Raw genomic sequence first — 461,373 nt, 5'->3', positions numbered from 1 at the left:
CCGCTGGCAGCGCACCAGGTTGCATTGGGACTGGCGACTATGACTTTTATGATTTCCAATGGAATTGCCATGGCAACTACGGTTAGAGTGAGCAACTGGATGGGAGCATATCGCCTCAAGGAAATGCGGATGGCTATTGAAGCTTCGCGCCACCTGGTTTTACTTTTCATGGGATTCTCGGCAGTTGTATTTATTGTCTTTCGGAATTTTCTTCCGATTCTGTTTACGCCCGACAAGGCAGTTATCCATCAGGCGACGATTCTGCTGATTGTTGCTGCTTTCTTTCAGATTTTTGATGGGTTGCAGGTTGTTTCGCTGGGATGCTTGCGAGGAATGGCCGATGTAAAGTATCCGATGTACATGGCTGGTATTTCATACCTGGTAATTGGCATACCAGTCAGTTACTTGTTTGCATTCGTTCTGAACGTTGGGGCGGCAGGGATCTGGATTGGTTTTCTGGCTGGTTTGGCTTCCGCCGGAATATTGTTTTACATCCGCATTCGGTACAACATCCGGCACATTGCAAAATAAAAGCGGGAAGAAGAAAGTTCCCGCTTCATTAGTTTAGCATAGCTAGGTCAGAAAATGCTGTGGTTTTAGTAAAAGGTCTGAACCTTCAGATTCAATCAAAATGCTCATCAGGTTTAGCAGTAGCTAATTTAGCACTAATTATTAATTTTTGTTAAAAATGTTAATGTAATTAAAACAATTACTCTCCATTTGATCCTGTAGAATGTGTTTAACGTTCACATAAACAGTGAATAATATGACGTTTGTCAGCGATATGTTTTTCAGCATATGTGGTATAGAAGACCAATTTGTCTTGAATACAAACGATTTACGGTCGTTTGTTCATTTTTTTTCAGAGTGATTGCTTTCAATAAATGACTTTTATTAGCGATTTGGATCGGCAAATTGCCTTATTTTGTAAAGGAGGTACTTAATTTGTCTCCGCGAATGGATTTACAAAAATCTGTCCGGACTGGTAGAAAAAAGTCAATCATCAGATAAAGAAGAAATTCATGAAAGCGATAAGAAAAAGCAAACCGGAAAAGGGCCTTTGGCTCGAAGATGTTGCCATCCCGGAAGTGGGGGTTAACGAAGTATTGGTCAAAATAAAAAAGTCGGCCGTCTGCGGAACCGACTTACATATATATAAGTGGGATGCGTGGGCGCAGAAGACCATTAAAACTCCCATGACCATCGGGCATGAGTATGTTGGAGTGATTGCAGATAAAGGCAATGAAGTAACTCATTTTGAAATTGGAGAGCGGGTAACGGTAGAAGGTCACATCGCTTGCGGATATTGTCGGAACTGCCGTCGCGGACGGAAACACATTTGCGACCATACAGTGGGAATTGGTGTGAATCGTGATGGTGGATTTGCTGAATACGTTGTTGTTCCTTCGGAAAACGTGCTGAAAATTGATGCCCGGATTCCTGATGAGATTGTCTCCATTATGGATCCACTGGGAAATGCAACGCATACGGCACTGTCATTTCCCCTGATTGGTGAAGATGTTTTGGTTACAGGTGCTGGCGGTCCCATCGGATGTATGGCGATTGCCGTGAGTAAATTTGTTGGCGCCCGAAACGTGATTGGTACCGAATTAAGCCCTTACCGGCGCGAGCTGGCAATGAAAATGGGTGCAACCGAGATTATTGATCCGCGCACGGAAAGCCTGGAAAAAGCGATGCACGACAATGGCATGGTATCCGGTTTTGATATTGGTCTGGAAGTTTCCGGTTCGCCCGTTGCGTTCGATACCATGATTAAGCACATGTACAATGGCAGTAAAATCTCGTTGTTGGGAATCTTGCCTGATACTACGCAAATTGAATGGGATAAAGTCATCTTTAAGGGAATAACCCTGAAGGGAATTTATGGCCGGGAAATGTATGAAACCTGGTACAAAATGGAAAAAATGTTGCTCTCGGGCCTCGATATTTCCCCGGTTATTACGCACCGTTTCCATTACACCGAATTCCAGAAAGCGTTCGAAATCATGGAAGAAGGAAACTGCGGAAAAATTATTCTCGACTGGGAAGACTAAAAAACATCTATTTTCGGGTAGGGGAGTATTGGAGTGAATTCCAATTTTATTAAATTTGCCACCCGAAAATTGCCACTTTAGCTCAGTTGGTAGAGCAGCGCTTTCGTAAAGCGGAGGTCGTGGGTTCGAGTCCCATGAGTGGCTCTCGTGAAAGAAAAGTCTGTTGAATATTCAGCAGACTTTTTTGTTTGTCATCTTCTACGCATTCTGTCTCTGGTCTGGTATCCTTTAATCTTATCCTTGGTTATTTTTCAGGCTTTCTGTTTTCTGCATGTAAATGTTGGGAAGGTTTTCTTCTTAAAGGAACATATGTTCATACACTTTATTATCTTTAGAAAGACCAGAATTGGATTTGAGCTGATATTACAAAGCTTCCAACCGCAAAAAACCAGACTTTATGAAATCGAACTTGCGTTTTGCTTTAGCTGTGAATAACGAACATATTTTTGAATCGCAACATTTTGGCGATGCGGATATCTACCTTTTGTATGACTACCGTGAAGGCAAAATAAATTTCCACCGGGAAATATTGAATCCTGCCAAAGACTTGCAGCATAGTGCAGATCACGGTTCTCCGGAAAAAGCCCGGTTGTTGACAAGCTTATTCCGGGATGAAGAGGTTGATGTTCTTGTTTCCAAAAAGTTTGGTGGTAACCTGAAAAGGATCAATCAGTATTTTATCCCCGTCATTATTTCGCTCGATTCGCCTGAAGAAGTGTTGGAAATTCTGCAAAAACACCTTCACTGGTTGACGGAAGAACGTCGTAAACACGTTGGCTCTTTTCAGCTTTTTCAGATTAATCAGGGAATCCTGAAGTCTTCAGTACGGCAAGATAAGCCGGTGCATCGTAAAATGTTTTTTGATGAATCTGAAAGAAACTAACCGGGAGAAGTATGAAAGAATTTCTCAGTTGATTGGAGAACAGCGCTACGGCGAAGCGCTCAATGAATTAAATGATTGGGAAGAGAATCATCATCAATTCCCGGAAGGAAAGATATTACGAAGTCAACTGAAAGAAATCCTTCGGTACCAAAACCTGGACATCTACGCTAATACCAATCTTTTTATGGACCCGTGGTTTGACGAATAAAAAATCCCCGAATAAGCTCCTTAGCAAATCCGGGGAATTTTCATATCACCGTTTTAATTACAAACTCTTAATCTCATTTACCAGCGCCTGTAACGAATCTTTGGCATTACCGAAGAGCAATCGTGTTTTCTCTCCAAAGAATAGCTGATTTTCAATTCCGGCATAACCTTTCCCTCGTCCGCGCTTCATCACAATAATATTCTTCGCCTCATGAGCATGTATAATCGGCATTCCGGCAATGGGACTACCGGGATCAGTTAACGCTGCAGGATTGACCGTGTCGTTCGCACCGATAACAACTGCTACATCTGTACTGGGCATATCCGGATTGATGTCGTCCATTTCCACCAACTGGCTGTAAGGAACATCCGCTTCCGCCAACAGTACATTCATGTGTCCGGGCATGCGACCGGCAACAGGGTGAATGGCATACCGCACGTTGACACCTTTCGACGACAACAACTGGTCAAGCTCGTGACAGACATGTTGTGCCTGGGCAACGGCTAATCCGTAGCCGGGAATAATAACCACATTCTGCGAATAGCTTAACAGGATGGAAGCATCGCTTAAGGTAATTTCCTTCATCGTTCCACCTTCGGCTTGCGCGGAAGAAGGACCTCCACCAAAAGCTCCTACAATCACATTGAGCAGGGAACGGTTCATGGCGTTACACATCAGTACAGTCAGGATACTTCCGGCCGAGCCAACCAAAATGCCGCCCAGAATCATCGCCTGGTTGTTATAAATAAAACCAGCCATGGCCGCTGCAATACCGGTAAAACTGTTCAGCAACGAAATCACGACCGGCATGTCGGCACCTCCAATTGGCATCACAAACATGACTCCATAAAGAAGCGAAACGCCGAAGAGGACGTAAAGCTCCCAGCTGAGTTCTTCGGTACTTTTTCCGGATACGAGCATGTACACAAACATGGCTACGACAAAAATGAGCAGCGCAATGTTGACATACTTCATGATACCGGCCCTAATATCCTTGATTTTGCCGTCCAGCTTTCCGTAAGCAATCATCGAACCGCTAAAGGCGATACTACCGATAACAAGCCCCAAAAGGGTGACCAGAACAAGCCGCACATCGGTGATGTCGGCATGAGGAAATTCCAGTAAAGCAACTAATGCCGAAGCCAAACCTCCGGTGGCATTGAAGAAAGATACCAGTTGTGGCATAGCGGTCATTTTTACGGTCCGGGCTATGTACCAGCCCAGGACAGTTCCAACGCCAATCGATACGATAATGATCCAGATATTCGTTAAGGCAATGCCTTGTCCATCTGCATTTTTATGCAGAAACATGGTTGAAATCATGGCCAGCAGCATACCGGCTCCGGCAATAATGTTTCCCCGACGCGCCGTTTCGGGATGACTTAGCAGTTTCAGTCCATAAACAAACAAGAGAGCAGCCAGCAAATAGCTGAGCTGAAGCAGGGTTTCGCCCATTGTAAAGGGCGTACCGTTTAGTGTTCCGATAATCTTATCCATATCGATCGCTTATTTCTTTTTCTTCTTAAACATTTCCAGCATTCTGTCCGTCACCACAAAACCTCCGGCCACATTGAGTGTGGCGAAAATGATGGCAAAAATGCCGAGTACCAGTTCGATGGAAATATGGCTCGTATCGGCATGACCGACCAGGATAATTCCCCCGATGATGATAACACCGCTGATGGCATTGGCACCCGACATGAGCGGCGTATGCAACACCGACGGTACATGCGAAATCACTTCAATACCAAGAAAAATAGATAGAGCGATGACAAAGATGACTTCTTTGTAGGTATAGAAATAAACTAATACTTGTTCCATATTATTCATTTTTTACTGTCCAACATCGACTTAACCCGCTCATTGATAACTTCACCGTCACGAGTTATACAGGTTCCTTTAATAATCTCGTCCTCAAAGTCGAGCTGAAGCTGACCTTCCTCATCAATCATGAGAGCGAGAAAATTGGAGAGATTCTTTCCAAACATTTTGCTGGCATCCGTCGGCATTTGAGCAGGATAATTAGATTGTCCCACGATGCGCACACCATGATGTTCGACTATTTCGTTGTCCTTCGAAAGCTCACAATTTCCACCAGTGGAAGCAGCTAAATCGATGATGACCGACCCGGGCTTCATCTTTTCCACGACATCGTTGGGAATTAAAACAGGGGCCTTCTTACCAGGAATTTGCGCCGTCCCAATAACAACGTCGGCTTTTATGGCTTTCTCGTTAATGGCTTCCTGCTGCCGTTTCTTGAAATCTTCAGTCTGTTCAACGGCGTATCCGCCGGCTGCAGCATCCTCACGGGCGCCTTCCACTTCAACGAATTTAGCGCCGAGGCTCATTACTTCCTCTTTAACGGCCGAACGCACATCGAAAACCTGAACCTGGGCTCCCAACTTGCGGGAAATGGCGATAGCCTGCAGTCCGGCCACGCCGGCTCCAAGAATTAGTACATTGGCCGGACGGATGGTTCCGGCAGCTGTCATAAACATCGGGAAAAAAGAGGGAAGGAGTGAAGCGGCTTCCAGGACAGCCTTGTAACCTGAAACTGTTGCCATCGACGACAGAACATCCATGGCCTGGGCGCGTGTAATCCGGGGAACCGAATCGAGACTGAAGCTGACGATTCCTTTCGAAATGAAAGCCTTTACCAAATCGGTATTCCAGAGCGGATTATACTGGCTAATCCAGAGCTGCTCTTTTTTCAGACTTTCAACTAAATCGGTCTCAGGAGGTTGAATTTGTATCAGGACTTCCGCTTTTTCCAAAACTTCTTTCCGTGATACAACCTGGGCACCAGCCTTTTTATAACTTTCATCATTTTGATAAGCTGTTTCACCGGCCCCTTCCTCGACGAAAATTTCCACTTTTCGTTCTATCAGGCCTGAAACAACTTCGGGCAACATGGCGACCCGTTTCTCTGAACCGGTCTCCTTCAGTAATCCAATTATCATAAGTTGCTTATTTAATGGATAGTTTCTTTATGAACGTACTAGTTTTCATTCGGTTTGACAACATATTGTATAACAGGAAATCGCGGGTTTCGAAATTCCCTGAAAAAGCAATAATCAATATTTGATGAACAGAGAAGTTGAAAGGAATGGTTAAATGATGATAATTACTTTTTCGTATAACAAGGAAAGAAAGTTCCGCACAGACTGCTTTTTATGAAATAGAAATGAAAAAATGGTTGCAGGGAAGGAGTATTTTTAGAAAAACATGGAAAAACACAAACGAAAAAAAAGTACATTTGCCCTGTTCATTTTAATGGCGGCAATAGCTCAGTCGGTAGAGCATCAGCTTCCCAAGCTGAGGGTCGCGAGTTCGAATCTCGTTTGCCGCTCATGAAAAAAGCCACTTACATCGATTCTCGTTGTAAATGGCTTTTTCTTTGGCCGCTGCTCTCAAAACGCTCTCCAGTCACAACCGCATTTAGCAATCGAAATCACTTTGCGTAATAAAGGGCTGTTTGGTTTCTTCGCTTAACCGGTTAAAATAAACCGCTGCCTTTTCATTTTCTTTTCGATGGCTGAATAACAGAAAAAGATCGAGGTTGACTGTTTCGCGGTTAACCCGCATATATTCCTCCTGCGATATCAGCGAGAGCTCTTCAATTTCGGCAGCTGTTGGATGGTAGTCCCAAACTGTTTCCATAACTCCTCCTCATTTTTAAATGTAAAAAATGGTTTTGTGTCTGGAATCCAGTCGGCTTATGGGTTGTAAACGAAAGGTCGGTGTTCGTTTCTAAAATAGAAAAAAAGCTGAAAGTTGATTTTACGAAAACAACAATTATTCTTCGCGGCAACCAAAAGTCTGTTCCAACTGCAGAAATGCTGCTTCAGTTGCCTTTTTGTCATCCAGTCCGCTCTGCATGAATAAGCTAATGGTTTTTCCTTCGCAATTCAGACAGATAATTTCACCCTCCATTTTGTCACCGTTAACCAACGTGGCATATTTCGACCGGTAAGCTTTCCGTCCGGCAAAAGTGACAGGCTCGATGGCAGTAAATTCAATACCCGGCTGCCGATAAATATCGGCGGCCCGCATGTTCTTTTTGTGCGAGTCGATCACCACATCCGGTTCGATACGTGCATTTAGCCAGGTGACGGTAATCACTCCGGTGGCTTCTTCTGTGTTATGCTCTGCCGAAAAATAGTGTCCGTCTTTACCCACGGGTTCATCCGAAATAATTTTCCAGTCGGCTGGAAGACTGAACGATACTCCGTCTTTTAGGAATTGTATGTCGTCTCCCGAAGGAGTTTCAGCGAAAGCGTTGGAAAGTAATAATGTAAAAACAGCAAATATGGTTGCCAGTTGTTTCATGAGTCTTTTGAATTTTGATGATACAAATATGATGAACCTTACCGGGAAAACGTGACAGTATTAAGAAAATTTAAGATAATTTGAACGCTGCCAAACGGTCCGGATTTATAATTTGGCAGGGCATTTGTTCATCTCACGATGTTATGACAAACATGAAAAACTAAAAACAAAAAGATATGATTTGGATTATTTTCATCGGTTTTGCTCTATTGAGCTGGTTGGTAAGTTACCAGCTGAAAAGCCGCTTCAAAGAATACAGCAAGATTCCAACAGCCAACGGAATGAGCGGACGTGACGTGGCTGAGCAGATGTTGCGGGATCATGGAATTCAAGGGGTAAGGATTGGAACCGTTTCGGGGCAGCTAAGCGACCATTATAATCCTGCCAACAAAACAATTAATCTGAGCCGTGATGTGTATTACGGTCATAGTATTGCAGCTGCAGCCATCGCAGCTCACGAATGTGGACACGCGGTCCAGCACGCCAGAGCTTACGAGTGGTTGGGCTTACGCTCGAAATTGGTCCCGATTGTGAGCGCTACTTCAAAATACACGATGTGGATTTTGCTGGCCGGTATTTTTACCGTTCAGCGTTTCCCGGCCATCATGCTGATCGGTATCATCCTGTTTGGACTAACTACGCTGTTTAGTTTCATTACCCTTCCGGTAGAAATTAATGCCAGTAGTCGCGCTTTGGCCTGGTTGAAAACAACGGGTATTACAACGGTTCAGACTCAGGGAAAAGCTTTTGATGCTTTAAAATGGGCTGCATATACTTATGTCATTGCAGCTTTAGCATCCCTGGCAACTCTGGTTTATTATATATTAATATTCATGGGAGCCCGAAGATAAGACAACAATGTGATTATGTCCTTTTATAAAAGTAAAGGCCTGTTTCTGTTAAGAAGCAGACCTTTTTTTTTGCTGTCAGACATGTAGTTGCTTTGTCTTATCAGCCTTTTCAGGATTGATGACGCGGGTATTGCCGCCTTTGTCAAGAGACAAATCAACCGGATCATTGCTTTCCCAGGAACCGCAGGTAAAATCAGGAACTTCGATGGAGTTGGACTGATTGGCAACCGACCATTCGCTCAATGGAGCGATAACACTCCACAATGCTGCATCATATACATCCTGATCAAGCGGCAGTCCATTGCGCAGACAGTCAATCAGGCGCCAGTCCATGATGAAATCCATGCCGCCATGTCCGCCAACTTCTTTGGCCATTTCACCAACCCTTTTTACAATTTCCGGAGTATATTGATCTTCAAACTTTTTTAACTCCTCCGGTGAAGCCCAGCGATGTTCAACAGAGATTCGCTGGGGATTCGGCCATTTCTGAGCGGTTGCCTTGGTTCCGGTAATTTGATGAATACGGGAGTAAGGACGGGTAGAGGTTACATCGTGTTTTACGGTTATGGTTCTTCCTTTAGCCGTTCGTATCGATGTGATATTGTGGTTTCCCCGGTATTCTTTGCCTGCAAATTTCTGGTAAAATGAATCTTCTTCGGCCAGTTCATTAGCCAATTTTGCCATCTGAAAATCGTTGGTTTGCATGGCTGTGAGGTATTCCATCTTATCACCACGATTAACATTCATTACCTGACAAACAGGTCCCAGGCCATGCGTAGGGTACAGATTCCCGTTACGGAAGTTTTCCTTTAACCGCCACATATCCGTGTACGCGCCGTCTGATTGCTTATTGTCCTGTGGCTTGGCAAAATTCATCCCAAGCAAAGTATGCAAATAGGCTCCTTCCGCATGAACAATGTCACCGAAATAACCTTGCCGGGCCATATTCAGCGTAAGCAACTCGAAAAAGTCATAACAGCAATTTTCCAGCATCATGCAATGCTTTTTCGTCCGCTCCGAAGTTTCGACCAACTGCCAGGCTTCATCTACAGTCGTCGCAGCAGGAACCTCCGTGGCTGCATGTTTCCCGTTTTCCATGGCATAGACCGCCATCGGCGTATGCCAACTCCACGGCGTGCAGATGTATACCAAGTCTAAATCACCTCGCTCACATAATTTCTTCCAAGCGGATTCATCGCCGGTGTATGTCGCTGCTTCCGGAAGTCCCATCTCATCCAGTGTCTTTTGGGAAGCTTCAACTGCTGCAGGTCGTTTGTCACACAGCGCTTTGATTTCAACCCCATCAATGTGGGCCATTCTGACAACAGCGCCGGAACCGCGATCGCCAAGACCGATAAATCCGACGCGCACCTTCTCCACCTTCGGAGCGGCATACCCCGACATATTAAATCGCTGTGTATGTTTCTTGTTGACAGCCTCTTCAATTTCGGGAAGAGAACTTATTGGAGTTGTGTTTTGGGTTTCTTGTTGGCAGGAAGCCATTCCGCCGGAAAGGATGCCGGCACTGGTTATTCCCGCAAGGCGGAAAAAATTTCTTCGGTTAGTTTTCATTACCTAGTCGTATCAGTTTGTGTTAGTTTCAGTCAGTAACAGGTACTAAGATCCAAAAATGAAAGTAATAAAAGAAATGATTGCCTAACTTTGCGCCGTTTCATTTTAACTTAAATAATCATTTTATGAACAAAACAACTGGCAAGCGCCAGGCATCCGAAGTGGTGACGTTCAAAAAGTGGGGTCGGAAAGGGTACTCCGCCTTCAGCAGCCTGCACAAAGTAGTGCGCATTGGTTCGCTGGGAGTGATGTATCTCCTGCACGCCTTACCCTCGAACGCAGCAACCACTTTTATGGATGCCCGCCGCGACACCCTTGACCTGACAAAGGATACCCATCCGGTCGGCGAGGTTGTGGTGAGTGCGCAGCGTGCCCCTGTAACCTTCTCGCAGGTGGCTCGTGTCGTTACCGTTATCGGGAAGGACGAGATTGAGGCTGCTCCGGTTCAGAGCATTCAGGACCTTTTAGAGTATGCCTTAAATGTTGATGTACGACAACGCGGAAATTTCGGCGTCCAGGCTGATGTCAGTATCCGCGGTGGTTCTTTCGACCAGGTTTTAATTCTTCTCAACGGCATCAACATCACCGACCCACAAACGGGTCACCACAATTTAAATCTCCCCATCAGTCTCGATGCAGTAGAGCGCATCGAAATCCTCGAAGGGCCCGCATCCAGGGTTTACGGACCCAACGCCTTCAGCGGAGCCATCAACATCATCACCGGAACCAGTGACCATTCGAACGTGAAAGTGCGCGCAGCAGGCGGACAGCATGGCTATTACAATGCCGGTTTGTCGGGTACGTGGGTCTCGAAGCACATGAAAAACTTCGTGGCAGCTGATTACCGGAAATCCGATGGCTACATCAACAACACGGATTTCAACATCGGTGAAGGATTCTACCAGGGGAAAATCATGACCAATGCAGGTAACCTGGAAATCCAGACTGGTTACACCAACCGGGGATTTGGAGCCAACAGTTTCTACACACCTGCTTATCCCAATCAGTACGAGCGCGTCAAAACCACTTTCGCGTCAGCTAAAATGGAGACCGGAAAGGTTGTGCATTTTACGCCTTCGGTGTACTGGCGACGGAACCAGGACAAGTTTGAGCTTTTCCGTGGGATGGTTGATGCGCCTTCGTGGTACACACAGCACAATTATCACCTGACCGATGTGTACGGAACCAATCTGAATGCCTGGTTTACTTCACCGTTAGGGAAAACGGCATTTGGTTCCGACTTCCGGAGTGAAAACATCTGGAGTACCGTATTGGGAAAAGATTTAGACAAACCAATTAATGTGCCGGGAGAGGATGGTATTCAGTTTACGAAATCTGATTCCCGGACCAACTTCAGTATATTCCTGGAGCATTCGGTTTACCTGAAAAGCTGGATGTTCTCGGCCGGACTGATGACTAACTGGAACTCGCAACTGGGCATGAAATGGAATTTGTATCCCGGAGCTGATGTCAGCTGGAATTTCAGCAAAATAGCCCGTTGGTATGCATCGGTGAACAAGTCACTTCGTATGCCAACCTTTACCGATTTGTATTACAGTAGTCCTACAAATGTCGGAAATCCCGATTTAAAACCGGAAGAAGCAACCACGTTGGAATCCGGAATTAAACTGGAACAGAAAGGTTTGATAGGTCATGTTTCCTGGTTTCACCGTTGGGGAAAGAACATGATCGACTGGGTCCATCAACCCAATGAAACCGTCTGGCATGCCGAGAACCTGACGAAAATAAATACCGACGGAATAGAGTTTTCAGCGCGGGTCAGTCCGGACCAGTTGCTGGGACAGAAAACATTTCTTCATTATGTGGAAGTGTCCTACGCCTGGATGAACCAGAATAAGCAGAGTGGAACTTATGCGTCGCGCTATGTGCTCGATTACATGAAGAACAAGCTCGATATTGGTATTTCGCACGCCATTTGGAACCATTTCGGCGCCAACTGGCAGTTCTCTTACCAGGACAGAAACGGTGCTTACACCCAATGGACCGGAACCGGCTACGGACAAGAAGTCGATTACAAGCCATTCTGGTTAGCTGATGCCCGTTTGTACTGGAAGAAAAAAGGAACAAATATCTACATGGGAGTCTCCAATCTGTTGGATAAAACCTATTACGATTTTGGAAATCTGGTACAGCCAGGCCGATGGATTCGCTTTGGAATTACCCAGCAAATCGATCTCTGACAAGATATAAAAGGATTCAGTCCGGGATGTTGGAAAAAATACGTTCCGGATTGAATCCACTGAACAGATATCAGCGTTTTACGCCAATTTATTTACTATATTCGTGCACCAAAAAAATAAGAAACGAAGCATATGTTAAAAGGAATTTTGGCGATTTCCGGTCAGCCCGGACTTTTTAAAGTAGTATCCGAAGGAAAGAATAACATCATCGTGGAATCGTTGCTGAACGGTAAAAAGATGCCGGCATTTGCCAGCTCTAAAATTAGCTCGCTGGAAGATATTGCCATTTATACTTCGCAGGAAGATGTTCCGTTGAAAGAGGTCTTCAAAAACATCATGGAGAAGGAAGATGGTGGAAAAGCCATTAGCCATAAGGCGTCAACCGAAGAGCTTACCAATTATTTTGCTGAAGTTTTGCCTGAGTATGATCGCGACCAGGTTTACATTTCCGATATCCGGAAAGTGATTCAGTGGTATAATCTCCTCCAGGAAAAGGAGCTGCTTAACGACGAAGACGAAGAAGAGTCAGAAGAAAGCGAAACTTCGGAAGAAGCTGATGATAGCAAAGAATAAGACTTACCTACAGATAAAAAAGAGGGCATTCAGTTTTGAGTGCCCTTTTTTATTGCAGAAATTTTTCGAGCACATGAAACAGATCCTCAAAATCGAGTGGCTTGGAAAGAAAATCATCGGCACCCACTTCGAATGCTTTCTTCCGATCCTGCTCCATGGCATTAGCCGTTTGGAAAATAATCGGAATGTCGTTCTGTTCTTTTCGCAGTTTTTTTGTCAAATCAAATCCATTGATATCGGGAAGACGAATGTCCATTAGGATAGTCGAATATTCATTGTTTATTAAATTGCTTAATCCTTCGCTTGCGTTTTGGGCAAAATCTACATGGCATCCTGTCTCTTTAAGCAGTCTTCTCAAAAGGAAAAAATTACTCCGGTCATCATCAATCAACAGAATTTTCTTGCCGGTCCAGTCGTACATTTCCGGATCAAAAGCCAGATCATCAGGCGACGTATTTTCGTGGTTGTGATCCGAACCGGAAGGGAAGGGGAGTGTTAGATAGAAAGTGGTGCCTTTACCAACTTCCGAGGTAAAATCGATAGTTCCACCGAGCAGTTCAGCAAAACCTTTCGCGATAGACAATCCCAGACCGGTACCCCCGTATTTATTCAGATGCGTGTCCTGCGCTTGTCGAAATCGTTCGAAAATAGCTTGCCGTTTGTCATCCGGGATGCCGATTCCTGAATCCTTCACAAAGAAGCGAATCTGCGAATGGTCGATAATTTCGTAACCAAATTCAATATCACCTTCTTCAGTAAACTTAAGCGCATTGTCAACCAGGTTGATAATGATTTGTCGTAACCGACCTTCGTCACTGTAAATAAAGCTCTCGTGGCCTTCTAATGCCGTAGTAACTGACATACTAACTTTCGAATTCGAAAGACTGAGCTTCGGCTGGAAAAGTTTGTACAGATCATTCAGCATCCGGTTAACCGAAAAACGATTGCGAACAATGTTAATCTGGCCGGCTTCAATCTTCGAAAGATCGAGGATGTCGTTAATAATCGTGAGCAGCTTATATCCGCTTTGCGTGATGTTTTCCAGGAAGTCCTGCTTTTCATCCTCACCAATATTCGACAGTTTCAGCAGTTCGGCAAAGCCCATAATTCCGTTTAGCGGCGTCCTGATTTCGTGGGACATGTTAGCCAGGAATGCCGATTTCAATTTGTCGCTCTCTTCCGCTTTTTCCTTGGCCACCAACAGTTGCTGTTGCGCCTCTTTCATGAGCGTAACGTCACGCGATACGGCCAAAACGGAAATAATCTTGTTGTTGGTCGAAAACTCGGGCGTCAGGCGCCACAGCATAATGACCCTTTTCCCTTTTCTTTTATGATGCGTCTCGATGTGTTTCGATTCGCCGGATTTCAAAACATAATCCAGCGTTTCCTTCCATTTCTTTCGCTGGCTTTTCTTCCATACTTTTTCAGGAAGTGGTTGGCTCATGATGTCAATGAGGCGGAGTTGGAAAAGTTCTTCTGCCTGGCGGTTTAAGTACGTTACCCACTGATGGCTATCGTAGCGAATGATGGCATCCTGATTGTTTTCGGCCAGGCTTCGGAACTTTTGCTCATTAACCATGAGCGATGTTTCTGTCATTTTTCGTTCGCTAACGTCTTCCAGAATGGCCGCGATTTGATTTCCCTGTAAAGGATAAGCTGTAATTTCCAGGTACCGCCCTGTATCTTTAATGAAGAACTCTTCCCGGATAACCGATTGGCTTTTCAGGATTTCTTCGATATAAGGGAACCAATAGCGCGACTGCCTTCCCATTAAAGTGGAAGCAAGTTTGCCGGCATACTGAGTTCGGGAAATGCCGGTTACTTCTTCAATTGCTTCATTGACTTCAGCAAACTGAAAATTTTCAATGCGGTCGTTTTTATCTTTTATTACATCAATGATCATAAAGCCGTTGCGCATGTGCGAAAATAAGGACCGGAAGCGCTGTTCGCTGGCTTTCAGCGATTCGCTGATGGAAGTCTGTGTGGTGATATCCTCAATCATACACACGATATACTGAACGTCATTGCTATCGGATTTGATGGAGGAAGCGGTCACCTTCAGCCATAATGTTTCAGATTTATCCAATCGGTAAGCTTTGGTCATCACAAGCGAATCGGTTCGGCCGACAATCAACTTTTTCAATGCCTCCCGGGCATCGTTCACGTCATCCGGGTGCATGTGCCGGGCGATGTAATTCATGTCAATTCGTTCACCGCGGGCATTCAGAATGCTGACAAACCGCTCATTCCACATGAAAAGCTTACCGTCGCCGTCGAGAATAATGATACCCAACGGAGCATTTTCAAAGATTGAAGAAAGTCGATTCTGACTTTGTTTTAAAGCGTTTTCAGCCAATTTCCTGTCGGTGATATCCAGTAGTGAAGTAAGAATGGCGTATACATGCCCGGCATCGTTCCTGAGCGGCGTTATAGCCACCAGCCCAAATAACAGATGACCATTCTTGCGCTCGAGCCTTACTTCGCGGGTGATTTCTTTTTTCTTTCCCTGAAAAATTTGTCCAACGTCGAAAAGCAGTTCGAAATGATCGTCAGGGTGAATGATTTGGTTCCAGTTCATTACTTTGAATTCCGCCTGAGAATATCCCAGAATGGAACAAGCCTTATCATTTACTTCGGCAAAAGAATGATCCGCTAAAGCAATAATATTTCCAAGAAGACTGGTGTCGAAGAATTTACGGAACTTTTGCTCTGATTCGAGCAGTGCGCTTTCGGCCAGGTTTTGTTTGGTAATATCCCGCAGGTTGATTAGCAGGAGGCGCTGATTATTGACTTGCACCAATGTGAGCTGAATTTCAGCATCAAACAAATACCCTTTATGACTTAGATGTTCCCATCTGAATACCAGTTTCTTTCCGGACAAAGCGTCTTGAAAAATGGTCAGTGCCTTTTCCCTGGAAAGTGCGCCATCCGGTTGCATTTCAGGTGATAATTCCCAGGGGAAACGCCCGATTAACGCCTCACGTTCCATCTCAAACAGCTCGGTAGTTTTGCGATTACAGTCCATTATTTCACCCGATTCCTTCAAAAGAAGAATGGCATCGTTGGACATTTCGAATAACCGACGGAACTTTTTTTCGCTTTCCGATTGCTTTTCTTCAGCTTTTTTCAATGAGCTGACGTCGCGTGAAATCTGGAGAATATAAGGCGTTGTCCCGTTGTCGGACCAAATTCGTGTAAAGCGGGTATCCATGTGGTGAACCGAGCCATGACGATCGAATACACGGTATTCGGCAACCGAACTACCTGACGATAACGCCTGACTGATCGCATCATCATATGCAGCTTTGTCCTCAATGAAAACAAGCTTGCGTTCCAGCAACTCCTGTTGCTCTGATTCATCAAAGCCCAGCGATTGGTAGTAAGCCGTATTCACCAATACTTTCGTTTGGTCTTCTTTCAATAGAGCAATCCGGTCGTTTGCGCTATTAATCAATGCACGATAGGAGGTTCGGTCTTCTTTCTGCGTCGCGTCAACGGTAAAAATGTCGGAGATGTCCCTGATGGCGCCGGTTATCACTCTTTTCTTATCAGGAGCCAAATCCAGCCGGACATTTTCCTGTACCAGCAGAATACTTCTGTCTTTTCTGACAATACGGTAGTTGAGAATCCGGTCCATCCCGGGTTTTAGCAGAGTGTGCTGGCGGTCTATGTATTCCAAATCTTCCGGGTGTACAACGGTGTCCAGGAAAGAGTAGAACCGTTCGTCGGTTTCTCCACGCCGGTATCCGGTGATTCTCAGCAATTCATCCGACCAATATCCTTTGGAACCGTCATCTTTGAAATACCCTGTTCCGGTTAGGTCGTGAATCTTCTCCAGTTCTTCAATCTTATTTTCCAATTCGGCTAACCGGGCCCGAAGTTGAAGGATATCACTGCTTTCCGCCATCTGTTCGTTTTTATGGTAATTAAAAGTAGCCAAAAGGGAAGTCTCAGCAAAATAACCGCGAAAAAAGAGGCGCTACATTTTAAAAAGGAAAGTGAGAGTTTTGACGACCATCAGGCATTGTCCCTTTTCCTACCGGGAAAACGAATTCGTCGGTCCGTAGTCCATTTCTTTGCCCGTCGTGTTCATTGCGCGCGGTCCGGAGTAGTTTTCTCTGCTCGCTGAGTTCATTTCTTTATCCCTGACTGACTTTGCGTCATTCCCGACTGTCATTGCGTCATCCATCGAGTTCGTTTCTTTACTCCTGACTGCCATTGCGTCGCTTCGTACTGTCACTGCGTCAGTCTCTGAGTTGTTTGCACCATACGCGATGTAGTTTTCTTTCCGTTCTGTGATGTTTTCGCTCCGTGCGAAGTAGTCTGCATGGGGAGGCAGGTAGTTTGCTTCAAAACCGGAGCCCACGTTAGTTGACGAACCGATAAAAAACGAGGCCGTCTCCTTCGAAACGGCCTCATTAATCATCAATGTGGTAGTATACGATTACTGAATGTTCTTCGCCAATACATTCAACAGTTTCTGGAAATCTTTCTGGCTATAGCCGACAGAATCGAAAATAATTTTCCCGGCCTGATCGATGACGAAGGTGCGGGGAATATACTGATCGGCAAACAAGCTAAAGATTTTCCTTTTCTCATCGGGAATGATTGGGAAAGTGTAGTGATTCTCCTTCTTAAACTTATTCAGTTCCGCCGCTTTCTGTTCACGACCGAAAACAAACAGGGCAAAATTGGGATTGTCCTTGTATTTGTCCCATATCTTTGTCTGAACTTCAGGAAGTTCTTTCCGGCAAGGAGGACACCAGGTGGCAAAAAAGTCAACCACAACGACCTTACCTTTGAAATCGGAAATAGAGACTTTTTTCCCGTTTTGATCGTGAAATTTGAATTCAGGAACCGGTTGTCCCGTTTCTACTTTTGTTCCTTTTCCATCGGCGAAAGCCAATGTGGCGAAGGCCAGAAACAGGCTGAGGAGGATGGTTTTTTTCATCTGATTTATTTTAATGAATATCCATCAACTAAATCATTAGTTAATGATGGAAATTATCAAAGATTCTGCTTAATGTAGTTCGTTACATTTTCTTCAATACGAGCTGCAACATCGCTGGCTTCAGCTTTCTGAAATTTGTCGCCGGTGATTTTTTCAAACAACTCAATGTAACGATCAGAAACCTGGTTGACAAACTCCTCATTCATTTCCGGTACTTTCTGGCCTTCCTGTCCCTGGAAGCCATTCTCGATCAGCCACTGACGCACGAATTCTTTCGAAAGCTGCTTCTGTTTTTCGCCTTTGGCCAGTCTTTCTTCATAGCCATCTGCGTAGAAATAACGTGACGAATCAGGCGTATTAATCTCGTCGATCAGGTAGATTTTTCCATTTTTCTTACCAAATTCGTATTTGGTATCCACCAAAATCAATCCTTTTTCGGCCGCCATTTCCGTTCCCCGCTGGAATAATTCACGTGTGTATTTCTCAAGCAGCACGTAGTCTTCCTCGCTTACCAGTCCCTGCGTCAAAATTTCCTCACGGGAAATATCTTCGTCATGGCCTTCGTCGGCTTTGGTGGTAGGCGTAAGGAGTGGTTGATCAAATTTCTGATTCTCTTTCATTCCTTCAGGGAGCGGAACGCCGCACAACGAGCGCTTTCCGTCGCGGTATTCGCGCCATGCGTGACCAGTCAGGTAACCACGAATTACCATCTCTACTTTGTAAGGCTCACACATATGTCCAATGGTGACCATTGGGTCAGGAGTCGCGATTTTCCAGTTCGGAACAATGTCTGAGGTTGCATCCAGAAACTTGGCTGCAATCTGATTCAAAACCTGTCCTTTGTAAGGAATGCCTTCAGGGAGCACCACATCGAAGGCAGAAATGCGATCGGATACAATCATTACGAGGTGGTCGTCGTTGATGTTGTACACATCGCGTACTTTTCCCTTGTACACGCTTTTTTGTCCTGGAAAATTGAAATCTGTCTGAATAATGGCTTTACTGCTCATGTTGATTAAATTTAACGGTTTTTATAATACTCATTTCGATTTATCGTAATGGTCGTATGCATCGACGATGTCGCGAACCAACCGGTGCCGGATAATGTCACCTTTGTCGAATTCGATGATGGAAATTCCCTCCAAATCCTTTAAAATTCTTAGTGCTGTTATCAAACCTGATGGCTGCTTTTTCGGTAAATCAATCTGTGTAATATCGCCGGTAATAACATACTTCGTATTCAGTCCCATTCGGGTCAGAAACATCTTCAACTGCGGAATGGAAGTGTTTTGCGCTTCGTCCAGAATAACATAAGCATTGCTGAGCGTACGTCCACGCATAAATGCCAGCGGTGCAATCTGTATAACCCCGTCCTTCAGAAATTCTTCCAGCTTTCGCGGAGGAATCATATCGAGCAGCGCATCATACAATGGTTGCAGGTACGGGTCGATTTTTTCCTTCAAATCTCCCGGTAGGAACCCCAGATTCTCGCCAGCTTCCACTGCCGGACGACTCAAAATAATCCGCTTGATTTCACGGTTTTTCAATGCGCGAACGGCTAAGGCAATGGCCGTGTAGGTTTTTCCGGAACCAGCCGGTCCGATGGCAAAAATCAAATCGTCGTTCTTTGCCTTTTCAACCAGCTTTCGCTGATTGGGAGTACGGGCACGGATGGGTTTTCCGGAATTTCCAAAAAGCAAAATATCTTCCTGACCGGGAAATTGTTGCTCAATTGTCTTCACAGCGTCCATCATAATCTGATGAATGCTTTCTTCTGACAAGGAATTGTAGTGGTAGTAATGGTCAAGGACCAGCTGAAATTTGGTGGTAAATTCCTCTATTTCCGCGGGGTCACCTTTTACTTTAACATTGTGCCCGCGGGCTGTGATGATGAGTTTTGGGAAGTAGGATTTTATCAGTTCTATTTTACTGTTCCTTACTCCAAAGAAAGAAGTATGTTCTACGCCTTCGAGTTCAAAAATCTTTTCGATCATAAACAGTTATTATCACCTTTCTGAGAGGCACTACAAAATAAACACTTTTTTTCGTGTTGCTGAGGTAACGGCCCGACAGATTAACCCTACACAAGAATTTGTTAACTTCGTTCGCAAATCAAAACTCGGTAAAGCCGAATTGGTTCAGAGAAAATGAATTTTATTACTAAAAAATAATCAATACATGGCGAAGAAAGAACAGCTGGAGGCCTTCGGAAAGTTGCTGGATATTATGGATGAGCTTAGGGTAAAATGTCCATGGGACCGCAAACAAACCCTTGAATCGCTTCGCAAGTTGACCATTGAAGAAACATACGAACTGGGAGATGCCATCATTGAGCGCGACATGGCGGAAATAAAAAAAGAGTTGGGCGATATTCTGTTGCACATCGTCTTTTATGCCAAAATCGGTGATGAGATGGATTCGTTTGACATCGAAGACGTGATCAATTCGCTTAACGAAAAGCTGATTTACCGTCATCCACACGTATTTGGCGATGTTTCAGTAGCAAACGCTACCGAGGTGGAAGAGAACTGGGAAGCGCTTAAACTAAAAGAGAAAGGGCGCAAGAAGAAAGTTTTGGAAGGTGTGCCGGCTTCGCTTCCGGCATTGATAAAAGCCAATCGTATTCAGGAAAAGGTGAGGGGAGTAGGCTTCGACTGGGAAGAACGCGAACAGGTTTGGGACAAGGTGAAAGAAGAGTTGTCGGAAGTTGAACACGAAATGAGAGCAAATGATCAGGCCAAACTGGAAGAGGAATTTGGTGATTTGCTTTTCTCGCTGGTCAATGCCGCCCGATTGTACGATATCGATCCGGAAACAGCGCTGGAACGGACCAACCGTAAATTCATTCGTCGTTTTAATTACCTCGAAGAAAAAACACTGGGAAACGGGCGCTCATTGCACGATATGAGCCTGGAAGAGATGGACCATTACTGGGAAGAGGCCAAAAAGCTTGATAAAAAGTAATCGTCGTAAATATTTGATCAAAAGAAAAGCGGCCCCCGAGAGGACCGCTTTTTTTAGTTGTTATTGTTATTTTCCAAAGCTTTGGGTGGTTCTGTCGGAGAAACAATTTTGACCACCATCTTATCTTCTTTGGCATTGTAATCAATCGTTATCGTCGAGCCATCTTCAATTCGGTTCTGAATAATGGCTTCGGCCATTTCATCTTCCAGGTATTTCTGAATAGCCCGTTTCAACGGACGCGCGCCAAACTGCGGGTCGAAACCTTTTCCGGCAATAAAATCTTTCGCTTTCGCTGTGATTTTAAGCTTGTAATTCAATGCTTCAACGCGTTCAAACAATCCTTTCAACTCAATGTCGATGATCTTGCTAATGTGCTCTTTCGACAAGGTGTTAAAGAGTACCACATCATCCACACGGTTCAGGAATTCCGGTGCAAACGCGCGTTTCAGCGCCTTCTGAATAATGTATTTGGCGTGCTCGTTCTCTTCTTCCGGCGATTTCCTGATATTGAATCCCAGTCCCTGACCGAAGTCTTTCAACTGACGGGTTCCGATATTCGATGTCATGATAATAATAGTATTCCGGAAATCGATTTTGCGGCCCAAACTATCGGTTAAGCGTCCTTCGTCCAGTACCTGAAGCAACAGGTTGAACACATCAGGATGCGCTTTTTCGATTTCGTCGAGCAGTACAACCGCGTAGGGTTTTCTTCTGACTTTCTCTGTCAGCTGTCCACCCTCTTCGTAACCGACATATCCGGGAGGAGCACCAACCAGACGCGAGACGGAGAATTTCTCCATGTATTCGCTCATGTCAATACGAATCAATGCTTCGGTTGTATCGAACAGGTATTCAGCCAGAACCTTTGCCAACTGGGTCTTTCCCACACCGGTCGGACCTAAGAAAATGAACGTACCAATCGGTTTATTCGGATCTTTCAGTCCGGCACGGTTACGCTGAATTGCTTTGGTAATTTTTGTCAGCGCTTCATCCTGTCCAATCACATTCGCTTTCAGGTCGGCCAGCATGTTTTTCAGCTTTTTGCCTTCTGCTTCGGCGATACGCTGTACCGGAATACCCGACATCATGGAAACCACATCGGCAACTTGTTCTTCGCCAACGGTTTCACGATGACTTTCCAGCTCTTTTTCCCAGTCTTCCTTCTCTTTGTCGAGGTTGGCCAGCAGGTTTTTCTCCTTGTCACGGAAGCTGGCAGCCAATTCAAAATTCTGGCTTTTTACTGCCTGAATTTTTTCATTCCGGGTGTCTTCAATTTCTTCTTCCAACTTCACAATCCGGTCGGGAACCGTAATGTTGGAAATATGAACGCGGGATCCCGATTCGTCCAGTGCATCAATTGCCTTATCGGGAAGATGCCGGTCGGTAATGTAACGGGTCGTCAGTTTGACGCAGGCGTCAATTGCTTCCGGGGTGTACATTACGTTGTGGTGATCCTCGTATCGTTCTTTAATATTATTAAGAATCTCGATGGTTTCTTCGATGCTGGTTGGCTCAACCATCACTTTCTGGAAACGACGTTCCAGTGCACCGTCTTTTTCGATGTGCTGACGGTATTCATCCAGTGTGGTGGCGCCAATACATTGAATATCACCACGTGCCAAGGCCGGTTTCAGCATATTGGCTGCATCCAGCGAACCGGTTGCTCCGCCGGCACCAACGATGGTGTGAATCTCATCGATGAAAAGAATCACGTTGTCCACTTTCGACAGTTCATTCAGGATTGCTTTCATGCGTTCCTCGAACTGACCGCGGTATTTGGTACCAGCTACGATTGAAGCCAAATCGAGGCTAACCACGCGCTTGTCAAACAGTACTCGTGAAACTTTCTTCTGCGCTATACGCAACGCCAAGCCTTCAACAATGGCCGACTTACCAACGCCCGGTTCACCAATCAGTACCGGGTTGTTCTTTTTACGACGACTCAGCACCTGGGCAATCCGTTCAATTTCTTTCTGGCGGCCAACTATCGGGTCGAGACTTCCTTCAACAGCAGCCTTGGTAATATCAATACCGAAATTATCGAGTACCGGTGTTTCTGTTTTGGGCGAAGAACCTTTGGCACTTCCCGAACCACCTGCACCGCTTCCGCTGCCACGACCACCATACATTTCATCCTGGTCGTCGCTGTCTTCCGGAAAATCGGATTTGTTCTCTGTCTTCGAAAGGTGCTCCAATTCCGTCTTAACGTCATCGTAACCGAGACCATAGTCGTTAAACAGTTGACTTACCAGACTATTCTGGTCTTTCAGAATAGCCAGGAGCAAATGTCCGGTACTAATAGTCTGTTCGTTGAGTGAACGCGCTTCGAGGTACACTATTTTGAGGACCTTTTCGGTGCTTTTCATCAACGGTACCGATGCGTCAGGTTCTAAAGGTTTGTCATTAATAACTGCTTTTTCCACATCCTTTTTAATGCCGGAAAAATCAATTCCCAGCTGGGTCATGATATCAATAGCTACGCCTTCACCGTCCCTGAGAATACCAAGGAAAAGGTGTTCCGTACCAATATGCTCATTCCCCAACCGGATGGCTTCTTCACGGCTGTAAGAAAGGACGTCTTTTATTCTGGGTGAAAATTTTGAATCCATACTCATCAGCTAACTGTGTTTGCAATTGCTTATCAAATACTGTTCCGGGTCATCCGAAATTACTAAAATAGCTATTATTTCAGTTTTTTCATGATGTTTTAGCCAAATTAACAACCGACCGTACATGCATGTTCAGTGGATTTGTACTGTAAACGAGAAACTTTACCTATTCATAATTTATTACCTGCCAAAATAGGTAAAGTTCCTGTCTTTTCGTCATCAATAAGCGCAAATAATATGTAAAGCAGTTACTTGGATTCGTCAGTAAATTGAAGAGCAAATAATTCACAGAGATACCTATATTTTACTATTTTTGTGTGACCTTAAAAGACACGTTAGAAATTTTTAATTTAAAATAAATGGCTGACGGAGAAAAGATAATTAAAATAAATATCGAAGAGCAGATGAAATCTGCCTACATCGACTACTCGATGTCGGTAATTGTTTCAAGAGCTCTTCCGGATGTTCGGGACGGGCTGAAGCCTGTTCACCGAAGAATCTTGTTTGGGATGGGAGAGTTGGGAATCTACTCCAACCGCTCGTATAAAAAATCAGCAAGGATTGTTGGTGAAGTGCTGGGTAAATATCACCCTCATGGTGATTCCTCGGTATATTTTGCCATGGTTCGTATGGCGCAGCAGTGGTCCATGAGATACCGGCTGGTTGACGGACAGGGAAACTTCGGTTCAGTTGACGGTGATAGCCCGGCTGCTATGCGTTATACCGAGGCCCGTCTTCAGAAACTGGCTGAAGAGGCGTTGGCTGATCTGGACAAGAATACGGTTGATTTTGCACCCAACTTCGACGAGTCGTTGAAAGAACCCACCGTTCTCCCGGCCAAATTTCCGAACCTTTTGGTTAACGGTGCATCAGGTATTGCTGTCGGGATGGCAACAAATATGCCGCCGCACAACCTGACCGACACCATTGAAGCGATCAATGCTTATATCGACAACCCGGACATCGAAATGGACGAGTTGATTGATTTGATCAAAGCACCTGATTTCCCGACAGGAGGAATCATTTATGGCTACTCTGGAGTGCGCGAAGCATACGAGACGGGTCGTGGCCGGATTGTAATGCGTGGTAAATCAGAGATCGAGGTAGCTCCGAACGGAAGAGAAAAGCTGATTATTACAGAGATTCCATACCTGGTTAACAAGGCTGAATTGATTATTAAAATCGCTGACCTGGTTAATGAAAAGAGAATTGATGGAATTGCCAATGTAAATGATGAGTCGGATCGCAAAGGAATGCGCATCGTGGTAGATATCAAACGCGATGACATGGCCAGTGTGGTGCTGAACAAGCTTTACAAATACACGCAGCTGCAGTCGACTTTCAGCGTTAATAACATTGCGCTGGTTAAAGGCCGGCCACGCATGCTGAACCTTCGAGACCTGATTCACTATTTTGTCGAGCACCGTCACGAAGTGGTTGTGCGTCGCACACAATACGAACTGGATCAGGCGGAAAAGAAAGCGCACGTTTTGCGCGGTTTGATCATCGCAATCGACAATCTGGACGCTGTCATCAGTTTGATTCGCGGTTCTAAAACACCGGAAGAAGCGAGAGAAGGTTTGATGACCAACTTCGAGTTGGACGAGATTCAGGCGCGCGCTATTCTCGATATGCGTCTTCAGAAGCTGACCGGACTTGAACGGGATAAGCTGCACGAAGAATACGATGAGCTGATGAAGCAAATCGAACATCTGAAAGATATTCTGGCCAACGAGCCACTTCGGATGCAGATTATTAAGGATGAATTGGCCGAAATCCAAAGTCGCTACGGGGATGAAAGAAAAACGGAAATCATCCATTCAGCGGAAGAATTCAACCCGGAAGATTTCTATGCCGATGATGAGATGGTAATTACCATTTCGCACATGGGATACATGAAGCGTACGCCGCTGACTGAGTTCCGCACGCAATCCCGAGGAGGCGTTGGGTCCCGCGGTTCAACAACCCGTGATGAAGACTTTCTCGAGCACATGTTCATCGCAACGATGCACAATACCATTCTTCTGTTTACCGAAAAGGGTAAATGTTTCTGGTTGAAAGTATATGAAATTCCGGAAGGAGCGAAGGCTTCCAAAGGCCGTGCTATTCAGAACCTCCTGAATATTGAACCGGATGACAATGTCAAGGCTTTCATCAATGTCAAGAATCTGAAGGACGAAGAGTATATTAATAATAACTACATCATTCTTTGTACCAAGAAGGGAGTTATCAAGAAGACTTCGCTTGAAGCATATTCCCGTCCGCGTCAAAACGGTGTAAATGCCATTACCATTCGTGAAAATGACCAGTTGCTGGAAGCACGTCTGACCAACGGTAATCACGAAATTATGATGGCGGTTCGTACCGGAAAAGCCATCCGTTTCCCCGAAGACAAGGTTCGGGCCATTGGTCGTACAGGGGCCGGAGTCCGCGGAATTACACTGGGAGGAGAGAACGACGAGCTGGTTGGTATGGTTTGTGTAGAGAATGAAAGCGAGGATATCCTTGTTGTTTCCGAAAATGGATTCGGAAAGCGTTCTAAGATTGATGACTACCGGATTACCAACCGGGGAGGTAAAGGTGTTAAAACGCTGAATGTTACCCCGAAGACCGGATCGTTGGTAGCGATTAAAAGCGCAAGCAACGATGATGACCTGATGATCATTACCCAAACAGGAGTGACCATTCGTGTTCCCGTCGAGGATATTCGGATGACAGGTCGTGCAGCTCAGGGAGTTAAACTGATCAACCTGAAAGATACCGATAAGATTGCATCCGTTGCCCGGGTGAAGGCATCCGAAACTGAAATTGAAGCTTCAGACGATGCATTAGATGCTGATAGTGAACCTGATGGTGAAGTGTCAGAATAATTGGTTGGAAAGTTTGTACTTTCTGAAAAATCAAGCAAATTTGTAATTAGCAAAATGATAATCAATTCAAACATGAAAAAAGTATTTTTTGTAGCCATTTTACTTCTTGCGGGAACTACTGTATTCGCGCAGAAAGGTAAAGTATCCAGCGCTGAAAATTACAAGGAAAGCGGAAAGCTCGACAAAGCTTTGGAGACAATTGAGTATGCGGTTAGTCCGGATAATCCAAAATCTGACAAAACACTTGATTGGCCTCGTACCTGGGAAGTTCGCGGTGAAATCTATCAGGCAATTTTCGCCTCAAAAGACGAAAATTATAAAAAGCTGAGCGACAATCCGTTGGAGGAAGCCTACAAGTCATATATGAAAGCTTTGTCATTGGATGACAAAGGCCGTTATACCAACAGTATCAAAATTAAGCTCACATTCCTGATCCAGGATTTGACAAAGGCTGCTGTGAACGCCTTCCAGGCAGAGAAATATGACGAAGCGACCAAGTACTTCGAAAACATTCTCGATGTTGAGAAAACCGATATGTTCAAAGAAGATACACCGGTTGATACAGTAATTATTTACAACACTGGTTTGGCGGCAACCAATGCCAAGCAGTACAAGAAAGCAATTGATTACTTTAAGCAGTGTATCAAGTATGACTATAACGGCGGCGCTTCTTATGGCCAGATCATCAATGCATACGAAGCAATGGGGGATACCACCGCTGCTGTTAATGCAATGAAAGAAGGTTTCGAAGCTTATCCGGAAAGTCAGAATATCCTGGTGTCTCTGATTAACTATTACATGTCGAAAAACAAATCAGAAGATGCCATCTCGTATCTTAACAAAGCAATTGAGAAAGATCCGAAAAACCCGACGTTCTATTTTGCTAAAGGAGCTGCTCTCGACAAACTTGGTCGTTCCGATGAGGCACTAAAAGCCTACCAGCAGGCAACGGAAGTAAATCCGAAATTTGCCGACGCTTATTACAACATGGGTGTGGTTTATTTCAACCGTGGTGTAAAACAGCTGGAAGTTGCTGCGAAAATTCCGCCGACAGAACAAGACAAGTACGAAGCAGAAAAAGCTAAGGCTGATGTCCAGTTCAAAAAAGCAATTCCTTATATGGAAAAAGCCAGTACGCTGAATCCGAAGGATCGCTTTATCCTGGAACACCTGAAGAATTTGTACTACCGTCTGAAAATGATGGATAAATTCAAAGAAGTGTCAGCAAAGCTCGACAGCTTGAAGTAATCTGCAAATAAAATATAAGAGCAGGGAGGCCAAATCGCTTTCCTGTTTTTTTTATTTATGTAAATAACATAATATTAATTATAAGACAAGCATATTAAAAAGTGAGTAAGGAGTGAATATTAACAGAAATAAATTCACTCAACATAACTTAGCACTAAAAAATATCGATTCAGGCGGCTTTCTTTGTGTGTCAACGTGCAGCTTTTAATAAATATGAAAATCTCATTGAGATAAAATGCCAGCGAATAAACAAAATTGTGTGGATTACGTATGTAGTAGCATGAAGCGGACTATTCTCATTATTGGCATTATTTGGTTTGGAATGTTTACATCCCAGGCACAAAGTCATAAATCGAAACAAAGCAAGCAAACTACTATGGTAAAAAAGAGTGACAAAGAATGGAAAGAATCCTTGACGCCGTTGCAATATGAAGTTACACGGAAATCAGCGACTGAAAGGCCATTTACCGGTGTTTACTACGATTTCTATCAAAAAGGTACGTATCACTGCGTTTGTTGCGGTGCTTTGCTGTTCGATTCCGATTCCAAATTCCAGTCAGGTTGTGGCTGGCCAAGCTTTAGCGATATCGCTAATAATAAAAACATCAAGGAAGTAAGAGATACCAGTCACGGTATGATTCGAACGGAAGTACGCTGTGCGCACTGTGGAGCCCATTTGGGACATGTTTTCAATGACGGCCCGCCACCAACCGGCCTGCGTTACTGCATTAATTCAGCAGCCTTAAAATTCATACCTGATACAGCGGCTGAATCCGGAAAATAAAAAACATCGTCTCAGCAATCTGTGGCGATGTTTTCAAATGGTGTTACGTAATAACATGTATTTCATCAGGATAAGTTTGTCGAATAATAATCTTCCAGGCTCAAATCAATAATCTCGTTGAGATCGGCAATGATTTTCTTTTTGGGAGTTTTACTGAACGACACGTCATTTTCCTGCTTCTCGCCAATAACTTCCTTCAGAAGATACATGGCTTTAATCATTTTTCTCAATTTCTCTCTCTTTCTTCTCATAACTCAAGGGATTAGAGGTTAACAATATAAAGTTACGGCCTTTCAGTCAGAGAGAAATGAATAAAATTGTTATGTAAAGGTTAAATAAATATCACAGAGGCTCCTACTCCATATCAATGGAACGGGTAATGTAGCCTGAATAATCCTTAATACGCGGCTTGTATTCTTTGTGAAACAGTTCCGACGAAATCAGAAAATCTGCAGTAGAACGGTTCGAAGCCGTTGGAATATTGTACAATACAGAGATACGTAACAAAGCTTTCACATCCACATCGTGCGGCTGTGGTTGCATCGGATCCCAGAAAAAGATAACCATATCGATCAAGCCTTCACAAATCATTGAACCCAGTTGCTGATCGCCACCTAATGGTCCTGACTTTAAGCGGGTTACTTCTGGTGGGACTGCATCATTTTCAATGCATTTCTGGTTGATGGTTTCCTCTACCAATCTACCCGTAGTACCGGTTCCAACCAGCGAATGCTGAGCTAGCTCTTTCCAGTTGTAGCTAACCCATTCAATCATATCTTTTTTCCGGTTGTCATGGGCAACCAGCGCAATTCTTTTCTTCTTTTTCATTATTTGTGTCATTATATCCTGATTTATTCCACACATGCGGTAAATCCTGATATTATTTTGTCGTAAAATTAATAAATAAACATAACATCGGAGAAGAAAAAATGCTTACCAAAACTTCAACTTATCCTGAATAAGCAACATAATCCCCGATTTGTGTTCATATTCTCTTAATGAGTACTTGTCGTATTTCTGTATTCTGTTTTCACGGATAATGGAACCAGCCAATTGGGCGTACTGGCTTTTTTCCGAATACCGACTCAAATATGGCAGCAAATCAAGTGACGAAGCGCCTTCCCAACGTTTCTTCCGAAACTTCTTGTAATACGGAACCCGGGCAATAGTTAGGTAATAGTTGCTGATGGACTGAATGTAAGAGTCATAGCTCTTGAGGTAGACCGTCCGTCCATTACGCTTGTATTTCGAAGCGATACGCGAATCGTCACTGCTGAACGACCAGACGCCGAAAATATTATTTCCCTTCCGGAAGAACCGGGACGTACCCCAACCCGATTCCAGTGCTGCCTGTGCAATTACCAGGCTGACAGGATGCGGGTAAATCCTCCGTTTCAGTACATTGACAGAATCTATCCTGTATTTCGAGAACATACGATGAAGGAAAACAGTGTCGGCCGGAGCAATCGGGTCACCTTTTGCTTTCCGATCCTCAATGTATTCAACATGTCGAAGGTCTTCCAGCAACCGGTGACGAACAATCAGAACTGCCGGAAGCATAAACTGAATAAACTTTTCCTTACGAATCTGTGGATCGAGGTCGGTAAAGTCGGGAACTCCCTGGTATTTAACCGGAACAATAGTGGAATCGCCGGGTGGAATAATGCTGTCGACGCTGGTAATGTTTTCCTCCAGCATCTGTATGTTTCGGGTTTTGAATTCGGGTGTTCGGGTTAGTAAAGCAACTAATATCACTATTCCGGTAACAACAATAACTTGAAATAGTCTGTTTCTTTGCCTTAGTTTCATAAGTTGAATATATGCTACAAATGTAGCCTAAATATACGAATACCATGCCAGAGAGAATCTCCCGTAGCATGGTATCGCTTGTCTTATCAATAAATTGTATCTCGTAATCAGCTAAATGACTTCTTCAGGTCAGCTACCCAATCTTCGATACGTTTATTGGTTTTACGGGCCTGATTTTCCTGATCAAGCGCAAGTCCTGCAAATTTGTCACCCCGAACACTTCTTGAGCTTTCGAAGTTGTAGTCATCAGCCGAAACAAACCCAACGAGCTCAGCGCCCTGCTGTTCCATCAGTTTGCCCAAAATGCCGATTCCATCGCAGAAATTCTCCGGGTAATTAACCTGGTCACCCAAACCATAAATGGCAACTTTTTTGCCTTTTAGGTCCATATCTTCGATGGCTGGCACAAATTCATCCCAGTAATTGGGTAATTCGCCGTCGAACCAAGTTGGAACGCCCAGAATCAAATTGTCATATTTCAAGAAAGTCTTCTCATCCACTTCCTCCACATTGATGGCCTCGATGCCTTTTTCGTCAAAAGCTTTCTGTATTTTCTCGGCCACTTTAGCGGTTTTCTGTGTATGGAAACTATAGAATAATCCTATTTTTTTCATTTTCTACTAATTAATCTTCAACTAAAGTTTTAGTACTTGAGCAATTTGGCCATCGCATCGTAAACCTTATCATCGTTCGGAAGAATGGCTTTTTCCAGAATACGGTTAAAACCAACCGGTGTGAAGGTTGAACCAACGCGTTGCACCGGACCATCGAGGTATTCGAACGCTTCCGACGTAATGGTCGCGGCGATTTCGCCACCAAAGCCGGCAAACACTTTATCTTCGTGAACAACAATTGCCTTGTTGGTCTTCTTAACCGATTCGAGAATGGTTTCCTTATCGAGCGGAATCAGTGAACGTAGGTCGATTACTTCTACGCTGTAGCCTTCTTCTTCCAGTTTGTTGGCTGCGTTAAGACACATATGGGTTGTATTACCATAAGTAATGACAGTCAAATCGGAACCTTCTTTGCGCACGCGCGCCTTACCAAATGGTACTTCAAACTCTTCAGGGATTGGCGTAGCGGCAATCGGTGAGTTATAAAGCGCTTTCGGTTCAAGGAAGAGCGTCGGTCCTTTGGAACGAATCGATGTACGAAGCAATCCGGCAGCATCGTCAGCAAACGACGGGTAAACAATACGGATACCCGGGAACGTCGATAAAGCACCTTCAATGGTCTGTGAGTGGTACAAACCACCGCCGATATATCCTCCCGAAGCCAGTCGAATGGTCACATTCGGAGAAAATTTACCGTTGGTTCGCCAGTACTCGTGTGTCATTTCCACAAACTGCTCCATAGCCGGCCAGAAATAGTCGGCAAATTCAGCCCCTTCGACCACAATACGGATATCCTCTTTGAAACGGGACATTCCGTTGGCTGTTCCGGTGATATAATCCTCAGCAATCGGGCCGTTAAACACGCGTTCAATGCCGAATTCCTGCTGCATTCCTTTCGAAACATTGAAGATACCGCCTTTGTCTTTGTTGGCCATATCTTGTCCCCAAATGAACGTATCGGGATTACGACGGAACTCCTCTTTCAAAGTGCCATTCAAAGCTTCGATTAGTTTCTTTTTATCGCCGTCTTCGTTGTGGGTTCCGTCAGGGTATTTTTCTGACACGTAGGGCTCGGGAAGTACAAAATCGAAGATGGATGCTGGATCCGGATCCGGAGCTTTCAGCGCCTTTTTATGCACATCCTTAACTTCCTGTAAAGCCTTATTGGTCAATTCATCCAGTTCCTCTTCCGTGAAGCGGTTGTAACGAAGCAACATCCTGCGGAATTTGCCCAGCGGGTCGTATTCCGACACATAATTCAACTCGTAATCGTTACGATACAGTTCGTGACGGTCGGAATTCGAGTGTGAATGAATACGCACGCAGTTGGCCTGAACAATCACCGGCATCTGGTTCTCAATCGACCACGCTTTTGCTTCAGCCATGGCATTCATCGAATCGAATACGTCCTTACCGTTACAATGGATGATACGCAGATTTTTGAATCCGGTGAAGTTATTAGCCACTTTCCGGTTGGCCGTCTGGTCACGTTTCGGAACCGAGATTCCGTAACCATTATCCTGTAAAACGAATATCACGGGTAGTTGCTCGTTCGAAGCACCGTTGATGGCTTCATAAACGTATCCTTCAGACACCGACGATTCTCCCTGCGAACTGATGGAAACGCCCTTGTGTTTGTAATAACGCATGGCACGTCCCACACCAACAGCATGAAGCGTATGGTTACCAGTACACGATGAAACGTTGTGAATGTTCCACTCGGGTTTACCAAAGTGGTTCGACATGTGCCGGCCACCCGAAGTAACATCAGTTGCTTTCGAAATTCCGTTCAGAATCAACTCCTCGGAAGTCATCCCAGCCGAAAGGTTGGTCAGCATATCACGGTAGTAAGGAAACAGGTGATCCGTTTCCTTATCGAAAACCTGACCAATAGCCAGCTGGATTCCATCGTGACCGGCATACGGTGCGTGGTACGACCATCCAATCGCCTGTTTCAGGTAATTGGGAGCCTTTTCATCAATAGCACGACCAACGGTCATTAGGTAAAACCACTTAGCCAGGGTCTCCTTATCGGTCTTCTTAATATGGTATTTCTTGGGAACTTCAAGTTCGTGAAGATTCTCTTTCATTTTATCTCCTTTTGTAATAATCTTTTATCCGTTTGTCAATTAGATTTCGCGGTTGGGATCATGTTCTTCCAGAATATCAGCCACACGGCGCAGGAATTTACCACCTAGCATTCCGTCAATCACACGGTGGTCGTATGACAACGACAGGAACATTTTATGACGAACCACGATAGCGTCGCCGGTAGGTGTTTCCATAACAGCCGGTTTCTTTTCGATGGTACCTACAGCCAGAATAGCTGTTTGCGGCTGGTTGATAATCGGAGTTCCGATAATATTACCAAACGAACCGAAGTTGGTAATGGCAAATGTTCCGCCCTGCAGATCGTCCGGCCCCAGGTTGTTCTTGCGTCCCAGCGCAGCCAGGCGGTTTACATCCTTGGTCAGACCAAGCAGGTTCTTGGTATCGGCATCTTTAATAACCGGAACCACCAGGTTATTATTCTCGGTAGCTACCGCCATACCAATATTTACATGCTTGCGCAGAACAATATTATAACCGTCAACCGAAGAGTTTACATACGGGAACTCAGCCAATGCTTTGGCAACAGCTTCCGTAATCAAGGGCATGAACGTAATTTTCTCACCGTATTTCTCCTGATATTCTCCCTTCACTTTGTTACGCCACAGCACCATATTGGTCATATCGGCTTCGACAACTGAAGTTACATGAGGTGCAACATGTTTCGATGTCACCATGTGGTCGGCAATCATCTTGCGCACGCGATCCATTTCCACGATGGTATCTTCGGCACCGATGGAAACCGATACTTTATGTTGTTGAGCCTGGGGAGCAGCTTTGGCTCCCTGTGCAGGTGCACTGGCCGCTGCGGGTTGAGCAGCTTTTCCGGAGCCACGGTTTTCGAGGTAAGCCAGAATATCCTTCTTCTGAACACGACCTCCCTGGCCACTTCCTTCAATCGATTCGAGCTCGTCAAACGAAACGCCTTCTTTATCGGCAATGCTGCGAACCAGCGGTGAATAGAACCGGCCCGATTGTTTGTTTACATTTCCTTGCGGAGCACCGGAATCTTTCGGTGTTTCCGATTTTTCTTCCTTGGCGGCAAGTTGTTCCTCTGCCTTTTTATCGGTAGTCTCTTCCGAAGAAGTATCATCTCCTTCGTCTTCCCCATCCATTGAAATCAACATAACAACTTCCCCAACCGCAACCAGGTCATCTTCGTTGTATTTAATTTCTTTTACCTTACCGGCAACCGGCGAGGGAATTTCCGAATCCACCTTATCGGTAGCAATTTCGAAAAGAACATCGTCCTCTTCAACAGTATCGCCCTTTTTGACAAACATTTTGGTGATTGTAGCCTCCTGGACACTTTCACCCATTTTGGGCATCATCACTTGAAAATCAGACATTGTAATTAAACGGTTTTATGGTGAATGATTATAAATCAATTTTTTTTTCACCTCCTTTAACACACTAAAGCCTGAAAGGTTTGAAAAGGGTTCATTCTACTTTAAAAAAAATGCACAAAAATGTAATGTGGAGATATCAATTCAAAAAAAGAGCACCAAAATGTGGTGCTCTTTTCAATTCGATTATATTGTGTATTAATTAATTGCCAACATATCTTTAGGACGGTGATATTCGAACAAATTTTGGTCGGGCCACTCTTTTACCCGGCGGCAAATGCGGTCCATTAAGTGGCTCAGGTCCCGTGTAAAGTTCGGCCCTTTCCAGCTACTTGTGTTCGAAATGATCACATATTCAAGACCGTCCGGACGACGTTTCATGATTGCAGCTGTACCGGGCATGCTGCCGGTCCGCCACCAATAGCCCGAAGCTGTTGTCCCGCGCCACCCGAGTGGTTCGAATCCTCGGGGATTGGGCGTTGTCATTTCCCGGATGCTTTCAGGCGACAGAATGTCCGGTACACCGGGAAAACCATCAATGACCACCAGTAACTTCATCAGTTCAACAGGAGATGCGACCCATCCTCCCGCAGAACTAAGCAACGTAATATCGTTTCCACCGTTGGATTTCGGAAGAATCAGTCCCGAACCGTCGCAGGCCGTTACCGGAAGCGAACCCCGCTGTTCGTAATATTTAACTTCATTCGGATATTTGTCCTTATAAGTATTATGCCCGATGTGCATATCGGTAATCCCGGCAGGCAACAAAACATTGGCCCGTACATAATCTTCGTACGACATTCCGGAAGCACGGGCAATCACTTCGCCCAGCAACACAAAGCCCAGGTTCGAATACGAACTCATGGTACCCGGCTTGAAATGCAACCGGTGGCTGGTAACAAACTTTAAATAGGTATCGATGGTCGCCGGAAGCGGATCGCTCACTTTACGGGCAATAACATCAGGCATGAACATCGGGTCGCCATATTTCTGAGTCCAGCCGCCAGAGTGATTCAATAATTCCCTTACGGTGATATCATTCATACGACGGTCGCGATATGGCATATACTTTTCGTCGTTGATAACGCCGTCCTTGCCAAACACCTTTGAGTCGAGCGATAATTTGCCACTCTCAATGAGTTTAAAAATGGCCACAGCTGTGATCAACTTAGAAACACTGGCAATTCTGAAAATGTTACGAGGTTCGGTAATGACATTGTTTTCTTTGTCGGCATAACCGTAGCCATGTGCAAATACCAGCTTCTCGTCCTTTACCACAGCGATGGAAACACCACGCAGTTCATTCCGTTCCATAAACCGATCGACCGTACGCTCGATGTAATCGGAATATTCAAACGTCGATAAATCGTTGGTCAACCGCTCATTAAGCGGTTTCATATCTGGAACCGAAAAGCTGTGTTTGGGAACACCCAGGTCAGAAAAGCCGGGTGTAAAGTCGGACATGACAAACAGTAATGCCAAAATAGATCCCAATAAATACCTCATAGGCACTGTTCTGGAAATAATATTTCGAAAATTCACTAAAATATCGTAGCACAATTTAATAACGTGCGCAATTTTATAAACAAAAGCCTGTTCAAAAAACAGGCTGCATGTTATATAACGTTAAAATTCATTAATTCGTATGTTTACAAATGTGGTTACACTTATAAACTCCCCACTAAGTCAGTAACCGATTCAATTTTGTGACGCTTCAGATAATCCTCGATTCCTTCCACAATCTTTACCGGAGCAAGCGGGTCGACAAAGCCAGCAGTACCCACCTGGATAGCAGAAGCACCCGCCAGCATAAACTCAACTGCATCCGCTGCATTCATGATACCTCCCATGCCGACAATCGGTATTTTCACCGCCTGAGCCACCTGCCACACCATCCGCAGCGCTACAGGCTTCACAGCCGGCCCTGATAATCCGCCGGTAATCGTGGAAAGCAATGGCTTGCGCGATTCAGCATCGATGGCCATAGCGAGCAATGTATTAATGAGTGAAACACTATCAGCACCCACATTTTCCACCGCACGGGCAATCTCCTCAATGGAAGTTACATTTGGCGACAACTTCACCATCAGATGCTTATCGTAAACTTTCCGTACTTCACGGACTACGGCCTCAGCCGACGGACAGCTAGTTCCGAAAGTCATTCCGCCTTCCTTTACATTCGGGCAGGAAATATTCAGTTCGATACCAGGAATATGCTCCAGTTCGTTAATCACTTCGGCACATTCCACGTATTCTTCCACGGTAGAGCCCGAAACATTCACCAGTACATTGGTCTGAAATTTCTCAAGTTTCGGGTAGATATACTCGGCAAAGTACTTTACTCCACGATTCTGTAAACCCACCGCATTCAACATACCGGAAGGCGTTTCAGCTGAACGCGGATAAGGATTTCCCTGGCGTGCATGCAAGGTTGTGCCCTTGACCACAAAGCCACCCAGTCGGTTTAAGTCGAAAAAATCCTCGAATTCCAGGCCGTACCCAAATGTCCCGGAAGCCGTCATCACCGGGTTTTTCAGGTCGAGATTGCCTATTTTGACACCTAAATCTACCATTTCAAATCCTTTATATTAAACACCGGTCCGTCCGTACAAACACACTGATGACCGCTGGTGGTATCGGTTACACAACACAAGCACACCCCAAAACCACAAGCCATTGTATTTTCCAGCGATACTTCACAAAAGACATCAGCCTCAGCAGCTTTGGCCGCCACAGCCTCCATCATTCGCTCTGGTCCACAACTGTAAACTCTATCGAACTTTTGTAAACTTTCCTTTAGAGCCGGATGGTCAGTCACCCGGCCTTTCACACCTTGCGTACCATCTTCAGTCGTCGAATAAACCTCTCCACATTGAGCAAACGAATCCAGTTCCATCAGATCATCCGAAGTACGGGCACCAACCAGAGCATGGATATCCACATCAAGGTTGCGTTTTTTCAGTTCCCTGGCGAAGAAAAGTAAAGGAGCGATACCAAAACCACCGCCCACAAGCAAGATACGTTCGTTCTTTTCGGGGTAAGAAAAGCCATTTCCCAGCGGAAAAACCACATCGACCTCCTCACCTTCAGTCGTTGATGTCAGCACATGCGAACCTGGGCCGACATCTTTAATAAACAAAGAGATAGTATTCTTTTCGTAATCAACCCCGTAGATAGAAAACGGCCGGCGAAGGAACGTACTTTGTGATTTCTCTACACGAACATTCACAAACTGGCCTGGGGCGATCTGTTCCAACTTGACGGGAGCCTGCAACTCCAGGAGATGATGGTCCCGGTTAAGTTGGATATTCGATAAAACCCTGAGGTTCTGAACAGTCTTATTCATCATCTTGAGCCACTATTTGAAGGGCAAAGATAGCCGAAAAAACTATTTTGAGGGTTTGTATGCTTTAAAAGTTTTGTCGGAATAAAACACCACGATACGTTCGATTTCGCCCGGGCCGTCATCCCAAATGTCCTGTACCTCTTTTTTCGATGCATAAGAGATTGGTTCTTCCGATTGGACCACTGACGGTTCGTGAATAGGTTTCTGCGTAATTTCGGGACCTTTCGCCTTCTTTTGAACCGGTTCATGGTTGGTTGTCGGAGCTTCCGGCTGCCTTGGATCAGTGAATAAGTCACTACCCGACCTGGTTGATTGCTCTGTCATGTTTCCTTCGCCAAGCAACAGCCACCGAGTGCTCAGTCCGGGAAAAGCAGCGATCATCTTCTGAATAAACGAAGCGCTGGGGTTATTTCGCCCGTTTAGCACATGTGAAACACTGGAGCGTTGCACTCCAATCCGGTCGGCAAATTCAGCCGGAGACAAATGTTCACGTTGCAAAAACTCATTGATCCGTTCCTTCATCTGTTTACAGTTGAATTTTGGTAATTGAGTGAATTCACATTTAGCAGTCAGCTCTTATCGATACCGAAATGTCATTTATCTGCGACCACTCATTTGTAAACTCTATCTGTGACAAATGTAATAATACAGAATCGAACAAGCAATAGATTTAATTTACACATTGCAATTTACAATTGTATTTCCTGAAAAAATATTAAACTACGTGAATACAAGATAATTAAAACATCATGCTTACTCACATACACACTAATGTATTGTTTTACTATACTTTATTCATACACAAAGAATATCCGGAATATTGAAATGAAATACTTAAAGTATTGGTAGTAATTATCTGCATTAATTACTGGTTTATATAGTATTACGTATTTAAATATACAGTATCAATAGGGTTTGAAGCCCATTTGCATACAAATGTATCTAATTGTTTAAAGTTTAGCTTTTAAATTTACTTTTAAAGCATTGATTTAGTGAACTTAATGTATCACAAATATCAATGAATAGTTACGAGCAGTGTCTATTTACAAACAGACACTGCTCGGGTTAAAAAAAGTGAATTTAGATTCGTTTTATGTAAATTCTGATTGATTACATTAGTAAAATAGATTCTTAGGTTACAAATGTTGTAGAAATACTTTGTTTACATATGTATCCATGCCTCTGATTGACATTTGTCTTTTATACTTATGCTGAAGAACAGTAGGAATGACTATGGGAGTTGTTTCTTGTAAACCGGAAATGGTGTTTTTCAAGGAAAGGAGATCCGGTTTCAACGTGTCAACTGGATCGATAAGTGGAAATTTAAGCAAACTGGCAACTCAATCGGCTTGAAGCTCTTATTTGGAAACCGTTTTCGCTCTATCTGTATAGATATTAATTAGCTTGTAATTAAACCAGTACAATGAGATTTAGGTGTCATAAACCTGCTGAGAATTGCATGTTTCCGAGTCCGTCCGGTAATGATGCGGATTTTTAGGCGCAGGAATCAATGAATCAGACTTTGGATGACAGCGGCTTAATAAAAAGAAGAGCTGTTCATCACAAGAAAATAAACTGCTCCCTGATTTGGTCTTTCTGAAAAACTACAAAGCTGAAAAATTAATGGAGAAAATGACATCGACACGGTAGTCATTTAAATCGGGCATGTAACTATACCTGACTCCCAGGTTGGCCGGCGCCTTAAAACGAAGGAAATGACAATTGGTTGTCACTTCTGCCCCGTAAGATTGAAAACTAAAATTATAGTTGATTGTCTGGTTGTTTTGAGAAGCGAGTGCCTCTGTCCATCCATAATCATAAAAACCGCGCAGGTTGATTCGCTTCAGGTAAATCCACCGACCCAGGTTCCAGTCCGGATACAGCAACGGCAGCGTATAATCGGTTCGAAGCGTAAACAACTGTCGGTTGGAAAAACTCTTGTATCCGCGTGGGTACAAAATCAGGTCCGACAACATATTCCCGGTTGCCGATAGCTCCTTCCGCTGGTAACCACCATAAACCCGGACACCATGATGGCGGAAAAATCCCGGTAGGTATTCATACCCCTCAGCCGACCATGCTGTACCATAATCCAGGTTGCCAAAAGGCGTGTGCCGGAAACTGAAATCCACGATCTGTCCCCAGCGAGGCTGCAAATCCCGTATACTCTGCCTTAGTAAGTTATGAAAATACAGCCGGTAAGTAATTGGCACAATGCTGCCCGAAAAAAACTGAGAAGGCGTAGTCGAATTGTGCTGAATACTCGTAAACTCCATTTTTGCTTCCGGCTGAAGGAGCCGATACCACTTGCCTCTTGACAAATCCAACGGGATCCGGGCATCCAGATCTATGTTCCACTGATTCCAGGAAAAATCGACCAGCGAAGTATCCGACCGGACCACCTGGCCGGCCTGATTGGTATAATTGGTTACCTGGTAATACTGTGATTTCTGCTTTCCGAAACTAGTCTCCAGTTTAAAAATCGGAAACCAGCCTTCATACTCCAGGTTCGCATACCACTTACCCTCTTTGTCATTCACCGAGTAATCGTAACCAAACTGGGCAATCATGCTACTTAGTTTGTTCTGCGACATGACCGAAACCCCCGGATGGATCGTATAATCCGTCGTGTTCACATAAACCGGCGCCCAGCTGTGAATATTGAAAAGATGTCCCAGTTTGCTGTATTTAGTTGAAGGGTACAAAGCTGAATCAGGCTCATTCAGCTGCACAGCCCCCTGTCCCTGTTCTGCAATCGTCTGTGCAGGTTCCATATGAACCTCTTCCTGCTGTGGCGAACTCTTCCAAAGCAATGATTTCTCGTTTGCCTGAACCGCCCGGAAACCATCGGCAGAATAATCGGCATACAATATTTTTTTACGGTGGGGAGAAAACTGAATATCCCGGATACCAAAGCGTGAAGATGTTACCTGAAAGTTTTTACCGGTCGTCAAATCCAGCGCAAAAATATTATCGATGCCTGTTTGGGCCGAAGCATAAAACAAGTAATTCCCTTGTTGCACCGGCCGGCGGATTTCCACATACGAAAAAGGCATCAATGTTTTGAGTTTGCCGGTCGCTACATTCAGCTCGGCGAGTGTCTTCCCTTTGTCGCCCAACACTACCGTGAAAATATGTTTCCCGTCCTGGCTCCACGAAGGTGTCAGAAACAATTGCCCGTCAGGAGCCGGAAACGATTTGATGATATCGCCATTTTCCGGCGAAAGCAACAGAATAGAACTCTGGTTCGCACTCCCCACTTCCACGGCACACAAATGTTTACCATCCCTGGAAACGGAAGGAGCCAGCACTTTTTCGTGGTAGCGGCGTTGCCACGCTATTCCCCGGTTGATATTATATACTCTGAGCAACGAGAATTCCCGGTGCTGCCAGCGCACATCCGATTTCTGTTCCACCCAGTAAATCCGGTCATTTCCGTATGTCACCGATTCGCGAAACCAGGGACCCGGTGCAACCAGCTTGTGTTCTTTGCCATTGGGTTCAATCAGAACAAACCGATCGATATCGTTGATGGAAGTTTTCAGGGCAACGACCGTTGAATCATTCACATAATAAGGATACCGGTAACTCGTAAAATACTTTGGCTTAGCCGAAAGAACCTGAACCGGAGTCAACTCGTTCAGGCTATCCTGATGTTGCCATTTGGCTTTCAGTCCGTTGAATATCTCGTGATACAAGCCAATCTTATTTTCTTCGGTAGCCAGTTTCAATCCCTTATCGAAAGCCGTTAGCGACAAAGGCTGCCGGGCTACACGGTCCAGCACACCGGCCCACACATCCGCACCATAACGGCTACGGACTCCAGCCACTAGTTGGTAACCCAATTCATAATGATCAGGAATAAAATTTTTATAAGACCCGAGATAAGCCTTGTCATATGAATAGATCTTTTTTTGCAAAACCTGCGCCCTTAGCGGCATTTCGAAAGAAGGAAGGCGTCCCCGACCAGCATGTGAAAGAGCTGTTTCGGTCGAAACGGCATCACCTTCCAGAAACCAGAAAGGTAAATAAGCACCAACCACTGCAGCTGCAGCCTGCTGACCGAGAATTACCTTAAAAATACCGGGCAGCTCCTCACCGATTTTATCAATCTGCACCACATGCCGGAACTCGTGAATCGCCAACTGTTCAAGCCATTTCTGTGGATAAATATCCTGCGATGGCGTAGGGAACATTTCGACCCGGGCAGGTGCCCAGGCGGCAAAACCATTGGCATGAACGGTTTTCGTATGTAAAATGACAGAGATTTTTCTTGGTTGATGTTTCAGCGTTTCACTGGCATAGCCATAAACCTTTTCCAGGATATAGGCCACCTGCTGAGCCTTCTGCTCAAAATCATCCGGGTAAATTACCTGGAAATTTGGTGTATTGATTTGTCGCCAGTGAATCGAAGCAGGATCCTGCCCATTAACGTAGTATTGACCATATGAAGTCAAACTGCTTACCAGCAGGATGATAACCACGATAAATCTCCTCATATTCAGAATGATTTACACAATCGATAATAAAAATTAAGATGTCAGATTCGCGCACATTTGGCTGTTAGCCATTCTCTTACCGGAGTAGAAACCAACGGTCCGACTTCCTGCAAAACAACGTGGTGATAATCATTCAGCCATTCACGCTCTTCTGTTGTTAACAGTTCGGGAACTACAGCACTCGTATCAATCGGACAACGAGTCAATGTTTCAAATTTCAGGAATTGCCCAAACTCCGACTCATTCCCGGGAACACAAAGAATCATATTCTCCGTACGGATACCATACTGACCAGTTTTGTATATGCCAGGCTCGTTCGACAAAATCTGTCCCGGCCGGATAATTTCCGGATTCAGGTCCTGCCGGATGCTCATTGGTCCCTCGTGCACATTCAGAAAATGTCCAACGCCGTGACCTGTTCCATGTCCATAATCCATATCGCTGTCCCACAACGGCTTTCTGGCCAGAATATCCAACGCCACCCCACGGGTTCCTTCCGGGAAACGCGCCAGACTTAAACCGATCATACCCCTCAGCACCAACGTAAAATCGCTTTTCTGCTGTTCCGAAAGCTGACCGACAGCAACAGTCCTTGTGATATCCGTTGTTCCGTCAAGGTACTGACCTCCAGAGTCAATTAGCAGAAAGCCTTCCGGCATCACTTCCTTGTCGGTTTCTTCGGTCACACTATAATGAACAACCGCACCGTGGTCGGCATACCCTACAATGGAATGGAAACTTTCGCCGGCAAACAAATCCTGCTCAGCTCTGAATTCCCTCAGTTTTCCGTCGACTGTCAGCTCGGTAATTTTCTCTTTTCCCAGGTGATTCTCCAGCCAATACAGAAAGTTCACCATCGCAGCGCCGTCGCGTACATGCGCCTTTTTCATTCCTTCTATTTCGATCGGTCCTTTAACAGACTTCAGTAAGTTAGCTAAAGATGAAGCTTCTACGATTCGGCATGATTTCGGAACCGACTCGAACAACAAAGCGCTGGTTCGAGATGGATCGATCAACAACGTTTTATCCGCTACATTCTTCACGAAAGAGAGAAATTCGTCATAACCACCGATGCGAATGCCTTCCAACTCCAGCTTTTCAGCTAAGGCACTGTCAATCTTTCCTTCCGGCACGAAAAGATGCGCCTCTTCCCTGTTGATATATCCGTAACCGACAAAGACAGGATTGTAATCGATGTCGCTACCGCGAAGATTGAAGATCCAGGCCAGTTCATCCAGCGCCGTTATCACCATTCCGTCCGCTTCTTTTTCCCGCAAACTATTTCGCAACATTGCCAGTTTTTCCTTCCGGGAAGTACCGGCAAATTCCGGCATCAGCTCATAAGCCGGTGAGTTGGGCAGCGATGGTCGGTCTTCCCATAGTTCACTGACCAGATCAATGGTAATCTCCAAAGTAATGCCCTTCGCACCCAATGAAGCTTCCAAACTACGTTTTTCGCTTACAGAAATTGTCAGTCCGTTGATGGCAACTTTACTTCCTTCCGGAAGCGCTTTTTTCAGCCACCCGATGTAAGGCACGTCGCCCGGCTGGCGAAGATCCTTCACCAATTGAATGCCGGTTCCGGCCAATTGCTCTTCCGCCTGTAAAAAGTAGCGCGAATCGGTAGAGAGGATGGCTTCTTCCTGCGTAACGACAACCTTTCCATAGGAGCCGGTAAAACCTGAAATCCATTCTCGTGTATACCAATATTTCGGGAGATATTCACTCATGTGCGGATCGGTGCCGGAGATAATCCATGCATCGATTCCACGCTGTTTCATCAAATCTCTTGCAGCTGCAAGACGTTCTGGTACAGTCATTTTATTTTGTTTTCAAGATAGAACTCAATAATATTTCGCATGCTGTCGGAACACAATTCCTGAAAAGGAACAGTTTTCAGATCATAAAATTCGATGGCTGAAATATCGTCTTTGGGATGCGCAGAATCCAGATCATCCACCTGGCAAACAAAAGCCATGTCGAGCGTAAAAACGCTGTAGCCCGAAAAGACATATTCGTTGGGAAAGGACGTGAGATACTGCAAACCGGTAACTGCAATTCCCAACTCTTCATTTATTTCTCTTCGAACCGCCTCTTCTGCAGTTTCCATTACATCGACAAAGCCTCCCGGCAAGTCCAGCATTCCGCGGTTCGGTTCAATCGCTCTTCGCGATAGCATCAGCTCACCTTTCGAATTAAAAATAAGACAAGCCACCGCAGCCGAACTATTGACGAAATATACGAAGCCACAATCTTCGCAGGAAAAAGAGATACCCTCTTCCCTACTATTAAACTGGCTTGAACCACAACGGGGACAATGATTTATGATTTTGTGAGGATGTGTATCAGACAACATAGACAATAAACTTAACAATAAGTTGGGAGTTTGAATGAGAGCTCCGTTTTTATGGAATCAATTTGCGGACACGCATCCAATCGATGACCAGATTTCGCCATTGGTCGTGCGGTTTTCCGCTAATGTGCATTCCAAAGCCATGCCCGCCTTCCGAGAAAATATGCATCTCAGCCGGCACCTTGTTTTTCCTCAGATCCATATAGAACTCAACACTGTTTTTGGGAGGAACAACATCGTCATCATCCGCCAGAAAAATAAAAGTAGGCGGAGTTTGCGGAGTTACCTGCAGTTCGTTCGAATATTTTTTGACCAATTCCTTTGACGGATTCTTCCCGAGTAAATTTTCCCGCGATCCCAAATGCGTCCAGGCTTTATTCATGGTAATTACCGGGTAACCCAGAATGGCAAAATCGGGGCGGCAACTCTCCTTCGCTATTGCATCAGAGGCATCCGGCTTTCCGGTGTCAAAATGCGTCTCGGCTGTAGATGCCAGGTGTCCGCCAGCAGAGAAGCCTGCAATTCCGACTTTATTCGGGTCAATCCCCCACTTTTGGGCATTAGCCCGAACCGTTCGGATGGCGTGTTGCGCATCCTGCAACGGAATCGTTGGATGACCATACGGCAAACGATACTTCAATACGATACCGGCAATTCCACGCTTCTGCAAATATTTCGCAAAATCGTATCCCTCGTGATCCATGGCCTCAATCCAATAACCACCGCCAGGGCAAATGACCACGGCCGTTCCGCTGTTTTTTTCCTTTTCCGGAAGATAAACCGTTAGTGTTGGTTCGGAAACAAACCGAACCCTTACGCCATCAAAAGTTTCCTCAGGTTTGGGCGAAACATTGGGACCGGGAACCCCATCAGGCCAAAGCTTTAAAGTTTCCTGCGAGAAAGAAGGCTGTAAACTAAACATAAACAATAGGGTAAGTAGCAAGAGATTCTTCATAACACTGGATTTGCCATTAGTTTTTCTGCTTATTGTATGAAGCAGATTGTGAGTATCCGAACGGAAGCCATAAACTTATTTTAAATTCTTTTAAAAACAGAATATTTGTCCACAAACATAGACTCATTTTTAACCAACGAAATCGGGAGGTGTAACAATTTTTAACTTAATTTTGCGGCCATGGAACTGGAATTAATCTGGAAAGGATTCATTATTGGAATTGCTGTCTCCGTTCCCCTAGGACCAATCGGAATGCTTTGCATACAACGTACAGTGAACAAGAACTGGCGTTCCGGTATGTCGTCGGGGCTGGGAGCTGCAACGTCTGATACGATCTATGCGATTATTGCCGGTTTCAGTATGACGATGATTATCGATTTCATCACGGCACACTCCATCTATTTCGAAATTTCAGGTGCTATTATCCTTATTCTCCTCGGACTGCACATCTTCAAATCCAACCCGTCGCAGGAGTTGCAAAAGTTCAAGAAGAAAGGATCGACCTACCTGCAGGATTACCTTTTTACGTTGCTACTGACCGTTTCCAACCCGATGGCCGTCTTTGTTTTCATCGCCGTATTTGCCGGTTCTGGACTGGCATTGAAACTGTCAGCGCCGATTAAATCCTTGATGATTATTACCGGCGTTTTTGGCGGGGCATCGAGTTGGTGGTTTGTGTTAACCGGCCTGGTAAATCTGTTTCGACACAAAATTAATCTTCACATGCTGTGGTGGGCCAACAAAATCGTCGGCATCATGATCATCGTTTTTGCCGTAGCTTCGTTTATCTATCTGCGGTTCGACTGATTATTCTCCCAGCCTTTCGCGAAGAATTTCTTCAAATTGATCCGGAATTTTACACGGCCGGCCTGTATTAAAATCCATGAAAGCCAGTACCACTTTCCCTTCGTTGATCAATTCCCCAGCCTCGTTGTAAATTTCAGAGACCAACGGAAACTTCACTTTGGGCATTTCCTTAATAACGGTACGAATCGTCAGCAACTCGTCGTAATAAGCCGGCTTGTGGTAATTAATATGGAGTGACCGCGCGGGCAGAAAAATCTTATCCTCTTCCTCGAGCAACCGGTACGATTTGTATATTTCACGAATCATATCCGTTCGCCCGATTTCGTAAAAGCGAGGGTAATTGCCATAATAAACCACGCCCATTTTGTCGGTGTCGCCGTAACAAACCCGGTATTGGGTGTCGAATGAAAACATATTGCTTTACTTGATAGGTGAATCAGGCTCTTTGGCCATGTGATTAAAGGTTAACTTGTCGAGCAACGAAGGAAAAAACTTGCCCAGGAAAACGGTAAATTTTCCTTCCACGAAAGTGAGAATCAACTGCCGCTTCCTTTTTTTTACCGCATTGGCAATGTGCAGGGCACACTCTTCCGAAGTCATCATTTTCTCCTCCTTCCGCGGAGTTTCCCCCTGGGCAGTTCCATTAGCGGTAAGCGCCGATTTTCTTACTTCGGAAGCAGTAAAGCCCGGAGCGGCGACCAGCACATGTAGTCCCTTTTTCAGGTTCTCGATGCGAACCGTATCCAAAAATCCGCGAACGGCAAACTTCGAAGCCGAATAAGCGGTTCTTCCCGGTAGGCCCACATGGCCCGCAATAGAAATCACCCCAACCAGCGAACCTTTGCTTTCGAGCAAATATGGCAAAGCATATTTGGTGCAATAAACTGTCCCGTAGAAGTTCACATCCATCACCTTATGCATCACTTCCAGGTCCATATCCTGAAAATTGGCCCGCATGGAAATGCCTGCATTGTTAATCAGTATGTCGATGTGCCCAAAGCGCGAAACAGCCTGTTCTATCAGGTTCTTACACTCCTCCTCGACCGAAACATCCGTTTTGACCGAAAGAATTTCCGTACCCGGAAGCTCTTGTTCCAGTTCCTGTAAACGATCAGTCCGGCGTGCTCCCAAAACCAGTTTCGCGCCGCGTGAAGCAAATTCCACAGCCAGTGCTCGTCCAATTCCGGAAGAAGCTCCGGTAATAATTACCACCTTATTTTTCATTGTACAAAAATCCGAAAGTTAGGAAACCGGAACTGTCTTTTTCCGGTTTGTTTTATGGTAAACAAAAGTATGTTTTTTTCGCAAACCGGTCGTTTTTGCAAGTTTAAATGTGGGATAAAAAGAAGGGACATACTTTTAATCGACCTGAATCCGTTGTATTTTTAGATTATTATTTTAGCCCCAACCTGCAATTGTGTAACCATAAAAAGCAAGCACGTGAAACAAGTCATTTTAATGTTCCCGCTTATGGCTATATTCCTATTTGCAAAAGCACAGGATCCGCATGCTGAAATTCAGAAGCAGGCCGAGAAATTCCACAAAAAAATGGAATCGGCGATGAAAGACATGCGGGATGAGATGAAGCAAACCTCCGGTCAGGAAGCCGAGCCGGGCAATCTGGTACAGGAACACCAGAAACTTCACAACAACACGTCACAAAAAGAGATTGAATTCCGGGTAAACCGGAAAATTGACCAACTGGAGCTGTCGATTAACGGACACAGCACCATTGGCAATATGGAAATCGAGCTGTTGACGCCCGATGGAAATAAAATGGCCAGCATACACATGAAAAACGGAAATTATGCCAGCTGGTCGCGTGTGGTCAATGTGAAAGAGAACCACTCTGAATTTACCGGCAACTGGAAATTTACCATCAAAACTGAAAATGTTACCGGTGAGTTTACTTTGCGGGCGAATGGGAATTGAATGGGTCTCAGAAGAATAACGGCAAGATCGAAAATCATCGGTCAATTAGTGTCAATTTTTTGTGATTCATCTTTTGCATAAAAGAAAAATGACCGTATATTTGCACCGCCTTTGAAAAACAAGGGTACTACAAAGGATGACTGAGTAGCTCAGCTGGTAGAGCAACGCCCTTTTAAGGCGTGGGTCCTGGGTTCGAGCCCCAGCTCAGTCACTTTTCAGAAAAGCTTCTCCGAAACGGGAAGCTTTTTTTGTTCACCCCATTTTCCCGCTGTCGCGAAATCGCGGGTTTTGATGCAAACCACACCGCCACTCATGCAAAGAACAAACCGAATGATGCAAACTACTCCGAGCTTCGCGCAAAGTACCTGGCGACTGACGCAATGGCAGCGCCGACTGTCGCAAAGTCAGTCGGCTGTAAAGAAATGAACTCAACGAGGCTCGAAAACTACTCCGTCTTCAGAGAAATGAACTCAACGAGACACGAAAACAACTCCGCCTTCAGAGAAATGAACTCGGCGAGGCACGAAAACCACTCCGTCGGCAAAGAAATGACCCCGGCATGCAAAGAAACAAGCTTTGCAACAGGAGAACTCCTCTTCCCGGAAGGAAAAATGCCGTACGCAACCTTAACGCTTACTCATTTTTCGGAAGGGAGAATAAAACACGCCGGTAACCGGATTGAAAAATTTCAGTTAGTTTTGTACCACCACTAAACTTTGGGGATGCGACATTGAAACCTATGCAACGAAATCTGGATGCAGAAATCTGGGAGCGCTTTAAACGTGGCGATGAAGAAGCCTTTTCCTACATTTTCGACACGTACCACCTGGCGTTGTGTGAGTACGGACAGCGTTTCACGTCCGATGAGTTTTTGGTTCGCGATAGCATACAGGATGTTTTTTTCGAATTGGCCCGAAAAAAGGATCGACTCTCTCCCACTGATAACATCCTTTTTTACTTACTGAAATCTCTGCGAATAAAGATTTTTGCCAACATCCGGAAGTCTCACAGAATAGCCGAAACAGAACTGGATGATGAACGTATCGACGCGTTCCGATTGAGTTATTCAACGGAAGTTAATCCGGAAGAAAAAGAGCTTCGCCTTGATTTGGTAGCTGATGCGCTCAATCAACTTCCTCCTCGTCTGAAAGAAACCATTTACCTGAAATTTTATAAAAACCTGTCGAATAAAGAGGTGGCGGAAGTAATGCAGGTGAATTATCAATCGGTTGGCAACAGTGTTCAGAAAGCGATAGCTAAGCTGAAAAAAATATTAGATACTTCTTCGGAATCCATTTTATTATTTCTGCAGACAGCAATCCTCTGATGTCCTTTCTATTGCAAAACTAGTTGTTCCTGTCTCCAATCACATTTTCTGCAAAACATGTTCTACAGCATGAAATAGTCAGGGGTATATTCTGAGCGTAACTGCTTTTTCTTACAAAGAGCAATACGAACACCATGAAGAAGGAAACCTCTGATCATTTGTTTGACAAGCAATTTAAGGAAAGCCTGACGAAGGATTCTTTAAAGAAATTTCCGGAAGAGAAAACAAAGGACAAAGAATCGGCATTGGCCATGCTGATTGGCTATGTGCTGAAATGGAAAAGAAGAGAAATTGACCACTCACATATTGCAGAAAAAGATTTCCAAAAAATCAAGCACGAGTCCCTTGAGATCTTCCGCCGTTCAAGTTCATCTGGCTTTACCATCAGGCGACTTCCCCGTATTGCAGCAGCAGCTTCCATACTAATTATCCTGGGAGTAGCGAGCTATTTGCTTGGCGAAAAGCACTTCTTCTCACCTGGCGATATGCAAGCCCAGGTTATTGAATTCAAAACACCGCGTGGACAGCAGTCGGAGGTTACACTTCCCGATGGAACGTTTGTGGCGCTGAATTACGATTCCAAACTGAAATACCACATTTCGCCGGACAAAAAACTACAGGAAATCGAATTGGTTGGAGAAGCCTATTTTAAAGTGACACATAATAAATCACGCGTATTCCGGGTCATCACCCCCAATATGAGTGTCAACGTGCTGGGGACACAGTTTGACGTACGAGCATATCCGGAAGACAACCGAACGGAAACCACGCTATTGAAAGGAGTTGTGGAAATTAAAGACATTCCGCAGAAAGAAGCACCGGTGATGCTCAAGCCCGGCGAACAGTGGCGGTACGATAAGAGCACAGGAAAGGACAATGTGATACAAGCCAACACCAATTTGGTGACCACCTGGCGAACCGGAGAATATCATTTTAACCGGCAACCGTTAAACGAGATAGCCAAAACGCTGGAGCGGATGTACAAAGTAAACATACACTTCCGGGATGCAGAACTGGGCAAAGAAGTCTTCTCGGGAGCCGCCTACAAGGACGATAATATTGAAAAGTTCTTTGATTTGGTCAACCTGACGATTCCCATCAAAGTACAACGCGACAGCACTGATATATGGATTGAACGGAAATAAAACAATAAAACCGGGAAATGTTGGAGCACTTCCCGGCTGTTAAATTAAACGAATAGTTGGAGCTATTCATTTGTAGAACTTAGCATTACAAATCTATGAAAAAAAAGTTTCGATTGCTTGCCTTTCCGCGGAATGGCATGATTAAACTATGGTTAATTATGCGACTAACGTTCGTCATTTTACTTCTAAGCCTGATGCAGGTATCAGCCAGTGTTTATTCGCAGGAAACCCGGCTTTCGGTTAACCTCGAAAACACTACGCTGGAAAGCGCTTTGAATCAGATTGAACAGCAAACCCAGTTTGTTTTCTTTTACAATGCCGACCAGATTCAGTTGAATGATCGGGTTAGCATCAATGCGAACGAGAGTAACATCGAAGACGTTTTGAACCGGTTGTTTGAAGGAAAGAACATCAGCTACAAAATCATCGACCGGCGCATCGTCCTCTTTCCGAAAGGCAGCAACGACGAGCCCTCAGGCACGAAGCAACAACAGGCACATCCACTAAAAGGAAAAGTGACCAACCCCAAAGGAGAGCCGATTCCCGGCGTTACCATTGTTATTAAAGGCACAACCAACGGAACCATCACCGATTTTAACGGAAATTACAGTATGGCTGATGTTCCGGTCGAAAGCACATTGGTATTCTCTTTCGTAGGAATGAAAACCAAAGAAATTGTTCCTACCGGTGAGCCTACATTGAATGTCGTGATGCAGGAACAAACCATCGGTCTGGACGAAGTTGTTGCCGTAGGTTATGGTTATCAGAAGAAGAAGGATCTGACCGGTTCCATCGTTACCGTGAAAACACAGGACATGGAATCACTTCCCGTGCCAAGTGTCAGCGATGCCTTGCAGGGACGTGCAGCCGGTGTTCAGGTTATCTCGCAAGGTGCGCCCGGAAGCGACGCAACCATTCGCATTCGTGGTATGGGAACGATTAACAACAACAACCCATTGCTGGTCATCGACGGAGTTCCCACGACAAGCGGACTCAACCAGTTAAATATGAATGACATTGCGACTGTTCAGATTTTGAAAGACGCTTCTGCTACCGCGATTTATGGTTCACGAGGTGCGAACGGAGTCGTCATTATTACCACCAAGAAGGGCGAGTCCGGCAAAGGCCAGATAAACGTGGACTATAGCTACAGCATTCAGGAAGCGACCAACATGATTAAAGTGTTGGATGCGTCACAATTTGCTGCACTCCACAACGACATGATGGCCAATGCAGGTTTGGAACAGAATCCGGCGTATGCCAATCCATCTTCCTTAGGCAAAGGAACCGATTGGCTGGGAGCTGTTTTTAGTCCTGCCGGGATGAATAATCTTTCTGTCTCCTATTCAGGCGGAAGCGATAAGTCTAATTATTACGTATCCGGAAATATTCTGAACCAGGACGGAATTGTTTTGAATACCAACTACAAGCGTTACACGGTCCAGTTTAACAGTGAATCTCAGGTATTCAAGAATGTCAAATTCGGTAACCGGCTCACGTTGAATCACGACATCAAATCCAAAGGTGACTACAACATCGGCAACACCATTAAAGCATTGCCGACACAGCCTATTTACAATGCAGATGGAACCTATGCGGGGCCTGAAGGACGCCCGTCATGGGATGGTGATATCCGTAACCCTGTTGGTACAGCCAGGTTGATTGATAATTCAACGAAAGGATACAACGTTCGGGGTGCAGTTTATGCCGAAATCACCTTGCTGGATGGTTTGGTATTTAAATCGAATGCAGGTTTGGAAGCCAATTTCTGGTACGACCGGACCTGGTCGCCCAAATATGACTGGAAACCCAATCCACAGGATCAGTCTTATTTATATCAGTCTTCCAACAAGAACATTACCTGGGTTTGGGATAACACACTTACTTACAACAAAACGTTCAAAGATGTGCATCATTTGACGGCGATGGTGGGAACCAGTGCCCAGGAAAACCGCTTTGATTTCATGAACGGTTCCATTCAGAACTTTGCCAGCGATCTGACGCAGCAACTGGCCAACGGAACCGACCAGGTGACCCTTGACGGGAATGCTTCTGAATGGTCGCTTCTCTCCTACATGGCGCGGGTGAATTACAACTACGCAGACAAATACCTCGTTACTGCCACCGTTCGTCGCGATGGATCATCCCGGTTTGGTTCCGGAAACAAATGGGGTATTTTCCCGTCAGGTTCGGTTGCATGGCGTATTTCGCAGGAGAATTTCTTTCAAAACATCCACTTTGTTGATGATTTGAAGATTCGGGCAGGTATCGGCTTTACCGGAAACCAGGAAATCGGAAACTATTCTTTTGCCTCGAAACTGGAGACGGTAAAATATAACTTCAACGATAACATTGTCAGTGCCGTTGTGCCGAGGATGATGCCCAATCCCAATGTGAAATGGGAGTCTCAGGAGCAAATCAACCTGGGGTTTGATGCAACAATTCTGAATCAGCGAATCAACATTACTGGTGACGTTTATCAGAAGAATACCAATGACATGTTGGTTCCTATGTCGGTTCCGATTTCAACCGGTTATTCCGATGTAGACGTTCCGTCTATCAATGCCGGTAAAATGGAGAACAAGGGAGCTGAGCTAACAATTTCCTCCCGGAACATTGACAAAGGTGATTTCAAATGGAACACAGATTTCAATATCTCCTACAATGAAAATAAAGTGACCAATCTGAATGATTCCATTCCGATGACCACTGGTAGTTTCAACTTCAATTTCGCGGCAGCACGTATCGCGGAAGGACAGCCGGTAAACGAGTTTTACGGATTCGTAACGGATGGAATCTTCCAAAATCAGCAGGAAGTTGATAATCATGCCGTGCAGGTTCCCGGGTTGGATCCTTATAACCGCACCTCAGCCGGTGATATTCGTTTCAAGGACCTGAACAGTGACGGTGTTATCAATGATGCCGACCGCACCTATCTGGGAAACCCAAGCCCGAAATTTATCTTTTCACTTAATAACACCTTTAACTACAAAGGATTTGACCTTTCGATCTTCTTCCAGGGAGTGCAAGGAAATAAAATTCTGAATGTCAATCGTGTTTGGAGCGAAGGAATGGCTGTTGCAGTTAATCAGACAACAGAAACATTGAAACGTTGGCAAAAAGAAGGCGATCAAACCGATGTTCCCCGCGCCGTTTTCAACGACCCGAACAAGAACACACGTCCTTCCGACCGTTGGATCGAGGACGGTTCGTACCTGAGGTTGAAGAACGTGGTATTTGGATATACTCTTCCGGAAAATCTGACTACGAAATGGGGAATCAACAAGTTAAGAGTTTATTTCGCTGGCTCAAACCTTTACACGTTAACCAACTATACAGGTTTTGACCCGGAAGTACAGGATAACGGCCTGGGATCCGGAACGGTTAACGGTATTGACAATGGCTTGTATCCGGTGACCAAAACATTCAGTTTCGGCGTCAACATGAATTTCTAAACGGAAAAAAAGATTCAACCATGAAAAAATATATCATTCTCATATTAGTAACGTTCATGAGTGTTGCCTGTAGCAAGGACTTCCTGGATAAGGCACCGCTCGACTCTATCAATACGGCGAATTTCTTCCAAACAAAAGAAGACGCCATCACTGCCATCAACGGTGCTTATCAACCACTGCAATGGCCGAAGTTGTATAACATGCGCATGTGGACTACTGACATCATGGCTGGCAACAGTATTGTTGGTGCGGGTGGCGGAACCGATGGCATTGAAACACAAGACGAAGCCAATTTCGTTACCACGACTGATAATCCCGGCGTACTCGATCTTTGGCGTGGACCGGCCCCCGGTATTCTGCGTTGCAATATTATCCTGCAGAAAGTTCCTGATATGAACATCGACAAGGATCTGAAAAACCGGATCATCGGAGAAGCCAAATTTTTGCGTGGACTGTATTATTTCATCCTGGTTCGGTTCTTTGGTGATGTTCCGTTGATTACAGTCCCTCAGGAACCCGGAGACGACCTTCGTCCGAAGCGAACCGACAAAGCCAAAGTTTACGAGCAGATTATTGCCGACCTAACTGATGCAGAACAGTTACTTCCACCCCGCTCAGAGTATTCAGGAAACGATATCGGTCGTGCATCAAAAGGTGCAGCAGCTGGCTTGCTGGCAAAAGTATACCTGACGCTTGGACAATGGGACAAGGTGGTTACTTTGGCAAACGAAGTGGAATCACTGGGGTATGCACTCAATCCTAATTATGCCGACAATTTCGATGTAAATAATAAGAATTCGGTCGAATCACTATTCGAAATTCAGTATACAGGCAATGCCGGAGAAGGTTTCTGGGATAACACGAACCAGGCTTCCTGGTTGAGCACTTTTACCGGTCCGCGTAATTCCAACATGGTAGCCGGCGGTTGGGGATGGAACCAGCCGACCCAGGAATTTGTCGATTCATACGAACCTGGCGATCTGCGTAAAGATGTGACCATCTTGTATGATGGCTGCCCTCAGTTCGACGGAATGGATTACGATCCGGGTTATTCTACGACCGGATACAACCTTCGTAAATTCCTGGTAACCAAATCGATTTCTTCTTCATATGACAATAGCCCTATGGATTTCCCGGTCCTCCGTTATGCCGATGTTTTGTTGATGAAAGCCGAAGCACTGAACAATTTGGGAAAAACCACCGAGGCGGAAGCTCCGCTGAATGAAGTACGAGCCCGTGCCGGATTACCGGCTGTTACCGGTTTGTCGCAAGCCGATTTCAAAGCAAAAGTACTTCACGAACGCCGTATGGAGCTGGCATTCGAAGGTCAGCGCTGGTTCGATTTGATTCGCGTCGATAATGGCGATTACGGGTTGAACTTCCTGCATTCTATCGGTAAAGTGAATGCTACCAGCAAATTCCTCTTGCTGCCCATTCCGCAAAAGGAAATTGATGCCAACCCGAACCTGACACAAAATCCGGGTTACTAGAGCGGAGTAGAATAAACTGAATCGTAATTCAAGGAAAAGGACAGAGTTATATTCGAACGATTCTTTTGCTAACAACAAGGGAAAGCTCTGCCCCTTTTCAATTAAATCAATGAAACATGAAAAAATTCAATATCCATATATTTCAGCGGAAACGAGCCGGGTTAAATATTGGCTATTTGACGCTGGTCGTTTTGTTAGGTATATCCTCGGTGTTCATGATGAACTCATGTACCAAGGACGAGCCGGTTAATATTACTATGGGAGAACCGGTAGCCATATCAACATCAGCCGACAATGTTGTGCTTTCGCAGAAGAATGACGCCAACGTAGCGGTAAGCATTAACTGGACAACCGGCAGTAATCAGGGAACAGGGAGTTCCATTTCCTACACGCTCGATATTGATCAGGATGGCAACGGATTTGCCAATGCCAAATCGTACAACATGGGTAAAGCGGTATATAAGAGAGACTTTACTGTGGCAGAGCTGAATGATCTGCTGTTGAATTACTGGGGAATTCAACCGGGTACAGCCGTTAGTTTGGAAGCCCGCGTCACCGCTAAGATAGCTAATGAAAATGTACCGGATGATGTGACTGAACCCATTAAATTCACGGTAACACCCTACGAACCGGTATCCAGTACCCTTTACCTGATTGGAGACGCTTCGCCTAACGGCTGGGACGCCAACAATGCAATAGAGATGACACCGGATGAGAACGATCCGACTACCTTTACCTATCAGGGAACATTGAAGGCCGGAAATCTGAAGTTCATTACTACATTAGGTTCGTTCCTTCCTTCGTACCAAAAAGGGAAAGATGACAACACCCTCGTGTACCGGACAGATGACACACAGCCGGACGATCAGTTTACCATTGCAGAAGATGGTATATACATTGTGAAACTGAATCTGGTTGATTTGACGATCAGCATTACCAAACAACCCGGTCCTCAATATGATAAGCTCTACCTGGTTGGTGATGCCACGCCAAATGGCTGGGATATTGCAAATGCCACCCCAATGGTGCAAAATCCTGATAATCTCTTCCAGTTCACCTACGATGGAGTTCTGACTCCCGGAGAGTTTAAAATTCCTGTGAATACAAACACCGACTGGAATCAGGATATGTACATGCGTGATCCATCCGATTCAACGAAGATCTATCTGCACAACGGAGGAGATCCCGATGACAATAAATGGACGATTTACAATGAAAACCAGTACCACGTAATGGTTGATTTGAAGAAAATGACCATTACTATCGAGCCGTTGAAACTCTACATTGTGGGATCGGCAACTTCCATTGGATGGGATATCACCAATGCGATTGAATTGACGCAGGACCCGAACAACTGGTATATTTTCACATTCCAGGGAGATTTGGGAGAAGGTGAATTCAAATTTCCGGTCAACCGGAATAGTGATTGGGGCCAGGATATGTACATGATGGATCCGAATGACCCAACCAAAATGTACCGTCACATCGGTGGCGATCCGGATGATAGTAAGTGGACTATTTCGGCAGCCGATGCGGGAACATATACCCTTACGCTCAATGTACAGGATTTAACCATCGATATTCAAAAACAGTAGTTTAATTAACCGGCAGGGAGCAGCACTCTCTGCCGGCTTTTACCAAATTCACAACGAACGGTATTCCATCGTGCAAAATCGTTGTTCAGTAAGTTAACCGAAGATGACTGGAATTAATCGAATCTATTACCTACTTATCGTATTTATACTAGCAGGTTGCAGTAAATCGGAAGCACCGGCTCCTTCACCTGATGGACCGGATAATCCGACGACCAACACTGCGGTAAAACTCTCAACCGACAAAGCTTTGTATCATCCCGGCGATGTGATACAGTTTACATCTGACAAAGCATTAACTTCCTCGACTAAAATCAGATACCGGTATCTAAATGAAGTTATTAAAGAAGAAGATTTTTCCGGGAAAACATGGCAATGGACAGCTCCGGACAACGATTTTACCGGCTACATGGTGGATGTGTACGAAACGGTAAATGGAAAGGAAGAGGTATACGGAAGTATTGGTGTAGATGTCTCTTCCGACTGGACACATTTCCCACGATACGGTTTTCTTTCTGAGTTTTCGGGTGATGTGACTGCTGATGATATTGATTCACAACTGGCAAAACTCACACGCTATCACATCAATGGTATTCAATACTACGACTGGCAGAACAAGCATCACATGCCTCTAAAGATGGATGGTTCTCAACCCGCAGCTGAGTGGCAGGATATTGCCAAACGCGATGTCTCCTTCGACGTGGTGAAAGGTTACATTGACAAAGCGCACGAATACGGTATTGCTTCCATGTTTTACAATTTACTCTACGGTGCCTGGGACGATTACGCTACAGATGGCGTTTCCGCCCAGTGGATGCTTTATAACGATGCGAATCATCAGAATGTGAACAAGCACGACCTGGATAACAACTGGGCATTGAGTGACATCTTTGTCCTCGATCCGGCCAATCCCGACTGGCAGAAATACATCGACGATCAAACGGCATTGGTATATCAGTTCCTTGACTTTGACGGCTGGCATCTGGACCAGTTGGGCGATCGGGGAACAGTCTACGATTATAATGGACAGCAAGCTGACTTGCCATACGGATTCAGCTCGTTCCTGAATAATCTGAACCAACGTTTTCCGAATAAGAAAATGGTGATGAATGCGGTCAATCAATATGGTCAGGCCAATATTCTGTCGACGCCGGTTAAATTTGCTTACACCGAAGTCTGGTCACCCAACGATAAATACGAGGATCTGGCTAATATCATTCAGGACAACACTAAAATGGGCAGAGCAGGAACTAAAACTGTTTTAGCCGCGTACATGGATTACGACAAAGCCAATTCTACCGGCTACTTCAATACGCCCGGGGTTTTAATGACCGATGCCGTTATTTTCGCTTTCGGCGGAAGCCATCTGGAATTGGGAGAACACATGCTGGGCAAGGAGTATTTCCCCAATGACAACCTGCTGATGCGAACCGACTTGAAAGAGGCGTTGACTCGCTATTACGATTTTCAGGTTGCCTATGAAAACCTGCTACAAGGCAACGGCGATTTCAACACACCATCGGTAACTTCGCTCGACGGACAAATCAACATCAACAACTGGCCGCCGCAAACCGGAAGTGTTACCGTAACCGGGAAAGATTTGGGCTCAACCCAAGTCATCAACCTGCTGAATTACATGGATGCGACCAGTCTGAACTGGCGGGATGCATCGGGAACACAACCTTTTCAGCGTGTAATAAAAGACCTGTCGCTTCAAATTGAGACAACCAAAACAGTAAAAAGGGTCTGGTACGCTTCACCGGATTACCGTTACGGTTCATCCGAAGAGTTGGCATTTAAGCAAGACGGTTCTACCCTCACCTGCACCGTACCAGAAATGCAGTACTGGGGAATGTTGGTGATAGAATATAATTAGCAGATAAACCCCAAATTCCATATAGAATAAGTAAAAAAGTAGAAGGATCATCGGTTCTTCAGGAGGTGTTTTGCCTTCGCGGAATCGAATAACATTAGAAGAATGAAGAAACGAATTATACAGGCAGTTGCCTTTCTTTTCCTCTTAACAGGAATTGCAAAAGCTTCAGATATTGTTCATCCGGGGAATTGCCGGAGTTATTCTGTCGATGGAAATACGGCTGTTTTCAGTTGTGAGAATAATATCAAAGTACAGATAAAGGAAGTTGGTCCGGGAGTCATCCGCATTTGGTATGATACCGACGATTTTCATCGAAATAATCAATCCTTTGCAGTGGTAGCCGACGAATCCAATGGAAATCAAAAGCTGAATATATCGGAGCAACCACAGCATTACGAAATTTACACCGGCGATTTAATCATCCGGGTACGAAAAGCTCCATTCCATATCAGCATTTTCGATAAGTACCAGAAACTCCTGATGGATGACTATCAGAATCGTGGCTTTGAGATGGATTCCACGCAAATGGCCAGCTACATCAGTCTTCGTCCAGGGGAACGCATCTACGGACTGGGCGAAAAGAATGGTTCCATCAACCGGGTTGGTCACCAATTTAAAATGTGGAATAGCGACAATCCTTGTTACCAGGTCGATAAAGACCCGTTGTACAAGAGTATACCCTTCTTCATGAGCAGTGAAGGGTATGGCATTTACTTCGACAATACCTTCAAGACGACCTACCATTTCGGCACTGAATCAGCCGATAACTATTCGTTTGCTATGCCGGGTGGAGAAATGATTTATTACTTCATTTACGGTCCTTCCTATAAGCAAATCATTGGCAGGTACATGAACCTGACCGGCCATCCTATCATGCCGCCTGACTGGGCGCTGGGATTTTCACAATCGCGTGGTATGCTGACCAACGAAAAGCTCACGCGGGAGATCGCCAACGGATTTCGCAAGCGCCAAATTCCATGTGACATCATCTTCCAGGACATTGGTTGGACCCAATATTTGCAGGATTTTAACTGGCGAAAGGAAAACTACATGGATCCGGTGAAGATGTTAGATGATTTGGAAAATCAGGGATTCAAAGTCATTGTCTCGCAAGACCCTGTTGTGTCACAGGCTAATAATAAACAGTGGAACGAAGCCGATTCACTTGGCTATTTTGTAAAAGACATCCGCACCGGGAAAAGTTATGACATGCCCTGGCCGTGGGGCGGAAACTGTGGCGTGGTCGATTTCACCAATCCGGCAGTAGCCGACTGGTGGGGCAATTACCAACAAAAGGTCATCGACCAGGGCGTTCGTGGCTTTTGGACCGACATGGGCGAACCCGCATGGAGTAACGAAGAGGCGACAGACCGCCTTAATATGAAGCACTACCTGGGTATGCATGCCGAAATACACAACGTTTTCGGGCTTACATGGGACAAAGTCGTGACTGAAGAATTCGAAAAGCACAATCCCAATACCCGCATTTTCCAAATGACCCGTTCGGCTTTCGCCGGAATGCAGCGGTACACCTTTGGTTGGTCAGGCGATGCCGGCAATGGTGAAGATGTGACCAAAGGCTGGAAAAAACTGGCTGGGCAGATTCCCCTGGCTCTTTCCGCTGGAATGGGCGGCATTCCTTTCTGGAGTTGCGATATTTCGGGTTATTGCGGCGATATAACCGATTATCAGGCGGAAGGAGAACTCTATACCCGATGGATACAATTCGGGGTATTTAATCCCATCAGTCGGGCTCATCACGAAGGAAACAACGCGGTGGAACCCTGGCGCTTCGGTCCTAAAGTAGAGGCGATTTGCAAAAAAGCAATCGAACGGAAGTATCAGCTCTTTCCTTACATTTATTCGTATGCACGAAAAGCGCACGACACAGGCCTTCCGTTAATGCGTGCCCTGATGCTGGAATATCCGGATGATCCGGAAACCGCCGACCTGAACACCGAGTTCCTGTTTGGAAAGGAATTGTTGGTGGCTCCGGTTACGGAAGAAGGCGCTGCATCGAAAAAGGTATATCTGCCCGAAGGCAAATGGATTGATTTTGACCATCCTGAAACCATTTATGACGGAAAGCAGTGGATCGATTATCCCGTCTCGTTGGAAACCACGCCCCTCTTCGTCCGCAAAGGCTCTATCGTTCCCATGATGCCGGTAATGCAATATATCCAGCAAGAGCCGCATTACCCACTGATCCTGCATGTTTATCCTGCATCCGTAAATAAAAGAGCCTCTTTTTCGATCTATGAGGATGATGGCCAGAGCAATGACTACAAACGCAATATCTTCGCCGAAAGGCAACTGGTTTGCAGTACAACCCGCGAAGCATACACGATTAACTATTCACTTAAGGTAGAGAATGGTTATCATATTACTCCCAGGGAGTTAGTATACCGGCTTTATTTAAATGAAGCTCCTCATTCCATTCTTACACAGAGTGGTAAGATGAAGAAGGTAAAAGAAGCCTGGAATTCTTCTGAGAAACATGCTTCAAAACGTTCCCTGTGGTCGTGGGACAAAGAAACACGGGTTTGTACTATCTATATCCCAGCTAATCAGGAAGTAGAACACATAACCATCGAGAAATGAAAATCAACGAACTAAAGATGAAACAACTACTGATAGTTTTCATGGGATTGCTTTTAGCGGTAATCTCTTCTTCTTGCCGGAAAAAAGAGAAAATATTGTATCAAAGCTCTGCGTTTACGGTTTATTCCGACCGTGTGGTTCAGGATAGTTTCGTTGGTAAGGCACTGTCGAACACACACATGGCGACCAACTACAAAAGTCCGGCAAAGCAGGCTTTTAGCCCTGTTATTCAATTCAAATTCAGTATCAATGGGAAAGACAATGAACTGGACTACAACGTTAACCACACGGCTGATTTGACTCCGAATGGAGACAAGCCTGTTGTTATCAGCACCGTTTTTGGACAGAAAAGCAAGTCTTCGGTTGGTGAAAGCCCGACTAAGAGCCTGCCGGAAAATACCAAAGTTCAGTTCAATCTCGATATGCGTCCGGTGTTGAATGCCTTTAAAACAAAGGGTTATTACCAGGACGTTTATGGAAATAAAATCTACCGGAAGGATTTTAAAGGCGTTTATATCGCCGGAAGTGCTTTTCCATTGAATTGGGATTTCGAAAACCTCCCAAACAACAAACAACTGGAACTCACTGACCCTGATGGTGACGGAATTTATAGCGTTCAATTGGTTTTCAACGCTTTTGATCCCGATGCGCACGTCAGGCCTGAATGGAAACTGAAGAACAACATCGCTCAATATCCGGTTTTTAGTAGTGAATCTCCGTTACTGAACGCCATTTACCGGCTTTCGCTGGACGAACTGAAACAGGACATCGAAGCGGACAGCACATTCCGTACCGGCGATAAATGGGGAGGCGTCTGGACCCGGGACATCAGCTACAGCATTGTGTTGTCACTGGCTATGGTGGAACCGGAAGTGGCTAAAATCAGTTTGATGAAGAAGGTCAAGGACGGTCATATTATTCAGGATACCGGAACCGGAGGAGCCTGGCCCGTATCGTCTGACCGCGTGGTGTGGTCGTTGGCTGCCTGGGAGATATACAAAACCACCGGTGACAAGAACTGGCTGAAAACGGGCTACGAGATTGTCCGAAACTCCGTAGAATGCGATCAGCAGACCATCGTCGATCCGGCAACCGGTTTGATGCGGGGAGAATCATCGTTTCTCGATTGGCGGAAGCAAACGTATCCACGCTGGATGCAGCCTGTTGACATTTATGCCTCGATGAATTTGGGGACGAATGCCATTCACTATGAAACGCTCAAAGTACTCGGCCAAATGGCCAATGAACTGGGCAAAAACGCCCCGTGGACTGCCAAAGCCGATTCGTTGAAAGAAAATATCAATGCACACCTCTGGGAAGCGGACAAGGGGTATTATGGCCAATATCTTTACGGCCGTGACTTCTTCAGTCTTTCTCCACGCTCGGAATCATTGGGCGAAGCGTGTACCTTGCTTTTTGGCATTGCCGATTCATCCAGAAGCCGGTCGGTACTGGAAAATACGCCGCTTCTGTCCTATGGAATTCCTTGTATTTATCCACAAACACCAGATATTTCGCCGTACCACAACGATGCCAGCTGGCCTTTTGTGCAGGCATTCTGGACTTTGGCTGCAGCCAAAGAAAAACAGCAAAGCATGGTTGCCTACAGTTATGCAACACAGCTTCGGGCCGCCGCTCTGTTTCTGACGAATAAAGAAAATATGGTCGCCGAAACAGGCGATTTTGCCGGAACCGTGCTTAACTCCAGCCGTCAGTTGTGGAGCATTGCCGGTCAGCTGGCTATGACTTACCGGGTTATTTTCGGCCTAACGCCGGAAACAGACAGTTTGCGCTTTCAACCCGTGATTCCTCAAAACTTTGGCGGAACCTACCAACTAGACAACTTTCATTATCGGAAATCAATTTTATCATTGACTGTTAGAGGTTTTGGCAATTCCATCTCATCTTTCTATTTAGATGGGAAACAGCTTGAAAATCCTGTTATTCCCTCCGGTTTAACCGGAAAACATACCATTGAGATGACCATGAACAACCATCCAGACGGGCCAGCGGTGAAGATGGCTCCTTTTATTACCGCTCCTGATACTCCGGAGGCGAAGCTCAAGGGAGACGTTTTGACATGGAATTCCATTGAAGGAACTGCCAACTATCGAGTCATTAAAAACGGAACGGTTATCTCGGAAACAAAGGATACCACAAGCCTGATTTTGAAAAAGAGTGTACCTGCAACATATCAGGTTTCAGCAGTGAAAAATGACGGAACTTCATCGTTTTTAAGCCAACCGGTTGAAATACAGCCAACATCTTCTTATATAGCGGTTCAGGCGGAGCATTTCAACTATCACTTAAAGAAAAAAGTAAGTGGTTATAAAGGTGATGGTTACGTTGAATTTAATCTGGACCAAACGGAGCCTTTTAGTTTTATGATAAACTTGCCTTCTACAGGAAAATATCGCATCCGTTTTCGATATGCGAATGGCAGTGGCCCGGTGAATACCGACAATAAATGTGGTATCCGCTCTTTCTATGTAGACAATCAATTTCAGGGAGCGCTGGTTTTCCCGCAAAGGGGGAAAAACGAATGGTCCGACTGGGGATGGAGCAATACGGTGGGAGCTACGCTGAAGAAGGGAAATCACCATTTCCGCATTCAATTTAACGACTGCAACACCAACATGAATGGTAAAGTTAACCGATTTTTATTAGATGAAATTCAATTAGTTAGTATGCTATAATGAAACAGAACACTAAATTGAGCGGAGGAACGAACATTCGCGTCTCTGTTCAATTTGAATGATTAACCGAAAGAAACAATGCTGATCCGGCCAAGGTTGATGTCCTGGGCTTACTTCTGCTTCTTTATTTTCTTATTAAGTTCAACTAGCTGGTAAACAACGAAAAAGAAAAAGCCACTTCCAGCAAATTAGGAAGTGGCTTTCTTCGCTTTATTGAAATTGTTCTATTTTAATGGATCAGCTCCGAGCGTACCGTACAGTTCGTCGATGTATGCGTCCGACTGCACATGAGTCAACTCTTCCCTGGCTTTTTTCAATTTTGTTTCAAGGTCAAGTTTCTGCGCAGCTTCTTCCAAATTCTCACGACCAAGTGCATCTTCCAGGTATGTGATGGTTTGGTTCCAGAACTTAATATCCCTTTCCTGCTTCACTTTCAGACGATGTTTGTACCAGTCGCTGTTCATCACATACTCGCGGGTAAACAACTGGCGAACATCGGGATGTTCACGGTCCTTACCTTCGTACTCACCATTAACCATGATGGATACCAGCGCCTGCAACGGCGGACACAGTGCTTCGTAAGTACCGTCCGTCATCAAACCTTCGGCTACCCGTTTTTGCGTAATGGAAAGGTTTTTTAGCGAATGCACGAATGTTTCTTTATCCTGCATTTCGGGCCGCAACATGTCTTTCGTAAAAACCGCATCGGGATTATTGAAAATACGGCCGAGGAAATGGTGAACGAACTTGATAGTGATTCGGTAGCCAAGCAGACTTGCCTCAATCACTTCTCCCTCGTATTCAATATTCTCTACTTTTTCAAGATATCCGTTCTTGATCAGGTATTTCGGGTCACGCTCTTCGACTGACATGCGCGAAATAATCTCCGGCATCAGTAAGCTGATATCGTGGTCGACTTTGTATTTCGGACCTACATAACCAGCTGCCGATGAAAGCGGCTCATATCCCGTAAGAATATACGACAGTAGTGCATTGTTCAGGTCGGCTGCTACCAACAGGTTGTTGAACGGACCTTTCGTCAGCGCACCTTCTGAACCGAAACCGGTGGTAGACGGCGATTTACCAGTAATACTACAGATAAAATCGATGAACAACTCCGGTAATTCCTGGTAATGAATTGGGTTGTAAATGGCCAACGGTGGAACGTTATTCTTCGGATCGGCTGGGTTATTTCTACGTCCCGGAAGAACACTATTCACCGGAAGGTAAAGCGGTTTACTTGTTGGAATCTTGCGGAAAATTCGTTCACAAACTTCAGCAAGGTATTTATCCGTCGGCTCTACCAAATCGGGACGAACCTGCAGGTAACGCGGATTCTGAGACGGAACGCCGTTCACCAGACGAGGTTCTGACGGAACCACAAGGTAATTGGGCTCATCATTTTCCAGGAAGTTGTTGATCAAATCCTTCACAGGTTGGGTGTAGAAGTCAAATCCAATGGTGTCCTCCTTTATCTCTTTAACCTGTTCTCTTGTCAATGGCTCGAAGTTCGATAGGAATGTATTCGGGCTGGCAAGGTCGCTTTCCGCTTGTTTATCGTATCCTTTAATCACGCAATCATCCGGACGTTGAAAGAGCCGGGCTTCGCAGTTGGTCAGCAATTTCACGCTGGGATTCGAATATTGCAGATTCAAATCCGTCAATTGATCTGTTTTTACAATGATGGACGCGGTAATGTCATCTTCAACCTGCACTTTTTGCGCCGGATAGAAATCCTGACGAACCTGGAAAATGCGCCATGAATTGTCGAGATCGTGACCTACGCGCAGATAGTTGGAAATCAGCTTTCGCCCCATGAATTTCAGCTCATTACCCGGGCTTCCGTTTATCTGGTCGACCGAGAAGAACTCGCGCCAGTGCTGGTCCCATTCGTTGTGATAACGACGTTTTACGATGTAGATCAAGTCTTTAATCCGTTGTGGAACAGACTGCAACCATAAGTTATATTCATCGGAGTATTCGTCGGCAGGTGTCAACAGTTTAATGACAGAGCCTAACGAGCGGGTCGAATCGAGAATACTGCGGGATGGTTTTGTATACTGATATGGTTCTTTGAAACGGTTGGAAAAATCCATTTCCATGATTTCTTCCACCATATTCAAGTCTTTCTGCAAATCATCGGAAACGATCACCGAGCCCTGAATCATGGCATCTCTAATGGATTTTGAGATTTCCGATTTTCCACCACCGGACACGGTACAAGGCTTGTGACAAAGTGTTCCTTCGGCTACTGCACCGGTGAGGTGCCAATGGTGACCATTCATTCGCTTCCGCATTTGTATGCGGTAGCCTGACGGCAGAATATAGTGTTTTGTCGGCAGCAGCTTGATGCTGTGATTGCTGTTGCCATTTGCCCAGCTGACCGATTGTTCGAAGATATTGAACTCAGCGTTTTCGGGAATGTAAAGAATATCCGGGTTATTCTTATCGATACCATACCCTTCCGGTTGAACATTCATCAAATCGCTGTAAAGGCTGGTCATTTCCTTAAATGTAAGATTATTGGTAGGCAGACGGTCATCCAGCATGAATCGTTCTCCTAAATCGTAGCTTTGGAAAGCAAGAGCTCCACCGGCATGTTCTTCTTCGCAAAGTCCGTATAGGTTGGCTGAATAACTGATTTGTGTCTTGACCTCTTTTTTACAGTAACCGAAGTAGTTGTCGGCAATAATGGTTACCACAACTCCCCGCTCGTCACGAGCCGTGATTTTAAATGCGCCTCCGTCGTTGTACAGCTCATTCTCATCTTTCCAGCACATTCCGTCGCGACGCTGCCGTTCGGTAGCATCATCGTAGTGCGGAAGTCCCAGGTCTTTTTTCTTCATGTGAATGAGATGTGTCGCCAGAATTACACATCCCGAGTGGCCTGTCCATGTTTCCGGATCGAGAGCGGCATCATTTTCAGGAAGATTCGGGTCGCCGGCATTACCAAAAATGGATTCGACGAAATCGAGGTTACTAATCAGGTTTCCCGGTGCCAGAAAGAGCACTTCCATCGCCTTTTCCTTTGTGAGACCCGGAACTTCAGGCACAACAACCGGACGCAACATCAGGCTTAAAAACAGTTCAGCCTTATCTTCCTGGTCCGAAGTAAATGGGAGTTCCATCAGATCTTTCGGTGGATCCAAAGCCGCTTCCAGCAGCTTGGCAAATGTCTGTTTCGGAACCGCTTTTTTATCGTTCGGAACCGGCAAGCCACCCTCTACCACGTGAAAAACGCCTTTGGTAGTGCGTTTGTCATGTTTCGGGTTGTGCAATATTCCCTGGGCTGTCCGGTACGACCGAACAATATCCGTTTCGTAACAATCCTTATTCGGGGAAATAGACATCATGCGGGCCAAGCCATGCGTGTCGAGCACAAACGAATTTCCCGGGAGAGAAATATTTTTTTTGCCGGGTACTTCAGCCAGGTAATTATTCAGGAAGGTCTGAATCCGTTTTCCGATTGGAGATAAATGACTGGACAGCAAACGGGTTTGTTCCTTGTAATTATCCAGCAACGGGGTGGCTATGTCTAAAAACTGAGCCGTTCGTTCATCCTGGTAATAAGGAAACCCAAGCGCAGCCAACTTCAGATTGATGTACTGAATCTTCTTTTTCTTGTTGACAGTACGTTTTTTCGTATCAATACCAGCGCCATAAGTCTTTCTCATCGTCAAATCCTTTTATTATTAGTAATCAAACTACCAAATTTACAAATAAATCATCCATTAAATCCTTACAATATGTACAACCAGCAAGGTTTTCGAAAGTTTTAAAATAGGGATAATATACGGTGATTTGAAAGCATTCAAAATTGGCGTTCTACACTATACTTTTCTCTCTTGTCTGTTGGAAAAAGAAGGTTTCTTAATTAACATATAAGCGTTAATTAAACACAGATTTTCCCTTCAATAAACAAAATTCACTATTCCTCAATTTTTTTCAACCTCTACTGCCCTAAAGTTGTTAAACCGGAGAAATAACCTGAAAAAAGAATTTTAAACCATTCAATAAAAAAAGAAACAATGGCAAAACTGGTATTGGTCCGTCACGGACAATCCCTTTGGAACAAGAAAAACGTATTTACCGGCTGGGTTGACGTCCCGCTGTCAACTGTCGGAATTGAAGAAGCACTGAAGGCTGGTGAAACGCTGAAAGATCTCGAATTCGACGTGGTTTATACTTCGGTACAGGTTCGTGCCCTCGAAACCGCTATGATTGCGATGGCGAAAAACAAAAGCGAAAAAACTCCGGTAGTGGTTCATCCCGATGGAAAAATGCACGAATGGGGCGTTATCTACAGTGAAGAGATGAGCAAGAATGTCATCCCGGTTTACCGCGACTGGCACCTGAACGAACGCTACTATGGTGAACTCCAGGGAATGAACAAAGCCGAAACGGCTAAAACCTACGGCGACGAGCAGGTTCATATCTGGAGAAGAAGCTATGACGTTCCGCCGCCAAACGGTGAATGTTTGCAGGATACCGCAGAGCGGACAATTCCGTTTTTCAAGGAAAATATTCTGGAAAAACTGAAAGAGGGTAAAAATGTACTGGTTTCGGCTCACGGAAACAGTCTTCGTTCTATTGTAATGTTTATTGAAGAACTGACAAAAGAAGAAGTGCTGAAACTGGAAATTCCCACCGGCGTTCCGTTGCTGTTCAGCTACGAAAACGATAAACTTACCCGGGAATAATTGACTTTTCCGGAACAAAATATAAGGCGGACATGGATTTCATTCCTGTTCGCCTTTTTAATTTCACTGTTCAACTTTTTTGATGCATTTAGATGATTTCCCTGAAAAGAACCGACTCCGAAAACAAAGAATTTATTCAGCTCGTGACATTACTCGATGCCGATTTACGGATACGCGATGGTGACGAACACGCGTTTTATGCACAATTCAATAAAATCGATCAAATCAAACATGTAATTGTAGCCTACCGGGATGAGAAGCCTGTAGGTTGCGGCGCGATAAAACCGTATGATGGCAGCACGATGGAAATCAAGCGAATGTTTGTCCTTCCGGAACTGCGCGGAGTCGGTATTGCGTCTCAAGTTTTGAATGCTTTGGAAAGATGGGCCGCGGAACTTGGATATGAAAAATGCATTCTGGAAACAGGTGTGAAGCAACCCGAAGCCATTGCGCTGTACACCAAAAACAACTACGACCGTATTCCCAACTACGGACAGTACAAAGAGGCAGAAAACAGCGTATGTTTTGAAAAGCAATTGAAATTACCTGAATAATGCAGTATGAAAAGTCTGTCACATCTTATGCGACAGACTTCGTTTTCAGGTTTCTGTTCTGAACCTGATCCTTATGAAGGGTTTGTCTCTTTCCCGATCCATATTAAAACGATGATTCCCAACCGGGCGATCAGGAACACGATCAATCCAAATATGGGCGCCAATAAGGAGACCTTCAGCCCGCCAGCCAGTAAGGCCATAGAGACATCACCAACTTGTTGAATAGCTCCAAAAGCCTCAATTAAGCCAATCGTTTGTCCGAGAAATCCCCAGACGACCGTAAAAAGACCAATGGAACCAATAAGGGAAAGTGTTTTCGGGTTATTTCCTTTTTCCAAAAATCCCTTTACGATAAGAACCAGTATCAGGATTAACAAGAATAAGATAACGAACATGAAGAGCGGACCTCCTTCGATAAGTTTTGCGAAAAATGAAGACATAATTTTTTGTTTTTGGTTGAACACTAAACCAAATGTACCATGGTCTCTTGCTCAGAAATATTTTTTGCGACCAACGAACAGTCAACGCCGGTTTTCGACCAGATAAGCAAGATAAAACGAATTTTCCGGGTTATTTCTGCAAAATCAGGATATAATTTGGTATTTCGTCTATAAAAAACCGCAGATTCAGCTAAAATCCCTATCATTATCGTCATGTTTCAGGGAACAACCATAAAATTTCGGTCGGTATTGCTGCATACCCTGTTTTGGGTAGCAGTCTGGTTTTTCTATGTCTACTTCTTCAGTTATAAAACCAACAATATTACCTACGTGACCTGGTTTGCCAGTTTTCTGTTGCCTGTTACTATGACTGTCACCTACTTTGTTGTTTATTTTCTGATTCCAAGATATTTACTAACAAAAAAGTATTGGCGTTTTGCTCTCTACGGTATCTACACTTTCATTCTGTCGACCTATCTGATTGTCGTGACAATCATGGCAAGCTTTATTTTTCTATCCAATATCCACATCTCCGACATGCCACTGATGAGTCGCAATTACGCATTCATCCTGATTTTGGTTTACTTGATTGTCGGTATCATCAGTTCGGTCAGTTTGCTGAATAATAACTTTCGCATACAGTCGCGCAACCGGGAATTGGAAAAGAAAATACTGCAAGCACAATTGCAGTTCAAGGAGCAGGAGCTGGAATACCTGAAAAAACAAATTCATCCGCATTTTCTGTTCAATACACTGAATACGCTCTATGGCTTCGCTTTAAAACAGTCGAAGCAAACCCCGGAGATCATTCTGAAACTGTCCAATATTCTGGATTATATTCTCTACCAAGTAAATAAACCACGCGTTAGTTTAAGCGAAGAGATTCTGCACGTAAAAGAATACATCGATTTGGAGAAAATTCGTTTTCAGGATACTTTAAAAGTCTCCATTCAGGCAGCAGAAATCGAAAATGACGTACAGATTGCTCCCATGTTGCTGATTCCCTTTGTGGAAAATGCGTTTAAACACGGGAACATCGTGGATGGATTTCTGACTGTTAATATGACGATCGTTTTCAAAGACGGACAGCTGCGTTTTCATATTCAGAATACAACCCGAAACCACGTTGAAAATAATGGAAATGGTGGCATTGGCCTGGAGAACATCCGGAAACGACTCGAACTGAATTATCCTGAACGCCACGAATTGAAAATTGAAAAAAACGAAAACTGGTACACAGTTGACCTGACCATAACCGATTTAAAGAGCTAAAAATGTCGAAAATCATTCATTGCATTATTGTTGATGACGAGCCCATTGCCCGCGAAATTCTGGAAAGTCACCTGAAGAAAATTGACTCTATCCACATTGAAACCAGTTGCAAGAATGCGCTGGAAGCTTTCCAGATCATCAACTCGAAAAAGGTCGACCTGGTCTTTCTCGACATCAACATGCCCGACATTTCCGGCCTCTCGTTTGCCAAATCCATCAACCGGAACATCAAAGTCATTTTTACTACCGCTTACCGGGAATATGCAGTCGATGGCTTCGATTTACAGGCGGTGGATTATCTGCTCAAACCCATTTCGTTTGAGCGACTTTTCCAGGCAGTCAACAAATATTTCGATGAAAATCTCGCCTCGATTCAGGACAATGCAACGGAAATGGAAGAAGAGCAAAGCGACTTCATTTTTGTTCGGTCCGACCGGAAGATGATCAAGGTAAATTTTAGTGATATCCTTTACATCGAGAGTCTGAGCGATTATCTGAAGATTCATCTGGATGACAAAACTGTTTTGACCCGGGAAACGATTACCAGCATTGAAGGAAAGCTGCCACAAAAGGATTTTATTCGAACACATCGGGCCTATATTGTATCACTATCGAAACTCGATTCTTTTACCAACGAATACGTTGAAATCGGTCAAAAAATGGTTCCGGTGAGCCGGACATACAAAAATGCCGTGATGAACAGGTTGGAAAACCTTTAAAACTGTTTTCGGCGCTGCTTCTTCGAATAAATAATATATTCCGTTAACAACAGAAACAAGGGAAATACGATACTAAGAACAGATTGCGTATCCAGGCCAATCACATTCCCTCCATTAATGATGTTAAGCGAACGAAATACAAGGAAAATAATAACTCCCAGTGAAATACTTTGCAGAATTCCAAAAATCCAAAATGCCGTTGTTCTCATAACTATCAGTTTAGCGATTGAATCAGCAAGTTAAAGTTTCCGGCTGAAAGTATGCAAGTTTGATTGACAACATGTATTTATGTGCGAAGTGTAGGTCGCAGATAAGGGATTTTCCTTGCCTGTCGATCTTCATAAATACTGCGAAAAGATACGGTGTGAGAAATAATTTCAAAAAAAATCAGCTGTTCTGAGTTTCTGAAAAAAAAGTAGTTGACGGCATTGAAAGCGTTTATTTCTGCCCTGTTCAGAATCCTGCTTTTGATTTTTTAACAAAAGATTCTACATTTGCAACGCCTTTGAAAAACAAGGGCACAACAAAGGATGACTGAGTAGCTCAGCTGGTAGAGCAACGCCCTTTTAAGGCGTGGGTCCTGGGTTCGAGCCCCAGCTCAGTCACTTTCTTTAAAACGTTCTTTTTCGATTAGATTATGGCAGAAAATTGAATGAATTTGGGCCATAAGAATTAAAAAATATTTTCAGTTTTGCATTTTTACGAAAAGAAAATATATTTGCACCGCCTTTGAAAAACAAAGGCACTATAAAGGATGACTGAGTAGCTCAGCTGGTAGAGCAACGCCCTTTTAAGGCGTGGGTCCTGGGTTCGAGCCCCAGCTCAGTCACTTTTCAAAAAAGCCTCCTCTGCCGGGAGGCTTTTTTGTTTCTCTCCACTACTACGCGGTTGAATTCGCCTGTTTAGTTATCATAACTTGCATTACCTTTTGCAAGGTCTAACTGCCGACGTTAGATTCTCGTCGTACAAAAAATAGTTAAACAATTTTGGAGCTTTTACATATAATTGTTTTACTGCGCTTTAGGTCAGCACTTCTTCTGTCATTATTGAACTAGAGCATCGTCTATACCCCAAAGTGTATAAAAATGTTTCATTTGAACTGTAATTTAGAATAAATCTTTGATATTTTTCTTTATGGAAGTATATCAGTGATTTATGTCATTTATTATTTAGAATAAGTTCAATTTAACGAAAAGATTCCCCTCCGTTCGTTTGCTAAAACAAAAAACTTAGGATAATTTTGATAGTACATTTGATCAACCAAACACGCATTTTAGTCAATCAACACGAACTTTAATCATCAAAAACCATGACACAGATTCAATTTCAAAACACCTTAATCAGTCTGGAAGACCGGTTGTATCATTTCGCCCTAAGTTTAACAAGTGATCCGGAAAAAGCGCAGGATTTGCTTCAGGAAACTTACCTGAAAGCGCTTACCTATCGTGACAAGTTCCGGACGAACACTAATTTCAAAGCGTGGATTTACACCATTATGAAGAACACCTTCATTAATGACTACCGACGCAATGTAAAGGCGAAAAAAACTTTTGATTCAGCCAACAACAATTTCCATCTCACTCTTTCCAAGGATGTTCATTACCCCGCTCCCGATTCGATTCATGCGGAGAAAGAGATTTACAAAAAGATTGACATGCTTGAGAAGGAATTCAGAGAGCCTTTCCAGATGTTTCTGAGCGGTTACAAGTACAAAGAAATTGCCGAGAAACTTGATTTGCCTTTGGGTACCGTCAAGAGCCGCATTTTCTTTACGCGTAAGAAACTCAGCAAATGGTTAAAAGATTATGCAGTTTAATTAGCTGAACAATAAGTCTTCAATTTTTCTTCGAGCCCGGTGTAACAATAGTTTCACCGGGCTTTTTGTATGCATGCCAGCGATTGATTACCTTTAATCATCAAAAAACATGAATGATATGACAAGTATTGCAGTACACCTTGCCGAGGGATTTGAAGAGATAGAAGCGATTAGCATTATTGATGTTTTGAGACGTGCACGTCTCGATGTAACAACTGTTTCCGTTACCGGGAAGAAAGAGGTTAAAGGCAGTCACAACATCCCGGTTGTAGCAGACAAACTATTCGAGGAAGTCAATTACGATGATATTGAGATGATTGTATTACCCGGAGGTATGCCCGGAGCGCGCCATTTAAACGAGCATGAAGGCCTGAAAAAGCAGATAAAAGCCTTTGCAGCTGGAGACAAGCCGCTCGGAGCGATTTGTGCAGCGCCCATGGTTTTGGGTGAACTGGGGCTTCTGGAAGGTAAGAAAGCGGTTTGCTACCCGGGATTTGAAAAACACCTGAAAGGTGCTACTGTTCTGACGGAACCGACACTGCAATGCGAAAATATCATCATGGGAAGAGGCGCCGGTGTTGCCATTAAGTTTGCGTTGAAAATTGTCGAATTTCTGGAAGACAAAAAAGTGGCGGAAAAGTTGGCAGAATCCATGCTCGTGGAGTAATCCGCACCTCACATACGCCCCTGAAATTACAGATGGCATCTCACACGAGGTACCATTGTCATATCTACCTCCTTTCATAAGTTAAATAATTGTAATAAACACAAAATGGTATTTAACGTTTTTTTACAATGTCCCACCTTTTATTAATTTTCGGGAGATTTGTATCTCAATTTTTTTAGCCTAATCAATACTAAACGCATCATGTCAAACCCTAACCAGAAACTTACCAATGCACAGGCAACTGCGCTGTTAATTCTGCGCGTTGTTATCGGCTGGCATTTTCTTTATGAAGGTATCACCAAGCTTTTAAATCCCAACTGGACATCCGTTGGTTATTTGATGGATTCCAAAGGATTTCTTTCCGGATTTTATCATTCACTGGCAGCATCGCCCAAATTACTTCCGGTTATCGACGCGCTGAACGAGTGGGGCCTTGTTCTCATCGGCACCGCTTTGATATTGGGGTTATTTACCCGTTGGGCCATTTACGGAGGAATGTTGCTGTTGGCGATGTACTATTTCTCTCACCCACCTTTCATCGGATTGAAGTACGCTCTCCCGTCAGAAGGCAGCTATCTGTTTATCGACAAGGTGGTTATTGAATTTTTTGCTATGTGGGCATTGTCCCTTTTTCCTGCCGGGAAAATTGTCGGATTTGACCGGTTGCTGGTAAAAACAAAGTAGAACTAATTTTCAGAGAGGAACGAACAATGAGTGACAAGAATCAAACTCCGGAAAAGGAACAAAACGAAAATAAAAAGAACGTAGGCCGCCGCGATGTTATCAAGAGTCTCGCGACGGTTCCCGTATTGGGAGCTTTTGCTTACGGTGTATACAAGAAGAAACAGTATGATCGGCTGCTGAGTAATTCCATTACCAATGAAGTAGGTATGAGTTACGAAGAACCTGCAGCCACTCCCCCTTCGGATGTGAGCGGAAAACCACTTCGCGTTGGTTTGATCGGATACGGTATCCGTGGAAAGATGCTGGCCAAGGCGCTGGGTTTTGCTCACCCCACCATGGTGGATGAGTGGAAAAAAGGCGCCATGACTAACAAAGACGACAAACGCTACGAAGAATTTCTTCAGCAGGAAAACCTGGGTATTCAGATTACCGCTGTTTGCGACATCTTCAACACCTACGAGAAAATGTGTGCGGAAGCAGGTGCCAATGTCAACCGGGAAGGAACCGGCGGAAACATGGGACCCATGCCGACAATCTACAAGAACTATCAGGAGCTATGCGCAGCACCAGAAGTGGATGCCATTGTCATTGCCGCTCCCGATCACTGGCACGGCCCGATGACCATCGAAGCAGCTAAGAACGGTAAGCACGTTTACTGCGAAAAACCGATGACCTGGACAGTAGAAGAAACCTACGAAGTTAGGAAAGCGGTGAAAAAGAGCGGAATTACCTTCCAGCTCGGTCATCAGGGACGGCAAACCGATAGTTACCAAAAAGCCAAGGAAGCCATTAATAAAGGCGTTTTAGGCCCCATCAACCTCGTGGAAGTGACAACCAACCGAAACACGCCAAACGGCGCCTGGGTCTATCCGATTCACGAGGATGCCAATCCACGTACCATCGACTGGGAACAATTCATTGGTCCTGCCCCCTGGCATGAATTCAGTCTGGAACGTTTCTTCCGCTGGCGCTGCTGGTGGGATTACAGTACGGGCTTGTCGGGCGATTTGCTGACGCACGAGTATGACGCCGTTAACCAGATTATGAATGTGGGAATTCCGGAATCAGCCATGTCGACCGGAGGAATTTATTTCTACAAAGATGGACGGACAGTACCGGATGTATTGCATACGGTGTTTGAATTCCCAAAACAGGACTTATCATTGGTTTACAGTGCTACTCTTTCCAGTCAGCATCAACGCGGAAAAGTAGTGATGGGACACGATGCCTGGATGGAGCTGGGACAAACGCTGACCATCAATGCAGATGTACAATCGACCAAATACGCCGATAAAATCAAGAAAGGAATCATTGACCCGGAACTGCCTATTTATTCTTATATTCCCGGTAGGAAAAATGTGGACGCTGTAACCTCGGCCACCGAGAAGTATTTTGCCGGAAGAGGCCTGCTGTACACCTATCGCGGCGGAAAAAGGGTTGATACGACGCACCTTCACATGAAAGAGTGGGTCGACTGTATCCGAAGCGGTAAAGAGCCCAGCTGTAACATCGATCAGGGATTCGAGGAAGCCATTACCGCTCACATGGGGACACTTTCGTATAAACATAACAAAAAAGTGTTCTGGGATGCTGAAAATGAAAAAATCATCGTGTAAATTTACATTCTAACTAACACTATAAACCGATTTAAAATGGGAACAAGACGCGATTTTCTTAAAAAATCAGCCATGCTCACAACCGCCGCTATGGTAGCACCCACAGTTCTTTCATCCTGTGGGAAAAAACAGAAAGAAATTGGCCTGCAGATTTACACTGTTCGCGATCAACTGAACGAAGACCTGGAAGGTACGCTCAAAAGAGTTGCAGAAATAGGTTACAATTCTGTTGAAGCAGCTGGCTATGCCAACGGTCGTTTTTACGGTAAGGATCCGAAAGAATTTACCAAGATGCTCAACGATATGGGCATGAAGTTTCTGTCGAGCCACACTGTATTTGAGCCGGATGTAGCTGATGAAGTTTGTGCCGCTCATGCTGAGGCAGGATGCGAATACATTGTTTATCCGTATTTGCCGGGACAATTCCGTGAGAACCTGGATGGATACAAAAATACGGCTGACAAGCTCAATACACTCGGACAATTTGCCAAAAAACATGGTCTTCAGCTTGCTTATCACAACCACAATTTTGAGTTTGAGCCAATGGAAGGTCAAATTCCGATGGACGTGCTGCTCAGCAATACAGACCCGAACCTGGTGAAAAGTGAGCTGGATTTATACTGGATTACCAAAGGCGGTCACACGCCAATTGAATATTTCGATAAATTTCCCGGCCGTTTCGAACTATGGCATGTGAAAGACATGGATAACAGCCCGGAACAATTTTTTGCTGCGGTTGGTACCGGAACTATCGATTTTAAATCGATATTTGAAGCAAGTGGAAAAGCAGGAATGAAGCATTTCTTTGTAGAAGAAGATCGTTGCAAAGGCGATATCTGGGAAGATTTGAACACCAGCTTCACGTATCTGAATAATGCTAGTTTTGTATAACGAAATAAGGTCCCGCCGGATTTATTTAAATCCTTCTACTCACCTTACAAAACAAAAAAAGCCCGGCGGGGCTTTTTTTTATGCCCTGACGTTGGGCTACATATTTCTCAGTTTGTCCAGCTGTGTTTTTGGATACGACTCGTCAGGTTTCAGTGCGAGTGCTTTTTGGTAGTAAAAACGTGCAACCGACAAATCTTTTTGGTCAAATGCATCATCGGCCTTTTTCACGAACGAACGAAAACGCGCTTCATCTTCTGAAGCATGCTTTTGCTGAACCGCTTTCTCCACGGCCACCAGTTGCTTTTTCGGGTACTCCTCTCCGCTCTTCACTTTCAGCGCCTTCTGATAATAGAATTTCGCCAGTGTAAATTCTCCTGTTTTCAGGCTGGCATCGGCTTTACTGATGAAGCCCTGGTACTGACTTTCTCTTTCAGCCTGAAGCTCTGTCTCAATGGCTTCATCGCAGGCAGCCACCTGCGTTTTCGGATATTTCTTCTGAGGCTTGTATTTCTGCGCTTCAAAATAGAAGAAACGCGCGACCGTCCATTTCGATTCGGTAAAAGCAGCGTCCGCCTTTTTGATGTTCTTCAGATACAAATCCTCTACGACACCGGTATAATGGAAATTCAACGTGTCTTTTTCTTCCTGATAAGTCGAATGTTTCTGCTTCTTCACCTGTTCAGCCAGCGCTTTTTCTTTCCTCGCTTGTTCAGCCAGTAAAGCATTAATCTCATTCACTCTCCGAATCGGATAAGTCTCCCGAGGTTTCACCTTCCCTGCGTCGGTATAGCTTTGTTTGGCCGCCGTCAGCTGATTATCTTTTGCCTGCTGATCAGCCTTCGCAATTAAATCATTGTATTGCTTATCCTTTTCAGCCTGCTTTTTCTCAGCCAAAGCGCGTTGTTGTTGCAACTGCTTCTGTTCAGCGAATGCCTTTTTAATCTTTTCAAGCATTGTTGCCGGGTATTGTGCGTCAGGTTGCAACTGCAGCGCTTCGTTAAAAGCAGCGATGGAGCCGTCGTATTGTTTCAGTCCGAACAGACTATCGCCTTTGGCCACAGCGGCTGAGAACTTTCGTTGATTGGCCTCCGCTTCTGCCTGTTTTTTGGCTGCTTCCGCTAACGCTTTTTGTCGCGCAGCTTCTTCCTTCGCTTTTTTCTGGTCAGCCAAAGCATTTAATGCATCCTGAATTTTCCCCAGCATTTCCTGCGGATGTTTAGCATTGGGCTCCAATTGCAGTGCCTGGTTAAAAGCGGTGGTTGCATCCGCATATGACTGTTGTGCAAACAAGCTATCACCTTTCGAAACGGCTGCATCATACTGTTTTTGGCGGGTTTCCGCCAAAGCTTTTTGCTGCGCCGCTTCTTCTACCGCTTTCTTTTGTTCAGCAACTGCTTCTTTTATTTTCTCCAGCATCTTTTGTGGATGCTTTGCATCAGGTTGCAACTGAAGTGCCTGATTGAATGCTGTTGTAGCATCCGCATATGACTGTAAAGCAAATAAGCTGTCACCTTTCGAAACGGTCTGTTCAAACTGCTTTTGACGAGCTTCGGCCAACGCTTTTTGTTGGGCGGCTTCTTCCTGGGCTTTCTTTTGAGCAGCCAAAGCTTCCTGAATCTTATTCAGCATCTCTTTCGGATGCTGAGCGTCCGGCTGTAACTTCAGTGCTTCATTGAAAGCATCAGTTGCATCGGCATACGACTGTTCGCCAAATAACTTATCACCTTTCGCAACAGCGTCATCAAACTGTTTTTTTCGGGCTTCCGCCAGCGCTTTCTGCTTAGCTGCTGCTTCCTGTGCTGCAATTAGGTTGTTCACCTGCGTGATCTTAGCCTTTGCGTCCGGATTGTCCGGCTTAATTTTCAGTGCTTTGTTGTACGTATCGATAGCATCCCGATAAGCTTTGTCAGCTACCTTATTATCGCCGTCAGCCATTAGCTGCTTAAACTCTTCGGTTTGCTTTGCCTGGTCCTCTTTTAGCTTAATTTGCTGGCCAAGCAGTTTAATCTTGTCTTTAACGAAATCATCTTTCGGTTTCAGGTCTGCCGCCTGCTGATATACGGCGATGGCCTCGGATAATTTACCAGCTTCCTCCAGTGTTTTGGCCTGATCGAGTTTCTTTTGGTAGGACTTGTCGGCCAGCTTGGTCTTTTCGTCATCAATCTTCTGACGAATCTGCATATCGTTGAAATACGATTCCGAATCGAAGTTATCCACCTTGGCCGAATAGAATATTTTCCCTACTGGCTTCTTAGAAAATGATGGATCGATTTCCGGAACAACCTTAAACAAGGTAACAACAAACTGAATGGGAGGAAAATATGGGTCGCGCGTAATTACCTTTTCAGGGATAACCGTCGTCAGAATCAACATTTTGGGATAGAACCCATCTCTTTTGAAAAAAAGCTGGTAATTATGCTGGTAGGGTAATTGGAAGTCAAACTTTCCGGATGATTCTACTTCTATCTTTTTTTCGATTTTGTTGTTGTCGGTATTCAGTACTTCAATGGTGGCATTGTCAAATCGACCTTCATCCAACCGCACCTTTCCACCCACTTCTAATATTTGAGGCTTCTTTTTTTGGGCATGAACAAACTCCGGAAATGACAACAACATCATCACCAGTGACAAAGGAATCAATGCTTTACGAAGAAAAGTATAGATATAGTTCATAAATGCGGCTAAACCGGATAATACAAGAGACATAAAAGTAAGGAAAACTTTAATTCTACCGAACAAAATATTATCAGGAGTTTGAACTTCGGTATCTTTATTAACATCAATGAAAAAGCGATGAGTAAGTAAAAATACCCTTTTTTTGTAACGATAATTCGCAGGATATATTATATTTCACAGAGCGAATAATCCAACAACTAACTAATCTTATCGATTTTGAATGAAAACCAACAAGACCTAGTCCGACCGGCTTTGTGGCAGGCCCTACTGCCGATTGTATTCCTGATCATCATGCTTAGCATGAATGTATGGTTTTTTGAAGACACGCTGGCGGGTGCCAATCAGATTGCTCTTTTGCTTTCAGCTGCCATTGCTGGGCTCATTTGTCACCAGCTGAAACGTAGCTGGACGACCATACAGGGCCGTATACTGAAGAATATTAGCTCAGCCATGCCATCGATGCTCATTTTGTTGTTGATTGGGTCGCTTGCCGGCACCTGGATGATTAGCGGTGTGGTTCCGGCTATGATTCACTATGGACTGGATATTATTTCGCCCAAACTGTTTCTATTCTCGGCAGTAGTGGTATCAGCTATTGTTTCGGTTGCCACTGGAAGTTCCTGGTCAACTGTTGCCACCATTGGAGTGGCATTGCTGGGCATTGGAAAAACGCTCGGATTCAATGAAGCAGTTGTGGCTGGCGCCATTATCAGCGGGGCCTACTTTGGCGATAAGATGTCGCCCCTCTCCGACACCACCAACCTTGCTCCCGCCATGGCCGGCACCGATATCTTTACGCACATTCGTTACATGATGTATACCACGGTTCCCACGATGATGCTTACGCTTATAATCTTCCTGTTTATGGGAATCACCCACGATTTCACCCAGGCTACCATCAACGTTGACGACGTTCAGGCGGCCATTGAAGGAACTTTCAACACAACGCCACTGCTGTTTATCGTTCCAATCACGTTGCTGGTCATCATTATAAAAAAAATGCCCCCGTTGCCCGCACTTTTCATCGGAACCATTCTGGGAGCGCTGTTCGCTGTTATCTTCCAGCCACAAATCATTCACAGTGTATCAGGAGACTCGGGTATTTACCTGAAAGACGCCTATATAGCTGTCATGCAATCGATGTTCGGTGATATTACCCTGACGACCAGCGATGCTGCGGTAAACGAACTGTTACACACTTCCGGAATGAGTGGGATGCTCGATACCATCTGGTTGATTCTATCGGCGATGGTATTTGGCGGAGTAATGGAAGCCGGAGGTTTGCTGAAGCGTATTACTCATGAGATTCTGAAATTCGCCCACAGCACAGGTTCTCTGGTGCTCTCCACTGTCAGTAGCTGTATTTTTTTCAATTTTACTGCTTCTGATCAGTACCTGGCTATTGTGGTTCCCGGACGCATGTTTTCGCAAACCTACCGGGAAAACGGTCTTAAGCCGGAACTCCTTAGTCGTACGCTGGAAGACTCGGGAACCGTTGTTTCGGTACTGATTCCCTGGAATACCTGTGGAGCCACACAGTCGCGGGTATTAGGCGTTCCTGTTATCTCCTATCTACCTTATGCTTTCTTTAACCTAATCAGTCCGCTAATGACGGTTCTGGTTGCTTACCTTAATTTTAAAATACGGCGCTATACACCAGCCGAGTTGCAGAAAGAAGGAATCGAACTTACCGGAAAATTGAAACGATAACTCTCGTCCCTACCGGAAAAAGAAAAGGCTGCATCAAACGAGGCAGCCCTTTGTATCTTGCTATATTTTTAAAATCGTTATTTAAACAGCTTATTCAGCTCGTTGCCCAGCTTTTTAGCTGCGTCCTGAATCTGCTTTTTGGATGATTTTTTGAACTCCTGCTCTACCAGTTTTTTGGCATCATTCAGATCAACTTTGACATCAGGCTTCTTGAATGTACCTCCAATGGTCACTCCCACCGGTAGTTTTTGAATATTTTCCGTTCCGGGTACAAAGCCCAGGTATTTATTGATATCGCCGCTTAAATCTCCTTTATTAACTTTGAAATCAATCTTATAATCCAAATCCTGACTGACAGTTTGGTGTCCGGAAACGACAGCCTCCTGGCCGGCAATTTTCGTTTTGAAGGGCGAAACATCCAAACCACCATTTACGATTTTGAATTTCGTAGCAAAATTATCGATATCTACCTTGTCGAATTTGTTCTTCTTGAAATACTTACCGATTTCCTGGAACACCTTCGCTCCCACAATCTGAATGTTCGATGTCGAAACATCACCATTTCCGTTAAACGATTGGAAAACAGGTTCCATATTCTTATTCAGGAAGCCGGAGATTGACATGCCGGTACTAAACTCTCCTGTACTGTTCGATGCAATGGGCAACATCGTGCGAACCGTCGATAATGAACGATAAGCCTGTGGAATATCAAAGCCTTTTATCTTCAGGTTGAAATCAAATTTCGGCTTCTGAGGTTGTGGAGTTTCATATGAACCCGCCATAGTGACCTGACCGTTCAGCATATTCATATTCAAACCATCCAGCAAAAGTTTTTTGTTCCGAACGATAACCTGACCTTTTGTTCCGGTAATCACCATCTTATCGTACAGAATTCTGTTGATATTGGCCTGCATCGTAAAATCAATATGGTCGGGCACTTCAATGGCCTCCATTTTGTTTGTATCAGTCTTCGTCGTATCCGTCGTTGCCATGCTGGCCATCAATTGATTTACATCCAACAAATTGGAATTGACGTTCAGGTTTCCTTTTAAGGTCTTGTCCTTCAAAATATACGGCCAGTAATTCGAAAGAGAACCAGATGCTGAAAAATCGGAACGCCCCATATTTCCTTTCAGCGAAGCCAATGAAATGGAACGTGAGTTCATGGTCATATCCGCCGAGGAAATGCTAACCGGCATGGGCAAATCTTTCGATGCCATCCGGAAGCGTTTCAATTGAATTTTCCCTTCCGTTTCAAACTTGTCGTACTGCTGTTTGTCGATAGCCGAGTAAGGACCGTCAAATTGAACTGAAGCATCGAGCAGGCCGCGAATATCCATCGAATCCATCGGTAACGCCTGAGATACAGTGGCAAAATCAACTTTACCATTCAGCTTTCCTTTTAACTGCATGTCGCTCATTGGGTGAGCAATGGAGAGGTTCGCCGAGACCGGATTTCCGGCCGCGTTCGCTTCGAATTTATTCACATCTACGGTCATCAGGTCCAAGTCGCCCTCCGGCTTTTTCACACTGGCTGCCAGGTTGATATTCTCAACAGCTTTGGGCAGATCCGGATATTTCAACCAGCCATTGTCCAGCTTCAGGTCAATGCCGAACGCAGGGTAGCTGTTTTCGGTATATGCTCCTTTTACAAAACCTCCGAACGCCACATCTCCTTTCGTTTGAACACCTTTCAGGTACGACTGGTATTCTTCCGGCACAAAGCCCAGCAATTCGTTGAATCCTGAGCCTGGCGAACTGAATTTCAGATCGAAATCATAACTCGAGTCGGCCAACGCAAAGCTTCCGTCGATTTTCAACGGCAGTTTATTGATATGCGTCTCGTTTTCAGCTACCGCAAACTTCATCTTATCGAAATTAGCGGTCAAAACTGTTTTCATATCGAGACTGATATCCTTCGCATAACGGCTGCCCTGGTAATCGAAGGTGATGTTTTTCACCTGAGCATCCGTCTTCAGAGTACTGTTGGCACCGTCCATCGTTCCCGACAAATTGAAATCACCGTTATTCATCGAGAAAGACATCGGCGTTGATTCATCGGTATAGCTCAGCGATAAATTGTGCACCGAAATCTTGTCGAGGTTTAGCTGCATCTCTGATGCGGTTGTATCCGCAGTCGCCGGCTGTTCGCCCGGCGTTGTAATATCCCAGTTGCTTTTGCCAGTCTTATTCACTTTGAGTGCCACCTTCGGGTTGTCAACGATAATCTCATTCACGTCAATTCCCTCATCCATGTGCCACAGGCTCGACAAATTAATGGTGGTTGCCACTGAGCCCACACTCACCAACGTATCGTTGGCAAAATCACCTTTCCCGATAATTCGCAGCCCGTTCAGTTCGGCATATACCTTGGGAAAGCTTTTGAACAACGACAGGTTGACACCATCGAGCTCCACTTTGGCGTCGACCATCTCATTAGCCTTATCAAGCGCTTTCTTGTAAATCTGATCTTTAAAAATCAGAGGAACGGCAATCATAGCAGCCAATAAAACCACCACAACCACACCAATAATGATGAGTGCTTTTTTCATATCATCGTTTTTTATTTATCCATATTTCTCTCATTCCGGCTAACCGGAAAACAAGCGAAGTTTTGAGAGTCACAAAGAAATAAGTCTGGTTATTCCGCTGTCTGTCTTTTACTTCAACAAAGTATTACGCAACAGGTTCAGGGCCGATTGTGACGAACGAACGATGTTTCGTCCCCGGTCATTACCAAAGTTATATTTTTTTGAAATAACTCCATCAGGACCGGCAACCGCTATCCAAACCAGGCCAACCGGTTTTTCCGGCGTACCTCCTGTTGGCCCTGCTACGCCGGAGGTAGCCACGACATAGTCAACGCCCAACACTTTGCGGGCTCCTACAGCCATCGCTTCCACGACCTCGGCGCTAACGGCACCATGCTCGATAAGCATGTTCTCCGGGACACCGAGCACTTTTTCTTTTACCCCATTTGAGTAAGCTACTACGCTTCCGCGGAAATAATCTGAGCTTCCTGCATCAGACGTAAAAAAGTGGGCAATGTTTCCACCTGTGCAGCTTTCCGCTGTTCCTACGGTCTGGTTGCGTTGCTTCAACAACTTGCCGATATTCCCGGTAAGAGTTTCATTCTCGAAACCGAAGATGTGTTCAGGAATAATTTCCAGCAGCTCTTCCACTTTTTCATCGAGCACCTTGTTCATCATATCCCGGTCTTCGCCGGAAGCGCTCAGTCGCAGCCGGATGTGCATCGGATTAGGCAAATAAGCCAGCTTGATGAACGAAGGCAGATTGTCTTCCCAATCAGCAATACGTTCAGCTAACATGGATTCCGGCAGGCCTTGAGAAAGCACCGTTCGGTGAATAATAGGCGTGGTTTTAAACCGGGTACGAATTCGCGGCAAAACCTGCTCGCTGACCAATGTCTTCATTTCGAAAGGAACTCCGGGCATAAAGACAAAAACACATCCGTCTTTTTCCATCCAGAGTCCGGGAGCCGTTCCCATCCGGTTGTGTAGCACAACTGCATTTTCCGGCACTAAAGCCTGATCGCGGTTCAGGCCATTCATTTGTACTCCGCGTGGCGCGAGCAATGCTTCGATGTGTTTGAGCACATTTCCATCAGAAACCAAATGAGTGTCAAAGAACTGGCAAATAGCGTCTTTGGTCCTGTCATCTTTTGTTGGTCCTAAACCGCCGGTAATGAGCACTAAATCAACATTTCCCGATGCATCGGAAAGTGTTTCCAGCATGTGATCGTGGTCGTCTGATATGCTGGTAATCTGCCGGACAGCAATTCCTTCGTCGTTAAGTTTTCTGGCCATCCAGGCCGAATTGGTATCGATAATCTGTCCGATGAGAATCTCATCGCCAATGGTAATTAAATCTGCTTTCATCAAGTATTATCATCTGTTCAAGGGGCTAATGAAACCAGCATAACCGGTTTCATTCCTCAGGGTTAAATATCGGTCTAAATTACGGAAAACAACGTTGCGTTCATCTTCAGGATGCCATAAACTTGGACCATGGTTGCTTACTATTAACATCCTTTAGCACGAATAAGCTAATTTCTGAAATCCACTCACCGATTCGCCACTTATGCGACATAAAAAAACCTGTCTGGTTGAATTTCCAGACAGGTTTTCGTGTTGAGCCAATACAACTAGTCAATCCGGATGGCTGCACCGCCGCCCGGTTTTAATGTTATTTCAAGTGGTGTACTGTTATTCACACGTTGCGAAATAACCATATAATCATCTCCGCGCCGGTCTGCATTCATTCCGTCAACGAACATCTGTGCCTGATGCTGGCCTTCGCTGATAAAAGATAAATCAATCCTGATGGTACGTTCCGTCCAATTATTCAATGCACCGATGTACCACGTGTTTCCCTTTTTCCTGGCCAGTACAACGAATTCTCCCAGCTTGCCGTCAAGCGGAATCGTTTCGTCCCAGGTAACCGGCACTTCCGACAGAAACTTCAGAATGTCAGCATATTTCTCATACTCGGTCGGAGCATCGCAAAGCATTTGTAAAGGAGCAAAATAGCAAATGTACATACCCAACTGCTGACAACGCGTTCCGTAGCTCATTGGCATACTGTACGAGGTAAAGAACTGTCCCTTGGCAGCGTTCCGCATGGCACCCGGGGTATAATCCATTGGGCCGGCCAGCATTCTGATATAGGTAATATCAACGTTGTGCTCCGGCGTATCGGGTGTGGTAAACTTGTTGTACTCATTGCCCCTGACCGATTCAAAATTCAACATATTCGGATAGGTTCTTTCCAAACCAGTAGGTTTCGAACAACCATGATAGTCAACCAGTAAATGGTGTTTGGCGGCCTCGGCGGCCAGACGTTCATAAAAATTGATGGCGATCTGGTCATCGCGGTCGATAAAGTCGACCTTTACACCGGCCACGCCCCATTTTTCGAACAATGCAAGCGCTTCATTCATTTGCCGGTCGATGGTATGCCATACCGTCCAGAGCAGTATCTTGACACCTCTTTTACGGCCATACTTCACCAATTCCGGCACATCGATTCCCGGTTTAGGCAGTAAAATATCAAACTGATCGGACCAGCCTTCGTCCATCAGCACATATTCGATGTGATGGCGCGCTGCAAAATCGATGTAATACCTGTACGTATCCATATTGATACCGGCCCTGAAAGTGACCCCTTCCAGGTTCCAGTCATTCCACCACTCCCAAGACACTTTTCCAGGCTTCACCCACGACGCATCAAATTGTGCTCTCCGGGCGAGCCGGTACACGATATCGTTTGCTGCCAAATCCTTGTCTTCCGGAGCAACAATTAACACTCGCCAGGGAAATTCCCGTGTACCCGATGTTTGGGCCAGGTAATCGGCTCGTTCCAACACCTTAAGATTGAAGCTTCCGTGATCGGCTTTTTCTACTTTTTCCGGGTAAGCCGGGAAAATGCCGTTGAGATACGGACGACCATTGTTGTTGTCATAATGCGTCAGGTAGATACCGGGATAATCGTATAAATCGGCTTCGGTAACGGCAACCTTCAAATTCTCTTCATCAACAACTATCGGAACAGATGTAAAGTCTTTCTCTTTCAATGACTGGATAGGCGCTTTGGTATAATTCTTTTCGTAGGAAGTCTGGAAATCGCCAACCTGGTGCGAAATCAGCTGGAAGTTTTTGGGAAACCGGTATTCCACTTCTTCGCCCTGAACTTTGACATTTCCTCTGAAATCAGTTTTCCATCGATAAGCTATCCCATCGTTATAGGCTCTAAATATAACGGAGTATTTCCCCCCGAATACCAATTCCAACTCGTTGTATTCATCCGGAATTTCGCTCCGAAACCACCAATAAGGCTTGATGACAGAGCTATTGGAACGAGTCAATTGACTAATAACTTCGTCCTGAAAACCGAGTTTCTGATTGTTGACTGTCAAACTGAGCGGCGAGTACCAAAGAATATTCTGGTCGTTATAATTAACCGCGTAATAAAGTTTATCGGTTTGCCGGAAAGTAACGGTAATCCTCCCGTCGGGCGAACGGAGTGATTGTATATCGGCAGCCTGCAACAACGAAAAACTGCACAACAATATTAAGGAAAGCAGAATCTTACTCAACTTCATCACGTCAGGTTTAATTGGTTAGCAACTGCCACAAATTTAACGACTTCGGAGTAAACTAATGTGAATAGTCTGAAATAAATAGTAGATAAACTATAGATTTTTTCTAATCCAGACCTTTGAAGCTCTTCAGATAACTGGCAAGTCGGTTCATCCCCTCTTCGAGGTTTTCCAGAGAATTAGCGTAGGAAAACCGGAGATAACCTTCGCCGTTCGCGCCAAAATCAATACCCGGAGTCACACCGATGTGTGCCTTCTCCAGTATATCGAAAGCCAGTTTATAAGAATCGTTTGAAAGATGGCTGGCGTCTACAAAGATGTAAAAGGCTCCCGTCGGTTCTACCGGAATGGTAAATCCCAGTTCGCGCAAGCTCTTGATGAGATACCTGCGCCGTTTGTCGTAGGTATATCGCATCCACTCAATATCCGGTCCGCTTTTCTCCAAAGCTGCTATTCCCGCCCGTTGAGCGACCGAATTGGCGCAAATAAAAAGGTTTTGTTGTAATATTTGTAGATGACGCATGTATTTTTCCGGCGCAATCAGATAGCCCAAACGAAGGCCGGTCATGGCATACAACTTGGAAAAACCATTCAGCACAAACGCTTTATCCGTATATTCCAGGATGGAATGTGCTTTCTCGCCATACACCAGACCGTGATATATTTCATCAGAGATAATGAACGGAGAATATTGAGCAATGGCCTTCATCGTTTCCGGAGTCAGTAGATTCCCGGTAGGATTCATTGGCGAATTAATGAGAATGGCCCGGGTTTGATCGGTGAGTTTTTCACAAATACCTTCCGGAGTATACTGAAATCCATTCGCTGCATCAACAGGCACAGTTACCGGTTTTCCACCTGCATAGGTCACAAAATTAGCGTAACAGGCATAACCGGGATCGGAAAGTATTACCTCGTCTCCGGCATTCAGCAGCACGGACAGAGCCAGAAGAATTCCGGGAGAAGTACCCGATGTCACCAGGATTTGTTCCGGCTTGACCGAAACATTATACTCCTTCTTATAATGACGGCTAATAGCTTCGCGCAATTCGGGATCACCAAGGCTGTGCGTATAATGAGTGTAGCCACTTCGAATTCCGGTTTCGCATGCCTCTTTCACACATTCCGGTACGTCGAAGTCGGGCTCCCCTACTTCCATGTGAATGACGTCGATGCCTTGCTTTTGCAGTTCGTTGGCACGTTCCAGCACCTCCATCACGATAAAGGGCTTTATTTGGTCTAACAGACGGGCTTCCATGCTTAATGGCTTTGATTTGGTTTGATATGGCTAAAGTTACCCAAGTTTCCCGCAAGGAGAATAAATTATCATAATTTTCTTGGAGGAAATCGTCAGAAGTTAACTGCATATAATCATATTATAGTCATCGGAACAAACAAAAGCCATTCTTTAGGGAGAATACTACTTATAAGATGAAACCAATCGAAGGCGTGCTTTTGGATGTGGCAGGCCATTATTCCCGACCTGATAATTTCAATCTTACCGTGAAGAAATCAAAACAACCGCTCATCAATATCACATAAAAAAAGCGTTGAAATCACCTTCAACGCTCAAATATGGATGGTAAAAACCATTTATCGCAAATCGTACCCAAACGGATAAAAGCCCAGTCGCATCAGTTTAAAATGCTGCAGGCCGAATGGGATGCCGATGATAGTGACACAAAACAGAATGCCGAACAGAAGATGAGTAACCGCGATCCAAAACCCGGCCAAAATGATCCATATAACATTCAATAAAAATGAAATGACCGGGATACTTCCGCCGGTTGGTACCACACGTTTCCCGAAAGGAGCCAAATGAGCAATTCCCAGCTTGAATGCCTGTAATCCCCATGGAATTCCTACAATGGTGAGGCAAAGAATCAACCCGCCCCAAAGGTATTCGAAGAAGATGAAAACGCCTCCGAATACAAACCAGATGATATTACCTAAAATACGCATATTTTAAGGGCGTTTGGGTTCATAGTAACAACGCTTAGGCGACACGATGTTCCCCTCATCTTTCAGCTTTTTCAGGGCTTTGTCGACCATCTTTTTATCAACGCCGGCGCTTTCGGCTATTTCGCCACTCTTGAGTGGACGACCGGCTTCGTTCATGGTTTGCAGGATTAGTTCGCTGATTTCCATTGGTTAGATTATTAGAGTTTTGAAATGCTGTTCATCAGAAAATGATCCGCCAGAACCAAGGCAGCCATCGCTTCCACAATGGGAACCGCCCGGGGCAATACGCAGGGATCATGACGGCCTTTGGGATTGATCGTTACATCTTTTGAAGAACTATCGACTGTATGCTGTTCTTTCAACAAAGTAGCAATGGGTTTAAACGCCACCCGGAAGTAGATATCTTCGCCGTTGGATATTCCTCCCTGTACACCGCCGGAGTGGTTCGTTTTCGTCCGGATTTTGTCACCATCTTTCACGAAAACATCGTTGTGTTCCGAACCGGACAGACGTGTTCCGGCAAAACCGGAACCATACTCAAAGCCTTTTACTGCATTGATACCCAACATGGCGTGGCCCAAATCGGCATGCAATTTATTGAAAACCGGCTCACCCAATCCAGCAGGAGCTCCTGTCGCTACACATGTAATAACGCCGCCAACCGTATCGTGATTACGTCCGGCTTCTTCGATGCGGGCAATCATTTTTTCCGCTGTTTCCAAATCAGGGCAACGAACAATATTTGATTCGGTTAAACCGAGATCGAGTTCGAGGTAACTTTTGGGCACTTCCACTTCGCCTACCTGCGAAACATACGCCTGGACATTCACACCAATATTCTGCAGCAATTGTTTGGCAACCGATCCGGCAGCTACACGGGCAATGGTTTCACGAGCAGAGGACCGTCCACCACCACGGTGATCGCGGCGTCCATATTTCTTGATGTAGGTATAATCGGCATGAGACGGACGAAATACCTCCCTGAGATTATTGTAATCATTTGAATGCTGATCCTTATTTCGAATAATAAAGCCGATAGGTGTTCCGGTGGTTTTTCCTTCAAATATTCCCGAAAGGAATTCAATCTTGTCTCCTTCTTTTCGTTGTGTGGTAATATGCGATTGTCCGGGTTTGCGACGGTCCAAATCTTTCTGCACCTTTTCTATATCCAATTCGAGGCCGGACGGGCATCCGTCGATAACGCCGCCGATTGCTGCACCGTGTGATTCTCCAAACGTGGTTAATCTGAAAATATGTCCAAAAGTGTTCATAGGCTAAAATAAGAAACCCGGGAAAGCCCCGGGTTGATAAAAATACGTTAATTTCTTTATTTCAAAAAGAAAATGTTTTCACGATTTGCTTAGCAGCCGCAACCTCCGCCGCCGCTTCCGCAACCACAACCACCGCCTGCATGTGCATGCTCGTGTTCGTGCTCATCGGTGCTGCAACTTCCGCTACCACAACCGCCGCCGCTTCCGCAGCCACAACCGCCCTGGTTGTATACAGCAGCCAGTTCTTCAGCTGTTGCATCGCGTACTTCCAGAACTTCACCTTTGAAGAACAAATCTTCTCCGGCCAGCGGATGATTAAAATCCATACGGACCGTATCTTCTTCAACAGCCAAAACAATTCCGTTCATGCGCTGTCCTGAAGTAGACATCATCGGAACGGTATTTCCCGGCTTCACCAGTTCGCTATCAAATTCACCGTTTACTTCGAAAATGTGCTTCGGCAGATTGATGATAGCCTCTTCGTTCACTTCTCCATAAGCATCTTTTGCGGCAATTTCCACATCGAATACAGCTCCATCAGAAAGACCGGCCAGACGTTCTTCGAACATCGGCAGCATTAATCCGGCTCCGTACAGAAATGTCAATGGGTTTTCTTTTCCCGCAGTCTCAAATACTTCTCCTTCCTTCCCGTCTACTCTGAGTTCATAAGTGAGGGAAACCATTTTATCTCTAGCGATTGTCATAATAAGCTATTTAATACAAATTTTGCGTCGTACAAAGAAAGCATGAACTATTCTATCATGCAAATATCACCTATCAAAAGTGCGTTAATTTAGATTAAATTTAACACAAATAATGACATCAGGGTAGCTATTTAATAACCAATAGCCTCACCGTCCTTTCTCGATTCCGACGCACCGTAATAAACACCGTTTTTAGCATCGTACATAATTGCCTGGTAACCACCATATATTCCGTTCTCATATCCAACACGATGACCACGTTGCATTAAAGTGCGAATCGCTTCGTAACCAAAGCCGCTTTCCAGCGAAATTCGTCCCGGACCATCAGCTGGTGTACCTGTCGGCGAAGTAGAGCCATCGTGACTGATGCGTGGAGCATCACCGGCTTCCTGCAGTCCCATTCCAAAATCGATGATGTTCATCAAAATCTGTACATGTCCCTGTGGCTGAAAATCACCGCCCATCACCCCGAAACTCATGAAAGGCTTACCGTCTTTGGTAACGAAAGCGGGAATAATCGTATGGAAGGGCCGTTTACCTGGTTCATAAGTATTGGCATGTCCTTCTTCCAGGTTGAACAATTGGCCACGATCCTGCAACATAAATCCCAGTCCCGGAGGCACCATTCCGGAACCCATTCCCCGGTAATTCGACTGAATCAACGAAACCATATTTCCTTCATCGTCGGCGGCCGTCAGGTAAACCGTTTCTCCCTGACTGATTTCACCCGCTGAATATTTCCCGGCCCTATCGGGACGAATAAGTTTCCTGCGCTCTGCCGCATATTTTTCTGAAATCAGCGTTTCCACCGGTACTTTGGCAAAATCCATGTCGGCATAGTATTTAGCGCGGTCCTCGAAAGCCAGTTTCTTCGCTTCGGTGAAATAATGAATGTGGTCGGCTGAGCCAAATCCCATCGACGCGATATCGTAACCTTTCAATATCTGGAGCATCTGTAAAGCAGCAATTCCCTGTCCGTTCGGCGGAAGCTCCCAAACATCGTATCCACGATAATTCACCGAAACGGGGTCTACCCATTGCGAATGATGCGCAGCCAAATCTTCATACGAAAGGTAACCACCCTGTTCCTGAATAAAATCGGCAATAACATGCGCAATACGGCCTTTATAGAAAGCATCGCGGCCACCTTTGGCGATTTCGCGGTAGGTATTGGCCAGCATCGGATTGCGGAACACTTTCCCTTTATATGGCGGCTCTCCATCCGGCATGTAGGTCTCTTTTACATTCGGAAATTTTTTGCTGAAATATTCTACGGAACGGCCAAAGTAGTAGCCAATTATTTCTGTAACCGGAAATCCTTCCTCCGCATATTGAATTGTCGGCTCCAGAATGTCTTTCATCGGAAGTTTACCAAAACGGTCGTGCAACGAAAACCACCCGTCCACGCAACCGGGAACCGTTACCGGAAGCGGCCCGAACGGCGGTATTTCTTTCAATCCTTTTTCTTTAAAAATCGCCAGGGTTAACGCTTTCGGCGAACGGCCGCTGGCATTCAGTCCGTATAATTTTTTCGTTTTGGCATCCCAGACAATGGCGAACAGATCGCCTCCCATTCCACTACCGGTCGGTTCCATTAATCCAAGAGCTGCATTAGCTGCGATAGCCGCATCAACAGCCGACCCTCCTTTTTTCAGGATATCAATTCCAATTTGTGTCGCCAATGGCTGACTGGAACATACCATACCGTGACGAGCCATCACTTCAGAGCGAGTAGCAAAATTCTTACCGGTTATCCGGTCCTGTGCAAACAGTGAAATACTTATCAGGAAAAGCAATACAAGAGAAGCAAATTTCTTCATCATTAGTTCGGTTTAAATTGAACGGGAATTTAAAGAAATTCTGTCAAACGATAGAAAATCAACAGGACAAACAAAAAAAGCAGGTGTCCCGGAAAGAATTCACCTGCCTTTTTTAATGAAACTTTATGAACCTAAAAAAAGCTAAACAGTCCAAACTATTTACATCGCAATATATCTTGTTAAAAATTATTCGTTTTCCGCGGTATCCTTTTGTTTTGCTTTTCTCCTGAACCAAAGAAGAACAATTAGCGCAAATAACATCAAGCCGGATATCAGAAGAATACCACTGCCGGAGCGTTTTTCGAGTGGTTGTATTGACGCCTGCGCCAAACTTTTTTCTTCACCGTCAATTGACGAAGATTGTGCCTTCTCCTGTTCTGTATTTTGAGTCTTCGTGTTCTCTGTTGCTGCAATGGCTTCCTGTTTTTCAGTTTCGCCTGTCACCTTTTGGGCAGAGTCTTCGAACATTTTCTTCGGTTCAACTTCTGCGGTTTGGGCGGTGGTCTCAGCAGAATCTGGTCGAGTTTGCTCAGCCAAATTTTTCGTCTCGTTTGTGATAGTATCTCCGGAAGTCTTCTGAACAGAAGCCGATTGATTTGCCTGAGTTTCCAGCGCATTGTCTGCTGTATCCGCTGTTTCCGGAGACGCAGCAATTAATTGTTTGTCCATGCTTTCTTTTCCGGCAACTTCTGCCTGCGTGGCTTTTTCTTCCTGCTTAATAATTTGCTCTTTCAGCGACGCTATTTTCTTCAGAACAATGTCATCATCTTGTTTTAGGCTCGTGGCTGTCTGGTATTCGCTTACCGCTTCAGCCAGATTTCCGCTGTCTTCCAATGTTTTTGCTTTCTCCAGCTTTTTCTGGTATGTCGCAGCCACTTCTTCATCTATCTTTTCCCGAATCTGCTTGTCGTTGAAATACGATTCCGAATCAAAATTATCCAGCTCAGCTGAATAGAATATCTTCCCAACCGGTTTCTCAGAAAATGACGGGTCAATTTCCGGCATTTCCCGAAACAACGTAACAATGATTTTGATAGGTGGGAAATACGGATCCCGCTTCAATACTTTCTCAGGAATAACGGCATTCAGGAGCAATTTCTTGGAATAGCATCCTCTGTTCTTAAAAACGAAGTAATAATCGTGTTGAAAAGCCAACTGCAGCGCAAATTTGCCGGTTTCATCAACGGTCGCAGTTTGATTTAGCTCATCGCTGTCTGCTTCGTAAACCTCGATGATTGCGCCGTTCAGCCCACCTTCGTCTGTGCGTAATTTTCCTTCAACTTGTAAACCCGGTATTTCTTTGTTTTTTGCGCAGGCTATGTCGGTTAGTAGTAAAAGCCCGAAATTCAGCATCAACAATAATATACTGACACGAAATGACATAGGAAAAGTGTTTTTTGGTTTGGTTAAAATACCGCACTTTCCAACGTCACTAACAACCAACACCTTGCGATATTTCATTTTTATAACGAAACTGGGTGTCGCATTATTATATTGCTGATAATGAATCTTATTGATTAATTTTTACAACTACCATCCATCGATGAAAAATCAGGGCAACAAAAAAGGCGGAAGGCCCGCATTTAGGGGACATCCACCTTTTCAAAGTCAAGTATGTTAAGCAGGAATAGTATAAGCTAAACAGTTACAAAAAAAAGAGTTCTATTCCTGCCGGTTGATGATTCGCTACTCTCCTTTCGATACCATGTCGTACCGAAGGTTATCCAAACAAACGTAAGATGGCGTATTGATGCCATAGTTGCCAACGTCGGAAGAGCCAAAACGGAAGGCCAGTTTGTTCACTTTTCCCAGACTGCTTAAATCTACTTTGGTCCATTGGTCGACAATGTAATCCTGTGTGTTATCCGAAAAGCGGTAATCGGCCAAATAAAATTCTACGCTTCCAATCGAATCTCCTGCTGCATCGTAACCAATAATGTCGACTTTGAACCAATCGGGATCGTTTCCTGTGTCGCCGCCGAATTTCTTGCTGTAAGCATCTCCGTCTTTCATCGAAAGCGCCGAATAAGTATCGTTACACAACTCAATGCTTTTCAGTTGGTATTCCTTCTCATTCTGAAATGAAAAATACGCATCGCCTGAATAGGAAGGGTAAAATATGGCAAATGTGTTACCGTTGTTCGCTGCATCGAACACGCTGTATTGATTGCCATAGCCGGCTGTTTGCGTATCATTCAATGTGGAATAGGCAAAGCTGTCCCACGTCGAATAATCGGCGTTGTAATTGTTCGGGAAAACCATATCGCCCGAAGTAAATTCGCCCGAGGCGTCGCTTCCGTTCCAGTAGCCTGAAGAAGGTGTCTGCAGGTCTTCAAAATCGATGGTTTTCGTTTCAGTAATGGTTTCTTCCGATTTGTCGCAGGCAGTAAAAAGCAAAGCCGAAGCAATTGTTGCGATGAACAATCCGTTTAATTTCTTCATGATTAATCCTTTTTTGTCGTTTGATTTACGTTGATTCTGAGGTCATTTTGAAGTTCACTGATGCACGAGAGGCATAAGCATGCATCGTAGTTTTCCCTGAGCGTTTCGCACAACGCGGCGGGCAATCTTTCACGGGCACACCAACATTTCTGAATTTCGTCGTCTTGACATTCGAAGGTGGACCCACAGCGCGGACATACGTTTCCCATAATAATGACATTTAATTAATGGTTGTTTCCGGCTTTCTTCCAAATGTGAAAAATGAATAACAATTGCTTGCAGTTCATTTTTGCTATTTATCCCGAAAGCAAAAATTAGTTGTTGAATCGTGGCAGGTCTTCTGGCTCACCCGGGTTTCCTGCACCTTCCCGTTTCAAACTGAAACAGTGGTTATGCGGATCAGGAAACCCATTTAATTACGGGCTTACAGCTGCGGGAACAGCTCCGGATTTTCACCGGATTCCCTTTTCATTTTCGTCCTCCCGAACGGAGGTTGAAAAACCAAAATTCACGTCAAAGATATACGACATTTTCAAAATCTGATCATTTTTTAACAGGATATTTTACTTACTTGTGGGCGACAATAGCATTTGATTTTTTACATACGACTAAGAGATTTTTGTTTATGACTACCCCCCGGACGATGAAAAATCTGATCAGGTTTACTGTGATCGGCGCAATCATTATTATCTATCTGATTTTGATTTCACAATTTCATTGAAGCAAAAGAATTCAATGCGAATGGCATGTTTTTATGTTTCCGAACGTCCATTTTTAGTACTTTTAGTTTTTTAAAATGTGAAGAAAATGACTTCGGAGAAGACCCGGAAACGCATACTGGAATTAAGAGAGCAACTCGAACAGCATAACTACAACTACTACGTTTTAAATCAGCCGGTCATTGGCGACGAAACTTTCGATCGTTTGATGAACGAACTCATCGAACTGGAGAAAGAAGCGCCCGAGCTGAACGATCCCAATTCACCGTCACAGCGCGTGGGAAGTGACATCAACCAGCAGTTTACGCAGGTGCGTCACACCTACCCCATGCTTTCGCTCAGCAACACCTATTCCGAAAGCGAAGTGCAGGAATTTGACCAACGTACCCGGAAGCTCGTTGATGAGCCGTTCACCTATGTTTGTGAGTTGAAATTCGACGGAACTTCCATTAGTATTACATACGAGAACGGACAACTGGTTCGTGCGGTAACCCGCGGCGATGGCGTTCAGGGCGACGACGTGACGGCCAATGTGAAAACCATCCGGAGCGTACCGCTCAAGCTGAAAGGTGATTATCCCGAAAAGTTCGAGATACGCGGTGAAGTATTGATGCCTTTTGCTTCATTCGAGAAGTTGAACGGAGCTCGTGCTGAAGCCGGTGAAGCGCCATTTGCCAACCCGAGAAATGTAGCCTCAGGAACGTTGAAGCTTCAAAATTCGTCTGAAGTAGCGAAGCGCAACCTCGACGCTATATTCTATTACGTATTGGGCGACAACCTGCCGTCTGATGGCCATCTGGAACTATTGGAGAAAGCGAAGAATTGGGGATTCAAGATTTCCGAACATACACGTGCCTGTAAAACAGTCGATGAAATTTTCGATTATCTCCATTACTGGGACGAAGAGCGGAAAAACCTTCCGGTGGCAACCGATGGTGTCGTCATCAAAGTAAACTCACGACGAATCCAGGAAGAGATGGGCTACACAGCCAAATCTCCCCGTTGGGCCATTGCATATAAGTTCAAGGCCGAACGGTTGGCAACCCGTCTGAAAGCCGTCACTTACCAGGTGGGACGAACCGGCGCTGTTACGCCCGTCGCCAATCTGGAACCTATTCTGCTGGCCGGAACCATAGTGAAAAGAGCTTCGCTTCATAATGCCGATATCATTGCCAACCTCGATTTGCACATCGACGACCAGGTGTACGTAGAAAAAGGCGGTGAAATCATTCCCAAAATTGTGGGTGTCGATACCAGTTCCAGGCAGAACGATGCGGCGAAAGTCGAATTCATTACCAATTGTCCGGAGTGTGGAACCGAATTGAAGCGTACAGAAGGCGAAGCAGCGTATTACTGTCCCAACGAAAACGGATGTCCTCCCCAGCTGAAAGGAAAGCTTGAGCATTTCTGCAGCCGTGGTGCCATGGATATCGAAGGTCTGGGCAAGGAAACGATTCGGTTGTTTTTCGACAAAGGCTTATTGACCGATGTGGCCAGTATTTACGATTTACCGGAAAAGCAGGGGCAAATTCTGGCACTTGATTTCTTTCAGGAAAAATCGGTTAACAACCTGGTAAACGGAATTGAAAAATCGAAGCAGCAACCATTTGAAAAAGTCCTGTTCGGTTTGGGAATCCGCTTCATTGGTGAAACGGCCGCCAAAAAGATTGTCCGTGCCTTTGGTTCGATTGAAAAGCTGGAAGATGCCCCGCTGGAAGAGTTGATTGCCGTCGATGAGATTGGTGAGAAAATGGCACAATCCCTCCAGAATTATTTTGACGACGAAAAAAACCGTATTTTAATCCAGCAATTACGCAAGGCCGGACTCACCATGGAAGTTGATGAAGATTCCCTCCCGACCTCCGAGAAGCTGAAAGGACTGACGTTCGTGATTTCCGGGAATTTCGGGACCTCGCAACGCAGAAAAGAGTTGAGTGAACTAGTCGAACAGAACGGGGGAAAAAACGCCGGCTCTATTACCGGGAAAACAGATTACCTGTTGGCCGGAGACAAAATGGGACCCTCGAAAAGGGAAAAGGCCGAAAAGTTGAAAATACCCATCATCGATGAGCCGGAATTTTTAAAAATGATTGAATCGTAAGACGCGAATAGAAAACAGATATGAAAAGTAAAACGTCGCAATTAAAATCAAACACAATCGAGAGAAGTAGGTATTCAAATTGAAAATATTTTTAGCTGTTTACTTACAAATCGTAAGTATAAATATTGTAGCTCTTCATCTTAAATAAGAATAACCAATCAACGAATTCGTAAATTTGTCCCAATATGTTTAAAAAAGCGCTCCAAACTGTTACGCTGAAAAGATTGCATAAAAAGTACCGGAATCCAGGGCGTAACGTGCTGGTCCATACTTTTCACACGGCGAAAACTGCAGCCATTCTGTGGTATCCCGAAGATGACGGAGCAATGGAGAGTTACGAACATATGAGAAAAGTTCTGACAGAGCACGGCATTAGTACCCGGGGACTGGCGGTTGTCAACTCGGCCGAGGAAAAGGAAACGTTCAGTAAAGCGTCACATTCGCGCTTTTTTACCGGAAAAGAAATCGACTGGAAAGGAGATCCCAAATCGGATGATTTGAAGAGTTTTGTCGATACCCGGTTCGATTTGCTTCTGGACTTGTCTATTACTGAACTGTTACCGCTCCAAAGCATATTGGTTGACTCGGTGGCGAGTTTTAAGGTTGGTTGGAAAGAGCCGGAAAACAATTTCTACGATTTGACCGTAGAAATCTCAGGGAAAAAGAATTGTCGTTATCTGACCGAACAGATTATTCATTATTTGGAATACATCAATCGAAAAGGTTAAGATTTTATGGGACAAAAGTTTCGCGGAGCAGGTGTCGCCCTCATAACACCATTTAAGAAAGACAGTACAATTGATTTTGACGCACTTGGGGAATTAGTGGAAGATATGATTTCCGGAGGCATCGACTTTCTCGTTGTCTTGGGAACCACGGCCGAAACAGCTACGCTTACGGCAGAAGAAAAGAAAAGCGTAGTCGATTTTGTGGCTGAAAAAAATGCCGGCCGGCTTCCTATTGTCGTTGGCGCAGGTGGAAACAACACCAGTGAAGTGGTTGCCGGGTTGAAAGATATCGATGCCGGCAAAGTCGATGGAATCCTTTCGGTTGTTCCTTATTATAGTAAACCCACACAGGAAGGCATCTATAGGCATTTCATGCAAATTGCTGAAAACAGCCCCGTACCTGTTATCCTTTACAATGTACCCGGTCGTACCGGAGTGCACATGGACGCAGCCACGACCATCAGACTAGCTGAAGCTTCCGATAAATTTGTCGCTGTGAAAGAAGCTTCCGGCGATTTAAATGAGCTGGCAATCATTCTTCGCGACCGGCCTGAGAACTTCTCGGTCCTTTCGGGAGATGATGGTTTGACGGTTCCGGCCATTTCCTTAGGTGCCAATGGCGTTATTTCCGTTATTGCCAACGGATTTCCGGGAAAAGTCGCGGATATGGTACATGCGGCGGTCAACGGAGACTTCCGGAAAGCTTCTGCCCAGCACATGCAGTTTTTAAACCTTTTCAATCTTCTTTTTGTTGAAGGTAACCCCGGAGGGATTAAAGCGGCATTGAATGTCAAAGGTAAAGTAGAGAACGTTTTACGCCTGCCCTTGGCACCAATCGGCGAAATCATTTACCGGGAAATTACCGAAGAAATGAAAAAGATCAACGGATAGCTGACGAGTAATCGTTATCTTGCCGGACCAAACGATATGAGATTTACTGCCTTTTATATAATCATACTGGCGGGCCTGTTGCAGGCTTGCAGCCCTCAGGTTTCCCGGCAGGTGCAGGAGGAACCGGAAATGCAAACACCCGATCCGGCATTGAGCATTGTCTATTTTCCGTCCAAGCTTCAGCACAGCCTGTTTAATTCCGTCTGGCTGAAGGATGTGAGAAACGATTCCACGGCAGACCGACCAGTATGCATTGTTGGCAGTATAGCGATTCCATCTTCCCTGGGAACGTCTCCCAAAGCAGTTGTTCCCGTAGTGGAAGCCAAACTGGCGGGCTCCGGATTATTGCGGGTGATTCATGGTGGAGACCGAAGAGCCACGCTTTTTACAACCACCACGCTCCCATCGGAAAGCGCACAATTGAACTGGGCTGCCAACCAAAAGGCCGATTTTCTGTTAACCGGCGAGGTCGTTCGCAAAGCCGGAAACGGAAAATACCGCGTCCATTACCAAATGAAGTCGGTACCTACCGGGAAAAAGGTCTGGGAAGATACGGTCACCATCGACATGCAGTAATCAACGACTGACCCGGAACCAGGGTTGGTAAAAATCCTCTTTGTTATACACCATGGGCGTTCCGTTCCACTGTGTTACTTCACAACCCGAAGCTTCGCAGATGGCATGTCCGGCCGCTGTGTCCCATTCCATGATGTTGCTCAAACGCGGGTAACAGTCGGCGGTTCCTTCGGCCACCATACACATCTTCAGGGAGCTGCCGCGAATAATCACATCCACGTTTTCTTTACCCTTTTCGGCCATCAGCTTGTTGAAATATTCTCTTGTTTCTGTATTCATGTGCGACATACTACCGACCAGCGTGAATTTTTCATGCTCATCTTCCAGCGGAAGCGGAACTCCTTTGGCAAATATCTGCTCCACCGAAAGCGTATCGGCATTCGCTGTGCGATAAGCGCCTTTGTCAATGCTGCCAAAATAGAGATAGCCGGAAACCGGAACATAGATGACTCCTAAAACGGGCCGGTCTTTATCGATCAGGGCGATATTCACGGTAAAGTCATCTCCGTTGCGAATAAACTCTTTGGTCCCGTCAAGCGGATCAATCATCCAGAAATAATCCCACTCCTGCCGCTCTTTATAATCAGGGAATATCTCTTCCTCACTTAAAAAGGGAAAGCCATACGGAGAAAGCATCTCGATAATCACTTTGCTGGCTTCTTTGTCAGCCAACGTAACCGGACTGTCATCTTCCTTATACTCCACTTCCAGGTCTCTCGAACGGTGAACTTTCATGATGGCTTCACCGGCCTCCAACGCTGCACGAATGGCAGGTTTCAACATTGATTTGGGTTCGAATTTCTCCATAGCATATTTTCAAACCCGGTAAAGATAGGAAAGTTCAACTGCCTGCCCAATTCGCTGTTCATCTAATGGAGATATCATTTATCTTTGCACCTGATGTACGCCATAATCGATATCGAAACGACCGGAACCAGTCACCGAAACGGGAAAATTACGGAAATCGCTGTTTACATCCACGATGGCCGGCAGGTGACCGATTCATTCGTCAGCCTGATCAATCCGGAGTGCTACATTCCGTACAACATTACCCGGTTGACCGGCATCTCCAACGAGATGGTTGCGGATGCACCCAAGTTCTACGAAGTGGCCAAACAGCTCGTGGAAATCACGGCCGGGAAGATTTTCGTGGCGCACAACGTGGCATTCGATTACAACTTTGTCAAGGAAGAATACAAACGGCTCGGGTACGACTACCGTCGGAAAACCCTTTGCACCGTTCAGCTCAGCCGGAAGTTACTGCCGGGGCACCGCTCCTACTCGCTGGGAAACCTCTGCTCCGATTTGAATATCTCTATCAACGGTCGTCACCGGGCCGGCGGCGATGCGTTTGCTACCGTGAAACTGTTCGAGATTTTGATGCAGCAGAATAACGAGCAAACGCAGAACCTGTTTTCGAATGCACCCAAAGAGCTTCCGAAAGAAAAGCTCGAAGCCCTTCCCGGGCAAACCGGTGTTTACTACTTCCTGAATGACTCTGGAGAAATCATCTATATCGGGAAAAGCAAGGACATCCACCAACGGGTTCTTTCGCACCTGGCCAACAACAGCACAAAAAAGGCCATCGAAATGCGCAGCAAACTGGTGGATGTCGACTGGCAAATTACCGGCAGCGAGTTGGTTTCGCTGTTGCTGGAATCTGACGAAATTAAAAGTCACCAGCCATTGTACAACCGGGCACAACGGCGTACCCGTTTTCATTACGGCTTGTTTACTTATCAGGATGAAGAAGGTTACCAGCGCTTCGAAGTCAGGAAAATTATCGATGGCGAATTGCCGCTCACCAGTTTTTATTCAGCCGCTGAAGCCAAAGAATACCTCCACGATTTGGTTGACCAATACCAGTTATGCCAGAAACTCTGTGGCCTGTACCAAACCGATGGAGCGTGCTTTCACTACGAAATAAAAAGTTGTAACGGTGCGTGCATCGGTGAAGAAGCGCCTGATGATTACAACCAACGAGCCGAAATGGCGGCTGCTAAGCTTCAGTTTCGTTCGCCCAACTTTTTCATCATGGAAGAAGGCCGCCGGAAAGGCGAATGGGCGATCGTAAAGGTGCAGAACGGACGCTACACCGGCTTTGGCTATGTCGATGAGGAGAGCTCAACCGAAGGCGTTCAGGCTTTGCACGACTGCATCTCTTCCCGGCAGGACAACCGCGACACCCAGGGAATCATTCGCAGTTACCTGAAAAAGCATCCGGCAACGCGCATCATCGAATTTCGTACGGAAGAACAAAACTAAGCCTTCAGGAGAAGTCTCATTTCCTTCAGGACGGTATGAATACTCCCACACAGTTTAATGAATACTACCAGTAAAACGCTCAACGCGCAACGCGAAATCGTTGAAGCCACATCAGAAGTGCTCAACGCTACTCATGAAGTCGTCAACACTACTTAAGAAACGCTCAAGCCTACTTCAAAAATGCTCAACACTACCCAGGAAGCCGTCAATACTACTTCGGCAGTGCTCAACGCTACTCATGAAGTCGTCAACACTACTTAAGAAATGCTCAAGCCTACTTCAAAAGTGCTCAACACTACCCAGGAAGCCGTCAATACTACTTCGGCAGTGCTCAACGCTACTCATGAAGTCGTCAACACTACTTAAGAAATGCTCAAGCCTACTTCAAAAGTGCTCAACACTATTCAGGAAGTCGTCAACACTACTTCAATAATGCTCAAGCCTACTTCGTAAGTGCTCAACACAGGTCTGGAAGTATTCAACGCTGCCGGCAAAACCTTTTTACCCCGCCTCTAAGGCTTATGATGTTGTGTTGACGGTTTCTTCACCTGCCTTGATGGGTTCTGACATCGTGTTGACGGCTTCTTCACCTGCCTTGAAGGCTTCTGACATCGTGTTGACGGCTTCTTCACCTGCCTTGAAGGCTTCTGATACCGTGTTGACGGCTTTCCAACCTCTCCCAACGACTTTTCCTCCTGCCTTGACGACTTCGCTTCCTCTCCGAAACACTTCTCCGGTTGTCCTGAACCGTTTTCATGTTCTCCTGACAAGCTTTTCATCTGTCCTGAAAGGATTTTTACCTGTTCTGAAGACCAGTCTGGCAGCCCTGACGCCATTTGCCTGTCTCCTGACGAGCAGCGCAGGAGCCCTTCATCTATCTGGTGATACGAAATTGCAGTGGTGGGCTCTCCTGACGGCTGAGGAAGTAGTCCCAACCCCTTCCCCGGTTGCACCAGGAACATGTCATGGCCGAATAATTTTTTTGTTAACTTAGGTGAGCCTTAACAACCAATAAAATGACGACAGAACGAAGCCTATTGATAAGATTAAGAATTCACTCGGCAGACCGAATACAGAAGATACCAAGGGTACACATAACACACCCATATTGGAAATATTGGGTACTTTTAGTACACATATAAACTAGTTATAGGGCATTTAAAAAAGACACAGAAAAATGGGAACATGGAGTGAAAAAATAAAAGATAATGATACTACATTAGATATTTATTCTGCATTTTTTGACAGATACAATTCTGGAGAAAAACCTGATTTGATTTCAAAATCAATTAAAGTTGAATATGCAGATTATTTTAATGACTCTGATGACAGAAACAACGCTTTGATTGGATTGGCTCTTGCTCAGTGGGAGACAAAATCATTAGAACCTGATTTGCATAAAGAAATAAGTGATTTGGTTAAATCGGGTAAAGACTTGATTATTTGGAAAAATCTAGGAGCTAATGAAAAATCCCTAAAAAAGAGAAAAACTGAACTAGATAAATTTTTAAATCAAATTTCATTAGAGAAAAACAAAGCTAAACGGAGAATTAGACCAAAAATAGAATTTTCGACAAACGTATTGGTTAAAGCAGTTGCTCCTGATAATAAAAAAGAGTTAGTGATTCAAGAGGAATTTGGAAATGGAAAATATATTCACACGAGTGGAATCATGACTTGGTTTTCTGGTGGTGGAGCAGGAATTATATATCACAATAAACTTGGTGGAAAAGTAATTGCAAACTGGTCAGACAGTCAGACTGTTGAGATTATTCATGAAATAGGACTTAATTTTACTAAAAAGGAGACTAAATCATATTATTGTGGTGATGAGGTAATGATAAAGTACAAAGAAAAATAAAAAACGCCCTATAACATTTTATATATTGCATAGCGGTTTCTGTGGTGTGCGAAGCTCGGATTCCCGCCTGATTGTCTTAGTCCGTGCCGGACAGACAATCACCCGCAATCCGCTACGACAACATATAATTTACCGTTATGGGCAAAATGAAGAGCGACAGTGCAAACATGAAAATTTCACGATAGATTGATAATGAAAGAATTAAGAAACAATATAGGATTTGATTTAGGTTCAAGCAAATTTCGATTTTACAAAGAAGGCAAACAGATTGGTGAAATTCCCGCAAGACTGGAACTTGATGGCGAAAAACATGAAAAACTTGTGATTAATGGTAAAATTGCAGACTTTAATGGAACAGAGACATTATTAAGACAGGAAATCAAGAAAATCCAAAAACCAGTCCTCGGATTTTTGTACTTGCCATTTAATTCTCTTGTGTCCGTACCATCTGATATGAATGAGGTTGCATTGAGAGCATTTCGTGATTCAATGGAGCATGCTGGTTCGAAAACATGTTTTATGCTTAATGATTGTTTTATAGCCGCTACTGGATTAGAAATAGATATTAAAAACTCGACTTCCATGATTGTTGATTGTGGCGCAGGAAAGACAAGCATTACAACAATAAAAGGATTTGAGATAATAAAAAATGACATTCTTGACATTGCAGGAATAAATCTTGACGAAGCAATTCGAACCTATTTAAGTAGCAAGTACGACCTGATTGTTGACTTAAAAGTAGCCGAAAAACTAAAAATCGAGTACACGGATTTTAGAGAAAATAAACAAGTTGATAAGACCGTCAGAATTACTGGACAAGTAAAACAGACTGATAGTATCAAGGATATTAAAATTCAAAGCTCAGAGATTACAGATTGTTTAAGAAATGATATTGAACTACTTGTCGAGAGGATTATTCGCCACTTTGAAAATTTAGAGGATTCTGTATCAGAAAAAATTAAAATGACAGGTGTTTATCTAATCGGTGGCGGATTTAAACTAACTGGGTTAATCGACTTGATTTCTAAAAAGCTTAATGTAAATTCAAAATCATACGGATTTAGCAATGATTATATGAAAACTGGACTTCAGAAAATTCAAGCTAATCCAGGAGAATTAATGAGATACATGATGATTTAAAAACATTCAGCCCATAACAATAAATATAGGTCATTTGGCGGATAGTGCTAAATTTGAGCATGGTAACATTTAATAAAACATATAGCGGTTTGATACTTTGGAGCTTTGAAATGCCAAACGCCCCATATTATTACCGTTAGCACCAATTATGGAAGAAGACTACTCAAACAGGCAAATATCTAATTGAGGTAATAAGAAACTATATGAGAGAACGAAAAATTTATTACTCAAAAACAAATAGCATAATAAATGTGATTCTGACTTTAGGAATCTTAATTACCGGGTTGGTAAAGATTAAAATAGAAGGACAATTGTCTGAAGTTTTAATGCTATCAATAATTGGAATTTTTCTTTGTTATTGGATTTATCGGAATATGAAGCATTTTTTTCTTCGTAATCCTGTCGTGACTTTAACGGATGACTTTCTAAAACATAAAAACTTTATTTCTGAATGGAAATTCATTGAATCAATTGAGATTTCGAGAGGTTTCTTCCCAAGTGTAACAATTCACTACATTGATAGTAAAGTCAGGGACAGAAAAATGAAATCGTTGAGATTTCAGCTGGATGAATTAAAAATATCAAAGAATGAATTTGAAAAGCTTTTAAAAGAATATTATAAATAACTGGTGCTAACAAGTTGTAATATGGCAGGCGGGGGTTTTAGCGGTTTGACAAGTCAAACCAGTATTTTCACCTCCTGCGGGTCTGACAGGATTTCTGTTGGAAATCCCGCCCGACCACATACAAGTGACCGTTATGCTTAAGCTAAAAGAAACCGCAAATTCATAAACAAATAGACAATGAGAAAACATTTTTTGATACTTCTATTAATTTTTAATTCATTGATTCTCTTTGGTCAAGATATTAAAAAAGACTATGTGATTTTGAGACCACAAAACAACTCATCCAAGACTGATACAATATTTGGTGAAATTATTTTTCCTAAAAACGGAATAATTACAAAAGCTAAAATCATTGTAAACAATGAGAAAATGAAATACGCCCCAAATAAAGTAATTGGATTTAAATCTGGAGAAAGATATTTTGCAAGCGTCCCTTATAACTCGCATGGAAATGTATTTGCAGAAAGAGTTGCAAATGGCAAAATGAATTTATGCTATTATGATACAAATCCTAATGGATATAACGGAGGACTTGCAGGAGCAACTGCGACAAGTCTGACAAGTTATTATTTTATAAAGTTGGACACAATGGAAAATTATTTAAGAGTTCCTCATTCAAGAGAAAAAGCCAGAGATGAGATTTCTATCCTATTTAAAGACAATGAAAGAATTTACAATCAGATATTATCAGAAGATTTTAGGGTATGGAAATTACCTGACATAGTTAAAGAATACAATGACAAAAAATAAAGCCTAAGCATAACAATTTGCAAATTGCATTGCGGGTGCAGTGGTGTGCGTTGTCTCTGCTCCTTTCCTGACCGGTATACACAAAAAAAGCCGGTCGACAAATCAACCGGCCTGTATTTTAAGATTCAACGACTCTTATTCGTCAAGCTTGTCAAGAGCAAAAGCATAAGCACCCAGCGAAATGGCGCGGCTTGCCCCAATACGGCTAATTCCTACAGCCAACATCGGCTCCGGGTTGTACACCACCGTTTTATCGCTTTGTGGCACCTTAATTTCGACTGCTTTCTGATGAAATAAGGCTGCTAATCCCTCTTCGGTATCGGCACTCACCACTTTCTGTACCAGGCGCGGCATGGTTTCTCCGCTGGGCAAATCCAGGGTACTGTTCATCTCACCTAATGCTGCCGGCATAATCAGTTCGGCAGCACCAGAGAGTCCGCCTCCAATGACAATCAAACCATCGAACGTGGTAGCCAGGTGCGTCAATACATCACCAAGCGATTCTCCTACCGAAGCAAACGCTTTCACCGCTGCTTCACTGTTCCCGGGACGCATTCCTTTAGCTATTTCGAAAATGTCCTTCGGTGTCAACTCATCTGCATTCGCGTCTCCGCTGTACTCGCCGTAATGACGTTTCACCGCACGGATGGAAACACCGTCTTCGGCACACCAATTGGCGTTCAGTTTATTCCGGTAGGCATAAATCTCAGCAGCCATGGCATTGTCGCCAATAATGAGCTTGCCTTCGCGTACCAAACCGCCACCCAAACCGGTTCCCAGCGTAATTCCTACCAGGTTGTGGTATCGTTTGGGCGAACCTGCATCTTCCAAGCTTTTATTAATTTCGGGAAGAAAACCTCCCAGGGCCTCACCATACGCATATAAATCGCCATCGTTGTTGATGTAGACGGGCAAATTGAATTTCTCTTCCAGGAACGGACCGAGCGCCACACCGCCACGGAAACCGGGCAGGTTCACCAAATCGCCAATAATTCCGTTGGGATAATCGGCCGGACCGGGAAAAGCGAAACTAATCGCTACCGGCTCTTCCTGCAGTTCTTCTTTCACCCGGGAAAAGCCATCGACCATGTTGGCCAGACTTTTTTCCAGATTGTCTCCGTTAGAAGACAATGTAATGGGTTCAACAATATTTTCGCCGCCGCGAATGGCTGAAAAGACAAAGTTGGTACCTCCGGCATCGAGTGTCATCACCACACGCTTGTCATCAAATAAGTTCATTGGTTTACAGTTTTTGTGAATTTCGGAGGTTGAAAATACAAAATTCCCTCTAAAACGTGTCAGCATTTCAGTGGTTTGGAAAGTCTTTAAACAAAAAAAGGCCCGGAAAATTCCGGGCCTTTTTCAATTCGGTATTATTTCTTACATATCCAGATTTTTCTGAATCAGCTCCTTCAGTTGTTTTGCCTGCGGATCACTCGGATCGAGTTTCACAGCTTTATCAACATAAGGCATAGCGGCTTTGAAATCAACCTTTGCTTTCGCAACCTGTGCTTTGTACTTGTCGTCGGTTGTTTTGTACTTGCCGGCTTTTACATCGTTGGCAGCAGCCTGCAGAATAGCAGCACCTTTTTTGTAGTGCGCATTTCCTTCTTTCAGGTAATAAACGCCCAAAAAGGATTTGATTTTCTTACTATTCGGGTACTTCTGGAGGCCCGTTTCAAGCGTTGACTCAAACTTGGCCATGTTATTCAAGTGCCGGTAAGAGTTGGCAATGTACAAATACGCGTACTCAGCTTTGTAACTTGCGTCAGCCGCCATGGTGAAATACTTGATGGCTTTGTTCCACTTCTTGATTTTGTAAGCAGAATACCCCGTGTTGTAAATCATCACATAATCCGGATCCTGGTCGCCCCAGTTGGCAATAGCTTTCTCGAAATTGGTAAGCGCTTTTGCATAGTCCTTCGAACGCAAAGCTTCATTTCCCGCATTTTTCGATGCGATTGCATCCGCCTTTTGGTCCTGTGCAAAAGAGGTTGCCAAAAATCCTACACTAAAAATTAAAACAGCGATCAGTTTCTTCATTGTTGCTCCTATTTTTAAATTATCTATCAATTATGTTCTATAGAATGCTATTAGTAAGCTCAAAAATAATGATTTTAAAAAAATATGAAAGTAGTTACATGTATATTTTTCGTCCCCGCTTCATACACTTGGCCACTGAATATAATAGTATCTACTCATAAATCTTATGTAATTATCGGAATCTCCCTCTAAAAACAGACGGGCAATAACCATAAAACAGAAATCAGGGGTTGTACCGGTCTTTGTGGTAAAACTTCAATATATTCTGAATCATATCGATGTATCCTTTGGCATTTTTATTTTCCGGTTCAACCGATACAACCGCATTGAAGCAATTGAGGGCCTTTCCCCACTCCTGCATTTTGTAATAGCTCATTCCCAGAAGCATGTTGACCGTCGAATCCAATTCATTGATCTCATCGTTATTCAGTAACGAGAAAACCTCTTCCAGTTCGCCCCGCTCGTATGCTTCTTTCGCTTTTGTCAATTTCTCATTCATAGGTTGGAATTTCAATTACCCGTTTTCCTGGCACAATGTGTTACGAAAACTGTGCCATATTTTGTTTAATATAGATTTACTATTCAGGATTTGAGGTTGTCGGCGCGCCCAACAGACAGAACACCATGCACATTGCGTAATTTTTGGATTAGAAAATCGAGGTGCTCCAGGTCGTTTACATACACCCGCAAAGTTCCTTCGAAATTGCCGTTTTCGGAATTCACCGATATTGAGCGCATCTGCACGCCGACGTCTTTGGAGATGATGTGGGAAATATCGCTGACGAGTCCCATTTCATCTGTCCCGGAGATGTGGATGGTCGTCTGGAATGAGTTCCGTTTCCCGGTATCCTTCCACCGGGCCCGAATGACACGATAGGGATAGCGTTCGAACATCTGCGGCGCATTGGGGCAATTCATCCGGTGGATTTTAATTCCCTCGCGAATGGTCACAAAACCAAATATGTTGTCGCCGAAAATCGGATTACAACATTGCGCCAACTTGTAATTGATGTTCCGGATGTCATTATCAATCACCAGGAAATCGCCGCCGGTGTCGAAAGTCAGGTCTTTCATGTCCGAAGCAGGCAGAATTTCCGATAACTTGTCTTTGGTTGTCTCTTCCTCTTTTTTGCCGGTCAGAATATCCTTAATCTCCAGCGGCTCAATTTTCCCCACCGAAATATTGTAGTACAGATCGGCGGCTAGCTTCAGCTTGTAGTGTTTTAACAAGTCGCGGATGACTATGTCGTTGTAATCTATCTTCCAGTTTTTCAGCTTACGCAGCAGCATCTCTTTACCATTATCGGCTTCCTTTTTCTGCTCCTCGTTCAAACTGGCCTTGATGCGCGACTTGGCTTTCGAAGTCACCACAAATTCGAGCCAGTCGAGCTTCGGCTTCTGATTGTTGGAGGTTTCTACCGAGATATGGTCGCCGTTTTTTAGCTTATGCTTCAGCGTTACCATCCGGTCGTTCACTTTTCCACCGGTGCAGTGATCGCCTACAGCCGAATGTATTTCATAGGCAAAATCGAGCAACGTAGAACCTGCCGGCAGCTTTTTCAGATCACCTTTCGGTGTGAAAACGAAAATTTCGTCTTCGTATATATTCACCTTGAACTCCTCGATGAAATCAACCGGGTTCAATTCGGGATTCTCCAGTATTTCGCGGATATTCTTCAGCCAGTCGTCCAAATCCGAAGAGCCTTTCCCTCCTTTGTAACGCCAGTGAGCCGCCAAACCGTTCTCAGCTACGTCGTCCATCCGGCGCGTACGGATTTGTACTTCCACCCAACGTTTTCCCGGTCCCAGCACCGTCGTATGAAGTGACTCGTAGCCATTGGACTTGGGAATCGTGATCCAGTCGCGCAGGCGTTCCGGGTTTGACTGGTACTCTTCGGTAACTACCGAGAAGGCCTGCCAGCAATCCGACTTCTCATCTTCCGGTTTCGAGTTTAAAATAATACGAATGGCAAACAGATCGAATACCTCATCGAAATCGACTCCCTTCTTATTCATCTTGTTCCAGATGGAGAAAATCGATTTGGTGCGGGCTTTCATCTCAAAATCGAAACCACGTTTTTTCAGCTTTACTTCGACCGGTTTGACAAACGCAGAAACAAAATTCTTTCGTTGTTCATCCGTTTCCTTCAACTTATCGACGATGTGCTGATAATCTTTGGGATGTAAATACTTCAGCGAAATATCCTGCAACTCGGAATTGACCTTATACAGTCCCAAACGGTGAGCGAGCGGGGCATACAGATGCATGGTTTCATGCGCATGCTTCTTGTGCACCGAATGCGGATACCGGTCGAGTGTACGCATATCCTGCAGCTTGTCCGCAATTTTAATCAGGATAACCCGCACATCGCCCGAAAGGGCCAGCATCAACCGCCTGAAGTTTTCACTTTGCAGGGCCAGGTTATCGGTCTTGATGCCATTTATTTTAATCAGGCCGTCGAGTATTTCGGCCACGACTCTGCCAAATAGCTTTTCGATTTCCTGCCGGGCTTTGGTTTCTTCCTCTTCGGTGTACACGTTGTGCAGCAACGCTGAAATCACCGAATCCGACGCCAGTCCAATTTCGTTGGCAGCCAGGCGCGCTACCGCGATGGAATGCAAGATAACCGGGTCGCCATTCGACCAGGTTTTGTCGCCAATCTTCTCCCGCGCGAGTTCAAAAGCACCGTGTACCTGTACCAGTTCCTTATCGCTGAAACTGCGGGAGCAGGCAGTAATCAGTTTGTTATACTCTTCTGAAATAAGTTCGTTAAAGCTTTCCGTCACTTGCTGTCAATTTACAAATCCGTCACTGCATAAAATTAGCAAATATGGGAGGAGAAAGGAAATCCTGTTTTCATTTCATCGGGTCGGAACTAACCGGCGAAGTCCTGTAATTATCGGTTTTCGGATATCCGCCCGGGGTGTTGTAAACCCCACCGTCATAAGGGTTTCCAAACTTACTGATACTGAATTCGGCCTGCATGCTAAACTTGTCGGAAAACTTATAACCGACAAACAAAGAGCTGCCATAATTTGTCAGATTCTTCACGGCCGGATTCAACTCATTTTCAGACTGGAAAGTGTTTGAAACGAATCCGGTTCCACCCAAGAATAATTTTTCGTTAACAGCGTAGGTTGCCTGCCCCAGTAAAGACGCATAGTAATATCGACCACTCATTACCGGAAATTCATTCAGATAGTAAGAATAAAGGGGCATATCCTCAAAACGGGTCACTCCCATGGTTCCCAACATATCGATGCGCCAGCGCTTATGAGGCGAAAAACTAAATCGCGGAGCCACATATTGATTGAAGCCGTATCCATGCTTAAAATTGGTAAATACCGACGTCCCTACTTCAACACCAAAGTCATGCGGCATGACAGAATCTGTTGGCGATTGCTGCAATTGAAGCGACAGAGGCACTGATATTTCCGGTTTCTTTACCGACAATGAATCAGGCTCTCCCGCCAGGGTCGTCTGCACAAAAATGGCCATAAACAGCAGCGTCAATATGCTATATTTCATCCTCATAATCATTAGCTTATAATACGCACCGCAGGGTCAAAAATATCCCAGCCTCAAGATTGCAAATATCCTTCATCTTTCCTAACAAAAACCAGACCATCAAGAATCTGAACAGGGGGTTTTATTTTTTGATAAATTGCCGTAACTTTTCTCAAAATTTTGCCCTTTATCGATATCAATCTTTAACCTAAACAAATATTCCATGATGAAAACTTTACTCTCCCTCCTAAAGGTATTTACTGTGATGAGTATTGTATTGCTCTTCAGTAAATGTACAAGCGACCATGGTGTTCCCGTGGATGAGCCTGTAAAACAAACTATCCCTCAATCAGATGCATCAGGATATCTGACACAAGTCAATGAAGTTATCCATTTCCGTCCATTCGACGGCCAAACGAAATCTGCTAATGTTAATACGGTACAGGGACTCACCCTGGTTTACAAGGCGAATGTCAGCGCACCTGAGGCCGATTTGCCGTTGAGTGCCTCTTGCCTTTACGTTAAAGATGACATAGCAGTTATAGGCTATAACGTTCAGGGAACCGAATTTGGCGGTGCGTTTCAGATTATCAAATTTAAAGAAAAAACCGAGCAGGTAGAAACGGTTGTATCCAATCTGCCAGTCGACGTGAACGACATCATGCTGAAGGATAACATCGTGTATATGGCCTGTTCCGATCCGAAAACCGGCGCAGCACTTTATACCTATAACTTAACTACATCAGAATTTACCCGCGCTTTCATTCTTTCGAAATTGCTGGAAGGACAAACGGTTGCTTCGGCTAATGGTTTGGTTTTATCAGATTCGGAAGCCATGTTGTCTGCCGGAAATACCAATGGTGGTCTGTTTTGGGTTTCGGAAGGAACCGAAGGTTTCAGTGGCCTTAACTATTACGGGGCTACTTCAGCCAGTTCGATAGCGATGAGCCCCGATGGAAATCACCTTGCCTTGTTGGTCGGTGGTAACGAAGGCGACAAAGCCAGTCTTATTTTGACCGGAACCGACGGTACTTTTGAGAAGAACATTACACTGTCGAGTGAGCCGGTAACGCATCAGAATGTTGCAATCGAAAATATGTACAGCGGAAAGACCAAGGCGCGTTTCATTACTAATAATGTGGTGATTGCCACATTGGGAAGCCAGGGAGCAGTGGTCGTTAATCTCACTACTGATGAGATTCAGTCTACCCCGCCTTCGATGTTACACGCAGGAAACACGAATAGCTTTGCTTTCGACGACAAATTCGTTTACTACGGTAATGGCGCCGATGGCTTGTACCTGGCCCGTTACAATACCGAAAATCCTTCGTTGATGGTATACCCGGTATGGGTTTGGGATACGCAATCCAGTGCCCCTCCGGGATCGGTCAACGACGTAGCATCCGATGGTTCGAAGTGGATAGTCGTCGCCAAGGGGCTTGACGGCGTGCACATCTTGAAATTCGTTGATGACGGATGTGGCTGCAGTTTCTAATGGCAGTGCACAGAGTACCGACAGAAGAAGAAATAAACAGTACTAAGCAATCGATAATTCAGCAAAGAACTCAGGCCGGTGAAAATCCGGCTTGAGTTCTTTTATAGGAGCCCAACTAACAAAATGAGGAATGAGCGTTTCGTCGCCGCATTTATAAAAATTGCCGCGAAAGCTTTTTCCTCTTTCCAGTCCAATCATCGAAAAAGGAATCTCAACCGTTAGGTTCCAGTCCGATAGAACATCTTCAGGCGGCAATGCATCCGGATGTAAACTGGCGTTGCGTCTAATCAATGCCAACTCTTCCGTCTGCAAACGCCGCCTGCTCTTACGCTCTGCTCCAACCGCAGACAAACAAACGCCCAGCGCGTTAAATTCGAAATTGCGGTAATTTTCATTCTCCTGAAGAAAAAACTCCACGCACGAATCTTCGTAAACCGGCTCCTGGTCGTTTCTGTTGACAGCTCTCACGTAATCCTTACGAACTACATAATGCAGGAATAACGAATGACCGGAATGTCCCAGGTATACATCAACTTCCGGTTTGTGCGGAAATTCTTGCCAATTGATTTGCTGAAGCTGAAGTACCAGTCCGACTTTCGGAAGTAGTTCACCAGCATTTTTCGTAGAAAGTGCCGGAAGATATGGAATCGTTGGGATAATCATCATGTTCGGTAATTTAGTTTGCGCAAGCTACGAAATCCATTGGGTACAAAAAAGCCGGAAAACCTCTATGACGATTTTCCGGCTTCAACAAGATCCATTTAACTCATTACTTCCTTACAGAAGCCTCCTTGTGTACCCGCTCCAACTCGACGGTAAAATGCCGAAGAATGGGGGCTTCATGGGTAATACTAAATCCATGTTTTATCTGGTCTCTGCGATCGTATACGTTCTTTAGTACCGCAGCTACATAATGCATATGATTGTTGGTATAAACTCTCCGGGGAATAGCCAACCGAACCAATTCCAGTGCCGGATACCGGTTTTCCCGCGTATGCGGATCACGATCGGCCAGCAATGTTCCAATCTCCACGCCACGTACTCCACCTTCGAGATACAGTTCTACTGCCAACGTCTGAGCGATGTACTCTTCTTTCGGAACATGTGGCAGGAAACGTTTGGCATCCACAAAAACAGCGTGCCCGCCGATGGGGCGCTGAACCGGAACGCCATACTCAATGAGTTTGTCACCCAAATATTTTACCTGCTGGATACGAGTATCGAGGTAATCGAAATCAACCACTTCCTGAAGGCCTACCGCCAATGCATTCATGTCGCGGCCGCTCATGCCACCATAAGTGACGAAGCCCTCGAACATGATGGTGTGCATCGAGCATTTGTCTACCATCTCTTTTTCCCGGAAGGCCATAAAACCGCCAATGTTTACCAAACCATCCTTCTTCGAACTCATGGTCATTCCATCGGCGTAGGAGAACATTTCGCGGACAATTTCCCTGACAGACTGATTACGGTAGCCAGGTTCGCGCATTTTGATGAAATAGGCATTCTCCGCAAAACGGGCTGCGTCGAAAATAACGGTCGTGCCATATTTCTTCGCCATTTGGTACACATCCTTCAGGTTCTGCATGGAAACAGGCTGTCCACCGGCTGTGTTACAGGTAACTGTCACAATAATCATGGGAATGCGCTCTTTCGGTTTCGAAATCAGCACATGCTCCAGTTTAGCCAGGTCGACATTCCCTTTGAACGGATGTTCTTTGGTGGTATCGTACGCTTCTTTGATGGTACAATCGACTGCATCGGCATGACGAAACTCGATGTGACCTTTGGTGGTATCGAAATGTGCATTACCCGGAATCAAATCTCCTTTTTTAATCAATGATGAAAACAGCACATTTTCGGCTGCCCGTCCCTGGTGGCTGGGAAGGAAATAATCGAATCCGGTAATATCTTTAATGGTTTCTTTCAGATGAAAATAGGAAGAAGAGCCGGCATAACTCTCGTCACCGGTCATAATAGCTCCCCACTGCTGATCGCTCATAGCGCCCGTACCGCTGTCGGTCAGCAAGTCAATAAATACCTGCTCGCTACGAAGATTAAATAGATTGTATTGGGCTTTTTTTATCCACGCTTCACGCTCCTTCCGGGTACTTTTCCGGATAGGTTCCACCATCTTAATTTTATAGCTTTCTGTAAAAGGTAAATCCATCTTAATTTGAGACTTTAGGGTGTTCAGGTAAAATCCGGCTTTCGCCGAATCAATCATCTAGAAGTATTAGAATGCGATGGATTAACAAAAGGAATCCCTGTTCTTCAGATTCCTGTAGAGCTGAAACATCAGCCACAATATGTGAATGGACATTTTCATGTTAACTCCCTTACTTATGTTACAAATATAGGGAATGCAACAGCCGTCGGGGGGAAAAGAAGTCGAAAAGGGTAATTCCAATTTTTATTTTAGCGGGTGTTCTTCAGCATGGGGTTGTCGCGAAAAATAACGGTCGTTTCCGTATATCACATTGATTTTTCCCGGCAGGATCTCCAAGGTATAATGTCCTCGTTTTAGGGGCTCTCCGTCCGATTCACCTGGGATAGACTTATCCGATTCAAATCGAATCAGACGTGCTGTGTGGGTCGTTACATGCTTGTCCTTTATAAAGCTTCCGTTGTATAAACCGGTAAAATTTCGGAGTATTCCCCACAACCCTATCCGTCGGATGACTGTTACCTGAAATTCGCCGTTGTCGGGAATGGCTCCGGGAGCCTGCATCATGCCGCCACCGTTGAATTTCCCGATGCCCACACTGGCACTGAACAGCACTGTTTCAAATGGTTTCTCATCGACAAAATAACGCAACCGCCGGCTTCGGTACGACAAATAACTGGAAACCAAACTCTGAACATACACCCGGATACCCGACTTGCCTCTGTCCTTCAAACGGTTGGCCCGGGCTGCTGTCATCGCATCGAAACCAAAACCTGCCATGTTCATGAAATACCGTGTAATCGTTTCATTGGGACGACGAATGGTGATTTTTCCTACATCTTGCCGGATAGTTTTGCCTTCCAGAATAATTTCAATCGCCTTTTTGTATTCATCCGGTATCCCGAAAGTGCGAATCCAGTCGTTTCCGGTCCCAACCGGTATCATCCCGATAGTCACTTCTTCAGGTGGACAAGTATCCTGTTTAAAGACACCATTCACCACTTCGTTCAGCGTTCCGTCGCCTCCGGCCACGATAATATTCCGGTAACCGGCTGCTACCATTTCACCCGCAAGGGAAATTGCGTGTTGCGGATAGTCGGAGGTCACCATATGGAAATTGATTTTGTGCTTCTTCAGCAACTTCATAATCTTTCCTTTATCGTGCGCTCCCCTCCTGCTTCCCGCATGCGGATTGAGAATAACCAGCCAGTCAGATTGTACCATTTTTTCGAAAATTATGTTTCGAAGATAGTAAAATTGAGATCAAGCAAGCAGAGTGGAAAATGTGTTATGCATCATCCGGGGAATTCCGGCTCATCTTGTCGAGGAATTCATCGATAAACAGATTCATGTGGTCAAAATGGGAGCCTTCCCAGAATACCTTTCCGCAGTCGGTGCAACGATAAAAGCGGTCAAAATAGCGGCGCGTTCCCGTTTCCAGCCTTTCCTGCACTTCTTCTTTGGGTACCTCAGTCATTGGTCCGTTACATTGCATGCAGCGTGTAAAGGGACGAATGGCCCGAATAAGGCCAAAATGTTCAATCACCTCTGAAAGCTGCTTTTTGGATTGCTGCGAACGAAGCCAGTAGCCTAATTTCACACGATTGTATTTGAGAATACCCAGGTCGCGGGTCAACACAATCCGGTTCTCCGCTTCAGCAATATCAGCAATCACATCGTCATCCATCCGATTACGGTAAAGGGTGTCGAAGCCCAGCATACGAAGATACTTAGCCAGTTTTCCCAAATGCACATCGAGGATAAAGCGGACCTTGTCGGGCAACTCCGGCCGAAGATGAATAACGGTGCTATCGCTTAACAACCCGGCTACCGGATACACATTTACCAGGTCGCCGGCGGCAAGTGATGCATCAAACCCAACCGAATGGCCATTGACGGTCAGCACATCAATCTCTACATGCGGAATACCGGCCGATTCGACCGCGTCTTTCACTGTTTGCCCCAAATGAAGCCTCGCCCGAAATGGTTTTTGCCGGTAATCGGGCGGCAGAAAGTCATTCAGGTGACCAAAGGCACGAATCCATATGAAGGAAAGTTTACTCATCGGATTGTCTTGTTACCAAAGGTAAGAAATCCTTTTTCGGGATACGACAATTCACTTTTTAACTGCTAAGCGAATGACTTTACGTGTCATTTTTCGGCTTCAGCAGAAAAAAATAGAAAAAGCCTTTTAAATTTGCAGCCGGAAAATCATCAAAACACAATATCTGTAAGACTATAACGTATGGGACGCGCCTTTGAATACCGCAAGGCCAGGAAGCTGAAACGCTGGGGCACCATGGCCAAGACCTTTACCAAACTGGGAAAAGAAATCGCAATCGCTGTTAAATCCGGTGGCCCCGATCCGGTAGCTAACTCACGCCTTCGCGTGTTGATTCAAAACGCCAAAGCGGCCAACATGCCCAAAGACAATGTTGAACGGGCAATAAAAAGGGCTGTATCGAAAGACCAGGACGATTACAAAGAGCTGGTTTACGAAGGTTACGGACCGTACGGAATCGCCGTATTGGTAGAAACCGCTACTGATAACCCCACCCGTACCGTGGCCAATGTGCGAAGCTACTTCAACAAATGCAACGGTTCACTGGGAACCTCAGGTTCGGTTGAATTCATGTTCGAACACAAATGCAACTTCAAGGTAAAAGGCAAAGAAGGTCTCGACCTGGAAGAGCTGGAGCTGGAGTTGATTGATTTTGGTGTACAGGAAATATTTGCTGAAGACGACGACATTCTCATCTACGGAGATTTTGAATCGTTCGGGCCAATCCAGAAATACCTGGAAGAGAACGAATTTGAAATTGTGAGCGCTGAGTTCGAGCGTATTCCGAACGATACCAAAGAATTGAACGAAGAGCAGGTAGCCGAGATTGAGAAGCTACTGGGCAAGCTGGAAGAAGATGACGATGTTACCAATGTCTTCCACAATATGAAAGAAACAGAGTAAACATCTCTTCAAAAAATACAGTTAAAAGCCCTGAGTAGCATTGCATATCGGGGCTTTTGTTTTAATTCTCATCTATATATAAAACCTAAAATCACGTTCAAATTTAATAGGCGGTTTTCATTACTTCACCAATCGCTTCGTACAACTCAGCTTTTTTAATCGGTTTCGCGATATAGCCATGACATCCGGCTTCCAATAACTGGTCACGCTCCTCCAGCATGGCATAGGCTGTTTGCGCTATAATCCGGGTAGTTATACCCTTTTCCTTTATTTCCTGAAGACATTCGTATCCACTTTTCACCGGCATATCGATATCCAGCAGCACCAAATCAGGCTGGCTCTGTTCCAGCATATCCATCAAAATTTGCCCGTTGGAAGCATGTTTTATTTCTGATACCCGGTTCTTCAATAGCTCCCGCAAATACATATATGAATTCCGGTCGTCTTCAGCAATTATAATGCTTAGTCCCTGGAATTCATCAACCTCACTCCCGGCCTTCTTCCATTCAGGCAATGTCTCTTTCACCGGTTGGTACGGAACAGTAAAACTAAAAGTAGTCCCGATATTGGGTTGCGAAGTAAACCAGATACTCCCGCCCAGAAGTTCCACAATACCTTTGGAAATGCTTAGCCCCAAACCAGCGCCTTCATGGTGTTTATCTTCATCAATCTGCCTGAAGCGTTCGAATATGATTTCTGCCTTTTCAGAAGAAATACCGAGCCCTGTATCCTTTACATAGAATTCTATAAAATTGCCATCTTCTGTTTGTTTCTGAACGAAACCAATCGTAACACTTCCGTCCTGTGTAAACTTCAAAGCGTTACTCATCAGGTTGTCTATCACCTGTTGCACCCTGATGCCATCGGTATGCAAACGAATGGCGGCGGCATCTTCGGGGAGTTCCAACATCAAATCCAGGTTAGGATTGCTGGTGACCCATGCCGATTTCTCAAAGGTGCGGTAACTATTTTCAAGCAGCTTTGCAGGTTCGCAATCAGTTTTGTTTATCCGCAACTGTCCTGCTTCGATTTTTGAAATATCAACAATATCATTGATAATTTGCAGCAGGCGCTTGCTCGAATTCTGTATAATATCAATGAAGTTATCGCGCTCCGGGTCGTCGGGCTCCAACTCTCCAAGCAAATTGGAGAAGCCCATGATGGCATTCATCGGGGTACGGATTTCGTGGCTCATGTTGGCCAGGAAAATGGATTTCAGCCGGTCGCTCTCTTCCGCTTTTTCTTTTGCCCTGAGCAACTCCAGACCGGTCAGGACCTCCCGGGTAATATCCTGCAGCGTACCATGGCGCCTGACAGGGTGTCCCTGTGCATTGTATTCCGTGATGTAGCGCTGCTCGATATGCTTTATCTTGTCGTTCTTAAGAAGTAAGCGATGAGTCACTTCACTGTACTTTTTACCGGGCTCGGAAAAGACATATGAATTCTTCACTCTTTCTCTGTCGTCCGGATGGATCAGCTGAAGAAATTTATCAAATGAAATTTTCAGAATCTCATCATCCAATTCTATAATCTTGCCAATGGCTTCTGAGAAGTGCATGTGCATCGATTCTATATCCAGCTCCCAGTGTCCGATTTGTGCCAGCGTTTGCGCTTCTTTCAACTTCCGCTCGCTTTCCTTCAAAGCCTCCTGTGTTCGGTAAAAATCAGTCATATTCCGGGCGACTCCGAGCACGCCTATCAGGTTTCCTTCCGAATCCCGCATGGGCGTTTTAATCGTTTCAAACAACGCATCATGGCCATCATCGGCGTAGGTCACCCATTCGAGGTTGGTCTGTGCTTCGTCTTCCTCAATGGCAACTTTGTCTTTTTCACGGAAGAACGTAGCCAAATCAGCCGGAAAAAAGTCGTAATCCGTCTTTCCGAATAATTCTTCTACCGGAACTCCCATCAGGCGTTCAAATTCATGATTGCATGATAAGAATCTCCCTTCTTTATCCTTCAGCCAAATCAAATCGGGGATGGTTTCAAAAAGCGTTTTAAGCTGTTTTCGCTCGTTCTCCAGTCTTAATTTGGCTTCTTTCCTTTCGGTGATATCTCTGACGAACATCATATGCGCCGGACGCCTGTTATATGTCAGTGTACTCGCGGTTAACTCGACAGTGATTAATTGACCATCTTTATGCTGAATAACCGTTTCGTAATTCGTTGGTACATCCTTTCCGGTGGTCCGTGCAATGTAATACTGTTCCAACCGGGTACGTTCAGAAGGCGCAATAAATTCGAGGAAATTTCGGTTAAGTACTTCATTTCGTCCATAACCAAAAGCCTGTGAGATCATGTGGTTGGCAAACTGAATCAATCCGTCCTGAAGAATCACGATTGTGTCGCCGGCCCCTTCAACCAACGTCCGGTATTTTTCCTCACTTTCGTGAAGGGCATTCCGGGTTTGCCAGTTTTTATTCTGCTTCAGCATCAACTTTCCCAGCAATACATTTCCAATCGGATAAACCGTCAGGAGCGGCAATGCCAGCTGCGATAGCGTCTCCCAACGCACACTGGCAGGAAGCAAAAGTGAGCAAGCCAACATGGACATATGAACCACTACCCCAAGAGAAAGTAACTCCAGAAGTTGATTGCTGCAAAACCAGTTGGGACGGAGTTCGCGCCAAAGAATTCCAATGGTTCCGGAGGAGATGATAACAGCTATCCCCATCCATAGTCCGGCACCGCCTTCAAGTATCCGAAACACTCCGGTAGCAATCATGGCAATAACAGTGGGAACCAGTCCAAAGAAAACACCGGATATGGAAAGCATCACCGAGCGCGTGTCGAAAACCAGACCGGGTTTCATGGTCCATTGCGATAACATCAGAATAATCCCGATAGCTCCCAGAATAACGCCGGTAATCAGTTTATCGGAGATCTTTTTTGAGTTCTCTTCTCCCACCCACAGGTAATCGTAAAGCATGCTGAAGGCCAGAAGAATGGCTGTATTTTGCAACAGCGCTACCACAATCGAATTATTCATCCTCGTATCACTTAGTCAACAGTGCGACAAGATAACCTATTTATCAATCTCCCAAAAGAATATCTCTCATTCAGCCGATCTGTATTCTGTCACACATTCAGTTTATCGTCGGGTTAATTATTACAAATTTATAACGATGAAGGAGTGAATAAAATTGTCTGAAGCATGGACGAACCCCGCTATTCAATTATCTGAGCTGGGCCAAAAACCAAAACGTAAAAAGTGGAGCAGTCTAAAACCGGACTACAGAAAATTCTTATCGAGAAATTCCTGAAATTTCTCTTTGTACTGGTCGCTTACCGGGATGTAGACTTTACCAAAAACGATGCGGTTTCGTTCGATGGTTTCGATTTTTGCCAGGTTGACAATGTACGAGCGGTGTACCCGCATGAAGAGGTCCTCGGGCAACTTGGCATCCAGTGCTTTGAGGGAGTTGAGTGACAGAATGGGTTTGGCTTCATTCTGTACGTGCACTTTGATATAATCTTTCAGGCCTTCGATATACAGGATATTATCGAAGTTAATGCGCCGGATCTTGTATTCTGACTTGATAAAAAGATATTCATTGTTGGCCTCGATTTGCGTATGCGCCTGGTGCTCCAGGTTGAACATATTCTGCGCTTTGATAGCGGCCTTCAGGAATTCCTCATAGCTGAAAGGTTTCAGCAGGTAATCGACCGCATTCAGTTTAAAACCTTCCAACGCATATTTTTCATAGGCGGTGGTGAAGATGATTTTAGGCGGAGAAGTCAATGTGCGGGTAAACTCGGTTCCCGATAAGTCGGGCATGTGAATATCGAGAAACAACAGGTCGACCTGCTCGTGTGCCAAAAATTCCATGGCATCGAGCGGATTGTCGAACGTATTCACCAGTTCCAGGAACGGTGTTTTCTGAATGTAGCCCTTGATCAGTTGCAGGGCAAGAGGTTCGTCATCGATAGCTATGACCCGCAGATTCATTCTTTCGGTTTTTAGGTTGATTTCAAAGACAATTTCTTTAAGACTCGCTAATCTGAATAGTTAGCAGTACCCGGAACATCTCATCATCCTCATCGATTTCCAGTTTATGTTTTCCCGGGTAAAGCAGCTTCAGGCGTTTCCGGGCATTTTCCAGACCTATCCCTGACTCCTTTTCTTTCAGTTTCCCGGAAAGCACTTTGCTGTTCCGGCACATGAAATTAATCTTCCCTTCATCAACCTGCAGTACGATGTCGATGAATGATTTTTCGCGGTAGCTGATACCGTGCTTAAAAGCGTTTTCGATGAACGGAATAAACAACAATGGCGACACGTCGATACTTTGGGTCTCTTCCGGAAACGAAACATTGACGGTTACCTTTTCGTTGATGCGCAATTTCATTAAGTCGAAATAGTTACGCATGAAGCTAATCTCTCTTTCCAATGGGATTAACTCGCTCTCCGATTCGTACAACAAGTACCGCATCATGTGCGAGAGTTTCAGTACTGCCTCTCCCGCATCGTTCTGATTGAGGCTGATCAACGAATAGATATTGTTCATGGTATTGAAGAAGAAATGCGGACTAATCTGGCTTTTCAGCAGGGCCAATTCGGAATTCAGCTTAGCTTTTTCCAAATCTTTTCGTTCTGCTTCATTCTTTGCCAGTTTACCCATTACCCGCAGCCCCATAGCAAATCCCGAAACAAGTATGCTCGTCACTAAATAAATGTAAATATGGAATTCCCGTGGCGGTGGTTTCGGGAAGTTATTCTTCTTCCAGATTTCCCGCATGGCCTCCATGAACCGTTGCTCATCTGCCGTCACCAACAGGTGATTTCCCCAGTCGCTCACCCAGTAAAGTGCAAAAACCATAACCGATATCAGCAGAAAGTACATCCATTTCCGGTCTTTCAGGAAGAACCGGGGAATCAGCCAGATGTAATTGATGTAAAACACTGCTGCATACACCGCCGTGTTGAAGTAAAGCCGTCCCGACATCATTCCGCTGCGCCCCCAGGCCAGCATCATCAGGTACTGTGGCAGGAAGAAGAGGAAAATCCAGGCCAGCACATGCAACAAAATATGCAGGCGATTACCGGAAAGTACTTTTCGTTTCATCAGTTAAAGTTTTTACCCGTGCCGTCCAATTTGATTTCTACAGCACGGGCAAGGATTTATCTCCTGAAGTCCCTAAGATAGCAGAATTTACTCATACCGGAGGGCATCAATCGGATTTAAGCCGGCAGCCTTACGGGCCGGATACCAACCGAAGAAGATTCCGATAGCGGAACAGACCAGGAACGACAGAATCACCGAGCTAGACATCACATACACCGGCCACCCCATGATGGAACCGACCAGATTGGAAGCCAGGTAGCCCAGTATAATCCCCAGTATTCCCCCGATGACACTCAGCAGAACCGATTCGATGAGGAACTGCATCAGGATATCGATACCGCGGCCGCCGATGGACATCCGCAGCCCGATTTCACGGGTACGTTCGGTCACCGACACATACATGATGTTCATGATACCGATACCGCCCACCAACAGCGAAATGCCGGCGATGGCACCAAGCAGGGCTGTCAGTACATTACTGATGGATGAAAAGGTACTCACCAGTTCCGATTGGGAGAATACCCGGAAGTCATCGTTGTCGTTGCCGGTCAGCTGATGTGATTTGCGCAAGGCGTTTTCCACTTCCGTGATGGCTACATCGGCTTTTTGTTCGCTGGCGGCCGACATGCTGATTCCCTGAATATAGTCGATGGCCAGAATTCGCTTCTGCACGGTCGTGTAAGGCGCCATGATGATATCATCCTGGTCACGGCCGAACGAGTTCTCGCCCTTTGCGGCCAATACACCAATGATCTTCATCGGGACTTTGTTGAAACGGATATTTTGTCCTACCGGGTTGGCATCTTTCCCAAAAAGCTTTTCTACCACCGTTTGTCCTACCAGGCAGACTTTACCCATGGTTTTGATTTCGCTTTCGGTGAACATACGTCCGCTCGACAGGTCGTACTTTTTGATGTTCAGGTACTGGTCATTGATACCAAATATCGATGTCGGCCAGTTTTCGTTGCCATACACCACCTGGCCGCTGGCCCGCAGTTCGGGCGAAACGGCTACAACATCGGGGCAACTTTTCTCTATCGCGGTAATATCTTTTAGTGTCAGCGACTCCGCATTCGAGTTTCCCAGCTGCACGCCTCCTCTTTCCTGGGAAGCAGGCATCACCTGGATGAGGTTGGTTCCCATGGACGACATCTGCTGCTGGATGCTTCGCTTCGAACCTTCGCCAATGGCCAGCATGGCAATCACCGAGGCCACCCCGATGATGATACCCAGCATGGTTAAGAATGCCCTGAATTTGTTTCTTCGCAAGGCATTGATGGCTATTTTGAATAGATTGGAAATATTCATGTCGCTAAGGGTTTAAAGTGAAACATCCACATCCTCGTCGGGAGGAAGGTTATCCAGCATTTCCTGCGCGCTCAGCCGGTCAGTCACCGGATGTTCGCCTTTGATCAGGCCATCGCGGAAAACAATGTTCCGCGTGGTAAAGCGGGCAATGTCCGGTTCGTGCGTTACAAAGACAATGGTTTTGCCCTTGTCGTTCAGATCCTGGAAAAGGGCCATAATTTCGTAAGAAGTACGGGTATCGAGGTTACCGGTGGCCTCGTCGGCCAGAATCACGACCGGGTCGTTCACCAGCGACCTGGCAATGGCGACCCGCTGTTGCTGTCCGCCCGACAGCTGATTGGGCATGTGGTGCATCCGGTCGCTCAGTCCTACGGCATTCAGTGCCTCCTTCGCGCGTTCTTTCCGCTCTTTACTGCTCACTTTGCTGTTGTAATACAACGGGAGTTCCACGTTCTCCAGCGCCGAGGTTCGCGGTAGCAGGTTATAGGCCTGAAAGACGAAGCCCAGCTTCCGGTTCCGCAAACCCGCCAGCTCATTCCGATTCAGATCGCCCATATTGATGCCATCGAGCTGATAATCGCCCGAACTCGGCTTTTCGAGACACCCCAGGATGTTCAGCATCGTCGATTTACCTGAACCGCTGGCTCCCATGATAGCGACAAACTCTCCTTTGCGAATCTCCATATCGATTCCCCGTAAGGCGCGCACGGTCACTTCTCCCACATGAAAATCCTTGTGCAACTGATTGACCTGTATGATGGTGTTGTTTTCCATTTCTTTACTTTTTATTCTTGTTTCGTCGCCCCGGAGGTGTCGGCATGAACGGACTCCTGGCTTCTTCCGATGAATTGTCTGCCAGTTTCTTCTCACTCATCGACAGTACGACCTTTTCTCCTTTTTTCAGACCGGAAAGAATCTGCACATCGGTTCCGTCGTTGATGCCGGTTTTTACGGTTACCGGATGGAGCATCACACCATCTTTCACCCATACATGTTGCTCTTTCTGTCCGTTTTCGTCCTGTTTTTCACCGGAAGGTGACAAGGTTTTCCCTTTGTTGGGTTCAATTGCCATCGCTGCTTTACGCGGACGGTCGTTTTCAGGAAGTTGGCTCATGTAGGCCTGCATCAACTTTGGATCGGGTTTGAACAATAGTGCCTGGACCGGAACTTTTAGTGCATCGTTCGATTCCTTTACGAAGATGGTGGCGCTGGCCGTCATTCCCGGCAGCAATTTCTTGTCGGGGTTAGGAGCCGAGATGATAACGGTAAATGTTACCACGTTATTGGTCGTCACCGGCTCTAATCGTATTTCGGTTACCGTACCCGCGAATTTCATATCAGGGTAAGCGTCTACCGTGAATTCCACCCGCTGACCGTCCCGCACCTGGCCAATATCGGCTTCGTCCACGTTGGCTTCCACCTGCATTTGTGTGAGGTCGTTGGCGATAGTGAACAGCGTCGGGGTGTTGAAACTGGCGGCAACGGTCTGCCCTTCGTCAACGGCACGGTTGAGTACGACGCCATCAATGGGCGAATAAATCGTCGCGTAATCGAGGTTCGTCTTACTTTTGTCGTACCCCGATTGAGCGCTGATGACGTTGGCTTTGGCCTGCTCGTAATTGTAGACCGCCTGGTCGTAATCGGTTTGCGAAATCAGTTGTTTCTCGTATAAGGGTTTCAGCCGTTCGTAGTTGGCCTTTTGGTATTTCAGTTCCGCTTTTGCATTGTCGAGCGTAGCCCGGGCCTGGTCAAGCGAAAGCCGTAATGGTTCTTCATCGATTTTGGCCAGCACCTCTCCTTTTTTTACATGCGAGTTAAAATCGACATACAGTTTTTTGATGCGGCCCGAAACCTGCGTACCGACTTCTACTGTTTGAATGGCCTGAAGGGTTCCGGTGGCGGTTACCGTATTGCTGAGGTAACCGGTGTCGGCCGTAGCCGTCTTGAAATCGATGGTTTTATCCTTGTCTTTCATGACATTGCTCACCAGCAGCCCGCCTATGGCAATCACCGCAATGGCCGATATAATAATTATAGTCTTCTTTTTCATGTGTGTTGATATTATAGGGTTAACGGTATTCCCGAATAGAAATCGAGGATTTTATAGTCGAATATCAGGGTGTATTTCGATTGCAGCAGATTGCTCTGAGCGGTAATCTGATTGGTTTTCTGTACCAGGAAATCCACCGAGTTGATAAGTCCCTGGCGAAACTTTTCTTCGGCCACCAGGTACGACTCATTGGCTGCGTCGTATTTCTCCACGCTGGCTTCGTACTGAATCTGTGCCGATTTCACGTCGGTACAGGCCTGCTCAATCTCTTTCCGCAACTGGTTTTTCACATCGATTTCCTGTAGCTCGGCATTCTGTGTCCCGATTTGCGCCAGCTCTACATTCGACTTGACCTGCTTGTTATCGAATATCGGGATGGACAGGCTCAGTCCCACCGAAGGCGTCAGCTTATCGCTGAGCTGGGTGCTGTAACCCGAACCGGTCAGCAGGCTCGAATAACCCGTATTAACTCCGGCATCCAACGACAGTTTGGGTAGATATCCCGCTTTGGCGATGTTCACGTCAAGGGCAGCGCTCTGCTTGTTCAGCTCCACACTTTTCACTTCGGGTTTAAAACCCAGGGCTTTCAGGTAAACATCCTGCGGATTGGGGCTGCGTTGCTGATTGACCAGCGAATCGAGCACCGGGCGCACCACGTGGAAGTTATCGGTAACCGGAAGCTCCATCAGCTGCATCAGGTTCAGGCGGGCAATGGCCAAATCCTTTTCGGCGTTCGCCAACGTCAGTTTCTCACTGGCCAGCTCCGATTTCACCTGCAGGTATTCCGACTGGGAAATCACCCGGAGCGATAGCTTTTCCTTGGCCAGTTCTACCTGCCCCTGTGTCGACTGAATCTGGTTTTGGGCATTGGTCACGGCTTCCTGCGCATAGAGCACCTGCAGATAGGCGTTCAGAATATTCAGGCTCACGGTCTCCTTATTGGTCTGAATATCGTAGTTGCTGCTTTGCAGGTTCAAATCGGCCTGCTTGATGGCATTGGTCAGCTTCGAGCCGTTGAAGAGCGTCAGACTGGAGTTCACACCGTAGTCGGTGCTGTTGGCCCCTGCGTAATTATCGTTAATGCCGTTGCTCTTGCTCCAGCTGAAATGCTGATTGACCGATGCATTGAGGGATGGCAGCTGATTAGCTCTTGCCTGGTCGGCATAAACTGTGTTGCTTTGGTAGGTTAGCTCACTCCCCCGCACGGTGACATTCTTTTTCAATGCATACTGAATACAGTCCTGCAAATTCCAGTGGATCGAGTCGGCCGGTTGCGCCGAAACACCCGAATTGGAGAAATACAGGATGATGATTCCGATGATGGAAATATGCCTGATGATTGTTCTCATGCTTTCGCGTTTTGATTTTACCGAAAGGTAGTTTCCGGCAAAGCCGATTGAAAGCAGAATAGACCGGGCCAGGGATTTTATCGACGAAGGGAAGGATTTTATCGAAGGAAAATTACACGAAACGAAGTTCGACGAAGCCAATTGCACTTCGAGGTTGCAGGGAAGCAGAACAATGAATTCCCGTATACTGCCGATAGCTCCCGGCCACGATATATCGTGGCCCTACCTGCCCGGCAACGGACGGAATATCGAAGCCGAACAACAATAACGACAGGAACAACAGAAACAATTCAAACCGCGAAGCGCAACCTGAAACCTGAAACTTGAAATCGTCCAACGTCGAATTTCAAAGGTCTAAAGTCACCTCCTAACAACAGCAACCGCGAAACTCATCCGTGGAGGTTTCTTAACACTCTTTCCAACCTGAAACTTATCATGTCTTCTGTCTCTCCTCTCTTATCTATAATTAAAACCTGCTATACAATACCCGGGAAAAGAGATTTTTTTTGCCCATATTACTACCCCATTCGTGTAAAGCGAAAACACCGCTGATAACCGGTGAAATGCAACTGCCCCATTAACGGGAACGCTAAAACCTGTGTAATGAATCAAAATGCCAAAACCAAAAAGGAACTCATCGTTGAGTTGCAGGAGCTGCAACAGAAATACCAATCGTTAAAGAAGGAATACGACAAAAACATCGCGGGTCGGAAGCAGGCCGATTTGGATTTGCAGAAAAGCGAAGAGCGCCTTCGCGAAATTAACAAGACGGATTGGGTATGGGAGGTCGACAAAAATGGCGTGTATACCTACACGTCGCAAACCGGCATCGATATGTTCGGCTCTTCGCCGGATGATATCATCGGGAAGACCCCGTTTGATTTTATGCCGCCGGAAGAAAAGGAACGCATCGCCCCGCTGTTTGCAGAGATTGTCGACAAAAAAGCTCCCATTAAGGATATGGAGAACTGGGTCATCACCAAAGATGGTGAATTACGCTGCGTTCTCACCAATGGCGTTCCCATTCTCGACGAAAAGGGAAATTTAAAAGGCTACCGGGGCGTCGACCGGGATATCACCGAAAGGAAGAAAGCCGAAGCCGAAATCAAGCGCATGAATGAAGAACTGCTGATTAGCAATGCCGAAAAAGACAAATTCTTCTCCATCATCGCCCACGATTTGCGCAGCCCGTTTAACAGCTTTCTGGGCCTGACCCAGGTTATGGCGGAAAACCTGCAGGACCTGACCATGGAAGAGATACGCAAGTTCTCGTTAACCATGCGCGACTCGGTTTCGCACCTGTACCGCTTGCTCGAAAACCTGTTGCAGTGGTCGCGCATGCAGCAGGGAATGATCCTGTTCAACCCGGAAATCATTCCCCTCTGCTCCATCATCATCGACAGCCTGGATATTTTAGCAGAACCGGCCCAGGCCAAAGAGATTGAGATCACCTGTGCCATCCCCAATAACCTCGAGGTATTCGCCGATGTAAATGTGGTGCAGACCATCATCCGCAACCTGGTTTCCAATGCGATAAAATTCACGCCCCGCGGCGGAAAAGTCGACATTGCAGCCCAGGTATTGCCCGACCGTTTTATCGAAGTATCCGTTGCCGACACGGGAATTGGGATGGACCGGGAGATGCTGGACAAGCTGTTCCGCCTCGACGGGAAAGTCAACCGCGAAGGAACCGAAGGAGAAACCAGCACCGGACTCGGTTTGATTCTCTGCAAGGAGTTCATCGAGAAACAAGGTGGAAAGTTATGGGTGGAGAGTGAGGTAGGAAAAGGCTCTGTCTTCTATTTCACCCTGCCTTTTGGCGAAGAATCGGAAAAGCGCAACCTGGGCGAAAACGGAGCCATTGTTTCCGAACCGGACGATGAAGACGGTAACCTGAAAGTGCTGATTGTTGAAGACGATGAAACATCGGAGTTAATCATATCCATTGCCGCGAAGATGTTTGGCAACGAAATTGCTTTGGCAAAAACCGGTGAGGACGCGGTGATAATTACCCGCGGCAATCCCGATATCGATTTGATTTTGATGGATGTGCAGATACCCGGTTTGGATGGCTACGAGACGACCCGTCAGATACGGGAATTCAACAAAGATGTCGTCATTATCGCCTTAACCGGCTTTGGTTTTACCGGCGAACGCGAGAAAGCCATCCAGGCCGGATGCAACGACTACTTCTCCAAACCGGTGAACAAGTACAAGCTAAAAGCCGTCCGGCAGAAGTATTTCAGTAAATAAACGAACGATGCTCCACCCCTATATCCTGGCAGGTTCTCGCAACCTGTCAGGATTTTTTTGTATGTCCCTACGGGACAATTTAATTCAGCCCAATGGCAACGCCTTGGGGATATGACAACCATCATTTCCTGCGCCCTGCAGGGGCCGGGTTATCATTAATGCTACGCCATTACCATTGCGGTCGAGACAGCGATTCTTTTTCAATCATAGCCGTTGTGCTACCGCATATACGTTCCGTTTCCATAACCCGGGGTTTCGCCCCGGACTGAAGTCAGTTGGCCTTTCAGGCCGAAAAAAACATACACCAAATTTTGTCTGATGGATTTGGAACAGCCCCCTTGCCGGGGCGTGCCATCACCAACAGAGCGAAGCTCGATGAAAGCCCGGAGCCCTAACCCGATGTAATTTCGCGATCTAAAAACTTTATGGGAGCCTCCCAGCCGTATTTTTTCGATCTGAAAACTTTTTGGTCGATGTCCAGCTATATTTTTCCGATCTGAAACGTTTTGGGAAGCACCCCAGCCAAAAATTCCCGATCTAAAAATTTTTAGGGACCTATTCCAAACCTATTTACCGACCTAAAACTTTTGGGGAACCCGAACAGAATATTTTTTTCGATCTAAAACTCTTCAGGGACCAATTCAGAACCTATTTACCGACCTAAAACTTTTTAGGGGCAAAATCCGGAATGATTTACCGACCTAAAAGTCTTCAGAAACAACTTTTGGAGCAGTTCGCCTCCCTAAAAGCTTTCAGGAGTGAATTCAGAATCAACTCGTCGACCAAAAAAATTTTAGAAATACGATCGGGAGCGCTTGACCGGCAAGAGAATTTTTGGGCGACGCGATCAAAATCAGTTTGGCCCGTAAAATTCCTGACGAACCTGGCGGGAAAAAATTTTCGTTTGTCGGATTTTTCAGAGGACGAACGGTTGCCTATGTTTAAAAGGAGGGATTGGATAGAGAGTGATATAGCACTTTATTTTATTGGGATTTTGCTGTGTTTTATTTTATATGAACGTTGGGGTGTTGAAAAGTTATTGGGTGAAGGACAATGTCGGATACGAAAAGAAAGTGGTGAATCGTTAATTTAGAGAACCAGTGAAACAAAAAGATGAAAGACAATCTAAATGGTACCGAAAGATTGGGTTATATCCCTTAATTTTGAAATAATAAGTCACTATAAAGCAAAACAAACGTTAACCCTCTAATTGAATTTCAATCAATCTACTTCATGAAAATCAATCACATCGACCATATCGTCCTGACCGTTGCCAACATGGCGGCAACCATCGAATTTTACACCGAAATACTCGGTATGGAACTGGTGGTTTTCGGGGACAACCGGAAAGCGTTGTCGTTTGGAAGGCAGAAAATCAACCTGCACCCAAAAGGCAAAGAGTTTGAGCCCAAAGCCTCCGCTCCCACCTGCGGCTCGGCCGATATTTGTCTTATCAGCACCACCGCCATTGAAGAGGTACAGGCCGAACTCATCAGCAAGGGCGTAAAGATTGTCGAGGGCATTGTGGAACGGACCGGCGCAACCGGGAAAATCCGCTCGCTTTACCTCCGCGACCCGGACGGCAACCTGATTGAGATTAGTAATTATGCGTAAATTTTTGGAAACACTCATCTTTACCACATGAACAACATCCTCACCGGCCTTCGCGAAGAACTGCAAAGCAATGCAACTGAAGAAACCCGGATATCGGGGCAGCGATTCTTCAAGGGAGAACTAAAATCGTACGGCGTGAAAACGGCGGTCGTCAGTAAAATCAGCAAAGAGTACTGGAAAGAGCTCAAAACAGAGAGCAAAACCGATATTTTTGCCCTGTGTGACCAGTTGTGGCAGTCGGGCAACCTGGAAGAGTCATTTGTAGCCTGCAACTGGGCTTACTCCCTTCGCAAACAGTACGTTCCGGAAGATTTCATTGTGTTCGCGAAGTGGATAACCAATTATGTCAACAACTGGGCTTCGTGCGATACATTGTGCAATCACACCATCGGCGACTTTGTAATGATGTATCCGGAGTTTCTGGCGCAACTAAAGGCGTTTGCGCGATCTGAAAACCGCTGGGTGAAACGCGCCGCTGCCGTTTCGTTGATTATCCCGGCACGAAGAGGTCTGTTTTTGGAAGACATACTAGCCATCGCGGACATTTTACTCCTCGACACGGACGATCTGGTGCAAAAAGGTTACGGCTGGATGCTGAAAGCCGCGAGTCAGGCCCACCAGCAGGAAGTATTCGACTATGTGGTGCGCAACAAGGCGATGATGCCCCGTACAGCGCTTCGGTATGCTATAGAGAAGATGCCGAAGGAGATGAAAGCGGTGGCGATGGCGAAATAGAAGAGGTTTCAGGTTGGGCTTCGCGGTTCCTGTGGTTTCTTTTGTTACTGTTGTGGAAAGAGTTTTTAGGTGGTAAGAAACCTCCACGGATGGACACGGATTAAATTCACGGATACACACGGATGAGTTTCGTGGTTGCTGTTGTTAGGAGGTGGCTTTAGACCTTTGACGTTTGACTTTATATCCTATACCTTACTCCTTACACCTCTTCAATTATTCATTACACATTATTCATTATTAATTGATTAAAGGGTTTCAGGTTGCGCTTCGTGGTTGCTGTTAGATAAGCCCCCAATCGCCCACTCTCCACTTCACCCTTTCTCCCATTCTCAGCTTGAGTTTCCGTTGAAAATACTATCTTTCGTTCGCCTGAAAAATGGCGGTTTACTGAACGATAATAAACAAAAACCTCTGATACATGCAGTTATTCTCATCCATCCGTTTGATTCGTATTTTGCCGCTTGTAGTGGCCGGAATCATGGGCTTCGCTCCGATTGTCAATGCACAAAACAGCCCGGTGATAGCCGACGGCGCCCAGTTGAAATTGATTCCCGGCAAGTTTTCCTTTACCGAAGGGCCGGCAGCTGACGCCAAAGGAAATGTTTATTTCACCGACCAGCCCAACAACAAAATCTGGAAATACAGCACAGCCGGCAAACTATCGGTTTTTATGGACAATGCAGGACGTTCGAACGGAATGTATTTCGACCGGAAGGGGAATCTCATCACCTGTGCCGATTTGCATGACCAGCTTTGGTCGATTTCTCCCGATAAGAAAGTAACCGTGCTGATAAAAGATTTCAAGGGACACCGGCTCAACGGTCCCAACGACGTATGGATTGCCCCAAAAGGCGGCATGTATTTCACCGACCCATACTATCAGCGTGACTATTGGAAACGCAAAAAACCAGCAATCAAAAAGCAGCGTGTTTACTACCTCACGCCCGACCGTCATAAGGTGATTATTGTTGGTGACGACCTGGTGAAACCCAACGGCATCATTGGCTCACCGGATGGCAAACAGTTGTATGTCGCCGATATAGGCGCCAACAAAACGTACGTGTATCAGATTGAAAAGAACGGTCACCTGACCGACCGGAAGCTATTCACCGACATGGGCTCGGATGGCCTCACGCTCGACGCGGAAGGCAATCTCTACCTCACCGGAAAGGGTGTGACCGTCTTCAACAAGCAGGGGCAAAAGATTGACCACATTGACGTGAAACAGGACTGGACAGCCAATGTAACTTTCGGTGGACCTCATTTTAAAACGTTGTTTATTACCGCCAGTCATGGTTTTTACAAGCTGCCGATGAAGGTGAAAGGAGCAGGAGCAATGAGAAATGAGGAATGAACAATTATTAAATAGTTACAGATTGTGCTCCGCGGTTTCTGTAGTTTCTGTGGTTCCTGTTGTCGGGCTTCGTATTTCGGGTTACAGGTTGCGCTTCTACTTTGCTTTTGCCTTTGGCCCGTTTTCTTTTGCTAAGAAAGAAGACACCAGACTCCAGACGATAAAACTCAGATAGATTACTCATTATTCATTAGGCTGAAGGCATGCACGCAATTCGTATTTTCATTGTTGGCTGCCCTCGGCCGTTAGCCGGATTGTTAACCTTGTTGCCTTTATCACGTTAAAAGGCTAAAACCTACACACCTGAAACATGAATAAAGGACGTTTGGAAGCCTTCAGCGACGGAGTGCTGGCGATTATCATTACCATTATGGTACTGGAAATTAAAGTACCCCATGGTCATGAGCTGGCTGATTTGAAGCCGCTAATCCCGGTATTTCTGAGTTATGTACTGAGCTTTATCTACGTGGGAATCTACTGGAACAATCACCACCACATGATGCACACCGTGAGGCGGGTGAATGGCAGCATTTTATGGGCCAATTTGCATCTGCTTTTCTGGCTTTCACTCATCCCGTTTGTGACGGGCTGGATGGGCGAAAATCAATTCAGCCCCACGCCTCTTGCCTTGTATGGGGTAGTCCTGTTAATGGCTGCGATAGCCTATTTCGTCCTGCAAAACCTGATCATCAAAAGTCACGGACATACTTCTCTTCTGGCAAAAGCCATTGGAAAAGATATCAAGGGGAAAATATCGCCGATATTGTACCTGATTGCCATCGGTTCCAGCTGGTTGAGTCAATGGCTTTCCGGAGGTATATACATTCTTGTCGCCCTCATCTGGCTGATTCCTGATAAGCGGATAGAACGGACAATTGCAGAAACCTCTTCCAAACATTGATGTATTCGATTTCTATCCGAAACGAAGAGCTCTTCTTGTGATGTCCCCTGCAAATTGTGTAAGTTTGCCGATTCATTTCAGAATGTAACCGCGAACAAAAACAGAACTCATGTCTTTTAAAGGAATTATTTTCGATTTGGATGGTACGTTGCTCGATACCATCGAAGATATTGCCGATTCGATGAACCGGGTGCTCAGCGAGAACAACCTGCCCACCCACGATAACGAGGCTTATCGGCTATTTGTCGGTAGTGGTATCAGAAACTTAGTAAGGGAAGCTTTGCCCGAATCGCAACGGGATGAAGCAACCATCCGGGCTTACTTCGAAACAATGTACAGTCTTTACAAGAAAAATTGCGTTAACAAGACCCGTCCGTACGATGGGGTTACCGATTTGCTGGACGAACTGTCTGCCCGCGATTTAAAACTCGCCATCCTTTCCAACAAAGCCGATGAAATGACGCAACAGACCGCCAGAACACTTCTTCCCGAAGAGTATTTTACCATCATCGCCGGGCTGACAGATGAAAGTCTGAAAAAACCCAACCCGCAGAAAGCGCTCCAAATGAGCAAGGAAATGGGGATCGACCCGAAAGAGATGATTTACGTAGGCGACACGGACGTGGATATGCAAACTGCCAATAACGCCGGAATGTACGCCGTTGGTGTTCTGTGGGGTTTTCGGGGTGAAGAAGAGCTGCGCGCCAACGGTGCGAAGAAAACCGTTGCACATCCTTCAGAGTTGATGACATTACTATAGCAATCGTCAACGTTTTTCTCTTTTGCTTTCGGGTTCTCTGTTAAAGTTCTTAATTTCAAGGGAAATAACTTCTTCCGAACCTGAAACGAGAAATCATGCCGAAAGCTGAAGAGATTCTTGACGGACTACATGCCATTGCAAATGATTATGTCACGCTGGCTAAAATCTGGCATCTCCTTTTCTATATTTTGATTGTCGCCCTGCTGGCTGGTTGGAAACCTTCGAACCAGTTACTGGCAAGCATTTTGTGCCTTCCGTTGCTGACGGTAGCTCTGCTGGCCTGGATGAGAGGAAATCCCTTTAATGGAACTTCGTTTACCGTTTTGGCCATCATAGTCTTCATTTTTAGCATGCAAATATCTGGTTTACCTGTAACTATGTCGCAAAAGCCGTTTGTCGTAGCCGGAATCCTCATAATGGCTTTTGGTTTGGTTTATCCCCATTTCATCGAAACCAATTCTCACATCGGTTATCTGTACGCCTCGCCCGCTGGTTTAATTCCCTGTCCCACCCTGTCGGTTGTCATTGGATTTCTATTGGTTTTTAACGGGTTGAATTCAGCCTACATCTCATTGGCTTTCGTCATTGCCGGACTCTTTTATGGTTTGTTTGGCTTACTGAAGCTGAAAGTACAACTCGACCTGTTCCTGGTAGTCGGGGCCGTTGTGTTATTGATCAAATATTTTTCGCTGAACTGAACTTAAAGAATATAATTTACGTAAGAATATTCAATCACAAACAAAACACCCTGATGATGCTCAGATATATCATTAAAGTACTGCTAACCTCTATCCTGATTGTTACCATTTCGGAAGTTGGAAAACGCAACTCGATTATGGCGGCCATATATGCGTCGCTTCCGCTGACTACGTTTTTGGCTATGATTTGGTTGTATCTTGACACGCATGACGTTGGAAAAGTTATGAGTCTTTCCTGGAATGTTCTTCTGGCTGTTATTCCCAGTTATGTCTTTTTAATTTCCTTTCCCCTGTTAGTCAAAAGTGGGCTCAGCTTTTGGATTGCCTTATTTCTTTCCGTGATCTTTACCGCCCTGGCATATTGGCTATATGTGATGACATTGAAATATTTTGGCATCCATATCTAATCAATCGGAAATTAACTCCAACTTAAAGAAACCGCCGGATTTCCTCTATTTGTTTTGTAAAGAGTTGGTAAATCCGGAGAGGCACTTAATTTTAAGGACAAAAGCAAACGGGCTCCATATCCGGATTAAATAGGTTTGGATTTAACAGCCCTTACCAATCTGCTGCCTTATGATGCCTTTACTAATTGTCCTGACGGGTGTTCTCCTGCTCCTGCTGTTGATTACGGTGTTCAAGCTCAATGCCTTTATTTCGTTCACGTTGGTTTGCCTTTTTGTTGGACTGGCCATGGGGTTACCTCTCAATGCCATTATCGATGCATTGAAAAAAGGAATGGGCGAAACGCTCGGCTTGCTGGTGTTGATTCTGGGATTTGGAGCCATGCTGGGTAAACTCGTGGCCGACAGCGGTGCGGCACAGCAAATTACTCAAACATTGGTCGGAGCCTTTGGTTTGAAGCGAATCCACTGGGCCCTGATGTTAACCGGCTTTATTGTCGGTATCCCCATGTTCTATTCCGTCGGCTTTGTCATCCTCATACCCATCGCCTTCACCATTGCCGAGGCAACGGGGCTTCCTTTGCTCCTGGTCGGGTTGCCTATGCTGGCGTCTCTTTCAGTAACACATGGCTATCTGCCGCCACACCCCGCTCCCACGGCCATAGCAGCCATGTTTCATGCTGATATCGGTGATACCATGATGCTCGGTTTGCTCATTGCCATTCCGGCCATCATCATCGCCGGACCGATACTCTCTCCCCGCTTCAAAAAAATCAAAGCGAAACCGCTGGCGGATTTTACCGGCCATGAAGTATTGGACGAAAAGGATCTACCGTCAACATTCATCAGTATTCTGACCGCTCTGATGCCCGTTATTCTGATTGCTTTTTCGGGAATAGCAAATCATTTCATCCCAAAAGAAAACGCCATTTATCCATACATTGAAGGCATTGGGAATCCAGTTCTGGCGATGTTGCTCTCCGTACTTTTTGCTATTTGGTCGTTGGGCGTCCGTCGCGGAAAGCGTATTCCCGACATCATGGACCGGCTGGCACACGCTGTATCCAGTATCGCTATGATATTGCTGATTCTGGCGGGAGCCGGAGGTTTAAAAGAGGTACTGGTCGCCAGCGGCATCAGTGAGTATTTGGGAGAATTGCTCCGGCATTCGCAGATGTCTCCGTTGTTCCTCGCCTGGCTGATTGCCGCGGTCATTCGGGTGTCAGTCGGCTCAGCCACCGTAGCCGGAATGACAGCAGCTGGGATCGTTCTTCCGTTGGCATCGCTACCGCACGTGTCGCCCGAACTAATGGTACTGGCCATTGGTTCAGGAAGTTTAATGCTGTCGCACGTGAACGATGGTGGCTTTTGGATGTTTAAAGAGTACTTTAACCTTTCGGTGAAAGAAACCTTTATGACCTGGACAGTAATGGAAACGACCATTTCACTGGTCGGTCTGGCAGGTGTTTTTATCATCAATCATTTTATATAAACCAAACTAAGATGAGCACAGTAGAAGAAAAAATTAAAGCACTGGGACTGGAATTACCACCCGCTCCTCCGTTAGGCGGCATCTATCGTCCGGTCGTTATTACCGGCAACCACCTTTATGTTTCCGGACAAGGCCCGCTGAAAAGCGACAAGCAATTAATCAAAGGGAAAGTTGGACGCGATTTAACGGTGGAAGAAGGTCAAGTCGCTGCCCGTCAGGTAGGGCTGGCTATGTTGGCAACCATCAAAGCGCGAATCGGGGATTTGGGGAAAATCAAACGTCTGATTAAAACGCTGGGAATGGTCAACTGTTACCCTGAATTCGAACAACACCCCCAAGTCATCAACGGTTTTAGCCAGTTTATGGTCAATGTTTTTGACGAAGAAAACGGCAAAGGTGCCCGCAGCGCCGTTGGTGTGTTTCTTCCCGGCAACATTGCTGTGGAGGTAGAATGTATTTTCGAACTACACGAAGAAGCCTGATATGTGGTATTCTGTTACCAATGAATCATCTGTTTTTACGCCGTCCGTGTTGCTTTACCCTGACCGGATAGAAGAAAATATCAAGAGAATGATTGCGATGGCGGGTGATGTCAAACGGCTGCGTCCGCATGTGAAGACTCACAAGATTGCCGAGATTATTCAGCTACAGGTGCAGATGGGAATCCGCAAATTCAAATGTGCGACGCTGTCGGAAGTAAAAATGGTGGCTGAAAACGGCGGCGAAGACATCTTGCTGGCTTATCCGCTGCTCGGTCCGGCAATTAACTGGTTTCTGGAATTCACCAATCGTTTCCCGAATATCACTTTTGCCGTCACCATCGACTCGCTAGCAGCAGCCCACGTGCTCGACACCGCGGCTTTTCAGAAAGGCCAAACGGTTCGGGTTTTCATCGACCTGGACACCGGCATGCACCGGACCGGAATCATTCCTGGTTTGGCCGAAATTATAGTCGATTTTATTCATGGTAGTAAAAATCTTCGTTTTGCAGGTTTTCACTTTTATGACGGCCATGTTCATGAAATAGACTTAGCGGAGCGGAAGGCTCATATCGACCGTGACTACGAAAGCGTCGCTCAGCTGGTGAAGAATGTAAAAGAGAAAGGGATCGACGTGGAAGAAATCGCTTGCGGCGGGACACCAACATTTCCTGTGCACGTGCAATATCCGGAACGGACGTTGTGTCCGGGAACACCCATTCTTTGGGACGCGGGCTACACCGAAACCATCCCCGACCTCGACTTTCTGCCGGCTGCCGTTATTGCCGGAAGAGTCATCAGTAAACCTCATGGCAATGTCTGCTTCGATTTGGGTTATAAGGCATTTGCGTCGGAAATGCCACATCCGAGACTGCAATTTCTCGATTTTGAGCCCGGAGAAGTGGTCAATCACAGCGAAGAACACCTGGTAGTAGCTCCCGACCGGGAAGAGGATTTTGAGATTGGGGAGCTGGTCTACGCCCTGCCAAAGCACATTTGCCCCACGATGGCGCTGCACGAAAAAGTGTATGTGGTCACCAATCACCAGGTAACCGGAACCTGGGACGTAACCGCCCGAGAACGAATTTACTAAACAGCTAATAGATAAATGAAAAACGACAAAATATTGTGCTTCGACGCTCACCTGGACATCTCAATGAACGCCATGGAGTGGAACCGCGACCAGCGATGGACGGTTGAACAAATCCGCGAAAGCGAAAAAGGCATGACCGACAAACCCGATCGCGGCCGAAACACCGTTTCATTTCCGGCCTTACGGGAAGGAAATGTTGGGCTGGTGGTCGCTACTCAGATTTCAAGAGTCGTGAAGCCGGGAAGTCCCATTCCGGGCTGGTATTCACAGGAGCAGGCCTGGGCGCAAACACAGGGCCAGTTGCAATGGTACCGTACCATGGAAGAAGCCGGCGAAATGAAGCCGATTGTAGACAGTCAAACCTTAGATGAGAGTCTTGCATTGTGGGAAAAACCGGATGGGAAAGCCCCTGTTTGCTATCTGCTTAGCCTGGAAGGTGCTGATTCCATCATTTCGATGAATCACCTGGAAAGAGCTTACAACTATGGCTTACGGGCCATTGGTCCGGCACATTATGGTCCGGGAGTCTATGCCAACGGAACGGATTCTTCCGGCAGGCTAAACGCAAAAGGGGTCGAACTGCTGAAGACCATGGAAGAACTGGGTATGATTCTGGACATGACCCACCTGAATGACGATGCCTTCTGGCATGCGCTGGATATATACAAGGGAAGCATTTGGGCCAGTCACAACAATTGCCGCCATTTTGTTGACCATAACCGGCAATTCAGTGATAACATGATAAAGGAACTCGTTAACAGAGATGCGATTATTGGTGTGGCACTCGATGCGTGGATGATGGTGCCTGACTGGATTCGTGGTGTTTCCACCCCCAAAGACCGGAATGTGACACTGGACATCATGGTCGATAACATCGATCACATCTGTCAACTAGCCGGCGATTCGCTGCATGCGGGGATTGGCAGTGATTTGGACGGAGCCTTTGGTAATGAACAGTGTCCGTACGACCTCGACACCATTGCAGACATACAAAAGTTACCGGCCTTACTCAAAAAAAGAGGCTTTAATGATGAAGATGTGCAAAACATCATGCACGGGAATTTCATTCGGTTTCTGCAATCGTATTTTGATTAGGCGTAAAGAAATGACTGGTTTAATTTGGTGCTGTTTTCAGGAATAGAATACTGAAACAAACCGGATAGTGTGTATTTGTAATGGAAATCTGACGCCCCCAGTTAGCTTGTGAAATGCTGATTTCATGAATTATACTTACCCATGGTAGGTCAATATCATTCCTTTTGTTCGTTTTAAGCAATACACAATAAATAAGGCTACACTACGGTTATTAAATTACAGATGAGTAAATCTGGACTATGGTGCAATGAACGAACATAAAAAAGCCTGAATACAAAGCCCGACTTTAAACCGCTACTCCTATTATCCATACATGAATAACAAATCTTCATACATAGAATTAGAGAAGCAAAACGAAGAACTCAATAAAACGAGTAACAAACGTCTGAAACAGCTGCTCGAAAATTCGTTCGACATGATCGTGCTGTTAGATTCGAATGGCATTCAGCATTATGTAAGCGAATCCTGTGAGAAGATTCTGGGTTATCGTCCCGACGAACTGATACAAATACCGGTTATTGAGCAATTGATTCATCCCGAAGATCAGGAAAAAGTATCTCTTGCCTTTCAGGATATTATAAAAAATTCGACCAACGGAGGGACGCAGTACAGACACAAGCATAAAAACGGAGGCTGGGTTTATCTTGAGGCTGTTGGTTCCAACCAAATTGATAATCCACTGATTCAATCTGTCATCCTGAATGTCCGTGACATTACGGAACGCAAGAATGCAGAAGCTGCGCTGATTGAGAGTAAAGCCCGTTTAAGCGAACTCAATGCCACCAAAGACCGTTTTTTCTCCATTATTGCCCACGACTTGAAGAGTCCGTTCAACAGCATTTTCGGGTTCAGCGAACTTCTGGTCGAACAATTGGCCAGGAAAGACTACCAGGGAGTTGAAAAATTCGCCGCCGTCATCAATCATTCCTCTAAGCAAGCGATGGATTTACTGACAAATTTGTTGGAATGGGCACGCGCACAAACAGGCAAAATTGAATTTAATCCGGAATACATCGAACTGGTAACCTTAGTTAATAATGTTACTGAATTATTTAATGATTCAGCACAGCAAAAATCTATCACCATTTTCAAAGACTTACCTCACAATATTCCTGTTTTTGCAGATAGATACATGGTTGGTACGATTTTGCGGAACCTGATATCAAATGGAATTAAATTCACTCATCCAGGAGGAAAAATACGCATCCGCACCGAACAAAATGAGAATCAATTAACGGTATCGGTTACCGATAATGGTGTTGGGATTGAAAAAGAAGCCATCGACAAACTGTTCCGGATTGAATACAGCTATTCTACAACTGGTACAGCCAGGGAATCGGGAACCGGGCTCGGATTATTACTTTGCAAGGAATTTATTGAAGTGCATGGAGGTAAGATATGGGTGGAATCTGAACCAGGAAATGGCAGTACATTTTGTTTTACGCTACCCATCACTTAACCGGGCGGTTATCTGCTCGAACAAATTATGCAATCGCAAATTGAATACAAAATAACGGTTGGTCTCTCCTTTACGAAAAAAAGCTCCCCTGTTCAGTACAAGGGAGCTTTTCTGTTCATTCATTTTTGATTTTTAGAACATCGGCAACACCGGTTTGGTACCCATGATTTCGTCAATCCGGTCTTTTACCTCCGGCGTAAGTTTCGGATACACCTCCAGAGCCTTCAGGTTTTCTTCCAGCTGCTGTTTCCGGGTCGCACCCAAAATAGCAGTCGTCACATTCGGATTACTAATCGTCCAGGCAATTGACAGGGTAGCCAGTGAAGTTCCCAGCTCATCTGCCACATTCTGCAGGTTACGGACCCTTTCAACTTTATCGTCGTTCAGGATGTTGTTTTTCAGCCATTCCATCTTTTTGTCATCCAAACGGGAGCCTTCCGGGATACCATCGTTGTATTTTCCCGTAAGGAGACCCGAAGCCAGCGGGCTCCAGATGGTTGTTCCCAAACCGACATCCTTGAAAATCGTCAGGTAATCTTTTTCCAGTTTGGTGCGCTCGAACAAGTTGTACTGCGGCTGCTCCATGGTTGGGCCAATGAGGCGGTACTTTTCGGCTACCATAAACGCCTCCATAATCTCGGCAGCGCTCCATTCCGATGTTCCCCAGTAAAGAATTTTTCCCTGTTGAATCAGGTGATTCATCGTCCAAACCACTTCTTCTATCGGTGTTTCCTTATCGGGACGGTGGCAGAAATACAAATCGAGGTAATCGGTTTGCAAACGCTGCAATGCTTCGTTACAGGCTTCCACCAGGTGCTTGCGAGACAGACCGCGTTGCGTCGGCTTGTTGTCTTCGCCATGAATACCAAAAAATACCTTGCTGGACACCACATACGAAGTACGGTCCCACTGTTTCTTCTTCAGGACACGTCCCATCATCTTTTCGCTTTCGCCCATGGCATAGGCTTCTGCATTATCGAAAAAGTTGATACCGCGGTCATAGGCCAGTCCCATCAGCATATCGGCTTTGCTGTCGTCGATTTGCTGATGAAAGGTCACCCAGCTACCCAGCGATAGCGTACTCAGTTTTAATCCGGATTTTCCGAGTCTTCTATATTCCATTGTTTTTATATTTTGATTTTATAAAGGTTTCGAATGAAATCCCTACCGGGAAAAACAAAACGAAGAAAGGAAAGGTTCAGAAGGCATACAGGAACGCCTGTAAAAGAAAAACTCCCTGACGGATACATCCCGACAAAGAGCTTTCACAAAATATTTCGATAATTGTCTTCTCTTATAAAACCTTCGGCAGATTATTCATGAAATACTGTGTGTTCTTCACCTCGTATTCTTCCGGCGCCTTTTTCCAATCCATGTCAATGCGGACAACCGGAGAAGACAACAAAGCGCCAATCTCATTTTTGGTCAATGTTATCGAACCACTGTAGTAGGAAATGTTGTAGTTGTCGAAAAAGTGGTCTTTAAAGCCCGGGTTGTATTGAAATTTCAACTCCTGACCACTCGCCAACACAAATGTTACGTCTTTCACATCTCTCATGAAACCAAAATACCGATTGGCATCTCCAACGGCTGCAGCCCATTCCAGTTGAATGGATATCACTCCTTTTTCATTCACACACTCAGCACTACAACGCATCCGTCCTTTTTCTTCGCCAAAGAAACGGGCCAGTCGCGGACTGGAAACATCGACGATTTGCTCTTTCAGCGTAGAATCAACCCGGCTCGAATCAATCTTCATGGACCAGGAAGCCTGTTTAGCTGCTGGTGCCGGAGCAACCGCAGCCTGCTGTGGCTGAGGATTGGGATTCGGGAGCGTATCTATAATCGTTTGTCCTTCGTCGTATTTCCAGGTTCCGTTGGGAAACAGCAATACCTTGTTACCGGACGCAGTAGTCGCCCTGATTTGAGCCGAAACCTTACCGCCTACCAGTAACATCAACAGAAAAGCAATAGCGTAAAATATTCTCATGGCAATGAATTTCCGTCTAAAATACAAACTTTATCCGCTCATTCGTCCGGAAAACGCAGATTACTTACCTGCCAAATGTGCTTTTAAATCTTCCACAAACGGCAGCAAATGATCGACGGTAACATGTTCCATTACCACAATTTTGAACCAGTTCGGCGCGTGGTGACTATCGGGAACCAGACCATATTTTTCGACCAGTTCGACCGGAATACTGGCGGCCCGCATGGTCACCAGGTTCGATGACGGATTTCGGTAAAAGGGCACATTCAATTCTTCCAACTGATTACAAAGCCATTCGGTGCGGTAATTCAGAATGTGAATCTTCTCAAACCAACCGTGAGGGCCGTAAGTCTGCAGAATCATCCAAACGGCGATGGCATTGGCGCCGGAACGGCTTCCGATGATGGTAGCGTCCATTCCCTGAACATACTGCGCCTCCTCGGTGGTAGCATATTTCATCCAGCCTTTCCTGATAAGAAAAACACCGGTACCGAACGGAGCCTGCACCATCTTGTGTGCATCCAGCGTGAATGAGGTAATCTCCGGATTCCGGAAAGTCAAATCCTCATCGGCCGTACTGAACGGATAAACGAACCCACCATATGCACCATCGATGTGAATCTTGTATTCGACGCCGGCTTTTTTCAGTGCATTGACATAGGTATCGATTTTATCGACCGAACCGAACATGGTGGTCATCATATTCGAAACCACAATAAAATAGCCGATTCCGTTGGCTTTCGCCTCCTCCAGCTTTTGATCCAGCACTTCGGGTTGGATTTCGCGGGTGGTATCATCGACGGGAACAGAAATTACCGGCAAGTTCATGATGTTACCGGCTTTCGGCATCGAGTAGTGTGAATCGGCCGAGCAGAGAATAGCAATCTCACTGTTCTTCGCTCCTTTTTCGCGTAAGAAAAAATTGCGGTAAATCCAGATAGCCTGCATGTTGGCTTCCGTTCCTCCGGAAGCAATGTAACCATCCTGTGCATCCGGCTCACCTTTCAGAATATCTTCGGCTACCAGCGCAATTAATTCGCGCTCGATCTGCTGCGTTCCGGCAAAAAACTGCTCCGAATCGCCCAATGTATGACAGCCAATATGGTTCGGATTGTGCACCATGGCCGACAGAAACGGCGCATCTTTCAGGTAAGTGGCATCCTGGTTAAACACATTTTCATCGAGGTGCGAAGCCGGAATTCCCAGCGTAGTTCGCTCTTTATAATTGACATTCCGGTTCAGGGCGCCAAATACGCGCTCCCTAATCTCATTTCCGGTTAGCTTTTTCCAATATCGCATAGTCCAATTTTTATCCGGAACAAAGATAAAGAAGCAAACAACGAAGGGATGTGATGGATGTCAGAAAAACGGATGATTGCTCAATTCTACCGGTCTTCGCTGTAAACTGCTTCCCGTTTTTCCTGCCGCCTGTAGTGATTATTCGCCAGGTACGAGCGGTAAAAATTGAAGATTCCTCCCGTTAAAAAGAAAATACTGCCTACAATGTATTCCCAGGCCATGTAGCTGTAAAGCTTCTGCTGAAAAGCGGTTTGCTTGTGACTCCATAGATAAGGAACCGAGGCCAGTAAGAAGATAACAGCCCCGATGGTGAAACAGATGGCAGTGGCATTCATTAACTGAAGGGTAAACAGCGAGCCGGCCTGGATAATCTGAATGACATTGATGAAAGCCCCAACCAGGAAAAGCAGGCTTCCCCAGATAAAACACCAACTTCCGGCCACAACAAAATCAATTTGCGAAAGAAAAAACAAACTCCCGACGATAAACAGCACCGTTCCGGAAACATAAACCACAGCGGCAAACAATTCTATTCGCTCCCAAAACGAAGCATTCTCGCGGCTTCGCAGGTAAGCAGAAGCTTCGAACAAATCGTGAACCGTCACAATGAGGTAAACCAGCGAGCCACCAAAGAAGATCCACGCGCCGGTATTGGCATAGTGCGCGTACTTCGGCAGGAAGAAAATGCTGCCCAGAACAAAGGTGAGCCCGCCCAGCAAATACAAAACCGAGTTGACCGACTCCCAGCTAAAATGCCTCGAGCCGGCGGGTTCGTCAATAAAAAGATTGTGTTGTCGGGGGCGATTGGTAAACAGATGCGGCATACCCTTGGCTGATTTTCTATTTTCTGGTCTGCCAAAGTAATGAAATGCGAACAATTCGCCGAAAGAAAACTCGATTGATGGGTTATTTCTTCAGCATTTCACCGGTTCTTAAATAATGGTTGATAGCCTTCTCCCACCAAATCATGCTTCCGCGGAAACTGTCTTCGAATTTCGTTTTGAGCCACTCATTTTTCTGGTCGTTCAAGGCAGTATACTGATAAGAAATCCGGGATGTGGTTGTTCCGTCTTCCCTTCCGTTTAATCGGATATTGATTCGAACAACCTCTTCTTCCGGGGTAACCCGGACAAATTCGATTTTGAAGTTGATTTTATCATAAACCGTCACATACCAAATGGTGTCGTGCTGACCGTGATGTGGCGTCGAAAAAACGCAACCCTCTTCTATCAACCCCGATTCCGAGTGAATCATGGTGTAATCCCAGCCGTCAAGCCAGTCTTTTTTCCTTACCGGGCAGAGCAACGGAAAGACCTCTTTCGGTGCGGCCAGGTTAATTTGCTGGTAGGTTTTGGATACCTGAATTCCCTGAAATTCCATTTTTATCAGTATTAGTTACCAGTTATAAAGCTTTCAGCGTGTAAAAACCACCTCCATAATCAACTCATAACCGCCGCCAACCACCGGGTACTCCATTTTCAGGATGACTTTGTCCTCACTCACCCGGGTAAAGGTTTGTACCAGCAGCGTGTTGTGCCAGTTCATGGCCAGGGTATCATCATCCAGGAACTCACAGGAGGCATCCAGGAAGTTACCCGAATTTTCGAACCACCAGTAGCGGTAAATCTCCGTTTTTTCGTCCCAAGCAAAAATTCCCTTGGCCTCGCCGCCGGAGGCAGTGGCATAATCGAACACCACGTAGCGGCTGTTCATCTCTTTGGTAAATTTACCCACGCCGGTGTCGGTTCCGGCCGAGCTCAAACTGCTTTCCGGGATGGTGTAAGCCAGGTTCCATTCGCCAAGTAAAAAGTTAAAACGGTTCATCATTCGTGCAGGCATATGAGGTTATTTTTAATTGATTATTACCATGAATTGGTGGCCGGTGAAAGCGCTTTCGGTCCGGCTGTTATCGTATCGGACACAACCGAAACACCTTTTCTGTGCGACAGCTTCCGGTTGCGGTCCCACGTTCCGGTTCATCTTCCGGCGCAACGTTCGTTTACCGGCGCCCGGAGTTGATTTCTTCAAGCCGCGTGTTCGTTGCGCGGGGGCCGGAGTTGTTTTCCTTGCTCGCCAAGTAGTTTGCGCTGCGCACCGGGTAGTTTTCTTTGCCAGCCGGGTAGTTTGCGCGGCTCACGGTGTTTATTTCTTTGCCGCCGACTGACTTTGCGTCACCCGATGCTGCCATTGCGTCAGTCGCCGGGTAGTTTGCACGCCCCGCGATCATGTCTGCGCCATTTCGGTTCATCTCTGCACCAGGTTTTACGCGGTTTTCGCTGCCCGGGGCCATCGGTTAAATGGTCCACTGCAGCCCCAGATACGAACTAAAGATACTCGCATGAGCAACACTGTGCCCTACTGAAAACAGCAAATGGGTTTTCTCACTAAAGTTAACAAAACCTCCCAAATCGAAACCTGTGGTCGATTGGCTTTCGTCTGTACCGGCCGATTGGAAGTAAATTTCCCCGCCAAGGGTCACCGTTTTGGAAAAATCGTACTGCATCTCCCAGCCGGCAAACGTCGAATTCCGGTTTCCCGTACCCGGATTAATCTGGTAGCCCACACCCCCGTAGGTCGTTAGTTTGTTCCACGACTTCTGGGCCCACACCGGCAAAAATGTTTTCACCTTGCCGTTGCTAAACGTGTTGTTCTTCACGGTAGGAACTTCCACAATCGGGAAAACCCCCACTTGTGGCCGGTTCTTTGTTTCTTTCAGAAAACAATACTTCATCCCCAGTTCGGTATCAGCATATCCAAATTGCGTTTGTTGGTGCGAGTCAGTTGAATAATTCAGCGGAACCAACAGATGAACCTGCATGTGAGGGATAAGGCCATAATTTACTTCAAAATGAGGAAGTGTCCCGGACCAGGATGTGGACTCATACGTGCTGACGGAAGATACATAGTATTCCCAATGCCCTAATGGAACCGGCACGGGATCGTCAGTCTTGAAAGGCGGACCGGCATAAGCCTGATAACTTCCTGAAAATAGCAATATACACGCACCAACAACTGACCTTTGAACTCTTCCTTTCATCATATTCTATTTGCTAATTCACATTCAAAATCATCTGTTATCTATCAAAGTATTAAATGGATTTCAACTACACTATCTTCCCGTAAAGGATGCACATTAAAACAAGACACCTGTCCTTTTATGCAACAAATTGAATTTTGTTTCAGAAAACAACTCCATCCGCCCTTGTTTTAAGTTCTTCTTTGAAAAGCTCTGACAACACATTATGTGCACTTGGCATCGATGATTTAAATAACAACCAATAAATTTTGTAGTTGAGCGACCAAATGAAAGCCGATAACATCCGGTTATAGGAAATAACAATTTACAATTTGCATTCCTTATCCTGCAGCCTTTATTTTGTATTGGAACTGAAGAACCCAAAGCCCGTCAAACGACTTTGCTACCATCCGCTAACCAATCCTGTGAAATTAAATCTGCTTGCACTGAAACCGGTTGTTTATCAATGACCCATGTTGAATTATTTAATTTCAAATACCATGAATCGCAGAATCGAAAAAGGAATTAAAGAAGTAGACGCAGCAACCGCCTACGAGAAAATCAAAAATGGTGCTATCTTGATGGACGTTCGCGAGTGGGAAGAAATTGACCAGGTTGCTTTTGGCGTTGACAATGTAATGGTGATACCCATCAGCGAATTCGGCACCCGGCTGGACGAAATTCCGCGCGACAAGGATGTAATTGTCGGTTGCCGGAGTGGTTCACGCAGTTACCAGGTTACCTGGTTCCTGACAGAACAAAATTACAGCAACGTTATCAACCTGAAAAACGGAATCATCAGCTGGGCACAAAGCGGACTTCCGATCAACGTTCGGGAAGCAGCAAAATGAAATTCAAATCCTGATGGTCTAATAACATCTCTGACTCAACATTATAAACCATGATTTTACCGTATGTCTATGCCCTCTTAAGCGGATTATTATCGGGCGGCGCCTTGGGAATGACCGGTGGCGGCGGGTCCATTCTGGCCGTTCCGTTATTGGTTTATTTAGTTGGTCAGGATGTTCACTTAGCCATCGGAACTTCATTGATTGCTGTGGGTGTCACCTCGTTGATTTCATCGGTTAGTTACATGCGGCAATCGCTGGTGAAGTTTCGTATCGCCATTTACATGGCCGCTCCGGGTATTGTCAGCACCTATTTGGGCGCTTTGCTCAACAAGCAGTTTAAAGGACCGGTCTTGCTACTCTTCTTCGCCCTGTTGATGATTTATATTGGCTACCTGATGACCCGGAAGAAGGCAGGTAACCCGGATGATCCAATTGAATCGGGGGGCATTAACTACTACCGGACTATAGCATTGGGCTTCGTAACCGGATTTGCCAGTGGCTTCTTTGGTGTGGGTGGCGGCTTCCTGTTGGTTCCGGCTCTGTACCTGGGTGCCCGACTGAAAATGAAAGAAGCCATTGCCACTTCCCTTTTTATCATCTTTCTTTTCGGAACCTTTGGACTGGCCAGCTATCTTATCCAGGGACGAGAGGTTAATTTTTTGATGAGTGCTGTGTTTGTTGTCGGAGGTTCGTTCGGCGGAATTATTGGTGCCTGGTATGCTAAACGGCTCAATCAGGCGCGGCTTCGCTACATCTTTTCTATTTTTATTATCCTTATCGGAATAGGAATATTTGCCCAAAACCTACTGAAGCTGATGTAATCCGGTTGCCCGGAATTCACATCTCATCTATTTTCCATCCATTCCCGTTCTGTGCTTTGCCCGAAAAGTCTTATTTTGACAGGCAAAACTAACGACCATTGGAACACTCACTCATCGTTACGCACGGAGAAGAAACCATCTTTACCAGCAATGAGCACTGGCTGCATCCGCTTTTCGAGCTCGAAGACTTTCTGAAAGAGAAAAACATTCCCTCTTCTGAACTTCTCGTGAATGATAAGATTGCCGGAAAAGCAGCGGCCTGCCTAATGGTTCGTTTGGGAGTCACTCGCTGCCATGTCGAACTGCTTAGTGAAAGAGCCATTCCGGTATTCAAAAAGCACGGGGTCGAATTCTCGTACAACACGTTGGTAGAACAGATTCAGTGTCGCACGGAAGACCTGATTACCGATTCCATGAGTATTGACGATGCTTATCTTTTTCTGCGCAAGCGAGCCGGACGTGTTCAGGGATTGCCCGTCAAAATTGAAAACCTGACGGTAGATATTGGTCGTAAGAATATCCTCGAAAATTTAAGCCTGGAGCTGGGAAGAGGCGAACAACTGGTTATTCACGGTGCCAACGGTACCGGGAAAACTACGTTGCTGCGGACCTTGCTGGGTTTTCTTCAGCCCGTGCAGGGAACCATTCGCGTAGGAGACATCCTCGTGGGAAGCAATGATTGGCGCCACAACCGGAGCCTGATTGGTTACGTACACCAGGAAAATGTGAAAAATACCTTCCCCATTTCGGCAGAAGAAGTGGTTGCCATCGGATTGAGTGAGCGGAAACTTTCGTCAAAAGAATTAAACTACCGTGTCGAACTGGCCATGCGGCGAACCGGCTGTTTTCATCTGGCCAAACAGTCGTATCACAATCTTTCTGGTGGAGAGAAACAACGGGTTTCACTGGCTCGTTGCCTCAGCCAGAATGCCCGCGTGCTGCTGTTCGATGAACCGACTTCATTTCTCGATTCAGGAGGTAAAGAAGACTTGCTGCAGTTGCTGAGCGAATTGAGCTCGACCGAAGCACCAACGATGATACTCGTCTCGCACGAAACAGCCTGGCTCGATCAGCTGAACTGGCCACGCAAAGAGTTAAAAGGAGGTCAGCTATGTTAGAAATGCTTTCGCTCCCTCCTATTCTGAAAGGATTGCTGGTACTGGCTTTCGCCGGATTTACCTTTCCGGTAACAGGCGTCTATCTGCTGCGCATGAACCTGCTGCCGCTGCGCTTCATGCTGATGCACGGCGCTATTCTGGGAGGTGCCATTGCCTTGGCCATGCAGTACAATCCGTTCTGGACGACTATGCTGGTGAACCTGCTCATGGTACTGCTGATGACCAAAACGTCGCGCTCCATGCAGGTCGATACCGGGCAAATCAGCATGTTCATGATGGTCATCTCCATTTCACTGGCTTTCATCTTCATCTATAAATTCAATGTTCCGGCACAGGACACTCTCTCATTGCTTTGGGGAAGTTTATTTGCGCTTAGCTGGCATGAAGTAATTGGCGTATTGGCATTTTCAGGCCTTTTGCTGGCTTTTCAGTTTCAATACAGGAGAAAGCTTCGTGCCGTGTTTTTCGATCGCGAAATCGCCTTCTCTTCCGGTGTAAACGAAGGAAGATTATACTACACCATCATTCTGTTAACGGCTATTACCGTTGCTGCTGCCATGAAACTCATCGGTGCACTTCTGCTCGATGCCCTGCTTCTTTTGCCGGCATTGATTGCATCACTTCATGCCAAAAGTTTGCGCGGAGTTATCATCTGGTCGTGCCTGTGGGGTGGTATCTTTTCCCTTTCGGGATTTTTCCTCTCACTGGCGATAGATATTCCTGCCAGTTCCGGCGTTGCACTGATGGCTTCCGTTGTCTTCATCATCATTTACCTGAATCACAAACGGTTTAAATCATAAATCAATTCACATATGAAATTCTCACCAACCCGTTGTTTCCTTGTTTTGCTATTGCTGATAGGCTTTTCATTTTCCGCGAAAGCGCAGAATGTAGTGGCCACCAATGCCTGGACCGCAGCTTTCGCTGAAGCTGCCGGAGCGAAGAATGTCACCGTGCTCGCTCCTTTTAAGATGCAACATCCCACCGAATATGAGTTACGCCCGGGCGACATTTCCCGCGTGATGAAAGCCGACCTGATTATTTACGCTGGTTACGAAACCATGCTCGACCGGATGCGCAAAGGCTTACACGTAGATGAAAACAAAATGCTGCAGATCGATACACGTTATGATTTGTCAACTCTTCGGAAATCGATCGTGAAAATTGCAGAAAAGCTGGGAACCACAGAGCAAGCGGAAGCCAACCTCAAACAGATAGAAACGGTCATCAACCAAGCTAAAGCAACACTGAAGCAGGACGGAATGCTCGAAGAGCCGGTTTTGGTTCACTTTTTCCAACGGCCGCTGGCCAAAGAGCTCGGATTGAAGATTGCCGGCGTTTTTGGCCCGGCTACCCCTGAAGCACGTCAAATTGCTGATATGGCCAAAACTCATGCGGTGCTAATCATTGACAATGCACACAACCCTGTGGGAAAACCGTTGCAGGAAGTACTTCCCGATGCGCGAATGGTATCGCTGCTCAACTTTCCGGGAACGCATGGTACCCAAACATTAATGGATGTGATTCGCTACAACGTGGAGCAATTAACGCAGGTTTCATCAGACCTGAAAAAGTAGCTCTTCTCTTTCGATCATTCGCACACAATCCGTCCGGACGAAAAATTTACCATCGGATTTTTAAATAAAATTCTATTTTTGACAAAAACAGAAACTAAACTGAATTGATATAAACATGAAGAAATCACTTAGTATCCTTTTCACCTTTTTCCTGGTTAGCATGGCCGCCACGGTTTTCGCGCAGGATGTTACGGGAGTTTGGACCACGATTGACGACAAAACCGGCAAACCGAAGTCGGAGGTCAGAATCTATAAGAAAGATGGCAAGCTGTACGGCAAAATTATCAAGCTTTTCCGGGAAGACCCGAATGCCGATCCGCTTTGCGATAAGTGTAAGGGAAACCTGCACAATCAACATATTCTGGGCATGCAAATCATTAACGGCCTGACGCAGAACGATGATGGACAATGGGTTGGAGACGACGGAATTATGGATCCTGAAAACGGAAAATTCTATGATGTAAAAATCTGGCGTGAAGGCGATATTCTTCGTGTACGCGGCTACATCGGGTTTCTGTATCGCACGCAGGAATGGGAGAAAAGTTGAAATAAGAAGAGAGACCTCAGACATAAGATTTTAGACATCTCTTAAAAATAATATGAAAAACCCCGGCATCAAGAGCGAGCCGGGGTTTTTTATTTGATCTTTTCTGTGACACAAATACTATGCAGCAGCCAGCTTACCTTCTTCACCAATATTTGAAGAGCGAATAAAACCACTTTTGCTCAGCAACCAAACAATAACAAATCCCCAAACAAAGTTCGATGACGCTGTTTCGATAAAGTGAGCCAGCCGGACTTCGGGAACCATCAAAGCATTGGGCAGCAGATGTTGAGCATTCATTAACAGAGCAAATAACAGTCCAACCATCAGCGCTTTCATCCACATACCGCTTTTCATAGCCAGCATCACCGGAATCGCGATGGCAATCCATACCAGTCCTCGAATTATCTGCAAAAGATGCAATTTCGAGAAAACGAACGAGCCAAGTTGAGCGATAAAAGTAGGTTGTGCTTCCAGGCCATCATACAAAGCTCTTACTTCGGGCACCCGCCAGGCAATGAAATAGCCGGCCAATTGGTACAGAAAGGGATAAATCACAACGCATAGCAGAGCAATGTTCACCCAAAACATGTTTCCAATTGCCGGTCTTTCCGGTTGCGTGTCCTCCTTTGGTTTCCAGTTCCCGGAAATAAGTACGGCCAGCGGACTCCAGACAAGAGACAGAATGATTCCGGTAAAAATCATCGACCAGGCCAGGTTGGCCGGCATTTTCAGATATCCGCCGAAAAACAATGCTTCAACAGCGCTCAGTGCAAACTGGATGACAAATATTTCGAGAGCAAGCAATCCCGCCAGTTTCCATCTCCGCCAGTTGGAATAATACATTAATGCATACAAAAGGGCGGTATGAATGAGACAAACAGCAGTCATGCGCATTAATAATTGTCCCGCATCAACATCCGGAGAATTCAGTTCAAAGGGAAATAATTGACTTCCAATTCCTAAACCGATGCTCCAGACAATCTGCATCAAAATGGTCAATAGCAACAATTTAGCTATGACAATTAATTTTGTTTTCATTTGTTTCAGGTTTGATTAATTGTTTGTTATTCATTACTATCGGAAAGGTTCTTTTCAATCTTTTTAAAAACCTCCAGCGTATGATCCAGTTCTTCGTCCGACAGGTTTCCCAACGCCTGTACATAAATCTCACCGGAAAGCATCACCAACTGATCCTGCAGGTTTCGTCCGCGATCGGTCAGAAAAATACGCTTGGCCCGCTTGTCATCCACATTATCCAGGCGCCGGATTAGATCGTGCTTGATCATATTATTGACAACACGTGAGATAGTTGTCTTATCGCGCTGACTTCTGTCAGCCAATTCCTTGATACTGATCCCTTCGTTGTACCACAATATGGTCAACAATGAAAACTGTTCAGGTGTAATATCCAGATTTTCTTTACGGAAGACACTTTCCACATGTTGGTGAACTTTTCTGGCTATCGCCCCCAACTGGAATATGAGGTTGTCATCCAATGATTTCGGAATTCTCATGATTTTTAGATGTATATGCAACTAAATTACAGCATCTATTTGATAAATGCAATACATATACGCAAAAAAATCCAGCTTCGGGCCTGATAGACAGGTGGAAGCTGGATTATGAGCATTGATTGAGAGAGGGATTTTATCTATTCCCTGTTTCGGGCCAGAAAATACAGTGCGATAGGACGGTAAGCTGCATGCGCAAACTTCGAGAAAGCGAACAGAATAACCAGTTCCATTGAAATGATGGTGTGAATCATAAAAATCACTTGGCTCAGCGTTTCACTCAGATTAAACGAAACGGCCACTTCCATCCAAAAACCAGTTAAACCAGCAATCCAAAGAAAGAACAAGAACATCCAGTCTGCCAGTTTAGTGGCCTCGTACGTTTTTGTAGGTTTGGTCATGCGGTAATACATGGCCAGCGATGTTCCGTAAATCAGGAAAAGTCCGGAAACGGTACCCAGGATGCGTGATGGCAACCAGATGATTGTTGCCGGATCTTTAAACAGGAAGTCGAGAATAGTGGCAAACAGGAGGCCGATAAAGCCCCACATGATTGACCAGTGCGCAAACCACGGACGAACCAGGTTGGGTTTCGTACTCCAGTATTCTCCCTCATCGGTTGAACACTTTTGATATCGTCCCATGGTTCCAATCTCGGTCAGTACTTCGCCAATCGACTGAGAAACTGATTTTTTGGTTTTATTTGAGTCTGTACTGTGTTTACGGTTCAGTCTCCGACTCATACTGAAAATGCCCAGAAGAGCCGTTAATCCTGTAAAGGAAAAGACAATCAGTCCCATCAAGTGAATGACCGCATAAGGCATCCAGCTGAAAATCCAGCGCGATACCGTGAAGTCCGGCTTCATGGTCAGTAAAAAGAACCCCAGAATCGTTGCCAAAACGAGGGTCAGCAGGATGGAAAACGGATTGCTTTTGAAAATGAGCTTCGTGATACCTGAGGGCTCATAGTTCGCAATTGCATAGCGGCGCAAACCGGCCATCAATTCACCCGGGTCGGCCTGACGCGGACAAGTTGCCGAACAATCTCCACAGTGGTAACACATCCAGAGCTCCTTGCTGCTCAGAATTTCTTCTTTCATTCCCAGCATGCTGTAGCGTATCATCATTCGCGGAAAACTGGCATTTTCTTCGGTCAGGCTGCAAACGGCCGTACAATTACCGCAGTTGTAGCAGGCGCTGAAATCGACAGCTCCGTACTTTGCAATATCTTTTGCCAGTTTTGGATCTACCTTTGACATAAGTGCTTAGTTCTTTTGATTCAAGTGATAGTAAAAATACTCGTCCATGTCATCGATCTCACCGGTCACTACATCACCATACTTTCGCATCGACATCACATAATAGGTCGCTTCATGGGCGGGAAGTTCAGTTGCCTTAGCGATTTCAGGAATGGTTTTTGGGCCTTCCTTCAATGCATCCTTGATCAACTTCTTCATTTTATTGTAATGCTTGATATTGGCTTTCACCTCCTCCGAAACCGTCCTTTTTTCCTTTATTACCTTGACGGTACGTTGTTTCTCTCCTGCCATTTTATCGGGTATTAAAGAGTTTACAATTGGTCGTTAATAATCACTCTCCTTGAGAGCATCAATCATTCCTTCTATCTCGGAATTGGTATAGCCTGAAAGCTCGATGGCATCAGTCGGACAAACCGGTAGGCACATTCCACAGCCTTTACAGTTCGATTCGTTCACTTTCGCCACCTTCTTGCCGTTCTCTTCCACAAACTCGAAAGCACCGAACGGACAAGCTGCAGAACAGCTGTCACAAACCTCACATTTTTCCGCATCGACTTTCGCCATGATGGGCTCCAATGTGATTTCCTCACGCTTCAGCAACGAATAAGTCTTAGCAGCCGCAGCCAGCGATGATTTCACCGTTTCGGTGATATTCTTCGGTCCCTGGCAGACACCGGCAATCAAAACACCGTCGATGGTCGTTTCCACCGGGCGCAGTTTGGGGTGAATTTCGTTGTAGAACTTATCGCGGCCGTGCGGAAGTTTCAGTGTATCGCCAATGGCATCATCCTTCCGGGGAGTCATTCCCGTTACCAGAACCACCAAATCAGGCTCAATTTCCAGCTCTTTTCCGGCAGTCAACAAGTCATTCACCTTGACAACTGTATGTTTTCCGTTAGAACTAACTTCAGGGAAAGTATCTTCGGTAAACTGAATGTAGATATCGCCGTTTTTGGATGATTGCTCATACAACACTTCCTGTTTTCCGTACGTCCGGATTCCACGATTAATGTGGTAAACCGTCATATCCGGCACTTTTTCACGCACTTTAATAGCACTGTGAACAGCTGAGGTACAACAGTAACGCGAGCAATATTTATTTTCACCTTCCGGCTGACGACTTCCCACGCAGTAGATATACGCCGTGCTCCGGATTTTCTTTCCGTTGATTACTAAACCCTTACCCTTGCTGAGTTCCAGGTGACGCTCCAGTTGTGGTAACGTGATGACATTGTCGTAATCGCCGTAACCGAACTCTGATTTTTCCGGCTCATACGGGTCAAATCCGGTGGTAATCATCAACGAGCCTGTCTGAAGCGTAATACGCTCTTCTTCCAGGTTCAAATCGATGGCATCGCTCACTTCGGCACATTTACCGCACTTGGTACAGTTGACAGCATCAATGGCAGCTATTTCCGGGAACTGGCCGGGATGAAAGTTCATCAACGCCTTTCGGTTGGTTAAACCGAAGTTGAATTCATCGGAAACCTCCTCAGGGCAAACCTGAATAGCTTTCTCAATTGTCGAAGCATCAGCGTCTTTCTTCACACCGCGCGAGGTGATCTTCACTTCAATCTCGAAGTTACCAACACTCCCTTTCTTGGAAACAAGTTCGGCACCAGTGAACAGATTGATATTCTGACGCTTCTTTACTTCCTGATAAAGATTTTCTACAACTGATTTTCCGGTTTCTCCCGGAAGGAAAAGCTTGCCCCACTGCGAGGTACGGCCACCAACGTAATGTGATTTTTCAATCAAATACACCTGCGAGCCCATATCGGCCAATTCAATGGCAGCTTTCATCCCCGCTACACCGGCACCAACAACGGCTACCACATTGTGAGCAGAAATGGAAACCGGGTCCATCGCTACTGAGTGTGAAACCCGCTCAACGGCAGAACGCACCAGCGAAATAGCTTTCTCGGTGGCACCTTTCTTATCGTCAGAGTGAGCCCAGGAGCTTTGTTCCCGGATATTCGCGTGAACGTAGTTGTATGGATTGAGTCCGGCCCGTTCGGCAACTGCCCTGAATGTTAAGAGGTGCAGCTTTGGAGAGCAGGATGCCACTACAATGCCGTCGAGCTCCAGGTTTTTGATGTCCTCAGCGATTTCCTTCTGTGAGGAATCGGCACAGGCAAAAATGGTATGCTTGGCAATGGCAACGCCTCCCATCTTTTCAGCTTCTTCTCTGACCTTATTGACATCAATAACGTCGGAGATATTACCGCCGCAATGACAAACGTATACGCCAATCTTGTTCTTCATGCGAAAATATATTGATTGTCAGGAAATCCTTACCAGGAAATAGGCCCAACAATATTTAATTCATTATTCAAGTAAATCAATCTTACTAACACTGAATCAAATCATTATTCAGTCAATGCAAGATAGCTGGCAGCTTCGGATGATGCCGAGCCAGCTGAAAGGATTGAATCCGGAATGTCCATCGGGCCGGAAGCCGCTCCTGCCACAAACACACCTTCGATGTTGGTCATTGCCGGACGTTTCAGTTCATCGATTTGCTTCACGTAGCGATAGTCATCGAATTCCAGCTTCTGTGTCTTGAAAACCTGTCCGATTTCATCGTTGGCCAGAATACCTACCGAAAGAACAACCATATCGTGTTCGACCTCCTTCACCTGGCCTGTTTCAATATCATCGTACCTCAAAACGAGGTTTCCGTTTTCCTTCTCCGAAATTTTACCGATTTTCCCTTTTACGAACTCAACCCCCATTCCTTTAGCTGTTTCGTAGAATTCGTTGAATCCCTTACCAAACGAGCGAATGTGCAGGTAATAAATGGTCACATCGGCCATAGGCAATGCTCCCATCAGCAATTGAGCCTGCTTGATGGAATACATACAGCAAACCTGCGAACAAATGGGATTTCCCACGGTATGGTCTCGTGAACCGGTACAAAGTACGTAAGCGAGGTTGTCGGGCATTTTACCGTCACCCGGGCGTAAAATCGTGTTGAAAGGACGTGTAGGAGCCAACTCACGCTCCATCTGCATGGAAGTGATAATGTTTTTGTATTTGCCGTAACCGTAGCGCGGCATTTTAATTGGGTCGAACAATTTGTACCCGGTAGCGACCACTACACTCTTAAATTGATAAGTCTTCTCTTCCGGCTCTTGTGAGAAGTCAATGGCATCAGCCGGACAAGCCCGTTCGCAGGCACCGCACAATGAGCAATTTTCGATATCGATGGCAGCAATACGCGGGTTCGCAATACTGAACGGAACAAACACCGCTTTCCGGCCAACCAGATTAAACTGGTACTGATCCTTCACCACAACAGGGCAAACCGGCTCACATTCCTGACAGCCTGTACAAGCGTCTTCCTTTACATAACGGGGTTGGCGTAAAATACGCGCTTCGAAATTCCGTTCGCCTTTCTTTTCGACTCCTTTTACTTCACTACCGGTAAAGATGGTAATGTTGGGATGCCGGGCCGTTTCCGACACTTTGGGTGTGGTAATACACGCTGCACAGTCGAGGGTAGGAAAAACCTTACTCAGCAGAATCATTTTGCCGCCAATCGAGAGTTCCTTCTCCACCAACAGCACCTTATAGTCCATTTTGGCCAGGTTCAGCGCTGTCTCTTCACCGGCGATTCCACCACCAATAACCAGTGCGTCGTATGATAAAACTTCGTTCTCCATGTTACATTTCTATTGTAAAATATTCCGGTTACGCCGGTACTTTGGAAAGGGCTTCGTAAAACGATTTCATGTGTTTTACGAATGGTTCGGCGCATACCGAACACAAAGCAGCCATTTTCAGCCGGGCCGGTTCAATCCCCTTAGCTTTCATCATCTCGTGTGTCTGGGCAATAATCGCCGCGGTTTTGTCCACGCAACTTTCACCGTATGAACAGTCGGTCCCGTCGGCTGCAATGAAAACACCGTCAAAGCCCTGCTCAAAGGCATGCATAATCCAGCGGGATTTAACGGAACTTGAACATCGTAACGGAATGGAATAAATGGTTGGCGGGTAGTGCATTTTCAACAACCCCGCGAGGTCAATCGCGGGGTCGGAAATCTTTTCCGTTGAAAACACTAAAATTTTAGGAGCTTTATTCGCCATTTTAGTTTTTCGTTTTAAAGCTTACGCTTTGCGTAGATAAATTTTGAAAAAGCCTGATTCTTCAACGGTGCCCATGTATTCATGGTTTTTCTTGGTAGCCCATTTGGGAATATCCTTCTTGGTACCTTCGTCAGCTGATAATATTTCCATTACTTCGCCTGATTTGATTTCAGCGATGGCTTTTTTAGCAGCCAACAGCGGTCCGGGACAAGCAGTACCACGAGCATCAACAACTTTGTCTGCCTGAATGGCAACTAATTCTTCCTGTGACATAACTTTGAGTTTTATTATATGAATAACTGAATAGCACTCTCTTCCGCGTCAGCGAGATAGGTTCCAACCCCGCAGTAATTCAGGTTCGGATAATCAATCATCTCATCCTTACTGAGTCCCATCAGGTCCATCGACATCTCACAAATGTTGATCTCGACACCTAACTCTCCCGCGGTTTTTAGTAAATCATCCAGAGAGGCTACATTCTTTTTCTTCATCAATGACTTGAGCATGGATAATCCGGCTCCGGCCATGTTCATTTTCGAAAGCTTCACGTCCGAGGTTCCCCTGGGAAGCATGGCTCCGAACATTTTAGACGTCAACTCCTTCTTCTTTGCCCTTTTCTCTTTATCGCGTAAAGCGGAAATGGCCCAGAAGGTGAAGAAAAGCTTGACTTCCATATCCATGGCTGTGGCACCGGTGGCAATAATCATTGCAGCCAGGAGTTTATCGAGTTCACCTGAAAAGACGACCATCGAAAGTTGATCCTTCTTTTTGGTGGCTTCGAGCTGCTTGATTCGACGTTCCAGTTCCAGTATTTTCTCTTCGTCAACTAATTCCATAACTTATATAAATAAGTGTACGTCAGATTCCTGGGCGGCGGTGATGTATTCACTGATACCCACGATATCGTCGACTAATTCATTAAAATCCTCCATTTTCTCGGCTCCCCAGATTTTTCCGGCCAAACCACACACATGAATTTTCACTTTGGTTATTTCTTTGGCTTCGCGGAAAAACTCCAGCCAGGGATTGACATTCAGTTTCTTCAGCGAATCCAGAAATTCCTGTTTCAGCTGAGGATTTTCAGCCATTTCCAGTTTTGTTGCGTCTGCAGCTACATCTTTTCTGAAGGCACGCGCTCCTTGCAGAAGCACGTAAATATCAACATCCATGTCATCGGCTGCTGCACCCGTCAGTACCACACCAGCTGCAGTGAGCTTATCGATACTTCCGGAAAAAAGCGCCATGGTCATTCTTTTAGGCATGATTCTCTTGCTTTAATAATTATGTAAACATTGACATATTAACAGGGGTAAAAGTATAGACATACGAAGTAGGGTGAAAAGAAATCGGTGTGAGGTTTATTTTGTTTCGGTGTGACATCGATCACATTTTTTTGCTAAATTTGGCGTCAATAAGGTTTAGCAATAGTATTTATTACCATGAGTCAGTGTCTGTGCCTGAATTGTAAAGTACGTTCGGCGGCAGCAAACCACCTTTCGATAGATGAGCTTGATCTGCTGGGAAAACGAAGTGTCGAAGTCGAGTTTGACAAAGATGAAGTCATTTTTAAGCAAGATGCATTTGCCAGTAATATTGTTTACCTGCGCGAAGGAATTGTCAAGCTGGTCATGCGCGGACACAACCGCGAGCAAATCCTGAAAGTAGTAAAAGCCCCCACCTACCTGGGCATTCCAACCACCATCGGCGACAATGTAAATAACTATTCAGCTGTTGCACTTACGCCGGTATCGTGCTGTTTTATTGACCGGGCGACTTTCAAAAATTTTGTGGAATCAAACGGGAAGTTTGCTTACGAAATACTGACCACCATCAGCAAGATCGAACTCCGACAATTCCAGAATTGTGTCAACCATATTCAAACGCAAGTGACAGGCCGTGTTGCCGGCATGTTGCTCGATTTCTCCAAAAATCTTTACGGCAGTAATCACTTTCAGTTGACCCTGACCCGCAATGATATGGCCGATTTGTTGGGAACCTCCAGGGAAACCGTTAGTCGTATTTTGACTGATTTCGTAACGGAAAAACTGATTGAGGTGCACGGAAAAGACATCACCATACTGAGTGACGAAAGGCTGGAGAAAATCAATCTCGCCGGTTAGTTCTCACCTATCTTTTTGTCGATTACGACATAAATTCCTTCAAAAGAGTCCTCTAATTAACGCAGCTTAACAAAATATAGCAAGCTTTAAGACTTCTGCGTCCGTCATTTTTTTGCCCCACTTGTTCAATATAGCAAAACACAATGCCCTTGCGGGCAGAATGCAAATATGATGGACTCAAAAATTCAGATATCATGAAAAAGAACGTCTTAACGCTTCTCGTCATGCTCATTATTATGACGTTTGGCACTTCTTCGATGGCAAGCACAAGCAGTATCAAAAGAGCACAAAAAGATACGCTCTCATCAATGATGTACCCGCCTCACATGATGGGACCCGGTGTGATGCAACCCGACATGATGCGCGCCCACCAAATGATGCACCATGGCCATAGTTTGATGATGTCACGCTACCAGGGACCATCCTACCCGAAAGTGATGAAACCCTATTTGTTCATCGTGAATCAAATACCGGAATTGCGAATGGAGCTTTCTCTTTCCGACAAGCAATATGAAGAACTGGTAGACCTACGAACAGAGTACCTGCAGAAAAAGGATGGACTGGAAGGCGAACTCAGTAAAATGAATCAGTTGTTACACAACGAATTATTGAACAACACAGCCAATAAAGCCGTGAAAGAGCAACTCAGCTCAATAACTGAAACGAAAGCCAGTGTGATGATGGCTGCCTATTCGACGGTTCAAAAAATGAGAAACCTGATGAAACCTGAGCAACAGAAAAAGCTCGACCATATGATTTCCAAAATGCTAAACGAAAGAAAAGCAAATCGCAATGACCCCAAGTTTTATCAGAGGCCATACTATGAATAAAATGAGACAATGATTCCGGCCACTGGTTGTACATCCCGGCAGTATGTTTCTCGTAGAAGCATCTGTCGGGATTTTAATTTTCCCAAAAGAAAACCTCTATATAACTAAATATTAATCAAGCAAATCACTATTTTTGGATAAACCCAAACGAAACCAACTGTTATGAAATGCTTCCTTGCTTTACTCTTATGCTGTTTTCCGTTGATTATCAATGCACAAGAATTACAATTAGTCTGGTCTGACGAATTTGACTATGAAGGACTTCCCGACTCCACCAAATGGAATTATGAAACAGGATTTGTTCGAAACAACGAAGCACAATACTACACAGACCATAGACTGGAGAATGCGCGCGTGGAAGACGGCAAACTAATTATTACAGCAAGGAAGGAACCCTATGAAGGTGCTGAATACACTTCGGCCAGTTTAAACACGAAGAAAACTTTCAACTTTACTTACGGAAGAATTGAAGTACGGGCCCGCCTTCCGAAAGGGCGCGGAGTGTGGCCTGCCATCTGGACACTTGGAAGTAATATTGACAGCATAGGCTGGCCTGCCTGTGGTGAAATCGACATCATGGAATATGTCGGCTTCAATCCCGATACCATTTATGCCAATGTTCACACCCGCGATTATAATCACAATCTGGGAACCGGAAGGGGTGACAAAATCTGCCATGAACATCTATCAGAAGAATTTCACGTATTTGGCGTTGACTGGTACCACGACCAACTCATCTTCTCGATAGAAGGAGTGCCCTATTTTACCTGCAAGGACAATGGTGAAGGTGAAGGCGCCTGGCCGTTCAACAAACCGCAATTCTTACTCATCAACCTGGCCATTGGCGGTTCGTGGGGCGGTCAGCAAGGAGTCGACGATTCGATTTTCCCGGCCGAATACCAAATTGACTACGTGCGGATTTACCAGTGGAAGGAATAAAAACACCAGCTACTTTTTCAGATTCTTCAAACGAGCCAGCAAAGGTGGATGCGAGTAATGGAAAAAGACATACGCTTTGTGTGGCGTCAGATTACTCAGGTTTTTCACCGAAAGCTTTTTCAACGAATTCCCCAACGCTTCAGCCAGTCCATAACTGGCAGCGAAACTATCGGCCTGGTACTCATTTTTCCGGGAAAAGACATTCATCCCCATCCCGATAAGGAAAGAAAGCGGCGTATACAAGATTCCAAAAGCGACCAAACCAACATGAAAGCTCGCCTGATGAGCACCTAACGCTAACGCAGGTTCTGGTCGCCCGACAACCAAAGAGAAAATATATAGCATGACCGCCGTATTCAGCAACGACAACAGAAGGCCGGAAACAATGTGCTTCTTCTTGTAGTGGCCAATTTCGTGAGCTAAAACAGCTACAATCTCTTCGTTTTCCATTTCATCCATCAACGTATCGTAAAGCACAATTCGTTTCTTCGCACCAAAACCTGTAAAATAAGCATTGGCTTTCGTCGAGCGTTTGGAACCATCGATAACAAAAATGTTGTCCAGTTTGAATCCAGCTCTTTCAGAAAAGCGTTGAATAGCATCACGTAACTCACCGTCTTGCAGTGGTTTCTGTTTATTGAAAAGTGGAACTATCAATGTCGAATAGAACATGGTCATAAACAGCGAGAAAGTCGTAATGACAATTAAAGTGTAAACCCAGAACATTCCCTGCGTCTGCTCATATATCCAAATCACCAGAGCCAATAAACCACCACCGATCACTGCCGCAAGCAACAAACTTTTGATGTGATCGAAAATGAAAGTCTTCACGGTAGTTTTATTAAAACCGAACCGTTCCTCGATAACAAAGGTGCTGTACCAACCAAATGGCAAAGTAAGGATGTCGGAAGCCAAGCCAATAACGCCGAAAAACAACAGTCCCAGCCAGATTGGACTATTGGTCCATTCGCGTAAATAATTATCGAGCCAGCCAAAACCACCCAGGGCAAACATTAAGATAATAACCAGAAAACTCAGGGAGGCAGTAATCAGTGAAAAGCGACTTTTTACCTTTTCATATTCCTGCGAACGGGCATATTGCTCTTCATTGTAAATTCCTTTCAGTTGATCGGGAAGTTGAACCGACAAGGAATTTGAATTCAAATATTCAAGATAACGTTCAAATAGAAAATCCAGAACAATGATTATCAATATGATGTAATAGACAGAATTATGCATCAGTCGCGAGAATTAATTTGTGCGGAGCGAATGTACAAAATATCACCTTCCACCGCAACCAGACATCAACCACCAAACTGTTTTTTCAGCTTTCGCTCTTGCTGCAGGCGTGTGGCGAGGATATTGATATAGTCCATGCACTTCTGTTTGTGGTCCTCATTGTCGTACACGTGATATGATTTGGAAACCCACTCAAGCGCCAGTTCAATATGCCCCAGCATTTCACACGCCAAAGCCATATTGAAAGTTGCTTTCGCCCGGATATTTTTATTGTCACTCTTCGACATTTTAGTCCAGATTTCAGCAGCTTCTTTCCACTGATTTTTCGTTGCCAGAGTATCAGCCTTCTTCATTTCATCGTTTCCCGAATAATAAATCAACCGGTCAGTCCATTTCCAGGAAGGTACAAACAGCATTGCTACCCTGGTACCGTTGTTTTCACCGTAAGTGTCAAGTACATCCACAAAGGTCTTTGGATACCGGTTATTTTTCTCATAAGCAATCGACTCTGTCCGGTTGGGAATCCAAAGCATGGTATCCGTATAGATTTTCCAATAGGTCTTTGAATCTCCAAGAGCGTTGAAGAAACCCCAGCGGGAGCCGAGAACAACCTTTTTTACCAACTGAGTCTTTTTACTGTTATCGCTTAACCAAACAGTATCAAGTGCAACCAAAGTCTGGACTCCAAGCGAGTCACAATAGGCCGACAACTTTTGACGCAATATGGAATCGGGCAGCAACAGTCCTTTCGGCATAATGTCTAGCCCGTTGGAAACTACTTCAACATGGTTAAAATACCGAACACTATCTGTCTGTGATTTAAATCCTTTTAAGGTTTCTGCAGCATATCGGTCTACAATGCTGTCTGCATTCGTTTTGAGGTCAGTTTCATCTGCTTTCTGAGTTCGGTGAAAGTCAACAATAGCCAGGTCCACGATGCTGTCAGGCAAGGAAACTGTAGCCGGTTCCATCACCTGCATGTCGACAAAACCAAAATTATTTGTGGTATAACATCCCGAAAGAAAAAATAGAATCAACAGACTAGTTAGTAGACTTTTAGTGGTCATTATTTTATTTGTTGGTTTAGTCTTGAAATTTGTTTTTGGCGAGCCATCAAAATCGCCAGATATTGTCCGGCAACTGGCCCGTACCGTTTTCCGTCCATTAATTTCACTGCCTTTGATGCCCAGCTGACCGCTAAATCAATTTGGTTCATCATTTCAGATGCAACTGCCAGATTAAGTTCCGCGATACCACGGTTCCTCTCGTTGGAAACCGAAGCCAGCTTATTCCAAATGGCAGCGGCTTCCTCCCATTGGTTATGTTGCGCCATTTGCGTCGCTTTCTTCCATTCATCGACCGAAGGTGTAATAATCCTCCGGTTCGCTGTCGCCCAGAAAGGCCCCATATGACGGGCGTATTGTTCTCCGGCAATTTGGGCTGCCATTTCCACCGCCGCTGTCCGGTCAGGGATTTTCTTACTCAAATCAAGAACGCCGTCCTGGTTATACCGGTCCCAAACCAACTGGTCTGTATAGCCAAAATGGTCGACGGGTTTTTCTTTTCCCGGTAGGTAAAGAGCCCAAAGTGCGTTGATTTTCACAGTGGATTCGCCCGATTGATCTCTCATGTCGGGTGTTGTTTTGGAATAGAAGTAGCTGAGCATTTCTAACGCCACCAAGCCGTCAACGTGGCTTTCCTGGCAAACTTTGGTAACGAAGCCCGGAGAGAGCGGCAAAACATGCTTACCGCGATGTGGTCGAATTGCATTGAAAGGATAAGTCACAATCGTATCGTAGCGACCGGTTGCCAGCAATTTCTTCTGAAGACGACCCAATGCCGACTGGACTGCCAGGCTATCCAGCCCTCCATTTTCCTTTTCAGGAGCTTTTTTTAGCTTATAATTGTAACTGAAGTAATTCCCCAGTGTATCGACGTTATATTTAAAATTTCGGACTAAAAACGCCAAATTCCGCTTTTGGGCAAGCAAGTTAACCTTACCTGATTTCAACACTTCAATAGGAACCGATTGCGTGGTAGTGCATGAAGCAAAAATCAGCGCACTGGCCATTATCGCCAAAATAAACCGACATGTTTTCATGATTCAAGGTATTTATTTTGACCGGCGAGATGAGCCCCCTACCTGACCGACAACTAATCGGTCTCCTTCTCTTCGTCGATCTTGTTCAGTAATTTTCTTCGTTTATCCAGTATTCTCAGGTATTCGTCAGTTTGATGCCGGTAATAAGTCTTGTACGACTTAACACCCCATTCGATTGCTTTTTCGATATGGCCGTTCATTTCGTTAGCCAATGCCAGGTTAAACTCCACTTTACTCCTTCTGCCCTTCGCCCCCTCATCAGCATACTGCTCCCAAATCTTTTGAGCGGCTTCCCAATCTCCCTTTTCTGCCAACGGTATGGCCTTATCGATATCTTTTTTGCCGGTCGTAAACAAACGCCTGCGGGCATCTTTCCATTGAGGCGCAATCTTTTTTGCCAAATCTTGCCCCGTTACTACTCCTCCCTCGATCAGAGCTTCCTTAATGGACGGCAGCTTGTAATACATCTCCTCCGCAGTATATCCGTATGAGTCCCAAAAAATCGTATCCGTGACGTCGAAAGTCCTGATTCTTTCGCGGTGTTTCGGATCATAAAGTCTCCATCGGGAATGATAAGTTAGGTCCAAAGCTCCGTAATAGGTCTCTACCATGTTTCCCGAAAAATCTTGCTCATAACCACTATCAAAATCCGTATTCACTTCCTCGTTAAAGCTTTCCAATACTAAAAGTGCATCGGTATTGAAGTTTTGACACATCGTTGCCACGAAATTCCAATCCAACGGTTCCGGACTAATCGTCGCCGGAAGGTAATTCGTCAAGTTACTCTCTTTGGGAATCACCACGTCGAACCGGCCTGAATTGAAAAGCTGATGCGCTGCGACCTGAATCACTGTGTCAGCCGCAATACTGTCACGAAGGGTCGTGTCCAGTTCTAAATGCCGATTGGCCAGCAATTGCTCCAGGGAATCGCGATCCCAGTTCTTAAAGTCCGGCGTCATACTCCGGTTGAAAACCGTCAGGCTCTGAACAGAATCAGAAACAAAAGTAGGCGGCGGCTGCAACAACTGAATATTGATCGTGCGAACTGCCGAACAACCACCAAGCAGGGAAACACCTGCCAGCATGAAAAGAAAATAAAATACGATACGGACTCTATTCATTTGCAACCTATTCGAGAATTCTTAAAATTTCAAATATTCTATATTCAACTAATATACAAGGCATTTATCCAAATCAACAAAACAACTAATTCAATACATTCATTACCTGATGAAAACTGCTTTTTCATCAATAACCGCCCCAGTAACGACGCAAAAACCATTCAACAGCCAACAGGGCGATTAAAAGAAACAGAACAAACTCATACCGGATAGCATCCATCATCACCACCTCTTCTGTTTGCTCACTTCCGCTCTGCAGTAGCTGCTTTTTCAAATCCGGGAATAACTGTTCCAATTGATTGGCAAAATATGCTTTGCCTCCCGAATACTGCGCTACAGCCGTCATCATTTGCTGATTGGCTCTTGTTTCCAACATCTCCGTTTGAGCAGCCATCACCTCAAAGTTACCGGATTCTTTCAACGAGTCAGCTCCGACCTTCGCGGCAGCAGAAAAATGATAATTTCCCGGTGGCAAATGGCCGGCATTCAACTCATAACCGTCATTACCTTCCGTGAAAACATAGTGAAACAGCTTGCCGGAAGCATCTGTCAAATCCAGTGTAACCGCCGAATTATGAACCGGTTCGTATATGGCATTAAACAACGTAACCGAAAAATGAACCGCTTCGTTGGCCTGTACCATTCGGTTAAAGTGAACATTGAACTGATCTTCATTTCGCTTTAACGCCAGATACCGTGCCGTATTAACAATCCAATCATTAAAAAGAGCTTTATCTCCGTCGACTGACCGCGCCGAGATACGCCACCTCCAGATTCCTTCTCCATCAAAAACAGCTTTTTTAACACCATTCTGCTCACCCATGATCATGGCCGGTTTCTCCTCTCCACTTCCCGATTGGTAAAGCAGCGTTTCCATAAAAGGCTCTGTTTCGACCTTCCCTTCCGGGATAACCAGAGGCGTTTGTGCGCCCAACCAATCGTTCAGTCGTATATCGGGATGAAATAACCCAAAGCCGGGATTAACCTTCATCTGGACATCTGTCAGCTGCTTATTCTCACTAACAATTTTCATACCAGCATTTAACTTATTAAAAGCCGAAATACTGCTTTGTGCTCCCAGAAAATACCAGCGGGAAGTTCTGGAATCGATAAATCTCTTTAAGTCAGATACGCCAACACCTTTTGATTCAGGAACCTGATAAAATATAAGTAAATTAAATTTCTCCGGAGAATAGTCATCAAAATGGCCAAACGGAGCGACCACAACCTTGAACTGTGGATCAGACTCCAAAGCCTCTGTAAGCGCACCGATATCGGGATGTGGCGCCCCAGCCAATATCAATATTTTTCGCTGGCTGTTCAATACATCAACCGTGAGTACGCGAGTATTGTTAGCAGTATTCTGCTCTCCTGAAACAGGGCTTAACTGAATTTTATAATGTTGCAATCCCGGCTTTTCACTTTTCAGCCGAAAGGATTCCCTACGAAAAACAGATGCTTCCGTAATTGGAACGGTTCGTTGTTCAATCACCTTTCCATCGTGGGTAATAGAAATGCGGGTTTGCCCCGATTTCAATCCGTTTCCGGTTATCTCTATCTCTACCGGAAATGCCTTCCCCGGAAAGGCCGTTGTATTCGCCCGCACCTGGCTGATGCGAATGTCGCTGTGTACTGTTGTATCACCTTCGATAACCGAATAAACAGGATATCCCAGCGTCCTTACAGTGTTCACCGGATTTTGTCCGGCGTTGTAAATTCCGTCACCAACAATCAGTATAGCAGTCGGTTTTTCGTAGCCATGCTGCGCCGCAACCGACTGAATAGCATCTGAATAATCAGACAAATTACCTTTGTAATCCGGAGCAGTCCCCTCCTGAACAGAATCGGCAAACAGGAACCATTTCAAATTCGCTAAGCCCGAAAGATTAGAAGCAATTTGCGTTTTCAGTGAATCCAGCGTGGAGCGAATCTTCAGCGAATCGGGATGATTGAGCATGGAAGAGGAATTATCCTGCAGCACCAGAACTACTGGTTTGTTCTTTATCTTTTTCTTCAACTTAACAACAGGCGAAAGCAGCAACACAGTCATCAGGAAAAGTACAGCAAACCGTAAGCCCTTTAATGTCCATAGTTGCCAACGCCCCAGATTTTCAAACGCAGAAGCATGACGGTAGAGCAAACGCATCAGAAACCAGGCAAAAGCCAGGCAAAGAAGGATGAATATTTCGGGATATGCTGTAGAGAAAATCACACCTGTCAATCATTCGTTAAGACACAAAAATAACAACAAACCATCATTCCAAACATAAAAAAGGGCCACAATCTCCGCAGCCCTTAAGTATCAATTCAAATCAAACATGTAATTTACTATATTTCAATTCAATCCTTCGAATGAAAAACCAAAAGCGGAATCGTTGTATGAAACAGCAGTTCGCGAGCCACACTGGGTTTCAGGATAGACGTAATCAAATTCCGCTTATGCGTAGTAAGTGAGATAATATCAATCTCTTTGTCCTTGATATATTGCTCGATTCCCTTCACCTGGTTGTCATTTTTGATCATGTCGAAATCCATCGGGACGTCTTCGGGAATCCCGGCATATTTCTCTTTGAAATGATTTAAATCGTAATTGGCAAATGGGTTCTCACCAGATGTATCGATGTGTACCACGTGCACATGAACATCGAGCGGGCGGGCAATATTCAGCAACATCCGTATCGCCGGACCATCCGATTTGTCAAAGTTGGTCGCATACATGATGCGCTTGAACATCTCATCCTTGTAAGTTGATTTTTCCGGAATAGCCAAAACCGGGATTTTAGCTTTCTGAATAATCTTGGCTGTTACACTACCGTACCAATAGTCGGACCGTGATTTTCCTTTGGCCCCCAGAATGATCAGATCGAAGTTCTCGCTGTCAGCCAGTTCCAAAATGGTCTCTTCAGCAATTCCTCCGACCAGCCTTGTGGTCAGGGTGATGTCCAACAAATCTTTTTCTTCCATGTAAGCCCGGAGGTCACTCACAAACTTGGTCATTCCCCTCGTAGCATGTTCTTCGATTTCATGAAGTGCATCGGTCACACTACTCGGATAGATGTATGTATTGTCATATCCCCACGGACTAACAATCGGGTTGAAGAAGGCGTGAACCAACACCAGCTCGGCTTTCTTTTGTTTGGCAACATGAACGGCATATTTTGCGGCATTGAGCGCGAAAGAGGAAAAATCTATCGGTACCAGAATCCTCCGGATGGCAGAAACCATATCATCGGGTTCCTGAAATTCGGGCCCGTACTTTTCGTTTACCTGGTCGATGATTTCCAAAGCTTTCTCCACATCTCCTTCTCTTACCTGAAGTTCAACCCGGTTCTGGGCTTCGGATCGGATAGCATATCGTAATCCCTGGTTCAGGATGCAGCTTTCGATACCGGCCGAATCGAGCCAACCTTTCATCAGGTAAGCGCGGTGCAGATAGCTAAAACGGGCAACGGTAACTAACTTATCAGTCATAGCTTTAGAATTTAGAGTTTACGAACTTGAATGGCCGCAACTGGCTTTCGACAAAAGTGAAGAACGTTGCTTTTGGCTTTGCCCTGCGGCTACTATAAATTTAACAAAATACATTATGAAAATCAACTGAAAACGAAGAAAGAAAACATGCTTTATTCATTTCAATCCTTTGGTTTTTCAGGTTGTTCAGTTTACCATAGCACGTCGACAACGAGAAGTCTTCCCAGTAAACATTTGTTTTCCCAACCTTCTATTTTCTAAACGAAAACCGACTAAATCTGGTTGAAAATCAACGCTATATTTAACAATATTTAGCTTGTCCTCAAACCAGCTCAACGAAATCAGAACAACAAACATATTATGACATATCTTATTGCATGTCATCAACTTAAAATGGTTACATAAATAAGAGAATTAATAACTGAAGATTCAAAAAGGGACGGCATCAATCCGCCCTGAGCGAGATGCTGTTGAGAATTTTCTCACCGAGAAAAAAGTTCTTGTCCTGAAAACTCACAGACGGTAGGTGTAGGCCAAACCAGTAATGAAATCCCGGTCGGGTTTAGACACATTGATTTCGTGCTGTAATCTGATAAACAGACCAAAATGATTCCTCTTATTCAATGAGAATTTGGTTCCCACAGTGTATCTTACTTTGTTGAATTCACCGGCTTTGTCTTCCGGCAACTGGTAGTAAAGCTCTCCCGAGAAATAAGGGTCCCAACGACTATTGGAGATATGGTACTCTGCCTTGATTTTTTGCCTCAGAAACGCACTGGCATCGTTACCACCTGCAATAAAATCATCTTCGTTGGTAAAACGCAGGCGATAAGAAAACTCCATCTGCTTAACATCCTTGCTCAACTCAGCATCAACAATAAAGCGATGAAGCGTTCGCCAGTCATTGTTTTTATCGCGATCCCGGGCAAAGCGATACCCCGCTCCCAGGCTAAACCAGTCTGAAACATCGTATCCGGCACCAATCTCGGTAAAATAGCGCCCCAGACTCGGAGTTTCATCCGAAAATCGAAACTCCTCGTTCAATTCAAATTTCCATTTGTGAAAATCTTTACGGATGCCAGCACTGGTCCACACACCATAATTATCGGCTGCAACCACTGGCCTGACACCAAACAGGAAAAGAATCATTCCTGCGAAAGCAATCATCTTCTTCATAGTAAAAGTGCTTAAGGCTTTCGGGAAGCTTTTTCCTGATAAGGGTGGTAAAAAATGGTAATTTCGGCTGTATCGCGAAGAAAGTTGATATCGCCAACTTCGATTCGATTGATTTTCAAACCCGTTCGTTCCTCCAGATCAGCCAACAATGCACCGTAGTTTTCAGGCTTTATCAGCTCAATCCGTTCGTAAATAATCTTCTTCTGTGTTTCCTGCCGATACGACCACAAACGCTCCATTGCCCAGGTTACAAGAACGATGGCAACGTTGGTCATAAACAACTCTCCATAGCTGATTTCCGCTCCGGCAAGGGCATTAATAACCGAAATAGCGATAATCACAAAGAGGAAAGTCATCTCTTTGATGGGAATGGTATCTGTACGGTAGCGGAGAATCCCAAAAACAGCAAACAAGCCCAGTGCAAAACCAATTTCCAGCTTTACACTTTCCAGCAGAAACGAGATGAAGAATACCGTTGTACCGATGAGGATGTAAGTGAAATAGTACTCTTTCCGCCGTGAAATCCGGTAGTAAAGATACCGGCCAATAATCGTTATTACGAGCAGGTTGAACAGAAACCGGAGTAATAACTCCAGCGTATCCGGCCCGTTCAGCCACTCGATGCCAAACATGCCGGTGACGGACGAAACCAAAGGAATGGATGTAAGTAAATGCGCAATGGTAGTCATGATAGGTGTTTAGTTAGTTTATTCAGCAACAGAATCTTCTGCTTCATTCGGTTGATTTTCGTGTCGGGATACAACATCGAAACACCGATGCAGTATTTTGAAAAGCCAACAGGCCTGATTCCGTGTTTTCGCAGAATGTGGGTAAAACCGGCATGTCGGCTGAACTGCTCCTGCTTTAGTTCAATAACCGACACATCGCCCAGTGCTTTCCACTCTTCCTTATCAAGTGAAAAATGAATGTCCGTATCAATCGTAATTCGCTCGTTTACCCTTTTATGAATCAACGAAATTCGATTAAACTTATTGTAGAGTTTCGTTTCCAGATCTTCCCGATTATAAGGCGTTTGTTCCGACACAAATTGATCTTCCACCTCATTTTCTTCCGGAATTCGTTCTTGTCGCGAAATGCGTTTTTTAATGGTCCGGCCGCGGTTCAGTTTGAACTTCGATTCCAGAAAGCGCATTCCCGTCAGAGGATATTCCCGGAAACGGACTTTGTAACGATTTAATTTACCGTTGACATGCGCTTTAAACATGGCAAAATCGGGCGTATCGAGATATTTTGTCCGGTAAGGCAAATTTCGGACTCCATCAATACTAAGCACCTGGTAATCCGACCATATTTCCGACAGGATCTCTTCCAGTTTATCTACAGAAACCACAAACTTCGAATCCACCCGATTCATCAAACGCGCTTTGTCTGCATCATTCAAACTAATCGGCTCAAAATGATTAAGTAATTGCTGCAAATCAACTGACATTCCTGACCATTTTTTATCACTCAAAGATGCCTGATTTATTTAACATCAGGAAAAATATTAAGGAAAATGTAATAAGAAAGAAAAGAAACCAAACGGAAAAATGATTCTTCACATAATTCACCAGAACACCCCGGCTCTGATTATAAAGAAAATCACAGCAAACCGCCCTATCCTCTGGTTTTATGCATGTAAAACATGATGATATTTATAAAAGTTGTTTTTGAACATAAAAGGATTGGGTGGCTGCCTTTGAAAACTTTACTATTTTGCGCACTCAAATAAAGAAGCTGTTTTATTGTTCGGGATAACCGGAAGCATTAGAAATAATAATTATCGGTTATCTTTTCATAATTCAGATTATTCCATAACTTAGTTAAAGTATTGGTAAGTCGAAAAATATTCAACATTGTTTCTTAATGATGGCTGTACCAAACAGACAGTCGTCGGTTTTTATGCTTTGGTGTTTTTAGTTTATGATTAGGACAAGAAAGGGGACTGAATTACTTCAGCCCCCTTTTCGTTTTACTGCAATCAAGCGTTTTATTTCGCTTCCGGAATTTTAGTCAATACTTCAACCAGTAAATCCCAGAACTTAGTCACTGTTTCAATTTCAATCTTCTCATCAGGTGAATGCGCTCCCCGAATGGTGGGGCCGAATGAAATCATATCCAACGAAGGGTACTTTTCCAGGAATAATCCGCACTCCAATCCGGCATGAATAGAGCGAACAATGGGCTCTTGCGTAAAGAGTTTGCTGTAAGCAGTGCGGGTAATCTCCATGATTTCGGAATCGGGATTAGGAGTCCAGCCCGGGTAACCATCGCTGTGGCGAACTTCGGCACCAGCCAGCTGGAAAACCGATTTAACCATGGCAGCTGCATCCTCTTTGCCACTGTTCAGGTCGCTACGCTGGCTGGTAGTTATCTCAATTTGATTTCCTTCCTTGAACTTCACCGAAGCCAGGTTAGTAGACGTTTCCACCATTCCCGGCATCCGGAAACTCATTCCCAACACGCCATGCGGACAAGCATACAATGCAAGCAACAACCGACGCTGAGTATCCTCATCCATTACCGTTGGCGGAGCCTCCGTGCTTTCCAGATCAAGCTTCAGCTTCGGTTCAGTAATCGCCAATTCGTTCTGTAACGTTGAACGGAATACATTAAAATCAGCGGTTAATTGTTCCTTTTTACCCGAAGGCACCAGGATAATACCAAATGCTTCACGTGCAATCGCGTTACGCAGGTTTCCGCCATCAAACGAAGCCAGACGTGCTCCATATTTCTGTGTAGCGTCCCAAATGAAGCGGTTCAAAATTTTGTTGGCATTCCCCCTGCCTTTATGAATATCATCGCCCGAATGACCGCCTAACAATCCGGTTACCGACAATTTAACGGCAAACATCCCGGCAGGAGAAGCTTCCGGTTGATAATTGAACGTAGCAACAGTATCGACGCCACCGGCACAGCCGATGAACAACTCCCCTTCGTCTTCCGAATCAAGGTTCAAAAGAATCGAGCCGGTCAAAAATCCAGGCTGAAGTGCAAATGCACCAGTCAGTCCGGTCTCTTCATCTACCGTGAAAAGGCTTTCGATTGGTCCATGCTCGAAATCGTTGACCGTGAGAACCGCCATGGCAGCAGCCATACCAATTCCACAGTCGGCACCAAGTGTCGTACCTTCGGCCGTCACCCATTCTCCGTCAACATAGGCTTTAATAGCGTCTTTCTCGAAATCATGTTCGGTATCTGAATTCTTTTCGCACACCATATCGATATGCGACTGCAGAATCACCTTCTTGACTTTTTCCTTTCCGGGAGTAGCCGGTTTGGAGATTAAAACATTTCCTGCCTCATCCGTTTTGGCATCCAAATTATGTTTTTCAGCAAATTCCAGCAGGAACTGAATAATCTGCTCCTCCTTTTTCGATGGCCTGGGAACCTGGCAAATGTCTTCAAAATAGCCCCATACAGGCTGCGGAGAGAGCTTATTTAACTTTCTCATGGAAATAGTATTTTTATTTTCGTTATGCAACGAAAGTACAAATTCGACGGAAAATGACGGGAATCAATCGCTAAAATTGTTAAATTGGCCAACGAAAATAAGACAAGACACAAGACAATAGCATATGTAATTTATCCGTTTATCTCTACAAACATTAATTTTTAATCTTATGAAACGACTACTTCTGTCATTCGTATTGGTGGCTCTGACCACCTCACTGTTTGCTCAACTCCCGATTAGCCTTGGTATCAAGGGAAGTATTAACTCTACAAAAATTACGACCGACAATGCCATTGCCGGCGCATCAAGCTACACCCTCAATGACCTGAAGGCAGACGCAGCCAACGGCTTCAATGTGGGTGCATTTCTGCGACTGAAACATAATAAGGTTTTTCTTCAGCCTGAATTGCTGTACAGTGTGCAAAAAGGAAAAACAACTTTCGATGGTTCAAATTTGGATCCAAATTCGACTACTGATGATTTCCAGGGAGCTGTTACCCAGCACATGGATGTTAAATCGATCCAAGTTCCGATATTGTTGGGAGTAAAAGTTCTTGATTTGAAAGTTGCCTCTGTCAACCTGATGACTGGCCCTGCTATGTCATTTATTCTGAATGGCAGCGAAATAAGCTTCAACAAACAAAGTGGTGTAGCTGTTGACCCAAGTCTGTACGACCCGAATAACTTTAAAAACAATACCTGGGACTGGCAGTTGGGAGCCGGCGTTGATGTAGCCATGCTCTCTTTTGATGTCCGCTACGCTTGGGCTTTGACCAATGTTTCGGAAGGTGTATCCAACAATGACCCGACAGTTATTGGCTTTAAAAACAAAGGCAATTCACTGATCTTATCGCTGGGCATCAGATTGTTCTAAGAAAACATTTCATACTGTTGATATAACGGCCGGATTGATTCCGGCCGTTTTCTTTGTATGCCTTACCGAAAAAGGCGTGCAGGTAATCACATTTTGTTAAAATATTATATCTTCACATTTCGAAGATCAACTGAACCTGGATTTTGAATTTCGAAGTACTCATAGTATTTGTTGTCCTGGCATTCATACTGGTATCCCTCTACTTTGAGATACTGGGGCCATCCTTTACGTTCGTCATTGCCATCTCGGTTCTGGGCGTTTCACGCATTCTCACCCCTGCTGAAATCCTGAGCGGCTTTGCCAATGTGCAGCTGGTCGTCATTTTGCTACTGCTGCTGCTTGGCGATATTTTCCGGCAAACGCCCATCATGGAAATGCTCTTCGATAAAGTCTTCAAAGGAGCGAGAACCTACAAAGGCTTCATGCTTCGAATGATGACACTGGTGGCCGGTTTTTCGGCTTTTTTGAACAATACTCCGTTGGTAGCCATCATGATGCCCTATGTGCACAACTGGAGCAAGCGAAACAACACTTCCCCGTCCAAATTATTAATACCGCTTTCGTACGCAGCCATTCTCGGAGGTTGTGCCACATTGATTGGTACCTCCACCAACCTGATTGTAAACGGCATGGTTCTGGACCAGGAAATCATTCCAGGCCTGCCTTCGCTCGACATGTTTGATTTCTTCCCGGTAGGTGCAGCCATGGCGGTCATCGGTATAGCCTACATGCTTTTGTTTAGCAAGAAATTACTTCCCGAAAGGAAAGATGCCATGTCGCAGTTCCGGTCGCGTAACCGCGAATATATTCTGCAGACACAGATTAACGAAGGTTCTCCTCTTGCGGGAAAAGATATCCGGAATGAAAATCTCGATCGGTTGAAAGGTTTGTACCTGGTAGAAGTGATTCGTGATAACGAACGAATCCCGGCCATCTCGCTCACCACACAGCTTCGCGTCAACGACCAGCTGGTGTTTGCTGGTGACACCGAAACCATTGCTGATATCATTACCCAAACGGATTCAGGACTCTCCTTTCCAACGTTAGGATCGCTCCAGGAAAGTAAAAACAGTGAGGTGGTGGAAGTGGTCATCTCGCATAACTCTTCCCTTATCGGGAAAACCGTAATGGAAGCCAATTTCCGCGGACGCTACGATGCAGCGATTATCGCCATCCACCGTAACGGAGAACGTATTTCGGGTAAAATCACTTTCCAGAAACTGAAAGCCGGTGACGTTTTGCTGCTCTTTGTAGGTAAAAGTTTTGAAAGCCGGTCGGCCGGAACACTTGACTTCTACTACATTTCCAAAGTAAAGGCCCACAGAAAACTGGCCAAGTGGCAGTATTTTGTTCTTTTCGGAGGAACCGGGCTGGCCATTCTGCTCTCCGCACTGCGGCTCGTGCCGCTCTTCACGTCACTGCTGGTGCTCATCATTCTCATCAACATGCTCAAGATCTATCCTCCCAAAGACATACCGAAGAGCATTGATTACGAGCTGGCCATGGTGATTGCTTTATCGCTGGCGCTGGGAACCGCCATGTTGAAGACTGGTGTAGCCGAAATGCTGGCCAACAGCCTTATCTCCATATTTTTACCTTTCGGGAAAGTGGCTCTTTTGGCGGGTATATTCCTAATAACGTCATTATTAGCGAATCTCATAACTAACAAGGCGGCAGTCGCGCTAATATTTCCCATTTCGCTGACGATGGCATCCAACCTGAGTTTACCTCCGCAACCGTTTATTTTGGTCGTAGCATTTGCCGCTGCTGCCAACTTCATGACGCCCATCGGCTACCAGACCAACTTGATGGTTTATGGTCCGGGAGGTTATTCATTCCGCGATTTCTTCAAGATTGGATTTCCGCTGACGATACTTTACATGGCCGCAACGGTAACCATTTTGGGGCTTACTTACCTTCGGTAATTACTCATCCTGCCCGATATTTCCGAAGTACTTAACAGCAAACAACGTGGTATCGTCACGTTGCTCGAGGCGGCCACGGAAATTCAACAACGAATCCAAAATGCGTTCCACCATGGCTTCCGGTTCAACCTGTCCCACCTGGGCAATTTCATAGCGAAGCCGATCCTGACCGAACATCTTACCGCTCTCGTTTTGCTCTTCGGTTACTCCATCGGTATAAGTAATCAGCATTTCGCCCGGCTTGAAAACCATCTTCGTTTCATCAAATGTCTGACGAGGCATCACACCTACCGGGATTCCGTGTGAATGTTGCAGCTCCTCTACAGCGCCATCACGCCGGAGGAGGTACGGATGCGGGTGGCCAGCGTTGCAATAGGTAAATGTGCCGGTCGATATTTCAAGTACGGAAAGAAAAACCGTAACAAACATATCTGATTCAGCATCAGAACACAACTCTTCGTTCAGACGCTCCATGATACTCCCGACCTGAATATTGGCCGTGGCAATTCCACGCATCAGCGTCCGGGTCATTACTGAGAACATGGCCGCCGGAATGCCTTTTCCCAGCGTGTCACAAATGGAAATGCAAAGTTTATCTTCATCCAGGAAAAAGACATCGAACAAGTCGCCTCCAACCGAGCGGGCCGGAATAAGTTTTCCGAAGCAATCGAATTCTTTCCTGTCGGGAAAAATCGGGAAGCGCGAGGGCACAATACTCATCTCGATAGAACGAGCCAAATCCAGCTCCCGGTCCAACTCTTCCTGGTCGCGGCGGCTCTGAACCCACCGGGCATGGTAGTTCTCCATCCGCTGTTTCATATGTGCCAGACCTCCCGCCAGCACCTCAAACTCGTTTCCGACAACTTCCAGCGGCTCACCTTCCTCCTCCATAATTCGGCGCGCTTCGTCGGCCAACTGCGTGATGGGAGTTGTTACCGAGCGGGAAAGCAGAATAGTTACCGATACCATCACTCCGGTTCCTATTAAAACAAGAAACATTACCAGTATAATTACCTTCCGCAACTCTCCCAATAATTCGGAATAAGGAACCAACACCATCATCAACCAACCGTTCTCGGTTACCGGCCAATAAACGGCCGTGGCACGTCTTCCGCCGTAGCAGGCAGGATTCAACAACGTTCTTCCACCCACTCCACGGGAAATAATTCGTTTTATCTTACTCAAGTCGCCCAGAGAAAAACAGTGACTCAGTGTATCGACATTCTCATTCAGAAAAGCGGGTTGCGGATGATAAACCACCTTCCCTTTCGAAGAAAACAGAATGGGAAATCCACTCTTGTAAATTTGAATTCCGGATAACTCGTTGTAAACATCCTCCAATGACATCACCGAACAAGCGATGGCTGGTACTTCCTTCCCGTTTTTCTTCACATGAAATGGAATAGCATAAGCAATACATTGTGTTTTATGCCCCTCCACCCAGAATGGGTCGGACCAACCTGCCTTACCGGAAACAAACACCTGATGATACCAGTCCTGCAACTGAGTACACATTGGCAGGTCACTATCCGAGCCGATGATGGTTGAGTCTTTTCGGTAAAAAAAATGGTCAACTTCTTCTGAACTGTTGAGATTTTCTTTCAGCTGGACAGCTTCCAGATGAGGATTTGACTTTAAAACGAGCTGCAGCAGATCTTCCATCTCCTGCGCACTATTCATCTGCTTAGTGCCTGATTCAATGATTTCTGCAGATTTACGTGCATGTACAACTGCATCGTTTACCAACAACGAAGCCGTGTGTGTGACCGTCTGGGCACGGTCGGCCAGTCCGTCTAGAATGGTGTCGCGGGTAAAGCGGTAACCGATGGCTACAATCAGCATGGTTAGCGTAAACCCTGCCAGTAAGAGATAGAAGCTTAGGTGAAAAGCTATATTTTGATTTTTCATAGAAATCGAATTGACTTTTCTAAAATTATGAAAATCAAAATTAACTTCAAATTATAAATTACTGCATCCAGACCCGGGTACCGGCAAACTGGCAGGAATGTGCTGCAATTTTAGCCGCTTTTTCTAGTGCAGGCACAAAATCGTGCAGACGATGAAGGTAGTAAGCAAATGCACCATGAAAAATATCTCCGGCCCCTAACGTATCGACGGGTTCGACTTCAGGAACAGGAAGTTCCACTACATCAAAGCCATCTTTGTACAAAATAGGCTTCCCTCCCCGGGTAACAGCCACGTGGTGAATTCCTTTCTCAGACAGGTAACGAAACAGCTCATCTTTATTGTTACACCACGGCGGCATAAATTTTTCGGAGCAGATGGCATAATTTACATGCGGAAGCAGTCGTTCCAAACCATCTTTCCAGCTTCCGCCATCCAAAATGACGGGAATATCACGTCTCCGGGCTTCGCAGGCAACCTCTGTCGCTTTTTGAATGTAAAAGCCATCGAGAAGTACAAAATCGAACTGATTGTCCTCCATCAAGCCACGGCTATCGAAACTGATATCATAGTCGGCCGGATGGTTGGTGAAAATCGTTCGATCACCACTGTCTGATGTTGTTACAACCGAGGCTATAACCGGCTTTTCTTCAAGATGAGCCGCCAAATCGTGATGTTCAATGTTGAACTTACGTAAATCTTCCTGTAAAAAAGATTTGAAAGCATTTTGACCAAAAGCGGAAACCAGATGGGCTCTTCCTCCCAGGTGAGAATAGGTGACAGCCGCATTCGTAGCAGGGCCACCTACCAGAATATCGGGTGCATCGGGCGATTTAACTTTATTGTCAGGTGTAGGAAACTGATCAATAATGTGATGAATATCTATCGTGGTCAAGCCTAAGAATAAGCCTTTCATGATGTAACAAAAATGATACAATTAAAATTCAGCCGCGAATATAGAAAATAAAAAGGCCGCCAATCATGACGACCTTACTAAACTGCATCAAAAACATATTTTTTAACAACAGCCTTAAAATTTATAGAAAATTGTGTTCAAACGATCGAAATATTTCTACACCATTTCACATTGAACCAAAAAAAAGGGCCGCCCAACGGCAGCCCTTCATATAGAATGCTATTCAATTTCGGTATCAGGTATTCATTCCACCGCAAACATTTACCACCTGTCCGGTTACATAGGAAGAAAGATCGGATGCAAGGAAAACGCAGGTGTTCGCTACATCTTCCGGAGTTCCGCCCCGACGCATCGGGATTTGTGCTTCCCATGCTTTTTTCACGTCTTCAGGAAGTACGCCGGTCATTTCGGTAATGATGAATCCGGGAGCAACCGCATTGTGGCGAATACCCCGTAAGCCCATCTCCTTGGCAGCTGACTTAGTGAAACCGATGATTCCTGCTTTTGATGCAGAATAGTTACACTGGTTTGCATTTCCCGAAACGCCAACAACTGAACTCATGTTGATAACGCTACCTGAAGCTTGTTTCCACATGACCGGCTGAACAGCTTTGGTGAAGTTGAAAACCGATTTCAGATTCACGGCGATTACCGCGTCCCACTGATCTTCAGTCATTCTTTTCAATGCACCGTCTTTCGTGATTCCGGCATTGTTGACCAAAATATCAATGCGACCAAAATCTTCAGCGATTTGCTTTACAACCGTTTGAGTTTCCTCGTAATTGGCAGCGTTGGATGCATAGCCTTTTGCTTTTACACCCAAAGCAGCAATCTCTTTTTCGGTTGCTTCAGCCGCTTCGTTGATTACCAGATCGGTAAAAGCAATGTTGCAACCCTCTTGTGCAAAACGCAGTGCAATGGCTTTACCGATTCCTCTGGCAGCACCGGTAACAATGGCAGTTTTTCCTTCTAAAAGTTTCATGTGTTCTATAGTTTACTTTAATGGTCATCAAGAAATGCCCACATTTCTTTCCGGAAAGTAACCGGAAGGATTTTGTTAACGAAAAACAAAAATATAAATCTTTCCTAAGGATAAATTTTCAAGTGATCATTTCTCGGGATAAATTCATCCATATTGCATCCAAAATTGTCTTTCGCAGTAAAATTCGAACTTACGCGTTGAAAATTCAATCGACTATCAACTGACTTACCCGTTGCAACAACTCTGGAAGTACCTCACCTGCTTTCCCTTCCAGAAAAATGTGTGTAATCTGGTTGGTAAAAGGCGTTGTTTCCGGATTGATCTCAATAATGGTCGCTCCGCTTCGGGCCGCTTCGTAGGGAACCATCGAAGCCGGCATCACCTCGCCGGTCGTGCCAATCACCAACATCACTTCCGCTTTGCGAGCTGCTGCAAACGACTGATCGTACGCTTCGCGCGGAATACCTTCCCCAAAGAAAATGAAGTCAGGTTTCAAAACCGAACCGTCTTCGTGACAACGTGGTGGAAGTTCGCTCATATCAATCTCGGTAGCAAAATGACGGGCACCACAACGCGGACAAACCACCCACTGTGAATTACCATGAAACTCCCAAACTGTTTTGCTCCCCGCTTCCTGGTGCAGATTATCGATGTTTTGCGTGATCACACTTTCGAGCCAGCCTTTTTGTTCCAGTCCGGCCAAGGCAATGTGCCCGGGGTTGGGTTGGGCTTTCCCAAAGAAATCGTAAAATATCTCTTTGATTTTCACCCACGAATCGTGCGGATTCGAATAGAAATAGTCCAAATCAAGTACTTTCGGATCGTAACGGCTCCAGAGCCCGTTTTTCCCCCGAAAGGGAGGAATTCCACTCTCCACGGAAATGCCGGCTCCGGTAAATGCCACTGTATAGCCCGACTCTCGGATGAGCCGGGCCGCTTTGTCGAGATAATCAATCATATCTAAATCATTCAAAAAGGTCAATCAGGATTTTTCCTCTCCGGCTTCAGGTTCCTTTTCCGGATTTATCTTTTGTTCCGGAAACAGAACACGCGTTTGCGGAAGATATTCAGGATAGTTCTTTTGGACAAATTCTACCAGTTTTTCTCTGACCAGTACACGCAAATCCCAGGCTGTTGGTGAATCGGAAGCACTGACCAGCGCACGTAATTCCAGCGTATGCTCTTTCGCATCGGTCACCTGGAGCACGTTCACTTGTCCGTCCCATAAATCGGTATCGTTCAGAATTTCAGTCAGCGCCTCCCGCATTTTATCGACAGGAAAACGATAATCGACATAAATGAAAACCGTACCCAGAATTTCAGCCGTTGTCCGCGTCCAGTTTTGAAACGGCTTCTCGATGAAATAGCTAATCGGAAGAATGAGACGCCTTTTATCCCAAATACGAACCACCACATAGGTCAGGGTAATCTCCTCAATCCAGCCCCACTCATTTTCTACAATCACCACATCTTCCAAGCGGATAGGCTGCGTAATGGCAATCTGGAAACCAGCCAGTATCAGACCAATACTTTTCTGCGCTGCAAAACCAATAATAATTCCTGCTATTCCGGCGGAGGCCAGCAAACTGACACCCAGTTTGTGAATCTTGTCGAAACTCATCAAAGCGATGCCGATGGCAATCACCAGCACAATGGCGATAAGCAGACGTTCGAAAACCCGGAGCTGCGTATGCATTTTCCTTGCCTTCAGGTTGTCCTTCGTGTCCAGGTTATAGCGGCGAAGCAATATCGAGCGAATACTTCGGATGGCGTTGATGATGAGCCACGTAACCAGAAATATGGTAAGTAACGTATAAACGTGCTGCAAATCGAAAGGTAGTTTCTTTCCCATATCCATCAGAGGCTGAACGGACAACAGCACTAACAAAGCCGCCAAAAAGGTCAGCGGACGGGTGATACGGGTCAGCGTTTGAATCCATCCGGCATCTTTCTTCTCATTCAACCGGCGTTTAACCAGGCGAATAACAAGGTGAGCACCGAAAAAACCAACAACCAGGCCAGCAAGCAACACCAACGCATTCAGGTAATTATTATCGAACATAAGAATTCAGGTTTTTACTAAAGTAAACAATCCACACCGATAATGTTTTGATACAGCTCCGCGAAAACGAATAGTTTAAGAAATATTTACATGCCGGCCCGCGACAGGTTTTTAAATATTGTCCGTATTTTTACGAACAAGTAGCTATTTCACTATTATGAAGGAGAACATGATCAAAGATATTTTTACGGAAGAGCAGCACCGGTTGGCACGCGTCGCCAAAGCTCTCGGGCATCCGGTACGCATTTATATACTCGACCTGCTATCGCGCCAATCGTGCTGTTACAGCGGTGATCTTTCAGAAGAGCTTCCCATCGCCAAGTCTACCCTCTCCCAGCATCTCAAGGAACTGAAAGACGCCGGTCTCATCCAGGGAGAAATCGAAGCGCCCAAGATCAAATACTGCCTGAACCGCGAAAAATGGTCCGAAGCGAAAATCCTGTTTGAAAAGTTTTGGAATGAATAATTCTGTTCGTATTTTTACGAACAACGAATTAAAACCAAAAAATCAATGGATTTTCAAAATGTAAAGCCCATCCACATGGACATTAGAGTCCTGGGAACGGGTTGCCCCAAATGTCGGGCGCTGGAAAAAGCAACCAATGACGCCGTGGCGGAAGCCGGATTGAATGCTACAGTCTCCAAAGTGGAAGATATCGTGGAGATTATGAAAATGGGCGTTATGACAACACCGGCACTGGTGGTTGATGGAAAAGTGGTCGTAAAAGGGAAAGTACCGTCGGTTAAGGAACTGAAAAAGCTACTAATCCAAAAACACTAAACATGAAATCACCGAAAATTGCATTCGTTGCTTTGCTTGTATTCATAGCAGGGACCTTCACCTTTTCCCAAACATCAGCCAATACGTCCAAAGCACCGGAAAAACAAGCCAAAGTAAATGTCTATTATTTTCATTTCAATGTGCGCTGTGCTACTTGCCGTGCGGTCGAATCGGAAGCACAAGCTGACGTGAAGGAACTGTTTGGCAACGACGTCAGTTTCGCTTCCTATAACCTGGATGAAAAAGCCGGTGAAGCAAAAGGTAAAGAGCTGGGTGTTTCAGGCCAGACACTTCTAATTGTAAAAGGAAACCAGCAATTCAATATCACGACCGAAGGTTTTATGTATGCCCGGACCAATCCGAAAAAGTTCCGGCAGATTATCGAGGAAAAGATTAAACCGTTGCTATAGCGATGGAAGAATTTCTGAGCAGTCTTTTGGAAAGTAGCTCACTTCCGGTTGTTACGGCATTGATCCTGGGATTGATGACGGCTATCAGTCCCTGCCCGCTGGCCACCAATATTACCGCCATCGGGTTTATTGGCAAGGATCTGGAGAACCGGAAGAGGGTATTTTATAATGGACTGGTCTATACGCTGGGTAGAGCCGTCGGTTACACCGACCTGGCTTTCATCATTTTTTTGGGAGCTGACCAATTGGCCCTTTCGGGATCTTTCCAACGCTACGGCGAGAAAATAATTGGCCCGTTGTTGATTTTGATTGGCCTGTTCATGCTGGATATTCTGAAAATAAAATTCCCCGGAATGGAAAAGCTAACCCGGCATTTCGAGGAAAAAGGCAACAAAACCTACTGGGATGTTCTCCTGCTCGGTGTTTTGTTTGCGCTGGCTTTCTGCCCTTACAGCGGTGTACTGTACTTTGGCATGCTCATCCCGTTGACCATTAGTAGTGCTTCCGGACTGTATCTTCCGGTCGTTTTTGCCATTGCCACCGGCATACCTGTCATCATTTTTGCCTGGCTCATAGCCTTTGCCATTTCGGGAGTCGGCACCTTGTATAACCGGCTAAAAGTTTTCGAAATTTGGTTTCGGCGGGTTATTTCGGTCGTATTCATCGGGGTCGGTTTCTATTATGTGATGACGGTTTACTTTTAGGAAAATGGAAAAGAAATGAGAGAAAAAGTAATTGCACTGAACCGAAATATGCATGGCTGGTTGTTTCCGGCGATTCTGTTACCACTATGGATTGTTCTTTACTGGCAGCTGAAGCACGTAGCCGATTTTTTCATCGATGATGTGTTGGGAATGGCAACCGGTAAGCATCTGACAGAAACCCTTCGTTTTTTCATCTTCGAGGTGCCCAAGGTGCTGTTATTACTTGTACTCATCATCTTTGTAGTTGGCATTCTTAGAACGTATTTCACACCGGAGAAAACAAGAAAAATACTGGAGGGAAAATCCTTGTTTACCGGTAACATTCTGGCTTCACTGCTGGGAATCGTTACTCCTTTTTGCTCCTGCTCCGCGATTCCGCTGTTTCTGGGCTTTGTAGAAACGGGTGTTCCGCTGGGCGTCACCTTCTCATTCCTCATTGCTGCCCCGATGATTAACGAAGTAGCACTCGTACTGTTGATTGGAATGTTTGGCTGGAAAGTAGCGCTCATCTACGTAGGAACCGGCCTTATCATTGCCATCCTGGCGGGTTGGATATTAGGAAAACTGGGATTGGAAAAGTATGTGGCGGAATGGGTTTATGAAGTAAAAGCCGGCCACAACGAAGATGCAGAAGGACGAGTACACTTTCAGGAAAGAATACAATCGGGGTACGAAGCAGTAAAGGAGATTGTAGGAAAAATTTGGATTTACATTCTCGTCGGTATTGCTGTCGGAGCCGGTGCTCACGGCTATGTACCCGAAAACTTTCTCGGTTCCCTGTTGGGCAACCAAAACTGGTATGGCGTTCCGGTGGCCATTTTACTTGGTGTCCCGATGTACTCCAATGCAGCCGGAATCATTCCCATTGTCAGTGTGCTTTTGGAGAAAGGCGTCTCTCTCGGTACAGCACTCGCTTTTATGATGTCGGTCATTGCTCTTTCCCTGCCGGAGATCATCATTCTGAAAAAAGTGCTTAAATGGCAATTGATTTCAGTTTTTGTCGGCATTGTTACCGTCGGCATACTCATCGTCGGATTCGTCTTCAATCATGTGATGTAAAACTTCCGGAACGGTATATTCGACTAGCTTTCAACGAAAAAAAATTAAATCATACCCAAAAATAGTTCAATAAACGTTTGCATTTCTCATAAAAGAATTAGCTTTGTAAGTGATTACTTACATCAAAGTCATGGAACGGCAAAATAGCGAAACAAGGCAAGGCCAAATCAAACAGGCAGTACTCGACATCATCTACACCGATGGTCTGAAGAACCTGTCGACACGCAATCTGGCCAAGCGTATTGGCATGAGCGAAGGTGCCATCTTCCGCCATTTTGCTACCAAGCAGGATATCATACTGTCGATTATCAACGATGTACAGACCGATTTCATAGGGCAGTTGCGAAAAATTGCTACATCTTCGCTGGAGCCGGAAGAACGTTTGCAAAAGTTCATTTGCTCGACAGTCCAATACCTGACGGACAACAAAGGAATTACCATGCTTCTCTTTTCTGAAGCATCACACAATAACGACGAGCAACTGAAATCAACACTTCGTCAAATCTTCAATAACCAAAAATCACTGGTTAACAAAATCTTTCTTGACGGAATTACCGAAGGAACCTGGGATGAAGAGATACCCGTTGAGAATCTCGCTATGCTATACATGGGCATTCCGGTATCACTAAACATTGAGCTGATACTCAACCGGGGAGAATCACAGGTTGACAATTTCTGCAAGAAGATGCTGAGTCTTATGCTTAAATTACTGAAGCGATAATTTTTTTGCATCTAATGTAAGTAAATACTTACTTAAACTTTTTAGTCATGTTGTACGGAATCGTTTTTTTCATCATCGCGGTAGCATCATTCATCTTTGCCATGCTGGGTCTTGGCGGAGGAATGGTGTACGTACCGGTCCTAAATTGGGCTGGTTTTGATATGGTTTCTGTGGCCATTCCGCTCGGTTTGCTGTTGAATGGCTTAAACACTGGTTTGGTCCTTATTCCGTTTGCACGGAAAAAGATGGTTGACTGGAAAGGCGGCGCCGTTATGGCTGTTACAGCTTTAGTCGCCTCGCCGCTGGGAGCCATGACCAGCGACAAAGTTCCGGTAGCTACGTTAAAAATCCTGTTTGCCATCATGGTTGTCGCGGCAGCTATTCGTATGATATACGCCTCCAAGATGGCTGAGCCGGACGAGATGATGTCCATGAAGAAGCGAAGCATCATCGGGTTCTTTGTCGGCGGTTTTGCCGGTTTCGTTGGCGGAATGCTCGGGCTGGGCGGCGGATTCATCATTGCCCCCATCCTTATGATGATGGGCTACAAAACCAAAGAAGCGGCAGCTACCACCGCGTTTGTCGTCACATTCTCTTCCATATCGGGATACCTGGGCCATGTTTCACAGGGACACATGAATTGGCCATTGACCATCATTGTCGTCATCGCCGTTATTATCGGCTCTCAACTAGGAGGACGGTATATGACGCAAAAGGCCAAATCGAAACAGGTAAAGGTAATTTATGCCATCGTTTTGCTGATAATTGCCGCTAAAATGGTGTACGGCGTCATCCATTAATATGCATCGTGTCATGAAGAGATTGAGATTATTAACATTGCTCCTATTCGTTGCTGTGGCCGTTCAGGCACAGGAAAACAAGGGTCCTCAGCTAAACGGCTACATACAAACCCGGTTTTCGAGCAATCTGAATACCACTTCGGAATTCATGGTTCGACGGGCTAAACTGTGGCTCAAAGGCGAGGTGCCGACTGCCAATTTCATTAGTTATAAGATGCAGGTGGTTTATCGCTCGTACAAGGACCAGAATTTCATTTTCCAGGATGCGTTGGCGGATATTCATCTAAAAGGAGACGGGCTGTTCCGGCTCGGACGGTTTGTGCCGGACTTCATGATGCAACGCATGCAGCCCGATTACCAAATTCCTGTTTTGGAGCGGGCATCTGTCATCAATGCATTGAATATGAACCCGAAGTACGGAGCCCGAATGATTGGACTCGAATACCTTTACAGCCAACCCGATCAACCGTGGCATGCCAGTGTTGGGTTGTTCAATGGAAACGCGGACAAACCCGGGCATAACAGCAACTCACTGCTGGTTACATCGCGTATAAACCGGAAATTCAATTTTACTGACAAATCCGATATTACTTTGGGCGGTTCGGTCGCCTACCGGAACATCACCAAAATGAGCCTGCCAACGATTTACACCGCTGACTCACTCCTTTCCGGAAACGATTTCCGCTGGGGTACAGAAGCCTTGCTCCATTGCAACCATTTCCATCTGCAGGCCGAATATATTCAGGCATTATTGAACAGTGACAAAGCAGACGGTTACTATCTGCTGGGCTGGTACGATTTCAATACTCATTACCAACTCACCGCTTTTACCGAAAAATACACGGACCTGAATTCCGCAACATCGGATCAGCCCTGGTATGGATTGGGATTCAACTATCTCATTACAGAAAAAACAAAACTGATGGCCGATTTTAAATGCAGCGATCTGAATCAGAATCCGGTTTATTCGGCCAATATCCAACTGCAGTTACTCTTTCGATAGGAAGTGTACTGTAATAGCGAATTGTCAAACTTAAAAATCAACATCATGATCAATCCACAAGAATGGCTCGAATTCGGGCAAAAGTTTCACGGACACAAATGTCCGGCTATGCCTATGGGACTGCGCGTTGGTGCAGCTGCCATGAACGCACTGGGTGTTGAACGCGCCCGCGACGGACAACTCATCGCTTTTGTTGACCTGGGCGATGACCACTGTGCTACCTGTTTTGCCGATGGTTTGCAGGTCATCATGGGAACCACTTTCGGCAAGGGAAACATTAAAAAAACACACAAAGGTAAATGGGCTGTTATTGTTGTCGACAAAGCCAGTGGCAAAGCTGTGCGGGTGACTCCCCGGGCTGAAGAGATGCTTGCCAATAAACAGACCTCCTTCTTCAAAGACTACCGTGAAAAAGGGATTCCGGCCAGTAAAGTTCCGGATGAAACGGTTGAACCACTCGTTAAAAACGTGATGAATGCTCCTGCCGATAAAATTCTGATCGTGTCGGAGGTATTTGATTACGATTTGAAACAGCATCCCCACAGCTTCAACAGCTTTGTTTGTGAAGAGTGTGGTGAAATGACGGTCATGGAATATGGCCGTATAAAAGGCGACAAAAAGGTTTGCATCGATTGTGCGGCTAAATAAAGATTTCTGCTTTTCATAATTTTCTGTCATACTTGCAAACCCGGTATCTTGAAAGGGAACACACCCAAGCAAATACCGGGTTTCTTCGTCCCTTAACTTTTGCACCTTCTCCTCTCCTTTTCTGCTAAAGGAAAAAAATTGCATTTTTATGACGTATAATTACGTCATTTAAATATTTGACGTATATTTGCGTCAAAAGAAATACAAGATGGTACAAAGTAAAACCGAACTATTCGAGCAGGAGCTCATCGAAAAGGCCGCACTTTTCAAGGCTCTGGCTCATCCGGCCCGGTTGCATATCCTCCGGTTCCTGGCTGCCACGCAATCGTGCATAACAGGTGATATTTCCGATGAGCTGCCCCTGGGACGAACCACCGTTAACCAGCACCTAAAAGAGCTGAAAGCGGCCGGTCTGATTACCGGGCACATCGAAGGGGTCAAAACCAAATACTGTCTGGACATGGACAATGTGAAACGCTTGCAGAAAGAATTAGGTGGCTTTATCGACGGTTTAAACATCGAAAATTATTGTTGCGAATAACCGATACAAATCAGTCATCCATTAAAATCCTCTCGACTATATGAACGTACTTATTTTATGCACCGGAAACTCCTGCCGCAGTCAAATGGCCCACGGTTTCCTTCAATCATTCGATAAACGCATCAACGTGCAATCGGCCGGAACAGAGGCCTCAGGCAAGCTGAATGAAAAAGCTGTAGCCGCCATGAAGGAAATAGGCATCGATATCAGCCACCATACTTCCGACCCGGTAGACAAATACCTGAACGACGAATGGGACTATGTGATTACCGTTTGCGGAGGCGCGAACGAGACCTGCCCCGCCTTCATGGGAAAAGTAAAACACCGTCTTCACATCGGCTTCGATGATCCGTCGCATGCTACCGGAACCGACGAATTCATTTGGGGTGAATTTATCCGCGTACGCGACGAAATTAAAGAGGCTTTTTACAAGCTGTATACCGAAGATATCAAACCTCAATTATAATTGTCATGCAAGTAAAACCTGAAGATTTAAAACTGTTGGTGCAGGAAAAATACGGCGAGATTGCCTCGCAGAGTAAAGAAACAAACCAGTCATCATGCTGCGGCGGAACCAGTTGCTGCGGTGATTCCACCTATACCATTTTCAGTGACGATTACACCATGCTGAAAGGTTATAATGCTGACGCCGACCTGGGACTGGGTTGTGGTTTGCCCACTGAATTTGCCCGCATCAAAGAAGGTGACCATGTACTCGATCTGGGAAGTGGTGCCGGAAATGACTGCTTTGTGGCCCGCGCCATCACCGGCGAAACCGGGAAAGTAACCGGCCTCGATTTTACTGATGCCATGCTCGAAAAAGCCCGGAAGAACCTGGAGAAAACCGGTTTCACCAATGTCGAATTTGTGAAAGGCGACATCGAAGAGATGCCGTTGCCGGAAAATACCTTCGATGTGGTCATCAGCAACTGCGTACTGAACCTGGTTCCCGATAAGGAAAAAGCCTTTAGCAGTATTTTCAGGGTACTGAAACCCGGAGGCCACTTTTGTATCTCCGATGTAGTGCTGGACGGTGATCTGCCGGAAGGCTTAATCAAGGAAGCCGAACTGTATGCAGGATGTGTATCGGGCGCGATTCAGCGTGAGCAATATCTTTCCATTATTGAAGAGAAAGGCTTTTTCGATATCAAGGTCGAAAAGAACAAAGCCATCACCATCCCGGATGATATCCTGAGCAATTACCTGTCGGAGCAGGAGATGGAGGAGTATAAGACTTCCGGAACCGGCATTTTCAGCATTACCGTTACCGCTAACAAATAATTTTAGATATGAATCAAGAAAAAAAACGTATCGGTTTTTTTGAGAAATATCTCACCCTTTGGGTAGCTCTGTGCATTGCGGGAGGAATCGCAATAGGCCGTTTTGCCGGTGACAGCATTCAATTTTTGAGCAAGATGGAGCTTTTTCATGTCAATATCCCGGTGGCGGTGCTCATCTGGTTGATGATTTACCCTATGATGTTGCAAATTGACTTTTCCAGTCTCAAAAAAGTTGGGAAACGACCGAAGGGATTAATTCTCACGTTGGTAGTCAACTGGCTGATCAAGCCTTTCACGATGGCTTTCTTTGCCTGGATTTTCTTTTCCAAGCTTTACTCAGCGTTCATTAATCCGGATATGGCCGGTGAGTATATTGCCGGTGCCATTTTGCTGGGGGCCGCACCATGTACGGCAATGGTATTTGTATGGAGTTACCTCACTGATGGAGATCCTAACTATACACTCGTACAGGTTTCGGTAAATGACCTTATTATTTTGGTTGCCTTTGTGCCTATTGTAGGGCTGTTGCTGGGTATTACCAATGTCCACATTCCTTATAATACGCTTATCGCCAGCATTCTGATATTTGTAGTCATTCCTCTGGCAGCCGGATACACCACAAATAAGCGACTCATTCGCCGCAAAGGCGAAGAATGGTTTAAGACTGTATTTCTTCCCCGGTTTAAACCCGTTTCCATCGTCGCCTTGCTTAGCACACTGGTACTGTTATTTGCCTTCCAGGGAACGAATATTACCCACAATCCGCTCATCATTCTATTGGTAGCGATACCACTGATCATTCAGACCTATTTCATCTTCTTTATTACCTGGTTTGGCGGCCGAAGACTGAAATTACCACATACTGTTTGCGCTCCGGCTGCAATGATTGGCGCCAGCAACTTCTTCGAACTGGCGGTGGCTGTGGCTATTTCCCTGTTCGGATTACAGTCCCCTGCTGCTTTGGTGACAGTTGTGGGTGTACTGGTAGAAGTACCGGTCATGCTCTCTCTTGTACGTCTTGCTAATCGCTGGAAATACTGATAAGATAATCTGAAGGCAATTGGTCCGATAGTAGAAATACCGGTGATGATTGCATTGGTGAATGTGGCCTTCCGGCTGAAGAAGGTGTATTTTGTGAGATAGCGAGTAGTTGTTTACAAGGGACAGTACGATAATATTGGGGATAAGGATTACGCTAATTTTTGCTAATTACACGAAACGAAGTTCGAGGAAGTCAATTGCTTCGATGTTGTGTACAAGCAGGCCTGAAGGGCCGCAAGCTCATAGCCCGGGGCAAGGAGGCACGACGCCGCCCCGGGTAACGATACCCCGGTAAACAGCGGCGCACGTTCTATTGTGGATCGGAATGGTGACGCTCTTGCGCCGCACACGCCGGCGTTGCTATGAAATGCCAAAAGCCCTTTCATGCTCTGAATTCGGGAGGGACAGCGCAGCCTGAAACCGGGTTAATGCGCGGCCACGATGTATCGTGGCCCTACCAGGTCGGCATCCATTTTGAATGGTTTAGCTCACCCTCTATTCAGATAATGCCTTTGTGAACTTTGTGCTTTCTTTGTGTTCCTTGTGGTTTATTTTTTTTACCACAAAGGACACAAGGCTTTACCGCCAGGAACACAAAGACGACGCATACATCGAAGCCGAACAACAGGAACAAGAGTAACCATAGGAACAACAGTAACCGCGCAGCGTAACATGTAAGCGTCTTTCGTCTCATGTCTTCAGAATTTGTATCTTTGTTCCCCTTAAAAAGGAGACCAGAAAGATGATCGATCAATCAACCATATGCGCCATTTCCACCCCACCGGGCGTGGGTGGCATCGCGGTAATCCGCCTTTCAGGACAAAAGGCCGTCGCCATTACCGAGGAAGTTTTTATATCCCCTAATCAAGAGAAAAAACTGGCCGACCAACCAGCCAACACCCTTCATTTCGGCACCATCCGCACCGGCGAGAAGATTATCGACGAGGTGGTGGTGAGTTTGTTCCGCGCTCCTCATTCCTTTACAGGAGAAGATGTGGTAGAAATCTCGTGTCACGGCTCGCAATACATACAGCAAGCTATTCTCGAACTGTTGCTCTCGAAAGGAGCACGCATGGCCGGTCCGGGGGAGTTTACCCAACGGGCTTTCTTGAATGGCAAAATGGACCTCTCCCAGGCCGAAGCCGTGGCCGACCTGATTGCTTCCACGTCTGCCGCTTCGCATAAACTGGCATTGAACCAAATGCGCGGAGGCTTCTCACAGGAACTCATCAAACTGCGTGGTGAATTGCTCAGCTTTGTCTCCCTCATCGAGCTGGAGCTTGATTTTAGCGAGGAAGATGTGGAATTTGCCGACCGTACCCAATTGCTCGAACTGGCTACCCGCATCGAGGAAATGATTGGCAAGCTGGCCGACTCATTCAAGCTGGGAAATGTCATCAAGAACGGCATTCCGGTCACCATCGCCGGCGAGACCAACGTGGGGAAATCGACCCTGCTGAATGCCCTGTTGAATGACGAACGCGCCATCGTATCCGAGATTGAAGGAACCACCCGCGACGTCATCGAGGATATCATCAACATCCGCGGTGTCAGTTTCCGGTTCATCGATACGGCCGGCATCCGGACCACCGCCGATAAAATCGAGAGTATGGGTATCGAGCGGACGTACCAGAAGATCAAACAGGCTAGCATTGTATTACTACTGCTTGACCTGACCCGCGAGCCGGAAAAATACCTGCAAAACCTGGAAGATGTGCGCCAGCATATCAGTCAACAGAACCTGATTATCGTCGGTAACAAAGCTGACCAGGTAGATGAGGGCGTTGTCCGAAAGATGCTAATGGACATTACCCTGGCCGATAATGAAGATATGGTCTTCATCTCCGCCAAGATGGGCCATAACATCGATAGTCTGAAGAGTCTGCTGCTCGAAACAGTCAATCTGGCGAAACTCAACAATGAAGAAGATGTGATTGTCACCAATGCGCGTCACTATGAAGCGCTCACCCAGGCCCGCGAATCCATTCAGCGCGTATTGGATGGCATCGAAAATGGTATTACCGGCGACTTCCTCTCGCAGGATATCCGTGAATGCATGCATTACTTGGGCCTCATCACCGGTGAGATTAGCACGGACGAGGTGCTGGGGAATATTTTCCGGAATTTTTGTATCGGTAAATAAAGGCAGTTTCAAGTGTTAAGTATTAAGAAAGACGCAAGACGGTAGATGCGAGACATGAGAGTGAACCTTAGACCTCTTAATTACTCACTACACATTATTCATTATTAATTGTTTCAAGTTGCGCCTGAAGGTTACTGTGGTTGCTACTGTTCCTGTTGTTTCTTTGCCTTTGCGCCAACGGTGCAAAAGCACCAGGGCAGGGCAACGCCCTGTTGCCGGGTAATGCGCAGATGGCCCAAGCCCTGAAAGGGCGGTAACCCGAATAACAACCCGGTTATTAGCCAATCATCCTTCTAACATTTATTTCTAATGAGCGACGGCGTTATTACGGTCGAAACAATCTTCCCATTTCAATCCAGGCTGGTGCGCGACCGTATTCACCTTACCACATTTTTGTTCCCATAGCGGCGCTATGGGCTTTTGCTCTCAGGCCGTTGGCCTTTCACGGATTCCGGGTACCTTCTTTTTTGCGCCAACGGTGCAAAAGCATTAGGGCAGGGCAACGCCCTGTTGCCGGGAATGCGCGTATGGCCTAAGCCCTGAAGGGGCGTAAGCAATTCAATCCCACATATATCGTTCGTCGTAATCAACACCATATTTTTTGAGGAAGGCCCGCAGCTCCTCCTGAAAGGTTTTCATTTTGTGATGTTCCTTTTGGTTGTTGATGTACTCTACAACCTTCTCTATTTCGGTGGGATTGACAGAGAAAACTCCGTAGCCATGTTGCCATTAAAAATGACGATAGTGTCCTCCTTTTGTCTTTATCCATTTCGAGGATTCTTTTTTCAATTGCTCAATCAGGTTGGCCTGGGTTATCTTTCGCGATAACGTACACAGGATATGAATATGATCATCGGTTCCTCCTACCCTAACAGGATTGCAATCCAAACCTTTGCAAATTCCTCCAAGGTATTCGAAAAGGGCGGATTGAATATTTTCACCGATCGTTTTCTCCCGGTTTTTAGTGCTAAAGGCGATGTGTAATACACCTTCGATAATGATTGTGGCATGGTGGCGTTTGTTTGGTTATTTGGCTGTTGCCCTTTCAGGGCAAGGTTTTTTATTTGGTTCATATCCCCATAGCGATGCTATGGGCTATTGCTGCAAGACCTTCGGCCTTGCTCCGTTCCTGTGGCTTTCCACCGGATATTGTTCTCAGGCCGTTGGCCTGTCATCGATTCCGGTCACCTTCTTTTTGCACCAACGGTGCAACAGCACCAGGGCCGGGCAACGCCCGGTTGCCGGGAAATGTGGAGACAGCCCAAGCCCTGAAGGGGCGTAAGCAATTCACCAATATCCTAAATCCCAACCTGCAAACCGTTTTTTAATATCCATCCATTTCATTGTTGTTATTGGATTCTGCTCCTACAGAGCAAATATTCCCGTTTATAATTTCATTTCAATGACTATGCCGCGAGTTAATGCTAAGCCCTTTCGCCCTATAAACAAATATCGTTATTTTCTTCAAACGTCTACTAACTTCGACTCCTACGCTAACTGCACAATGAAATCAGGGTAATAGCCAGAATGCGGTACACCATTTCCCACTCCCATCCCCTTCCTCTTCTCTGGTAACTCTTTTCGCCGTGTTGGCTGAAACGTTCTCATTGTTGGTAGAGTTATCCGCGGCTTCCGCGATCTTGGTCACCTTTCTGGTTGTGTTTGTCGCACTTCTTTCGGTGTTGTTCTCCTCTTTTTCAATGTGTTTCCCGCCTCTTTTCGTATTGTTCTCCTGTTTTTCGATGGTTTCCTCGCCTCTTTCGGTGTCTTCCTCCACTCTTTCGATGTTTTCCCAGCCGTTAGCAGTGTCTTCCTCGCTGTTAGCAGTGTCTTCCTCGCTGTTAGCAGTGTCTTCCTCGCTGTTAGCAGTGTTTTCCTCCACCGGAAAATTGACCTCCCCTAAAATAGCTTGACAGATTTATACTTAATTGGTGAGTCCGGTTGCTTGTTATTTCGTAACAACTGGATTCCAAATATACTTCTTTTTATCTTCCTGCCCGGTCCGTCGTTTGTAAGAGTAAAACCTGAAAACAGAGTTCAGATTGTTTCTAAACCCTGAAGTAGCCGGAAACTCTCTCTGTTATTCCTGTTCTCTCATCACAGGTTTTCTCTTACACCGGGTTCGTTCGACAGATTTTTATGTATCACCTGATTCACGCTTCAACGGATAGGACCGCTTTTTCCAGTGTTTCTTTAATGTTCCGGTTTGCTTATGTGCATCAGTGGGGAACATCATGTCCACACTACGATGCGGCCGTTTATGATTGTATTTGTATACAGCGAGTTTTACCGCTTCCAGGGCTGCGTGATAATCGGCAAAAGTGTCCTGTAAGCTGTACTCTCCCTTCAGAATACCATTAACACGTTCGGCTACCGCATTTTCATAAGGGTCTCCGTTTTCAGTCATAGATATGTTGATTTTAGCTCCTTTCAGGTAGTTCACGTAATCATTGCAGCAATACTGAATCCCCCTGTCGGAGTGATGAATCAGGTTCGGCTTTACACCTTCGCCGGCAACGGCCATTCTTAGGGCATTTAAGGCCCCTTCACTGGTCAGGTCGGGCCAGAGGCTCCATCCGACAATTTTCTTCGAATAGGCATCGGTTACCAGGGACAGGTAGACAAAGCCTTTTTCGGTTCGCAGGTAAGTAATATCACTGACCCAGAGTCTGCCTGAACTGACCAGTTCGATATCCCGGATTAGATTGGGATATTTACGGTAAAAATGGTTCGAATTAGTGGTTTTCGGGCCCCGCTTACGGCGCCGCACCAACAAACCGTGCTCCCCGAGCAGGTTGAAAAACTTGTCTCTTCCGTATTTGATGTTGTGTTCCTGTAGTGTGGAAGTCAGTAATAAAAGGAGTTTCTCTGCTCCCATGCGGGGATGTTCGCGGCGAAGTATTTTTACCTGCTTCAAAATGAACACCTCCTGCATTTGTTTTACTGAGTGACGCTTTTTGCTATCGTACCAGGCCTGACGGCTAAACCCAAACAGTTCACACAGTACCGATTTGGATACCAACGGGTACATGTGTGCCAGTACTTCTACTGTTTGGGGCCAGACTTTTTTCGAATCTCTAATTTGTAGTCCTGCTCAGCAATGTCAATCATCGTATTCAGGCCCACATTTTTCATCTTCGCCAGTTCAAGCTGTTTTTCCAGCTCTTTGATACGCTTCTCCAGCGCTTTTACATCTGTTCTTTCTTTTCCACTCATCGCCTGTAAAGATAAGTGAATATCATCGGAATAACGTTCCTGCCAGTTCCTGATAATGCGCCGGTACTGGGAACCTAAATCAAACCGGTCGCGTGCCTGCTGAAAACTCATCTTTTCTGCATCTATCTGGCCGACCAACCAGCGCCTGAAACTAACTTCGTAAGCATTGTAATTAATCGGTTTTTCCTGAAATCCTTCCATGTGATCGCTTAACATGGCCTCTTTTCCTTTCTTCATTTTCCTGACTTTTTACGTCAAGCTATTTCAGGACAAGACAAATGGCTGCTAACATGGGGATAACTGAACAGGGAAAAGTGCGATAAAGAAAAGGAGGAAAGTACACGCATACCCGTAATATTTATTGTATTCATTTTCGCAAAAATAGTAACAGAAAAGCACTGCAATGATTATTAAAACTTTGAAAATATTAACTTTTATATTAAAAAACATATAAAAAAGTGGTGCGATTGGGTTGCATATAGCGGTAAATCGTTGTAATTTCAAAAAGCTATTTGGTTAGCAACTAAGACAACCAATAAAAATTAATTAACATGAAAACTAGCTTTAATTTTAGCATGGGTACGCTAACTCAGCGTGCCGACCGTATCGATAATTTGTTAGAACGCGATGCGGAACAACTCTCCCCTCTGGGATACGATGAAACTTTCCGGACCAATTTCAAAACCAAGGTAACGGCCTTCAGGCAAATGCCGTCGGATAACTACTGGCTGGGACAGCAAACCCTGAAAACCGATGCGAAAAACACGGCCTACGCCCAGGTGAAAGAGCTGCTATCGACCTTACGTTTTCGCTGCAAATATGCCTTGGGAGAACAATCGGTCGAGTACAAAGCCATCCGGTTTAATAAGCTGAAGGATGTTAAAGCAGCCGACTTGATCAACCTGGCTAACCACATCTGTACCACCTGCCGGGAGATGCTCGACAAACTGGCTTCGCGCAACATTACCGGAGAGACGCTGACGGAAATCGAATCGGCGGTAACAGTCCTCGACGATGCTATCGATGAACAGCAAACAATGATATCGACCCGCGAGGCCAAAACGGTGGAACGCGAAAAGGCCGCTAACGATATTTACCAAACCATTTCGGAAATATGCGAGGCCGGCAAAGATATATGGGAAGGTGTAAACGAGGCCTATTATAACGATTATGTAATTTACGGCTCGAAAGACTCCATTGAAGAGGACGAGCCCGTGGAAGAAGGTGAAGAGACCGTAGATGGTGCCGCAACCGAATCGTAAACTCCCGATAGTGATTCACAAAAGCCCCGAAACCGGGGCTTTCTTGCTGTTTTTAGGGATGTGGGAAATGCGTATCCTGATTTTATTTTCCTGGTCAGACCAACGTTTAACGAAGAATTATCGCCAATGAAAAAGAAAGGACACTTCGCCAACTTCGATCATTTTCCGTACCGGAAAGAAATGATTCCCGAGGACAAAGTGGAATATGAACAGTTCTTCAAAAAGCTGACAACCCAATTCATCAACGAGTTAAAAGAATCGGAAAAGGTAAAAAGCTACCTGGAGAAGTATTCCGACCACAACAAAGAGGGTTTTATCAAGAGATATGTTAATTGGAAGGTATCTCTCGTAAAATCGTATAACTACTACATTGGTCTGCTGAGCGAGCGCGAGAGCCTGGAACTCCGGTACCAGAATTATGCACTGGAAGCGCTGCGGAGTATTCTGAAAAAGAAACTGTTCAACCTGGAACTGCAATGGCGGGCCGGACAAATTAAAATTGAAGAGGTTAAGATATCGTTCGACTTCCTGTACTGGCATCAAAACATTATGGCCTGCCCCTTTATCCCAATGATTACCCCGGAAGAAATCGTATTAATGAAAAGCTTTCTCTTGTCGCTCGACGATTGGTATATGGGAGACCCGTGGGATCTGCACATGTCGGATTACGGCCGTGTGATGGAAAAAGATGAAACCGGTGGCTATGCGTACATGCCCGAATGGTATGAGTATTACGACAGTCGTATGGGAACGAACCTGTTGCTTTTGTTGCCCGACAAGAAAGGGCCGAAAGAGGAAATGTACCTGGAACTGGCAAGGGAAAAGCAAAAGGAATCAACCCCAGCAAAAAAAGCTAAGCCTAAACCGCCAGAAAAACGCCCAATGTTATCAGGCTTCAGCAATTCCTACATTGAATTTGCCCGCGAAACAGAGACCGACCCATATATTCTGAAACTATTTGACGGAATGGAAATTCACTTGCGGAAAATAGATAGCGAGTCGGGTAATATGGAACTGGATGGTCCCATCAGTACGTTACAGAATGCCGACCGCCCTGTATACCTCGATAGTCAACTCGTATGGTACAAAGCGATTCACAAGGCCGCATTTCAGTATGAGAATCTAAAAGTGGCTGAAGCACTCGATCCGGTTTATGAACAATATGTTACATACAAAGAACTGGGCCTCTCGTACGAATCAGACGACAGGCATGATATTATCGGGACATTCAAAATGATACAGGATAAATGGCGGGAAGCCATATTGGATGCCCGGGAAATGTGTGGTGAGCCGCGTGATTTCAATTATTAAGGTCGTTCCCATAGCCATACAGGCGCTACAAAATTCCAATGACACGTTCACGGTAAACCGGTCACCACTACACAAACAACTCCAGAATCTCCTCCCCGGTAACCTTCCCGAAGTAATCGGTCAGGTTCACCGTTGAAAGGATTTGCCGGAGGTTTTCGGTTTCGTGCGGCACACCGACGAGCTTTTCTTCGAGCTCTTCGATGGGTTGCGATGCAAAGAAATCGCCGAAAATCTTCACGTCCTGAATGACACCCTTCTTCACATCCATGTGTAGTTCGATGAAACCCGCGGGTATCTTAATGGCTTTGTTAAAATCGTAGCTGGGTGAACCACCAAAATTCCAGTCCCAGGTGCTGTACTTTTCCGCGGCCAGTTGTTCAATTTTCGCTACTTCATCCGGTCTTAATTGGTGGATGGTTGCACTCTGTTCGTTCTCTTTGATGATTTGCCCGATGAGCAGTTCCTTGAACTTATCGACGGTGATACCTCCCGGGAAATAGTCGATTAGGTTTGTAACGCGGGCACGGGCCGACTTCACCGCTTTGTCTCGGAATTTTAGCGGATTAATTTTCAACGCCTCACTCAATACCCTCATCTCGGAGTCCAGCAAAATAGTACCGTGCTGAATCATCTTCCCTTTTCGGGCCAACTTGGCGTTACCGCTGAATTTCTTGCCGTCGACCACCAAATCATTCCGTCCTTCGAGTTTAGCCGGCACATCCAGGTTGTTCAGCAAATCGACCACCGGCTGGGTGAACTTAGAGAAATCGGAAAAATCGTCGTCACCGAGGGGGGTATGAAATGAGAAATTCAGATTACCCAGGTCGTGATACACCGCACCACCGCCTGACATCCGGCGAACTACCTTGATTTTGTTTTCCGTGACATAGTCGAGGTTGATTTCTGCCAGCGTATTCTGGAACCGTCCCACAATAATGGAAGGCGCATTTACGTAGAGCAGGAAGATCTCGTCGTTCGGATATGTATTCAGCAAATACTCTTCGGAAGCGATATTGAAATAAGCGTTATTTGAGGGCGAATCGATAATCAGCATGAATGAATTTTTTTGCAAAAATAGGAAGTTTCCGGGGCTATATGTAATCTGAAGACAAAAGGAATCCAGAAAAAGAAGAGTTCCTTTTTTTGTTTTTATACCAATTGGTATATATTTGTCATTGGTATGAAGAAATCGGAAAGGACAAAGCAGTTCATTATTGCGCAAACCGCCGCTATTTTCAACAAAAAAGGGTTTGTTGGAACTTCTATGGCCGATATTACCGGGGCCACGGGTTTAACCAAAGGGGCCATTTACGGGAACTTTGCCAACAAGGATGCGGTGGCGCTGGCTGCATTCGCTTTCAACTACGGACAGATACGAAAAACGGTTCATACCGGGCTGCAGCAAGCCGAAAATACCCGCGAGAAGCTGATGGCTTACGTTTCGTTTTACGAAGAGTACTACCCTACCATCTTTGAATGGGGAGGCTGCCCGATTTTGAATGCTGCTTCCGATTCCGACGATGCACATCCTGCGCTTTTCGAAAAGGCAAGTTCGGCACTTGAAAGCTGGCGTAACAATCTCATTTCGATCATTGAGGAGGGCCTTGATAACGGGCAGGTAAAACCAGATGTCGAACCCGAAGCTTTCGCCGATGTATTCATATCGCTGGTGGAAGGAGGCATCTTGATTGCGAAAACGCTGGGCACCGAAAAGCCCTTGTTGTCGAATCTGGAACAGCTGAAAACACAGATAGAACAAATAGTAATCTGAATAAATAAATTTTTTTAATCATGAATATACCAATTGGTATAAACATATTAAAGAAACAAAAACCAATATCCTTATGAAGAGAGTAGTTATTACCGGACTGGGAGCGGTAACCCCACTAGGCAATAATATTCAGGACTTCTGGCAAAATGCCGTTGCCGGGAAAAGTGCGGCCGCCACCATCACCCGCTTCGACCCGTCGAAATTTAAAACGCGGTTTGCCTGTGAAGTAAAGGATTTCAATCCGGCAGAATACCTCGAACGCAACGAAATCAAGCGCAGTGATCTTTTCACTCAATATGCATTGTACGCCGCCGCCCAGGCCATGGAAGATTCCGGTCTGGATTTATCGAAAATGGATCCGTTCGATGTCGGCGTTATCTGGGGGTCCGGACAAGGCGGAATGGGAACATTCGAAGAAGAGGTAACCAAGTATGTGCAAAACAACTTTGAACCCCGTTTCAGTCCGTTCTTTGTACCCAAGCTGATCGTCAACATGGCGTCAGGAATGATTTCGATGAAATACGGTCTGCAGGGAATGAACTACACCACTGTGTCGGCTTGCGCTACTTCCAATACTTCCATCATGGATGCTTTCAATTACATCCGGATGGGAAAAGCGAAAGCATTTGTGACAGGTGGTTCAGAAGCACCGATAACTCCGGCATCGATGGGCGGATTCAGTGCCCTGAAAGCGATGTCGACCAACAACGAACATCCCGAAGCAGCCAGCCGTCCGTTCGACGTGGACCGCGATGGCTTTGTGATGGGCGAAGGAGCCGGTGCTTTGATTCTCGAAGAATACGAGCACGCCAAAGCACGCGGAGCACACATCTATGCTGAGATGGTCGGTGCGGCAATGACAGCGGACGCTTTCCACATGACGGCTACTCATCCTGAAGGAATCGGAGCCATTAAAGCCATGGAGCTGGCGCTGGAAGAGGCCCAAATCAATCCCGACAAGGTAGATTACCTGAATGTGCACGCGACCTCCACTCCTGTGGGCGACCCGAGTGAAGTTACAGCCGTGCAAAAAGTATTTGGCGAAAAACCGCTGTTGAACATCAGTGCAACCAAATCGATGACCGGACACTTGCTGGGAGCAGCCGGCGCTGCCGAGTCGATTTTATGCATTAAGGCCATTACTGATAACATCGTGCCTCCCACTATCAACACGGTGAACCTCGATCCGGCCATCCCGAAAGATGTGCGTATCATTACCGGCGAAAGCATCGATGCCCAGGTGGATGTGGCCATGACCAACAGCTTCGGTTTTGGCGGACATAACGCTACGCTGGTGTTCAAGAAAATCTGATAATAACATTGAAAAGTTAGAAATGAGAAATGAACTTTACTCCCATTGTTCATTTCTCATTTTTTACGAATAAAACTGAAACAACTACCCTTCCGCCGGCACCACCATCTTATTATACCGGTTCCGGTACTCGACCGGTGTCAGACCGGTGATCTTCCGGAAGGTATTTCGAAAAGCCTTGCTATCGGTATACCCCACTTCGAACATTACCTCGCTGATGTTTTTGTGGCTGGTTTCGAAGTTGCGCTTGGCTACTTCCATCTTTACCCGCTGAATGTATTCCAGCACCGAATTGTTGGTCGCCCTTTTGAACCGCCGCTCAAAACTGCGCCGGCCGACCGATAGCTTATCCGCCAGTTCGTCGACCGTTATCCGATCGTCGATGTTTTTTTCGATATAATTCTGCGCTCTCCTGACCAGATCGTCATCGTGCTTCTTTTGGCCTTTGAACATGGCAAACGGTGACTGACTGTTCCGGCCGATATCGATGGCAAAATACTTGGATGTTAAGATAGCCATTTCCCTGCCGGCAAACTTCTCCACCAAATGAAGCAACAGGTTCCAGTACGAGTTAGCCCCGCCGCTGGAATAAATCCCGTTCTCCTCCGTCACAATCAAACCATCCTGTACATCCACCGTCGGGAACATTTCCCGGAACAAACCGGTAAAGCCCCAGTGAGTAGAGCATTTCTTTCCGTCCAGCAATCCCGTAGAAGCCAGCAGGAAGGCTCCCACACACAGGGAAGCCACCTCTGCCCCGTCGTTGTAGTGATCGATAATCCAGGGGAGCATTTCCTTATTGGCAGCTATCGCTTCCTCCATGTCGCCAAACAGGGCCGGGATGATGATCAAATCGGGTTGGTCGGCTTCTGGCAGCAACTTATCGGGACGAACAGAAAAACTCCCGTTCCCCAGTTGAACCTCTCTTTTCACTCCCACCAGTTCCACCTGAAACAAAGGCTCTCTCCCCGCCTCCAAACAAAACTGATTCACGGCGCTGAAACAATACTGCGGGTCGGCAATGGCCTGCAAAACGGAGCTCTCGGGAACCAGAATGGCTATTTTCTTCATATTGGTGTTTTTTGTGTATCCATGAAAAAGCTAACTGCGTATAACATCAAATATAAGACGTTCTTGTCGGAAATAGACTTTCATTTGTCGCTTTCGTACATCTCAGCTGCCGGTTGATCGCCGTAAGTTTGTACAAAACAACAGGATGATAGCAAAAAACTAAATAAGAACATAATGGAAACAAAAGCAAAAACCATCATTACCGTTCAGGCCATCATCAACGCACCGGTTGATAAAGTATGGGACGCGTGGACCAACCCAAAGCACATTGTTCAGTGGAACGCAGCATCGGATGACTGGCATACGCCCAAAGCGGAAAATGATTTGCGGCCCGGTGGACGATTCACCTCACGTATGGAAGCCAAAGACGGCAGTATTGGCTTCGATTTCGAAGGCGTATACGACGAGGTGAAAAACAACCAATTCATCTCTTACACCATGGAAGACGGCAGGAAAGTAGAGGTATCCTTCGGGTCGGGAGGTGGTGCGACAAGTGTAACTGAACGCTTCGAAGCAGAAAACACGAATACCATCGAACAGCAGCAATTCGGTTGGCAATCCATCCTCGATAACTTCAAGAGGTACGTGGAAGAAAATCACCCCTAAATCCCCTGAAGGGGACTTTAAGATGCTCCTTTTGGCGAGTTCCGATGGATATCGCGGAGGAGGGATAAAACAAAAAGTAAAAAGCTTACAAAAGAGCCATTATAACCAATAAAATTCATCACCATGTCAAAAGTGAGCACGTACCTTAATTTTCTTCAGGATACGGAGAAAGCTTTCAATTTCTATAAAGAAATCTTCGGAACCGAGTTGATGGAGCCCGGATTCATGCGCTACGGCGACATTCCCGTTCAGGAAGGAATGCAGCCCTGTCCGGAAGATGAAAAGAACCTGATCATGCACGTGGAACTGCCCATTCTCGACGGGCATCTGTTAATGGGAACCGATGTCCCCAGATCCATGCAATCGCAGATAACACAGGGCAACAACGTATACATTATGCTGCAACCCGATACCCGCAAGGAAACCCGGAAACTGTTCGATGCCCTTTCGAAAGGCGGAACCATTGAGCAGGAGCTGCAGGACATGTTTTGGGGTGACTACTACGGCAGCTGCACCGATAAATTCGGCGTGCACTGGATGTTTGACTGTACCGAAAAAGCAAGTTAAGTCCGTCATGGGAAAATTACACTCATTCCAATTCATAACCCTGAACGGATTTCTGAACGATCCCAACGGTGATTTCAGCTGGCACCGGCATGGTACCGAAGAAAACCAGTTCGCCTCCGATAGCATGCAGTCCGGTACGACTCTTCTGTTTGGGAGGAAAACCTACGAAATGATGGCTTCTTTCTGGCCAACACCAGCAGCTATGGAAAGCAGTCCGGAAGTAGCGCAAAAGATGAACGCCGCGAAAAAAATCGTCTTTTCGCGTACCCTGAAACAGGCCGGATGGGAAAACACGTTGATAGTCAACGATGCCGTGGAAGAAATGAAACAGTTGAAGAAAACATCCGATGGCAACTTCACCCTGCTGGGAAGCGGAACCATCCTGACACAGTTCGCGGAAGCCAATTTAATCGATCAATATATGATCATGATTGATCCGGTAGCCATCGGAGCAGGCTCGGCCATTTTCGGCGGTATATCGCAAAAGCTAAATCTGGAACTGACCAACGTTCAATCCTTTAAAAGCGGCGTGGTATTGCTTAGCTACCGGCCGTTGGTCCGGGACTAGTGTTCACACAGGAAATCATTCGCCCCCGACAAAATGTAAATATCATGAGAAAAATAACCGTCTTATCGATGATTACGCTGGATGGAGTCATGCAGGCACCGGGTGGCCCGGAAGAGGATACGTCAGGCAGTTTCAAATATGGTGGCTGGACGGAACCCTATGGCGACGAAATCTATGGTCAGGCAGTGCAGGATGAACTGAAACCGGCAGACTATCTTCTCGGTAGAAAAACCTTTGAGATATGGGAGGACTACTGGCCGCATCACGCCGATTTTTGGACGGGCATCAATGAGGGTACCAAATACGTACTGTCGAAAACCCGAAAAAAAACGGCCTGGAAGAACACCATATTCATTCAAAGTGTAGCCGATATCAAAAAGCTAAAAAATTCGACAGGTTCCGACCTTCAGGTCTGGGGAAGCAGTGAGCTCATCCAACTACTGCTACAAAATGACCTGGCAGACGAACTCAAAATCAAAATTCACCCGCTGACACTTGGCCATGGAAAAAAACTATTTGATAACGGAACGATACCCGCCTCATTTGAATTAATTGATAGTATCATTACTTCCACCGGGGTGATAATGGTCCATTACAAACGGGCCGGAAAAGTAAAGACCGGTCTTGTTGAAGTGTAAGAATAAAATAACGCTCACCTATAAAAACAGATAACATGAAAGATCAGATTACTCCCTGCCTCTGGTTCGACCACCAGGCGGAAGAAGCGGCACGTTTTTATACGTCCGTTTTCCGGAATTCAAAAATTGAAAACATCTCCTATTACGGAAGCGAAGGACAGGAAATACACGGACAAAAAGAGGGAACAGTTCTCACCGTCAACTTTCAAATCAACGGACAAAAGTTCATGGCGCTGAATGGCGGTCCCGTCTTCCAAATTAACGAAGCCGTTTCGTTTATAGTGAATTGTGATACCCAGGAAGAGATTGACTACTACTGGGAAAAGCTGTCGGCTGTACCCGAAGCGGAGCAGTGCGGCTGGCTGAAGGATAAATACGGCGTTTCGTGGCAAATCGTTCCAACCATCCTGGGCGAACTGATGAGCGACGCCGAACGCGCTCCCCGTGTGATGAAAGCATTTATGCAAATGAAGAAATTCGATATTGAAAGGCTGAAACAGGCGTAAGAAGAAAATGTGAAAAGGTTTCAGGTTTCAGGTTCAGCTTCGCGGTTTCAGGTTGAAAGAGTTTTAAGTGTTAAGTGTTAAGTAAAAGACACTAGACTCCAGAAATGAGACATGAGACGTTAGACGTTAGACCTTCGACTTTCGATTCTTTCATTGTTCATTATTCATTATTAATTTTTAAAGGGTTTCAGGTTACAAGTTGCGCTTTGAGGTTGCTATGGTTCCTATCGTTACTGTTGTTGGAAAAAAGACATTAGACTCCAGACATTAGACCTTCGACGTTGGACCTTCGACTTTCGACTCTTTCATTGTTCATTATTCATCATTAATTTTTTAAAGGGTTTCAGGTTCGGCTTCGAGGTTACAGTATTTCAGGTTTCAATAGAAGTGTTAAGTATTAAAAATTAAAGAAGATGAAAACAACAAAAATTATTTACTGGATTACCACCAGTTTGATCGTTCTGTTTGATGGTGTACTGCCCGCCTTTACTTTTCAGACCGATTTGGCCAAACAGGGAATTAGTCATTTAGGGTACCCCGAATACTTCGGTGTCATGCTCGTTTGCTTCAAAGTCGCCGGAGCCATTGTACTCATTCTCCCGGCATTTAAGGAACGTATCAAGGAGTGGGCGTATGCAGGCTTTACCTTCGATTTTATCAGCGCTGCCGTTTCTCACGCTGTCGTCGACGGGATAGGCGGACAAGCTCTGTTCCCATTGGTGGTGTTGGCCGTACTGGCACTCTCCTACTTCAGCTACCACAAGATGCAAACAGCCGTTTTTGCTTTCTCAAAATAATCCTGCCAGGATTACGGATTATAGGAAGAACGGATATCAAATTAACATGCGCCCCCACCTCCGGGGTCGTATAAGCACTTTAATTCCGCAATTGCTAACGAAGAATAAGAACAACAGATACAGATTTTTAAAATCAAGATAACGATGAGGAAATTAAAACTACAAATGCAAATGACAATCAACGGTTGTGTTGCAGGACGAAACGGAGAAAAAGACTGGATGACCCTAAATCCGGATAATGAACTGATGGAGTTTATGAGTTCACTCCTCGAGACCTCCGACACGCTCTTACTTGGCAGAAAAACGGCAGAAACGATTCTAAAATATTGGGAGGATACGGCAGCAGAAAATCCCACCCACCCATTTGCAAAAAAGATAGCTTCGATCCACAAGGTTGTTTTCACATCAACACTCGACAAATCAACCTGGAACAATACCACTTTGACCAAAGGAAATCTTAGAGAAGAAATTGCCGAGTTAAAACAGCAAAACGGGAAAGACCTACTTGTTTTTGGTGGTGTCAGTTTTGTTTCCTCGCTGGTAAAGGAGAGACTAATTGACGAGTATCATTTTATTGTCAATCCAACAGCTATCAGCAGCGGTGTTACTGTTTTTAATTCGCTAAAAGAAATACAGCGATTCACTCCTATACAATCCAGGTTATATTCCGGTGGCAAAACTGTTTTGAGTTACAAACCACGTTATGACTGACCCTTTTTTTTATTTGAAAATAAAACAGGCTGGTCGGATTCAGCGGCCACTACAAACGAAACAAGGGGGGCGTGCAGCGGCCACGACATGTCGTGGCCCTATGACGTTGCTGCCATTCGCAACGCTGGTGTACCATGGTAGGGTCACAATAAATCGTGACCGGAATATATCATCGTGTCGCTCTTTTTATTTGGCCATTGTTTTTACTATTTTGCCACCGAATGATTCACAAGGACAACATCGCTCCATTATTCTTAAAACTTAACACATAACACTTAAAACTTCGCCGCGCTGAAACCTTTCCAAAAAATTTCAGTTTATTTAGGTGTGGAAGAAAACAACGTCATAAAGGAACAACACACCATGCAGGAAACGCTCGATCATCGGCTGACAGAACGGAATATCAAACCCACGGCAGTGCGGTTGCTGGTATTGAAGGCGTTTATGGCGCAGGAGGCGGCTATCGGTCTGGCGGACCTGGAAAACCGGTTCGACCATGCCGACAAAACGACCCTGTATCGTACCCTGAAAACCTTCGAAGAGCACAAGCTCATCCACAGCATCGACGACGGGACGGGCGCCCTGAAATATGCGCTGTGCGAGGAAACCTGCGATTGCGCCCCGGAAGATTTGCATGTCCATTTCCTCTGCACGGTCTGCAACAAAACATTCTGCCTGAACGACACGCCCATCCCCCAAATCAACCTGCCGACCGATTTTAGTCTCGACAGCGTCAACATGGTGGTGAAAGGCCTCTGCTCCGACTGCCGGTAAAATCACTCATTTTCATCGCGCTTCACAACTGCTGTGTACTTTTGCAACCCGGTTGCACAGGCTCTCGCCGTATCTTTGTGTCCATAAGAAGAGGATACAACCATGAAAAAATATCAGCTGAAGAATCTCGATTGTGCCAACTGCGCCGCCAAAATAGAAGATGGCGTGGGCAAACTCAACGAAGTGCAATTTGTGAATGTCAACTTTGCCAACCTGTCGATGACCATCGAAACCGACGACATCGAACTGGTGCGGAAAAAGATTCGCGAGCTCGAGCCAGACGTCGAAGTCACCGATAACGACGATGCCCCGCAACTGATTGCCAAAAGCGAACTGGCCGAAAACCGCGGAACACTCATCAAAGCAGGTGTAGCAACGGCACTGTTAGTTTTGGGAATCATATTCAAGGACGTGCTGGCCCAAACACCCTACCACCTGGCGGAATATGCCGTCTTTGTCGCGGCGTGGCTCATCAGCGGCTGGAAAATAATTGCCGGCGCTGTCCGGAACATCGTCAAAGGGCGTGTTTTCGACGAGCAGTTTTTGATGACCGTCGCCACGCTGGGCGCGTTTGCCATTGGTGAGATGCCCGAAGCCGTTGCCGTGATGCTCTTTTACGTGGTGGGCGAACTGTTCCAGGATATTGCCGTGGGCCGCTCCCGGAAATCCATCAAAGCATTGCTGGAAATCAAGCCCGAATTTGCCAACGTCAAACAAGGGACGGAGATCCGGAAAGTGTCGCCTGAAGAGGTACAGGTGGGCGATGTGATTCTGGTGAAAGCCGGCGAGAAAGTCCCGCTCGACGGAACGGTGCTCGAAGGCAGCTCGTTTGTCGATACGGCAGCGCTGACGGGCGAGAGCGTTCCCCGCAAGGTAAATGCCAACGACGAAATTATGGCCGGCATGATCAACCAGTCAGGTTTGCTCACCATCCGGGTGAACAAAACCTTTAGCGAATCATCCATCTCGAAGATACTGGAGCTGGTCGAAAATGCGACGGCCCGGAAAGCCAAAACCGAGAAGTTCATCACCACCTTTGCCAAATACTACACGCCGGTGGTGGTTATCGGTGCCCTGTTGCTGGCCGTATTGCCGCCGCTGTTCATCGCCGGAGCCACCTTCAGCGAATGGATTTACCGCGCGCTGGTCGTGCTGGTTATCTCCTGCCCCTGCGCCCTGGTCATCAGCATTCCGCTGGGCTACTTCGGCGGCGTGGGCCGTGCTTCCAAACACGGTATCCTGGTGAAAGGCTCGAACTTCCTCGACGCTCTGACGCAGGTAAGAACAGTGGTCTTCGATAAAACCGGGACCCTGACCAAAGGTGAATTCAAGGTCACGAATGTCGTTACCGTGAATGGCTACGATGAGCAACAGCTTCTGGAATATGCCGCCATCGCCGAGTCGGGCTCGAACCACCCCATCGCCCAATCCATCCTCGAAGCCTGGGGAAAACCGGTCGACGCGGCCCATATTTCAACCGTGAAAGAGATATCGGGTCATGGAGTGGTGGCTACCGCGAATGGCAACACCATCATGGCCGGAAACGACAAGTTGCTGCACCGCGAACTCATCGAACACGATAGCTGCGATGTGGAAGGAACGGTGGTGCATGTGGCCGTCGATAAGACGTATGCCGGCTACCTGGTGATTGCCGACCGCATCAAGGAGGATGCCGCGGAAGCCATTCGGAAACTGAAGAAGCGAGGGGTGAAAACCGTGATGCTGACCGGCGACGAGACATCGGTAGCGCAATCGGTGGCCGAGAAGCTACAGCTCGACAGCTACTATGCGGAGCTCCTTCCGGAAGACAAAGTACGGCACATCGAAGCATTGCTCGACGGCGAACACAAAGTAGCTTTTGTAGGCGACGGCATCAATGATGCGCCGGTGATTGCCCGTGCCGACGTGGGCATGGCGATGGGTGCGCTGGGTTCCGATGCCGCCATCGAAACGGCCGACGTGGTGTTGATGACCGACTCGCCCGCCAAAGTGGTCGATGCCATCGACGTGGCCGGGAAAACGCGCCGGATTGTCTGGCAGAACATCATCTTTGCCCTGGGCGTGAAGGGCATCTTCATCCTCCTGGGAATTGCCGGTGTCGCCAACATGTGGGAGGCCGTTTTCGGTGATATGGGCGTAGCACTGCTGGCGGTGTTCAACTCGATACGCGTCCTCCGGGAGTAAGTTTTCGGGTTGTACTGCGCGGTTACTGTTGTTCGAAAAAAGACATCAGACTCCAGACATGAGACGATATAGAGCGATCTTTCGATTGTTCATTACTCATTTTTCATTACTAATTGTTATTGTCGTTTCTGTGGTTACTATGGTTCGGCTTCGATGGAGGACTTCTTTGTGTTATTAGTGGTAAAAAAGGCTCCACGCAAAGTGCGCGAAGTTTTCGCAAAACCACCAAAATGCGCCCCAACAAGACGCCGGTTTCCGCTTAGGTTGCGGTTATTTCTGTTGTTAGAAAGAAGACGTCAGACATTAGACACCAGACGGTAGACGATAAAGAGTGGCCTTTCGATTGTTCATTTCTCATCGTTCATTTTTCATTCAAAAATCCTCCTCCGGCCTTTGGCCACCTCCTCCGAAGAGGAGGACATTTGCGAGCTACAGCTCTTTCAGCAGCTTTTTCGTCTCGATTGAGTGTTTGTCCATGCCTGAACAACACTAGCTGAATTGCCCGTAGGGCATTTGGTATTGTAGCAGATAGCACCTCACGTGCCAACATACTCCGTAGGAGTTTCGCAAAAGGCTCCACGCTAAGACCGCAAAGATTTTCGCAAAGCCCCCAAAATACGCCCTAACGAGACGCCGGTTTCCGCTTAGGTTGCGGTTATTTCTGTTGTTAGAAAGAAGACGTCAGACATTAGACACCAGACGGTAGACGATAAAGAGTGGCCTTTCGATTGTTCATTTCTCATCGTTCATTTTTCATTCAAAAATCCTCCTCCGGCCTTCGGCCACCTCCTCCGAAGAGGAGGATATTCGCGAGCTACAGCTCTTTCAGCAGCTTTTTCGTCTGGATTGAGTGTTTGTCCATGCCTGAACAACACTAGCTGAATTGCCCGTAGGGCATCCGGTATTGTAGCAGATAGCACCTCACGTGCCAACATACTCCGTAGGAGTTTCACAAAAGGCTCCACGCAAAGTGCGCGAAGTTTTCGCAAAGCCCCCAAAATACGCCCCAACGAGACGCCGGTTTCCGCTTAGGTTGCGGTTGTTTCTGTTGTTAGAAAGAAGACGTCAGACATTAGACACCAGACGGTAGACGATAAAGAGTGGCCTTTCGATTGTTCATTTCTCATCGTTCATTTTTAATTGAAGAATCCTCCTCCGGCCTTCGGCCACCTCCTCCGGAGAGGAGGACATTCGCGAGCTACAGCAAAGATTTTCACCATTTCCACAAAATTATTCCCGAAGGGATAAACCATTCGTCACCGCCGGTGGACAACAACAACTTCGCGCAACCAAACGGAGGGGAATACAATCTATTAAAAAGTAAAATTCGAAACTTTAAATCTAACCAGCTATGAAAAACCTGATATTATGGGCGATTCCTGCCTTGTTTTTATTCACATCCTGTGAACAGGATGATGTCTTTCCCCGGATAGAAGATACCACACACGGTGAAAAATGGACGCTTCAAATAGGGAGTTCTCCAACGGAAGTGTACAACCAGCTTCAGGAATTAGGGACCGAAAAAGAATTCGATAATGTAGCCATTGTGTATAGAGAGCCTTATTCAAATCCCGAAGACATTCAGAATATTTTTGGTTTTTACCGGTCTGTTACCCTGGAAACGACATCGGGCGTTACGGAGCGGGCCCTTATCGAATTCGATCAAGACAAAGTGAATTCCATCGAAACAGGTGGCGCTATGCTCGATGCTGTTTCCGCATGGCCTAAGGATAAGCCTGACGAGATGGCCATCCACGTCGACGACCCAATTGACACGATGTATGAAAAGTTGCTGGCAATTTGCCAGGTTTCTCCGTACAGTGATTATCAGATTATCCTCCCCGACAAATCGCTGGACAAACCTTTCGACCCAGACATGGCTAATTATGACGAATGGGCGTTTAGTTTTACGGAAGATGTCAGTTCGAACATCGTCGGTAAATCGTCCGTCAGATTGTACTTCAGCAATCAAAAACTGGTGAGAATCAGAAACGAGTATAGCGAGAATGAGGTAGTTTATTGATATCCGGGTGGAGCTACGCAGTTGCTGTTGTTTGTGTTGTTGTGGGCGTTAACAATTGCCTCGTGGCATGGCTTCTTCCGGTTGATTCCATTCTAATAAACATCATCTCCATTGCGGTCGGAATGTCTTCACCGTTTCAATCTGCGTTGGCCCGCGACCGCTTTTTAATCCGACCGGATTATAACCTATGGCGATGCCATAGGCTATTGCTGCAAGACCGTTGGCCTTGAAACGAACGACAAGCGTTTTTATCATTGTCAGGCTGAAGGCCTGAAAGACCTCAGCCCGGGGGAAGGAATCACGGTATAGCCGGGATGACGCCCACGACGGTCGCCGGGACAGGCCCCGGGTTAGATGTCCCCAACGACAAAAGGCGTATTGGGCACCTGTCGCAATACAAATCCCGGACAATTCTTCATCATCAATGATGGTTTGTGGTAAATATTTCATTAAAAATAAGGATTGACAGCCTGCTGCAGCCTCCCTACTTTTACACTTCACTATTAATGAGGAGCGCCTATGTTTCCGGAATGTGTTAAATGTATCGTTAATCAGGCAGAGCAGTTACTTCAAAGAAATTCTGTCGATAAAGAGCAGGCTAATGAGGTTGTACTGGACCTTCTCCGCTTTATGGCCGGTGGAGAAGACGAGGCGAAGGCTGCTCCGGCTTTACCGGCCTATATGAACAATTTGCTGAACGATCGGTTTCGCATCGATACAGCCCTTAAAAATGAACGTCGTCTGATAAACGATCATCTTCTGCATCTGGAAGAGATTATCCGCGACAGCATTTCCCGGGCCACTCGTCCGGCCCAAAAAGCCCTGCAATATTCACTGGCCGGCAATTCGATCATGAATTACCTGAATCCGCTGGATGTGACAGAAGATGCCATGAGAACAGCAGCCGCCCAAATGCCGGTTATTGACGATTCGGACAGGCTGTTTGCCCAGGTGAAAAATGCCCGAACGGTGCTATTCATTGGTGACAAAGCCGGCGAAACGGTAACTGACAAACTGCTTATGGAACAACTAAGACATCCCCGGATGTATTACGCTGTTCGTCAAAAAGGGGTGCTGTACGAAGCAACCGTCGACGATGCCTACCAGGCCGGAATCGACAAGGTAGCCCGTATTATTGGAATTCCCGGCGATATCAAATCATTCAGTGAAGTACCCGAAGATACCGAAGCAGGGAAAATCTACCGCGAGGCAGATGTCATCATTTCCAAAGGAGAACACAACTTCTGGAGATTGCACCAGGAAGGAAAGAGGGATATCTTCTTTTTAGTCTCCGTGAACTGCCAGGTTGTATCCAAACTGCTCCACGTCCGGAAAGGGCACACCGTTGTGATGCACCAGGAACAGTACCGGCGAAGGACAGCCGCCCAGGAAAAGCGTCCGGCACTGAAACGCCGTTCCAACGACGCGGTTCAACAACAAACAATCTGCACACAAAATGTATTTCCGGGACCGCGATTCTAGAAGCACAAGCAATATTCCACGATTGTTTTGCCCCAAAACCTAACGTGCTCCCGATGAAACCGTCCCAACTTTTCCAAAGTTTGGAACTTTGGAAGGGTATGCGCCCCGAACATGTTTTGGGGTGTGCCGCAGGAAAATCACAAGGGGCTGTTTGGAATTTCACCTCTTTATTCCCTGAAGGGGATTTTGGGCCGGTGACAAACGGTTAAATTCCGGATAGTGCCCCATTGTGCATTGAAAATCCTCCTCCGGCCTATCGGCCACCTCCTCCGAAGAGGAGGACACATGCGCGAACTACAGCTCTTTCAGCAGCTTTTTCGTCTGGATTGAGTGTTTGTCCATGCCTGAACAACACTAGCTGAATTGCCCGTAGGGCATCCGGTATTGTAGCAGATAGCACCTCACGTGCCAACATACTCCGTAGGAGTTTCACAAAAGGCTCCACGCTAGGACCGCAAAGATTTTCGCAAAGGGCGCAAAAACGTCCACCGATGACACGGCTACACTTTCATAAAATGTCGCTGTTTCAAACCGGCTTAATAAACGATATAAAACGCCCTGCGATTGCGATGCGCTTCTCACCTCCGAAAGATGAAGGACTTTCCCGACGAAGTTGAAGAAGTTTCTGTGCAAAGTTCAAGAACTTTCCTGGCAAAGTTGAAGAAGTTTATCCGGCGAGATGAAGAAGATTCTCCGGCGGGGTGCCCCGTAGAGAAAAGTATGTCCCCCGAACATATTTTAAGGTGCGCCGTGTGAAAAAGTATGTACCCAGAACATATTTTAGGGTGTGCCGTGTGAAAAAGTATGTCCCCGGAACATTTTTTGAGGTGTCCCGTTTGAAAAAGTATGTATGCTTAACATGTTTTAGCCATCGCTGCGAAGAAAAGTATGTATGCTTAACATGTTTTAGCCACTGCTGCGCGAAAAAGTATGTATGCTTAACATGTTTTGACCATCGCTGCGAAGAAAAGTATGTATGCTTAACATGTTTGTGCCACCGCTCCGGACAAAAGCGAGTGTGCTCCGCAGCAGCCCCCTCCGGGTTTTGAAATGAACCTACGCTATTTCCAGGCAACTGAAGGCCGTTTCTGATTGACGGATACCTGTTTCCATTTTACATGTACTTGTTTCCGTTTTACCAATGCTTGTTTCCATTCAACAGGTTGGTACTTCCACTTGCCCGATGCTTGTTTCTTTTTCACATGTGCCTGTTTCCATTTTGCGGATAGTTGTTTCCATTTTTACCGTGCCTGTTTCCATTCTACAGGTTGTTATTGCCAATTTACCGGTGGCTGTTTCTATTTTACGGTAGCTTGTTTCTGTTCTGCATGGGGTTGTTCCGATTACAAACGCGGTGATTTACTTTTTTACCCGTGTTATTCCTACTTTTGACACATGGCCGATGTACACGACAAAGCAACCCGGAGCTACAACATGAGCCGCATTAAAGGGAAAGACACGAAACCTGAAATGCTGGTCCGGCGCTTCCTGTTTGCCAATGGTTTCCGGTACCGGCTGAATGTGAAAAACCTGCCGGGAAAACCGGACATTGTATTACCCAAATACAAAACAGTCATTTTTATTAACGGCTGCTTCTGGCACGGTCACAAAGGCTGCCGTTATTTTGTCCTTCCCAAAACCCGCACCGAATGGTGGTTGCAAAAAATCAAAGACACGCAGAAGCGTGACAAGGAGGCGGAAATGGCCTTGCAAGTGGCCGGGTGGAAAGTGATTACGATTTGGGAATGTGAGTTAAAAAGTAAACAGTTAGAGAAAACTCTTCTGAATTTACTTTCCTCCCTTCATGACTGACTCCTCCTTCCCTATTATATTTCCAGTTCAATTTGTTGAAAACTAATCCACGTTGTGACTCATAGTCCGTTGACCCATAATCAACATAGGGATAGTTTTAAGTCATGGATATTCAAAAGAACTTTGGACTAAGAATCAAAGAACTAAGGGCAGTAAAAGGACTTAGCCAGGAAGCGTTAAGTCATAAAGCTGAGCTTGATCGAACATATATCACTAGTGTGGAAAATGGAAAACGGAATGTTTCCATTCAGGCTATTCAAAAAATCGTCAAGGGACTCGATGTTTCATTCTCTGAGTTTTTCACCTCTAATCTTTTTGATGCCTGATGATTAAATATTCTGAAATACGAAAACGGTTAGAGTTCGAACAAAAAAAAGAACTTGATGATCAACTTGCCGGCTTCACACATTATCTACATAGTCCGCAAGAATACAGTCGTGACGATTATTACAAACCTCTGGAGGAACAACTTAATGGTTCGAAGTTAAACAAGGTTGAAGAAACAGCTTTAAAACTCCCTTTGAAATGGGATGTTCCTTTTCCTCCTCCTGAAGACCCCAAATTTACCTTTATCGATCTCTTTGCGGGTATTGGAGGAATACGGCTGGCCTACCAGTTAGAGGGTGGGAAATGCGTTTTCTCATCGGAATATAACAAGTTTGCGAAGGTGACCTATGAAGCCAACTTTGGAGAGATTCCATTCGGTGATATCACGAAGATTGACGAAAAGTTTATTCCCAATCACGATATTCTTCTGGGAGGCTTTCCATGCCAGCCATTCTCCATCGCCGGAGTGTCGAAAAAAAACAGTTTAGGTCGAAATCACGGGTTTCTTGATGAAACGCAAGGAACATTGTTCTTTGATATTGCCCGAATTCTAAAAGAAAAGAGGCCAAAGGCATTTATGCTGGAAAATGTAAAAAACCTTAGGTCCCACGATAAAGGAAACACTTACAGGGTTATACATAATACCCTAAAAGAATTAGGTTATAATTTACACGTTGATGTTCTCGATGGGAAGCACTTTGTTCCTCAGCACCGGGAACGTATAATTATTGTTGGATTTGATAAAGAAATATTCAACGGAGAGGAAAAGTTTGACTTTCCTGAACTACCGAAAGCAAACAGAACTATTGAAGAGATATTGGAACCTGAGGTTGCACCCAAATACACCCTGACAGATAATTTATGGAAATATCTGCAGGAATATGCAGCCAAGCATAAAGCAAAAGGCAACGGCTTTGGATATGGTCTAGTTGATTTTGATGGTATTAGCAGAACCATGAGTGCAAGGTATTACAAGGATGGAGCTGAAATACTTATTCCTCAAGGCCCCGGCTTAACACCGAGGCGACTCACGCCCCGGGAAAGCGCCAGATTGCAGGGATTTCCGGATGAGTTCGTTATTCCGGTATCAGATACACAGGCATACAGACAGTTTGGAAACTCGGTAGTTATGCCATTGATGAACGCAGTGGCTAAAAAAATTATTAGAGCAATATCATGAAAAAACTTCAGGAACTGTTTAGAGGTGTGGGGTTTAAGCGGGTCTCTTCTGTTGAAATCAATCCGTTGAAATCCAACCAACATGAGCTTAATGGAATTTCACCTTTTAAAAAGTTATTTGGAGTTGAAAAAAAGTCGTTCAAGGGAAGATTTATTTACCTACCTGATGATAAAGAACAGTTTTTTGAAGAAGAAGGAACCTGTACATGGTATGATGCAAGAGAAAACCATCCCACGAGGACAGAATTCAGGCTTTTTTACTCCTGTAATGGTATTTTCCAGAGAGCTAACGAAGATGATCTACTCATTATTTTATGGAAAAGTGACGATGATTTATGGCTCATATTAACTCCCAAAGATTCAACAAATGAGCAACAACTTATTTGGCTATTCGATTTGCATAAATTTAACTCCAATTACAGACTTGGGGTGACCAATGTTATTCGAGATAAAGATGAGGAATTTGCTCAAAACTATATTCTTGAGATGTTGGGTATTGAATTAGTTATTCCTAATGAACAGCTTTTGAATGAAATGCTGCTGAAATTTGGAAGTCATTTTCCGCCAACAGCTGTTTTTTCGGATTATGCAAGAAAAACATTGGAGAACATACCCGTATTCGAAGATCCTGATGAAGCACTCCTTGTGTCGTTCAAGAGAGAAGAATACCTTTTTAAACTTCTGGAACGATTCTTTGTCTCAAAAAAATTACAACAGGGATTTGGAAACGACGGGTTGGATGTAGATCAATTTATAAATTATTCATTAAGTGTCCACAACAGACGAAAATCACGAGCTGGCTACTCCCTTGAAAATCATCTTGAATATATCTTTTTAAGCCACAAAATTTTGTTTTCCAGAGGTGCGTTAACTGAAAGAAAAAGCAAACCCGATTTTCTCTTCCCCGGAATTGAATATTATCGTGATTCTCTATTTGACCCTACGTTTCTAAAGATGCTTGGCTCCAAAACCACAGCAAAAGACCGATGGCGTCAGGTTCTTTCGGAAGCTGATCGGATTTCCTATAAACACTTAATCACTTTGGAACCATCCATCAGTGTCATGCAAACCAATGAAATGAAAGCACATAATGTAAAATTGGTTGTGCCAACCAAAATAAAAACAACATACACCCCAGAACAACAAAAAGATATTTTATCGTTCTCAGACTTTTTAGAAATAATGAAAAGCAACCAAGAAAAAATTGGAATTATGCCTTAATCTCATAGCTGCTTTCTAGTAAATTTTATTTAAAATAGTGATTGAAGTAGTAAATCATAGATACCTATAAAAACCTAAACAGATATAAATAAGGATCCATAAGATGAGCACCAACATTGTATTAAATGCAATTGAGTCTTTAAATAACTACAATTTATGCTTCTTAAAATTTGTTTCTGCAAATGATTCGGGAGATACTGGAGGTCACCAAGATGGAATATATATTCCCAAAAATGCGATCCCCATCTTATTCGAAACACCTGGGCAAAAAGGCATGAATAAAGAGAAGTATGCTGCAATTGAATGGGCAAATGGTAAAATAAGCAAATCGAGATTCATCTATTATGGAAAGGGAAGTAGAAATGAATACAGAATAACAAGACTAGGAGCCAAACTAACAACTGGTCAATTATTTATTTTACTCAAAAACGAAAATGAGTATAAAGCTTTTTTGCTTGCTCCAGAAGACGGAGAAAAATTTCTAAAACAAGTATCTCTTGATCGAACTGATACAAACCAAATATTTAATACGGAAGACCTATTTCCCCTTAAGGCAAAGAAGAAAGTAGATTCTGTAAGAACTAAAATCAACGAGGGAATTTATCATATTAGGCCTGCAGGAAGACATATTTTGACCATTGGTCGAGATCTGATAAAAGACAATTATGCAGCCATCGTTGAGCTTGTAAAAAATTCTTATGATGCTGATGCTCGAAATGTCGAAATACTATTTTCGGCGATATATATTGGGGCAGAGAAGCATCTCAGAATAGTTGTTGCTGACGATGGGCACGGAATGGATTATGACACTGTAACTAATAAGTGGATGGTCCCGTCGACTAACGATAAGCTGATACGAAAATATAGTCCATCAGGCAGATTAATGCAAGGGAGAAAAGGAATTGGAAGATATGCTACTGCAATTTTGGGAAATCAAGTATTCCTTGAGACATACAATAAAAAAAGTGAGGCCACAACTGTATTTATAGACTGGAATGAATTTGAAGAGAAGGAGTATCTGGAAGATGTACCTATCCTGATTGAGAAATTTAACGTAGCTGGACCAAGCAAAACGGTTATTGAGATTACAGGAGAATCGGCTATGCTGAATAGCTGGACAAAAGAAAACATTGATTCTTTAATTATTGAACTTAAAAAATTAAAGGACCCTCGCTTTAGCTATACCGACGAAGATGAATTCAATATAACACTAAAATTTTCGGATTTTCCGGTTGAAGCTTATGACAATGGAACATACCAAATTGAACCGTTCCCACTCTTTGATCTATTTGATTATCGAATCAGCGGCACCATATCTACTAACGGCGTTGCGAATCTCACATATGAAAATAAATCTGTGGTAGGTATAATTCCAGAGAAATATGAATATCAAATCAAATTTCAGAAAAATGAATCTAGCTGCGGAGAAGTGAACCTTGACATAAGAGTTTATGACAGAGAAGGTGACTCTATACAGAATCTCATAGATAGAGGTCTTAAAGACACAATAACAGGACAAGCATTAGGACGATTAGAGGCCAGACGAATACTAAACGAAAACTGTGGTATTGGGGTTTATCGGGGCAATTTTAGAATAAGACCATATGGAGACCCAGGATACGATTGGTTGGAATTAGATAAGGCAAGAGTACAAAATCCATCTATGAAGATTGGTAGCAACCAAGTTATTGGATTTGTTGACATACAAGCGGAAGAAGAATCAGGCCTAGAAGAAAAAAGTGCCAGAGATGGTTTAAAAGAAGATGGTCACTATCAAGGATTGAAAAAAATTGTCTCAAGTGCGATAGTAAAACTCGAACAGAATCGATTTCAATTTAGGTCAAGAACGGGAAAGGGACGAAAAAATCAGACAGCCAATGAAATTGTTAATTCACTTTTTAATCTTTCTGATTTAAAAACAAGTATTGAATCAGAAATCGAAAACATTGAAATACCTGATGAGGTCAAAAGTAAAGTATCAGAGCTATTTGCAAGAAAAGAGAGTGAGAATACGGCTTTATCAGAAACTTTAAAAAGAAAAATTGCAGAATATGAAGGCCAAGTAACATTAGGAAAAATTGTTAATGTCATTCTTCATGAGGGAAGGAAGCCCTTTATGTACTATACAAATCATATACCTTTGATAAAATTGGAAGCTGAATCTTTGAAACAAAGTTTTAATCAAGACACACTCAATTCCGTGATCAAGAAAGTTGATGATATTACATTCCAATCTAAAATCTTAATAGACCTCTTTAAAAAGATTGACCCACTGGCTGCAAAAAGAAGAGACAACAAAGAACTATTCTCTGTTTGCGAGGCAATCGAAACAACAAGAAAGGTCTTTGAAAATGAATTTGGCAGAAATGGAATAAGTTTTCAACTGGATTGTGAGCCCGACATCTCTTTCAATGGTTGGAAAAGTGATTTTTATATCGTGTTCACCAATTTAATTGAAAATAGTATATATTGGTTTAGCGATTCTGAGCTCGATAAAAAACAAATTAGTATTGATGTGACAAATTTAGGAGGATTACTTAAAATTAATTATTACGATAACGGAATTGGAATTGAACCCAAATTTATTGAAGATAGTACTATATTTGAGCCAGGCTTCTCCACAAAATCAGGAGGGACAGGTCTAGGATTGTCGATCGCCGGAGAAGCAATGGAAAGAAACAATTGTCGTTTAAAAGCTGAAGATGTAGACAATGGAGTACACTTTATAGTTGAACAAATACATAACAAAAATGACTAACCTCGATTTACTAATTCTGGAGGATAATGATCAAGATTTTGATAGTATACACAAAGCAAATTTTGAAGTATTCAATCGATTGAATCCAGAAATCAACTTTATTTTTGAAGGAAACAGAGCAAAAAAGATTGAAGAAGCATTCGACTTACTGGCTAGTGATAAAAACTTTTATGCGGCAATAGTTGATCTAAAAGTTACAAATGAGAAAGCAGATGATGCTAAGGGTAACGAACTAATCGAAAAAATATATAAAAAAAACAGGATCCCAATTTTTGTTTATTCTAATAATCTCCCGCTACTGGAGGAAAAGTATAAAGATAATCAAAGTCAATTACTTAAGGCATATAACAAGGCAGATAAGCCTTTTAGTGAAATTTTAAAAGAAATCAGTAGTTTATATTCGCTCGGGTTCATTGATATACTAGGAAAAAGAGGACAAATTGATTCATTTCTAAACAAGATATTTTGGAATCATTTTGCAAAGAATCTGGAAAAATGGGAGTCCCACGAAGGAACCAAAGAAGAAAGAGAAAAAGTTCTCATTAGATATATAAGTGAGCATCTAAAGGAACACATGGAACTAAAAAAAGGTTCTGATCCGTTTGAGCATTATGTGCCTGAAGAAGCATACATCATCCCATCTATTAAAGAGTTTGTTTTTACTGGCTCAATTGTTAAAAAGGAAGATTTTTTTTATCTCGTTTTAAATCCTGCTTGCGACTTCGCAAACAATAAAACTGACTATATCCTCATTTCTAAGATAGATCCTAAAGCCTCGCTACTAACCAGCTCCATAAAAAAATACAATAAAATAGGGAACTCTAAGGAAGATAAAGAAAAAGCACAGAACCGACTATATAGCTTAATTAGCAATAGTTGCTCCCCTAGATACTATTTTTTGCCTAAAGCCAACAGTTTCCAGGGAGGCTTGATAGACTTTCAAAAAATTGAAACAGTAAAAAGAAAAGTATTCATTAATGAATATAAAGCAATAGGCACAGTAACAAGTTCATTCATGAAGGATATTACTGCCAAGTTTTCTTATTATCTTTCAAGACAAGGATCCCCCGATTTCGACTTGGATAAAATATTTAGTAGTTTGAAGCAAGAAGAATGAACTTCTTGCTTCCCTTCTGAATTTAATTTAAACAAAAAATGGTAAGCGATTAGTAATTAATATACCGACGCTGACTTTCTCTTTGCACACTATTATTACTTTCTTCCCTCTATCAGCTTCTCCATCATGGCGACTTTGTCTTTTTCGGCAACTAGCAAGCGGTCATACAGCTCTAATCACATACTACTTTGACATCTTTACGTTTAGAATGGTGAATCTTCATCTTCTATGATTTTTAATTCTCTTTCTTCTTCTTGCTCAATGTAATTTAGTTTTTCGACCGATTGATACCTTATTCTTAAATTCTTATCTAATCCTTTCCCAAAGAGATCAAAAACAATATTGATATTGTATCGGGCTGACAAAGAGAGCCTGATCCCGTCTGTATGAGCATTACTTTTTCCTGAAATCATCAAGAACGGTGCAAAATGCATAATTGGCTCTGTATTCATAGGTATATCATGCTCAAGACCTTTTAATTCATTTACAGTTCCAATAAAATTGAAAAGCAATTCTGGAAACGGAGTAAAATGCTTTACTTCGGCGAACGTAATGAGATTCTTATTTTTCACATAGCTGAAGGTTTTATTCCCTTGATAAAAGTCCTTTCTCGTTTCTATTGTTGATCTTTTTATTACAGTAATGTCTGGAGTAGTATAAATACCTTTTTCATACTTTGATTCTACGGCCAGATTATGGTGAATTTGAATATCATTATTAGATTTTGTGCCCAACTTAGCGCTAAAATAGGAGAAATTTATATGATTGCCACTTGTAGTACATTTATATCTGTATTTGTTTTTTTGCAAGTTTTGAACTTTAATGTCAAACCCCATATCTTCGTAATATTGAACTATATAATTAAAACAGCTCATCTCGAAATAATCACTGATCCTATCAGCATGACTATAAATAATGGAGTTGAAGCGTTTAAGAAAACCCTTAATTTCAGATTTAAATGATTCTTTCTCTTTAAATGGAGACCTCGACTTTTTCTTCTCATTATCAGACATCACTAAAAGATTCTTTGAAGGTGACAATTTTTCGAATAAACTCCTTGGTCTCTACATATTCGAATATATACTCTGGCAGTTGATACATTTCTTTTAGTCTTTTAAAATTAATAATTACGCCAAGGATTTTATTATTCTGAGTATAATCATAATTGAATTTCCCAATTTGGATTCCGTCAGAATCTTTAATCTTTGAAACTCGGGTATAGAATCTCGTGGCACTATCCAAACAAATAATAACTCTTTTATAATAGACTGTAAGCAATAGAATAATTTCTATTACTTCCGTATCTGAATCTAATTGTGCATAAAAATCGGTATTTGAAATAAACCATTTAGTTTCTTTAAGCCGACTATCAAATTCAGATCTAATTTTCCTCCTTAAATCAGAAGGTAATGGTTTGCAAAACTGGTCTAATATATCAATAGTATCCTGATGCATTGCCATTTATCGTATTTTCAGCTTACTGCCAGCCTGTTTATATATATACAAAACTACCCTATATTTTCAATATGCAACGCGTACCTCTTGTATTTCAAGACATCAAACGGGTTTGTAATTTCCGAATACAGCACTAGCTTATGCAGTACTTACTTACTCAATAACTGATCGATCTTTTCTTTCAAATATTTATTTTCTTCTTTGAGTAATTCTATCTCGTTGTCTTTTGCTTCCAGTAGTTTATCAACTATTTCCTTTTCGATGCCATAGTTGTATGTATTTTCACTTCCAAAATTAACGCCAGGCCCATTACCTCCTTTTTGTATTTCCTGATGGATATAGTACCCTTCCGGTTTGAGCAGCTCTTCCATATTGGTCTCCAGTATTTCGGCAATCTGCTCCAGGCGTTCCAGGTCGAGTTTGGTTTCGCCGTTTTCCAGGTTCTGGTACGTGCGGATATTCATGCTCAGTTTGTCGGCCATGTCCTGCTGGCGGAAACCTTTCAGTTCGCGGCGTTTCTTGATGTTCAAGCGGGCTGTATCCATGATGTCCATAATCGCAATGGTTTAGTATTCTTTTTACGGTCAATAAATAATGAGCACCATTCCCTCACAAGGGGACGGTTTATTTTTCAGACATAAAACTATCGATTTTTTCTTTACAGGCCAGCTCCGTCAGTTCGCGCAACTGTTGTACCCGCTCCGAAAGGTAGACCAAATCGTCGCGGCTGATGCTGTAATCCAGTTTGTAACGCGAATCGATATAAGCTTTCTTCAGCAGGGTAAATAACCGCTCCTCTTCTTCGGTTTTCCGGGGGAAGATGGTCTTGAACCGGTTGTCGAGCTTGCAAACTTGTCCGTTGAGTTTGTCGAGATCGTGCACCTTCGGTTTGTAATCGGTGTACACTAAAAGCACACAGGCATAATACCGCTCGGTGGCCTGATGAAGCATAAACGCAGCCTGTCCCAGGTATTTTTTATTAAGCTTTGCTCTTTCGAAGTTGGTCTCGAAATCCAAATAGAAGATTTCAGCATTATCAAACCACTTATTAAAATAGAGCCGGGCTTTGCTTGTTCGTTGTTTATGGTCGAGCAGCTTGGGGGTTGCCAGTTGGAACTTCCCGCTGTCGTGCAGCATGATTCCCTCTTTTAGTACATCCATGAAGAAGTAACTGCCATCCTCAATCTCGCTGTTCAGGTAATCGATGCCGTGGAATATTACGTTGAGCGGGGCTTCCCTACCGGTATCGCGGCGCAGCTTGTTTTGCCAGCGCCGGTTGCTCTCCCGTTTAATGGCGACCACTTCGGTATCGAGCACCACCAGAATATCGTAATCGCTTTTGTATTCGTAGGTCGTGCCGTCTTCTTTGTAGCGGTCGTCTACCCAGTCGCCCCGGGCATACGACCCGAACAGGATGATCATCTCGGCCGGAAAGCGTTGCTCAATGGCCGTTACAATCTTCTGCAGTTCAGCTTGCTTGTCAGCGGGTAAATGGTCGGTGTTTGTTTTCAATGGGGCCTGTATTTTTGCGTTAACTAAGGTAAGGATTTATTGGAAATGAGAGAAGGATTGAAGGAAGGAATGAGGGAATGATTGAATGATTGGATGATTGGATGAGGGAATGAAGGAATGATTGGATGAGAGAATGAGGGAATGAGGGAATGAAGGAATGATTGAATGAGAGAATGAGGGAATGGAGTTGTTGGTTTCTGTTTTTGACGCTGTCAGGTGCTTTGCACGCTGACCGATCGGCGGTAGGTTTATATACCACCGTCAGGGTCTACGACCACTGACGGGGTGTGGGGTGCAGGGTTTCATTTCAGCTAAACGATTGTCTGAACTCCAAAGGCGATTGATTGGTCTTATTCTTAAACAATTTGCTGAATGATTGCGGATGCTCAAAGCCTAATGTATAAGCTATTTCGCTAACTGAAAGTTGTGTTGAAGTCAAAATTTCCTTGGCGTGTTCAATTAGCTTTTCATGAATGAGTTGTTGAGTAGTTTGTCCGGTGAGTTGTTTCAGACAGTCGTTTAAATACCGGGGTGACAAATTGAGTTGTGACGCCAGAAATGTAGCTGTTGGTAATCCTTTTTCCGTGTTGGTATTTTGAAAATACTCGTTCAGTATATCTTCAAGTTCACTCAACAGCTTACTGTTGTTCGGTTTTCTCGTGATGAACTGACGATTGTAATAACGGTTGGCGTAGGTAAGCAGCAAGTCGAGGTTCGCAATAATTACATCCTGACTAAAATTATCTATTGGCAGACTCATTTCCTTTTCAATCTGCGTAATAATATTTTCAATGGATTTTTGTTCATCGTCAGAAAGTATCAACGCTTCGTTGATGGCATAATCAAAGAAACCGTAAGATTTTATTTTTTGATACAGCGGATACGTTCTGAAAAAATCAGGATGAATGGATAACGTCCACCCTTCTTGTGGTATGTAGTCTCCTTTATCTAAAATATTTACCTGTTTAGGTGAAAAGAACGACATGACCCCTTCATCAAAATCATAATGCATTTGTCCGTATTGCATTTTGCATGGACAATCTTTTTTAAGGGTGATTTGATACAAATCTGAGATTAACCGGGTACGCTGCTCAATTTTCCGGTTAGGATAATCTTCGAACCGCAATAAGCTAAACAAGGGATGTTTGGGTTTAGCCACCCCCAACAATTGATGTTGCTGCTCAATTGACTTGATATGCAGGCTTAAAAATTCTTGTTTGCTCATAAATTCAAATTTAAAAATTATTTCCCCATTTGTTTTCTTTTGCTTTTGGCAAATTGCTTTGCAATAATTGTATTGGGTATCAGAGATAATATTTTGGTTGCTGCCGCATTTAAGCGTCCTGATACCTGAAATGTTTTTTTCTTTTCTAATGCACGTATCATTTCAGTGGCTACCTGTTCAGGTGTTTGTGTATTGGCTCCGGCAGTTAATACCTTTCCCCATTCATTATCGTTAGATGGCGTATTCATAAAATTAGATGTTGTAAGTCCGGGACAAAACAACATTACCTGTACTCCATAAGGTCTGCACTCTTCAGTCAGTGCCTCTGTAAATGAAAGCACGAACATTTTCGAAGCGGCATAAACACTCATATAAGGACTCGGGAAAAAGGATGCCATAGAACCTACGTTGATGATGCTGCCACTTTCGTTACTCATCATCGCAGGAAGAAAGAGATGGCAAAGCGCTACCATGGCGGAATTGTTTATTTGTAAAATTTCCAGCTCCGTTTGTAAGTCGTTTTTTACAAATACACCACTGGAACCCATGCCCGCATTATTGATAAGAATATTTACCACCAAATTTTTCTTTTTACTCTCATCGTAGATGTAGTTGGGTGCATGCGTTTTACTGAGGTCAGTTACTATATAGTCAGCTCCAATTTTGTGTTTGTCTGCTAACACACTGCACAGGTGTTTCAATTTTTGCTCGTTCCTGGCAACCAACAACAAATTGTGTTTTTTACCGGCTAACTGATGAGCCACTGCTTCACCTATTCCACTGGTGGCTCCCGTGATTAATGTTACTTTCATTTTTATCGATATTCGGGTTAAGTGCTCAAAGTTGGGATAATGGATTATCTTATAAGTGTTCAAAAGTCGGATAGTTGTGTTCAAAAATGAGGTTCGGTTTTACCTTGCTGTCAACTTATGTGTGATGATTGCCGAAACTACCTTATATCGACATTACAGGGGTAATATGTATACCCTGGTATTTTAAGATGCTTATTGAACCGGATTGGTTTCCTTTTCCGACACTGTCAGAGTGCGGACGGCAGGAAAAAAGGACATTTTTGAAGTGGTGTATTTGGCGTGGCATGGGAAAAGCCCTGACAGGGTTCGAAGCCGAACACGGGAATGAAGTTGCTGGCGTATTTCCGACGCTGTCAGGTGCTTTGCACGCTGACAGGTCGACGGTTGGTTCCTTTGACCACCGTCAGGGTCTGGCGACCACTGACGGGGTGTGGAGAGCGGCACAGGAGTGTTCGAAACCTTGTAGGAAGTTATCGGGAAAGCAGATTTGAAATATCAAGCCTTCAGCCTGTTTTTCCTCACCTGGCAGCGGTACCCGTTGGTTGGATTTTTATCTACTCACCCCATCCGGACTGCGTCCGAATGGCCCCTCTCTACAAGTAAAGATGGGCGGGGGCCGGTGATAGCATCGAAGTTTGTATTTGCATTCTTCCCGGCAGGATACCAGGTCGTTTTTGGAAATGATGCCTTTCGAATATGCAACAGCGTGAGTCCTTCTCTATGATTAGAGAAGGGTTGGGATGAGTAGAAAACATTGTTTCGAACACTCGCAGGGGCGGCAACCGGCTAAACGTACATTGGGCCAATACACTATTGATTCAATGTATGCACCTTTGGGTAAGCCACTTCCATCGGGCATACTTATATTGGCTGTTAGCCTTGGCGTCTTACTATTTATTCGATCTTATCTTTAAACCGCTCAATTGCTTCGGGCGCGACTGGAGTAAAGAAATTGACTAAATTTCCATCAGGATCCCTAAACAAAAGTGATCGGTTTCCCCAGGGCATTGTTACCGGCTCCTGTACCATGAAGGGCTTGATGAATTCCTCTAACCTGGCATAGTCATCATCGACATTCTTTGTTAAAAATTCAATTATTGCTGAACGATTTTGGGCTGCTTTTGCTACATCGTCACCACCGAATAGCTGCAACGTGTTGGTGCCTCCAATTGCCAGCGTCGCTGTTTGGGTTTTCAATTCGGCAAAGTCTTTCGTGTACCGTATTGCTTTTAGTCCGGTTATTTTTTCGTAAAAACCTGCCAGCTTCTCTACATCGGTGGTAATAATTCTGATTGAAAGAAGATTCATCATCATACTATTTTAAATTATTAATGAATGATACTTTACAGAGAAGCAAAAGTAAAGCAGGTCTATGACAAGGGTATGTCAGGGGTGGTGAAGTTTTTTTTCTTCTTTTCCAAATATTCAGCAAGCGTCAGTTTGTGCGGTTCAAAACTCAACTCAAGGAGTTTGATTTGAAGAATCCTGTCGAGCCTGAACATCCTGAAATCATTTCTTAAACGGCAATAGGCAATAAGCAACCAATCTTCGCGAAGGCTGTAATACAAAGCGAATGGTTCAATCTGTCGCAAGGTTTCTTCGTTACTGTACTTTGAATGATAGACGATTTCCAAAACGTTAAAAGAGGTCAGCGCATTTTGGATAAGCATCAGGTGATGACTCTGATTTGTATCCGGAATAATTGGACTGACAGCAATGCGGTTAGCTAACAACTCGGTTTTTTCTTTTGTTGCATTTTGCAATGCAGCCTGGACCTTGCTAACAGCTGATGAGAATTCTTTGCTAAGTGAAGAGTCCTTACTTTTTAGGAGCAATTGTTCGGCGGTTACTAAAGCATTTGCTTCATTTTCAGTAAACATTACCGGAGGAATCCGGTAGCCTTCCACCAAAGAATAACCTTTGCCTTCTTCTGTTACGACAGGAATGCCTGCCTGTTCCAACGCTTTTATATCGCGATAAATGGTTCTGATGCTTACGTTGAATTTATCAGCAAGTTGTGTTGCAGTTATAATTCGTTTTGTTTGCAGTTGCGTTACAATTGCTGTGAGCCTTGAAACCCGTTTTATATTGTTGCCATCCATATGATACTGTTTTACAAAGTTGCCCGGTGTTCCCGCAAAATACGAATTAATTGTGGCGGTGGTACGGCCGAGCGGGATTTCAAGCCGGGGGCAAGATTTCCGACGCTGTCAGGTGCGTTGTACGCTGACAGGTCTGACTTCGGTTGGTTGTGAGACCACCGTCAGGGTTTAGTAACCACTGACGGAGTGTGAAGCAAAATCCTGTTGGTGGTCGGAGACCCCGACAGTGGTTTTTGGGGCGGCAATAAAGGCACTGACAGGGTTGGAAGCTGAATACGGGAAGGAGTTATTGGTTCTCTGTTTTTGACGCTGTCAGGTGCTTCGCACGCTGACAGGTCGGCTGCGGTCGGTTGTGACCACTGACGGGGTAGCGGACGACAGAGCGTTTTATTCGATTAATTCCATATGCCATTCGTTGCGGTCAGAATGATCGGTTTTCCGTCGGTTACCACCAGGGTATGTTCGTGCTGGGCCATGTATCCGCCCCGGTTTCCCACCAACGTCCATTCGTCGTCCAGCTCGTTGGCATAGGTCGATGTGGTGGAAATAAACGTCTCGATGGCCACTACCGTGTTTTTCCGGAATCGTCGTTTGTCGGAGCGGTCTCCGAAATTAAGCAGGGCATCGGGCTGTTCGTGCAGGCTTCTTCCCACTCCATGCCCGCCAAGGTTTTTAATCACCTTATAACCTCGTTTTTTAGCTTCCTGCTCCATCAGATGCCCGATACCGGCTATCCGCACTCCCCCTTTTATCTGCTCAATTGCTTTCTTTAGAATAAATTTTGAAGCATCTACCAGGTTTTGATGTTGATGGACATCCTTCCCCAGGACAAAAGACCCGCCATTGTCGGCCCAAAAGCCATTCAATTCGGCTGATACATCGATATTCACCAGATCGCCTTCCTCTAAAACCCGCTTATCGGAGGGTATTCCGTGACAAAATTCATTGTTGACACTAATGCAGTTATAGCCGGGAAAACCGTACGTCAGTTTCGGTGCCGAGCGCGCCCCAAAGCCGGCCAGTATCTTTGCCCCGTATTCATCAAGCTCTTTGGTTGTCATGCCGGGCCGGGCAAACAGGGTCATCTCTCGTAACGTACATGCAACCGCTTCGCCCGCTTTTTGCATGCCTACCAACTCGTACTCTTTTGATATTGTCATTTGCTTTGTTTATTTCCTGATGCCGCTTATAACGTTTCAAACCACCCGATAGTTTGCACGTTTACCCAAACTATCGTTCCGTCAGTGGGATGTGATAATTATACCCGGTTGGTTTGCATTCCTGACGCGGTCATTGTTTTGAGCGCTAACAGGTCGCGGTCGGTTGGTTATAAGACCACCGTCAGGTTTTAACAACCACTGACGGGGTTTGGAACCCTGTCGGGGCTGCGGCTGTTCTTTTGACCACCGTCAGGGTCTGACGACCACTGACGGGGTGGAGATTGAATACTGCTATATATTGCGCTTACTATTTTTTTACTGTTTCATACAACCAGCTAAAAGATTTCGGTCAAACTCATCAAAATGCTCTATTACCGGGAAATTGAATTCGGAATAATTTTCATTGGTGGAATTTACAATGATAACATTTCCCACTTTGCTATTAATAGCAGCCTGAATGCCCGAGAAAGAATCTTCGAAGATAATTGATTCCGAGTTTTTCACCCCCAGTTTATTTATTGCCTTCTCAAATATATCGGGGTGAGGTTTCCCTTTTATTTTTCCATCATTATAGATAATATGCTCCTCAGCGAAATAATCGAGTAAGCCTAATTTTTCGATAAAGAAATCCACATTTGATTTTCCTGAAGCTGTTGCAATTGCCATCGGTATTTTTTGCGCTTTCAGGTAATTTAAAAATTTTGCAGCGCCAGGTGCCAATTTCATTTCGTGTCGCAGACACACACTTCTATAAATACGTTCTTTTTCTTCGGTACATTGTTCAACTTCCGGTTCGTTCAGCTTTCGTTTAAATAGAAATTCAAGTGTATCTTTCCCGTTCCTTCCGTGTATATATTCTTTCTTTTGAGCCATTGTCAGGCTAATGTTGTGGGTCTCCAGGTATTTATCCCACGAGATTTCCTGGTACTCCGAATCCCAGAACAATGTTCCGTTGAAATCAAAAATTACTCCTCCGTTTTTCATAGTCCTCTTTCGTTGGAATTTTTTATGCAACTGCCAATAACAGGCGCAACCTGCATGTATGTTTACTAAAACTACCACCAGTTATACCCATACGGGAGTGAGATGTGCAGCTTTTATTTTTTGTTTCAGGTTTGTAAACCGGGGTTGGCTGTTTTCCGAAGTCCCCTGACGTCTCCAAAAATACAAATTTAATTGCGGTGATGGTACTGCCGGATAGCATTGGGGGTGGTGAAAAAGGTCGGCAAGGGTTCATACTTCCAACACCGGTAAAAGCCCTGACGGGGTTCGGAAGTTGTTGGTTTGCTGTTTTTGACGCTGTCAGGTGCGCTGCACGCTGACAGGTCGGCGTCGGTTGTATACCACCGTCAGGGTTTAACAACCACTGACGGGGTGTGTCGGGCGCGTGCAAAATCAATTAGCCGCCTGTTTGATGCTCACGTGATCGAAATAGTCTCCGGCTTCGAGGCCAATGAGCATTGTTCGTTCGGCTCCTGTGTTGTTCTCTTTCAGCCGAACAAACAAGGTGTTTTTATCACGCCGTTCTACGATAAAAGCATCTTCATTTATGGAATACGCATCCGATTCGAGGTTGATATCTTCGCGGTTGTAGTAACTATAGGTGCTGTCCTGAAACGAAATTTCGTCGACCCACCACCAGTCTCCCTGTGTGTTGATGGTCACAGAGTCTGCCCGGGCCGTCAGCTCCACACTCTTTGTCGAGAGTTTAATAATGTCATCCCATTTTCCAATCGGGTTTTCATTGTCTTTACATGAACTCAGTATAAAAATACCGAATACCAGAACCATTGCTTTCTTCATCGTCATTCAATTAGGGTTGGTTTACATTCTGTTTTAGCTTCCTGTTTTTTTGAACTTCTTTTACCAGATGAATATGGTTGCCAAAAGGTTGCGATCAACCACGCGATACCCCGAAAGAGATTGCCTGTGTTTGTTGCGGTGCGAAATACCAGCTGGCCTCTATTTGCTCAAACCAAACATTATGGGTAAATTGGGCATGATGTTTCTTTTTGACCAGGGAACAGGTAGAACGTAAGTTATTTGCTTACGACCACGTAGAAGCAACATAACCGGTGCATCCGGGAGCAGGCAGCAGTGGTGGCCGGCAATGGGACACACCATACGTTGAACGAAAAACTGACGCCATGACAAAAAGTAAAGTTTTTGACCTCGTTCTTGTCATCGTGACAATCATCTTCCTGTCAATCCTGTTTACGGTGATTGACCTTTCCCCTTTGCAACACGACATGACGGCATACGATGTGGGCTACCAGCTGGGGCATTCCACAAACGTGATGTTAAAATACATGCTAAAGCTTACATTACTGCTGGGACTCGTGTTCCTGGTATTCCGGCTAAAGAGCAAATAGCGGCCAGTCATCAAAAAACGACCTTAACCTTTCCAACAAAATGATAAGACATTTGATGCTTGGGCTTTCCCTCCTGATATCGGTTCAGTCGGGAGCACAGACCGGAAGTCCGGCAAGACACTCCGGTTCGCTGCCAAACCTCAATGAGCGTTTTAAAGGCGGTGAAAATCAGCTACGGCTGTACCTGGGCGAAACGACCACTTACCCGGCCGAGGCCGTTGTGCGGGGACGCATGGGCCTGTCGATTGCCGCGGTGACGGTTACCCCGAACGGACGGGTGGCCGCCATTACCATCGTCAACTCGCTGGGCGATCCCATCGACAACGAAGTGACAAGAGTGCTGCGGGGAACAGACGGCCGCTGGCACAAAATGCAACCGAACTACGACACAGAAACTTTTTACATTCAGCTGCGGTTTCAGCTGGCTCATCACCCGTTTTACTCCCCCGATATCAGCGGGCCGAACATTATGGCACCGCTGAGCATCACGGCATCCGGGGCACCGGAAACGTCGACTCATCACATTCTTCCCGACGGCAAGCTGGCCCACCGCATGCAGGTCGCCATGGGGGCATCGGACTACGCGCTGGCGCTGAACCTGCTCGACGAGGCCATCCGGCGCAATCCGTACAACCTGGATGCTTACCCGATGCGGATTACCTGCAGCCGGCACCTGTACCAGCGCAGTCAGGCCATGAAAGATGTCCGGAAGCTGAAAAGGTTCATGAACCAGGAGCCCCTGGCGTCGTTTACCTCCGACAAGGATACGCAATCGAGTGCCCGGTAGCACATTGGTGTTTTGCACCCGATTTTGTTGAAAAAAGGCGGCATTTTGTCCGGGAAAGAGTGAAACCCTGACCATTGTTCGCCGTATTTTTACGAAGGAAAGTTACCAGACAGATGGCCCACTCCCACCCCGGGAGAAAAAAATTTCACAAAGACATAAAAAAAGTGAAACTGTGTGTAATGAAATGGTATGATATGCTACTGATACACCAGTTTGACTATGGTAGATTCAGGGATTGATTCCCAAACCTGGAGACAAATACCATCAACCTCTCTTAACAAAAAGCCCCACCGCCATGGGGCTTTCCTCATTTTTAACCACTATATATTCCACGGATAATCACAGATTAAATTAACGGATGTACACAGATGAATCGGTGCCATGGGTGGTCAGCTCTTTGCGCTCTTGGCAGAAATCTTTGTAGCCTTTGCGTGGAGCTTTTTTAATTTTTTTACCACGAAGAACACAAGGGTTGCACCAAGGACACAATGATGTCCACCGTCGAAGCCGAACAACAGTAACCATAGGAACAACAGAAACGACAAGAACAATATCAGTCACAGCAACCTCTGAGCGCAACCTGAAACCTTTAAAACAATTAGTAATGAAAAATGAGTAATGAACAATCGAAAAACCATTCTATATCGTCTATGGTTGAGCAAAGCGAAATCCCGACCGTGCGTCGGGGTCTAATGTCTCATGTCTTTTTCCAACAACAGGAACCGCGAAGCCTAATCTGCAACTATCCATGTGCGGCGCAACAACGCCTCCGTTCCAATCACTTCCGGAATGTGCGCCTCTTGTCGCTACGGACATTTAACCCGGGGTGGCGTCATCCCGGCTACACCGTGATTCCTTCCCCCGGGCTGAAGTATATCAGGCCTTCAGCCTGACAATGATAGAAACGGGAGAAACAATTAGTAATATGGAAAATGAGTAATGAACAATCAAAAGTCGAAAGGCCATTCTGTATCGTCTAGTGTCTCGAGTCTGGTGTCTAATGTCTTTTTTCCAACAACAGTAACCGGGACATCCAACCTGAAGTTCGTCAGGCATCTGTCGTTTTAGTCCGGTTAGACGAAAAATTATCAACATCCGGGGAACGCTAAAATCTTCCGTGAACGGTCTGTTTTGTATGGTGAATGGTTCGATCTGAGGGATAAACGGAAAAATATACCGGTTGACACGGAGATAAATCTGCCAAACACCAAAGAATTAGTTACTTAATTTCTTGGAGTATTTAACCGTATCTGATAATTTAGATGAAGAAATATTACTAACCAGAATTATTTAACACGACAAAACCATGACCGGAAAAAAATTGCGATTGGTGAATTTCCTGCTGGACACCATCATCTACCTCATTCTCACCCTGTCATTTATCCTGCTATTCAAAGACAACATCCCGCGGGAAGATGTGAAATGGATATCGGTGTTAGCCTATTTCTTTTACTATTTCCTGTTCGAACTACTGGTGGGGCGTACGCCGGCCAAGTTCATTACCCGCTCCAAAGTTGCGTCTCTGGCAAACACAGAGAACCGTTTCTTTTATCTGCTGCAGATTTTCGGACGTACTATCATGCGATTCATTCCGGTTGATATTCTATCCTACCTGTTTTCGTTCAGAGGACTGCACGACTATATTTCCAAAACGACGATAACCCGGTTGTAGGTTGCGTCGGCTCTCAATACTAACTTAATTTATATTGTTATGAAAAGAAAACTATTGAATGTAATCGGGATGTTGCTCATTGCTGCTACCCTGTCGAGTTGTGCTACTGTTTTCGGTGGTGCCGTTTCGGAATGCCAACGAACCAAACCGGCACCGGGTGAACCTGCCAGGCCGGTACGTGCCGTAGCTTTAGTCGCTGACATCCTCCTTTTCTGGCCGGGCGCCATTATTGACTTTGCTACCGGTGCTATCTACAAGCCATGTGACAACAACGGTAAATAATCGATTTTGAGAGACCAGGCGCAGATTGCTTTGGTAATCTGGCCTGGCTTACTCGCTTTTCACTTCTCTCCTTACTTTCGCTAACCTCAGCTCCATTTTTCCTTTCTCCCGCATTCCTTCTGTAAAAAAATTACCGACACCCGAAAAAGGTTAAAATCTTCCGTGAACGGTCAATTTTGTGTGGTGAATGGTTCGATCTGCGGGATAAACGACAAAAGCGAATGCTCACAGACAGGCAAAAACAGTCGCCTGTCCCACTATTTAGACAGCAATTTTTTTGTGTTTTTCATAATATCTAATATTTTAGATGCGCTAACAAAAAAAACAGGACACTGAAAACAAAAACTAACTTCCCCCGATTCAAAACCGTTAACACAACGAATATTCTATCTTAACATTTATCAATCAAAAAAAATGAAAAAACTACTTGTCTTTACCTTCGCGATGTTCGTGAGCCTGGCAGCATTCTCACAGACACATCTGTACGAAAATCCGAATTTTGATAAGATTGCTCAAAACCAGAAGATGATTGCCGTCGTGCCCTTCAAATCGACCGTCAAATTGCGGCCAAAACAGATGAAGGACATGAAACCCGACCAGTTGGCTAAAATGGAAGTATCGGAAGGCGAAGGTGTACAGTCGGCTATGTATTCCTGGTTCCTGAAAAGAGAAAAACGCGGCGAGTTAACCGTAAAAGTGCAAAGCCCGGCCATTACCAATGCCAAGTTGAAAAAAGCAGGCATTACCTACGACAATATGGATGGTTATACCCCAAAAGAAATTGCTGAAGCATTGGGAGTTGACGCCGTTGTTATGGGTACTTTCGAGACCAATAAACCCATGTCTGAAGGTGCTTCCGTCGTACTGGGGGTATTGGTAGGTTTTTGGGGAACCACCAATAAAGCGGTCCTGAACCTCTCCATCTACAACGGAGCCGACAACGATTTGCTGGTTAACTATAACAAAGCTGTTTCCGGTTCACTGGGTAGCTCAACAGAAGATTTGGTAAATAAACTGATGAGAAAAGCTTCCAGAAGGATTGCCTATACCAAAAAAGGATAACTCCTAACAGCTCACAAATAAGATATGAAAGCCTCTCTTCCAGAGGCTTTTTTTATGTGCACCGCCTTAGCTAATCCATGGTTTCAACCGTTACACCGAACATCCCGCCATCAACCGCTGTTTGAGTAACACAGAAACACAAACACACATCACATGATTACAGAATTGGATCAACAAACAGCCCTTGTGCTGATTGATTTGCAGAAAGGAATTCTGGCCGGTGACAAAGCGCATCCGCTGGAAGGTGTATTGAAAAATGCATCCGTCCTCGTCGATGGCTTTCACAATGCCGGATTGCCGGTCGTGATTGTCAACGTAAACCCGGGTGGCGCAGCGTGGACCCGTTCGCGGAAAGAAGCCCAGATGCCCGCTTCGAAGATGCCGGACAACTTTACCGAGATTGTCGATGAGGTCCCTACCCGGCCGGATGACATTTTCGTCACCAAACATACCTGGAACGCCTTCTTCGAAACAGAACTTTATGACGAGTTGCAAAAACGCAACGTCACCGGTATCGTTCTGGGTGGTGTTTCGACCAGCATCGGTGTGGAAGGAACGGCCCGTGCCGCCGCCGAGCTGGGCTACAACGTCAGCTTTGCCACCGATGCCATGACCGACCGGGTGTTGGAAGCACACAACAACAGCCTGCAATACATCTTCCCGCGCATCGGTGAATCGGGCACCACGACGGACATTCTGAACAAGCTTTCGCAGAAAGGCTAACATGGAGGAAGCCACCGACAAAGAGCAGTTAGACGGAAAATTATTGTTCCCGCTGGTGCTGGGAACCATGATGAATCCGCTTAACTCGACCATGCTGGCCACTGCCCTGACGACCATTTGTCACCAGTTTTCACGCGACGTCAGCGCCGGGGCTTACCTCATTACGCCCCTGTATGTCGCGGCCACTATCGGGCAGCCACTCATGGGGCGTCTGGCCGACATTTACAATCCCAAAATCATCAACCGGCTGGGATTTATTTTGGTGTTCATAGCCGCTCTTATCGGCGCGCTGGCTCCTTCATTTGCCTGGCTCATCGTATCGCGGGTTATTCTTGGATTCGGAACTTCAGCTGCCTACCCGTCGGCCATCGCCATTGTTTCGCACCGGTATCAAAGTCAGCAACGTGCCGTACCCGGCAGAGTGCTGGGAATTATTTCCGTCGCCAACCAGGTGAGCATGGTGCTCGGTCCAATTCTCGGTGGTTTCCTGACCGACTGGCTCGGCTGGCAGGGAATTTTCCTCATCAACATCCCGTGGGTACTCAATGCGCTTTATTTCTCCCGGAAAATTCCGTCTATAGAGAAGAAAGATTCCCGGTCCGTTCCGTTGCTGAAAAAGATTGATGCTTCGGGCGTAGCCCTGATGGCTGTATTTCTCATCTCCGCCATGTTTGTTTTAACGCAGCGCCCGTTAAACCTTGCCTACCCAATTACGGCTGTTGTAGCACTGGTGTGGCTTATTTGGCATGAAAGCCGCCAGCGCAATCCGTTCCTCGATGTAAAACTCCTGTGGAACCAGCCTTCGTTATTCTGGGTGTACGTCCGCACCACCGCCACTACCTACATTCTTTACCTGAGTTTGTACGCCATGCCGCAATGGGTGGAAGCGGTGAAGATGATGTCGCCATCGCAAACAGGACTCATCATGTTTCCCATGTCGGTGATGTCGGGCGTTACCGCAATCTACATCTCGCGGTCGACCAAATACCTGCGCATGAACCTGGTGGGCATTATCAGTATGGGGCTGGCCTGGGCCGGATTATTCTACCTTCACGAGGCTGTTCCCGTTTGGATACTCGTCGGCGTCATCATGCTGACCGGGGTAGCAGCAGGAGTCAACGGCATTGTCAACCAGGCGATGATTAGCGTGGAAGTTCCGCAAGCCAAGACGGGCGTATCCTTCGGCCTGTACCGGACATTCGGATATTTCGGTGCCATTATTTCGGGAACACAAATCAAGAGCGTTTTCCGCGACGGCGTCACCGATAAAAGTCTGCATCTCCTGTCAATCTTTGCACTGGCTTCGTTTCTCGTGATGGTTGTCCTCTTTTTCGGAACGCTGGTCCGGCACCGAAGGCAGTTGAAGGTAAGGTAATCGGTTTCAGGTTTCAGGTTGGGCTTCGCCGTTTCTGTTGTTGGAAAAAAGACATTAGAATCCAGATATTAGACCTTAGACGATATAGAATGGTCTTTCGATTGTTCATTACTCATTTTTCATTACTAATTGTTTTAAAGGTTTCAGGTTACGCTCCGCTGTTACTGTCCTTACTATTGTTGGAAAAGTTTTAAGAAGTGACCACTGACCATATACCTTACTCCGTATACCCTTATCCTATACCAATTCTACTTGCCTGTTCTCCCACTCTCATTTTCGGATTACAGGTTCAGTTTTCGAAAATCCGGATCTAACAAAACCTCTCCCATATTGTTATGGTTACCAAAATGAAAAAAGGAAAACAACATGAGTAAATCCATCTTAATGACCGGAGCCGTACTAATGGCACTGGCAGTGATACTGGGAGCATTTGGCGCTCACGCCCTGAAGAGCAGATTAGCAACCGATATGATGCAGGTGTACCACACCGGAGTGCAGTACCAGTTTTATCACGCCCTGGGAATCCTGATTATTGGTGTTTTGTACCGCCACTATCCTTCCGGGACGCTCAGCTGGTCGGCCATACTGATGACCCTTGGTATTGCATTGTTTTCGGGCAGCTTATACCTGCTGGCCGTTACCGGCATTAAATGGCTCGGGGCCATTACTCCATTGGGCGGAACCAGCTTCATCATTGCCTGGATACTCTTTTTCATTGCCGTTTGGAAGAAAATGGGGTGACAGAGAACAATGAAAAATGAGAAATGAACAATTAAAATACCAGGTGTAAGGGATAAGGTATAGGGTGTAAGCGTGAACTACGCGGTTTCAGATTATGGAAAGTGTTAAGTGTTAAGTGTTAAGTGTTAAGAAAGAAGACTCCAGAGGAAAGACGTTAGACATGAGACCTTTGACTTTCGCCTCTTTATTATTCACTACCCATTTTTCATTATTCATTGATTTAAGGGTTTCAGGTTTTGCTGGCTATGTCAAATCACTTTAAGATATATTACAGAGAAAATTTCGCTTTCTTCCGGTTAAGATTAACAATAATATGAAACTTGATTCGTTATGTTTAGAGTATAAACCTAAACGGGACACAAACAACTAATTGTTTCATATTAATTCAACAAAAATGAAAAAATCTGCATTCCTCGTCCTTGCTATTATTTTACCTCTTTTTGGCTTTTCCCAATCGTTCGATACATCCAACCTGCGCGTAGGCGGTGGTTTGGTATACGGAACCGATATCGACAATGTTGGTATTGACATCAACGGAGTCTACCAGTTCGACGAACAATGGGAAGGCGGAATTGCCTTTACCCACTTTTTTGAAAAGAATTATGCCAACTGGAATGTGCTGGATTTTGACGGACATTACATCTTTTACAGCGACAACAGCGGTTTGAACGTTTACGGCGCGGCCGGTTTATCAGTTACATTTGCCAAGATTGACATTCCCGGAACAACCTACACCGATCCCAATTTCGGAACCATCACGACTCCGGGCGTAACCGCTTCCGACAGCAACTTAGGTTTGAACATCGGTGCCGGTGTAAACTATGCCCTCACCGACCAGTTGAACCTGGCTCCGGAACTGAAAGTAACCATCGCGAACGGCAGTTATGTCAGAATGTGTGTCAACCTTCAGTACCGTTTTTAATACAAAAGATATTTCGCATAGGTGTCCTTGGGGTTAATATAAAAGGGAACCACACCCAACAAAAGTAACAGGGTGCAGCATTTTTTTGCTGCACCCTGTTCTTGTTTTAACAACCGACTACCTATCGAAACACAAGCCTGACCACTATACCCAATATGATTACTATGGTACCGAGTCCAATAACATAGTTTTCCGTATCATAGGTTCCACCCCAAGTTGCATCTAGGTTCCCCTCGATTTCATCTTGTAAGCTGGTTCGGCATCCCTTTAATAACCATCTAATAAACCCGCCTAACCATCGTGCAGTCTCAGGCATAGCTATTATTTTTCCTTTTTTGGCGGAGGAGAATCATGAAGCGTATGGATGTAGACATATCCTTTGACAAAACTCCCCTGTTTTCCCCAATCATCATAGCAGACCACGTGCGCAACGGAAGAATCTCTCTTGTAACCAAGAACGTACACACAAGTATCGTAAGGCAATGAAAGAGGTGGAAAATTGAAGACCGGATTGGGTTCCCCCGCCTCAATTTTTTGGTAGTACACTACCAGCGAATCAATAAACTCTTTTTTCTTCACAAATAAGACCGGATTGACAACGCCCCAATACTGCTGGTAACAGTACATTTTCTTCTTGTTCTGTATTTCTTCCCGATAACTTCTGTTCATGTAACGTCCTCCAACAATCCACAAAACAGCAATGACTAACAACAATACCAGCCCAAACCGATTAAGTATCTTATTCATTTGATATCTTTTCCTATGCATGAAATCAGATTCATTCGGGATAGAACAACTCGATGGACTTCATTCCCGTAGGTTTCAGATTCATTTTTTGTTCCTGCTGTCCTGTTAGTTTTTTTACTGCTTCGACTTTCTCCAACACCAGAAAATCTTTTGACGTATTCATTAAGGATATGCCCGGACAGATGCAATCTTTCCCTGATTTGCCAACGTTAAACGTATTCAGCACATAACGGAAGATGCCGGAGTAACGAATAAACGTTGCTTTCAACTGGTACAAAGTAAACAACATCTTGGGACGACTGTCCTGATAAAAAGCATTACTGCCGACAAATGTCTTACCCTCTCTAAATTGATATTTGTTGAATCTCACATAGTGCAAATCCACCAGCGAGTCCATCTGAAAAGGATCACTAAAATACTTTTCCGCCATTCCCAATTCCTTTTGTAAATCAGGATACTGCTCTAAAATATCCTGGTTATAGTCAATCCTGCTGAATAGAACAAACGTGTCTTTCCCATCGATAAAATAAGTTGGTCCCTCACAGTAAACCCCGGCAGAAGTTTTGTAGTACTCATGTACAACAACTCCTTCCATTTGCACTTTTTTTGCCTCCTGGGCTTTGCAGCTTACTGAAATAAACAGCAGAATGAAAAGCAAACGATACTGCATCATCTCAAAATGTCTTTTCGGTTTCGTTCTATTTGGGCAGTGTCGATTGGTCATAAGACTTGACAAACAGAATTGTATCCAGGTAAGTATATCTCACCAACTTGCTGACATCCCGAACAATTAAACTGTCATCATTGAGTTTTAAAATTACAAATGCGTAATCATTGTAGTCTTTTATGAACAAGGTATCCTCTGTGATATCAAATCGAAACCCCTCCCAGTATATATCACCATAATCGAGCTTGCTTCTCTCATTATCTGCATAATTAAATTCGACAAACAGACTGTCCCGAGAGAAATACCAACCTCTGCCTGTCATTTTATTTTCAAAAGTGTAATATGGATCCCAGTACCTGGCACTGTCCCCCGTCAGCAATTCGAAATAGCTTTTATGGCCTTGAACACGGGGATTTCCAACACAGGAAAAGTATCCGAGAATTGCCGCCAATAAACCAAATAACAACATTCTTATTTTCACCATACTATTTACTATCAAGGTTTTACAATTATCTCATCTTTAATTAGATCAAAATGTACAGCTCCATCTGTAAATTTTAGTTTGACTGAAAATCCCAAATATGTTCCATTCAATTGTCTCACTGCATCTTGAGCTTGTTTAGGAGTTATTTCCTTATTAAATAAAGCATTATTAAGAGAAGATGCAGCATATGAACCAGCAGCCTCTTTAAATCTACTGGACGTATCGAAAAAAGACATTACACTTGACTGTTTTGTTATAGCTTTTATCTCGCCAAAAGCGGTTCTTGACGTTGGATCTACCTCGTGCACGTGTTCATGAACATATGCATTTTCCATATTATACAGATTATTAGCCCTTGGATTCACATTACCATTTTTATCCACAGTAATCATATAACTATCTGATTTCACCATATATGCTGCAAATGCTTGCCCATCTTTTTGAGTATCGACGTCTAATACTCCAACACTTCTACTCTTCGAAACGCCTGCTTTATGAGCATAATATGTAGCCACCTTTGCAAGCATATCTCTATTCCTTATATTTTGTCTTGAATAATTAAAATCCGTAAGTTGATCAACAGATCCATTATTCATTATACGTATTTGACTTCCTGATTTTGAACTGCGGATATAATTTCCATTAAAATCAAAGAAATCATCTAGTCCGTTGGGATCGTATATTTTTACTGGATTATTTTGACCATAGCGATAAGGTGTTAATTCAATCGCGGCATCTGATTTGGGATCAACCCCATACCACATACTAATCCTCGGGTCATAATACCGGGCTCCGTAGTAATACAGCCCCGTCTCCTGGTCGAGCTCTTTACCGTTGAAGAGGTAACTGGTGTATTCGGCATCTGTCCGCTCTTCCACGAACGTCTCTCCAAAAGGAAAATATTCATCGTGCTGATACACTTCACCCGAAGCATCCGTAATGTAGCTTGAACTACCCAGATGGTCGGGATGGTAATAGAACTGCAGGTTCTCTACTTTCGTATCGGTGCTGGTCGAACTATTGGTCGATGTGCCCGTACTTACCAACGTACTGTTTTCACGGAAGTACTTCTTAATCCGCCCGTAGGGGATTTTGCCGCTTTTAAGGTGTAGATACAGCTCCGCCACGTGAGTTACAAGGAGAAGAGAAAAATCCTTTTGCCTTCTTATTTTGATGATTTGGAATGTAAAAAAAACAAATCGATAATACTTCATTAATTGAAGTCCTGCTACCCATATATTTCAAAAACGAATAAAACTCTAATATTATTATGTCAAGAACATAAAGGATGTAGTTCTCCTTAACGCCACAGTTAACGGGATTTGACTCTTTAAGCAGATATCAAGAAACCTATTATATCATTATATTAAAAGAACGATTAATAACACCCTCATTTTGAGTTGATAGCACACGATCAGGCAAGTTCGCAAAATGAAACAAGTCAATCCTTCGCGCCGAACTTGTCAGGATTATTCCTTCCGTTCTGTTCTTTTTATGTGTAGCTTTATCGGGATAAGAAACAATTCGTCTACAACATGTCCAACAGTTATTCTTCCTATTCCCCATCCAATCATCGCGGAGCACTTCTCGTTATTGATATGCAGGAAGGTTTTTTTACTGATCAGAATGAGCCGGTTTACCGACAAAAAGAGTTAATAGAAAATATCAACCAACTGACTGACCATTTTCGGAATAAGTATCGTCCGATCATTTTTATCAGACATACAGAAAAACCCGGAGAGGAACTGGTCGAAGGCAGCGAAGCCTGGAACGTTTGCCACCAACTCACCCAAAAAGATGACGATTATTTTCTGGATAAGAGAACGCCTGATTCGTTTTACCATACGGAATTGACTTCCATTCTGCAGGAAAACAGAATCGACACACTATACATTACCGGACTGCAAACGGAATACTGCATCGATACCACTTGCCGGAGTGCGTTTGCCAAAAACTACCACACCATCCTGGTACACGATGCCCACAGCACGTACGATAATGACTTCATGAAAGCGGAAGAGATTATCCGGTACCATCAAAAAATCATTGGTCGTTGGTTTGCGGCGTTGCAAAGCACAGCTGAAATTGCAGCCGGCAGGTAGCCTCCGATTTTGTTAATCTCCGTCAGGATGAGTACATTTAAAAGAACGAATATAAAATTCTGACCTATGAGAACCGGCATCATTTATGTTTCAGGAATCACCGGAGGTATTCTCTTGATCTTCCGGGCCATCGGTATCATAGCCGAATTCAGCGCCAATGCTTTTTTGTTTTACTCCGGCCTGTTCCTGCTATTTATCGTTTGCATACCAACCTATTTGTACGATAAACATCTACGCGACGAAGAGATCAAACAAATCATTGCATCGTACAAAGGCAAAAAGAAGAAACCTCTACAGATAAAGAAAGAAACCTCCGGGATTGAAGAATGGGGCATTAATAATCCGCCGTTTCGCGACCATCATTCTGGTTTGACCTGGGGAGGCGGTAACATTCATGCAACCAATGCCTCCAGAGGAACCAAGCGGAAGTTTCTGAAGAGAAGATGACAGGCAATGAATAGTGAGATGTGAACAATTAGAAATTCTTCTAAACTGATAGAGAAGTCAGGAATTAGAATTCCCGACAGACCAGGCGGCCATATCAATCCCAACTGTCCAATAACATAATGCCAATTTCTTGTACCGTTGCGATAAGATTTTATCTTTAAGCGGACCAATAAAAATAAACAAATCTGCGATTCCTTTGAAAATGAGACCTGAGGACTTATCAAACAAACCATCCCTGCAGTTTTTACCTTTCTTTTTTACCTGAAGCAGCGCCTCATTTATTCGGTGAGTCTTTGTCGGATCGTTTATTTTTTAAGGGTATAAAAACAGGATAGTATCCTGATAAGATTGCTTTGCGTTTTACCAGACGAATAACCTGCCGCGAAACGCCCGGGCAATTCATGTATGCAAATAATATGGGAATCCTCTAACCTTTAAAATAAGAATAATGAAAACTTGCTTCAGTCTAATATTTGTGCTGTTTCTACTCCTGACTGCAATCCAACAGGTCAACGCACAGAAAGAACCAAAAACTGGTCAAATTGACATTAATAACCTCAAAGCCACCCACTGCCCTATCGATTCGAATGCACATGCCTATTTCATTTTCGACTATGGAAAAGCCGACTTCGAATACATGGCCAAGAATGTCAGGTCGGATGAACCTGAAAGTAGCCGGACGGGCTTTCAGTTACACATCAACCGGCATTTCCGTATCAAAATCCTCGACAACGAAGGATTTGACTACGCCAACGTCGAAATTCCACTCTACCAGGGAAGACAAAACGAAGAGTTGTCATCACTGAAAGCGTATACCTATAATCTCGAAAACGGGAAAGAGGTAAAAGACAAGCTGAAGAACAAAGATGTTATGACAGAAGAAACCAGTGAACACTGGAACACGGTTAAGTTTGCCCTTCCGAATGTGAAGGCTGGTTCCATTATCGAAGTTGACTATACGATTCGTACAACCTACTTCTTCAATCTCCGCCCCTGGTATTTTCAACGGGACATTCCAACGATATACAGTGATTTTACCGCCATCATTCCCGAATACTACTATTACAACAAGACCCTTCGTGGTTACTACCCGGTGAAATTTGACCAGGATACACGCGCTCAAAAACTGACCATCACGTATCATCAAAAAGCCGAGGGAATTTCACAAAAGGCATACACGAGTTCCGGGACATTCAGCTACACCGAAAATATTTACCATTATACAGCTGACAGTATCCCGGCATTTCCGAAAGAGAAATTTCTCCGGACCGAAGAGAATTATATTTCCAAAGTGGTATTCGAACTTGAATACAGAAAATTTCCGCGGGAACCCATCGACTACTACACGACAACCTGGGCCGACATCGATAAAAACTTAAATGAGAACCAATATTTCGGGAAGCAGCTCAACAGCGCCGGTTACATCCGGGACGCAGTTGAAGAGTTGAAGAAAAGCGGTGCTGAAGGAGTGCAAATGATGAACCAGGCATTCGAATATATCAAACAGCATATTGCCTGGGATGGTTCCGAAACCAAGTATGCCAATACGACCTTGAACAAAGCGTTCAAAGATGGGTCCGGAAACTGCGCCGATGTAAACCTGAATCTTGTCAGGTTATTGCGCGAGCTGGGCTTCAAAAGTTATCCTGTCATACTGAGTACACAGGACAATGGTATTATTCATCCGTCGCATCCATCTATCAGTAGTTTCAACTACGTGGTTGCCATGGTACTCAGCAACGGTAAAGCCTACCTGATGGATGCCACCGACCGGGACGCCGAAGTCAACCTGCTTCCTATCCGCTGCCTGAACGACAAAGGACGAATCATTGGTGATGTTCAGGACAAGTGGATTAACCTGATGAACTACCAGCCCTTTACCATGACGTCCAGCGTTCTGATGATGATGGACAGCACGGCAACAATCAGCGGCCAGGCCAATATGAACCTGAAGGGGTACGGCGCTTACGAATTCAGGAAAAGAATCCGCAAATATGATTCGCCAGCAGACTTTATCAAAGCAATGGATGATAAAAACAAGTTGCAGAATGTCGACGGAATCAAAGTCAAAGGTCTCGACACGCTCTACCATAACCTAAACCTCACCTACAAATTTTCCGATAGCCACCTGTCGTCAAATCCCGGCGATATGCTCTACTTCACACCGGTAGTCATACCGTATTTTGAGGAGAATCCATTTAAGATCGAAAAAAGGGAGTATCCGGTGGAATTCGATCATCCTTACCATATTCAACAAGTTCAGACTTACAGGTTACCGTCCAATTACCAGCTTCAGGAAGCACCAAAGTCGGTAAAAATGGTTCTTCCGAACAATGAAGCACAATTTGTTTTCCAGATTCAGAACCTCGGAGGCAACCTGATTGTCAGTTCATCGTTGAACATTAACAAAAGTGTATTTCTACCGAGCGAATACGAATCACTGAAGAAATTCTTCCAAATGATGATCGACAAACAGCACGAACTGGTCGTACTAAAACACATTTAATGAAAACATTATTGCTCACTTTTCTCTGCACTCTTTTCTTCAGCATCCCGGTATTTTCGCAAAGCAGCCGGGATGCTGCTTCTATTCCCGACTCCCTGAAAAAGCACGCTGATGCGGTCATCCGGGAATACAAGGTCACCTACCAACGAACGGGCGTCGGGAGCTATAGCAAGGAAGTTCATTTCGTTGCGACCATTCTGAACAGCAATGGAAGAGACGAAGCTAACCTCGCTGTGATGTACGACAAAAACTCCAACGTTTCCCAGATTGGTGGAACCGTCTATGACGCGCACGGAAAAACCGTTAAGAGACTCCGGAATAAAGATATTCGTGATTTTGCTTACAACGAAAGCTATACGCTGTTCGGTGACAACCGCGTTAAGTTCTTCAGACCGGTGTATAAGCTCTATCCATATACCGCTGAATACTATTACAAAGTCAATTACAACGATTTGGTCGGCTTTGGTAACTGGGTTCCGGTTCCGGGTTATAACACTTCCGTGGAAAAAGCAGAAATGACGTTCATCACACCGGACAAGTTTCAATTGCGGCACAAAGAGCTAAACAATGATTTTGCCTTCAGCCAGACGACCGAAAAGAATGCCGTCACCTACCACTGGCAACTGTCAGGTTTTAAAGCGCTCGAATGGGAAAGACTCGCACCCGATTTTATGGATGTATTTCCGGCGGTGCTTCTATCGCCGGACGAGATGTCTTACGAAGGCTCAACCGGGAATTTCGCAACCTGGAAAGGATATGGTGCCTGGACATACCAACTTATCCGTGATCGGACTATACTGCCCGAGGAGACCATCTTAAAACTGGTCAGGCTGACTGACAGCATACCGAATAAACGTGACAAGGTAAAAGCAGTATACCGGTATATGCAGAAGAAGACACGCTACGTCAACATTGCGTTGGGCATCGGGGGATTTCAACCGCTCATGGCTGAAGATGTGGACGCGAAAGGATACGGCGATTGCAAAGCACTGAGTAACTACACCCGCTCGTTGTTAAAGGCCATCGGCATCGATTCGTACTACACAGTTATCGGCAGTGGCGATTACAAGCAAATCAAGTACCCCGACTTTCCCGGTGCCAGCCAGATGAATCATGCAATACTATTCGTTCCCCTCGATCAAGACACCATTTGGCTGGAATGCACCAATCAGCAAATTCCTTTTGGTTACATCAGTCTGGACAATGCCAACCGCTATGCCCTGCAAATTTCGGCAGACGGAGGAAAGCTGGTACGCACACCGAAGTATACAGAAAAAGAGAACCGACGGGACGCACACATTCAGGTCAACCTGCAAAGCAATGGTGCTGCATCATTCCAGCTGAATTCCAAATTCGAGGAAGGCGAGTTTGAAGATGTTTTCGGCGTCCTCCACTTGTCAGCAAAAGAACAAAAAGATGCCTTAACCCGCTGGTTGAATGTTCCCGGACTTACAATTCAAAACTTTTCCATGCGGGATATTTCTGCCGACACGGCCAAAGCAAAGCTGAATGTAAAAGGCGAAACCAGTCGTTACGCCATGCCTACCGGGAACCGGTTGTTCGTCGCCACCAATTTTTTAATCGAGAATAGTTTTCCGTCGCATCTTTCAACCAACCGTCAACTAGACATTTATCAGCGCACAGGCTATACTTACAAAGACACACTGACCATCAACATCCCTGACGGTTTTAAGGTGGAATACCTCCCGGCAAAGAGGGAACTGTCCTCCTCATTTGGTGATTACGAAATCACCTATGGGCAGAATGACAACAACTCCATTGAAGTAACCCGGAAAGTGGTCATTCACCGGGGAAAATACAAAGCCGATGACGTCAAATCCATCAATCATTTCCTTTCGGGTATCGCTACACAGGAACGACAAAAGGTGGTGTTAGTGAAGAAGACATAGAAACAATATTTTCAGTTCTAAAAAATCTCACAGCTTCTGTGGGATTTTTTTTATATCAGCATTCTTCGGGCACTCTGCAAAAAACACACCTCCTTTCAAAAAAAAATTCCCAAAACCGTAACTTTTCCATTTTCAGACAGTCTATTAATACAAACAGCGTACACTTCGAACAACTGTCATGAAAAAGTTTCTGATTCTATACATGCTGCTTTTGTTCACCGCCTGCACCGAAAACGGGGCACTTCATCACGGTCGGAAAACGGTCGACGACAGTTGTGTCATTGATGCAGAGACAAAGAAACAAGCTGTTTCAGGTCCGGGCCTGGCCATTTCCGTTATTGTCAACCGGGAAATTGCCTTACACGAAGCGATCATCTCAACCGGGGACGAGTTGAATGCTCAAACTTCCGTAAATAGAATCGCATCTGAACTTCCCTAGCAATTCTGCCGACAAATCAATTTTCCCAAAAGAAGTCCCGTTTTATAAATTGGGACGATGTCGACGGGGTTCCTACCTAATTTTGCTGACAGAAAAACAAACGTCATGCAAAAGTTTCTGATTCTATATTCACTTCTTTTCATCACAACTTGCAGTCAAAGTGAGTCACTTTATCGTTGCCTGAAACCGACAAAACGAACTCAAGTGACGAGTCTGGAAGCTCAAAATCCCCTCCCTGCCACATCGGATTTGACCACCTTCATTATTGTAAATAGGAAAATTGCACCGGCTGAACGTTTATCGCCCCTAACTGGACAGAATAGCAACGAAAACTTCATCAAACAATTGATAAACAATAACAAAGATCACATGCGAACATGGCGCCTTTAAGCAAATTACAACTCATTCGCATTCTTTTTCGCCCAATAAAATGAGACCGAATGAAAAGGGAAGTAACTTGCTCAAGTCACAAAGCAGAATCGAAAATAAAAGATTTTAATATCCGAATTACTCATAATGAAGCGAATAAACTCATTTCGGGAAAAGTCAGGATAAAATCATGTGCAAGTCCGTCTTCAAAGAAAAGCCAGGTAAGTTGGTAGCGAATCCGAAAAGTACAGACAACCAAGAGTTTTGAATCGAATATATATTATTTCAATAATTACATAAACATTCGCAGAAAATATACTCCAAAATTGAATAGATTGAAGAGCTGAAACGGAAAACAAAACGACTTAACAAAATGACTACAAATAGTAACATGAACACCGAAGAAACAACCGAAAAAGTATTATTGGCAGGTGCGACCGGGTACCTTGGACACTACATCGCGGAAGAATTGGTTCGGCGAAGTATATCGGCAAAAATCATTGCCCGTCGACCCGAAAAGCTCGAATACCTCAAAGGAAAAAACAGGGAAATCATAGGGGCAGAAGTTACCCAGCCCAAAACCCTCGAAGGATTATTTGATGGGATTACGACCGTCATATCCTCCATCGGTATCACCCGACAAAAAGACGGTCTTAGTTACATGGACGTAGATTACCAGGCCAACCTGAATTTGCTCAACGAAGCAAAGAAAGCAGGCGTACGAAAGTTCATCTACGTTTCGGCCATCAATGGAGATAAATACCGCCACCTGAAAATCTTCCAGGCTAAGGAAGCTTTCGTGGATACATTAAAAACGTCGGGGCTCGATTATACCGTGATGCGCCCTAACGGCTTCTTTTCAGACATGCGCGACTTTCTCGATATGGCAAAAGGAGGAAGGGTTTATTTGTTTGGAGACGGTCACTATCAAATGAATCCCATTCATGGTGAAGATTTGGCACGGGTTTGTGTCGATGCCATTACCTCTGCTGAACAGGAAATTGCCGTTGGCGGCCCGGACAACCTATCGCAAAACGAATTGGCAACTCTTGCTTTGAAAGCCTGGAATAAGCCGATTAAAATTACACATCTCCCCGACTGGATTCGTCGGATGACCGTCGGACTCGTGAGAACATTCACCTCATCCAAAACATACGGCCCCATCGAGTTCTTCCTCACACTTATGGCCGATGACCAACTGGCCCCAAACTGCGGGAAACATCACCTGGAGCATTTCTTTAGAGAAGAAATGGAAAGAACGAGGAATGGATAATAACATCTCGGCTCAAACGTTCGGACATAAAAAAAGCCTCACAAACCGTGAGGCTCAAAATCGTAATGAATATGTCGTTTAAACTTACTTACGCAAGTTTAACATTTACCGCATTCAATCCTTTTCTTCCTTCTTGCAAATCGAAGGTTACTTCGTCATTTTCCTGGATTTCATCAACCAATCCGGTTACATGCACAAAATACTCATTGTTTGATTCTTCGTCTTTAATGAAACCAAAACCTTTGGTGTCATTAAAAAATTTTACTGTTCCTTTATTCATTGTTATTTATTTAATACGCCGCAATATACGCATTGTATCGGAATTCCAAACATCATCTTTTGTTTTCTCTAAAATAATTTCACCAAAAAACATTTAAGCATTCATTATCAGTCACATAAAATTAAAATATTTTTTCCGCCGTTTTTTCTAATCAATTGTAGCATTGCACATTAATAATGACGCAAAAATCATAAAAACAACTATAAAAGAGTCCACCGGCTGCCGTTTTACAGTAAAAACCAGCAAAAAACTGAGCCAGTTTCGGAATTATTTTTCCAAATCGCTATTCATTACAAGGAATTAAGGTGTGAATATCGGTGACAGAAAAGGATAAATATAGACTAACAAAACAGAAATCTTAAACAGGATGATTGACCGTTCAAGAAATAATACAAGTCATAAAAACCCCTAATTTTGATAAGCTGCTAAAATCAGGAACACAGAAAGAATGAAAAACGAACGGTTTATCGAAGTTGCCAATCAGATGAAACTGTGGGTCGAGACTTATGGCAATTCAGAGAATGAAGCTTCTCTGTTTATTTCCGGTGCCGGTGCCAACAGCTCGTTTTGGTCAGAGCGATTGTGCAACCGTTTAGTAAATGATGGATTTTTCGTCATCAAATACGACCACCGCGATTTCGGTTATTCCTCCAAAATCAATTTCGAAGAGCATCCCTACGATGTGCTCCAACTGGCCCGGGACGCATTGTCCATCATGGATTCGCTGAACGTGGAGAAAGCACATGTTGTTGGCCATTCCATGGGTGGATTCATTGCGCAACTGTTAGCGATTCATTATCCTAAAAGAATCCGTTCCATGATATCGGCCTCTTCTTCAACAAATTCTCCCAAAGTTCCCCTGCCGCCGGATAAAACATGGGAGATATTTATGGAATGTCAACCACAAAACAACTACAATAAGGATATCGACGAATTTTTGCCGGTTTGGGAATATTTAAACGGAACGGCAACTTTCGATAAGGAGCTGGCAGTTGAATACACAAGGAACATATATGCCCGTCAGGAAATTACCGGACCACTGGGTGAATCGCATGTGAAGGCACAGGCCAACCTCACAGACCGGACCGAAGCGTTGAAGCATGTTAAAATACCGACATTGGTTATCCACGGTGAGGAAGATTACCTGGTCGATAAGTACGGAGGCATACAAACAGCCGAATGTATTGAAAACGCTGAATTGGTTTTAATTCCCCAAATGGGGCATATCCCATTCAATCAGGAAATTCTTTTACGATTTGAGAATGAAATCATCAGGTTCATAAACGAACACAGATAAGTTATACGACATCTCCCGATGATTGATTTAACGTTTCCTTGAACCCACGTCCGAAACCCTTTTCATTTTCCACACGTAACGGTAAACATATCGGGAAAAACAGCAAATTACACCTAAACAGCATGGAACATCAACTGTTTGACAACGAAGAGAAGAAGCAATATGAATTTCATATTGGCGAACTCACGCCCAAAATTGAATACATCAAGGCGCAGGGAACCATTTACCTGACACATACCGAGGTTCCTCCCGAACTGAAAGGTCAGGGAATTGGTATGGAGCTGGTCAGGCAGGCATTGGAAGACGTCAAAGAAAAAGAGCTTACACTTGTTCCGCTCTGTCCGTTTGTGGCCACCTTTATAGCGCGGAATCCCGAATGGAAATCATTGGTATTAAAAGGAGTAAATATTCGCTGATTATGGAGAAGGAAATCATCAAGTAATACACCAATGGTGAGTTAACTATCGTTTGGAAACCCGGACGATGCATTCACTCGGGCGTATGCGTAAAGACCCTGCCCAAAGTCTACCATCCCGGAGAGCGGCCCTGGGTAACCATCGACAAAGCCACCACCGCTGAGCTCAAAGACCAGATAGCTCAATGTCCCTCCGGAGCATTAAGCTATTACCTGAACAGCACACGGGAAGAATAACCTTATCCCCTCTCCAATTAAGTATAAATCTGTCAAGCTATTTTAGGAGAGGTCAGGCACGCGACCGGTTTGATTTAGGTTCCCAGTACCGGCGCATTATCAGGAACTGGCAGGAACGTTATTCCGATGATATTCACTTATCTTTACAGGCGATGAGTGGAAAAGAAAGAACAGATGTAAAAGCGCTGGAGAAGCGTATCAAAGAGCTGGAAAAACAGCTTGAACTGGCGAAGATGAAAAATGTGGGCCTGAATACGATAATTGACATTGCTGAGCAGGACTACAAATTAGAGATTCGAAAAAAGTCTGGCCCCAAACAGTAGAAGTACTGGCACACATGTACCCGTTGGTATCCAAATCGGTACTGTGTGAACTGTTTGGGTTTAGCCGCCAGGCCTGGTACGATAGCAAAAAGCGTCACTCAGTAAAACAAATGCAGGAGGTGTTCATTTTAAAGCAGGTGAAAATACTTCGCCGCGAACATCCCCGCATGGGAGCAGAGAAACTCCTTTTGTTACTGGCTTCCACACTACAGGAACACAATATCAAATACGGAAGAGACAAGTTTTTCAACCTGCTCGGGGAGCACGGTTTGTTGGTGCGGCGCCGTAAGCGGGGTCCGAAAACCACTAATTCGAACCATTTTTACCGTAAGTATCCCAATCTAATCCGGGATATCGAACTGGTCAGTTCAGGCAGACTCTGGGTCAGTGATATTACCTACCTGCGAACTGAAAAAGGGTTTGTCTACCTGTCCCTGGTAACTGATGCCTATTCGAAGAAAATTGTCGGATGGAGCCTCTGGCCCGACCTGACCAGTGAAGGGGCCTTAAATGCCCTAAGAATGGCCGTTGCCGGCGAAGGTGTAAAGCCGAACCTGATTCATCACTCCGACAGGGGGATTCAGTATTGCTGCAATGATTATGTGAACTACCTGCAGGGAGCTAAAATCGGCATATCAATGACCGAAAACGGAGACCCTTATGAAAATGCGGTAGCCGAACGTGTCAACGGTATTTTAAAGGGAGAGTACAGCTTACAGGATACCTTTGCCGATTATCACGCAGCCCTGGAAGCGGTAAAAATCGCTGTATACAAATACAATCATAAACGGCCGCATCGTAGTGTGGACATGATGTTCCCCACTGATGCACATAAGCAAACCGGAACATTAAAGAAACACTGGAAAAAGCGTTCCTATCCGTTGAAGCGTGAATCAGGTGATACATAAAAATCTGTCGAACGAACCCGGTGTAAGAGAAAACCTGTGATGAGAGAACAGGAATAACAGGGAGAGTTTCCGGCTACTTCAGGGTTTAGAAACAATCTGAACTCTGTTTTCAGGTTTTACTCTTACAAACGACGGACCGGGCAGGAAGATAAAAAGAAGTATATTTGGAATCCAGTTGTTACGAAATAACAAGCAACCGGACTCACCAATTAAGTATAAATCTGTCAAGCTATTTTAGGGTAGGTCAACCACGTAACGTCCGGTTTGTGTTGCTACATGTGCAGCATGACCTGCTATAGTTGCGGCGTGCGTTGCTTCAGGTCAGTCGTGCATTGCTTCACGTGCGTGACGGGTTGCTACAGGTTCGTTATGCATTTCTTCACGTCCGTCGTGCGTTGCTTCGCGTCCGTCGTGCATTGCTTCGCGTGGTTCACGTATTGCTACAACTACGAACCGTATTCCCGAAGAGGCAAACAGCATCACACAGCCAGATTCGGTAAAAAAAGAGGGCATCACCGACTTCCCGGAAGGGGATACATTCTTTAAAGTTGCTTAAAAATGACATATCATGAGAAAATTCATGCCCCTCTCCTCCTTTTCTTTGTAATTTTCTCGTCCAAAATCTATCTATTGTGGTGAAATCCTTTCCCGCAAGGTCAAAACCAGACTGAAAATCCTGCCTAAAACCAATGAATAATAACTCCATTTCAGGAGTTTATGTGCCAGTGGCAAACAATAAGGGTATCGGTTTGTTTGCATTGTTGCTTATAACCCGAAACCTGGATGACAAGATATTTATTCATTCATCAATGATTTAAAATTCGAAAAGAAGTATGAAACGAATTCTTTATCTCTTTGTGATGGTCTTCCTCTTTACTGCGGAGGCAGCGTTTCCGCAGAAAAGCGCGTTTACCATCGCCGATTTGTACAAAGTACGTCACGTGGGCTCTCCCGTAGTTTCGCCCGACGGCATGCGCGTTGCCTTCACGGTAACCGATTACGATATGCCGAAAGGTAAATCGATGACCGACATCTATGTGATGAACGCCGACGGCAGTGGCGTCACCCCGGTAACCACCGATCACAAGGGAAATTACGATCCCATCTGGACCAGCGACAGCAAAGACCTCTATTATGTGTCGACGGCATCGGGAGCTCCGCAAATGGTTCACTATTCATTTGCAACCGGGAAGTCGAAACAGGTTACCGATTTCTCGATGGGTGTAGACGCCCCGGTATTGTCGCCTAACAACAAACTGATTGCCTTTTCGGCAGAAGTTTATCCCGATTGCGGCGCCAACAGTGAGTGCAACGCCCGCAACGACTCGTTGTCACACAACGGTCCCATCCAGGCCTATGTGACCGATCACCTGTTGTTTCGTCACTGGACACAATACGCCAAGGGGAAATATTCCCACATCATTGTATTTAACACCGAGACCGGAAAATACACCGATGTTACCCCGGGTAAATTTGTATCGCCCGTGTTTATGCTGGGCGGCGGCGTAGGTTACAACTTCTCGCCCGACAGTAAAGAGATTTGCTATGCATCGAAACACGTTGAGCACCCCGAGGCATCGACCAACAGCGACCTGTTTGTTGTTCCGGTAACGGGAGGAGAAGCCAAAAACATTACCAAAACGAACAAAGCATGGGACGGATGGCCCATTTATTCGCCCGATGGCAAATACATTGCTTACCGTACCCAGAGTATTCCGGGATACGAATCGGCGAAATTCAACATCGCGCTCTATAACCGGGCAACCGGCGAAACGAAGATCATCACCAAGGACTTCGACAACTGGGTGGATGACTTTAAATGGGCTCCCAACTCCAAGTCGATCTTCTTCTCAGCAGAGCAAGAAGGAGGAGAACCGGTTTACATGGTCGATCTGGCGTCGGACGTTATCACTCCTGTTTCGGGACAGCGCTCCATTTACGGTTTCGATGTCGCCAGCAACGGATATCTTTACGACCTGGCTACCACCATTGACAAACCGGCTGAGCTCTTCCGCATGAAAACCAAAGGCGGAACCGAAGAACAGCTGACCAACTTCAACAAAGAGCTGTTGTCGAAAGTAGATTTCCGTCCGGCGGAAAAAATGTGGGTAACCGGTGCCGACAACAAGCAGGTACAGGTTTTCATCGTGAAGCCACACAACTTCGACCCGTCGAAAAAATATCCGCTCATCCTGAACGTTCACGGAGGACCACAGGGACAATGGATGGATTCGTTCCGCGGCGACTGGCAGGTATATCCCGGAGCCGGCTACGTAGTGGCATTTGCCAACCCGCACGGTTCAACCGGACGCGGACAGGCTTACACCCGCGAAATTTCGGGTGACTGGGGCGGCAAACCATTCGAGGACCTGATGAAGGTAACCGATGCACTGGCTAAACTGTCGTATGTCGATTCAACCCGCATGGGCGCCATGGGATGGTCGTACGGAGGTTACATGATGAACTGGTTCCAGGCCAAAACCAAGCGCTTCAAGTGTCTGGCTTCGATGATGGGACTCTACGACCTGCGTTCGATGTGGGGAGCAACCGAAGAACTTTGGTTCCCGAACTTCGACCTGAAAGGACAACCCTGGAATTCGGATCTGTACAAGAAATTCTCTCCTTCAGAATACGTGAAGAACTTCGCTACACCGACGCTCATCATCACCGGCCAAAAGGATTTCCGTGTACCGTACACTCAGAGCATTCAATATTTCAGCACACTGCAGACACTGGGCATTCCTTCGCGTCTGATCATCTTCAAAAACGACGGCCACTGGCCCAACCGCGTGAAATCGATGCCGCTGTACTACGACGCGCACCTCGACTGGTTCCACAAGTACCTGGGAGGTCCTGCTGCACCATATGATGTGCACAAAATGTCGCTCAACCAGAGCTTCACCGACGATAAGTAATGAGGAAATGAATGTTGTTCAGGAAGTTATTTTGATAGATTGGTAAAAAAGGAACTGTCAATCCTTTTAAATTCACCCCACCAAACTTCCCCAAACGGGGAGGCTTAAGTCCCCTTCATGGGTCCCGATAGTTCGGGATAGGGGTAATCTAAGGCAGAAGGTATTGACTACAGGAAACACAGTTACCAATGGACTTAACTTGCTGAACAACATTCGTTCTTTAGACCATAAGATAGCACCATAGACGAAAAAGCTGCACCGGCCAATTTCCTTTTTCAGGAATGTCCGGGCAGCTTTTTACTTTGGTGTACAAAATCTATGAAAAAAAAGAAATGTTCTGTTCAACCAGAAAATGCTATCGCATCAACCTGTGTGATTTGATTGTCTCCTGAGGCAATGGTTTAATGAAGCTTCAGAAATATACAATGAACGACTACTTCATTACCTTTCTCCCCCGGCATCGAGACAGACGAGCTTTATTTTTAGTGTAGCGCATACAAATATCCGTCGGCACTCCCGACATACAACACGCCATCTGAAACGGCAGGCGTGCTCAGCACCGAACCAACAGAATAGAGGCCTTTCATGGCTACCGCATGGGTCTGTGCATTATAACCATCTTTAAAAACCTTCCGGTAAAAGTCGTTGCTAATTCCACCATCAGCCGTCAACACGCTATCGCGATTCGCAACAGAAGCATCCATGCGATACTCCCATACTTTTTCTCCGTTTTTTGCTTTCACAGAATGCACCGTACCGTTAAAGCCACCGAAGTAGATCAGTTTTCCGGTTGTCACCGGAGATGAAAAGATGTATCCGGCAGGGATATCCTTGCTATAAATGGAATCACCGTTGATCGCATTCAACGCAATGAAACGATGCGTATCGGATGTGCCGTAATAAACGGTGCTATCGCGCACCAGCGGCGTGTTGATGACCCATGAATACCGGTTAAACCGTTTCCAGAGAAGCTTTCCTGTCATGCCGTCGAGCGCGTACACATGTGCGTCGCGGCAACCGAAGTAAATCCGGTCGTTCCAAACCACTGGCGACGATTGAATACCTGTCTGATTATAATTTACGGTATCCTTTCCGGTCTCAAATTTCCAAATCTCGCGGCCTGTTTCCAGACTGACTGCATGCAGGAACCGATCCCACCCGCCAAAGATGACCATGTCATTGTAGATGGTTGGCGCATTGTGAATCGCCTTCCCCGTCGCGACATGCCATTTCTCCATTCCCGTGTTCGCATCCACCGCATAAAAATTACCGTTACCACTTCCGAAGTATAATACATTCTCGTGCCATACCGGCGACGAAAGATACATGTCCCAGGGATCGGTAATTATTTCATTCTTCGGTTGCAGTCCCTGAACACCAGGCGCAGAGAAATGCTTTTCCGGTCCTTCGTTAAAACGCCACTGTAATTTTCCGGATGACCGCTCCAAGGCATAGAGATAACCATCGGAGCTGATAAAATAGACCGACTCTTCTGTTACTGCCGGCGAAGAGGCAACATAACCACCGGTTTTGTAACTCCACTTTTCCTTTCCGGAAAATTTATCAACCGCATAAAAGGTACTGTCGTTGCTACCGAAGTAGACATCCTGTCCAAAAACGGCCGGAGAACTAAACACATAGCCGTTGGTTTTGAATTTCCATTTCACGCCATGGAGCGTATCGATATCCGGTGACGCAAAATGCCCCGAATGTTGTGCGTCGCCGCGAAACATAACGGCCGAACGAGGATGAGTTTGACAAGAAATAAAGGAAAGTATTAAAACACTAATGATAAGAATTGAGTTGATTAGACGCATAGGTTTGAATTTGGATGATGTTAAAAACAGAAGACAGGTAACTGCACAAACACCCTGAATCATTCATCTTATTTTTCATAACTTTTTGCATCAGTAATAGCACAGTCCAAAATTCGCATTGACTATCCGAAATAAAAGCGTTAAATTAAGATAGTTAACCCAAATACTAACCCGGTTCGTAACCGATTCTCAAAACCGCGAACCATGCTTGATATTCTGCTCATCATCACTTTTGTGATACTCTTTGTGAAATTCTTTTCCTGGCTCTTCACTCCCACTTATCGTTCCGGCTACGGTTCCTGGCCGTCATCCAATTCGGTTACGGTCACGCTTCCCCATCCGGAGAAAACCAATCCATACCGTTTTTACAAGTACATCGAAGTGACGCCATATATTACACTAAAAGCAGTACGAAAAGAATTGCGCCGACAAAACATTGTTTTAAAACCAGAGTATGAGAAGGCAATGAATGATAAGATCCGGCGACATGTCTTCCATAACCCTTATACGTTCGAGGAATATTTCCACTGCGAATTCGACATCATCGGTATCCGCTTTCTGCAATGTTCTCCGGATAAGCTCAGCGCCTTTCGAATCGACCTGTGTTATCTGAAAGATGACAAAATAGCCGACCTGGATGACTTCGATTTCATTCCTCCTTATCCCTACAACCACAAACGGAAGTACCTCGAGATTATGGACGAATACTATTTCGATCCACAAAAGATATATGCCTCAACATTCCGGGAAATATGGAAGTGGCGCGACCAGATGAGCACTAGCCTGAACAACAATCTGGTCGCTGTTTGGGATGACGAAATCTTCACCCTCAGGGAACTATTGCGTTACCACGAAATCACCGATTATCACATTCGTTATATCCGTGTCCGGGAAATTGCCCGGGCGCATAACATGCCAGACGAACTGGGCCCGTTACTTAAACACGTGGAAGCCGACTTCGGTCCCGATCGGAATAAAAGTATTCTGGCCGCCATTCTCGCTTTCTCCATCCGCGAAATGGATGTCGATCTGGAGCAGTACGTACATATTCTGGAGCCCGAGAGAGATCTGTTTTCCGATATTCTTGCGGAAGAAAAAAACAAGCCCACTATTTAAGTCAATAGCGAAGTGTCCGGTATCTGTTGATACAGCGATTCCAGCAATTCTTTTGGTTCCAATGTTTCCAGGTATTTCCCAACCATCACCAGTGAAGGTCCCTGAACCCGCACGCTTTCCAGGCGCGTCAACACAGTATCGGTGGTTGCTGCCAAAAGTTGCTCCCCTTCCTGACTTACGCGATCGGCGATCATCAATGGAATGTTCCCAATACCCGCTTTCTCCATCACCTCCAGCAGACAATGCAACTTGGTCAGGCCCATGTACACCACAACCGTTCCACCTTCTTTAATCACCGACACCAACGGATCACATCCCGGCGTTTCGCCCGAAGATGTATAGCCACTGGTAAACAGCACCATCCGGCTTTTATTCCGCTCAGTCAGGGGCAACGCAAAGGCCGACGAAGCCGCAATCCCTGCACTGATCCCCGGAACTACCTCCCACGGGATACTTTCACTTTCCAGGAAACGAACCTCTTCCATACCTCGCCCAAAAATCATCGGGTCACCAGCTTTCAGGCGAACTACCTGCTTTCCTTTTCGAAAATGCAAAGCCATCTGCCGGTGAATTTCATCCTGTCGTTCCTGTGGATTCTGCCCATCGCGACACTTTTTTCCAGCATATATCTTTACGCAATCCGGCCGGGTTTCCTCCAGAATGCGTTCGTCTATCAGTGCATCGTATAGCAACACGTCAGCCTGCTGTAGTCGCTTCAGGGCTTTCACCGTCAGCAATTCCGGATCGCCGGGCCCGGCCCCGACCAATGACACCGGTACCCGTTCAATCATTCTCCTTCTGTTCATACAAATCCTCCAAAGCCGCTAACGGATTCCGGTAGGTAAACCGAAAACCGGTATCGATTAATTTCTGACTACTGACTGTTTTAAACTTCACATTTTCTCCTACCGGGAAATCGGGCAAACCGATGCCCTGCAGTTCTGCCGCCCGGCTATACAGCTCACTCCGTAAAGGATGTTCCGGCGAGACGATGTTGTAAACAGCACTATCTTTTTCCACTTCCGTGAGATGCAGGATGGCTTCTACCACATCATCGCTGTGCACCAGGTTAACCGGCACGTTTCCCGGACGGGAAGGATGGGCTTTCCGGATGAAATTTCCCGGTAAACGCCCCGGACCAATCAATCCACCGGGCTTCACCACCAGCGTCCGAAACGATTCTTCCTGAAGAAAAAGCTGTTCCGCCTGCCACAGCGCGATTCCTGAGGGTTTCTCCGGCCGACCGGATGTTTCTTCATTTACTTCACCGCCAGTTTCAGGATATACCGATGTGGAAGAGATGAAAACCACCCGGGGAATGCTTCGACGCTTCACTTCAGCAACCACCTGTTCCGCCAGACGGGGATAAACTTCCGTTACCCGCTCATTACGGGCCGGCGGAATACTGACCACCAGCACATCGCAGTTCCAAAAAGCTTCGGCGTTGGAGAAAATACCATTCTCCTCCACATTCACCCGGAAGGGACGAATGCCCTGTGCTGCCAGTGACGGAAAAACCGCCTCATCCCGAACCGAACCGTTCACAATGGCACCTTTTTTCAGCCACGCTTTTGCCAAAGAAGTTCCTAACCAGCCACAGCCCAGTATACTAATGTGTGTTATCTCTCTCATATTTTTAAAATGAAAGGAGCGCCGGCCGGTACTTTCCTACGGCCTCCGACCGGCATTCCAAATCAGTGTCTGAATTCTGCTCCTTCCTTAATTTCTTTCACAATTCCTGCACGAATAACAAAATCACCAAAGCGTTCGCCTTCTTCTCGTTCTTCAGCGTACTGTTTTAACAGCGGACGCAGCGTTTCCAGTATCTCTTCCTCTGTGAGCGTTTCGCGATAGAGGTTGTTCAGGCGTTCGCCGGAAAAGCCACCGCCCAGGTAGAGGTTATAATGTCCCAGCGATTTACCAATCAGGCCTATCTCTGCCAGCGAAGGACGCCCGCAACCGTTCGGGCAACCTGTCATCCGTATCACGATCTCATCCTGAAATAGTCCAACTTCGTCCAATAGTTTCTCAATCTTTGTAATCAGTGAAGGCAGGTAACGTTCTGCTTCGGCGAAAGCCAAGGGACAGGTGTTCAACGCCACACAGGCAATCGAATTGCGACGCAGTCCGGATAATTTCTCCTGAATGACGCCCCAATGCTGCAGTGTATCGGTAATTTTTTTCTTATCCTGTGGGGCAATGTCGCCCAACACTAAGTTCTGGTTTCCGGTCAGTCGGAAATCGCACAACCCCAGTTTCGCTACCTCCCGCAAGGCCGTTTTCAACTGGTAAGTCCCGGTGTTTTTCACCCGGCCGCCTTCGATGAAGAGCGTGTAGTACCAGCGACCATCATTCTCGTGCCATCCATAGTCGTCGCCGTTACGGGTAAACGTGTACGAGCGTTCGGCCTCCAACTCATAACCGAGTCTTTCGTGTAACTCTTTCACAAACCAGTCCAGGCCGTGCGAATCGATGGTGTATTTCAGTCGCGCCCGTTTCCGATCTTCCCGGTTCCCGTTATCGCGCTGAATCAACACAACTTTCTCTACCACGTCCAACACTTGATCGGGGGTGGCAAAGCCAAGCACATTTCCTACCCGCGGGTACGTGTCGTTCCGTCCAAAAGTAGAGCCCATGCCGCCGCCAACAGCGACGTTAAATCCGGCCAGTTTTCCATTCTCTTCGATGGCAATCAGGCCCACGTCCTGCGAAAAGATATCGGTGTCGTTGTTCGGCGGAATGGCGATACCAATTTTGAATTTACGCGGGAGGTAACGCTTACCATACAACGGCTCAATTTCCTGCTGCCCGCCAGCCACTAACTTTTTATCCAGCCAGATTTCGTGATAAGCCGGTGTTTGCGGCAGCAGGTGGGCGCTCAACTGACGGGCAATATCCTGTATTTCGCCATGCACTTTCGAACCGTAAGGATTTGGGCTCGCCATCACATTCCGGTTCACGTCTCCACAGGCGGCAATCGTATCCAGCAGCGACCGATTAATGCCCTGAATGGTGGACTTTAGCTTCCGCTTGAATACACCATGCAGCTGAAAGGCCTGACGGGTTGTCAACTTCAAGGTACTGTTGGCATGGGTATCGCTCAGACTGTCCATGGTCAGCCACTGCTCGCCTGTGGCAATACCTCCCGGCAACCGTACCCGGATAAGGAACGACCAGGCCGGTTCCAGCTTTTGTTTCTTGCGTTCCAGCTCCAAGTCACGGTCCTGCTGTTGATAAATGCCATGAAACTTCGATATCTGTTGATCGGCTGCGGCAATGGCACCGGTAATCGGATCGGCTAAACTCTCCGTCAACGTGCCCCGCAGATAGTTACTATCGTATTTTAATTTTTCCAGTTCGGATAAAACATCCCAGTTAATTTGCTCGCTCATTGTTTTTGTTTTGAGGTTAATATACATCCTGCTGGTAACGGCGCTGCTTCTTCAAATCTTTCAGGTACTCTTCCGCTTTTTCGGGCGTCATACCCCCTTCGGTAGCCACAATCTCCTGAAGCGTCTGATGAACATCTTTGGCCATGTGGATTTTATCGCCACACACGTAGAAATAAGCGCCCCGTTGCAACCATTCGTATAACTGACGGCCGTGTTCACGCATCCGGTGCTGCACATACAACTTCTCTTCCTGGTCACGCGAGAAGGCTACCGTAAGCTGTCCCAGCGATCCCTTTTTCAGGAATTTCTGCCACTCGGCCTGGTACAGAAAGTCGGTGAAGAATTGCCGATCGCCAAAGAACAACCACGAATCACCTTTCGCCTTTAGTTTTTGACGGTGTTGCACAAAGCTCCGGTACGGAGCAATTCCAGTTCCGGCTCCCACCATGATAAGTGGCGCTTCATTTTGTTCGGGTAATTTGAAGTTCCGATTCTTCTCGATGAAAATCGGAATCTCTGAACCCGCTTCTACCCGGTCGGACAGGAAGGTCGAACAAGCACCGTGGCGGCGACGGTCATGATTGTCGTAGCGCACGGCCGCAACGGTGAGGTGCAGTTCCTCCGGATGAGCTGCCTGACTCGATGAGATGGAATACATCCGGGGTTGTAGCGATGTCAGTACGGACACCAGTCCTGCAATTTCCAATTCCGCAGAAAAATCAGTCAGCAAATCGACCACATCATGTCCATAGAGATAGGTATCCAGCGCCTGCTCGTCATTCAGCAAATCACCCAGAATCTCATTGCCGGTCAATTCGCGGTAGCTTTCCAATACTGAGCGGTTCAACACCGATAATTCCAGGTGATGGCGTAAAGCGGTTTCCAGCGAATGCGTCCCGTTCTTAATCGTCACCTGCTCATTGCGGTCGAAGTCGGTAATCTCCAACACCTTCTCCACCAGTTCGGGCGGATTGTCGCAGAAAATCCCCACCGTATCGCCGGGCTCGTAAGTCAGTCCCGAATCACGAAGCAACAATTCCAGGTGATACACCTCTTTGCCGGAACCTCTTCCGCTCAGCTTAACCTTTTCAAGCACTTTCGCCTGAAAAGGGTGCTGTCGATCATAAACAACTGAAGGAGTCACATGATCCGAAACGGTTACGGACGCATCGGATACTATACCCTTTTGTTGTTGCAGGATTTCGAGCACGCCATCACTCCATTTGCGGGCATCTTCGTGATAATCCACATCACATTTCACCAACTCTAACAATCGGTTGGCGCCTTTGCCTTCCAACGCCACATCGAAATCGATGCCCGTTTGGCAATACTGCTTGTAACTGCGGTCACCCAATCCGAGCACGGCATAATTCAGCCCGGTCAATTCGCGGCAGCGTTCACCCTGCAGGTATTCCAGGAAGTCGAGCGCATTCAGCGGAGGTTCTCCTTCGCCATCCGTACTCACAATCACGAGCAGGTTTACGGCATCGGGTAACTCCTGCACGTCATAATCTTCCATCACGGTCGCCTCCGCATCAATGCCGAGCTCGCGAGCCCTTTCGGCCAACTGATTGGCCAATACTTCGCTGTGACCGGTATGCGTTCCAAATAATATCGTCAGCGGAACCTGCTGCGTTCCGGTTACAGCTGCGGCGGGCTTTTCGCCGGAAGCTTCCCCCAGGCCAGCCAGGTAACCGCTCAGCCATAACAGCTGATCGCGTTGCAAACCACTGGTCAAATCGCCAACCAGTTGCTGCTGTTTGTCATTCAAAAGTCCTAATAGGTTGCTCATACGTTAATTTCTGAAGTAATTTTTCTCAAGGAATTCTCTGATTAAATCACGAATAGCGATGGCCTCGTATACATTTTTTGAATCCGAGCCCACCGACACGCTAATGTTATCCTTCCGGTAAATAGCTGGCGAAACGAAGCGGCACAAATCAGGTTTGTCGTGCACATTGACCAGTACGCGTCGCTCATCGCCATCCCGACGAATTTTCTGTTCCATATCCGGGTCATTCAGGCAGACATACACCAGAACATAATCGTCGAGTATAGCGGGAGTGTAAGGCTTTTCGTGGCAAACGACTCCGGTTTCCCGGATTTCGTCACAAACGGTTTCGGCCAACACTTCCACATCGCGGGTAAACCGAAGCAATATCTTCAGTTTCTTCGCAGCATCGGGGCCACCGCCAATCACCAGGATTTTTCGCCCGGTAATATCGAGGGTAATGGGCAGATAGGTTTTCTCATTTCGACTCATCGCTGTTCGTTTTTAAATTTCGTACTCCGGTTTTTCATCGTGCTTCCCAATCCCAACACGATTCCACGCTCGCTCATGCAGAAAATAGAGGAACATCTTAGTAAAGACCTCCACACCGCCAATAGAAAGCGCAAACATGATTTTATGGGTAATCAACCAGGAAATCAAAATAGTATCGATTGTTCCCAGGGCCCGCCATGAGACACTCTTCAACAGACTACGGTAGGCTTTCTCTCTCATCGTCGTCGGTTATTTCCGGTTGATAATCATTCCGGCAGCCACTGTTTGGTGCGTATCCGGATCAATCAGAATGATGCTGCCCAATGTCCGGTTTTCCCGGTAGGCAATAGCAGGAATTTCTTCCTCCAGTTGCAGTGAAAGCGTGGCAATATCATTTACCCCGATGGTCTGCTCACCTTTGAGTCGTTCCAGATTACCGAAGTCAATTTTATCTTCCACCTGAGCCACCACTGCACTCGTCTCGCCGGTTACATGAGCGAGAATGTAAGAGCGGTTCTTTTGCAACGGCGTTTCACTAAACCAGCAGGCGTCAACTGACACGTGCCGAGTGTATCGAATTTTTGCTTCGGCATCCGCCAGAAGGTGACCGCGATTGAACAACTGTGCCCCGACTAACCTCAGCGAAACCGATTCGCCAGTCAATGCCTCCTGCTTCACTTCCTGATATAGCTCAATAGCTTCCACCGTGGTTTCTTCACCGGATGGATGCACACGCACCCTGGTTCCCGGACGTAATACTCCACTGCTGACACGTCCGGTGTAGCGACTGTCGCCATTTTGCCCTACACGTCCCTGAACCGGGAAAGTGAACAATTCACCGGCGTCGGGTACCCGAACCGGAATACTTTCCAGCAACTGAAGCAAAGAAGGGCCTTTAAACCATGCCAGATTTTCGGATTGCGAAACCACGTTATCGCCTTTTAGAGCACTAACAGGAATGAAAGTCACCTGTGCATTCAGCTCTTTCTTCACAACATCGAAGTCAGCAACGATGCGATTGAAGACAGCCTCATCATAATCAACCAAATCAATCTTGTTAATGCAGACCACGATGTGTTCAATCCCCAGCAGATTGGCAATAAAGGTATGGCGGCGGGTCTGCTCCACCACGCCCTGCTTAGCATCGATAAGAATGATAGCCAGGTCCGCTGTGGAAGCTCCGGTCACCATGTTCCGGGTATACTGCAAGTGTCCGGGTGTATCGGCAATAATGAATTTGCGTTTGGGTGTGGCAAAATAGCGGTAAGCCACATCGATGGTGATGCCCTGCTCCCGTTCGGCGCGAAGTCCATCAGTCAGCAGAGCCAGGTTCAATCCTTCCCCGGTACGGCTACTTACCTTTTCAAGGTCGGCCACCTGATCATCGAAGATGGATTTGGAATCGTACAGCAAGCGTCCAATCAGAGTACTTTTGCCATCGTCTACGCTGCCCGCGGTGGTAAAGCGCAGCAGATCCATATCGAGATAACTGTTATGTGTAATAGCTGATGTTGTCATGTGAGTTGAGTTGAATTAGAAATAACCGGCAATTTTGCGATCCTCCATAGCTGATTCGGAGCGCTTGTCATCGGTCCGACCGCCTCTCTCGGTCACGCGGGTGGCTGCCACTTCAGCAATGATTTCGTCAAGCGAAGCTGCCGGCGACAAGGTTACTCCGGTGCAGGTCATATCGCCAATCGTGCGGCAACGAACCTCTTTTAAAACCGGTCTTTCATCTTCCGTCTTCACGAGATAAGGAGAATCAGCCAGCAAAATTCCATCACGTTCGATGACCGGACGCTCGTGTGAGAAGTAAAGCGATGGAATGGGAATCTCTTCCCGCAAAATATACTGCCACACATCCATCTCTGTCCAGTTGCTGATGGGAAATACCCGGAAATGTTCTCCTACCGCATGATGCGAATTGTAAAGGCTCCACAATTCGGGCCGCTGATTCTTGGGATCCCACTGCCCGAAATCGTCGCGGTGCGAAAAGAAACGCTCCTTCGCGCGAGCTTTCTCTTCATCCCGTCGACCACCCCCCAGGGCAGCATCCACCTGTAATTCTTCCAGGGCATCCAGTAAGGTGACGGTTTGCAACTTGTTTCGGCTGGCATGAATGCCGGTCTCTTCAACCGCTTTTCCCTGCGCAATCGACTCTTCCACACTGCGCACAATCAATTGGCTGCCGCTGTCCTTCACTAGCTTATCGCGGTATGCCAGCGTTTCCGGGAAATTATGTCCCGTGTCGATGTGCAGCAGCGGAAACGGAATCGGCTCAGGCCAGAAAGCCTTTCGGGCCAGGTGAAACATCACGATGGAGTCTTTTCCTCCCGAGAAGAGCAACACCGGCTTTTTAAAACGCCAGGCCACTTCACGAATCACGTAGATTCCTTCGGCCTCCAGTTGTTGTAAATGGTTTAAACTCATCTTTTGATTGATTATGATTTACAATTTGGTTTTTGGTTTCCGCTGAGAATCGGATGGTCGGGACATAAAAAAAGCCCCTCTGCGATGCAGAAGGGCTTTATCTTTTCCTCAACCTTGTAAAGGTTTATCTTTTATCCTGAGGTCCACTTCCGCATACGAATAACTCTGCACATACACATCATCATGCTGCACATACACATATTCATATTTGAAGTGAAATTTCTCATTATTCTCGTTTGTTTATGCTCCCAAAATTAGATCATTTATTGAAATGACCTTTTCTTATCCGATAAAAAAATCGTTAGGGAACATAAATCAAAATAAAACCAACTATAAATCAATACTTAACCATCTTTATTTAGAACACCCCAATAAATACCTGAAACATAGATTGGCAACAGAGGCTTCCTTTTCCCATTTGCAAAAAACACTTTTATGTTCTGTTGTAACAGATAGGAAACAGATATTTAAGCTGTGACAATTTGGTATTCTGTGTGTTATCAATTAATTTAGTTAGCGAGATATTTAAATGTAACTAAATGAGCTACATAAAAATGAAATCTTCGTTTTCCCAATCTGACTCTTTCATCCCTGTCTCCTATTCAAATAACCGTTCCCGCTATATTTCTCCATTGCTTTGTTTCCGAAAATTCATCTACGCGATATCTCCTCCGTTTTAATGTAAAAAATAAAACTCATTTCCACACCCATTAGGTGCATCAGAAAATATTACGTGGAGACTGCAACCACAGAAAAAACGGGGCGGAACCGAAAAGCCTTATGAGTAGGACAACCTAAACAAAAAATTCTCATGGAAAATCAAGAAGCGCAGCAGCAGCAACCACAACAGACACAACAGCAAGTACCACAACCGCCTGTCACAATTTCCGACTGGTTTCTCACCTTGTTTCTGACAGCCATTCCGCTGGTTGGTATTATTTTGCTGTTTGTGTGGGCATTTGGAAGCAACACCAACCCCAGTAAGGCAAACTGGGCAAAAGCTGCATTGCTCTGGGCAGCTATCGGCATTGTTATATGGCTCCTCTTTATGTCAATATTCGGAGCAGCCATGTTCCACAAATGGAATTAGACGTTCTCCTATTGAAGACGTTTCGGAAATAATACTTTCCGGAACTATGCTGTTTTGATAATACCTTCTACTATTCCGGGAAGTGCCATCTACACTTATCCCGGAATAGTTTTGAATGATTTTAGTGGTAAAAATAACCTGCCAGGCTTTCCCGGAAGATCAACATTAGTTTAAAGAAGCAAAGCAAAAGAGAATAATTCCTCATCCCGAGAACAACTGATGAGGTTTTCAATGAGGTTGGTGAGCTCATTGAAACCGGTGACTTGATTCAACCAAACACTGCTCTGCTAAAAATTTCCGATCCAGACTCTGACAGGTTCAAATTAACCTTCTTAATTTATAGAACTTGAGGTTTATTCTTTCACGGTATTTACCGCCTTGGACTTCTCGGGCTCCTTATCCTGACGATGCGTTTTGTTTTTAATGGTGTTTCCCACGTCTTTGAACTCTTGCTTCACTTGTTCTTCCATCTGGCTGGAAATCTCATTGACTTTTTTCGCTAATCTTTTTCGTGTTTTGTATCCCTTGTCTGGTGCAACAAGCATTCCTGTAATGGCACCGGTTGCGGCGCCAGCCACAAACCCAACGAAAGTGCTTATACTCTTATTCATTTGATATTAAATTTTAGATTAATAAATTGATTTTGATAATATCCTAACGACTATTCCGAATTCCCTTAACAACTACCAGAACGAAAAGGACCACAAACAAGATGTAGAAAATAATTTTCGCTATTTTAATTATCTCTGCTGTAGGCCCGCCATAACTAACAATTCCGGCAATCGATGTAAGCAATAAAAAGGCAATAACGAGTCGCATCGAATCCTCATGGTCCTCTAAGTCAATTAAAACTTAAAGCCGACATAAAACTGCAGCACATTATTCTTTGCGTTTCCCATCATGTTGTGCGGTGTCGTGCCGTCTTTCGCTACCTGATTTAATCCAACATTATAGTTAACACCCAAGAGCATCGACTCTAAGTCAAACCCAACGCCGGCAGAAAGGCCGTAATCGAGCGCATTAAAATCTTTTCGGTCGATTTCTTTATTGGAGTTTTGGCTATAATAATTCAACACTTCTGTACTGGTATTGATATCGCCATTGAGCAGATAACTGACATATGGACCAAATTGAACATCAAAATTTTTGGAGAGATTAAACACCATCTTAACCGGTAAATCGATGTAATTGAGATTCACTTTTGTTTCACTGTTCGAAAAGGTATTGTTGTAATTATATTTTACACCTTTTACAGAATACAATAACTCGGGCTGCAGTGCAAACGTATTTCCTAACGGAATTTTATTATAAACGCCTGCAAAAAAACCGGCCTTCAGATTCTTATCATTTCCATAATCAACCGAAATACTCGACAAGTTAAGTCCTCCTTTCACTCCAACTTCTGATTCCTGCGCCCTTGCGACGGTCGCAGATAGCATAAGACACACGACTGCAAACAGAATTAACTTTTTCATCATACTTCTTTTTTTAATTTATAATCGTATCCAAAAAATCATGCTTTCTATCGAAACATCCTTTTTATATTGACATTTTCCGAAATAACCATGCCATTGTTTCATGTTTAAAAAGAGAAATATCCTATCCAACTAAAAGCTAGTAAAATAGCATTCACCATCAACAAAAACCGTCTCAGTTAAACTATCACTTCTCCGTCTAAAACAGTCCACAGAATGAGTCAATGTATCCACATTCCACATTTATTTGATTCGTATTAACCAGAGCAAAACCGGACACAAAGACACTTTCTGCCACCTTTATTTACTACAAATTGTACAACAGATTCCCAAAATTGTGCAAGCATTTCGGTTTTAGGATGATTAGTTTTGTTAATGAGGATTTTTAAATCATTAGCTATGTATTCACAAGATATAAAAACGATGAAAAAAATGGTGGCCGAACGTTTTAGTCCGACCACGTTCACCAATCAACCTGTTAGTGACGAATTGATAAATGACATGCTGGATGTTGCCCGATGGGCTCCCAGTTCGTATAACGAGCAGCCATGGAAATTTCTGGTTGCCCACAATGGAGACGAAAACTTCCAAAAAATTTATAATGCGCTAATGGAGGGCAACCAAAACTGGGCCGGCAATGCTCCCATCCTCGTCGTTACGCTGGCCAATGACAACTATGCGCGCAACGGGAAACCTAATCGGCACGCCTGGCACGATACCGGTATGGCTATGGGATTCTTTTTACTGGCCGGAGTGGAAGCCGGTGTCCAGGTACACCAGATGGGAGGATTCTTCCCGGAAAAAATCGAAAGAAACATTGAATTGCCCGAGGGGTACCATCCGGTCGCTGTGGCAGCCATCGGTTATACGCAAGAAACGGCAGAACAGGAAAGTCGCACACGGAAACCCGTTCGGGAAATACGACTTTAAAATAACATCATTCGAAAAAATAAAAGCCCCCGGAGCAACGCCTTGTTCCAATCCGGGGGCTTTTTTATTTTTATGAATCCAACTAAAGCCGACATGTCTAAACACAAACAGCATACAGTCACCTGTCCGCACTGCGGAGAAGAGTTTGCCAAAGCTGACTTACGCAGATATTGCAGCAACTGTTTTGCCTGTACCGGCTGTGAGCGTTACCTGTGTGCCGCTTGTGACGAAGTGATTGAAATCGTTCCCGTCAGACCACCTTCTTTCAAAACAAGTTCGAAAGGGCATCATCCGCGCACCGAATGACGCCCCCAGTGTTTGTAGTTCCGGAAATGAACATTACTATGATCCAGTACTTTCAGCATCCGTACTTTCAATGCATCGGTTACAACCAGTTCAAGAAGAGCCCATCCCCAAATCAAAGCGGCCAGTTTCCATCCCATGGCCGGCATCAGGAAACCATTGACAGTTATGAGTGTAGCAACGATTTGTGTACTGATAAAAGCAATCATTAATGCTTTGGAGGGTTTTACCGACCAAAAGTGTCCTCTGGTGCGTGCCATGAACACTGTCAGCTGTCCGGCAACCGATAATTTCAGATAGATAAACGGTTGAAGCACGGCATCGCTCAAATGCAGCATCTCTTTACCAACAAAAAAGAGGGCAAAGGTAAAGAAAACACCAACTACTCCCAGAAAAGTAGCGATTCCCAATGTAGTACGCATATTCCATTTGTCGGGTGTACGGGAATACCTCACATTGTCTACCGCGATGGTCATAATCGGCGCGTCATTCAAAAGAGCCAACAGAACAATCATCAGGGCAGTAACCGGATAGAAGTTAAACGCGATAATCGACAATGTGATGAACAACAGCACACGAATGGTCTCTGCAATACGATATATGGAATAGTTATTCATTCGCTGGAAAATCTTCCGGCTCTCTTTTATCGCGTCGATAATAACCGATAATCCGGGTTTCGTTAGCACGATGGACGCAGCCGATTTCGCAGCATCCGTTGCTCCGGCAACAGCAATTCCCACATCGGCTTTCTTCAAAGCGGGAGCATCGTTCACACCATCTCCTGTCATTCCAACGATGTGATCGTTATGCTGCAGTATCTCGACAATATGGTACTTATGTTCCGGGAAAACCTGGGCAAAACCGTTGGCTTCTTCAATCTCTTTCAATGCCATTCGTTCGGAAGGCTGCATGATGGCATCTGTGTTTTTGATGTTCCTTTTCAAACCCACCAGATCGGCAGTTTCTTTCGCGATAGCCGTATGATCGCCTGTTACCATTTTCACTTCGACTCCCATTTCCTGGGCTGTTTTGATAGTTTCAGCCGAGTCATCACGTGGCGGATCATATAACGGTATCATACCGGCATATTGCCAGGTTCCTTTTTCATCGGTGCGGGCTACGCCGAGCGCACGATATCCTTTTTCGGCGAAAGCTTCCACCTGATTATCGACTTGTTCTTTCACCTTACCAGGATTCGAGATAAGAGAAAGAATAGCTTGTGGTGCACCTTTGGCCACCTGATATTCCGAAGTGCCTTCTTTCACTTTCGCCTCGGTATGTTTGATAACCGGATCGAAAGGTTTGAAATCGACAACTTCAATGTCATTCAGACGCTTTTTATTTGCTTCTTCAGCTTTCGTTCGATCAATAATCGCCGTGTCAATCGGATCGCGGTCTTCCTCATTAGAAGCCAGCGTGGCCAGTGTCAATACGTCATTAACCTCGAAATTATCGAAAGGTACTACGTCAGCCAGAGTCAACTCATTTTTAGTAATGGTTCCTGTTTTATCCGAACAAAGAATGTCCATTCCGGCCATCTCTTCAATGGAAGCAAGCTTGCTGACAATGGCCTCTTTCCGTGCCAGCGCCGATGCCCCGACAGCCATCGTAACCGAGAGAACTGCCGGCATAGCTGCAGGAATAGCAGCTACCATCAATACCAACGCAAACTGAATAAAGTGAAGCATACTCTCGCCCCGGAAAAGAGACACGATGAAAATGAGCGAAACCAGCACGAAGGCAAAAACAATCAGATAGTTTCCGATTTTAATCACCGCACGCTGAAAGTGACTGGTCGTTTTCGCTTCCTGAACCAGTTTAGCCGTTTTCCCAAAGAACGTATTCATTCCGGTGGCAGTCACAATTCCGTTCATTTCACCTTGCTTGACAACCGAGCCGGAATAAGCCATTTCAGAAGCCTTCTTCTCAACCGGCAACGACTCCCCGGTCAATGAAGATTCATCCAGTTGCAAATAATCTCCTTTGGTTAACTTTACGTCAGCCGGAACCACATCGCCCAGCCGCAGACGGATCACATCACCCGGCACCAACTGACCGGCCGGAAGTTCGGCCCATTTACCGTCGCGGATAACGCGTGACTTTAGTGCCAGTTTCTTTTTTAGCAGCTCAATAGCATTGTCAGCTTTGTGCTCCTGCCAAAAGCCAACAATCGCGTTCAGTACCAGCAAGGCAGAAATAATCCAGAAGTCTTCCCAGTGATGAATAACAGCCGATAAAATCGCTGCAATTTCAATCATCCAGGGAATAGGTCCCCAAAAACTTTTCAGAAATTTGAGTACGGGATTCTGTTTGTGTTCATTTAGACTGTTAGGCCCGTATTGGCTCAGTCGATTCGACGCTTCTTCGGAGGACAAGCCTTTTTCGGAAGTTTGAAGTTTTTCTTTTAGTTCATCAATGGTCAGGTCATTAAGTTCCGATTCCACTGCATTGTTTCCGTTCATAAGGCATTCATTTTAAATCAACAGAAAAACAATTGAGCACAAAGAGTAGTTTACTTTAACCTGTTTAAAAAATATTAATAGAATTGAATTATTGTTAAGCTGAAAGGCATTTATCGGAGGAAAATGCCCTCTTCTTATCAGGAATCAGGACTCGATCCATTATCTTTGCTCAATAAAACACCAATATCATGTTAGTCCATCGTAATTTCATGCCGGAACTAAAATTTAGTGCTTCGCGCAGTAGCGGAGCAGGTGGGCAAAATGTGAATAAGGTGAATACAAAAGTGGAACTTCGATTCCACATCGAATCGTCCGGGTTATTGTCCACCGACGAAAAAGCCATATTGATACGCAAGCTGGCAAACCGGATGAACAAGGAAGGCGAACTGATACTGACCGAACAGAATGATCGCTCTCAACTGAAAAACAAAGAAAAAGTAATTGACCGGTTCTATCGCCTCATCAATCATGCACTTACACCACAAAAGCGAAGAAAAGCAACCCGTCCTACATTGGCTTCACGCCGCCGAAGGTTGGAAAATAAAAAGCAACATTCGGAGAAAAAATCACGCCGTCAACAACCCCCTTTCGATTAAACAACCGAATTTTTCACGCTGATAACATCTCAAAGATGGCTTAAACAAAGGGACTGAAGTACTTACTAACAATTGTTCATATCTCCTGTTTGTTTCTCGTTGATTTTGTTTTGCCAAAAACATTTGACAAATAACTGATTCGTCGTAATTTGCATTCATCAGGTGAGCGATAAAAGGTCGCGCCGGAAACAAGGAGAAGAAAAAAGTCACTTAATTGAGGCTCGATTCCGATCATCCAGGTTGCAAAACCTGCTTGTTGAAGGAGCTGAAGCCTGGAAAGCGAAAGGAGTAAAATCCAATCGAACTACCAGTCAGTCACGGATAAACGGAAACGTTCATTTCAAAACTGAATCTCAAAGCTCTACAGCAGCAACTCCGGTTAATGTTGCAGAAAGAAGATGAAAACAAGGAATCATTTCCCAAGACGTCTTCATCGCCTGTTGAACCGTTCTTCGGAACACGAAAACAGAGATAGCTTGAAAGATGCTTCGTCCGGGAAGGTAATCTTCGTGAATACCGAATGGACAGCTTGAAGATGATGTTGTAACAAACGTTGTCCAAAAGCCTCAGGTTACAAGAAAGTCTTCGGACAGTCATGTAGCCGGCCACAATAACCGTAACCTGACACTGTGAAGTGAAAACTTCAACAGCGAAATGGGAACTATTCCTCCGAATGGTTCCCATTTGTGTTTTATAGCCTCATCCTTCCTCCCCCCTTTGTTTTTACCAATTCTTTTCTCTCCAACACATCAACCATTTTTTCTATTTTCACGCCAAAATCTTAATCCGGTCAGGTGATGCGGCAACTTATCTCTATTCTTCTGCTGATAATGTTAGGAATAACATCAAAAGCAAAAGCCCAACAAGTCGATTTGCTTTATTTCACCGATGCCCATCGCATCTTTCCTGTAGAAGATGTTCCCGGCGGACGAGGCGGTGTCGCCCGTCTGAAAACAATAACAGACAGCATCCGGCAAGAAAATCAGAATACCTTCCTGATTCACGGTGGAGATTTGGCCGGAGGTGTTTTATTCGGAGGAATGTACAAAGGCTGGCCGATGATTCGGGCTTTTAATCAAATTCCGCTCGACCTTTGCAATTTTGGTCAGCACGAATTTGATTTTGGTTCCGCTCACGCCGCCTCACTCGTCAAAAAGTCCAAATTCAAGTGGTTTTCAACCAATCTTCAGTCTCCTTCTGGGAAACCGTTCGCCGATGTTCCCCATTACATCATTCACAATTTTAACGGCATCCGGGTTGCCTTTATCGGCTTAACAGACGCAATGAACACAACGTTAAATGACGGAGGCGTTGTCCAGGAAAATTTGAAGAAAGCCATATCCGAAGTTTTACCTCAGATAAAATCGCAGCACCCTGACTGGATTATTGCCGTTACACAAACCGACCTGGAAACCAACAGAAAATTACTCAACGCATTTCCTCAAATTGACTTCGTTTTTACGGAAGAAGAGCATGAATACAACAGCAATGTATTTTACCAGGGAAAACGCCCGATTATCGCTCCGGCGGGAAATATGAGTTCGGTTGCACATGTTATCCTCCGGAAAACAGGAAGGCCATCTGTCGAAATCATTCCGTTGGACTCAACAGTCTCGTCCGACCCGCAACTTCGCAAACTCGAAGTATTTTATCGGAACGATATGAATCAAAAGCTTTCGGAACCACTGGCCCGGCTGGAAGTTCCTCTCTCCTTCCGGGAAGGAATTACGGGTGAAAGCGCTACCGGCAACCTGATTGCCGATGCTTTTCGGGCGGCGTATCATTCCGATGTAGCACTCATCAATGGCGGAGGCATTCGCGCCAATGTTCCCGCAGGGACTTTCACACTGAAGTCTGCCCGTTCATTATTGCCTTTCGGGAATAAGCTATGCCTGGTAAAAATAACCGGAAACCAATTGGAGAAACTAATCAAAGCCAACGTGAACAGTAAAACAGGGCAACTCTTTCAGGTTTCCGGCATAAAATACACCTACCAACTGGAAAGTGATTCCCTTTCAGTTTATCGAAACGGAACTCCCCTACCTCCCAATGATTCAATTTCCGTCACGCTGAATAACTACATTCTGAACCGGACACCGAATCAATTCCAGAGAATCATCGGTGAAAATAATCCGAAAGCAATGTTGGATTACGAAGCACTCAAACACTACGCACTGAAAAATAAAGTGTTGCATCCCCAAAAAGAAGGGCGATTGACCATTATTAGCGAATAATTTTTCTCCTTAGCTCTACCGATTGTTGCTGAAGATCCGGCCCCAGCAATCCCAAACAATCAATAGAAACAAGGCCTACAAGCGTTATCAACAATTGTTAATATCTCTTGTTTGTTTTTCGTTGATTTTGTTTTGCTAAAAACACTTGCCTGATAAATAAAACATTGTAATTTGCATATATCAGGTGAGCGATAAAAGGTCGCGCCGGAAACAAGGAGAAGAAAAAAGTCACTTAATTGGGGCCCGATTCCGATCGTTCAGGTTGCAAAACCTGCTTGTTGAAGGAGCTGAAGCCTGGAAAGCGAAAGGAGTAACATCCAATCGAACTACCAGTCGGTCGCGGATAAACGGAAACGTTCATTTCAAAACTGAATCTGATGGCTCTGCAACAGCAACTCCGGTTAATGTTTGCAGAAAGAAGCCGGAACAAAGGATTTATTTCCTGTTTCACTTCATCGACTGTCAATCAGTTCTTCGGAACAGATAGACAGAGATAGCCTGAAAGAAGCTTCGTCCGGGAAGGTGTCCTCCCGGGACGCCGAAGGGACAGCTTGAAGATGATGTTGTAACAAACATTATCCAAGAGCCTGAGGTTGCAAGAAAGTCTTCGGACGGTCATGTAGCCGGCCACAATAACCGTAACCTGACACTGTGAAGTGCAAACTTCAACAGCGAAATGGGAACTATTCGTCAAAGAATGGTTCCCATTTGTGTTTTTATACGGTTCATTTGAAACTACATCACCCTTGTGATTTGAAATAACGTCGGGTCAGCACCTTCTTCAAATCACGCACGATAATCTGATGAGCCAATACCTCCATCTCATTATAATCGGGCAAATCCAAACCGGCCTGTGTAATTTCCCTTTGCGTAATATCCACCTGGTAAAGCACCGACAAAAGCCGTTGATAATCATTGGTTAGCAGATGACGAATCTGATCGACCAACTGCTCATGTAATTCGTGGTATGCATGATCCGTATTTCCTGAGAAAGTGATGGTAATGCCAAACATGGCAAAGTCCTTCATGATTTGCTCGGCAGTTTCCTGGACAACAGCCGTGCTATCGAGGAATCGGGCTACATTATCATTGTGTATATCGGGAAGATTCATACAATCGATTACATTTCGTTATTCCGTGGAAGTGAAGTAAAGAAAAATATGGCACTTTATCCGTAAAGTCCTCAGAGGATAATTTCCTGAATATTTCCGGCTACCTCCAGACCAGCATTTCGCCCGGTATCCTTAAATACTATCACCCTTCTTTTTCTATCGAACAGCTCCACATCAATGTTCGCAGTCATGCTTTCTTCAATCCTTCCTTCCATAAATCCATGAATAGGTGAAGCCAGCTCTGTAGCTTTTTCCCGACAGGCGCGAATCCCAAGCCGGTAGCTCCGATTTTCAATGATCAATTCAACCATTTCTGCTGAGACTGAAGACTTACGCAAAACCGACTTGTTGTATGTCGTAAAACGAATTAATCTCCCGTCCAACCACAAACCGGCTATGAATCCTACAAAAGCTTTTCGTATCCAGGGAATGTTCGCGACAGAAAGCTTCAGAGAAATTCCCGGACGGGAAAAATGGTTGCTTTGCATCCAGATATACGCACTGGGAAACGACCGTCCCCAATCCTTCTCAGTATAACCTCGTCCACCAAAAAAGTCAACAGATCCACCATTCCACTGCAGCTTCCCCTCGATGCAGTGATCCATACTGACGATTCCATGGTAACATTCCATAAAAGGCACGAACGCGTAGGGGCCCATAATTCCCGGCGAATACCAGGGCTTTGGCCAGGAAATCATACCCGAGAAATGCAATTCGCCTGAAAGGGCGGGCAATTCTAAATGTATTGTATCAAATGAAAAATGATTGCCGGCAATCGAGAATTGGAATTTTCGTGCCTGCGGCCGGAACTGTTCCGCATCGAAACGAAAGTATTCGGAAGTATGTTTTTGTCCGTCAAGAACCTGAATAAAGGCTTGCTTTTTTCCGGCTTCATCCATCGCAATACCCGGAATAACAGCAATAGCTTTAGTTTCATCTGCGCTAACCATCTTATAGTACCAGCCCTCGAAATAACGCCTTTTGCGCCCCCATCCCTGGAACCGTTCCGGATTGAAAAAAGCACACCACTTATTTATAATTAACATGAGATTAAAACTGGTTATGATGATTGTCAGACGAAAACGTTCTAAGCATAACTCTATCCATAAGAAGATAAGGAATGCGAAGGAGAAAATAAAGGATTTTTTCATGAACTCCCTACGGGTGAAGGATCTCAAATCCTATGCGATGAAAAAATGGTGTCCCTAATTCAAAAAAACAAGAATGAATCTATTTAATCATCCGTACGATGAATACTGGTTCCGGCTGAAATTCTGATTGGAAAATTCGATATATTTGCTCGCTTTTTTCGTATAACCGAATAGAGCTAAACATTGATATCGTTAGGTTTCATGAGGAAATAAAAGATGAACGCCTTAATTAAGTACCGGAACGATCTCGTCGAACGAAATCGTCTGGAATATGGTGTTTTTTACGACCAGCTGAAATGGCTGGGGCATTACGAAGCAATTGAACTGGAAGCCGAACGGGACCAAATCCTCGAACGACTAAAAGACAACATTCAAACCGGATTTAAGGAAACGAAAGTCGACACCAGAAATCTATCGCCGGGCTGCCGGCTTTGCGGTGCAGGCGAATGGAGCTGTCTTTTCATCAACAACCGTTGCAATGCACATTGCTTTTACTGTCCTGCTCCACAGGAAACCATTGGCGTACCGGAAACACAAACCATCGATTTTCACACACCGGAAGAGTATGTCGCCTACATAAAAAAGATGGGCTTCAAAGGCGTCAGTTTTAGTGGCGGCGAGCCTTTCCTGACATTCGAGCGTGTAAAAACATTTCTGAAAGCGTTGAGAGATGCATTTGGGAACGAGCTCTACATCTGGATGTATACCAATGGCATTCTTTCTACACCCCAAAAGCTGAAAGAACTCGCTGAACTGGGCCTGAATGAAATCCGGTTCGACATCGGGGCGACCAACTATAACCTAAAAAAGGTGAAACAAGCGATTGGCATCATTCCGGTAGTAACAGTGGAAGTTCCGGCCGTGCCTGATGAACTCGAGCAATTAAAGAAAGCAGTAAAAGAGTTGGCCGAAGCCGGGTTGTCGCATCTGAACCTGCACCAGATGAGATTAACGCCCTACAATCTGCCAAAGCTAATCGACCGAAACTTTCAATTCGCCCATGGCCCGAGAGTAACTCTACCCGATTCGGAGATTACGGCTTTAAAAATTCTGGAGTATACGAAACAGGAACAAATCAACCTGCCGGTGAATTACTGTTCGTATGCTTACAAAAGCCGTTATCAGAAATCGGGATTCCGCAATAAACTGGCTCCGTTTATTGTCAAACCGTTCGAGGAGATAACTGAGAAAGGATACATCCGGAATTTGGCCATCGTTGTTTCCGACTGGGTGCAATTCCGGCAACTGTTTGCTCAACTTCCGGAAAGCGAACAAGGTGAAATTCAAGTTAACGACAAGCAAGCCAAAGTACTGCTCAAAGCCAAAATACTGGAACACTTTCTTCCGGTTACGAAAGAGATATTGGTTTCGTACACCAACATGCGGCTGAGCGAGCAAACCGGTGATATTCCGGATGTGAGCCGCATCTCATTAACCTCTGCCCGCAACATATACATCGAATCGGGTTTTGTTGTGAATGATTTATCACTGCATCCGAATCAATCCAATATTCTACTGCAGCTGATCAACGCAAAACAACCGAAGGAGTGCTTTGAGGATGAACAACTCTTTATCGTCTGGCAACACGAACAAATTGAGGAAGGATTGCCGGAGTATTTTTGACGGAACGTCAGATTAAATTGCCATAAATCCCGGGATGGAGTTTTCGGTCTGTTTTGCAACAGAAAGACAAGCTTCATTCCGGTACAACATTGTGGTAACAGAACTACTGTCGGCCCCATTTCTAAGAATATCATCCGCGTTTATTACGAATGTTTCAGGAAATACCAACCTTTTATTAAATTGCGGAACTGAATCAAGTAAAAGCCGGCCTGTGAAAATCAGATTCACCAACTTTATCCTAATACTGCTTATCACTGTATTTTCAAGTGTTTCCGCATTTTCTCAACAGAAACAATACAACTTTGCCCAGATAAATAATACAAACGGGTTATCGAATAATCATGTTACATGCATTTTGCGTGACAAGCAAGGCTTTATGTGGTTCGGAACTACATCTGGGTTGAACCGCTATGATGGTTACTCCTTTAAAACTTTCACACATAATCCGTCCGACAGTACATCGATTGACAACAACATCATCGCGGCAATCAACCAGGACTGCGATGGAAAACTATGGGTCAGAACCCAAACTGACTTTAACGTGTACGATCCGGAAACAGAGACTTTCTCGTTTTCCAATTCTCCTGTTCTGCAAAAACACCCTGAATTCATTAATCATTTCATCAACCTTTTTACCGACAGTGAAAACCAGAGTTGGCTGATGACCAGCGGTTACGGGGTATTTCGCTTCAATACCCTCCATCAGGATATTGTTCCGTTAGAACATCTCGCCAATAACAATGGTGTAAAGGCAACCTCTGATGTGATTTCCATGGCCGAAGATTCAAAAGGAAACCTGTGGCTCATCCATCAGGATGGTTACCTGGAAATCAAGCCCAAAGGAAGTATGAAAGCGAAGATTCAGGCCAGCTTCCTACACGACCGGTATCCCGGGGAACAATTGGATTGTCGCATATTTATTGACAAAGATGACGATATCTGGATTTCGACACAGGACCATGCCATCGGCCTCTTTTATTATGAGCCTGCCACCGGAAAACTTGTCCACATCGACCAGGCTTCCAGGCCTACTCATACTAACACCAACATCATTACCGGTATCACACAGGACTCGGATGGCAACATCTGGATAGCCACCGACCACGGAGGCATCAACCTACTCGACAAAAAAGATTTCACCATACGCTACCTGACACACGAAACCTACAACGTCCACAGCATTGCTCACAACAGCGTCACGTCCATGTTCCGTGACAGCGAAGGGATTATCTGGATAGGAACCTATAAAGAGGGAATTAGCTATTATCACAAAAACCTGATCCTGTTCAACACCATCCGGTATACGCCTCAAAATGAAGAAGGGCTGAACTTTGGTGATATTAACTGCTTTGCCGAAGACAAAAAAGGGAATTTGTGGATTGGGACTAATGGCGGCGGACTAAACTACTATAACCGGAAAACCGGAAAATTTACCCATTACGTTCATCATGACGATGACCAGAACAGCCTCTCCAACGATGTAATTGTGTCACTGTTTATCGATCACGAAAACAAACTTTGGATTGGAACTTACTTCGGTGGCCTTAACCGTTTCGACGGGAAAAAATTCACTCACTACACCCACAATCCCAAAGATTCAACCAGTATATCCGATAACAATATCTGGTCGATATACGAAGATTCATTTAACAATCTCTGGATTGGAACACTGGGCGGCGGACTCGACCGGTTTAACCGTGATACGGAAAGTTTTCAGCATTTTCGTACCGGCGGTGCGAATTCCATCGTTTCCAATGTTATCATTTCTTTGGTCGAAGACAAACAAAACCGCCTGTGGATTGGCACGCCCGATGGCCTGAGCATCTTAAATACAAGAACCCAAAAATTCAGTAACCTGCTTCATACCGACAAAGACACCACGACATTGAGCAGCAATACGGTGAATTGCCTGTTAGCCGATTCGCGCGGATGGATTTGGGTAGGCACACCCGAAGGTCTGAATGTGTACGACGAGCATACCGGTCAGTTCAGGCGTATTTTGAAAAGTAACGGCTTACCGACGAACAACATTGTTTCAATAGTAGAGGACCAACAACACAATATCTGGCTGGGAACCATCAAGGGACTGGTTCAGATTTTCGTTAAAGGCGACCAGGTATCCGATTTTGCCGTGCGCATCAAACAGTATGACGACGAAGACGGGTTGCAGGCCAAGGAATTCAACGAACGGGCGGCTTATGTCACCCGCAATGGGCAGCTCTTCTTCGGTGGTCCGAACGGCATCAACTTTTTTAATCCCGAAAACCTTATTGAAAACAAAAACACACCGAAAGTGGTATTCACCAACCTGCAGGTTTTCAACCAAACCATCCGGGTAGGTGAAAAATTTAACCGCCGTGTGTTATTGCCGCAATCCGTTACCGACACCAAAGAAATCACGCTGAAGCACGCCGAAAACTTCTTCTCGGTAGCTTTCTCCACACTAAGTTATTTCCATCCGGAAAAAAATCAATTTGCTTACAAACTGGAAGGCTTTAATAACAGCTGGATTTACACCGACTGGAAGAACCGCCGGGCCACCTTCACCAACCTCGACCCGGGCGAATACACATTGCGCGTCAGGGCATCGAACAACAACGGCTACTGGAACCAGGAAGGCGCTACCCTGAAGATTAACATCCTCCCTCCTTTCTGGCAAACGATTTACGCTTATATCGCCTATGTACTCTTTGTTCTGCTCATCATCTGGCTGTGGCGCCAGCGGATTATCAGGCGGGAGCACGAAAAATTCGAGATCGAACGGGAAAAAATCAAGGCACGCCGCCTGCACGAACTCGACATGCTGAAACTCCGTTTCTTCACGAATATCAGTCATGAATTCCGCACGCCGCTTACGCTTATCATCACACCCATCGAACAACTGCTCCAAAAGGCCAGAGATAACGAGGAGAAAAAACACCTGCAGCTGATTTACCGCAACAGCCGGCGTTTGCTCAGCCTGGTGAACCAGCTACTCGATTTCCGGAAACTCGAATTCCAGGAGATTAAGCTCCGACCGAGCGAGGGCGAAATTGTCAGCTTCATTCGCGAAACCACCGAATCGTTTTCCGACCTGTCGGAGAAAAAGAATATTCATCTCTATTTCCAGACCGATGTAGAAAATATCACCGTGTATTTCGACCACGATAAGCTGGAAAAGATTCTCCTGAACCTGCTTTCCAATGCCTTCAAATACACCTCCGAAAACGGCGACGTACATGTGGATGTCCGTTTGAACGAAAAAGAACAGCCGTCCATCGAAATCAGCATCAGCGATACCGGTATTGGTATTCCGGAAGAAAAACAACAGCGCATTTTCGAGCGCTTCTTCCAGGATGACACCAACGGCTCCGATTACAACCAGGGAAGCGGCATCGGACTGGCGCTTGTGAATGAATATGTGAAGTTGCAAAACGGCACTATTACCGTAGAGAGCGAGCCAGGCAAAGGCAGCTGTTTCCGGGTGACGTTGCCATTGGTATTCGGCAAGGAAACTTCGGCGAAAGCTGTACAAGCAAGCTGGAAACGCCAACCGGCAGCTCAGCCTTCGGTAGTTATGGAGCCGGAAACTGCAGAAGAAAGCGAAACAACCGGCAAGCCGTCGAAAAATACCAAACCGGTATTGTTGTTGGTGGAGGACAACGAAGACTTCCGATTTTACCTGAAGGACAATTTCAAACTCACCTTCGAAGTGCTCGAAGCGGGCGACGGACATACCGGCTGGGAAATCGCGTCAAAATCGCTGCCCGATTTAATTATCAGCGATGTGATGATGCCGGTGATGGATGGCATAGACCTGTGCCGGAAAGTCAAGACTACGGCCGAAACCTCGCACATCCCGGTTATTCTGCTGACCGCAAAAGTGGCCGACAACCAGAAGATGGAAGGCTTCGATGTAGGTGCCGACGACTATATCACCAAGCCGTTCAACTTCAAGCTGCTCGAATCGCGCATCAAGAATCTGCTGGCCCAACGCCGGAAACTACAGAAAGCCTTCCGCAAGAAAATCGATGTCAGCCCCAGCGAAATCGAAATCACCTCGCTGGACGAAATCTTCATCAAAAAAGCCATTGATTTAGTGGAGAAAAATATCGCCAACAGTCAGTTCTCGGTACAGGAAATGAGCTCGGAGCTGGGCATGAGCCGGGTAAACCTCTACAAAAAAATCTCGTCGCTCACGGGAGAAACACCGGTGGAATTCATCCGCAGTATCCGGATGAAACGTGCGGCCCAGTTCCTCAAACAAGGCCAGTTCACCGTCAGCGAGGTTGCCTACCGCGTAGGTTATAACGACCCGAAATACTTCGCCCGCCAGTTCAAAAACGAATTCAATATGACGCCGTCGCAATATGCGAAGAACGAAGACGGGAAAAATTAGAGCTGCAATTTCCGCCTGCGGAAAACAGGCTTCCGCCTGTTGAGGTAACGCTTCGAAGTGTTAAGGTCGAGCTTCGAACTGGCACAAATTTCCTTCGAACTTCGCCGGTAGAGCTTCCGCCTCGATCAAATGAGCTTCGAACTTCGCCGGTAGAGCTTCCGCCTTGATCAAATGAGCTTCGAACTGCGCAAGTGAAGCTTCCGCCTTGGGAAAATGAGCTTCGGTGTGATGAGGTAAGGTTTCGGTGTGGTGAGGTTGGGCTTCGGTGTGATGAGGTTGAATCAGGCCTTATTTGTGTTAACGTTTTACAAAGCTTTCCCGGTAAAATTCACTCTCTGTTGAATGTATCCTCTTCCCATTTTTGGGGATTAATTAAAATATAATGACGAATTCGTTTATACGAATCATCGTTTCGTATGACGTGATCGTGATAATTGGATTGCCAATTTTTTACACCGGGTGTGTTGCGCAGAATGTTTATTTGTTTTGATGTTTGCATCTGAAATTTCCCTACCAATTTTGGAATTATCATTTTCCGCCGCTGTTTGCGGTATTGTTTGATCTGTTTGATATTGGGGTTTTGTAACGGGAATGATGGTAGAGAAAATTCATGAATTTTCTCTACGCTATTATCATCGAACAATAAAACGCCATTATCAAAATCGTAATCGCCCAATGTAATGATACAATGGATATAATTGGGCATTACCACCCATTCGTCCAATACGACCCGTTTGTGATATTCGGGAATTTTTTGAAATTCATTTTCGACGATTCTTCCGTATTCGGATAATCGCATTTTTTTTATTCAAAACATTGCCCAAAATACATTGATGCCCGGCAACACAAATGGTAATAAAGTAGTGTTCCGGTGCAGAATAGTCCCAAAACTGCCAGCGATTGGACGCTACCCGATATTTATTCCGGAATTTATCAGTCATATATGCATGCCTTCTTTTATTTCGGATTTAATTTTTCTATCCGTATAAATTACGTTGTCTCGTTCGGTAAATATCATTGGTAAGCATCGTATAGCACCCTAGCTTGAGGTCGCATTTTCCAACATCAAGAGCGAATTCCTCTTATCACCTTTCAAGCATGGAATCCTTATCATATTCGCAAAAATGATTGCTGACTTTGCCTAGATTTATCTGAATTGATAAAAAAAATCCCTCCGAAGAGGGATTCTTAAACACGACCAATTTAACTAAACCTATTCCACCGGTTCTTCAGCGACTTTACGGGCGGCGCTCATGCGGGCCACCACTTTGCTGAAAGTAAACTGTTCTTTTTTCAGTTTATCATCTTTGTAATAGGAGGAAGCAATTTTGCAGATACCAATCACTTCGTTGTAGATATCATTAAAAGCGGTAATAGCCTCTTCTGTGACCTCTTTGGTGGTAGCTTTCAGGGTTTCCTGCGAGATGTTTGCTGCTTTCAACTGGTTGGCATAACCAACAATCCGATCGAGCAATGCCTCGTTGGTTCCGTTGGCTATTATCTGTGCCCGTATTTCAGCGGTTAAGCCTTGTTTGAAGGCATACAGCAGTTCGATCAATGATTCCTGATTTCCTTTCCGGGCACTGGCCAGGTAAGTAGTAAATCCCAGATTTTTCAACATCGCAGCTGCTCCGGCACCAAAATCGACCTCTATTTGCCTTTTCAGGAAAGAGAGGTCGCGCAGCGCCGGCGCCTGAACTGCGGTTACCTGTGCAGTCGCCTTTCTCAAATCGAGCTTGGCATCTTTACCCAGATAGTTTTCGATGGCATTATCGATTTGGGTGGCTGTTGTTGTAACGTACGCCTCGTCCCAGTTGGTCCGGGCTACAGACAAATCAACCAGGTTGTCACTTAGCGATTGAACAATTGTTTCGGCAGCCATTAACATTTCAACGTCTTTGTACTTGTAATTGCGTGTGATTTTCATTGTTAGATTATTAGAGGTTATTAAATAAAAAGTGTCATTTCTGTTGGCTTGCTTAAAGTAAAGGATGAATCATCCCTGGTCGCAATTATACTCTGTGGTACTACTGCACCCAAAAATCCATTCTATCTACTCTCTCACGAAGATTTGCCTTTTGAATCGCTTGCTTTCGTATCCTGGTCGGTTGGCAAAATCACTGCTATATTGGGAAAAACAGCGTACTATGATAAATCACTATCTAATTTAATGAATATTTTTATTAAAATGGTTCTAAACTAAACCCCAGATTAACGAATAATATTCTGTAAAAGATTTCGGGCACAGGTTTGATACCAAGCATAGGCAAGCCTGGAAAGTTATCTGTTCTGATGAGTGTGATGAATAGGCCCTACTGAATATATCATTAACATTTCTCCCCGTTTTCTACACAATTATCGTCCGGGGTTAACATTTCTCCCCCACTCTGAAACATATCAATCACATGACCGAAAAAATGAATCGATACATTCGTTGGTAACAATTTTGCCGCAACGCGACATGAATGCGACAAACAACTAACCGGACGATTGACAGAGCTCATAATTTGCAACGAGATAACAACAGATTTTCAAGTAACTTTAGATAAACTACTAAATCAATGAAAACAACCCGTTTCTTTTCTACGCTTGCCGTTTTGTTCATCCTCACCTGTTCGGTGAATGCTCAACAGTTATACGTTGGTGCCAATTACCATCCGCACGACGATAAAAACATTGGGAAAATCAAAGACGATATCCGGCTTATGAAGGCTGCCGGCTTCAATGTTGTCCGCATGGGGCACCTGGCCTGGGACAGCTATGAACCGTCGGACGGAAAATTTGACTTTGCCTGGTTTGACAAGGTAATGGACCTGATGAACCAGGCCGGTATCAAAGTAATCCTGGATATTGCTGTACGGCCTGCTCCAATCTGGCTACACCACAAATACCCGTCGATTAATATAACGGATGCCAGCGGAAACATGCTCTATCCGAACCACCGCTACATGGAAGACGTGGGCGACCCGATGTATCAGAAGTATGCCCTGCGTTATGCTGAGACACTTGTGAAGCACTACGCCAACTACCCGGCGTTGCTGGCCTTCGGAATCGATAATGAATCGGGTGACGGTCCCATTTCGTACTCGGAAACAGCCCGAAAAAGGTTCATCTCCTGGCTGAAGAACAAATACAAAACCGTTGATCGTCTGAACGATGCCTGGGCCGGACAACGCTGGTCGAGAAAAATAAATGATTTTGATGAAGTGGGTTTTCCCGTGTCGGGTTCAATAAAAGGGGCCCCGGAACGCATGCTCGATTTTCGCCGGTTTGTTTCGGACGAAGTCAACCAGTTTCTGTTTAAACTGCTAAACGTAGTCCACACCGATGCGCCGAATACACTGACGAATACCAATGCCTGGTATTACAGCCCGATGAAATACTTTGACTATTCGAAGATTGCTTATTCGGGCAAAATGACTCGCGAAGGTTGCGGTTTTTATCCTGGAAATTCGTTAACCACCAATTGGGGCGTGATGAATGCCCTGTTCGGTATTTCCCGTATTCAGTTTGAAAGTGAGAACCCATTTTGGTGCACCGAGTTTACAACGATGACTGCCGTGCCCAATTCAATCCGGAAATCGGCTTATGCTACCCTAATGTATGGTAACCAGATGGTTTGCGGCTGGACCTGGCAAAGTATGTGGGGCGGTGAAGAACAGTACCTGGAAGGCATGCTGGACTGGGATGGAATTCCCAACCGGAAGTACGATGAGTATAAAAAGATTGCGACTGAATTTAAAAAGATTGAGAAATATTTTCCCTATAAGCTGAAGGCAGAAGTCGGCCTGGCATTCTCATTTCCCAGTCAGATAGCGAGCAGCGCATTTCCGGAAAAACACGACAGTCAGTTACAGGCTTGCTTCGACCTGTTTTTCCATCGGAACATGGATACCCGTGTTGTCGAAATCAGCAGAAGTCCATTGAACTACAAATTGCTTTTTGTTCCCGGCGTAGCGGTAATGGATAAAACCACTGCGGATAAAATACGGAACTTTGTAAAAAATGGCGGTACAGTAGTGATGACCAGCAACTCAGCCATAGTCGATACAACGGGACAGGTATTTAAAACGACTCGTCCGGGCATGTTGAGCGACGTGTTTGGCATTCGGCTGGGAGGCTACGAAGAGACCGAATCGCTGAATGAAATATCGCGGAAATCGTTTACCGGCAAAAAGATTGAGTTCACTTACAAGGGGAAAGCCATCGACACCGAATCGCCCCGGTTTGATATTATTGACCCTAAAGGAGCCAAAGTTCTCGGCAGCCTGACCAGTCTGGACAAGGATTACCCGATTATGACATCAAACCAATATGGCAAAGGAAGAGCCATTTATGTCGGTCTTCCGGCCAATGCTGCTGTATTAAATCCTTTGGTGGACGATTTGATAAATGAACTGGACATTCCCAAAGGTCCCGATGTACCGTCAGACGTAATGGCACGGCAAATTGACAAAAACCATTTTCTGTACCTGAATATAAGCGGTGAGCCGAAAGAGATTCCGATGAAGGGAAAATCGCGAAGTATTCTTTTTGATAAAGATTACTCCGGCAGTTTCACCATTGCGCCTTACGAGCCGGAATTTATCGAATTGAAATAGATAATTAACCGATTGACCTAAAACCACGAATAAGTAAAAGTACATGAAAAAACGTCACAACGGATGTGGTTAAGAATCATCAGATTTTCCTGAAGATTAGGAATATCAACAACACCGTCGACATGTTTTACAGTGCCGACGGCGTTAAATGGAATAAAATTGAGAGTTCGCTCGAAGTCTCCTCCTTGAACCATAACGTGCCGGGTGGATTCTTAAGTTTGCAAATTGATCTTTGTTCCATTGAAGATGGAAGTGTGAGCTTTAAAAATTTCAAGTATAAAGTCATACAATAGGCACATACTTGAAATAATGATAAAGTTGTGTATTTAAAAATAATCTGATTCAATATGAATAAATCAAATGGTATGGTTAGGTATCTTTTCTATGGAATAATTCTTTCAGTTAGTGTAATCTTTAGTAGTTGTACCCGGGTAAAACCTCCGGCCCCGTGCGGACCAGTCCCGTCCGAGAACCAATTGAGATGGCAGGAAATGGAGTATTATGCTTTTGTTCACTTCTCCCTGAATACGTATACCGACCAGTCATGGGGATATGGAAATGAAGATATCAATCTGTTCAATCCAACGAAACTGGACTGCCGTCAATGGGCCCGTATTTGCAAAGAAGCAGGGACGAAAGGAATCATTATTACAGCCAAACATCACTGTGGCTTTTGCCTGTGGCCATCCAAATACACGGAATATTCGGTAAAAAATGCTCCCTGGAAAAATGGGAACGGAGATGTGGTTGGTGAACTGGCTGAGGCTTGTAAAGAATATGGACTGAAACTAGGTATTTACTTGTCGCCCTGGGATCGGAACTATGCGGATTACGGGAAACCCGATTACATTACCTATTTCCGAAACCAACTGACAGAACTACTCACCAACTATGGACCAATTTTCGAGGTGTGGTTCGACGGGGCTAATGGTGGTTCCGGTTATTACGGAGGAGCCAACGAAACCCGCAAAATAGATCGTAAAACCTATTATGACTGGAAGAATACATACAAACTGGTCCGTAAACTTCAGCCCAATATTGTCATCTGGAATGACGGAGGAGATCGGGCAGATTTACGCTGGGTTGGAACCGAATCCGGTTCTGTTGGTGCCACCAACTGGAGTTTGTTGGATAGTACAGGTGAAGTACCTTACAACATGTTACATTATGGCGTTGAGAATGGAAATGACTGGGTGCCGGCGGAAGTAAATACATCCATCCGTCCGGAATGGTTTTATCACCCGAGCGAAGACAGTAAGGTTAAAACATTACCGCAGCTCATGGACACTTACTACCACTCAATTGGCCGCAATGCTACTTTACTGCTCAACTTCCCTATCATGCCTGATGGCCTGATTAATCAGAAAGACGAAAAGGCAGCATTGGAATTTGCCAAAGCGGTGAAAGAAGCTTTTGCCATCGATTTGGCTGAAAAGAAGAAAGCTGATGCTTCCAATGTTCGTGGTGATAGTAAGGAATTTGATGCTGGCATGGCCGTAGATGACGATAAAGACACCTATTGGGCTACAGACGATGGAGTGAAAAAAGCTTCTCTGACAATCGATTTTGGTAAGCAAACTACATTCAATCGTTTCCTGGCGCAGGAATATATCAAATTGGGACAACGCGTGAAAAGCTTCACCGTGGAAGCGTTGGTCGATGGAAACTGGAAAGAAGTGGCCAAAGCAACGACGATTGGATACAAACGTATCCTGCGTTTCCCAAGTGTAACCGCCACTCAGGTTCGTTTCAATATTACTGATTCCAAAGCTTGTCCGGTTATTTCCAATGTCGCGATTTACGATGCTCCACAAATCCTGACGGCACCTTCCATTATTCGGAATCAAGCAGGTGAAATCAACATTACTCCGGCTGATAAAGAATCGGAGGTATACTACACGTTGGATGGCAGCGAGCCAACTCCAAAATCAAAGAAATACACCGGTCCGATCCAAATCGGAGGAAAACTGCAAGTTAAAGCTATTGCCTACGACGCGGAGACAGGGAAAAGTGGCCCTGAGACTCAGGAATCATTCGATCTGCCCCGAAAGACATGGAAAATAGTGGGAGTGAATGATAAAAAAGCTTATGCAATTCTGGATGGAGATCCATCTACAGCCTGGCATCAAAGTAAAAAGAAAATGCCAGTCGATTTGGTGATCGATTTGGGAAAAGAAGAAAACTTGTGTGGTTTCAAATACTTCCCTGACCAGAGATTATGGGGACCGGGAATTATTACCAATTATCAGTTTTATGTTTCAAAAGACAATAAGAGGTGGAAACTGGTTAACCAGGGAGAGTTTTCCAACATTAAAAACAACCCGCTATGGCAAACTAAAAAGTTTTCGGTTGAAAAGGCCCGCTATATCAAATTTCGTGCATTAAAAAATGCAGAAGATAACAACAATATTGGGTATGCCGAAGTTCGGTTGATTACAAGGTAGCTTAGGCATTCAGAGAACAATAAAACGAGGTTTGAAAATTCTTTTTGTCATCAATTTATTTCATACGAAAAAGAGCAGGAAACCAATATCATTTATTCATATGAAAATCCCTCTTCGGAGGGATTTTTTACATGAAGCCCCAGGATTTCTTCTCCCTAACGTTATGATATAAAACGAGCCTTGACTCCCATATTGGTTGAAATCGCTTCCTAAACACACCGCAAAGAGCCATCAATAAAAACCACAAAACATCTGTTCTGATGACTGTTATGAAATGCCCTAATTGGTCATACCATTAACATTTCTCCCCATTTTATTTACAAATATCTCCCCCTGTTAACATTTATCACCCCACACAGAAACAAACCAATCCTATGGGCGGCTACGTGAATCGATACATTCGTCAGTAACAATTTTGTCGCAACGGGACATAATGCGGCAATCAACTAACTGGGTCATATGAAAAGTTTTAATCCAAACCTGCATTGGCTGCACGACAACGCGAATAGGGTTGTACATCTGTGCCTTGTCGTACCCGAAAATTCCTTCCGGGAAACAGCACCATACTTTGTGCACTGCCACTCCCTCTGTTTTTCATCCGTCAACCAGTATTCGCCTGCTTTTATCCAGCAAATCACCTGCGTTTACAGCCGGATACAAAAAATTCTGCAACAAACATTCACAAACGATTATATAGAAACCGGAAACAGTTGAGTTTTCGGTAAGAACTTGTTTTACACCCTTTTTTCAACAAAACAAATAAACCTATGAAGAATGAACAACTCATGAGAAAGTCGCTGACGCGATTCTTCTTATTTCGGAAACAAATGATTCAAATAGCACGAATCATGGCAGTCCTGACGTTGGTGTTCCTTGTCGTTCCGGGCTTTGCCCAAAATCAGCAGACTACCATCAACGGAACCGTAGTTGCTGCTGACGATGGTTCACCCATTCCGGGCGCTACCATTGTGATAAAAGGCACGTCAACGGGTACGGTATCCGACATCGATGGTCATTTTACGTTGCAGGCAAAACCGAATGACGTCCTGGAAGCATCGTTTATCGGGTACACCACACAAACCATCCCGTTAAACGGAAAAACATCGGTGACCATCACCATGAAACAGGATATTAAAGGACTGGACGAAGTGGTTGTAATTGGTTACGGTGTTCAGAAAAAGAAACTCGTAACGGGTGCTACAGCTTCTGTCGACGGTTCGAACCTTGAGAAAGAGAATACAACAAATGCTTTACAAGCCATGCAGGGAAAAGCCGCTGGTGTGAACATTACCTCAGAATCGGGACAGCCCGGAGGAGGCTTCAAAGTAAATATTCGTGGTGTGGGTACCATTGGCAACTCCAGTCCGCTGTATGTTGTCGATGGGGTGATTACCAACGATATTACCTACCTGAATAACTCGGACATTGCAACGATCGACATTCTGAAAGATGCTGCATCGTGTGCCATCTACGGGGTAAACGGAGCTAACGGCGTTGTTTTGATCACCACCAAAGGCGGAAGTGCCTCCGGCAAGAAAGGCGGTCAGATTTCGTTTGATGCTTACTATGGCCTGCAGAACGTACCCCGTAAGGTAGATATGCTGAATGCCCGTGAATATGCCACGATGCAAAACGAGGCAGCCATCAATTCGGGGAAAGCTCCTTTTTTCACTCAATCACAAATCAACGCACTGGGTTCCGGGACCAACTGGATGGACGAAATGTTCGTCTCAAATGTTCCAACTCAAAACTATAGCTTGTCGGCGAGCGGCGGAAGTGATATTTCCACTTATTCGCTGGGACTCTCCTATACCAGTCAGGGTGGTATCGTTGGTGGTTCGAAATACTCGAACTACGACCGTTACAACTTCCGCAGTAACAGTGAACGCAAGTTGTACGGCAACAAGCTAAAAGTAGGTGAACACCTGACCTTCTCTTTTAAGGATCAGCAAGGTATTAAGGATGGAGATATTTACAACAACAGTTTCCGTGGAGCTTTCAGCACTTCTCCGCTGCTAGCCATGTATGGTCCTGACGGGAATTTTCTGAACAGCCAGGATGAAACCGTTTACAATGGCGGCGTATGGTATGATGGAGAAACCAACCCCTATGCACTAATGGTACTCACCAATCAAAATAACACCAAGACACAAACCCTGGTTGGCGATGTATATGCAGAACTTGAACCAATTAAAAATCTGAAGATCAAAACGACTTTCGGTTTGAACTACTCGGCATCGGCTTACCACAGCTATTTGCCGGCCTACGGTCATCTTTCACTTTATTCGTATAACGATTACGAAACCATTACCCAGAGTAGCTCACAAGGTTATACCTGGAACTGGGACAATACGGTAAACTACACCTTCAATCTCAACGATCACAAGTTTGATATTTTAGGAGGTACCTCTGTTCGCAAGTACACCGGAAGCTGGATGAATGGTTCGAACAAAGGAACAACACTGTTTGGAAACTTCGATCGTGCTTATTTAAGTAACTCTGAGGTGACCACCATTACCATGAGTCCAAGCAGCGATGCGGCCGATGCACAAACGGTTACACATACGATTTCACTTACGGGTAATCAGAATGCAGTTTATGCACAGGAGTCGTTCTTTGGTCGTATTAATTATGACTATAAAGAAACTTACCTGGCATCGGTTGTGTTCCGCGCCGATGGTTCCACCATGTTTGCCAAAGGGCATCAGTGGGGTTATTTCCCATCTGTATCGTTGGGTTGGGTAATGAGTAACGCTCCTTTCATGGAGTCGACTAAGAATGTTATCAACTTCCTGAAAATACGCGGTAGCTGGGGTACCAATGGTAACGATGCTATTTCTGCCTTCAACTATCTTTCGCTAATCAAGCTGGATAATGCCCAGTACAACTTTGGTAACGACAATAGTACCCTAACACCGGGCTCCTATCCATCGACCATAGGTGTAACCGACACTAAATGGGAAACGTCGTACCAAACTGATCTGGGTGTTGATGCACAGTTCCTCGACAACAAGCTGAGTCTGAACGTAGATTTCTACAACAAGAAAACCAAAAACTGGCTGATTGCCGCACCGTTACTGGCAACTGCCGGAGTTGCCACCAACCCTTATATTAATGGAGGTGATGTCACCAATAAAGGTGTTGAAGTACAATTAAGCTACAACAATAAAATAGGAAGCAATTTCCACTATACCATCAATGGTTCGTTTTCGTATAACAAGAATGAGGTCAACAATATTCCTACCGAAGACGGAATTATCCATGGTGGTACCAACATGCTATTCAACAATGCACCCGAGTTTTTCCGCGCTTCTGCCGGAAATCCGATTGGTTACTTCTGGGGCTATAAAACCAACGGTATTTTCCAAACCGAGGCCGATGTACAAAACTACACCAGCAACGGAGAAGTACTTCAACCTAGTGCGCAGCCTGGCGATGTCAAATACGTCGATCTAAACGGAGACGGAAAAATCACGGCTGATGACAAGACCAACATCGGCGATCCGAACCCACACGAAGTTTTTGGTCTGAGTTTTTCCTGCAACTATAAGAATGTCGATTTCTCGGTAACAACGAATGGCGTAGCCGGAAATAAAATCGTTCAGTCGTACAGAAACGTTGCCAGTGCATATGGAAACTGGACCAGTGAGATTTTGAGCCGCTGGCACGGTGAAGGTACATCGAATACCATGCCCCGTGTAACACAGGATAATGCCAACTGGGCCAAGTTCTCCGACTTGTATATCCACGACGGAAGCTACTGGCGTATCTCTAATATTTCACTGGGCTACGATTTTGCCAAGTTGGTAAAATGGCAAAATCTCAGCGAGTTTCACTTCTATGTAGCTGCTCAAAACCTCTTCACCTTTACCAAATATAATGGCATGGATCCGGAAGTAGGTTACTCGGCAAAGGATGCCAACGGAGTGTACTCTTTTGGACAGGGTGTAGACTTAGGTTTCTATCCACGTCCAAGAACACTAATGGTCGGTGTTAATGTTAAATTCTAAACCTTAAAGAAGAAATAAATATGAAAAGATATAGGATTTTGTTTATTGCAATGATTGCAATGACTGCCTTCAGTTCTTGCAGTGATTTTCTCACGACCGACCTGACGGATCCGAAGAAGACCAGCGAGTCATATTACCAAACGCCTTCTGACGCATATACCGCATTGGTAGGGTGTTACAATGGATTGGATCTGATATGGAACGGAGGTGTTGCTTTTCCGGTTGTATCTGAAGTGCTCTCTGATAACTGTTTGGGTGGTACCGGCGCATCGGATGGATACGGCTATCAGTTGTTGGACGAATTTGATAAATCAGTATCTCCTTCCGATGTTTCCATTTATAGTGACACATGGAAACACTACTATCAGGCTATTTACCGCTGCAATACTCTGATTGACAAAATCGATCAGGTTGACTGGAGCGACAGTACGGCACTGAAGAATCAATACGAATCAGAAGCCCGATTCATCCGTGCTTTCTGCTACTTTGACATGGCGCGTCTATGGGAAAGAGTCCCTCTGGTTACAACTCCAACTTTGGATAATGTGGCACAAGCTGAGCCAGATTCAACCTACACACAGATAATGAAAGATTTGCGCTTCGCCGTTAACAATCTTCCTTCTACCAATTATGCCAATGTAACGAGTGGAAGAGTAACCAAATGGGCTGCTGAATCACTGTTGGCAAGGGTTTACCTGTTCTACAGCGGATACTATGGTAAGACCTCTATTGGTGGTGAAACAGCCCAGACAGCTTTAGCCGCTGTTGAAGATGTAATTGCCAATAGCGGTCACAGTTTGGTAAGCGACTATACGACACTGTGGCCTGCAGCTTCATTGGCAAAAGGCGTTTCTTATGCAGGGGAAGACAACCCCGAGGTGGTTTTCTCTATCAAGTATTCCTCCACCGGTGATTACAACGGCAACATTACAGGTAATACCTGGATGGTGATGGAAGGAATACGGGAGGAGTCACATTTCCCATACCAGTACGGGTGGGGAGCTTGCACAGTAGACCCGAAGTTGTACAATACCTTTAGTGCGGACGATAGTCGCCGGTTCGCCTCCATCATCAATATTTCAGAAGAATTTCCGGATTATTCCAAAGCGGATAAAACACGGGAGTATACTGGTTACTTTATAAAAAAATATAGTCCGGTTTGTGATTCAAGCGGAACGTCAGTTGTCTCAGACTTCCAGATAGGTCAGTACCAGGATTATTTCGCTATCCGTTACTCCGATGTATTGCTGATGGCAGCTGAGTTGGGAAGTCCCAACGCTGTTTCATACTACAACCAGGTATTGGAAAGAGCTGATTCGACAGCTACACCGGCCTCGTCGGTCAACGGGGATATGATCATGGCCCAGCGTCGGCTGGAGTTTGCAGGCGAAGGCATCCGCTACTGGGATCTGCTTCGTCAGGGAATCGATAAAGCAGCTAAGACAATTGCTGAGAACACCTCCGTTTCCTACCTGGATGATGGAGGAACATCTCCCAGTGCTTCACAGCTGGAAGCAAACATTAAAGCAACCAATGGATTTCAGCAAATACCCAATGACCAGATTACTCTTTCATCAGGTACATTGAAACAAAATGCAGGTTGGTAAGAATAACGGATCATTAAAACAGAATACAATGAAAAACAAATTCAAAATCTTATATACGTTATTGGGATTGACCTTGCTGTTTTCGGCCTGCACGCCGGATAAATACGAGCTTGGCCCAATGCTCTCCAAAAGCGATTTAAACTTTACGATAGAACCATCGGGTACAAATCCGAATGATATCGTTCTCACCAGTTTGACACCCAATGTGACTCCCCTGTGGACTACTCCTTTTGGACGTTCTATCAGAGTGATTGACACAGTAAATGTGGCGTTTCCGGGTGACTATACTTTTAAATACGGAGTAGAAAGCGCCGGTGGATATGTACAGGCCGATTCTGTTCAAGTATCCATCACAACACTCGACCAGAATGCAGTAAGCGGAGATTTATGGATCGACCTTTCGGGAGGTTATGGCGAAGAAAAAACATGGTACCTCGATCTAGATGCCAATGGCATCAGTAAGATATGGGCAGGTCCCATCTACTATTACGGAACCAACGATAGTTGGCTTTCGGTAACCGAGGGCGTTGCTGTTGGCGGTGATTCATGGAACTGGTCACCCGATTGGTCAGGAAACCAGTGGCTTTGCGCTGCTACCGATTTCGGTTCCATGACTTTTAACCTGAAAGGCGGCCCCTATGTACAAGTTGACCATACGTCCACGCCAGATGGAATTACGATGGGCGGACAACAATCGGGAACCTACATGCTGGATACGAAGAATCACACCATTACATTGAATGATGTGACATTGATTCATCCCATCAATTATCATACAACTCTGACCAAATCGTGGACCGGTAAGTTCAAGATTATGGCGTTGACACCAGACAAGATGATGATTGGTGTTCTTCGTGATCCGGTGATTTCCGGACAGGGAGCCTGCATCCAAACATTAAACTTCGTTAGCAAAGCATATTACGATTCACATTAGTCTCATCACAAGTAGCAGTTTAATCCGGGAAGGGCACTTTGCTCTCCCGGATTTTTCCAGTTCTTTAATTATCTGATAATAAAAACAGAAATGCTGTTCCAAAATATTTTGACGGTAATCGCTTAGGTTTATTGGATAAGTAATGGTACTTTTTACAATAAAACTTTTCAGTATATACAATGAAAATAGTCAACACTCTTTTTCTGCTGCTCGCTTTGCTTCTTGTAATAAACGGATGCAAGCAGTACCAGCCGCAAAGCAACCGGGTTCGAATTATCAGTGATTTCGACAACAATTGGAAATTCCACCTGGGCGATACAGCCAATGCCAGTGAAACTGCATTTAACGACACAAACTGGCGAAACTTGAACTTACCTCACGACTGGAGCATCGAAGGTGAATTTAGTAAAGACAATCCCGCCGGTGTTGGTGGAGGTGCCCTTCCGGGCGGAATAGGCTGGTACCGCAAAACCTTTTCTCTTCCAAAAGAAAATGCAGGGAAAATGATTTACATCGATTTCGACGGCATTTACCACAACTCGGAAGTTTGGATCAATGGTCATTATCTCGGAAAGCGTCCGAACGGCTACATCTCCTTCCAATACAATTTAACTCCCTACGTACATTTTGGCGACAGCACCAACCTCATTGCCGTGAAAGTCGACAATTCCGATCAACCCAACTCCCGTTGGTACAGCGGTTCCGGAATTTATCGGAATGTCCGCCTCGAACTCACCTCCCCGCTTCACATATCACACTGGGGCACACACATCACAACACCTGAAGTGAGTAACGAAAATGCATTGGTGCAGGTTACCACGCAGGTTACCAACGATTCGAAGGAATCGAAAAAAATTACGCTCCGGACCACCGTTTACAATCAAACCGGGACGGCTGTCGGAGAGACTAACAACGAGAAAGAAATTGCAGCGGGTGAAACAGCTTCTTTTGACCAGCAATTTCATATTCAGCAACCTGAATTGTGGTCGGTTAACTCGCCTACTCTCTATAAAAGTGTTTCGCAGGTTATCAGCAACAACAAGACCATCGATGACCAAACCGTTCCATTTGGCATACGCTATTTCAACTTCGATGTAAACAAAGGATTTTCATTGAATGGCATTCCGATGAAAATCAACGGCGTCTGCATGCACCACGATTTAGGATGCCTTGGAGCTGCCGTCAATACCCGGGCCATTCAGCGGCAGCTAAAAATTTTAAAAGATGCCGGTGTCAACGCCATCCGCACTTCCCACAATCCTCCGGCTCCAGAATTGCTGAATCTGTGTGACAAAATGGGTTTCGTCGTCATGGATGAAGCCTTCGACATGTGGAAAAAATCCAAAACAAAATACGATTACTCACTCGATTGGGACAAATGGCATAAAAAAGATTTAACCGATCAGATTCTTCGCGACCGCAATCACCCCAGTGTGATGATTTGGAGCATTGGTAACGAAATTCTGGAACAATGGGACTCCACCGGAACCAGTATCGCACGCGAACTGGCCGGTATTGTTCATCAATACGATACAACTCGTCCGATTACTTCTGCCTGCAACGATCCGCAGCCGAGCAACAGCATCATCAAGTCGGGCGCTCTTGACCTGATTGGTTTCAACTACCATCATCAGTTGTATGCCAGCTTTCCGGATTCTTTCCCCGGGCAAAAATTCATTGCCACCGAAACAATATCAGCGCTGCAAACAAGAGGTAGTTACGATATGCCGTCAGACAGTATCAGGCTGTGGCCCAAACGATGGGATCTTCCCGAAAAAGGAAATCCGGATTACACCTGCTCGTCTTACGATAACTGCCATGCACCATGGGGTTCGACACACGAAGAGACACTCAAGGTTATTGAAAAATACGATTTCCTTTCGGGACAATTTATCTGGACCGGCTTCGATTATTTGGGAGAACCGACGCCTTATACATGGCCGGCACGCAGCTCTTACTTTGGCATTGTCGATTTGGCCGGCTTTCCAAAAGATGCCTATTACTTGTACCAAAGCGAATGGACAGACAAGCCGGTACTGCATATCTTCCCGCACTGGAATTGGAAAAAGGGACAAGCAATTGATGTATGGGCCTACACCAACTGCGATGAAGTGGAGCTTTTCCTGAATGGGAAATCGATGGGCATTCGAAAAAAGACAGGTGACAAACTTCATTTGATGTGGCGCCTGACCTACGAGCCCGGCACACTGAAAGCGGTAGGCAAAAAAGATGGGAAAGTCATCCTCACCAAAGAAATTCAAACGGCAGGCAAACCAGCCAAGCTACAGCTTACGGTGGACCGTCCGCAAATCCATGCCGATGGTAAAGACCTGGCTTATGTGACCGTGAATGTAGTTGACCAAAACGGAACGCTGGTTCCACATGCCGACAATCTTGTTCATTTTAAAATTAAAGGTGAAGCCACCATTGCCGGCGTAGATAACGGAAGTGAGACCAGTCACGAGCCGTTCAAGGCCAATTACCGGCACGCTTTTAACGGAAAATGCCTGGTCGTCCTCCAATCCGACGGAAAAACCGGAAACATTGAGCTCACAGCCTCAGCAGAAGGACTTTCGGATGCGAAGGTGACGGTAACTGCTCAATAAAAACGGATAGGTAAAAAGCAAACAATCATTCAATGAAACAAAGAATAAACAAATGAAAAGGAAAAACCCACAGTTGTTAATTCGCAAGACCTTTACGATACTGGCTGCTGCGATTTTGGCTACGTTCAGTCAGCCTGTCGCCGCGCAATCGCTGGAATCGCAGAACGGATTACTCAACTCACCGGTGGACATTAGTCCCGATTTCTACAATTTTAAAAATACCTACTTTGTTGCCGACAGCTTGACGAAGTTCGATCCGGCTACCGGAAAAGGTACTGTCGAATGGCAGCGCAATGTCTACAAAACGCGCCAGGCTTTCGACAATATGCTGGCATTTTTGCAACCCGCTCCGGGCAATGAGTTTCCGGGCAGAGAATACGAAGCCAATCCGCATCTCCCATTCTCCATCGATTTTGTATCGGCACGCACCATTCGTATTCGGATGAACACGGGTTTTGTTGCCAAACCGGAAGGCAAATCGCTGATGCTGGTCAACGGCGTGGCTCCCGAAGCCAAACCGGGAATCTGGAAATACACCAAAGTCGACAACGGATACAAGTACACGAGTGCTTATGGTTCCGTAGTTGTTGAAACCCATCCCTGGCACATCAAAATCTACAATGCCAAAGGAAAATTGCTGACGCAAACCGATAGTCCTGCAGATAACACGGATACCTACACTCCCATTGTTCCGTTCTCGTTTGTCCGTCGTTCATCCGACTACTCGCGCAGTGTGGCTGCGTCATTTACGCTTTCGCCGAATGAAAAAATCTTCGGTTGCGGTGAATCGTTTACCAATCTCAACAAACGCGGTCAAAGGGTTGTGCTGTACACCGACGATGCCAACGGTACCCAGAACGAAGCGGAATACAAACCGATTCCTTTCTTCATGAGTAGCCGGGGTTACGGAATGTTTATGCACACGTCGACACCCATTACCTGCGATTTCGGCGCTTCGTTCCGTGGTGTAAATACGCTAATGATTGGTGATGATCAACTGGACTTATTCATCTTCCTGGGCGAACCGAAAGACATTCTCGACCAGTATACCGACCTGACCGGAAAAGCACCAATGCCACCGCTCTGGTCATTTGGTCTGTGGATGAGCCGTATTACTTACGATTCCGAAAAACAGGGCTACGAAGTAACTGAGCATCTCCGCAAAGATAAAATTCCGGCTGATGTGATCCATTTCGATACCGGCTGGTTCGAAACCGACTGGCGTTGTGACTATAAATTCTCACCGTCACGTTTTCCTTCTCCGGAAAAAATGATCAGTGACCTGAAAGATGACGGATTCCATATTTGTCTGTGGCAATTGCCTTACTTTGTTCCGAAAAATACGCTCTTCCCGGAAATCGTAAAAAAAGGACTGTATGTGAAAGATGCAAAGGGTAATCTTCCTTTTGAAGATGCGACGCTCGATTTCACCAATCCGGAAACCGTAAAATGGTATCAGGATAAACTGGCCGGCCTTTTGAAAATGGGTGTGAGTGCAATAAAAGTTGACTTTGGTGAAGCCGCTCCGCTTAACGGTATTTACCACAACGGTCGCACCGGATTCTACGAGCACAACCTGTATCCGCTGCGTTACAACAAAGCCGCACACGATATCACGAAAGAGATTACCGGTGATGATATTATCTGGGCACGCAGTACCTGGGCCGGAAGTCAGCGCTATCCGCTTCATTGGGGCGGCGATGCAGCCAACAGCAACACGGCTATGGCCTCTGAACTTCGTGCAGGTTTGTCATTCGGATTATCCGGATTTGCTTTCTGGAGTCACGATATTGGCGGATTTGTACAGAAAACACCGGAAGACTTGTATCGCCGCTGGCTGCCGTTCGGTTTGCTGAGCTCGCACAGCCGCTGTCACGGAGCACCTCCGAAAGAGCCATGGGCCTACGGCAAAGATTTCGAAGATGCTTTCCGCAGAGCGGATAACATGCGCTATCGTTTGATGCCGTATATCTACGCGCAGGCAAAAGAATGTACCGAAAAAGGACTGCCAATGGTTCGGGCACTTTTCGTTGAGTATCCGCACGACGCCGGTTCGTGGTTAGTGGATAACGAGTATTTGTTCGGTTCCGATATTCTCGTCGCTCCGTTGTTTGAGGACGAAAGTGGTCGCGATGTTTATCTGCCGAAAGGCGAATGGATCGATTACCAGACAGGAAAAGCTTACGAGGGCGGATGGCACCACATCGAAGCCGGACAAATTCCAGTCGTGATGCTGGTCCGCAATGGCGCCGTCATTCCGCACATCAAGTTAGCCCAGTCAACCAAAGACATGGACTGGTCGAAACTGGAACTGGAAGTATTCGATACGCACAACACCAAAGCCAATGGTTTGGTATGTCTTCCTTCGGATAATCTGCTACACAAAGTAGTGCTTTCATCGGATGGCAAGAACTACAAACTTGACAGTAATCCACTGGAAGGAAAAACAACTTTCAAAATTGAGTCTTACCACTCTTTCATTAAGAAACATCAATAAATAAAAACCAAATCCACCAGCTGTGAGCATTTCATGGCTGGTGGTTCTCTTTGGTACAATATCCCTTTTACCATTACTTTTCTTTCTATCCCGATAAGAACTGGCTTACTATGAAATCACATCTCATCTTGATGCTCCTGCTCATTGGGATTCTAATGGCAGGAACCGAAAAAGCACATGCGCAATACCAATACCCTTTTCAAAATCCTAACCTCCCGGTAGAAAAACGAATTGACAACATTTTATCGCTCATGACACTGGATGAAAAAATCAGCTGTCTGAGTACCGATCCCAGCGTTCCCCGCCTGGGAATTAAAGGGGCCACTCACGTGGAAGGCCTGCACGGCGTCTCCATGGGCGGACCGGCGAATTGGGGAAAATATGCCACTCCTACTCCCACTACGACTTTCCCTCAAGCTTACGGTCTGGCCGAAACCTGGGACCCGGCATTGCTCAAAAAAGTAGCAGCCGTTGAAGGGTACGAAACCCGCTATCTTTTTCAAAATCCAAACTACAAGAGCAAAGGCCTGGTTGTTCGTGCCCCCAATGCCGATTTAGGCCGCGACCCACGTTGGGGACGCACTGAAGAATGCTACGGCGAAGATCCCTTCTTCAACGGAACAATGGTCACTGCCTTTGTAAAAGGTCTCCAGGGCGACAATCCAAAATACTGGCTGACGGCCTCGCTGATGAAGCATTTTCTGGCCAACAGCAACGAAGATGAACGGACCTGGTCATCTTCCAACTTCAACGAACGACTTTTCCGTGAATATTACTCAGTTCCTTTCCGCATGGGAATTGAAGACGGAGGAGGCCAGGCTTACATGGCTTCATATAACTCGTGGAATGAAATCCCCATGATGGTCAACCCGGTACTGAAAAACGTAACCGTAAAGGAATGGGGACAAAAAGGCATCATCTGTACCGACGGCGGTGCGCTGAAATTGCTGATTACCGATCACAAATATTATCCCGATTTGGAAGAAGGAGCCGCCAAAGCCGTCAAAGCGGGCATCAACCAGTTTTTGGACGATTATGCTGATGCGATTCGGGCAGCTTTGAAAGACAAACTACTCACCGAAGCAGATATCGACCGTGTTATCCGGGGTAATTTCCGGGTGATGATCAAACTCGGATTGCTCGATCCACCGAACGATAATCCGTATTCCCAAATCGGTTTGAACGGCGAGCCTGCTCCCTGGAAGAGTCAAAAGAATAAAGAGCTGGTCAAACTGGCTACACAAAAGTCCATCGTTTTACTGAAAAACGATAACCAGACGTTGCCACTTCAAACCGGAAAAACCAAGTCGATTGCCGTGATTGGACGATTTGCCAACGAAGTGCCCGGTGACTGGTACGGAGGAACGCCTCCCTACACTATCACGCCGTTGGATGGCATTCGCAGTCGTGTTGGCGACAGCATTCGCGTTAGCTATGCTGAAGACAATACTGGAAACAAAGCGGTTGATTTGGCCAAAACATCCGACTACGCTATCGTGGTAGTTGGCAACCACCCTACCGGAGATGCTGGCTGGGCCAAGGTCACCAAGCCAAGCTATGGAAAAGAGGCAGTCGACCGCAAATCCATTATTCTCGAGGACGAAGAATTAATTAAACAAATCTATCGGGTGAACCCGAAAACCATCGTGGTGCTCATCAGCAGCTTTCCGTATGCCATTAACTGGACGGAACACAATGTACCGGCGATTCTCCACATGACGCATTGCAGTCAGGAAGAAGGAAGCGCGCTCGCTTCTGTATTGTTCGGCGATTTCAATCCGGGCGGACGACTGGTGCAAACATGGCCGCTGGCGGTCACGCAGCTTCCGCCCCGCCTCGATTACGATATTCGGAAAGGCAGAACCTATATGTATTTCAAAGGACAACCGCTCTATCCTTTCGGATTCGGCTTGAGCTACACCACATTTACATACAGCAACCTGAAAGTAAGTTCAGATAATATACAAACCGGAAAATCGTTAACCATTTCCTTCGACATTACCAATACCGGTAAACGTGCTGGTGATGAAGTGGCTCAACTGTACGTCCGTCATCTGCATTCGGAAGTGCAACGCCCCAAAAAGGAATTAAAAGGTTTTGACCGGATAACCATTCAGCCCAGAAAGACAAAAACCGTCAGCTTGAAGCTACGCGCCAAGGATTTGGCATACTGGAATGAAGTAAAGAAAGCCTTCACGGTTGAACCGGACCAAATTCAATTGCAAATCGGGAGTTCCTCGGACGACATCCGGTTAACGAAAGAAATACAAGTTACAAATTAAGCATAACAGAGGAGAAAGGCGTCGGAGGACGATGACCTGGGATTAAAGAACGCAACATGACTCAATTCAGAAAGCCAAAAGGAATTCAGACACTAAAACTTATTCCATTGATACTTGTGCTCGGAACGCTTCCCTTGACAAGCCACGCCGCCAAAAAGACAAAACAACAAAGGGAAGAATGGCACATTCCGACTAATTACCCAAAGGCTCCCGAATGGTTCAAGGACGCCAAATTCGGTATCTATTTCCACTGGGGAGTGCTTTCCGTTCCGGCATACGCCAACGATTGGTACGCGCGCAACATGCACATTAAAGGGACGAACGCTTACAAGCACCAGGTGGCTACGTACGGCCCACTGAATAAATTTGGCTACCAGGATTTTGTTCCCATGTTCAAAGCGCAACATTTCAACCCCGATCAATGGGCCAATCTGTTTGTAAAGGCAGGTGCCAAATTTGCCGGCCAGGTCGCTGAACATCATGACGGCTTTTCGATGTGGGCCAGTAAAATCAATCCGTGGAACGTGAAGGACATGGGGCCGCACGAGGATGTGATGGCCAAGCTGAGCAAAGCCATTCATGGCCGGGGACTGAAATTCGTCACGACCTTTCACATGGCCCGGAATCTGCAGATTTATGCGAATAATCCCAAAGCACAATCTGATACCAGCTACTACCCTTACAACAAAAACATGTTCACCTCGTCGACGGATCCGGAGTTGCGGATGCTGTACGGAAATATTCCTGCCAACCAGTTCGACAAAAACTGGCTGGGAAAACTGGAAGAGGTAATCAGCAACTATCATCCTGACCTCATTTATTTCGACGGTTTGCTAACCAAAATTCCACAGAGTTATCGTCAGGATTTCATCAACTATTACCTGAAAAGTGCTGCAAAAAATCACCAACAGGTAGTCATTACACACAAAGACGAGGACTTACCCAATCAGGTTAGTGTAAGAGATTTTGAACGGGGTCGTCCCAACAAGCTACTGCCCTACACCTGGATGTGCGATGAAACCGTTGGCATCGGCAGCTGGAGTTACGTGAAGGGACTGGCTATAAAGCCGGCAGCTGAAATCATTCACGAACTGCTCGACATCGTTAGCAAAAACGGCGTCATGATGCTGAATATCTCGCCAAGGGCGGATGGCATTATTCCGGAGAATCAACAAAAAGTATTGCTCGATATCGGTAACTGGTTGCATCAATATGGAGAAGCTGTTTATAATACCCGCCCTTGGATTGTTTTCGGCGAAGGCCCAACACGATTGAAAAAAGGCGGAGCATTTCAATCAAAAGTGGAGTATACGCCAAAAGATGTTCGCTACACCACCCGTCCCAACACTATTTACGCGACCGTACTGGGCTGGCCGGGAGCCAATAAAGAGATGGTTCTGACCGCTTTCGCGAAAAGCAAAATGGGAGGAAACCTGAAAATTGAAAGCATTTCTGTCCCGGGAGAAAACGATTCCACTAACTGGAAATGGAAAAAAGACGGCCTTCATATTGTCATGCCGGCTCAAATGCCAAATTCCATTGCTACCGTTTTCAAAATCAAAACATCGGGAAAAGCTATATTAAAACACATTATGTAAGTCACAAATAATGTGACCAGTAAGTTGAATTTCACATTTATTAACACCAAAGCGATTTCGAATGCATTAGGTTATTTTGTAATATTGACAATAAACCGAGCCAAGATGAAAGAATTCTTTCAGTCCCCGTTAAGTACACAATTACCTTACCCACAATAGATTTTAAATGTGACCACTAAAACAACAGATTTATACATGAAACGAAAATCGATTGCACTTCCTGTGCTGAGTGTGTTGATTTTGGGTGTGCTATCCTGCTCACAACCCAAGAAAAACAATGCACCCGCTTACGAGAAAAAAATTGACTCCCTGATTAGTCAAATGACTTTGAAGGAGAAAGTAGGAATGATCCATGCGAACTCGTCGTTTACTTCTGCCGGGGTTCCCCGCCTGGGTATTCCCGAATGGGTGATGTCAGACGGCCCGCACGGGGTACGCCCCGAACATGGCCGCGGATGGACATTACTGAACAACGGTAAAGATTCATCAACCTATCTTCCTACCGGCATAACCCTGGCTTCTACCTGGAACAAAGAGCTGGGTTACAAATTCGGAACCGTACTTGGTAGTGAAGCAAATGCGAGAGGAAAAGACAACATTCTGGGCCCCGGAGTTTGTATCATCCGAACGCCGTTAAACGGCCGCAACTTCGAATACCTGAGTGAAGACCCGTACCTGTCCGGACAAATGGCTGTAGGTTACATTAAAGGGGTACAAAGCCAGGATGTAGCTGCCTGCGTAAAACACTACCTGGCCAACAACCAGGAAACCGAACGCAACACCATCGACGTAGAGATGAGTGAACGTGCCCTTCGCGAAATCTATCTTCCGGCCTTTAAAGCAGCGGTTGAAGAAGGCAACGTGTACACCCTGATGGGCGCTTACAATAAGTTCCGCGGACAATTCTGTACCGAAAATAAATACCTGGTGAAAGATATTCTGAAAGGTGAATTCGGGTTCAAAGGAGTTGTGATGAGTGACTGGGGTGCTGTTCACAATACCATGGATGCATTAATGAACGGAACCGACCTGGAAATGGGTACCGACCTGACGCAAAAAACACCCGATTACGGGAAATTCTTCATGGGTGATACCGTTATCGGACTGGTGAAAAGTGGAAAAGTTCCCGAATCCGTTGTCAACGACAAAGTACACCGCATTTTGCGCGTGATGTACGAAACCCATGTAATGGGCGGTGGCCGCAAAAAAGGCGAGAGAAATACTCCCGAACATCAGGCGGTTGCTTTGAAGGTTGCTGAAGAAGGCATTGTATTGCTGAAAAACCAGGATCACGTACTTCCACTGAAGGAAGATGGTTTAAAGAGTGTTGCTGTCATCGGTGCCAATGCCGATCGCAAAAATGCCATGGGAGGAGGAAGCTCACAGGTAAGGCCTCCGTTTGAAATTACACCTTTACAGGGAATTCAGCAATATTTAGGCGACAAAGTGAAAGTCAACTACGCCGAAGGTTACAAAGTAGCCCGCGGCGAAAAAGCCGATCCGAAATTGATTGCCCAGGCAGTAAAAGCAGCCAAATCAGCTGATGCAACGATTTTGGTTGGCGGCTGGATTCACGGCTACGGCGGTCAGTGGTCTGACAACGCCTTCGATTCGGAAGGAATCGACAAACCGAACATGCAACTTCCGTTCGGTCAGAACGAATTAATTCAGGCTGTTCTGAAAGCCAATCCCAATACCATTATCGTGATGATGGGCGGTGGCCCGATGGATATGACCAGCTGGGTAGGCAACGCCAAAGGCATCCTCGAAGCCTGGTACCCAGGAATGGAAGGCGGAAAAGCCCTCGCCGAAATCATTTTCGGTAAGGTGAATCCTTCCGGAAAACTGCCGGTAACCTTCCCGAAAAAGCTGGCCGATGTTCCTGCTGAAAAGATGGGCGACTATCCCGGTAAAGACGGAAAAGAAGTATACAAAGAAGGTATCTATGTTGGCTATCGCTACTACGATTCGTACAATGTGGCCCCCGAATTCTGCTTCGGACACGGGCTTTCGTATACTACTTTCAAATACGACAGTTTGCAGGTTACGCCGGGTGACAAACAGGCAACTGTTAAAGTTAAGCTGACCAACACCGGCGATATGGCAGGTGGCGAAGTAGTGGAGGTTTACGTTCACCAGGAAAAGTCAGAACTGAAGCGTCCTGAAAAGGAATTGAAAGCCTTCAGCAAAGTATTTCTGAAACCCGGCGAATCAAAAGAAGTGGAGCTGACACTTCCGTCAAGCGCCTTCGAATACTACAACGACCAGAAACACCAATGGGTACTGGAGCCCGGCAAATTCGATATTCTCGTGGGAAGTTCTTCCCGCGATATTCGCCAAACCGGAACAGTGACTTTGTAAATTATTACTGTATTCAATATACAAAGCAGGGGGAGAATATTCGGTTATTCTCCCCTTTTTTTCTGAAAACCGGTCCCGCAGAACAGATTGCAAACCTTGCAGTGGAAGCCCGGCGGTGAGCAACTCCTATTGACTGCCCGACGTAAGCCCTATTCGTTATTTAATAGCCTACCGGGAAGAATTAGAAAAGCTTATGGTTGGCATAACAACTCATTCCCATTACTTCGCGCTCGTACCTTCAGGACCGCAATTCATGTTGTCTTCCTGGTAAGAAATATGACCAACATGGTTATTTATTCAAACAACTTAGAAACAGATACCGGCAACTTAGTTACTCATTCTGTCCACTTCGGAAACAATACCGGCAACTTAATTACTCATTCTGCTCACTTCGGAAACAATACCAGCAACTTAGTTACTCATTCTCCCCACTTCGGAAACAATACCGGCAACTTAGTTACTCGTTCTGCTCACTTCGGAAACAATACCGGCAACTTAGTTACTCGTTCTGCTCACTTCGGAAGAGATACCGGCAACTTGGTTACTCGTTGTAGCCATTTAGTTACTATTATTCCCGCCCCCACCACTTCGCCATATATCATTTTAAGCCAATATCTATACTTCGCAAATATTCAGCGATAAGAAAAATAACCTGATGGTAAAAAAAATGACAAAATGATTAAGGGCATTTTCAAGTCGGTTTGTCTTTAGAGTAGAAAGCACAAAGCAAGAAACGCTAAATAACTTAAGCCATGAAAACAAAACAGTCAATCATCAGTTTCGAAAACATGAAGGTATGGGTTACCTTACTTCTCTTCGTTTTCATTTCGGGAGCAGCCACAGCAGCCGACTCGTATCCCCGCAGCCAGCCGGAAGACAATCAAAACTACAAGACCTTCAAAGGTGAGGTTCGCGATAGCGAATCGGGAGATCCGCTGGTATTTGCCACACTCGCCATTGATGGAACCAACATCGCAACAGTGAGTAACTCCGATGGTGAATTCATTCTGAAGGTACCTGAAGACCAATTGGATAAAAACATTACCATTTCCTACATTGGTTATAAAAACAAACAGGTTCCTGTTTCCAGTCTGAAACCCGAACGGAACAAAATCGAACTCGATGTTTTAGCCGTTTCGCTTAGCGAAATCAAGGTCTTCCCGACAGATCCCGACCTGCTCATTCGGACTGTCATGTACAAGAAAAAGGACAACTATGTTGAAGAACCTTTGGAAATGACGGCTTTCTATCGTGAAACCATAAAAAAAGGATGGAGTTATGTATCGCTTGCCGAAGCCGTAGTTGATGTCTACAAACAGCCTTATTCTTCGGCCAGAGCCGACAAAGTCAGGTTATTCAAAGGTCGGAAAAGCACCGATTACTCGAAACTGGATACACTGGTATTCAAACTCCAGGGAGGTCCGTACACCAACCTGTTGATGGACATCATGAAAAATCCTTACATCATCTTCACCGATGACATGATTGGAAACTATGAGTTCAACCTGGCAAGCGTAACGCGTATCGACGAAAAACTGGTTTACGTTCTCGAATTTAAACCCAGGCCCGGTGCCATCGACGCGCTCTTCTACGGCAAATTATTCATCGATACCGAATCACTTGCCATCACCAGCGCCACGTTCAATATGGATACATCCGACGAACTGAAAGCTGCAGACATTCTCATCAAGAGAAAACCAATCGGGGCAAGAGTATACCCAACCGAAGCAGCGTACATGGTCAACTATCGTGAAAAGAACGGCAAATGGTACTTCGGATATTCCCGCGGCCAGGTAACGTTTAAAATCAATTGGGACAAGAAACTTTTCAACTCCCACTATGTATCGACTATCGAGATGGCCGTTACCGATTGGCAGAAAACTGAGGATAAACCGTTCCGCTCATCCGATCGAATGAAGATGAATGTCATCATGAGCGACGCTGTATCAGGTTTCTCCGACCCTGAATTCTGGGGTAAGTACAACGTCATCGAGCCGGAAAAATCCATCGATCAGGCCATCAGAAAAATACAGCGAAAACTGAGAAGGAATTAATATCAAACAGTAAGCTTAACAAACAATTAACTACTTAATTCCTGTTATTCGATTCCAGTAATACTCCCGTCGGTTTGCGACGGGAGTATTTTTTGTCCCGTCGCAGCCAAATGAGGGAAAAGCCTGACGGAAGATGTAGAGTTTTCGCGAAAAGTTTGCAATTTTGAGGTGAAAATGACTCATTTCGAATTATGGATTTCACACCCGTCATTATTAAAATCAGAAGGATTGTTCGCTCCATTAACCTGGAATCGAAGAAAGTACAGAAAGAGTATGGCGTGAGTATCCCCCAACTGCTATGCCTCGAATACCTGAAGGAAGCTCCGAACTACCAGGCAACACAACGCATGATTCGCGATCACATGCGTTTGAACTCATCCACGATGACGGGAATCATCAACCGGTTGGAGAAGAAAGGATATGTCGCCCGGCTTCCGAAATCAGGCGATAAGCGGGTCACCAACATAGCACTGACTTCCAGCGGCGAGCGGATATTGACACACACACCCGACCTGATGCAGAAAAGACTGGATGTAAAGTTGCGCAATCTTTCCGACGAGGAAATCAATAAAATCAACGGTGCCCTCGACACCCTCATCGATATGCTTGAAATCGAAGACATCGACGCCTCCCCTGTCCTCACCGGTGGCGAGGAAAATGTACGCGATTTCTGACGACAATTCCTCTTCGAACTAACTGTTTACAATTTACAACCTACTCAATTGTCAAAATTGAGTCAAAGACTTAACAGAAATTTTATATATGTTCTGCAGAACCTAATTTGCAGCCTGAATCCCAGACATTTTGGCCCCCTCAAGCAAAAACCACACGCCCACACTGACTTTCAGCTATTTAAAACCAAAAACAGAATCCTAAACAATCGTTAATTCAGACTAATATTTGTTAATCCCCCCCAAAAGGAATACTTTTGTCGCACAGAACATATCTAACACTTCAGTAGTTCTTAGCTGAAGCTGATGCCTTAAAATTTGAAGACATCATTTTAAATCAAACAATTAAATTATGGTTATTAGTAAAAGGAAAATTTTAATTACCGGATTACTATTGTTTTTAATTACCCCCCTATTCTCTCAAAACGAAAAAAAAGAAAAAAGCGTACAGATTGGCGGAGCACTCCGTTTCAACTACCGCTACAAATCCTGGGACAAGGCCAACACCGATGTCGGTGGTGACTGGGTGCTCGACATGTTCAGAATCAACGCCAAAGCACGTTATGGCAAATTATTCCTGAATGCAGAGTACCGCTTCTATCCGTCAGACTTCGGCGGTGGAATGTTGAAACAAGGTTTTGTTGGATACGATTTCTCTAAGAACACTCAACTCCAGGTGGGTGTCAACCAGGTACCTTTTGGCGATTTGCCTTACGCCAGTCACTCATGGTTCTTTAACCTGCCTTACTATATAGGTCTGGAAGATGACTATGATACCGGTATCAAACTGGTTCACTCAACCGACGACTGGGACTTTATGATGGCCTTCTATAAAAATGCAGAAGGCGGAAAAACCTGGAATACCTTTTCCGATGGTTCAAGCGGTTACGGTGTTGACCCTGCCCGTTACTCTTACGATGTAGCCGGCGACGATGAAGAACGTGGTCAATGGAACGGCCGGATTGCCCGTAAATTTGGTCACAGCGAAGTAGGTGTTTCGGCTGAATACGGTCGGTTATTCAACCATGTAACCAAAGGTAACGGAGACCACTACGCCTTTGCCGCTCACTTCGACGGAAATTTCCTTCCGAAACAGCAGCTAAATGTGAAACTGGAAGCACTTACTTACGCGTATAATTCAGATGCAAACACGAACACGGTGACCATGGCCGCATACAACTACACATACCAGGTTGCCAAAGAAGGCCAGGTTTACACGGCCGGTGTTGCGTATACGATTCCGATGAACTGGGGACCGTTTACCAGCATTCAGTTCTACGAAGATTATAACTACATGAATAAAAATGTTGATGGTTTCCTTGATACCCAGATGAACGTAGTTGGATCATTGATTTCGACGAAAGCAGGATTGTACACCTACGTTGATTACGCATCAGGTAAAAACCAGGACTGGTTTGGCCCATGGGGACACGGACTTGGTCGGGGTTCTGACAACGAGTGGCACTCATGGTTTAACATCAACATTGGTTACTACTTTTAATTAAAAGCGTATGACGAAAATTCTCATTGAAGACCTTTACCTGATTTTTGGAAAACACAGGGAAAAGGCTTTGAAACAATCTCGTGAAGGGAAAAGCAAAGCCGAGGTTTTATCGTCTACCGGATGTACTGTGGCGGTTACCAACGCCAGTCTGAACATCGAAGAGGGTGAAATTTTTGTAATCATGGGCCTTTCGGGAAGTGGAAAATCCACGCTCCTTAGGTGCATCAACCGGCTGATCGAACCTACAGCAGGCAAAATACTTGTCAACAACCAGGATATTACCCGGTCGACCGACAAGGAGTTGCTGAATATCAGAAGGAAAGAATTTGCGATGGTATTTCAGCATTTTGGCTTGCTTCCGCACCGGACTGTTCTGAGCAACGTTGCATTTGGCCTTGAAATTCAAGGGATTCCAAAAGAAGAACGTGAACAGAAAGCCCGCGAAACAATCGCATTGGTTGGACTGGAAGGTTATGAGGACATGAAAGTCTCGGAACTCTCCGGTGGGATGCAGCAGCGTGTAGGTCTGGCAAGGGGACTGGCCAACGACCCCGAAGTACTGCTGATGGATGAGGCATTTTCGGCGCTTGATCCCCTGATTCGCAACCAAATGCAGGATGAACTTCTGATCTTGCAGGAGAAAATGCAGAAAACCATCGTGTTCATTACGCACGATCTGGATGAAGCAATCAAACTCGGTGACCGTATTGCCATCATGAAAGACGGCGAGATCGTTCAGGTAGGTACCTCAGAAGATATTCTGACGGCACCGGCCGATGATTACGTTAAATCGTTCGTTGAAAAAGTCGAACGAGGTAAAATTGTAACGGCTTCCTCCGTCATGTTCGAAAAACCCACAGTCGCCCGCCTTAAAAAAGACGGTCCGGAAGTGGTCATTCGCAAAATGCGGGACGCTGGTCTGAAGACTATTCCGGTTATCCGGACCAACCGGACTTTTATCGGCTTTGTTCAATTGGAAGATGTTATCGAAGCGAAGAAAAAAGGCGCCAAGAGCATCGAAGAGATTGTCAATACCGAAGTCCATTCGGTCTATCCCGATACAACCGTGGAAGACATGCTGCCGATATTAACGGAAACCGATCTTCCCATTCCGGTAGTGAACGAGGAGAACTTCCTGTTAGGACTGGTATCGCAAACTTCCATCATTGTGGAAATGACGGGTAAAGATAAAGAGGAAATACAAGGAATCATTCAAAATGCCATTGACTTATGATCGACGTTGGAACCTATATAGAACATTTTATTAATTGGCTGACAGCCAATTTCTCCGGTTTTTTCGACGGCGTTAACTATGGAATGACCAACTTCATTGGCGGAGTTGAAGCCTTCTGGGTATGGATGCCGTTTTATGTCACTATTGCGTTGATGGCTGGCTTAGCCTTCTGGCGTGCCGGAATCGGCAACGGATTCCTGACTCTCCTTGGCCTGCTGTTCATCTACGCGATGGGCTATTGGGACCAAACCATGCAAACTTTTGCACTGGTGCTCTCATCAACTGTCCTGGCACTTGCACTGGGAATTCCCCTTGGAATCTGGTCCGCCAGAAGCCAGACAGCCAATCGGATCATCCGACCGATTCTGGACTTTATGCAGACGATGCCGGCCTTTGTTTACCTGATACCGGCCGTATTGTTTTTCGGTTTGGGAACCGTCCCCGGAGCTTTTGCAACCATCATTTTTGCCATGCCGCCGGTTGTCCGGCTTACCTCTTTAGGTATCCAACAGGTACCCGAAGACATTGTCGAGGCGACGAAAGCATTTGGTGCTACTTCGCGGCAGTTGCTGGTAAAAGTTCAGGTGCCGCTGGCAATGCCATCCATTTTAGCAGGTGTTAACCAAACCATTATGATGGCTCTGTCCATGGTCGTAATTGCCAGCATGATTGGTGCCAAAGGACTGGGCGAAATTGTCCTTCAGGGAATCAGCCAGTTACGCATCGGAATGGGATTCGAAGGTGGTTTGGCCGTTGTACTGCTGGCCATTATCCTCGACCGCATAACACAACATCTTGGAAAATCTAAATAATAAAAGAATATGAATTTATTACGAAAACTTACAATCATTTCAGCTGCTGCATTGATGCTGACTTCCTGCGGTGGTTCAAAGAAGAATAACTCTGAAAAAAGCGCTAAGAAGAAAGTAACCATTGCGATGGTGAACTGGGCGGAATGTATCGCTGATACACACCTGGCCAAAGTAGCTCTGGAAGCACATGGCTACAAAGTCGATTTGATTAACGCTGACGTAGCACCTGTATTCGCGGCTGTTGCCAAAGGCGATGCCAATGTTTTCATGGAGGTTTGGGGCCCGATTACACACAAACCGTACCTCGATAAATTTGGCGATAAAATTGAAAAACTGGGAATCGTCTACAAAGACGGTCGTCTGGGATTAGTTGTTCCACAATACGTTACCATCGACTCCATCAACCAATTGAACGAATACAAAGACAAGTTCGATGGCAAAATCATCGGTATTAACCCGGGAGCCGGTATCATGAAAATTACTCAGAAAGTAATTAAAGATTACAATTTGAATTACGAACTGGTTACTTCGAGTGAAGCCGGAATGCTTGCCTCATTGAAAAAAGCATACGACAAAAAAGAGTGGATTGTAGTAACCGGCTGGAAGCCTCACACCATGTTTGCCAGGTATAAACTGAAGATTTTGAAGGATCCGAAGAAAGTAATGGGTGAAGCAGAAACCATTTCGACTTATGCAACCAAAGGTTGGGCTGAAAAAAATCCGGAAACTGCTACTTTCTTCCGCAACTTCAAAATGAACGACGATCTGCTGGGATCATTAATGTTGGCTATAGAAGCAGCTCCCGGCAAAGAAGATCAGGCTGCAAAAAAATGGTACGACGAACATAAAGAGCTGGTTGACGGCTGGTTCAAGAAGCAAGCCAACTAAGTCTTTACCCGACGCAAACGTTAATAGCCGAAAGACTCTGATGTTTTTTGAGTACATGAATAAATTATACTGAGTAAAGACGAACTCTATTATCATTTTAAAATCCTGTCCAGGTAGTTGCCAAGCAATCCTGTTCAGGATTTTTTCATTAAAAAAGACCAATCACCCGAATTTCGTTCTATTTTTGATGTGGACGTCATAAAACAATCGCATGGATTACCGTTACCAGGTTTTTCTGGCTGTCGCCAATAATTTGAGTTTTACCAAAGCTGCACAGGAGCTGTACATCAGCCAACCAGCCGTTACCCGTCACATTCGCGAACTCGAAAACACATTGGGTCTTGCCCTGTTCAACCGAAAGGGAAACCGTATTACATTAACAGCAGCAGGCGAAATTGTGTACCGTTTTGCACAGAAAACGCACGTACTGTATGATGAGCTGCAATACGAGCTCGGTACCCTGAAGCAAACCTTCTCCGGTTCTTTACGATTAGGAGCCAGTTCCACTATTTCGCAGTACGTAATTCCCGAAGTAATTGCAGCATTCCATACCCGTTACCCCGATATTGAAGTCAGCCTAATCAACGGCAACTCTTTTGAAATGGAGCAGAAGTTGCAGGAAAACCGTATCGATTTAGCGATGGTCGAGAACTATTCCAGCAAAACTGATTTGCAATACGTTGATTTTTCGGATGACGAAATTGTAGTTATCGCGGGACATACCTGCAAATTTGGCCGGAATGTAAACGGCACACTCGCCGAACTTCAGCACATCCCGCTCGTAGTCCGTGAAAGAGGCTCCGGAACTTTGGAAGTCATTGAGCAATATTTAAAAAGTGCCGGTTACCCGCTCGATCGGCTGAATGTTATTCTTCACCTGGGAAGTACAGAAGCCATTAAAAATTTCCTTCCCCGCTTCAACGGAATCGGCCTTGTCTCTGTAAATGCCATTCAAAAGGAAATTCAGCTCAATACCCTGAAGATTATTCCTGTGAAAGGATTGAATATCAAACGAAAGTTCCGCTTTGCGTATCCCAAAGGGCCGTTAACCGGAAACGTCAAGTATTTTGTTGATTTTGTCAGAAACTATAACATGGCGTTATAATATATAAGAATTAAGTATTTGCTTTCATTATGACCTTCCGGTAGATTTGCTGAAAATCTACATTCATGAAAAAAGCACTGAGTCTCAAATCAACCTCTACATTTTTATACCGGGCCGTTCCGGCTCTTATTTTGTTTCCCTTTGTTTCGGCCCCCATTGCCTTAGCAGCCGGACTCACGTTATCCTTCTTTGGACACGAAGACGCCAAACCCGAAACCGGCAGAACAATTTCTTTTCTATTGCAGGCCTCCATCGTCCTCATGGGATTTGGAATGAACCTGGGAACGGTATTAACGGCTGGCATCTCCGGCTTCAAAATCACACTATTTTCAGTTGTCTCAACCATTTTGGTTGGGTTATTCCTCGGATGGATTTTCCGTGTCGACAAGAAAACCTCCTACCTGATTTCGGTAGGAACAGCCATTTGTGGCGGGAGCGCCATTGCAGCTACTGCTCCTGTTTTAAAAGCCGAAAACCGCCAAATATCCTTTGCACTGGCGACCATTTTCATTCTGAATTCCGTTGCGCTGTTCCTTTTTCCGGTTCTGGGACACATTATGCACCTTTCACAGGAAACCTTCGGATATTGGGCAGCTATTGCCATTCACGATACCAGCTCGGTTGTAGGTGCCGGCAGTGTTTACGGCCCTCACGCGTTGGAAATTGCGACTACCGTGAAGTTGACCCGCGCTTTGTGGATTATTCCGGTTACCATAATAACCGCACTGATAAATAAAAGTGACAATCGCATCAACATTCCGTGGTTCATTCCGTTATTTGTAGTAGCCATGATTGTTGCTCATTATATCCCTCATTGGAGCCATACATTTGCACATTTGAGCTGGCTGGGAGAAAAGGGCTTGTTGGTGGCGCTGTTCTTCATCGGAGCAGGAATTTCGAAAAAAGACATAAAATCCGCAGGATGGCGGCCCGTCCTGATGGGACTGGTTCTCTGGACCCTCGTTTCCGTCTCCTCCATCCTGATTCTCAATTAACCAAAAAATATGGAATGGGTATTCATCGCAATAGTCATACTATTTGCATCAGTACTGAAAGGTTTGACAGGCTTTGGCTTTGCCCTGCTTGCCATGCCTTTTCTGCTCATTTTTTATCCGGCCAAAGTAGTCATCCCGGTACTAACCCTGTTTAACCTACTTACTTCCACGCAGATTATTCTGAAAATACCGAACCTGAAACTGAACCGGTATACACTGAAAATTCCAATCTGGGGAGTTATCGGAACCATCCCCGGCGTGATATTGCTGAATTTCATCGAAGACCGTCCGTTCAAAATATTTGTGGGAGCAATGCTTATCATTGTCTCCGTTGCTTTTTTAAAGGGTTTTCGTTTTAAAATCAAAGACCCTTTACGTGGCTCGGTAACTGCCGGCTTGACCAGCGGTTTTCTGGGAGGTTTTACGTCCATCAGTGGTCCACCCCTTGCGCTTTTTCTCACGTCACTCAACGTTTCCAACGACGATTTTCGGGGCAAGTTCGCCTATTTCAATATTGCAACTGCTACGCTGGCCATCGTCGGATATGCATTCAGCCATATGCTTACCGTTGAAACATTAAAAATAACAGCCTTTCAGCTTCCCATCATGATTTTTGGGATTCTCATCGGGCAAAAACTCAGCCGGATTGTTTCAGTCAGTCTGTTTCAGAAAATCTGTATCCTGATTACACTGTTTTCAGGATTCATGACCTTGTTCAGCGTTCTGCATCCGCTCTGAAAAACCACCGCATTTTGTTAAAAAATCCTTCCATATAAAATATTTCGCTTGCACATCCGTCTACCCGAAAAAGAACAACTCAATGGAGGTAAGCACAAACACTGGCCAACAAAATAACAACCAATATTTCAACGCCAAGCTTGGTTGTCTTACCTTCTTATTGTCATAATGTTGTTAAAAAGTGTTTATGTGAATTCTTACATACTCCGCTAAATATTTAAGATTTAAGAAACATTACTGCGACTTACTTGTATTATTTTTGACCCTTCTAACAATAAGGTCAAAGAGAATAATAGAATGGTTCAGGTAAAACATACCGGAGGAAACACAGAGAAACTCAATCGAATAATTGAGGCGGCACAACGACGTTTCGGAATTTATGGTCTGGAAAAAACGTCCATGCGTGAAATTGCTTCAGATCTGGGTATCTCCAAAGCTTCGCTCTATTACTATTTCCCTGACAAGGAGCATCTTTATATTCATGTTGTTGATAAGGAGCACGATGAATTCGTCAAAAATCTCCGGCGAAATATGGAACAGTCAGAGTTTCCGGATCAGATGATCCGAAACTTTGTGAAAACCCGCATGGAACTATTCCGCACCTTTTTAAATCTCAGCCGATTCAAGATGAGTAACATCAGGGAATTCAAGTCACTCATGAATGATTCCTGGATTCGTTCCAAAACCAAGGAAATTCAGATTATGAGCGATGTACTGAGACAGGGCATGGAAAATGGCAGTTTCAGCAAAGATAATCCGGATGAGTTAGCGGAGCTTTTCATTGATATCCTTCGGGGGCTTCGAACCACTTTCATCAAAAACAAGGAATACTTCTTCCTCGACGATGAGGAATATGCAGTTTTGGTGGAGAAGACCAACCGCTTTACAGAAGTTTTTATACGTGGAATTCAGAAATAAAAAACAATAATAAATAGATGACAAGCGAGAACAAAAACAGGAAAAAGAAAGTCAGGGTATATCTTCCCCTGGCCATTGTTATTGTTGCCGTCCTGGGTATTGGTTGGCACTATTACAAAGAATATACGCATTACATTAAAACAGATGATGCGTATGTTGATGCCGATAAAGTGGCCGTGAGCGCCAAAATGATGGGCCGCGTTGAGAAAATGTACGTAAAAGAAGGCGACACAGTGGAAAAAGGAACACTGCTTGCTGAGCTGGACAGCACCGATTTGGTTGCCCGGAAAAACCAGACCGAAGCAGCTGTTGAACAGGCACAAACAGCACTGATTCAGGCACAGGCGCAGTACAGCTACAACAAAGAAAACCTGAAAGTGCTGAAAGTGAACCTGCAACGAAGCAAAGACGACTTTGAGCGGGGGAAAACACAGTTCAAAGGAGGAGTTATTCCACAGGAACAGTTCGAGCACCTGCAAAAAGCACACGAAGCTGCTTCAGCAACTTACCAGGCAGCTCAAAAACAACTACAGGTAGCGCAATCGCAAATTAAAAGTGCAAAAGCTGCCATCAATACAGCCAAATCGCAAGTGGGCGTGATTGAGGCTTCATTGGATAATACAAAACTTTACGCTCCTATCAGTGGAGTGATTGCCAAACGTTGGTTATTGCAAGGAGATATGGCGCAACCCGGTCAATCGGTTGTTACCATCTCGAACAACCACGACTACTGGATTACCGTTTACCTGGAAGAGACCAGCGTAGGTGAAATCAAAGATGGTCAACCGGCCAAATTCACCATCGACGCCTATCCGGGTGTCACCTTCTTTGGCAAGATTTTCTATATCGGTTCGAACACTGCTTCGCAGTTTGCGCTGATTCCGCCGAACAACGCTTCCGGAAACTTCACGAAAGTGACCCAGCGTGTTCCGGTGAAAATATCCATTGACAAAGCTGACAACAACGAAAAAATCAGTCAATTCAATCTGATGGCCGGTATGTCATCAGTCATTAAAATTATTCGACAATGAGCCACCCACGGAAAATAACGCTTGCTCACCGAATCAGGCGGATTCTCCGGACCAGAGACTCATCGTATCATCCCAAGAGCGAATTTTATCGTTGGTGGGTTTTGGGAAATGTCATGATTGGAACCTTTATGGCGGTATTGGATGCCACCATTGTCAATGTGGGGTTACCGAAAATCATGGCTTCGTTCGGAGTGAGCATCGATAAAATAGAATGGGTACTGACAGCTTACATGCTCGCCATGGCCGTCATGCTTCCGACCTCCGGATGGTTTGCCGATCGTTTTGGGCACAAACGCATGTATTTCTTCGGCCTGTTCCTGTTCACCTTTGGTTCCATGATGTGCGGAATGTCGGGCAATGAGGATATGCTCATTTTTTCCCGAGTTATTCAGGGATTGGGAGCAGGTTCGCTAATGCCTATCGGGATGGCAATTATTACCCGCGAATTTCCACCGGAGCAACGTGGAACAGCGCTTGGATTCTGGGCTATTTCAGCCGCAGCATCCGTTTCTTTCGGTCCGCTGATTGGAGGATACCTGGTCGATAATTTCAGCTGGAAACTCATGTTCGACGTCAATGTGCCGGTTGGGATTATCGGTATGGTGGTCACTATGATTATCCAACAGGAATACGTCAATCACCGGGTAGGAAAATTCGACTTAATAGGATTCCTGTCCGTCAGTATTTTTCTTCCGGTGCTGCTTTATGCTCTATCAGAAGGAAATGCAGCAACCAACAGCGAAGGCTGGCATGCTCCTTTTATACTGATCTCTTTTGCCATTTCAGCCATCGCATTCACCATTTTTATCATTACTGAGTTAACGGTGGATAAGCCGCTGGTGGACCTGAAACTACTGAAGAACTACAACTTCGCAATCAGCAACCTGATCATGTTCATTTTTGGTATCGGGATGTTCGGTAGTACATTCCTGTTGCCCCTGTTTTTGCAAAACTCCCTTGGGTATACAGCGATTCAGGCGGGAGCCGTTTTCTTGCCTATCGGATTTATCCAGGGAGCAGCATCGCCAATTGCCGGTAGTTTCGCAGACAAATACAACGCAAAAATTCCCGTTGTCCTGGGAATTATCCTGCTGGCGCTTAGCTTCTATCTAAACAGTTTGTTTTCGCGGCTGACAGAGCACAACTACATTATGACTTCACTGTATATCCGTGGGCTGGCAATGGGTATCATCTTTACTCCGTTGAGTGCTATTTCACTGCTTGAGATTCCGAGGCACCAAATGGCGCAGGCATCAGGTCTGTTCAACGTAATTCGACAATTGGGAGGTAGTTTCGGTGTAGCAATTCTGGCAACCCTGCTATCTTCCCGGATAAAGTTTCATACCACGATCTATGGTGGAGCATTGAATGCAAACTCGGAAACTTTTAAGCAGGTAACTCACGGACTGACCAACTATATTCAGCATACTACCGGAAGTTCCCTCGGAACCGCAGCCATGCAGGCGAAATCAGTGCTGATAGGTCATGTAAGCAGTGAAGCATTTGTTCAGGGAATTGACGATGACTTTTTAATAGCGGCTATCATCACATTGATAGGAGGAATACCTGTTTTCTGGTTACATACAAGGAAAAAATTGGAAGCAAAAAATCGAGTGAATCATGATTAAGAAAAAGCATATATTACCATTACTCGTTGGCGTTGTGATGGCATTTTCGCAGCAACTGAGTGCACAAACTGAAACGGTTGCGATGGAAACTTCACCAACCGACTCGCTTTCGCTTGACAGCATCATCAGTAAAGTGGTCAGCAGTTACCCTTCGGTAAAAGAAGCGGAAGAGGCCATAAAAAGAGCCGACACCCAAATTGATTTGGCACGTTCGGGCCACTATCCCGATGTAAGTGTCAACGGCAGCTACTCGCATATTGGCCCTGTCACCAAATTCACGGTTCCGGGAATGGGCGAAATTCAAATGAATCCCAACGACAATTACTCGGCGACAGTTGATATCAGCCAATCCATATATGATTTCGGAAAAACGGCGGCTAATTTAGCTTATCAGCAAGAAAGCAAACAGTTGGGTAAACAAACGCTGGAACGGGTTAAGCAGCAACTGTCTATCCGGGCAGTACACACTTACTACAGTTTGCTATTTCTGCAGGAAGCCATCGACATCAAAAATGAGCAGCTGGCCAATTTGCAGCGTCACCTCGATTTCATCAACAAAAAGATGGCAACCGGTTCGGCAACGCAATATGAGGCGCTTTCCACGAAAGTGAAAATATCAGGAGTAAAAAGCCAAAAACTGGATATTTTGTCATCTATCCGGATTCAACAGGCAGTGCTCAATACCCTATTAGGTGAGCCCGAAACAAAGCACCATTTCGTCAAAGAAAAACTTACGGTCGATAAAACCCGGAACCTGAAGGCTGACACCATGATTAATATGGCAGTCCGCAATCGGGACGAGATGAAAATTGCTCGTGAAAAAACACGTTTGGCAGAGTTGAACCTGAATTTGATTAAAGCGAAGAATACGCCAAACTTAAAGGCATTTGCTTCGGCCGGAGCGAAGGACGGGTACCTCCCCGACCTTTATCAGTTCAAACCCAACTATGCGGTAGGTCTGGATTTGCATATCCCGATTTATGACGCTAACCGGAACAAGAACCAACAACTTCTCGCTAAATCGGGCATACAAAGTTCGGTTTACGAAACGGAGCGAATGCAACGTGAAGTGGCAAGCGATGTAATTAAAAGTTCCGCCAACGTCGAAACTGCGGCTCATAAGGTGCAGCAATTCAAACTTCAGCTGAAGCAGGCAAGAGACGCATTTTCACTGGCTGAAACCAGTTTCAAGGCTGGCTCCATAACTAACCTCGATTTGCTCGACGCCACCACTGCGGTATCGAACAGCCGGTTATTGCTGCTAAAATCAGAAATTGACTATGCACTAAGCATATACGACCTACAGGCATCCATTGGCGATCGCATGTATGAGTAACTTTCCGGAGGAGATTGTCCTCCACCAACGTAAGCGGAACCGTATCCTTCAGGGTACGGTTTTTTTATGCGTCCAATTAGCTCGTTGACGACTAAAAAGTTATTTGTGAAAATTCGCGGAAAAACTACCTTTGCACTATATTAATTTAGACCACATTTTAATAAGATGTTTCTCTACAATCGAATTAACAAAGAAGAGCTGAAGAAGCAATTGATGGCGGAAACGTTTAACCGGAAAACCATTTCGTTTTACCGTTATCATTACATCGACAACCCGGGTGAAATCCGTGATCAACTGTATCGTGAATGGTTCCCCCTGGAATGTTTCGGTCGTATTTACGTCGCGCGCGAAGGCATCAATACACAAATGAGCGTTCCGGAACACAACATGGAAGCCTTCCTGGAAACGCTGGCCAAATTCGACTTACTGAAAGACATCCCGATTAAATATGCCATCGAAGACGACGGCAAATCCTTTTACAAGCTCACCATCAAGGTGCGCCCGAAGATTGTAGCCGACGGTCTTGACGAACGCACATTTGATGTAACCAATGTAGGTAACCATTTGAGTGCGATGGAATTCCACGAATTAGCTGGTAAAGACGATACCATCATCGTGGATATGCGCAACTTCTACGAAAGCGAGATTGGTCATTTCGAAGGCGCCATTTGCCCGGAAGCCGACACGTTCCGTGAGGAAATTGAGATGGTGGTTGAACAATTACAGGATAAGAAAGACGAGAAGATTTTGTTGTACTGTACCGGAGGTATTCGCTGTGAAAAAGCAAGCGCTTATCTGCGTCATTTCGGATTCAGCGATGTGAATCAGTTGCACGGTGGAATTCTGGAATATGCACGGCAAATCAAAACAGAGAATCTGCAGTCGCGTTTTGTCGGAAAGAACTTTGTGTTTGACGAAAGGCTGGGCGAAAGTGTCGACGGCCAGATTATTTCACATTGCCACCAATGTGGAAAACCGTGCGATACACACACGAACTGCGCCAATAACGCCTGCCACTTGCTCTTCATTCAGTGCCCTGAATGTGCTGCTCAATACGATGGTTGCTGTTCAGACGAATGTCGTGATGAGAAACATGATCCGGAAAAGAATACCGGTGCACGGAAAAAAGAGTATCAATTCGGTAACCGGAAGAGAAATCGTGTCAGTCTCGGCTTGAAAAAGAAACTGGAGAGTGAGCAGATAGAACAGGAAACTGTTTCAGAATAAAATAGAAAACCACCTAGATTTCCAACATATCATAAAAGTTTAGCCCAACTTCCTCATCGGATGTTGGGCTATTTATTTTTTAAGCCTCTCGGCTGAATAATCTTCTTCTTATTCCCGAACGCTGGTTGCCAGTTCTACTTTCCGGCTTTTTAAACGAATGGAAAATAAGGTCATCACCAGTATCATCACCGCCAGGTAGAAAAACAAATTCTGATAACCTTTGATACCTTCTTCTGATGCAGTTATTGCGCCAATGATGGCACCTCCCAGCATCTGTCCAATACTGATAAAAATGGTTACCAATCCTTGCGTTGTTGCTCGTTCCGCTGCCGAAACTTCATTCAGCATGATGTAACGCAACGAACTGCCAGACGGAACGGAAAGTCCCAGTCCGATTAAGGCTCCAGCCAGATAGAAAAAGCTGCGACTTCCTTCCACTTCATGCATCAGGTAGTAACCCACAATAGCAATTACCAAACCAATCAGTATAACCAAACGTGAGCCAACCGCATCGAGCATGCGGCCAAACAAAGGCGAGCCAACTGCAATGGCCAGAACAGCCGGTAATAGCATAAAGCTGGCTTTCGCCGAAGTGACTCCGAATACATCGACCACGAAATCGGGAACAAATACAAATGATGCCTGCAAAACTCCTGTTCCGAAAGCGATGAGTGCCACCAACCGTATTTGCCGGCTTTGAAACATATTCACGCGAACCACCGGATTTTGTGCATCCTTCTCAACACGAACGAACACAAAAAGTAAAGCCACTGATGCCACTAAAAAGGGCAGAACCCGCATCGAAGCCAAACTACTGAAGAATCCGGAAGTGCTGGTACGGTTAATTCCCAGCGCAAAGGCGCCAAGTAAAAGTCCAAGCAAAACAATTCCTTTCCAGTCGAGCACCGTCGAGCTTTCAATTCTTTTGTTGGGCAAAATGCGGAAACTTCCCCAGATGATAAGGGCTGCAATTGGCAGATTGATCAGGAAAAGGTAGTTCCAGGAGAAGAACGACAGCATTGTTCCGGCAATCACCGGCCCGATAATGAATGCCAAGCCGAAAACCGCACCGATAAGACCGAGGATCCTCCCTCGTTTCTCAGGCGGAAACACATCACCAACTACTGCGGATGCAACCGGGAAAATACCGCTCGAGCCAAATCCCTGCACAGCGCGTCCGAGTATCAGCATATCGAAGGTATGCGAAAGTGCAACAATGAGTGAACCGATGGCAAACAAAAAGACGGAAAGCATGTATATGCTTCTTCGTCCAAAACGGTCGGAAAGCTTGGCAAACAGAGAAATTCCAACGAGATTGAACAACACATAGATGGAAAAAATCCATCCCAGTAATCGCTGACTGACAGCAATATCCTTTGAGATGGACGGTATGGCCGGCCCTACAATCGAAATGTCAAGGGCTCCCATCAGAACACCCACAAAAAGCACCAGCAGTATGTTTCGGTTACTGCGTTTATTTTGCTCCATAATAAAAAATCGTTTTTAAAATATTTTCAAAACTCCGCCAGTTAGGAATGGTCAGCAAACAACTTAGAGAATAACCGTAATGTTGCCTGAATGTTTACGTGCGTTCAGCGAAAAAGCAACAAACGTGAGTTGACTGCAAAGTAACAATATGTTACCAACCCGACAACACTATTTTTCTTAAGAAACACATAAAAAAAGCTGCACCCAACGATGCAGCTTTCTGTGATATTGTGCAAATTCGATTTACAACATCTCGAAGAAATCGTTTCCTTTATCGTCAACGATGATGAAAGCCGGGAAGTTTTCGACTCGAATCTTACGAACCGCTTCCATTCCCAGTTCGGGAAAATCAACCACTTCAACCGATTTGATGTTATCCTTCGCCAGAATAGCGGCTGGTCCACCAATCGATCCCAGATAGAAGCCACCGTGCTTTTTACAGGCATCGGTTACAACTTTCGAACGGTTTCCTTTAGCCAGCATAACCATCGATCCTCCCATGCTTTGGAACAGGTCCACATACGGGTCCATCCGGTTAGCCGTTGTCGGACCAAAACTACCTGACGGCATTCCTTCCGGAGTTTTTGCCGGTCCGGCGTAATAAACCGGATGATTCTTGAAATATTCCGGCATCGGCTCCCCTTTGTCGACCATCTCTTTGATTTTCGCATGAGCGATATCGCGGGCCACAATCAGTGTTCCTTTCAGATTCAAACGGGTTTTCACCGGATATTTCGTCAGTTCCTTCAGCACATCGGCCATTGGCTGATCCAAGTCTATTTCAACCGGAGGCGCCAGTTCCGGGGCTTTCGCCGGAAGGAAACGAGCCGGATTCTTTTCCAGTTGCTCTACAAAAATACCTTCCTCCGTAATTTTTGCCTTGATGTTACGGTCGGCACTACAGCTGACACCCACACCAACCGGACAAGACGCAGCATGACGCGGCAGACGAATCACCCGAACATCGTGCGTGAAGTACTTACCGCCGAACTGAGCACCAATGCCAAACTCTTCTGCCATTTTCTGCACTTTGGCTTCCCACTCCAAATCACGGAATGCCTGTCCACCATCGTTTCCTTCGGTAGGCAGATTATCCAAATCACCAGCCGAAGCCAGTTTCACGGTTTTCAGGTTTCCTTCCGCAGAAGTTCCGCCAATCACAATCGCCAGGTGATACGGAGGGCAAGCTGCTGTTCCCAATTCTCTGATTTTCTCTTTGACGAACTTCGTCAAAGATTCCTCGTTCAGTAGCGACTTTGTTTGCTGATACAAATAGGTTTTATTCGCTGAACCACCTCCCTTTGTCAGGAAAAGGAATTCGTATGAATTGCCGGGCTTTGAGTACACGTCAATCTGGGCCGGCAAGTTGGTTCCGGTATTTTTCTCTTCGAACATGGTATAAGGCACCACCTGCGAGTAGCGAAGGTTGCGGTCGCCGTAGGTATTGAAAATTCCCTTCGACAGGAATTCAGCATCATCCACGCCAGTGTAGACATCCTCGCCTTTTTTGGCCATCACAATCGCGGTTCCGGTGTCCTGGCAAGTCGGTAAATCACCACTAGCCGAAACTTCTGAGTTTTTCAGCAGCGTATAGGCAACAAAACGGTCGTTATCCGTCGCTTCCGGATCATCCAGAATTTTAGCCACCTTCTCGAGGTGCGCCGGGCGAAGGTAAAACGAAACATCAGCAATTGCTTCCTGTGCGAGCAATTCCAATCCTTTCGGGTCCACTTTCAGAATTTTCCGGCCGGCGAACTCTACGGTCGAAACATAATCTTTTGTCAGAAGACGGTATTGCGTCTTATCTTCCTTTACAGGAAAAGGTTTTTGGTACTTAAATTCAGCCATGATTTTATCCCAAATATTGTTATTTATCCTGAATGCTTCCGGCTATGCCGGAAGATTCGTATAGTTCATTGTAAAGCGTAACAAATATATACATAATGCAGTGAAGAATGAATCTCAACTAATCGATTCTCACCACATCAGTCGGTGCATGACGCGATGTCAACCGAACATCATATTTATCTGATATCAAACCAAATGACTCCATTGCCAACTCCGGTGTATTGTTCTCGGCCGAGATATGAGAAAGAAAAATGAGCCCCAGCTCCTCTCCTGCCTGCTCCTGCACCAAATTAAGTGCCTGTACGTTCGATAAGTGACCATTTTTCGAACCCACCCGCTGCTTTAAATAATACGGATACGGGCCATTCAACAGCATCGGCTCGTCGTAGTTGGTTTCCAGAAAAACCGCCTGGCATTGCGTGAAATGCTGCTGCAAATTTTCGCAGGGCTCACCAATGTCGGTAAACACTCCAATATGTTTATTATTTAGTTCAATCCGAAAGCTGCAAGGTTCGACCGCGTCGTGATTTTTCAGAAAAGAATGAACCGTAATGGAACCTATCATAACCGATTCTCCCGGCTTGAAAAACCGTGGACTGTTGGGTTGCACTCGACGGGAAAGTTTCAGGTATGTTTGTGCCGTGAAATAAACCGGGATGCTATATCGCTTGGAAAACACCCGGACGCCGCGCACATGGTCGGCATGTTCATGCGAAACGAAAACGGCTTTAATCTTCTGTAAGTCCAGTCCTTTTTCGGCCATTCGCTGCACCGCCTGTTTGGTCGAAATTCCCAAATCAATGAGCACAGCCTCCTTCTCGTTTCCTACATAATAGCAGTTTCCGTTACTTCCCGATGCAATAGCACAAATTTCAATCATCTCGCCTTTTCTGAAAATAAATGCTAAGATAAAACAGCCTGAGTGAATGTGCATGCTGTTGTTGAAAAATCACTTCGTTAAAATCAGTCAGAAAACAAATTTTCCCATATCCTTATATGCAAAAACGGGTTCTGACCGACTAAAATATTCATTTATAAAAACATCAATAAATTTTGCTATACTATGCTTATTTAGTCTGCATTACATTTTCACACGAACGGAAATATTCTGAAAAAAAAGACGTTAATTTATCATAAACCGAGCTCTTAGACCACCCAAAAATCATTTTCCAAAACCTGGACGACAATAGTATGAACCATTAGAATTGTTTGCGACAACAGAACATGAGCTCTGACAAACCGCACCTCTCTTCGATTGTTCAACAAGGATGGCAAAAGCTTTGCCGGCTGACATCCCTGTATATCAACACGTCTGTTCGTTTAACGGTTACCTCCACTCCTCACTGTACTAAATCCGTTGAAGCATCTCCTGAATGTTGTCAAATCAAAAGGCATGACGGATCAATTTTCGGCTACCTGACCATCGAAAGAGTAATCGAGTCCCACGACATTCGTCCGCTGACAACTCTAAAAGAGATGATTGAATCTGACTTAAAGACTATTTCCGAAGAGTCGGTTCATTCAATTTCATCTCCTGGCGATTCAACTCGGGGACTGGAAAAAATATTGCAAACATCACTGGAGGCCAACAACGAAGGCGTTTTGCTGCTGAATACAGATGGAGAAATTATCCATTACAATAGTCAGTTAATCAAGATGTGGAACCTGGAGCCTCTTGTTAAAAAAGATGCTTCAGCGGCCGAATTATCTGATTTCACAAAAAGTCAACTTATCAACTCTTCCCTGACAATAAAAGGATATTCGGAGAAGCCGGAAAGGTTTAGCAAGAACCAAAAGACGGACACGCTCTATTTAAAAGACGGAAGAACAATTGAACGCACTTCCCTTCCTGTTATAGAAAAAGAGCACACCATTGGCAGAGTTTTCAGCTACCGCGATATTACTCCCGAAAGACAAACCAGGCAAGAGCTGGAGGAAAAAAGCAACATCCTCGACACGATTTTCGATCAGACGCCTATCATCATGATGCTGGTGGACGAGAAGGCCCGGATTGAAAAGATGAACAAGCCCGGAGCTGAACTCAGTCACTTTGGTTCTGACTCCGATCTTGTTGGCAAACTAGTCGGCGATATCCTACATTGCGTCAACGCCTACCCCAATGCTTGCGGAACGACTCCCAATTGCAGGCATTGCGCCATTCGGCAAACACTCAATCGCACCATTCAAAGCGGAACAGGCGAATACAAGGTCGAGGGAACCATGCAGATCAAACACGGTAATGCAAACATCACCCGGCATGTATTGATTTCATCGGCAACCATACAAACTTCGGGAGAGAGAAAATACCTGCTGAGCATTGATGACATCACGGAAAGGTATTTGGCAGAAAAGTCTCTCATAGAAAGTGAAAACCGCTTCAGAAATTTATTTGAATACACTCCCATTGCCTATCAATCACTTGACAAAAATGGCTGTATCCTGGATATTAACCACGAATGGAGCAAACTCACCGGTTATTCACGGGAAAATATTATCGGGCAGCCGTTTGGGAAGATATTCAGTAACGAAACAAAAGAATTGTTCCCCGTTGTTTTTGAAAAATTTGCCAACGAAGGCTACATCAATGATCTGGAACTGGCGCTGGAACGAAAAGACGGGCAATTGATAACCGCTTTGGTCACCGGACGTGTTCAATATGACAAAGAGGGAAATTACCTACGCTCACATTGTATCTTGCTCAATTTCACGGAGCGAAAACAAATTCAAAAAGAACTAATTCAGGCCAAAGAAAAAGCAGAAGAAGCGACGCGCATCAAAAGTGCCTTTCTGGCCAACATGTCGCACGAGATACGAACCCCGATGAACGCCATCCTGGGATACGCCGAAATTCTGAATCAAAGCGTTACGAATCCCACACACCGGGATTACCTTTCCTCCATGCAATCGAGCGGGAAAGTATTGATGAATCTGATTAATGACGTTCTCGATTTCTCGAAGATTGACGCTGGAAAACTGGATCTAAAAGAAAGCCCGGTTGATATTCGTCTTTTGATGAAGGAAATTGTCGACACATTCCGGTTAAAAGCCTCGCAAAAGGGAGTCAGGTTGTTGATTGAGATTTCAGAAAGCACGCCCCGGGTACTTCAATTGGACGAACTCCGGCTTCGTCAAATCATGCTCAACTTAATCAGTAATGCATTAAAATTTACAGACAAGGGACACATCCGGATTGACGTTTCAACTACGAATCTAGGCGATACTTCTTCAACCATTCTTCTTCGTGTGGAAGATACAGGGATCGGAATTGCTGACAAGGAACAGAAAAAAATATTCGAGGCTTTTGAGCAAATCGACAATCAGGACAGTAAAATATACGGAGGAACAGGCCTGGGACTCGCCATCACACACCGGCTGATTAAACTAATGGGCGGCGAAATCAGGCTTGAAAGCAAAGTAAATAAGGGAAGCACCTTCTCTATCACCTTAGCCGATATTACCGTTGTAAAAGATGCAGATGAAATAGTCGGTCAGAAAAAATCAAATATCGATAACCGAATTCAGGTCGGCACCAGTATACTGATCGTTGATGACAATCGCGCCAACCGAAAAGTTACCCGTGAATTTTTCGGCGGAAGCCGGGTAAAAATTTCCGAAGCAGAGAACGGAGCCCACGCGCTGGAAATAATGAGACAAATGGAGCCTCAACTAATAATCATCGATTTAAGGATGCCCGGGATGAGTGGTTTCGAGACAGCCCGAAGCATCAAAAACAATCCGCAATGGCAAGATATTCCACTTATCGCCTACACTGCTTCCGAGCTGACAGCCGAAGAAAAAGAGCAATACCCCAATCTGTTCAAAGCGCTGCTTAGGAAACCGATAGAACGAAAGAAATTCCTTCAAACAGTTGCCAATTGCCTACCACCGGTTAACGAAAAAAACAACCTCCGTTTACAACATGGCAATGAATCCGCTTCAGCCATTTCAGAGGAAAATGAACACGAACTACTGCAAAAATGGAATAGCATGCAGAGAATCAGGCCGCGAAAGATGATGAAGGAGTTCATCGAAGAAATTACTGCGAGAACAGAAATAATGCACGACCCGGAATTAAAAAGTTATTTGCAAGAGTTGGAGCATGCATTTCACACGTTCAATATAGAGAAAGAAGAAACGCTCTTCCACGCCTTTCCGGAAATTATTGCCAGGCTAAAAACTGAAAAATTATGAATAACCATCACGCAAGAATATTAATCGTCGACGACAATCCACGTAACATCCAGATTTTAGCCAAGCTGTTGACGGAACAGGGCTATCAACCCGAATACGCCATGAATGGAGAAGAAGCGCTGGAATGGTGCTCGCTGGAAGTTTTCGACCTGATATTGCTGGATGTGATGATGCCGGACATGGATGGCTTTTCCGTTTGTCAGCAGATTAGAGAGTCAGATAACAACGCTGAGACGCCGGTGATATTTCTAACGGCAAAAACCGACATGGAGAGTATAAAAAAAGGGTTTCAAAGTGGCGGAGTCGATTATATCAGCAAGCCATTTGCCTTCGATGAACTGCTTGCCCGCGTTGAAACACAAGTGGAATTAAGCCTAAGCCGCAAAAAGCTAAAAGAGGTAAATCACTGGCTGGAAGATGAAGTGAAAAACCGGACCGAAGAGCTGGAAAGCCTCAATCAGCAACTGCTGAAAGCCAACGAAGAGCTGCACCTGTTGGACAAAGCCAAATCGGAGTTTATTCAGCTACTCAGCCATGAAATCAGGACGCCACTCAACGGCGTTCTGGGCTCACTGTCATTGCTCAAGAGCATTCAAATGGTTGGTGAGTCGAAGGAACTGGTAGAGATACTGGACTTATCGGTACAACGGCTCGAACGATTCTCTTTCATGGCTTTGGATGTCTCAAATCTTCGGTCACGAGGCAAACTGGCGTTGAACCGGGAAGAAACAGATTTAGATGAAATCGTTGAACTGGCTTTGGCCGAATTGTCTGATAAAATCAGATGTCATAACCTAAAGGTAATTCTACACCATAAACCAGAATTGGAGACTGTATTGACCATCGACAGAAAATACATCACCAAGGCGCTGATTAACCTGTTGGAAAATGCCATTTCGCATTCACCGGCCAACGGAACCATCTCCATCGACATCTGTAAAAAGAATCAGGTGCTACAAGTCACCATTAATGATGAAGGTGCCGGGTTCCCGGAAAAAATCATTGAGCATCCATTCAAACCGTTTTCCGCTTACCAACGTCACGATGCCAATTTTGGACTGGGACTACATTTAACAGAGTTAATCATGGAATCGCACAACGGGCAATTGCAAATTGGGAATAACGAATCGCATGGTGCTTTTGCCAGACTTATCTTTCATCCTGAATCGGCCCGGGTAAATGTCTAAGGCAATATCATCCATCAAAACGGAGTCGCTTCTCATTATTCCTTAATATTTTTTTCGAAACAAGGTAGGGTAACTCATGCCTCATTCGGTGTAAGGTTAAAAATCAATAATTAACCAAAACATCAATGACATGAGAAATCTTGCATTCGCACTTGTCGCACTGGCCGGTATCGCATTTTTTGGTTGTACCGAAAAATCGGCTGACCTCGAATCCACACCGGAAATCACTGATGCCCAACTGACCAAATCAGTTTCCACCATCATCAGCGATGAAAGTACCATAGAAGCCGTTTCGGAAGAAGTAAATTATGAAGTTGATTTTATTTCAACGGCTGAGTCTGCAATAAACGACTACTCCAGCACGCTCAAAAGTGCAGATCTGACAGAGGGCTATGGCTTTGGATACTATTATAATTTCCACAAACGGTATCGCAACGGTATTTGCCCGGGAGTAAATATCGCCATGGGAGATTCGGCTTTCCCAAAAACAATCATTGTCGATTACGGCGATAGCACAGTCCTGGCAAACGGTCGCGTACTAAGCGGAATCATTACCATTACCATTTCGGCCCCAATGTTTACCGATGGCGCCACCAGAACCGTTACGTTCGAAGATTTCAGTGTCGATTCCATCGGTATTGACGGAACAATCACCCGTGTTTACACTGGCGATGGGACGACTGAGCAAGTCTTCAGTTGCACCAGCGACCTGACCTTCACCATGCCTGACGGAACCACGATTCAGCGTATATCTGACAAAACCCGGACCTGGGTAGCCGGTCTGGATACCGAACTCGATCCGACGGATGATGTGATTGAAATAACAGGTTCAGTTCAGGTGATTGATTCGGATGGAAACGAGTACAGCTACGTCATTACCAGTCCGCTGGTTAAAACAGGTGAATGTCGTTTCATCACCGAGGGGGAAATTACCTACTCGCAAAACGGTGAAGTTTTCGCGGTAGTTGATTACGGTGATGGCACCTGTGACAATGTTGTAACGGTAACCACCAGCGATGGAACTACCGATATGACCATCCGGGAATTCTGCCTGTCACAAAAGCTTAGCTAACAAGTTTATCGTACTAAAAAAACCGCCATTTTGGAGTTCAGGCGGACAGCAGAGTTCATTTTTCATGCTCCCGGCAGCAATGCCGGGGGCTTTAAAGAGCAACAATTGAAAAGCGTTTTGTAAATTCGCTTATACTAAATAAGGTTCCTTTGACGCAAGAAGAATTTAAAGAATTATTCGACGCTCATTTTGATGCTATTCGCAATTATGTGTACTATCGTTCGGGCGACCCGGAATTAGCCACCGATATTGCACAGGATACGTTCATGCGGTTATGGGAGAAGAAATACCTGGTAAAGCCAGACAATATCAAAGGTCTGTTGTATAAAATGGCCAGCGACTTGTTTGTCAGCTCGTACCGCCGGCACAAACTGGCAGTCAATTTTTCCATCAAACAACATCATAATTCCCGTAACCAGGAAGAAAGTCCGGAAGCTCAACTCCAGTACAAAGAACTGGAGAAACGTTATGAAACCGCACTTCGGCGAATGCCGGAAAAACAACGAACCGTTTTTCTAATGAGCCGGATGGATGAATTAAAATACCACGAAATAGCCGCTAGCCTCGGCTTAAGTGTCAAAGCAGTTGAGAAAAGAATGAAGAATGCCCTGGCATTCCTGAAAAAGACGATGGAGAATTAAATGAAGAAGAATTTACCATATAACGACAACCAGTTCCACGAAGATTCGCCGGACCAGTATCCCAAAATCGAGTATCCGTATTCGCGCTCGAAAGAGGATGTGTGGGAAGCGTTTTCGAAGGAAATGAATGCCGGAAAGGAACCGGAAAAGAAAGTCAGAAGGCTGAATCCTTACAGGCTGGCTGCTGCCGCTGTAATCATCGTCTTACTGGCCACCACTGCATTTCTCCGGTTCTATAGCCAAACGGTCAATGCTCCGGCAGGCCAACATCTACTGGCACTTCTTCCCGACAGTTCAACGGTCAATCTGAATGCCGGTTCATCCATCACCTACCATCCTTACTGGTGGAAAATCGCCCGCACTGTCAAACTCGACGGTGAAGGTTTCTTTAAAGTACAAAAAGGAAGCCGGTTCGATGTCGTTTCGAAATACGGTGAAGTGACGGTTTTGGGAACCAGTTTCAACATTTATGCCCGCGGCGATGATTACAAAGTGACCTGCTTCACCGGAAAAGTTCGCGTAGAGTCCATCGTTACCCACGAGAATATTATCCTTCAACCGGACCAGCATGCATACCTTGAAAAGGACGGAAACCTGAAAGTTGTGCAGCACTACGATGTGAAACAATCGAATGCCTGGATGCACGACATGTTCATCTTTACCGGGACGCCCATTAAACTGGTATTCCAAGAGATTGAACGGCAGTACAATGTTCAAATCAAGGTAAGAAATAACCTGAATTACACCTATAGCGGAAATTTCACACGAAATATGCCGGTTATTGAAGTACTGCAGTACGTTTGTGAGCCATTTGGGCTTACCTTTGTAAAACAGTCAAAAAACGTATACCAGATCGAACAAAGCCACTAAACCGTGAAGCGAAAAATCGTTGTCGTCATTTTCATTCTTCTTGCTTTTGGAACTACTGCCTCCGCTCAGAAATACGAAATCAGTGCACAAAATATGGCATTGAACCAGGTTCTTATAGGATTACGTGACAAATACAACCTCCACTTTTCATTCAACGACAACGCTTTATCACAATATCATGTATCCGTTTCCGGCTCGTACAATACACCCGAAGAAACTATTGCAGCACTACTAAAAGGTCTTCCTCTAACCTGGCGAAAGAGGGGGACTGTTTTTATTATCCTTCCGGAAGAAAAAAAGCCGGAAGCACCGAAGACTTTCTCCCTTTCGGGACAAGTGCTGGAAGCCATCACACACGAGCCGCTCGCCTACTCCAACGTCCTGATAAACGACCATGGCCTGGCGACCGATTTGAAAGGCAGTTTTCATTACCTCTCTTCTACCGACAGTATTTTTCACTTGCGGGTTTCTCATCTGGGCCACTACATACTCGACACCGTTTGTGCCCCCGGAAATAACTACCGGTTTGTTCTCACGCCTTCCAGTATCGGCCTTAAAGAGATTGTTGTAGAAAACAAAGTCATCGAGAAAGCCACGCAAATTGGCAATGCGCCCGGAGTAATGCGTTTGAATCACCAGATTGTGCAATTCCTTCCGGGAAATGATGACAACTCAGTTTTCAATCTTCTTCGTCTGCAACCGGGTGTTCTGGCTGCCGGAGAACAATCCAACGGATTGATTATCTGGGGAAGTTACGAAGGGCACAGTCAGGTACTTTTCGATGGATTCACGTTGTGGGGATTGAAAAACTTCAACGACAACATCAGCGCTGTGAACCCGCTGGTAGTAAAAGATATTCAGGTGATGAAGGGTGGTTATGATGCACGTTATGGTGAACGGGTCGGTGGCATCGTCAACATTGCCGGGAAAAACGGTTCAACTTACAAGCCGGGGCTCAATCTGGCGCTGAATAATGTTACAGCCAACGGCATGCTGGAAGTTCCTCTTTCAAAAAAATCATTCATTTTATTGGCCTTTCGGCAGACCTATTACAATCTCTACAATCCCGATGATGTAAAATATACCGGAACCACCACTACCACAACAGGCGGCCAGGGACCGGGCCCTGGAGGTGGGCAGGGACAAAATTCTCTCAGCGTCAATGTACGTCCGGACTACACGTTTCATGACGCCAACATTCGTTTTTCAACGCGCGGCGAGAATGGCGACCTTTTTTACGTCAGTTTGCTGGGAGGTGAAGACCAGTTCAAATACACGCTCAACCGAACCAATACTCAATTCGATATTTCGAAATCGACACAGGAAGACAATCGACAGCTAGGCGGCTCCGTTTACTACGGAAAAACCTGGAACAGAGGAAATACCTCTAGTTTGACCATCGAATATTCCAACCTGGATAACAAAATTCGCAGCGACTACCAAAACCGGTTCGGTCCGGGAAGAGGACTCGCCAGCTGGACCAATTCCAATACCGACAACCAGGTTTCGCAGTTTTCTTTAAAGAATGCCAACCGTTTTGCCATCGATAAACTAAACACGTTGGAAACGGGCTTCGGTCTGTTTGCCGACCAGGTGAAGTTAGTCAACGACACAACCGAAATCAATCTTTCTTCGCAGGAAACGAACTTGCAGCGCCTAAACTTTTATGCACAGGACCATATTGCCCTTACGGGAAATGTTCAGCTAAAGGCGGGTTTCCGGTTCGATTTGCCATTTGACCAGCAAAAGTTGTTTATACAGCCGCGGGTTTCAGCCAGTATTCCGGTTAGTCAATCCGTGAAATTCAATGCGGCATGGGGCATTTATAACCAGTTCATCAGCAAGAGCACCGTAATTGACGCGGTCGGTAATTACCAATATCTGTGGTTCGGCTCCGATGGCACAGATGTCCCGGTCCTGAAAGCGACGCATTACGTGAGTGGCTGGTCGTTTCATGGCAAGAATTTCCTGGCCAGTCTGGAAGGATACTACAAAGATATCGACGGCTTAACACAATTCCGGACCGATGCCGAAACCGGGGTTCAAACCCATGTGCATGGAAAAGGACGAAGTTATGGTCTCGATTTGTTCCTGAAAAAGGATTTTCATGGGCATTCCGTTTGGCTTTCCTATTCATTAGGCAAAGCCGAAGAAAAATTTCTGACAGCGGATTACCAACGAGCACCGCAAGACCAGCGACATGAGTTAAAACTGGCCGGCATCATCAATCTCAAACCGTTTTACTTGTCAGCCAACTATGTTTATGGTAGCGGATTCCCGCTTTACACCGACCCGACCGATCCCAATTCGTATACCGAACCAGACTACCAGCGAACCGACGTTGCAGCAACTTACCGCTTTTCAACGGCAAAAATCAGCGGTGAAGTGGCCTTTTCTATCCTCAACCTGTTCGACAATTACAACGTCAAATACTCCACGTTCGAAACCGTGCCCATAGACGACACCAATACTCTCCAGATTAATACCGAATCAGTTCCTTTCTCTCCCCGGCTCTCCGTTAGGTTAACGCTGTAACTCCTATTTCTACTAACATCTACGAATCAATAGTTTGCAACGCCATCTTCACAACCAAATGTTGCAAAATGTTGCTTTTTATCGTTTTTCCCTGAACAAGTGTTAAACCACATCCCCACCAGCTAAAATATCCTAAAAATGAGACCACTAAGCCAACCCATTTCAGGAAACATTGTTTGATAAGCCGAAAAGAAGATAACCATGTCTGGAATCTACAAAACGGCGAACGAAACAAAGTTCCCGGAAGTATTTTTCTCTTCCGGATGACGAAGAAATAAACCTCCGGCTACCTGTCTCAAAAAGACAGGCCCACTACAATCAGTGATTAAAAGGATAAAGATGTTAAACTCAAAATTTCAGGGTCATGAAAAAGTTAATGTTAGCAGGTATGATTGTGCTGGCCTTTACCCTGCAGGCCTTTGCACAGCAAGAGATGAAAGTACAGGTACCGATGGAGAAACTGGTCATTGACCAAAGTCAGGTACCCCAGGTTGTGAAAACAGCTGTAAGAAAAGATGTAGCAGATGGGCAGCCCGTTCAGTGGCATACATTCCCTTATGTATTTAAAAAATATGGATGGAATGTCATCAATCCGAAGCTAGTCAAGAAAGACAAGAAACCGGATCAATACGAGGTCTACATTAAAACCAACCATGGTGGCCGCATCGACGCAGTTTACGGAAAAGACGGAAATCTGGTAAGAATGCGGGAAGTTCTGAAAAATATTGAACTACCGATAAAAATTGACGACGCGATTGCGAAAAGCCAGTACAAAGACTGGAACATCTCCAAGGATAAGGAACTGATAACCGTTGGAGGAGAGCATGTGAAACATTATGTGGTCAAACTGTCAAAAGGAGATCAACACAAAACCCTTTTCATCGATGAGAAAGGGAATTTCCTCCCACATGTTTAAATGTGGCTACATATACTTCATTCAAAACTGCAGATTCCGGGATGAATCTGCAGTTTCTTTTTCCTCACACCTTCCCCTTGTCTCAGGTCCGATTAACACTTCACAATGCCGATAAATCTTCCAACTATTCTTATCTTGTAAATAACCTAAGCCTAACTGCATCTCATGAAAGAAGAAATGGTATCCATCCTGGTCATTTTTGAAACGAACAGTAACCTGGTCGAACGATTGCGCAGCTTGCTAGAAGTACTTTGTGAAATTGCCCGGGATGAGTATAAATGTCCACGTTTCGAGCTCTTTCAAAATACATACGCACCTGAAAAGTTTTATTTGATGGAAACCTGGCAAGATCAAAAAACCTGGGAAAAATATATTAGTTCGCCGGAGTTCAATTCGGCTATGGAAGAAATAAATAAAATACTTGTGTACCCAATACAAATAACAATGTTAAACAAGCTTTCACAAGCATGACGGTTCCGGTATTACATACCGATCGACTGTTTTTGCGGGAAATGCAACCAAAAGACAAGGAGCCTTTTATCAATTTTATGACCAACCGGGCATGTACCCGGTACCTCATGTTCACGAAAGAGCAAAAAACCCGTAAGGGTGCCCGCCGATTGTTCGATTACATCCTGAACAGTTACTTATCCAACGAACCGGTATTAGCCCTAACCGTTGCTTTAAAAGACAAAGACGAGATGCTTGGATCCGTCGGAGCATCGCCATTGGAAACTCAAGGTGTGTATGAGTGTTACTACACTTTGTTTCCCGGAATGACCGGCCACGGCTATGCGACCGAAGCAACCCGAAGACTGCTTCAATACCTTTTTCAGAATAAAAACGCAGCCGAAATAAGAGCTTATATGCACCCCAAAAACAAGGCAAGTCAACGCGTAGCCCAACGATTAGTAATGGAATACAAAGGCCTCCAAAAGCACCCTGTTTTCCAAACCAACGGACTATTGTATGTTAGTTATCCCGATTAGCTAACAGCCTCCTTTCCGGAATTTGTTCATTATTCCTTCCCTGTTTTGATTTTCATGAAAAGAGTGTAAATTTATAAGGCACTGAACACAAGACAGAAATGGCTATGGTTTTTCGTTCAGACTAACTTTAACCTGGTGAAAACTCTCTAACTGTTGCAGCACTATCGCTGCTCCCCGGAAAAAAGCTATCCCACATAAAACTCCGGATGCCTCATAATGAGACCATATATGCACTTATAATTTTAAAATGTAACTTATGAAAAAGACAGCCTTTCATGCTTTCATCCTGCTCCTGACGGTAACTATGTTTGCCTGTAAACAGAAACCGGAAGAACCTCAACGCACGGTCAAGCAGTACTCAATTGACCAGTTTTACAAGAACAAAAACATTTTTGGCGGACAATTCAATTCCGACGAATCGAAATTACTGATATGCAGTAACGAATCAGGTATTTACAACCTATACGAAATCAACCTCGATGACGGAACGAAAAAGCAGATTACCGATTCCAAAGTCGAGTCCATTTTCCCGGTTGATTACGTTCCCGGAACCGATCAGATTATCTATTCAGCCGATAAAGGCGGTAACGAAATCAGTCATCTTTATCTGCTTTCATCCGATAGCTCGGTTGTCGATCTGACGCCGGGGGAAAAAGAAAAAGCCAGTTTCGCCGGATGGAACAAAGACAAAACAGAAATGTACTACCTGTCGAATAAGCGCGACCCGCGTTTCTTCGATCTGTATAAGATGAAAATCGGAGAATGGAAGCCGGAAATGCTCTATCAAAACAACGACGGTCTTGAAATCAGCGGCATTTCGTGGGATGAGAAATACCTGGCACTGGCACAAAACATCACCACCAGCGAAACCAAACTTTTCCTGGTCGATTTGAAAACCGGACAGCGTACTGAGATATCACAACCCGATTTCCCCGGAATTTATACGGCTTCCGGCTTTAGTAAAGATGGTAGCTCATTTTTCTACCGGACCGATGCCGATTCAGAATTCATGTACCTCGTGAAATACAACATAGCGGACGGAAGTAGAGAACCGCTTTATCAGAGCAACTGGGACGTAGCCTTCAGTTACAATTCGGAGAACGAAAAGTACCGGGTCATTGGTGTGAACGAAGACGCCCGTAATAAAATCATCGTTTTGGACAATGCCACCGGACAAGAGGTTGCTTTCCCCGATATTCCGGATGGAAACATTCTCGGAGTATCCATTTCGGATAATGAAGATAAAATGCGCCTTTCGGTCGGAACCTCCAAAGCGCCGACCAATATCTACGTTTATGACTTCGGCACGAAAGAACTGAAAAAACTGACCAACTCGCTGAACCCGGATATCAATCCGGATGATTTGGTTGCAGCTGAAGTGGTGCGCTTCAATTCATTCGACAGTTTGAAAATACCGGCTATCTTCTACAAGCCGATTAATGCATCTGCCGATAACAAGGTACCAGCCCTGATCTGGGTACACGGAGGTCCCGGAGGCCAATCGAGAACCGGTTACTTTGCTTTGATTCAGTACCTGGTCAACCATAATTACGCTATCCTGGCAGTGAACAACCGGGGCAGTAGCGGCTATGGCAAAACCTTTTACAAAATGGATGATCAGGATCACGGTGACAAAGATTTGATGGATTGTATTTACGGGAAGAAGTATTTGCAAACGCTCGATTACATAGACCCGGAAAAGATTGGTATCATCGGCGGTTCGTACGGTGGCTACATGACCATGGCAGCCATGACTTTCCATCCCAATGAATTTAAAGTAGGTGTCGACTTATTTGGCGTTACGAACTGGTTGCGCACGCTAAAATCGATTCCGCCTTACTGGGAGTCTTTTCGAAAAGCGTTGTATGCAGAAATGGGCGATCCCTTTACTGCCGATTCAGTCCGTCTTTACAACATTTCGCCGCTGTTCCACGCCGACCAGATTAAAAATCCGGTGATGGTACTACAAGGGAAAAACGATCCGCGTGTACTGCAGGTGGAATCGGACGAAATTGTGAATGCAATGAAGCAGAACAACGTACCCGTAGAATATGTCGTCTTTCCCGACGAAGGACACGGCTTCCGGAAAAAGGAAAACGAAATTAACGGTTACGGAAAAATCCTGACCTTCCTCGATACCTATCTGAAAGGTTCAGGCGAAAATAATACCGAGATGAAACAATAGGTTATTCCGCGCAGGCGGGTTTCATTTCTTTTTTCAACGCTGATTTTAATTCCATGATTTACGGTGACCACCTTCTACTGTAAATCATGGAATTATTCGTATTTTAAGTAGGGAAACAATTTCGGCGCATTCGCAAAAGCAAGCGTTTCCAAATTGAATTCACCACCTAACTAACCACACGAACTTATGGAAAATAACAGAAAAGAACCGGCACATAAACTTTTCGTGGTTTCGGGAGGTCGCGGCGTTGCAGGTCACACCATGGTTCAATCGCTCCTCATTCAGTATCCTGACAACAAAATTCAGGTTATTATCATTCCCAATGTCCAAAGCAATGAAAAAATAAAAGAGGCAGTCTTGCGAGCAAAGAAAGCCAATGCACTGATTACCCACACCATGGTTAATTCCGCTTTGCGTCATGAACTATTAAAAGCCTGCCGTGAAGAAGGCGTTAAGGAGATAGACTTCATGGGACCGCTGGCTAATTACCTGGAAGATAAAATCGGTTTGAAGAGTGTAAATGTACCCGGACTTTATCGCCGCATCAACGCACAGTACTACGATCGCATCGAAGCCATTGAATACGCCATGAACCAGGATGACGGTTTAAATCCGAGACGATTGAAAGATGCCGAGATTGTGTTGACCGGGGTTTCGCGGAGTGGAAAAACGCCCCTTTCGGTCTACATGTCGATGTTCGGATGGAAAGTAGCCAATGTTCCGCTGGTAAAAGGTATTGAACCTCCGGAAGAACTGTTTCAGGTCGATCCGCGCCGCGTTTTTGGTCTTTCCATCAACCTTACTTACCTGGTCGCCCAACGACATAAACGCCTTTCGCAGCTGGGCTATGGCGACAATCCAAGCTACACCGACAAACGCAATGTTTCCGACGAATTACAGTACGCCAAAACGATTTTCGACCGCGGCGGCTTTACCGTCATCAACGTCACCAACAAACCTATCGAAACCAGCGCCAACGAAATCATCGGACACATTTACGACCGGTTTGGCGAACTGGAACGAAAGCACCAAAAGCCTCCTGAAAATTAGCGCCGACCGGATGCGTCCGAACATCGCTCTCTCCTCAGTTGTTATCAGTACATAGTTCAGGATAGGTTTGACGACCATCCTCGTTAAACGAAGACAAAAATCTACGATATGAAAACAAGTGTGCAAATCGACGCGTCCAAACCCGTTTTGGTCACAGGTGGTTCAGGTTATGTGGCTTCCTGGATAGTAAAGCAGTTGCTCGACGACGGCTTCAAGGTAAGAACGACTGTTCGCAATAAATCAAATACGGCCAAATATCAGCACCTGCTGGATATGGCTGAAAAATCGAAAGGGAAACTGGAAGTTTACGAAGCCGACCTGATGAAAGAGGGCTCCTTCCTGGAAGCCATGAAAGGTTGTGAGTTGCTGTTTCACACCGCTTCGCCTTTCAAGATCGCCGGCTTCAAAAGTGCCCAAAAAGATTTGGTCGATCCGGCTCTGCGCGGTACCCGGAATGTATTGCTGTCGGCAAACATTACGCCTTCACTGAAACGCATTGTGCTTACGGCCAGCGTGGCGAGCATGTATGGCGATGCTATTGAATCGACCAATACACCCAACGGAGTATTTACCGACCGCGACTGGAACAAGACCAGCTCGCTGACTCACCAGCCTTACTCCTACTCGAAAACCGTGGCTGAAAAAGAAGCGTGGAAAATGGAAGGCGAGCAAGACCAATGGGAACTGGTGACCGTCCATCCCGGATTCGTGCTAGGACCTTCACTCACACCGCGAACCGATTCCACCAGTATCGATTTCATGCTTTCGTTCCTGAACGGAAAATACAAAACCGGCGTCCCGGATCTCACTTTCGGCTTTGTTGATGTTCGCGATGTGGCCAAAGTTCACATAGCAGCGGGGATGACCCCTACAGCCAACGGTCGTTACATTGCCGTCTCCGAGTCGAAAACAGCCTTGGAAGTAGCGCAGATTCTTCGTGAAAAATACAACGGGAACTACCCCATCCCGTCAAAACTTGTTCCCCGTGCTTTGCTTTACCTGGTTGGGCCAATGATGGGATTCAAATGGAAATACCTGAAAAGGAATCTCGGATATGCGGTAAAATTTGACAACTCTCCAAGCATTAACCATTTGGGCATTCAGTACATTCCGCTGAAGCAAACCATCGAAGAGCACGCCGAACAAATCATAAATGAAGGATTGCTGAAAAAATAAGCGAACACAAGATGTTTTAGGAACTTTTGCAAAATGCTAAGAACTCCGGAATCAACTGCCTGCCAGTTAGCCGGAGTTTCGCTTTTTCTCTCCCGGGAAGAAAACAAAACAAATCCTTTACAAAAGATTAGGCTTATTTAACACTTAAATTATTTAATTTTCGTTTTCTAATTAAAAATCAGGGCTTATGTCAACCATTCAGGAAATTATCGAACTAAGACATACGTTACACCAACACCCCGAAGTATCGAACCGGGAAAAGCAAACGTCAGCCCGAATCAGAGACTTTGTTCAACGCTATCAACCCGATAAAACCATCGACATCAGCCATACCGGAAAAGCTTTCGTTTTTGAAGGGAAAAACCCTGGTCCTACCGTGATGTTCCGTGCCGAACTGGATGCTCTGCCCATTTTGGAACACACCAACGTCCCCTATGCCTCTCAAAATTCTGGTGTTGCACATTCGTGCGGACACGATGGACACATGTCGATGGTAGCCGGTCTCGCTCCTTACATCGCCGAAAATCGTCCGGAGAAAGGAAGAGCAGTATTGCTCTTTCAACCCGCAGAGGAGGTAGAGCAAGGCGCCCGTGATGTTGTCGAATCGCCGGCTTTCGCCGAAATAGAACCGGATTACGTGTTTGCCCTGCACAACATACCTGGCATCCCGAAAGGAAAAATCATACTTCGACGGGGAACTTTTTCGGCTGCATCCAAAGGCATGATCATCCGGTTAACCGGAAAAACCTCACACGCAGCCGAGCCGGAGAATGGCATCAGTCCGGTGAGATCCATCGAACAAATTATCCGGGGACTGTCGGAAATTCTTGAAGATAAATCGGCATTTGCCGACCTCGCCCTCCTCACCATCGTGCACATTCGTATGGGCGAAGTCACCTTTGGCACCACGCCGGGTGACGCCGAAGTAATGGTTACCCTTCGTGCGTACGAAAACGATGATATGCAAAAAATGACCGGTCTGGCCGAACAGGTTGTTGAGAAAGCAGCCGAAAACGAACAATTGAAATTTGCCATTTCCTATGTAGAAGATTTTCCGGCCTTGGTCAACAACGACCAGTGTGTCGACCTACTGGAAGAAGCTGTCCGCAAAAACGGATTCGATCATGCGTACCGGGAGCAACCGTTTAAATGGTCGGAAGATTTTTCGTACTACACGAAAAAATACAAAGGTGGCTTCTTCGGATTGGGTTCCGGTCCCGACCAGCCGCAATTACACAATCCAGATTTTAATTTTCCGGATGACATACTTGGCAACGGTATGGCCATCTTCCAAACTCTTTACGAGAAGCTGTTAATTGAAAACAAGTAATTCATGCAGGAAACCTCTGTCATTACGCTAAAAGAAAGCGCCCTCATTAACAATGTTCAGTTTTTGAAGAAAAAACTGGGTAAAAACGTCAAAATATCTTCGGTTGTTAAAGCCAATGCTTATGGTCACGGCATCGAGCAAATGGTTCCCATGCTCGAAAAGGCCGGTATCAACCATTTTTCTGTCTTCAATTTCGACGAAGCTCAGCGGGTTTGCCGCAGCCTGACGAAAAAAAGCACCGTGATGATTATGGGTTACATGGGCCGGGACCACATGCGGGAAGCCATTGACAAAGGATACGAATTCTTTGTCTTCAATCTCGAACGACTGGAACATGCCCTGGAAGAAGCCCGCGAACTGAATAAGTCGGCCAAAATTCATCTGGAGGTTGAAACCGGCATGAACCGAACCGGGCTGAACATGAATGAGCTGATAGAGGCCATCGACGTGATAAAAATGCAGCCGGAGCATTTCCAGGTAAGAGGTTTCTGTACCCATCTCGCTGGTGCGGAAAGTGTCTCCAACCACGTTCGCATACAGAAACAGCTGAAACGTTACCGGCAGATGAGTGCTATTCTGGAAAAGAATGAAATTACTCCCACATATCGTCATGTGGCCAATTCCGCTGCTGCCTTCGTTTATCCAAACGCCCGCCTCGATTTGGTTCGTATCGGTATTATGCAGTACGGCTTCTGGTCGAGTGCCGAAACCTTTATTCATTATATCAATCACAAAAAAAACCGGACCGACCCTTTGCACCGGATTTTGGGCTGGGAAAGCAAAGTAATGTCCATCAAACTCATTAAGACGGGAGAATTCGTTGGATACGGCAACCATTTCCTGGCACAACAGGACACACTTATGGCACTTATTCCGGTAGGCTATGCAACAGGTTATAGTCGTTCGCTAAGTAACAAGGGGCGCGTGCTCATTCGTGGCCGTAGTTGCAACGTAATTGGAATCGTGAATATGAATATGGTTGTGGTCGACATCTCTGCCATTCCCGAAGTGAAACTAGGCGATCAGGTGGTCATCATCGGTCGGCAGGGCGATGCCGAAATCAATGTTTCAGCTTTCAGTGATATCAGCAATGCCCTGAACTACGAAGTACTTTCGCGGCTTCCGATGAATATCGAACGGAAAATAATTCCGGCAGAATAATCCCGAAACACAACCTGGCTTCGGTTCAAAAAATCGGGTAAACAGTAAATAATTAAATCCGATGCGCAAAGGATTAGGATCCTATGCTTATAGAATTTTTTTTTCACGGCATAAAAAAAAATTCTATAAGCATAAAATTCCGGCCTTTTAAAACCCGCTGAAACCAAGCTATTCAGAACATTGAAAAATACTTATCCGTAACAAGAGAATCGAATGTACCAAAGACACAAGGCTACTTCTGATTCACCAGATACAGTCCGGCGATTACCAGCAACGTTCCGGCAATCCGACTTACTGAAATATGTTGTTTGGGAACGCCCATCAATCCATAGTTATCGATAATGAGCGACAGAATAAGCTGCCCGGCCACTGCGGCTATCAACACGTTGGCCACACCGATTTTCGGGACGAACAGGATGACACTGGTAACGAATATAGCTCCCAGCAAGCCGCCAATCATCAGGTACGGCGGGACACCCTTGATGACCTGGAAAGACGGAAAACCAACCTGCATTAACATCAGAGCCGCAGCCAATGCGAGTGTGCCTCCGAGAAAGGAAATAAACGCAGCCTGCAACGGATGCGACAACATTTTTCCGAGTTGGGCATTAATGGCTCCCTGCCAGGCAACCAGGCTCCCCACAATCATTACCAAAAAGATTATCAGCAGTTTATTCATTCGTTTAGCAATTATTTCTGAATACTTCAATATACGTTTCAACCATCAAAAACGACTGGTTAAACCAACCAGATGCAGAATAAATTGTTCAATGGCTATAATTATTGGTTAAAAATAACAGTATGAATCATCTTCTCAGCTTCTCTCTCACTGTATTTATGGGATTTTTTGCCATCATGAATCCCATCACCAACATCCCGATTTTCCTCAGCCTGACGGACGAGGCCGATTTCCCGACCCGGAAACGGATAGCCAAGTCAGCCACATTCACGGCACTCATCATCGTACTCGCTTTTATCATCATCGGGAAATACATCTTCATGGCTTTCGGCCTAACGATTCCCGGTTTCAAGATTGCCGGAGGCATCCTGGTGTTTTATGTAGGATTTGAAATGCTACAATCCAAAAAGTCCACCATTCACCACTCCGACAAGATTACCATCGACGAAGGGATGGCCATCTCGCCACTGGCAATTCCTATTCTGGCGGGACCGGGAACCATTGTAACCGCCATGAACTACGTCACACAAAGCAACATCTGGCACATGGTAATTACGTCGGTTATTTTCGGTGTGATGATTCTTCTCACCTATCTCGCATTTGTGTACAGCGATTATATTTTACGATTGGTAGGCCATAAAATCATCGTGGTAATGAGCAAAATAATGGGACTCATCCTCGGAATTATCGGGGCCAACATGGTGACAGAAGGAGTTCGGATTGCATTCCACCTGGGCGGCGCATCCTAAAAGTTGGGACAAAAAAATTCCCGGTTTCCCGGGAATCAATATATTTATTTAGAAGATGTCTCGAGCTGACGCCCGGCCGGCACATCTTTGTGCTTGGGGCGTTTGGCCGGCGAAATAATCAACCGTAGCGACTGGTCGTAGAAGATGTAGTTCCACACCCAATTGATGAAGATAATGAGCCTGTTTTTCACTCCCACAATCGACATCAGGTGGACAATCATCCAAACCAACCAGGCCCAGAATCCTTTGAAGCTAAACTGGGGCAGGTCGACGACGGCTTTGTTGCGGCCGATGGTAGCCATGGTTCCTTTATCGTTATAGCGGAAGGGTTTGAGCTTTTCCCCTTTTTCCAATCGTAAAAGGTTTTTAGCCAGCAACCGTGCCTGCTGAATAGCCACCTGTGCCACCTGCGGATGACCGTGTGGATAATCCTTCGTTTCCATCGTTGCCAGGTCGCCAATGGCAAATTCATGCTCAAATCCCTTAATACGGCTAAACTCATCAACCATCACGCGATCGCGTTTGTCAATCAATTCCTCCGGGATACCATCCACCGGCATACCTTTTACACCGGCTGCCCAAACCAACGTGCTGCAGGGCAACTTCTCACCGTTCGACAAGGTCACCTCTTCGCCGTCATACGATTTCACGGCAATACCGTTGTAAACTTCCACTTCCAGCGACTTCAGAAAATCCTCGGCAGCTTTGTGCGATTTCTCCGTCATGTGTCCGAGCAATTTACCGGATGCCTCCACCACTGCAATTTTCACTTTTCGGTGATCAATTTCGTGGTAATCGCGCGGAATAATCCATTTACGCATTTCAGCCAATGCACCGGCCACTTCCACACCAGTGGGACCACCACCGACAATAACAATCGTTAGCAACTCCTGCCGCTTCTTTTCATCATCGATGCTCGAAGCCCGCTCAAAGTTCATCAGGATGTGGTTACGCAATGCCAGCGATTCCGGTATGCTCTTGAGGCCCCAGGCACGCTTTTGAATCTCTTTGTTACCAAAGAAATTACTCCCGGCTCCCATCGCATTCACCAGGTAATCGTAACGAATGGTTCCAACGCTGGTATGCACCACCTTCTCATCGAAATCAACGCTCTGTATTTCCGCTTTGCGAAAATGAACGTTCTGATTATCCTGAAAAACTTTCCTTAACGGGAAAGCAATGGCACTGGGTTCCAGACCCGCTGTCGCCACCTGGTAGAACAAAGGTTGAAACTGATGATAATTGTGCTTGTTGACCAATACGATCTGTAAATTACTTTTAGCCAGTTTTCGGGCAAGTGTAAGCCCTGCAAAACCACCACCCAGAATAACCAACCGCTTACCGTCGTAGCTTGGAATATTTGCACTCATATTTTGTTGAATTATTTTTTGTTTTGTGTCTTCACTTTATACCAACAATGCGAGTGCGAAAATTCCCGAAGACTATCCGTTTTTTAAGATGGATTTAACGTTCCGGTGGTTTTGAGCAAGGGATGATGTAGTCAGGCTATTGAATAAATTTTGCGAAAATGGTAGCCATATATAGCGAGGGTAATCGCTTCGGAGAAGTTTTCAGGACAATGAAAAATGGTCCAGACGAACAGCCTCCAATAATAGAACTGACCTTGTTTCAACACTCCCAAAACAAACATAGAACGTATTAACGCTTTTACATTGGCGAAGGTCATCTTTCTGTGAGTGTGCAGCCCCGTCTTATAATTCCGCAGAAAATGGCGAACCCGCTGATAATATGGTTTGCAGCTGTAGATTTCCTTCAGCACCCGACGGTATCCTTCCATCAGAAAATCGAGGTTCATCCTGGGAATGAAATTCATACTGAAGTCAGTATTGTTTCCTGAGCTCACATCCAGCAAGCGTTCCTCATCCTTGAGCCGCTGGTAGAGTTTGGTCTTCCTTTGTGCATTCAGCAAACCAACCATGGCTGTTACTATGCCACTTTGCTGAATGAATTCAATTTGCCGCTGAAAAACTGAAGGAGAATCCTGATCGAAACCGACAATGAAACCACCCGACACCTGCAATCCGGAATGCTGCATTCTGCGAACATCGTCGACCAGATTCCGCTGCGTATTCTGCATCTTGTTACATCCGGCCAGGCTCTCCTGCTCGGGTGTTTCAATTCCTACAAACACACTTTCAAAACCGGCCTGTACCATCAGCTTCATCAACTCTTCATCATCGGCCAGATTAATGCTTGCTTCTGTATTAAACCGGAAAGGATAATTCCGTTCTTTCGTCCAGCCAATCAACTTCGGAAGAAGGTCTCTCTTCAGTTTGGCTTTATTCCCGATGAAGTTATCGTCCACGAAGAATATATTCCCGCGATAACCGAGAGAATAGAGACTTCCGAGTTCGGCCAGAACCTGCTCTGTTGATTTGGTTCGCACTTTTCGTCCAAACAACGCGGTAATGTCGCAGAACTCGCAGTCAAACGGACAGCCTCGCGAATATTGGAGACTCAGCGTAGCATATTTCTTCATGTTTAGCAGATAGTAATCCGGAACCGGCGAAAGTGCGAGCGATGGAAATTCGTCTGTTTGATACAAATGCTGTGGAGTCCCCTGCTCCCAATCCTTCAGAAACCATGGCAAGGTAGTTTCCGCTTCATTCAGTACCAGGTAATCAATCATGGGCCACTCTTCCGGCTCACTGGTAAAGAGCGGTCCGCCGGCAACCATTTTCGTATTCAGTTTCTGACACATCCGGATGACATGTTTTACCGAGTGACGCTGAATATCCATGGCACCAATGAACACCAAATCAGCCCAGGAGACATCTTCTTCCCGTAAGGAAATATCATTCATATCGATAATCCGCTTTTCCCAATCTCCGGGCAATAATGCCGAAACTGTCAGCAACCCCAATGGCGGATTGGCCACCTTTCGGGAGATAAACCGGAGCGCATACTTAAAGCTCCAGAATGTGTCGGCACACTGCGGATTGACTAATAGTATTTTCATTGGATGATGGAATTATCTGTCGGGAAATAATGGAGATCGAGAACCAACCTCTTTGAAGTTAGGGATAAACAGGAAGGGCTTCAAGTGGGCAGGGACGAATGGTAGGGATAAGTGTCCGGTCTACCTCTTTAGGGATGAACCGGCCTGGAAAAGTTCCGGTTCGTGAAGTTTGCCGTAAATTTCGCGGAAAAGCGGAGCAAACGATCGGGAAACATGCAACTCGTCCGCAACACCGTCCAGATGGATGTGATATCCGTGCTGACTGCTTCGCATGCGGGTTACATACTTCATATTCACGATACAGGTCCGGTGACAACGAATGATATGCGGAAAGCGCTTCACCTGTTTTATGGCATTTCCCAACGTGTTCCGCACCATCACCTTCTGTAACTCGTCTCCTTCCTTCCAGTAAATCTCGATGTAGTTCTGAGCCGAATGAATCATCACCAAATCACGGGCATTCACCTGCGCGTTTCCCCTTTTGTATTTCGATGGAAAATTAATCATCACATCCTCTGAGTTCTTCATGCCGTCAGAAAAAGCGTCAACCGAATGAATGGTCATTTTCAACCGGCGGTTTTGATTAATGACAATCAGCAACGACACAGGAATGATGCTGAACAACAAAATCCGGATGAGCGTGGAAAAGTTCAGTTCATACAATCCTGTCAGGCGGGCATAAAAAAAGTAACCTACCGTGATGGTTAATAACATCCACAGGTTCCAGAGAATCTCGTATTTGATTTTCCATTTTCCCGAAAGGAAAATACCCGGGAAAAGGGCTGGCAACACCAGCAGGTTAACGCCAAGCGAAAAAAGCGTCACCAGGGCAAATCCCAACAACAGGTATACTTTGTCATACAGATCGAGAGCCGATAAATCAAGTGGTTTGTACAATAACAGGAAAAGAAATACAACCAGACTAATGCCGAGGATGATGCGCAGGTTATGCTTAAAATCGTCGTTAAACGGATACGGTTTGTTCAGGTAGTCAAGCATAGCAGGGTAATAAATGGCTCATTCAATTAAATATACGACTTTGAGAACGCTTTTAAAAGCGTTTAAAAATCCACTTTTAAACCGTCCATCAACAAAAGGAATTATTTGTTCCTGTTCAGGTAAAAAGGTAACTTTAGCTACAGTAAGCGAGCAAACGCTGACAGAAGATGAAATGAGGGCAAAATAAGGAGCTGCTAATCAAACAACGACCAACGGATGAGCAAGCATTTTTCCAATTCTCGTATCGGAAAGAAACTCCTGTTTATGACGGGTGTAGCCATTATCGTGAACCTGATTGCCGGAGTTACTGCCTGTGAGCTCTGGAAAGTCTTCCCTACCATAGAAATCCATAGCCTGTCGTACATGGCCAATGGCGACCTGGTCACTTATTACTCACTCATCAATCTCCTGAACATATTACTGATATTAATCCTGGCGCGCAACCTTTATTTCAAGCGGCTGCATACCCTCACTCCGTTCTCCGACGGCGTGCTACTAGGGATCATCCTTATCGTGTTCAGCTGGATTTTCAACATTCTTTACATGGAAGTGAGTCATCCCGGTCGTCCTATCCCGGACTTTATCATTGGAAAAAACCAGCCAGAAATTGGCATCGTCTGGCTGACAGCCATCAGCACTGCCACCATCAGCGGCTGGCTATACCACAAGCGCTGGAAGTCGAACGCCCACTTCTGGATGACCACCTTGGCGGTGGTAGCCATTCTCAATCTGGTAGCCCATTTGCTCACCATGGCCGGCGTTAACCTTTTCGACATCAAACCATAAAAGAAAAAAACCAATTAAGGATGGAAAATTGAGTCCCGAGATATCGGGAGAAAATCGCGCTTCGAGGCTTTTGGGAAGAATTATGAATTTTGAATGCTGCATTTTGAATTACGGCTTCGAGTTTACTGCAAAAGCTGGAATAGTGCGGCCACGATATATCGTGGCCCTACAACGCGGGCACAACCTGAAACCCTAAAAACAATTAGTAATGAAAAATGAGTAATGAATAATAGAAAGACCATTCTTTATCATCTAATGTCTGATGTCTTTTCTCTAACAACAGAAACAATTAGTAATGAAAAATGAGTAATGAACAATCGAAAGACCACTCTATATCATATAAGGTTGAGCAAAGCGAAATCCCGACCGTGCGTCGGGGTCTAACGTCTGGAGTCTGATGTCTTTTTCCAACAACAGGAACAATAGCAGCCTCAAAGCTAAACTGAAATATGAAATTTAAAAAAATCCGTTTCTGTTAAAATATCCGTTCTCCCCGTTCGTCTATCCCAATAGAAAGCAACAGTAAAAAACGAAGCAACGCGCGTGGCTCAAAAACTGAATATATCTGAAATCGTCAAATCATACAGCAGCCGGCTGACCGGATTCATCCGGAAGCGGGTGGAAAATGCGGAAGACGCTGAGGATATCCTTCAGGAAGTTTTTTACCAATTAGCTGAAGCCGACCGGTTGATGAAACCGATCGAACAACTGACAGCATGGCTGTTTACCGTTACCCGGAACCGGATCACCGACCGTTACCGGAAAAAGCAACCGGACCTGTTCGCCGAATTCTATTCCGACGACGAGGAAGAACAGGTAGTGGAAGAGTTTGGAGCCATTCTGGCCGACGACCAGGATTCGCCCGAGAACGAGTACATCCGTACGCTGGTTTGGGAGGAACTGGAAGATGCACTGGAAGATCTTCCGCCCGAACAGCGGGATGTTTTCCGCTGGACCGAATTCGACGGGAAATCTTTCAAAGAAATTTCCAAAGAAACCGGTGAACCGGTCAACACCTGGATATCGCGCAAACGCTATGCTATAGTCTATTTGAGAGAACGATTACAAATTTTATACGACGAATTAATAAACGATTAAAAACATACGATCATGATGCCTACCATGTCATACCGAAGAAAGAAGTTCATGTTTGCACCACTCTTTATTGTGATGCTGGCCGTAGTGAGCGCCGTCGCCATGTTACTCTGGAATGCTCTGATGCCCGACATTTTTCACTTACCGGAAATCACTTTCTGGCAGGCTGCCGGACTACTGATTCTGGCCCGTCTGTTCTTTGGCGGATTCCGCCCGCACGGAGGCTGGCCCAGTCACAGCTGGCGTAACAAGCTAAGGGAAAAGGTGGCAGAAATGACGCCCGAAGAACGGGAACGTTATTTCCGCCGGATACACAGCCGTTATCACCACTGGGGGCCCTGCCCCGAAAAGGAAAAATCATCAGAGAAAGATAGAACAGAATAGTCACTGTAACATGTCCGGAAATGGAACGAATGATTTTTAGAAAACAATTCAACGCACCGGCCAACGAAGGTGAAACCACGAAACACACCACCATCTTTAGTTTCGCCTTCCTGACCTTTATTCTGACACAGGAAAGCCTGGAGGTCAACTGGTCATTCTTTTTTCTGCCGGTGTAAAACAAAATTTCCTGTCAGCCGTATTCTTATAGATTACATTTCGGTTGTCACCCCTGTTCAGGGCTTAATTTATCGATAAGGAAACGTGGAAACCAGATTTTTAGGTTTCCTTTGCCAACCGAAGAGATTCCTGATATGCGTAAAAAAACAAAACGAGATAAGACGGCTCCCAAAAAGAAAGTCAACCTGTTTGCTTTGCTGAAACCGTACCGGACGATGGTCATTTTTCTGGTACTCTTTGCCCTGCTCGGAAACGGAGCCAACCTGATCATCCCGAAAATCATTTCACACGGCATCGATACGTTCAACAGCGGGCACTACGTCTTCCGAACCATCGCCATCGAGTTTCTGACAGCCACGCTGGCCATCTTCTTCTTCACCTACCTGCAGGCAGTTGTGCAGACGTACGCTTCGGAAAAAGTAGCACGCGACCTGCGAAAGAAACTCTCCGACAAGATATCGCGGCAGAGTTTTACTTTTATCCGCGAAAACAATCCGTCGAAGCTGCTCACCAACCTGACGTCCGACATGGATTCAGTGAAAACATTCGTGGCTCAGGCTGTGGCTTCCATTGTTTCTTCGGTGTTTGTCATTATCGGAACCTGTGTGCTCCTCCTCACCATCGACTGGAAGCTCGCCCTGCCGGTCATTACCATGATTCCCATCATCGGCTTTGCCTTTTACATGGTATTGAAACGGGTAAGGGTATTGTTCCGGCGCAGCCGCGAAGTAGTCGACTGGCTCAACAAGGTCATCAATGAAAGCATTCTGGGAGCCGCTATCATTCGCGTGGTGAATGCACAGCAGGCCGAATACCGGAAATTCCTTTCGGCAAATACCGAAGCGAAGGATTTGGGCATCTCCATCCTGACGCTGTTTGCGACTCTTATTCCGGTCATCACTTTCGTGGCGAATTTAGCGACCCTGACTATTTTGGCGCTCGGTGGCCACTACGTCATCAACGGAAGTATGACGCTGGGAAATTTTGCCGCCTTCAACAGTTATGTAGCCATTCTCATCTTTCCCATCATCGTCATTGGCTTCATGAGCAACGTCATTGCACGGGCGACTGCTTCCTATGAACGAATTGACAAGGTGATGAAGGCCCCTGAAACGGTCGATAAGGGAACCATCGAAAAGCCGGTAAAAGGCAATATCGAGCTACAGAATGTAACCGTATCCTACGATGATAAGCCGGCCCTGAAAAACGTTTCGCTAAACATCACCGCCGGTTCGCAGACTGCCATCATCGGCCCGACAGCCGCCGGAAAAACGCAACTGCTGTATCTCCTGACGGGATTGATTCATCCCAACGAAGGAACGGTGCTATTCGACGGGATTCCGCTGGACGATTACCGGAAAGAAACGTTCCATAACCAAATTGGATTTGTCTTTCAGGACAGTGTGATGTTCAATCTGAGCTTACGCGAAAATATTGCCTTCAGCGATACGGTAACCGATGAATCGCTGGAGAAGGCCATCGAAACGGCCGAGTTGAAAGAGTTTGTCCAAACGTTACCGAAGAAACTGGACACATTAGTTTCGGAAAGGGGAACCAGCCTTTCCGGTGGACAAAAGCAACGCATCATGCTGGCGCGGGCACTGGCGCTCAATCCGAAAATCCTGTTGCTCGACGACTTCACCGCAAGGGTCGACCAGCAAACCGAACAGAAAATCATCGGGAACGTACTGAAGAATTACCCCGATTTGACGCTGATTTCGGTTACCCAGAAAATCGCGCCGGTCAAACATTACGAGCAAATCATTCTCCTGATGGAAGGCGAAGTAGTCGCAGCCGGAAAACACGAAACGCTACTGGAAACTTCTCCGGAATACATGCAGATTTACCAGTCGCAGAAAAGCACCAGCCACTATGAAACAACAACATCATCATAAAGCGCTCATTAATGGCGGTACAGTGACAACGGACTGCCGCCCCGCCCCTCTTTACTGGTAGAGAGGGGAAATCCTGACACCTTCAGGATGGGGTGAGCAAAAGAAAACGAAACAGAAAAGTACTACATGGATTACAACCTCTATACATCCTCCGACGAAACCGGAAAAAAGAAATCAACATTTGCCTCGCTGAAGTCGCTGGTGGCTCACATGGTCGAAGAGAAACGCACGCTCATCACTGCGTTCATCGCCATGCAGGTAGCCGCCGCTCTCACCTTGCTGGGACCGCTGCTCATCGGGCACACCATCGACACGTATGTGCAGACGAAGCAGTTTCACGGTGTTCTGGTTTTCAGTAGCATCTTGCTGGTGATGTACATCATCTCGCTCTTTGCCGGCTACCTGCAAACCAAACTGATGGGCACCGTTGGGCAACGCATGTTGTTTACACTGCGCAACGCCCTCTTCAACAAGATACAGGAACTGCCATACGATTTCTTCAACCAGAATAAAGCCGGTGACCTCATTTCACGTCTGAACAACGACACCGACAAGGTGAACCAGTTCTTCTCGCAGTCGCTGATGCAATTTGTCCGCTCCATCCTCATCATGATTGGTGCCGGAATTTTCCTGCTCTCCATCAACCTTGAGCTGGGAGCTGCAGCCCTCGCACCGGCAGTTATCATTTGGCTCATCACCCGCTTTGCATCGCCCTGGGTGAAGAAGCGCAATGCCGTCAACCTGAAAAGCGTGGGGAACCTTAGCTCCGAAGTGCAGGAAAGTCTCAACAATTTCAAGGTGATTGTGGCCTTCAACCGCCGCGACTATTTCCGGAAACGGTTCGACGAAGCTAACCTGGACAATTACAACACGTCCGTGAAGGCAGGCATCGCCAACAATCTGTTCATGCCGGTTTACACCTTCTTCTCCAACATCGGGCAACTGGTGGTACTCACCTTCGGCATCTACCTGATCGCAACCAATCACTTCACCATCGGTTTGCTCATCAGTTTCCTGGCATACATCACCAACTTTTACAACCCGCTGCGGCAACTCGCTTCCTTGTGGGCCAGCTTCCAGGTGGCACTGGCGGCATGGGACCGTATCCGGAAAATCCTGAACATGGAGAACAACATGCCACTGCTCGAAGCCGCCACCAACGTTGAATCCAATGCGCTCCTCTCCTTCCGGGATGTGTCGTTTACTTACCCGAACGGAACCGAAGTACTGCACCACATCAATTTCGATTTAGAGAAGGGGAAAACGTACGCATTTGTGGGACCGACCGGTGGAGGAAAAACCACCACGGCGTCGCTCATTTCGCGCCTTTACGACCCGACCAGTGGAACCGTGTGTCTTGACGGAAAAAACATCGGAGCCTACACGCCCGAAGAACGTACCCGGAAAATCGGCTTTATCCTGCAGGAACCGTTCCTCTTCAGCGGTACCATTCGCGACAATATCCTGTATGGCAACGAAGCCTACCGGGAATACAAAGACGATGAACTGACCAGGCTCATCCACGACGCGGGACTGGAATCGCTGCTGGAACGCTTCGACCAGGGCCTCAATACAAAAGTCGACGTATCAGGTGATGGCATCAGCCTCGGACAAAAGCAGCTCATCGCCTTCATGCGCGCCGTGTTGCGGCAACCCGACCTGCTTATCCTCGACGAAGCCACCGCCAACATCGATACGGTAACCGAACAGCTCCTCGATGAAATCCTGCAAAAGCTGCCGTCACACACCACAAAAGTCATTATCGCGCACCGCCTGAACACCATTGCCAATGCCGACGAGATTTACTTTGTCAACTCCGGGGAAGTCACCCGCGCCGGCTCCCTCGCCGATGCCGTACAAATGCTGAAAGAAGGCAAAATGGCAAGCTAGAAGAGGGTTTCAGGTTAGAAGAGTTACAGGTTTCAGGTTAGGGAGATCGGTTTCTGTTGTTTCTGTTGTTGGAAAAAGACATCAGACTCCAGACATGAGACCCTAGACGACATAGAATGGTCTTTCGATTGTTCATTACTCATTTTTCATTACTAATTGTTTTTAGGGTTTCAGGTTGCACCGGCGCTGTAGGGCCACGATATATCGTGGCCGCACAGTACCCAGGTTTTCAGGTTGCGCTCGAAGATTTCTGTCATCCGTCAGGCTGAAGGCCTGTGATTCCACAGCTTGGGGGAAGGAGCCAACGACGGTAGTCGTGACTACGCCGCCCCAAAGGACAGAATACACGCGACAAACCAGAGGCGCACCCACCCGCCATCATTGAAACACCAACGCTCCTGCGTCGCAAATACAAACCCGGATTTGGGTACCAATGCGGTCAGGACATGTCCTGACCCTACAAGTCGGTACCATCCCCAACATCGCCGTCAGGCGATACGCGCGAGCCCGTCAAAGTCGCCCGGCCCGTCAGGCTGAAGGCCTGTGATTCCACAGCTTGGGGGAAGGAGTCAACGACGATAGTCGTGACTACGCCACCCCAAGGGACAGGATACACGCGACAAACCAGAGGCGCACATTCCCGCCATCATTGAAATACCAACGCTCCTGCGCCGCAAACACAAACCCGGATTTGGGTACAAATTCGGTCAGGACATGTCCTGACCCTACACGCCGGCACAATTCTCAACGTCGGCGCCAACAAAAAGATCCGCAATGAACTCCATCACCATTCCGCTCGAAACAACCACACCATTTCAATCAAAACCATCACACGAGCGCTTCATGCGCGCACATCCTCATCCCAGGGTGACGTCGTTCCTCCTTGTCCAGGGCTACTAAGATTACACCCCGCTGGGGCTAATTAAACATCCCGTTTAAGAGTAGAAAATCCGTGTCCATCAGTGGAGCCAATCTGTGTGAATCCTTTCTTCAAAGCAACCTCGAAGCACAATTAGCGTAATTAGCTTTAATTCGCGTAATTTGTATCTCAATCCCGCCTCCACAGCACAACATTCCACCTTCCCTCTTTAGTTTCACCAAAAGCATAAGAAAAACGTTAAAGAATCAAAACAATCCCTCCCTTATTCAACCTTTCGGCCCTTCCGGCAGTTTACACCAATGAACAACGCCAAAACAACATTCCACACTAAAAAGATAACTAACAAAAAAGACGTATCATGAAGTACAACTTATTAGGAAATACCGGATTAAAAGTATCGGAACTGTGCCTCGGCACCATGACCTTTGGCGGACGCGGCATGTGGACAGCTATCGGAACACTGCCGCAGGACCAGGTTAACTCACTGGTGAAGCAAGCCGTCGACGGCGGCATTAACTTCATCGACACCGCCAACGTGTACAGCGAAGGCCTTAGCGAGCAGATGACCGGACAGGCCATCCGCGATTTAGGACTGAAACGCAGCGACCTGGTGGTTGCCACCAAGGTGCGCGGCAAGATGGGCGAAGGTCCCAACGATTCCGGTTTATCCCGGAAACACATCCTGCAACAGGCCGACGAGAGCCTCCAACGGCTCAACATGGACTACATCGACCTGTACCAGATTCACGGCTTCGATGCGCTGACACCGCTCGAGGAGACCCTCGACGCACTTGACTCACTGGTGAAAGCCGGCAAGGTGCGCCACATCGGGTGCAGCAACCTCGCCGCCTGGCAAATCATGAAAGCGCTGGGTATCTCGGCCCGCGAGCACCTCAGTAAGTTCGTTTCACTACAGGCCTATTACACCATTGCCGGACGCGACCTCGAGCGCGAGCTGGTGCCGCTCCTCCTCGACCAGAAACTGGGACTGATGGTCTGGAGTCCGCTGGCCGGAGGATTGCTGAGTGGTAAATACGGCCGCGATGTGGAATCGGGCGAAGGACGCCGTGCCAACTTCGATTTCCCGCCGGTGAACAAAGACAAAGCCTTCGACATCATCGATGTGATGCGCGAAATCGCCACAGCCAAAGATGTCACCGTGGCACAGATTGCCCTGGCGTGGCTGTTACATCAACCAGCTGTCACTACCGTGATTGTGGGCGCCAACAAGCCGCAGCAGCTGGCCGACAACCTCGCTTCGGTGAACGTAGAGCTATCCGACGACGAACTCGCCCAACTCGACGAAGTGAGCAAGCTGGCCCCCGAATACCCCGGCTGGATGCTCGAGCGCCAGGGAGCCGACCGGAAATAACCCGTCGCTTCCGCAGAAATAGAATACCAAAACAATTCCATATACATCATCCCCGTCTGGTTCCGCCCGGATGGGGATTTATTTTGTTTCAGGTTGGAAAAAGTTTTAAGTTTTAAGGCAGAAGAAAAAAGACATGAGATGAAAGATATTAGACCTTAGACGACAAGAATGGTTTTTCGATTGTTCATTACTAATTGTTTTTAGGGTTTCAGGTTGCGCCAACGCTGTAGGGCCACGATATATCGTGGCCGCTCGGTATCCAATATTCAGGTTTGCACTTTGCAGCTATTACGTTCGTCAGGCTGAAGGCCTTCCCTGAAATCACATCAAAGCGAATCGGTTAATAAATATTTCGTTGCAACAACACAACACGAACCCACATCACAACCACTGGCCCAAAGTCCCCCGGGTGGGGGATTGAGGGGGCTAAAAGATATACGGGATTATTTCGATACCCATATGATGGCTAAGAATCCAAATTATGGACCTCATTTTACGAAGGCACCACACAAACAAACAACCCGATGATAACGGTTCGCCATTCAAAGCCCGAAGGGCTGATATGATTGTAGCCCGGGGTTATCACCCCGGGGCAGGATACGCGCCACAAACCAAAGGCGCACATTCCGGCCATCACTGAAACGCCAACGCTCCTGCGCCGCACACACAAACCCGGATTTGGGTACCAATACGGTCAGGACATGTCCTGCCCCTACACGCCGATACCATCCCCAACATCGCCGTCAGGCGATACGCGCGAGAGCCCGTCAAAGTCGCCCGGGCCGGCGGTGGCGGGATTGATTTTGTGCGGGAATTCTGGCTAGTGGGTCAGAAAAGACAAAATCATGACGCGGGCTGAAGGATCACTTTGACTTGACCTTTTCGTCCTTTTGTGTCAAGACAAAAGGACAAGAACGCCCGTCCGGCTTGAGGACAAGAAATAAATGCTGCTCCATCACCATTCCGCTCGAAACAGCCCCACCATTTCAATCAAAACCATCTCGCGAGCGCTTCATGCGCGCACATCCTCATCCCGGGGTGACGTCGTTCCTCCTTGTCCAGGGCTACTAAGATTACACCCCGCTGGGGCTAATTAAACATCCCGTTTAAGAGTAGAAAATCCGTGTCCATCAGTGGAGCCAATCTGTGTGAATCCTTTCTTCAAAGCAACCTCGAAGCACAATTAGCGTAATTAGCTTTAATTCGCGTAATTTGTATCTCAATCCCGCCTCCACAGCACAACATTCCACCTTCCCTCTTTAGTTTCACCAAAAGCATAAGAAAAACGTTAAAGAATCAAAACAATCCCTACCTCATTCAACCTTTCGGCCCTTCCGGCAGTTTACACCAATGAACAGCGCCAAAACAACATTCCACACTAAAAAGATAACTAACAAAAAAGACGTATCATGAAGTACAACTTATTAGGAAATACCGGATTAAAAGTATCGGAACTGTGCCTCGGCACCATGACCTTTGGCGGACGCGGCATGTGGACAGCCATCGGTACCCTGCCGCAGGAACAGGTCAACTCACTGGTGAAGCAGGCCGTCGACGGCGGCATCAACTTCATCGACACGGCCAACGTGTACAGCGAAGGCCTCAGCGAGCAGATGACCGGACAGGCCATCCGCGATTTAGGACTCAACCGCAGTGATCTGGTCGTCGCCACCAAGGTGCGCGGCAAGATGGGCGAAGGTCCCAACGACTCCGGTCTAAGCCGGAAACACATCCTGCAGCAGGCCGACGAGAGCCTTCAACGGCTGAATATGGATTACATCGACCTGTACCAGATTCACGGCTTCGACGCGCTGACACCGCTCGAGGAGACCCTCGACGCACTTGACTCACTGGTGAAAGCCGGTAAGGTGCGCCACATCGGGTGCAGCAACCTCGCCGCCTGGCAAATCATGAAAGCGCTGGGTATCTCGGCCCGAGAGCACCTCAGCAAGTTTGTTTCGCTGCAGGCCTATTACACCATTGCCGGACGCGACCTCGAGCGCGAGCTGGTGCCACTCCTCCTCGATCAGAAACTGGGACTGATGGTCTGGAGTCCGCTGGCCGGAGGTTTGCTGAGCGGTAAATACGGCCGCGATGTGGAATCGGGCGAAGGACGCCGTGCCACCTTCGATTTTCCGCCGGTGAACAAAGACAAAGCTTTCGACATCATCGATGTGATGCGCGAAATCGCCACCGCCAAAGATGTCACCGTAGCACAGATTGCCCTGGCGTGGCTGTTACATCAACCAGCTGTCACTACCGTGATTGTGGGCGCCAACAAGCCGCAGCAGCTGGCCGACAATCTCGCCTCGGTGAAAGTAGAGCTTTCCGACGACGAGCTCGCTCAACTCGACGAAGTGAGCCAGCTGGCACCCGAATATCCCGGCTGGATGCTCGACCGACAGGGAGCCGACCGGAAATAACCCGTCGCTTCCGCAGAAATAGAATACCAAAACAATTCCATATACATCATCCCCGTCTGGTTCCGCCCGGATGGGGATTTATTTTGTTTCAGGTTGGAACGGTTTCAGGTTTCAAGTTGAGCTTCGAATTTGCTTTGGTTGTCAGGCTGAAGGCCTGTAATCCCATAGCCCGGGGTAAGACATTTCGGTGCAACCGGAATGACGCCACCCCGGGTTAGGATACGCGCGACAAACCAGAGGCGCACATTTCGACCATCATTGAAATACCAACGCTCCTGCGCCGCAAATACAAACCCGGATTTGGGTACAAATTCGGTCAGGACCTGTCCTGCCCCTACACGCCGATACCATCCCCAACATCGCCGTCAGGCGATACGCGCGAGAGCCCGTCAAAGTCGCCCGGCCCGTCAGGCTGAAGGCCTGTGATTCCACAGCTTGGGGGAAGGAGTCAACGACGGTAGTCGTGACGACGCCGCCCCAAGGGACAGAATACACGCCACAAACCAGAGGCGCACATTCCCGCCATCATTGAAATACCAACGCTCCTGCGCCGCAAACACAAACCCGGATTTGGGTACAAATTCGGTCAGGACATGTCCTGACCCTACACGCCGGTACCATCCCCAACATCGCCGTCAGGCGATACGCGCGAGAGCCCGTCAAAGTCGCCCGGCCCGTCAGGCCGAAGGCCTGTAATCCCATAGCTTGGGGGAAGGAGTCAACGACGATAGTCGTGACGACGCCGCCCCAAGGGACAGAATACACGCGACAAACCAGAGGCGCACATTCCAACCATCATTGAAACGCCAACGCTCCTGCGCCGCAAATACAAACCCGGATTTGGGTACAAATTCGGTCAGGACATGTCCTGACCCTACATGTCGGTACCATCCCCAACATCGCCGTCAGGCGATAAGCGCGCGAGCCCGTCAAAGTAGCCCGGGCCAGCGGTGGCGGGATTGATTTTGTGCGGGTATTCAGGGATGTGGGCCGGAAAAGACAAAATCATGACGCGGGCGGAAGGATCACTTTGACTTGACCTTTTGGTACTTTTGTGTCAAGACAAAAGGACAAGAACGCCCGTCCGGCCTGAGGACAAAAGAAATAATAGATATCCATGAGATAGCATGAGACGCCAGCATAGCGTCACCCCATCCGGTGACGGATAAAAAATCCGCCCCACCATTGCGGTGAGGCGGACGGCTATACACTAGCCCCTAATAAGACAAACCAATAATGTCGTAACCCAAAGGTAGCTGGCCCGAAGGCCGGTATTATGCAGCCGGTTCCGGCTTTTTGCGGCGTTTCTTCACCTCTTCGTTATTCTCGGCGATAACGGTCGATACCGCTCTCACGAAATCGCCGTACAGCGCTTCATCCACATTCCCCATCGCCCGCAGGTGCACCACCAGTTGATTGTTAATAGTACGTACCATCCGTTTCTTAATGGTGGTCGCACTCTCCAGTTTCTTCTCCTTCCCCTTCTCGGTCTGGTACACCGCCCTGAAATCTTCAAAATCTTCCTGTGCGGCCTGCAGTTGGGCAATCAGTTCGGCTGTACCTGCCACCGCCGTGATGGCTGCCTGCAGCCCTTCCTCGCCCAGGTCGTCGAGCAGCGACTTCACCAGCGTAGTCTCGATATCATAGCTATCATTTACGATGGTCAGGCCGTATTTATTGAACACAACCATCAGCGTTTCCGCAGCCGCCCGGATAGCCGGGTCGGGATGAACAGTCTGTCCCTGCACGAACTGAAAGAGCGAGTGAATTTTATCATCGCGCACCTCATCCTTCTCCTCCAGCTGCGACTCCGCCTTCGAGCGGTCCACCGCTTTGGTGAGTAGATTATTTTCTGTCGACAGTCCGGTGATAATTCCGTCCAAATGGCTGTCGGTAGTTAGGTTGGCGTTATTGTACACCTTGATTATACGACTCGTAACAGCACCTACTTCCGTAGAGCGGCTATTAGAACTTATTTTCTTAAGCATGGTAGAAAATTTTTAATTCGACGTAAGAAAAGGTTAACTGAACCATTTTCAAAAATTTAGTTAGGGCTTCGACTGTCCGGTTGTTTAACTGATTACTAATTTATGATAAAATTATCACAATCCATTGATGTTCTTCGACATAAATGAGATAAAATCAACACATTCATTTATCTCCGCCTTTATCCTTTAGTCATTCGAATACTCGAAAAGTCCAACTTTCGCTCAGGGAAGCCGTTCGACAACTCGAAAAGCTCTCTTTTTGCTCAGGGAAGCCGTTCGAATACTCGAAAACGTTCACTTTTTGCTTGGGCAGGCCATTCGACAATTCGAAAAGCTCCACTTTTTGTTTGGGCGAGGCATTCGACAACTCGAAAGCCGTCCTTTTTCGCCAGCGAGGGTTTTCGAATACTCGAACGCCCCCACTTTTGCCCGGCGAACGTTTGAACAAATCTTCAAAGCGCAATTATTATGTTGATGATGAAAAAATGAGTACTTTCAGTGGCAAAATGAGGTGAAGACAATAATTATTAGAACCAAAGAAGGAACAAAAACATCGTTTCAATAAAAAATAACGACGTTGAAAAAATTCAATAGGCATTCATGATTAGAACTAAAAAACATTAATATGAACAAACAAAAAGAAACTTCTCTTTCAGTATCAAAAGTTTATATTGAAGAGCTTTTTGGATATTATACATACACTCTCCCGAATAGCGATGAACAAGACATATCCAAACTCTTATTAGTGTATGGCGATAATGGAACAGGTAAGACTACATTGTTAAATTTATTTTTCTATCTACTGTCTACTAAAGACAAAAGCGGTTATAAATCAAGCATTGCAGAGACTAAATTTAAAAAATTCAGTATTCACTTTAATAATGGCATTGAAATTGGAGCCTCAAGGGAGAATGGACAAAAAGGCTCATACGAATACTATATTTCTGAAAATGGGGAAAAAATAAAATCAGTTTTTCTTGTAGCAGATCAAGATAACGCTATTATGTTTGAACCTCAATCTGAAACAGGGATAAAATTTGATGAGATTATTAATTACATAAAAGGATTAAATATAGCTGCGTTCTATTTGTCCGATGATAGAAGAATACGAGACACAATCACGTCTGACAAACATTCCAGAAGTCAAACGAGGGATGCAATCAACCTTTATTTTAAAACCAAAATAGCTTCTCACAAAGATTTTGAAAGAGGTTCGAATAAAGAAAGCGACGATGAAAGCAGTATATCCCTAGAGCATGCAATAGAAAGATTGCTTGATTGGGTTAGAAGCAAAGTTATTTCCGGCTCAAAAGTTGGTGAAAAAAACTCCCAAGTAATTTTTTCTGACATCATAGAAAATTACATTACACTTTCTGATACAGAAACAACTACAACGGAGAAAAACATTCTGCTTGCAGAACTTGATAAACTGGATAAATTATTGCCTTCATATGTAGATTTAGGGCTAATAGATGAATTCGACACAAAAAAAATTCGCCGTTCAATAAAACAAGCACGAAAAACAGAACAAATAAAATTTTTAAACACAGTAATTTCACCTTTTCTTGAGGGCATAAATGCAAAACTGGAAGCATTAAAGGTAGTTGAAAAAACTATCAACTTATTTATAGAAACTGTAAATGATTATTTTACAAATAAGTCTATTAGTTTCAACTTAAATTCTGGATTTGACATAGAACAAAAAAACGGAACACCACTCGAGTTTAGTTGGTTATCTAGCGGGGAAAAACAACTACTATTGCTGCTTATTAACACAATAACTTCCACTGAAGTTGCAACTTTCTTTATAATCGATGAACCTGAAATTTCTTTGAATATAAAATGGCAAAGAAAATTAATTAAAACCCTATTAACATTTAGTGCAGATAAAAACATTCAATTTATTCTCGCTACGCATTCATTCGAGCTGTTATCTGCATATAAAAACAACACATCAAAGTTAATTGACCAAAATGTTTGATATAAAAAGAGAACTGGAGGAACTGGTAGCAATTTATTCTTTTGAAGAAGAATTAGTAGATATATATGTTGAGGGTCCAACTGACAAGTTCATAATCGAGAACTATTGCGAGTATAAAAGGGTCAAAGAAATAAACATTATTGAGATTGACACAATAGATTTATCCGAATTGCAAGCGAAATTTTCGGATTTGAATTTGAGATCTAATAAAGATAAGTTAATTGCATTATCAAGAATTTTAGATTTGAATAAAATTAGTACTAATATAACCTGTATTGTTGACAAAGACTTTGACGGTATTATCAATGAATTTGAAAAAAATAAACACTTAAAATACACCGACTATTCCTGCATGGAGTCATATTTTTATTGTCGCAGGCATATTGAAAAAATTATAAAAATTGGAATAAGGAATTTTCCAATCGATACTGACGTAATTCTAAAAGAAGTTAGCAAAATCCTTTGGGGACTATTTGTTTTAAGAATGGTTAATCACAAATTCGAACTAAATCACGAATTCCCCAAAATAGAAAATAACATGCCCATTGACAAAGTAACTGGCCTTTGCAATTTCGATTTTGACAATTATTTGTCAAAATACATAACCAAAAATGGATTAATGACAATCTCAACAAAAATACAGGAGTTCATTGATGAAGTTAGAAAAAAAATGGATCCTGATATTAAATATAATATGAATGGACATGATTTTATCAAAGTATTGTTCAATTACATTAATAAAATCAAGAACACTCCAAATTTTAAATTAAGTACCTTTGAAAGAGCTGTTATATTATCTATTCAGCCTGATTATCTAGAGGAATATGGATTGTTTAAAGCAATATGCTCCTAAGATTTTCACTACAATGGGGAAGTAAGTAAAATATTGTAAATTAAAGAAGGATAGCTCATTCTCAATATTTTAAGAATTCAATTGTTATTTGCAAATAGATCCATGCAGCGCTCTCACATCTACTACGCCAGTTACGGTTCCAACATGCTGGAGAGCCGGTTTCACTGCTACATCCGTGGCGGGCAGCCGGAAGGTTCTGCCAAAACACAGCCCGGCTGTTTCGATACCACCCTCCCCACGGAAAAGGAGAACATCACCATTAACCGGGAGCTTTACTTTGCCCGCGAATCGGGCAGCTGGCAACACGGCGGCGTGGCCTTCACCGGCACCGAACCCAATGAACAGGCCCACACCCTGGGACGCATGTATTTAATCACCGCCGGGCAATTCATCGACATCATCCGGCAGGAAAACGACTTCTACGGGAACCTGCACATCGACCTCGAAAAAGCCATCGAACAAGGCTCCCTCATCATCCACCCCACCTGGTGGTACGGCAACCTGCTCTACCTCGGCGACAAAAACGGCCATCCCATCTTCACCTTCACCCACGCCACTCCCCAGCCGGAAGCCATCAACCCGCCCGGCGAAAACTACCTGCGCACCATCATCAACGGCCTGAAAGAAGCCTACCACATGAGCGACAACGAAATCTACACCTACCTGAAGGACAAACCCGGCATCCGCGGCACGGACGTGCTGAGGGATTTGTAAAAAGGTTTCTTTTGTTGTTGTTGTTCCTGCTGTTAAAAAGTTTCAGGTTTCAAGTTGCGTTTTGAAGTTTAGCCTAATCGTACTCTCGATTATTCATTTCTCATTACTAATTGTTCATTGATTTAAGGGTTTCAGGTTCAGCCGTATTGTATTTTTTATTACTCATTTCTCATTGTTAATTACTCATTGCTCTGAAGGTTTCAGGTTAGGCTACGTGGTTGTTGTAATTATCAGTCTGAAGGCCTGTGATTCCATAGCTTGGGGGAAGGAGTCAACGACGATAGTCGTGACAACGCCGCCCCAAGAAGAGAGCGTATCCGATTTTCAAGAGGCGCACATTCCAACCAACATTGAAACGCCGACGTTCCTGCGCCACAGATACAAACCCGGAATTGGGTACAAATACAGTCAGGACATGTCCTGACCCTACACGCCGATACCATCCCCAACATCGCCGTCAGGCGATACGCGCGCGAGCCCGTCAAAGTCGCCCGGGCAGCCCCTGTGAAATCAAACTCATATTTCACAGGGCAGGAGTGAGCGGGAATGATTTTGTGTGGGAATTCTGGCCAGTGGGTCAGAAAAGACAAAATCATGACGCGGGCGGAAGGATCACTTTGACTTGACCTTTTCGTCCTTTTGTGTCAAGACAAAAGGACAAGAACGCCCGTCCGGCTTGAGGACAAGAAATAAATGCTGCTCCATCACCATTCCGCTCGAAACAACCACACCATTTCAATCCAATCTACCGCGCGAGCGCTTCATGTGTGCACATCCTCATCCCGGGGCGGCGTCGTGACCTCCTTCCCCCGGGCTGGGGGATTGAGGGGGCGAAACGATATACGGGATTATTTCCGATACCCACATGATAGCTAAGAATCCAAATCATGGACCTCATTATACGAAGGCACCGCAAAAACGAACAACCCAATTGTACCGGTTCGCCATTCTAAGCCCGAAGGGTTGGCATATCGGTAGCCCCGTCCCGATGCTCCGGATTGGGATGGATACCTCAGCACTGCAAAACTATTTCATCTACTCACCCCATCCGAATGGTATTCGGATTCCCCCTCTCTACTACGTAAAGACGGGTTCGGCTGGTGCTTCAATCAACGGTTGTTTCCAATCATTTACAGTAGGACTTTCGCGTCAGAACCGAGTCGCTGAAATCCTGCAGTGTCGCGAGCCCTACTCTATGTTAGAGAAGGGTTGGGATGAGTAGATATTGATTAGAAAGCGATTTGCCGTGAGTATAACGAATTGTCATTCTATTCAGATAAATCACGATTATTTGTATCTTTAAATTCATCTTTTCCTGAACGTTGGGCCACCACTTTCGGAACAGACGTTTTTCACCAATAGACAAACCTTAACCGAAAAGGTACGGCTCGCCTGCCCCACCGAAAACGGACGAGCCCAAACCAAACTACCAGCTTCCGTTATGGGAGCCAGACTGTTTCAGACAAACCAATGATCAATTGAATCGGCAAAACACCAAAAAACCGGACTATGAAAACAAACAACCGTCGTGATTTCCTGAAGAAAAGTATCATGGGCCTCTCCGGAACTGCCCTGCTCGCCTCGGGCACCAGCCTCGATGCCTCCGGAAAAACCGTTGATAACTCACCAGCTACCTTGCCTACCCGCCCGTTGGGCAAAACCGGCGTACACACACCACTCATCAGCATGGGGACCAGTGGCGTCACCTCGCCGGGATTAGTGAAGGCTGCTTACGAAGCCGGGGTCAAGCTGTTTTTCTCTGCCAACTACTATGGCCGTGGGAACAATGAAATCCTCGTGGGCGAAGGATTGAAAGGCCTGCCCCGCGACAGCTTCCTGGTAGGCACCGCTGCCATTCCCAATGAGATGAACAAAGGCGCCGGCACCCTGAACAGCGATTTTACTGCCGAAAAGTACATGAAAAGTGCCGAGGCCAGCCTCAAACGTTTCGGTCTCGAAACCATCGACTTTGTGCTATTGCCGTTTGCCTCGAAGAAAGAGACCATCCTGAATGAGGACGTGCTGAAAACATTCGAGCAACTGAAGAAACAAGGCAAGGTGAAGTATGTGGGCATTGCCTCACATGGCGGCACGGTCGAGGCGCTCAACGCAGCAGCCGAATCGGGCGTGTACGACGTGGCGATGATAGGCTACAACTACAAAACCCAGAATTTAGAAGAGTTGAACACCGCCATCAATCGTGCAGCGAAAGCCGGCATGGGCATCGTGGCCATGAAGACTACCGCCGGAGCCGCCCGCAGCAAAACCGGTCCGTCCATCAACACCGATGCAGCGCTGAAATGGGTGTTGCAGAATGAAAATATCTCTTCCATCGTATCGGGAATGACCTCGGTGGAGCTGGTGCAGAAAAACCTGAAGATGATTCAGAACCTGAAGATGTCCGGGCAGGAGATGAAGGAGCTGGGCATGACTTCCGGCTATGACGCCTATGGGCTGTATTGCCAGCAATGTCAGCAGTGCGTTCCGCAGTGTCCGCACCACCTCGACATCCCGACCATTATGCGCAGCTACATGTATGCTTACGGCTACAAGAACCTGGAGCAGGCCTGGCATACGCTGGCCGAGGTCGACCTGTCGGACAATCCCTGCCACCTGTGCGACGTCTGCAACGTCAATTGTGCTTCCCGCTTCGATGTCCGCAACAAAGTAATGGACATTGCCCGGCTGAAGGATGTACCGATTGATTTGTTGAGCGTATAAAGCATCCAGCCGGATTTGGTTACAGGTTAGAAGGGGTTCAGGTTGGGCTGAGCGGTTGCTGTTGTTTGTAAGAAGACATTAGACAGCAGACATTAGAATTTAGACCGCTTAATTACTCATTACTCATTTTTCATTGTTAATTGATTTTAGGGTTTCTGTTGTTTTGCTCTTATCTACGTCCACTCTATTCCGCTCGAAACAGCGTAACCTTTCCAATCAAATCTACCGCGCGAGCGCTTTTATCTCACACATTCCTCATCCCCGGGTTGACACCCGGGGCTACCAACATGTCATCCCTGCGGGATTAAAAAGGATATCATAGCGCTGCAGAAACAATATTTACTCTCCGCACCTTGCCTCCCCATTTGGGGAGGAGAAGAATGTTCAAGCCAGATGTCCATCGCGGACCGTCAGACGAGAAGGTTTGGGATGAATAGATAAACCGATTAAGCAACACCAGTGGCGGTAATCACTCTTCGTCATACATCCCTTTGGAATAAGGTCCTGTCACCATCACCTTCTTCATATCGGGGAAATGCACCACCTCGGCGGTACTGGCCGTGTCGAAATCGATGTACACCAGCTTTTCGGTTTCCGAGCCGTTACGGATCACGTGCGAGCCCTTTTCACCGGTAGGAAAGGTAATGGCATCGCCGGCTTTTACCGTTACATCGCCATTGATGGTGCGAACGATACCAACTCCGCTGATGATGTAAAATACCTCTTCGTTTACTTCGTGGTAATGATAACTGAACGCGCTGTGCCCCGGTTCCACTTCAACGAAATTCACCCGGCACTTGCTAACCTCTTCGGCAGGAATAACCGGTTTGATGGTGAATTCTTTTCCATTGCGGTTCATCTTCTGGCCTTCGATAGCATCTACGTTCTTTACTGACAGTTCTTTCATTGTTTTATCCTCCGTTTATTGATTGAGTGTAGCTCAAAGTTCAGGGATCGGGCCAATATGAGCAAGAGGGTTCGTTACGCACCTATCTGGTTAGAATTATTGATTTCCTGCCTTTTACCAAGACTATTTTTTTTCAAAAAAATTTCTCTGCATTTCAACTGTAACGTCTCAATCCGGATATTACTCTCTAAAAGAGATTTTTTAAATTTGAATAGCGTTAAAACAATGACATGAGAGAACTTGATATCAACTTCCCGACCTGTCCCGTCCGGAATATTCTGAGCCGAATGAGCGACAAATGGTCACTGTTAGTTCTAAGAGCATTGCAAAAAGGTGGCGTCATGCGCTATAAGGATTTGCACAACGCCATTCCAGACATTTCGCAGAAGATGCTTTCCAGTACCCTGAAGCGCCTGGAAGAGGACTGCTTGATCAACCGGGAAATGCATAAGGAAATTCCGCCCCGCGTGGAATACTCGTTAACCGAAACGGGAAAAGAACTAATGCCGGCCCTCGTGATGATGATTGAGTGGGCACGGGAACATTTTAATGAAATTACCGGACAACAGAGCGTACCTTAACAGGATTAAGATGCGCCAGCAAACAACAAACCGACATGAACCTAACTGACCTGGGCTATACAGCCCAAATGAAAACCATCAGAAAAGAGCTGCAACTTGAGCAATTCGAAATTGGCCGGGTTGTGGCCGAACACAAAGAACGATACACCGTCCGCACCGCTGACGGCGAATATGAAGCCGAAATCACCGGGAACATGCGCTTTACGGCTCAAGGCCGCGAGGATTTCCCTGCCGTGGGAGATTGGGTTGCCCTGACGGTTTATGATGCAGATTTCGCCATCATTCACCAGCTACTGCCCCGCTCCTCCGTGTTGAAGCGGCAGGCAGTCTCCCACTCCGGCGAAGTGCAGTTGATCGCCGCCAACATCGACTATGCCTTCCTGGTGCAGGCCGTCGACCGTGATTTCAATCTTAACCGCCTGGAGCGCTACTTAACCATCTGCTATTCGTCCAACGTCAGCCCCATTATCGTACTCACCAAAACCGATCTCATCGATGAGCAACAAATAATTGAAATAAAAGAGAGCATTAATCACCGCATCAAAGATGTCCCGGTACTGGCCATTAGCAACGAAACGCGCCAGGGATACGAGGCCTTAAACAACATCATCGAAAAAGGAAAGACGTACTGCCTGCTGGGCTCGTCGGGCGTGGGTAAATCAACGTTGTTAAACAATCTTTCGGGGCAACACCGCATGAAGACCGATGCTATCAGCAAAAGCACAAACAAAGGAAGGCATGTAACCAGTCACCGCGAGTTAACCATCCTCGAAAACGGCGGCATCCTCATCGATAATCCCGGCATGCGCGAAGTAGGCATCGCCGATACCACCAGCGGCCTGGAAACCACGTTTGATGATATCATGAGTCTGGCGCAACATTGCCGCTTCAAGGATTGCACGCACACCAGCGAGGCAGGCTGTGCTGTTCTCGGAGCCGTCGAAAAAGGCGAAATCGAGGAACAGGCATATGAGAATTACATGAAGATGGAACGCGAGAAAAACCATTTCGAATCGACTGTAGCCGAACGCCGGAAAAAAGATAAACAGTTCGGGAAAATCCTGAAAGACTATCAGAAGAAGGATATGAAGAATAAAGGGCGTTAAAACAAAAGGACCGCCTTCGAGAAAGCGGTCCTTGCTTTACAAATGATTTCGAACAATAATCAATGGAAAGCAGCGGGAGGATACAAGCAAGTTGTACCCTTCCCGTTGATCTTGTATGTTTTTTACATCATTCGTACGTTGAGCGTGTACATTACCCAAAGCGTTCCGCCTACGAAGATAAACAGCAGCAGGGCGGTAAACAGCAGGGCAATCACGTTCCAGCGCTGCGCCGACGAACGGTCGAGGTGCAGGAAGTAGTGCAGGTGTACCACCATCTGGGCAAAGGCTGCAATAAACAATCCCACAATGGTCGCCGTGCGGCTGAACGCTCCGCTCATAGCCATTCCGAATGATACGATGGTAAGCAGCAAGGCCAGGATAAAACCTACGACATAGGCTTTCGTGGTAATCTTGGCTCCCATCTCTTCGTTATGTGCTTGACTCATAATATGTCTTTTTTAATTTTTTACAATCAAATTCGTCAAAGGCGTTACACAACGTGCAACAGGTAAACAAAGCTGAATACGCCAATCCAGACGATGTCGAGGAAGTGCCAGAAAAGGCTGAGGCGCATCATACGGGAGCTGATGCCTTCGGTGATACCCGATTTGGCAATCTGCCCAATCATGGTAGCAATCCAGATGAGTCCGAAGGTTACGTGGGCACCGTGGGTTCCAACCAACGTAAAGAAGGCAGAAAGGAATCCACTGCGATCAGGTCCGGCTCCTTCACCAATCATCGAAATGAATTCGTGAATCTCCATCCCGATGAAGCCAAGTCCCAGCAAGGCGGTGACGATTAAGCCAATGATAACCCGTTGCTTTTTGTTGTTGTGCATGGCAATCATCGTAAAGCCGAAAGCCACACTACTCAGCAACAGGAACATGGTCTCAATAAACAGGTAAGGTATGTCGAACAAATCTTTTCCTGTGGGGCCGCCGGCACTGTTAAAACCGATTACCGCATAGGTCGAGAAGAGCACGGAAAACAGAACCAGATCGCTCATGAGGTAAATCCAGAATCCGAAAGTCCGGATTTCAGCATGATTGGGATGTTCCGCGTCTGCTGTATGTACTGCGTTTTGTGAAACGTTAGTATTCATTACTGTCTGATTTTTTAGTTATTCTTCTTTTCTTCCATGGCGGCGGCCAGTTGCTCGAAACGCTCGTCTTCAATCCGTTTCACTTCGGCAGCCGGAATAACATATTCCTCATCATCGTGTGATGAGCCGATAATCACGGTAGCGATGATACCAATCATGGCAGCAATAGCCAACCACCAGATGTACCAAACCATGGCAAATCCAAAGGCCAGTACGAGACCACCGATAATCGGTCCGCGAGCCACATTCTTCGGCATGTGAATGTCGTGATATTCAGCGGGACGCTGATAAGCGGTACCATTCTCTTTCATGGCCCACCATTCGTCTAGCTCATCTACTTTCGGAATCACGGCAAAGTTGTATACCGGAGGCGGCGAAGAACTCATCCACTCCAGTGTACGACCGTTTTCCCAGGAGTCACCGGTCAAGTCGACGTTTTTCTTCCGATCACGAATACTGATATAAATCTGAATCAACTGCGACAGAATACCGGCACCAACAATCAGGGCACCTACAGCAGCCACAATCAACCAGGGTTGCCATGCCATGTTATCATAGTGTGCCATACGACGCGGCATTCCCATGAATCCGAGTACATACAGCGGCATAAATGCTACAAAGAAACCGACAGCCCATCCCCAGAAGGCGCGCTTGCCCCACTTCTCATCGAGATGGAAACCGAATACTTTCGGGAACCAGTAGGCAAATCCGGCAAAATAACCGAACAAGGCGCCCGGGATCAGCATATTGTGGAAGTGAGCAATCAGAAACAAACTGTTGTGTACAACGAAGTCAGCCGGCGGAATCGCCATCAGCACTCCGGTCATTCCTCCAATCACAAAGAGTGTAAGGAAGCCCAGGACCCAATACATCGGTGTGGCAAACGTAATACGCCCCCGGTACATGGTAAAGAGCCAGTCGTACACTTTTACCCCGGTGGGTATCGCAATCGCCATCGTCGCTATTCCGAAGAATATATTCACATTCGTATCGTTACCCATGGTAAAGAAGTGGTGTAACCATACGGTGAAAGAAAGAATCATAATGGCTGCAGTCGCCCAAACCAGCGATACGTAGCCAAAGAGTTTTTTACGTGAGAACGTTGCTACCACTTCTGAGAATATACCGAAGGACGGCAGTACCACGATATATACTTCCGGGTGACCCCACATCCAGAACAGGTTGTTCCACATCATCATATTACCCCCCATTCCGTTAGTGAAGAAGTGCATGCCCAGGTAACGGTCGAGCGTCAGCAGGAACAGTGCACCCGTAATCACCGGAAACGACAGAATCATCAATACGTTTGTGGTCAGGGTTGTCCAGGTGAACAACGGCATTTTCATCCATGTCATGCCCGGCGCGCGCATCTTCACGATGGTCACCAGGAAGTTCACCCCACTAAGGAGCGACCCGACCCCCGCTATCTGGAAGGCCCACATCCAGTAGTCGACCCCCACTCCGGGATTATATGTTTTTTCGAAAAGAGGTGCAATTCCGAACCAGCCGGTATTGGTAAACTCCCCCACACCGAGTGAAATCATAATCAATCCGGCACCGGCAACCGTCAGCCAGAAACTAACCGAGTTCAATACCGGAAAGGCCACATCACGTGCACCAATCTGATGAGGAATTACCAGGTTCATCAAACCAATCACAAAAGGCATCGCCACGAAGATGATCATGATGGTACCATGCGAACCGAAAATCTGGTCGTAGTGATGCGGCGTCAGGTAGCCCGGATCAGGTCCGGCTGCCATCGCCTGCTGTCCACGCATCATAATGGCATCAGCAAAACCACGCAGCATCATCACCAGCGCCAGGATGATGTACATCACACCAATACGCTTGTGATCGACACTGGTCAGCCATTCGTGCCACAAATACGGCCACTTTTTAAAGTAGGTTATTAAGCCGATAATTATTAGGGCTAAAAACGTGGAACTAACCACGGCCCCCATGATGATCGGATCGTTGTACGGTATATCCGATAAGGTCAACTTTCCAAACATATTATTTGTCCTCCATTGTTTTAGTATGTACGTGTCCCGAATCGGACTGCATAATCATTGGACCGTGCTCTTCCTGCATTTTAGTAGAATCCTGCATTCCGTGCATATGGTGTGTATCATCCATATCGTCGGTCATTTTCATTGCGTGGTCGGTACCACCCATCCATCCCATGAACTGCATCATCACATGGTCGAACAGCTTGGGTGCAACCGATGAATAAGTCGTTACCGGATAGTCGGTATTGGGTTGGGCGAATTTCTCGTAGGTAGCCATATTCAATACGTCAGGCGATTGTTTGGCTTTTTCCACCCAATCTTCGAATTCTTCCTTCGAAGTAGCCACTGCATCGAAGTGCATGGTAGCATAACCGGTACCACTATACTCGATGTTCTGCCCCAGGTAAGTTCCTTCGTGATCGGCCTGCAGGTGCAATTTAGTCCGCATGCCGGCCATCACATAAATCTGACTTCCCAGCTGCGGAATAAAGAACGAAGTCATTACCGAAGCCGATGTCAGACGGAAATTCACAGGCGTATTGGCCGGGAAGACGAGATGGTTAACCACCGCAATGTTGTAGTCGGGGTAAATAAACAACCAGTTCCAGTCAGTCGAAATGACTTCAACACGAACCGGCTTCACATCCGACACAATCGGTTTGTACGGGTCCAGTTCGTGTGTTTTGACCCAGGTCAGATACGAAAGGGCCGCCACAATGGCAATCGGCACCAACCATACCACCAGCTCAATCTTGTGTGAGTGGGCCCAGTTAGGTTTGTAAGTTGCCTTTTTGTTAGAAGCGCGGTACCGCACCGAAAACCAAATGACCATAACAAAAACGGGAAGAACCACGATCAACATTAAAATAAACGCGATCTTGATCAGGAAAGCTTCCTCGCTACCGATTGGTCCCTTTGAATCGAGCACAACCATATTGCTACAACTGCTCAAAAGAACAGTGCCCAGTAACAATACCACTCCCATTAAAGATTTGTAACGATTTTTTTTCATCATTGAGTTCCTCGCAACATTTATAAAAGATTTAATCAATTTCATAGGACTACCATGTATCAACAGACATTTTCTTCAATTTTCGGTGGGCAAAAACAAAATGAATCAAGCCACTTAGCACCCAAACCAATAAAAACTGACATTTTTCTTCAGCCGGAAACGTAACTCACCCATTTTCAATTATGGTTATTCCCGACCATCCACTCAAACACCTATCAATCAATTGTTAAAATATATGAACTTTTATTAAATGATTTTATCATGCTCTCGTTAAACTACTTACCGCCACTTTTATCCGTTCGTGTACAACATGATTACAGTCATTTAACAATTTTAAATATGAAAAGTTAAATAACCTTCCATATTTTACAAAACAGTCGCAAATTTATTTTTATTTTGACTAAATAATGCAAGATAAAAGCAAAAGATTTGGCAGATTTGCCGAATAAAAAGTTTTAAGAGCAATTTACCTTGAAGAACTTTTTGAGTAACAATTGGTTTTATTGAGACATTTGTATTCACATGAAAAAGCTGAAAGACTTCATTAGCATACTGACTGAACTGAACAAGACACGGATCACTTTTGTGGTCACACTGACGACGCTGGCAGGTTATGTCCTCGCGAACAAGCACATCGACTCGAATGTGATTTTACCCATGGTGGGAATCTTCATTCTGGCGTGCGGCTCGGCAGCCCTGAACCATTACCAGGACCGCGACAAAGACGCACTGATGGAGCGTACAAAAAATCGCCCGCTGCCATCGGGACGAATTTCCGAACGAAATGTTTTGCTGATTTCAGCCATCGAGATATTGGCCGGAACATGGATTATTTATTTAGGCAGTAACCAGGAAGCCGCCATACTTGGTTTCATGGCCTTCATCTGGTACAACGGCATTTACACGCCACTGAAACGCGTAACCGCTTTTGCGGTAATTCCCGGCAGCGTGATTGGTGCCATTCCGCCCGCAGTAGGTTGGGTAGCCGGCGGCGGTGCTCTGCTCGACATCCGGTTGGTAGTCCTCACCGTTTTCTTCTTCATTTCGCAGGTGCCCCACTTTTGGCTGCTCATGCTGAAATATGGTAAAGAATACGAAGTGGCCGGCTTTCCGTCTATCACTTCCGTGATGACACCGGTGCAAATCAAACGCGCCATCTTCATCTGGACCGTCTCTACAGCCATTATCGGTGCATTGATTGTCCTTTCGGGACTGGTGATTACCACGTTCTTTAAAATCATGGTATTCGCTGCAGCAGCATGGCTGATTGCCTTGTTCTCGCGACTGCTGCGCAAAGCCTATTTCGATTTCAACCCGTTCCGGTACTTCATGAGCATCAACTACTTTGTGCTGGTACTCATCATTGCCATGATTGTGGACCCGTTGATGTAAAGACTTTTGAAGTAATCGCCAGAGCTTTTTCAGGACATAAAACAACTGACAGGTAATACGACAGGAAAATGCACTTTTAATTGAGTGGCACATTGGTTTGCGTATAGAAATACGTATTTTTCCATATGAGATAAAATCTTACACCAAACACCGAATCATATGCGTGAACGTATGAAATACCTAATCATCGCCATATCGTTGGTTGCACTATTTTCATGTGGACAGAATAAGAAAATAAGTTCCACCAACCCTGTTAATTGGGAGGCAAGGACCATTAATCTTCCCAAAGAAGACTCATTGCATCATGGAACGACCTATTTACCCGTCTACTCCGAGGTCTATCAATCAAATGAAAACAAAACCTACCCGCTGACCGTAACGGTCAGTATCCGGAACATGAATCCGCAGGATACTATATACATCCTAAATGCCCGGTATTTTAACTCTGCAGGCCATCAGATCCGGAGTTATTTCGATAAGCCCATTTATCTGGCCCCGCTGGAGACCATCGATATTGTCATTGATGAAGGTGATAAAGAAGGCGGAACCGGCGCCAATTTCATCTTTGATTGGGCCATTGAAAACAACGATATTGAGCCCCTTTTCGAAGCAGTAATGATTTCGACTACGGGCCAGCAAGGACTTTCATTTATTACCAAAGGCATTAAAATTTCAAAATAAGCAATCAGTCCAAGCACTCGGCAGTATGAGAGAATATCGAATTAAAGAAATACCGGTCAAAAAACTGGTAGGAAAACGCATGACCATGTCGTTTGCAGAAAATCAAACCGGAGAGCTTTGGAAGAGCTTCATGCCTCGGCGGAGAGAAATTACAAATAACGTCAACCAGGACCTTATTTCGATGCAGGTTTATCCAGCCGGATTTTTCAGGAATTTCAATCCAACAACGCCATTCGAAAAATGGGCTGCAGTCGAGGTCAACGAATTTAATTCGGTTCCCGAAGGAATGGAAACCTATGTCCTCCCGGAAGGATTATACGTTGTATTCATTTACCACGGCAAGGCCAGCGATGCAGCCCCTTTCTTTCAGCACATCCTGGGTGAATGGCTTCCGCAATCGGATTACCAGCTAGATGACCGGCCCCATTTCGAAATATTAGGAGAGAAATACAAAAACGATTCGCCCTACTCTGAAGAAGAGATTTGGATTCCTGTGAAGGAGAAGTCTGAATAAAACCAACCGTTCCATCCTAACCTGATTAGTTCTCCCTGCTCAATAACCTGTTTCTACATCATCGCCGTTTCGTTGCTTTTCCGTATTTTGAATTGCTAAACCGAACACCGTAGCCAACCATTTTTTAATTGTTCAAACAGCTAATAACGCCGTAAGGCAACTATTCTGTCAACCCAAAAACGTAAACTATGAAAAAGTTTGGATTCCTTTTATTGATCGGATTATTACTTGCTTCCTGCAATCAAAAACCGAAGCAGGCAAACGAGACTGACGCACAAAAGCCGATGATGGCGCAGACTGAAGCACCGCGCGATGGTGTATTCATTCATATCACCCAAGGCTACGCTTACCCGCACCGGGTATTGATGCCGCTGAAAATGGCCGTCATGATGGCCATGGACAAAGACGTAGTAGTTTATATGGATATTCACGCTGTTGAACTCCTGGTGAAAGATGCGAAAGATTTGACCTATGCCGATTTCGAATCCTTTCAAACCTACGTAAAACAGTTGGTCGAAAAAGGTGTCCCGGTGATGGCCTGCCCTACCTGCCTGAAAATTGCCGGTTATACACCCGACGATTTAATGGAAGGCGTTCAGGTTGCACAAAAAGATAAGTTCTTCAATTTCACCAAAGGGAGAATAGTTACGCTGGACTATTAAAAGAATAAACGATATCAAAATACCCCCGGTGAGCAGCAGCATAAGCAGGCACCGGGGATTTTTGTCACCCAACCTGCCTCTTCCAATTCCAATATTTCCTACCAACAGAACAAAAGCATACCAAATCATTCCACCAACCGGACAACAAAACAATCTACAGGTAATCATTCAATCCGTTCGATTGTTTATCTTTGGTACCCATGGAGCAAATCTTCGATATATACCAACTCACCGAAGAAGGAGTCAGGGAAATAGCGACATCGGACAATGAGCCTCATCAGCATGATTACGAAGAGTTGCTGGTGGGAATGGAGGGGGCACTGGACCACTTCATCGACTACGAGTCCGTGGAAATCAATGCTCCGTTCATCAGCTTTGTCACCAAGGGAAAAGTACACCGGGTGGTTCCCAAGTTAAAGAACGGCCAATGCAAAATATGGGTTATCCGCTTTAAAAGCGAATTCATTCCGGAGACGACCTTTCAGCTCTACTCCTACTATCATGGCCATGCCAACGTGAAGATGGAATTGAATGGTTGTTTCTTCCGCATGCCCGATTTGTGTGAAATGATATATAATGAGACCCAACAACCTGAGCCGGCTTATGCCGTCATTCAACATTTGCTCAGTGCGTTGTTTATCATGATTGAATCGGAACGAAAGAAATTGTGCCCAACCGGTGAGACCATTCAAAAAACCCAAAATGTCACCTTTAAAAACTTCCTGAAAATACTGGAAGAGAATTTTCGTCGCCCGGAAGGCGTGGAATTCTATGCAGAAAAACTGTTCATGTCCTCACGAAACCTGAACCTGATTTGTCAGAATATTCTCAATCAAAGTGTTTCTGAAATCATCGAAACGCGAAAACTCATCGAAGCCAAAAACCTTTTGATTACGACAGACAAAACCATTGCCGAGATAGGCTTCGAACTGGGGTACCAGGAAAAATCTTATTTTACCCGGGTATTCAAAAAAAAATCAGGACAAACGCCCAGTGAGTTTCGTGACGAAATGCAACACCAAATCTGAGATTTTCCGCCGCGAAAACACACTTACAGCATCCTTTTCCGAATAGGACAACACTATTTCCGAATACTGTAACCCGCTACCCCCTTTGTCGAAGTAATTTTGAATCGTAGATAAAAACAATGTATCACGATTAAAAAAAAACGAAAAATGGCAACTGGAACAAAATGGGTAATCGATCCCGCACATAGTGAATTGATGTTTAAAGTAAAACATATGATGATCGCCAATGTAAAAGGCGAATTTCAGAAATTTGACGCTGTGATTGATGGCGAAGATTTTGCCAAATCGTCGGTTCATGTAACCGTTGATGCAGCCTCCATCTTTACAAACGAGAATGATAGGGACAATCACTTAAAGAGCGCTGATTTCTTTGATGTGGAAAACTATAAAGAGTTAGTATTCGAAAGTACTTCGTTTGAACAAGTTGATGATGAAGACTACAAGCTGACCGGTATGCTGACCATCAAAGGCGTTTCGAAAGAAGTAACATTGGACGTAGAATTTGGTGGAATCAACAACAAAGACCCCTGGGGTAACCAAAGAGCCGGTTTCTCTCTTAAAGGAAAAATCAACCGGAAAGACTGGGGATTAAACTGGAATTCATTACTCGAAACCGGAGGTGTTTTAGTTAGTGATGAAGTACGAATCAGTGCAGAAGTGCAATTTATAAAAAAAGAAGCCTAAAATTTTGATGAGTTAACGAAAAGGAGGAGCAATGAAGCTCGACGTATTAGATCCCATGATAACACACAACAGCACAGCGCTCATGCCTGTGCTGTTTGTGGGTCATGGCAATCCCATGAATGCCATTGAGGAAAATGAGTTTGTTGAAAGTTGGCGGAATATTGGAAAAACGATTCCGAAACCATCCGCTATCCTTTGCATTTCTGCTCACTGGGAAACCCGGGGAACTCTTGTGACGGCGATGGAAAAACCCATGACCATTCACGACTTTGGCGGTTTTCCGAAGACTTTGTTCGATGTGCAATATCCGGCTCCTGGAAGTACTGAACTAGCGAAAGAGACACAACAGCTAATTCACCAAACGAAAGTTGGACTGGACGATAAATGGGGCCTCGATCATGGAGCATGGAGTGTGATAAAACACCTATATCCAGAAGCGGATGTTCCGGTCGTGGAGATGAGTCTCGACTATTTCCAGTCACCTAAAGCCCATTACGACCTAGCCAGGGAACTTGCACCACTTCGCCGCAAGGGCGTGCTGATTATCGGAAGTGGAAACATGGTACACAACCTTCGCCGGGTAGCCTGGGATAAGTTCAATGAGAACTACGGCTACGATTGGGCTATCGAAGCCAATGAGAAAATGAAACGATACATTCTGGACGACAATCATCAACAGTTAATCAATATTCAGGCACAAGGAAGTGCTTTTCAACTCGCGATTCCCACCCCCGAACATTACCTGCCGTTGCTGTACGCATTGGCTTTGAAAGAAAAGAACGAGCAGATAACATTATTCAACGATCAAACAATGGCCGGCTCTTTGTCTATGACTTCCGTAAAGATTGACAAAGTCTGATAACAAAAACATTCAAGTACAACCAGATGATGGATACCGAATTTCCCTTACAACTACCGCTGAAGATTGACTGGAGTGACCTTGATTACTTCGGTCACGTGAATAACATTTCGTATTTCCGTTACATTCAAGCGGCACGCGTCAATTACATGGAGCACATTGGTCTGGTGGAATCGTACAGCACTGAAAAGAAGGGTCCTATCGTCGCTTCCTGCAAATGCGATTTCATACAGCCGCTATTTTATCCGGGCGACATCACCATCAGATCGAAAATCAATTTCATTAAGAAAACAAGCTTCGGCATTTACCACCAGATAATGAACGCCAAAGGAGAAGTAGCCGCTGAAGCACAGGACGTGATGGTGATGTTCGATTTCAATCAAAATACCAAGAGTCCGATCACTGCCGAACTCCGGGAAACCATCGAACAGCTGGAGAACAAAAAGATTGGGAAAAAACCGGAGTGAGGCAATACAAACCCACTCAATCAAAACCAATGTGCCGGTTCAGTTCGATAATATTCCCGTTCCAGTCATATTCCGGGATGCTCACATTGTTGGCATTGGCCGTCAGGCTGCTTACAACTTCCCTCTCCAAACCCTTATAAGGACCAGACGAAGATCCTTATAAGGATCGACAACAAATGGTACGAACCTTTTTCCGAAAAAGGTTATAAGGATCCGATACAAATCCTTATAAGGGTTTTTCCCTGATGGTTACCTTATTCTTTGGAAGATGGTCATAAGGATCTGCCACCGGTAGTTGTAACCTTTTGCCAGGATGATCGGGTTGCAGCTTTAAATACTGGTATGAAACCACGGTGGTTCTCTCCAAATAAAATTGGAAAAGATATGGTTCATCCGCCACAGACAACACAACTATTTATTAATACCCAAAAGACAACTTGGTAAAAATGTTCCACGAATTGACCTTGACCTCTCCTAAAATAGCTTGACAGATTTATAGCTTATTGGAGGTTCCGGCAGACGATAAATTCGTATTTACTGGAATCCCCATATACTTCTTTTTATATTCCTGCCCGGTTCGTCGCTTTTAATAACAAAACCTAAAACAGACTTGTGATTATTTCTAAAACCTGAAATAGCCGGAAATTCTTCCTGTTAATCCTGTTCTTTCATATGACCTCTCCTAAATCAGCTTTTTATTTCGCCGAGAAAACAAAACCCGACGTGATGGAACTAGACATCGACAATACGATTAAAAGCGAGTTCGACCAAAGAGAACTAACAGGAAAACTAATTCCCCTGGTCATCAACGTCACCGGGAAAGAACAACTCAAAGATGTGCTGACAATAGTGGAATACAAAAAACGCTTGAAATAAATTGAGAACCAGGATATTTTCCGAACATTCACGCGCGACCTATTTAAGCCAATAGTATGCAATTTCCTTCATAAGAAAATTCGATTAACTTTGACGACAATCGATCAGAACGTAAGTTCTGTTGGCAGGAGTTTTTGTGATGGAAGGGATTTTCAAACATAAAAAAGAAAACAGAAATCTGTGGACTGCACAGTTATTGGGATTGCTGCTGATCATTGCTCCCTGTTCCGTTCGAAATTTCTTACAACACGAATTAGGTGTAAAACCGACCAAAACACTTAATCCGCCCAAGAGGACGATAGAACAATCAGGCGATTGTTGCACAATATTAAATCAGGCGGAAACCGTAAATGCAGAGAATGCAGGACATCAACTTTCGTTCAAATCGTTTGCACCACTTGCAGATCAGTTCTCAAATGCCCGTATTGGTTCTTCCGCTTTTTTCCAGTCGCTAGCTGAGCAAAATTCGAGTCATCAAAATATTCCTCTCTACATTTTGTATAAAAGATTGAAGTACATAATCTGATTTTACCAGGATCAGTTAAATCTATTATATAAACACCTTGTTAAATCGTAAGTAAAAGTCATTGTGCCATATCATTGAGGCAAGGCTTTTCGTACGTCTCATACAGATGAGCGTAGAATCGCCTCCAATTCTGGTATTGGGAGAATAATGATATGTGCGAAGTTGCATCACTTATCGAAATGCAAGAGAAGGAATTCAACTCCCTTTTCCTTTGAGCGATATTAGTTAAAATCAGCTGATACCGTCACTGCACCACGATGTGTTTCGATAACAAATTGAAAGCAAAATGGAAACAAAAACAATCGAAATAAATAAGAACGCCGTTACGGTACTCCGAATATTGTTAAGCATGATCTTTATTGTAGCAAGTATCATGCACACATTCAAGGTTGAAAAAGTAGTTGACAGAATCAATCATGCCAGGTTCGGTGAACTGGGCTATCTGTTAGGTAAACCTGAAATTTCAGTAATTGCCTCAGGGATTGCTATGTTTGTTGCTGGCATTGCGTTATTGATTGGATTTAATACCAAATATGCAGCCATCGTTTTGGCTTTAATACTCATCCCGATAACCATTACCATTCAGGTCGGACAAATGTCAACCATTGGACCGTTGTTTAAGAACATCGCCATATTTGGAGGATTGATGTTCTTCGCTTTGAATAACAATTTTAACATCTTAAAAAACAAAAAAGCATGAAAAAATACATTGTCATATTAGTCGCTATTTTCACGTTCCTGACGGCAGGTAAAAGTGTGGCCCAGGTCCCCGTAAATTCAAACGTTAAAAACTACATCGTTCTCACCAGGAACATAAAACAATTGAAGCCAATCATCCTGGCAGCGGAGGATTTGGCAGCTGAAGACGGAAGTCAATTCGGTAAGTTCAAGGTTATCATTTGCGGTAAAACAATTACGAATGTCACGCAAATGGATAAGATGGCTCCATACCTGGAAATGGCGGAGAAAAATCATGTTGAATTATATGTTTGCGGATTGTCTTTGAAGAAATTTAAGATCGCTCCCAAAGACATGCCCAAACAAATTCATGTGACCAAAAATGGTCTCCTTTATGACTTTCAATTACAGAAAGAAGGATACATGAGTATCGAACTGTAAACACCACAGTTTATATAAAAAGTGCGCAGCAGGCCATTCTAATAAACCTGCTGCGCATTTCCACTCATTTCAATGAGTTTGCACTATTTCCGTTTTCTACGCTTATTGCGAGGAAACGGAATGCATCTGCGGGATGAAAAGACCGGTGAATTGCTATTTTGCCATCTCCACCGGATAGAGTAAGGTGAAAAACAAACTGCTTCCCGATAAATCTACCTCGCCCGCGTTAACGTATCAGAAGTGATGCAATTGGCCAATGGCCCACAAGGCGGATAGGTAAAAATCAACTTGTTATCCTGCTCTTCAAACGTACAAGTAACGTGGTATTCGATGCTGTCGCCCTCGACCAGTCGCAAATCCTCTATGGAGGAATATGGAGCTATGCTATCCACGTTGTCATAAGTGGCAAAGTGAGAAAATGTAAGTTTATCACCATCCACCTCATAAACTCCTTTACGTCTGAATTTGTACCCTAAAACTTCTCCCGTATTGACATCCTTCTCGATTCTTAGTATTTCGAAACTACTATCCTCACGAATATCATATTGCACCCGGGTTAGTTCATTGGGGCGGGCACTTGCTTTTTCCTTGTACCAGGTCCCAACTAGCTTTTTTTGGGTTGAATTCAATTCCAGGTCTTTCGAACATCCAAAAGAAATAATAAGCACAAATAAAACGGTAAAAATAAAAGCGAACCTTTTCATATCTGAATTATTTAGCTGTTAGGTATATGATTACAATCGATTTCCAGGTCGTCACCGAAAAACAGTTACTCTCAAAATTGTTCTGAAACTTATTTAGCCAGTTAAATTAAATATACAACATCGATAAGATGCGCGGTGTTCCGAAAAGGTTGCCTGGTTTTTGTTTTATTTTCACTTTCCCTATCTTCCCGCCCAAAACCAGAATAGTTATGCAACGAAAAGTATATTATCTCTCAACCTGCGATACCAGCAAACGAATCATGAAAGAAGTGGGTGTTGACGACAGCTTTGAACAGCAGGATATTAAATTCCATCCAGTTACCGAAGAACAGGTAGAGCATTTCTACCAGCAAACCGGAAGCTACGAGGATTTGATTAATAAACGAGCCCGCAAACTAAAAGATGCCCTGACTGAACATCCGGTGACCAGCGATGATGATTACAAAAAATTGCTGCTGATGGATTACACCTTCCTGAAACGCCCCGTCTTCGAAATCGACGGACAACTGTTTGTCGGAAATGCAAAGAAGACAGTGGAAGCGATTAAAGAGGCATTGGGACGATAATTAGCAGGCTTTTTAAATGACGTTGAAATAGTCTGTTACTTGGCAAAAAACTTAAACGCCTCATAAACAAGAAAAGCCGGCCAAACAATGGCTTTCAAGATTCCCAGAACGCCCATCCAAAAACTGGTGGCAACGGATATGAAATAGATGGCTGCTCCAATGAAACCCAGTCCATACACGGCTCCCCCGGCAGAATTGTTGCTTCGACTTTTTTTGCTCATGGTTATTCTTTTTAGCGTTGGTACAAGTTTATCTTCATTAATCTGACAACTATAAGTATTGACAAGATAGAGAATTAATCAGAAATACATTGTCATGAAAATGGTAAAACCGATGGTAATCTTTAGTTGTGAAGTGCAGTTATGTCTCATTGCTGAATTTTCTTTATTTCATCCAATAATCGTCCTTTTGTATAATGCTCTAGTGTCAAATTGATGGTTGTATCGTCTTTTGCATACATTATCCCGGTTTGAAGCAATGGAGGAGTGCCCTCTTGATAGAACAGAAGAAATAATTTCTTTTCTCTGGGAATACGCACTTTTCCCCTCCGTATACGATAGTCATAGAGTACCCGGTTCTGTTTAGGAGCTCGTACTAATAGATGCAAATCATTATTTTCAGGAGGTTTAAACCGTAGCTCGATTCCTTCTTTTCTTGGGAACTCATAATCAGTAAAAATGTACACGTGCTGACTATCGCTCAAAACTTCGGCCAAGTAATTCTTGAAAAGCTCAAAGTCACCGATAATCTCTTGTCCATATTCGTTCGAATAAACAAAGTCAAAATAAGCTTTCCTCTTTGCATATTCGTCTTCTGTTGCATCAAGAAAAAATGAGGAACCCGACTTTCTGCCGTTAAACATGCTATCGAACCTTATAGGAAAAACAAAAGAAATATCAACAAACTTTCCTCTGTGTAACCCCGGCAGCCATTCTTTTAGTCCTTTAACAAAATAAAACGCTATTGAATCACAAGTCGGATTCACTGCTCTCAGGACTCTTGTGTCTTTCAGCTTTCCGTCTTTGCCAAAAGTCGTCGACACATAAACTTTCTTGCCGTAACAATCAAGATCTTCCCAATCGACTTTTGAAAAATAAGTTGACATCTGGCCCAAAAAATCTTTAAAAACAGGCAATTTTTCAGACCATCCACCAATTACAGCCTCATCATCTCGGGGAATGGTATCATACCGAACTTGCGCTGATAGGTTGATAGACAACAATAAGACAAAGATTAATATGTTTCTTCTTTGTCTCATCATTTTATCAAAAAACAGTAAAATGTGTTGTTTCATAAGTAAGGTTTTCTACCTCTGAAAATACCAAAATTTCAGCTTTCACATGAATTTGCCCCTTACCTATTTATGAACAGCCCCGGCGGGAGAACAAAAAATTGGAGCATTTCAATGCTTGATATTGCAAACGAAAATTCCCGATAAATACGGTTATTTTTATGCTATTGAAAACTTCTACGTATAAGTTCAGAAACTTCTACTGTTCTTTTTAAAAACTTCTACTTAGAAGTGATCCACCTTTCTAAGTAGAAAGACAAAAAAAGAACAGTAGAAAGATGGAAAGAGAACAGTAGAAAGATTTGAGCTCATCTGTATGCAGCATATTAGTATACCATTGCAGAGTCATGCCCCTACTACAACAGATGAATTTGCTCGCACCGTAATACCATCCCGGCGGGATGGCATGTTGGTAGAATAAAAGCCCTGTCTCTTTTCCGTACGACCCCGGCCGGGGTCGAATAAACGCCGCCCTTTTGTTGCCTAACAATATATGACTCCCCCGGAGTCATATACATTCCAGGAATATTTTATTCTGAGAGAATGTAATATCTGAGGAGCAATTCCTTTTCTTTTCCATGCCCCATCAAACCAAATAACGAATCAACCGTTTACCTTTTGCAAACACATGCCGGAACATATTACCCGGCTCAAAAAGGAAATAGCACAATGAAAATATTGATTATCGGTGGTAACGGCACCATTGGCAATAAGGTAACCGCGGAATTGAAGAAACGGCACGAAGTAGTTGTAGCTGGGCGGAAAAGCGGAGATGTCAACGTGGATTTAGCCTCGGAAGGCTCTATCGAGAAGATGTTTCAGGATGTTCCCAACCTGGATGCCGTTATCTCCATTGCCGGCGCCACCAAGTGGGGCAATTTCGAGGACCTGACGGAAGAAGACTTTTACATCAGCATCCGCAACAAACTGATGGGACAAGTGAACCTGGTGCGCATCGGACAGCGCTACCTTAAAGATAACGGCTCGTTTACCCTAACGACCGGAATTCTGGGCGAAGACCCGGTGAAAGGCTCGGTAGGTGCTTCCATGGTAAACGGAGGAATCCACAGCTTTGTGATAGCCACTGCCCGGGAACTGAAACGCGGCCTGCGCATCAATGTCGTCGCTCCCGGTTTGGTGGAAGATGCCGCAGAACGACAGGGACACCTTTTCCCCGGCCATCTGCCGGTCACCATGAAACGGACCGTGAGTGGTTATCTTCGTAGTGTAGAAGGATACGTTACGGGAGAAGTTATCCGGTTGTATTAATACTGATGATAATTGGTCGGCATATGCCTGACATTAGCAAATTTCTTCCTTGTTTTCATCCCGGAGGGATAGCATGTTGTTAGCCTCATGTTTAAACGCATCACATGCGCCCCCATCCGGGGTCGAATCACATCATTTGTTCACCTTATCTAACAATATCCGACTCCCCCGGAGTCGAATAGAACGAAAAATAAAATCGCCTCGCTGAGACCATTTCCCGGCAAGGCGATTTTGTTTCTTCTGTTATTGCGGATGTGTCATCTCCAGTGGAATGACCCACTGGTCGAACTCCTCTTCCGACACGTATTTCAATTCCAGCGCTGCTTCCCGTAAGGTCTTCCCTTCCGCGTGGGCTTTCTTGGCAATCCGGGCTGCCTTATCGTATCCGATGTGCCGGTTCAAAGCGGTCACCAGCATCAGGTTCTTTTGGATATTCTCGTTTATCCGGGGCAGGTTGGGTTCGATACCCACCGCACAATGCTCGTTGAACGAGCGACAGGCATCCGCCAGCAGCGTGATACTCTCCAATACGTTGTGCGCCATCACCGGCTTGTACACGTTCAGCTGGAAGTTTCCCTGGCTTCCCGCGAAAGCAACGGTGGCATCATTACCAAACACCTGGGCACAAACCATGGTCAGCGCTTCGCTCTGCGTGGGGTTCACCTTGCCGGGCATGATAGACGAACCGGGCTCGTTTGCCGGAATATTGTATTCACCGATGCCACAACGCGGACCGGACGACAGCCAGCGCACATCGTTGGCAATTTTCATCAATGCCCCGGCCAGTGTGCGCAGGGCTGCCGATGTCTGAACCAGCGCGTCGTGTGCTGAGAGGGCGAAGAACTTGTTGGGCGCATTACGGAAAGGATGCCCGGTAATTTCGGAGATAAAATGCACGGCCCGCATGGCAAACTGCGGATGGGTATTCAACCCGGTTCCCACCGCTGTTCCTCCGATAGCCAGATCGTATAATCCGGGAAGCGAGGCGCGAATGCCTTCCATAGCGAAATCGAGCTGGGCCACCCAACCGCTCATCTCCTGTCCTACCGTTAACGGCGTGGCATCCTGCAAGTGCGTGCGTCCGGTTTTCACAATCGATTGATACAGGTCCGATTTATCAGCCAGTGTTTTTCGCAGCAACTCAACCGAAGTAAAAAGGCGCTTGTGCAACTCTTCAACCAACGCAATGTGCATGGCCGTTGGAAATGTGTCGTTCGACGACTGGCTGCGGTTGACATGGTCGTTGGGATGAACCGGTTTCTTGCTTCCCATTTCGCCGCCCATCATTTCGATAGCACGATTGGAAATTACCTCGTTAGCATTCATATTCGATTGCGTTCCCGAACCGGTTTGAAAGACCACCAATGGAAACTCACTATCCATCCGGCCGGTGATCACTTCTTCGGCGGCAGCCATAATATTGCCGGCAATATCCGACGGTAGCTCACCGAGTTCCTCATTTGCCTGCGCTGCAGCCTTCTTCACAATCCCCAGTGCACGGATAATTGGCGAAGGCCATTGAAAACGCTGGGTTCCGATTTGAAAATTTTGAAATGAACGTTGGGTTTGTGCTCCCCAGTAATGTTCGGCGGGAACCTGAATTTCGCCCATTGAATCGGTCTCTGTTCTGAACTTTTCCATTTTCTGTATATTTTGCACCGGACTTTTGTCTTCCGGCGAATTTCGTACGACATGAACTTGTATTTACTGAACAAACCGGAATGGCAATCGTTGAATAAACCAGTTGTCAAAAACATTTAAAAAGAATAGAATCATGTCATTTGATGAACGCGCCCGCACGTGGGACGACGACCCGGTAAAAACAGAGAGAGCTGCGGCTTTCGCGAAAACAATCATCGAACAGGTTCACCCCAAACCGGAAATGAGTGCCCTGGAATTTGGAGCCGGAACCGGATTACTCAGTTACCAGTTAAAGGAAACATTCGACACCATTGTACTGGTCGATAGTTCGGAAGGCATGATTGACGTATTGAAAGAGAAGATAGCGAAAGAACATCTCTCCCACTTTTTTCCGCTGAACGTCGATTTACTGGAAACATCACCGGACATTGGCCCGTTCGATGCCATTTATACCTTGATGACCATGCACCATATCGATTCTCTGCATGATATTTTGCAGGTATTCCATCGCTTGCTGAAACCGGGCGGAAAGTTGTGTATTGGTGATTTGGTAAAAGAAGACGGCAGTTTTCACGGTAGTGGATTTACCGGACACAAGGGCTTTGACAAGGACAAACTGTCGGGGCTGTTGAAGGAACACGGAATGACCCCGGTACATTACGAAATCTTCTACGAGCTGGAAAAAAAACGGGATGGTGCTTCACAAAAGTTTCCGCTGTTTTCGCTCATTGCTGAAAAGGCTGGCTAGGAAGTCAGGATAGCTTTTCGTTTTACTTTGTTTTTCATTCGTTAGCCACAGAAAAGCGCCAAAACACTGAACAATTCGCCGTGTTGTTTGTCGGAATTAATAGAAGATCGAAACAAATAACAAAAGGATAAAATTATGGATTTAAAAATTAAAGGAAACTGGAACGAATTAAAAGGAAAACTGAAACAGAAGTATGGCGATTTAACCGATGACGATTTAAGCTTTGTGGAAGGCAAAGAAGATGAATTACTGGGTCGCCTGCAGAAGAAATTGAATAAAACAAAAGAAGAAATAGCAGCCGAAATCAGAAAAGAGATTGAAGAGTTGTAAGGAATTTTCTCCGGTTCCCCACCGGAGTATTCCGAACAAATTTATATATTTACACGCCGGAAAGCACGAATCCCACCGATGCTGTCCTGCAGAACAGAAAGACCAAATTCCGGTTTTTATTCCCCCTCAATAATTGCATTTAAACCGTTGCCGGGAATTCCCTTACGGGAAAAAGACTGGTGATTAACAATCGCGGTAACGAAGAATGCTCATTCAGAAACAAAACTTTAAACAGGAGAATAAAACATGAAACGTATTACCATTTATGCATTGCTGATCCTGATGATTGGCTCGGTATCGGCCTGCAAGCAAAAAGCAAAGAAGGCCGATAATAACGATGTGAAACAGGAGATGAAAGATGTTACACAATCGATGAATCAAACCCTGGAACAGAAGAAAGCTGACTTGAAAAGCAAAGCCCAGGAATTACTCGATCAGACCAATCAGAAGATCGACCAACTTAAAGCCAAGATGGACAACCAATCAGATAAACTATCCGAAGATAAAGAGGACGCTTTGAAGAAACTGGAAACACAACGCGATAAACTGCAGTCGGATTTAGATCAATTGAACGATAAAACCAAGGAGCAATGGGAAGAGTTCAAGACACAGTTTAACCAGGATATGAATAATCTGAACCAAAGCGTGAAGGAATTTTTCGATAACGACAAGTAATTCGAAGAACGCAAATAGTTAAAAAAGCGATCAGTTAGCCGGAATGCAGCCATGCTCATTTCGGCTTTTTTGTGCTGTCTCAGAAACAACTCGTCAAAGCCGTGATCAAAAGTTAACGAGCCGTCCAACTTCCGGGGAAGCCGTGATCAAAAGTTAATGAGCCGTCCAATCTCCGGGGAAGCCATGATCAAAAGTTAATGAGCCATCCAACTTCTGGGGAAGCCGTGATCAAAAGTTAACGAGCCATCCAACTTCCGGGGAAGCCGTGATCAAAAGTTAATGAGCCGTCCAATCTCCGGGGAAGCCGTGATCAAAAGTTAATGAGCCGTCCAATCTCCGGGGAAGCCATGATCAAAAGTTAATGAGCCATCCAACTTCCGGGGAAGCCGTGATCAAAAGTTAACGAGCCATCCAACTTCCGGGGAAGCCGTGATCAAAAGTTAATGAGCCGTCCAATCTCCGGGGAAGCCATGATCAACAGTTAATGAGCCATCCAACTTCCGGGGAAACCGTGAGCAAATTCCCATGGGCCGGAAAACCCGACAGCGATCTCCCGAAAGGGACTAAACAATCTTCACCGCCAATGAAACCGGTTGATCGGACCGCCAAAGAACAACAACGCCGAAAGTGTTGAATTCCCCAAAACCTCTCGTTACCCGAAATAAGTTGACTGCTAATAAATGCTGAATTGTAAATTACAAATGTTTAATTGAGCTTCGAAGGTAATTTATAATAGGGTCTTCAGTCTCACTAACATGAGATACATTTCCAACGTTAGCAACAGCAGGAAATAGCGAAGCTGTAACCTGAAATTGCGCAACGGAACCGGTACAAAAAAACCGGATGGAGATTTCCACCCGGTTATGTTGCTCGTTACCGAAGAAATATTTACAAATAAGCAGATACTTTTTTCTCCAGTTTTACAATATCGGCACTGAATTTACGGATACCTTCGGCCAGTTTCTCTGTTCCCATGGCATCTTCGTTCAACATCCAGCGGAAAGATTTCTCGTCCAGCGTTATCTTTTCAATATCGGCATCTTTCGCATCTTCCGGACGAAGTTTCCGTTCGAGGGTTCCTTCTTTGCTTCCCAGTTCCTTCAACAACTTAGGCGAAATAGTCAGCAAATCACAACCCGCCAACTCGATAATCTGTTCCGCTTTGCGAAAACTGGCTCCCATGATTTCGGTCGGATACCCGAATTTCTTGAAATACGTAAAAATATCGGTTACGCTCTCTACTCCCGGGTCTTCCTCTACCGGAATATCATCCACACCCCGGTCCTTTTTGTACCAGTCGTAAATTCTTCCCACAAAAGGAGAAACCAGTGTTACACCGGCATCGGCACAGGCAATGGCCTGCGGCATACTGAACAGCAGGGTCAGGTTACAATGAATTCCTTCCTGCTCCAATATGCGGGCCGCTTCAATTCCTTCCCACGTCGATGCAATTTTAATCAGCACCTTTTCTTTGCTAATACCCACCTCATCGTACAAACGAATCAGTGTGCGGGCTTTCTCAATTGTTGCCGCGGTGTCAAAGGATAAGCGGGCATCCACTTCCGTGGAAACACGACCGGGGACAATCTTCAGGATTTCCCGGCCAAAATTTACCGACAGCTTATCCATGCAGGTGGTCAACTGTTCTTCCTTGCTGCCGCCATGCTCTTTTGCATATTTTACGGCATCCTGTATGAGTGAATCGTACTTCGAATCTTCGGTAGCTGCCAGTATCAACGACGGATTGGTCGTCGTATCCTGCGGCTTAAACTCTTTCATCGATTCAAAGTCTCCGGTATCGGCTACAACGGTTGTTACTTTTTTTAATTGTTCCAGTAAATTCATTTGGTATCTATTTTTTAATACGACAATCTTTCATCTGTGCCTTCCGGCATTTGTAATCTACAACAGATGTAGCCTCCATTGAGTTCGTTCTTCCGGCAATTCAGGATCTCAAAACCACCTGCAACCCGGAATGCCCACAAAAACACCATCAATCAGTTCGTTTTAAAACTAGTTGATTCATCCGGCAACGGGCATGATTTTTATCGCGTCTGATTCTATCTTCCTGCATTCTATACATAAACTTTTAATAATATGGCATACGAAGCATAAAACTCCGTAACTTATACATCGTCTAACTAAAACTACCATGAAATGAATATTTATGTTGGCAGTCTTCAGTACGATGTAACAGAAGATGAATTACGAAGTATTTTTGAAGCTTATGGTGCGGTTGACTCCGTGAAGATTATTATGGACAAGTTTTCCGGTCGTAGCAAAGGCTTTGGTTTTATTGAAATGCCTAATGACGAGGAAGGTGAACAGGCCGTCCAATCATTGAATGGCTCTGAGATTAACGGGCGAAAAGTGATAGTCAATCTGGCTACCGAGAAAAAAGCCCGTCCCCGCCGTTCCGGAGGTTATGAACAAAGGGGTAATTTCCGTCCGCGTCACTGAGGTTTTGCTTGGATTCAGTACAATTTTCCTTATATTGGCGCCGAATGCGGGATTTATGGGATTTCCATTGAACGCATTCAGATTTATTGATTAATAACAAAACGACAGGTTAGAAAACAAAAAGGCGGGACATTTCGTGTCCTGCCTTTTGTTCGTTTTATTGCTTATCCGTTTACCGGAATAACAGGCAAACGGGCTTTGGAGCTTTTATCTCGCTGGTGTAGGTAAGCATACCCGTTTCCGGATTACGGCGGAATGCCACAATGTTATCGCTGTTCTGATTGGCAACCAACAGGAATTTACCATCGCGAGACAACGTAAAATTCCGTGGTGTCTTTCCTCTCACTGATTCGGTTCCTTTTTCCGTCAATTTCCCGTTTTCCGGATTGATCGAAAAAATAACGATGTTGTCCAATCCGCGATTGGAAGCATAAAGGTATTTGCCATCCGGCGAAACTTCCACTTCGGCGCAAGTGTTTTCACCATCGTAATCTTTGGGCAACGTGGAAACCGATTCTTTTACTGCAAAGCTGCCATCCGGTTTCAAAACCACGCGGGTAACCGTACACCCCATTTCACTAATCACATACATATTTTGTCCGTTGGGACCAAAAGCAATGTGACGTGGCCCCGCCCCCGGAGCCATCGGAATTTTTGGCATTTTATATGGCACCAGTTTTCCGTTATCGGCATCGAGGCTGTAAACATACACATCGTCAGTTCCCAAATCGGCAGCGAAGATTCGTTTTCCATCGGGCCCGAAATACGAACTGTGCGCATGCGGTCCTTTCTGACGGTTTACATTGGGACCATGCCCCTCGTGCTGACTAACATCCAGCGCCTTGCTTATCGTTCCGTCTCCATCCAATTGAAAAAGCCCCACGCTTCCGCTGGAATAGTTAGCCGTTAATGCAAAACCTTCCGGATTTACACTCACAAAACAGGGATCCGCACCGCCGCTGGGTTCTTTATTGATAGCTTCCAGATTACCGGTAGTTTGATCTACCGCAAAAGATTCGATATAACCCTGGGTATTCCCGACTGCCGTATTTTTTTCCTGAACAGCCAGCAAGTAATTACCATCAGGTGTTAACGTAACAAAAGATGGATTAACTGAAACTCCGGCCAATGCGTAGTTCTCCAGTTGTCCCGTTTTCGGGTCAAGCTCACAGCGATAAATTCCTTTACTATCGCTCCCGTCAGTGTAAGTTCCGATATAAAACATCATACCTGATTTTGAGTTTTCCTGAGCCACGCCCTTCATGGGTCCAGCGAAAACAGCCACACCGGCCATTAACAGGAGAAAGATATTTTTCTTCATGGATTCAGCATTTAAAATTCGTCTAAAGGTAGCGAATTTGTCCGGCTTCTATTCAGTCTGAATAAGGATGAAATTACTTACTGTTGAAAAAACAGGAATTGCAGGTTACTGGCTACTCCCTCGACATCCAAAAGAAAAGGACTGTCCCTGTCAAGACAGTCCTTTATCAAGCTTTGGTGATTAGGACAAGCTTTCGCTTGAAAAATAATTATGGCTTTTGGTGAGCACCCCAATTACGGTTAGCCCGGTTGCCCATGACTAATACCAGTTTGGCGCCGTTCATTAAATCCGAATGATTTAGAACGGGTTCGTCCAATGGTTTTCCATTTAGCTTTGCCGACTGGATATATTTGTTTTCATCGGAAGCATTTTTCGCTTCCAGCTCAAATGTTTTTCCGTTCGCCAGATGAATTTTCACATCGGTAAACAGTGGACTTCCGATGCTGTAGACAGGTTTTCCCGGCGTAACCGGATAAAATCCCATTGATGAAAACACCACAAACGAGGATAGACCACCGCCATCTTCGTCGCCGGGAACGCCCATCAAGTCATTTCGAAACCATTCGTGTAAAAGAGCGCGAACCAGCTTTTGTGTTTTCCACGGCTCCGCTGCATAATTATACAGGTAAGGAATATGGAGCGATGGCTCGTTGGCCATGGTAAACTGCCCCACGTTTCCGGTTTGATCCGGTAACTGGGTATAAAATTCGCGCTTCCCCCGCCCCATGGGCGTAGTAAACAAGGCATCGAGGTTTTGAGCAAACGCTTTTTTCCCACCCATCAGGTTAATCAGGTCCGGAATATTGTGCTGAACATCCCACCTGTAAGTCCAGCCGTTGTTTTCGTCATAATAATCGCGAACACCTACACCACCTGAAAAGCGGTAATCAAACGGCTCGATAAAATTACCTTCAGCATCTTTCGGATGGAAAAACTGCGTTTCAGGATTGTACAGATTCCGGTAATTGAACGAAGCTTTCAGAAAACGGGCAGCATCAGCTTCCTTTCCCAGCGTATCGGCCAGTTGCGACAAACACCACTCGTCATACGACGTGCCTAACGTAACTGCGACAGCTTGCCGACGCTCAAACGAATTTACTTCCGGAATCGTCTCCTTTTCGCCCGGCTTCAGCGCGGGGATGTAACCATGTTTCTGATAAAAAGCCGATAATGCACCGGCCGGTTTTCCTGACCACGGCGCCAATGTTTTTTCCGTAATTCCTTTTTTACAGGCTTCGTAAGCCTTTTCCAAATCAAAACCATGCAGGCCTTTCCGGTAAGCGTCCAAAACCGACGCTACACCATGATTGGAATTCATTCGGCGGCTGTCACCTGTAATTTCCGGGAAAGTCGGCATCCACATATGCGGCATTTGCTCCGCCATCAAGACAAATGAATTCAGAATATCGTTTTCCCTTTCGGGATTGACCAAAATCCGAAGCGGATGCAACGCCCGGTACGAATCCCAAATCCAGTCATCGGTGTAAAACGGCTGTCCACCATCCGAATGCACCAGGTGATCGAACGCACTGTAATAACGTCCGTCTTCCGAAATACAAACGGGACGTTCGTAGCAACGATACAGCGATGTATAGAATACTGTGCGCTCATCTTCCGTTCCACCCTGAATTTCTATCTTTCCCAACTCATCATTCCAGACTTTCCGCCCTTTTGACTGAAGTTCAGCGATGGTTTTCCCGGCTACTTCGCGGTTCATGTTTTTCTCAGCCTGTTCAGCACTGATAAACGAAATCCCATAGTGCAACTGCAATTCTTGTTTTCCTTTCGGGAAGTTCAGTATCAGACAAGCATTTTTCCCCGATGCATCGGAAGCAGTAAGCATTTTGCCGTCCTTCAGCACCGAAACCTTTTCCGGCCTTTCATCCGGAATGAGATACAAAAAGACGCGCGTATCGTTTCCAATCAGCTGCCACCCGGAAATCGCTTTCCCGTCCCATTTCATTCCGCCATTGAGCGAATTCAAAATTATTCCAGGCGCTTCCTCCTGTTCAAACTTCAAAGTATACATGGCCGATTGATGTGCTATGGCAAAATCAACATTGATTTGGGCTTCATCGAGATAAACCGAATAGGAATAAGGTGTAATCTTCTCCTGATCGTATGAAAAGGAAACAACCGGTTGGACATCTTTCGGGTTTCCCTGAAAAGGGCTCAGATTAAACGCCGAAGCACCACGATGACTCGTTACTTCGAGCGGCAAACCGTGGAGCCGGACACTCGTATAATCGGCCCTCTCAGGATAAACACGCAACAAGCTATTGGGCAGGTGTATGGTAGGATATGTGGGTACCAGCATATGACTGATGTTTCCCATATACGGATTGACATAATCAACCGGTGATTTGACTGCAGATCCCTGTTCCTGAACCTGAGTAACACATCCAACCATTAAAACAAAAATTCCAATAAGCCAGCCTTTCAATATTTTCATCGTGCTCATTTTAATAGCTTACAACAGAAACGGGGCGGTCTTTCGGTGCTGTTCCAAATTTCTTATTCGGCCGTTTCCCCATCACAAATTCGAGTTGACCACCGGAGATGATATCCTGATACGTAATATAGGAATGTGTATACGGTTTCCCGTTCAACCGGACAGACTGGATATAAATGTTCTTACCTCCTGCATTTTTTGTCGTCACCGTAAATTGCTTCCCATTAGCCAGGTTGATAGTGGCTTTTGCCAGTTGTGGCGAACCGAAACAGAATACGCTGTTGGCCGGATTGACCGGATAAAAGCCCATCGAACTGAAGAGGTACCAGGCCGACATCTGACCACAATCTTCATTGCCGGAATAGCCCGACTGTTGATCAGTATACAATTCATTCTGAATTTTGGCACTGTAAAACTGGGCTTTCCACGGTTCGCCAGCAAAGTCGTATAAGTAGACAATGTGGTGACTCGGCTCATTTCCGTGGGCATACTGCCCGATAAAGCCCGACGCATTACCGTTGACATCTCCAGGCTTGGCATTGAGCGTAAAGAAGGTATCGAGCTTGTCGACAAACATCTTGTCGCCCCCCATCATATCGATAAATGAATACACATCCTGCGGAACATACCACAAATACTGCCAGGCATTTCCTTCGGTGAATGGAAAACCGCCATTACCACCATATTTCAATGGATTAAACGGTTCAATCCAATTGCCGTTGCTGTCTTTCGCCCGGAAAAATCCGATCGATTTATCGAACAGGTTTTTATAATCATTGGAGCGATTCAGGAAAAACTGATAGTCGTCTTCATGACCGAGTTTCTTTGCCATCTGCGCTACGCACCAGTCATCGTAAGCGATTTCGAGCGTTAGTGAAACAGACTGGGTCTGCAAGTCTTCCGGGAAATAGCCATACTTATCCAGAATGTTGAATGGTGAATTCCGGTGCGAAGTCGTCGACGATGCCTTCACAGCTTCATAAGCTTTCTGGTAATCAACTCCCGGAATTCCCTTGAAGAAGGCATCGACGATAACCGGAATAGCGTGGTTACCAATCATGCAGTAATTCTCTTGTCCCCACAATTGCCAGATAGGCAAATAGCCATACGTTTTGTACTGGCGCAGCATAGAATTAATAAAAGCTGCGGTTCTCTTCTGTTGTACCAGCGTGTAAAAAGGATGAGCGGCCCGATAGGTGTCCCACAATGAGAACGTACTGTAGTGCTTTCCATCAGGCGCATGCCGGATACTGTTATCAGTTGCCAGGTAATTACCCGAAACGTCGGCAATGTTGTTGGGTTGAATAAACAAGTGATATAAGCCGGTGTAGAAAATCCGCTTCTGCTTGGGCGTTCCCTCTATGTCAACACACGAAAGCTCCTTATTCCAGCTTTCGTTGGTTTGCTCGACGATGCCGTCAAAATTGAAATCTTTTATCTCTGCTTTCAGATTCTCGCGTGCACCTTCGGCTGATACCGACGAAAGTCCCACCTTGACCAATAACGGTTGCGAATTATCCTTATCAAAATTCAACACCAACTTCAAATTGGAATTATTGGCTACCGGAATATTCTCAAAGATATTCCTTCCGGCTTTAAAAGCGTGCGAATGGAACGGACGGGAAAATTCGGCCCGGAAATACACTTTCCGGAGCGGAGCCCAGCCTGAAATAATACGGTATCCTTCGATGGTTTTCGAATCGACCACACGGGCCTGGGCTTCGATGATTTTGCAATAGCGATACGGACTGTTCCTGACCAGCGAATGATCAAGGTCAATCATCAGGTGAACCGGATCGGTATTCGAGAAAGTGTAGCGGTGCATTCCGCAATGCTCTGTTGCGGTCAGCTCTGCCTTAATATGATAGTCATCGAGAACGACGCTATAGTAACCGGGATACGCTTTTTCTGTCTCATGCCGAAATGCAGAACGAAATCCTTTTGTTTTTCCGTCATCGCTCCCACATTGCCATTGAATATCACCCTGGTAAGGCATGAACAAAAAATCATAAAGGTCAGGACAACCAGTTCCACTCAAATGCGTATGGCTAAAACCTACAATGGTTTTGTCGTTATAATCGTAGCCACTGCAAGGGTCGTCGGGATATTCTCGTGTATCAGGGCTAAGCTGTACCAATCCGAAAGGAGCGCAAGCGCCCGGAAAATTACTTCCCGATAGGCTTAAGCTATCAACAGAGCCAGTTCCAATAAATGGGTTGACATACTGCGTATATTTTTTTGTTGATGTTGGTGGAACGGAAGCAAAGCTCAATCCCTGCCCGATAAAAAGCAGAATTCCAATCGATAGAAATAAATGAATTTTTCTCATGTACATAGGAGAGTCTTTTATGAACTGTTTATTAATCATAGAGAGGTTTTAGGTATGCAGATTATTTCCGACGATCCACTGAAACTTTATGTTTCAAGTCGCCTGTCTCCTGATACGTAAATACTTCAGATGAGATACAGCTTTTATTCGTTACTGTTCCTGGCAAGGATATCAAAGAATGGGTAGAAAAGAAATAATGACACACACAACTTCAGTATAAGAGGACCATCCCCTAAAACGGGGTATGATCCTCTTCCTACTTACTGTATTCAATTATTTACTTGCATAACCTGCATTCTGGGTCAAATTCGGGTTACGCTGCAACTCGTTCAATGAAATCGGGAATACCAGGTCGGTTTCTTTAAACGTGGCTCCTGCTGCGTTCTGTGCGCCAATCAGGTCAACATAAGTTACTTCGCCGGGATTGGTTGCTGAGATAACCGGGAATTTCATCGTACGGACGCAGTCATCCCATATTTTGAATTCCAACGGGAATTCGCGGATTCTTTCAGTCCAGCAAGTTTCGATGAACTCCTGCTTCGACAACGCCATTAAGCCAGCTTTGATCTGGTCTTCTGTTTCACCGTTCATGTTAGCCCGCACTTGTATTCTGGCAAGATAGGTAGCGGCTTCATCCGTTACACCGTCAGTCTGAGCGATTGATTCAGCATAATCCAGGTAGGCTTCAGCCAACCGATAGAAGTTCCAGTCTTTTGTACCTTTTCCGGTATTCAATACAGCATTTTCATCGTAATAATACCAGCATCCCGCCTGTCCGTCGGGAGCTGTCCAGGTTTTACCATTATTCGGGTTGGTATAATTCCAATGGAAGAACTGGTTAGGTTGAATACGCAGATCATCGGTCGGATATACATTCAGGAACTGATCAATCGGTCCATAAACCCGCTCAAAAATCGAATAGGTTCCGAATACGGCTGTCGCCGAAGATGAAAATGCATAAGTTGGCCACCAGCTGCTATTGCTGATACTTTCATCATATTCCTGCGCATAAATAACTTCGTCCAAATCGTCAGTGGAACGCAGTTGATTGTACGCGCTACTTTCCGTCATGTCAGTATTCGCGGTAAGCGAATGAGGCGAATCGATAACCATTTTCGCATAAGTCTTCGCATTGGCATAATCACCCCGGTGAAAATAGACATCAGTGAGAACCATAGCAGCGACATACTTGGTAATCCGGTGGCCATTAGCAGCAAATGTTTTTGCCGGCAGAGCATCGATAGCAGCTTTCAAATCAGATTCTATCTGAGTATAAACCTGCGCAGATGCTGTTCTTTCGGGATAAAGATTTTCCAGATTGGCAGGCTCCAAAAGCAGCGGAACGTCGCCAAATGTTTTTACCAGGTAGAAATAATTGAATGCCCGGAAAAACATGGCTTCAGCGGTCAGCTGAGCTGCGGTTCCTGAATCCATGGTAATATTGGGAATGCTTGCGATGGCATTATTAGCCACGTTGATGGCATTATAACAGTTGTCCCAAATATCATCCGAAGTATCTGATATCTCGTTCGTATGTTGCTGACGCGTCAGCAAGCGGGAATATTTACACACCACTTCCTGTCCTTCGTAGCTGTTACTGAAATAACCGGTCAACATTCCGGTGATAGAAGCTTTGGGTCCGATGTAAGCACTGGAAGCATAAGATATGCGTCTGGGTGCCCCGTTTCGGTATAAGTAGTTTACGTTTGCCGTTGCCTGAGCTTCTGTTTTATAATAATCAACCTCCGTCAGTGCAGATTTGGGACTTTCATCGAGAAAGTCATTACACGACGTCATAAACAGAAGGCTCACTGATAAACATATTAATATCTTTTTCATAGTAGTCTTCATTTTGGATTTTAATTAAAATGTTACGTTTAGTCCCAATGTCCATGTTCTGGCCCTTGGATATGCGTAAAATGTCATGTTCTGTCCGAACTTGGCACTCCCCTGGGAAGTTGATTCCGGATCGTACCCGTTGTATTTACTGGAGCAGATCAAGAATGCATTGTTCACATTCGCATATAAACGTAATTTCGAAAGACCAATGGCTCTGCATTGCTTGTCAGAGAAGGTATACCCCAGTTGTATAAGATTACCTCTTAAATAAGAACCATCAGCAATCCAACCAGAATCCACCGTTGTGTTCTGTCCGGCATGTCCTGAATTTGTCAGATAAATGGCTTGTTCCATCGTATTGGGGTTAGTACCATTATACGCATCGTATAAAATGTTGGTCAAACCGTTGGTGATACCAAAACGGTCGTAGGTCGGGTGGTAAAATTGCTGCATCGTTTCTACACCCCAAACAAATTGCAGATCAACAGTTAAGTCAAAATTCTTATACCTGAAATTGTTAATGAGACTACCTGCCCAATCGGGCATTCCTTTACCGATAATCTCTTTTTCGTTAGTCCTCTTCGCCCTACCAATCTGGCTCTTCTCGCAGTTACCCGCTTCATAATCTTCAATGGTGTAAACACCTAACCTGCGGTAACCATAGAAACTACTCAGGTTTTCACCGACCCGCAAAATACTTTCTGAACCACCAACCCAATAATTCAACTCGATATCTTCATCGTTTTCGCCAAGGTGAAGAATCTTGTTTTTATTGTAGTTCAGGTTCAGTGTAGCATTCCATTGAAAATCGTTCGTGCGAACAGGCGTAGCATCCACCATGATATCAAGTCCCTGGTTTTGTACCGACCCGATATTTTTGTATATCGAACCAAAACCCGAAGACGTTGGCAACGGAGTATTCAGTAACAAATCGGTTGTTTTTTTGTGATAATAAGAGATATCGAAGTTCAGCTTATTTCGGAACAAACCTAAGTTAAAGCCCATGTCCCACTGTGCTGTTTTCTCCCATTTCAAATCCGGATTTGCCATCGAGCTAATATAGGAGTATGGTGCTCTCGAACCATCCAGTAACTCAGTTCCTGAGTCAACCGATGCTAACGAACGATAGGGCGAAATTTCAGAGTTACCCGTCAATCCGTAACTGGTATGAAGTTTCAGAGTACTGATGGTTGCATTGTCTTTTAAGAAGTCTTCCTGTGATACAATCCAGGCCAATCCCGCAGACGGGAAGAACGCATATTTGTTGTTCTTTCCGAATTTGGAAGAACCATCATAACGACCGGTTACCGTTGCCGAATACTTGTCATTATAGGTATAAGCAACACGCAGGAAGTAGGAATTCATTGCCCAATTTTCGTAATAGGAAGAGGGAGCTGAAGGAGTTGTACCGGCACCCATGTTATACCATTCAAAGAAATCATCACTGAATCCTTCGGTACGCGAACCATCGGAATTATATGTGCGCTCTTGCCACGAAAGACCTGCCATCGCATTCAGGCGGTGCATGCCAAATACTTTCTGGTAGGTTAAATAAGTTTCTTCCTGCCAGTAAAATATATTTTCATGATCGATATAAGCCCAACCGTTCGGCATGGATATGTTATTCAAAGAGATAGAAGAATACCCCTTGCTGGTTATATTGTGGCTGTCGATACCAAATTGAGTTTTCAGATCAAGACCATCCAGCAAATGGAAGGTTAAGGCTGTATTTCCGAAAATCTGTGTGTTGTACCTCATCCGTTTCTGTAGATCCAGAATCATCACAGGGTTCGACATTCCTTCGAATCCAAAGGTATCGGACATGGATGAGCTGGCAGAAGTAGTGTAATTACCATTCGCATCGCGCAGAGGTAACCAGGGCAACATCTCAATCATCGTACGACGAGCTTCCTGTCCGCCGCCTGTTTCCGGAGTATAACGTCCCCATGTATGGTTCACCGATAAATTAAGGGAAGTAGACAACCATTTCGTCGGATCGCCGTCAAATGCCAGTTTAGCATTGACACGTTTACTGTACGTATTATTAACAATACCCTCCTGATCAGTATAATTCAGGAAAGCACCGGCTGAAGAATTTTCACCGGCTTGCTGAATATTCAACTGATGATTTTGAGAAAAAGCGGTCCGGGTGGCTTCTTTCTGCCAGTTGGTATCATACAGCGGATTACCCTGTGCATCAAAGTAGTTCGGGTCAGTAAACCAATCCGTCCGGTCAAGCGACCAGTTGTAATCCATGTATTTGTTCTCATTTTCGAGACCAATCATGAAAGCGTCGGTCCACTCCTGCGCATTTAGCACATCCATATAACGGGCCATGGTACTCACGCTGGCAGATCCCTGGTAGCTTACCGTAGTTCCCTTGCCATGCTCTTTTCCGCGTTTGGTTGTCACCAGAATAACACCATTGGCACCACGGGCTCCGTAAATAGCCGCCGAAGAAGCATCTTTCAACACTTCAATACTCTCGATATCATTCGGGTTGATCAATCCAAAATCCTCCATCACAACGCCATCCACTACATACAAAGGAGCCGACGAAGCATCGATGGTAGACATACCTCTGATAACAACACGACTTGAATAAGCTCCGGGCTGCCCCGAGTTGGAGAAAATATTGACACCGGAAACCTTTCCTCTCAAATTATCCAGTGCACTGAAACTTTGGTCTTGTACCAATTCCTCGCCTTTTGCCTGGGAAATGGAACCGGTTACATCCTGCTTACGCATGGTACCATATCCAATCGCTACCACTTCCTGAATTCCGTATGTCTCCCGTTTCATGGTAACATCGATGGTTTCACGCGATTGCACTGCAACGTCCTGTGCCACCATTCCGATAAAAGAGAATACCAGCACATCAGAGTCACCAACATTGGATATCGTATAGTGTCCGTTCGTATCGGTAATCGTTCCGGAGGTCGTTCCTTTAACGACGATGGTTACTCCCGGAAGCGGGACTCCATCTTCATCCGTTACCGTACCATTTACATTGTGTTTATCCTGTTGTCCGCTTTGCGCTGTTTCAACAGCTCTTTTGGAAATCACAATATTGCGGTCAACGATTTGATATTTGTATTTCGATAAATCCAGTACCTGGGAAAGAATCTGGTCAATGCTGGCATTTTCTATCGAAAGACTATACCGCTTCGTGAGGTCCATCTGATCGGACTTAAAGAAAAAGCCAAATTCAGAAATCTTCTCTATTTGATCGAAAACCTGAACGATGTTGGCATTTTCAACCTGGAGATTTAAGCGCACCGCCTGTGAGTAGGTCTTCGCCGACAGGGTCATGGCGGAAAGAAGCAACAGGAATCCAGTTAGTTTCATGGTTAGGTACAATTTTTTTAGCCCGGGGCATAAATTGCCCGGGAATCTTCGAAAATTCTTCATAGATTTGAACTGTTTGGTTTACAATAGAGCAGTCTTATTTGCGATTCTCTGATATAGAGACTGCTCGGGATATTAAATTCACATGAACCGGGAAGGGTGCCACCCTCCCGGTTTTTTGTTGATTTAGTTGATAGTTAGTGCATAGGCAATCGTTTAATATTCTTGTTTAGTTACTTTTCTTTTCTGTTGATATCGTAATAATGTCAGGTTCCATTTTATTTTCCTGAATGCTGTAATGCAAATGAGTTGTGATATTCAGCATTTTCAGAACATACGAAATCGAAGTCGTCCGTTTGATGTTCGCCGTATACCGGTAATCTTTAATCACATCGTCAGCAAAACGGAAACGGACACCGTACCATTTCTCCAGCTCGTCGCAGATATCTGCCAGTTTTTCATTCCGGAAGACAAACTTACCATCCATCCAGGCAACGATGGTCGACGGGTCGATCTCCTGTATTGACATCCGCTTCCTTGCCTTGTCATATACAGCCAGTTCTCCCGGCTTCAATTCACAGATTCGCTTCAAATTATTACCTGAAAGAATCTCTGCACTTCCTTCGATAAGCGTTGTTTCGGTAACCTCATCATTGGGATAGGCCCGAACATTAAAACGCGTACCTAAGTCACGGACTACCATGTTTTCTGTCTGAACCGAAAACGGATGCTCTTCATCATGCGCTACGTCAAAACAGGCCTCGCCCACAAGTTGAACATTTCTCTCTTTCGAAGTCTCGTGATAAACCACTTTACTGCCCGAATTCAGCCAAATTTGTGTTCCATCGGGCAAAGTCATCTGTGAAATGCTGCCAATCGACGAAGCAAACTGCTGGGTAAAATCCACCTGCTGCTTTCCGGGCGACCAGAACTGGTGAGCCAACCATCCTACGGAGAGCAACACCGTAACCATCGCTGCCCGTCCAATCCAAATACGGGTCAGACTCCGGATTCCGTTTTTTTTCATTCCGCTAACCTTCTCCTTCAGATTTCTGTATTCCTCATCCAGATTTAGCTTTGGCTCTTTTCTGCCGGCAGTTGCTCTCACCCACAAACTTTTGGTCTGATAAAATTCCTCCTGAAAGGATTCATCAGTGGCCACCTCCTCGTAATAGGCTCTTTTCTCCTCCTCGCTTGCCGTTCCCGACAAAATTTTTGATAATAATTCGTCTGACATCAATTATTTCTATTTTCTTTCAATACAATAACTTTTCTGAGCCTCTATTCTCACACTGCTTCTGATAAATCCTTATGCGAAAGCAAATATTTTCACATTCTTTAACTATTAAACAATCAAGCCAAGGACAACCCTAACCGTGATTTCAATTTTTTTCTCAGATTTAATTCAGGAAATTGGTAATCACCAATAAAACAGGAAGGTAATCTTTCAATTCTTTTCGAAGATGTTTCAACGCTTTTGTCATGTGCGCCTCCACGGTTTTCACCGTCACATCGAGCGCTGCAGCAATTTCCTTATTGGATTTATCCTCAAACCGGCTCATGTAAAATACGCGCCGACAATTTTCCGAAAGGCCGGAAATTGCCTCTTCAATCTTTTCCTTTAATTCAGAAAATTCCAGGTATTGATGATCCATCCGGTTGAGAGCCTCATAATTGAAATGCATCTCCAGATATTTCATCCGGTCATGATGCACAGCCAGCACTTCTCTCCGCTTTAAACAGTTCAGGCAGTTATTCTTGGCAATGGTATAGAGGAAATTACGAATATTCGATTCAGTCGAAAGGGACTCACGAATCTCCCAGAGTTTCACAAAGGCATTTTGGGCAACCTCCTTGGCTTCATCTTCATCCTGAAGATATTCTTTCCCCAGGTGAAAAAGCATAGGATAGTACTGGTCAAAAATTGACCGAAACTCTTCGTTGCTAATGTTTTTTAATTCCCCCGCCATATCCCGGTTAATAAGTCCAGTTATCCGATGACGTTAAATCATGGCGAGTAAACTTAACAATTATTGCAAAATTTCTAATAAGATTTAATATCAAATATCAGGCAACGAAAGCCTATTGAGTTCCGGGAGACATTATAATCAGATAAATGGAGTCAGATTTCCAAATCAAACCAGCGTGAAATTATATCACATTTTCCATTCCCGTCTTTGTGATCAAATTCGCCGGTGTGCCGGTTGTATATGTAATCTTCCTTCCAAAGATGCGCATTGGCAACCACTTTCTCAAGCGAGTCCATAATGTAGTCCAGTTCAGTATTGGTCATGGTAGGATGCAATGACAATCGCACCCATCCGGGTTTCTCCGATAAATCGCCGCTATTAATTTTCTCAGTAATCCGATGCGACATTTCGCGATCTACGTGCAGTAAATAGTGTCCGTAGGTTCCGGCACAGGAGCAACCTCCGCGTACCTGGATACCGAACCGGTCGTTCAGCAAACGAACTACCATGTTGTGATGGATGCCCTCCACATAGAAAGAGATTACTCCCAGGCGTTCCCGGGCTTCCTGCGCCAAAATGAACACTCCGTCGATTTTGCTGAAGCCTTTGAAAGCCCTCTTTAGCAGTTCTGTCTCTCTCCCCTTGATTTTATCGATCCCCATTTGTTCCTTCAACCGGACACACATGGCAGCACGAATGGCCTGCATAAAACCGGGCGTACCGCCATCCTCACGAATTTCAATATCATCTACGTAAGTGTGTTCTCCCCAGGGATTCGTCCATTTCACCGTGCCACCTCCGGGATGATCGGGAATGCGGTTTTTGTAAAGCTTCTTATTAAAGATGAGGACACCCGAACTTCCGGGACCGCCTAAAAATTTGTGTGGAGAAAAGAAGATGGCATCCAACCGCTGCATCTCATTCTTAGGATGCATGTCAATATCGACATACGGTGCCGACGCAGCAAAATCGACGAAGCAGTAACCATCGTGCTCATGCATGATTTGCGCCAGTTCGTAAAAAGGGGTAATCACGCCGCTTACATTGGAACAAGCCGAGAAAGAACCAATCTTCACTTTTCGGTTCGCATATTTCTGTAGTTCGGTACGAAGGTACTGTGGATTGACCATCAGGTTCTCATCCGGTTCCAGCACCACCACATCGGCCAGCGATTCCAGCCAGGGAGTCTGGTTGGAATGATGTTCCATATGCGTCAGGAAAACCACAGGCCGCTCTTCCCGGGGAATATCGCAGAACTTCATCAGCTTTTCAGGAATCTTCAACCCCAGAATACGCTGCAGTTTAGCGAGCCCCGACGTCATCCCGAATCCGGTCGTAAGAATTACGTCATCGGCATTGGCATGCACATGTTTCTTGATAATCGCATGGGCCAAATGATAGGCCTGCGTCATCGTGCAACCCGTTTCCGATGCTTCGGAATGCGTGTTACCCACCATCGGACCGAACTGCTCCAACAGTTTTTCCTCGATGGGACGGTAAAGCCGGCCACTGGCAATCCAGTCGGCATACACCAAAGGCTGTTCGCCGTAAGGAGATTCAAAAGTCTGGTCGATTCCCAGTATATTCTTGCGAAATGAATCGAAGTATTCTTCAAGTTTGGTCTTCGTTTGTGTCAATGTCGTCGTCATAGTCGGTTGTTGAAACTTTCTAAAGATGGAAAAATAACCTTAATCTGTAATCCATTTTTCGAATGTTTTCCAGACTTCCCCATTGAAAAAGATATATTCCGGCTATTATTTATCGCATGTAATTTGAATTCTTCAATAGTTACCAAAATCTCTTTTGTCAATAAAACGGCTTGTTCTTCACCAAATTAGTCAACTGTTAAGCAGGCAAATCACAGATTTTTATTGTAGATTTAATAAGGTTTTGGCTTTCGCAGGCACGGCTGAGGAGAGGGCACGCCAATACACTTCTTCAGAGAAAACAATTAACCAATAAAACCAATTGATTATGGCAAAAATTGTCGTGCTGGGTGCCGGTATCTCTGGCCATACGGCGTCAACCATCCTGAAAAAGAAATTGGGGAAAAAACATGAAGTAGTAGTGATTGCTCCAAACACCTACTACCACTGGATTCCTTCCAATATCTGGGTTGGCGTTGGCCGGATGACGGTCGACCAAATTCGTTTCCGGCTGGATAAACGCTACAAAAAGGCTGGGATCATTTTCAAACAAGCCAAAGCTGTCTCCATTCACCCGGAAGGAGACAGTGAAATCGGCAAAGGATTTGTAATCGTTGAATACACAGGTCAGGACCGCGTTGGCGAAACAGAGAAGGTCGACTACGACTTCCTGATAAATGCCACTGGCCCGAAACTGAATTTTGAGGCAACTGAGGGGCTGGGACCCGATAAATTCACCGAATCGGTTTGTACCTTCGGTCATGCTGCCCAGGCATGGGAAAAGCTGCAGGGCTGCATCCAAAAGATGGAGAACGGCGAAAAGCAAAAGATTCTCATTGGTGTCGGGCACCCGATGTCCACCTGTCAGGGTGCAGCATTCGAGTATATTCTCAACGTTGCCTTCGAAATCAAGAAGCGCAAACTGTCACACATGGCCGAAATCAAATGGATTACCAATGAATTCGAGTTGGGCGATTTCGGTATGGGCGGCGCTTATATCAAGCGTGGAGGTTATATCACGCAGACGCGCACGCTGGCCGAATCGTTCTTCCGCGAACGCAACATCAGCTGGATTAAACGGGCAGGTGTAAAGAAAATCGAAGAGGGCAAGGTGCACTACGAGTCCCTCGACGGAACAACCGGCGAAGAAACGTTCGATTTTGCCATGCTGATTCCTTCCTTCACAGGACCGGGAATTAAAGCTTTCGCCAAAGATGGAAGTGACATGACCGATACGCTGTTCGCACCGAACGGCTTCATGAAGGTGGATGCCGACTACACCCCAAAACCATTCGAACAATGGTCGGCCGATGACTGGCCTTCAACCTATCAAAATCCCAGCTACGAGAATATCTTCGCAGCAGGAATCGCCTTCGCACCACCGCATGCTATTTCCAAACCGATGACCAGTCCGTCGGGCACGAAAATATTCCCGGCGCCACCGCGTACCGGAATGCCTTCGGGTGTAACCGGAAAAGTGGTCGCCCAAAACATTGCTGACTGGATTAGTACCGGTAAACCGCAGATGAAACACAAAGCCTCCATGTCCAAAATGGGAGCTGCCTGTATTGTCTCTGCCGGGTACGGAATGATGAACGGAGCCGCTGCTACCATGACGGTCTTTCCCATTGTGCAGGACTGGAAAAAATATCCGGAATACGGTCGTGATATTTCCTATACCATCGGCGAGGCCGGATTAGCCGGACACTGGCTGAAATGGTTCATGCATTACATGTTTCTGCACAAAGCCAAAGGCTATCCTTTCTGGTGGCTGTTACCCGAATAGAAATAGTAAAAATCAAAAGATATGGAAGAACAAAGTAACCAAACCATTGCATACTCCGAGGAGTCGTATCCACCGGTTCCCACACGGGCAACCCGTTTCTGGAGAGCATTCATCCCCTGGCAACTGTACCGCTGGGTAGTGCTAAACATCAAAATCCTCCGCATCGTCGCCGGAGGACATTCATAGGTTGGATTCGAAAGGCTGTCTGCTATCTCAGGCAGCCTTTTTCCAGTAGCAAAAGAGAATTTGCAATGAGTAATGTGTAATGATTAAAGAGATACACGGGTTGGGGTTATGTCGGCATGTACAAAAAGGCCTGAAGGGCCACAATTCCATAACTTTGGGGAAGGAAGAGCGGCTATCGCCGCGATGACGCCGCCCCAAGATTGAATGCCACGCATTTTAAGGAGGCGCACATACTGACTACAATTGAAATGGGAAGTTCCTGCGCCGCACATACCAGTGTATCTTTGACAGGATGGATAATGCGTAATGATTTAAAGAGTACGTGAATTTAGGTTCTGTTAGTATATACAAAAAGGCAGGCCTGAAGGGTCGGGTATATGTTTTTTATCAGATGACAAGAAAGAGGCATTAACAGTTGAAGCCCTTCAGGCTTCTATTGGGATATTCATTCTTTTTACTTGGGGAGGTGCCCCAAGCTTTATAATTTCAGGCCTTCAGCCTGACCAATAACAGAAACAACCGGAACTCTTCTAACCTGAAACCCGCCCCGTCAGTGCCACTTAAAAAACCGCAGCCCCAACGAAAAGAAGAAAACCCCGATAGCCGATAAAATCACAAACGGCAAAGCAATATCCGTCAGCCCCAACCCTTCATTAAAGATTCCCCGGATACCATCCGCCAGCATTGTTAGTGGCAGTTTCTGAATCACCGGAATACTCCAGTCCGGGAAGTTGTGGTAACTGAAGAAGATACCAGACAAGACCATCATTGGCATCACCACCAGGTTAATAAGGCCGTTGCCCACTTCGGTATTGGCGGTATGCGATGAAACGAAAATGGCGATTCCGGCGAAAGCCAGGTTACCTGCCATAAAAATGGCCAGCAGACCGGGAATACTTCCCTGAATGGTAATTCCGAAAACCAGCCAGGTAACCAGTACCAGCAGCGCCGATTCGATGAAATTCATCACAAAACGTACGGTAATAAAGGCAATCAGGAAGTTGGTCTTCTTCATCGGGGTAGCCACCATACGCCGCAGCAACTTCTTCGAGCGACGATCGATAATACCGTAACTGATACCCCACATACACGACATCATCGCATTCATGGCAATCAAACCGGGAACCAGGAAATCGATATAACGTGTTCCCGCTAACGTTAGCGGTTTGATTTCACCGTTGTCCTGCGGCGTATTCACCGCTTTACCGTTCAGAACGCCCGACAGCTTGATATAAGTCAGCTGAGCATCCGGATTACGCGGATCGAAATGATATTCCGGCTTTCCTTTTTGCTCGGTCAAAATCACATTTATCTGGCCGCGTTTCAGCAAAACCATCGCCTCTTTCCAATCGGTTTCCCGGAAAAGGAAGGTGGTATTTCCCATTTGCTTATCGGGAATCGTGTAGCTGTAACGAAACGAATCCGCTGCCACTTCCGGATTAGGCTGTGCCTCGGTGAGCAGGAAATGTTGAATAGACGAACTGTCGACCGATGCGTCAATGACCGCTACTTTGCGCACTACATCCGTTTTCTGCGTAAAGGCAATGCCCAGTCCCAACGACATCAGGATAGGAAACACAATGCCCCAGAATAGTACGCCCGGTTCACGAAGTAGCTCCCGGGAGTAAGAAAGCGTTAGTTGCCAAAGCTGGTGGTTCGATAGTCGGTTATTCATGTAAATGTCTTCCGGTTAACGTAGTAAATAAATCGTCGAGCGTTGTACGACGGCACTCCATATCCTGCAAATGAAGCCGGTTCTGTCGCAAATATTCCATGAATTCCGGCAGCTGAGTATTCATATCCTGCACCGCTACCTTTCCACTCCGCTGCATTCCGTTCCATTGCATTTCACCGATTTTGCCATTCGTTGGAGGCAAGGTTTCCGGACCATCTTTCAGCGAAAACTCAATCACCTTCTCTCCTTCCTCGCCCTTCAGCAACTGCTCCAGCGTTCCTTCCCGCAACACTTTCCCGTGGTCGACAATGATAATATAGTCGCACAACTGCTCCGCCTCTTCCATGTAATGTGTGGTCAGAATCATCGACGTTTCGGCTTGTTCTTTCAGCTTGCGCAGAATAGCCCAGATTTCCCGCCGGGCATTCGGGTCGAGGCCGGTGGTCGGCTCGTCCAGCAACAACACCTTCGGCTTATTCAGCAGCGAAATACCCAGCGCCAGCCTTTGCCGCTGACCGCCGGATAGGTTCCCCACAAATGCTTTGCGCTTCTCTTCCAGGGCCACCAACTCAATAATCTCCTCTACCCGCTCCTTTCCCAATCCGAAAAAGCTGGCAAACAAACGAAGTGTTTCGTACACCCGCAGCTTATCCGTAAAACGGGTTTCCTGCAACGACAAACCAATCAAATGACGAAGTTCATCCTCATGGTGCTTCCACGTCTTCCCCATGATGCGGATTTCGCCCTTGTCGGGATGACGGATACCCTCAATCATCTCCACCAGCGTAGTTTTACCGGCACCGTTCGGTCCCAGCAGCGCCACAAACTCCCCCTTCCCGATGGTCAGGTTCAGTCCCTGCACCGCATGAACCGTCTTGAAGGACTTGTGCACTTCCTTCACCTCAATCACCGGTGTATGTATGTTTTCCATAAGCAAAGCGTTTCGGTGATGTAAAACTAATTGAAATCAGGAACAATGAGCAGTGAAAAACAACTAATCTGACGTTGTTGCAACTCCATTCCGTTTTCGACCAATTACACCATCCCGACAGGATGAAAAACCTTGCTTTGCCAACACGGGCCTGAATACCAAAGTTTCCCGGACGGGAGCTTCAAGGGGCAATAATCGTCCAATAGGCAAACCGATTATAGCACAAAACATCCAATATTTCCCCGCAAGTGGGGCCCAATTAACAGAAGATTTTTATCTTTCCGTTTCCTGTAGAATTGCTAAAAAAGCTCCTGCTACAACAACAAACTAATGCTGATTATGAAATACACATTGTTTATCATCCTGCTAAGCATCGCCTCGCTGTGTCAGGGACAAACGCCCAAAGATTTCATCACCAACCCCATTGTCAACGGATATTACGCCGACCCAACCATTGTAAAGGCAGACGGCACTTATTATATCTACGCAACCATTGACCCCTGGGGCGGAAAACAACTGGGCGTTCTGGAAACGAAAGACTTCAAACATTTTCAAATCAAACACATCGACTGGCCCACCAAGGAAGCCTGCACCAGTCCTACATCAAAAAACTCGATGGTTTGGGCTCCTTCCGTGGTAAAAGGCCCCGACGGTAAATATCACATGTATGTTTCGGTAGGCAGCGAAATCTGGGCCGGGGTAAGTAATACACCGCTCGGCCCCTGGAAAAATGCCAAAGCCGACCATTCACCGTTAATCAAAAGTAACCGGTTTCCGGAGTATCATATGATTGATGCCGAGTGTTTCGTCGACGACGATGGACAGGTTTATTTATACTGGGGCTCGGGGTTAAACTGGGTCAACGGGCATTGCTTTGTTGCGAAACTGAAAAAGGACATGGTAACCTTCGACGGTGAACCACGCGATGTGACGCCACCTCACTACTTCGAAGCGCCTTACATGTTAAAACGCAACGGCCTTTACTATCTGATGTACTCGCATGGGAAAGCCATCGACTCTACTTATCAGGTACGCTATTCTGTTGGAAAAACTCCCTACGGCCCGTGGAAAGAAGGCAAAAACAGTCCCATTCTGTCCACCACACCCGACGGGAAAACAATTGGTCCCGGACACCACACTGTTTTCAAAGCAAACGGACAATACTATATCTTGTATCACCGCATTCATCCGCAGAACAAAGACTACGTTTTAAGACAACTGTGCATTGACAGTCTGAACTTCGATAAAGAGGGATACATAGAAAAAATTCATCCGCAGGGAGTGGCCGGTTTCAGGTAATGCGACTGCCTGTTCGACTTCCAATTTATCAACCGCCTCTGGGCTGTTCGGGGAAACATCCCGGCAAATAAACTACGTCCCGGAGGGACAGTTTAATTCAGCCCACGGGCAATGCCCTGGGTAAAAAGCCCACCTTACCACCGGAAAGTTGTTCTCAGCACTGGCCCAAACCCCTCTCTATTATTAGAAAAGGGTTGCGGTGAGTAAATATTGAAATGGAAAGTCAGCAAGAAATTTCGATGCCCCCAATTTCGTTGTTCATTTCCACTATTGCCACGCAGGGACACGATACATCGTGGTCGTGCAGTGCACAGTAAAATTAATAACTGCAGAGCGCTCCCTATCCTGACAGGTTTCGAAAACCTGTCAGGATTTGCTCAATCAAGCCCCGGCCAATTAAAAGCGCTGCAACCCGCGACCGTCCCCTCCCCGTTTGCGGAGGCCGGGTGGAGCTATTACCACGCCAGCCCTAAATAATCCGACTGCACGACTAAGCTTTGGCTAAAATCAACCATTCCAGCAAATAAACGCACTTTGAAAATCCAGTCATTCATTCCAACTCCGGCCCCGTAGGGCCACGATACATCGTGGCCGTAAAACACCCCTGGAAAGCAAGATCTGTCAAACAAGTCCATTAAAAGCGCTGCAACCCGCGACCGTCTCCTCCCCGTTTGGGGAGGCCGGGTGGAGCTATTACCACGCCAGCCCTAAATAATCCGACTGCACGACTAAGCTTTGGCTAAAATCAACCATTCCAGCAAATAAACGCACTTTGAAAATCCAGTCATTCATTCCAACTCCGGCCCCGTAGGACCACGATACATCGTGGCCGTGAAACACCCCTAAAAAGCCAAATCTGCCAAACAAGTCCATTAAAAGTGCTGCTATTCGCGACCGTCTCCTCCCCGTTTGGGGAGGCCGGGTGGGGCTATTAAACCACGCCAGCCACAAGTGTTCTTCGCCGGAGGAGGATTTCAGATAAAAATCATTCGCAAATCTTTCCCCAAATAACATAAAACTCTTAAATTCGATCACCAAACAAAATTATAACCATAAACACTTACACATGAAAAAAATAATCAAAGCATCAGCATTAGCTTTTATCGCTATTAATCTACTTTCCTGCGCCACCGGTATCCCTATTTCAAATACCCGTTCCGATAACAACAGTACCTACCGGGTACAGTATCTTTTCGAGCACGACGGCTGCAAGGTCTATCGCTTTCGCGATGAAGGCCACTACGTCTATTTCACCAACTGCAGCGGGGAAACCACCAGCATGGTAAAAGACTCCACCGGGACAACCCGCATCACCAACATGATTCGAAATCAATCGACCAATAAGTAGCACTCTTACTCCCTATCCTGAAAGGTTTTGAAAACCTGTCAGGATTTCCCCAATCAACGCCCGACCAATTAAAAGCACCGCAGCTCGCAAATATCCTCCGTTGGAGGAGGATTTTGCAATTAACCGCTGAAACACCAACCATCCATTTCTATTACACACCCCGTAGGGCCACGAAACATCATGCCCACGAAACACCCCTAAAAAGCCAAATCTGCCAAACAAGTCCATTAAAAGCGCTGCTATTCGCGACCGTCTCCTCCCCGTTTGGGGAGGCCGGGTGGGGCTATTACCACGCCAGCCCTAAATAATCCGACTGCACGACTAAGCTTTGGCTAAAATCAACCATTCCAGCAAATAAACGCACTTTGAAAATCCAGTCATTCATTCCAACTCCGGCCCCGTAGGGCCACGATACATCGTGGCCGTGAAACACCCTGAAAAGCAAGATCTGTCAAACAAGTCCATTAAAAGAGCTGCTATCCGCGACCGTCTCCTCCCCGTTTGGGGAGGCCGGGTGGGGCTATTACCACGCCAGACACAAGTGTCCTTCGCCGGAGGAGGATTTTAGATAAAAATCATTCTCAAACCTTTCCCGAAACAACATAAAACTCTTAAATTCGATCACCAAACAAAATTATAACCATAAACACTTACACATGAAAAAAATAATCAAAGCATCCGCATTAGCTTTTATCGCTATTAATCTACTTTCCTGCGCCACCGGTATCCCTCTTTCAAATACCCGTTCCGATAACAACAGTACCTACCGGGTACAGTATCTTTTCGAGCACGACGGCTGCAAGGTCTATCGCTTTCGCGATGAAGGCCACTATGTATATTTCACCAACTGCAGCGGACAAACCACCAGCATGGTAAAAGACTCCACCGGGACAACCCGCATTACCAACATGATTCGAAATCAATCGACCAATAAGTAGCACTCCCTATCCTGACAGGTTTCGGAAACCTGTCAGGATTTCCCCAATCAACGCCCGACCAATTAAAAGCACCGCAGCTCGCAAATATCCTCCGTTGGAGGAGGATTTTGCAATTAACCGCTGAAACACCAACCATCCATTTCTATTACACACCCCGTAGGGCCACGAAACATCATGGCCGTGAAACACCCCTGGAAAGCAAAATCTGTCAAACAAGTCCATTAAAAGCGCTGCTATTCGCGACCGTCTCCTCCCCGTTTGGGGAGGCCGGGTGGAGCTATTACCACGCCAGCCCTAAATAATCCGACTGCACGACTAAGCTTTGGCTAAAATCAACCATTCCAGCAAATAAACGTACTTTGAAAATCCAGTCATTCATTCCAACTCCGGCCCCGTAGGGCCACGATACATCGTGGCCGTGAAACACCCTGAAAAGCAAGATCTGTCAAACAAGTCCATTAAAAGCGCTGCAACCCGCGACCGTCTCCTCCCCGTTTGGGGAGGCCGGGTGGGGCTATTACCACTACAGCCCGCAAAAAACCAAGACATTTCAACAATAATTCCCGCAACTACTCCCTACCCATTTCTAATTATTCATTTTTTACCTACCTTGGGTAATCGAAGACATAAACCAATATGAAGACAAATCCTGGTAGTTTCTTCAATATGCTGACAAGAGTAACATAATTAAGTACACAATACATCTCGTCTGGGGTGTGTAACAACAACTTTTCAAACGTTAAAGGAGAAACAACAACAATATTGATATACACTAGTTACAGGCAAGCTAAATAAACAGCAATCAGTAAATGAAAAGTCTTAAGGAAACATATGATGAATGGAGATGGCTAACTTACAATCAGCTTGACAAGTTACTAATTCAATCAATGGTAACAGGACAACATCCTTTGCTGATAGGTCAAAAATATTGCGACAATATACATTACAAGAACTATACAGAGGAAAATTTAAAAAAATACGAAATAGGAGATTTTTCAGTTAGCCAAAATTTGATTGAATCATATGATAAAAAAATATATGCTGACGCAAAGAAAATGACAGAACAGCATTCAACATATTTCTTTGGCCAATTTTATTTCCTCAGGTCGGTTTTTATTGAAAACTGTTATATAGATATTACTTCTTTCAAAAAGAGAGAATTGTTGCAAACAATCAAAAGAAATATTATTTACTACCATTGGTGGGATAAATTATCTTTTCAAGAACTTAGTAATTGTATAACAGATAAACATTTTACAAAGAGTACCTGCAAATTGATTCCCAAGGAAAATCTTCATAAATATTTTAAAAACAGATTTAGGGATAAAACTGAGTTTGCAAATTATCTTTTAAGTCATTTTGAACCAAGAGAGGCGATGATAAACGAAATGAATGAAACATCTAGAGGTAGTGTTGTTTTTGATTATGGATGGCTATTTCAAAATGAATTTATAAAATCAATCCGAATTTTTGAAAACGAGTGTAGATTAGAATTTGATGAAAAAATTGTTGGTGTATTTTATAATGAGAACTTACTGTTTCGAGAAATAAAAAAAACATTTGAAAAAAAATACACGGTTATTTCTCAAGGTTCACCTGAATGGTTGGGTCTTCAAAGATTTGATATTTATTTCCCTGAATTAAATATTGCAATTGAGTACCAAGGAGAACAACATCAGCAACCCGTTGATTTCGGTGGCAAAGGTAAGAAGGTAGCTTTTGCACAATTTCAAGACAACCTGAAAAGAGACGAAGAAAAAAAGGTTAAGGCAAATCAAAATGGTTGTGAAATAATTTATGTATACCCTGATTACAATATTAATCAAGCTATAAGAGACATTAAAAAATCAATAAAAAAAAAGAAATTATCAAACAAAGCCAGCCTGTAACATACTGCGTATTGCATGGCTATTCGGTCTTTCAATGAATGGTAAATGATAAGTTTTAAATTTTTGCCCACGCGCTTCGGCTTTTAAAAAGACGTTTGGAATAGAACGATATGAAAATAGAAATTGAGAAATTAAATAGAAAATTAGCAAACGAAGTGAACGTTTTGCGAACACTAAAATTGTGTGAATTTCTAAACCAGTTTGATTTTCCGTCACTGTTTGGGGAAAAAATAAAAAAAGACGAATACAGCTCAATACATTCGATTTCACAACTATCGGAAATAGATGAACATATTGTAGAATTTGCCATAAATGAATTATTGAAGAAAAAATATGTAGATGTTAAAAATGACAAGTATAAAATAAATACTGATGGACTTGCCTATTTATATTTCAAGGAGTTCAAACAAGACCAGCTAGATTGGACAACCAATAATCCCATAAGAAAAATTAAAAATGTCTCAGCATGGTTATATCCTATTATTGCTTTAGTGACATTAGGGTTATCAATTAGGAATTGCCATAGATTAGATGCAGATTCAAATGTATCTATAAGCAAATTAAAGCCAAACCATGCAACAGACGTAACCAAGCAAATAAACAAAACACCTAGTATGGGTGATACTATTATAACAAATGATAGTACCTACATTTTGGAATAATTTAATAATAAATTCCGCCCTAAAAATTTGAAACAATGAAAATCAATACATTTAGTCGAGTGGCGTGGTAAGAAATTACTCTACGACAACATGTACCAACCGTTAAAACTAAATTCCCACATCATACAGATAAAAGAATACGACAAAACAATTCATCTACAGATTCCTTTATTTTTTAATTCAAATTCCCTATCTTAGCTATCGTTGGTATCAGACAGAGAGAGAAAATCCAAAAACACGAAGCAGACAGACCGGTTCAACCGGAAGAGGTACCACATCCACCGGTAGAATGACAGAAGCAGCAAGAAGAGAGGCTATGTTCTAAGAAAAAGAACGTCCGGAGCTGGATAAAAGACGTGCGTAGCGGGATAAAAACAGCCGGGACCGGGATAGACAAACGCCGTAGCCGGATAGAGATGCCCCGGACCTGGGAAGAACAGGTCGGGAGTAAAACAGAAAAGGCCGGGACCAGGGAAAACGGGCTCGGGAGTGAGACAGAAAGGGTCGGGACCGGAAAAAATGAGCTCCAGACCTGGGAAAAAAGGGTCGGGAGTAAGACAGAAAAGGTAGGTAAGTAACTAACAGAACGGCTTCACCAACGAAAATGATCAATTAACGAGTTATACATTCAACCTAAATCCATTTTACCATGACAACATCGTACAAAACAGACGCCGAAATTCTTGACCTGTACAACACCGCATTAACCAATGCCGAAAACCAGCCGGAAATTGCGGCTGCCATGGCCGAATTCGGGTACAGCCCCGAAATGCTTGCCGAAGGCCGTCAAATCCTCGTCTCAACACGAAATGCCTACAATTTCAACAAGAAGGAGGATGACGAAACCGTCGATGCGCGCGTCGACTACAAAGCGCGTAAAAAGGCGCTCTACCAAACATTCAAACGCGATCGCAAAAAGGCCCGTATAGTCTTCCGCAACGATGTGGTGACCCTGTCGCAACTCGGAGTGATTAAATCCATCCCTCATAGCTACGTCAGTTGGGTCGATACCATGAAATTCTTCTACAACATCGTTGTAGATAACGCCTCCATCGCAGGCAAACTGGCCCGGTTGAAACTCACGGCCGATGCAGCCACCGCTACCCTCGCCGACATCGAAGCCATGGAGAGCGCCCGCAAATTATACTACCGGGAAATGGGAGAATCACAGGAGGCAACCCAGGCTAAAGACGCCGCCTTCGCCGTTATCGACGACTGGATGACCGATTTTTACGACGTAGCCATCATAGCACTGGAAGATAAGCCTCAGTTACTGGAAGCATTGGGTGTGCTTGTACGTAGTTAGCTTTCTCATTTCACCTCTCAGCACACCTTCATCAGGCCGGCCCGGCAACTCCACAACGGGCCGGCTTTTTTATTCCTCGTCACATTTTCTAATTTTACCGTCCGCCGGAATTCAACACCGGATTTCGGAAACAGAAAAGAATAAGCATGAAGGTTACCTACCGACAAATTGCACCTGATGATAATGCTCCCCTGGCGGAGATGATTCGGAAAGTGTTCCGGGAATTCAAAATCGACCGTCCGGGAACCGTTTACACCGATCCCACCACCGACCACCTGTACGAGCTTTTCCAGGTACCGAAAGCGGAATACTGGATTGCTGAAGCCAGTGGCGAAATCGTGGGCGGATGTGGCATATATCCATCCAACGGTCTGCCGGAAGGATGTGCCGAGTTGGTGAAGTTCTACGTAGCAGCTTCGGTACGCGGAACCGGAATCGGCAAACAATTAATGGCACAGTGCATCGATTCGGCACGCGAACAAGGCTACAGGCAACTCTACCTCGAATCGCTCCCCGAACTGGAAAAGGCGGTAGGCATGTACAAAAAAGCAGGCTTTCGCCGATTGGAACAACCTGTCGGCGATACCGGGCATTACGCCTGCACCATCTGGATGCTGAAGGAGTTATAATTCCACAGTAAGAGATTATCGAAGAATGTTATTGATTATGATAATATTTTATTAAATTCAGGAGGTTATAATTCCTGTTCCCAACAAGAATTTTAACCGAAAGAATTTGACCAATAAATATTATCTGACCATGGCTAAAATCAAATTGGAATTCGAAAAACTCACTATTCTTCGCCCCAAAGAAAGATGGCAACTCTATTTCGTTATCGTAGCTGAACATCCAGAAGACAACGACAAGATGGTGCTCACGACCACGCCTGAACCATACATCCGGCTTACTCCTCGTCAAAAAAACGTGTTGAACTTTGTTCCGGAAGCAACCGATGACGGCGCTGATGGTTTATTTATTCTTGAAAGGGATATGCCCGAAGATCGTCGCATTAAAGTACGGGTTTATCTTCGCCATTGCCGGAAGCATACACGTAGTGCCGGTGAGATGCTCCAACAGGTAAAGGGCCAGCTAGGCAAGCACGCCTTCGATATTGTCGGCGATATGTTGGGTGCCGGAGCACTTCCCTGGCTGGTGATTTCAAAAGAAGCATTGCCATTAATCGGTGGCATTCTGCGAAGCATTAAAGACCGCGACTTCGGTTTTGTGTCGATGGACGAAGAGTTCGATGAGGAGTTTGAAACACAAACGGAACTCGACCGTATGAACAACTTCTCCACCGGTGATGCACGCATTGTTTGGAGTTGGTCGGTTGACGAATAATCCGAAAAAATAAAAGCTCAGACTTTGACTGCTCGTTTCATTCAACGTAAGCAATCAGAATCTGAGCTTTCTTTATGCCAAAACTCTGTTATTCTTCCTTTTCCACGAAAGTGATACCGTAATTCTCCAGTTCATTCAGCACTGGCTCGTAAATCTCCTTCCGATTGGGAATATGCACACCAGTCAAAGCTATTTGTCCGGTCATGACCATCTTAGTGGCAATGGCTAACGGCAATCCCACCGTCTTTGACATCGCTGTATGCACACAATCCTCGCCCAAAACAACCATCGAAGAAGTCATCTTCACCGGGTGTGCATCACCTTTTCGATTGTAAAGTAGCTTGTGCCACATCACCACCATGTCTTTATCCTCGGGCTCCATCTTCCATTTCTCCGAAAGGATATGTTCCAGAATCTGCGCAGGAGTAGCTCTTTTCAGGCCAATCTTTTTATCACTGAATAGCTCCAGAAATTCCAGCTTATCGATAATGTCCGAATCCTGATCGATGTGCATGTAGTGATACAGTTTCAACCGCACCGATGCTTCGGCATAATAGAGAAACGAGTTGATGAACTCCTTGTAGGTCATGTTCCCGGTATTCTCCATGAAGTACGTGTCGTCCGTGGCGCCCAGCTGTACGAAAATGTCCCACGCCCGGCAGTATCCCGGTCGCCGTAACGTTCCCCGGTAAACGGTAGGAACTCCCTGCAGGTTGTACTTGTCGATGTACTTCAACGAATCGCGGTTAGCATACCCCTCGAACTTTCCAAATCCCTCGATATCGATTACTTCGGTGCGCCGGAAAAGACGATTGTACGGGATGTACTTGTATTTTCCTTCCTGAAGAAATTTGGCGGGTCCGCCCTGCCCGGCAACCACTACATTGCGGGGATTCCAGGTGAATTTGTAATTCCACGGATTGTTGTCCGATTCAGGTGCTACCAGTCCTCCGGTAAATGACTCGAAATCGGTAATAGCGTGACCTTCTTGCTTTACACGATCTATCAGCCTCATGGCCGACATATGATCGATACCCGGGTCAACACCCATTTCGTTCAGAAAGAGTAAGCCTTTCGCCTTTACTTCTGCATCCAGGCCGTTTAATTCGTCGGATACATAAGAAGCCGTTAGCAACGACTTACCAAATTTGAGACAAGCCAGCGCCACCACCTGGTGCAACCGGGCCGGCAACATCGATACCACAATATCGGCCTGCTCAATTTCCAGGTTTCGCTGCTGCTCATCGAACACGTCGAAGACAAGAGCTCGGGTGGGCGGCGTTATTTTTTCCTTCACCAGGTTAATATCCTGATCACCTACCGTGATTTCCCAGCCAAAGGTAGATGCCTGTTCTTCCAGATACCGGATTAGCGTAGCAGAGGAACGCCCGGCGCCGATGATGAATATTTTTTTCATACTAAAAGACAATAGATATTAGAATCAAGATTTTAGACTCCAGACATTAGAATAAAGATTTCAGACCACAGCCTTTACGTGGAATGGAATTCTCCCACTCTCCCTTTCACCCTTTCTCATCTTCTCCTAATCTCCCCCATCTCACACACTCGTCTTCACACTATCACACACTTTTTCAATTCATGAGTTTACCCAATCTTCCAGGTATTTATACCGCTCCGTTAGCTTACCGTTTTCGGTAATGGTAGCCCGTTGGACAATACCTTCGGAATCATCGCCCAGTAAAGACGGCAACACACGGTTGATGAGGTTTTCGCCAAAATCGACAGAAGCATCGCGAGGCAGTTCGGTAGGCAAATTATCCACCGACATGACGGTAATGTTTTTCGGATTGGTAAAAGCAACTTCTTCCTGTTCCGTTACCGGATTGTATCCGTAAAACGGCTCATCGATGGTAGTAGCTCGCAACGTAGAAGGAATAGAACCTTTGATATCGCAGGTAATATCGGATATCACCCTGATGCGGAAATCCGGACTGCGCATATCTTCCGGGGTAAATAAAACCGGAGCATTCGGGTCCCAGTAAGCCGCTGAAATGAGCAAATCGGTAGTTTTGGCAAACCGAAGAAAATTACCTTCGTATTCCTGTGGATTTTTCACAAAATGTCCAAAATCAAAAGCGCTGCCATCTTTGCGTTTGTTGTAAGCATCCGGCTCGAGCTGCACATACACCGGCTCATCGACGTGGTCTGTAGCGAGATATTCTTCAATACTCACTTTCCGAATCTTCATCTCGTCCAGCATCTCCATAACGCCATGGGTAACTCGTCCACCACCGGTCACTGCTATTTTCAACGGAGGAAGTTCCAATCTTCGGGCTTCGGATTTCATCTCAGCCAAATCGTGGCACTCATAAGCAGGCTTCGGTTCAGGCAACTCATGACGGATGGTTAGCGCACGCAAACCTTTGTAACTACCAACCAGCCCGGCAAACCGGCCAAAACCAATCACACGCATTCCATTCGGCTCGGTTAATACTTCATAATCTATCAAACGAATTCGCTTTCGCAGGATTTCCTGAAGAAGTTTTTTGTTGTACGGTTGCTTTTTGATGGTGTGAGAAAAGAACAGATACGTTTTATCCTCCATCAAATCGGGGATCGGTACCTCTTTCACTCCCATCAGGATATCGCAATCACTCAAATCGTTGTTCATGGAAATGCCAGCGTCCAAATAGTCTTTATCCGGAAAACAACGGATGGGACTGGATTGAACTGTCAGTTCCACTTGCGGAAAACGTTGGGCGATTTCGAGACACTGTTCGGGCGAAAAAGGCACACGCCGATCGGGCGGTACTTTACCTTCTTTCAGGATACCTAGCTTCATTCGCAGAAATTTTATTCAGTTAATAAAAAGTTTGAACCGGAATTGGGTGATATAAACAGGCTCTAACAATAGATTTTTGGGAAATCCCCATCAAGATAAGAAAATATGCGTTGCTTATCATATAAAAAGCAACTTTCGATACAACTACACACGTTTGCAAAACCGGAGGCAGTACAGAAAGTTAACTGAACCATTCATCGTACTTTCTGCCTGCCGTCCGGTTGCGACACCAACGAGCTTGTCAAATGTATGAACCTGTCAAAATGCTACACGTTGAACTCGATTCCCTGAGCCAACGGTAATTCCGAACCATAGTTGATGGTATTGGTTTGTCTGCGCATATAAGCTTTCCAAGCGTCAGATCCTGATTCCCGGCCGCCACCGGTATCCTTTTCCCCACCAAAAGCACCACCAATTTCAGCGCCGGAAGTACCAATGTTAATATTGGCAATTCCGCAATCGGAACCTTCGTGCGACAAGAACCTTTCAGTTTCCAGCAGGTTGGTTGAAAACATCGCAGATGACAGACCTTGCGGAACGGCGTTGTGCAGTTCGATGGCCTCATCCAGCGTACTATATTTAATCACGTAAAGCAGCGGAGCGAACGTTTCTTCCTGAACGATTTCATAATGGTTTTCCACTTCGGCAACGCAAGGCACCACGTAGCATCCCGATTCGCAACTGGCGTCCTTATAAACTTCACCACCAAAGAGGATTTTGCCACCTTCGGCTTTCACCTTCTCAATAGCTTTGAAATAAGTATCCGAAGCTCCTTTGTCAATCAGCGGTCCCACATGGCTCTTTTCGTCCAGCGGATTACCAATCTTCAAGCCCTTATATACATTAATGAGTTTTTGCTTAAACTCTTCGTAAATACTTTGATGAAGAATAACGCGACGGGTAGATGTACAGCGCTGTCCTGTTGTTCCGACAGCACCGAACACGATGGCCCGAAGCGCCATTTCCTGGCTGGAAGTCGGTGTTACAATCACGGCGTTATTACCGCCCAATTCGAGAATGGATTTGCCCAAACGCTCACCGACCAAACGGCCCACTTTCTTACCTACGCGGGTAGAACCGGTAAAGGAGATCAGCGGGATGTTCTTATCGCTGAACATGTCATCACCCAGGTATTTCGAGCTGGTAGCCACTAGGTTCAGTACACCTTCCGGGATATCGTTACGATTCAGTACATCGGCCACAATGTTGTGAACGGCAACCGCACAAAGCAAAACTTTCGACGATGGTTTCCAAACGATCACATCACCGGCTGCCAGAGCAATCATAGCATTCCATGCCCAAACTGCTACCGGGAAGTTAAATGCTGAAACCACGCCAACAATGCCCAACGAATGATACTGGTCGTACATACGGTGCTCAGCACGCTCCGAGTGCATGGTGAAGCCATACAACTGACGTGACTGGCCAACCGCGAAATCACAGATATCAATCATCTCCTGAACTTCGCCCAGACCTTCCTGGTAAATTTTCCCCATCTCATAGGAAACCAAACGACCCAGTGGTTCTTTGTATTTGCGCAGTTCCAAACCAATCTGACGAACTATCTCTCCACGTTTCGGGGCGGGTACCTTCTTCCATACCTTGAACGCGTCCTTTGCCGTATCGATCACTTTCCGATAATCTTCCAGTGTTGCTTGTTTAATTTCGGCAATAGCTTTTCCATCTGCCGGCGAATACGACGTAAGTTTATCACCGGTAGTATCAATCCATTTCGTACCGGTACACAACCCCGGATTCACATCTTTGATGCCTAATATTTTCAGTACATCCTTCATTTCTTGCATACTATCTACGTTTTATGTTGTTATATATTCTCAGTTCATTTAAATGGTTGTTTCGCTTTCGCGGATCCAGTTCACCAGACCGCCCTTTCCCAGAATCTGCATCAGCTTTTCGGGCAGCGGATTGAAATGGAATATTTTCGTTCCGATATAAATCACGCCGGAAGCCATATCAACTTCCACACTTTCTCCTTTATGGAAAGCATTGACAGCTTCGGGTAACACAATAATGGGAAGCCCCTGGTTGATGGCCGAGCGGAAGAAAATCCGGGAAACCGATTTCACGATAACGGCACGTACACCGGCTTTAACCAAACCAACCGAAGGATGTTCGCGCGAGCTTCCGCAACCAACGTTTTCACCACACACAATGATATCGCCCAGCTTCACATTTTCAGCAAAGCGATCATCAAAGCCTTTAAATAAATGTGGGACAATCTTCTCCGGTTCCGAACTGTTAACCTCGTACGTCAAACTGCCGGCAAACATCTGGTCGGTATTCAGGTTATCCACATCCGCGTAGTTCCACACACCACTCTGCCGACGATTATCTCCGGGATCTATTACCACGGTTGCCGTCTGCTGCTTGTGATACGGAAACTTGTGCGCAGAGGTTGCCCTTTCGGGCGAAGTAATTTCACCACGCAAAGCGGAAGCGGCCACCGTTGCCGGCGATGCCAGGTAGATAGAAGCATTCTTGTTACCCATCCTTCCCAGAAAGTTGCGGTTAGCCGTTGAAATTACATTGATGCCATCAGCCGGAATTCCCTGCCCTGTTCCCAAACATGGACCACACGAAGGTGAAAGAACATTTCCACCTGCTTCCAGGAAGATTTCTACCAAACCTTCCTTCATGGCCTGTAGGTATATTTCACGCGAAGCCGGAGTTATCAGCAACTGGAATCCTTCCGGTATTTTATGCCCTTTTAGAACCGCTGCCGCTGCCCGCAAGTCTTCGATACGACCGTTGGTACACGTTCCGATTAAAGCCTGAGCAACCGGCGTTCCGGCTACTTCATCCACGCTCTTTACGTTGTCAACATGGTGCGGACAAGCCGTTACCGGATACAATTCCGACAGATTGATGGTGTACTCTTTCGCATACACAGCATCATCATCGGCCCAAATGGCTTTGAATTTGGCTCCGAAATATTCTTCCAGCCTTTCATCTGCCGGGAAAACAGCGTTCTTGGCCCCCATTTCCGAGGCCAGGTTCGCAATGGTCATCCGGTCGGCAACCGTGAGTGTTTTCACACCTTCGCCATGGTACTCTATGGACATGTAATCAGCCCCTGAAGAACCAATCATGCCGATGATATACAAAGCCAAATCCTTCGCATACACATGCTCCGGCAATTTCCCCGTCAGGGTAATTTTGATGGTTTCAGGAACGCGAAACCAGGTTTCACCCTGTTTCCATAACCCGGCTGTTTCGGTCCGGTCGATACCAGCTGCAAAAGCGTTGAAAGCTCCTGCTGTGCAGGTATGACTATCGCTACCAACGACCAACATTCCCGGCCGTGCATGACCAGCCATCAACTGGTGGCATATCCCCTGCCCCGCATCGTGAAAACTTGATACGTGTTGATCTTTTGCGAAATCGCGAATTTGCTGATAGTCGTTCGCCAGCTTGGCGTTAGTAGGTGGTGCGTTGTGATCGAGCACCAGCAGTAATTTATTGGGATCGGCAACCCGGTCGCCGCCCATCTTGCGGAATATCTTTTCGATACTCGATGAATTATCGTGCGACAGGATGATATCCGGTTTGGCAAACACAATGCTTCCAACCGGAGCACCCAAAATCTTTTCAGCAAACGTTTTTCCTGACATACGCCAAATTTTTAACGTTATACATGAAGCAAATCTCCCTTTCGGTAGATTTCCATTTGAACATCAGAGAATGGCTGAACCATAACGTTTTTACCGTTTTCCCTGTTGGTTATCTTACCGGTTTCAAATTCAACAGTAATCACATTACCATTCTGCAGATCCAGCTCTTCAACCGACTCATAAGTCATAATCGGGAAACCGGCATTGATGGCATTTCGCTCGTAAATAGCTCCGAACGATTCAGCCAAAACAGCCTGCACGCCCAACGACTTGAAACAATCGACTGCTTGTTGACGAGAACTTCCTGCACCAAAGTTTTTCCCGGTGATGACGATATCACCCGGTTTCGCTTTGGTGGCAAAATCTTCCCAGCCTTTCAGGTTGCCAAAGGTGTATTTCCCCATTTCCGACAATTCAGTAATCGCCAAATGCTGGTTATGGAAAATCATGTCGGTATCGATGTTGTCTTCGATGATCAACCAAACCCTTCCTTCAATTACTGACGGCTTTTCTTTTTCATTATCATGATGTGTTACCAGCACAGCTTCCTGCTTGCCATGTCCTTCCTCGAATAGTGAAGGTCGTTCCGGCAAATCATCTTCAGTGGTAATATGACCTGCTACCGCAGAAGCTGCAGCCGTAGCCGGCGAAGCCAGATAGACGTCGCCTTTGCCCTGCTTACCGGCAAAGTTCCTGTTTCCGGTACTAACGGTTTTCTCGCCAGGTCCGTTTTGTCCCACCTGACCCGCAGCACATCCGGCACATCCGGCATTGCTTAGCATAGCGCCGGCATCTTTGAAAATACGAATCAAACCTTCTTCCATGCAGGCATTCCACACCTCATCTGTAGAAGGAACGATTTTCAGGACCACTCCGGGAGCTACTTTCCGGCCTTTCAGAATCCGGGCTGCCGCACGCATGTCTTCCATGCGCCCGTTCGTACAACTACCAATGAACGATGAATCGATTTTGGTGCCTTTTACCTGCTCCACCGGAACCACATCGTGTGGTTTTCCCGGAAGGGAAATAGCCGGAATGAAGGTTGCCATATCCAGTTCGAAAGTTTCCGCGTAATTTGCATCTCCATCAGCAAATACCGGCTCGAAATCTTCACCGGAGCGCTCTTTTGCATATTGAATTACCTCATCCGATGGCGGGAAGAAGACCGCAATAGCTCCCATTTCCGTCCCCATGGAAGAGATGGTGATGCGTTCATCCAGGGTAAGTTTTTCAACTTCTTCGCCGTAAAGCTCTACCGATTTGCCCAACAAACTACTGGCACCGAAATGCTTCAGTAAATTCAGGACAATATCTTTGGCATAAATACCTGCCGGACGTTTTCCAATAAGGGTAATTTTTACCGACTCCGGAACCTTGAACCAAACGGCACCGCGTGCCCAGGCAGCGGCGATATCGCGATCGCCCATTCCCTGTCCGAAAGCACCAATAGCCCCCAGAATATTGGCATGCGAATCGGTAGAAACCACCGTTGAGCCAGGAACAGCCAAACCTTTGTCAATAGCCAGATGGGTTCCAATACCGGAATTAATGTCGTACACCCGGATATTGAAATCGCGGGCAAAAAGCCGGCACTTTTGCTGATTGGCAGCATATTTCTGATCCGAGCCAGTTGGATTACAGTCGAAGGTGAAGAAAGTTTTATCGCTGTTCTCTATGACCAGCTGGTTATCCACCAGATTCTTCACCACGTTTGCTCCTCCAAAATCGCGGGCCAGACGAACATCGATACTGATATCGACAATTTCACCGGGTTTCACCGACTCTTTTCCGGAATGATTAGCAATTATTTTCTCAATGATGGTCATCATTTCAATTAGAAATTAAAAATGAGAAATGAACAATTGGATAGAGCTTTCATTTTGCTTTGGAATTTTTTACGATGTAATACAGCATCTTTAGAAGTTCCTCGCAACCGGGCAACAAAGAATTCAGCTTTGCTTCATCAATGTATCCCGATTGATGCAGAAGTCGCAACCAATATTTTGTTTCACGAGCTTCTTTGTAAGCAATTCCCATCTTAGCAGAAAAATCTTTCTTCGAAAATCCGCCTTGAGCCTCCTCAATATTGGCACCAATGGATGTTCCCGATCTTAAAACCTGTTTGGAAAGAATGTACTCGTTCTTTTCCTTCATCAGATACCGGGACAACTCCACAATTTTAAGTGCGAAGGCAAACGATTTATCGACGACCTGATTTTCCTTCATTGTCCATTATTCATTTTGATTTTTCACTGTTCATTTTTCATTGCTCATTGCCTTAAAAGGAAGAAAGGTCATAAAATCAGCATGATGTACAATGTACGCCTCTGTAGTGCGTTTCACCATATCACCTTCACCCGCATGTGCCGCAATGATATGGCAGACTTCCGGTGGAACACCACAGGATTCAGCCAGCGAAACACCCGAAAACGGATGTCTCAACAGTTTGCCATATTTTCCCTGAAAGGAATTCCCGTTTTCATCCAGCTCGTATTCCAGAAGCTTGCCCACATCAGCCAGGATAGCGCCAGAGATCAGGACATCCATGTTGACCGGTAGCTCACTCTTGAAGAACTCGTTCATCTTCATGCCACTTTCGCGGGCAATGTGAACTACCGCCCGTTTGTGGTCCATGAAACTGACTTTCAGATCCGGTCCACAAAGAAGCGTGAACGGAATCCGGTGCAAATCTTCGGGTGTTAGCATGCTTCTTTCCAATGCCCAACGCCATGTTTCTGCGGTCTCGTCGCGGAGTTCCTCATCTTTAATCCAGAGCAGCTCCGGCCAAAGATCGTATACTTGTTCCAGATTGCTCATCACTTCAATTTTTCAATGATAGCATCGGCCATCTGTTGCGTCGAAGCGGCACCTTTTTCAACTACATCGGGCCGTCCCGACATCTTCATCATATCGTATGTGCGGACTTTGCCCTCGGCTACCACTTCCGCGATAGCTTTCCGGATTTTGATGGCCTTGTCATTTTCACCGAGATGATCCAACATCATGCAGGCTGATTCAATCATGGCAATCGGATTGACAATCGACACATCGTAATCGGCATACTTCGGTGCGGAACCATGCGTCGGCTCGAATACAGCCACTTCGTCGCCCATGTTGGCGCTGCAGGCAAATCCCAAACCACCAATCAATCCGGCAAAACCGTCGGAGACAATATCACCGAACATGTTTCCGGCTACAATCACTCCGTAATCTTCCGGATTCTTGGTCAACCACATCATCTGAGCATCGATATTGGTATTCCAAAGAGCGATATCGGAATATTCCTGCTGAATCTCTTTCGCCATTTTGTACATCATTCCCGAAGTTTCACGAATCACATTAGGCTTCTCACAAAGCGTTACCGACTTGTAACCATATTTCGCAGCATGAACAAAGGCGGCGCGAAGAATGCGTTCAGTCGCTTTTTTCGTAAAGATTCGGGTCGAAACCGATAGCTCATTCCGGGGAACCGAACCGAAGTTCTTCACAAACTTGGGATGCGTCATCAATGCATCATAAACTTTGTCGTCCGGATCACTCCACTCCACACCTCCGTAGAGGCCTTCTGTATTTTGACGGAAAATAACCACATCCACTTCAGGTTCTTCGACGCTGTTTTCCTTTCCGCGACGAATGAAGTTGAGCGGATTTCCCTTATAAGTATGGCACGGACGCATGCAGATATCGAGATTGAAATGCTGACGCAGACCAACAATCGGGCTTGAATACACCAGGCCTTTTTCCCTCAACTCGGGCGAAAGTTCGTTAAGTGCTTCTTCCTTCGGTTTCGAAGTAATCGCTCCAAACAATCCCACTTTGTGCTCTTCCAGAAGTTTGATAGTACGCTCTGGCAGCGGATTTCCCTCTTTACACCAAAACTCCCAGCCAATGTCACCTTCTACGTAATCGGCTTCAAATCCGGCTGCTTCCAGTACCCTGATGGCTTCGGGAAGGACTGTCTTTCCAATGCCGTCGCCCGGCATCGCTACGATGGTTCTTTTTGCCATAGTCAATTGATTTTTTAGCACGCCACTGATTTTTGGCACTCAGAGGCGTTGCGCTCGTTTGTTTTTAAATCGGCTTGGTCGCTAATATTGGTTCAATTTTCTGTTTTCTTTTCTTCGACCTGCCGCACCACGTCAATCACAGTTCCGTCCACCCACTTGATGGCGGCGATAATCTTATCTGTGAACACAGGTTTTTTCGGTTTTCCGCAAATCCGTTCCGCTTCCTCCTTCAACTCTTCAATGGTTCGAATAGGAAGACCGGAATCTTTCGCTTTTTCGATTAAATCCTTCCGCAAAGGATTAATAGCTATGCCCCTTTCAGTCACAATAACATCGATAAGTTCACCCGGTCCACAAAGCGTGGTTACTTCATCCACAATCACCGGAATGCGGTCACGGAAAAGCGGCACCGGTAAAATGACCGTTTTGGAGAAGAGGCAATTTTGCCATCCCCCAAGTCCGTGTAATAACCTCCCGTCGGAGTGTGTTACCACATTAGCATTGAAATTCACATCCACTTCGGTAGCACCTAAAATCACCACATCCACCAGACCGGCAAAGTTTCCTTTGCTGTGGTAGTTGTAACTGGTAAATGGACTGGTCCAGGTATGATTAGGATTATCGCGCATGGAACGAACACCTTCCAAATCAAACGTCTGTCCGTCGAGTATGTACTCCACCAACCCTTCTTCCAGCATCTCCACCAGGTATTTGTTGCTCCCACCACGGGCAAACCGCGCTTTAATACCTTTCCGGCGCATGATTTCACCAAAGTAAATCCCGATGGAAAGGGCGGTTCCTCCGGCTCCTGCCTGAAACGAAAATCCATCGCGAATGATGCCGGTTGCTTCACAGAATTTAGCCGTCACCTCCGCAATCAGCAGTCTGTCTGGGCTTTTGGTAATCTGCGTTGTTCCGGAAACAATCTTCTCCGGAATACCGATTTTCTCCACTTCAACAGTATAATCCGCATAGTTTCCCTGAATTTGCCACGGCACACAGGGAAATGGCACCATGTTATCAGTTACCACGATAACTTTATCAGCATACTGCGAATCGGCTAAAGCAAACCCCAGCAAACCACTCGCTGATGGTCCATTCAAGCCATTGGCATTACCAAACGGATCAGCACAAGCTGCACCAATCACGGCAATATCGATTTTCACTTCACCGTCCTGCACCGCCTGGTAGCGTCCGCCATGCGAGCGCAGAACAGCCGTTTTTTTCATTTTACCTTCCGAGCAGAACCGTCCCAACGGTCCGTTCATGCTTCCTTCGATGTGGCTGATAGTACCATCTTCCAGATAAGGAATCAAATGAGCATGGCACGGAAAAGATGCTGACGGATACCAACGAATATCTTTTACGCCCAGCTCCTTCACCACATCAAAAACCATGTTGGCAACCAAATCACCGTCACGAAAGTGGTGATGCGTCGAAATGGTCATACCATCTTTGAGCCCGGCTTTCAGCAGCGCTTCTTTCAACGAAGCAACCTGTTTATTTCCATCAGCTGGGTAATCGGCATTCGTCGGAATTACAGATGCATGTTTTTTTCCTTCCGGACGATATTTCCCCACGCCCATAAAAGGAACCACCGGCTCTCCGTTTATTTCAGACGGAACCAGCCGTCCGACTGCGTTATATATCAGATCTTCATTCATGATTTTCTCTCCAATTGGTTGACAGTTTACCCGATTGAATGGCCAGTTCGATGGTGTGAACAGCACGTTTCACCACAGGGGCATCAATCATTTTCGAACCAAGGGCAACAACGCCCAGGCCTTTTTCCCTGGCTTGTTCGAAAGCCTCCATAATGCGTTTAGCCTTCTCAATTTCCTGTCCATCGGGGCTGAAACCTTCGTTGATAACCGGAACCTGACGTGGGTGAATACATCCCATCCCGGCAAAACCTAGCGCTTTCGATTCGAGCACGTTATTGCGCAACGCCTCCATATCATCAATTTCGGAGAAAACCGAATCGATCGGCTGAACACCAGCAGCACGGGCAGCATTCACCACTGCGCTGCGGGCATAAAAGGACTCTCTTCCTTCAGCTGTTCGTTGAGCTCCCAGATCCGCTGTATAATCTTCCAGACCAATAGCCAACACAGCGACATTCGGCGAAGCTGATGCAATCTCATAGGCGTTCACTACGCCCAAGGTGCTTTCGATAATCGGCATCAGGTAGATATCGGTGTTTTCCTGTCCCAATATTTTTTCGATGCGCTCTTCGACTTGTACAATCTGTTGGGCATTTTCGCACTTGGGGATCAAAATCAGGTTTACCTGTTCGGGAATGATGTAGTCCAGATCTTCGAGCCCGGCAGGCAGTTGATTGATACGAACCATCCTTTCGGCATCACCAAAATCAACAGCTCGTAAAGCATTACGAACCAACAATCTGGCCTCGACCTTTTTGTCCGGAGCTACCGAATCTTCCAAATCGAGAATGATACCGTCACTTCCGTAAATACCGGCATTGAGCATGAGTTTCGGATTATTTCCCGGTAGGTACAAACGGGTTCTCCGGGTTCGATCGCGGCGGGTCCGGTGAAGATTTCTTGTTTCGACTGGTAATAAAAAAGATTCTTCCGTTCCGGTGAGTTCGCGAATGGCTGACTCAAGACGTGCTGCGGTGACAAACGGCAAGGCTCCTTTGTCTTCAATTTCGACAAACACATTCCGTAAATTGTAGTGAATCAATACTTCGTGACAAAGCTCCCGGATGGAATCACCATACAGGCTTTCAACTTTGCTTTGTAACCGGATTTCAGTTGCCTGTTGTTCAGTTTTGGTCATCTGAACAAAGCAGTCCGAGCGTACGCTGTCTCCACGGTTTCCGGCTGTTGCAGTCATGGGCATTTGGGTTAATGATTGACTAATTAATTATTCAGTACCCTCCTACTGCTGCTTTCCGTCAATTTGGGTGCTAAAATCGACTGAAAAGTTAGCCAATTAAATTCCTGAAAATCCTGATAGTTATCAGGGGTAACCCCATGTTAAACAGCATACACAAGATTGTCGAAAAACATATAATATATCCCGAATAAGATTATCACGCACGCATTTTATTTATAATTGCATCCCGATAAAATAACATTCCGAAAGTCACTTATATCTATATGTTCCTGATGTAAAATCAAGAAGAATTCCTCTCTATCTGAACTTATTCTAAACCATAACATTTTTTAGGTTTTCTTCATGAATATTAAAGCAACGAATCCAATGCATTACAACATCTTCGCAGTAGAATTCTTTCAGTAAAAACCGAACTTTTATTATTTATGAGAGCATTGCTACTCGTTGCTATTTTACTTATTACCAGTACAGAATTGTTTGCCCAAAACAGGCCCGATTCGACCTTCAAGTTCTCCGGTTTTATTTTCGACAAGGACTCCATCCCCGTGGAAGGTGCATATGTCATCAACTACCGAACCATGATGGGTATGGTAACAAACCAGGACGGCCATTTTTCGCTAACCTGCCAACCCGGCGATTCACTGATGGTTTCTCATATCTCCTACGAAAGAAAAATCATTAAAATCAAAAGCTATAATATCATTGCTCCACCACAGGCATATTACCTGCATTTTGCTGCACACGAAATGAGTCCGCTTATTATTCAGCAGAATCCGAATAACATGAAATATTTTGCTAAAAACATCGACCTGATGAACAAGCAAATCAAGAAAATGATTCATTCGCTGGGACCACAAGGAGGTGCACCTTCGGTCAATATGTCCACTAATCCGGCATTGGGCGGAGGCGTCGGTGTCAGTTTTAGCCTGGCAGAGGTCGCAACCATTTTCCACAAAAAGAAAACACCCGATGACATCCGAAGGGAAAAAGCCATTCACGAAGCACACCGTACCATGATTCTCGATTCTCTACTGCGCGTCGGTGTTTACCGCGAAGGCATGGTCGACAGCATTATGGTCACGCGAAACTGGGATTAATCCTATTTCAATTTCATCGTTTGTTTTCAAATCACTTTCGTAATTTTATTTCGGTAACCCGAAAAACAAACTTATGAAAGCAACAGATAACGAATCCATTCGTAACATAATCGCTCAAAGAAAAAAAGCACACCAATTCTACCAGAAGAATTCGAAAGTCTACCAGACTTTTGTCGAAATGGAACAACGCACTTATCAGGACGGGGCGCTCGCTAAAAAACACAAAGAACTTATAGCTACCGGAATTTCTGTTGTTATCAATTGTGAATCGTGCATGGAGTGGCACATCAAACAAGCCATCGATTCCGGTGCGTCGCAGGAGGAAATTATCGAAGCCATTGAAGTAGGAATCGAGATGAGCGGTGGCCCCGGTACCGTTTCGGCGCGATTTGCCATGGATGTTCTGGATTTTTACCTTCATCAGGAGAATGAACGAACCGATCTTACATAACTTTTTAAAAGTTGTCTCCAAAGATCGGAAATTGCTTAGATTTAGACCTGGAAGTACGAATTTTAACCTATTGCATATGAAACTGAAGCACCTTTCTACTTTGTATCTGATTGCCTTTTTGCTACTTGGCCTCTTTTCCTGTAAAAACAAACCAACGGCCAAAGAAAACAACTCCGGCCAAATTGCCGTGATGGCTTATTATGCCGGCGATGCCAATAAAATCGACCAGTATAACCTTGGCGAGGTTACGCACGTCATCTACAGTTTCCTTCATCTGAAAGGAAATGAGCTGGCCTACGACTCTCCGGAGGATAGTCTTGGTGTAGCGCATTTGGTTGCCTTAAAGGAAAAATATCCGGACTTAAAAGTCATGATTTCACTCGGTGGCTGGGGCGGCTGCAAAACCTGCTCCGAAGTTTTCTCAACTCCAAAAGGACGCAAGACTTTTGCCCTTTCGGTGAAGAGAATCCTTGACAATTCCGGCGCCGATGGACTCGACCTGGATTGGGAATATCCCTCCATCGAAGGATTCCCGGGCCATCAATTCCTTCCGGAAGATAAAGACAACTTTACCGCTCTTGTTACGACCCTGCGAGAAACGCTTGGGAAAAAGGCAATCATTAGCTTTGCAGCGGGCGGTTTCCAGCAGTTCCTCGAAAACTCCATCGATTGGAAAGCAGTAATGCCGGAAGTCAACTACGTAAACCTCATGTCGTACGACTTAGTAAACGGCTACAGTAAAGTGACGGGCCATCATACGCCGCTCTATTCCAATACATCGCAAACTGAATCGACCGATAACGCGGTGAAATACCTGGAGAAAGCCGGAGTTCCTTCCAATAAGATTGTGATCGGTGCAGCTTTCTATGCCCGCGTTTGGAAAGGCGTGAAGAATGTCGATAACGGCTTGTACCAGGCCGGCGTTTTCAAACAAGGTGTTGGATATGACAAGTTTGATTCTATTTTATCGCCACAACAAGGCTTTAAGGCGCATTGGGATAGCGTAGCACAGGCTCCGTACATGTATAATGAAAAAGACAGCTTGTTCGCTACTTACGACGATCCGAAATCGGTAGCCTTAAAAACAAAATACGCCATTGATCAACATCTAGGAGGTATCATGTTCTGGCAGCTTGCCAACGATAAAATGAAGGATGGTCTGCTGGATGCAATCTATAAAGCCAAAGAAACAGCAGAAAAATAAAACTCATTATTAGTTGAGCTCCAAAACGCATCGATTTTCTTCGGTGCGTTTTTTATTACTCAAATGGCAACGCATATGATTTTACATCACAAACAAATGATTTGAAAGAGGTTATCACAACACCTGTTTTCAGGCATCTTTTATGTTGAATGCATTCCGGTTCATTTCACTATTTTTAACATCGCTGGTCGCCCGACAGGCTTTCCGGCGTGAACACGATTCATTAACCGACAAAAAAGTGAACCCGTGAAAAAACAATCGTTTTTCCTCTTGACTATGATCATTCTACTGTTTGCTCCTGCTATGAGTCAGGCACAGGCCGGTAGTCCAATTCCGGCAACAACCGTAAATGACGTCCTTCAGAAACTAACCGAAAAATATGGTGACAGCACCGCCGAACGAATGGAACGCGGTGTAAAGCATGCCGCTTCGTTATGGCGAAAAGATGACGGTTCGGCGAAAGAGTTTACCTCATTTTGCATGGATAATTACATCAACGATGCCAGCCAGCGTGAGGCTTTCTTCAAGAGAGTCAGCCAGTACATGGAAGCGCTGAACGGCCATTTTGATGAGATAACACTTGCCTTGCAGAAAAATGTGCAGTTGGCTACCGGCCCAATGCTTCCCATAGACAAAATGTTCGCCGGCTACTCGGTCGGCTCGCATATGCTGTCGGACTTCTACCGGAACAAAATTGCATTTGCCGTTGCGCTCAACTTTCCTTACTATCCGTTAGCTGATAAGGAGAAATTTGCGCCAATGTGGAGCCGTGAAGAATGGGCTTACGCCCGATTGGGTGATGTTTTCTCTGCGCGTGTTCCGGCTGAACTGGAGCAAGCTTACGCCGAAGCGAACAGCAATGCCGACCTTTACATTTCGGAATACAACATCGAGATGGGACATTTGCGCACCGACGACGGCCAGCAACTGTTCCCGGACGATATGGTACTGCTGTCGCACTGGAACCTTCGCGATGAGATTAAGGCTGATTATGCTGATAAAGCAAAAGGTCCGAAAAAGCAGGATATGATATATGAGGTTATGAAACGAATCATCGACCAGGATATTCCCGTGAAGGTAATCAACAATCCGGCTTACGAATGGAAACCGTTTGCCAACAAGCTTTACAGCAACGGTAAGGAGATTGCTTTCAAACCAGAGCCAAACACCCGTTACCAGCAAATCCTGAACAATTTTCACGCTTTACGTGCTATTGATGCTTATTATCCGGACATGGACACGTACATCAAAAGGAAGTTTTCGGGGGAGATGGAAATTCCGCAGCCGGAAGTGGAAGCGCTGTTCGATACTTATCTTCGTTCTCCGGAACTGAAACAAATCGGTGAGCTAATTGCTGAACGACTGGGACGTCCGCTTCGTCCGTACGACATTTGGTACGATGGTTTCAAAGCACGTAGTTCGATACCTGAGCAGACACTCAACGAAAAGACAGAAGCATATTATCCCGACCCGAAAGCTTTCAAAGAAGATATGCCGAACCTCCTGAAACAGCTGGGCTGGTCAGATGAACGAGCAAACTTTATCGCTTCGAAGATCGCTGTCGATCCGGCCCGCGGTTCCGGACATGCCTGGGGCGCACAGATGATTGGCGAAAAATCGCATCTGCGTACACGCATTCCTTCTACCGGAATGAATTACAAAGGATACAACATTGCCGTTCACGAGTTCGGCCATAATGTGGAGCAAACGATTTCGCTTTACAACATGGACTACTACATGATGCACGGCGTTCCGAACACCGCATTTACCGAAGCACTGGCGTTTATTTTCCAAAGCCGTGATTTAAAACTGTTAGGTATTACCGACGATAATCCTCAGGCCAAATACCTGAATGCGCTCGATAATGGCTGGTCGCTCATGGAAATTATGGGTGTGGGAATGGTTGATATGAAAGTGTGGAAATGGCTGTACGCGCATCCAAATGCTGATTCAGCCGAATTGAAAACGGCCGTTATTAATATCTCGAAAGACGTTTGGAATACATACTTCTCGCCGGTTCTTGGGACGAAAGACGAGCCGATTCTGGCGATTTACTCGCACATGATTTCGTATCCGTTGTATCTGCCGGCTTATTCATACGGTCAGCTCATCGAGTTCCAGCTGGAAGAATATTTGAAAGGAAAGAATTTCTCAGACGAGATCGATCGCATATATGAACAGGGCCGCCTTACACCACAGCAGTGGATGGAGGAAGCTGTTGGACAAAAAATTTCAGCTCAACCTGTTTTGAATGCAGTGGACGAAGCCCTGAAAGTCATTAAATAGCCTGCTTTTCCATACTAAAACAGGGCATCTCCGCTGAAGAAGGTGCCCTGTTTTATTTTACTTTTATTCTTTACTAGCCTCTACCCTGATAATGAATTCCGGCGTGTTCCCGAATACTATCAAGTGTTTTCATTAGCTCAAAACTTCGGCTGTAGGGCATCACTTCACTCTCTTTTTTGCCTTCATCCAGACACTTCATCACTTCCACTGCTTCCAGCTTCATACCGCACTCGTCATCTTCCCAGGTATAACGAACCGGATCAGTTCCCCGCGAACGGGTCTCCAGTTGTTGATGTAAAATTCCTCTCCGGGTAATACGTAGTATGCCTTTTTCACAAAAGATATCGCACCCCGGTCCCGAAGCGGTATAGAATGAGGAATATAGCGATGCAAATACACCTTCCGGATAGTCGAACCGCATGGTCAGGCTGGTATCGATGCCGCGGTCAGTTAGGGCAGCCGATGCAGATATATCTTTCGGAGAACCTAAAAACCAAAGTGCATCGAACACGGCATACAGGCCGATATCCAATAATGAACCGCCACCCAACTCCGGATTGAAAAGTCGTCCCTGCGGATCGTAAGGAGCTGTATTAAATCCGAACCAGCCATGCAGGTACTGAATTTTCCCCATCTCGCCCGATTCAATAATCTCTTTCGCTTTGCGATACGAAGGTTGAAACGGGGTAACAAAGGCTTCCATCAGCAATACATCATTCTTCCGGGCCACCTCAAACATTTCAATCACCTCTTTCAAATTCAGCGAAAGCGCCTTCTCGCATAACACATGCTTTCCCTGATTCATGCACATAATGGCATGCTCTGCGTGGTGCGAGTGCGGCGAAGCCACATACACCACCTCCACATCCGGCTCGGCAGCCAGGTCTTCGTAGCTTCCGTAAGCTTTCTTCACATGAAAATCGGCTGCAAATTCGTCCGATCTGGCCTGATTACGTGAACCGACCGCAACTATTTCAGCATTATCGAGGGTTTGTAATTCCGTAGCAAATTTTCGGGCAATCCGTCCGGGAGCAAGAATTCCCCATTTCCAGGTTTTCTTCATAGCTAATTTTGTTTTGCATAAAATTAAAAAATCAGCGATGAATCCCCAAAGTTAGCTCGGGTGAAACACATGAACATCATCTTGCTACTCTTAGCCGATAACTCCCAACTCAATGGATTTTTATGCTTCAAATTGAACACTAAATCTCTTCATCCTGTTCTTTAATAGAATGAAATACTTCCAGACCAACCATTTTCATTCCTAAACATTAAAAACATTAGCTTATGCAGGAAATATTCAGCAGTGACTTTTGGACCAAAGCCGCCACCACTCTTGTCGACTGGGCAATTAATAATGTTCCGTCCATTATCATCATTATCCTACTCTTTTTGATAAGCATGCGATTGCTGCATTTTTTGGTTAACAAGCTACACGGGCTTATCCTAAGAAGAGCCATGAAAGGTGATAACCAAAGTAATTTAGAAGCCGAAAAAAGGACCAACACGCTGATGGGGATTGTTCGCGGCGCCGGGAAGATTATTATCTGGATCATCTTCCTGATGATCTTACTGGGCAAATTCGGAGTCGATATCGGTCCCATTCTGGCTAGTGCCGGAATCGTCGGACTGGCTGTGGGTTTTGGTGCCCAGGAATTGGTTCGCGACTTCATTTCCGGTTTTTTCATCTTGCTCGAAGATCAAATTCGCATCGGCGACGTAGCCATTATCAACGGAACCGGCGGTGTCGTCGAAAAGATAGAGCTGCGTACCATTACCCTGCGCGACTTTTCGGGTGTGGTGCACATCTTCCAAAACGGAAAAATCAACTCGCTTTCGAACATGACCAAAGAGTGGTCGGCCATGGTTTTCGACATCGGCGTTGCTTATAAAGAAGATGTCGACCAGGTGATGGATATTATGAAGGAAGTAGGTGCCGATATGCAACAGGACAATGAATTCAAGGACAAAATTCTGGAACCGATTGAGGTTGTCGGGCTCGACCAATTTGGCGACAGCGCGCTGGTAATTAAAGCCCGGCTGAAAACACAACCGATTCAGCAGTGGGCCGTTGGCCGCGAATACCGTCGCAGGCTGAAAATAGCTTTCGATAAGGTCAACATCGAAATCCCGTTCCCCCATACCACTATCTATTGGGGAGAGGAAATCGCCCCGCTTCAGCTGCAGCTTAACAAAGCAGAGAAACAAATGAGCCAGCCGGTGAACAATTAATCGACCGGGATGCAGAAATATTTTGATCGGGATGAAAATATTTCTGCATCCCGATCAAAATAAAAAAGGATCGCGGAGGAAAATCAATGGACTCCGTAATCCTTTTTTTGAGTAGTTAAACAGCTATTTCCTGCGAAAGCAGAAGCTATTTTTTTCAATCACGAAAACGTTTCAGCAAATCATCATAAGCATCAATGCGACGATCGCGCAGAAACGGCCACCAACGGCGCACATTTTCCGAACGTTCCAGATCAACATCAACCAACAAATTGGCTTCCGAGTCATTTGGTGCGATTGTCAACAGTTCCCCCTGAGGACCAGCCACAAAGCTATTCCCCCAGAATTGAATTCCCTTGGTTTGTCCGGAATGATCAGGCTCATGCCCTGCCCGGTTCACCGAAATCACCGGAAGTCCGTTTGCTACGGCATGTCCGCGCTGCGAAATCATCCACGCATCGAGCTGACGTTGCTGTTCGTCTTTCGGGTCCGAAGATTCCCATCCAATGGCCGTCGGATAAATCAGCACTTCGGCGCCAGCCAAAGCCATTAAACGGGCTGCTTCGGGGTACCATTGATCCCAGCAAACCAGCACACCTAATCGTCCAACCGATGTATTAATTGGCTCAAAGCCCATATCGCCCGGGGTGAAATAAAATTTTTCGTAATAAGCCGGGTCGTCGGGAATGTGCATTTTCCGGTATTTCCCGGCAATGGAGCCATCTTTCTCGAAAACCACCGCCGTGTTATGATACAAACCGGGCGCCCGCTTTTCGAACAGCGAAGTGACGAGCACGATGCCATGCTCTTTCGCCAGTTTACTGTAATGTTCCGTCGACGGCCCCGGAATCGGCTCAGCCAAATCAAACTGACAAGTCTCTTCTGTTTGGCAGAAATAGAGGCTGTTGTGTAACTCCTGCAATACCACCAATTCAGCGCCTTCTTTCGCGCAAATGGCAATATTTTCCGTCGATTTATCGATGTTACTCTGAATGCTTTCAGAATTCTTCTGCTGAATCAGTCCGGCTTTTATTGTCTTACTCATAACTCTCTGGATTTTCGAATTCTCACAGCACACCTTCCGGAAACTGCATCGTCACGCAGTGCAGCGAACCATGCTGTTTGATTAGTGGCAAGCAATTGATACCAATAATCTCTCTTGCGGGGAAAGCGTCCTGCAGTATTTTTTTGGCTTCCTCGTCCTTATCTGTTCCGTAAAACGGAAGGAGAACGGCATTGTTCATGATCAGAAAATTGGCATACGTAGCAGGCAACCGGTCTCCATCATCGTATACCGCATCAGCCATAGGCAATGCCAGCAAACGATATGGTTTTCCATCCAACGTTGTGAACGATTTCAATTCATCTTCCATACGCTGCAAGGAATCAAAATGCTCATCTTCCGGATCGGTACATTTTACATAAGCAATGGCTTCTGCATCACAAAAACGGGCCAGCGTGTCCACATGACTATCGGTGTCGTCGCCGGCCAGATAACCATTGTTCAGCCACAAAACCCGTTTCAAACCGAAAATCTCTTTCAGCAAGTGCTCAATTTCCTTTTTGTTCATGTGTTCGTTCCGGTTGGGCGACAACAAACATTCAGCCGTTGTCAATACGGTTCCTTCTCCATCCGATTCGATGGCACCACCTTCCAGCACAAACTCCAGAAAGTTAGCATATCCGGCATTTGCCGAAAAAGCTTCTTTGCTAAACAAACGACGGGTAATTTGATTATCATGATTCGACGGAAACTTCTGGCCCCAGCCGTTAAAACGGAAATCATATAATATTGGGGCACCATCACGAAAAACCGTAATGGGACCATGATCTCGTGCCCACGTATCATTCGACGGCACTTCATAGAAATGCACGTTGGCAAGATTAATGGCTGCCAGCTTTTCTTTTAACTCTTTCGAATTCTGGCAAACAATCACCAACTGTTCACGCCGGGCAATTTCATTCGCTATCGCGATGAAACTCTCCTCTACTTCGTCCAGCATTTCCGACCAGTCGGTTCCGGCGTGAGGCCAGGTCAGCATCACTCCGCTCTGCGGATACCATTCGGCCGGCAAGAAAGTATTTGCACTTGCTTTCATCATGGCACAAATGTAGAATTTTTCGGTTATTGCTTATCGCTCTGAAAAGCGGATAATACCTCTTTCAGGAACGTATCATCACTGAAATGCTCCAACGAAAATCCCAACCGAACCACCACCAGCTTTTTCGATGGCATGATGAAAATACGTTGTCCCCGGTGACCATCGCAGTAAAACATGTCTTCCGGGGCATCCGGGATTGACTTATCTCGGTTCAGCCAGAACTGAGCGCCGTAGTTCCCTGTGGAAGCAGGAGCCGGTGTCCGGGTGTATTTTACCCACTCCGGAGAAACAATTGTATCGCCCTGCCAAACGCCGTTATTCAGGTACAACAGACCAAAACGGGCCCAGTCGCGAGCCGTAGCGTAACCGTACGATGAACCAACAAAGTTCCCGGCCGCATCGGTTTCCATGAGCATACTGCGCATCCCAATTTTGTTAAATATTTCCTTGCGGGGAAAATCCAAATATTTGTCGTCGTTGCCAATAATGTGACGAATCATTCCCGAAAGGATATTAGTCGTACCGGAAGAATAATACCACTGCGTTCCCGGTTTCACACCGTAAGGTGCTTTTACTGCGGCTTTGTATACATCTCCTTTTCGGTAAAGCATCACGGTTACGTCCGATACATTCCCGTAGTCTTCGTCCCATTTCAACCCGCTGCTCATGTGCATCAGGTTGTTGACGGTGATATTTTTTCGCTCGTCATTTTGCCACTCAGGGATGGGTGCCGGTTCATTCACATCCAGTTTACCTTCGCGACTTAACACTCCGAGCATCGTATTAATAATACTTTTGTCCATCGACCAGCCCCACATCCGGGTTTCCGGGGTAATGCCTTCTTTGGTCCAGTATTCCTCCCCAACCAATTGATTCTTATAAACCACAACCACAGCTGCGGTCCGTTTCAAATCTTCATCACCGTGATCGAAAGCATCATCCATTGCTTTCTTCAGTTTGGTGTAATTAATCTCCGGAAATATGGTATCCTTCAGCTGGTCTCCGTTCGGCCAGGCTACTTCAAACGGATCGGCTGGTTGCGGAGCTAATTGCTGATGCGATTCTGCTCTCACTTTACTTTCCGGCATATCGCCAACCAGCGTACAGCCCAGTCCCTCGCGGTAAACGGCAGTCTGATGGGCCATTCCCAGGAAGGAAGTCGTTACGGTCTTCTTCTTGTAATCAATCTTGCTATGTGTGTATTTCACTATGGAATAGTCCAAATCCTGTGCAATCACTTGATCTGCATTTCTGTGAGCGACAAAAACTCCGGAGGCCAAACATTTAGCTCCGTATCCCGTCGCGATATAAAATCGTGGATACTGCCAGGCAACCAATGCTACCAAGGCAAGAACAATCACAACAGGAACAATCCGTTTCAACTTCATATGTCAAAATTTTATGTTTCAAACCAAAGATAATGATAAATCCGTGACCGCTTAATGAGTCATCACACAACAAATGCATCCCAATATTCTTACTATCGATTTTTTTTTAATTTTGAATTTCAAATTGCCAGGCAAACCAAAGATTACATGAAAAAGGCACAAACCTTCCATTTAACTGAAGTTACCGACGCACCAACCCGTAAAGAATTTCTGACACTTCCGGAGAAGCTTTATGCCCAGGACAAAAACTGGTCGCACCCGCTTGATAACGACATCAGGGAAATATTGGACCCGAACCGGAACAGGTTGTTAGCTCACGGCGAAAGTCAATGCTGGATTTTGAAGGATGACACCGGTGAAACAGTTGGTCGAATCGCTGCCTTTTATGAAAAAGAATCGTCCGACCAGAATGAGCAACCGACCGGAGGCGTAGGTTTTTTCGAGTGCATCGATAATAAAGACGCTGCTTTCATGTTGTTCAACGCCGGAAAAGAGTGGCTAAAAGAACGGGGAATGGAAGCAATGGACGGTCCGGTTAGTTTGGGCATGCGCGATTCCTTCTGGGGTTGTCTGGTTGATGGATTTCATGAGCCTGTGTATAACATGCCTTATAATTTCTCCTACTACCGTGAATTATTTGAGGCATACGGCTTTCAGGATTATTTCCAGCAACATACCTATTGGAGGAAATTTGAGCCGGGAGGGTTGCACCCGGCCATCCGAAGGCGCGCCGATTACCTGCTTAGTCAACCCGAATATCAGGTAAAAATGATAGAAAAAGGCAACAAGCAATTTGCCTACGACTTCAAGGAAATTTATAATAAAGCCTGGGCAGAATTCAACGGGATCAAAGGACTGACGGACAAGGAAGCCATGGAGTTGTTGAAATCCATGGCACCGATAATGGACGAACGACTGGTTTATTTTGCCTATCATAACAACCAGCCCATCGGCTTCTTCGTCATGATGCCGGATATTGGGCAGATTATTCGCCGCTTTAAAGGCAAATGGAATTGGTGGAATAAGCTGAGATTCTTCTACCATCTGAGAATGGCCAAATCAATTGACCGCGTCATTGGACGCATCTTTGGTGTTGTTCCCGAATTTCAGGGAAAAGGCGTGGAAGGTGCAATGGTGATTGCCTTTGAAAGGGAAGCCATGAAACCGTCATTCCCCTACAAAACCCTGGAATTAAACTGGATTGGTGATTTTAACCCGGTGATGATGAAAGTCGCTGAATTCATCGGTGGTAAAATTTATAAAACGCACATCACCTACCGCTACCTCTTCGATCGCACAAAGGAATTCAAGCGGGCTCCGAAAGTAAACATGCCGAAAAGAAAACCGGCAACCACTTCTTCCTGATTTTCCCGTCAATTCCTACTTTTGCAAAGATGAATAGCAAGAGCGTACTTCTCGGAATGAGCGGCGGGACGGACAGTTCGGTAGCAGCCATGCTATTGAAAGAGCAAGGATATGAAGTGACGGGCGTAACCTTCCGAATGTTTGACAATAATGATCAGGAACCCAAATTCATTGCGGAAGCAAAAGCATTAGCCGAGAACCTTCAGATTCCCCACTACGTGATGGACATCCGGGAAGCGTTTGAGCAAACCGTTATTCGTTATTTCGAAGGTGAATACCTGGCGGGAAGAACACCGCACCCGTGTGTATATTGCAACAATCACATTAAGTGGGAATACCTCGCGCAAAAGGCGGACGAACTTGGCATCAACCATTTAGCAACCGGCCATTACGCCCGGGTCATTCAAACAAAAGATAAATTCTTCATTTCGCGCGGGAAAGATCCTGATAAGGAACAATCCTTCTTCCTTTGGGATTTACCACAGAAATACCTCGAACGAATCGTCTTCCCGTTAGGAAAATTGAATAAAACCGAAGTGCGTGATATGGCGGCCGACAGAGGTTTTAAAAAGGTGGCTGGAAAAAAGGACAGCATGGGTATCTGTTTTGTTCCGGGCAACTACCGGCCTTTTCTAACACAAAGATTAACGAACAAACAACTTCTTCCCGGGCCCGGAAATTTTGTTTCAACTACCGAAGAAATAATCGGTCGTCACAAAGGATACGTCTATTACACCATCGGGCAACGACGGGGTTTGGGCATTTATCTGAACAAGGCACTGTATGTAACCGCCATCAGGCCCGAAGCAAATGAAGTCGTCATCGGAAGCCGGGAAGATTTAATGACCGACCGGATTTTGTTGAAGGACTACCATCTGGTTGATTTAGAAGTAGCGCTCAATAATGAATTAATAACCAGGATTCGATACCGGAAACAAGCCACTCCCGCAACTCTTCATATTCTGAACCAGAACTACCTTGAAGTAAGACTTTCCGAATCCATTGTCAGGGAAGCTGCCGGACAAACAGCTACGTTTTACCTGAACGATAAAGTTTTAGGAGGTGGCTGGATTGTTGACGAAATACAAGAAGATTAAAGCGAAACTCCTTTATTCATGATTATTCCGGGCATTGGAATCAATTCGTGTAACACCGCCTGAGACAATGAACTTCATAGCTTCGGCCGGAGGAATTTCCAATCTTTTCACCCGTTCTACCGGAACAAAAAACAACTCACCTGCAAAACTGTAGGCTAACGGAAAATACACTGCCACCTTTTCCTCCAGGCCAATTTCTTCCAGCGATTCCTGGGTAATAAACCCAACTTTCCAGATATCTTCGGACTCACTCATCAAAACCATCACCGGTGAATTGAACTTCTTTTCCTTTCCCACAAATGCTGAAAACAAGTCTTTCAGCGAAGAGTAAATCAGGTTCAGGAAAGGTGTTCTCTCTAAAATTCCATTGAAAAAATTACGGAAAGGTGTTGCAACAATGCTTTCACCAACAAAACCGAGAATAACCAGCAAAACGAATATGATGAGGATTCCCAGCCCGGGCACACGAAAACCAATCCAGTCGTCGAGATAGGTGCTCAACAGACCGTCGGTGATATCAAAAATCTCAAAAACAAAGTAAATGGTCAAGGCCAGCGGTGCGACCATCAAAAGGCCCTGTAGAAAATAGGTGACCAACTTTTTCATTGCTTTCGGCTTTTACAGTTTTAGAGGCTGCAAAGTACGAATTTGCGCCTGTCCAAACGCTCTCTTTTCGTTAACAATGCAATAAGTTAATAACATCCATTCCGTCAAAAGTCGATGGTTGTGATGCCTAAAAGCGTTAGGATGTTTATTTTTTAATCTACTTTCTTTCAGTTACTGAAGATATTTGGCATATTGCATATTGTAATACAACGATTTGTGATGAAGAAGAATGCCCCGGAAAAGTGGATAAAGGCCAAACTGACGGCAGGATTCCTGATTGTATTTGTGATTGCTCTTTTGTTTTTCGGTATCAGCTATGTAAGCGTTGTTCGGGTAATCAAAAACCAGTCATATAACGACAGCTTCCCCCAGAAAATGGTACTTCTCAACAGGGTGCTTTCGCAAATGATTGAAGCGGAAGGATATGGCCGGATATACGGTATCACAGAAGATCCGAAATTCAAGGAACTCTACCATAATAAGCGCGACTCTATCGAGATATTGGTAAACGATTTGCACCAGTATTTTAACGATTCGCTGGCGTTAAGTCAGATTGACACCATCCAGGGATTGTTCACCGAGAAAGAACAGTTGATGGAAAGTCTGATTCAAATCAACATCATCAATCAATACCGGAAACAATACGGAGAGTTGATCAGCGTTATTCCTGACACACTTGAATACGAAATCACTACGACCAAATACACCTCCACATTTGTCGACTCTATGGAGAAAAAAGGGGCTCCGATAAAACGCAACACGCTTCAAAAGCTTTCCGATTTCCTTACGGGAAAAAAACCGGAACCGACAAAGTATAAAGTTCCGGTCATAGAGCAACGGGTCGATTCATCAAAAGTGAGTCACGTCCGGAAAGATTCCACGTTAATTCAAATCAAGCGGGAACTATCACAATTCCAGGCACAGCAAGCCAGATTTAACAGAGCGCTGAGTACCCAGGAGCAACAACTGGTTAAGCTCGACAACCAGATTATGAACA

The 461,373-nt window shown here is 45.3% G+C and carries 404 protein-coding genes, 5 tRNA genes and 1 riboswitch (2 of these 410 running past the window's edge); of the genes, 228 read left to right on the top strand and 181 right to left on the bottom strand.

Going from position 1 to position 461,373, the window contains the following annotated elements:
* From GJU87_RS08185 to GJU87_RS08165, 5 genes are all read left to right on the top strand, one after another.
* A protein-coding gene (locus GJU87_RS08185; protein WP_153639074.1) for an MATE family efflux transporter crosses the window boundary here: on the top strand, window positions 1–531 show its 3' end. 807 nt of this gene lie to the left of the window's left edge; the window shows 531 of its 1,338 coding nt (coding positions 808–1,338); its start codon lies beyond the left edge, outside the window; its stop codon occupies window positions 529–531.
* Between the two features lie 491 nt (window positions 532–1,022).
* A complete protein-coding gene (gene tdh / locus GJU87_RS08180) occupies window positions 1,023–2,054 on the top strand; it encodes an L-threonine 3-dehydrogenase (protein WP_153639073.1) in 1,032 nt (343 codons plus the stop codon).
* A gap of 71 nt (window positions 2,055–2,125) precedes the next feature.
* A tRNA-Thr gene (locus GJU87_RS08175) sits at window positions 2,126–2,198 on the top strand.
* A gap of 253 nt (window positions 2,199–2,451) precedes the next feature.
* Window positions 2,452–2,937 carry a NifB/NifX family molybdenum-iron cluster-binding protein gene (locus GJU87_RS08170; protein ID WP_153639072.1) on the top strand — a complete coding sequence of 162 codons (486 nt, stop codon included), beginning with the start codon at window positions 2,452–2,454 and terminating at the stop codon, window positions 2,935–2,937.
* On the top strand, window positions 2,918–3,145 hold the full coding sequence (locus GJU87_RS08165; RefSeq protein WP_153639071.1) for a hypothetical protein: 228 nt from the start codon (window positions 2,918–2,920) through the stop codon (window positions 3,143–3,145). Before GJU87_RS08170 ends, GJU87_RS08165 begins: the two co-directional genes overlap by 20 nt.
* Before the next feature lie 57 nt (window positions 3,146–3,202).
* On the opposite strand, the gene GJU87_RS08160 is transcribed toward GJU87_RS08165, so the two are convergent.
* Genes GJU87_RS08160 through GJU87_RS08150 form a run of 3 tightly spaced genes read right to left on the bottom strand, consistent with a single transcriptional unit; the run spans window position 3,203 to window position 6,105 of the window.
* Complete coding sequence (locus GJU87_RS08160; RefSeq protein ID WP_228491908.1) at window positions 3,203–4,642, bottom strand: NAD(P)(+) transhydrogenase (Re/Si-specific) subunit beta; 1,440 nt, start codon at window positions 4,640–4,642, stop codon at window positions 3,203–3,205.
* Between the two features lie 9 nt (window positions 4,643–4,651).
* Window positions 4,652–4,966, bottom strand: a complete 315-nt coding sequence (locus tag GJU87_RS08155) for an NAD(P) transhydrogenase subunit alpha (protein WP_153639070.1) — start codon at window positions 4,964–4,966, stop codon at window positions 4,652–4,654.
* A gap of 5 nt (window positions 4,967–4,971) precedes the next feature.
* Complete coding sequence (locus GJU87_RS08150; RefSeq protein ID WP_153639069.1) at window positions 4,972–6,105, bottom strand: Re/Si-specific NAD(P)(+) transhydrogenase subunit alpha; 1,134 nt, start codon at window positions 6,103–6,105, stop codon at window positions 4,972–4,974.
* A gap of 316 nt (window positions 6,106–6,421) precedes the next feature.
* Here GJU87_RS08150 and GJU87_RS08145 point away from each other — a divergent pair.
* Window positions 6,422–6,494 (top strand) — tRNA-Gly (locus GJU87_RS08145).
* A gap of 89 nt (window positions 6,495–6,583) precedes the next feature.
* On the opposite strand, the gene GJU87_RS08140 is transcribed toward GJU87_RS08145, so the two are convergent.
* Both GJU87_RS08140 and GJU87_RS08135 read right to left on the bottom strand, forming a co-directional pair.
* Complete coding sequence (locus GJU87_RS08140) at window positions 6,584–6,805, bottom strand: hypothetical protein (RefSeq protein ID WP_153639068.1); 222 nt, start codon at window positions 6,803–6,805, stop codon at window positions 6,584–6,586.
* Window positions 6,806–6,940: 135 nt separating this feature from the next.
* Window positions 6,941–7,474 carry a hypothetical protein gene (locus GJU87_RS08135; RefSeq protein WP_153639067.1) on the bottom strand — a complete coding sequence of 178 codons (534 nt, stop codon included), beginning with the start codon at window positions 7,472–7,474 and terminating at the stop codon, window positions 6,941–6,943.
* Window positions 7,475–7,650: 176 nt separating this feature from the next.
* Here GJU87_RS08135 and GJU87_RS08130 point away from each other — a divergent pair, with 176 nt between their 5' ends.
* On the top strand, window positions 7,651–8,325 hold the full coding sequence (locus GJU87_RS08130; RefSeq protein ID WP_153639066.1) for a zinc metallopeptidase: 675 nt from the start codon (window positions 7,651–7,653) through the stop codon (window positions 8,323–8,325).
* Between the two features lie 75 nt (window positions 8,326–8,400).
* On the opposite strand, the gene GJU87_RS08125 is transcribed toward GJU87_RS08130, so the two are convergent.
* Window positions 8,401–9,897: a Gfo/Idh/MocA family protein gene (locus GJU87_RS08125; protein ID WP_153639065.1), complete on the bottom strand. Its 1,497-nt coding sequence runs from the start codon at window positions 9,895–9,897 to the stop codon at window positions 8,401–8,403.
* Window positions 9,898–10,022: 125 nt separating this feature from the next.
* Here GJU87_RS08125 and GJU87_RS08120 point away from each other — a divergent pair, with 125 nt between their 5' ends.
* Window positions 10,023–12,098, top strand: coding sequence for a TonB-dependent siderophore receptor (locus GJU87_RS08120; RefSeq protein ID WP_153639064.1), 2,076 nt, complete (start codon window positions 10,023–10,025; stop codon window positions 12,096–12,098).
* Between the two features lie 132 nt (window positions 12,099–12,230).
* Complete coding sequence (locus tag GJU87_RS08115; RefSeq protein ID WP_153639063.1) at window positions 12,231–12,671, top strand: DUF5606 domain-containing protein; 441 nt, start codon at window positions 12,231–12,233, stop codon at window positions 12,669–12,671.
* Window positions 12,672–12,720: 49 nt separating this feature from the next.
* Here GJU87_RS08115 and GJU87_RS08110 read toward each other — a convergent pair whose 3' ends face one another.
* The 5 genes from GJU87_RS08110 to GJU87_RS08090 all read right to left on the bottom strand — a co-directional run bounded on the left by GJU87_RS08110 (window position 12,721) and on the right by GJU87_RS08090 (window position 19,616).
* Window positions 12,721–16,578, bottom strand: a complete 3,858-nt coding sequence (locus tag GJU87_RS08110) for a PAS domain S-box protein (protein ID WP_153639062.1) — start codon at window positions 16,576–16,578, stop codon at window positions 12,721–12,723.
* A gap of 129 nt (window positions 16,579–16,707) precedes the next feature.
* Window positions 16,708–17,097, bottom strand: coding sequence for a hypothetical protein (locus GJU87_RS08105; protein ID WP_153639061.1), 390 nt, complete (start codon window positions 17,095–17,097; stop codon window positions 16,708–16,710).
* Window positions 17,098–17,115: 18 nt separating this feature from the next.
* Complete coding sequence (locus GJU87_RS08100; protein WP_153639060.1) at window positions 17,116–17,622, bottom strand: TlpA disulfide reductase family protein; 507 nt, start codon at window positions 17,620–17,622, stop codon at window positions 17,116–17,118.
* A 56-nt stretch (window positions 17,623–17,678) separates the two neighbouring features.
* On the bottom strand, window positions 17,679–18,632 hold the full coding sequence (locus GJU87_RS08095) for a phosphoribosylaminoimidazolesuccinocarboxamide synthase (RefSeq protein ID WP_153639059.1): 954 nt from the start codon (window positions 18,630–18,632) through the stop codon (window positions 17,679–17,681).
* A 30-nt stretch (window positions 18,633–18,662) separates the two neighbouring features.
* Window positions 18,663–19,616 (bottom strand): PhoH family protein, encoded by a 954-nt coding sequence (locus tag GJU87_RS08090; RefSeq protein ID WP_153639058.1) that lies wholly within the window; start codon window positions 19,614–19,616, stop codon window positions 18,663–18,665.
* A 184-nt stretch (window positions 19,617–19,800) separates the two neighbouring features.
* Between GJU87_RS08090 and mazG the strand changes: the two genes are divergently transcribed.
* Window positions 19,801–20,586: a nucleoside triphosphate pyrophosphohydrolase gene (gene mazG / locus GJU87_RS08085; RefSeq protein WP_153639057.1), complete on the top strand. Its 786-nt coding sequence runs from the start codon at window positions 19,801–19,803 to the stop codon at window positions 20,584–20,586.
* 53 nt (window positions 20,587–20,639) lie between these two features.
* On the opposite strand, the gene GJU87_RS08080 is transcribed toward mazG, so the two are convergent.
* Complete coding sequence (locus tag GJU87_RS08080; protein WP_153641388.1) at window positions 20,640–23,195, bottom strand: ATP-dependent Clp protease ATP-binding subunit; 2,556 nt, start codon at window positions 23,193–23,195, stop codon at window positions 20,640–20,642.
* Between the two features lie 359 nt (window positions 23,196–23,554).
* On the opposite strand from GJU87_RS08080, the gene gyrA reads away from it, so the two are divergent.
* From gyrA to msrB, 3 genes are all read left to right on the top strand, one after another.
* Complete coding sequence (gene gyrA, locus GJU87_RS08075; RefSeq protein WP_153639056.1) at window positions 23,555–26,065, top strand: DNA gyrase subunit A; 2,511 nt, start codon at window positions 23,555–23,557, stop codon at window positions 26,063–26,065.
* Window positions 26,066–26,137: 72 nt separating this feature from the next.
* Window positions 26,138–27,313: a lipopolysaccharide assembly protein LapB gene (locus GJU87_RS08070; protein WP_194831475.1), complete on the top strand. Its 1,176-nt coding sequence runs from the start codon at window positions 26,138–26,140 to the stop codon at window positions 27,311–27,313.
* A gap of 376 nt (window positions 27,314–27,689) precedes the next feature.
* Window positions 27,690–28,097, top strand: coding sequence for a peptide-methionine (R)-S-oxide reductase MsrB (gene msrB, locus GJU87_RS08065; protein ID WP_373921487.1), 408 nt, complete (start codon window positions 27,690–27,692; stop codon window positions 28,095–28,097).
* A gap of 65 nt (window positions 28,098–28,162) precedes the next feature.
* Here msrB and GJU87_RS08060 read toward each other — a convergent pair whose 3' ends face one another.
* The 14 genes from GJU87_RS08060 to GJU87_RS07995 all read right to left on the bottom strand — a co-directional run bounded on the left by GJU87_RS08060 (window position 28,163) and on the right by GJU87_RS07995 (window position 45,128).
* Window positions 28,163–28,348, bottom strand: a complete 186-nt coding sequence (locus GJU87_RS08060; protein ID WP_146142027.1) for a hypothetical protein — start codon at window positions 28,346–28,348, stop codon at window positions 28,163–28,165.
* Window positions 28,349–28,451: 103 nt separating this feature from the next.
* Entirely contained in the window at window positions 28,452–28,937 is a 486-nt protein-coding gene (locus tag GJU87_RS08055) for a methylglyoxal synthase (protein ID WP_228491905.1), read from the bottom strand.
* Between the two features lie 93 nt (window positions 28,938–29,030).
* Window positions 29,031–29,795: a glucosaminidase domain-containing protein gene (locus tag GJU87_RS08050; RefSeq protein WP_194831474.1), complete on the bottom strand. Its 765-nt coding sequence runs from the start codon at window positions 29,793–29,795 to the stop codon at window positions 29,031–29,033.
* Between the two features lie 218 nt (window positions 29,796–30,013).
* A complete protein-coding gene (locus tag GJU87_RS08045; RefSeq protein ID WP_153639053.1) occupies window positions 30,014–30,520 on the bottom strand; it encodes a flavodoxin in 507 nt (168 codons plus the stop codon).
* A 29-nt stretch (window positions 30,521–30,549) separates the two neighbouring features.
* Window positions 30,550–32,610, bottom strand: coding sequence for a thiamine pyrophosphate-dependent enzyme (locus GJU87_RS08040; RefSeq protein WP_153639052.1), 2,061 nt, complete (start codon window positions 32,608–32,610; stop codon window positions 30,550–30,552).
* A 39-nt stretch (window positions 32,611–32,649) separates the two neighbouring features.
* Window positions 32,650–33,978 (bottom strand): dihydrolipoamide acetyltransferase family protein, encoded by a 1,329-nt coding sequence (locus GJU87_RS08035; RefSeq protein WP_153639051.1) that lies wholly within the window; start codon window positions 33,976–33,978, stop codon window positions 32,650–32,652.
* A gap of 195 nt (window positions 33,979–34,173) precedes the next feature.
* Window positions 34,174–35,481, bottom strand: a complete 1,308-nt coding sequence (locus tag GJU87_RS08030) for a serine hydrolase (protein WP_153639050.1) — start codon at window positions 35,479–35,481, stop codon at window positions 34,174–34,176.
* 161 nt (window positions 35,482–35,642) lie between these two features.
* Window positions 35,643–36,548: a dihydroorotate dehydrogenase gene (locus GJU87_RS08025; protein ID WP_153639049.1), complete on the bottom strand. Its 906-nt coding sequence runs from the start codon at window positions 36,546–36,548 to the stop codon at window positions 35,643–35,645.
* Window positions 36,542–37,324, bottom strand: a complete 783-nt coding sequence (locus tag GJU87_RS08020; RefSeq protein WP_228491904.1) for a dihydroorotate dehydrogenase electron transfer subunit — start codon at window positions 37,322–37,324, stop codon at window positions 36,542–36,544. The genes GJU87_RS08025 and GJU87_RS08020 overlap by 7 nt, the downstream gene beginning before the upstream one ends.
* A gap of 39 nt (window positions 37,325–37,363) precedes the next feature.
* A complete protein-coding gene (locus tag GJU87_RS08015) occupies window positions 37,364–37,843 on the bottom strand; it encodes a helix-turn-helix transcriptional regulator (RefSeq protein ID WP_153639048.1) in 480 nt (159 codons plus the stop codon).
* 1,082 nt (window positions 37,844–38,925) lie between these two features.
* Window positions 38,926–41,820: a hypothetical protein gene (locus GJU87_RS08010; protein ID WP_153639047.1), complete on the bottom strand. Its 2,895-nt coding sequence runs from the start codon at window positions 41,818–41,820 to the stop codon at window positions 38,926–38,928.
* Window positions 41,821–41,861: 41 nt separating this feature from the next.
* Entirely contained in the window at window positions 41,862–43,640 is a 1,779-nt protein-coding gene (locus tag GJU87_RS08005; protein WP_153639046.1) for an aminopeptidase P family protein, read from the bottom strand.
* Entirely contained in the window at window positions 43,637–44,176 is a 540-nt protein-coding gene (locus GJU87_RS08000) for an NUDIX domain-containing protein (RefSeq protein WP_153639045.1), read from the bottom strand. Before GJU87_RS08000 ends, GJU87_RS08005 begins: the two co-directional genes overlap by 4 nt.
* A gap of 49 nt (window positions 44,177–44,225) precedes the next feature.
* The gene (locus tag GJU87_RS07995; protein WP_153639044.1) at window positions 44,226–45,128 is read right to left on the bottom strand and encodes an alpha/beta hydrolase; all 903 of its coding nucleotides are present in this window, start codon (window positions 45,126–45,128) and stop codon (window positions 44,226–44,228) included.
* A gap of 180 nt (window positions 45,129–45,308) precedes the next feature.
* Between GJU87_RS07995 and GJU87_RS07990 the strand changes: the two genes are divergently transcribed.
* Window positions 45,309–45,935 (top strand): LysE family translocator, encoded by a 627-nt coding sequence (locus GJU87_RS07990; RefSeq protein ID WP_106542755.1) that lies wholly within the window; start codon window positions 45,309–45,311, stop codon window positions 45,933–45,935.
* On the opposite strand, the gene GJU87_RS07985 is transcribed toward GJU87_RS07990, so the two are convergent.
* The gene (locus GJU87_RS07985; protein ID WP_153639043.1) at window positions 45,936–46,349 is read right to left on the bottom strand and encodes a thioesterase family protein; all 414 of its coding nucleotides are present in this window, start codon (window positions 46,347–46,349) and stop codon (window positions 45,936–45,938) included.
* Window positions 46,350–46,355: 6 nt separating this feature from the next.
* Window positions 46,356–47,159 carry an SDR family oxidoreductase gene (locus GJU87_RS07980; protein ID WP_153639042.1) on the bottom strand — a complete coding sequence of 268 codons (804 nt, stop codon included), beginning with the start codon at window positions 47,157–47,159 and terminating at the stop codon, window positions 46,356–46,358.
* Window positions 47,160–47,405: 246 nt separating this feature from the next.
* Between GJU87_RS07980 and GJU87_RS07975 the strand changes: the two genes are divergently transcribed.
* The 10 genes from GJU87_RS07975 to GJU87_RS07925 all read left to right on the top strand — a co-directional run bounded on the left by GJU87_RS07975 (window position 47,406) and on the right by GJU87_RS07925 (window position 64,049).
* A complete protein-coding gene (locus tag GJU87_RS07975; RefSeq protein ID WP_153639041.1) occupies window positions 47,406–47,867 on the top strand; it encodes a hypothetical protein in 462 nt (153 codons plus the stop codon).
* 138 nt (window positions 47,868–48,005) lie between these two features.
* Window positions 48,006–48,078, top strand: a tRNA-Lys gene (locus GJU87_RS07970).
* 528 nt (window positions 48,079–48,606) lie between these two features.
* Window positions 48,607–49,194 (top strand): RNA polymerase sigma factor, encoded by a 588-nt coding sequence (locus tag GJU87_RS07960; protein WP_153639039.1) that lies wholly within the window; start codon window positions 48,607–48,609, stop codon window positions 49,192–49,194.
* A gap of 134 nt (window positions 49,195–49,328) precedes the next feature.
* Window positions 49,329–50,339 (top strand): FecR family protein, encoded by a 1,011-nt coding sequence (locus GJU87_RS07955; RefSeq protein ID WP_153639038.1) that lies wholly within the window; start codon window positions 49,329–49,331, stop codon window positions 50,337–50,339.
* Between the two features lie 158 nt (window positions 50,340–50,497).
* Window positions 50,498–53,794 carry a TonB-dependent receptor gene (locus GJU87_RS07950; protein WP_228491903.1) on the top strand — a complete coding sequence of 1,099 codons (3,297 nt, stop codon included), beginning with the start codon at window positions 50,498–50,500 and terminating at the stop codon, window positions 53,792–53,794.
* Window positions 53,795–53,814: 20 nt separating this feature from the next.
* The gene (locus tag GJU87_RS07945) at window positions 53,815–55,284 is read left to right on the top strand and encodes a RagB/SusD family nutrient uptake outer membrane protein (protein WP_153639036.1); all 1,470 of its coding nucleotides are present in this window, start codon (window positions 53,815–53,817) and stop codon (window positions 55,282–55,284) included.
* 116 nt (window positions 55,285–55,400) lie between these two features.
* Window positions 55,401–56,879, top strand: a complete 1,479-nt coding sequence (locus tag GJU87_RS07940; RefSeq protein WP_153639035.1) for a SusF/SusE family outer membrane protein — start codon at window positions 55,401–55,403, stop codon at window positions 56,877–56,879.
* A 103-nt stretch (window positions 56,880–56,982) separates the two neighbouring features.
* Window positions 56,983–58,752: a glycoside hydrolase family 66 protein gene (locus GJU87_RS07935; protein ID WP_153639034.1), complete on the top strand. Its 1,770-nt coding sequence runs from the start codon at window positions 56,983–56,985 to the stop codon at window positions 58,750–58,752.
* Between the two features lie 102 nt (window positions 58,753–58,854).
* Complete coding sequence (locus GJU87_RS07930; RefSeq protein WP_153639033.1) at window positions 58,855–61,353, top strand: glycoside hydrolase family 31 protein; 2,499 nt, start codon at window positions 58,855–58,857, stop codon at window positions 61,351–61,353.
* The gene (locus tag GJU87_RS07925; protein ID WP_153639032.1) at window positions 61,350–64,049 is read left to right on the top strand and encodes a family 78 glycoside hydrolase catalytic domain; all 2,700 of its coding nucleotides are present in this window, start codon (window positions 61,350–61,352) and stop codon (window positions 64,047–64,049) included. The genes GJU87_RS07930 and GJU87_RS07925 overlap by 4 nt, the downstream gene beginning before the upstream one ends.
* 224 nt (window positions 64,050–64,273) lie before the next feature.
* On the opposite strand, the gene GJU87_RS07920 is transcribed toward GJU87_RS07925, so the two are convergent.
* Entirely contained in the window at window positions 64,274–67,723 is a 3,450-nt protein-coding gene (locus GJU87_RS07920; RefSeq protein WP_153639031.1) for a hypothetical protein, read from the bottom strand.
* Window positions 67,724–68,077: 354 nt separating this feature from the next.
* On the opposite strand from GJU87_RS07920, the gene GJU87_RS07915 reads away from it, so the two are divergent.
* Entirely contained in the window at window positions 68,078–68,749 is a 672-nt protein-coding gene (locus GJU87_RS07915) for a 2,3-bisphosphoglycerate-dependent phosphoglycerate mutase (RefSeq protein WP_194831473.1), read from the top strand.
* A 92-nt stretch (window positions 68,750–68,841) separates the two neighbouring features.
* The gene (locus GJU87_RS07910) at window positions 68,842–69,303 is read left to right on the top strand and encodes a GNAT family N-acetyltransferase (RefSeq protein WP_153639030.1); all 462 of its coding nucleotides are present in this window, start codon (window positions 68,842–68,844) and stop codon (window positions 69,301–69,303) included.
* A gap of 71 nt (window positions 69,304–69,374) precedes the next feature.
* Here GJU87_RS07910 and GJU87_RS07905 read toward each other — a convergent pair whose 3' ends face one another.
* Window positions 69,375–69,743: a MotA/TolQ/ExbB proton channel family protein gene (locus GJU87_RS07905; protein ID WP_153639029.1), complete on the bottom strand. Its 369-nt coding sequence runs from the start codon at window positions 69,741–69,743 to the stop codon at window positions 69,375–69,377.
* Between the two features lie 213 nt (window positions 69,744–69,956).
* Here GJU87_RS07905 and GJU87_RS07900 point away from each other — a divergent pair, with 213 nt between their 5' ends.
* Window positions 69,957–71,015 (top strand): sensor histidine kinase, encoded by a 1,059-nt coding sequence (locus tag GJU87_RS07900; RefSeq protein ID WP_153639028.1) that lies wholly within the window; start codon window positions 69,957–69,959, stop codon window positions 71,013–71,015.
* A gap of 2 nt (window positions 71,016–71,017) precedes the next feature.
* A complete protein-coding gene (locus GJU87_RS07895) occupies window positions 71,018–71,734 on the top strand; it encodes a LytTR family DNA-binding domain-containing protein (protein ID WP_153639027.1) in 717 nt (238 codons plus the stop codon).
* Here the strand turns inward: GJU87_RS07895 and GJU87_RS07890 are convergent.
* The gene (locus GJU87_RS07890) at window positions 71,731–71,943 is read right to left on the bottom strand and encodes a hypothetical protein (protein ID WP_153639026.1); all 213 of its coding nucleotides are present in this window, start codon (window positions 71,941–71,943) and stop codon (window positions 71,731–71,733) included. The genes GJU87_RS07895 and GJU87_RS07890 overlap by 4 nt on opposite strands.
* A gap of 323 nt (window positions 71,944–72,266) precedes the next feature.
* On the opposite strand from GJU87_RS07890, the gene GJU87_RS07885 reads away from it, so the two are divergent.
* The 7 genes from GJU87_RS07885 to GJU87_RS07855 all read left to right on the top strand — a co-directional run bounded on the left by GJU87_RS07885 (window position 72,267) and on the right by GJU87_RS07855 (window position 77,408).
* A tRNA-Lys gene (locus GJU87_RS07885) sits at window positions 72,267–72,339 on the top strand.
* A 151-nt stretch (window positions 72,340–72,490) separates the two neighbouring features.
* Window positions 72,491–72,563, top strand: a tRNA-Lys gene (locus GJU87_RS07880).
* 480 nt (window positions 72,564–73,043) lie between these two features.
* A complete protein-coding gene (locus GJU87_RS07875; RefSeq protein ID WP_025865617.1) occupies window positions 73,044–73,550 on the top strand; it encodes an RNA polymerase sigma factor in 507 nt (168 codons plus the stop codon).
* 118 nt (window positions 73,551–73,668) lie between these two features.
* On the top strand, window positions 73,669–74,217 hold the full coding sequence (locus GJU87_RS07870; protein WP_153639025.1) for a DJ-1 family glyoxalase III: 549 nt from the start codon (window positions 73,669–73,671) through the stop codon (window positions 74,215–74,217).
* A gap of 201 nt (window positions 74,218–74,418) precedes the next feature.
* Window positions 74,419–74,901 carry a DoxX family protein gene (locus GJU87_RS07865; protein WP_153639024.1) on the top strand — a complete coding sequence of 161 codons (483 nt, stop codon included), beginning with the start codon at window positions 74,419–74,421 and terminating at the stop codon, window positions 74,899–74,901.
* A 26-nt stretch (window positions 74,902–74,927) separates the two neighbouring features.
* On the top strand, window positions 74,928–76,517 hold the full coding sequence (locus GJU87_RS07860) for a Gfo/Idh/MocA family protein (protein WP_153639023.1): 1,590 nt from the start codon (window positions 74,928–74,930) through the stop codon (window positions 76,515–76,517).
* Between the two features lie 36 nt (window positions 76,518–76,553).
* On the top strand, window positions 76,554–77,408 hold the full coding sequence (locus GJU87_RS07855) for a sugar phosphate isomerase/epimerase (RefSeq protein WP_228491902.1): 855 nt from the start codon (window positions 76,554–76,556) through the stop codon (window positions 77,406–77,408).
* Between the two features lie 96 nt (window positions 77,409–77,504).
* Here GJU87_RS07855 and GJU87_RS07850 read toward each other — a convergent pair whose 3' ends face one another.
* On the bottom strand, window positions 77,505–80,114 hold the full coding sequence (locus GJU87_RS07850) for a hypothetical protein (protein ID WP_153639022.1): 2,610 nt from the start codon (window positions 80,112–80,114) through the stop codon (window positions 77,505–77,507).
* Window positions 80,115–80,300: 186 nt separating this feature from the next.
* On the opposite strand from GJU87_RS07850, the gene nhaC reads away from it, so the two are divergent.
* Complete coding sequence (gene nhaC, locus GJU87_RS07845; RefSeq protein ID WP_228491901.1) at window positions 80,301–81,794, top strand: Na+/H+ antiporter NhaC; 1,494 nt, start codon at window positions 80,301–80,303, stop codon at window positions 81,792–81,794.
* 77 nt (window positions 81,795–81,871) lie between these two features.
* Here nhaC and GJU87_RS07840 read toward each other — a convergent pair whose 3' ends face one another.
* From GJU87_RS07840 to GJU87_RS21800, 12 genes are all read right to left on the bottom strand, one after another.
* The gene (locus GJU87_RS07840) at window positions 81,872–84,346 is read right to left on the bottom strand and encodes an AsmA family protein (protein WP_153639021.1); all 2,475 of its coding nucleotides are present in this window, start codon (window positions 84,344–84,346) and stop codon (window positions 81,872–81,874) included.
* Between the two features lie 108 nt (window positions 84,347–84,454).
* Window positions 84,455–85,693: a competence/damage-inducible protein A gene (locus GJU87_RS07835; protein WP_153639020.1), complete on the bottom strand. Its 1,239-nt coding sequence runs from the start codon at window positions 85,691–85,693 to the stop codon at window positions 84,455–84,457.
* Between the two features lie 266 nt (window positions 85,694–85,959).
* Window positions 85,960–87,915: a glycoside hydrolase family 97 protein gene (locus tag GJU87_RS07830; RefSeq protein ID WP_153639019.1), complete on the bottom strand. Its 1,956-nt coding sequence runs from the start codon at window positions 87,913–87,915 to the stop codon at window positions 85,960–85,962.
* Window positions 87,916–88,018: 103 nt separating this feature from the next.
* A complete protein-coding gene (locus tag GJU87_RS07825; RefSeq protein WP_153639018.1) occupies window positions 88,019–89,170 on the bottom strand; it encodes a pyridoxal phosphate-dependent aminotransferase in 1,152 nt (383 codons plus the stop codon).
* A gap of 335 nt (window positions 89,171–89,505) precedes the next feature.
* Window positions 89,506–89,874 (bottom strand): YccF domain-containing protein, encoded by a 369-nt coding sequence (locus GJU87_RS07820; protein ID WP_153639017.1) that lies wholly within the window; start codon window positions 89,872–89,874, stop codon window positions 89,506–89,508.
* A 3-nt stretch (window positions 89,875–89,877) separates the two neighbouring features.
* The gene (locus GJU87_RS07815; RefSeq protein ID WP_106542725.1) at window positions 89,878–90,060 is read right to left on the bottom strand and encodes an HTH domain-containing protein; all 183 of its coding nucleotides are present in this window, start codon (window positions 90,058–90,060) and stop codon (window positions 89,878–89,880) included.
* 11 nt (window positions 90,061–90,071) lie between these two features.
* Window positions 90,072–91,145: a chorismate synthase gene (gene aroC, locus GJU87_RS07810; protein ID WP_153639016.1), complete on the bottom strand. Its 1,074-nt coding sequence runs from the start codon at window positions 91,143–91,145 to the stop codon at window positions 90,072–90,074.
* Window positions 91,146–91,234: 89 nt separating this feature from the next.
* Window positions 91,235–91,849 carry a peptidylprolyl isomerase gene (locus GJU87_RS07805; protein WP_153639015.1) on the bottom strand — a complete coding sequence of 205 codons (615 nt, stop codon included), beginning with the start codon at window positions 91,847–91,849 and terminating at the stop codon, window positions 91,235–91,237.
* Window positions 91,850–91,980: 131 nt separating this feature from the next.
* Entirely contained in the window at window positions 91,981–93,672 is a 1,692-nt protein-coding gene (gene ggt, locus GJU87_RS07800) for a gamma-glutamyltransferase (protein ID WP_228491900.1), read from the bottom strand.
* Between the two features lie 183 nt (window positions 93,673–93,855).
* Window positions 93,856–95,052, bottom strand: a complete 1,197-nt coding sequence (locus GJU87_RS07795) for a hypothetical protein (protein WP_153639014.1) — start codon at window positions 95,050–95,052, stop codon at window positions 93,856–93,858.
* Between the two features lie 303 nt (window positions 95,053–95,355).
* Window positions 95,356–96,111 (bottom strand): DUF4465 domain-containing protein, encoded by a 756-nt coding sequence (locus tag GJU87_RS07790; RefSeq protein ID WP_153639013.1) that lies wholly within the window; start codon window positions 96,109–96,111, stop codon window positions 95,356–95,358.
* 2 nt (window positions 96,112–96,113) lie between these two features.
* Window positions 96,114–96,320: a cysteine-rich CWC family protein gene (locus GJU87_RS21800; protein WP_153639012.1), complete on the bottom strand. Its 207-nt coding sequence runs from the start codon at window positions 96,318–96,320 to the stop codon at window positions 96,114–96,116.
* Between the two features lie 103 nt (window positions 96,321–96,423).
* Window positions 96,424–96,632, bottom strand: a riboswitch (cobalamin riboswitch).
* 286 nt (window positions 96,633–96,918) lie between these two features.
* Between GJU87_RS21800 and ligA the strand changes: the two genes are divergently transcribed.
* From ligA to GJU87_RS07765, 4 genes are all read left to right on the top strand, one after another.
* On the top strand, window positions 96,919–98,931 hold the full coding sequence (ligA, locus tag GJU87_RS07780) for an NAD-dependent DNA ligase LigA (protein WP_153639011.1): 2,013 nt from the start codon (window positions 96,919–96,921) through the stop codon (window positions 98,929–98,931).
* 185 nt (window positions 98,932–99,116) lie between these two features.
* Window positions 99,117–99,659 carry a hypothetical protein gene (locus GJU87_RS07775; protein WP_153639010.1) on the top strand — a complete coding sequence of 181 codons (543 nt, stop codon included), beginning with the start codon at window positions 99,117–99,119 and terminating at the stop codon, window positions 99,657–99,659.
* Between the two features lie 6 nt (window positions 99,660–99,665).
* On the top strand, window positions 99,666–100,550 hold the full coding sequence (dapA, locus tag GJU87_RS07770) for a 4-hydroxy-tetrahydrodipicolinate synthase (RefSeq protein ID WP_153639009.1): 885 nt from the start codon (window positions 99,666–99,668) through the stop codon (window positions 100,548–100,550).
* 36 nt (window positions 100,551–100,586) lie between these two features.
* Complete coding sequence (locus GJU87_RS07765; protein ID WP_153639008.1) at window positions 100,587–101,126, top strand: hypothetical protein; 540 nt, start codon at window positions 100,587–100,589, stop codon at window positions 101,124–101,126.
* Here GJU87_RS07765 and cysQ read toward each other — a convergent pair whose 3' ends face one another.
* On the bottom strand, window positions 101,127–101,933 hold the full coding sequence (gene cysQ / locus GJU87_RS07760) for a 3'(2'),5'-bisphosphate nucleotidase CysQ (protein ID WP_153639007.1): 807 nt from the start codon (window positions 101,931–101,933) through the stop codon (window positions 101,127–101,129).
* A gap of 93 nt (window positions 101,934–102,026) precedes the next feature.
* On the opposite strand from cysQ, the gene GJU87_RS07755 reads away from it, so the two are divergent.
* Window positions 102,027–103,391 carry an exonuclease domain-containing protein gene (locus GJU87_RS07755; RefSeq protein WP_153639006.1) on the top strand — a complete coding sequence of 455 codons (1,365 nt, stop codon included), beginning with the start codon at window positions 102,027–102,029 and terminating at the stop codon, window positions 103,389–103,391.
* Window positions 103,392–103,910: 519 nt separating this feature from the next.
* On the opposite strand, the gene GJU87_RS07750 is transcribed toward GJU87_RS07755, so the two are convergent.
* The gene (locus GJU87_RS07750; RefSeq protein ID WP_153639005.1) at window positions 103,911–104,120 is read right to left on the bottom strand and encodes a hypothetical protein; all 210 of its coding nucleotides are present in this window, start codon (window positions 104,118–104,120) and stop codon (window positions 103,911–103,913) included.
* Window positions 104,121–104,568: 448 nt separating this feature from the next.
* On the opposite strand from GJU87_RS07750, the gene GJU87_RS07745 reads away from it, so the two are divergent.
* The 4 genes from GJU87_RS07745 to GJU87_RS07730 all read left to right on the top strand — a co-directional run bounded on the left by GJU87_RS07745 (window position 104,569) and on the right by GJU87_RS07730 (window position 107,768).
* Window positions 104,569–105,252: a hypothetical protein gene (locus tag GJU87_RS07745; RefSeq protein WP_153639004.1), complete on the top strand. Its 684-nt coding sequence runs from the start codon at window positions 104,569–104,571 to the stop codon at window positions 105,250–105,252.
* Window positions 105,253–105,444: 192 nt separating this feature from the next.
* Window positions 105,445–106,392, top strand: a complete 948-nt coding sequence (locus tag GJU87_RS07740) for a rod shape-determining protein (protein WP_153639003.1) — start codon at window positions 105,445–105,447, stop codon at window positions 106,390–106,392.
* Window positions 106,393–106,595: 203 nt separating this feature from the next.
* Window positions 106,596–107,018 carry a hypothetical protein gene (locus GJU87_RS07735; RefSeq protein ID WP_153639002.1) on the top strand — a complete coding sequence of 141 codons (423 nt, stop codon included), beginning with the start codon at window positions 106,596–106,598 and terminating at the stop codon, window positions 107,016–107,018.
* 177 nt (window positions 107,019–107,195) lie between these two features.
* On the top strand, window positions 107,196–107,768 hold the full coding sequence (locus GJU87_RS07730) for a hypothetical protein (RefSeq protein ID WP_153639001.1): 573 nt from the start codon (window positions 107,196–107,198) through the stop codon (window positions 107,766–107,768).
* A gap of 135 nt (window positions 107,769–107,903) precedes the next feature.
* Here GJU87_RS07730 and GJU87_RS07725 read toward each other — a convergent pair whose 3' ends face one another.
* The 5 genes from GJU87_RS07725 to GJU87_RS07705 form a co-directional block, all read right to left on the bottom strand.
* Window positions 107,904–109,007, bottom strand: a complete 1,104-nt coding sequence (locus GJU87_RS07725; protein ID WP_153639000.1) for an ROK family protein — start codon at window positions 109,005–109,007, stop codon at window positions 107,904–107,906.
* Between the two features lie 141 nt (window positions 109,008–109,148).
* Entirely contained in the window at window positions 109,149–109,811 is a 663-nt protein-coding gene (locus tag GJU87_RS07720) for a lipopolysaccharide assembly protein LapB (RefSeq protein WP_106543573.1), read from the bottom strand.
* A 223-nt stretch (window positions 109,812–110,034) separates the two neighbouring features.
* Window positions 110,035–110,310 (bottom strand): tetratricopeptide repeat protein, encoded by a 276-nt coding sequence (locus tag GJU87_RS07715; protein ID WP_153638999.1) that lies wholly within the window; start codon window positions 110,308–110,310, stop codon window positions 110,035–110,037.
* An 83-nt stretch (window positions 110,311–110,393) separates the two neighbouring features.
* The gene (locus GJU87_RS07710) at window positions 110,394–112,598 is read right to left on the bottom strand and encodes a bifunctional (p)ppGpp synthetase/guanosine-3',5'-bis(diphosphate) 3'-pyrophosphohydrolase (RefSeq protein ID WP_153638998.1); all 2,205 of its coding nucleotides are present in this window, start codon (window positions 112,596–112,598) and stop codon (window positions 110,394–110,396) included.
* A gap of 70 nt (window positions 112,599–112,668) precedes the next feature.
* The gene (locus GJU87_RS07705; protein WP_153638997.1) at window positions 112,669–113,340 is read right to left on the bottom strand and encodes a hypothetical protein; all 672 of its coding nucleotides are present in this window, start codon (window positions 113,338–113,340) and stop codon (window positions 112,669–112,671) included.
* A gap of 202 nt (window positions 113,341–113,542) precedes the next feature.
* Between GJU87_RS07705 and GJU87_RS07700 the strand changes: the two genes are divergently transcribed.
* Complete coding sequence (locus GJU87_RS07700) at window positions 113,543–114,814, top strand: hypothetical protein (protein WP_153638996.1); 1,272 nt, start codon at window positions 113,543–113,545, stop codon at window positions 114,812–114,814.
* 42 nt (window positions 114,815–114,856) lie between these two features.
* On the opposite strand, the gene GJU87_RS07695 is transcribed toward GJU87_RS07700, so the two are convergent.
* From GJU87_RS07695 to GJU87_RS07680, 4 genes are all read right to left on the bottom strand, one after another.
* Complete coding sequence (locus GJU87_RS07695; RefSeq protein ID WP_153638995.1) at window positions 114,857–115,480, bottom strand: carbohydrate-binding family 9-like protein; 624 nt, start codon at window positions 115,478–115,480, stop codon at window positions 114,857–114,859.
* A gap of 103 nt (window positions 115,481–115,583) precedes the next feature.
* Window positions 115,584–117,041, bottom strand: a complete 1,458-nt coding sequence (locus tag GJU87_RS07690; RefSeq protein WP_228491899.1) for a tryptophanase — start codon at window positions 117,039–117,041, stop codon at window positions 115,584–115,586.
* A 186-nt stretch (window positions 117,042–117,227) separates the two neighbouring features.
* On the bottom strand, window positions 117,228–118,205 hold the full coding sequence (locus GJU87_RS07685; RefSeq protein WP_153638994.1) for a diacylglycerol kinase family protein: 978 nt from the start codon (window positions 118,203–118,205) through the stop codon (window positions 117,228–117,230).
* Between the two features lie 64 nt (window positions 118,206–118,269).
* On the bottom strand, window positions 118,270–119,046 hold the full coding sequence (locus GJU87_RS07680) for a Mut7-C RNAse domain-containing protein (RefSeq protein WP_153638993.1): 777 nt from the start codon (window positions 119,044–119,046) through the stop codon (window positions 118,270–118,272).
* 180 nt (window positions 119,047–119,226) lie between these two features.
* Between GJU87_RS07680 and GJU87_RS07675 the strand changes: the two genes are divergently transcribed.
* Complete coding sequence (locus GJU87_RS07675) at window positions 119,227–119,946, top strand: YebC/PmpR family DNA-binding transcriptional regulator (protein WP_153638992.1); 720 nt, start codon at window positions 119,227–119,229, stop codon at window positions 119,944–119,946.
* Between the two features lie 103 nt (window positions 119,947–120,049).
* Here GJU87_RS07675 and GJU87_RS07670 read toward each other — a convergent pair whose 3' ends face one another.
* The 7 genes from GJU87_RS07670 to GJU87_RS07640 form a co-directional block, all read right to left on the bottom strand.
* Entirely contained in the window at window positions 120,050–122,935 is a 2,886-nt protein-coding gene (locus GJU87_RS07670; protein ID WP_153638991.1) for a PAS domain S-box protein, read from the bottom strand.
* Between the two features lie 243 nt (window positions 122,936–123,178).
* Window positions 123,179–123,895 (bottom strand): LytTR family DNA-binding domain-containing protein, encoded by a 717-nt coding sequence (locus GJU87_RS07665; protein ID WP_153638990.1) that lies wholly within the window; start codon window positions 123,893–123,895, stop codon window positions 123,179–123,181.
* 37 nt (window positions 123,896–123,932) lie between these two features.
* Window positions 123,933–125,012, bottom strand: coding sequence for a sensor histidine kinase (locus GJU87_RS07660; RefSeq protein ID WP_153638989.1), 1,080 nt, complete (start codon window positions 125,010–125,012; stop codon window positions 123,933–123,935).
* Window positions 125,013–125,099: 87 nt separating this feature from the next.
* Complete coding sequence (locus GJU87_RS07655) at window positions 125,100–126,320, bottom strand: ABC transporter permease (RefSeq protein WP_153638988.1); 1,221 nt, start codon at window positions 126,318–126,320, stop codon at window positions 125,100–125,102.
* A 12-nt stretch (window positions 126,321–126,332) separates the two neighbouring features.
* Complete coding sequence (locus GJU87_RS07650; RefSeq protein WP_153638987.1) at window positions 126,333–127,094, bottom strand: ABC transporter ATP-binding protein; 762 nt, start codon at window positions 127,092–127,094, stop codon at window positions 126,333–126,335.
* A gap of 4 nt (window positions 127,095–127,098) precedes the next feature.
* Window positions 127,099–128,370, bottom strand: a complete 1,272-nt coding sequence (locus GJU87_RS07645) for an efflux RND transporter periplasmic adaptor subunit (protein WP_153638986.1) — start codon at window positions 128,368–128,370, stop codon at window positions 127,099–127,101.
* A gap of 11 nt (window positions 128,371–128,381) precedes the next feature.
* Window positions 128,382–129,719, bottom strand: a complete 1,338-nt coding sequence (locus tag GJU87_RS07640) for a TolC family protein (protein ID WP_153638985.1) — start codon at window positions 129,717–129,719, stop codon at window positions 128,382–128,384.
* A 603-nt stretch (window positions 129,720–130,322) separates the two neighbouring features.
* On the opposite strand from GJU87_RS07640, the gene GJU87_RS07635 reads away from it, so the two are divergent.
* From GJU87_RS07635 to GJU87_RS07575, 13 genes are all read left to right on the top strand, one after another.
* Window positions 130,323–131,972, top strand: a complete 1,650-nt coding sequence (locus GJU87_RS07635; protein ID WP_153638984.1) for an ATP-binding protein — start codon at window positions 130,323–130,325, stop codon at window positions 131,970–131,972.
* 1,233 nt (window positions 131,973–133,205) lie between these two features.
* Entirely contained in the window at window positions 133,206–133,586 is a 381-nt protein-coding gene (locus tag GJU87_RS07630) for a VOC family protein (protein ID WP_153638983.1), read from the top strand.
* 27 nt (window positions 133,587–133,613) lie between these two features.
* Entirely contained in the window at window positions 133,614–134,321 is a 708-nt protein-coding gene (locus GJU87_RS07625) for a DNA alkylation repair protein (protein WP_153638982.1), read from the top strand.
* A gap of 418 nt (window positions 134,322–134,739) precedes the next feature.
* A complete protein-coding gene (locus GJU87_RS07620; RefSeq protein WP_153638981.1) occupies window positions 134,740–135,675 on the top strand; it encodes an SMP-30/gluconolactonase/LRE family protein in 936 nt (311 codons plus the stop codon).
* A 310-nt stretch (window positions 135,676–135,985) separates the two neighbouring features.
* Window positions 135,986–136,576 (top strand): TMEM175 family protein, encoded by a 591-nt coding sequence (locus GJU87_RS07615; RefSeq protein WP_153638980.1) that lies wholly within the window; start codon window positions 135,986–135,988, stop codon window positions 136,574–136,576.
* Between the two features lie 109 nt (window positions 136,577–136,685).
* The gene (locus GJU87_RS07610) at window positions 136,686–137,336 is read left to right on the top strand and encodes an HAD family hydrolase (RefSeq protein ID WP_153638979.1); all 651 of its coding nucleotides are present in this window, start codon (window positions 136,686–136,688) and stop codon (window positions 137,334–137,336) included.
* A gap of 95 nt (window positions 137,337–137,431) precedes the next feature.
* The gene (locus GJU87_RS07605) at window positions 137,432–138,034 is read left to right on the top strand and encodes a hypothetical protein (RefSeq protein ID WP_153638978.1); all 603 of its coding nucleotides are present in this window, start codon (window positions 137,432–137,434) and stop codon (window positions 138,032–138,034) included.
* Between the two features lie 53 nt (window positions 138,035–138,087).
* On the top strand, window positions 138,088–138,441 hold the full coding sequence (locus GJU87_RS07600) for a DUF3147 family protein (RefSeq protein ID WP_228491898.1): 354 nt from the start codon (window positions 138,088–138,090) through the stop codon (window positions 138,439–138,441).
* A gap of 169 nt (window positions 138,442–138,610) precedes the next feature.
* Window positions 138,611–139,930: a gluconate:H+ symporter gene (locus GJU87_RS07595; RefSeq protein ID WP_228491897.1), complete on the top strand. Its 1,320-nt coding sequence runs from the start codon at window positions 138,611–138,613 to the stop codon at window positions 139,928–139,930.
* A gap of 11 nt (window positions 139,931–139,941) precedes the next feature.
* Window positions 139,942–140,412, top strand: coding sequence for a RidA family protein (locus GJU87_RS07590; RefSeq protein ID WP_153638977.1), 471 nt, complete (start codon window positions 139,942–139,944; stop codon window positions 140,410–140,412).
* Window position 140,413: 1 nt separating this feature from the next.
* Complete coding sequence (locus tag GJU87_RS07585; protein WP_153638976.1) at window positions 140,414–141,502, top strand: D-TA family PLP-dependent enzyme; 1,089 nt, start codon at window positions 140,414–140,416, stop codon at window positions 141,500–141,502.
* 15 nt (window positions 141,503–141,517) lie between these two features.
* Entirely contained in the window at window positions 141,518–142,597 is a 1,080-nt protein-coding gene (locus tag GJU87_RS07580) for a dipeptidase (RefSeq protein WP_153638975.1), read from the top strand.
* A 313-nt stretch (window positions 142,598–142,910) separates the two neighbouring features.
* Window positions 142,911–144,056 (top strand): PAS domain-containing sensor histidine kinase, encoded by a 1,146-nt coding sequence (locus GJU87_RS07575; protein WP_153638974.1) that lies wholly within the window; start codon window positions 142,911–142,913, stop codon window positions 144,054–144,056.
* Window positions 144,057–144,188: 132 nt separating this feature from the next.
* On the opposite strand, the gene GJU87_RS07570 is transcribed toward GJU87_RS07575, so the two are convergent.
* The 6 genes from GJU87_RS07570 to GJU87_RS07545 form a co-directional block, all read right to left on the bottom strand.
* Window positions 144,189–145,178 carry an aldo/keto reductase gene (locus tag GJU87_RS07570; RefSeq protein ID WP_153638973.1) on the bottom strand — a complete coding sequence of 330 codons (990 nt, stop codon included), beginning with the start codon at window positions 145,176–145,178 and terminating at the stop codon, window positions 144,189–144,191.
* Between the two features lie 172 nt (window positions 145,179–145,350).
* Window positions 145,351–146,046 (bottom strand): hypothetical protein, encoded by a 696-nt coding sequence (locus GJU87_RS07565; protein ID WP_153638972.1) that lies wholly within the window; start codon window positions 146,044–146,046, stop codon window positions 145,351–145,353.
* Between the two features lie 60 nt (window positions 146,047–146,106).
* Window positions 146,107–147,345: a pyridoxal-dependent decarboxylase gene (locus GJU87_RS07560; RefSeq protein WP_153638971.1), complete on the bottom strand. Its 1,239-nt coding sequence runs from the start codon at window positions 147,343–147,345 to the stop codon at window positions 146,107–146,109.
* 86 nt (window positions 147,346–147,431) lie between these two features.
* Window positions 147,432–148,169 (bottom strand): YrhK family protein, encoded by a 738-nt coding sequence (locus GJU87_RS07555; protein ID WP_153638970.1) that lies wholly within the window; start codon window positions 148,167–148,169, stop codon window positions 147,432–147,434.
* 82 nt (window positions 148,170–148,251) lie between these two features.
* Window positions 148,252–148,725 (bottom strand): hypothetical protein, encoded by a 474-nt coding sequence (locus tag GJU87_RS07550; RefSeq protein WP_153638969.1) that lies wholly within the window; start codon window positions 148,723–148,725, stop codon window positions 148,252–148,254.
* A 33-nt stretch (window positions 148,726–148,758) separates the two neighbouring features.
* A complete protein-coding gene (locus GJU87_RS07545; protein WP_153638968.1) occupies window positions 148,759–149,184 on the bottom strand; it encodes a hypothetical protein in 426 nt (141 codons plus the stop codon).
* Here GJU87_RS07545 and GJU87_RS07540 point away from each other — a divergent pair, their 5' ends adjacent.
* Entirely contained in the window at window positions 149,185–149,364 is a 180-nt protein-coding gene (locus GJU87_RS07540) for a hypothetical protein (protein WP_153638967.1), read from the top strand.
* Here the strand turns inward: GJU87_RS07540 and GJU87_RS07535 are convergent.
* Both GJU87_RS07535 and GJU87_RS07530 read right to left on the bottom strand, forming a co-directional pair.
* Window positions 149,345–149,593, bottom strand: coding sequence for a hypothetical protein (locus tag GJU87_RS07535; protein WP_153638966.1), 249 nt, complete (start codon window positions 149,591–149,593; stop codon window positions 149,345–149,347). The genes GJU87_RS07540 and GJU87_RS07535 overlap by 20 nt on opposite strands.
* A 45-nt stretch (window positions 149,594–149,638) precedes the next feature.
* Complete coding sequence (locus GJU87_RS07530; protein WP_153638965.1) at window positions 149,639–150,385, bottom strand: transporter; 747 nt, start codon at window positions 150,383–150,385, stop codon at window positions 149,639–149,641.
* A gap of 476 nt (window positions 150,386–150,861) precedes the next feature.
* Here GJU87_RS07530 and GJU87_RS07525 point away from each other — a divergent pair, with 476 nt between their 5' ends.
* The 6 genes from GJU87_RS07525 (at window position 150,862) to GJU87_RS07500 (ending at window position 155,275) form a co-directional block, all read left to right on the top strand.
* A complete protein-coding gene (locus GJU87_RS07525) occupies window positions 150,862–151,212 on the top strand; it encodes a rhodanese-like domain-containing protein (RefSeq protein ID WP_194831472.1) in 351 nt (116 codons plus the stop codon).
* 50 nt (window positions 151,213–151,262) lie between these two features.
* Entirely contained in the window at window positions 151,263–152,033 is a 771-nt protein-coding gene (locus tag GJU87_RS07520; RefSeq protein ID WP_153638963.1) for a sulfite exporter TauE/SafE family protein, read from the top strand.
* Between the two features lie 98 nt (window positions 152,034–152,131).
* Window positions 152,132–153,151 (top strand): DUF1893 domain-containing protein, encoded by a 1,020-nt coding sequence (locus tag GJU87_RS07515; protein ID WP_153638962.1) that lies wholly within the window; start codon window positions 152,132–152,134, stop codon window positions 153,149–153,151.
* Window positions 153,145–153,951: a metal ABC transporter permease gene (locus GJU87_RS07510; protein ID WP_153638961.1), complete on the top strand. Its 807-nt coding sequence runs from the start codon at window positions 153,145–153,147 to the stop codon at window positions 153,949–153,951. Before GJU87_RS07515 ends, GJU87_RS07510 begins: the two co-directional genes overlap by 7 nt.
* A gap of 12 nt (window positions 153,952–153,963) precedes the next feature.
* Window positions 153,964–154,728 carry a metal ABC transporter solute-binding protein, Zn/Mn family gene (locus GJU87_RS07505; RefSeq protein ID WP_153638960.1) on the top strand — a complete coding sequence of 255 codons (765 nt, stop codon included), beginning with the start codon at window positions 153,964–153,966 and terminating at the stop codon, window positions 154,726–154,728.
* A 115-nt stretch (window positions 154,729–154,843) separates the two neighbouring features.
* Complete coding sequence (locus GJU87_RS07500) at window positions 154,844–155,275, top strand: DUF2147 domain-containing protein (RefSeq protein WP_153638959.1); 432 nt, start codon at window positions 154,844–154,846, stop codon at window positions 155,273–155,275.
* 117 nt (window positions 155,276–155,392) lie between these two features.
* Here GJU87_RS07500 and GJU87_RS07495 read toward each other — a convergent pair whose 3' ends face one another.
* The 10 genes from GJU87_RS07495 to GJU87_RS07450 form a co-directional block, all read right to left on the bottom strand.
* Window positions 155,393–156,313 carry a hypothetical protein gene (locus GJU87_RS07495; protein WP_153638958.1) on the bottom strand — a complete coding sequence of 307 codons (921 nt, stop codon included), beginning with the start codon at window positions 156,311–156,313 and terminating at the stop codon, window positions 155,393–155,395.
* Between the two features lie 26 nt (window positions 156,314–156,339).
* Window positions 156,340–156,789, bottom strand: coding sequence for a MarR family winged helix-turn-helix transcriptional regulator (locus GJU87_RS07490; protein ID WP_153638957.1), 450 nt, complete (start codon window positions 156,787–156,789; stop codon window positions 156,340–156,342).
* A gap of 137 nt (window positions 156,790–156,926) precedes the next feature.
* Window positions 156,927–158,045: a 4Fe-4S dicluster domain-containing protein gene (locus GJU87_RS07485; protein ID WP_153638956.1), complete on the bottom strand. Its 1,119-nt coding sequence runs from the start codon at window positions 158,043–158,045 to the stop codon at window positions 156,927–156,929.
* A 6-nt stretch (window positions 158,046–158,051) separates the two neighbouring features.
* Window positions 158,052–158,336: a hypothetical protein gene (locus GJU87_RS07480; protein ID WP_153638955.1), complete on the bottom strand. Its 285-nt coding sequence runs from the start codon at window positions 158,334–158,336 to the stop codon at window positions 158,052–158,054.
* Window positions 158,337–158,369: 33 nt separating this feature from the next.
* Entirely contained in the window at window positions 158,370–160,310 is a 1,941-nt protein-coding gene (locus tag GJU87_RS07475) for a CoB--CoM heterodisulfide reductase iron-sulfur subunit A family protein (RefSeq protein ID WP_153638954.1), read from the bottom strand.
* A 104-nt stretch (window positions 160,311–160,414) separates the two neighbouring features.
* The gene (locus tag GJU87_RS07470) at window positions 160,415–161,710 is read right to left on the bottom strand and encodes a CoB--CoM heterodisulfide reductase iron-sulfur subunit A family protein (protein WP_153638953.1); all 1,296 of its coding nucleotides are present in this window, start codon (window positions 161,708–161,710) and stop codon (window positions 160,415–160,417) included.
* 28 nt (window positions 161,711–161,738) lie between these two features.
* Entirely contained in the window at window positions 161,739–162,134 is a 396-nt protein-coding gene (locus GJU87_RS07465) for a hydrogenase iron-sulfur subunit (RefSeq protein ID WP_106543623.1), read from the bottom strand.
* Window positions 162,135–162,155: 21 nt separating this feature from the next.
* A complete protein-coding gene (locus GJU87_RS07460) occupies window positions 162,156–162,407 on the bottom strand; it encodes a sulfurtransferase TusA family protein (RefSeq protein ID WP_025865770.1) in 252 nt (83 codons plus the stop codon).
* Between the two features lie 14 nt (window positions 162,408–162,421).
* Entirely contained in the window at window positions 162,422–162,970 is a 549-nt protein-coding gene (locus tag GJU87_RS07455; RefSeq protein ID WP_153638952.1) for a DsrE/DsrF/DrsH-like family protein, read from the bottom strand.
* 3 nt (window positions 162,971–162,973) lie between these two features.
* Window positions 162,974–163,396 carry a DsrE family protein gene (locus GJU87_RS07450; protein ID WP_153638951.1) on the bottom strand — a complete coding sequence of 141 codons (423 nt, stop codon included), beginning with the start codon at window positions 163,394–163,396 and terminating at the stop codon, window positions 162,974–162,976.
* A gap of 177 nt (window positions 163,397–163,573) precedes the next feature.
* Here GJU87_RS07450 and GJU87_RS07445 point away from each other — a divergent pair, with 177 nt between their 5' ends.
* The 3 genes from GJU87_RS07445 (at window position 163,574) to GJU87_RS07435 (ending at window position 166,023) form a co-directional block, all read left to right on the top strand.
* Window positions 163,574–164,254 (top strand): Crp/Fnr family transcriptional regulator, encoded by a 681-nt coding sequence (locus GJU87_RS07445; RefSeq protein ID WP_153638950.1) that lies wholly within the window; start codon window positions 163,574–163,576, stop codon window positions 164,252–164,254.
* Between the two features lie 194 nt (window positions 164,255–164,448).
* The gene (locus GJU87_RS07440; RefSeq protein WP_153638949.1) at window positions 164,449–165,084 is read left to right on the top strand and encodes a Spy/CpxP family protein refolding chaperone; all 636 of its coding nucleotides are present in this window, start codon (window positions 164,449–164,451) and stop codon (window positions 165,082–165,084) included.
* A gap of 162 nt (window positions 165,085–165,246) precedes the next feature.
* On the top strand, window positions 165,247–166,023 hold the full coding sequence (locus GJU87_RS07435) for a family 16 glycosylhydrolase (RefSeq protein ID WP_153638948.1): 777 nt from the start codon (window positions 165,247–165,249) through the stop codon (window positions 166,021–166,023).
* A gap of 9 nt (window positions 166,024–166,032) precedes the next feature.
* Here the strand turns inward: GJU87_RS07435 and GJU87_RS07430 are convergent, their stop codons facing one another.
* The 10 genes from GJU87_RS07430 to GJU87_RS07385 all read right to left on the bottom strand — a co-directional run bounded on the left by GJU87_RS07430 (window position 166,033) and on the right by GJU87_RS07385 (window position 178,585).
* On the bottom strand, window positions 166,033–167,172 hold the full coding sequence (locus GJU87_RS07430; protein ID WP_228491896.1) for a M48 family metallopeptidase: 1,140 nt from the start codon (window positions 167,170–167,172) through the stop codon (window positions 166,033–166,035).
* A gap of 155 nt (window positions 167,173–167,327) precedes the next feature.
* Window positions 167,328–168,329, bottom strand: a complete 1,002-nt coding sequence (locus GJU87_RS07425; protein WP_153638946.1) for a DUF6340 family protein — start codon at window positions 168,327–168,329, stop codon at window positions 167,328–167,330.
* A complete protein-coding gene (locus GJU87_RS07420) occupies window positions 168,329–169,363 on the bottom strand; it encodes a DUF6340 family protein (protein ID WP_153638945.1) in 1,035 nt (344 codons plus the stop codon). Before GJU87_RS07420 ends, GJU87_RS07425 begins: the two co-directional genes overlap by 1 nt.
* 53 nt (window positions 169,364–169,416) lie before the next feature.
* A complete protein-coding gene (locus GJU87_RS07415; protein WP_153638944.1) occupies window positions 169,417–170,484 on the bottom strand; it encodes a DUF6340 family protein in 1,068 nt (355 codons plus the stop codon).
* A gap of 127 nt (window positions 170,485–170,611) precedes the next feature.
* Window positions 170,612–172,696: a hypothetical protein gene (locus tag GJU87_RS07410; RefSeq protein ID WP_153638943.1), complete on the bottom strand. Its 2,085-nt coding sequence runs from the start codon at window positions 172,694–172,696 to the stop codon at window positions 170,612–170,614.
* A 128-nt stretch (window positions 172,697–172,824) separates the two neighbouring features.
* Window positions 172,825–173,955: a universal stress protein gene (locus GJU87_RS07405; RefSeq protein ID WP_106543635.1), complete on the bottom strand. Its 1,131-nt coding sequence runs from the start codon at window positions 173,953–173,955 to the stop codon at window positions 172,825–172,827.
* Window positions 173,956–174,468: 513 nt separating this feature from the next.
* Window positions 174,469–175,131: a DUF2490 domain-containing protein gene (locus GJU87_RS07400; RefSeq protein ID WP_153638942.1), complete on the bottom strand. Its 663-nt coding sequence runs from the start codon at window positions 175,129–175,131 to the stop codon at window positions 174,469–174,471.
* 11 nt (window positions 175,132–175,142) lie between these two features.
* Window positions 175,143–175,820: a DUF4956 domain-containing protein gene (locus GJU87_RS07395; protein ID WP_228491895.1), complete on the bottom strand. Its 678-nt coding sequence runs from the start codon at window positions 175,818–175,820 to the stop codon at window positions 175,143–175,145.
* Complete coding sequence (locus GJU87_RS07390; protein ID WP_153638941.1) at window positions 175,817–176,605, bottom strand: polyphosphate polymerase domain-containing protein; 789 nt, start codon at window positions 176,603–176,605, stop codon at window positions 175,817–175,819. Before GJU87_RS07390 ends, GJU87_RS07395 begins: the two co-directional genes overlap by 4 nt.
* Before the next feature lie 516 nt (window positions 176,606–177,121).
* Window positions 177,122–178,585, bottom strand: coding sequence for an aminoacyl-histidine dipeptidase (locus tag GJU87_RS07385; RefSeq protein WP_153638940.1), 1,464 nt, complete (start codon window positions 178,583–178,585; stop codon window positions 177,122–177,124).
* 169 nt (window positions 178,586–178,754) lie between these two features.
* On the opposite strand from GJU87_RS07385, the gene GJU87_RS07380 reads away from it, so the two are divergent.
* The gene (locus GJU87_RS07380; RefSeq protein WP_153638939.1) at window positions 178,755–179,459 is read left to right on the top strand and encodes a porin family protein; all 705 of its coding nucleotides are present in this window, start codon (window positions 178,755–178,757) and stop codon (window positions 179,457–179,459) included.
* 143 nt (window positions 179,460–179,602) lie between these two features.
* The gene (locus GJU87_RS07375; protein ID WP_228491894.1) at window positions 179,603–181,384 is read left to right on the top strand and encodes an SLC13 family permease; all 1,782 of its coding nucleotides are present in this window, start codon (window positions 179,603–179,605) and stop codon (window positions 181,382–181,384) included.
* On the opposite strand, the gene GJU87_RS07370 is transcribed toward GJU87_RS07375, so the two are convergent.
* The 5 genes from GJU87_RS07370 to GJU87_RS07350 all read right to left on the bottom strand — a co-directional run bounded on the left by GJU87_RS07370 (window position 181,385) and on the right by GJU87_RS07350 (window position 187,249).
* Window positions 181,385–183,292, bottom strand: coding sequence for a SpoIIE family protein phosphatase (locus GJU87_RS07370; protein ID WP_153638937.1), 1,908 nt, complete (start codon window positions 183,290–183,292; stop codon window positions 181,385–181,387).
* Between the two features lie 58 nt (window positions 183,293–183,350).
* A complete protein-coding gene (locus GJU87_RS07365) occupies window positions 183,351–184,205 on the bottom strand; it encodes a PfkB family carbohydrate kinase (RefSeq protein WP_153638936.1) in 855 nt (284 codons plus the stop codon).
* A gap of 235 nt (window positions 184,206–184,440) precedes the next feature.
* The gene (fabG, locus tag GJU87_RS07360) at window positions 184,441–185,187 is read right to left on the bottom strand and encodes a 3-oxoacyl-[acyl-carrier-protein] reductase (protein WP_106543643.1); all 747 of its coding nucleotides are present in this window, start codon (window positions 185,185–185,187) and stop codon (window positions 184,441–184,443) included.
* A 205-nt stretch (window positions 185,188–185,392) separates the two neighbouring features.
* Window positions 185,393–186,145, bottom strand: a complete 753-nt coding sequence (locus GJU87_RS07355) for an NAD-dependent deacylase (RefSeq protein WP_153638935.1) — start codon at window positions 186,143–186,145, stop codon at window positions 185,393–185,395.
* A 24-nt stretch (window positions 186,146–186,169) separates the two neighbouring features.
* Window positions 186,170–187,249 carry a mechanosensitive ion channel family protein gene (locus tag GJU87_RS07350; RefSeq protein ID WP_153638934.1) on the bottom strand — a complete coding sequence of 360 codons (1,080 nt, stop codon included), beginning with the start codon at window positions 187,247–187,249 and terminating at the stop codon, window positions 186,170–186,172.
* Window positions 187,250–187,406: 157 nt separating this feature from the next.
* Between GJU87_RS07350 and GJU87_RS07345 the strand changes: the two genes are divergently transcribed.
* The 14 genes from GJU87_RS07345 (at window position 187,407) to mnmE (ending at window position 198,380) form a co-directional block, all read left to right on the top strand.
* Window positions 187,407–187,715, top strand: a complete 309-nt coding sequence (locus tag GJU87_RS07345) for a helix-turn-helix transcriptional regulator (protein WP_228491893.1) — start codon at window positions 187,407–187,409, stop codon at window positions 187,713–187,715.
* Between the two features lie 75 nt (window positions 187,716–187,790).
* Window positions 187,791–188,030, top strand: a complete 240-nt coding sequence (locus GJU87_RS07340; protein WP_153638933.1) for a thioredoxin family protein — start codon at window positions 187,791–187,793, stop codon at window positions 188,028–188,030.
* Window positions 188,031–188,032: 2 nt separating this feature from the next.
* The gene (locus tag GJU87_RS07335; RefSeq protein ID WP_153638932.1) at window positions 188,033–188,440 is read left to right on the top strand and encodes a nitrophenyl compound nitroreductase subunit ArsF family protein; all 408 of its coding nucleotides are present in this window, start codon (window positions 188,033–188,035) and stop codon (window positions 188,438–188,440) included.
* A 2-nt stretch (window positions 188,441–188,442) separates the two neighbouring features.
* Entirely contained in the window at window positions 188,443–189,144 is a 702-nt protein-coding gene (locus GJU87_RS07330; RefSeq protein ID WP_153638931.1) for an aromatic aminobenezylarsenical efflux permease ArsG family transporter, read from the top strand.
* A 15-nt stretch (window positions 189,145–189,159) separates the two neighbouring features.
* Window positions 189,160–190,203 carry a permease gene (locus tag GJU87_RS07325; RefSeq protein WP_153638930.1) on the top strand — a complete coding sequence of 348 codons (1,044 nt, stop codon included), beginning with the start codon at window positions 189,160–189,162 and terminating at the stop codon, window positions 190,201–190,203.
* Between the two features lie 109 nt (window positions 190,204–190,312).
* On the top strand, window positions 190,313–190,924 hold the full coding sequence (locus GJU87_RS07320; RefSeq protein WP_228491892.1) for a TetR/AcrR family transcriptional regulator: 612 nt from the start codon (window positions 190,313–190,315) through the stop codon (window positions 190,922–190,924).
* Window positions 190,925–190,971: 47 nt separating this feature from the next.
* On the top strand, window positions 190,972–191,724 hold the full coding sequence (locus GJU87_RS07315) for a sulfite exporter TauE/SafE family protein (protein ID WP_153638928.1): 753 nt from the start codon (window positions 190,972–190,974) through the stop codon (window positions 191,722–191,724).
* A 13-nt stretch (window positions 191,725–191,737) separates the two neighbouring features.
* A complete protein-coding gene (locus GJU87_RS07310; protein WP_194831471.1) occupies window positions 191,738–192,727 on the top strand; it encodes a porin in 990 nt (329 codons plus the stop codon).
* Window positions 192,728–192,772: 45 nt separating this feature from the next.
* Window positions 192,773–193,375, top strand: a complete 603-nt coding sequence (locus GJU87_RS07305; protein ID WP_153638926.1) for an FmdE family protein — start codon at window positions 192,773–192,775, stop codon at window positions 193,373–193,375.
* A 208-nt stretch (window positions 193,376–193,583) separates the two neighbouring features.
* Window positions 193,584–193,916: a helix-turn-helix transcriptional regulator gene (locus GJU87_RS07300; protein WP_153638925.1), complete on the top strand. Its 333-nt coding sequence runs from the start codon at window positions 193,584–193,586 to the stop codon at window positions 193,914–193,916.
* Window positions 193,917–193,956: 40 nt separating this feature from the next.
* Window positions 193,957–194,382 carry an arsenate reductase ArsC gene (locus GJU87_RS07295; protein ID WP_153638924.1) on the top strand — a complete coding sequence of 142 codons (426 nt, stop codon included), beginning with the start codon at window positions 193,957–193,959 and terminating at the stop codon, window positions 194,380–194,382.
* A gap of 5 nt (window positions 194,383–194,387) precedes the next feature.
* Window positions 194,388–195,197: an arsenite methyltransferase gene (locus GJU87_RS07290; RefSeq protein ID WP_153638923.1), complete on the top strand. Its 810-nt coding sequence runs from the start codon at window positions 194,388–194,390 to the stop codon at window positions 195,195–195,197.
* An 8-nt stretch (window positions 195,198–195,205) separates the two neighbouring features.
* On the top strand, window positions 195,206–196,237 hold the full coding sequence (arsB, locus tag GJU87_RS07285; RefSeq protein ID WP_153638922.1) for an ACR3 family arsenite efflux transporter: 1,032 nt from the start codon (window positions 195,206–195,208) through the stop codon (window positions 196,235–196,237).
* Between the two features lie 742 nt (window positions 196,238–196,979).
* Complete coding sequence (gene mnmE, locus GJU87_RS07280; protein ID WP_153638921.1) at window positions 196,980–198,380, top strand: tRNA uridine-5-carboxymethylaminomethyl(34) synthesis GTPase MnmE; 1,401 nt, start codon at window positions 196,980–196,982, stop codon at window positions 198,378–198,380.
* Between the two features lie 729 nt (window positions 198,381–199,109).
* Here mnmE and GJU87_RS21430 read toward each other — a convergent pair.
* The 4 genes from GJU87_RS21430 to GJU87_RS07260 form a co-directional block, all read right to left on the bottom strand.
* A complete protein-coding gene (locus GJU87_RS21430) occupies window positions 199,110–199,313 on the bottom strand; it encodes a transposase (RefSeq protein WP_255454233.1) in 204 nt (67 codons plus the stop codon).
* A gap of 577 nt (window positions 199,314–199,890) precedes the next feature.
* Complete coding sequence (locus GJU87_RS07270; protein ID WP_153638920.1) at window positions 199,891–200,262, bottom strand: hypothetical protein; 372 nt, start codon at window positions 200,260–200,262, stop codon at window positions 199,891–199,893.
* A 255-nt stretch (window positions 200,263–200,517) separates the two neighbouring features.
* A complete protein-coding gene (locus GJU87_RS07265; protein WP_153638141.1) occupies window positions 200,518–201,411 on the bottom strand; it encodes an IS3 family transposase in 894 nt (297 codons plus the stop codon).
* Between the two features lie 14 nt (window positions 201,412–201,425).
* The gene (locus GJU87_RS07260) at window positions 201,426–201,833 is read right to left on the bottom strand and encodes a hypothetical protein (RefSeq protein ID WP_153637049.1); all 408 of its coding nucleotides are present in this window, start codon (window positions 201,831–201,833) and stop codon (window positions 201,426–201,428) included.
* 314 nt (window positions 201,834–202,147) lie between these two features.
* Between GJU87_RS07260 and GJU87_RS07255 the strand changes: the two genes are divergently transcribed.
* Both GJU87_RS07255 and GJU87_RS07250 read left to right on the top strand, forming a co-directional pair.
* Entirely contained in the window at window positions 202,148–202,858 is a 711-nt protein-coding gene (locus GJU87_RS07255; RefSeq protein WP_153638919.1) for a hypothetical protein, read from the top strand.
* 126 nt (window positions 202,859–202,984) lie between these two features.
* Window positions 202,985–204,169: a hypothetical protein gene (locus tag GJU87_RS07250; RefSeq protein ID WP_153638918.1), complete on the top strand. Its 1,185-nt coding sequence runs from the start codon at window positions 202,985–202,987 to the stop codon at window positions 204,167–204,169.
* Window positions 204,170–204,236: 67 nt separating this feature from the next.
* Here GJU87_RS07250 and GJU87_RS07245 read toward each other — a convergent pair whose 3' ends face one another.
* Window positions 204,237–205,223, bottom strand: coding sequence for a lipoate--protein ligase (locus tag GJU87_RS07245; RefSeq protein ID WP_153638917.1), 987 nt, complete (start codon window positions 205,221–205,223; stop codon window positions 204,237–204,239).
* Between the two features lie 126 nt (window positions 205,224–205,349).
* On the opposite strand from GJU87_RS07245, the gene GJU87_RS07240 reads away from it, so the two are divergent.
* Both GJU87_RS07240 and fabF read left to right on the top strand, forming a co-directional pair.
* Window positions 205,350–205,940: a TetR/AcrR family transcriptional regulator gene (locus GJU87_RS07240; RefSeq protein ID WP_153638916.1), complete on the top strand. Its 591-nt coding sequence runs from the start codon at window positions 205,350–205,352 to the stop codon at window positions 205,938–205,940.
* Between the two features lie 73 nt (window positions 205,941–206,013).
* Complete coding sequence (gene fabF / locus GJU87_RS07235; RefSeq protein ID WP_153638915.1) at window positions 206,014–207,252, top strand: beta-ketoacyl-ACP synthase II; 1,239 nt, start codon at window positions 206,014–206,016, stop codon at window positions 207,250–207,252.
* Window positions 207,253–207,336: 84 nt separating this feature from the next.
* Here the strand turns inward: fabF and GJU87_RS07230 are convergent, their stop codons facing one another.
* Window positions 207,337–208,323, bottom strand: a complete 987-nt coding sequence (locus tag GJU87_RS07230; RefSeq protein WP_153638914.1) for a GlxA family transcriptional regulator — start codon at window positions 208,321–208,323, stop codon at window positions 207,337–207,339.
* Between the two features lie 174 nt (window positions 208,324–208,497).
* On the opposite strand from GJU87_RS07230, the gene GJU87_RS07225 reads away from it, so the two are divergent.
* The 10 genes from GJU87_RS07225 to GJU87_RS07180 all read left to right on the top strand — a co-directional run bounded on the left by GJU87_RS07225 (window position 208,498) and on the right by GJU87_RS07180 (window position 217,697).
* Window positions 208,498–208,929, top strand: coding sequence for an SRPBCC family protein (locus GJU87_RS07225; protein ID WP_153638913.1), 432 nt, complete (start codon window positions 208,498–208,500; stop codon window positions 208,927–208,929).
* 123 nt (window positions 208,930–209,052) lie between these two features.
* Window positions 209,053–209,496, top strand: coding sequence for a VOC family protein (locus GJU87_RS07220; RefSeq protein ID WP_153638912.1), 444 nt, complete (start codon window positions 209,053–209,055; stop codon window positions 209,494–209,496).
* A gap of 7 nt (window positions 209,497–209,503) precedes the next feature.
* Window positions 209,504–210,064, top strand: coding sequence for a dihydrofolate reductase family protein (locus tag GJU87_RS07215; RefSeq protein WP_153638911.1), 561 nt, complete (start codon window positions 209,504–209,506; stop codon window positions 210,062–210,064).
* 44 nt (window positions 210,065–210,108) lie between these two features.
* A complete protein-coding gene (locus GJU87_RS07210; protein WP_153638910.1) occupies window positions 210,109–210,702 on the top strand; it encodes a dihydrofolate reductase family protein in 594 nt (197 codons plus the stop codon).
* 35 nt (window positions 210,703–210,737) lie between these two features.
* Window positions 210,738–211,208 (top strand): VOC family protein, encoded by a 471-nt coding sequence (locus GJU87_RS07205; protein ID WP_153638909.1) that lies wholly within the window; start codon window positions 210,738–210,740, stop codon window positions 211,206–211,208.
* Window positions 211,209–211,621: 413 nt separating this feature from the next.
* On the top strand, window positions 211,622–212,005 hold the full coding sequence (locus GJU87_RS07200; RefSeq protein WP_153638908.1) for a DoxX family protein: 384 nt from the start codon (window positions 211,622–211,624) through the stop codon (window positions 212,003–212,005).
* 144 nt (window positions 212,006–212,149) lie between these two features.
* The gene (locus GJU87_RS07195; RefSeq protein ID WP_153638907.1) at window positions 212,150–212,716 is read left to right on the top strand and encodes a dihydrofolate reductase family protein; all 567 of its coding nucleotides are present in this window, start codon (window positions 212,150–212,152) and stop codon (window positions 212,714–212,716) included.
* Between the two features lie 327 nt (window positions 212,717–213,043).
* A complete protein-coding gene (locus GJU87_RS07190) occupies window positions 213,044–213,490 on the top strand; it encodes a Fur family transcriptional regulator (RefSeq protein WP_228491891.1) in 447 nt (148 codons plus the stop codon).
* Between the two features lie 102 nt (window positions 213,491–213,592).
* Complete coding sequence (locus tag GJU87_RS07185; RefSeq protein WP_153638906.1) at window positions 213,593–215,674, top strand: heavy metal translocating P-type ATPase; 2,082 nt, start codon at window positions 213,593–213,595, stop codon at window positions 215,672–215,674.
* Window positions 215,675–217,025: 1,351 nt separating this feature from the next.
* Entirely contained in the window at window positions 217,026–217,697 is a 672-nt protein-coding gene (locus tag GJU87_RS07180; RefSeq protein WP_153638905.1) for a hypothetical protein, read from the top strand.
* A gap of 102 nt (window positions 217,698–217,799) precedes the next feature.
* Here the strand turns inward: GJU87_RS07180 and GJU87_RS07175 are convergent, their stop codons facing one another.
* Window positions 217,800–218,147, bottom strand: a complete 348-nt coding sequence (locus GJU87_RS07175; protein ID WP_153638904.1) for a hypothetical protein — start codon at window positions 218,145–218,147, stop codon at window positions 217,800–217,802.
* Window positions 218,148–218,216: 69 nt separating this feature from the next.
* Between GJU87_RS07175 and GJU87_RS07170 the strand changes: the two genes are divergently transcribed.
* On the top strand, window positions 218,217–219,179 hold the full coding sequence (locus GJU87_RS07170; RefSeq protein WP_153638903.1) for an ARMT1-like domain-containing protein: 963 nt from the start codon (window positions 218,217–218,219) through the stop codon (window positions 219,177–219,179).
* 1,061 nt (window positions 219,180–220,240) lie between these two features.
* Here the strand turns inward: GJU87_RS07170 and GJU87_RS07165 are convergent.
* The gene (locus GJU87_RS07165; protein WP_153638902.1) at window positions 220,241–220,381 is read right to left on the bottom strand and encodes a hypothetical protein; all 141 of its coding nucleotides are present in this window, start codon (window positions 220,379–220,381) and stop codon (window positions 220,241–220,243) included.
* A 193-nt stretch (window positions 220,382–220,574) separates the two neighbouring features.
* On the opposite strand from GJU87_RS07165, the gene GJU87_RS07160 reads away from it, so the two are divergent.
* The 6 genes from GJU87_RS07160 to GJU87_RS07135 all read left to right on the top strand — a co-directional run bounded on the left by GJU87_RS07160 (window position 220,575) and on the right by GJU87_RS07135 (window position 227,593).
* Window positions 220,575–220,991 carry a very short patch repair endonuclease gene (locus tag GJU87_RS07160; RefSeq protein ID WP_153638901.1) on the top strand — a complete coding sequence of 139 codons (417 nt, stop codon included), beginning with the start codon at window positions 220,575–220,577 and terminating at the stop codon, window positions 220,989–220,991.
* Between the two features lie 104 nt (window positions 220,992–221,095).
* A complete protein-coding gene (locus tag GJU87_RS07155) occupies window positions 221,096–221,317 on the top strand; it encodes a helix-turn-helix domain-containing protein (protein WP_153638900.1) in 222 nt (73 codons plus the stop codon).
* Window positions 221,317–222,498, top strand: a complete 1,182-nt coding sequence (dcm, locus tag GJU87_RS07150; RefSeq protein WP_153638899.1) for a DNA (cytosine-5-)-methyltransferase — start codon at window positions 221,317–221,319, stop codon at window positions 222,496–222,498. The genes GJU87_RS07155 and dcm overlap by 1 nt, the downstream gene beginning before the upstream one ends.
* A complete protein-coding gene (locus tag GJU87_RS07145; protein WP_153638898.1) occupies window positions 222,495–223,718 on the top strand; it encodes a type II restriction endonuclease in 1,224 nt (407 codons plus the stop codon). Before dcm ends, GJU87_RS07145 begins: the two co-directional genes overlap by 4 nt.
* Before the next feature lie 103 nt (window positions 223,719–223,821).
* Entirely contained in the window at window positions 223,822–226,476 is a 2,655-nt protein-coding gene (locus tag GJU87_RS07140; RefSeq protein ID WP_153638897.1) for an ATP-binding protein, read from the top strand.
* Window positions 226,469–227,593 (top strand): hypothetical protein, encoded by a 1,125-nt coding sequence (locus GJU87_RS07135; RefSeq protein WP_153638896.1) that lies wholly within the window; start codon window positions 226,469–226,471, stop codon window positions 227,591–227,593. Before GJU87_RS07140 ends, GJU87_RS07135 begins: the two co-directional genes overlap by 8 nt.
* A gap of 203 nt (window positions 227,594–227,796) precedes the next feature.
* Here GJU87_RS07135 and GJU87_RS07130 read toward each other — a convergent pair whose 3' ends face one another.
* The 11 genes from GJU87_RS07130 to GJU87_RS07080 form a co-directional block, all read right to left on the bottom strand.
* The gene (locus tag GJU87_RS07130; protein WP_153638895.1) at window positions 227,797–228,606 is read right to left on the bottom strand and encodes a hypothetical protein; all 810 of its coding nucleotides are present in this window, start codon (window positions 228,604–228,606) and stop codon (window positions 227,797–227,799) included.
* Window positions 228,599–229,054 carry a hypothetical protein gene (locus GJU87_RS07125; protein WP_153638894.1) on the bottom strand — a complete coding sequence of 152 codons (456 nt, stop codon included), beginning with the start codon at window positions 229,052–229,054 and terminating at the stop codon, window positions 228,599–228,601. The genes GJU87_RS07130 and GJU87_RS07125 overlap by 8 nt, the downstream gene beginning before the upstream one ends.
* A 143-nt stretch (window positions 229,055–229,197) precedes the next feature.
* Window positions 229,198–229,602 carry a helix-turn-helix domain-containing protein gene (locus tag GJU87_RS07120; protein WP_153638893.1) on the bottom strand — a complete coding sequence of 135 codons (405 nt, stop codon included), beginning with the start codon at window positions 229,600–229,602 and terminating at the stop codon, window positions 229,198–229,200.
* Window positions 229,603–229,672: 70 nt separating this feature from the next.
* Window positions 229,673–230,560: a HEPN domain-containing protein gene (locus GJU87_RS07115; RefSeq protein ID WP_153638892.1), complete on the bottom strand. Its 888-nt coding sequence runs from the start codon at window positions 230,558–230,560 to the stop codon at window positions 229,673–229,675.
* Between the two features lie 307 nt (window positions 230,561–230,867).
* Complete coding sequence (locus tag GJU87_RS07110; protein ID WP_153638891.1) at window positions 230,868–231,785, bottom strand: AraC family transcriptional regulator; 918 nt, start codon at window positions 231,783–231,785, stop codon at window positions 230,868–230,870.
* A 17-nt stretch (window positions 231,786–231,802) separates the two neighbouring features.
* Window positions 231,803–232,597 carry an SDR family oxidoreductase gene (locus GJU87_RS07105; RefSeq protein WP_153638890.1) on the bottom strand — a complete coding sequence of 265 codons (795 nt, stop codon included), beginning with the start codon at window positions 232,595–232,597 and terminating at the stop codon, window positions 231,803–231,805.
* 894 nt (window positions 232,598–233,491) lie between these two features.
* Window positions 233,492–233,911: a VOC family protein gene (locus tag GJU87_RS07100; RefSeq protein WP_228491890.1), complete on the bottom strand. Its 420-nt coding sequence runs from the start codon at window positions 233,909–233,911 to the stop codon at window positions 233,492–233,494.
* 56 nt (window positions 233,912–233,967) lie between these two features.
* Entirely contained in the window at window positions 233,968–234,699 is a 732-nt protein-coding gene (locus GJU87_RS07095; protein ID WP_153638889.1) for a YafY family protein, read from the bottom strand.
* A 395-nt stretch (window positions 234,700–235,094) separates the two neighbouring features.
* Complete coding sequence (gene map / locus GJU87_RS07090; protein ID WP_153638888.1) at window positions 235,095–235,859, bottom strand: type I methionyl aminopeptidase; 765 nt, start codon at window positions 235,857–235,859, stop codon at window positions 235,095–235,097.
* A 315-nt stretch (window positions 235,860–236,174) separates the two neighbouring features.
* Window positions 236,175–236,843 carry an HAD family phosphatase gene (locus GJU87_RS07085; protein WP_153638887.1) on the bottom strand — a complete coding sequence of 223 codons (669 nt, stop codon included), beginning with the start codon at window positions 236,841–236,843 and terminating at the stop codon, window positions 236,175–236,177.
* Between the two features lie 411 nt (window positions 236,844–237,254).
* Window positions 237,255–237,662 (bottom strand): hypothetical protein, encoded by a 408-nt coding sequence (locus GJU87_RS07080; protein ID WP_153638886.1) that lies wholly within the window; start codon window positions 237,660–237,662, stop codon window positions 237,255–237,257.
* 344 nt (window positions 237,663–238,006) lie between these two features.
* Here GJU87_RS07080 and GJU87_RS07075 point away from each other — a divergent pair, with 344 nt between their 5' ends.
* The 9 genes from GJU87_RS07075 to GJU87_RS07035 all read left to right on the top strand — a co-directional run bounded on the left by GJU87_RS07075 (window position 238,007) and on the right by GJU87_RS07035 (window position 245,795).
* Window positions 238,007–238,231 (top strand): hypothetical protein, encoded by a 225-nt coding sequence (locus GJU87_RS07075; RefSeq protein WP_153638885.1) that lies wholly within the window; start codon window positions 238,007–238,009, stop codon window positions 238,229–238,231.
* Window positions 238,232–238,271: 40 nt separating this feature from the next.
* Window positions 238,272–239,018, top strand: coding sequence for an energy transducer TonB (locus GJU87_RS07070; protein ID WP_153638884.1), 747 nt, complete (start codon window positions 238,272–238,274; stop codon window positions 239,016–239,018).
* A 1,306-nt stretch (window positions 239,019–240,324) separates the two neighbouring features.
* A complete protein-coding gene (locus GJU87_RS07065) occupies window positions 240,325–240,690 on the top strand; it encodes a hypothetical protein (protein ID WP_153638883.1) in 366 nt (121 codons plus the stop codon).
* A 39-nt stretch (window positions 240,691–240,729) separates the two neighbouring features.
* Window positions 240,730–240,972 (top strand): hypothetical protein, encoded by a 243-nt coding sequence (locus GJU87_RS07060; protein WP_228491889.1) that lies wholly within the window; start codon window positions 240,730–240,732, stop codon window positions 240,970–240,972.
* A gap of 414 nt (window positions 240,973–241,386) precedes the next feature.
* Window positions 241,387–242,034 (top strand): hypothetical protein, encoded by a 648-nt coding sequence (locus GJU87_RS07055; RefSeq protein WP_153638882.1) that lies wholly within the window; start codon window positions 241,387–241,389, stop codon window positions 242,032–242,034.
* Between the two features lie 153 nt (window positions 242,035–242,187).
* Entirely contained in the window at window positions 242,188–242,757 is a 570-nt protein-coding gene (locus GJU87_RS07050; RefSeq protein WP_153638881.1) for an isochorismatase family protein, read from the top strand.
* Between the two features lies 1 nt (window position 242,758).
* Complete coding sequence (locus GJU87_RS07045) at window positions 242,759–244,132, top strand: MFS transporter (protein WP_153638880.1); 1,374 nt, start codon at window positions 242,759–242,761, stop codon at window positions 244,130–244,132.
* A 366-nt stretch (window positions 244,133–244,498) separates the two neighbouring features.
* Window positions 244,499–244,873, top strand: coding sequence for a DUF423 domain-containing protein (locus tag GJU87_RS07040; RefSeq protein WP_153638879.1), 375 nt, complete (start codon window positions 244,499–244,501; stop codon window positions 244,871–244,873).
* Between the two features lie 394 nt (window positions 244,874–245,267).
* Entirely contained in the window at window positions 245,268–245,795 is a 528-nt protein-coding gene (locus GJU87_RS07035) for an outer membrane protein (protein ID WP_153638878.1), read from the top strand.
* A 321-nt stretch (window positions 245,796–246,116) separates the two neighbouring features.
* Here the strand turns inward: GJU87_RS07035 and GJU87_RS07030 are convergent, their stop codons facing one another.
* Genes GJU87_RS07030 through GJU87_RS21335 form a run of 4 tightly spaced genes read right to left on the bottom strand, consistent with a single transcriptional unit; the run spans window position 246,117 to window position 248,907 of the window.
* On the bottom strand, window positions 246,117–246,542 hold the full coding sequence (locus tag GJU87_RS07030) for a hypothetical protein (RefSeq protein WP_153638877.1): 426 nt from the start codon (window positions 246,540–246,542) through the stop codon (window positions 246,117–246,119).
* 31 nt (window positions 246,543–246,573) lie between these two features.
* On the bottom strand, window positions 246,574–247,215 hold the full coding sequence (locus GJU87_RS07025) for a hypothetical protein (protein WP_153638876.1): 642 nt from the start codon (window positions 247,213–247,215) through the stop codon (window positions 246,574–246,576).
* A 25-nt stretch (window positions 247,216–247,240) separates the two neighbouring features.
* The gene (locus GJU87_RS07020; RefSeq protein ID WP_153638875.1) at window positions 247,241–247,693 is read right to left on the bottom strand and encodes a hypothetical protein; all 453 of its coding nucleotides are present in this window, start codon (window positions 247,691–247,693) and stop codon (window positions 247,241–247,243) included.
* 11 nt (window positions 247,694–247,704) lie between these two features.
* Window positions 247,705–248,907, bottom strand: a complete 1,203-nt coding sequence (locus GJU87_RS21335; RefSeq protein ID WP_194831470.1) for an RHS repeat-associated core domain-containing protein — start codon at window positions 248,905–248,907, stop codon at window positions 247,705–247,707.
* 321 nt (window positions 248,908–249,228) lie between these two features.
* Here GJU87_RS21335 and GJU87_RS07010 point away from each other — a divergent pair, with 321 nt between their 5' ends.
* The 6 genes from GJU87_RS07010 to GJU87_RS06985 all read left to right on the top strand — a co-directional run bounded on the left by GJU87_RS07010 (window position 249,229) and on the right by GJU87_RS06985 (window position 256,739).
* Window positions 249,229–249,795, top strand: a complete 567-nt coding sequence (locus GJU87_RS07010) for a cysteine hydrolase family protein (RefSeq protein WP_153638874.1) — start codon at window positions 249,229–249,231, stop codon at window positions 249,793–249,795.
* Window positions 249,796–249,861: 66 nt separating this feature from the next.
* Entirely contained in the window at window positions 249,862–250,242 is a 381-nt protein-coding gene (locus GJU87_RS07005) for a hypothetical protein (RefSeq protein WP_153638873.1), read from the top strand.
* 448 nt (window positions 250,243–250,690) lie between these two features.
* A complete protein-coding gene (locus GJU87_RS07000) occupies window positions 250,691–252,748 on the top strand; it encodes a DUF3857 domain-containing protein (protein ID WP_153638872.1) in 2,058 nt (685 codons plus the stop codon).
* Window positions 252,748–254,658, top strand: coding sequence for a DUF3857 domain-containing protein (locus GJU87_RS06995; RefSeq protein WP_153638871.1), 1,911 nt, complete (start codon window positions 252,748–252,750; stop codon window positions 254,656–254,658). The genes GJU87_RS07000 and GJU87_RS06995 overlap by 1 nt, the downstream gene beginning before the upstream one ends.
* Before the next feature lie 178 nt (window positions 254,659–254,836).
* Window positions 254,837–255,097: a hypothetical protein gene (locus tag GJU87_RS06990; protein WP_153638870.1), complete on the top strand. Its 261-nt coding sequence runs from the start codon at window positions 254,837–254,839 to the stop codon at window positions 255,095–255,097.
* 742 nt (window positions 255,098–255,839) lie between these two features.
* Complete coding sequence (locus tag GJU87_RS06985) at window positions 255,840–256,739, top strand: SDR family oxidoreductase (protein ID WP_228491888.1); 900 nt, start codon at window positions 255,840–255,842, stop codon at window positions 256,737–256,739.
* Between the two features lie 88 nt (window positions 256,740–256,827).
* Here the strand turns inward: GJU87_RS06985 and GJU87_RS06980 are convergent, their stop codons facing one another.
* The gene (locus GJU87_RS06980; RefSeq protein WP_025865958.1) at window positions 256,828–257,019 is read right to left on the bottom strand and encodes a cold-shock protein; all 192 of its coding nucleotides are present in this window, start codon (window positions 257,017–257,019) and stop codon (window positions 256,828–256,830) included.
* Between the two features lie 448 nt (window positions 257,020–257,467).
* On the opposite strand from GJU87_RS06980, the gene GJU87_RS06975 reads away from it, so the two are divergent.
* The 5 genes from GJU87_RS06975 to GJU87_RS06955 all read left to right on the top strand — a co-directional run bounded on the left by GJU87_RS06975 (window position 257,468) and on the right by GJU87_RS06955 (window position 260,199).
* The gene (locus GJU87_RS06975) at window positions 257,468–258,316 is read left to right on the top strand and encodes an alpha/beta fold hydrolase (RefSeq protein WP_153638869.1); all 849 of its coding nucleotides are present in this window, start codon (window positions 257,468–257,470) and stop codon (window positions 258,314–258,316) included.
* 122 nt (window positions 258,317–258,438) lie between these two features.
* Entirely contained in the window at window positions 258,439–258,732 is a 294-nt protein-coding gene (locus GJU87_RS06970) for a GNAT family N-acetyltransferase (RefSeq protein WP_153638868.1), read from the top strand.
* Between the two features lie 47 nt (window positions 258,733–258,779).
* Window positions 258,780–258,968: a (4Fe-4S)-binding protein gene (locus GJU87_RS21795; RefSeq protein WP_373921486.1), complete on the top strand. Its 189-nt coding sequence runs from the start codon at window positions 258,780–258,782 to the stop codon at window positions 258,966–258,968.
* Window positions 258,917–259,291, top strand: coding sequence for a hypothetical protein (locus tag GJU87_RS21425; protein ID WP_228491887.1), 375 nt, complete (start codon window positions 258,917–258,919; stop codon window positions 259,289–259,291). The genes GJU87_RS21795 and GJU87_RS21425 overlap by 52 nt, the downstream gene beginning before the upstream one ends.
* A gap of 14 nt (window positions 259,292–259,305) precedes the next feature.
* Window positions 259,306–260,199 (top strand): IS3 family transposase, encoded by an 894-nt coding sequence (locus tag GJU87_RS06955; protein WP_153637041.1) that lies wholly within the window; start codon window positions 259,306–259,308, stop codon window positions 260,197–260,199.
* Between the two features lie 321 nt (window positions 260,200–260,520).
* On the opposite strand, the gene GJU87_RS06950 is transcribed toward GJU87_RS06955, so the two are convergent.
* Window positions 260,521–260,679 (bottom strand): hypothetical protein, encoded by a 159-nt coding sequence (locus tag GJU87_RS06950; RefSeq protein ID WP_153638866.1) that lies wholly within the window; start codon window positions 260,677–260,679, stop codon window positions 260,521–260,523.
* 353 nt (window positions 260,680–261,032) lie between these two features.
* Here GJU87_RS06950 and GJU87_RS06945 point away from each other — a divergent pair, with 353 nt between their 5' ends.
* A complete protein-coding gene (locus tag GJU87_RS06945) occupies window positions 261,033–263,114 on the top strand; it encodes a S9 family peptidase (protein WP_153638865.1) in 2,082 nt (693 codons plus the stop codon).
* 482 nt (window positions 263,115–263,596) lie between these two features.
* On the opposite strand, the gene GJU87_RS06940 is transcribed toward GJU87_RS06945, so the two are convergent.
* Complete coding sequence (locus GJU87_RS06940; RefSeq protein WP_194831469.1) at window positions 263,597–264,931, bottom strand: PQQ-binding-like beta-propeller repeat protein; 1,335 nt, start codon at window positions 264,929–264,931, stop codon at window positions 263,597–263,599.
* Window positions 264,932–265,135: 204 nt separating this feature from the next.
* Between GJU87_RS06940 and GJU87_RS06935 the strand changes: the two genes are divergently transcribed.
* Window positions 265,136–266,047 (top strand): hypothetical protein, encoded by a 912-nt coding sequence (locus GJU87_RS06935; RefSeq protein WP_153638863.1) that lies wholly within the window; start codon window positions 265,136–265,138, stop codon window positions 266,045–266,047.
* Here GJU87_RS06935 and cobA read toward each other — a convergent pair.
* The 8 genes from cobA to cysD form a co-directional block, all read right to left on the bottom strand.
* Entirely contained in the window at window positions 266,044–266,838 is a 795-nt protein-coding gene (cobA, locus tag GJU87_RS06930; RefSeq protein ID WP_194831468.1) for a uroporphyrinogen-III C-methyltransferase, read from the bottom strand. The two genes, GJU87_RS06935 and cobA, sit on opposite strands and share 4 nt — an antisense overlap.
* Window positions 266,831–267,679, bottom strand: coding sequence for an SDR family oxidoreductase (locus GJU87_RS06925; protein ID WP_106543536.1), 849 nt, complete (start codon window positions 267,677–267,679; stop codon window positions 266,831–266,833). Before GJU87_RS06925 ends, cobA begins: the two co-directional genes overlap by 8 nt.
* A gap of 62 nt (window positions 267,680–267,741) precedes the next feature.
* The gene (locus GJU87_RS06920; RefSeq protein WP_153638861.1) at window positions 267,742–269,439 is read right to left on the bottom strand and encodes an NADPH-dependent assimilatory sulfite reductase hemoprotein subunit; all 1,698 of its coding nucleotides are present in this window, start codon (window positions 269,437–269,439) and stop codon (window positions 267,742–267,744) included.
* A gap of 16 nt (window positions 269,440–269,455) precedes the next feature.
* Window positions 269,456–271,231 carry an assimilatory sulfite reductase (NADPH) flavoprotein subunit gene (locus GJU87_RS06915; protein ID WP_153638860.1) on the bottom strand — a complete coding sequence of 592 codons (1,776 nt, stop codon included), beginning with the start codon at window positions 271,229–271,231 and terminating at the stop codon, window positions 269,456–269,458.
* Window positions 271,232–271,234: 3 nt separating this feature from the next.
* A complete protein-coding gene (locus GJU87_RS06910; protein WP_153638859.1) occupies window positions 271,235–271,702 on the bottom strand; it encodes a bifunctional precorrin-2 dehydrogenase/sirohydrochlorin ferrochelatase in 468 nt (155 codons plus the stop codon).
* 12 nt (window positions 271,703–271,714) lie between these two features.
* Window positions 271,715–271,942, bottom strand: coding sequence for a DUF2061 domain-containing protein (locus tag GJU87_RS06905; protein WP_106543533.1), 228 nt, complete (start codon window positions 271,940–271,942; stop codon window positions 271,715–271,717).
* 9 nt (window positions 271,943–271,951) lie between these two features.
* Window positions 271,952–273,220 (bottom strand): sulfate adenylyltransferase subunit 1, encoded by a 1,269-nt coding sequence (locus GJU87_RS06900; protein WP_228491886.1) that lies wholly within the window; start codon window positions 273,218–273,220, stop codon window positions 271,952–271,954.
* 15 nt (window positions 273,221–273,235) lie between these two features.
* Window positions 273,236–274,132 (bottom strand): sulfate adenylyltransferase subunit CysD, encoded by an 897-nt coding sequence (cysD, locus tag GJU87_RS06895; protein ID WP_153638858.1) that lies wholly within the window; start codon window positions 274,130–274,132, stop codon window positions 273,236–273,238.
* Between the two features lie 811 nt (window positions 274,133–274,943).
* Here cysD and GJU87_RS06890 point away from each other — a divergent pair.
* Window positions 274,944–275,222, top strand: a complete 279-nt coding sequence (locus tag GJU87_RS06890) for a hypothetical protein (protein ID WP_228491885.1) — start codon at window positions 274,944–274,946, stop codon at window positions 275,220–275,222.
* A 353-nt stretch (window positions 275,223–275,575) separates the two neighbouring features.
* On the opposite strand, the gene GJU87_RS06885 is transcribed toward GJU87_RS06890, so the two are convergent.
* Both GJU87_RS06885 and GJU87_RS06880 read right to left on the bottom strand, forming a co-directional pair.
* Window positions 275,576–275,833: a YtxH domain-containing protein gene (locus GJU87_RS06885; RefSeq protein WP_153638857.1), complete on the bottom strand. Its 258-nt coding sequence runs from the start codon at window positions 275,831–275,833 to the stop codon at window positions 275,576–275,578.
* 234 nt (window positions 275,834–276,067) lie between these two features.
* On the bottom strand, window positions 276,068–276,700 hold the full coding sequence (locus GJU87_RS06880; RefSeq protein ID WP_153638856.1) for a porin family protein: 633 nt from the start codon (window positions 276,698–276,700) through the stop codon (window positions 276,068–276,070).
* Window positions 276,701–277,096: 396 nt separating this feature from the next.
* Between GJU87_RS06880 and GJU87_RS06875 the strand changes: the two genes are divergently transcribed.
* Both GJU87_RS06875 and GJU87_RS06870 read left to right on the top strand, forming a co-directional pair.
* The gene (locus tag GJU87_RS06875) at window positions 277,097–277,627 is read left to right on the top strand and encodes a nitroreductase family protein (RefSeq protein WP_194831467.1); all 531 of its coding nucleotides are present in this window, start codon (window positions 277,097–277,099) and stop codon (window positions 277,625–277,627) included.
* 93 nt (window positions 277,628–277,720) lie between these two features.
* A complete protein-coding gene (locus GJU87_RS06870) occupies window positions 277,721–277,933 on the top strand; it encodes a hypothetical protein (protein WP_153638854.1) in 213 nt (70 codons plus the stop codon).
* On the opposite strand, the gene GJU87_RS06865 is transcribed toward GJU87_RS06870, so the two are convergent.
* Window positions 277,915–280,392: a plasma-membrane proton-efflux P-type ATPase gene (locus tag GJU87_RS06865; RefSeq protein ID WP_153638853.1), complete on the bottom strand. Its 2,478-nt coding sequence runs from the start codon at window positions 280,390–280,392 to the stop codon at window positions 277,915–277,917. The genes GJU87_RS06870 and GJU87_RS06865 overlap by 19 nt on opposite strands.
* 188 nt (window positions 280,393–280,580) lie before the next feature.
* Between GJU87_RS06865 and arfB the strand changes: the two genes are divergently transcribed.
* Window positions 280,581–280,988 carry an alternative ribosome rescue aminoacyl-tRNA hydrolase ArfB gene (arfB, locus tag GJU87_RS06860; RefSeq protein ID WP_153638852.1) on the top strand — a complete coding sequence of 136 codons (408 nt, stop codon included), beginning with the start codon at window positions 280,581–280,583 and terminating at the stop codon, window positions 280,986–280,988.
* Window positions 280,989–281,785: 797 nt separating this feature from the next.
* Window positions 281,786–283,222, top strand: a complete 1,437-nt coding sequence (locus GJU87_RS06855; protein WP_153638851.1) for a bifunctional UDP-sugar hydrolase/5'-nucleotidase — start codon at window positions 281,786–281,788, stop codon at window positions 283,220–283,222.
* Window positions 283,223–283,962: 740 nt separating this feature from the next.
* Here GJU87_RS06855 and GJU87_RS06850 read toward each other — a convergent pair.
* Both GJU87_RS06850 and GJU87_RS06845 read right to left on the bottom strand, forming a co-directional pair.
* Window positions 283,963–284,334: a hypothetical protein gene (locus GJU87_RS06850; RefSeq protein WP_153638850.1), complete on the bottom strand. Its 372-nt coding sequence runs from the start codon at window positions 284,332–284,334 to the stop codon at window positions 283,963–283,965.
* Between the two features lie 71 nt (window positions 284,335–284,405).
* Window positions 284,406–285,380 carry a tocopherol cyclase family protein gene (locus GJU87_RS06845; RefSeq protein ID WP_194831466.1) on the bottom strand — a complete coding sequence of 325 codons (975 nt, stop codon included), beginning with the start codon at window positions 285,378–285,380 and terminating at the stop codon, window positions 284,406–284,408.
* 321 nt (window positions 285,381–285,701) lie between these two features.
* Here GJU87_RS06845 and GJU87_RS06840 point away from each other — a divergent pair, with 321 nt between their 5' ends.
* On the top strand, window positions 285,702–287,108 hold the full coding sequence (locus GJU87_RS06840; protein WP_153638848.1) for a radical SAM protein: 1,407 nt from the start codon (window positions 285,702–285,704) through the stop codon (window positions 287,106–287,108).
* Window positions 287,109–287,142: 34 nt separating this feature from the next.
* The gene (locus GJU87_RS06835) at window positions 287,143–291,486 is read left to right on the top strand and encodes a two-component regulator propeller domain-containing protein (protein ID WP_153638847.1); all 4,344 of its coding nucleotides are present in this window, start codon (window positions 287,143–287,145) and stop codon (window positions 291,484–291,486) included.
* A gap of 328 nt (window positions 291,487–291,814) precedes the next feature.
* Here the strand turns inward: GJU87_RS06835 and GJU87_RS06830 are convergent, their stop codons facing one another.
* Both GJU87_RS06830 and GJU87_RS06825 read right to left on the bottom strand, forming a co-directional pair.
* The gene (locus GJU87_RS06830) at window positions 291,815–292,285 is read right to left on the bottom strand and encodes a transposase (RefSeq protein ID WP_153638846.1); all 471 of its coding nucleotides are present in this window, start codon (window positions 292,283–292,285) and stop codon (window positions 291,815–291,817) included.
* A 414-nt stretch (window positions 292,286–292,699) separates the two neighbouring features.
* Window positions 292,700–293,413, bottom strand: coding sequence for a hypothetical protein (locus GJU87_RS06825; protein WP_153638845.1), 714 nt, complete (start codon window positions 293,411–293,413; stop codon window positions 292,700–292,702).
* A 634-nt stretch (window positions 293,414–294,047) separates the two neighbouring features.
* Between GJU87_RS06825 and GJU87_RS06820 the strand changes: the two genes are divergently transcribed.
* Entirely contained in the window at window positions 294,048–296,087 is a 2,040-nt protein-coding gene (locus tag GJU87_RS06820; protein ID WP_153638844.1) for a beta-galactosidase, read from the top strand.
* 347 nt (window positions 296,088–296,434) lie between these two features.
* Window positions 296,435–298,531, top strand: coding sequence for an alpha-L-fucosidase (locus GJU87_RS06815; protein WP_228491884.1), 2,097 nt, complete (start codon window positions 296,435–296,437; stop codon window positions 298,529–298,531).
* Window positions 298,532–298,903: 372 nt separating this feature from the next.
* On the opposite strand, the gene GJU87_RS06810 is transcribed toward GJU87_RS06815, so the two are convergent.
* On the bottom strand, window positions 298,904–299,113 hold the full coding sequence (locus GJU87_RS06810; RefSeq protein WP_153638843.1) for a hypothetical protein: 210 nt from the start codon (window positions 299,111–299,113) through the stop codon (window positions 298,904–298,906).
* 266 nt (window positions 299,114–299,379) lie between these two features.
* Here GJU87_RS06810 and GJU87_RS06805 point away from each other — a divergent pair, with 266 nt between their 5' ends.
* From GJU87_RS06805 to GJU87_RS06700, 22 genes are all read left to right on the top strand, one after another.
* Window positions 299,380–302,541: a TonB-dependent receptor gene (locus GJU87_RS06805; RefSeq protein ID WP_228491883.1), complete on the top strand. Its 3,162-nt coding sequence runs from the start codon at window positions 299,380–299,382 to the stop codon at window positions 302,539–302,541.
* Window positions 302,542–302,561: 20 nt separating this feature from the next.
* On the top strand, window positions 302,562–304,148 hold the full coding sequence (locus GJU87_RS06800) for a RagB/SusD family nutrient uptake outer membrane protein (protein ID WP_153638842.1): 1,587 nt from the start codon (window positions 302,562–302,564) through the stop codon (window positions 304,146–304,148).
* A 28-nt stretch (window positions 304,149–304,176) separates the two neighbouring features.
* Window positions 304,177–305,082: a hypothetical protein gene (locus GJU87_RS06795; RefSeq protein WP_153638841.1), complete on the top strand. Its 906-nt coding sequence runs from the start codon at window positions 304,177–304,179 to the stop codon at window positions 305,080–305,082.
* A 179-nt stretch (window positions 305,083–305,261) separates the two neighbouring features.
* Window positions 305,262–307,688, top strand: coding sequence for a beta-galactosidase GalB (gene galB / locus GJU87_RS06790; RefSeq protein WP_153638840.1), 2,427 nt, complete (start codon window positions 305,262–305,264; stop codon window positions 307,686–307,688).
* A 52-nt stretch (window positions 307,689–307,740) separates the two neighbouring features.
* Window positions 307,741–310,185 carry an alpha-xylosidase gene (locus tag GJU87_RS06785; RefSeq protein ID WP_153638839.1) on the top strand — a complete coding sequence of 815 codons (2,445 nt, stop codon included), beginning with the start codon at window positions 307,741–307,743 and terminating at the stop codon, window positions 310,183–310,185.
* Window positions 310,186–310,295: 110 nt separating this feature from the next.
* Window positions 310,296–312,467, top strand: coding sequence for a glycoside hydrolase family 3 C-terminal domain-containing protein (locus GJU87_RS06780; protein WP_153638838.1), 2,172 nt, complete (start codon window positions 310,296–310,298; stop codon window positions 312,465–312,467).
* A 56-nt stretch (window positions 312,468–312,523) separates the two neighbouring features.
* Window positions 312,524–314,065, top strand: a complete 1,542-nt coding sequence (locus GJU87_RS06775; protein WP_153638837.1) for an alpha-L-fucosidase — start codon at window positions 312,524–312,526, stop codon at window positions 314,063–314,065.
* Window positions 314,066–314,260: 195 nt separating this feature from the next.
* Window positions 314,261–316,426 carry a glycoside hydrolase family 3 C-terminal domain-containing protein gene (locus tag GJU87_RS06770; protein WP_153638836.1) on the top strand — a complete coding sequence of 722 codons (2,166 nt, stop codon included), beginning with the start codon at window positions 314,261–314,263 and terminating at the stop codon, window positions 316,424–316,426.
* 752 nt (window positions 316,427–317,178) lie between these two features.
* The gene (locus GJU87_RS06765) at window positions 317,179–318,480 is read left to right on the top strand and encodes a carboxypeptidase-like regulatory domain-containing protein (RefSeq protein ID WP_153638835.1); all 1,302 of its coding nucleotides are present in this window, start codon (window positions 317,179–317,181) and stop codon (window positions 318,478–318,480) included.
* 191 nt (window positions 318,481–318,671) lie between these two features.
* Window positions 318,672–319,154 (top strand): MarR family winged helix-turn-helix transcriptional regulator, encoded by a 483-nt coding sequence (locus GJU87_RS06760; RefSeq protein WP_153638834.1) that lies wholly within the window; start codon window positions 318,672–318,674, stop codon window positions 319,152–319,154.
* 349 nt (window positions 319,155–319,503) lie between these two features.
* On the top strand, window positions 319,504–320,652 hold the full coding sequence (locus GJU87_RS06755; protein ID WP_211297898.1) for a hypothetical protein: 1,149 nt from the start codon (window positions 319,504–319,506) through the stop codon (window positions 320,650–320,652).
* 10 nt (window positions 320,653–320,662) lie between these two features.
* Window positions 320,663–321,889, top strand: coding sequence for a glycine betaine/L-proline ABC transporter ATP-binding protein (locus GJU87_RS06750; protein WP_106543513.1), 1,227 nt, complete (start codon window positions 320,663–320,665; stop codon window positions 321,887–321,889).
* Complete coding sequence (locus GJU87_RS06745; RefSeq protein ID WP_153638833.1) at window positions 321,886–322,701, top strand: proline/glycine betaine ABC transporter permease; 816 nt, start codon at window positions 321,886–321,888, stop codon at window positions 322,699–322,701. Before GJU87_RS06750 ends, GJU87_RS06745 begins: the two co-directional genes overlap by 4 nt.
* A gap of 9 nt (window positions 322,702–322,710) precedes the next feature.
* Window positions 322,711–323,589: a glycine betaine ABC transporter substrate-binding protein gene (locus GJU87_RS06740; RefSeq protein ID WP_153638832.1), complete on the top strand. Its 879-nt coding sequence runs from the start codon at window positions 322,711–322,713 to the stop codon at window positions 323,587–323,589.
* Between the two features lie 211 nt (window positions 323,590–323,800).
* A complete protein-coding gene (locus GJU87_RS06735) occupies window positions 323,801–324,694 on the top strand; it encodes a LysR family transcriptional regulator (RefSeq protein ID WP_153638831.1) in 894 nt (297 codons plus the stop codon).
* 65 nt (window positions 324,695–324,759) lie between these two features.
* The gene (locus GJU87_RS06730; RefSeq protein WP_153638830.1) at window positions 324,760–325,689 is read left to right on the top strand and encodes a YeiH family protein; all 930 of its coding nucleotides are present in this window, start codon (window positions 324,760–324,762) and stop codon (window positions 325,687–325,689) included.
* 9 nt (window positions 325,690–325,698) lie between these two features.
* On the top strand, window positions 325,699–326,427 hold the full coding sequence (locus GJU87_RS06725; protein WP_153638829.1) for a sulfite exporter TauE/SafE family protein: 729 nt from the start codon (window positions 325,699–325,701) through the stop codon (window positions 326,425–326,427).
* 297 nt (window positions 326,428–326,724) lie between these two features.
* Complete coding sequence (locus GJU87_RS06720) at window positions 326,725–327,345, top strand: TetR/AcrR family transcriptional regulator (protein WP_153638828.1); 621 nt, start codon at window positions 326,725–326,727, stop codon at window positions 327,343–327,345.
* A 17-nt stretch (window positions 327,346–327,362) separates the two neighbouring features.
* Window positions 327,363–328,376 (top strand): HlyD family secretion protein, encoded by a 1,014-nt coding sequence (locus GJU87_RS06715; protein ID WP_153638827.1) that lies wholly within the window; start codon window positions 327,363–327,365, stop codon window positions 328,374–328,376.
* The gene (locus GJU87_RS06710) at window positions 328,373–330,004 is read left to right on the top strand and encodes a DHA2 family efflux MFS transporter permease subunit (RefSeq protein ID WP_153638826.1); all 1,632 of its coding nucleotides are present in this window, start codon (window positions 328,373–328,375) and stop codon (window positions 330,002–330,004) included. The genes GJU87_RS06715 and GJU87_RS06710 overlap by 4 nt, the downstream gene beginning before the upstream one ends.
* Window positions 329,997–331,340: a TolC family protein gene (locus GJU87_RS06705; protein WP_153638825.1), complete on the top strand. Its 1,344-nt coding sequence runs from the start codon at window positions 329,997–329,999 to the stop codon at window positions 331,338–331,340. Before GJU87_RS06710 ends, GJU87_RS06705 begins: the two co-directional genes overlap by 8 nt.
* A gap of 165 nt (window positions 331,341–331,505) precedes the next feature.
* Window positions 331,506–332,567 (top strand): rhodanese-related sulfurtransferase, encoded by a 1,062-nt coding sequence (locus GJU87_RS06700; RefSeq protein ID WP_153638824.1) that lies wholly within the window; start codon window positions 331,506–331,508, stop codon window positions 332,565–332,567.
* Window positions 332,568–332,675: 108 nt separating this feature from the next.
* Here the strand turns inward: GJU87_RS06700 and GJU87_RS06695 are convergent, their stop codons facing one another.
* The 3 genes from GJU87_RS06695 to GJU87_RS06685 form a co-directional block, all read right to left on the bottom strand.
* The gene (locus GJU87_RS06695; RefSeq protein WP_153638823.1) at window positions 332,676–334,055 is read right to left on the bottom strand and encodes an MFS transporter; all 1,380 of its coding nucleotides are present in this window, start codon (window positions 334,053–334,055) and stop codon (window positions 332,676–332,678) included.
* A gap of 243 nt (window positions 334,056–334,298) precedes the next feature.
* Window positions 334,299–335,903 (bottom strand): fumarate hydratase, encoded by a 1,605-nt coding sequence (locus tag GJU87_RS06690; protein WP_153638822.1) that lies wholly within the window; start codon window positions 335,901–335,903, stop codon window positions 334,299–334,301.
* Between the two features lie 118 nt (window positions 335,904–336,021).
* Window positions 336,022–336,783 carry an MBL fold metallo-hydrolase gene (locus tag GJU87_RS06685; RefSeq protein WP_153638821.1) on the bottom strand — a complete coding sequence of 254 codons (762 nt, stop codon included), beginning with the start codon at window positions 336,781–336,783 and terminating at the stop codon, window positions 336,022–336,024.
* 344 nt (window positions 336,784–337,127) lie between these two features.
* Here GJU87_RS06685 and GJU87_RS06680 point away from each other — a divergent pair, with 344 nt between their 5' ends.
* From GJU87_RS06680 to alr, 14 genes are all read left to right on the top strand, one after another.
* Window positions 337,128–340,094, top strand: a complete 2,967-nt coding sequence (locus tag GJU87_RS06680; RefSeq protein ID WP_153638820.1) for an ATP-binding protein — start codon at window positions 337,128–337,130, stop codon at window positions 340,092–340,094.
* Complete coding sequence (locus GJU87_RS06675; protein ID WP_153638819.1) at window positions 340,091–341,281, top strand: hybrid sensor histidine kinase/response regulator; 1,191 nt, start codon at window positions 340,091–340,093, stop codon at window positions 341,279–341,281. The genes GJU87_RS06680 and GJU87_RS06675 overlap by 4 nt, the downstream gene beginning before the upstream one ends.
* A gap of 130 nt (window positions 341,282–341,411) precedes the next feature.
* Window positions 341,412–342,353 carry a KH domain-containing protein gene (locus GJU87_RS21330; RefSeq protein WP_194831464.1) on the top strand — a complete coding sequence of 314 codons (942 nt, stop codon included), beginning with the start codon at window positions 341,412–341,414 and terminating at the stop codon, window positions 342,351–342,353.
* 149 nt (window positions 342,354–342,502) lie between these two features.
* Window positions 342,503–342,994: an RNA polymerase sigma factor gene (locus tag GJU87_RS06660; RefSeq protein WP_153638816.1), complete on the top strand. Its 492-nt coding sequence runs from the start codon at window positions 342,503–342,505 to the stop codon at window positions 342,992–342,994.
* Window positions 342,995–343,864 (top strand): FecR family protein, encoded by an 870-nt coding sequence (locus GJU87_RS06655; protein ID WP_153638815.1) that lies wholly within the window; start codon window positions 342,995–342,997, stop codon window positions 343,862–343,864.
* Window positions 343,865–343,867: 3 nt separating this feature from the next.
* Window positions 343,868–346,399, top strand: coding sequence for a TonB-dependent receptor (locus GJU87_RS06650; protein WP_153638814.1), 2,532 nt, complete (start codon window positions 343,868–343,870; stop codon window positions 346,397–346,399).
* A 364-nt stretch (window positions 346,400–346,763) separates the two neighbouring features.
* Window positions 346,764–347,315, top strand: a complete 552-nt coding sequence (locus tag GJU87_RS06645) for a hypothetical protein (protein ID WP_153638813.1) — start codon at window positions 346,764–346,766, stop codon at window positions 347,313–347,315.
* A gap of 165 nt (window positions 347,316–347,480) precedes the next feature.
* Window positions 347,481–347,786, top strand: coding sequence for a putative quinol monooxygenase (locus tag GJU87_RS06640; protein WP_153638812.1), 306 nt, complete (start codon window positions 347,481–347,483; stop codon window positions 347,784–347,786).
* Window positions 347,783–348,304 (top strand): GNAT family N-acetyltransferase, encoded by a 522-nt coding sequence (locus GJU87_RS06635; RefSeq protein ID WP_153638811.1) that lies wholly within the window; start codon window positions 347,783–347,785, stop codon window positions 348,302–348,304. The genes GJU87_RS06640 and GJU87_RS06635 overlap by 4 nt, the downstream gene beginning before the upstream one ends.
* A gap of 256 nt (window positions 348,305–348,560) precedes the next feature.
* Window positions 348,561–350,489 (top strand): prolyl oligopeptidase family serine peptidase, encoded by a 1,929-nt coding sequence (locus GJU87_RS06630; protein ID WP_153638810.1) that lies wholly within the window; start codon window positions 348,561–348,563, stop codon window positions 350,487–350,489.
* Between the two features lie 186 nt (window positions 350,490–350,675).
* Complete coding sequence (locus GJU87_RS06625; protein WP_153638809.1) at window positions 350,676–351,539, top strand: pyruvate, water dikinase regulatory protein; 864 nt, start codon at window positions 350,676–350,678, stop codon at window positions 351,537–351,539.
* Window positions 351,540–351,647: 108 nt separating this feature from the next.
* A complete protein-coding gene (locus GJU87_RS06620) occupies window positions 351,648–352,715 on the top strand; it encodes an aldehyde reductase (RefSeq protein ID WP_153638808.1) in 1,068 nt (355 codons plus the stop codon).
* A 187-nt stretch (window positions 352,716–352,902) separates the two neighbouring features.
* The gene (locus tag GJU87_RS06615; protein ID WP_153638807.1) at window positions 352,903–354,045 is read left to right on the top strand and encodes an amidohydrolase; all 1,143 of its coding nucleotides are present in this window, start codon (window positions 352,903–352,905) and stop codon (window positions 354,043–354,045) included.
* A gap of 3 nt (window positions 354,046–354,048) precedes the next feature.
* Window positions 354,049–355,206: an alanine racemase gene (gene alr, locus GJU87_RS06610; RefSeq protein WP_153638806.1), complete on the top strand. Its 1,158-nt coding sequence runs from the start codon at window positions 354,049–354,051 to the stop codon at window positions 355,204–355,206.
* A gap of 232 nt (window positions 355,207–355,438) precedes the next feature.
* Here alr and GJU87_RS06605 read toward each other — a convergent pair whose 3' ends face one another.
* The gene (locus GJU87_RS06605; RefSeq protein WP_153638805.1) at window positions 355,439–355,885 is read right to left on the bottom strand and encodes a DMT family transporter; all 447 of its coding nucleotides are present in this window, start codon (window positions 355,883–355,885) and stop codon (window positions 355,439–355,441) included.
* A gap of 122 nt (window positions 355,886–356,007) precedes the next feature.
* On the opposite strand from GJU87_RS06605, the gene GJU87_RS06600 reads away from it, so the two are divergent.
* On the top strand, window positions 356,008–356,634 hold the full coding sequence (locus GJU87_RS06600; protein WP_153638804.1) for a MarC family protein: 627 nt from the start codon (window positions 356,008–356,010) through the stop codon (window positions 356,632–356,634).
* Between the two features lie 44 nt (window positions 356,635–356,678).
* On the opposite strand, the gene GJU87_RS06595 is transcribed toward GJU87_RS06600, so the two are convergent.
* From GJU87_RS06595 to GJU87_RS06585, 3 genes are all read right to left on the bottom strand, one after another.
* On the bottom strand, window positions 356,679–358,004 hold the full coding sequence (locus GJU87_RS06595) for an NAD(P)/FAD-dependent oxidoreductase (protein ID WP_153638803.1): 1,326 nt from the start codon (window positions 358,002–358,004) through the stop codon (window positions 356,679–356,681).
* 131 nt (window positions 358,005–358,135) lie between these two features.
* On the bottom strand, window positions 358,136–359,614 hold the full coding sequence (locus tag GJU87_RS06590; RefSeq protein WP_153638802.1) for a B12-binding domain-containing radical SAM protein: 1,479 nt from the start codon (window positions 359,612–359,614) through the stop codon (window positions 358,136–358,138).
* A gap of 120 nt (window positions 359,615–359,734) precedes the next feature.
* The gene (locus tag GJU87_RS06585; RefSeq protein ID WP_153638801.1) at window positions 359,735–360,613 is read right to left on the bottom strand and encodes a LytTR family DNA-binding domain-containing protein; all 879 of its coding nucleotides are present in this window, start codon (window positions 360,611–360,613) and stop codon (window positions 359,735–359,737) included.
* Window positions 360,614–360,653: 40 nt separating this feature from the next.
* On the opposite strand from GJU87_RS06585, the gene GJU87_RS06580 reads away from it, so the two are divergent.
* From GJU87_RS06580 to GJU87_RS06535, 10 genes are all read left to right on the top strand, one after another.
* Window positions 360,654–360,800: a hypothetical protein gene (locus tag GJU87_RS06580; protein WP_153638800.1), complete on the top strand. Its 147-nt coding sequence runs from the start codon at window positions 360,654–360,656 to the stop codon at window positions 360,798–360,800.
* A gap of 29 nt (window positions 360,801–360,829) precedes the next feature.
* Window positions 360,830–361,399, top strand: coding sequence for a hypothetical protein (locus GJU87_RS06575; RefSeq protein ID WP_153638799.1), 570 nt, complete (start codon window positions 360,830–360,832; stop codon window positions 361,397–361,399).
* Between the two features lie 543 nt (window positions 361,400–361,942).
* Complete coding sequence (locus GJU87_RS06570; protein WP_153638798.1) at window positions 361,943–362,497, top strand: RNA polymerase sigma factor; 555 nt, start codon at window positions 361,943–361,945, stop codon at window positions 362,495–362,497.
* 12 nt (window positions 362,498–362,509) lie between these two features.
* A complete protein-coding gene (locus GJU87_RS06565; protein WP_153638797.1) occupies window positions 362,510–362,878 on the top strand; it encodes a hypothetical protein in 369 nt (122 codons plus the stop codon).
* A gap of 20 nt (window positions 362,879–362,898) precedes the next feature.
* Window positions 362,899–363,054, top strand: a complete 156-nt coding sequence (locus GJU87_RS06560; RefSeq protein ID WP_153638796.1) for a hypothetical protein — start codon at window positions 362,899–362,901, stop codon at window positions 363,052–363,054.
* Window positions 363,055–363,189: 135 nt separating this feature from the next.
* A complete protein-coding gene (locus GJU87_RS06555) occupies window positions 363,190–364,950 on the top strand; it encodes an ABC transporter ATP-binding protein (RefSeq protein WP_153638795.1) in 1,761 nt (586 codons plus the stop codon).
* A gap of 126 nt (window positions 364,951–365,076) precedes the next feature.
* Window positions 365,077–366,840 carry an ABC transporter ATP-binding protein gene (locus GJU87_RS06550; protein WP_153638794.1) on the top strand — a complete coding sequence of 588 codons (1,764 nt, stop codon included), beginning with the start codon at window positions 365,077–365,079 and terminating at the stop codon, window positions 366,838–366,840.
* A 1,238-nt stretch (window positions 366,841–368,078) separates the two neighbouring features.
* Window positions 368,079–369,092 carry an aldo/keto reductase gene (locus GJU87_RS06545; protein WP_153638793.1) on the top strand — a complete coding sequence of 338 codons (1,014 nt, stop codon included), beginning with the start codon at window positions 368,079–368,081 and terminating at the stop codon, window positions 369,090–369,092.
* Window positions 369,093–369,573: 481 nt separating this feature from the next.
* Entirely contained in the window at window positions 369,574–369,732 is a 159-nt protein-coding gene (locus GJU87_RS06540; RefSeq protein WP_153638792.1) for a hypothetical protein, read from the top strand.
* Between the two features lie 769 nt (window positions 369,733–370,501).
* Window positions 370,502–371,515 carry an aldo/keto reductase gene (locus tag GJU87_RS06535; RefSeq protein ID WP_153638791.1) on the top strand — a complete coding sequence of 338 codons (1,014 nt, stop codon included), beginning with the start codon at window positions 370,502–370,504 and terminating at the stop codon, window positions 371,513–371,515.
* A 1,274-nt stretch (window positions 371,516–372,789) separates the two neighbouring features.
* Here the strand turns inward: GJU87_RS06535 and GJU87_RS06530 are convergent.
* Window positions 372,790–373,503, bottom strand: a complete 714-nt coding sequence (locus GJU87_RS06530) for a DUF6261 family protein (RefSeq protein ID WP_153638790.1) — start codon at window positions 373,501–373,503, stop codon at window positions 372,790–372,792.
* A 625-nt stretch (window positions 373,504–374,128) separates the two neighbouring features.
* On the opposite strand from GJU87_RS06530, the gene GJU87_RS06525 reads away from it, so the two are divergent.
* From GJU87_RS06525 to GJU87_RS06505, 5 genes are all read left to right on the top strand, one after another.
* Window positions 374,129–375,484, top strand: a complete 1,356-nt coding sequence (locus tag GJU87_RS06525; RefSeq protein WP_153638789.1) for an AAA family ATPase — start codon at window positions 374,129–374,131, stop codon at window positions 375,482–375,484.
* Window positions 375,477–376,337, top strand: coding sequence for a DUF4435 domain-containing protein (locus tag GJU87_RS06520; protein ID WP_153638788.1), 861 nt, complete (start codon window positions 375,477–375,479; stop codon window positions 376,335–376,337). The genes GJU87_RS06525 and GJU87_RS06520 overlap by 8 nt, the downstream gene beginning before the upstream one ends.
* A 102-nt stretch (window positions 376,338–376,439) precedes the next feature.
* The gene (locus GJU87_RS06515; protein WP_153638787.1) at window positions 376,440–377,051 is read left to right on the top strand and encodes a hypothetical protein; all 612 of its coding nucleotides are present in this window, start codon (window positions 376,440–376,442) and stop codon (window positions 377,049–377,051) included.
* 865 nt (window positions 377,052–377,916) lie between these two features.
* A complete protein-coding gene (locus GJU87_RS06510; RefSeq protein WP_153638786.1) occupies window positions 377,917–378,273 on the top strand; it encodes a hypothetical protein in 357 nt (118 codons plus the stop codon).
* 287 nt (window positions 378,274–378,560) lie between these two features.
* The gene (locus GJU87_RS06505) at window positions 378,561–379,772 is read left to right on the top strand and encodes an aldo/keto reductase (RefSeq protein ID WP_153638785.1); all 1,212 of its coding nucleotides are present in this window, start codon (window positions 378,561–378,563) and stop codon (window positions 379,770–379,772) included.
* 469 nt (window positions 379,773–380,241) lie between these two features.
* Here GJU87_RS06505 and GJU87_RS06500 read toward each other — a convergent pair whose 3' ends face one another.
* Window positions 380,242–380,679, bottom strand: a complete 438-nt coding sequence (locus GJU87_RS06500) for a cupin domain-containing protein (RefSeq protein WP_153638784.1) — start codon at window positions 380,677–380,679, stop codon at window positions 380,242–380,244.
* 230 nt (window positions 380,680–380,909) lie between these two features.
* Between GJU87_RS06500 and GJU87_RS06495 the strand changes: the two genes are divergently transcribed.
* Together GJU87_RS06495 and rsgA are read left to right on the top strand one after the other, a co-directional pair.
* The gene (locus tag GJU87_RS06495) at window positions 380,910–381,260 is read left to right on the top strand and encodes a helix-turn-helix domain-containing protein (RefSeq protein WP_153638783.1); all 351 of its coding nucleotides are present in this window, start codon (window positions 380,910–380,912) and stop codon (window positions 381,258–381,260) included.
* A gap of 35 nt (window positions 381,261–381,295) precedes the next feature.
* Window positions 381,296–382,366: a ribosome small subunit-dependent GTPase A gene (gene rsgA, locus GJU87_RS06490; protein ID WP_153638782.1), complete on the top strand. Its 1,071-nt coding sequence runs from the start codon at window positions 381,296–381,298 to the stop codon at window positions 382,364–382,366.
* Between the two features lie 122 nt (window positions 382,367–382,488).
* Here rsgA and cyoD read toward each other — a convergent pair whose 3' ends face one another.
* Genes cyoD through cyoA form a run of 4 tightly spaced genes read right to left on the bottom strand, consistent with a single transcriptional unit; the run spans window position 382,489 to window position 386,492 of the window.
* The gene (gene cyoD / locus GJU87_RS06485) at window positions 382,489–382,812 is read right to left on the bottom strand and encodes a cytochrome o ubiquinol oxidase subunit IV (RefSeq protein WP_153638781.1); all 324 of its coding nucleotides are present in this window, start codon (window positions 382,810–382,812) and stop codon (window positions 382,489–382,491) included.
* A gap of 44 nt (window positions 382,813–382,856) precedes the next feature.
* Complete coding sequence (gene cyoC / locus GJU87_RS06480; RefSeq protein ID WP_153638780.1) at window positions 382,857–383,468, bottom strand: cytochrome o ubiquinol oxidase subunit III; 612 nt, start codon at window positions 383,466–383,468, stop codon at window positions 382,857–382,859.
* Between the two features lie 14 nt (window positions 383,469–383,482).
* On the bottom strand, window positions 383,483–385,480 hold the full coding sequence (cyoB, locus tag GJU87_RS06475; protein WP_153638779.1) for a cytochrome o ubiquinol oxidase subunit I: 1,998 nt from the start codon (window positions 385,478–385,480) through the stop codon (window positions 383,483–383,485).
* A gap of 1 nt (window position 385,481) precedes the next feature.
* Window positions 385,482–386,492, bottom strand: coding sequence for a ubiquinol oxidase subunit II (cyoA, locus tag GJU87_RS06470; protein ID WP_228491882.1), 1,011 nt, complete (start codon window positions 386,490–386,492; stop codon window positions 385,482–385,484).
* Between the two features lie 519 nt (window positions 386,493–387,011).
* Here cyoA and GJU87_RS06465 point away from each other — a divergent pair.
* The 12 genes from GJU87_RS06465 (at window position 387,012) to GJU87_RS06410 (ending at window position 395,297) form a co-directional block, all read left to right on the top strand.
* Window positions 387,012–387,881 (top strand): protoheme IX farnesyltransferase, encoded by an 870-nt coding sequence (locus tag GJU87_RS06465; protein ID WP_153638778.1) that lies wholly within the window; start codon window positions 387,012–387,014, stop codon window positions 387,879–387,881.
* 159 nt (window positions 387,882–388,040) lie between these two features.
* Window positions 388,041–388,562 carry a DUF3124 domain-containing protein gene (locus GJU87_RS06460; RefSeq protein ID WP_228491881.1) on the top strand — a complete coding sequence of 174 codons (522 nt, stop codon included), beginning with the start codon at window positions 388,041–388,043 and terminating at the stop codon, window positions 388,560–388,562.
* Between the two features lie 25 nt (window positions 388,563–388,587).
* Window positions 388,588–389,076 carry a GyrI-like domain-containing protein gene (locus tag GJU87_RS06455; RefSeq protein WP_153638777.1) on the top strand — a complete coding sequence of 163 codons (489 nt, stop codon included), beginning with the start codon at window positions 388,588–388,590 and terminating at the stop codon, window positions 389,074–389,076.
* Between the two features lie 188 nt (window positions 389,077–389,264).
* Window positions 389,265–389,738: a DsrE family protein gene (locus tag GJU87_RS06450; protein WP_228491880.1), complete on the top strand. Its 474-nt coding sequence runs from the start codon at window positions 389,265–389,267 to the stop codon at window positions 389,736–389,738.
* 200 nt (window positions 389,739–389,938) lie between these two features.
* Entirely contained in the window at window positions 389,939–390,766 is an 828-nt protein-coding gene (locus tag GJU87_RS06445; protein WP_153638776.1) for an AraC family transcriptional regulator, read from the top strand.
* A 147-nt stretch (window positions 390,767–390,913) separates the two neighbouring features.
* Window positions 390,914–391,450, top strand: a complete 537-nt coding sequence (locus GJU87_RS06440; RefSeq protein WP_153638775.1) for a YceI family protein — start codon at window positions 390,914–390,916, stop codon at window positions 391,448–391,450.
* A gap of 31 nt (window positions 391,451–391,481) precedes the next feature.
* Window positions 391,482–392,309 carry a 4,5-DOPA dioxygenase extradiol gene (gene ygiD, locus GJU87_RS06435; RefSeq protein ID WP_153638774.1) on the top strand — a complete coding sequence of 276 codons (828 nt, stop codon included), beginning with the start codon at window positions 391,482–391,484 and terminating at the stop codon, window positions 392,307–392,309.
* Between the two features lie 26 nt (window positions 392,310–392,335).
* On the top strand, window positions 392,336–392,776 hold the full coding sequence (locus GJU87_RS06430; RefSeq protein WP_153638773.1) for a thioesterase family protein: 441 nt from the start codon (window positions 392,336–392,338) through the stop codon (window positions 392,774–392,776).
* Window positions 392,777–393,502: 726 nt separating this feature from the next.
* A complete protein-coding gene (locus tag GJU87_RS06425) occupies window positions 393,503–393,652 on the top strand; it encodes a hypothetical protein (RefSeq protein ID WP_153638772.1) in 150 nt (49 codons plus the stop codon).
* A 121-nt stretch (window positions 393,653–393,773) separates the two neighbouring features.
* A complete protein-coding gene (locus GJU87_RS06420) occupies window positions 393,774–394,178 on the top strand; it encodes a hypothetical protein (protein ID WP_153638771.1) in 405 nt (134 codons plus the stop codon).
* Window positions 394,179–394,464: 286 nt separating this feature from the next.
* The gene (locus GJU87_RS06415; protein WP_153638770.1) at window positions 394,465–394,878 is read left to right on the top strand and encodes a DoxX family protein; all 414 of its coding nucleotides are present in this window, start codon (window positions 394,465–394,467) and stop codon (window positions 394,876–394,878) included.
* Window positions 394,875–395,297, top strand: coding sequence for a DsrE family protein (locus tag GJU87_RS06410; RefSeq protein WP_153638769.1), 423 nt, complete (start codon window positions 394,875–394,877; stop codon window positions 395,295–395,297). Before GJU87_RS06415 ends, GJU87_RS06410 begins: the two co-directional genes overlap by 4 nt.
* Window positions 395,298–395,509: 212 nt before the next feature.
* Here the strand turns inward: GJU87_RS06410 and GJU87_RS06405 are convergent, their stop codons facing one another.
* Entirely contained in the window at window positions 395,510–396,001 is a 492-nt protein-coding gene (locus GJU87_RS06405) for a hypothetical protein (protein WP_153638768.1), read from the bottom strand.
* A 209-nt stretch (window positions 396,002–396,210) separates the two neighbouring features.
* On the opposite strand from GJU87_RS06405, the gene GJU87_RS06400 reads away from it, so the two are divergent.
* Window positions 396,211–396,567, top strand: a complete 357-nt coding sequence (locus GJU87_RS06400) for an arsenate reductase family protein (RefSeq protein ID WP_153638767.1) — start codon at window positions 396,211–396,213, stop codon at window positions 396,565–396,567.
* A 35-nt stretch (window positions 396,568–396,602) separates the two neighbouring features.
* Here the strand turns inward: GJU87_RS06400 and GJU87_RS06395 are convergent, their stop codons facing one another.
* Together GJU87_RS06395 and GJU87_RS06390 are read right to left on the bottom strand one after the other, a co-directional pair.
* Window positions 396,603–396,788: a hypothetical protein gene (locus GJU87_RS06395; RefSeq protein WP_153638766.1), complete on the bottom strand. Its 186-nt coding sequence runs from the start codon at window positions 396,786–396,788 to the stop codon at window positions 396,603–396,605.
* 146 nt (window positions 396,789–396,934) lie between these two features.
* Window positions 396,935–397,861: a hypothetical protein gene (locus GJU87_RS06390; protein WP_153638765.1), complete on the bottom strand. Its 927-nt coding sequence runs from the start codon at window positions 397,859–397,861 to the stop codon at window positions 396,935–396,937.
* Between the two features lie 666 nt (window positions 397,862–398,527).
* Between GJU87_RS06390 and GJU87_RS06385 the strand changes: the two genes are divergently transcribed.
* Window positions 398,528–399,127: a short chain dehydrogenase gene (locus GJU87_RS06385; protein WP_153638764.1), complete on the top strand. Its 600-nt coding sequence runs from the start codon at window positions 398,528–398,530 to the stop codon at window positions 399,125–399,127.
* A gap of 243 nt (window positions 399,128–399,370) precedes the next feature.
* Here the strand turns inward: GJU87_RS06385 and fumC are convergent, their stop codons facing one another.
* Entirely contained in the window at window positions 399,371–400,768 is a 1,398-nt protein-coding gene (gene fumC / locus GJU87_RS06380; RefSeq protein WP_153638763.1) for a class II fumarate hydratase, read from the bottom strand.
* Between the two features lie 133 nt (window positions 400,769–400,901).
* Here fumC and GJU87_RS06375 point away from each other — a divergent pair, with 133 nt between their 5' ends.
* The 3 genes from GJU87_RS06375 to GJU87_RS06365 all read left to right on the top strand — a co-directional run bounded on the left by GJU87_RS06375 (window position 400,902) and on the right by GJU87_RS06365 (window position 402,521).
* A complete protein-coding gene (locus GJU87_RS06375) occupies window positions 400,902–401,516 on the top strand; it encodes a class I SAM-dependent methyltransferase (protein WP_153638762.1) in 615 nt (204 codons plus the stop codon).
* Window positions 401,517–401,651: 135 nt separating this feature from the next.
* The gene (locus GJU87_RS06370; protein ID WP_228491879.1) at window positions 401,652–401,846 is read left to right on the top strand and encodes a CsbD family protein; all 195 of its coding nucleotides are present in this window, start codon (window positions 401,652–401,654) and stop codon (window positions 401,844–401,846) included.
* Between the two features lie 246 nt (window positions 401,847–402,092).
* Window positions 402,093–402,521, top strand: coding sequence for a hypothetical protein (locus GJU87_RS06365; protein ID WP_153638760.1), 429 nt, complete (start codon window positions 402,093–402,095; stop codon window positions 402,519–402,521).
* An 888-nt stretch (window positions 402,522–403,409) separates the two neighbouring features.
* Here GJU87_RS06365 and tal read toward each other — a convergent pair.
* Window positions 403,410–404,366, bottom strand: a complete 957-nt coding sequence (tal, locus tag GJU87_RS06360; RefSeq protein ID WP_153638759.1) for a transaldolase — start codon at window positions 404,364–404,366, stop codon at window positions 403,410–403,412.
* Window positions 404,367–404,678: 312 nt separating this feature from the next.
* Between tal and GJU87_RS06355 the strand changes: the two genes are divergently transcribed.
* Window positions 404,679–404,981 (top strand): RNA-binding protein, encoded by a 303-nt coding sequence (locus GJU87_RS06355; protein ID WP_153638758.1) that lies wholly within the window; start codon window positions 404,679–404,681, stop codon window positions 404,979–404,981.
* A 172-nt stretch (window positions 404,982–405,153) separates the two neighbouring features.
* Here the strand turns inward: GJU87_RS06355 and GJU87_RS06350 are convergent, their stop codons facing one another.
* From GJU87_RS06350 to GJU87_RS06315, 8 genes are all read right to left on the bottom strand, one after another.
* Window positions 405,154–406,302: a lactonase family protein gene (locus GJU87_RS06350; RefSeq protein WP_153638757.1), complete on the bottom strand. Its 1,149-nt coding sequence runs from the start codon at window positions 406,300–406,302 to the stop codon at window positions 405,154–405,156.
* Window positions 406,303–406,510: 208 nt separating this feature from the next.
* Window positions 406,511–408,754, bottom strand: a complete 2,244-nt coding sequence (locus GJU87_RS06345; protein WP_153638756.1) for a GH92 family glycosyl hydrolase — start codon at window positions 408,752–408,754, stop codon at window positions 406,511–406,513.
* Window positions 408,755–408,764: 10 nt separating this feature from the next.
* A complete protein-coding gene (locus tag GJU87_RS06340; protein WP_153641366.1) occupies window positions 408,765–411,083 on the bottom strand; it encodes a GH92 family glycosyl hydrolase in 2,319 nt (772 codons plus the stop codon).
* Between the two features lie 273 nt (window positions 411,084–411,356).
* Window positions 411,357–412,922, bottom strand: coding sequence for a RagB/SusD family nutrient uptake outer membrane protein (locus tag GJU87_RS06335; RefSeq protein WP_153638755.1), 1,566 nt, complete (start codon window positions 412,920–412,922; stop codon window positions 411,357–411,359).
* Between the two features lie 24 nt (window positions 412,923–412,946).
* Window positions 412,947–416,270, bottom strand: a complete 3,324-nt coding sequence (locus tag GJU87_RS06330; protein ID WP_228491878.1) for a TonB-dependent receptor — start codon at window positions 416,268–416,270, stop codon at window positions 412,947–412,949.
* Window positions 416,271–416,499: 229 nt separating this feature from the next.
* Window positions 416,500–417,507: a FecR family protein gene (locus tag GJU87_RS06325; RefSeq protein ID WP_153638754.1), complete on the bottom strand. Its 1,008-nt coding sequence runs from the start codon at window positions 417,505–417,507 to the stop codon at window positions 416,500–416,502.
* Between the two features lie 163 nt (window positions 417,508–417,670).
* Entirely contained in the window at window positions 417,671–418,240 is a 570-nt protein-coding gene (locus GJU87_RS06320) for an RNA polymerase sigma-70 factor (protein WP_153638753.1), read from the bottom strand.
* A gap of 152 nt (window positions 418,241–418,392) precedes the next feature.
* On the bottom strand, window positions 418,393–419,889 hold the full coding sequence (locus tag GJU87_RS06315) for an aminotransferase class V-fold PLP-dependent enzyme (protein WP_153638752.1): 1,497 nt from the start codon (window positions 419,887–419,889) through the stop codon (window positions 418,393–418,395).
* A 325-nt stretch (window positions 419,890–420,214) separates the two neighbouring features.
* Here GJU87_RS06315 and GJU87_RS06310 point away from each other — a divergent pair, with 325 nt between their 5' ends.
* Together GJU87_RS06310 and GJU87_RS21325 are read left to right on the top strand one after the other, a co-directional pair.
* Entirely contained in the window at window positions 420,215–421,672 is a 1,458-nt protein-coding gene (locus tag GJU87_RS06310; protein WP_153638751.1) for an NAD(P)/FAD-dependent oxidoreductase, read from the top strand.
* A gap of 21 nt (window positions 421,673–421,693) precedes the next feature.
* Window positions 421,694–421,858: a hypothetical protein gene (locus GJU87_RS21325; RefSeq protein ID WP_170108985.1), complete on the top strand. Its 165-nt coding sequence runs from the start codon at window positions 421,694–421,696 to the stop codon at window positions 421,856–421,858.
* A 550-nt stretch (window positions 421,859–422,408) separates the two neighbouring features.
* On the opposite strand, the gene GJU87_RS06305 is transcribed toward GJU87_RS21325, so the two are convergent.
* The gene (locus GJU87_RS06305) at window positions 422,409–423,533 is read right to left on the bottom strand and encodes an ABC transporter permease (protein ID WP_153638750.1); all 1,125 of its coding nucleotides are present in this window, start codon (window positions 423,531–423,533) and stop codon (window positions 422,409–422,411) included.
* A complete protein-coding gene (locus tag GJU87_RS06300; RefSeq protein ID WP_153638749.1) occupies window positions 423,526–424,464 on the bottom strand; it encodes an ABC transporter ATP-binding protein in 939 nt (312 codons plus the stop codon). Before GJU87_RS06300 ends, GJU87_RS06305 begins: the two co-directional genes overlap by 8 nt.
* A gap of 339 nt (window positions 424,465–424,803) precedes the next feature.
* Between GJU87_RS06300 and GJU87_RS06295 the strand changes: the two genes are divergently transcribed.
* On the top strand, window positions 424,804–425,763 hold the full coding sequence (locus GJU87_RS06295) for a family 43 glycosylhydrolase (protein ID WP_153638748.1): 960 nt from the start codon (window positions 424,804–424,806) through the stop codon (window positions 425,761–425,763).
* Window positions 425,764–426,456: 693 nt separating this feature from the next.
* On the opposite strand, the gene GJU87_RS06290 is transcribed toward GJU87_RS06295, so the two are convergent.
* Window positions 426,457–426,798, bottom strand: a complete 342-nt coding sequence (locus tag GJU87_RS06290; protein WP_153638747.1) for a hypothetical protein — start codon at window positions 426,796–426,798, stop codon at window positions 426,457–426,459.
* Window positions 426,799–426,829: 31 nt separating this feature from the next.
* Between GJU87_RS06290 and GJU87_RS06285 the strand changes: the two genes are divergently transcribed.
* The 7 genes from GJU87_RS06285 to GJU87_RS06255 all read left to right on the top strand — a co-directional run bounded on the left by GJU87_RS06285 (window position 426,830) and on the right by GJU87_RS06255 (window position 433,247).
* Window positions 426,830–427,111, top strand: a complete 282-nt coding sequence (locus tag GJU87_RS06285; protein ID WP_153638746.1) for a DUF4884 domain-containing protein — start codon at window positions 426,830–426,832, stop codon at window positions 427,109–427,111.
* A gap of 656 nt (window positions 427,112–427,767) precedes the next feature.
* A complete protein-coding gene (locus tag GJU87_RS06280) occupies window positions 427,768–428,049 on the top strand; it encodes a DUF4884 domain-containing protein (protein ID WP_153638745.1) in 282 nt (93 codons plus the stop codon).
* 809 nt (window positions 428,050–428,858) lie between these two features.
* Window positions 428,859–429,938, top strand: a complete 1,080-nt coding sequence (locus GJU87_RS06275; protein ID WP_153638744.1) for a hypothetical protein — start codon at window positions 428,859–428,861, stop codon at window positions 429,936–429,938.
* Window positions 429,939–430,048: 110 nt separating this feature from the next.
* A complete protein-coding gene (locus GJU87_RS06270; RefSeq protein ID WP_153638743.1) occupies window positions 430,049–430,600 on the top strand; it encodes a hypothetical protein in 552 nt (183 codons plus the stop codon).
* A gap of 649 nt (window positions 430,601–431,249) precedes the next feature.
* Entirely contained in the window at window positions 431,250–431,906 is a 657-nt protein-coding gene (locus GJU87_RS06265) for a hypothetical protein (protein ID WP_153638742.1), read from the top strand.
* Window positions 431,907–432,052: 146 nt separating this feature from the next.
* Entirely contained in the window at window positions 432,053–432,535 is a 483-nt protein-coding gene (locus tag GJU87_RS06260; RefSeq protein WP_153638741.1) for a GNAT family N-acetyltransferase, read from the top strand.
* 130 nt (window positions 432,536–432,665) lie between these two features.
* A complete protein-coding gene (locus tag GJU87_RS06255; protein WP_153638740.1) occupies window positions 432,666–433,247 on the top strand; it encodes a hypothetical protein in 582 nt (193 codons plus the stop codon).
* Between the two features lie 88 nt (window positions 433,248–433,335).
* Here the strand turns inward: GJU87_RS06255 and GJU87_RS06250 are convergent, their stop codons facing one another.
* The 10 genes from GJU87_RS06250 to GJU87_RS06205 all read right to left on the bottom strand — a co-directional run bounded on the left by GJU87_RS06250 (window position 433,336) and on the right by GJU87_RS06205 (window position 446,548).
* Entirely contained in the window at window positions 433,336–434,664 is a 1,329-nt protein-coding gene (locus tag GJU87_RS06250; RefSeq protein WP_153638739.1) for a saccharopine dehydrogenase family protein, read from the bottom strand.
* 180 nt (window positions 434,665–434,844) lie between these two features.
* Window positions 434,845–436,050, bottom strand: coding sequence for an NAD(P)-dependent oxidoreductase (locus GJU87_RS06245; protein ID WP_153638738.1), 1,206 nt, complete (start codon window positions 436,048–436,050; stop codon window positions 434,845–434,847).
* 266 nt (window positions 436,051–436,316) lie between these two features.
* Window positions 436,317–437,855, bottom strand: a complete 1,539-nt coding sequence (locus GJU87_RS06240; protein WP_153638737.1) for an aldehyde dehydrogenase family protein — start codon at window positions 437,853–437,855, stop codon at window positions 436,317–436,319.
* A gap of 39 nt (window positions 437,856–437,894) precedes the next feature.
* A complete protein-coding gene (locus GJU87_RS06235; protein WP_194831462.1) occupies window positions 437,895–439,682 on the bottom strand; it encodes an aconitase/3-isopropylmalate dehydratase large subunit family protein in 1,788 nt (595 codons plus the stop codon).
* A gap of 17 nt (window positions 439,683–439,699) precedes the next feature.
* The gene (locus GJU87_RS06230; RefSeq protein ID WP_228491877.1) at window positions 439,700–441,511 is read right to left on the bottom strand and encodes an aconitase/3-isopropylmalate dehydratase large subunit family protein; all 1,812 of its coding nucleotides are present in this window, start codon (window positions 441,509–441,511) and stop codon (window positions 439,700–439,702) included.
* Window positions 441,512–441,557: 46 nt separating this feature from the next.
* Window positions 441,558–441,908, bottom strand: coding sequence for a four helix bundle protein (locus GJU87_RS06225; RefSeq protein WP_153638736.1), 351 nt, complete (start codon window positions 441,906–441,908; stop codon window positions 441,558–441,560).
* A gap of 30 nt (window positions 441,909–441,938) precedes the next feature.
* A complete protein-coding gene (locus GJU87_RS06220; protein WP_153638735.1) occupies window positions 441,939–442,499 on the bottom strand; it encodes an HD domain-containing protein in 561 nt (186 codons plus the stop codon).
* The gene (locus GJU87_RS06215) at window positions 442,499–443,689 is read right to left on the bottom strand and encodes an isocitrate/isopropylmalate dehydrogenase family protein (RefSeq protein WP_153638734.1); all 1,191 of its coding nucleotides are present in this window, start codon (window positions 443,687–443,689) and stop codon (window positions 442,499–442,501) included. Before GJU87_RS06215 ends, GJU87_RS06220 begins: the two co-directional genes overlap by 1 nt.
* Window positions 443,690–443,781: 92 nt before the next feature.
* Window positions 443,782–445,353 (bottom strand): citrate lyase subunit alpha, encoded by a 1,572-nt coding sequence (gene citF, locus GJU87_RS06210; protein WP_194831461.1) that lies wholly within the window; start codon window positions 445,351–445,353, stop codon window positions 443,782–443,784.
* Window positions 445,346–446,548: an aldolase/citrate lyase family protein gene (locus GJU87_RS06205; RefSeq protein ID WP_228491876.1), complete on the bottom strand. Its 1,203-nt coding sequence runs from the start codon at window positions 446,546–446,548 to the stop codon at window positions 445,346–445,348. Before GJU87_RS06205 ends, citF begins: the two co-directional genes overlap by 8 nt.
* A 428-nt stretch (window positions 446,549–446,976) precedes the next feature.
* Between GJU87_RS06205 and GJU87_RS06200 the strand changes: the two genes are divergently transcribed.
* The 4 genes from GJU87_RS06200 (at window position 446,977) to GJU87_RS06185 (ending at window position 451,589) form a co-directional block, all read left to right on the top strand.
* Window positions 446,977–447,648, top strand: a complete 672-nt coding sequence (locus GJU87_RS06200; protein WP_153638732.1) for a carboxypeptidase-like regulatory domain-containing protein — start codon at window positions 446,977–446,979, stop codon at window positions 447,646–447,648.
* A 73-nt stretch (window positions 447,649–447,721) separates the two neighbouring features.
* The gene (locus GJU87_RS06195; protein WP_153638731.1) at window positions 447,722–448,099 is read left to right on the top strand and encodes a carboxymuconolactone decarboxylase family protein; all 378 of its coding nucleotides are present in this window, start codon (window positions 447,722–447,724) and stop codon (window positions 448,097–448,099) included.
* A 76-nt stretch (window positions 448,100–448,175) separates the two neighbouring features.
* The gene (locus GJU87_RS06190) at window positions 448,176–449,303 is read left to right on the top strand and encodes a glycoside hydrolase family 18 protein (protein ID WP_153638730.1); all 1,128 of its coding nucleotides are present in this window, start codon (window positions 448,176–448,178) and stop codon (window positions 449,301–449,303) included.
* A gap of 270 nt (window positions 449,304–449,573) precedes the next feature.
* The gene (locus GJU87_RS06185) at window positions 449,574–451,589 is read left to right on the top strand and encodes a hypothetical protein (protein WP_228491875.1); all 2,016 of its coding nucleotides are present in this window, start codon (window positions 449,574–449,576) and stop codon (window positions 451,587–451,589) included.
* Between the two features lie 73 nt (window positions 451,590–451,662).
* Here the strand turns inward: GJU87_RS06185 and GJU87_RS06180 are convergent, their stop codons facing one another.
* The gene (locus GJU87_RS06180; RefSeq protein ID WP_153638728.1) at window positions 451,663–452,652 is read right to left on the bottom strand and encodes a Gfo/Idh/MocA family protein; all 990 of its coding nucleotides are present in this window, start codon (window positions 452,650–452,652) and stop codon (window positions 451,663–451,665) included.
* A gap of 224 nt (window positions 452,653–452,876) precedes the next feature.
* Between GJU87_RS06180 and GJU87_RS06175 the strand changes: the two genes are divergently transcribed.
* Window positions 452,877–453,821 (top strand): mechanosensitive ion channel family protein, encoded by a 945-nt coding sequence (locus tag GJU87_RS06175; protein ID WP_153638727.1) that lies wholly within the window; start codon window positions 452,877–452,879, stop codon window positions 453,819–453,821.
* Between the two features lie 154 nt (window positions 453,822–453,975).
* Here GJU87_RS06175 and GJU87_RS06170 read toward each other — a convergent pair whose 3' ends face one another.
* The 3 genes from GJU87_RS06170 to GJU87_RS06160 are packed head-to-tail and all read right to left on the bottom strand — an operon-like array spanning window position 453,976 to window position 457,308.
* Window positions 453,976–454,863, bottom strand: a complete 888-nt coding sequence (locus GJU87_RS06170) for a carbon-nitrogen hydrolase (protein ID WP_153638726.1) — start codon at window positions 454,861–454,863, stop codon at window positions 453,976–453,978.
* A gap of 22 nt (window positions 454,864–454,885) precedes the next feature.
* Complete coding sequence (locus tag GJU87_RS06165) at window positions 454,886–455,920, bottom strand: agmatine deiminase family protein (protein WP_228491874.1); 1,035 nt, start codon at window positions 455,918–455,920, stop codon at window positions 454,886–454,888.
* Between the two features lie 23 nt (window positions 455,921–455,943).
* Entirely contained in the window at window positions 455,944–457,308 is a 1,365-nt protein-coding gene (locus GJU87_RS06160) for a serine hydrolase (protein WP_153638725.1), read from the bottom strand.
* Window positions 457,309–457,455: 147 nt separating this feature from the next.
* Here GJU87_RS06160 and GJU87_RS06155 point away from each other — a divergent pair, with 147 nt between their 5' ends.
* Window positions 457,456–458,673, top strand: coding sequence for a hypothetical protein (locus GJU87_RS06155; protein WP_153638724.1), 1,218 nt, complete (start codon window positions 457,456–457,458; stop codon window positions 458,671–458,673).
* 29 nt (window positions 458,674–458,702) lie between these two features.
* Complete coding sequence (mnmA, locus tag GJU87_RS06150; protein WP_153638723.1) at window positions 458,703–459,770, top strand: tRNA 2-thiouridine(34) synthase MnmA; 1,068 nt, start codon at window positions 458,703–458,705, stop codon at window positions 459,768–459,770.
* Between the two features lie 12 nt (window positions 459,771–459,782).
* On the opposite strand, the gene GJU87_RS06145 is transcribed toward mnmA, so the two are convergent.
* Window positions 459,783–460,376 (bottom strand): DUF502 domain-containing protein, encoded by a 594-nt coding sequence (locus GJU87_RS06145; RefSeq protein ID WP_153638722.1) that lies wholly within the window; start codon window positions 460,374–460,376, stop codon window positions 459,783–459,785.
* A gap of 219 nt (window positions 460,377–460,595) precedes the next feature.
* Here GJU87_RS06145 and GJU87_RS06140 point away from each other — a divergent pair, with 219 nt between their 5' ends.
* Window positions 460,596–461,373: the beginning of an ATP-binding protein gene (locus tag GJU87_RS06140; protein WP_153638721.1), read on the top strand. It continues 1,694 nt past the right edge of the window; only the first 778 of its 2,472 coding nucleotides appear in the window; the start codon lies at window positions 460,596–460,598; the stop codon falls past the right edge of the window.

Origin of the sequence: Prolixibacter sp. NT017 (assembly GCF_009617875.1) — a bacterium.
In the GTDB taxonomy this organism is placed as follows: domain Bacteria; phylum Bacteroidota; class Bacteroidia; order Bacteroidales; family Prolixibacteraceae; genus Prolixibacter.
Note: the sequence above shows the minus strand (reverse complement) of the source record. Positions and strands in the feature narration are given on the sequence as shown.

Coding starts and splice junctions, on each gene's coding strand:
- aroC (WP_153639016.1), bottom strand. CDS start 91,145: ATGAACACTTTTGGACATATTTTCAGATTAACCACGTTTGGAGAATCA.
- GJU87_RS06555 (WP_153638795.1), top strand. CDS start 363,190: ATGCGTAAAAAAACAAAACGAGATAAGACGGCTCCCAAAAAGAAAGTC.
- GJU87_RS07870 (WP_153639025.1), top strand. CDS start 73,669: ATGACAAGTATTGCAGTACACCTTGCCGAGGGATTTGAAGAGATAGAA.
- citF (WP_194831461.1), bottom strand. CDS start 445,353: ATGAATGAAGATCTGATATATAACGCAGTCGGACGGCTGGTTCCGTCT.
- GJU87_RS08045 (WP_153639053.1), bottom strand. CDS start 30,520: ATGAAAAAAATAGGATTATTCTATAGTTTCCATACACAGAAAACCGCT.
- GJU87_RS07815 (WP_106542725.1), bottom strand. CDS start 90,060: ATGGAAATCAGCGAACTAATCCTGCAAACCATGAACGAAGCCGGTCGT.
- GJU87_RS06935 (WP_153638863.1), top strand. CDS start 265,136: ATGCTTGATATTCTGCTCATCATCACTTTTGTGATACTCTTTGTGAAA.
- GJU87_RS06745 (WP_153638833.1), top strand. CDS start 321,886: ATGATCGACGTTGGAACCTATATAGAACATTTTATTAATTGGCTGACA.
- GJU87_RS06740 (WP_153638832.1), top strand. CDS start 322,711: ATGAATTTATTACGAAAACTTACAATCATTTCAGCTGCTGCATTGATG.
- GJU87_RS06600 (WP_153638804.1), top strand. CDS start 356,008: ATGAATCATCTTCTCAGCTTCTCTCTCACTGTATTTATGGGATTTTTT.
- GJU87_RS06160 (WP_153638725.1), bottom strand. CDS start 457,308: ATGAAGTTGAAACGGATTGTTCCTGTTGTGATTGTTCTTGCCTTGGTA.
- GJU87_RS07855 (WP_228491902.1), top strand. CDS start 76,554: ATGGGAACAAGACGCGATTTTCTTAAAAAATCAGCCATGCTCACAACC.
- GJU87_RS07460 (WP_025865770.1), bottom strand. CDS start 162,407: ATGTCACAGGAAGAATTAGTTGCCATTCAGGCAGACAAAGTTGTTGAT.
- GJU87_RS06900 (WP_228491886.1), bottom strand. CDS start 273,220: ATGACAACATCAGCTATTACACATAACAGTTATCTCGATATGGATCTG.
- GJU87_RS06195 (WP_153638731.1), top strand. CDS start 447,722: ATGAAAGCAACAGATAACGAATCCATTCGTAACATAATCGCTCAAAGA.
- GJU87_RS06440 (WP_153638775.1), top strand. CDS start 390,914: ATGGCAACTGGAACAAAATGGGTAATCGATCCCGCACATAGTGAATTG.
- GJU87_RS07160 (WP_153638901.1), top strand. CDS start 220,575: ATGGCCGATGTACACGACAAAGCAACCCGGAGCTACAACATGAGCCGC.
- GJU87_RS07125 (WP_153638894.1), bottom strand. CDS start 229,054: ATGGCAATGCATCAGGATACTATTGATATATTAGACCAGTTTTGCAAA.
- GJU87_RS21325 (WP_170108985.1), top strand. CDS start 421,694: ATGGAAGAACAAAGTAACCAAACCATTGCATACTCCGAGGAGTCGTAT.
- GJU87_RS06415 (WP_153638770.1), top strand. CDS start 394,465: ATGGAAACAAAAACAATCGAAATAAATAAGAACGCCGTTACGGTACTC.
- GJU87_RS06885 (WP_153638857.1), bottom strand. CDS start 275,833: ATGAATAAGAGTATAAGCACTTTCGTTGGGTTTGTGGCTGGCGCCGCA.
- GJU87_RS07530 (WP_153638965.1), bottom strand. CDS start 150,385: ATGATGAAAGGAAGAGTTCAAAGGTCAGTTGTTGGTGCGTGTATATTG.
- GJU87_RS06155 (WP_153638724.1), top strand. CDS start 457,456: ATGAAAAAGGCACAAACCTTCCATTTAACTGAAGTTACCGACGCACCA.
- GJU87_RS07820 (WP_153639017.1), bottom strand. CDS start 89,874: ATGCGTATTTTAGGTAATATCATCTGGTTTGTATTCGGAGGCGTTTTC.
- GJU87_RS06615 (WP_153638807.1), top strand. CDS start 352,903: ATGTCAACCATTCAGGAAATTATCGAACTAAGACATACGTTACACCAA.
- GJU87_RS06910 (WP_153638859.1), bottom strand. CDS start 271,702: ATGAGTCGAAATGAGAAAACCTATCTGCCCATTACCCTCGATATTACC.
- GJU87_RS07180 (WP_153638905.1), top strand. CDS start 217,026: ATGAAAAACCTGATATTATGGGCGATTCCTGCCTTGTTTTTATTCACA.
- GJU87_RS07240 (WP_153638916.1), top strand. CDS start 205,350: ATGAAGAAATCGGAAAGGACAAAGCAGTTCATTATTGCGCAAACCGCC.
- GJU87_RS07505 (WP_153638960.1), top strand. CDS start 153,964: ATGAAATTCTCACCAACCCGTTGTTTCCTTGTTTTGCTATTGCTGATA.
- GJU87_RS08005 (WP_153639046.1), bottom strand. CDS start 43,640: ATGACTGTACCAGAACGTCTTGCAGCTGCAAGAGATTTGATGAAACAG.
- GJU87_RS07740 (WP_153639003.1), top strand. CDS start 105,445: ATGAAAGAATTAAGAAACAATATAGGATTTGATTTAGGTTCAAGCAAA.
- GJU87_RS07875 (WP_025865617.1), top strand. CDS start 73,044: ATGACACAGATTCAATTTCAAAACACCTTAATCAGTCTGGAAGACCGG.
- GJU87_RS06840 (WP_153638848.1), top strand. CDS start 285,702: ATGAACGCCTTAATTAAGTACCGGAACGATCTCGTCGAACGAAATCGT.
- GJU87_RS08020 (WP_228491904.1), bottom strand. CDS start 37,324: ATGATGAATAAGACTGTTCAGAACCTCAGGGTTTTATCGAATATCCAA.
- GJU87_RS06850 (WP_153638850.1), bottom strand. CDS start 284,334: ATGAATCTTCCCGATATACACAATGATAATGTAGCCCGATTCCTCGAT.
- GJU87_RS07715 (WP_153638999.1), bottom strand. CDS start 110,310: ATGAATGAGAAATTGACAAAAGCGAAAGAAGCATACGAGCGGGGCGAA.
- GJU87_RS06540 (WP_153638792.1), top strand. CDS start 369,574: ATGGACCTCATTTTACGAAGGCACCACACAAACAAACAACCCGATGAT.
- GJU87_RS06720 (WP_153638828.1), top strand. CDS start 326,725: ATGGTTCAGGTAAAACATACCGGAGGAAACACAGAGAAACTCAATCGA.
- GJU87_RS06365 (WP_153638760.1), top strand. CDS start 402,093: ATGAAACGTATTACCATTTATGCATTGCTGATCCTGATGATTGGCTCG.
- GJU87_RS06355 (WP_153638758.1), top strand. CDS start 404,679: ATGAATATTTATGTTGGCAGTCTTCAGTACGATGTAACAGAAGATGAA.
- GJU87_RS07540 (WP_153638967.1), top strand. CDS start 149,185: ATGAGGTTATTTTTAATTGATTATTACCATGAATTGGTGGCCGGTGAA.
- GJU87_RS06795 (WP_153638841.1), top strand. CDS start 304,177: ATGAAAAACAAATTCAAAATCTTATATACGTTATTGGGATTGACCTTG.
- GJU87_RS07935 (WP_153639034.1), top strand. CDS start 56,983: ATGACTGGAATTAATCGAATCTATTACCTACTTATCGTATTTATACTA.
- GJU87_RS06235 (WP_194831462.1), bottom strand. CDS start 439,682: ATGTCAGGAAAAACGTTTGCTGAAAAGATTTTGGGTGCTCCGGTTGGA.
- GJU87_RS06515 (WP_153638787.1), top strand. CDS start 376,440: ATGCAGCGCTCTCACATCTACTACGCCAGTTACGGTTCCAACATGCTG.
- GJU87_RS07295 (WP_153638924.1), top strand. CDS start 193,957: ATGAACGTACTTATTTTATGCACCGGAAACTCCTGCCGCAGTCAAATG.
- GJU87_RS06255 (WP_153638740.1), top strand. CDS start 432,666: ATGGCTAAAATCAAATTGGAATTCGAAAAACTCACTATTCTTCGCCCC.
- GJU87_RS07005 (WP_153638873.1), top strand. CDS start 249,862: ATGAGAACCGGCATCATTTATGTTTCAGGAATCACCGGAGGTATTCTC.
- GJU87_RS07745 (WP_153639004.1), top strand. CDS start 104,569: ATGGGAACATGGAGTGAAAAAATAAAAGATAATGATACTACATTAGAT.
- GJU87_RS07095 (WP_153638889.1), bottom strand. CDS start 234,699: ATGGATGGCAACAATATAAAACGGGTTTCAAGGCTCACAGCAATTGTA.
- GJU87_RS06590 (WP_153638802.1), bottom strand. CDS start 359,614: ATGAAAATACTATTAGTCAATCCGCAGTGTGCCGACACATTCTGGAGC.
- GJU87_RS07535 (WP_153638966.1), bottom strand. CDS start 149,593: ATGAACCGAAATGGCGCAGACATGATCGCGGGGCGTGCAAACTACCCG.
- GJU87_RS07455 (WP_153638952.1), bottom strand. CDS start 162,970: ATGGAATTAGTTGACGAAGAGAAAATACTGGAACTGGAACGTCGAATC.
- GJU87_RS07425 (WP_153638946.1), bottom strand. CDS start 168,329: ATGACCACTAAAAGTCTACTAACTAGTCTGTTGATTCTATTTTTTCTT.
- GJU87_RS06675 (WP_153638819.1), top strand. CDS start 340,091: ATGAATAACCATCACGCAAGAATATTAATCGTCGACGACAATCCACGT.
- GJU87_RS06750 (WP_106543513.1), top strand. CDS start 320,663: ATGACGAAAATTCTCATTGAAGACCTTTACCTGATTTTTGGAAAACAC.
- GJU87_RS06535 (WP_153638791.1), top strand. CDS start 370,502: ATGAAGTACAACTTATTAGGAAATACCGGATTAAAAGTATCGGAACTG.
- GJU87_RS06780 (WP_153638838.1), top strand. CDS start 310,296: ATGAAATCACATCTCATCTTGATGCTCCTGCTCATTGGGATTCTAATG.
- GJU87_RS06635 (WP_153638811.1), top strand. CDS start 347,783: ATGACGGTTCCGGTATTACATACCGATCGACTGTTTTTGCGGGAAATG.
- GJU87_RS07600 (WP_228491898.1), top strand. CDS start 138,088: ATGATGCTCAGATATATCATTAAAGTACTGCTAACCTCTATCCTGATT.
- GJU87_RS06990 (WP_153638870.1), top strand. CDS start 254,837: ATGAAAAAGTTTCTGATTCTATACATGCTGCTTTTGTTCACCGCCTGC.
- GJU87_RS07420 (WP_153638945.1), bottom strand. CDS start 169,363: ATGAAAACATGTCGGTTTATTTTGGCGATAATGGCCAGTGCGCTGATT.
- GJU87_RS07210 (WP_153638910.1), top strand. CDS start 210,109: ATGAGAAAAATAACCGTCTTATCGATGATTACGCTGGATGGAGTCATG.
- GJU87_RS07570 (WP_153638973.1), bottom strand. CDS start 145,178: ATGGAATATAGAAGACTCGGAAAATCCGGATTAAAACTGAGTACGCTA.
- GJU87_RS06890 (WP_228491885.1), top strand. CDS start 274,944: ATGGAAAATCAAGAAGCGCAGCAGCAGCAACCACAACAGACACAACAG.
- GJU87_RS07655 (WP_153638988.1), bottom strand. CDS start 126,320: ATGAATATTTCCAATCTATTCAAAATAGCCATCAATGCCTTGCGAAGA.
- GJU87_RS06980 (WP_025865958.1), bottom strand. CDS start 257,019: ATGAATAAAGGAACAGTAAAATTTTTTAATGACACCAAAGGTTTTGGT.
- GJU87_RS07340 (WP_153638933.1), top strand. CDS start 187,791: ATGGACATTAGAGTCCTGGGAACGGGTTGCCCCAAATGTCGGGCGCTG.
- GJU87_RS08000 (WP_153639045.1), bottom strand. CDS start 44,176: ATGTTGTCTGATACACATCCTCACAAAATCATAAATCATTGTCCCCGT.
- GJU87_RS07830 (WP_153639019.1), bottom strand. CDS start 87,915: ATGAAGTTGAGTAAGATTCTGCTTTCCTTAATATTGTTGTGCAGTTTT.
- GJU87_RS21425 (WP_228491887.1), top strand. CDS start 258,917: ATGTCCCTCCGGAGCATTAAGCTATTACCTGAACAGCACACGGGAAGA.
- GJU87_RS06845 (WP_194831466.1), bottom strand. CDS start 285,380: ATGTTAATTATAAATAAGTGGTGTGCTTTTTTCAATCCGGAACGGTTC.
- GJU87_RS07835 (WP_153639020.1), bottom strand. CDS start 85,693: ATGAAAGCAGATTTAATTACCATTGGCGATGAGATTCTCATCGGACAG.
- GJU87_RS07480 (WP_153638955.1), bottom strand. CDS start 158,336: ATGGCAGGAGAGAAACAACGTACCGTCAAGGTAATAAAGGAAAAAAGG.
- GJU87_RS08095 (WP_153639059.1), bottom strand. CDS start 18,632: ATGAGCAGTAAAGCCATTATTCAGACAGATTTCAATTTTCCAGGACAA.
- GJU87_RS07690 (WP_228491899.1), bottom strand. CDS start 117,041: ATGATTGATTCGGCGAAAGCCGGATTTTACCTGAACACCCTAAAGTCT.
- GJU87_RS06835 (WP_153638847.1), top strand. CDS start 287,143: ATGGAGTTTTCGGTCTGTTTTGCAACAGAAAGACAAGCTTCATTCCGG.
- GJU87_RS07945 (WP_153639036.1), top strand. CDS start 53,815: ATGAAAAAATATATCATTCTCATATTAGTAACGTTCATGAGTGTTGCC.
- GJU87_RS06275 (WP_153638744.1), top strand. CDS start 428,859: ATGAAAAGTCTTAAGGAAACATATGATGAATGGAGATGGCTAACTTAC.
- GJU87_RS07720 (WP_106543573.1), bottom strand. CDS start 109,811: ATGAAGAAACTGATCGCTGTTTTAATTTTTAGTGTAGGATTTTTGGCA.
- GJU87_RS08110 (WP_153639062.1), bottom strand. CDS start 16,578: ATGGCGGAAAGCAGTGATATCCTTCAACTTCGGGCCCGGTTAGCCGAA.
- GJU87_RS07580 (WP_153638975.1), top strand. CDS start 141,518: ATGAAAAACGACAAAATATTGTGCTTCGACGCTCACCTGGACATCTCA.
- GJU87_RS07250 (WP_153638918.1), top strand. CDS start 202,985: ATGAAAAAGAAAGGACACTTCGCCAACTTCGATCATTTTCCGTACCGG.
- GJU87_RS21800 (WP_153639012.1), bottom strand. CDS start 96,320: ATGGGAAACGTATGTCCGCGCTGTGGGTCCACCTTCGAATGTCAAGAC.
- GJU87_RS07525 (WP_194831472.1), top strand. CDS start 150,862: ATGAATCGCAGAATCGAAAAAGGAATTAAAGAAGTAGACGCAGCAACC.
- GJU87_RS21335 (WP_194831470.1), bottom strand. CDS start 248,907: ATGAAGTATTATCGATTTGTTTTTTTTACATTCCAAATCATCAAAATA.
- GJU87_RS06785 (WP_153638839.1), top strand. CDS start 307,741: ATGAAAAGGAAAAACCCACAGTTGTTAATTCGCAAGACCTTTACGATA.
- GJU87_RS07080 (WP_153638886.1), bottom strand. CDS start 237,662: ATGAAGAAAGCAATGGTTCTGGTATTCGGTATTTTTATACTGAGTTCA.
- GJU87_RS07980 (WP_153639042.1), bottom strand. CDS start 47,159: ATGAAAAATAAGGTGGTAATTATTACCGGAGCTTCTTCCGGAATTGGA.
- GJU87_RS06735 (WP_153638831.1), top strand. CDS start 323,801: ATGGATTACCGTTACCAGGTTTTTCTGGCTGTCGCCAATAATTTGAGT.
- GJU87_RS06825 (WP_153638845.1), bottom strand. CDS start 293,413: ATGAAAATCACACGCAATTACAAGTACAAAGACGTTGAAATGTTAATG.
- GJU87_RS06510 (WP_153638786.1), top strand. CDS start 377,917: ATGATAGCTAAGAATCCAAATCATGGACCTCATTATACGAAGGCACCG.
- arsB (WP_153638922.1), top strand. CDS start 195,206: ATGAATCAAGAAAAAAAACGTATCGGTTTTTTTGAGAAATATCTCACC.
- GJU87_RS07395 (WP_228491895.1), bottom strand. CDS start 175,820: ATGACTACCATTGCGCATTTACTTACATCCATTCCTTTGGTTTCGTCC.
- GJU87_RS07630 (WP_153638983.1), top strand. CDS start 133,206: ATGAAAATCAATCACATCGACCATATCGTCCTGACCGTTGCCAACATG.
- GJU87_RS06430 (WP_153638773.1), top strand. CDS start 392,336: ATGATGGATACCGAATTTCCCTTACAACTACCGCTGAAGATTGACTGG.
- GJU87_RS06805 (WP_228491883.1), top strand. CDS start 299,380: ATGGCAGTCCTGACGTTGGTGTTCCTTGTCGTTCCGGGCTTTGCCCAA.
- GJU87_RS07635 (WP_153638984.1), top strand. CDS start 130,323: ATGAATCAAAATGCCAAAACCAAAAAGGAACTCATCGTTGAGTTGCAG.
- GJU87_RS07960 (WP_153639039.1), top strand. CDS start 48,607: ATGCAACGAAATCTGGATGCAGAAATCTGGGAGCGCTTTAAACGTGGC.
- GJU87_RS08010 (WP_153639047.1), bottom strand. CDS start 41,820: ATGAGGAGATTTATCGTGGTTATCATCCTGCTGGTAAGCAGTTTGACT.
- GJU87_RS07555 (WP_153638970.1), bottom strand. CDS start 148,169: ATGCCGCATCTGTTTACCAATCGCCCCCGACAACACAATCTTTTTATT.
- GJU87_RS08025 (WP_153639049.1), bottom strand. CDS start 36,548: ATGGTAGATTTAGGTGTCAAAATAGGCAATCTCGACCTGAAAAACCCG.
- GJU87_RS07025 (WP_153638876.1), bottom strand. CDS start 247,215: ATGATGCAGTATCGTTTGCTTTTCATTCTGCTGTTTATTTCAGTAAGC.
- GJU87_RS06370 (WP_228491879.1), top strand. CDS start 401,652: ATGGATTTAAAAATTAAAGGAAACTGGAACGAATTAAAAGGAAAACTG.
- GJU87_RS07445 (WP_153638950.1), top strand. CDS start 163,574: ATGAGTCAGTGTCTGTGCCTGAATTGTAAAGTACGTTCGGCGGCAGCA.
- GJU87_RS07265 (WP_153638141.1), bottom strand. CDS start 201,411: ATGTACCCGTTGGTATCCAAATCGGTACTGTGTGAACTGTTTGGGTTT.
- GJU87_RS06285 (WP_153638746.1), top strand. CDS start 426,830: ATGAAAAAAATAATCAAAGCATCAGCATTAGCTTTTATCGCTATTAAT.
- GJU87_RS08040 (WP_153639052.1), bottom strand. CDS start 32,610: ATGAAAGAGAATCTTCACGAACTTGAAGTTCCCAAGAAATACCATATT.
- GJU87_RS07220 (WP_153638912.1), top strand. CDS start 209,053: ATGTCAAAAGTGAGCACGTACCTTAATTTTCTTCAGGATACGGAGAAA.
- GJU87_RS07825 (WP_153639018.1), bottom strand. CDS start 89,170: ATGGAAGCCCGTCTGTTAGACCAAATAAAGCCCTTTATCGTGATGGAG.
- GJU87_RS07140 (WP_153638897.1), top strand. CDS start 223,822: ATGAGCACCAACATTGTATTAAATGCAATTGAGTCTTTAAATAACTAC.
- GJU87_RS06445 (WP_153638776.1), top strand. CDS start 389,939: ATGGAGCAAATCTTCGATATATACCAACTCACCGAAGAAGGAGTCAGG.
- GJU87_RS07000 (WP_153638872.1), top strand. CDS start 250,691: ATGAAAACTTGCTTCAGTCTAATATTTGTGCTGTTTCTACTCCTGACT.
- GJU87_RS06270 (WP_153638743.1), top strand. CDS start 430,049: ATGAAAATAGAAATTGAGAAATTAAATAGAAAATTAGCAAACGAAGTG.
- GJU87_RS21330 (WP_194831464.1), top strand. CDS start 341,412: ATGAGAAATCTTGCATTCGCACTTGTCGCACTGGCCGGTATCGCATTT.
- GJU87_RS07625 (WP_153638982.1), top strand. CDS start 133,614: ATGAACAACATCCTCACCGGCCTTCGCGAAGAACTGCAAAGCAATGCA.
- GJU87_RS07905 (WP_153639029.1), bottom strand. CDS start 69,743: ATGTCTTCATTTTTCGCAAAACTTATCGAAGGAGGTCCGCTCTTCATG.
- GJU87_RS07910 (WP_153639030.1), top strand. CDS start 68,842: ATGATTTCCCTGAAAAGAACCGACTCCGAAAACAAAGAATTTATTCAG.
- ligA (WP_153639011.1), top strand. CDS start 96,919: ATGACTTCGGAGAAGACCCGGAAACGCATACTGGAATTAAGAGAGCAA.
- GJU87_RS07675 (WP_153638992.1), top strand. CDS start 119,227: ATGGGACGCGCCTTTGAATACCGCAAGGCCAGGAAGCTGAAACGCTGG.
- cobA (WP_194831468.1), bottom strand. CDS start 266,838: ATGATTGAACGGGTACCGGTGTCATTGGTCGGGGCCGGGCCCGGCGAT.
- GJU87_RS06400 (WP_153638767.1), top strand. CDS start 396,211: ATGCAACGAAAAGTATATTATCTCTCAACCTGCGATACCAGCAAACGA.
- GJU87_RS06605 (WP_153638805.1), bottom strand. CDS start 355,885: ATGAATAAACTGCTGATAATCTTTTTGGTAATGATTGTGGGGAGCCTG.
- cyoA (WP_228491882.1), bottom strand. CDS start 386,492: ATGATGAAAAAAAATCGTTACAAATCTTTAATGGGAGTGGTATTGTTA.
- tal (WP_153638759.1), bottom strand. CDS start 404,366: ATGAATTTACTGGAACAATTAAAAAAAGTAACAACCGTTGTAGCCGAT.
- GJU87_RS06465 (WP_153638778.1), top strand. CDS start 387,012: ATGAAAAAGCTGAAAGACTTCATTAGCATACTGACTGAACTGAACAAG.
- GJU87_RS06230 (WP_228491877.1), bottom strand. CDS start 441,511: ATGATGACCATCATTGAGAAAATAATTGCTAATCATTCCGGAAAAGAG.
- GJU87_RS07640 (WP_153638985.1), bottom strand. CDS start 129,719: ATGAGAACAATCATCAGGCATATTTCCATCATCGGAATCATCATCCTG.
- GJU87_RS06870 (WP_153638854.1), top strand. CDS start 277,721: ATGTCTAAACACAAACAGCATACAGTCACCTGTCCGCACTGCGGAGAA.
- GJU87_RS07350 (WP_153638934.1), bottom strand. CDS start 187,249: ATGTTCGATAATAATTACCTGAATGCGTTGGTGTTGCTTGCTGGCCTG.
- GJU87_RS07605 (WP_153638978.1), top strand. CDS start 137,432: ATGCCGAAAGCTGAAGAGATTCTTGACGGACTACATGCCATTGCAAAT.
- GJU87_RS07510 (WP_153638961.1), top strand. CDS start 153,145: ATGTTAGAAATGCTTTCGCTCCCTCCTATTCTGAAAGGATTGCTGGTA.
- GJU87_RS06385 (WP_153638764.1), top strand. CDS start 398,528: ATGAAAATATTGATTATCGGTGGTAACGGCACCATTGGCAATAAGGTA.
- GJU87_RS06500 (WP_153638784.1), bottom strand. CDS start 380,679: ATGAAAGAACTGTCAGTAAAGAACGTAGATGCTATCGAAGGCCAGAAG.
- GJU87_RS07305 (WP_153638926.1), top strand. CDS start 192,773: ATGATCAATCCACAAGAATGGCTCGAATTCGGGCAAAAGTTTCACGGA.
- GJU87_RS07575 (WP_153638974.1), top strand. CDS start 142,911: ATGAATAACAAATCTTCATACATAGAATTAGAGAAGCAAAACGAAGAA.
- GJU87_RS07995 (WP_153639044.1), bottom strand. CDS start 45,128: ATGAAGAATCTCTTGCTACTTACCCTATTGTTTATGTTTAGTTTACAG.
- GJU87_RS07940 (WP_153639035.1), top strand. CDS start 55,401: ATGAAAAAATTCAATATCCATATATTTCAGCGGAAACGAGCCGGGTTA.
- GJU87_RS06985 (WP_228491888.1), top strand. CDS start 255,840: ATGACTACAAATAGTAACATGAACACCGAAGAAACAACCGAAAAAGTA.
- GJU87_RS07665 (WP_153638990.1), bottom strand. CDS start 123,895: ATGAATCTGCGGGTCATAGCTATCGATGACGAACCTCTTGCCCTGCAA.
- GJU87_RS07520 (WP_153638963.1), top strand. CDS start 151,263: ATGATTTTACCGTATGTCTATGCCCTCTTAAGCGGATTATTATCGGGC.
- GJU87_RS06165 (WP_228491874.1), bottom strand. CDS start 455,920: ATGATGAAAGCAAGTGCAAATACTTTCTTGCCGGCCGAATGGTATCCG.
- GJU87_RS06755 (WP_211297898.1), top strand. CDS start 319,504: ATGGTTATTAGTAAAAGGAAAATTTTAATTACCGGATTACTATTGTTT.
- GJU87_RS08130 (WP_153639066.1), top strand. CDS start 7,651: ATGATTTGGATTATTTTCATCGGTTTTGCTCTATTGAGCTGGTTGGTA.
- GJU87_RS06350 (WP_153638757.1), bottom strand. CDS start 406,302: ATGAAGAAAAATATCTTTCTCCTGTTAATGGCCGGTGTGGCTGTTTTC.
- mazG (WP_153639057.1), top strand. CDS start 19,801: ATGGCGAAGAAAGAACAGCTGGAGGCCTTCGGAAAGTTGCTGGATATT.
- map (WP_153638888.1), bottom strand. CDS start 235,859: ATGACAATATCAAAAGAGTACGAGTTGGTAGGCATGCAAAAAGCGGGC.
- GJU87_RS07370 (WP_153638937.1), bottom strand. CDS start 183,292: ATGAAAAATCAAAATATAGCTTTTCACCTAAGCTTCTATCTCTTACTG.
- GJU87_RS06145 (WP_153638722.1), bottom strand. CDS start 460,376: ATGAAAAAGTTGGTCACCTATTTTCTACAGGGCCTTTTGATGGTCGCA.
- GJU87_RS06565 (WP_153638797.1), top strand. CDS start 362,510: ATGATGCCTACCATGTCATACCGAAGAAAGAAGTTCATGTTTGCACCA.
- GJU87_RS07045 (WP_153638880.1), top strand. CDS start 242,759: ATGGAGGAAGCCACCGACAAAGAGCAGTTAGACGGAAAATTATTGTTC.
- msrB (WP_373921487.1), top strand. CDS start 27,690: ATGGTAAAAAAGAGTGACAAAGAATGGAAAGAATCCTTGACGCCGTTG.
- GJU87_RS06200 (WP_153638732.1), top strand. CDS start 446,977: ATGAGAGCATTGCTACTCGTTGCTATTTTACTTATTACCAGTACAGAA.
- GJU87_RS06335 (WP_153638755.1), bottom strand. CDS start 412,922: ATGAAAAAGATATTAATATGTTTATCAGTGAGCCTTCTGTTTATGACG.
- GJU87_RS07310 (WP_194831471.1), top strand. CDS start 191,738: ATGAAGAGATTGAGATTATTAACATTGCTCCTATTCGTTGCTGTGGCC.
- GJU87_RS08165 (WP_153639071.1), top strand. CDS start 2,918: ATGAATCTGAAAGAAACTAACCGGGAGAAGTATGAAAGAATTTCTCAG.
- GJU87_RS07755 (WP_153639006.1), top strand. CDS start 102,027: ATGTACGCCATAATCGATATCGAAACGACCGGAACCAGTCACCGAAAC.
- GJU87_RS06575 (WP_153638799.1), top strand. CDS start 360,830: ATGAGCAAGCATTTTTCCAATTCTCGTATCGGAAAGAAACTCCTGTTT.
- GJU87_RS06220 (WP_153638735.1), bottom strand. CDS start 442,499: ATGAGCAATCTGGAACAAGTATACGATCTTTGGCCGGAGCTGCTCTGG.
- GJU87_RS06340 (WP_153641366.1), bottom strand. CDS start 411,083: ATGAGAAAAATTCATTTATTTCTATCGATTGGAATTCTGCTTTTTATC.
- GJU87_RS07950 (WP_228491903.1), top strand. CDS start 50,498: ATGCGACTAACGTTCGTCATTTTACTTCTAAGCCTGATGCAGGTATCA.
- GJU87_RS07055 (WP_153638882.1), top strand. CDS start 241,387: ATGAAAAAACTACTTGTCTTTACCTTCGCGATGTTCGTGAGCCTGGCA.
- GJU87_RS07175 (WP_153638904.1), bottom strand. CDS start 218,147: ATGAAATATTTACCACAAACCATCATTGATGATGAAGAATTGTCCGGG.
- GJU87_RS06525 (WP_153638789.1), top strand. CDS start 374,129: ATGAACAAACAAAAAGAAACTTCTCTTTCAGTATCAAAAGTTTATATT.
- GJU87_RS06460 (WP_228491881.1), top strand. CDS start 388,041: ATGCGTGAACGTATGAAATACCTAATCATCGCCATATCGTTGGTTGCA.
- GJU87_RS06265 (WP_153638742.1), top strand. CDS start 431,250: ATGACAACATCGTACAAAACAGACGCCGAAATTCTTGACCTGTACAAC.
- GJU87_RS06940 (WP_194831469.1), bottom strand. CDS start 264,931: ATGCGTCTAATCAACTCAATTCTTATCATTAGTGTTTTAATACTTTCC.
- GJU87_RS08090 (WP_153639058.1), bottom strand. CDS start 19,616: ATGATCGAAAAGATTTTTGAACTCGAAGGCGTAGAACATACTTCTTTC.
- GJU87_RS07465 (WP_106543623.1), bottom strand. CDS start 162,134: ATGGCGAATAAAGCTCCTAAAATTTTAGTGTTTTCAACGGAAAAGATT.
- GJU87_RS06595 (WP_153638803.1), bottom strand. CDS start 358,004: ATGAGTGCAAATATTCCAAGCTACGACGGTAAGCGGTTGGTTATTCTG.
- GJU87_RS07225 (WP_153638913.1), top strand. CDS start 208,498: ATGGAAACAAAAGCAAAAACCATCATTACCGTTCAGGCCATCATCAAC.
- GJU87_RS07695 (WP_153638995.1), bottom strand. CDS start 115,480: ATGATGATTATCCCAACGATTCCATATCTTCCGGCACTTTCTACGAAA.
- GJU87_RS06715 (WP_153638827.1), top strand. CDS start 327,363: ATGACAAGCGAGAACAAAAACAGGAAAAAGAAAGTCAGGGTATATCTT.
- GJU87_RS08135 (WP_153639067.1), bottom strand. CDS start 7,474: ATGAAACAACTGGCAACCATATTTGCTGTTTTTACATTATTACTTTCC.
- GJU87_RS06410 (WP_153638769.1), top strand. CDS start 394,875: ATGAAAAAATACATTGTCATATTAGTCGCTATTTTCACGTTCCTGACG.
- GJU87_RS06695 (WP_153638823.1), bottom strand. CDS start 334,055: ATGGAGCAAAATAAACGCAGTAACCGAAACATACTGCTGGTGCTTTTT.
- GJU87_RS07260 (WP_153637049.1), bottom strand. CDS start 201,833: ATGAAGAAAGGAAAAGAGGCCATGTTAAGCGATCACATGGAAGGATTT.
- ygiD (WP_153638774.1), top strand. CDS start 391,482: ATGAAGCTCGACGTATTAGATCCCATGATAACACACAACAGCACAGCG.
- GJU87_RS06655 (WP_153638815.1), top strand. CDS start 342,995: ATGAAGAAGAATTTACCATATAACGACAACCAGTTCCACGAAGATTCG.
- GJU87_RS07345 (WP_228491893.1), top strand. CDS start 187,407: ATGAAGGAGAACATGATCAAAGATATTTTTACGGAAGAGCAGCACCGG.
- GJU87_RS07035 (WP_153638878.1), top strand. CDS start 245,268: ATGAAAAAATCTGCATTCCTCGTCCTTGCTATTATTTTACCTCTTTTT.
- GJU87_RS07365 (WP_153638936.1), bottom strand. CDS start 184,205: ATGAAAGGCTTATTCTTAGGCTTGACCACGATAGATATTCATCACATT.
- GJU87_RS07070 (WP_153638884.1), top strand. CDS start 238,272: ATGATAAGACATTTGATGCTTGGGCTTTCCCTCCTGATATCGGTTCAG.
- GJU87_RS06505 (WP_153638785.1), top strand. CDS start 378,561: ATGAAAACAAACAACCGTCGTGATTTCCTGAAGAAAAGTATCATGGGC.
- GJU87_RS06305 (WP_153638750.1), bottom strand. CDS start 423,533: ATGAATAACCGACTATCGAACCACCAGCTTTGGCAACTAACGCTTTCT.
- GJU87_RS07435 (WP_153638948.1), top strand. CDS start 165,247: ATGAAATGCTTCCTTGCTTTACTCTTATGCTGTTTTCCGTTGATTATC.
- cyoD (WP_153638781.1), bottom strand. CDS start 382,812: ATGAGTCAAGCACATAACGAAGAGATGGGAGCCAAGATTACCACGAAA.
- GJU87_RS06345 (WP_153638756.1), bottom strand. CDS start 408,754: ATGAAAATATTGAAAGGCTGGCTTATTGGAATTTTTGTTTTAATGGTT.
- GJU87_RS08100 (WP_153639060.1), bottom strand. CDS start 17,622: ATGAAAAAAACCATCCTCCTCAGCCTGTTTCTGGCCTTCGCCACATTG.
- dapA (WP_153639009.1), top strand. CDS start 99,666: ATGGGACAAAAGTTTCGCGGAGCAGGTGTCGCCCTCATAACACCATTT.
- GJU87_RS06905 (WP_106543533.1), bottom strand. CDS start 271,942: ATGAGAGAGAAAGCCTACCGTAGTCTGTTGAAGAGTGTCTCATGGCGG.
- GJU87_RS08070 (WP_194831475.1), top strand. CDS start 26,138: ATGAAAAAAGTATTTTTTGTAGCCATTTTACTTCTTGCGGGAACTACT.
- GJU87_RS08060 (WP_146142027.1), bottom strand. CDS start 28,348: ATGAGAAGAAAGAGAGAGAAATTGAGAAAAATGATTAAAGCCATGTAT.
- GJU87_RS07500 (WP_153638959.1), top strand. CDS start 154,844: ATGAAGAAATCACTTAGTATCCTTTTCACCTTTTTCCTGGTTAGCATG.
- GJU87_RS06685 (WP_153638821.1), bottom strand. CDS start 336,783: ATGATTGAAATTTGTGCTATTGCATCGGGAAGTAACGGAAACTGCTAT.
- GJU87_RS07975 (WP_153639041.1), top strand. CDS start 47,406: ATGGCTATATTCCTATTTGCAAAAGCACAGGATCCGCATGCTGAAATT.
- GJU87_RS06495 (WP_153638783.1), top strand. CDS start 380,910: ATGAGAGAACTTGATATCAACTTCCCGACCTGTCCCGTCCGGAATATT.
- GJU87_RS06205 (WP_228491876.1), bottom strand. CDS start 446,548: ATGACTGCAACAGCCGGAAACCGTGGAGACAGCGTACGCTCGGACTGC.
- GJU87_RS07895 (WP_153639027.1), top strand. CDS start 71,018: ATGTCGAAAATCATTCATTGCATTATTGTTGATGACGAGCCCATTGCC.
- GJU87_RS08155 (WP_153639070.1), bottom strand. CDS start 4,966: ATGGAACAAGTATTAGTTTATTTCTATACCTACAAAGAAGTCATCTTT.
- GJU87_RS06390 (WP_153638765.1), bottom strand. CDS start 397,861: ATGAAACAACACATTTTACTGTTTTTTGATAAAATGATGAGACAAAGA.
- GJU87_RS06625 (WP_153638809.1), top strand. CDS start 350,676: ATGGAAAATAACAGAAAAGAACCGGCACATAAACTTTTCGTGGTTTCG.
- GJU87_RS07060 (WP_228491889.1), top strand. CDS start 240,730: ATGAAAAGAAAACTATTGAATGTAATCGGGATGTTGCTCATTGCTGCT.
- GJU87_RS06450 (WP_228491880.1), top strand. CDS start 389,265: ATGAAAAAGTTTGGATTCCTTTTATTGATCGGATTATTACTTGCTTCC.
- GJU87_RS07585 (WP_153638976.1), top strand. CDS start 140,414: ATGTGGTATTCTGTTACCAATGAATCATCTGTTTTTACGCCGTCCGTG.
- GJU87_RS07475 (WP_153638954.1), bottom strand. CDS start 160,310: ATGAAGAACAAGATTGGCGTATACGTTTGTCATTGCGGCGGTAATATC.
- GJU87_RS07040 (WP_153638879.1), top strand. CDS start 244,499: ATGAGTAAATCCATCTTAATGACCGGAGCCGTACTAATGGCACTGGCA.
- GJU87_RS07215 (WP_153638911.1), top strand. CDS start 209,504: ATGGGAAAATTACACTCATTCCAATTCATAACCCTGAACGGATTTCTG.
- GJU87_RS06250 (WP_153638739.1), bottom strand. CDS start 434,664: ATGAAAAAAATATTCATCATCGGCGCCGGGCGTTCCTCTGCTACGCTA.
- GJU87_RS07075 (WP_153638885.1), top strand. CDS start 238,007: ATGACAAAAAGTAAAGTTTTTGACCTCGTTCTTGTCATCGTGACAATC.
- GJU87_RS06680 (WP_153638820.1), top strand. CDS start 337,128: ATGAGCTCTGACAAACCGCACCTCTCTTCGATTGTTCAACAAGGATGG.
- GJU87_RS06585 (WP_153638801.1), bottom strand. CDS start 360,613: ATGCTTGACTACCTGAACAAACCGTATCCGTTTAACGACGATTTTAAG.
- GJU87_RS07775 (WP_153639010.1), top strand. CDS start 99,117: ATGTTTAAAAAAGCGCTCCAAACTGTTACGCTGAAAAGATTGCATAAA.
- GJU87_RS08160 (WP_228491908.1), bottom strand. CDS start 4,642: ATGGATAAGATTATCGGAACACTAAACGGTACGCCCTTTACAATGGGC.
- GJU87_RS06180 (WP_153638728.1), bottom strand. CDS start 452,652: ATGAAGAAAACCTGGAAATGGGGAATTCTTGCTCCCGGACGGATTGCC.
- GJU87_RS06295 (WP_153638748.1), top strand. CDS start 424,804: ATGAAATACACATTGTTTATCATCCTGCTAAGCATCGCCTCGCTGTGT.
- GJU87_RS06520 (WP_153638788.1), top strand. CDS start 375,477: ATGTTTGATATAAAAAGAGAACTGGAGGAACTGGTAGCAATTTATTCT.
- GJU87_RS06620 (WP_153638808.1), top strand. CDS start 351,648: ATGAAAACAAGTGTGCAAATCGACGCGTCCAAACCCGTTTTGGTCACA.
- GJU87_RS07155 (WP_153638900.1), top strand. CDS start 221,096: ATGGATATTCAAAAGAACTTTGGACTAAGAATCAAAGAACTAAGGGCA.
- GJU87_RS07030 (WP_153638877.1), bottom strand. CDS start 246,542: ATGAATAAGATACTTAATCGGTTTGGGCTGGTATTGTTGTTAGTCATT.
- GJU87_RS06645 (WP_153638813.1), top strand. CDS start 346,764: ATGAAAAAGTTAATGTTAGCAGGTATGATTGTGCTGGCCTTTACCCTG.
- GJU87_RS06975 (WP_153638869.1), top strand. CDS start 257,468: ATGAAAAACGAACGGTTTATCGAAGTTGCCAATCAGATGAAACTGTGG.
- GJU87_RS07560 (WP_153638971.1), bottom strand. CDS start 147,345: ATGCGATATTGGAAAAAGCTAACCGGAAATGAGATTAGGGAGCGCGTA.
- GJU87_RS07620 (WP_153638981.1), top strand. CDS start 134,740: ATGCAGTTATTCTCATCCATCCGTTTGATTCGTATTTTGCCGCTTGTA.
- GJU87_RS07195 (WP_153638907.1), top strand. CDS start 212,150: ATGAGGAAATTAAAACTACAAATGCAAATGACAATCAACGGTTGTGTT.
- GJU87_RS07730 (WP_153639001.1), top strand. CDS start 107,196: ATGAGAAAACATTTTTTGATACTTCTATTAATTTTTAATTCATTGATT.
- dcm (WP_153638899.1), top strand. CDS start 221,317: ATGATTAAATATTCTGAAATACGAAAACGGTTAGAGTTCGAACAAAAA.
- GJU87_RS07185 (WP_153638906.1), top strand. CDS start 213,593: ATGAAAAAATATCAGCTGAAGAATCTCGATTGTGCCAACTGCGCCGCC.
- GJU87_RS07205 (WP_153638909.1), top strand. CDS start 210,738: ATGAAAGATCAGATTACTCCCTGCCTCTGGTTCGACCACCAGGCGGAA.
- GJU87_RS08015 (WP_153639048.1), bottom strand. CDS start 37,843: ATGAAGGAACGGATCAATGAGTTTTTGCAACGTGAACATTTGTCTCCG.
- rsgA (WP_153638782.1), top strand. CDS start 381,296: ATGAACCTAACTGACCTGGGCTATACAGCCCAAATGAAAACCATCAGA.
- GJU87_RS07385 (WP_153638940.1), bottom strand. CDS start 178,585: ATGAGAAAGTTAAATAAGCTCTCTCCGCAGCCTGTATGGGGCTATTTT.
- GJU87_RS07255 (WP_153638919.1), top strand. CDS start 202,148: ATGAAAACTAGCTTTAATTTTAGCATGGGTACGCTAACTCAGCGTGCC.
- GJU87_RS06260 (WP_153638741.1), top strand. CDS start 432,053: ATGAAGGTTACCTACCGACAAATTGCACCTGATGATAATGCTCCCCTG.
- GJU87_RS07650 (WP_153638987.1), bottom strand. CDS start 127,094: ATGGAAAACAACACCATCATACAGGTCAATCAGTTGCACAAGGATTTT.
- GJU87_RS06820 (WP_153638844.1), top strand. CDS start 294,048: ATGAAAACAACCCGTTTCTTTTCTACGCTTGCCGTTTTGTTCATCCTC.
- GJU87_RS07135 (WP_153638896.1), top strand. CDS start 226,469: ATGACTAACCTCGATTTACTAATTCTGGAGGATAATGATCAAGATTTT.
- GJU87_RS06760 (WP_153638834.1), top strand. CDS start 318,672: ATGGATTTCACACCCGTCATTATTAAAATCAGAAGGATTGTTCGCTCC.
- GJU87_RS08125 (WP_153639065.1), bottom strand. CDS start 9,897: ATGAAAACTAACCGAAGAAATTTTTTCCGCCTTGCGGGAATAACCAGT.
- arfB (WP_153638852.1), top strand. CDS start 280,581: ATGTTAGTCCATCGTAATTTCATGCCGGAACTAAAATTTAGTGCTTCG.
- GJU87_RS06710 (WP_153638826.1), top strand. CDS start 328,373: ATGAGCCACCCACGGAAAATAACGCTTGCTCACCGAATCAGGCGGATT.
- GJU87_RS06560 (WP_153638796.1), top strand. CDS start 362,899: ATGGAACGAATGATTTTTAGAAAACAATTCAACGCACCGGCCAACGAA.
- GJU87_RS07990 (WP_106542755.1), top strand. CDS start 45,309: ATGGAACTGGAATTAATCTGGAAAGGATTCATTATTGGAATTGCTGTC.
- GJU87_RS07200 (WP_153638908.1), top strand. CDS start 211,622: ATGAAAACAACAAAAATTATTTACTGGATTACCACCAGTTTGATCGTT.
- GJU87_RS07595 (WP_228491897.1), top strand. CDS start 138,611: ATGATGCCTTTACTAATTGTCCTGACGGGTGTTCTCCTGCTCCTGCTG.
- GJU87_RS07470 (WP_153638953.1), bottom strand. CDS start 161,710: ATGGAGAACGAAGTTTTATCATACGACGCACTGGTTATTGGTGGTGGA.
- GJU87_RS06920 (WP_153638861.1), bottom strand. CDS start 269,439: ATGAGCGAGCAAATTAACTGGGATGTTTTATCCGAACTGGAAAAATTA.
- GJU87_RS07850 (WP_153639022.1), bottom strand. CDS start 80,114: ATGTCTCTTGTATTATCCGGTTTAGCCGCATTTATGAACTATATCTAT.
- GJU87_RS08050 (WP_194831474.1), bottom strand. CDS start 29,795: ATGCTGGAGGAAAACATTACCAGCGTCGACAGCATTATTCCACCCGGC.
- GJU87_RS06315 (WP_153638752.1), bottom strand. CDS start 419,889: ATGACGACGACATTGACACAAACGAAGACCAAACTTGAAGAATACTTC.
- ggt (WP_228491900.1), bottom strand. CDS start 93,672: ATGATGAAGAAATTTGCTTCTCTTGTATTGCTTTTCCTGATAAGTATT.
- GJU87_RS07915 (WP_194831473.1), top strand. CDS start 68,078: ATGGCAAAACTGGTATTGGTCCGTCACGGACAATCCCTTTGGAACAAG.
- GJU87_RS07700 (WP_153638996.1), top strand. CDS start 113,543: ATGATGAAAACTTTACTCTCCCTCCTAAAGGTATTTACTGTGATGAGT.
- GJU87_RS06310 (WP_153638751.1), top strand. CDS start 420,215: ATGGCAAAAATTGTCGTGCTGGGTGCCGGTATCTCTGGCCATACGGCG.
- mnmE (WP_153638921.1), top strand. CDS start 196,980: ATGATCGATCAATCAACCATATGCGCCATTTCCACCCCACCGGGCGTG.
- GJU87_RS06300 (WP_153638749.1), bottom strand. CDS start 424,464: ATGGAAAACATACATACACCGGTGATTGAGGTGAAGGAAGTGCACAAG.
- GJU87_RS06425 (WP_153638772.1), top strand. CDS start 393,503: ATGGAACTAGACATCGACAATACGATTAAAAGCGAGTTCGACCAAAGA.
- GJU87_RS06280 (WP_153638745.1), top strand. CDS start 427,768: ATGAAAAAAATAATCAAAGCATCCGCATTAGCTTTTATCGCTATTAAT.
- fumC (WP_153638763.1), bottom strand. CDS start 400,768: ATGGAAAAGTTCAGAACAGAGACCGATTCAATGGGCGAAATTCAGGTT.
- cyoB (WP_153638779.1), bottom strand. CDS start 385,480: ATGTTTGGAAAGTTGACCTTATCGGATATACCGTACAACGATCCGATC.
- GJU87_RS07660 (WP_153638989.1), bottom strand. CDS start 125,012: ATGAAACGAAAAGTACTTTCCGGTAATCGCCTGCATATTTTGTTGCAT.
- GJU87_RS07765 (WP_153639008.1), top strand. CDS start 100,587: ATGAGATTTACTGCCTTTTATATAATCATACTGGCGGGCCTGTTGCAG.
- GJU87_RS06225 (WP_153638736.1), bottom strand. CDS start 441,908: ATGAAGGAAAATCAGGTCGTCGATAAATCGTTTGCCTTCGCACTTAAA.
- GJU87_RS07065 (WP_153638883.1), top strand. CDS start 240,325: ATGACCGGAAAAAAATTGCGATTGGTGAATTTCCTGCTGGACACCATC.
- cysQ (WP_153639007.1), bottom strand. CDS start 101,933: ATGGAGAAATTCGAACCCAAATCAATGTTGAAACCTGCCATTCGTGCA.
- GJU87_RS07865 (WP_153639024.1), top strand. CDS start 74,419: ATGTCAAACCCTAACCAGAAACTTACCAATGCACAGGCAACTGCGCTG.
- alr (WP_153638806.1), top strand. CDS start 354,049: ATGCAGGAAACCTCTGTCATTACGCTAAAAGAAAGCGCCCTCATTAAC.
- galB (WP_153638840.1), top strand. CDS start 305,262: ATGAAAATAGTCAACACTCTTTTTCTGCTGCTCGCTTTGCTTCTTGTA.
- GJU87_RS07485 (WP_153638956.1), bottom strand. CDS start 158,045: ATGTCAAAGGTAGATCCAAAACTGGCAAAAGATATTGCAAAGTACGGA.
- GJU87_RS07290 (WP_153638923.1), top strand. CDS start 194,388: ATGCAAGTAAAACCTGAAGATTTAAAACTGTTGGTGCAGGAAAAATAC.
- GJU87_RS07355 (WP_153638935.1), bottom strand. CDS start 186,145: ATGATTGATTATCTCGACAAAGCGGCCCGGCTCATCCGAGAGTCGGGC.
- GJU87_RS07330 (WP_153638931.1), top strand. CDS start 188,443: ATGGAAGAATTTCTGAGCAGTCTTTTGGAAAGTAGCTCACTTCCGGTT.
- GJU87_RS06405 (WP_153638768.1), bottom strand. CDS start 396,001: ATGAAAAGGTTCGCTTTTATTTTTACCGTTTTATTTGTGCTTATTATT.
- GJU87_RS06240 (WP_153638737.1), bottom strand. CDS start 437,855: ATGCAAGAAATGAAGGATGTACTGAAAATATTAGGCATCAAAGATGTG.
- GJU87_RS06170 (WP_153638726.1), bottom strand. CDS start 454,863: ATGAGTAAGACAATAAAAGCCGGACTGATTCAGCAGAAGAATTCTGAA.
- GJU87_RS06945 (WP_153638865.1), top strand. CDS start 261,033: ATGAAACGAATTCTTTATCTCTTTGTGATGGTCTTCCTCTTTACTGCG.
- GJU87_RS07930 (WP_153639033.1), top strand. CDS start 58,855: ATGAAGAAACGAATTATACAGGCAGTTGCCTTTCTTTTCCTCTTAACA.
- GJU87_RS06700 (WP_153638824.1), top strand. CDS start 331,506: ATGTTTCTCTACAATCGAATTAACAAAGAAGAGCTGAAGAAGCAATTG.
- GJU87_RS08170 (WP_153639072.1), top strand. CDS start 2,452: ATGAAATCGAACTTGCGTTTTGCTTTAGCTGTGAATAACGAACATATT.
- GJU87_RS06545 (WP_153638793.1), top strand. CDS start 368,079: ATGAAGTACAACTTATTAGGAAATACCGGATTAAAAGTATCGGAACTG.
- GJU87_RS06730 (WP_153638830.1), top strand. CDS start 324,760: ATGAAAAAAGCACTGAGTCTCAAATCAACCTCTACATTTTTATACCGG.
- GJU87_RS07010 (WP_153638874.1), top strand. CDS start 249,229: ATGTCCAACAGTTATTCTTCCTATTCCCCATCCAATCATCGCGGAGCA.
- GJU87_RS07300 (WP_153638925.1), top strand. CDS start 193,584: ATGGTACAAAGTAAAACCGAACTATTCGAGCAGGAGCTCATCGAAAAG.
- GJU87_RS06765 (WP_153638835.1), top strand. CDS start 317,179: ATGAAAACAAAACAGTCAATCATCAGTTTCGAAAACATGAAGGTATGG.
- GJU87_RS06950 (WP_153638866.1), bottom strand. CDS start 260,679: ATGCTGTTTGCCTCTTCGGGAATACGGTTCGTAGTTGTAGCAATACGT.
- GJU87_RS07840 (WP_153639021.1), bottom strand. CDS start 84,346: ATGAAAAAAGCACTCATCATTATTGGTGTGGTTGTGGTGGTTTTATTG.
- GJU87_RS06875 (WP_194831467.1), top strand. CDS start 277,097: ATGTATTCACAAGATATAAAAACGATGAAAAAAATGGTGGCCGAACGT.
- GJU87_RS07050 (WP_153638881.1), top strand. CDS start 242,188: ATGATTACAGAATTGGATCAACAAACAGCCCTTGTGCTGATTGATTTG.
- GJU87_RS07545 (WP_153638968.1), bottom strand. CDS start 149,184: ATGCCTGCACGAATGATGAACCGTTTTAACTTTTTACTTGGCGAATGG.
- GJU87_RS06215 (WP_153638734.1), bottom strand. CDS start 443,689: ATGGCAAAAAGAACCATCGTAGCGATGCCGGGCGACGGCATTGGAAAG.
- GJU87_RS07145 (WP_153638898.1), top strand. CDS start 222,495: ATGAAAAAACTTCAGGAACTGTTTAGAGGTGTGGGGTTTAAGCGGGTC.
- GJU87_RS07020 (WP_153638875.1), bottom strand. CDS start 247,693: ATGGTGAAAATAAGAATGTTGTTATTTGGTTTATTGGCGGCAATTCTC.
- GJU87_RS07920 (WP_153639031.1), bottom strand. CDS start 67,723: ATGAGAAAGACTTATGGCGCTGGTATTGATACGAAAAAACGTACTGTC.
- GJU87_RS07590 (WP_153638977.1), top strand. CDS start 139,942: ATGAGCACAGTAGAAGAAAAAATTAAAGCACTGGGACTGGAATTACCA.
- GJU87_RS08105 (WP_153639061.1), bottom strand. CDS start 17,097: ATGATTAATGAGGCCGTTTCGAAGGAGACGGCCTCGTTTTTTATCGGT.
- GJU87_RS07315 (WP_153638928.1), top strand. CDS start 190,972: ATGTTGTACGGAATCGTTTTTTTCATCATCGCGGTAGCATCATTCATC.
- GJU87_RS07130 (WP_153638895.1), bottom strand. CDS start 228,606: ATGTCTGATAATGAGAAGAAAAAGTCGAGGTCTCCATTTAAAGAGAAA.
- GJU87_RS07795 (WP_153639014.1), bottom strand. CDS start 95,052: ATGTCATTTCGTGTCAGTATATTATTGTTGATGCTGAATTTCGGGCTT.
- GJU87_RS07900 (WP_153639028.1), top strand. CDS start 69,957: ATGTTTCAGGGAACAACCATAAAATTTCGGTCGGTATTGCTGCATACC.
- GJU87_RS06320 (WP_153638753.1), bottom strand. CDS start 418,240: ATGGCGGGGGAATTAAAAAACATTAGCAACGAAGAGTTTCGGTCAATT.
- GJU87_RS07380 (WP_153638939.1), top strand. CDS start 178,755: ATGAAACGACTACTTCTGTCATTCGTATTGGTGGCTCTGACCACCTCA.
- mnmA (WP_153638723.1), top strand. CDS start 458,703: ATGAATAGCAAGAGCGTACTTCTCGGAATGAGCGGCGGGACGGACAGT.
- GJU87_RS07440 (WP_153638949.1), top strand. CDS start 164,449: ATGAAAAAGAACGTCTTAACGCTTCTCGTCATGCTCATTATTATGACG.
- GJU87_RS06325 (WP_153638754.1), bottom strand. CDS start 417,507: ATGTCAGACGAATTATTATCAAAAATTTTGTCGGGAACGGCAAGCGAG.
- fabG (WP_106543643.1), bottom strand. CDS start 185,187: ATGAAACTTTTAGAAGGAAAAACTGCCATTGTTACCGGTGCTGCCAGA.
- GJU87_RS07925 (WP_153639032.1), top strand. CDS start 61,350: ATGAAAATCAACGAACTAAAGATGAAACAACTACTGATAGTTTTCATG.
- GJU87_RS07335 (WP_153638932.1), top strand. CDS start 188,033: ATGAAATCACCGAAAATTGCATTCGTTGCTTTGCTTGTATTCATAGCA.
- GJU87_RS06190 (WP_153638730.1), top strand. CDS start 448,176: ATGAAACTGAAGCACCTTTCTACTTTGTATCTGATTGCCTTTTTGCTA.
- GJU87_RS07805 (WP_153639015.1), bottom strand. CDS start 91,849: ATGACAATCGCTAGAGATAAAATGGTTTCCCTCACTTATGAACTCAGA.
- GJU87_RS07085 (WP_153638887.1), bottom strand. CDS start 236,843: ATGAAAAACGGAGGAGTAATTTTTGATTTCAACGGAACATTGTTCTGG.
- GJU87_RS07565 (WP_153638972.1), bottom strand. CDS start 146,046: ATGAGAATATTTTACGCTATTGCTTTTCTGTTGATGTTACTGGTAGGC.
- GJU87_RS07120 (WP_153638893.1), bottom strand. CDS start 229,602: ATGGACATCATGGATACAGCCCGCTTGAACATCAAGAAACGCCGCGAA.
- GJU87_RS07550 (WP_153638969.1), bottom strand. CDS start 148,725: ATGGAATTTCAGGGAATTCAGGTATCCAAAACCTACCAGCAAATTAAC.
- GJU87_RS06725 (WP_153638829.1), top strand. CDS start 325,699: ATGGAATGGGTATTCATCGCAATAGTCATACTATTTGCATCAGTACTG.
- GJU87_RS07100 (WP_228491890.1), bottom strand. CDS start 233,911: ATGATGATGAATCTTCTTTCAATCAGAATTATTACCACCGATGTAGAG.
- GJU87_RS07415 (WP_153638944.1), bottom strand. CDS start 170,484: ATGAATAGAGTCCGTATCGTATTTTATTTTCTTTTCATGCTGGCAGGT.
- GJU87_RS06690 (WP_153638822.1), bottom strand. CDS start 335,903: ATGGCTGAATTTAAGTACCAAAAACCTTTTCCTGTAAAGGAAGATAAG.
- GJU87_RS06915 (WP_153638860.1), bottom strand. CDS start 271,231: ATGAGCAACCTATTAGGACTTTTGAATGACAAACAGCAGCAACTGGTT.
- GJU87_RS06970 (WP_153638868.1), top strand. CDS start 258,439: ATGGAACATCAACTGTTTGACAACGAAGAGAAGAAGCAATATGAATTT.
- GJU87_RS06530 (WP_153638790.1), bottom strand. CDS start 373,503: ATGCTTAAGAAAATAAGTTCTAATAGCCGCTCTACGGAAGTAGGTGCT.
- GJU87_RS07490 (WP_153638957.1), bottom strand. CDS start 156,789: ATGAGAATTCCGAAATCATTGGATGACAACCTCATATTCCAGTTGGGG.
- GJU87_RS07495 (WP_153638958.1), bottom strand. CDS start 156,313: ATGAAAACAAAATTAATTGTCATAGCTAAATTGTTGCTATTGACCATT.
- GJU87_RS08115 (WP_153639063.1), top strand. CDS start 12,231: ATGTTAAAAGGAATTTTGGCGATTTCCGGTCAGCCCGGACTTTTTAAA.
- GJU87_RS07680 (WP_153638993.1), bottom strand. CDS start 119,046: ATGAGTAAACTTTCCTTCATATGGATTCGTGCCTTTGGTCACCTGAAT.
- GJU87_RS07450 (WP_153638951.1), bottom strand. CDS start 163,396: ATGCCTAAAAGAATGACCATGGCGCTTTTTTCCGGAAGTATCGATAAG.
- GJU87_RS07890 (WP_153639026.1), bottom strand. CDS start 71,943: ATGAGAACAACGGCATTTTGGATTTTTGGAATTCTGCAAAGTATTTCA.
- GJU87_RS07405 (WP_106543635.1), bottom strand. CDS start 173,955: ATGACTGATAAGTTAGTTACCGTTGCCCGTTTTAGCTATCTGCACCGC.
- GJU87_RS07615 (WP_153638980.1), top strand. CDS start 135,986: ATGAATAAAGGACGTTTGGAAGCCTTCAGCGACGGAGTGCTGGCGATT.
- gyrA (WP_153639056.1), top strand. CDS start 23,555: ATGGCTGACGGAGAAAAGATAATTAAAATAAATATCGAAGAGCAGATG.
- cyoC (WP_153638780.1), bottom strand. CDS start 383,468: ATGAATACTAACGTTTCACAAAACGCAGTACATACAGCAGACGCGGAA.
- GJU87_RS07685 (WP_153638994.1), bottom strand. CDS start 118,205: ATGGTACAATCTGACTGGCTGGTTATTCTCAATCCGCATGCGGGAAGC.
- GJU87_RS08120 (WP_153639064.1), top strand. CDS start 10,023: ATGAACAAAACAACTGGCAAGCGCCAGGCATCCGAAGTGGTGACGTTC.
- GJU87_RS06770 (WP_153638836.1), top strand. CDS start 314,261: ATGAAACGAAAATCGATTGCACTTCCTGTGCTGAGTGTGTTGATTTTG.
- GJU87_RS07670 (WP_153638991.1), bottom strand. CDS start 122,935: ATGAATAATTCGATTGTGGTAGCGCTGTTGCAAAATACAGCCATTCTT.
- GJU87_RS06630 (WP_153638810.1), top strand. CDS start 348,561: ATGAAAAAGACAGCCTTTCATGCTTTCATCCTGCTCCTGACGGTAACT.
- GJU87_RS07735 (WP_153639002.1), top strand. CDS start 106,596: ATGAGAGAACGAAAAATTTATTACTCAAAAACAAATAGCATAATAAAT.
- GJU87_RS07230 (WP_153638914.1), bottom strand. CDS start 208,323: ATGAAGAAAATAGCCATTCTGGTTCCCGAGAGCTCCGTTTTGCAGGCC.
- GJU87_RS08035 (WP_153639051.1), bottom strand. CDS start 33,978: ATGTCTGATTTTCAAGTGATGATGCCCAAAATGGGTGAAAGTGTCCAG.
- GJU87_RS06925 (WP_106543536.1), bottom strand. CDS start 267,679: ATGAGAGAGATAACACACATTAGTATACTGGGCTGTGGCTGGTTAGGA.
- GJU87_RS07610 (WP_153638979.1), top strand. CDS start 136,686: ATGTCTTTTAAAGGAATTATTTTCGATTTGGATGGTACGTTGCTCGAT.
- GJU87_RS07400 (WP_153638942.1), bottom strand. CDS start 175,131: ATGAAGAAGATGATTGCTTTCGCAGGAATGATTCTTTTCCTGTTTGGT.
- GJU87_RS07170 (WP_153638903.1), top strand. CDS start 218,217: ATGTTTCCGGAATGTGTTAAATGTATCGTTAATCAGGCAGAGCAGTTA.
- GJU87_RS06245 (WP_153638738.1), bottom strand. CDS start 436,050: ATGAAGCTAGGTATCCTGAAAGAAGGTAAAGTACCGCCCGATCGGCGT.
- GJU87_RS06855 (WP_153638851.1), top strand. CDS start 281,786: ATGCGGCAACTTATCTCTATTCTTCTGCTGATAATGTTAGGAATAACA.
- GJU87_RS06550 (WP_153638794.1), top strand. CDS start 365,077: ATGGATTACAACCTCTATACATCCTCCGACGAAACCGGAAAAAAGAAA.
- GJU87_RS06830 (WP_153638846.1), bottom strand. CDS start 292,285: ATGCGATTATCCGAATACGGAAGAATCGTCGAAAATGAATTTCAAAAA.
- GJU87_RS06375 (WP_153638762.1), top strand. CDS start 400,902: ATGTCATTTGATGAACGCGCCCGCACGTGGGACGACGACCCGGTAAAA.
- cysD (WP_153638858.1), bottom strand. CDS start 274,132: ATGAGTTTAAACCATTTACAACAACTGGAGGCCGAAGGAATCTACGTG.
- GJU87_RS08140 (WP_153639068.1), bottom strand. CDS start 6,805: ATGGAAACAGTTTGGGACTACCATCCAACAGCTGCCGAAATTGAAGAG.
- GJU87_RS07645 (WP_153638986.1), bottom strand. CDS start 128,370: ATGAAAAAGAAGACTATAATTATTATATCGGCCATTGCGGTGATTGCC.
- GJU87_RS07325 (WP_153638930.1), top strand. CDS start 189,160: ATGAGAGAAAAAGTAATTGCACTGAACCGAAATATGCATGGCTGGTTG.
- GJU87_RS06800 (WP_153638842.1), top strand. CDS start 302,562: ATGAAAAGATATAGGATTTTGTTTATTGCAATGATTGCAATGACTGCC.
- GJU87_RS07955 (WP_153639038.1), top strand. CDS start 49,329: ATGAAGAAGGAAACCTCTGATCATTTGTTTGACAAGCAATTTAAGGAA.
- GJU87_RS08055 (WP_228491905.1), bottom strand. CDS start 28,937: ATGACACAAATAATGAAAAAGAAGAAAAGAATTGCGCTGGTTGCCCAT.
- GJU87_RS07790 (WP_153639013.1), bottom strand. CDS start 96,111: ATGAAGAAATTAAACGGATTGTTCATCGCAACAATTGCTTCGGCTTTG.
- GJU87_RS06880 (WP_153638856.1), bottom strand. CDS start 276,700: ATGATGAAAAAGTTAATTCTGTTTGCAGTCGTGTGTCTTATGCTATCT.
- GJU87_RS06865 (WP_153638853.1), bottom strand. CDS start 280,392: ATGAACGGAAACAATGCAGTGGAATCGGAACTTAATGACCTGACCATT.
- GJU87_RS07725 (WP_153639000.1), bottom strand. CDS start 109,007: ATGAACTTATTTGATGACAAGCGTGTGGTGATGACACTCGATGCCGGA.
- GJU87_RS06995 (WP_153638871.1), top strand. CDS start 252,748: ATGAAAACATTATTGCTCACTTTTCTCTGCACTCTTTTCTTCAGCATC.
- GJU87_RS08030 (WP_153639050.1), bottom strand. CDS start 35,481: ATGAGGTATTTATTGGGATCTATTTTGGCATTACTGTTTGTCATGTCC.
- GJU87_RS07245 (WP_153638917.1), bottom strand. CDS start 205,223: ATGCTGATTATCGATTCGCCCTCAAATAACGCTTATTTCAATATCGCT.
- GJU87_RS06775 (WP_153638837.1), top strand. CDS start 312,524: ATGACTCAATTCAGAAAGCCAAAAGGAATTCAGACACTAAAACTTATT.
- GJU87_RS06395 (WP_153638766.1), bottom strand. CDS start 396,788: ATGAGCAAAAAAAGTCGAAGCAACAATTCTGCCGGGGGAGCCGTGTAT.
- GJU87_RS06815 (WP_228491884.1), top strand. CDS start 296,435: ATGAATAAATCAAATGGTATGGTTAGGTATCTTTTCTATGGAATAATT.
- GJU87_RS06455 (WP_153638777.1), top strand. CDS start 388,588: ATGAGAGAATATCGAATTAAAGAAATACCGGTCAAAAAACTGGTAGGA.
- GJU87_RS07110 (WP_153638891.1), bottom strand. CDS start 231,785: ATGAGCAAACAAGAATTTTTAAGCCTGCATATCAAGTCAATTGAGCAG.
- GJU87_RS07860 (WP_153639023.1), top strand. CDS start 74,928: ATGAGTGACAAGAATCAAACTCCGGAAAAGGAACAAAACGAAAATAAA.
- GJU87_RS06705 (WP_153638825.1), top strand. CDS start 329,997: ATGATTAAGAAAAAGCATATATTACCATTACTCGTTGGCGTTGTGATG.
- GJU87_RS07105 (WP_153638890.1), bottom strand. CDS start 232,597: ATGAAAGTAACATTAATCACGGGAGCCACCAGTGGAATAGGTGAAGCA.
- GJU87_RS08150 (WP_153639069.1), bottom strand. CDS start 6,105: ATGATAATTGGATTACTGAAGGAGACCGGTTCAGAGAAACGGGTCGCC.
- GJU87_RS07985 (WP_153639043.1), bottom strand. CDS start 46,349: ATGTTTTCATTCGACACCCAATACCGGGTTTGTTACGGCGACACCGAC.
- GJU87_RS06175 (WP_153638727.1), top strand. CDS start 452,877: ATGCAGGAAATATTCAGCAGTGACTTTTGGACCAAAGCCGCCACCACT.
- GJU87_RS07705 (WP_153638997.1), bottom strand. CDS start 113,340: ATGAAATATAGCATATTGACGCTGCTGTTTATGGCCATTTTTGTGCAG.
- fabF (WP_153638915.1), top strand. CDS start 206,014: ATGAAGAGAGTAGTTATTACCGGACTGGGAGCGGTAACCCCACTAGGC.
- GJU87_RS06330 (WP_228491878.1), bottom strand. CDS start 416,270: ATGAAACTAACTGGATTCCTGTTGCTTCTTTCCGCCATGACCCTGTCG.
- tdh (WP_153639073.1), top strand. CDS start 1,023: ATGAAAGCGATAAGAAAAAGCAAACCGGAAAAGGGCCTTTGGCTCGAA.
- GJU87_RS06955 (WP_153637041.1), top strand. CDS start 259,306: ATGTACCCGTTGGTATCCAAATCGGTACTGTGTGAACTGTTTGGGTTT.
- GJU87_RS06640 (WP_153638812.1), top strand. CDS start 347,481: ATGAAAGAAGAAATGGTATCCATCCTGGTCATTTTTGAAACGAACAGT.
- GJU87_RS08080 (WP_153641388.1), bottom strand. CDS start 23,195: ATGGATTCAAAATTTTCACCCAGAATAAAAGACGTCCTTTCTTACAGC.